418 protein-coding genes, 12 tRNA genes, 1 other RNA gene, 5 pseudogenes and 2 riboswitches (2 of these 438 cut by a window edge) are annotated in these 448,261 nt (G+C 69.3%); of the genes and pseudogenes, 238 read left to right on the forward strand and 198 right to left on the reverse strand.

Going from position 1 to position 448,261, the window contains the following annotated elements; genetic code table 11:
* From ON759_RS03960 to ON759_RS03970, 3 genes are all read left to right on the forward strand, one after another.
* A protein-coding gene (locus ON759_RS03960) for a hypothetical protein (RefSeq protein WP_271679072.1) crosses the window boundary here: on the forward strand, positions 1–576 show its end. 2,073 nt of this gene lie to the left of the window's left edge; the window shows 576 of its 2,649 coding nt (coding positions 2,074–2,649); its start codon lies off the left edge, out of view; the stop codon is at positions 574–576.
* Between the two features lie 24 nt (positions 577–600).
* Positions 601–1,527 carry a hypothetical protein gene (locus tag ON759_RS03965; protein ID WP_271679073.1) on the forward strand — a complete coding sequence of 309 codons (927 nt, stop codon included), beginning with the start codon at positions 601–603 and terminating at the stop codon, positions 1,525–1,527.
* 139 nt (positions 1,528–1,666) lie between these two features.
* The gene (locus tag ON759_RS03970; protein WP_271679074.1) at positions 1,667–2,026 is read left to right on the forward strand and encodes a hypothetical protein; all 360 of its coding nucleotides are present in this window, start codon (positions 1,667–1,669) and stop codon (positions 2,024–2,026) included.
* Between the two features lie 162 nt (positions 2,027–2,188).
* On the opposite strand, the gene ON759_RS03975 is transcribed toward ON759_RS03970, so the two are convergent.
* Positions 2,189–2,485 carry a hypothetical protein gene (locus tag ON759_RS03975; RefSeq protein WP_271679075.1) on the reverse strand — a complete coding sequence of 99 codons (297 nt, stop codon included), beginning with the start codon at positions 2,483–2,485 and terminating at the stop codon, positions 2,189–2,191.
* Positions 2,486–2,776: 291 nt separating this feature from the next.
* On the opposite strand from ON759_RS03975, the gene ON759_RS03980 reads away from it, so the two are divergent.
* Entirely contained in the window at positions 2,777–4,000 is a 1,224-nt protein-coding gene (locus ON759_RS03980; RefSeq protein ID WP_271679076.1) for a hypothetical protein, read from the forward strand.
* A 13-nt stretch (positions 4,001–4,013) separates the two neighbouring features.
* On the opposite strand, the gene ON759_RS03985 is transcribed toward ON759_RS03980, so the two are convergent.
* Genes ON759_RS03985 through ON759_RS03995 form a run of 3 tightly spaced genes read right to left on the reverse strand, consistent with a single transcriptional unit; the run spans position 4,014 to position 9,184 of the window.
* On the reverse strand, positions 4,014–5,051 hold the full coding sequence (locus tag ON759_RS03985) for a hypothetical protein (protein WP_271679077.1): 1,038 nt from the start codon (positions 5,049–5,051) through the stop codon (positions 4,014–4,016).
* Positions 5,048–7,048: a DUF2779 domain-containing protein gene (locus tag ON759_RS03990; RefSeq protein ID WP_271679078.1), complete on the reverse strand. Its 2,001-nt coding sequence runs from the start codon at positions 7,046–7,048 to the stop codon at positions 5,048–5,050. Before ON759_RS03990 ends, ON759_RS03985 begins: the two co-directional genes overlap by 4 nt.
* Positions 7,049–7,081: 33 nt before the next feature.
* On the reverse strand, positions 7,082–9,184 hold the full coding sequence (locus ON759_RS03995; RefSeq protein ID WP_271679079.1) for an AAA family ATPase: 2,103 nt from the start codon (positions 9,182–9,184) through the stop codon (positions 7,082–7,084).
* A 150-nt stretch (positions 9,185–9,334) separates the two neighbouring features.
* Here ON759_RS03995 and ON759_RS04000 point away from each other — a divergent pair, with 150 nt between their 5' ends.
* The 7 genes from ON759_RS04000 (at position 9,335) to ON759_RS04030 (ending at position 15,513) form a co-directional block, all read left to right on the forward strand.
* On the forward strand, positions 9,335–9,871 hold the full coding sequence (locus ON759_RS04000; RefSeq protein WP_271679080.1) for a hypothetical protein: 537 nt from the start codon (positions 9,335–9,337) through the stop codon (positions 9,869–9,871).
* Positions 9,872–10,092: 221 nt separating this feature from the next.
* A complete protein-coding gene (locus ON759_RS13995) occupies positions 10,093–10,644 on the forward strand; it encodes an HD domain-containing protein (RefSeq protein WP_425608440.1) in 552 nt (183 codons plus the stop codon).
* A 45-nt stretch (positions 10,645–10,689) separates the two neighbouring features.
* Complete coding sequence (locus ON759_RS04010) at positions 10,690–11,925, forward strand: hypothetical protein (protein ID WP_271679082.1); 1,236 nt, start codon at positions 10,690–10,692, stop codon at positions 11,923–11,925.
* Positions 11,922–12,482, forward strand: a complete 561-nt coding sequence (locus tag ON759_RS04015; protein WP_271679083.1) for a hypothetical protein — start codon at positions 11,922–11,924, stop codon at positions 12,480–12,482. Before ON759_RS04010 ends, ON759_RS04015 begins: the two co-directional genes overlap by 4 nt.
* Before the next feature lie 97 nt (positions 12,483–12,579).
* Positions 12,580–13,353, forward strand: a complete 774-nt coding sequence (locus ON759_RS04020; RefSeq protein ID WP_271679084.1) for an SIR2 family NAD-dependent protein deacylase — start codon at positions 12,580–12,582, stop codon at positions 13,351–13,353.
* 149 nt (positions 13,354–13,502) lie between these two features.
* Positions 13,503–13,967, forward strand: coding sequence for a hypothetical protein (locus ON759_RS04025; protein ID WP_271679085.1), 465 nt, complete (start codon positions 13,503–13,505; stop codon positions 13,965–13,967).
* Positions 13,968–14,103: 136 nt separating this feature from the next.
* Complete coding sequence (locus tag ON759_RS04030; RefSeq protein WP_271679086.1) at positions 14,104–15,513, forward strand: DUF2130 domain-containing protein; 1,410 nt, start codon at positions 14,104–14,106, stop codon at positions 15,511–15,513.
* Positions 15,514–15,519: 6 nt separating this feature from the next.
* On the opposite strand, the gene ON759_RS04035 is transcribed toward ON759_RS04030, so the two are convergent.
* The 4 genes from ON759_RS04035 to ON759_RS04050 all read right to left on the reverse strand — a co-directional run bounded on the left by ON759_RS04035 (position 15,520) and on the right by ON759_RS04050 (position 17,782).
* Positions 15,520–15,864, reverse strand: coding sequence for a hypothetical protein (locus tag ON759_RS04035; RefSeq protein ID WP_271679087.1), 345 nt, complete (start codon positions 15,862–15,864; stop codon positions 15,520–15,522).
* Positions 15,865–15,909: 45 nt separating this feature from the next.
* Positions 15,910–16,908: a M48 family metalloprotease gene (locus ON759_RS04040; protein WP_271679088.1), complete on the reverse strand. Its 999-nt coding sequence runs from the start codon at positions 16,906–16,908 to the stop codon at positions 15,910–15,912.
* A 68-nt stretch (positions 16,909–16,976) separates the two neighbouring features.
* Positions 16,977–17,300, reverse strand: coding sequence for a hypothetical protein (locus tag ON759_RS04045; RefSeq protein ID WP_271679089.1), 324 nt, complete (start codon positions 17,298–17,300; stop codon positions 16,977–16,979).
* On the reverse strand, positions 17,297–17,782 hold the full coding sequence (locus tag ON759_RS04050) for a hypothetical protein (protein WP_271679090.1): 486 nt from the start codon (positions 17,780–17,782) through the stop codon (positions 17,297–17,299). Before ON759_RS04050 ends, ON759_RS04045 begins: the two co-directional genes overlap by 4 nt.
* A gap of 863 nt (positions 17,783–18,645) precedes the next feature.
* Here ON759_RS04050 and ON759_RS04055 point away from each other — a divergent pair.
* From ON759_RS04055 to ON759_RS04145, 19 genes are all read left to right on the forward strand, one after another.
* Positions 18,646–21,837 carry a sigma factor-like helix-turn-helix DNA-binding protein gene (locus tag ON759_RS04055; RefSeq protein ID WP_271679091.1) on the forward strand — a complete coding sequence of 1,064 codons (3,192 nt, stop codon included), beginning with the start codon at positions 18,646–18,648 and terminating at the stop codon, positions 21,835–21,837.
* A 301-nt stretch (positions 21,838–22,138) separates the two neighbouring features.
* Complete coding sequence (locus ON759_RS04060; protein ID WP_271679092.1) at positions 22,139–23,095, forward strand: DUF932 domain-containing protein; 957 nt, start codon at positions 22,139–22,141, stop codon at positions 23,093–23,095.
* Positions 23,096–23,160: 65 nt separating this feature from the next.
* Complete coding sequence (locus ON759_RS04065; protein WP_271679093.1) at positions 23,161–24,138, forward strand: YqaJ viral recombinase family nuclease; 978 nt, start codon at positions 23,161–23,163, stop codon at positions 24,136–24,138.
* Between the two features lie 10 nt (positions 24,139–24,148).
* Positions 24,149–25,036, forward strand: coding sequence for a recombination directionality factor (locus ON759_RS04070; protein WP_271679094.1), 888 nt, complete (start codon positions 24,149–24,151; stop codon positions 25,034–25,036).
* A gap of 19 nt (positions 25,037–25,055) precedes the next feature.
* Positions 25,056–25,646 carry a RadC family protein gene (radC, locus tag ON759_RS04075; RefSeq protein WP_425608441.1) on the forward strand — a complete coding sequence of 197 codons (591 nt, stop codon included), beginning with the start codon at positions 25,056–25,058 and terminating at the stop codon, positions 25,644–25,646.
* Positions 25,647–25,831: 185 nt separating this feature from the next.
* A complete protein-coding gene (locus ON759_RS04080; protein ID WP_271679095.1) occupies positions 25,832–26,077 on the forward strand; it encodes a helix-turn-helix domain-containing protein in 246 nt (81 codons plus the stop codon).
* A complete protein-coding gene (brxF, locus tag ON759_RS04085; RefSeq protein WP_271679096.1) occupies positions 26,074–26,544 on the forward strand; it encodes a BREX-3 system P-loop-containing protein BrxF in 471 nt (156 codons plus the stop codon). The genes ON759_RS04080 and brxF overlap by 4 nt, the downstream gene beginning before the upstream one ends.
* A 12-nt stretch (positions 26,545–26,556) precedes the next feature.
* Positions 26,557–30,282 carry a DUF6079 family protein gene (locus ON759_RS04090; RefSeq protein WP_271679097.1) on the forward strand — a complete coding sequence of 1,242 codons (3,726 nt, stop codon included), beginning with the start codon at positions 26,557–26,559 and terminating at the stop codon, positions 30,280–30,282.
* Positions 30,283–30,289: 7 nt separating this feature from the next.
* Complete coding sequence (locus tag ON759_RS04095) at positions 30,290–33,022, forward strand: DNA methyltransferase (protein ID WP_271679098.1); 2,733 nt, start codon at positions 30,290–30,292, stop codon at positions 33,020–33,022.
* Entirely contained in the window at positions 33,019–35,802 is a 2,784-nt protein-coding gene (locus ON759_RS04100) for a DEAD/DEAH box helicase (protein ID WP_271679099.1), read from the forward strand. Before ON759_RS04095 ends, ON759_RS04100 begins: the two co-directional genes overlap by 4 nt.
* The gene (pglZ, locus tag ON759_RS04105; RefSeq protein ID WP_271679100.1) at positions 35,799–37,799 is read left to right on the forward strand and encodes a BREX-3 system phosphatase PglZ; all 2,001 of its coding nucleotides are present in this window, start codon (positions 35,799–35,801) and stop codon (positions 37,797–37,799) included. The genes ON759_RS04100 and pglZ overlap by 4 nt, the downstream gene beginning before the upstream one ends.
* Positions 37,796–38,503 carry a hypothetical protein gene (locus ON759_RS04110; RefSeq protein ID WP_271679101.1) on the forward strand — a complete coding sequence of 236 codons (708 nt, stop codon included), beginning with the start codon at positions 37,796–37,798 and terminating at the stop codon, positions 38,501–38,503. Before pglZ ends, ON759_RS04110 begins: the two co-directional genes overlap by 4 nt.
* An 87-nt stretch (positions 38,504–38,590) precedes the next feature.
* On the forward strand, positions 38,591–39,154 hold the full coding sequence (locus ON759_RS04115) for a hypothetical protein (RefSeq protein ID WP_271679102.1): 564 nt from the start codon (positions 38,591–38,593) through the stop codon (positions 39,152–39,154).
* 78 nt (positions 39,155–39,232) lie between these two features.
* A complete protein-coding gene (locus ON759_RS04120) occupies positions 39,233–39,712 on the forward strand; it encodes a hypothetical protein (protein WP_271679103.1) in 480 nt (159 codons plus the stop codon).
* Positions 39,713–39,748: 36 nt separating this feature from the next.
* Positions 39,749–41,470 (forward strand): DUF262 domain-containing protein, encoded by a 1,722-nt coding sequence (locus ON759_RS04125; protein WP_271679104.1) that lies wholly within the window; start codon positions 39,749–39,751, stop codon positions 41,468–41,470.
* A gap of 60 nt (positions 41,471–41,530) precedes the next feature.
* Positions 41,531–41,917, forward strand: coding sequence for a hypothetical protein (locus ON759_RS04130; protein ID WP_271679105.1), 387 nt, complete (start codon positions 41,531–41,533; stop codon positions 41,915–41,917).
* Positions 41,918–41,959: 42 nt separating this feature from the next.
* Positions 41,960–42,508: a YcjF family protein gene (locus ON759_RS04135; protein WP_271679106.1), complete on the forward strand. Its 549-nt coding sequence runs from the start codon at positions 41,960–41,962 to the stop codon at positions 42,506–42,508.
* Complete coding sequence (locus ON759_RS04140) at positions 42,471–43,328, forward strand: hypothetical protein (RefSeq protein ID WP_271679107.1); 858 nt, start codon at positions 42,471–42,473, stop codon at positions 43,326–43,328. Before ON759_RS04135 ends, ON759_RS04140 begins: the two co-directional genes overlap by 38 nt.
* A 685-nt stretch (positions 43,329–44,013) precedes the next feature.
* Positions 44,014–44,721: a MobA/MobL family protein gene (locus tag ON759_RS04145; protein ID WP_271679108.1), complete on the forward strand. Its 708-nt coding sequence runs from the start codon at positions 44,014–44,016 to the stop codon at positions 44,719–44,721.
* A 21-nt stretch (positions 44,722–44,742) separates the two neighbouring features.
* Here ON759_RS04145 and ON759_RS04150 read toward each other — a convergent pair whose 3' ends face one another.
* Positions 44,743–46,365 carry a helix-turn-helix transcriptional regulator gene (locus ON759_RS04150; protein WP_271679109.1) on the reverse strand — a complete coding sequence of 541 codons (1,623 nt, stop codon included), beginning with the start codon at positions 46,363–46,365 and terminating at the stop codon, positions 44,743–44,745.
* A complete protein-coding gene (locus tag ON759_RS04155) occupies positions 46,322–47,536 on the reverse strand; it encodes a tyrosine-type recombinase/integrase (RefSeq protein WP_271679110.1) in 1,215 nt (404 codons plus the stop codon). The genes ON759_RS04150 and ON759_RS04155 overlap by 44 nt, the downstream gene beginning before the upstream one ends.
* Before the next feature lie 224 nt (positions 47,537–47,760).
* Between ON759_RS04155 and ffs the strand changes: the two genes are divergently transcribed.
* Positions 47,761–47,857, forward strand: an RNA gene (gene ffs / locus ON759_RS04160) — signal recognition particle sRNA small type.
* Between the two features lie 44 nt (positions 47,858–47,901).
* On the opposite strand, the gene ON759_RS04165 is transcribed toward ffs, so the two are convergent.
* Both ON759_RS04165 and ON759_RS04170 read right to left on the reverse strand, forming a co-directional pair.
* A complete protein-coding gene (locus ON759_RS04165; protein ID WP_271679111.1) occupies positions 47,902–48,660 on the reverse strand; it encodes an MBL fold metallo-hydrolase in 759 nt (252 codons plus the stop codon).
* 2 nt (positions 48,661–48,662) lie between these two features.
* Positions 48,663–49,409 carry a 3-deoxy-D-manno-octulosonic acid kinase gene (locus ON759_RS04170; RefSeq protein ID WP_271679112.1) on the reverse strand — a complete coding sequence of 249 codons (747 nt, stop codon included), beginning with the start codon at positions 49,407–49,409 and terminating at the stop codon, positions 48,663–48,665.
* A 21-nt stretch (positions 49,410–49,430) separates the two neighbouring features.
* Here ON759_RS04170 and ON759_RS04175 point away from each other — a divergent pair, with 21 nt between their 5' ends.
* Positions 49,431–50,483: a glycosyltransferase family 9 protein gene (locus tag ON759_RS04175; RefSeq protein ID WP_271679113.1), complete on the forward strand. Its 1,053-nt coding sequence runs from the start codon at positions 49,431–49,433 to the stop codon at positions 50,481–50,483.
* Here ON759_RS04175 and ON759_RS04180 read toward each other — a convergent pair.
* Complete coding sequence (locus tag ON759_RS04180; RefSeq protein ID WP_271679114.1) at positions 50,459–51,676, reverse strand: cation:proton antiporter; 1,218 nt, start codon at positions 51,674–51,676, stop codon at positions 50,459–50,461. The genes ON759_RS04175 and ON759_RS04180 overlap by 25 nt on opposite strands.
* A 15-nt stretch (positions 51,677–51,691) precedes the next feature.
* Positions 51,692–52,102, reverse strand: a complete 411-nt coding sequence (locus ON759_RS04185) for a DUF6165 family protein (protein ID WP_271679115.1) — start codon at positions 52,100–52,102, stop codon at positions 51,692–51,694.
* An 83-nt stretch (positions 52,103–52,185) separates the two neighbouring features.
* Here ON759_RS04185 and ON759_RS04190 point away from each other — a divergent pair.
* Positions 52,186–52,276, forward strand: a tRNA-Ser gene (locus tag ON759_RS04190).
* 157 nt (positions 52,277–52,433) lie between these two features.
* Positions 52,434–53,138, forward strand: coding sequence for a PP2C family protein-serine/threonine phosphatase (locus ON759_RS04195; RefSeq protein WP_271679116.1), 705 nt, complete (start codon positions 52,434–52,436; stop codon positions 53,136–53,138).
* A gap of 19 nt (positions 53,139–53,157) precedes the next feature.
* Here the strand turns inward: ON759_RS04195 and dnaQ are convergent, their stop codons facing one another.
* From dnaQ to ON759_RS04210, 3 genes are read right to left on the reverse strand one after another with little or no spacing between them, the layout of a single operon-like run.
* Positions 53,158–53,877, reverse strand: a complete 720-nt coding sequence (dnaQ, locus tag ON759_RS04200; RefSeq protein WP_271679117.1) for a DNA polymerase III subunit epsilon — start codon at positions 53,875–53,877, stop codon at positions 53,158–53,160.
* Positions 53,877–54,332, reverse strand: coding sequence for a ribonuclease HI (rnhA, locus tag ON759_RS04205; protein ID WP_271679118.1), 456 nt, complete (start codon positions 54,330–54,332; stop codon positions 53,877–53,879). Before rnhA ends, dnaQ begins: the two co-directional genes overlap by 1 nt.
* Positions 54,329–54,988 (reverse strand): methyltransferase domain-containing protein, encoded by a 660-nt coding sequence (locus ON759_RS04210; protein ID WP_271679119.1) that lies wholly within the window; start codon positions 54,986–54,988, stop codon positions 54,329–54,331. The genes rnhA and ON759_RS04210 overlap by 4 nt, the downstream gene beginning before the upstream one ends.
* Before the next feature lie 45 nt (positions 54,989–55,033).
* On the opposite strand from ON759_RS04210, the gene gloB reads away from it, so the two are divergent.
* The 3 genes from gloB to ON759_RS04225 are packed head-to-tail and all read left to right on the forward strand — an operon-like array spanning position 55,034 to position 57,479.
* On the forward strand, positions 55,034–55,798 hold the full coding sequence (gene gloB, locus ON759_RS04215) for a hydroxyacylglutathione hydrolase (protein ID WP_271679120.1): 765 nt from the start codon (positions 55,034–55,036) through the stop codon (positions 55,796–55,798).
* Positions 55,795–56,646, forward strand: a complete 852-nt coding sequence (locus ON759_RS04220) for a lytic transglycosylase domain-containing protein (RefSeq protein ID WP_271679121.1) — start codon at positions 55,795–55,797, stop codon at positions 56,644–56,646. Before gloB ends, ON759_RS04220 begins: the two co-directional genes overlap by 4 nt.
* A 44-nt stretch (positions 56,647–56,690) precedes the next feature.
* Complete coding sequence (locus tag ON759_RS04225) at positions 56,691–57,479, forward strand: enoyl-ACP reductase FabI (RefSeq protein ID WP_271679122.1); 789 nt, start codon at positions 56,691–56,693, stop codon at positions 57,477–57,479.
* A 72-nt stretch (positions 57,480–57,551) separates the two neighbouring features.
* On the opposite strand, the gene ON759_RS04230 is transcribed toward ON759_RS04225, so the two are convergent.
* Positions 57,552–59,519: a SurA N-terminal domain-containing protein gene (locus ON759_RS04230; RefSeq protein WP_271679123.1), complete on the reverse strand. Its 1,968-nt coding sequence runs from the start codon at positions 59,517–59,519 to the stop codon at positions 57,552–57,554.
* A gap of 551 nt (positions 59,520–60,070) precedes the next feature.
* Between ON759_RS04230 and ON759_RS04235 the strand changes: the two genes are divergently transcribed.
* Positions 60,071–61,309, forward strand: a complete 1,239-nt coding sequence (locus ON759_RS04235) for a hypothetical protein (protein ID WP_271679124.1) — start codon at positions 60,071–60,073, stop codon at positions 61,307–61,309.
* On the opposite strand, the gene ON759_RS04240 is transcribed toward ON759_RS04235, so the two are convergent.
* Positions 61,310–61,573 (reverse strand): hypothetical protein, encoded by a 264-nt coding sequence (locus ON759_RS04240; RefSeq protein WP_271679125.1) that lies wholly within the window; start codon positions 61,571–61,573, stop codon positions 61,310–61,312.
* Positions 61,574–62,025: 452 nt separating this feature from the next.
* Here ON759_RS04240 and ON759_RS04245 point away from each other — a divergent pair, with 452 nt between their 5' ends.
* The gene (locus ON759_RS04245) at positions 62,026–62,835 is read left to right on the forward strand and encodes a hypothetical protein (protein WP_271679126.1); all 810 of its coding nucleotides are present in this window, start codon (positions 62,026–62,028) and stop codon (positions 62,833–62,835) included.
* A 232-nt stretch (positions 62,836–63,067) separates the two neighbouring features.
* Here ON759_RS04245 and ON759_RS04250 read toward each other — a convergent pair whose 3' ends face one another.
* The 10 genes from ON759_RS04250 to tig all read right to left on the reverse strand — a co-directional run bounded on the left by ON759_RS04250 (position 63,068) and on the right by tig (position 75,001).
* Positions 63,068–63,565, reverse strand: coding sequence for a hypothetical protein (locus ON759_RS04250; RefSeq protein WP_271679127.1), 498 nt, complete (start codon positions 63,563–63,565; stop codon positions 63,068–63,070).
* A 3-nt stretch (positions 63,566–63,568) separates the two neighbouring features.
* Positions 63,569–66,415 carry a class I SAM-dependent DNA methyltransferase gene (locus ON759_RS04255; RefSeq protein WP_271679128.1) on the reverse strand — a complete coding sequence of 949 codons (2,847 nt, stop codon included), beginning with the start codon at positions 66,413–66,415 and terminating at the stop codon, positions 63,569–63,571.
* Between the two features lie 52 nt (positions 66,416–66,467).
* Positions 66,468–68,135, reverse strand: coding sequence for a DUF6538 domain-containing protein (locus ON759_RS04260; RefSeq protein WP_271679129.1), 1,668 nt, complete (start codon positions 68,133–68,135; stop codon positions 66,468–66,470).
* An 82-nt stretch (positions 68,136–68,217) separates the two neighbouring features.
* Positions 68,218–68,294: transfer RNA gene (locus ON759_RS04265), tRNA-Asp, on the reverse strand.
* A 52-nt stretch (positions 68,295–68,346) separates the two neighbouring features.
* Positions 68,347–68,421 (reverse strand) — tRNA-Val (locus tag ON759_RS04270).
* Between the two features lie 110 nt (positions 68,422–68,531).
* Positions 68,532–68,804, reverse strand: coding sequence for an HU family DNA-binding protein (locus tag ON759_RS04275; protein WP_271679130.1), 273 nt, complete (start codon positions 68,802–68,804; stop codon positions 68,532–68,534).
* 209 nt (positions 68,805–69,013) lie between these two features.
* The gene (lon, locus tag ON759_RS04280) at positions 69,014–71,452 is read right to left on the reverse strand and encodes an endopeptidase La (protein WP_271679131.1); all 2,439 of its coding nucleotides are present in this window, start codon (positions 71,450–71,452) and stop codon (positions 69,014–69,016) included.
* 172 nt (positions 71,453–71,624) lie between these two features.
* On the reverse strand, positions 71,625–72,920 hold the full coding sequence (clpX, locus tag ON759_RS04285; protein ID WP_271679132.1) for an ATP-dependent Clp protease ATP-binding subunit ClpX: 1,296 nt from the start codon (positions 72,918–72,920) through the stop codon (positions 71,625–71,627).
* 129 nt (positions 72,921–73,049) lie between these two features.
* Complete coding sequence (gene clpP, locus ON759_RS04290; RefSeq protein ID WP_271679133.1) at positions 73,050–73,673, reverse strand: ATP-dependent Clp endopeptidase proteolytic subunit ClpP; 624 nt, start codon at positions 73,671–73,673, stop codon at positions 73,050–73,052.
* A 35-nt stretch (positions 73,674–73,708) separates the two neighbouring features.
* Positions 73,709–75,001, reverse strand: coding sequence for a trigger factor (gene tig / locus ON759_RS04295; RefSeq protein ID WP_271679134.1), 1,293 nt, complete (start codon positions 74,999–75,001; stop codon positions 73,709–73,711).
* Positions 75,002–75,214: 213 nt separating this feature from the next.
* Here tig and ON759_RS04300 point away from each other — a divergent pair.
* The 6 genes from ON759_RS04300 to ON759_RS04325 all read left to right on the forward strand — a co-directional run bounded on the left by ON759_RS04300 (position 75,215) and on the right by ON759_RS04325 (position 76,860).
* Positions 75,215–75,291, forward strand: a tRNA-Pro gene (locus tag ON759_RS04300).
* 53 nt (positions 75,292–75,344) lie between these two features.
* Positions 75,345–75,421 (forward strand) — tRNA-Arg (locus ON759_RS04305).
* A 26-nt stretch (positions 75,422–75,447) separates the two neighbouring features.
* Positions 75,448–75,524: transfer RNA gene (locus ON759_RS04310), tRNA-His, on the forward strand.
* 61 nt (positions 75,525–75,585) lie between these two features.
* A tRNA-Lys gene (locus ON759_RS04315) sits at positions 75,586–75,661 on the forward strand.
* 286 nt (positions 75,662–75,947) lie between these two features.
* Positions 75,948–76,029, forward strand: a tRNA-Leu gene (locus ON759_RS04320).
* An 18-nt stretch (positions 76,030–76,047) separates the two neighbouring features.
* Positions 76,048–76,860: a Bax inhibitor-1/YccA family protein gene (locus ON759_RS04325; RefSeq protein WP_271679561.1), complete on the forward strand. Its 813-nt coding sequence runs from the start codon at positions 76,048–76,050 to the stop codon at positions 76,858–76,860.
* Between the two features lie 63 nt (positions 76,861–76,923).
* On the opposite strand, the gene ON759_RS04330 is transcribed toward ON759_RS04325, so the two are convergent.
* The 3 genes from ON759_RS04330 to grxC form a co-directional block, all read right to left on the reverse strand.
* The gene (locus ON759_RS04330) at positions 76,924–77,928 is read right to left on the reverse strand and encodes an isocitrate dehydrogenase (protein WP_271679135.1); all 1,005 of its coding nucleotides are present in this window, start codon (positions 77,926–77,928) and stop codon (positions 76,924–76,926) included.
* A 105-nt stretch (positions 77,929–78,033) separates the two neighbouring features.
* A complete protein-coding gene (locus tag ON759_RS04335; protein WP_271679136.1) occupies positions 78,034–78,420 on the reverse strand; it encodes a carboxymuconolactone decarboxylase family protein in 387 nt (128 codons plus the stop codon).
* Positions 78,417–78,689 carry a glutaredoxin 3 gene (gene grxC, locus ON759_RS04340; RefSeq protein WP_425608442.1) on the reverse strand — a complete coding sequence of 91 codons (273 nt, stop codon included), beginning with the start codon at positions 78,687–78,689 and terminating at the stop codon, positions 78,417–78,419. Before grxC ends, ON759_RS04335 begins: the two co-directional genes overlap by 4 nt.
* A 119-nt stretch (positions 78,690–78,808) precedes the next feature.
* On the opposite strand from grxC, the gene ON759_RS04345 reads away from it, so the two are divergent.
* From ON759_RS04345 to ON759_RS04370, 6 genes are all read left to right on the forward strand, one after another.
* Positions 78,809–80,452: a M48 family metalloprotease gene (locus ON759_RS04345; RefSeq protein WP_271679138.1), complete on the forward strand. Its 1,644-nt coding sequence runs from the start codon at positions 78,809–78,811 to the stop codon at positions 80,450–80,452.
* An 86-nt stretch (positions 80,453–80,538) separates the two neighbouring features.
* On the forward strand, positions 80,539–81,240 hold the full coding sequence (gene phoB, locus ON759_RS04350) for a phosphate regulon transcriptional regulator PhoB (protein ID WP_271679139.1): 702 nt from the start codon (positions 80,539–80,541) through the stop codon (positions 81,238–81,240).
* Between the two features lie 35 nt (positions 81,241–81,275).
* Entirely contained in the window at positions 81,276–82,607 is a 1,332-nt protein-coding gene (gene phoR / locus ON759_RS04355) for a phosphate regulon sensor histidine kinase PhoR (protein WP_271679140.1), read from the forward strand.
* Positions 82,604–84,685: a polyphosphate kinase 1 gene (gene ppk1 / locus ON759_RS04360; protein WP_271679141.1), complete on the forward strand. Its 2,082-nt coding sequence runs from the start codon at positions 82,604–82,606 to the stop codon at positions 84,683–84,685. Before phoR ends, ppk1 begins: the two co-directional genes overlap by 4 nt.
* Before the next feature lie 53 nt (positions 84,686–84,738).
* Positions 84,739–86,283 (forward strand): exopolyphosphatase, encoded by a 1,545-nt coding sequence (gene ppx, locus ON759_RS04365; RefSeq protein WP_271679142.1) that lies wholly within the window; start codon positions 84,739–84,741, stop codon positions 86,281–86,283.
* 3 nt (positions 86,284–86,286) lie between these two features.
* A complete protein-coding gene (locus ON759_RS04370) occupies positions 86,287–86,676 on the forward strand; it encodes a DUF1801 domain-containing protein (RefSeq protein WP_271679143.1) in 390 nt (129 codons plus the stop codon).
* A 24-nt stretch (positions 86,677–86,700) separates the two neighbouring features.
* Here the strand turns inward: ON759_RS04370 and ON759_RS04375 are convergent, their stop codons facing one another.
* The 4 genes from ON759_RS04375 to ON759_RS04390 are packed head-to-tail and all read right to left on the reverse strand — an operon-like array spanning position 86,701 to position 91,972.
* Positions 86,701–88,752 carry a S9 family peptidase gene (locus ON759_RS04375; RefSeq protein WP_271679144.1) on the reverse strand — a complete coding sequence of 684 codons (2,052 nt, stop codon included), beginning with the start codon at positions 88,750–88,752 and terminating at the stop codon, positions 86,701–86,703.
* Between the two features lie 24 nt (positions 88,753–88,776).
* Entirely contained in the window at positions 88,777–90,597 is a 1,821-nt protein-coding gene (locus ON759_RS04380) for a hypothetical protein (protein ID WP_271679145.1), read from the reverse strand.
* A 21-nt stretch (positions 90,598–90,618) separates the two neighbouring features.
* Positions 90,619–91,533 carry an ABC transporter ATP-binding protein gene (locus ON759_RS04385; RefSeq protein ID WP_271679146.1) on the reverse strand — a complete coding sequence of 305 codons (915 nt, stop codon included), beginning with the start codon at positions 91,531–91,533 and terminating at the stop codon, positions 90,619–90,621.
* Positions 91,534–91,561: 28 nt separating this feature from the next.
* Positions 91,562–91,972 (reverse strand): GntR family transcriptional regulator, encoded by a 411-nt coding sequence (locus ON759_RS04390; protein ID WP_271679147.1) that lies wholly within the window; start codon positions 91,970–91,972, stop codon positions 91,562–91,564.
* 201 nt (positions 91,973–92,173) lie between these two features.
* Positions 92,174–92,304: riboswitch (molybdenum cofactor riboswitch) on the forward strand.
* Between ON759_RS04390 and moaA the strand changes: the two genes are divergently transcribed.
* The 16 genes and pseudogenes from moaA to ON759_RS04470 all read left to right on the forward strand — a co-directional run bounded on the left by moaA (position 92,298) and on the right by ON759_RS04470 (position 109,012).
* Positions 92,298–93,281: a GTP 3',8-cyclase MoaA gene (gene moaA / locus ON759_RS04395; protein ID WP_271679148.1), complete on the forward strand. Its 984-nt coding sequence runs from the start codon at positions 92,298–92,300 to the stop codon at positions 93,279–93,281. It overlaps the preceding riboswitch by 7 nt.
* Position 93,282: 1 nt before the next feature.
* Positions 93,283–93,795, forward strand: a pseudogene (locus ON759_RS04400) (cyclic pyranopterin monophosphate synthase MoaC); the annotation flags it as partial.
* Between the two features lie 11 nt (positions 93,796–93,806).
* On the forward strand, positions 93,807–95,069 hold the full coding sequence (locus ON759_RS04405) for a molybdopterin molybdotransferase MoeA (protein WP_271679149.1): 1,263 nt from the start codon (positions 93,807–93,809) through the stop codon (positions 95,067–95,069).
* Entirely contained in the window at positions 95,066–95,326 is a 261-nt protein-coding gene (locus ON759_RS04410; RefSeq protein WP_271679150.1) for a MoaD/ThiS family protein, read from the forward strand. Before ON759_RS04405 ends, ON759_RS04410 begins: the two co-directional genes overlap by 4 nt.
* Positions 95,323–95,814 carry a molybdenum cofactor biosynthesis protein MoaE gene (locus ON759_RS04415; RefSeq protein ID WP_271679151.1) on the forward strand — a complete coding sequence of 164 codons (492 nt, stop codon included), beginning with the start codon at positions 95,323–95,325 and terminating at the stop codon, positions 95,812–95,814. The genes ON759_RS04410 and ON759_RS04415 overlap by 4 nt, the downstream gene beginning before the upstream one ends.
* A complete protein-coding gene (gene modA / locus ON759_RS04420; RefSeq protein ID WP_271679152.1) occupies positions 95,811–96,578 on the forward strand; it encodes a molybdate ABC transporter substrate-binding protein in 768 nt (255 codons plus the stop codon). Before ON759_RS04415 ends, modA begins: the two co-directional genes overlap by 4 nt.
* Before the next feature lie 6 nt (positions 96,579–96,584).
* A complete protein-coding gene (modB, locus tag ON759_RS04425; protein ID WP_271679153.1) occupies positions 96,585–97,277 on the forward strand; it encodes a molybdate ABC transporter permease subunit in 693 nt (230 codons plus the stop codon).
* Positions 97,270–98,343 carry a molybdenum ABC transporter ATP-binding protein gene (modC, locus tag ON759_RS04430; protein ID WP_271679154.1) on the forward strand — a complete coding sequence of 358 codons (1,074 nt, stop codon included), beginning with the start codon at positions 97,270–97,272 and terminating at the stop codon, positions 98,341–98,343. Before modB ends, modC begins: the two co-directional genes overlap by 8 nt.
* Positions 98,344–98,377: 34 nt before the next feature.
* Positions 98,378–100,627 carry a DNA topoisomerase IV subunit A gene (gene parC / locus ON759_RS04435; RefSeq protein ID WP_271679155.1) on the forward strand — a complete coding sequence of 750 codons (2,250 nt, stop codon included), beginning with the start codon at positions 98,378–98,380 and terminating at the stop codon, positions 100,625–100,627.
* Positions 100,624–101,277 carry a thiopurine S-methyltransferase gene (locus ON759_RS04440; RefSeq protein ID WP_271679156.1) on the forward strand — a complete coding sequence of 218 codons (654 nt, stop codon included), beginning with the start codon at positions 100,624–100,626 and terminating at the stop codon, positions 101,275–101,277. The genes parC and ON759_RS04440 overlap by 4 nt, the downstream gene beginning before the upstream one ends.
* A gap of 65 nt (positions 101,278–101,342) precedes the next feature.
* Entirely contained in the window at positions 101,343–102,743 is a 1,401-nt protein-coding gene (gene hemN, locus ON759_RS04445; protein ID WP_271679157.1) for an oxygen-independent coproporphyrinogen III oxidase, read from the forward strand.
* Between the two features lie 19 nt (positions 102,744–102,762).
* Positions 102,763–103,515: a cyclic nucleotide-binding domain-containing protein gene (locus tag ON759_RS04450; protein ID WP_271679158.1), complete on the forward strand. Its 753-nt coding sequence runs from the start codon at positions 102,763–102,765 to the stop codon at positions 103,513–103,515.
* Between the two features lie 122 nt (positions 103,516–103,637).
* Complete coding sequence (locus ON759_RS04455) at positions 103,638–104,840, forward strand: alginate export family protein (protein ID WP_271679159.1); 1,203 nt, start codon at positions 103,638–103,640, stop codon at positions 104,838–104,840.
* A 113-nt stretch (positions 104,841–104,953) separates the two neighbouring features.
* A complete protein-coding gene (locus tag ON759_RS04460) occupies positions 104,954–107,230 on the forward strand; it encodes a nitric-oxide reductase large subunit (protein WP_271679160.1) in 2,277 nt (758 codons plus the stop codon).
* 116 nt (positions 107,231–107,346) lie between these two features.
* The gene (locus tag ON759_RS04465; protein WP_271679161.1) at positions 107,347–108,597 is read left to right on the forward strand and encodes an NnrS family protein; all 1,251 of its coding nucleotides are present in this window, start codon (positions 107,347–107,349) and stop codon (positions 108,595–108,597) included.
* 4 nt (positions 108,598–108,601) lie between these two features.
* Positions 108,602–109,012 (forward strand): SirB2 family protein, encoded by a 411-nt coding sequence (locus ON759_RS04470; RefSeq protein ID WP_345780543.1) that lies wholly within the window; start codon positions 108,602–108,604, stop codon positions 109,010–109,012.
* Positions 109,013–109,031: 19 nt separating this feature from the next.
* Here the strand turns inward: ON759_RS04470 and ON759_RS04475 are convergent, their stop codons facing one another.
* Positions 109,032–111,254 (reverse strand): TonB-dependent hemoglobin/transferrin/lactoferrin family receptor, encoded by a 2,223-nt coding sequence (locus ON759_RS04475; protein ID WP_271679162.1) that lies wholly within the window; start codon positions 111,252–111,254, stop codon positions 109,032–109,034.
* A 191-nt stretch (positions 111,255–111,445) separates the two neighbouring features.
* Between ON759_RS04475 and ON759_RS04480 the strand changes: the two genes are divergently transcribed.
* Together ON759_RS04480 and ON759_RS04485 are read left to right on the forward strand one after the other, a co-directional pair.
* On the forward strand, positions 111,446–113,530 hold the full coding sequence (locus tag ON759_RS04480) for a cytochrome D1 domain-containing protein (protein ID WP_271679163.1): 2,085 nt from the start codon (positions 111,446–111,448) through the stop codon (positions 113,528–113,530).
* A gap of 118 nt (positions 113,531–113,648) precedes the next feature.
* Positions 113,649–115,571 (forward strand): pyridoxal phosphate-dependent decarboxylase family protein, encoded by a 1,923-nt coding sequence (locus tag ON759_RS04485; RefSeq protein WP_271679164.1) that lies wholly within the window; start codon positions 113,649–113,651, stop codon positions 115,569–115,571.
* On the opposite strand, the gene ON759_RS04490 is transcribed toward ON759_RS04485, so the two are convergent.
* Positions 115,568–116,806, reverse strand: a complete 1,239-nt coding sequence (locus ON759_RS04490) for an MgtC/SapB family protein (protein ID WP_271679165.1) — start codon at positions 116,804–116,806, stop codon at positions 115,568–115,570. The two genes, ON759_RS04485 and ON759_RS04490, sit on opposite strands and share 4 nt — an antisense overlap.
* A gap of 40 nt (positions 116,807–116,846) precedes the next feature.
* Positions 116,847–117,617, reverse strand: coding sequence for a helix-turn-helix domain-containing protein (locus tag ON759_RS04495; protein ID WP_271679166.1), 771 nt, complete (start codon positions 117,615–117,617; stop codon positions 116,847–116,849).
* A gap of 161 nt (positions 117,618–117,778) precedes the next feature.
* Between ON759_RS04495 and ccoN the strand changes: the two genes are divergently transcribed.
* Genes ccoN through ON759_RS04545 form a run of 10 tightly spaced genes read left to right on the forward strand, consistent with a single transcriptional unit; the run spans position 117,779 to position 126,600 of the window.
* Complete coding sequence (gene ccoN / locus ON759_RS04500; protein WP_425608443.1) at positions 117,779–119,218, forward strand: cytochrome-c oxidase, cbb3-type subunit I; 1,440 nt, start codon at positions 117,779–117,781, stop codon at positions 119,216–119,218.
* Between the two features lie 10 nt (positions 119,219–119,228).
* The gene (gene ccoO / locus ON759_RS04505; RefSeq protein WP_271679168.1) at positions 119,229–119,852 is read left to right on the forward strand and encodes a cytochrome-c oxidase, cbb3-type subunit II; all 624 of its coding nucleotides are present in this window, start codon (positions 119,229–119,231) and stop codon (positions 119,850–119,852) included.
* A gap of 3 nt (positions 119,853–119,855) precedes the next feature.
* Positions 119,856–119,993, forward strand: coding sequence for a cbb3-type cytochrome oxidase subunit 3 (locus tag ON759_RS04510; protein WP_271679169.1), 138 nt, complete (start codon positions 119,856–119,858; stop codon positions 119,991–119,993).
* The gene (gene ccoP, locus ON759_RS04515) at positions 119,990–120,928 is read left to right on the forward strand and encodes a cytochrome-c oxidase, cbb3-type subunit III (RefSeq protein ID WP_271679170.1); all 939 of its coding nucleotides are present in this window, start codon (positions 119,990–119,992) and stop codon (positions 120,926–120,928) included. The genes ON759_RS04510 and ccoP overlap by 4 nt, the downstream gene beginning before the upstream one ends.
* Positions 120,925–121,215: a hypothetical protein gene (locus tag ON759_RS04520; protein WP_271679171.1), complete on the forward strand. Its 291-nt coding sequence runs from the start codon at positions 120,925–120,927 to the stop codon at positions 121,213–121,215. The genes ccoP and ON759_RS04520 overlap by 4 nt, the downstream gene beginning before the upstream one ends.
* A 9-nt stretch (positions 121,216–121,224) precedes the next feature.
* The gene (locus ON759_RS04525) at positions 121,225–122,772 is read left to right on the forward strand and encodes a 4Fe-4S dicluster domain-containing protein (protein ID WP_271679172.1); all 1,548 of its coding nucleotides are present in this window, start codon (positions 121,225–121,227) and stop codon (positions 122,770–122,772) included.
* Positions 122,772–123,272, forward strand: coding sequence for a FixH family protein (locus tag ON759_RS04530; RefSeq protein WP_271679173.1), 501 nt, complete (start codon positions 122,772–122,774; stop codon positions 123,270–123,272). The genes ON759_RS04525 and ON759_RS04530 overlap by 1 nt, the downstream gene beginning before the upstream one ends.
* 1 nt (position 123,273) lies before the next feature.
* Positions 123,274–125,715 (forward strand): heavy metal translocating P-type ATPase, encoded by a 2,442-nt coding sequence (locus ON759_RS04535; RefSeq protein ID WP_271679174.1) that lies wholly within the window; start codon positions 123,274–123,276, stop codon positions 125,713–125,715.
* Positions 125,712–125,888 carry a cbb3-type cytochrome oxidase assembly protein CcoS gene (gene ccoS / locus ON759_RS04540; RefSeq protein ID WP_271679175.1) on the forward strand — a complete coding sequence of 59 codons (177 nt, stop codon included), beginning with the start codon at positions 125,712–125,714 and terminating at the stop codon, positions 125,886–125,888. Before ON759_RS04535 ends, ccoS begins: the two co-directional genes overlap by 4 nt.
* Positions 125,878–126,600 carry a sulfite exporter TauE/SafE family protein gene (locus tag ON759_RS04545; protein WP_271679176.1) on the forward strand — a complete coding sequence of 241 codons (723 nt, stop codon included), beginning with the start codon at positions 125,878–125,880 and terminating at the stop codon, positions 126,598–126,600. The genes ccoS and ON759_RS04545 overlap by 11 nt, the downstream gene beginning before the upstream one ends.
* A 6-nt stretch (positions 126,601–126,606) precedes the next feature.
* Here the strand turns inward: ON759_RS04545 and asnB are convergent, their stop codons facing one another.
* Positions 126,607–128,307, reverse strand: coding sequence for an asparagine synthase B (gene asnB, locus ON759_RS04550; protein ID WP_271679177.1), 1,701 nt, complete (start codon positions 128,305–128,307; stop codon positions 126,607–126,609).
* A gap of 256 nt (positions 128,308–128,563) precedes the next feature.
* Between asnB and ON759_RS04555 the strand changes: the two genes are divergently transcribed.
* A complete protein-coding gene (locus ON759_RS04555; RefSeq protein WP_271679178.1) occupies positions 128,564–130,912 on the forward strand; it encodes a penicillin acylase family protein in 2,349 nt (782 codons plus the stop codon).
* Here the strand turns inward: ON759_RS04555 and ON759_RS04560 are convergent.
* A complete protein-coding gene (locus ON759_RS04560) occupies positions 130,909–132,111 on the reverse strand; it encodes a methionine gamma-lyase (RefSeq protein WP_271679179.1) in 1,203 nt (400 codons plus the stop codon). The two genes, ON759_RS04555 and ON759_RS04560, sit on opposite strands and share 4 nt — an antisense overlap.
* A gap of 130 nt (positions 132,112–132,241) precedes the next feature.
* On the opposite strand from ON759_RS04560, the gene ON759_RS04565 reads away from it, so the two are divergent.
* Entirely contained in the window at positions 132,242–132,715 is a 474-nt protein-coding gene (locus ON759_RS04565) for an Lrp/AsnC family transcriptional regulator (protein ID WP_271679180.1), read from the forward strand.
* A gap of 4 nt (positions 132,716–132,719) precedes the next feature.
* Here the strand turns inward: ON759_RS04565 and dapE are convergent, their stop codons facing one another.
* The 5 genes from dapE to map are packed head-to-tail and all read right to left on the reverse strand — an operon-like array spanning position 132,720 to position 138,555.
* Positions 132,720–133,850 carry a succinyl-diaminopimelate desuccinylase gene (gene dapE / locus ON759_RS04570; RefSeq protein ID WP_271679181.1) on the reverse strand — a complete coding sequence of 377 codons (1,131 nt, stop codon included), beginning with the start codon at positions 133,848–133,850 and terminating at the stop codon, positions 132,720–132,722.
* A complete protein-coding gene (locus ON759_RS04575) occupies positions 133,847–134,206 on the reverse strand; it encodes a Spx/MgsR family RNA polymerase-binding regulatory protein (RefSeq protein WP_271679182.1) in 360 nt (119 codons plus the stop codon). Before ON759_RS04575 ends, dapE begins: the two co-directional genes overlap by 4 nt.
* Before the next feature lie 31 nt (positions 134,207–134,237).
* Complete coding sequence (gene dapD / locus ON759_RS04580) at positions 134,238–135,152, reverse strand: 2,3,4,5-tetrahydropyridine-2,6-dicarboxylate N-succinyltransferase (protein ID WP_284698523.1); 915 nt, start codon at positions 135,150–135,152, stop codon at positions 134,238–134,240.
* Entirely contained in the window at positions 135,149–137,779 is a 2,631-nt protein-coding gene (glnD, locus tag ON759_RS04585) for a [protein-PII] uridylyltransferase (protein ID WP_284698524.1), read from the reverse strand. The genes dapD and glnD overlap by 4 nt, the downstream gene beginning before the upstream one ends.
* Positions 137,780–137,781: 2 nt before the next feature.
* Entirely contained in the window at positions 137,782–138,555 is a 774-nt protein-coding gene (map, locus tag ON759_RS04590; protein ID WP_271679184.1) for a type I methionyl aminopeptidase, read from the reverse strand.
* Between the two features lie 380 nt (positions 138,556–138,935).
* On the opposite strand from map, the gene rpsB reads away from it, so the two are divergent.
* The 20 genes from rpsB (at position 138,936) to ON759_RS04690 (ending at position 161,258) form a co-directional block, all read left to right on the forward strand.
* The gene (gene rpsB, locus ON759_RS04595) at positions 138,936–139,712 is read left to right on the forward strand and encodes a 30S ribosomal protein S2 (RefSeq protein ID WP_271679185.1); all 777 of its coding nucleotides are present in this window, start codon (positions 138,936–138,938) and stop codon (positions 139,710–139,712) included.
* Positions 139,713–139,859: 147 nt separating this feature from the next.
* On the forward strand, positions 139,860–140,738 hold the full coding sequence (gene tsf, locus ON759_RS04600) for a translation elongation factor Ts (protein ID WP_271679186.1): 879 nt from the start codon (positions 139,860–139,862) through the stop codon (positions 140,736–140,738).
* Between the two features lie 148 nt (positions 140,739–140,886).
* The gene (pyrH, locus tag ON759_RS04605) at positions 140,887–141,609 is read left to right on the forward strand and encodes a UMP kinase (RefSeq protein WP_271679187.1); all 723 of its coding nucleotides are present in this window, start codon (positions 140,887–140,889) and stop codon (positions 141,607–141,609) included.
* Positions 141,610–141,665: 56 nt separating this feature from the next.
* A complete protein-coding gene (locus ON759_RS04610) occupies positions 141,666–142,601 on the forward strand; it encodes a cation diffusion facilitator family transporter (RefSeq protein ID WP_271679188.1) in 936 nt (311 codons plus the stop codon).
* A gap of 57 nt (positions 142,602–142,658) precedes the next feature.
* On the forward strand, positions 142,659–143,216 hold the full coding sequence (gene frr, locus ON759_RS04615; RefSeq protein ID WP_271679189.1) for a ribosome recycling factor: 558 nt from the start codon (positions 142,659–142,661) through the stop codon (positions 143,214–143,216).
* A gap of 102 nt (positions 143,217–143,318) precedes the next feature.
* The gene (gene uppS, locus ON759_RS04620; protein WP_271679563.1) at positions 143,319–144,080 is read left to right on the forward strand and encodes a polyprenyl diphosphate synthase; all 762 of its coding nucleotides are present in this window, start codon (positions 143,319–143,321) and stop codon (positions 144,078–144,080) included.
* Positions 144,077–144,928 (forward strand): phosphatidate cytidylyltransferase, encoded by an 852-nt coding sequence (locus ON759_RS04625; protein ID WP_271679190.1) that lies wholly within the window; start codon positions 144,077–144,079, stop codon positions 144,926–144,928. Before uppS ends, ON759_RS04625 begins: the two co-directional genes overlap by 4 nt.
* 13 nt (positions 144,929–144,941) lie before the next feature.
* Positions 144,942–146,144: a 1-deoxy-D-xylulose-5-phosphate reductoisomerase gene (gene dxr / locus ON759_RS04630; protein WP_271679191.1), complete on the forward strand. Its 1,203-nt coding sequence runs from the start codon at positions 144,942–144,944 to the stop codon at positions 146,142–146,144.
* Positions 146,141–147,499, forward strand: a complete 1,359-nt coding sequence (gene rseP / locus ON759_RS04635) for an RIP metalloprotease RseP (protein WP_271679192.1) — start codon at positions 146,141–146,143, stop codon at positions 147,497–147,499. The genes dxr and rseP overlap by 4 nt, the downstream gene beginning before the upstream one ends.
* A 91-nt stretch (positions 147,500–147,590) precedes the next feature.
* Positions 147,591–150,056: an outer membrane protein assembly factor BamA gene (gene bamA / locus ON759_RS04640; protein WP_425608444.1), complete on the forward strand. Its 2,466-nt coding sequence runs from the start codon at positions 147,591–147,593 to the stop codon at positions 150,054–150,056.
* A gap of 7 nt (positions 150,057–150,063) precedes the next feature.
* Positions 150,064–151,083, forward strand: a complete 1,020-nt coding sequence (gene lpxD / locus ON759_RS04645; RefSeq protein ID WP_271679194.1) for a UDP-3-O-(3-hydroxymyristoyl)glucosamine N-acyltransferase — start codon at positions 150,064–150,066, stop codon at positions 151,081–151,083.
* A complete protein-coding gene (gene fabZ / locus ON759_RS04650; protein WP_271679195.1) occupies positions 151,080–151,544 on the forward strand; it encodes a 3-hydroxyacyl-ACP dehydratase FabZ in 465 nt (154 codons plus the stop codon). Before lpxD ends, fabZ begins: the two co-directional genes overlap by 4 nt.
* Positions 151,541–152,338: an acyl-ACP--UDP-N-acetylglucosamine O-acyltransferase gene (lpxA, locus tag ON759_RS04655; RefSeq protein ID WP_271679564.1), complete on the forward strand. Its 798-nt coding sequence runs from the start codon at positions 151,541–151,543 to the stop codon at positions 152,336–152,338. Before fabZ ends, lpxA begins: the two co-directional genes overlap by 4 nt.
* Positions 152,339–152,456: 118 nt before the next feature.
* Positions 152,457–153,599 (forward strand): lipid-A-disaccharide synthase, encoded by a 1,143-nt coding sequence (gene lpxB / locus ON759_RS04660; RefSeq protein ID WP_271679196.1) that lies wholly within the window; start codon positions 152,457–152,459, stop codon positions 153,597–153,599.
* On the forward strand, positions 153,596–154,183 hold the full coding sequence (gene rnhB, locus ON759_RS04665; protein WP_271679197.1) for a ribonuclease HII: 588 nt from the start codon (positions 153,596–153,598) through the stop codon (positions 154,181–154,183). Before lpxB ends, rnhB begins: the two co-directional genes overlap by 4 nt.
* A gap of 77 nt (positions 154,184–154,260) precedes the next feature.
* On the forward strand, positions 154,261–157,797 hold the full coding sequence (gene dnaE / locus ON759_RS04670; RefSeq protein WP_271679198.1) for a DNA polymerase III subunit alpha: 3,537 nt from the start codon (positions 154,261–154,263) through the stop codon (positions 157,795–157,797).
* A 51-nt stretch (positions 157,798–157,848) separates the two neighbouring features.
* Positions 157,849–158,811, forward strand: a complete 963-nt coding sequence (locus ON759_RS04675) for an acetyl-CoA carboxylase carboxyltransferase subunit alpha (RefSeq protein ID WP_271679199.1) — start codon at positions 157,849–157,851, stop codon at positions 158,809–158,811.
* A 4-nt stretch (positions 158,812–158,815) separates the two neighbouring features.
* Complete coding sequence (gene tilS / locus ON759_RS04680) at positions 158,816–160,111, forward strand: tRNA lysidine(34) synthetase TilS (RefSeq protein WP_271679200.1); 1,296 nt, start codon at positions 158,816–158,818, stop codon at positions 160,109–160,111.
* A 9-nt stretch (positions 160,112–160,120) separates the two neighbouring features.
* Positions 160,121–160,384 (forward strand): exodeoxyribonuclease VII small subunit, encoded by a 264-nt coding sequence (locus ON759_RS04685; protein ID WP_271679201.1) that lies wholly within the window; start codon positions 160,121–160,123, stop codon positions 160,382–160,384.
* Positions 160,377–161,258, forward strand: a complete 882-nt coding sequence (locus ON759_RS04690) for a polyprenyl synthetase family protein (RefSeq protein WP_271679202.1) — start codon at positions 160,377–160,379, stop codon at positions 161,256–161,258. The genes ON759_RS04685 and ON759_RS04690 overlap by 8 nt, the downstream gene beginning before the upstream one ends.
* A 9-nt stretch (positions 161,259–161,267) precedes the next feature.
* Here the strand turns inward: ON759_RS04690 and ON759_RS04695 are convergent, their stop codons facing one another.
* The 3 genes from ON759_RS04695 to pmbA form a co-directional block, all read right to left on the reverse strand.
* Positions 161,268–161,711, reverse strand: coding sequence for a DUF4870 domain-containing protein (locus ON759_RS04695; protein WP_271679203.1), 444 nt, complete (start codon positions 161,709–161,711; stop codon positions 161,268–161,270).
* A 139-nt stretch (positions 161,712–161,850) separates the two neighbouring features.
* Positions 161,851–162,282 carry a DUF4870 domain-containing protein gene (locus ON759_RS04700; RefSeq protein ID WP_271679204.1) on the reverse strand — a complete coding sequence of 144 codons (432 nt, stop codon included), beginning with the start codon at positions 162,280–162,282 and terminating at the stop codon, positions 161,851–161,853.
* A gap of 82 nt (positions 162,283–162,364) precedes the next feature.
* Complete coding sequence (pmbA, locus tag ON759_RS04705; protein WP_271679205.1) at positions 162,365–163,750, reverse strand: metalloprotease PmbA; 1,386 nt, start codon at positions 163,748–163,750, stop codon at positions 162,365–162,367.
* A 17-nt stretch (positions 163,751–163,767) separates the two neighbouring features.
* On the opposite strand from pmbA, the gene yjgA reads away from it, so the two are divergent.
* Entirely contained in the window at positions 163,768–164,367 is a 600-nt protein-coding gene (gene yjgA, locus ON759_RS04710) for a ribosome biogenesis factor YjgA (RefSeq protein WP_271679206.1), read from the forward strand.
* Here the strand turns inward: yjgA and tldD are convergent, their stop codons facing one another.
* Genes tldD through ON759_RS04730 form a run of 4 tightly spaced genes read right to left on the reverse strand, consistent with a single transcriptional unit; the run spans position 164,368 to position 171,805 of the window.
* Positions 164,368–165,810 carry a metalloprotease TldD gene (gene tldD / locus ON759_RS04715; protein WP_271679207.1) on the reverse strand — a complete coding sequence of 481 codons (1,443 nt, stop codon included), beginning with the start codon at positions 165,808–165,810 and terminating at the stop codon, positions 164,368–164,370.
* Positions 165,811–165,860: 50 nt separating this feature from the next.
* Positions 165,861–169,721: a YhdP family protein gene (locus ON759_RS04720; protein WP_271679208.1), complete on the reverse strand. Its 3,861-nt coding sequence runs from the start codon at positions 169,719–169,721 to the stop codon at positions 165,861–165,863.
* A 27-nt stretch (positions 169,722–169,748) separates the two neighbouring features.
* Positions 169,749–171,239 carry a ribonuclease G gene (gene rng / locus ON759_RS04725; protein ID WP_271679209.1) on the reverse strand — a complete coding sequence of 497 codons (1,491 nt, stop codon included), beginning with the start codon at positions 171,237–171,239 and terminating at the stop codon, positions 169,749–169,751.
* Positions 171,236–171,805, reverse strand: a complete 570-nt coding sequence (locus tag ON759_RS04730; RefSeq protein WP_271679210.1) for a Maf family protein — start codon at positions 171,803–171,805, stop codon at positions 171,236–171,238. Before ON759_RS04730 ends, rng begins: the two co-directional genes overlap by 4 nt.
* Before the next feature lie 152 nt (positions 171,806–171,957).
* Between ON759_RS04730 and ON759_RS04735 the strand changes: the two genes are divergently transcribed.
* The 3 genes from ON759_RS04735 (at position 171,958) to ON759_RS04745 (ending at position 173,814) form a co-directional block, all read left to right on the forward strand.
* Positions 171,958–172,689 (forward strand): SIMPL domain-containing protein, encoded by a 732-nt coding sequence (locus ON759_RS04735; protein ID WP_271679211.1) that lies wholly within the window; start codon positions 171,958–171,960, stop codon positions 172,687–172,689.
* A 1-nt stretch (position 172,690) separates the two neighbouring features.
* Positions 172,691–172,873: a hypothetical protein gene (locus tag ON759_RS04740; protein ID WP_271679212.1), complete on the forward strand. Its 183-nt coding sequence runs from the start codon at positions 172,691–172,693 to the stop codon at positions 172,871–172,873.
* Between the two features lie 236 nt (positions 172,874–173,109).
* The gene (locus ON759_RS04745) at positions 173,110–173,814 is read left to right on the forward strand and encodes an energy transducer TonB (protein ID WP_271679213.1); all 705 of its coding nucleotides are present in this window, start codon (positions 173,110–173,112) and stop codon (positions 173,812–173,814) included.
* 41 nt (positions 173,815–173,855) lie between these two features.
* On the opposite strand, the gene rlmH is transcribed toward ON759_RS04745, so the two are convergent.
* The 6 genes from rlmH to leuS form a co-directional block, all read right to left on the reverse strand.
* On the reverse strand, positions 173,856–174,326 hold the full coding sequence (rlmH, locus tag ON759_RS04750; RefSeq protein WP_271679214.1) for a 23S rRNA (pseudouridine(1915)-N(3))-methyltransferase RlmH: 471 nt from the start codon (positions 174,324–174,326) through the stop codon (positions 173,856–173,858).
* Positions 174,327–174,479: 153 nt separating this feature from the next.
* A complete protein-coding gene (rsfS, locus tag ON759_RS04755; RefSeq protein ID WP_271679215.1) occupies positions 174,480–174,875 on the reverse strand; it encodes a ribosome silencing factor in 396 nt (131 codons plus the stop codon).
* On the reverse strand, positions 174,872–175,585 hold the full coding sequence (gene nadD / locus ON759_RS04760; protein WP_271679216.1) for a nicotinate-nucleotide adenylyltransferase: 714 nt from the start codon (positions 175,583–175,585) through the stop codon (positions 174,872–174,874). The genes rsfS and nadD overlap by 4 nt, the downstream gene beginning before the upstream one ends.
* Positions 175,582–176,619, reverse strand: a complete 1,038-nt coding sequence (gene holA / locus ON759_RS04765) for a DNA polymerase III subunit delta (protein WP_271679217.1) — start codon at positions 176,617–176,619, stop codon at positions 175,582–175,584. Before holA ends, nadD begins: the two co-directional genes overlap by 4 nt.
* 19 nt (positions 176,620–176,638) lie before the next feature.
* Positions 176,639–177,154, reverse strand: coding sequence for an LPS-assembly lipoprotein LptE (locus tag ON759_RS04770; RefSeq protein ID WP_271679218.1), 516 nt, complete (start codon positions 177,152–177,154; stop codon positions 176,639–176,641).
* Between the two features lie 41 nt (positions 177,155–177,195).
* Complete coding sequence (leuS, locus tag ON759_RS04775) at positions 177,196–179,943, reverse strand: leucine--tRNA ligase (RefSeq protein WP_271679219.1); 2,748 nt, start codon at positions 179,941–179,943, stop codon at positions 177,196–177,198.
* 98 nt (positions 179,944–180,041) lie between these two features.
* Here leuS and ON759_RS04780 point away from each other — a divergent pair, with 98 nt between their 5' ends.
* Both ON759_RS04780 and ON759_RS04785 read left to right on the forward strand, forming a co-directional pair.
* A complete protein-coding gene (locus tag ON759_RS04780; RefSeq protein ID WP_271679220.1) occupies positions 180,042–181,364 on the forward strand; it encodes a metal-dependent hydrolase family protein in 1,323 nt (440 codons plus the stop codon).
* Entirely contained in the window at positions 181,361–181,612 is a 252-nt protein-coding gene (locus ON759_RS04785) for a SemiSWEET transporter (RefSeq protein WP_271679221.1), read from the forward strand. The genes ON759_RS04780 and ON759_RS04785 overlap by 4 nt, the downstream gene beginning before the upstream one ends.
* Here the strand turns inward: ON759_RS04785 and ON759_RS04790 are convergent.
* Genes ON759_RS04790 through ON759_RS04805 form a run of 4 tightly spaced genes read right to left on the reverse strand, consistent with a single transcriptional unit; the run spans position 181,560 to position 183,938 of the window.
* Entirely contained in the window at positions 181,560–182,183 is a 624-nt protein-coding gene (locus ON759_RS04790; protein WP_271679222.1) for a DUF998 domain-containing protein, read from the reverse strand. The two genes, ON759_RS04785 and ON759_RS04790, sit on opposite strands and share 53 nt — an antisense overlap.
* On the reverse strand, positions 182,180–183,100 hold the full coding sequence (locus tag ON759_RS04795) for an alpha/beta fold hydrolase (RefSeq protein ID WP_271679223.1): 921 nt from the start codon (positions 183,098–183,100) through the stop codon (positions 182,180–182,182). Before ON759_RS04795 ends, ON759_RS04790 begins: the two co-directional genes overlap by 4 nt.
* A complete protein-coding gene (locus tag ON759_RS04800; RefSeq protein WP_271679224.1) occupies positions 183,082–183,300 on the reverse strand; it encodes a helix-turn-helix transcriptional regulator in 219 nt (72 codons plus the stop codon). Before ON759_RS04800 ends, ON759_RS04795 begins: the two co-directional genes overlap by 19 nt.
* The gene (locus ON759_RS04805; RefSeq protein WP_271679225.1) at positions 183,297–183,938 is read right to left on the reverse strand and encodes a hypothetical protein; all 642 of its coding nucleotides are present in this window, start codon (positions 183,936–183,938) and stop codon (positions 183,297–183,299) included. The genes ON759_RS04800 and ON759_RS04805 overlap by 4 nt, the downstream gene beginning before the upstream one ends.
* 135 nt (positions 183,939–184,073) lie before the next feature.
* Here ON759_RS04805 and trxA point away from each other — a divergent pair, with 135 nt between their 5' ends.
* From trxA to ON759_RS04825, 4 genes are all read left to right on the forward strand, one after another.
* Positions 184,074–184,946: a thioredoxin gene (gene trxA / locus ON759_RS04810; RefSeq protein ID WP_271679226.1), complete on the forward strand. Its 873-nt coding sequence runs from the start codon at positions 184,074–184,076 to the stop codon at positions 184,944–184,946.
* 103 nt (positions 184,947–185,049) lie between these two features.
* Complete coding sequence (locus ON759_RS04815; RefSeq protein ID WP_271679227.1) at positions 185,050–187,047, forward strand: bifunctional serine/threonine-protein kinase/formylglycine-generating enzyme family protein; 1,998 nt, start codon at positions 185,050–185,052, stop codon at positions 187,045–187,047.
* A gap of 25 nt (positions 187,048–187,072) precedes the next feature.
* A complete protein-coding gene (locus ON759_RS04820) occupies positions 187,073–187,768 on the forward strand; it encodes a DUF502 domain-containing protein (protein WP_271679228.1) in 696 nt (231 codons plus the stop codon).
* Positions 187,765–188,535, forward strand: coding sequence for a queuosine precursor transporter (locus ON759_RS04825; RefSeq protein ID WP_271679229.1), 771 nt, complete (start codon positions 187,765–187,767; stop codon positions 188,533–188,535). Before ON759_RS04820 ends, ON759_RS04825 begins: the two co-directional genes overlap by 4 nt.
* A gap of 64 nt (positions 188,536–188,599) precedes the next feature.
* Here the strand turns inward: ON759_RS04825 and ON759_RS04830 are convergent, their stop codons facing one another.
* Positions 188,600–189,931 carry a DEAD/DEAH box helicase gene (locus tag ON759_RS04830; RefSeq protein ID WP_271679230.1) on the reverse strand — a complete coding sequence of 444 codons (1,332 nt, stop codon included), beginning with the start codon at positions 189,929–189,931 and terminating at the stop codon, positions 188,600–188,602.
* A 350-nt stretch (positions 189,932–190,281) separates the two neighbouring features.
* Here ON759_RS04830 and ON759_RS04835 point away from each other — a divergent pair, with 350 nt between their 5' ends.
* Positions 190,282–190,629, forward strand: coding sequence for a hypothetical protein (locus ON759_RS04835; protein ID WP_271679231.1), 348 nt, complete (start codon positions 190,282–190,284; stop codon positions 190,627–190,629).
* A 3-nt stretch (positions 190,630–190,632) separates the two neighbouring features.
* On the opposite strand, the gene ON759_RS04840 is transcribed toward ON759_RS04835, so the two are convergent.
* Genes ON759_RS04840 through ON759_RS04855 form a run of 4 tightly spaced genes read right to left on the reverse strand, consistent with a single transcriptional unit; the run spans position 190,633 to position 194,404 of the window.
* The gene (locus ON759_RS04840; protein ID WP_271679232.1) at positions 190,633–191,055 is read right to left on the reverse strand and encodes a DUF1801 domain-containing protein; all 423 of its coding nucleotides are present in this window, start codon (positions 191,053–191,055) and stop codon (positions 190,633–190,635) included.
* A gap of 10 nt (positions 191,056–191,065) precedes the next feature.
* The gene (locus ON759_RS04845) at positions 191,066–192,439 is read right to left on the reverse strand and encodes an MBL fold metallo-hydrolase (RefSeq protein ID WP_271679233.1); all 1,374 of its coding nucleotides are present in this window, start codon (positions 192,437–192,439) and stop codon (positions 191,066–191,068) included.
* 52 nt (positions 192,440–192,491) lie between these two features.
* Positions 192,492–193,253 (reverse strand): LytR/AlgR family response regulator transcription factor, encoded by a 762-nt coding sequence (locus ON759_RS04850; protein WP_271679234.1) that lies wholly within the window; start codon positions 193,251–193,253, stop codon positions 192,492–192,494.
* Positions 193,250–194,404: a sensor histidine kinase gene (locus ON759_RS04855; RefSeq protein ID WP_271679235.1), complete on the reverse strand. Its 1,155-nt coding sequence runs from the start codon at positions 194,402–194,404 to the stop codon at positions 193,250–193,252. Before ON759_RS04855 ends, ON759_RS04850 begins: the two co-directional genes overlap by 4 nt.
* 284 nt (positions 194,405–194,688) lie before the next feature.
* Between ON759_RS04855 and ON759_RS04860 the strand changes: the two genes are divergently transcribed.
* The 6 genes from ON759_RS04860 (at position 194,689) to dxs (ending at position 202,663) form a co-directional block, all read left to right on the forward strand.
* Positions 194,689–195,120, forward strand: a complete 432-nt coding sequence (locus ON759_RS04860) for a DoxX family protein (protein ID WP_271679236.1) — start codon at positions 194,689–194,691, stop codon at positions 195,118–195,120.
* Positions 195,117–195,530: a DoxX family protein gene (locus ON759_RS04865; RefSeq protein ID WP_271679237.1), complete on the forward strand. Its 414-nt coding sequence runs from the start codon at positions 195,117–195,119 to the stop codon at positions 195,528–195,530. Before ON759_RS04860 ends, ON759_RS04865 begins: the two co-directional genes overlap by 4 nt.
* A gap of 118 nt (positions 195,531–195,648) precedes the next feature.
* The gene (locus tag ON759_RS04870; RefSeq protein ID WP_271679238.1) at positions 195,649–197,034 is read left to right on the forward strand and encodes a M16 family metallopeptidase; all 1,386 of its coding nucleotides are present in this window, start codon (positions 195,649–195,651) and stop codon (positions 197,032–197,034) included.
* Positions 197,031–198,428 carry a M16 family metallopeptidase gene (locus tag ON759_RS04875; RefSeq protein ID WP_271679239.1) on the forward strand — a complete coding sequence of 466 codons (1,398 nt, stop codon included), beginning with the start codon at positions 197,031–197,033 and terminating at the stop codon, positions 198,426–198,428. Before ON759_RS04870 ends, ON759_RS04875 begins: the two co-directional genes overlap by 4 nt.
* A gap of 129 nt (positions 198,429–198,557) precedes the next feature.
* Complete coding sequence (locus ON759_RS04880) at positions 198,558–200,645, forward strand: M13 family metallopeptidase (RefSeq protein ID WP_271679240.1); 2,088 nt, start codon at positions 198,558–198,560, stop codon at positions 200,643–200,645.
* 113 nt (positions 200,646–200,758) lie between these two features.
* The gene (dxs, locus tag ON759_RS04885; protein ID WP_271679241.1) at positions 200,759–202,663 is read left to right on the forward strand and encodes a 1-deoxy-D-xylulose-5-phosphate synthase; all 1,905 of its coding nucleotides are present in this window, start codon (positions 200,759–200,761) and stop codon (positions 202,661–202,663) included.
* A 68-nt stretch (positions 202,664–202,731) separates the two neighbouring features.
* Here the strand turns inward: dxs and ON759_RS04890 are convergent, their stop codons facing one another.
* The 12 genes from ON759_RS04890 to uvrB all read right to left on the reverse strand — a co-directional run bounded on the left by ON759_RS04890 (position 202,732) and on the right by uvrB (position 214,008).
* Complete coding sequence (locus ON759_RS04890; RefSeq protein ID WP_271679242.1) at positions 202,732–203,766, reverse strand: TraB/GumN family protein; 1,035 nt, start codon at positions 203,764–203,766, stop codon at positions 202,732–202,734.
* Between the two features lie 131 nt (positions 203,767–203,897).
* Positions 203,898–203,974, reverse strand: a tRNA-Pro gene (locus ON759_RS04895).
* A 19-nt stretch (positions 203,975–203,993) separates the two neighbouring features.
* Positions 203,994–204,350, reverse strand: a complete 357-nt coding sequence (locus ON759_RS04900; RefSeq protein WP_271679243.1) for a MerR family transcriptional regulator — start codon at positions 204,348–204,350, stop codon at positions 203,994–203,996.
* Entirely contained in the window at positions 204,343–204,660 is a 318-nt protein-coding gene (locus tag ON759_RS04905; RefSeq protein WP_271679244.1) for an integration host factor subunit alpha, read from the reverse strand. The genes ON759_RS04900 and ON759_RS04905 overlap by 8 nt, the downstream gene beginning before the upstream one ends.
* Positions 204,661–204,672: 12 nt before the next feature.
* The gene (gene pheT, locus ON759_RS04910; RefSeq protein ID WP_271679245.1) at positions 204,673–207,042 is read right to left on the reverse strand and encodes a phenylalanine--tRNA ligase subunit beta; all 2,370 of its coding nucleotides are present in this window, start codon (positions 207,040–207,042) and stop codon (positions 204,673–204,675) included.
* Between the two features lie 97 nt (positions 207,043–207,139).
* The gene (gene pheS, locus ON759_RS04915; protein ID WP_271679246.1) at positions 207,140–208,150 is read right to left on the reverse strand and encodes a phenylalanine--tRNA ligase subunit alpha; all 1,011 of its coding nucleotides are present in this window, start codon (positions 208,148–208,150) and stop codon (positions 207,140–207,142) included.
* A gap of 103 nt (positions 208,151–208,253) precedes the next feature.
* Entirely contained in the window at positions 208,254–208,613 is a 360-nt protein-coding gene (rplT, locus tag ON759_RS04920) for a 50S ribosomal protein L20 (RefSeq protein ID WP_271679247.1), read from the reverse strand.
* Positions 208,614–208,626: 13 nt separating this feature from the next.
* Positions 208,627–208,824, reverse strand: coding sequence for a 50S ribosomal protein L35 (rpmI, locus tag ON759_RS04925; protein ID WP_027083463.1), 198 nt, complete (start codon positions 208,822–208,824; stop codon positions 208,627–208,629).
* Between the two features lie 258 nt (positions 208,825–209,082).
* Complete coding sequence (gene infC, locus ON759_RS04930; RefSeq protein WP_271679565.1) at positions 209,083–209,607, reverse strand: translation initiation factor IF-3; 525 nt, start codon at positions 209,605–209,607, stop codon at positions 209,083–209,085.
* Between the two features lie 91 nt (positions 209,608–209,698).
* The gene (gene thrS / locus ON759_RS04935; RefSeq protein ID WP_271679248.1) at positions 209,699–211,615 is read right to left on the reverse strand and encodes a threonine--tRNA ligase; all 1,917 of its coding nucleotides are present in this window, start codon (positions 211,613–211,615) and stop codon (positions 209,699–209,701) included.
* Positions 211,616–211,828: 213 nt separating this feature from the next.
* Positions 211,829–211,903, reverse strand: a tRNA-Val gene (locus tag ON759_RS04940).
* Positions 211,904–211,959: 56 nt separating this feature from the next.
* Positions 211,960–214,008, reverse strand: coding sequence for an excinuclease ABC subunit UvrB (gene uvrB / locus ON759_RS04945; protein ID WP_271679249.1), 2,049 nt, complete (start codon positions 214,006–214,008; stop codon positions 211,960–211,962).
* Positions 214,009–214,177: 169 nt separating this feature from the next.
* Here uvrB and ON759_RS04950 point away from each other — a divergent pair, with 169 nt between their 5' ends.
* Together ON759_RS04950 and ON759_RS04955 are read left to right on the forward strand one after the other, a co-directional pair.
* On the forward strand, positions 214,178–214,708 hold the full coding sequence (locus ON759_RS04950) for a GspH/FimT family pseudopilin (protein WP_271679250.1): 531 nt from the start codon (positions 214,178–214,180) through the stop codon (positions 214,706–214,708).
* Between the two features lie 71 nt (positions 214,709–214,779).
* A tRNA-Asn gene (locus ON759_RS04955) sits at positions 214,780–214,856 on the forward strand.
* Positions 214,857–214,928: 72 nt separating this feature from the next.
* On the opposite strand, the gene ON759_RS04960 is transcribed toward ON759_RS04955, so the two are convergent.
* Genes ON759_RS04960 through ON759_RS04985 form a run of 6 tightly spaced genes read right to left on the reverse strand, consistent with a single transcriptional unit; the run spans position 214,929 to position 221,507 of the window.
* A complete protein-coding gene (locus ON759_RS04960) occupies positions 214,929–215,348 on the reverse strand; it encodes a type IV pilin protein (protein ID WP_271679251.1) in 420 nt (139 codons plus the stop codon).
* A complete protein-coding gene (locus ON759_RS04965) occupies positions 215,348–219,037 on the reverse strand; it encodes a PilC/PilY family type IV pilus protein (protein ID WP_271679252.1) in 3,690 nt (1,229 codons plus the stop codon). Before ON759_RS04965 ends, ON759_RS04960 begins: the two co-directional genes overlap by 1 nt.
* Positions 219,038–219,056: 19 nt before the next feature.
* Positions 219,057–219,614: a pilus assembly PilX family protein gene (locus tag ON759_RS04970; RefSeq protein ID WP_271679253.1), complete on the reverse strand. Its 558-nt coding sequence runs from the start codon at positions 219,612–219,614 to the stop codon at positions 219,057–219,059.
* Positions 219,611–220,498, reverse strand: coding sequence for a PilW family protein (locus ON759_RS04975; protein WP_345780545.1), 888 nt, complete (start codon positions 220,496–220,498; stop codon positions 219,611–219,613). The genes ON759_RS04970 and ON759_RS04975 overlap by 4 nt, the downstream gene beginning before the upstream one ends.
* Positions 220,495–220,974: a type IV pilus modification protein PilV gene (gene pilV / locus ON759_RS04980; RefSeq protein WP_425608445.1), complete on the reverse strand. Its 480-nt coding sequence runs from the start codon at positions 220,972–220,974 to the stop codon at positions 220,495–220,497. The genes ON759_RS04975 and pilV overlap by 4 nt, the downstream gene beginning before the upstream one ends.
* Positions 220,971–221,507, reverse strand: coding sequence for a GspH/FimT family pseudopilin (locus ON759_RS04985; RefSeq protein ID WP_271679256.1), 537 nt, complete (start codon positions 221,505–221,507; stop codon positions 220,971–220,973). Before ON759_RS04985 ends, pilV begins: the two co-directional genes overlap by 4 nt.
* A 140-nt stretch (positions 221,508–221,647) precedes the next feature.
* Between ON759_RS04985 and ON759_RS04990 the strand changes: the two genes are divergently transcribed.
* The gene (locus tag ON759_RS04990; protein ID WP_271679257.1) at positions 221,648–222,691 is read left to right on the forward strand and encodes a sensor histidine kinase; all 1,044 of its coding nucleotides are present in this window, start codon (positions 221,648–221,650) and stop codon (positions 222,689–222,691) included.
* Here ON759_RS04990 and ppnN read toward each other — a convergent pair.
* From ppnN to grxD, 5 genes are all read right to left on the reverse strand, one after another.
* Positions 222,673–224,085, reverse strand: coding sequence for a nucleotide 5'-monophosphate nucleosidase PpnN (gene ppnN / locus ON759_RS04995; protein ID WP_271679258.1), 1,413 nt, complete (start codon positions 224,083–224,085; stop codon positions 222,673–222,675). The genes ON759_RS04990 and ppnN overlap by 19 nt on opposite strands.
* Before the next feature lie 96 nt (positions 224,086–224,181).
* Complete coding sequence (locus ON759_RS05000) at positions 224,182–227,544, reverse strand: TonB-dependent receptor (protein WP_271679259.1); 3,363 nt, start codon at positions 227,542–227,544, stop codon at positions 224,182–224,184.
* Between the two features lie 216 nt (positions 227,545–227,760).
* Complete coding sequence (locus tag ON759_RS05005; RefSeq protein ID WP_271679260.1) at positions 227,761–228,354, reverse strand: YhgN family NAAT transporter; 594 nt, start codon at positions 228,352–228,354, stop codon at positions 227,761–227,763.
* An 8-nt stretch (positions 228,355–228,362) separates the two neighbouring features.
* The gene (locus tag ON759_RS05010) at positions 228,363–229,094 is read right to left on the reverse strand and encodes an SDR family NAD(P)-dependent oxidoreductase (protein WP_271679261.1); all 732 of its coding nucleotides are present in this window, start codon (positions 229,092–229,094) and stop codon (positions 228,363–228,365) included.
* Positions 229,091–229,414, reverse strand: coding sequence for a Grx4 family monothiol glutaredoxin (gene grxD, locus ON759_RS05015; protein WP_271679262.1), 324 nt, complete (start codon positions 229,412–229,414; stop codon positions 229,091–229,093). Before grxD ends, ON759_RS05010 begins: the two co-directional genes overlap by 4 nt.
* A 150-nt stretch (positions 229,415–229,564) precedes the next feature.
* Here grxD and ON759_RS05020 point away from each other — a divergent pair, with 150 nt between their 5' ends.
* Entirely contained in the window at positions 229,565–230,143 is a 579-nt protein-coding gene (locus tag ON759_RS05020; RefSeq protein WP_271679263.1) for a Fe-Mn family superoxide dismutase, read from the forward strand.
* Between the two features lie 67 nt (positions 230,144–230,210).
* On the opposite strand, the gene ON759_RS05025 is transcribed toward ON759_RS05020, so the two are convergent.
* Positions 230,211–231,350 (reverse strand): 5-(carboxyamino)imidazole ribonucleotide synthase, encoded by a 1,140-nt coding sequence (locus tag ON759_RS05025; protein WP_271679264.1) that lies wholly within the window; start codon positions 231,348–231,350, stop codon positions 230,211–230,213.
* Between the two features lie 13 nt (positions 231,351–231,363).
* Positions 231,364–231,867, reverse strand: coding sequence for a 5-(carboxyamino)imidazole ribonucleotide mutase (gene purE, locus ON759_RS05030; protein ID WP_271679265.1), 504 nt, complete (start codon positions 231,865–231,867; stop codon positions 231,364–231,366).
* A gap of 73 nt (positions 231,868–231,940) precedes the next feature.
* On the opposite strand from purE, the gene ON759_RS05035 reads away from it, so the two are divergent.
* The 3 genes from ON759_RS05035 to ON759_RS05045 are packed head-to-tail and all read left to right on the forward strand — an operon-like array spanning position 231,941 to position 233,463.
* The gene (locus ON759_RS05035; RefSeq protein WP_271679266.1) at positions 231,941–232,210 is read left to right on the forward strand and encodes a Trm112 family protein; all 270 of its coding nucleotides are present in this window, start codon (positions 231,941–231,943) and stop codon (positions 232,208–232,210) included.
* On the forward strand, positions 232,207–233,082 hold the full coding sequence (gene nadC, locus ON759_RS05040) for a carboxylating nicotinate-nucleotide diphosphorylase (protein ID WP_271679267.1): 876 nt from the start codon (positions 232,207–232,209) through the stop codon (positions 233,080–233,082). Before ON759_RS05035 ends, nadC begins: the two co-directional genes overlap by 4 nt.
* Before the next feature lie 42 nt (positions 233,083–233,124).
* Entirely contained in the window at positions 233,125–233,463 is a 339-nt protein-coding gene (locus ON759_RS05045) for a DUF3301 domain-containing protein (RefSeq protein ID WP_271679268.1), read from the forward strand.
* Positions 233,464–233,499: 36 nt separating this feature from the next.
* On the opposite strand, the gene ON759_RS05050 is transcribed toward ON759_RS05045, so the two are convergent.
* From ON759_RS05050 to ON759_RS05075, 6 genes are all read right to left on the reverse strand, one after another.
* Positions 233,500–233,961, reverse strand: a complete 462-nt coding sequence (locus ON759_RS05050) for a ClpXP protease specificity-enhancing factor (RefSeq protein ID WP_271679269.1) — start codon at positions 233,959–233,961, stop codon at positions 233,500–233,502.
* Between the two features lie 30 nt (positions 233,962–233,991).
* Positions 233,992–234,627 (reverse strand): glutathione S-transferase N-terminal domain-containing protein, encoded by a 636-nt coding sequence (locus ON759_RS05055; RefSeq protein ID WP_271679566.1) that lies wholly within the window; start codon positions 234,625–234,627, stop codon positions 233,992–233,994.
* A 105-nt stretch (positions 234,628–234,732) separates the two neighbouring features.
* A complete protein-coding gene (locus ON759_RS05060; protein WP_271679270.1) occupies positions 234,733–235,476 on the reverse strand; it encodes a cytochrome c1 in 744 nt (247 codons plus the stop codon).
* A 10-nt stretch (positions 235,477–235,486) separates the two neighbouring features.
* The gene (locus ON759_RS05065; protein ID WP_271679271.1) at positions 235,487–236,758 is read right to left on the reverse strand and encodes a cytochrome b; all 1,272 of its coding nucleotides are present in this window, start codon (positions 236,756–236,758) and stop codon (positions 235,487–235,489) included.
* A 3-nt stretch (positions 236,759–236,761) separates the two neighbouring features.
* Positions 236,762–237,358, reverse strand: a complete 597-nt coding sequence (gene petA / locus ON759_RS05070) for a ubiquinol-cytochrome c reductase iron-sulfur subunit (RefSeq protein WP_271679272.1) — start codon at positions 237,356–237,358, stop codon at positions 236,762–236,764.
* A gap of 100 nt (positions 237,359–237,458) precedes the next feature.
* Positions 237,459–238,376, reverse strand: a complete 918-nt coding sequence (locus ON759_RS05075) for a lytic transglycosylase domain-containing protein (protein ID WP_271679273.1) — start codon at positions 238,374–238,376, stop codon at positions 237,459–237,461.
* Between the two features lie 134 nt (positions 238,377–238,510).
* Between ON759_RS05075 and miaB the strand changes: the two genes are divergently transcribed.
* Entirely contained in the window at positions 238,511–239,905 is a 1,395-nt protein-coding gene (gene miaB / locus ON759_RS05080) for a tRNA (N6-isopentenyl adenosine(37)-C2)-methylthiotransferase MiaB (RefSeq protein ID WP_425608446.1), read from the forward strand.
* A gap of 15 nt (positions 239,906–239,920) precedes the next feature.
* Here miaB and ON759_RS05085 read toward each other — a convergent pair whose 3' ends face one another.
* From ON759_RS05085 to ON759_RS05105, 5 genes are all read right to left on the reverse strand, one after another.
* Positions 239,921–241,585: an amidohydrolase gene (locus ON759_RS05085; protein WP_271679274.1), complete on the reverse strand. Its 1,665-nt coding sequence runs from the start codon at positions 241,583–241,585 to the stop codon at positions 239,921–239,923.
* A 74-nt stretch (positions 241,586–241,659) separates the two neighbouring features.
* Positions 241,660–242,751, reverse strand: coding sequence for an ABC transporter permease (locus tag ON759_RS05090; protein ID WP_271679275.1), 1,092 nt, complete (start codon positions 242,749–242,751; stop codon positions 241,660–241,662).
* A complete protein-coding gene (locus tag ON759_RS05095; protein ID WP_271679567.1) occupies positions 242,748–243,683 on the reverse strand; it encodes an ABC transporter ATP-binding protein in 936 nt (311 codons plus the stop codon). Before ON759_RS05095 ends, ON759_RS05090 begins: the two co-directional genes overlap by 4 nt.
* A 13-nt stretch (positions 243,684–243,696) precedes the next feature.
* Complete coding sequence (locus ON759_RS05100; protein ID WP_271679276.1) at positions 243,697–244,662, reverse strand: HlyD family secretion protein; 966 nt, start codon at positions 244,660–244,662, stop codon at positions 243,697–243,699.
* Entirely contained in the window at positions 244,659–245,333 is a 675-nt protein-coding gene (locus ON759_RS05105) for a TetR/AcrR family transcriptional regulator (protein ID WP_271679277.1), read from the reverse strand. Before ON759_RS05105 ends, ON759_RS05100 begins: the two co-directional genes overlap by 4 nt.
* A gap of 97 nt (positions 245,334–245,430) precedes the next feature.
* On the opposite strand from ON759_RS05105, the gene ON759_RS05110 reads away from it, so the two are divergent.
* From ON759_RS05110 to ON759_RS05130, 5 genes are all read left to right on the forward strand, one after another.
* The gene (locus ON759_RS05110) at positions 245,431–246,417 is read left to right on the forward strand and encodes a PhoH family protein (protein WP_271679278.1); all 987 of its coding nucleotides are present in this window, start codon (positions 245,431–245,433) and stop codon (positions 246,415–246,417) included.
* 9 nt (positions 246,418–246,426) lie between these two features.
* On the forward strand, positions 246,427–246,909 hold the full coding sequence (gene ybeY / locus ON759_RS05115) for an rRNA maturation RNase YbeY (protein WP_271679279.1): 483 nt from the start codon (positions 246,427–246,429) through the stop codon (positions 246,907–246,909).
* Positions 246,910–247,009: 100 nt separating this feature from the next.
* Entirely contained in the window at positions 247,010–247,891 is an 882-nt protein-coding gene (locus tag ON759_RS05120; protein ID WP_271679280.1) for a CorC family transporter, read from the forward strand.
* On the forward strand, positions 247,878–249,086 hold the full coding sequence (locus ON759_RS05125) for a lipoprotein N-acyltransferase Lnb domain-containing protein (protein WP_271679281.1): 1,209 nt from the start codon (positions 247,878–247,880) through the stop codon (positions 249,084–249,086). The genes ON759_RS05120 and ON759_RS05125 overlap by 14 nt, the downstream gene beginning before the upstream one ends.
* A gap of 31 nt (positions 249,087–249,117) precedes the next feature.
* Complete coding sequence (locus tag ON759_RS05130) at positions 249,118–250,116, forward strand: magnesium and cobalt transport protein CorA (RefSeq protein ID WP_271679282.1); 999 nt, start codon at positions 249,118–249,120, stop codon at positions 250,114–250,116.
* Between the two features lie 3 nt (positions 250,117–250,119).
* Here ON759_RS05130 and ON759_RS05135 read toward each other — a convergent pair whose 3' ends face one another.
* From ON759_RS05135 to ON759_RS05145, 3 genes are read right to left on the reverse strand one after another with little or no spacing between them, the layout of a single operon-like run.
* Positions 250,120–251,382, reverse strand: coding sequence for a DUF819 family protein (locus ON759_RS05135; RefSeq protein ID WP_271679283.1), 1,263 nt, complete (start codon positions 251,380–251,382; stop codon positions 250,120–250,122).
* Positions 251,383–251,436: 54 nt separating this feature from the next.
* Complete coding sequence (locus ON759_RS05140; protein ID WP_271679284.1) at positions 251,437–253,500, reverse strand: S9 family peptidase; 2,064 nt, start codon at positions 253,498–253,500, stop codon at positions 251,437–251,439.
* A gap of 58 nt (positions 253,501–253,558) precedes the next feature.
* A complete protein-coding gene (locus ON759_RS05145; protein WP_271679285.1) occupies positions 253,559–255,532 on the reverse strand; it encodes an OPT family oligopeptide transporter in 1,974 nt (657 codons plus the stop codon).
* A gap of 204 nt (positions 255,533–255,736) precedes the next feature.
* On the opposite strand from ON759_RS05145, the gene ON759_RS05150 reads away from it, so the two are divergent.
* Positions 255,737–257,746, forward strand: a complete 2,010-nt coding sequence (locus tag ON759_RS05150) for a M13 family metallopeptidase (protein ID WP_271679286.1) — start codon at positions 255,737–255,739, stop codon at positions 257,744–257,746.
* Positions 257,747–257,770: 24 nt separating this feature from the next.
* On the opposite strand, the gene ON759_RS05155 is transcribed toward ON759_RS05150, so the two are convergent.
* Entirely contained in the window at positions 257,771–258,424 is a 654-nt protein-coding gene (locus tag ON759_RS05155; RefSeq protein WP_271679287.1) for a rhomboid family intramembrane serine protease, read from the reverse strand.
* A gap of 51 nt (positions 258,425–258,475) precedes the next feature.
* Positions 258,476–258,817 carry an MGMT family protein gene (locus tag ON759_RS05160; RefSeq protein ID WP_271679288.1) on the reverse strand — a complete coding sequence of 114 codons (342 nt, stop codon included), beginning with the start codon at positions 258,815–258,817 and terminating at the stop codon, positions 258,476–258,478.
* Positions 258,818–258,855: 38 nt separating this feature from the next.
* Here ON759_RS05160 and ON759_RS05165 point away from each other — a divergent pair, with 38 nt between their 5' ends.
* Entirely contained in the window at positions 258,856–259,266 is a 411-nt protein-coding gene (locus ON759_RS05165) for a hypothetical protein (protein WP_271679289.1), read from the forward strand.
* Positions 259,267–259,345: 79 nt separating this feature from the next.
* Here the strand turns inward: ON759_RS05165 and ON759_RS05170 are convergent, their stop codons facing one another.
* Positions 259,346–260,467: an inorganic phosphate transporter gene (locus ON759_RS05170; protein WP_271679290.1), complete on the reverse strand. Its 1,122-nt coding sequence runs from the start codon at positions 260,465–260,467 to the stop codon at positions 259,346–259,348.
* Positions 260,468–260,486: 19 nt separating this feature from the next.
* Entirely contained in the window at positions 260,487–261,113 is a 627-nt protein-coding gene (locus ON759_RS05175) for a DUF47 domain-containing protein (RefSeq protein ID WP_271679291.1), read from the reverse strand.
* A 208-nt stretch (positions 261,114–261,321) separates the two neighbouring features.
* Here ON759_RS05175 and ON759_RS05180 point away from each other — a divergent pair, with 208 nt between their 5' ends.
* Both ON759_RS05180 and ON759_RS05185 read left to right on the forward strand, forming a co-directional pair.
* Positions 261,322–262,647 (forward strand): CNNM domain-containing protein, encoded by a 1,326-nt coding sequence (locus ON759_RS05180; protein ID WP_271679292.1) that lies wholly within the window; start codon positions 261,322–261,324, stop codon positions 262,645–262,647.
* Positions 262,634–263,260, forward strand: coding sequence for an exopolysaccharide biosynthesis protein (locus ON759_RS05185; RefSeq protein WP_271679293.1), 627 nt, complete (start codon positions 262,634–262,636; stop codon positions 263,258–263,260). Before ON759_RS05180 ends, ON759_RS05185 begins: the two co-directional genes overlap by 14 nt.
* A gap of 5 nt (positions 263,261–263,265) precedes the next feature.
* Here ON759_RS05185 and ON759_RS14000 read toward each other — a convergent pair.
* The 4 genes and pseudogenes from ON759_RS14000 to ON759_RS05200 form a co-directional block, all read right to left on the reverse strand.
* Positions 263,266–264,009 (reverse strand): annotated as a pseudogene (locus ON759_RS14000) (putative bifunctional diguanylate cyclase/phosphodiesterase); the annotation flags it as partial.
* Positions 264,010–264,084: 75 nt separating this feature from the next.
* Positions 264,085–265,350: pseudogene (locus ON759_RS14005) on the reverse strand (diguanylate cyclase domain-containing protein); the annotation flags it as partial.
* Between the two features lie 50 nt (positions 265,351–265,400).
* Positions 265,401–266,330: a phosphate/phosphite/phosphonate ABC transporter substrate-binding protein gene (locus ON759_RS05195; RefSeq protein WP_425608452.1), complete on the reverse strand. Its 930-nt coding sequence runs from the start codon at positions 266,328–266,330 to the stop codon at positions 265,401–265,403.
* Between the two features lie 54 nt (positions 266,331–266,384).
* On the reverse strand, positions 266,385–267,191 hold the full coding sequence (locus tag ON759_RS05200) for an RNA methyltransferase (RefSeq protein ID WP_271679296.1): 807 nt from the start codon (positions 267,189–267,191) through the stop codon (positions 266,385–266,387).
* 95 nt (positions 267,192–267,286) lie between these two features.
* Between ON759_RS05200 and ON759_RS05205 the strand changes: the two genes are divergently transcribed.
* On the forward strand, positions 267,287–268,105 hold the full coding sequence (locus ON759_RS05205; protein WP_271679297.1) for an inositol monophosphatase family protein: 819 nt from the start codon (positions 267,287–267,289) through the stop codon (positions 268,103–268,105).
* A gap of 71 nt (positions 268,106–268,176) precedes the next feature.
* Here ON759_RS05205 and secF read toward each other — a convergent pair whose 3' ends face one another.
* The 6 genes from secF to ON759_RS05235 all read right to left on the reverse strand — a co-directional run bounded on the left by secF (position 268,177) and on the right by ON759_RS05235 (position 274,283).
* Entirely contained in the window at positions 268,177–269,133 is a 957-nt protein-coding gene (gene secF, locus ON759_RS05210) for a protein translocase subunit SecF (RefSeq protein ID WP_271679298.1), read from the reverse strand.
* A gap of 13 nt (positions 269,134–269,146) precedes the next feature.
* Positions 269,147–271,015, reverse strand: a complete 1,869-nt coding sequence (gene secD, locus ON759_RS05215; RefSeq protein WP_271679299.1) for a protein translocase subunit SecD — start codon at positions 271,013–271,015, stop codon at positions 269,147–269,149.
* Positions 271,016–271,071: 56 nt separating this feature from the next.
* Entirely contained in the window at positions 271,072–271,416 is a 345-nt protein-coding gene (gene yajC, locus ON759_RS05220; RefSeq protein ID WP_271679300.1) for a preprotein translocase subunit YajC, read from the reverse strand.
* Between the two features lie 80 nt (positions 271,417–271,496).
* Entirely contained in the window at positions 271,497–272,621 is a 1,125-nt protein-coding gene (gene tgt, locus ON759_RS05225; RefSeq protein WP_271679301.1) for a tRNA guanosine(34) transglycosylase Tgt, read from the reverse strand.
* Between the two features lie 148 nt (positions 272,622–272,769).
* Complete coding sequence (gene queA, locus ON759_RS05230) at positions 272,770–273,807, reverse strand: tRNA preQ1(34) S-adenosylmethionine ribosyltransferase-isomerase QueA (protein WP_271679302.1); 1,038 nt, start codon at positions 273,805–273,807, stop codon at positions 272,770–272,772.
* A gap of 44 nt (positions 273,808–273,851) precedes the next feature.
* A complete protein-coding gene (locus tag ON759_RS05235; RefSeq protein ID WP_271679303.1) occupies positions 273,852–274,283 on the reverse strand; it encodes an Lrp/AsnC family transcriptional regulator in 432 nt (143 codons plus the stop codon).
* 137 nt (positions 274,284–274,420) lie between these two features.
* Here ON759_RS05235 and ON759_RS05240 point away from each other — a divergent pair, with 137 nt between their 5' ends.
* Entirely contained in the window at positions 274,421–275,908 is a 1,488-nt protein-coding gene (locus tag ON759_RS05240) for an aminotransferase class III-fold pyridoxal phosphate-dependent enzyme (RefSeq protein ID WP_271679304.1), read from the forward strand.
* A 36-nt stretch (positions 275,909–275,944) separates the two neighbouring features.
* Here the strand turns inward: ON759_RS05240 and ON759_RS05245 are convergent, their stop codons facing one another.
* Positions 275,945–277,060, reverse strand: coding sequence for a phytase (locus tag ON759_RS05245; RefSeq protein ID WP_425608447.1), 1,116 nt, complete (start codon positions 277,058–277,060; stop codon positions 275,945–275,947).
* A 174-nt stretch (positions 277,061–277,234) separates the two neighbouring features.
* On the opposite strand from ON759_RS05245, the gene ON759_RS05250 reads away from it, so the two are divergent.
* A complete protein-coding gene (locus ON759_RS05250) occupies positions 277,235–279,565 on the forward strand; it encodes a TonB-dependent receptor plug domain-containing protein (RefSeq protein WP_271679305.1) in 2,331 nt (776 codons plus the stop codon).
* 103 nt (positions 279,566–279,668) lie between these two features.
* Positions 279,669–280,301, forward strand: coding sequence for a uracil phosphoribosyltransferase (upp, locus tag ON759_RS05255; RefSeq protein ID WP_271679306.1), 633 nt, complete (start codon positions 279,669–279,671; stop codon positions 280,299–280,301).
* Between the two features lie 7 nt (positions 280,302–280,308).
* Here the strand turns inward: upp and ON759_RS05260 are convergent, their stop codons facing one another.
* The gene (locus ON759_RS05260; protein ID WP_271679307.1) at positions 280,309–280,695 is read right to left on the reverse strand and encodes an MAPEG family protein; all 387 of its coding nucleotides are present in this window, start codon (positions 280,693–280,695) and stop codon (positions 280,309–280,311) included.
* A gap of 9 nt (positions 280,696–280,704) precedes the next feature.
* Positions 280,705–281,595 carry an MBL fold metallo-hydrolase gene (locus ON759_RS05265; RefSeq protein ID WP_271679308.1) on the reverse strand — a complete coding sequence of 297 codons (891 nt, stop codon included), beginning with the start codon at positions 281,593–281,595 and terminating at the stop codon, positions 280,705–280,707.
* A 95-nt stretch (positions 281,596–281,690) separates the two neighbouring features.
* Here ON759_RS05265 and ON759_RS05270 point away from each other — a divergent pair, with 95 nt between their 5' ends.
* Entirely contained in the window at positions 281,691–282,395 is a 705-nt protein-coding gene (locus ON759_RS05270; RefSeq protein WP_271679309.1) for an SEL1-like repeat protein, read from the forward strand.
* On the opposite strand, the gene ggt is transcribed toward ON759_RS05270, so the two are convergent.
* The 5 genes from ggt to rsmD are packed head-to-tail and all read right to left on the reverse strand — an operon-like array spanning position 282,396 to position 286,075.
* Positions 282,396–284,114, reverse strand: coding sequence for a gamma-glutamyltransferase (gene ggt / locus ON759_RS05275; protein WP_271679310.1), 1,719 nt, complete (start codon positions 284,112–284,114; stop codon positions 282,396–282,398).
* Positions 284,111–284,365 carry a YfhL family 4Fe-4S dicluster ferredoxin gene (locus tag ON759_RS05280; RefSeq protein ID WP_271679311.1) on the reverse strand — a complete coding sequence of 85 codons (255 nt, stop codon included), beginning with the start codon at positions 284,363–284,365 and terminating at the stop codon, positions 284,111–284,113. The genes ggt and ON759_RS05280 overlap by 4 nt, the downstream gene beginning before the upstream one ends.
* 50 nt (positions 284,366–284,415) lie before the next feature.
* Positions 284,416–284,907, reverse strand: coding sequence for a hypothetical protein (locus tag ON759_RS05285; protein WP_271679312.1), 492 nt, complete (start codon positions 284,905–284,907; stop codon positions 284,416–284,418).
* Positions 284,908–284,951: 44 nt separating this feature from the next.
* Positions 284,952–285,458 (reverse strand): pantetheine-phosphate adenylyltransferase, encoded by a 507-nt coding sequence (gene coaD / locus ON759_RS05290; protein ID WP_271679313.1) that lies wholly within the window; start codon positions 285,456–285,458, stop codon positions 284,952–284,954.
* Positions 285,455–286,075, reverse strand: a complete 621-nt coding sequence (rsmD, locus tag ON759_RS05295; protein WP_271679314.1) for a 16S rRNA (guanine(966)-N(2))-methyltransferase RsmD — start codon at positions 286,073–286,075, stop codon at positions 285,455–285,457. Before rsmD ends, coaD begins: the two co-directional genes overlap by 4 nt.
* Before the next feature lie 101 nt (positions 286,076–286,176).
* On the opposite strand from rsmD, the gene ftsY reads away from it, so the two are divergent.
* From ftsY to ON759_RS05315, 4 genes are all read left to right on the forward strand, one after another.
* On the forward strand, positions 286,177–287,313 hold the full coding sequence (gene ftsY, locus ON759_RS05300) for a signal recognition particle-docking protein FtsY (protein ID WP_271679315.1): 1,137 nt from the start codon (positions 286,177–286,179) through the stop codon (positions 287,311–287,313).
* A gap of 144 nt (positions 287,314–287,457) precedes the next feature.
* Positions 287,458–288,708 (forward strand): AsmA family protein, encoded by a 1,251-nt coding sequence (locus tag ON759_RS05305; RefSeq protein ID WP_271679316.1) that lies wholly within the window; start codon positions 287,458–287,460, stop codon positions 288,706–288,708.
* A complete protein-coding gene (gene mutY, locus ON759_RS05310; RefSeq protein ID WP_271679317.1) occupies positions 288,705–289,751 on the forward strand; it encodes an A/G-specific adenine glycosylase in 1,047 nt (348 codons plus the stop codon). The genes ON759_RS05305 and mutY overlap by 4 nt, the downstream gene beginning before the upstream one ends.
* Before the next feature lie 2 nt (positions 289,752–289,753).
* On the forward strand, positions 289,754–290,023 hold the full coding sequence (locus ON759_RS05315) for an oxidative damage protection protein (protein ID WP_271679318.1): 270 nt from the start codon (positions 289,754–289,756) through the stop codon (positions 290,021–290,023).
* Here ON759_RS05315 and ON759_RS05320 read toward each other — a convergent pair.
* The gene (locus tag ON759_RS05320) at positions 290,005–290,421 is read right to left on the reverse strand and encodes a DUF6491 family protein (RefSeq protein ID WP_271679319.1); all 417 of its coding nucleotides are present in this window, start codon (positions 290,419–290,421) and stop codon (positions 290,005–290,007) included. The two genes, ON759_RS05315 and ON759_RS05320, sit on opposite strands and share 19 nt — an antisense overlap.
* 166 nt (positions 290,422–290,587) lie before the next feature.
* Here ON759_RS05320 and ON759_RS05325 point away from each other — a divergent pair.
* The 7 genes from ON759_RS05325 to aqpZ all read left to right on the forward strand — a co-directional run bounded on the left by ON759_RS05325 (position 290,588) and on the right by aqpZ (position 296,644).
* Positions 290,588–290,663, forward strand: a tRNA-Phe gene (locus ON759_RS05325).
* A gap of 118 nt (positions 290,664–290,781) precedes the next feature.
* Positions 290,782–290,970 carry a hypothetical protein gene (locus tag ON759_RS05330; protein ID WP_271679320.1) on the forward strand — a complete coding sequence of 63 codons (189 nt, stop codon included), beginning with the start codon at positions 290,782–290,784 and terminating at the stop codon, positions 290,968–290,970.
* Between the two features lies 1 nt (position 290,971).
* On the forward strand, positions 290,972–291,445 hold the full coding sequence (locus ON759_RS05335) for a hypothetical protein (protein ID WP_271679321.1): 474 nt from the start codon (positions 290,972–290,974) through the stop codon (positions 291,443–291,445).
* 94 nt (positions 291,446–291,539) lie between these two features.
* Positions 291,540–293,330 (forward strand): acyl-CoA dehydrogenase C-terminal domain-containing protein, encoded by a 1,791-nt coding sequence (locus tag ON759_RS05340; protein WP_271679322.1) that lies wholly within the window; start codon positions 291,540–291,542, stop codon positions 293,328–293,330.
* Positions 293,331–293,423: 93 nt separating this feature from the next.
* Positions 293,424–294,107: an HNH endonuclease gene (locus ON759_RS05345; protein ID WP_271679323.1), complete on the forward strand. Its 684-nt coding sequence runs from the start codon at positions 293,424–293,426 to the stop codon at positions 294,105–294,107.
* Between the two features lie 604 nt (positions 294,108–294,711).
* Positions 294,712–295,809 (forward strand): hypothetical protein, encoded by a 1,098-nt coding sequence (locus ON759_RS05350; protein WP_271679324.1) that lies wholly within the window; start codon positions 294,712–294,714, stop codon positions 295,807–295,809.
* A 94-nt stretch (positions 295,810–295,903) separates the two neighbouring features.
* Complete coding sequence (gene aqpZ / locus ON759_RS05355; RefSeq protein ID WP_271679569.1) at positions 295,904–296,644, forward strand: aquaporin Z; 741 nt, start codon at positions 295,904–295,906, stop codon at positions 296,642–296,644.
* Between the two features lie 88 nt (positions 296,645–296,732).
* On the opposite strand, the gene ON759_RS05360 is transcribed toward aqpZ, so the two are convergent.
* Entirely contained in the window at positions 296,733–297,494 is a 762-nt protein-coding gene (locus tag ON759_RS05360) for a TorF family putative porin (RefSeq protein ID WP_271679325.1), read from the reverse strand.
* A 114-nt stretch (positions 297,495–297,608) separates the two neighbouring features.
* Here ON759_RS05360 and ON759_RS05365 point away from each other — a divergent pair, with 114 nt between their 5' ends.
* From ON759_RS05365 to ON759_RS05380, 4 genes are all read left to right on the forward strand, one after another.
* Positions 297,609–298,760, forward strand: coding sequence for a polyamine ABC transporter substrate-binding protein (locus ON759_RS05365; RefSeq protein WP_271679326.1), 1,152 nt, complete (start codon positions 297,609–297,611; stop codon positions 298,758–298,760).
* A 2-nt stretch (positions 298,761–298,762) separates the two neighbouring features.
* Positions 298,763–299,911, forward strand: coding sequence for an ABC transporter ATP-binding protein (locus tag ON759_RS05370; RefSeq protein WP_271679327.1), 1,149 nt, complete (start codon positions 298,763–298,765; stop codon positions 299,909–299,911).
* A 128-nt stretch (positions 299,912–300,039) separates the two neighbouring features.
* Positions 300,040–300,897, forward strand: a complete 858-nt coding sequence (locus tag ON759_RS05375; protein WP_271679570.1) for an ABC transporter permease subunit — start codon at positions 300,040–300,042, stop codon at positions 300,895–300,897.
* A complete protein-coding gene (locus ON759_RS05380; RefSeq protein WP_271679328.1) occupies positions 300,894–301,700 on the forward strand; it encodes an ABC transporter permease subunit in 807 nt (268 codons plus the stop codon). Before ON759_RS05375 ends, ON759_RS05380 begins: the two co-directional genes overlap by 4 nt.
* 12 nt (positions 301,701–301,712) lie before the next feature.
* On the opposite strand, the gene rlmKL is transcribed toward ON759_RS05380, so the two are convergent.
* Genes rlmKL through ON759_RS05395 form a run of 3 tightly spaced genes read right to left on the reverse strand, consistent with a single transcriptional unit; the run spans position 301,713 to position 304,861 of the window.
* Positions 301,713–303,842 carry a bifunctional 23S rRNA (guanine(2069)-N(7))-methyltransferase RlmK/23S rRNA (guanine(2445)-N(2))-methyltransferase RlmL gene (gene rlmKL / locus ON759_RS05385; RefSeq protein ID WP_271679329.1) on the reverse strand — a complete coding sequence of 710 codons (2,130 nt, stop codon included), beginning with the start codon at positions 303,840–303,842 and terminating at the stop codon, positions 301,713–301,715.
* 3 nt (positions 303,843–303,845) lie between these two features.
* Positions 303,846–304,370, reverse strand: a complete 525-nt coding sequence (locus tag ON759_RS05390; RefSeq protein WP_271679330.1) for an alpha/beta hydrolase — start codon at positions 304,368–304,370, stop codon at positions 303,846–303,848.
* A complete protein-coding gene (locus ON759_RS05395; RefSeq protein WP_271679331.1) occupies positions 304,367–304,861 on the reverse strand; it encodes an MOSC domain-containing protein in 495 nt (164 codons plus the stop codon). Before ON759_RS05395 ends, ON759_RS05390 begins: the two co-directional genes overlap by 4 nt.
* A gap of 22 nt (positions 304,862–304,883) precedes the next feature.
* On the opposite strand from ON759_RS05395, the gene ON759_RS05400 reads away from it, so the two are divergent.
* The 4 genes from ON759_RS05400 (at position 304,884) to ON759_RS05415 (ending at position 307,870) form a co-directional block, all read left to right on the forward strand.
* Positions 304,884–305,456 (forward strand): N-acetylmuramoyl-L-alanine amidase, encoded by a 573-nt coding sequence (locus ON759_RS05400; protein WP_271679332.1) that lies wholly within the window; start codon positions 304,884–304,886, stop codon positions 305,454–305,456.
* A gap of 127 nt (positions 305,457–305,583) precedes the next feature.
* Positions 305,584–306,096, forward strand: a complete 513-nt coding sequence (locus tag ON759_RS05405) for an SCP2 sterol-binding domain-containing protein (protein ID WP_271679333.1) — start codon at positions 305,584–305,586, stop codon at positions 306,094–306,096.
* Positions 306,097–306,167: 71 nt separating this feature from the next.
* The gene (locus ON759_RS05410) at positions 306,168–307,073 is read left to right on the forward strand and encodes an acyl-CoA thioesterase (protein WP_271679334.1); all 906 of its coding nucleotides are present in this window, start codon (positions 306,168–306,170) and stop codon (positions 307,071–307,073) included.
* On the forward strand, positions 307,070–307,870 hold the full coding sequence (locus tag ON759_RS05415; protein ID WP_271679335.1) for a hypothetical protein: 801 nt from the start codon (positions 307,070–307,072) through the stop codon (positions 307,868–307,870). Before ON759_RS05410 ends, ON759_RS05415 begins: the two co-directional genes overlap by 4 nt.
* A 63-nt stretch (positions 307,871–307,933) precedes the next feature.
* Here the strand turns inward: ON759_RS05415 and ON759_RS14010 are convergent, their stop codons facing one another.
* Entirely contained in the window at positions 307,934–308,137 is a 204-nt protein-coding gene (locus ON759_RS14010) for an EF-hand domain-containing protein (protein ID WP_374381216.1), read from the reverse strand.
* Positions 308,070–308,668: pseudogene (locus ON759_RS05420) on the reverse strand (EF-hand domain-containing protein); the annotation flags it as partial. The gene ON759_RS14010 and the pseudogene ON759_RS05420, both read right to left, overlap by 68 nt.
* On the opposite strand from ON759_RS05420, the gene ON759_RS05425 reads away from it, so the two are divergent.
* Together ON759_RS05425 and ON759_RS05430 are read left to right on the forward strand one after the other, a co-directional pair.
* Complete coding sequence (locus ON759_RS05425; RefSeq protein WP_425608453.1) at positions 308,654–309,514, forward strand: arginyltransferase; 861 nt, start codon at positions 308,654–308,656, stop codon at positions 309,512–309,514. The pseudogene ON759_RS05420 and the gene ON759_RS05425 sit on opposite strands and share 15 nt — an antisense overlap.
* Positions 309,515–309,641: 127 nt before the next feature.
* A complete protein-coding gene (locus ON759_RS05430) occupies positions 309,642–310,277 on the forward strand; it encodes a Crp/Fnr family transcriptional regulator (RefSeq protein WP_271679338.1) in 636 nt (211 codons plus the stop codon).
* Positions 310,278–310,463: 186 nt separating this feature from the next.
* Here the strand turns inward: ON759_RS05430 and ON759_RS05435 are convergent, their stop codons facing one another.
* Entirely contained in the window at positions 310,464–310,811 is a 348-nt protein-coding gene (locus ON759_RS05435) for a hypothetical protein (protein ID WP_271679339.1), read from the reverse strand.
* Positions 310,812–310,823: 12 nt separating this feature from the next.
* Positions 310,824–312,038, reverse strand: a complete 1,215-nt coding sequence (purT, locus tag ON759_RS05440) for a formate-dependent phosphoribosylglycinamide formyltransferase (RefSeq protein WP_271679340.1) — start codon at positions 312,036–312,038, stop codon at positions 310,824–310,826.
* A gap of 101 nt (positions 312,039–312,139) precedes the next feature.
* Here purT and ON759_RS05445 point away from each other — a divergent pair, with 101 nt between their 5' ends.
* The 8 genes from ON759_RS05445 (at position 312,140) to ON759_RS05480 (ending at position 318,254) form a co-directional block, all read left to right on the forward strand.
* A complete protein-coding gene (locus ON759_RS05445; RefSeq protein ID WP_271679341.1) occupies positions 312,140–313,057 on the forward strand; it encodes an SdiA-regulated/phytase-like domain-containing protein in 918 nt (305 codons plus the stop codon).
* Between the two features lie 100 nt (positions 313,058–313,157).
* Positions 313,158–314,024, forward strand: a complete 867-nt coding sequence (locus tag ON759_RS05450; RefSeq protein ID WP_271679342.1) for an SPFH domain-containing protein — start codon at positions 313,158–313,160, stop codon at positions 314,022–314,024.
* A gap of 13 nt (positions 314,025–314,037) precedes the next feature.
* Positions 314,038–314,220 (forward strand): type II toxin-antitoxin system antitoxin, encoded by a 183-nt coding sequence (locus tag ON759_RS05455; protein WP_271679343.1) that lies wholly within the window; start codon positions 314,038–314,040, stop codon positions 314,218–314,220.
* Positions 314,217–314,384, forward strand: coding sequence for a DUF4177 domain-containing protein (locus ON759_RS05460; protein WP_271679344.1), 168 nt, complete (start codon positions 314,217–314,219; stop codon positions 314,382–314,384). Before ON759_RS05455 ends, ON759_RS05460 begins: the two co-directional genes overlap by 4 nt.
* Before the next feature lie 34 nt (positions 314,385–314,418).
* Positions 314,419–315,813, forward strand: coding sequence for an alpha/beta hydrolase (locus tag ON759_RS05465; protein WP_271679345.1), 1,395 nt, complete (start codon positions 314,419–314,421; stop codon positions 315,811–315,813).
* A gap of 2 nt (positions 315,814–315,815) precedes the next feature.
* Positions 315,816–316,355, forward strand: coding sequence for a PH domain-containing protein (locus tag ON759_RS05470; RefSeq protein WP_271679346.1), 540 nt, complete (start codon positions 315,816–315,818; stop codon positions 316,353–316,355).
* A 37-nt stretch (positions 316,356–316,392) separates the two neighbouring features.
* Complete coding sequence (locus tag ON759_RS05475) at positions 316,393–317,208, forward strand: M15 family metallopeptidase (protein ID WP_271679347.1); 816 nt, start codon at positions 316,393–316,395, stop codon at positions 317,206–317,208.
* A complete protein-coding gene (locus ON759_RS05480; protein ID WP_271679348.1) occupies positions 317,205–318,254 on the forward strand; it encodes an acyltransferase family protein in 1,050 nt (349 codons plus the stop codon). Before ON759_RS05475 ends, ON759_RS05480 begins: the two co-directional genes overlap by 4 nt.
* Here the strand turns inward: ON759_RS05480 and rfbD are convergent.
* Genes rfbD through ssb form a run of 5 tightly spaced genes read right to left on the reverse strand, consistent with a single transcriptional unit; the run spans position 318,251 to position 322,190 of the window.
* Positions 318,251–319,138: a dTDP-4-dehydrorhamnose reductase gene (rfbD, locus tag ON759_RS05485; protein WP_271679349.1), complete on the reverse strand. Its 888-nt coding sequence runs from the start codon at positions 319,136–319,138 to the stop codon at positions 318,251–318,253. The two genes, ON759_RS05480 and rfbD, sit on opposite strands and share 4 nt — an antisense overlap.
* The gene (gene rfbC / locus ON759_RS05490; RefSeq protein WP_271679350.1) at positions 319,135–319,695 is read right to left on the reverse strand and encodes a dTDP-4-dehydrorhamnose 3,5-epimerase; all 561 of its coding nucleotides are present in this window, start codon (positions 319,693–319,695) and stop codon (positions 319,135–319,137) included. The genes rfbD and rfbC overlap by 4 nt, the downstream gene beginning before the upstream one ends.
* On the reverse strand, positions 319,692–320,591 hold the full coding sequence (gene rfbA, locus ON759_RS05495) for a glucose-1-phosphate thymidylyltransferase RfbA (RefSeq protein WP_271679351.1): 900 nt from the start codon (positions 320,589–320,591) through the stop codon (positions 319,692–319,694). The genes rfbC and rfbA overlap by 4 nt, the downstream gene beginning before the upstream one ends.
* On the reverse strand, positions 320,588–321,643 hold the full coding sequence (gene rfbB, locus ON759_RS05500) for a dTDP-glucose 4,6-dehydratase (RefSeq protein ID WP_271679352.1): 1,056 nt from the start codon (positions 321,641–321,643) through the stop codon (positions 320,588–320,590). Before rfbB ends, rfbA begins: the two co-directional genes overlap by 4 nt.
* Before the next feature lie 43 nt (positions 321,644–321,686).
* Positions 321,687–322,190: a single-stranded DNA-binding protein gene (gene ssb, locus ON759_RS05505; RefSeq protein ID WP_271679353.1), complete on the reverse strand. Its 504-nt coding sequence runs from the start codon at positions 322,188–322,190 to the stop codon at positions 321,687–321,689.
* A 149-nt stretch (positions 322,191–322,339) separates the two neighbouring features.
* Between ssb and ON759_RS05510 the strand changes: the two genes are divergently transcribed.
* Positions 322,340–323,347, forward strand: a complete 1,008-nt coding sequence (locus ON759_RS05510; protein ID WP_271679354.1) for a polyprenyl synthetase family protein — start codon at positions 322,340–322,342, stop codon at positions 323,345–323,347.
* 19 nt (positions 323,348–323,366) lie between these two features.
* On the opposite strand, the gene ON759_RS05515 is transcribed toward ON759_RS05510, so the two are convergent.
* From ON759_RS05515 to ON759_RS05530, 4 genes are all read right to left on the reverse strand, one after another.
* Positions 323,367–324,164, reverse strand: coding sequence for a dienelactone hydrolase family protein (locus ON759_RS05515; protein ID WP_271679355.1), 798 nt, complete (start codon positions 324,162–324,164; stop codon positions 323,367–323,369).
* An 85-nt stretch (positions 324,165–324,249) separates the two neighbouring features.
* On the reverse strand, positions 324,250–325,659 hold the full coding sequence (gene murD / locus ON759_RS05520) for a UDP-N-acetylmuramoyl-L-alanine--D-glutamate ligase (RefSeq protein ID WP_271679356.1): 1,410 nt from the start codon (positions 325,657–325,659) through the stop codon (positions 324,250–324,252).
* A 4-nt stretch (positions 325,660–325,663) separates the two neighbouring features.
* Positions 325,664–327,025 carry a UDP-N-acetyl-alpha-D-muramoyl-L-alanyl-L-glutamate epimerase gene (murL, locus tag ON759_RS05525; RefSeq protein WP_271679357.1) on the reverse strand — a complete coding sequence of 454 codons (1,362 nt, stop codon included), beginning with the start codon at positions 327,023–327,025 and terminating at the stop codon, positions 325,664–325,666.
* On the reverse strand, positions 327,022–329,643 hold the full coding sequence (locus tag ON759_RS05530) for a bifunctional aspartate kinase/diaminopimelate decarboxylase (protein WP_271679358.1): 2,622 nt from the start codon (positions 329,641–329,643) through the stop codon (positions 327,022–327,024). Before ON759_RS05530 ends, murL begins: the two co-directional genes overlap by 4 nt.
* A gap of 88 nt (positions 329,644–329,731) precedes the next feature.
* Here ON759_RS05530 and ON759_RS05535 point away from each other — a divergent pair, with 88 nt between their 5' ends.
* Positions 329,732–330,616, forward strand: coding sequence for a PhzF family phenazine biosynthesis protein (locus ON759_RS05535; RefSeq protein WP_271679359.1), 885 nt, complete (start codon positions 329,732–329,734; stop codon positions 330,614–330,616).
* A 60-nt stretch (positions 330,617–330,676) separates the two neighbouring features.
* Here the strand turns inward: ON759_RS05535 and ON759_RS05540 are convergent, their stop codons facing one another.
* Both ON759_RS05540 and ON759_RS05545 read right to left on the reverse strand, forming a co-directional pair.
* Entirely contained in the window at positions 330,677–331,354 is a 678-nt protein-coding gene (locus ON759_RS05540; protein ID WP_271679360.1) for a glycine zipper 2TM domain-containing protein, read from the reverse strand.
* A gap of 128 nt (positions 331,355–331,482) precedes the next feature.
* On the reverse strand, positions 331,483–331,923 hold the full coding sequence (locus ON759_RS05545) for an OsmC family protein (RefSeq protein WP_271679361.1): 441 nt from the start codon (positions 331,921–331,923) through the stop codon (positions 331,483–331,485).
* A 220-nt stretch (positions 331,924–332,143) separates the two neighbouring features.
* On the opposite strand from ON759_RS05545, the gene fusA reads away from it, so the two are divergent.
* From fusA to ON759_RS05575, 6 genes are read left to right on the forward strand one after another with little or no spacing between them, the layout of a single operon-like run.
* Positions 332,144–334,192, forward strand: a complete 2,049-nt coding sequence (gene fusA / locus ON759_RS05550) for an elongation factor G (protein ID WP_271679362.1) — start codon at positions 332,144–332,146, stop codon at positions 334,190–334,192.
* 2 nt (positions 334,193–334,194) lie between these two features.
* Positions 334,195–334,569, forward strand: a complete 375-nt coding sequence (locus tag ON759_RS05555) for a hypothetical protein (RefSeq protein WP_271679363.1) — start codon at positions 334,195–334,197, stop codon at positions 334,567–334,569.
* Positions 334,570–334,610: 41 nt separating this feature from the next.
* A complete protein-coding gene (locus ON759_RS05560) occupies positions 334,611–335,144 on the forward strand; it encodes a M23 family metallopeptidase (protein WP_271679364.1) in 534 nt (177 codons plus the stop codon).
* Between the two features lie 45 nt (positions 335,145–335,189).
* A complete protein-coding gene (locus tag ON759_RS05565; protein ID WP_271679365.1) occupies positions 335,190–335,741 on the forward strand; it encodes a YceB family lipoprotein in 552 nt (183 codons plus the stop codon).
* A 4-nt stretch (positions 335,742–335,745) separates the two neighbouring features.
* Positions 335,746–336,117: a hypothetical protein gene (locus tag ON759_RS05570; RefSeq protein ID WP_271679366.1), complete on the forward strand. Its 372-nt coding sequence runs from the start codon at positions 335,746–335,748 to the stop codon at positions 336,115–336,117.
* Entirely contained in the window at positions 336,114–336,830 is a 717-nt protein-coding gene (locus tag ON759_RS05575; protein ID WP_271679367.1) for a hypothetical protein, read from the forward strand. Before ON759_RS05570 ends, ON759_RS05575 begins: the two co-directional genes overlap by 4 nt.
* Before the next feature lie 6 nt (positions 336,831–336,836).
* Here the strand turns inward: ON759_RS05575 and ON759_RS05580 are convergent, their stop codons facing one another.
* The gene (locus ON759_RS05580) at positions 336,837–339,053 is read right to left on the reverse strand and encodes a DUF5916 domain-containing protein (RefSeq protein ID WP_271679368.1); all 2,217 of its coding nucleotides are present in this window, start codon (positions 339,051–339,053) and stop codon (positions 336,837–336,839) included.
* Positions 339,054–339,217: 164 nt separating this feature from the next.
* On the reverse strand, positions 339,218–339,682 hold the full coding sequence (locus ON759_RS05585; RefSeq protein WP_271679369.1) for an SET domain-containing protein: 465 nt from the start codon (positions 339,680–339,682) through the stop codon (positions 339,218–339,220).
* Positions 339,683–339,802: 120 nt separating this feature from the next.
* On the opposite strand from ON759_RS05585, the gene ON759_RS05590 reads away from it, so the two are divergent.
* Entirely contained in the window at positions 339,803–340,363 is a 561-nt protein-coding gene (locus ON759_RS05590; RefSeq protein WP_271679370.1) for a c-type cytochrome, read from the forward strand.
* Between the two features lie 31 nt (positions 340,364–340,394).
* Here ON759_RS05590 and ON759_RS05595 read toward each other — a convergent pair whose 3' ends face one another.
* Positions 340,395–340,646, reverse strand: a complete 252-nt coding sequence (locus tag ON759_RS05595; RefSeq protein WP_271679371.1) for a hypothetical protein — start codon at positions 340,644–340,646, stop codon at positions 340,395–340,397.
* Positions 340,647–340,823: 177 nt separating this feature from the next.
* On the opposite strand from ON759_RS05595, the gene ON759_RS05600 reads away from it, so the two are divergent.
* The 9 genes from ON759_RS05600 to ON759_RS05640 all read left to right on the forward strand — a co-directional run bounded on the left by ON759_RS05600 (position 340,824) and on the right by ON759_RS05640 (position 348,925).
* The gene (locus ON759_RS05600) at positions 340,824–341,732 is read left to right on the forward strand and encodes an alpha/beta hydrolase (RefSeq protein ID WP_271679372.1); all 909 of its coding nucleotides are present in this window, start codon (positions 340,824–340,826) and stop codon (positions 341,730–341,732) included.
* Positions 341,733–341,794: 62 nt separating this feature from the next.
* Positions 341,795–342,244 (forward strand): SUF system Fe-S cluster assembly regulator, encoded by a 450-nt coding sequence (locus tag ON759_RS05605; RefSeq protein ID WP_271679373.1) that lies wholly within the window; start codon positions 341,795–341,797, stop codon positions 342,242–342,244.
* Positions 342,237–343,694: a Fe-S cluster assembly protein SufB gene (sufB, locus tag ON759_RS05610; RefSeq protein WP_374381305.1), complete on the forward strand. Its 1,458-nt coding sequence runs from the start codon at positions 342,237–342,239 to the stop codon at positions 343,692–343,694. The genes ON759_RS05605 and sufB overlap by 8 nt, the downstream gene beginning before the upstream one ends.
* Complete coding sequence (locus tag ON759_RS05615; protein ID WP_271679375.1) at positions 343,691–344,800, forward strand: Kelch repeat-containing protein; 1,110 nt, start codon at positions 343,691–343,693, stop codon at positions 344,798–344,800. Before sufB ends, ON759_RS05615 begins: the two co-directional genes overlap by 4 nt.
* Positions 344,801–344,808: 8 nt before the next feature.
* On the forward strand, positions 344,809–345,573 hold the full coding sequence (sufC, locus tag ON759_RS05620) for a Fe-S cluster assembly ATPase SufC (RefSeq protein WP_271679376.1): 765 nt from the start codon (positions 344,809–344,811) through the stop codon (positions 345,571–345,573).
* A 1-nt stretch (position 345,574) separates the two neighbouring features.
* Entirely contained in the window at positions 345,575–346,834 is a 1,260-nt protein-coding gene (gene sufD, locus ON759_RS05625; RefSeq protein WP_271679377.1) for a Fe-S cluster assembly protein SufD, read from the forward strand.
* Positions 346,831–348,069 (forward strand): cysteine desulfurase, encoded by a 1,239-nt coding sequence (locus ON759_RS05630; protein ID WP_271679378.1) that lies wholly within the window; start codon positions 346,831–346,833, stop codon positions 348,067–348,069. The genes sufD and ON759_RS05630 overlap by 4 nt, the downstream gene beginning before the upstream one ends.
* Entirely contained in the window at positions 348,066–348,590 is a 525-nt protein-coding gene (locus tag ON759_RS05635; RefSeq protein ID WP_271679379.1) for a GNAT family N-acetyltransferase, read from the forward strand. The genes ON759_RS05630 and ON759_RS05635 overlap by 4 nt, the downstream gene beginning before the upstream one ends.
* 11 nt (positions 348,591–348,601) lie before the next feature.
* On the forward strand, positions 348,602–348,925 hold the full coding sequence (locus tag ON759_RS05640) for a non-heme iron oxygenase ferredoxin subunit (RefSeq protein WP_271679571.1): 324 nt from the start codon (positions 348,602–348,604) through the stop codon (positions 348,923–348,925).
* 9 nt (positions 348,926–348,934) lie between these two features.
* Here the strand turns inward: ON759_RS05640 and ON759_RS05645 are convergent, their stop codons facing one another.
* A complete protein-coding gene (locus ON759_RS05645; RefSeq protein ID WP_271679380.1) occupies positions 348,935–349,720 on the reverse strand; it encodes an oxygen-binding di-iron domain-containing protein in 786 nt (261 codons plus the stop codon).
* Between the two features lie 160 nt (positions 349,721–349,880).
* On the opposite strand from ON759_RS05645, the gene ON759_RS05650 reads away from it, so the two are divergent.
* The gene (locus ON759_RS05650; RefSeq protein ID WP_271679381.1) at positions 349,881–352,010 is read left to right on the forward strand and encodes a TonB-dependent receptor; all 2,130 of its coding nucleotides are present in this window, start codon (positions 349,881–349,883) and stop codon (positions 352,008–352,010) included.
* Between the two features lie 13 nt (positions 352,011–352,023).
* The gene (locus ON759_RS05655) at positions 352,024–352,659 is read left to right on the forward strand and encodes a PepSY-associated TM helix domain-containing protein (protein WP_271679382.1); all 636 of its coding nucleotides are present in this window, start codon (positions 352,024–352,026) and stop codon (positions 352,657–352,659) included.
* Here ON759_RS05655 and ON759_RS05660 read toward each other — a convergent pair.
* Both ON759_RS05660 and ON759_RS05665 read right to left on the reverse strand, forming a co-directional pair.
* The gene (locus ON759_RS05660) at positions 352,656–353,261 is read right to left on the reverse strand and encodes a HutD/Ves family protein (RefSeq protein ID WP_271679383.1); all 606 of its coding nucleotides are present in this window, start codon (positions 353,259–353,261) and stop codon (positions 352,656–352,658) included. The two genes, ON759_RS05655 and ON759_RS05660, sit on opposite strands and share 4 nt — an antisense overlap.
* A 31-nt stretch (positions 353,262–353,292) precedes the next feature.
* Positions 353,293–353,625 (reverse strand): ComEA family DNA-binding protein, encoded by a 333-nt coding sequence (locus ON759_RS05665; protein ID WP_271679384.1) that lies wholly within the window; start codon positions 353,623–353,625, stop codon positions 353,293–353,295.
* A gap of 191 nt (positions 353,626–353,816) precedes the next feature.
* On the opposite strand from ON759_RS05665, the gene ON759_RS05670 reads away from it, so the two are divergent.
* On the forward strand, positions 353,817–355,307 hold the full coding sequence (locus tag ON759_RS05670; RefSeq protein ID WP_271679385.1) for a M20 family metallopeptidase: 1,491 nt from the start codon (positions 353,817–353,819) through the stop codon (positions 355,305–355,307).
* 86 nt (positions 355,308–355,393) lie between these two features.
* Positions 355,394–355,639: a GlsB/YeaQ/YmgE family stress response membrane protein gene (locus tag ON759_RS05675; protein WP_271679386.1), complete on the forward strand. Its 246-nt coding sequence runs from the start codon at positions 355,394–355,396 to the stop codon at positions 355,637–355,639.
* 60 nt (positions 355,640–355,699) lie between these two features.
* Here the strand turns inward: ON759_RS05675 and ON759_RS05680 are convergent, their stop codons facing one another.
* Positions 355,700–356,677, reverse strand: coding sequence for a LysR family transcriptional regulator (locus ON759_RS05680; RefSeq protein WP_271679387.1), 978 nt, complete (start codon positions 356,675–356,677; stop codon positions 355,700–355,702).
* Between the two features lie 248 nt (positions 356,678–356,925).
* On the opposite strand from ON759_RS05680, the gene cysK reads away from it, so the two are divergent.
* The 3 genes from cysK to murU are packed head-to-tail and all read left to right on the forward strand — an operon-like array spanning position 356,926 to position 359,690.
* Positions 356,926–357,882, forward strand: coding sequence for a cysteine synthase A (cysK, locus tag ON759_RS05685; protein WP_271679388.1), 957 nt, complete (start codon positions 356,926–356,928; stop codon positions 357,880–357,882).
* Between the two features lie 60 nt (positions 357,883–357,942).
* Positions 357,943–358,965, forward strand: a complete 1,023-nt coding sequence (locus ON759_RS05690; protein WP_271679389.1) for an aminoglycoside phosphotransferase family protein — start codon at positions 357,943–357,945, stop codon at positions 358,963–358,965.
* Entirely contained in the window at positions 358,962–359,690 is a 729-nt protein-coding gene (gene murU, locus ON759_RS05695; RefSeq protein ID WP_271679390.1) for an N-acetylmuramate alpha-1-phosphate uridylyltransferase MurU, read from the forward strand. Before ON759_RS05690 ends, murU begins: the two co-directional genes overlap by 4 nt.
* Here the strand turns inward: murU and hda are convergent.
* Genes hda through ON759_RS05710 form a run of 3 tightly spaced genes read right to left on the reverse strand, consistent with a single transcriptional unit; the run spans position 359,669 to position 362,663 of the window.
* On the reverse strand, positions 359,669–360,376 hold the full coding sequence (hda, locus tag ON759_RS05700) for a DnaA regulatory inactivator Hda (RefSeq protein WP_271679391.1): 708 nt from the start codon (positions 360,374–360,376) through the stop codon (positions 359,669–359,671). The genes murU and hda overlap by 22 nt on opposite strands.
* Before the next feature lie 2 nt (positions 360,377–360,378).
* Positions 360,379–361,533 carry an AI-2E family transporter gene (locus ON759_RS05705; protein ID WP_271679392.1) on the reverse strand — a complete coding sequence of 385 codons (1,155 nt, stop codon included), beginning with the start codon at positions 361,531–361,533 and terminating at the stop codon, positions 360,379–360,381.
* Positions 361,530–362,663, reverse strand: coding sequence for a DUF2066 domain-containing protein (locus ON759_RS05710; RefSeq protein WP_271679393.1), 1,134 nt, complete (start codon positions 362,661–362,663; stop codon positions 361,530–361,532). Before ON759_RS05710 ends, ON759_RS05705 begins: the two co-directional genes overlap by 4 nt.
* A gap of 171 nt (positions 362,664–362,834) precedes the next feature.
* Between ON759_RS05710 and purM the strand changes: the two genes are divergently transcribed.
* From purM to ON759_RS05725, 3 genes are read left to right on the forward strand one after another with little or no spacing between them, the layout of a single operon-like run.
* The gene (gene purM, locus ON759_RS05715; RefSeq protein ID WP_271679572.1) at positions 362,835–363,851 is read left to right on the forward strand and encodes a phosphoribosylformylglycinamidine cyclo-ligase; all 1,017 of its coding nucleotides are present in this window, start codon (positions 362,835–362,837) and stop codon (positions 363,849–363,851) included.
* A gap of 11 nt (positions 363,852–363,862) precedes the next feature.
* Entirely contained in the window at positions 363,863–364,507 is a 645-nt protein-coding gene (gene purN, locus ON759_RS05720; RefSeq protein ID WP_271679394.1) for a phosphoribosylglycinamide formyltransferase, read from the forward strand.
* Positions 364,508–364,541: 34 nt separating this feature from the next.
* A complete protein-coding gene (locus tag ON759_RS05725) occupies positions 364,542–365,216 on the forward strand; it encodes a DUF3108 domain-containing protein (RefSeq protein ID WP_271679395.1) in 675 nt (224 codons plus the stop codon).
* A gap of 69 nt (positions 365,217–365,285) precedes the next feature.
* Here ON759_RS05725 and murA read toward each other — a convergent pair whose 3' ends face one another.
* The gene (gene murA / locus ON759_RS05730) at positions 365,286–366,542 is read right to left on the reverse strand and encodes a UDP-N-acetylglucosamine 1-carboxyvinyltransferase (RefSeq protein WP_271679396.1); all 1,257 of its coding nucleotides are present in this window, start codon (positions 366,540–366,542) and stop codon (positions 365,286–365,288) included.
* On the reverse strand, positions 366,542–366,772 hold the full coding sequence (locus tag ON759_RS05735; protein ID WP_271679397.1) for a BolA family protein: 231 nt from the start codon (positions 366,770–366,772) through the stop codon (positions 366,542–366,544). Before ON759_RS05735 ends, murA begins: the two co-directional genes overlap by 1 nt.
* Before the next feature lie 63 nt (positions 366,773–366,835).
* Between ON759_RS05735 and ON759_RS05740 the strand changes: the two genes are divergently transcribed.
* The 13 genes from ON759_RS05740 (at position 366,836) to mgtE (ending at position 377,823) form a co-directional block, all read left to right on the forward strand.
* Positions 366,836–367,840 carry a KpsF/GutQ family sugar-phosphate isomerase gene (locus ON759_RS05740; RefSeq protein ID WP_271679398.1) on the forward strand — a complete coding sequence of 335 codons (1,005 nt, stop codon included), beginning with the start codon at positions 366,836–366,838 and terminating at the stop codon, positions 367,838–367,840.
* Between the two features lie 11 nt (positions 367,841–367,851).
* Entirely contained in the window at positions 367,852–368,391 is a 540-nt protein-coding gene (locus tag ON759_RS05745) for a KdsC family phosphatase (RefSeq protein WP_271679399.1), read from the forward strand.
* Positions 368,388–368,945, forward strand: a complete 558-nt coding sequence (lptC, locus tag ON759_RS05750; RefSeq protein WP_271679400.1) for an LPS export ABC transporter periplasmic protein LptC — start codon at positions 368,388–368,390, stop codon at positions 368,943–368,945. Before ON759_RS05745 ends, lptC begins: the two co-directional genes overlap by 4 nt.
* Complete coding sequence (gene lptA, locus ON759_RS05755) at positions 368,926–369,462, forward strand: lipopolysaccharide transport periplasmic protein LptA (protein WP_271679401.1); 537 nt, start codon at positions 368,926–368,928, stop codon at positions 369,460–369,462. Before lptC ends, lptA begins: the two co-directional genes overlap by 20 nt.
* Positions 369,462–370,181 carry an LPS export ABC transporter ATP-binding protein gene (gene lptB, locus ON759_RS05760; RefSeq protein ID WP_271679402.1) on the forward strand — a complete coding sequence of 240 codons (720 nt, stop codon included), beginning with the start codon at positions 369,462–369,464 and terminating at the stop codon, positions 370,179–370,181. The genes lptA and lptB overlap by 1 nt, the downstream gene beginning before the upstream one ends.
* Positions 370,182–370,241: 60 nt before the next feature.
* Complete coding sequence (locus tag ON759_RS05765) at positions 370,242–371,663, forward strand: RNA polymerase factor sigma-54 (RefSeq protein WP_271679403.1); 1,422 nt, start codon at positions 370,242–370,244, stop codon at positions 371,661–371,663.
* A 60-nt stretch (positions 371,664–371,723) separates the two neighbouring features.
* Positions 371,724–372,044 carry a ribosome hibernation-promoting factor, HPF/YfiA family gene (gene hpf, locus ON759_RS05770; protein WP_271679404.1) on the forward strand — a complete coding sequence of 107 codons (321 nt, stop codon included), beginning with the start codon at positions 371,724–371,726 and terminating at the stop codon, positions 372,042–372,044.
* A gap of 27 nt (positions 372,045–372,071) precedes the next feature.
* Positions 372,072–373,025, forward strand: coding sequence for an HPr(Ser) kinase/phosphatase (hprK, locus tag ON759_RS05775; protein ID WP_271679405.1), 954 nt, complete (start codon positions 372,072–372,074; stop codon positions 373,023–373,025).
* A complete protein-coding gene (gene rapZ, locus ON759_RS05780; RefSeq protein WP_271679406.1) occupies positions 373,022–373,885 on the forward strand; it encodes an RNase adapter RapZ in 864 nt (287 codons plus the stop codon). The genes hprK and rapZ overlap by 4 nt, the downstream gene beginning before the upstream one ends.
* Before the next feature lie 41 nt (positions 373,886–373,926).
* Complete coding sequence (locus tag ON759_RS05785) at positions 373,927–374,319, forward strand: PTS sugar transporter subunit IIA (protein ID WP_271679407.1); 393 nt, start codon at positions 373,927–373,929, stop codon at positions 374,317–374,319.
* An 18-nt stretch (positions 374,320–374,337) separates the two neighbouring features.
* Positions 374,338–374,607: an HPr family phosphocarrier protein gene (locus tag ON759_RS05790; protein ID WP_271679408.1), complete on the forward strand. Its 270-nt coding sequence runs from the start codon at positions 374,338–374,340 to the stop codon at positions 374,605–374,607.
* A complete protein-coding gene (gene ptsP / locus ON759_RS05795) occupies positions 374,607–376,331 on the forward strand; it encodes a phosphoenolpyruvate--protein phosphotransferase (protein WP_271679409.1) in 1,725 nt (574 codons plus the stop codon). The genes ON759_RS05790 and ptsP overlap by 1 nt, the downstream gene beginning before the upstream one ends.
* A 130-nt stretch (positions 376,332–376,461) precedes the next feature.
* On the forward strand, positions 376,462–377,823 hold the full coding sequence (mgtE, locus tag ON759_RS05800; protein WP_271679410.1) for a magnesium transporter: 1,362 nt from the start codon (positions 376,462–376,464) through the stop codon (positions 377,821–377,823).
* Positions 377,824–377,896: 73 nt separating this feature from the next.
* On the opposite strand, the gene ON759_RS05805 is transcribed toward mgtE, so the two are convergent.
* The 6 genes from ON759_RS05805 to ON759_RS05830 are packed head-to-tail and all read right to left on the reverse strand — an operon-like array spanning position 377,897 to position 382,606.
* Complete coding sequence (locus ON759_RS05805; RefSeq protein WP_271679411.1) at positions 377,897–378,280, reverse strand: YbjQ family protein; 384 nt, start codon at positions 378,278–378,280, stop codon at positions 377,897–377,899.
* A 35-nt stretch (positions 378,281–378,315) separates the two neighbouring features.
* Positions 378,316–379,263, reverse strand: a complete 948-nt coding sequence (locus ON759_RS05810) for an aspartate carbamoyltransferase catalytic subunit (protein WP_271679412.1) — start codon at positions 379,261–379,263, stop codon at positions 378,316–378,318.
* A gap of 34 nt (positions 379,264–379,297) precedes the next feature.
* Positions 379,298–379,777, reverse strand: a complete 480-nt coding sequence (ruvX, locus tag ON759_RS05815) for a Holliday junction resolvase RuvX (protein ID WP_271679413.1) — start codon at positions 379,775–379,777, stop codon at positions 379,298–379,300.
* Positions 379,774–380,343, reverse strand: a complete 570-nt coding sequence (locus ON759_RS05820) for a YqgE/AlgH family protein (protein ID WP_271679414.1) — start codon at positions 380,341–380,343, stop codon at positions 379,774–379,776. Before ON759_RS05820 ends, ruvX begins: the two co-directional genes overlap by 4 nt.
* A gap of 38 nt (positions 380,344–380,381) precedes the next feature.
* Entirely contained in the window at positions 380,382–381,512 is a 1,131-nt protein-coding gene (locus ON759_RS05825; protein ID WP_271679415.1) for a PilT/PilU family type 4a pilus ATPase, read from the reverse strand.
* Between the two features lie 56 nt (positions 381,513–381,568).
* Positions 381,569–382,606 carry a type IV pilus twitching motility protein PilT gene (locus ON759_RS05830; RefSeq protein ID WP_271679416.1) on the reverse strand — a complete coding sequence of 346 codons (1,038 nt, stop codon included), beginning with the start codon at positions 382,604–382,606 and terminating at the stop codon, positions 381,569–381,571.
* A 265-nt stretch (positions 382,607–382,871) separates the two neighbouring features.
* Here ON759_RS05830 and ON759_RS05835 point away from each other — a divergent pair, with 265 nt between their 5' ends.
* The 3 genes from ON759_RS05835 to ON759_RS05845 are packed head-to-tail and all read left to right on the forward strand — an operon-like array spanning position 382,872 to position 384,860.
* Positions 382,872–383,576 (forward strand): YggS family pyridoxal phosphate-dependent enzyme, encoded by a 705-nt coding sequence (locus ON759_RS05835; protein WP_271679417.1) that lies wholly within the window; start codon positions 382,872–382,874, stop codon positions 383,574–383,576.
* Positions 383,573–384,391 (forward strand): pyrroline-5-carboxylate reductase, encoded by an 819-nt coding sequence (gene proC, locus ON759_RS05840; RefSeq protein ID WP_271679418.1) that lies wholly within the window; start codon positions 383,573–383,575, stop codon positions 384,389–384,391. Before ON759_RS05835 ends, proC begins: the two co-directional genes overlap by 4 nt.
* 7 nt (positions 384,392–384,398) lie before the next feature.
* On the forward strand, positions 384,399–384,860 hold the full coding sequence (locus ON759_RS05845) for a DUF4426 domain-containing protein (protein WP_271679419.1): 462 nt from the start codon (positions 384,399–384,401) through the stop codon (positions 384,858–384,860).
* 12 nt (positions 384,861–384,872) lie between these two features.
* On the opposite strand, the gene ON759_RS05850 is transcribed toward ON759_RS05845, so the two are convergent.
* Genes ON759_RS05850 through ON759_RS05860 form a run of 3 tightly spaced genes read right to left on the reverse strand, consistent with a single transcriptional unit; the run spans position 384,873 to position 386,525 of the window.
* Entirely contained in the window at positions 384,873–385,682 is an 810-nt protein-coding gene (locus ON759_RS05850; RefSeq protein WP_271679573.1) for a cobalamin-binding protein, read from the reverse strand.
* Between the two features lie 5 nt (positions 385,683–385,687).
* Positions 385,688–386,284 (reverse strand): pyridoxamine 5'-phosphate oxidase, encoded by a 597-nt coding sequence (gene pdxH, locus ON759_RS05855; RefSeq protein WP_271679420.1) that lies wholly within the window; start codon positions 386,282–386,284, stop codon positions 385,688–385,690.
* 37 nt (positions 386,285–386,321) lie between these two features.
* Positions 386,322–386,525 carry a dodecin family protein gene (locus tag ON759_RS05860; RefSeq protein ID WP_271679421.1) on the reverse strand — a complete coding sequence of 68 codons (204 nt, stop codon included), beginning with the start codon at positions 386,523–386,525 and terminating at the stop codon, positions 386,322–386,324.
* A gap of 103 nt (positions 386,526–386,628) precedes the next feature.
* Between ON759_RS05860 and ON759_RS05865 the strand changes: the two genes are divergently transcribed.
* The 4 genes from ON759_RS05865 (at position 386,629) to hemE (ending at position 389,667) form a co-directional block, all read left to right on the forward strand.
* On the forward strand, positions 386,629–387,162 hold the full coding sequence (locus tag ON759_RS05865) for a shikimate kinase (protein WP_271679422.1): 534 nt from the start codon (positions 386,629–386,631) through the stop codon (positions 387,160–387,162).
* Complete coding sequence (aroB, locus tag ON759_RS05870) at positions 387,159–388,262, forward strand: 3-dehydroquinate synthase (protein ID WP_271679423.1); 1,104 nt, start codon at positions 387,159–387,161, stop codon at positions 388,260–388,262. The genes ON759_RS05865 and aroB overlap by 4 nt, the downstream gene beginning before the upstream one ends.
* Before the next feature lie 81 nt (positions 388,263–388,343).
* Positions 388,344–388,598, forward strand: a complete 255-nt coding sequence (locus tag ON759_RS05875) for a WGR domain-containing protein (RefSeq protein WP_271679424.1) — start codon at positions 388,344–388,346, stop codon at positions 388,596–388,598.
* 13 nt (positions 388,599–388,611) lie between these two features.
* Positions 388,612–389,667, forward strand: coding sequence for a uroporphyrinogen decarboxylase (gene hemE / locus ON759_RS05880; protein WP_425608448.1), 1,056 nt, complete (start codon positions 388,612–388,614; stop codon positions 389,665–389,667).
* A 7-nt stretch (positions 389,668–389,674) separates the two neighbouring features.
* Here hemE and ON759_RS05885 read toward each other — a convergent pair whose 3' ends face one another.
* The gene (locus ON759_RS05885; protein WP_271679425.1) at positions 389,675–393,181 is read right to left on the reverse strand and encodes a hybrid sensor histidine kinase/response regulator; all 3,507 of its coding nucleotides are present in this window, start codon (positions 393,179–393,181) and stop codon (positions 389,675–389,677) included.
* Between the two features lie 106 nt (positions 393,182–393,287).
* On the opposite strand from ON759_RS05885, the gene ON759_RS05890 reads away from it, so the two are divergent.
* Positions 393,288–393,869, forward strand: a complete 582-nt coding sequence (locus ON759_RS05890) for a cytochrome b (protein ID WP_271679426.1) — start codon at positions 393,288–393,290, stop codon at positions 393,867–393,869.
* On the forward strand, positions 393,862–394,407 hold the full coding sequence (locus ON759_RS05895) for a YceI family protein (protein WP_271679427.1): 546 nt from the start codon (positions 393,862–393,864) through the stop codon (positions 394,405–394,407). The genes ON759_RS05890 and ON759_RS05895 overlap by 8 nt, the downstream gene beginning before the upstream one ends.
* 3 nt (positions 394,408–394,410) lie before the next feature.
* Here ON759_RS05895 and ON759_RS05900 read toward each other — a convergent pair whose 3' ends face one another.
* Entirely contained in the window at positions 394,411–394,641 is a 231-nt protein-coding gene (locus ON759_RS05900; RefSeq protein ID WP_271679428.1) for a glutaredoxin family protein, read from the reverse strand.
* Between the two features lie 68 nt (positions 394,642–394,709).
* Here ON759_RS05900 and ON759_RS05905 point away from each other — a divergent pair, with 68 nt between their 5' ends.
* Both ON759_RS05905 and ON759_RS05910 read left to right on the forward strand, forming a co-directional pair.
* The gene (locus tag ON759_RS05905) at positions 394,710–396,092 is read left to right on the forward strand and encodes an L-serine ammonia-lyase (RefSeq protein WP_271679429.1); all 1,383 of its coding nucleotides are present in this window, start codon (positions 394,710–394,712) and stop codon (positions 396,090–396,092) included.
* An 80-nt stretch (positions 396,093–396,172) separates the two neighbouring features.
* Positions 396,173–398,365: a putative bifunctional diguanylate cyclase/phosphodiesterase gene (locus ON759_RS05910; protein ID WP_271679430.1), complete on the forward strand. Its 2,193-nt coding sequence runs from the start codon at positions 396,173–396,175 to the stop codon at positions 398,363–398,365.
* On the opposite strand, the gene ON759_RS05915 is transcribed toward ON759_RS05910, so the two are convergent.
* From ON759_RS05915 to metX, 3 genes are read right to left on the reverse strand one after another with little or no spacing between them, the layout of a single operon-like run.
* The gene (locus ON759_RS05915; RefSeq protein ID WP_271679431.1) at positions 398,299–399,453 is read right to left on the reverse strand and encodes a homoserine dehydrogenase family protein; all 1,155 of its coding nucleotides are present in this window, start codon (positions 399,451–399,453) and stop codon (positions 398,299–398,301) included. The two genes, ON759_RS05910 and ON759_RS05915, sit on opposite strands and share 67 nt — an antisense overlap.
* A complete protein-coding gene (locus ON759_RS05920; RefSeq protein WP_271679432.1) occupies positions 399,450–400,673 on the reverse strand; it encodes an O-succinylhomoserine (thiol)-lyase in 1,224 nt (407 codons plus the stop codon). Before ON759_RS05920 ends, ON759_RS05915 begins: the two co-directional genes overlap by 4 nt.
* Complete coding sequence (gene metX, locus ON759_RS05925; RefSeq protein ID WP_271679433.1) at positions 400,670–401,779, reverse strand: homoserine O-succinyltransferase MetX; 1,110 nt, start codon at positions 401,777–401,779, stop codon at positions 400,670–400,672. Before metX ends, ON759_RS05920 begins: the two co-directional genes overlap by 4 nt.
* A gap of 89 nt (positions 401,780–401,868) precedes the next feature.
* Positions 401,869–401,998, reverse strand: a riboswitch (SAM riboswitch).
* Between the two features lie 130 nt (positions 401,999–402,128).
* Here metX and ON759_RS05930 point away from each other — a divergent pair.
* Both ON759_RS05930 and ON759_RS05935 read left to right on the forward strand, forming a co-directional pair.
* Complete coding sequence (locus tag ON759_RS05930) at positions 402,129–403,181, forward strand: acyltransferase family protein (RefSeq protein ID WP_271679434.1); 1,053 nt, start codon at positions 402,129–402,131, stop codon at positions 403,179–403,181.
* A gap of 11 nt (positions 403,182–403,192) precedes the next feature.
* A complete protein-coding gene (locus ON759_RS05935; protein WP_271679435.1) occupies positions 403,193–403,990 on the forward strand; it encodes a M23 family metallopeptidase in 798 nt (265 codons plus the stop codon).
* A gap of 122 nt (positions 403,991–404,112) precedes the next feature.
* On the opposite strand, the gene ON759_RS05940 is transcribed toward ON759_RS05935, so the two are convergent.
* From ON759_RS05940 to ON759_RS05955, 4 genes are all read right to left on the reverse strand, one after another.
* Complete coding sequence (locus ON759_RS05940; RefSeq protein ID WP_271679436.1) at positions 404,113–404,769, reverse strand: response regulator; 657 nt, start codon at positions 404,767–404,769, stop codon at positions 404,113–404,115.
* Complete coding sequence (locus ON759_RS05945) at positions 404,766–405,398, reverse strand: sensor histidine kinase (protein WP_271679437.1); 633 nt, start codon at positions 405,396–405,398, stop codon at positions 404,766–404,768. The genes ON759_RS05940 and ON759_RS05945 overlap by 4 nt, the downstream gene beginning before the upstream one ends.
* Before the next feature lie 189 nt (positions 405,399–405,587).
* Positions 405,588–405,839 (reverse strand): hypothetical protein, encoded by a 252-nt coding sequence (locus ON759_RS05950; RefSeq protein WP_271679438.1) that lies wholly within the window; start codon positions 405,837–405,839, stop codon positions 405,588–405,590.
* A gap of 69 nt (positions 405,840–405,908) precedes the next feature.
* Complete coding sequence (locus tag ON759_RS05955) at positions 405,909–408,347, reverse strand: serine/threonine-protein kinase (protein WP_271679439.1); 2,439 nt, start codon at positions 408,345–408,347, stop codon at positions 405,909–405,911.
* Positions 408,348–408,384: 37 nt separating this feature from the next.
* Here ON759_RS05955 and ON759_RS05960 point away from each other — a divergent pair, with 37 nt between their 5' ends.
* Positions 408,385–409,986, forward strand: coding sequence for a peptide chain release factor 3 (locus ON759_RS05960; RefSeq protein ID WP_271679440.1), 1,602 nt, complete (start codon positions 408,385–408,387; stop codon positions 409,984–409,986).
* Between the two features lie 30 nt (positions 409,987–410,016).
* On the opposite strand, the gene ON759_RS05965 is transcribed toward ON759_RS05960, so the two are convergent.
* Together ON759_RS05965 and mtgA are read right to left on the reverse strand one after the other, a co-directional pair.
* Positions 410,017–410,445: a CBS domain-containing protein gene (locus tag ON759_RS05965; protein ID WP_271679441.1), complete on the reverse strand. Its 429-nt coding sequence runs from the start codon at positions 410,443–410,445 to the stop codon at positions 410,017–410,019.
* A 69-nt stretch (positions 410,446–410,514) separates the two neighbouring features.
* Positions 410,515–411,291, reverse strand: a complete 777-nt coding sequence (gene mtgA / locus ON759_RS05970) for a monofunctional biosynthetic peptidoglycan transglycosylase (protein WP_425608449.1) — start codon at positions 411,289–411,291, stop codon at positions 410,515–410,517.
* Positions 411,292–411,395: 104 nt separating this feature from the next.
* Here mtgA and hslO point away from each other — a divergent pair, with 104 nt between their 5' ends.
* Both hslO and ON759_RS05980 read left to right on the forward strand, forming a co-directional pair.
* Positions 411,396–412,295 carry an Hsp33 family molecular chaperone HslO gene (gene hslO / locus ON759_RS05975; RefSeq protein ID WP_345780544.1) on the forward strand — a complete coding sequence of 300 codons (900 nt, stop codon included), beginning with the start codon at positions 411,396–411,398 and terminating at the stop codon, positions 412,293–412,295.
* A 150-nt stretch (positions 412,296–412,445) separates the two neighbouring features.
* Complete coding sequence (locus tag ON759_RS05980) at positions 412,446–413,288, forward strand: XOO1806 family protein (protein ID WP_271679575.1); 843 nt, start codon at positions 412,446–412,448, stop codon at positions 413,286–413,288.
* A 67-nt stretch (positions 413,289–413,355) separates the two neighbouring features.
* Here the strand turns inward: ON759_RS05980 and ON759_RS05985 are convergent, their stop codons facing one another.
* The 9 genes from ON759_RS05985 to ON759_RS06025 form a co-directional block, all read right to left on the reverse strand.
* A complete protein-coding gene (locus ON759_RS05985; protein WP_271679443.1) occupies positions 413,356–414,249 on the reverse strand; it encodes a DUF4097 family beta strand repeat-containing protein in 894 nt (297 codons plus the stop codon).
* A gap of 11 nt (positions 414,250–414,260) precedes the next feature.
* Positions 414,261–414,764 carry a hypothetical protein gene (locus tag ON759_RS05990; RefSeq protein WP_271679444.1) on the reverse strand — a complete coding sequence of 168 codons (504 nt, stop codon included), beginning with the start codon at positions 414,762–414,764 and terminating at the stop codon, positions 414,261–414,263.
* Complete coding sequence (locus ON759_RS05995; RefSeq protein ID WP_425608450.1) at positions 414,761–415,351, reverse strand: RNA polymerase sigma factor; 591 nt, start codon at positions 415,349–415,351, stop codon at positions 414,761–414,763. The genes ON759_RS05990 and ON759_RS05995 overlap by 4 nt, the downstream gene beginning before the upstream one ends.
* Positions 415,352–415,383: 32 nt before the next feature.
* Entirely contained in the window at positions 415,384–416,973 is a 1,590-nt protein-coding gene (locus ON759_RS06000; protein WP_271679446.1) for a tetratricopeptide repeat-containing sulfotransferase family protein, read from the reverse strand.
* Positions 416,970–418,547: a tetratricopeptide repeat-containing sulfotransferase family protein gene (locus tag ON759_RS06005; RefSeq protein ID WP_271679447.1), complete on the reverse strand. Its 1,578-nt coding sequence runs from the start codon at positions 418,545–418,547 to the stop codon at positions 416,970–416,972. The genes ON759_RS06000 and ON759_RS06005 overlap by 4 nt, the downstream gene beginning before the upstream one ends.
* 129 nt (positions 418,548–418,676) lie before the next feature.
* Complete coding sequence (locus ON759_RS06010) at positions 418,677–421,688, reverse strand: TonB-dependent receptor (protein ID WP_271679448.1); 3,012 nt, start codon at positions 421,686–421,688, stop codon at positions 418,677–418,679.
* Positions 421,689–421,962: 274 nt separating this feature from the next.
* Positions 421,963–424,989, reverse strand: a complete 3,027-nt coding sequence (locus tag ON759_RS06015; RefSeq protein WP_271679449.1) for a TonB-dependent receptor — start codon at positions 424,987–424,989, stop codon at positions 421,963–421,965.
* A 116-nt stretch (positions 424,990–425,105) separates the two neighbouring features.
* Positions 425,106–426,872: a phosphoenolpyruvate carboxykinase (GTP) gene (locus ON759_RS06020; protein WP_271679450.1), complete on the reverse strand. Its 1,767-nt coding sequence runs from the start codon at positions 426,870–426,872 to the stop codon at positions 425,106–425,108.
* Between the two features lie 73 nt (positions 426,873–426,945).
* A complete protein-coding gene (locus tag ON759_RS06025) occupies positions 426,946–427,524 on the reverse strand; it encodes a TetR/AcrR family transcriptional regulator (RefSeq protein ID WP_271679451.1) in 579 nt (192 codons plus the stop codon).
* A 170-nt stretch (positions 427,525–427,694) separates the two neighbouring features.
* On the opposite strand from ON759_RS06025, the gene ON759_RS06030 reads away from it, so the two are divergent.
* Both ON759_RS06030 and ON759_RS06035 read left to right on the forward strand, forming a co-directional pair.
* Entirely contained in the window at positions 427,695–430,172 is a 2,478-nt protein-coding gene (locus ON759_RS06030; RefSeq protein ID WP_271679452.1) for an acyl-CoA dehydrogenase, read from the forward strand.
* Positions 430,169–430,636: a hotdog fold domain-containing protein gene (locus ON759_RS06035; protein ID WP_271679453.1), complete on the forward strand. Its 468-nt coding sequence runs from the start codon at positions 430,169–430,171 to the stop codon at positions 430,634–430,636. The genes ON759_RS06030 and ON759_RS06035 overlap by 4 nt, the downstream gene beginning before the upstream one ends.
* Here ON759_RS06035 and ON759_RS06040 read toward each other — a convergent pair.
* A pseudogene (locus tag ON759_RS06040) lies at positions 430,637–430,987 on the reverse strand (DUF1304 domain-containing protein).
* A 64-nt stretch (positions 430,988–431,051) separates the two neighbouring features.
* On the opposite strand from ON759_RS06040, the gene ON759_RS06045 reads away from it, so the two are divergent.
* The 4 genes from ON759_RS06045 (at position 431,052) to ON759_RS06060 (ending at position 435,645) form a co-directional block, all read left to right on the forward strand.
* Entirely contained in the window at positions 431,052–432,812 is a 1,761-nt protein-coding gene (locus ON759_RS06045; RefSeq protein ID WP_271679454.1) for a hypothetical protein, read from the forward strand.
* Positions 432,813–432,881: 69 nt separating this feature from the next.
* Positions 432,882–435,038 (forward strand): toll/interleukin-1 receptor domain-containing protein, encoded by a 2,157-nt coding sequence (locus ON759_RS06050; RefSeq protein ID WP_271679455.1) that lies wholly within the window; start codon positions 432,882–432,884, stop codon positions 435,036–435,038.
* A complete protein-coding gene (locus tag ON759_RS06055) occupies positions 435,035–435,433 on the forward strand; it encodes a hypothetical protein (RefSeq protein WP_271679456.1) in 399 nt (132 codons plus the stop codon). Before ON759_RS06050 ends, ON759_RS06055 begins: the two co-directional genes overlap by 4 nt.
* 47 nt (positions 435,434–435,480) lie before the next feature.
* Positions 435,481–435,645 (forward strand): hypothetical protein, encoded by a 165-nt coding sequence (locus ON759_RS06060; protein ID WP_271679457.1) that lies wholly within the window; start codon positions 435,481–435,483, stop codon positions 435,643–435,645.
* 36 nt (positions 435,646–435,681) lie between these two features.
* On the opposite strand, the gene ON759_RS06065 is transcribed toward ON759_RS06060, so the two are convergent.
* Entirely contained in the window at positions 435,682–437,037 is a 1,356-nt protein-coding gene (locus ON759_RS06065; RefSeq protein WP_271679458.1) for an NTP/NDP exchange transporter, read from the reverse strand.
* Positions 437,038–437,168: 131 nt separating this feature from the next.
* Between ON759_RS06065 and ON759_RS06070 the strand changes: the two genes are divergently transcribed.
* Both ON759_RS06070 and ON759_RS06075 read left to right on the forward strand, forming a co-directional pair.
* Positions 437,169–438,746, forward strand: a complete 1,578-nt coding sequence (locus ON759_RS06070) for a GMC family oxidoreductase (protein ID WP_271679459.1) — start codon at positions 437,169–437,171, stop codon at positions 438,744–438,746.
* Between the two features lie 127 nt (positions 438,747–438,873).
* Entirely contained in the window at positions 438,874–440,223 is a 1,350-nt protein-coding gene (locus tag ON759_RS06075; protein ID WP_271679460.1) for a serine hydrolase domain-containing protein, read from the forward strand.
* Positions 440,224–440,332: 109 nt separating this feature from the next.
* Here the strand turns inward: ON759_RS06075 and ON759_RS06080 are convergent, their stop codons facing one another.
* Positions 440,333–440,719, reverse strand: a complete 387-nt coding sequence (locus tag ON759_RS06080; RefSeq protein ID WP_271679461.1) for a histone H1-like repetitive region-containing protein — start codon at positions 440,717–440,719, stop codon at positions 440,333–440,335.
* Between the two features lie 204 nt (positions 440,720–440,923).
* Between ON759_RS06080 and ON759_RS06085 the strand changes: the two genes are divergently transcribed.
* The gene (locus ON759_RS06085) at positions 440,924–441,082 is read left to right on the forward strand and encodes a hypothetical protein (protein WP_271679462.1); all 159 of its coding nucleotides are present in this window, start codon (positions 440,924–440,926) and stop codon (positions 441,080–441,082) included.
* Between the two features lie 426 nt (positions 441,083–441,508).
* On the opposite strand, the gene gcvH is transcribed toward ON759_RS06085, so the two are convergent.
* From gcvH to ON759_RS06105, 4 genes are all read right to left on the reverse strand, one after another.
* Positions 441,509–441,904 (reverse strand): glycine cleavage system protein GcvH, encoded by a 396-nt coding sequence (gene gcvH / locus ON759_RS06090; protein ID WP_271679463.1) that lies wholly within the window; start codon positions 441,902–441,904, stop codon positions 441,509–441,511.
* A 66-nt stretch (positions 441,905–441,970) separates the two neighbouring features.
* Positions 441,971–443,071: a glycine cleavage system aminomethyltransferase GcvT gene (gcvT, locus tag ON759_RS06095; RefSeq protein WP_271679464.1), complete on the reverse strand. Its 1,101-nt coding sequence runs from the start codon at positions 443,069–443,071 to the stop codon at positions 441,971–441,973.
* A 70-nt stretch (positions 443,072–443,141) separates the two neighbouring features.
* Positions 443,142–443,573, reverse strand: coding sequence for an NfeD family protein (locus ON759_RS06100; protein WP_271679465.1), 432 nt, complete (start codon positions 443,571–443,573; stop codon positions 443,142–443,144).
* Positions 443,574–443,576: 3 nt separating this feature from the next.
* Positions 443,577–444,539 (reverse strand): SPFH domain-containing protein, encoded by a 963-nt coding sequence (locus ON759_RS06105; RefSeq protein WP_271679466.1) that lies wholly within the window; start codon positions 444,537–444,539, stop codon positions 443,577–443,579.
* A gap of 107 nt (positions 444,540–444,646) precedes the next feature.
* On the opposite strand from ON759_RS06105, the gene ON759_RS06110 reads away from it, so the two are divergent.
* Genes ON759_RS06110 through ON759_RS06120 form a run of 3 tightly spaced genes read left to right on the forward strand, consistent with a single transcriptional unit; the run spans position 444,647 to position 447,402 of the window.
* Entirely contained in the window at positions 444,647–445,237 is a 591-nt protein-coding gene (locus tag ON759_RS06110) for an RNA polymerase sigma factor (protein WP_271679467.1), read from the forward strand.
* Positions 445,230–446,015, forward strand: coding sequence for a hypothetical protein (locus ON759_RS06115; RefSeq protein WP_271679468.1), 786 nt, complete (start codon positions 445,230–445,232; stop codon positions 446,013–446,015). Before ON759_RS06110 ends, ON759_RS06115 begins: the two co-directional genes overlap by 8 nt.
* Positions 446,016–446,058: 43 nt before the next feature.
* Positions 446,059–447,402 (forward strand): PDZ domain-containing protein, encoded by a 1,344-nt coding sequence (locus ON759_RS06120; protein ID WP_271679469.1) that lies wholly within the window; start codon positions 446,059–446,061, stop codon positions 447,400–447,402.
* Positions 447,403–447,405: 3 nt separating this feature from the next.
* Here the strand turns inward: ON759_RS06120 and ON759_RS06125 are convergent, their stop codons facing one another.
* A protein-coding gene (locus ON759_RS06125) for an aldo/keto reductase (RefSeq protein ID WP_271679470.1) crosses the window boundary here: on the reverse strand, positions 447,406–448,261 show its 3' portion. It continues 110 nt past the right edge of the window; the window shows 856 of its 966 coding nt (coding positions 111–966); its start codon lies beyond the right edge, outside the window; it ends in the stop codon at positions 447,406–447,408.

Here is a 448,261-nt window from a genome sequence, read left to right on the forward strand (position 1 = left end):
ACGGAATTGCAGGGGAAGCTTGTGCGCCTGATCGGCATGGACGGGACGGTGAAGAGCTTGGATTGCACTGCTCTCAATTCGATTCAGGACGAGCGTGCGCAGTTGGCCGCAGAACGGCAGCAATTCGAGGATGAGCGGATGGCCGCGCAAGGCGGGCAGAGCTCGGGTGGCGATCCGCAGTCTCCGGCTAGTGCCGAACGTCCGGGCTGCGTGGCAATACGGACGCAGTACGAAGAGCGGCTCCGTGCGTCCGTTGAAGATTCACTGCGTCGCAACGCCACCGATTCGGGGCGCAATAATGCCAGGACTATTGATTCCCGTGGTCGCGCTGATATCGCCGGCGCTCTCCGACAGTCGGGCTGCAGCTTGGAGGCGCAGGACATTAATCCCTATCGCTCCGCAGGTACGCAGCAGGCTGGTGCCCAATACACGGCGGACGACCTGTACAACCGTCGTCACTCTGAGTGCCCGAAGGGGTTCTTCGGTAGTTCGTGCCGCACGAAGGTCAGGCAGGAACTTTGCGCGGGTAACTGGTCGCCTTCTCCGCCACCAGGCTATTCGACTTGCGCATTTTGACGAGATGGAAGATAGGTCCAAAGCATGAAATTGCGCATCCTCTTAACGGCCTGCTTTCTCGCGCTTTCAGCTTGCTCCGCAGATTCCATTGTTGAGAAAAAGCTGGGGAATCAATACGACCAAGCCTTGGCGGAAGGAAATGCTTGTCTAGCGTCTGCAATTGCCGGTGAAGTCGTGCGCGCGACCGATACCAGCGACAATCTCAAGCCATCGATCTTCCAGGTTTCACGGTGGGAGAAGTGGGGCGCGCGCGCTGAGGAGAATGCCAAGAAGTGTGTACAGGCGTATGAGCAGGCGGTAGCTTCCGGGGATCCGTGCGCAACAGCCAAGGCGGCAGGGAACTACGGCGCGCTACTCCAGATCCAGTTCACGAGTTACCGCGGCAACATATCAAGGGATCAGGCGCTACAGCTCGCCGATCTTGAAGCCAAGGCTACCGCGAGCGGCGAAATGTGTCGGACGGGTGGCTCCAACGAGCAGGCCGTTGTCGCCGAGGAGCAACAGGTCGCTGCAGACAATCCCACCGAAGTTGCGGATGGTGAAATCCTGAATGCGGAAGCATTGAGTGGATTCGCTGACGACCAATCATCGGCTGGCGTCTTCATGGACTCTCCAATTCTCGGATCTGATGCCAACGAAGAGCAACTGGAGGTTACACATCCAACGAACGTGTTCCGGCCGGATGACACCGTCTACCTGCAGGTGACGACACGCACATCGGTTGCGACCGAGCGCACTCTTGGCGTGAAGTGGACGTTCAATCACGGGGGCGAAGAAATCCCTGTGCACGAAGAGTCGAAGCGCGTGAACCTGGATGGCTCTGGCTCGACGCTGTTCAATATCTCCAAGCCCGACGGCTGGCCACCTGGGCAGTACACAGCAACAGTGCAGTTGGATGGCAGGACGAGGTACACCGCTCAGTACACAGTGGGAGATGCCGCCCAGCAATGAAGGTCCGTCTTGGGCTCAATTCGCCCAGGATTGCCCATGCTGCATGCTGCTGATTCTGTGATTGACCTGGCCAAGCCTTGTTTCTCAGCACAAAGCAGGCTACCCCGCATCATTTAGACAACTCAGGGACGGTGGCGGCATGAACGTCTACGGCAAGATAATCAAATCGGTCACCGAGGTCAGGACGGTGAGTCAGCACATGTCGGCACTTGGAAAATTCATGGCCGACACTGAGGACCATCAGCTCTACAACTTGATTCAGAACTCAATTTTCGATCTGCAGTTCCAGATGCGCAACTGTATTGGTAGGCCAATACCAACCTCTCTGATGTTTGCCCCTACGCCGGCATTGGTTCAGTTGGTCAACTATTGCGCATACCACAAGCAAGCAAGAAAGCCAGAATGGCAGGTGCTTGCCGAACGCCATGGGTGGAGCCCGCCAGAAAAGCGGAAACCTGATACCGCCTCAGCTGCTGCACACCATAGTCGATTCAAGTAAATTTCATAGCGATCAGTGCCCGCCGCGGATCACCGTGATTCGAGCTCAAAGTCCAGTGATATTGAGATTGGTTCTGATGAGCCAGTCGGCCGATCACTGATCCTGCATGTTCTATCAAGCCGACGCCGTATCACGTCGTCGGCTCGAAGAATCAATGATCGACTAGTCCTTCTTGAGCCACCTGTACAGTCCATACGCGGCTCCACCGACGACCAATGGGGCGGCGACCGTAATGGCGAGCCCCGTCGCCATGCCGCCGCCAACAACACCGCCGATTGCTGCCAAGCCAGACGTAATGCCCGTTGCACCAAGCCCGGTCGCCGTCCCCGCAGCCGCGACTGTGCCAACCGAACCGGCAGCACCCGCAGCAGTGCCAGCCGCGCCTGCAATGGCGGCCTTCTTGTCTTTATCGGTCATACCTGAAGATCTCCAATCCCCAAATTGGGAGATGAGCGCCATGCGGGGATTCCCATGAGCGCTGACCCCTTGGCTTAGCCAGCTGAACTAGCGGCTTAGCAGTAGCTAGATCATATCGCCGCAACGGGCGATAAGGCACGGCCAAAGGCATCGTTGCATTTGCTTGCTAACAAGATTTCAATCCAGCGCGGTGACCTACCCCACTGAGCCGCCAGAAGGCAGTACCACTCATGCTTCACGCCCGCATTCGCTGCGGCCTATGCCCCGTTCCCGTCGGTGGTCGCGACATTTTTTGTCGCCCCCTAGTGGATACTGGACCCAATAGGGGGAAACATGTCCGAGAAGACCGATTCAAAAAAAGCCAAGGCTGTATCTCAAAGAGAGCATGCGCCGGCCGCCAAGGCGGCTCGCGCCCAGCGCGTTCCGCTCGCGGACAAGACCCAGTACCGGCGCGACGCGATCCTGGCGGAACTCTCGACCCGGACTGCCAAGACGACGGGAACATTGTGGATGGCCCTGGAAGACACGTTCGGGTATCGACGAAAGCTCGAACGGGATCTTGCAGATCTCAACAATGCAGGCCTGATCCGTCGCGTTGCCGATGGCTGGCTGGACAACCGGGAGAAGGACGTCCTTGCCGAGAGTGCCACCTACGCTGCGCTGCGCCTACTCATGGACCTGGTGGATGACATCGTCCCGGGTGAACTGCAGAAATCCATCGCCAAGCAGCTGAGCAAGGCCAAGGCGCGACTCGAGGCGCTGCCCACGAACGATCCAGCGGCACGCTGGTTGCGCGCGTTCCGGATCGTTCCGCCACGCCATCGACTGGGAGACCCGATCATTGATCCCGATGTTCGGGACACAGTTGAAGTGGCCATTCTCATGCATCGGAAGGTGCGGTTGCGCTGGCCGGACGTTCGTTGGGAGTCGCGGGATGGGCAATCGGAGACGGAACGAATCGAGTACGTTGCGGAACACTCATGCTCGATCTCGCATTTCCTGATCGAGGTTCCCGCGAACCCAGCGATCGAGATTTGGTACGAGGGGCGTTCGCCGAAGCGGCTGGAACTCAAGGATGTAATTAGTGCAGAGCTGTTGGATGCGCCAGCCGACTATCCGGCGAACCATGAGCCTGAACTGACCCCGAGGCTCATGGGATTCGTGAGCGAAGACTCCAGGCGTCAGGATGGCAAGTGCCTGCTGACGTTGGCGATGGCGAAAGATACCTACGTGGCATTGCAGGGTAATCGAATCGGCAAGCACCTCACGGTCATTGAGGAAGATTGTGGTGGTCAGATGATCGTAGGCATGCTCTATCACCTGGACTTACCGACGCTCAAGTATTTCGAGCAGTTACCGGGCGTGACGGTTCTTGGACCCACGAACTTCCGTAGATTCGCGGTCCTGCCGGCGGGGCGGAAGTATTCGGAGTACAAGAAGACAGAGGCATTCGCGGGCCGTTTGTACGGTTTCGAACCGGACGAGGTTGGCAAGGCGTTCCAGCGTGAGATGGCGGAGAAATTCAAAGAAGCGACAGCCGCCAAGAAAGCTGATTGAACAAGCGGGGTGCTTAGTTCGACCCGTTCCGTGCCCAGGCGTGGATCACGGAAACTGGCAGCCAGGTCGATGTCCTGATGTCATCCGCGTCATAGCCGACCAGGAACACGCCGCGCCCATCCCGCGGGGCGGGTATCACGAATGCATCGATGCCGTACAGGCCAGGCGTGCGGAGAAACTGCAGGTCCTTGATCGTGCGGGGGCCATCGCCAAGGGCGATCACGCCCAGTCCTCCGCCAGCGAGGAGAATGTATCCGCCGACTTCCGCAATCGCGACGCAGGACTGCAAGGCGTGATTTGCAGATTGGGTGGCTTCATCCGCTGGCTCGGGATCGAACATCGAAGCAAAGGCTGGCTTCCGTGCCTCCGCTGCACCCCAATGGGCGTCCTCAACGAAGTCGGTCAGTGTCAATCGCCAGAGATGCGTGCTGGCGACGCCATGATTGATGCCTTTGGAGAGGCACCACAGTCCGGTGGCTCCCAGGAACGTGTGGATGATGCGCTCGTACGTCGTATGGTGCGGCAGGCGGATGGTGTCCCGGTGGATCGGCGCGCCGAAGCCTTGCAGGTCGTACAACAGCAGCCATTTCGGGGTCACGATGTCATCGACGACGACCAGGGTGTCGCCCAGCAGGTGCAGGCCATCCACGGCCTTGCCTCGCTTCATGATGTCCTGCGGTAGCGGCACGGCCATCCAGTCTGAACTCGCCGATGGAGTCCGCTGCCAGAGCGCTTCGTGATTCGGGCCCTTGCCGCCGATGAGAAGGCGATCATGCATGGCGAGGGAGGCATGCCCGACACACCCACTGGGCAATGGAGAAAGCGGCAGGACCTCGCGCAACCAGGGCGCGGCCGGCAGCAGCTCGAACATGCCTGCGCGGGTATTTTCGCGATCCATTACCGCCAGGAAGCGGCCATCCTCGGACAGGACATGGCGTGCGTCTGGATCGCCTGGCGCCTCTGCCAACGCCTCCAATTGGCCATCTTGTGTCGCACACAGGTGCGCTACGCCATTTCGGGGCACCACAACACGGGAGACCAGGTTGCTCATTGCGACATGTCCAGGTTCGTAGCGTTCAGACCGTGTGGGAACGCATGCTGCTGGCGATACTGCAGCAGGCCCTGCCACGCCATGACCATGGCCAGCGTATCCAGTTCGCAGTAGCGCAGCAGCTGCAGGCGGAGCCGATCGCGCTCGGCCTCGCCGAGCATGTGATTCTGCAACAGGCCGTACGCCACCATCGCGGCCCCGCCGTCGGCAACCGCGGTGTCCTTCTCCTCCTGGCCCTCAAGTCCCTGCAGGTCCGGATCTTCGGTGCGTTCGCCCAGCAACTTGTAGGGGTCGATCACGCGCCCCTGGTCGTCATAGCGGATCCAGGTCTGGTCCTTGAAGTTGAGGCTGGGGATCCAGTCGTCACTGCCGTAGTCAGGGCGCGTATAGCGGTCACGTAGGAGGTCCACGCTCGCCAGCATGGCGGGCAAGACTTTCTTGAGCGAACTGCTGCCGCGTGTGCCAGGCAGAAATGTCGTCCGGTGCACCAGGCGTCCGAGATCGAAGAGGCGACCTGATTTCCCGTCTGGACCGATCAAGGAGTCGATGAACGCAAGCAGTTCTTCGCGGTTGTCAAGCTCACCCGCACGTGATGCTGCGATCTGCCCCCGCACCTCGCGCAGGACTGTCCGTTCGTGGTCCCACCAGTGCAGCACGCTGCCGTCGTCGCCACCGACCGCATGTTTCAGCGCGCGGATGCTCTCGACGTTTGGCCAGCCGGCGTCGGCATCGGCGAGATGCTGGTGCAGGTGGGCCAGGCGGCCATCCGCTTCGAGTTGGTGGTGGGAGAACTGGAACAGGAGTTGCTCGTAGGGACGTCGCCCGGCATGGAAGGGCAGCGCGGGACGCGAGGTTTCGAAATCGATGAAATGCAGGGGGTAAGTCAGCGAGGCGAAGGCATCGTCAAGCGACTGTTCGCACAGGAACGCGCCGTCGAGCGCCTGGTTGCTTTCCTCGGCTTGCAGCCATTGGCGATGGGAGGCAGAAATCTCGCCCTCGAGTGGCTTGAACTTCACGTCCTCCTGTTCCAGATCTAGCAGGAGCAGCTTGCCCTCGTCCACGAGCGCGTCGATGCGGCGGAAGTTGTACAGATCGAAGATCGTTTCCTTGCCTGCCTTGGCCATGTGGGCGCGGACCTTGTCCCGACTGGCCAGGCACTCGAGACGACCATCGCGCATGCCATTCGCCTGGGCTGCCGCATTGGCATGGAACTCGCAGGACTTGCAGTGGGCGCCGAGGCGCGGTGCCCAGCCTTCGACGTCTAGTTGCCGGGCGAGCATCTCGATGCCTTCATCGAAGGCAGCGGTGTAGCCGCCCATTTGCAAAGGTTCGGCGACCAGGCGATCCAGCAGGCTATCCACGGGCACGATCGCCAGCACCTCGCGCGCCACTGTCCCGTCGTGGAGGGAAGGATCCACCTCTATACGCACGCGACCACCGGCCTTGACGATGCGCAAGCGTTGCGCGAGGCCTGCCTCCTTGCAGGTGCGGGAGGTATCGGGCATCACCAGATGGCTGTTGACGCGATGGTCGGGAAACACCTGGCGCAGGACGTGGCGCTGGAAGGCCACATCGTAGAGGTAGGGCTTCATCCCGGCCAGGAAGCCACCGCTGGCACCGATAAAGCCAGGGTCGGCGGGATCGAATCCCTTGGCCTTCACCTCGAACAGGTCGATCACGTTTCTCGACTTGCGCAGCAAGTCCACGCGGATGAACAGTTTGCCTACCCGGAATGCCGCCTCGAACAGGACGATCTCGTCCTGTTCGAGTAGCTGCATCGTCTGTTCGACCTGGGCGTCGTGGCCTATGGCATCGACCTCGATGCCATCAGGAAACAGGCATTTGGCCAGGGCCCCGACTTGGTGACCGCCCTCCGCCAGCGCCTTCAGGAACTCGTTGGCGTCGTTCGCATTCGCGTAGGCGCGATTGTCGAGATACGTGAGTTTCGCCGGGCATTCCAGTGCCCGGGAGAAACGGCTCTTGGTCAGGTAGCGCATGGATTCCCCTGAGTCATGCGTGACGGCAACACCTTACACAAACCCGATGCGGCGACCACCATCTCGCGGCTCCTGGCGGAACTCGAGTTCCTTCCGCAGCAACTGGAACAGGCTGTGCGGGTTGCGTTTGGACGGCGCGAGGCGCACTTGCCTGGCCACGTTGGCGAAGTCCCCCGGCGTGGCGCCCGCGAGCGCATCGAACGCCATTGACGGCTGCGAGCCTTCGTTCGACAGACCCAGCAGGTCCAGCAAGTCCCCGAACAACTGTCTGGCCTGCGCGGCATCCAGTGGCGAGAACTTCACCTTGAAATCGAAACGGCGCGCGCTGGCGGCGTCCAATCGGTCCTGCAGGTTGGTGGATGCCACGAAGATGCCATCGAAGGCCTCCATGGCGGTCAGCATCTCGTTGACCATGCTGGTTTCCCAGTGCGCACGAGCACCATCGCGCGCCTGCAGGAAGCTGTCGGCTTCGTCGATGAGCAGGATGGCGTCTTCGGCCTGGGCCTGCTCGAACGCGGCACGAATGCGGGCCTCGGTGCCCCCCACGTACTTGTCCAGCAAGTCAGACGCGCGTCGCACCAGCAATGGGCGGGACAGGCGTTCGGCGAGTTCGCGTGCCCACTGTGTCTTGCCCGTCCCTGGAGGACCATACAAGCAGAGGCGCGCGCTGGGTGACGCAGTGAGCGCAGCGGCAACTTCGGCGAGGTCACAGTCCGTGTTGACGCAATCCGCCCGATACGGGAGCGGCAGGTCCGGGCGAGGCTTGTCCGCAGGCAGGCCCAACGCGCCTTGTACCTGCTGGACCAGCGTGCCCAACATGCGATTGCCCTCCTGCTCGTCGATGGGCGCCATGACCCTGAGCACGTTCGCCATGCGCTCAAGGTGCCCGACGGCGAACCCGCGTTCGTTGGCGAGGTGGACCAGGCGTTCGCTGCCCACGGCAATGCCTTCGAACAGCGACCCGACCAGGCGTTCGCGTGTGTCGCGGTCGGGGCCCTTCAGCTCGATGACCATGTCGAAGCGGCGCAGGTAGGCGGGGTCCATCTGGTGGATGACGTTGCACACCCAGATGGCGGGGCGGGCATTGGACTCCAGGATGCTGGTGAGCCACCCCTTGTTCCTGTCCCCGCCTGAGCCGCCCCCGCGCCTGCGCATCGGGAACAGGTCCTCGCCCTGTGCCCAGGGGAATACGTCCTCGACTTCGTCGAACAGCAAGGCGGTTCCCGGGCGCGGCGCCATGATGTCCTGGGCGGCACAGTAGGCGCTAAGGCGACGGAACGGCGGCAACGGGTCCTTGTCGTCGTCGACGGAAGGCACCTCCTGCAGGACCAGCCCCAGGTCGCGCGCCAATGCACGCGCCAGCTCGGTCTTCCCGGTCCCGGGTTTGCCATGCAGCAGGATGTTGACCCCTTTGCGCTCCTGGGCGGTGGCCAGCCTCAGGTAGCGCTGCAGGAACTCGACGTCCTGTCCGGCTGAGGCGAAGTCGGACATGGTCAGGCGTGGCTCCGGGGATGGGCGGAAGAAGCAGGCAAGGACCTCCCCGGTGGTCGCGGAGTGGCGCTGGATGACGCGCGCGACCTGCTCGGGGAACGCGAGGAATCGCGTCGGAGTATGTCGCCTGGCCATGACGTCCTGGATTCCGAGCGCACGGAAGGGACTGGGTGTATGCAGGACGGTAAGCACATCGCACCAGTCCATCGCCAGCATCGGGGCGAACAGCGACGCGGCTTCGTGGTCCTCGCATTCGCCGACCAGGTCCAGTGCGGTCGCCAGGTCCTGGTTTCGGTGCGTGTGGGCAGCCAGGCTGAGTAGCGAGGCCTCCAATGGCTTCATGCCCAGCGCGGATGCGATTTCGTCGCAGATCCGCTCGACAGGGTCGCAATCCGCTTGTTTGGACAATGCGTCACTGCAATCCGCCTCGAAGCGTTCCCAAGCGTCCTGGAGGACGTCCTTGGGCGTTTCGTCAGTCCACTCCAGCGCCAGATAGCGGCGGGTCAGGATGCGTGCACGGCGGGACTTCGGCCTGGTCAGGATGTCTTGGGTTTCGTTGTCTTCCAGCAGGCCGAGGAACACCCGCGCCAGCAGGCGCCTGGCATGCGTGGTCGTCGTTTGACGGCCCCTCGGGCGGTCGGGCATTGTGTCGTCTGCTTCCGTCTTCTCCCATGGGAGCATGTCTGTCCTCCTGAATGCCGGACAGTGTGCGGAACCGCTACGACAAAATGTGTCGAGTGCCCGATTGGTTCATAGGCGACAGGTTTTGTCGTAGCCATGGGGGATGCTGCAGGCATGACATCCCATCTCGATGACACGACTGCTCCCCGACGCGACCAGCTGGCCGAGGTCATCCCGTTTTCCAAACGACACGTGACGGGCGAGGGAACGCCTCCGAGTTGTTGCCGGGATCCAAGACAGTTTCCCTATGGCTTGCTGATCGTGGAGCGGCACATGTTTGGCGGCGCCAATGGCTTCCACTGGTTTTCCAGTGAGGCGGAGGCTGCTCAATTCCTGCGTTCGGAACTCTGGAACTGGCTCCCGGACGACGACACGAATGAATGGGTTCTGTCCGTGTACTTCGATGCCCTCAAAACGACCAGCCGGATCGAGGACGACTGGCTGATCGATGTTTCAGAACAACAGGACGATGTGCTCGTGGTCTGGCACGGTCAGTTCGATGCCCTGGTCAACGGGACTGACCGTTTCGCAGCGAGTGTGGTCGATGATTTCTCGAACTTAGCACGAGGCCCGGGGATGCAGGGTGTCGATCTCCAGGGGTTCATCGAGTATCTGGCCGTCTTCCGGGGTGAAGTCAAACGCGGGACGTGATTTTCTCAACAACCAACAGGAGAAGTGAAATGGCAGGTGGACAGGGCTGCATCGTGGTCAGGGAAGCTGGAGGCTCCATCGAATGGAGGAAAAAGTGCGAGCGCTGCGGATTCGTTGACGGCAATCTCCAACGCACGTCGAAACTCTCGAGTGGTCAGTACACAACGGGATTTTTCTGCCCGAAGTGTCGAGAACAGCAGGAAATTCGTATCTACTTCTGAATGACTCGAAGCACTGAAATATCAGTTGAGGCGCCGCTACCACCCGGCCTAGTAGGCCGGGTACGGCAGGCATTTCGGCTCGATTGGCAAGGCGTGCATGGAGCAGGGCATTGGGCACGGGTCGCCTTCCATGGGCGTCGGATTGCAGGCGAACTAGGGGTCCCTTCGCGGGTGCCGCGGTTGTTCGCATTACTGCACGATTCGCAGCGCTGCCATGAAGGTCGGGATCGCGACCATGGGCCACGCGCGGCCAAGTTTGTGCGTCAGCTCCAGGAAGAAGGGTTCCTCGACCTGACACAGGAGGATCTCGACCTCCTGGTCATGGCCTGCGAGGGACATAGCGAGGGCATGTGTGAGGCGCCCTTGATGGTCCAGGTGTGCTGGGATGCGGATCGCCTGGATCTTGGACGGGTGGGAATTCGACCGGATCCGGGACGACTATGCACTATGCCGGCCCGCGATTCTGGCTATCTGGCATTTGCCTGGGCTTGGTCGACCATGCGCGGTGGTCAGCGCAGCGGCGTTTGCCGCAGGGCACGGCATGATGGATAGGAACGAGGTCGCTGAAGACGCCGGGACTGCTAAGAGGGAATGCCGATGAGCAAGGCCGAAGATATTTTCCAGAGGAGAAAACAGCTCGTTGGCTGCATCGCCGCGTCCAGTCGGCCATTGACGACCCATGAGGTCAGGGTCATGGCAAACCTGACATCGGTGGACGTCCGGACGATCCAGCGTGATCTGGAAAAGCTGGTAGATGAGGATAGGGTCAGTTGGGACAAGGAAAAGAAGGGGTGGACATCCGGGGAAAAGCGAATTGAGGAGGAGCTCGATCGCGTGCTGTCCTTCACGGCCTTGCGCATTTTCAACCAGCTGTTCGACAACCTTCTGCCCGGATCGTTGCAGAAATCGCTCAAGCGCGTCATGGGCAACTACAAGAAGCAACTGCAACGTCGGCTTGATCGCGGGATACCGGAAGTGCGCTGGCTCAATGCGCTGGTGCTGGGTCACGGCTATCACTGGTTCGAGCGGCCGGTGCTCGATCCAGACGTACGGGAGATTGTGGAAGCAGCGATCCTCAACGGGCACAGGATTCGTGTGCGCATGAAGCACTTGCCACATGGTGTCTGGTGGCACACGGACCCGGACGAAATGGTCGAGGTCTCCATCCGCAATTTCGTGCTTGATCTTCCGGATCGGCCGTCCATCATCATCGAACGCCACGATCTTGAGCCGGACGAGTTCGGGGAACCCGCCATTCGCGACATCCGTTCGATTTGGCCGCTGGAGTTGATCGAAGATGCGGAGGCGCTTACGGCGCCGGCGAAGCTCCTCCCGGCGAAATCGATGGTGACGCTCGCCAGTGAACCTGTCTACCGCGAGTACGTACTCGCCATCGACCCGCTGCTGGTCGAGGAATTCACCGGCACCTGGTTGGTCCGCTACCTGACGGATGCGAGCCATGGTGGCGAACTGCTGGGCATCAATGCCGAGGACGGGTGGGGGATCTACCGTATGCGTTGCCCCGAGGGGGCGGTCACTGAATGGCAGCGCCACGAACAATCGCTGCGCTCCTTCGTCAGCAAGTGGATGGAATATGTCGAGGTGATCGAACCCCACGACATGCGCATGCAGTTGAGGCAAGTGGCGCGGGGGATCGTGGATCGATACCAGGATCCGCGGCCGTTACCCAAGGATGTCCTCGACCGGCTGATCCCCGACGACGATCAGCTGTTGGATGACGGTATTGATCACACCGCCATCCGGTGGTGGTTCGATCCCGTGAAAAACAAGATCATCCAGCCTTATGGCACCGGAAAGGAGGAGGAGAAATGAATGACGATATGGGGGAAGGCACGCCAAGGCAGCTACCACTTCCCCGCCTCGATCACACCACTGCGCTCCCCGACGACTTGCCGGTCGCCGGAGGCTGGGGGTACGCCAAGGAAGACGCCTGCATCATCACCGACGATCGCCAGCCGGATGAGTCGGACGATTCGGATGAACCCGTAGGTCTGGATTATGAGTTCGAGTTTATCGAGCGACGACTCATCCAAGAACTCAACGCCATGTCGCTCGATGATGACCTTTCCGACATCCAGTGGAAGGTACAAACTCAGGAGATCGAACGCGCCCCTGATGGTGCCCCAATGCATGATCGCCTGAGTGTTCTGGTGACCGCCTTCCTCAGGCGCGATCTGGAGGCGCTACAGCAGGAGCGTGATGCAGACCCGTCAGGGAAGTTTCGCCAAGGCTGGCAAGCTCTCAGATTCATGAATCGGTGCGAATTCTGGTTCGACATTTCACGCGTCAAGGGCATCCCGGATGATGCCGATTTCTACATGCGGATCCGCCATGGTCGGCTTTACGCACCACACGAGCGGGATGCTTGAGGCCAGAAACGCATGTGTGTCCATTCATGCATTCCCATCGCCTGCATTGGTCCGATGTGCCCTGCTGTGCGCATGCCAGGGTTGACGGAGACACTCCATGAGTCATGATGTCCTTGATGCTTGCGGGGACCTCCTGAGAAACAGCAGGCATCTGTTGGTATTCACGGGCGCCGGCATGTCGGCCGAGAGTGGCCTCCCGACCTTCCGTGATTCCGACAACAGCCTGTGGGCGCGCTGGCCGCCGGAAACGCTCGCTTCTGCGGAGGGTTTCCGCGATGACAAGGCTCTGGTGTGGGGTTGGTATGCATGGCGCATGGCGAATATCGCCAAGGCCACTCCGAATGCAGGCCATAACGCACTGGCCGAACTCGAGGACCTACGTGCCGACCTGGCCGTCATTACCCAGAACGTAGACGACCTGCACGAGCGCGCCGGAACGCGACGTATCGTCCATCTGCATGGCAGCATCTTCCAGTCACGCTGTTTCGCGTGCGCTCGTCCCTTCGTCGGTTACGAGATTCCCGATGGCGCGATTGAAGATCCTTCGCTTCGGATCATGCCACCCAAGTGTCGCCATTGCGGTGGTTATGTCCGACCTGGTGTCGTGTGGTTCGGGGAGGCATTGCCAGTCACTGCGTGGAGCCAATCCGAGCAATGGGTTCGCGAATGCGACTTGCTACTGGTGATTGGCACATCCGGTGTCGTTCAGCCCGCAGCTTCCCTCGTCTCCATGGCGCGCCGGCGTGGTGTCACCATCATCCTGATCGACCCCGGTCAAAGCGAGCACGTGGCGTCTGTTGACCATCATCTACGCATGGGCGCCGGAACGGCTCTCCCGGCGCTGCTGGAACGGGTGAAGAGCGCACGCTGACAACCACCCATGGACGACCAACCTTGAGGTTGCCCATCTCCGGTGGCATGCCACTTCTGTCCACCGAGGCCGTCCTTCCTCAAACGACAGCGACATTTTTTGTCGCGCCTCAGGCCTATCGTATTTCCAACACGGAGGAAATACGACGCATGAAACAGAACCCGCGCCACGACCTGTCCACCATCGCGACCGCCCTTGAGCAGTTGGGGGCCGCCCACGCACACAACACGATGCACCTGCTGACGCTCCATCTGCGCCGGGTCATCCAGTGTGCCGACATCGACACACTCACGCCGCCCACCCTGATGCTGGATGGCATCCGGAGCGACATGGAAGCGCGGCATGCGCAGGACGCGCTGCCCGGTATCCGCCGGATCCGCGATGCCATCGACGGACTGGAAAGGCTGCTGGACCGTCTGCCGCTCGCGCGTCCGGGAGCCGCGCCAACCCCATGTCTCGAGCTCGACCTGCCTGCGGGTGGCCTGGTGGATCGTGTCCTGCGAGGTGAGCGCCGTGCTGCGACGTCCGCGAGGCGCAAGCGGGCCCCGGTCAAGAAAGTTGCCGTGAGCAGGCCAGCGAGCGTGGAGAAGGCCCGGGTGCGTAAGGCGGCCTGATCTGACCGAGCATGTCGTCTATTCCATTCGCGCCGCGACTATCATCAGCCCCACGCAGATTTCCGATTGCCAGGTGGTGATGTGGCGAGCTTTCGGCTGATGGGTGGCACGATCAACAGGGGGTAACAGACGGTCTATGCAGGACATCATCTGCCCGCACTGCGGGAAGGCGTTCAAGATCGACGAATCCGGCTATGCGGATATCCTGAAACAGATCCGTGATGGCGAGTTCGAGAAGCAGCTGCACGAGCGGCTTGAACTGGCCGAACAGGACAAGCACAACGCGGTCGAGCTTGCGCAAGCCAAGCTGGCTGGCGAACTGCAGAAGGAAGCGGCCGCAAAGGATGCGCAGATCCAGGAGCTCCGGGCCAAGCTGGATGCCGGCGAGGTCGCGCGCCAGCTGGCGGTCGCCGAGGCATTGAAGGCGGTCGAGAAGGAGCGCGACGCGCTGGCGACCGCACTCGGGCAGGCCAGCCAGGACAAGCAGGTTGCAGCGGATCTGGCGGAGGCCAAGCTCGTTGCCGAGCTTCAGCGGGTGTCTTCGACCAAGGACAGCCAGATCCAGGAGCTCAAGGCGAAGCTGGATGCCGCAGGCGTCGCGCAGAAGTTGGCCGTCAACGAGGCGGTCGGCGCGGTCGAGAAGGAGCGCGACGAACTGAAGAGCGGCGTCGAGCGCGCAGAGCTCGAAAAGCAGTTGGCCGAAAAATCACTCAAGGACAAGTACGAGACCCAACTCAAGGATCGCGAGGAGCAGATCGAACGCTTGCGCGACCTGAAGGCCAGGCTCTCGACCAAGATGGTCGGTGAAACCCTGGAGCAGCACTGCGAGACCGAATTCAACCGGATCCGCGCCACCGCGTTCCCGAAGGCCTACTTCGAGAAAGACAATGACGCAAAGGGCGGCAGCAAGGGCGACTTCATCTTCCGCGATAGTGACGATTCGGGAACCGAGATCGTCTCGGTCATGTTCGAGATGAAGAACGAAAGCGATGCCACGGCGACGAAGAAGAAGAACGAGGACTTCCTGAAGGAGCTCGACAAGGATCGCAACGAGAAGGGCTGTGAGTACGCGGTGCTGGTCTCCTTGCTGGAACCCGACAGCGAGCTCTACAACGGCGGGATTGTCGATGTGTCCCACCGTTACCCGAAGATGTATGTCGTCCGCCCGCAGTTCTTCCTGCCGATCATCACCCTGCTGCGCAACGCGGCGATGAATTCCCTCAAGTACAAGTCCGAGCTCGCGCTGGTGAAGGCGCAGAACATCGATATCACCAGCTTTGAAGCCGACCTGGATGCATTCAAGACTGCGTTCGGGAAAAACTACGACCTCGCTTCCAGGCGCTTCCAGACCGCGATCGAGGAGATCGACAAGTCAATCGATCACCTGCAGAAGACGAAGGATGCGCTGCTCGGGGCCGATCGTAACCTTCGACTTGCGAACGACAAGGCGCAGGACGTCACCATCAAGAAACTGACCCGCGGCAATCCGACGATGGCTGCCAAGTTCAAAAGCCTCAAGGATCAGGGGCAATCTGATCCTGAGTAAGGTCGTTTACCCGTTGTGTTCGGGTTTCCTGGGGGTCCTCGTGCCGTTCTGTCGCCCGGATAGCCAAGGGGCCGGAATGCCATCGGACACCTCGAGTGGCTCCCCATCCAGGTTGAAGCGGATGGCACAGCCTCGTCCGTATCGCACCCAATATCCGACCACGGCGCCGATTCGGGGGATTTCGGTCGGAAGCTTGGCGAGTGCCTCTTCGCTCCAATCGGCAGGATCGCCACTTTCCGGGCGAAAGCCCGTGCGCAGGAACAGCGCCCAGCGGCTGAAGTAGGTCAATCCCGAGGGCGGCGCTGGGTCGGTGATCCAGGCCACCCGGGGTTCCACAGGCAATGCGTTCATCCGACCTCCTTTGTTGGGATTCGCTGTCCTGCATGGATTGGCCATCTAACCTCCCATCTCCGTCACCAGTTCCGCTGCCTTGGCGGGATCCAGTGCACGGATGCGATCAAGCAACGGGGGGTGGGTATCGAACCAGTAGGCCTTCGCCCCTTCCCGGAAATACATCGGGTTGTGCGGCTTGAGCCATTCGGATGCCTCCTGGGGAAACTCCTTGCTCTCGATGCCCAATTTGACGAGGGCGCCCACCAGTCCACTGCTGTCGGACAGCATGCGGGCGGCATCAGCGTCCGCACGTAACTCCATCTCCCGGCTGGTGCAGGCATCCAGGACTTGTGCGGACAGCCAGCCAACCGCGCCGACAACAGCGACGCCAAAGCCTGCGAGCGCAATCAGCACGCCACCGCCCTGATCCTTTTTGCGCCTGTTGCTTGCTTCGGCGGCAAGACCGGCATGCACGATGCTGTATCCGAGCAGTGAAATGCACATCAGTCCGAATACACCGGCCGCCAGCATGCGCGAGACGGCCACATCGCCATGGCGCAGGTGTGCCATTTCGTGGGCGATGACGCCCTGAAGTTCATTTCTGCTCAAGCGTTCAAGTGCGCCTGCGGACACGCAGACGGCGGTGCCTTCCTCCAGCGTCCCGGCGGCAAAGGCATTGATGCCACGGTCGGACTCGAGCACGAACAGGCGGGGCATCGGGATGCCAGCGGCAATGGCAGTTTCGGTGGCGACATTGCGGAACACGCGTAAATTGGTCTTGCGGGGATTGAGGACGACGAGTGTTCCCCCCAGGAGTTTCGCCACCTTGGCACCATCGCCCCGCAGCTTGTGCAGCTGATAGAACCCGCCGCCGACCACGATGGCGAACAGCCCACCCAGAAACACCAGGTTCGGGGTTTCCATGAAGGCGGAGGGCGTTACGACCAGCCACAGCATCCCGAAATCCAGGGCCAGCAGAAACCCGACGATGAACAGATGGGACACCAGGAACAGGCGCCTGATGCGTACGCGGTGCGATTCGACGGTGATGTGGTTGGTCATGGGACCAGCATGCGCGCCGCGTACGACAAAGGTTGTCGTGGCTCCCTGGCGGCGGTGACAGGTCGATGTCAGCGGCGATAGGACACGAGGAGGATCCCGCCTTCGCCTTGTCCCTGCACGAATTCCTGGCCCACGAACGTCCAGCCCATGAGGCCCATCCGCAAATGCACGTCGTTGACGCGCTCCTGCAGGGTCGCCAGAGGCGTTGTCGCGACGACGAGCGTCACCGCCGTCTGCCCGCGAGTAAGGGCCTGGAGTCCGGTACGGACCGCTTCCGCTTCAGCCGCTGGCGCGGGTGCGGACACTGTCGAAGACGCGGATTGCGTGCATGCCGGTGTCGGGTTGGCGGCGACCAGCCACGCGAAAAGCGCCAGACCGGCCCTGGCGTTCATTGGGTGTAGTGCTCCAGATGGTGGGCAAAGTCGACGAGATCGGAATCCGTGTGGCCACGCTCATCGCCAAACACGTTTTCGTTGAAGTCCCACTGGATTTCTCGCTCGAATGGCGTGTCCCCGAGCCGCAGGGTGTCCAGGCTGCCAACCCAGCGCACCTCACAGGCTCCGATCAGGGCAAAGTTGACGCGCCCCAAGTCGAGGCCCGCAAGGTGCTCGCAGCCACCGATGGCTTCAGCGAGTGCATTCGACAACTCCGTGGCCTCTTTGCCATCCTCGTACAGTGAAGCGAGGTCGGTACGCAGGTAGGCCAAGACGTCGACTTCACTGGGGAACCAGAGGAAGGTTTGGGCGCCACCATGGCCAGGGGTATCCGCTACAAAGCACCCGAAGGGGAATTCGAGCGGGGAGCGTTGGTCGATGGCTAGCGAAGAGGTGGCGGGAGGTTGAGTTGTGGCGGCGCTGGGCTGGTTGGTTTTCATGTCCCCACTATGCGGGACGCTCACGACAAAACATGTCGTTTGAACGGACACTCTCCGAGGGGGATTTCACCGTGCTGCCACTGTGCTGCTTTCGCCAGCGCTTTTCGGGACACGACACTTTTTGTCGCGCCCCTGTCCCAAGCTACTCCCATCAGGCGGCCCGAGGGCATCTTGAACGGCAGGCTCATGGATAGGAAAAGGATCCTGAGATCGGCCTACTGGATGCACTTCATCACATTCAATCACACACAGGAGACAAGCAATGGCAAGAACGAAGAGCAAGTTTGGCAAAACCGGTGACAAGAGGACCAGGAGCGGGGCCTGGAGAACGACCAAGCAGAAAGCTGCCGCACGAGCACGAAAAAAGCGCTGATAAGCGGAGCGCTGTGTGGGATTCCCTCGGGACGTTGCCCGCTACCGGAATGGGTCCAAGCTGGGGGCACGTCAAGATTCCGAGCGCCCCACGTTCGCCACCCTTCCTGAAAACGGTAACGGATCAGCGCATTCCCAATGTCGTCGAGGCGAGGAGTTTTGGCCCAGCGACTTGCTCCAGTACATCACTGCGCGATCAGCGGTGTAGGAGCGACGGCCCTCTACCCTCTGTATCGAACCACCGTAGGTTTCAGCTACATTCGCTCAACAGGGTGGGAACATGCTCGATGGATTGACGGAGCGGAAGAGTCAGCCGATGACAAGGTCTCGTCCGAAACGGTGGATGCTGCCCGTTGCGAATTCGATCCAACACACGGAAATGATTCAACGCTCGAGGCTCTATCGGCGGGATTTCGCGGACAGTTCGTGCGCTGGTTAAAACGCGTTTTAATCTTGCCGTGCTGCCGGAATGACAATTGGAGGGGTGATTTGTGCAGCTGAAAGAAACTTCGAGAAACCATGCTCTTGAGCTCGAGTCTCGACTCCTCGATCTGGTCCCTGCCACCGGGAGCGTGGGCAATGTGACATTGCTCAGGACGCTGACTGGCGAGGGCTGGAGCGAGGAGCAGTACTGGGCGATACGCCAGGGGCTCATGGATTGCGGCAAATTGGAAACCGGACGTGGTAGGGGCGGCAGCGTGAAGCGGCCTGGATCCGGTTCGGTTCTAGTAGCCGCCACGCCAATCGAAGTTGTCATCCCGGATGTGTCCCCAGCCCATGGTGCCGATGTGTTCGAGTTCCCGCTTGTTGGCGGTGGCCGCTTGCTTGCGGTTGTACAGGGCCGGCCGGACGCAGGCGATCTCACCAAGTTGCAAAGCCTACTTCTGGCTCACTATTCCGAGTCTGGTATTGCTTCGGGCGACATGTCGGCTGGTGCCACCGATGGGCCAGCTATCGAATCGTCAATACGAGACCTTCGCGAGGAAGACAATCTTGGTGAAAATGATCTCCAGGACGAGACCGGCGACAGTGAAACACGCTGGGCACTACCGGAACTGGCACCAGAACGTCGGGCCAACCGAAACGAACAAATCGAAGACCTGGTGCGCCGGCTCATCCAGGCCATCAATCTCCGCAAGAATCTGGTGCGCGCCAAAACCATTGTCGTGGTGCGATATGGACTTGATGGCGAGGGAGAGCAAACGCTGGATGTCGCGGGAAAGAGGTTCGATATCACCCGCGAGTATGTGCGGCAGATCGAAGCAAACGTCCTCACGCAACTGCAAGGCAATGCCGACCTGCAACAACAGGTGAGAGAGGGTCTCGTCAGCTGGATTCGACAAGTCGTGGCGTCATCGTCTGACACCGGAGAGCTACTGACCAGACGAGCACTCGAGAGCCTGCAGGACGATCGTGCGGCGATTGATGGCTGGATGAAGCTGGCAATGGACGTCGCGTTTCCCTCCTCCGGGGCGGGTAAGCTGGAGAATCAACTCATCGCCCTGGCAGACGTAGCCCTTCATCGTTACGAGCCGTTCGGCATGACCTGCTGGGTGTCCGATCCGGACCGGTCCTCCCAGAACTTCCCCAATGTCGAGGCATGGCTGGAGGAGATGGAATCCGGGGGGCAGGCGCTGCCGCTTCCGATAGACACCTTTGCGACCATGCTTGGAGTTGGCGTTGCGGATGTCATGGCCGTGGCGTCCGCACACCCGAGTTTCGCGGTGTATGCCGGGTACCTTTTCCGTGAAGCGGTCAATCAGGAAAAGAAGCGCGCCGTCCGGGCGCATGTTCTGGCCTTGCACCTTTCATCAGATGCGACGCCGGTTTCGCAGTTTGATTTGTGGAAGGCATATCGACGCCGATTCCACGACATTGATGCCTGTTCGTCCAACGATATCCGGATCGCACTGTCTGACAGACGTGGCGCGCCACATTTGTTCATCATCGATAACAACAATTCACTGTTCGCGCTAGGGACGACGGCTTCACTTCACGGCCTCGACCTTTCTCCGCGGTTCCCGGATCCGGAACCCGAGGTGCTGGGAAATGTCGTGGGCATGCTGGTGAACGAGCTCCAACATGGCCCAGCGACTGCGGAGGTGCTGGCAGAGCGCCTCGATCTCAATCCTGAGGGGTTGATTTCGCAGTTGGGACAGCGGCCGAACTTCGTCTCGGTTACGCCTCGCTACTACGGTTTGTCGGAGCAGGCACAACGCTTTGCGACGGTGGACTGGAGTTCGCAGGATCTGGTCGAAGAAGATGCGCTTGCCGTCATCGGCTGCCGACAAGCTGGTGAAGATCCGCAGGCGATTTATTCTGGGTGGACGCCCGCCTACGAAATGGCCCTCTGCTCGAGGGCGCAAGCCGGCCATTGGAACTGCTTCCCTCAACTGCTCTGGGCCTGCGAGCCAGATCGGTGGCCCATGCCGGAACTCGAAAGAGCAGCTTGGAGCACTCGGAAGGCGGAGTTAGGGCTGCACCCGCGGCCTGTCTCATTGCCAGTGGGCAGTCGACTGCCAGACGCAGAGCGTCTGCTCCGCTTCCTGTTGGTCATTCGTCAGGAAAAAGCGCTCAGCATGGCGATGGCTAACCGGGTCACGCGCCCGCGGGGGCCTTTGCAACAGATAAACGGCACCCTGCTCGCCATCCTGGTCCGGACCGGGGGGCTGGAATCCGATGCCGATTCGTACTGGGCCAAGCATCGTGCCGGTCCGGAGGCCGAGCGCCTGTATTCCATGCTGGCGGATGAGTACCTGCAGAATGGCGATCTGAGTTGGACCAGTGGTGCCAGCCTCGCGATTGTGCAGGAGGCCGCTTCCAATCCTGGTGATGGTTGGGCATCCGCATCGGAGTGGACACAGCGGATTCGCAACTGGGCTGCGGAGCGGGGTGTCGACTTCGGGGCCTTGGACACGAAGGCGTTGGAGGTCATCGAGTCTGACGAAGCGCAAGGTGCACTTGTCGAAGGCGATGACATGGAAATTGCCATCGACCTGCTGCCTCCCGATACGGACTCGACGGAGGCACCAGTTGAGCAGGCCGCTGGTGGAGACTTCACTCAGGAAGGCGATGATCTCGCGAAACTGATGTCCAGTGTCGTCGTTGAGGATGCGGCAAACGGTGTGAAACAGCCGCCAGTCGACATGCACACAGCGACTCTAGAGAGCATTGCCGTTCTGGTGGCAAGGGCCCAGTCTGGCGATGCGGAAACGCAATACCGACTGGCAAGGCAACTACAGGAAGGCATTGGTGCGGCGCCCAACCCGCAGGCCGCTGCCTATTGGTTGCAGCGCGCGGCGGATGCCAGGTACGTGCCGGCTTGTGTGCGACTGGGACGGATGCTCCTCAAGGGCGAGATTGGCGGCGGCACCCGGCAAGAACGCCAGCAGGGGCTGGTGTATCTCAATGCCGGTACCAAAGTAGGCAATGCCACCGCGTGCTATCTGGTGGCCTTGGCTTACCGGGATGGCGGTTTGACAAAAAAGAATCCCCAGGCAGCGATGCGTCTGCTGAAACGTGCCGCCAGGGCGGGTCACGGCAAGGCGGCTTTCGCGCTGGCCAATATGATCCGAGAGCGGATGGACGGTTGGGTACCAGACACCATCAAGTTGCTTCAGCTGGCGGCGTCCAAAGGCGTGCATGAGGCAGCGGAGGTACTGAGCCAGGTCGAAGCGGCATGACGGCAATGGTGTGCGCCGATTCAATCAAAGAATTTTCAGACCTATAACACCCCATTGAATCAGGACAATCCTGCTTCACGCCCAGGTGCTGCGTTCCTAGCGCCTATTGGGGTCTAGCCGATGCGCGACGACACCAAGGAGACGATCTACTGCGTCCTTCTCGTGGCAGCCGCGGTCCTGGCCACGCTGCTCAAGAAGCCGCCGTTTGACCGTTTTCCCTAGCCATCCACTGGCACTCACAGAAGGCCCGTCCTCACCGGCGGGCCTTCTGCGTTTATGCCGCCCAACATGAGGATTCAACATGCACCTGGTCGAAACGATGGCCTATGCCGGCGAGAAGCCATGGCATGGCCTTGGCAACAAGCTCACCACCCTGCAGCCCATCGATGTCTGGAAGCGCCAGGCGGGCATGGACTGGATGATCGAGGAGTCCGAAGTCCGCTACATCACCGGCAACCACACGGTGGGCGCGATCCATTCGTTCCCCGAGCAGAAGGTGCTGTACCGATCCGATACCAAGCGTCCGCTGGCGGTGGTGTCCAAGCGCTTCCAGGTCGTGCAGCCCGAGGAAGTGCTGGAGTTCTATCGCGACCTGACCGAGTACAGCGGCTTCGAGCTGGAAACCGCCGGGGTGCTGAAGGAAGGACGGAAGTTCTGGGCACTGGCCCGGACTGGCCAGTGCACCACGCTGAAGGGCAAGGACCAGGTCAACGGCTACCTGCTGTTGGCAACGGCTTGCGATGGCTCGCTGGCGACCACCGCCCAGTTCACCTCTGTGCGGGTGGTCTGCAACAACACCCTGCAAATCGCCTTGGGTGACAACCGCGGCGCGGTGAAGGTGCCGCACCGCTCCGAGTTCAACGCCGATGCGGTCAAGCAGCAGTTGGGCATCACCGTCGCGCCGTGGAACCGGTTCGTGGCACAGATGAAGGACCTGGTGGCCTGTCCGGTCGATCCCGACTCGGTCGATGGCCTGCTGCGCCGGGTGCTGGTCTATCCCGGGCAGGCCGGCAAGGCACCTGTGGTCAACGAACAAGCAGTGCGGTCGGTCCGCGCGCTGTACGACGGTGGCGGCCGAGGCGCGCAGCTCGCCTCCAGCCGCGGCACGGCGTGGGGTCTCCTCAACAGCGTCACCGAGTACGTGGATCACCATCGGCGTGCACGCAGCGATGACCACCGCCGGGAAGCCGCCTGGTTCGGACAAGGCGCGCAGTTCAAGCAGCGGGCTTGGGACGAGCTGGTCCAGCTGACCGCCTGATCCCAACCCTCGTTGTTCCTTCAGCGCCCGGCCTCGTGCCGGGCGTTCTCATTTGGAGACACCTGATGAAGAAGAACGCCGCCTTGCGGCTGGTCGACACGCGCACGCTCGACCGCCAGCAATGGCTGTCCGTGCGCCAGGGTGGCATCGGCAGTTCGGATGCCGCCGCCGCCGTTGGCCTGTGTCCGTACAAGAGCCAGCTGGAACTGTGGATGGAAAAGACCGGCAGGACGCCGGTTGAGGACGCACCGCCCGGGATGGACGATCCGCGCTACTGGGGGACGTTGCTTGAGCCCTATGTGGCCGTGGCGTACTCGCAGCAGACCGACCGCAAGGTCCGCAAGGTCAACGCGGTTCTGCAACACCCCACCTTCCCCTACATGTTGGCCAACATCGACCGCGAGGTCGTGGGCTGCCCCGATGTCCAGATCCTCGAGTGCAAGACCGCAGGCGAATGGGGGTCCAAGCTGTGGCGGGACGGCGTGCCGGAGTACATCCAGCTACAGGTCCAGCACCAGCTGGCAGTGACCAACCAGCAGGCCGCGGATGTGGCGGTCTTGCTGTGCGGCCAGCGGCTGGAGATCCACCGGATCGAACGCGACGAGGAGGTCATCGCCCGGTTGATGGTGCTCGAAGCCCGGTTCTGGCAGTTCGTCACCACCGACACCGCGCCACCCGCCGACGGCAGCGAGTCCGCCGGCAAGGCCCTGCGCCAGCTGTATCCCGGTGGAGGCAACACGCTCGACTTCTGCGAGAACCGCGAGCTGTCGGACAGCTTTGCCGAGCTGGTGGCCCTGAAGGACGAGTTGGAAGTGCGCGGCAAGCACGCCGAGCAGCTCAAGCAGACCCTGCAGCAGGCCATGGGCGATGCCGCCCGTGCGGTGTTCGCCACCGGCGAGGTGAGCTTCAAGCGCGCCCAGGACGGCACCAGCCTCGACACCAAGCGCCTGGCCCAGGACCACCCGGAACTGGTGGCCAGGTACAGCGTCACCAAACCCGGCGCTCGCCGGTTCCTGATCTCGGCCAAGGCCGATCACCCCTAGGAGAACTCCCATGCTCAAAGGCTTTGCAATCACCCCGCCGGTGGTCGGGCGGATCTCGATCGGGCGCGTGATCGAACGCAACGGCATGCGCCTGCCCGAGAAGGACGACCAGTTCACCCTCACCAGCCAGGTGCAGAACCGGGACGGCTGGCTGCTGCATCCGCTGGACGAGTCGCTGCGCCAGCAGGCCGGCGGCAAACTTCGCAGCCTGCCGGTCCGGTTGCTGTTCAACGATCCCAGCCTGAACCTGCGTGCCGACTACCACCTGTTCGACCGCAGCACGGGTCGGCCGGTGTGTGTGGGCAATGGCGAGACCTGCAGGCGCTCAGGCCAGGACGGGGTCGAGAGTTTGCCCTGTCCCGGGTCGGGGTCCTGCCGCTTTGCCGAAGGCCAGTGCAAGCCCTACGCACGGTTCAACGTGCGAATCGGCGAGGAGGATGAGACCGGCAGCTTCGTGCTGCGCACGACGTCCTTCAACACGATCCGCACCTTGGCCGCCCGGTTGCAGTACTTCCAGGCTGTCTCCGGCGGGCTTCTGGCCTGCCTGCCGCTGGAACTGAAGCTGCGGGGCAAGTCCACGACCCAGAGCCATCGGGCGCCGATCTTCTATGTCGATCTGGTGGTTAGGTCCGGCATAACGCTGGAGGAGGCCATCACCGAGGCCCGGCGTCTGGACGCGGTGCGGAAGGAAGCTGGGTTCGATCAGGCCGCGTTGGACGAGGCGGCGCGCCAAGGCTTCGCCAATGGCGCGTTCGAGGAACTGGACGAGGACGGGCCCTCTGTGGTCGAAGAGTTCTTCCCCGACGAACAGGTTGCGTCTGCAAAGCCGAATGGGGCCGCGCCGAAAGGCATCAGCAGGCGGCTCCAGGAAAAGGTCGCCATCGCGTGCACGGGTTAGGCGAACGCAAGAACAACCCATGCAAGCGAAGACGAAGGGGCCAACTGTGGCCCCTTCGCTTTTGGTGCGCACGGCAGATCAATGCATCACCGACGAGGACATCGAAATGGAATCAGAAGCAATGCCGGGCAGCCGGTTGTACGTGAGAGGTGAGCAGCGGCGCTACCGCGTCGCCAATGCGGACGAGATCATCGAGGCGGCAAGGGCTGTAGCGGGCCAGCGGATGCAGCGCGGAGAATCGTTCACGGATCCGCAGGCATCCAGTAGGTTCTTACAGGACAAACTGGCAGGCCTGGAGCGGGAAGTGTTCGCAGCGGTCTTCCTGGACACGCGCCACCGGCTGATCGAATACGTGGAGCTGTTCCAGGGCACCATCGATGGGGCCGAAGTGCATCCTAGGGAAGTTGTCCGACATGCAATCCGCTGCAATGCGGCGGCGGTGATCGTGGCGCACAACCACCCATCGGGAACCACGGATCCATCGGCGGCGGATCGGGCGGTGACTGCGCGGCTCAAGCAGGCGCTGGCGCTGGTGGACGTTCGATTGCTCGATCACATCATCGTGGCAGGTGACAGCTCCCTGGCAATGGCCAGTCGTGGCTGGGTCTAGTAGCCAGTTCCAGTGCCAAGCAGGCAGTTGTCCGGCTGGGATGAACCGCATGGGGCATGCCCCATGCGGGCCAGCCCCTTCTTTTTTGCCTGTTTCAAGGCGAACTTCTGCGATCCCCAACCGCGCGCTTGCAGTAATCAATTTTCTGGGCAAAATTACTGAATACTGAGCATGTGAGTCTCCAGATGCTGCGCTACAGACTCAAGGAACTGATTGCCGAGAAGGAGTTCCGTGAGCGGCGACGCGTGACGGTTCAGGAGCTTGTGGAGGCCACCGGGATCGCGCGCAACACGCTCTCCAAGATGCTTAACCAACACGGCGCAAGCGTCCGTTCCGAGAACCTCGGCCGCTTGTGTGGCTATTTCCATTGCCGGATCGAGGAGCTCGTCGAGTACGTCCCAGATGATGCGACCAACGGGGCTTCGCCATGAACTGGTCCGTCGCTCTGGAACGATTGCAAAGCCTGATGGCTGACACTGCCCAGTTGCAGAGCAAGCTCATCCTGCTGGTGGGTGGTACTCCCGCGGAACGGTCTGCTCTGTTGGGTGCCTTGCAGAGGAGCCAACATGCCACGCCATTGCATCTGGGGGTCTCGATGGCGAGCGCGTTGACCGAGCTGCCGCAGCGGGAGCGCCATCTGCAGGCAGGCAACCTCTTGCGGGAAATTGCCCAGTCTCATGAGCCGACAGGCCCCTTGCTGATCGAAGGGGTCGAGCTGTTGTTTGATGCATCGCTCAAGGTCAACGTGCTGGATCTGCTCAAGCGCCAATCTCAGGCTCGCCCCGTGGTCGCCATATGGCCAGGTGAGTGGCGGAACGGGCGGCTGACGTATGCCGTTCTCGGGAATCCGGAATATCAGGACCACGCCGCCAACGGCGTGATCGTCTTCGAAATCTAGCAGGGGGAAAACATGCGCTATGGCGATTTGATCCAGTTCGAGTCAATTGAGTCCGTAATCCAATTGCTCGATGCCAATCGGCCCGAGGAAGCGAAGAAGCTCGTAGCCACCTATGTCATTTCGGACGAGATGGCGAACCGGCTGGCGGGCAGCATGATCCCGCAGCTTTCGTTCGACGAATCCGTCGACCACATGGGCGTGCTGGTGGTGGGCAACTACGGCACGGGTAAGTCGCACCTGATGTCGGTGCTTTCGCTGGTGGCCGAGGACGCCGCCTACCTGCCCGCCATCCGTCATCCGAAAGTGGCCAAGGCGGCGGAAGCCATCGCCGGCAAGTTCAAAGTCCACCGCATCGAGATCTCCAGCCAGATGTCGTTGCGGGACATCGTCACCAAGGAACTGGAGGCGTTCCTCGAGAAGATTGGCGTCACCTACACATTCCCGTCAGCGGACCAAGTGGTCAACAACAAGACTGCGCTGGAACAGATGATGGCTGCGTTCGAGGAAGTCCACCCCAACCACGGCGTCCTGCTGGTGGTCGACGAGTTGCTTGATTACTTGCGTTCTCGCAGGGACCACGACCTGGTCCTCGACCTGTCCTTCCTGCGCGAGATCGGCGAGGTCACCAAGCACCTGCGCTTCCGCTTCGTGGCAGGCGTCCAGGAGCAGGTTTTCGACAGCAGCCGCTTCGAGCATGTCTCGGACAGCCTGCGCCGGGTCAAGGACCGATACACTCAGGTCCTGTTGGCCAGGCAGGACGTTAGCTTCGTCGTGGCGGAGCGATTGCTCAAGAAGACCGCGGATCAGCAGGACAAGATCCGTCGCTACCTCACGCCCTTCGCCAAGTTCTACGGCAACATGAACGAGCGCATGGACGAGTACGTCCGGCTGTTCCCGGTGCACCCGGACTATCTCGGCACGTTCGAGCGCCTGGTATTCACCGAGAAACGTGGCGCTCTGGTCACTTTGCGCGACCAGATCCAGTCGATCATCGGCGACGTAGTGCCGGAAGACCGCCCGGGCCTGATCGGTTACGACAAGTTTTGGGACACGGTGAAGAGCAACCAGGTGTTGCGGTCAGATCCCAACATCGGGCCCGTGCTGAAAGTCTCCGATGTCCTTGAAGGGCGTATCACCAGTGCGTTCACCCGGCCGCAATACAAGGCCATGGCCCTGCGCATCATCAGTGGCCTGTCGGTCCACAGGCTGACGACCGGCGGCGACATCTACGTCCCGGTGGGACCGACGGCAGAAGAGTTGCGCGACACGCTATGCCTGTATCAGCCGGGTATTGAGGAGTTGGGAGGTGAACCTGCCTCGGACTTGCTGTCCATGGTTCAGACCGCATTGCGCGAGACGCTGAAAACGGTCAACGGCCAGTTCATCTCGAAGGCACCCGATACCGAGCAGTACTACCTCGACCTCAAGAAGGACGTCGACTACGACGCCCAAATCGAGAGGCGCGCGGCCACGCTAGACGATGAGGCGCTTGACCGTGCCTATTTCAGTGCGATCAAGCAGTTGATGGAGCAGTCGGACGACTCTAGCTACGTCACGGGCCATCTCATCTGGCAATACCAAGTCGAATGGCAGGAGCGTCGTGTAGAGCGCAATGGCTACCTGTTCTTTGGCGCACCAAACGATCGCCCGACGGCGCAACCCGAGCGCGACTTCTACATTTATTTCATTCAACCGTTCAACCCGCCGCGGTTCCGCGACGAAAGCAAGGCGGACGAAGTTTTTTTCCGCCTCAAAGGCCTGGACGAGGACATCAAGCGTCACTTGGCGTTCTACGCAGGAAGCATGGAGCTTGCCTCGACCGCCAGTGGCGGTGCCAAGGGCATCTATCTCGACAAGGCCAAGCTGGCCCTGCGCGAAATGAGCAAGTGGCTGCAGGAAAAGCAGATGACGGCGTTCGAGGTCACGTACCAGGGGCAGACCAAGCAGTTGCAGAACTGGGTCAGGGGCGTTTCTCTGCGCGACCGCGCCCACCTTGCGCCGGACGACCGTATCAACTTCCGCGACGTCGTCAATGTCAGCTCGGGCTTGGTGCTGGATCCGCGCTTCAAGGACCAGGCGCCAGACTACCCGACGTTCTCCAAGCTGCTAACCGAGCACAATCGCAAGCAGTTGGTGGGCAACGCCCTAAAGACCCTCGCGGGAGGCGCCAAGACCCACGACGCCACCGCCGTCCTCGATGCGCTGGAGCTGTTGAACGGTGACCGCATTGATCCGGCCGACTCGCGTTACGCGAAGGACGTGTTGGCGCGCTTGGCTGCCAAAGGGCCGGGCCAGGTGCTGAATCGCAACGAGTTGCTGAGCGGCCCTACCGACGTGGAGTACTTCTCCCCCGACAGCTTCCGGCTGGAGCCGGATCTGCTGGTGGTCGTACTGGCGGCACTGGTCTATTCCGGCGACGTGGTTCTGGCCGTCACCGGCGACAAGATCGACTCGGGCAAGCTCAACCTGCTGATCGAACGTCCTCTAGACGATCTCAAGGCGTTCCGTCACGTCGAGGCGCCCAAGGAAATCAACGTTGCGTTGCTACGCAGCCTGTACGAAACCCTCGGGCTGAATCCGGGTCTCGCACAACTGGCAGTGCAAGGCCAGGATGAGTCCGTCAGGCAGTTGCAGGACTCGATCAGCGCACTGGTTCCGCGCCTGCTGCATGCGACGACCGACATGGCAGCGCGCCTGAGCTTCTGGGGCCAACCACTGGTGCGGGAGGAAGAACTGGCAGGTTGGCGCAACCGTCTGGACGGCCTGAAGGGGTTCACCGAGAGCCTGCAGCCCTACAACACCGTCGGCAAGCTCAAGAACCTGCGTATCACCGCAGAGGATGTCGAAGCCCAGAAGCAAAGCATTGCGGTTCTTGCGAACGCGGAGCGCCTGATGGCGCTGGTTGCAGAGCTGGGCGGCACCGCGGGCTACCTGTCGCAGGCCGAACTGGTGCTGCCGGCCGACCATGTATGGGTGCAGAGGGCGCAGGACACGCGCAAGGTGCTGCTCGACAAGCTCGCGGCTGACAAGGACATCACACACGGCGCCGAGTACCGGCACACATTGCAGCAGTTGAAGAAGGAATACCTGAGTGCCTATATCGAGAGCCACAGCAAGGCGCGGCTCGGCGTGTCTGAGGATAGGGCCAAGACGGCGCTGCGTCGGGATCCCCGGCTGGTGGCGCTGCGCAGCCTTGCGGGCATTGCCCTGATGCCGACCGGACAACTGGCTACGTTCGAAGAGAAACTGGACAAGCTGAAGAGCTGCGCGGCCCTGATTGAAGCCGACTTGGGCGCATCCCCCTTCTGTCCGCACTGCCGCTTCCAGCCGGCCAACGAGCAGCGCGACATGCTGCCGGCGGCGAACGTGCTGGCATCGCTGGACGACGAGCTCGATCGCCTGCTCGGCAGTTGGCAGCAGACCCTGCTGGACAACCTGGAGGATCCGATCATCCAGGCCAACTTGGAGTTGCTCAAGCCCGCCGACAGCAAGCTGGTGAAAGCATTCCTGACCAGCCGGGTTCTGCCGGAGTCGGTCACGCCCGAGTTCGTCGGCGCCGTCCAGGAAGCCCTGAGCGGCTTGGAAAAAATACTGGTGAGCCGCGACGAAATCCGTGATGCGTTGCTGGCCGGAGGGTCGCCGGCCACGCCGGAAGACCTGAGCAAGCGGTTCGAAACGTTCATCAACGAGCGCAGCCGTGGCAAGGACGCCAGCAAGCTGCGGTTTGTCGTGGAGTAAACCGAAGATGAGCTTGCTCAAGAACGATGATGCCAAGGGTGGCCCGGTTGAATGCCTGGGCCAGACCTTCGCCAGCGACCAGGCGCGCCGCGAGCACTTCAACAAGCTGCTGGCCGAGAAGCTGAAGGATCCGGTGTTCCGCAAGACGGAAGGATTTCCGGTGGGGACCGACGAGGCGATCCTGGCAATGTCCGATCCGCCGTATTACACGGCGTGCCCCAATCCGTGGCTGGCGGACTTCGTAGCGCATCGCGGAAGGCCATACTCATCCTCAGAGTCATACGGCAGAGAACCGTTCGTAGCTGACGTTAGTGAAGGCAAGAATGACCCGATCTACAACGCGCACAGCTACCACACGAAAGTGCCCCATAAAGCAATCATGCGGTACTTGGAGCACTACACCTCAAAGAATGATGTAGTGCTTGATGGCTTCTGCGGCACTGGAATGACCGCGGTTGCGAATGCACACGTTGGCGAAGGAAGGAGCACGGTCTTGGTCGACCTTTCCCCGATCGCCACGTTTATTTCAAGAAACTTGAATGGATCTCTTGATTCGATAGCCTACATCGACGCCGCAAGTTCACTTGTCGCAGAAATTAAGAAAGAGAATCCGAGCCTCTATCTCACTGCTCATACAGGTTGGCGGGTTAGAGATAGGAAGTCCGTTGATCACAAGCAGTACAAACATCCGGGATCGCAGTATGGCGAGGTGGAATTCGCTCTCTATTCAGATGTCGTGGCGTGCGCAAACTGCGGTTCTCAGCAGTCATTTTATTCCATTGCCGTCGACGAACTGGAAGATTCACTTCGATCCGAGTTGAAGTGCCCAAACTGTGGTGTTGTATCTCGCGAGGCAGATTGGGAGTTGTGTTACGAGACAGTCATTGATCCGCTGTTGGGCGTGCCTCATAGGCAAGCGAGAACAGTCCCGGTTCTGATCAACTACTCGATCGGAACGAGCAGATACGAAAAGATTCCAGACGCAGCCGATCTGCAGGCTATCGACGACTGCGGAAAGAAAGGAAACGTGTCTGCTTTCCCAATTGTCAGGCTGATCCCAGGAAAGGAAACTCAGAGAAACTCATCTCGCGGCATAACCCATTTGCATCATTTCTTTACGCCGAGAGAGCTTTACGCCGTTTCATTGCTTTTAGGAAAAATTAGAACAAACAATTCGGCGTCGACTGGGCAAGCCTTGATGTTCGCACTTACCGCCTGCCTCCCTTATGCGTCGAAGATGAGGAGATTCCGTGCTGATAGGAAAGGTGGCGGGCCCTTATCGGGAACACTGTACGTTGGGTCGTTGATCACCCCTCCGAATGTCCTTAGTTCGTTCCTGCGAAACGCAGAAACCATCGCAACGAGTCTCTCGTATCAGAGGAAGATGCCCAGAAGCAGCATTATTTCGACTCAAAGCGCAACATCGCTCCATCAACTTCCGGACGAATGTATCGACTATGTGTTTGTCGATCCGCCATTCGGCGCGAACTTTGACTACTCGGAGCTAAACTTCTTCTGGGAGGCCATGCTTGGCGTGGTGACCAGTCAGTCGTCAGAGGCGATTGTTAGCACGTCCCAAGGAAAGGGGATCTACGACTATCGTCAGTTGTTGATTTCGTCATTCACGGAGTTCCATCGCGTTCTGAAACCAGGCCGATGGCTGACCGTGGAGTTCTCGAACACAAAAGCTTCCGTTTGGAACGCAATCCAGACCGCACTGCAAGCGGCTGGATTTGTAGTAGCCAATGTTTCTGCATTAGACAAGAAGCAAGGAAGCTTTAAGGCTGTTATGACCACAACAGCCGTCAAGCAAGACCTCGTGATTTCTGCATACAAGCCTAACGGTGGGCTTGAGAAACGTTTCGCGGAGCGCGGAGCTACCTTGGAGTCGGTCTGGGATTTCGTTCAAACTCACCTAAAGCAGCTCCCCGTGGTGAAGCTTAGAGGCGCCGGGCTCGAGTATGTGGCAGAACGCGATCCACGCATTCTCTTCGACCGGACGGTCGCGTGGTTCGTCCGCCACAGCGCGCCGGTGCCGCTTTCTAGTCAAGAGTTTCAGGAAGGTCTTCGCGTCCGGTTTCTGGAGCGCGACGGCATGGCATTCCTGCCCGAGCAGGTCGCCGAGTATGACAAGAAGCGTGCGCAGGTCGCGCAGGCGCCACAGATGGAGCTGTTCGTCTCCGATGAGCGCAGTGCCATCGACTGGCTGGCTGACTTTCTCAAGAAGCGTCCGTCGAGGTACCAGGAGCTACATCCCGAGTTCATCACCCAGTTGGGTGCCGGTTGGAAGAAGCACGAAGCCAAGCCCGAACTAAAGGCGCTGCTGGAAGACAACTTCATTCGCTACGACGGCACGGGTGAAGTGCCCAGCCAGATCCATGCCTACCTGTCCACCAACCACAAGGATCTGCGTGGCCTGGACAAGGGTGCCCCTGCGCTCGTTGCCAAGGCCAAGGATCGCTGGTACGCGCCCGATCCCAACAAGGCGCAGGACCTGGAGAAGAAGCGCGAGAAGGCGCTGCTGAAAGAATTCGACATCTACCTGGCCGCGACCGGCCGCAAGTTGAAGGAGTTCCGTCTGGAAGTGCTGCGCGCCGGCTTCAAGACGGCCTGGGCTAAGAAGGACTACCAGACCATCATCAAGATCGCGCAGAAGATTCCGGAAGAAGCGCTGCAGGAAGACGAGAAGCTGCTGCTCTGGTACGACCAGGCGCTAACTCGCACCGAGGCGGATGCGTGAACGATGCGGTGGCCGCCAGTGGAGACTGGTTCTGGCATGTCCGTCATGCCACGCCTTGCCGTGTCGTGGACCGGCAGCAGGCCTGGGGTGGATTGACGTGCCGCGTCTGGTTGCCGACCAAGGATGTGGTGCTACGCGTTCGTCCGGATGAGCTCGTCGGCCTCAGCGACGTGCCACCAACACAGGAAGCCATCCTGCATGCGGCGGCGGCCGCCCGGCTGGCAGATGCCATGGAGGACAACCTGCTTCTGGCACTGGTGCAATCCAGCGTGGTGCCCTTGCCGCACCAGCTGTATGCACTGAACCGCGCCATGAGCAGCCCACGCGTCCGCTACCTGCTGGCGGACGAAGTCGGCCTGGGCAAGACCATCGAAGCCGGCCTGATCCTGCGCGAACTCAAGCTGCGCGGCATGGCCAAGCGCATCCTGATTGTCGCGCCCAAGGGCCTGGTGCGCCAGTGGCAGGCGGAAATGCGCCTGCACTTCGGCGAAACCTTCCACTTCGTCGAACCGGCCCAGCTGGCCGCCTACCGACCCTGGCGGAGCGAAGAAGAGAACCTCTGGCGCACGCAGGACCAGGTGATCTGCTCGCTCGACTCGGTAAAGCCGTTGGAAGGCCGTCGCGGCTGGAGCGCGGAGCAACTAGCCAGCTACAACCGGGAGCGCTTCGAGGATCTGGTGTCCGCACAGTGGGACCTGGTGATCATCGACGAGTCCCATCGCATGGGCGGTAGCACCGAACAGGTGGCCCGCTACAAGCTGGGTGCGGCACTGGCCGAAGCCTCGCCCTACCTGCTGCTGTTGTCGGCCACGCCGCACCAAGGCAAGACCGACCAGTTCATGCGCCTGATGCAGCTGATCGATCGCGATACCTTCCCTGACGAGAACAGCGTCCAGCAGGACCGGGTGCGCCCGTTCGTCATTCGTACCGAGAAACGCGCTGCCATCGATGCCGAAGGACGCCCGCTGTTCAAACCGCGGATGACCCGGTTGTTTGCGGTGACCTGGCAGAACCGGCATGCGGCCCAGCATCGCCTGTACGAAGCCGTCACCGACTATGTCCGTCATGGATACAACCAGGCGCTGATCGCCCAGCAGCGGCATATCGGCTTCCTGATGATCCTGATGCAACGCCTGGTGACATCCAGCACGGCGGCGATTCGAACCACGCTGGAAAAACGTCTGGGCGTGCTGGAAGCCCCGCCCGTGGCCCAGCTGGAATTCGACGACTGGGAAGAGCTGGACGGACAAGCCCAGGCCGACCTCGCGGTGCAGGCCGGCGGCTGGGAGCAGGAGAAGGCCGAAGTGGCCATGCTGCTGGACCTGGCCCGGGAAACCGAAAGCGCCGGCACCGATGCCAAAGCCGAAGCGCTGGTGGACCTGATCTACAAGCTGCAGCAGGAGGAGGGCGATCCGGCGCTGAAGGTGCTGGTGTTCACCGAGTTCGTGCCGACCCAGGCCATGCTCGCCGGCTTCATGGAGAGCCGTGGCTTCGCGGTGGTCCAGCTCAACGGCGGCATGGACCTGGAAGCGCGCACCCGCGCGCAGCGCGAGTTCGCTGGCGACGCACGGATCCTGATCTCGACCGATGCCGGCGGCGAAGGCCTGAACCTGCAGTTCTGCCACGTGATCGTCAACTTCGACATGCCGTGGAATCCCATGCGCCTGGAGCAGCGTATCGGCCGCGTCGATCGCATCGGCCAGCCGCACGTGGTGCGCGCCTTCAACTTCGTTCTCGACGACACGGTGGAACACCGGGTACGGGAAGTGCTAGAGGACAAGCTCGCGGTCATTGCGGAGGAGTTCGGCGTCGACAAGGCCTCCGACGTGATGGATTCCGCCGAGTCCGAGCAGCTGTTCGAACGGCTGTTTGCGCAAGGATTGCAGGATCCGGACTCGATCGACCGGGGTTGCTCGGAAGTCGTCGAGCAGGTTCGGGAGCAGGTAGCGCAGTCACGTGAGCACAGTGAGCTGCTTGCGGACCAGCACGAACTGAAGCCGGATGACGCCCGCAAGTGGCGCGATCACCCGGCACAGTTCTGGCTGGAGCGTGCGATCGTCAATGGCCTGCCTGCGCGAGGTGGTGCCGCCAACCGGGCCGGGCACGCCTGGCGGATCCAGTGGCCAGACGGGTCCGAATCCCCGCAGGTTTGCTTTGACGGACGGAGCGCGGAGCAGCACCCGGAGCTGGAATGGCTCACATTGGAAGATGCACGGGCGCGGGCCATTGTTCGCGACTTGCCGCGCTACGTTCCGGGTATTCCGCTACCGGCGATACAGATCGACGGATTGCCGGTGACCATCAGTGGCACCTGGTCGCTTTGGGAGGTACGACTCGCTTCGACCCAGGGCGAACGCAAGCGTTACCAGCCGGTGTTCGTGGCCGAGGACGGACGAAGCTTCGCGCCGACAGCCAGGCGGATCTGGGATCTGCTGGTGACCGAGAAGATCTCGTTGGTCGATGCGAGCGTCGAAGCCTACCAAGCGGCTTATCTGGCAGCGCATTCCGCAGCAGAAACCCATGGTGAGACGATCTTTGCCGCCATGCTGGAGGAGCACAAGGCGCGCTTGGCTCAGGACCGCGAACGATTGGAGCTGGCGTTCGAGGCTAGGAGTCAGGCCATCGGCCGCATCGGGCTGCCGGCGGTTCGGGATTTCCGTCGCAAGCGGCTGGAACGAGAGCATGCCGTCGAGATGGCGCGTGTCGCCGATGCTGAGGCAGTGCTGCCTGAACTGAATCCGGTTCTGCTGCTCAGAATCGGAATGAGGGCGGCATCGTGAGCGTCTGGAAGGATCGCGTACTGCGTGATTTCGTGCCGGATCTGGAGCCGCTGTGGATCGCTGTCGATCCGGACAACGTACTGCTGGACGAAGGCCTGCTCGGTGAACTGCGCCAACGCGGCTTCGACGTCATTCCATTTGAGGATTCCATTGCTTTCCGGGCCGAATTCGAGCGTCGTTATCGGACGGAGTGGCAGCGGGGGCGGCCCGGTCCAGCGAAGGCGGTGATCCTGCACTGGAGGTCGGACGACCTGAGCGGACTCCCTTGGGATTACCTGCAGAGCGGCAGGCAAGTTCGACTCAGCTTGGCGGATCTGCTGCCGAAGCTCGCCCCGGGGGTTACGCGGCAAGTGGGACCAGAGCACCTCGGGCAGCTCTTTGAAGCGCAGTCTGACCATGCCACCCAGGTCCTTGGCGAATCTGCGACGAAGGAGTTTGTCCTTCTCCATGTTTTCCGCCTGAGTCCGCCATTGATTCGCAGCGTCGCCGACCTGTGGCGCGAGCTGTTGAAGATCCACTACGCGGAAAGCGAATTGCCCGCCCAGTTGGCGTCTCACGTGGAAGCCGTGCTTTCGCGCGTCGACGCCTTCCGTGGGTTGCCGGTCGCGAATCTGTTTGGCTCCCGTAGCTACTTGCTCAATGTGTTGCAGAACGCCTGGTCCCGCCATCTGAAGACCATGGGTGTCGCTGGCAGGCACGTCGGTGACCCGATGTCGGACGAGTACGCGGGCGCGATCCGGGTTCCGTTCGATGACCCGGGCATCTGGTCCACGGTCGACTCGCTATTCCTCGAAGGGGCGTTGCATCCGGTGCGGGTAACCGGCTTGCCGTCGACATTCCCACGAAAGTTGCATGTAGGCGTGGTGCAGGATCAGGGGGACATTCACGAGCTTGTCACCGAGGGGCTGAAGGCGCTGAAGGACGAGCTGCCGGACGAGGATGGCTCTCATCGCGACTGGTTGCAGTACGCACGTAAGCAAGGCGAGCTGCTCGCACGCTTCCATGGATTGGACAATGCACGCTTCGAGGCGCTGCGGGCAGGCGTCGAAGGACTCCAGTCAGCCGCGGACACGCGACTGCAGGAATGGGTTCGCCATCATTTCGCGAGTTTGCCATCACTGTCCCCTGTCAACGCGCCGATGGTCCACCACATTCCGAGCTATCTCGCGGCGCGCAGGGATACCGGCGAGACAAAGATTGCGCTGCTGGTGTTCGATGGCTTGGCCATCGACCAATGGGCCAGGATTCGTGGACACCTGGCCGAGGGCATGCCGGACACCGGGTTCGATGAGATGGCATCCTTCGCCTGGCTGCCGACGCTGACATCTGTGTCTAGGCAGGCCATCTTCTCGGGACTCAAGCCTAGGGAGTTCGCGTCCTCGATCGATATCACTGCCAAGGAACCGGGGCTGTGGACGCGGTTCTGGGCCGATCGAGGCTTGCGTGCCAACGAAGTGTTCTACCGCAAAGGCATCAAGCGGATCGAAGAGTTGGATGAACTGACGACCGCGCTATCTGCGCCATCGCTGAAGGTCGCTGGCATCGTCGTGGACATGGTCGACGAGCTTGTCCACGGTGCTCAATTAGGCAAGCGGGGCGTGGCCCGCCTAATTGATCATTGGTGCCAGACAGGGTTTGTCGAACGGCTGTTCACCCGACTGCATGAACTTGGTTACCACGTCTACGTGACCGCGGATCATGGCAACGTAGATGCCATCGGTTCGGGGCGCATCAACCAGGGCGTTGCCGCTGAGCTTCGCGGCGAACGCGTACGGACTTACCGAAGCCAGCCACTGGTGGAACAGTCAGCTCAGGCCTATCCAAGTGCTGTCCAGATGCCATTGCCAGGGCTCCCCGCCGATTACCTGCCGCTCTTTGCCGGCCCGCGGTCGGCTTTTGTGACGGAAGGCGAGCAATTGGTAGTGCACGGTGGGATCTCGGTTGAGGAGTTGATCGTGCCGTTCGTGAAAGTGAAGCAACCAGGTTTTACAGGATGAATGCAACAGCTCCAAAGATCGGATTCGATCGTTTCATCAAGGGGGCCTGGGCAACGATGGCCCTGGACGTTCGACTGGGCCGGCAGGAACCCGGAGACGTGATGGCGCTGCTCGAAGCCGATGGCTTGAGTGTCGCGGCAAGGAAAAAGGTCAAGACGGTTCTCAACCGGCTCTGGCTTGAGCCTCGCGAGGAGCTGGCCAACTTCGTCAGTCGCGGCGTCGCCCTCCATGAAGCCGATGCGCCGCCGATGGTGCTGCACTGGGGTGTCTCCATCGCGACCTACCCGTTCTTCGCACACGTGGCCGAGGTTGTCGGGCGGCTAACGGCTCTCCAGGGTGATTGTGCGGCTACCGAAGTCCACCGGCGAATGAGCGAAGTCTACGGCGAGCGCGAAGGCACGTATCGGATGACCAACATGGTCCTGCAGACGCAGGCAGATTGGGGGGCGATCCGGCGAACGGAGAGCGGACGGCGCATCGTCCAAGAGCATTTATTGGCGGTTTCTGGCCCCTCGCTTACCGGCTGGCTCGTCGAAGCTGCGATACGCTCAGCAGGGAAGGCGCTGCCCATGGCCAGCATTGGCTCCCTACGAGTCCTCTATCCATTTCACATGGAAACATCCTTGGCCTATGCAGCGGCAGAGAACAAGCTTCTCGAAATCAGAGCGATGGGCGCGGGACGAGACTTCGTGGGGATCTTGTAGTGCTGCGGCACAATCCCTTCCGTAGGATGATGGGTGCTTGCTAGAAAATGGGGGAGTGCGATGCCAACGAGGATCCAAGTCGATCAGGTGACTGAGTTCTACAAGGACTGGGAGCCGCAGACGCTTCTGGCACGCAAATACAAGTCGCGCCCAGCGCTCCCGATCCGTGGCGGTTGGGGCTACTCGAAAGAGGACGCAGTCGTAATCGATCGGGCGCACCCGGCCGCCGCCAACTTCCAGCCGTTCAATGGGGTTGAAATCGAGCGCATCTTCATCCAGCTCCGACTGTGGGAAGAGCTGATTGGCATTCGTCCAGAGGGGCGGCAGCACTCGGGGTGCCAGTTCAAACTGATCAAGCAGAGCCTGGTGGGCGGTGAGAACGGCAAGATGTACGACCTGATGGAGTGCGACATCACCGCACTGCCGGACCATGTCTTCGAAGAGCTGAAAGCGGAGTGGGAAGGCCCCAACGGGTTCCGCTCTCCGGACTTCGATGAGGACGATCATCTGCGCCGCCGTGACGCGGCGATGGTGCACTACGTGGGTCAGTACTGGTTCGAGATCTCAAGCTTCTTCGGCAAGTACGACGACGAAGGCGCGGATGACGACCCGCCGGTCAAGATGCCTGCCATGCCGTCGCCGCTCATGTGAGCGAGTTTCACCCAGGTTCTATCGCTTGCCGTGACGCTTGACCGGGCATTCGGGATCCAATGATTCGCAGGGGGAATCATGAAAAGTCTACTTGCTGCACTGCTGTTGATCATGTCTGGCGCGGCTGCGGCCGAGGACTACGACCTGTCCGTCACCCGAAAGGGATCCAACCTGTACAAGGTGGATGGCAAGGACATCTACATCCACACACGCTATTGCTACGAGTATGTCTATAGCGAGGACGCGTTGCTGCGCATGTCCGGGACCAGCGGCAAGATCGTCTTCATTGACGAAGGCGAGAGTTGCGACGTCAAGGCGGTCTATGGCGAGAGCAACCTGACCGCTGGGAAGTACAAGATCAGTGTCAGTCGTGAAGACGATGACTGGTACGAAGTCTTCGGTACGGACACCTTCATCAAGACCAGCATGTGCCTGAATCTTGCGTTGGGCGATGACGCCATCCTCAAGGTTTCGGCTGGGGGTTATGGGACGCTCTACTTCATCGATGACGAGGACGACTGCTCGGTCGAAGGCGTCTACACACAACTTCGCCTCTGACGGCACTCGATCAGGCCAGGAAAGCAGGAATACGCAATGTCGATGCAGAACAACCGCTGTTCGATCATGAAGCTGGTGAAGTCGCTCAATGACCGCGAGGCGAACGGCGGCTTCTGGCTGCCCAATATCCAGCGGCCGTTCGTATGGAAGGAAGAGCAGATCGAGCGCTTGTTCGACTCGATCATGCGCGAGTATCCGATCAGTACACTGCTGGTGTGGCGTACCAAGGACTCGATCAAGCACCGCAAGTTCATCGACAATTTCCGCACCAGCCAGCGCTTGTCCGAATACTTCGTCCCGGACAATGAGCACGTCAAGAACTTGGTGCTGGATGGCCAACAGCGCAGCCAGAGCCTGTTCATTGGCCTGCGCGGCAGCTATGAGGGACGCGAGTTGTATTTCGATGTCCTAAGTGGCGATCCAGTCGCCCCCGATGACATCCGCTTTCGCTTCAGGTTCATGGCGCAGCCCCAGTGGCCTTGGATCAAGCTGAAAGACCTGGTCCACGACTTGGAGCGGGAACGCCCGAACAAGGTGTTCTCCAAACTGGAGACGAAAGCGACGGCTCAGCTCGATGAAGCTCAGCGCGAGCGTTTGCGCGACAACCTGGATTTGGTATGGCGCGAATTCGCCCACGACGAAAACATCAGCTATCAGGAGCTGGATGGTGTCGACTCGGATGCTTACCAGGTGGACGATGTGGTGGAGATCTTCATTCGTGCCAACTCGGGCGGCACCCGCCTGGGCAAGTCCGACCTGATGTTCAGCCTGGTCTCGCAGAGCTGGTCCGAGGCGGATGAGAGCCTGGAGGAGTTGCTGCAGACCCTCAACCAGTCAGGCTACGCATTCGAGCGCGACTTCGTCCTCAAGTCCTCTCTGGTGATGCTGGGTCATGGGGCGAAGTACGACGTGGCCAAGTTCCGGAACCCGGATATCCGCGAAGAGTTCGTCAGCAAGTGGCCGCAGCTGTCCGATGCCATCCGTGGTGTGCGCGACTTCCTGTACGGCAAGACCTTCCTGCGTAGCGACAAGGCGGTTCCGTCGTACCTGAGCCTGATTCCGCTCATCTACTTCCGCTATCACTTCGCGGACAAATGGGCGAATGCCGCCGGCCGCGAGGACTACATCCTGCGGACCATGTTGACCGGTGCTTTCAGTGGCACGCCGGACAACCTGATCGACCGTTGCGTCAAAGCAATTCAGGAGCGTGGCGACTTCGATGTCGAGGAGATGTTCCAGATCATTCGAGCCGACGGGCGCAGCCTGGATGTGACCCGCAATACCATCCTTGGCACGCGCTACGGCAAGGCCCAGTCGCACCTGATCTTCAACCTCTGGTATCGCGATTTCGACTACGAACCTGCGCTGGAGGGCAACCTCCCTCAGCAGGACCACATCTTTCCCCAGTGGGCGCTGCGCAACGAGAAGATGCTCAGCCCCACGACCCATCGCACAGTGATGAAGTACGACGCTGCAGAGCGGGACCAGATTGCGAATCTCGCATTGCTTACGGCGAAAGAGAACGGTTTTACCGGTAAGTCGGGTCAATTGCCGGAACAATGGCTGCCGGATCAGGTTGCCAAAGATTCGCAGTATCTGCAGCGCCACTTGATTCCGGCAGATCCGGAACTCTGGAAGTTGTCCAACTACGACAAATTCATTGAGGCGCGGCGCGCGCTGATCCTCGAGAAGTTCAAGCCCTATCTGCAAGCTGCTGCTACGGTTGGAGTGGAAGATGTCGCTGAAGCCCTGGTGTGATTTCGCCCGTACCTCAAAGGAATATTGCCTTCACCTCGGGGTCAAGACGGACTTCGAGTGATGGGCATTTCCGCAGAGTTCGCAAAGCTTGGCGCCCGGCTGGTGAACAACCAGTGGGCAGTGTCTGCGCTTACTGGAACTGAGTTGGTCGCGAGTCTCTGGTTCCACAGGCTGAAATCCGAGAACGGACAACTCGTCTATCGAGACTACCTCGGGCGGTGGTCGGGACACGGGAATCGCCTTTTCGCTCAGCATCTTGAAGTTGCGAAGTCCGATCAGCGCCCCGTCCGATTGGTGATTGCGCGAACCGATGATGTTGCGCTGATTGAAGCAGGTGGAGATGGTTCCAAGGCCAAGAAGACCTTCAAGGCCAGGCCAGAATGGGTCGGCCGCGTCACGGACTACGATGGTGATCGCTTTACCATCGCGTTCGACAAGGTAAGTTGATTCTTTCGCGTATCAACGACCATCTGACTTCAGGGGGAGTCAATGAGCAACAGCCTGCTTTCGCGCGCCCGGGCCAAGCTTGAGCGCGAAGTTCTGGAGATCGAGCACCGCACGGACCTGACCGACCAGCAGAAGGTCGACAAGATCATCGTGATCTTCTCGGTCGTATGCGGTGGCATCGCCGTGCAGCCCATCCCGTTTGCGGACATTTTCATCCTGACGCCCCTCCAGGCCTATATGGGCCAGAGGCTTGCTGCCATACGCGGCCTGAAGCTGAGCGAGCAGCAATCGACCGAGCTGATCAAACAGTTGATGGGAGTTGTCGGCATGGGCTTGGTGGCCCAGCAATTGGGTATCGCCGCCGCCAAGATCCTGTTCCCGATCTTCGGTGGCGTGGCCACTGTGCCCGTAGTTTTCGGCCTGACCTACGCGATCGGCACCGTCATGGACAAATACATCGTCGCCAAGGTGGCGGGACGCACCCTGACCGCCGACGAGATCAAAAAGGCCTGGAAGGAGGCCAAGAAGTCGGGTGAGGCAGAGGGTAAGCGGCGTGAGCGGGATATTCGGCGCGATGCCGGCAAGGGGTGAGGCCGCCGTCCGCTATGTGCGGAAGAACTTCGACGAGGCGGCCATCCTGGCCGTGGCCGCAAAGTTGGCGTTCGAGGCAGATCCCGAGTTTTCCGAATCGGAGCTAGCCACCATCGCCGCCATGCAGCGCGCGCATCCGCAGGCCGGTGACTCCACGGAAGAACTGGGCGATTGGTTGGGCGCGATGGACGGAGATCAAATTCAAGGCGTCGTGAACAATACCAAGGGCGTTCTTCACGAGATGGAGTTCGTCCGCCTGGAGAACGAGGATGGCGATTCCATCCATGCCGCGATCTTCGGCAACACAAATCACCCGGGTACAGACGTTCAGTTTGTCGATATGGAGAGCGGCGAGATCTGGTCCGCCCAACTCAAGGCGACCGACGATGCCTCTTATGTCCAGGACTGGATCGACGGGCATCCTGATGGCGAGATCCTGGTGACGTCGGAGCTCGCGGATCGCATGGATTTGCCTCACTCCGGGCTGAGCAACGATGAATTGACGGCCAGAACGGAAGACGTCGTCGATCAGCTCCTCGACACCGACGCGGGTAGCGACCTCTGGGACTATTTTCCTGCGCTATCCGCCGCATCCATCGCGCTGGTTGTCTGGGAACTCGGGAAACGCCATCGAAAGGGTGAGATCAGCCTGAGTCAGTTCAAGTGGATGACGGCGAAGGTCACTGGCATGAAGGCTGGCAAGATCGCGCTATTGACGGTCGCGATGATGATCCCGGGGCTCAATGTCGTGACAGGCGCCGCGTTGGTTGCGAGCCTGTTGTTCTCCGCGGCGAACACGATCAAGGTCGTTTCGCGATAGTGGCCCTCGACCTGAAGGGCTGCGCACCGTAGTCCTCTTCTACGCTGAAGCCGTCCTACAGGGTTTCCTAACGGCCGCCCATCTTTGGCCCCTGAAAACGCAGCTTGCCATCAGCCTGCAGCTTCGAAACAGCGAGTTCTGCGTCGGTCACGACACTACCGAGGGTCACGGCAGCTCCGTCCAAAGTTTTCTGGTGGGCTCGTGCAGCAGACTTAGGATCTGCTAGTCGGTTCTACCCGCGTTTTCTACCCGCGTTTTCGTATCGGTCTTGCTGACTGAACCCGCGATGCAGCTCAGCATGAGATGGGTAAAGGACGGCTCGTAGTTCCACTTGCTCATCCCCCTAGGGCGGATCCATGGAGTCCTGAGATAGACGTACGTGCTTCGCATGGCGAATTCCCGGCCAGTGCCTGGCTATCAACACAATTCCGTGGCTCTCATCTTCCTAGAATTGGCCTGCTACGTATTTTCCAACTGAAGAAGGTTAACCATATGTGGAATAGGATTGCTTGGATTGATGGATGAGGTTGATTGCTTGACTTGATCCCCTGGTAGTAGAGAGGGGCAAAAGCCTTCGTGCACTTAACGTTTCATCTCGATCCATGAAAAATCCGTGATTCCACATCAGCAAGCCCGCGATTGCTCGCGGGCTTTCTTTTTGACTAGATAAAAGGTTAGTAGCGACATGGCAAACTTCCATTTCGAGATCAAGAGCGGCCGCAATGGCTGCGATCATTCCCAATACATCGCAAGGGTTGGCTTCCACGGCAAGCGTGAGGACTTGGTTGCCTCGGGGTACGGCAATCTGCCTGCCTGGGCAGCAGGTGCGCCAGAAGTCCTGTGGAAGGCAGCAGAGAAGTACGAACGAAAGAACGGCGCGGTATATCGCGAAGTGACGATCTCGCTCCCGAACGAGCTCAATGTCGACCAGAACTTTGCGCTAGCTACTGACTTGGTGGCGAAGCTCGCGCCTGGCAAACCTCACCAGTTCGCCATTCATACCCCCATGTCATCGATTGCGGGCGAAGCGAATCCCCACCTGCACCTGATGACATCGGATCGTGTCGATGATGGGATCGAGCGTCCTGCCGAGCGATTCTTCAAGCGTCCGAACGCCAAAGATCCGCTGCTCGGTGGTCGCAGGAAATCCAGTGGCGGGCTCAATCGCATGCAGATGCGGGATGCGCTCATCGGCATGCGCAAGTTGGCGGCTGAGACTATCAACCAACACTTGGCGGCGCATGGTCACGAGGTGCGAGTGGACCACCGGACGCTGAAGGCGCGTGGTGAAACCAGGGAGGCTGAGCGGTATCTGGGGCCAGCCCGAATCCGTGGGATGTCGAAAAAGGCGAAGTCCGCCCATGTAGCAGGCCGCCCCGGCAAGGCCGAATGAGCATCCCAGGGATCGCAAGCCTTACTTCGCTGACTTGCGATCTCTCCACTTTCGAATCTCCCCTCGCTTCCACATCGGGCTGTCTCCGATGTAGACAGGCTCTGGGAAACCCGGTTGCTTTCGATAGTTGTCCACGGAGTTGACGTGCCGATTGATGAACTCGGCAACTTCATCTCTCGTCATAAGGGTTTCATCGGCATACGGGTCCGTCTGATGTGTTGGCTCTTGGGATTGGTTGCCCAAGCCATGTTCCCCGCTCGAATCCCTCTTCGTGGCGCCGATGTCCTCCTTGCCGGAGGCCGCTTGCTGATGATGCGTGACAGGGCCGGGGAGGTCCTTGGCAGGGGCCTTCCCTTTCTCCCTTGGAGCTTCAGTCGCTACTGAGCTACCCAGCAGCGTCTCTGTTGGGGGGCGAGGGAGGTCTGAGGCTTCCAATGGCGCGCTCGGAGCTTGGATTCTCAGCGGTGCCTGTTGATCGCCTCTCCTGAATCGCGAATGCCTCAGGAGTTTTGTAGCCAACAGGTAGGAAGGGGCCTGTTGTTCGTCGTATTGCTCATGCTCTGGAGGAACTCGAGGGGTGATGAGCTTCACTTCCAGCGGAATTGCCTCACTCTGCTTCTCGACACCTTGCTGCTGATTGTCGCCACCGAAGCCAAGGGCAGTAGGGTCCTTCTGCTGGACATCTGAGCCAGCAGTTGTGCGAGCATCCTCTACCTTGGCTGGATCGATTTGACCTGACGCTTCGTCCCATCCATTGCTGTCCCCTCTATCGGAACTCACTGCAGGTGTGACGGCGGCGAGGAAGCGTTGCAGGAACCCACGGTTGCTTGGTGCCGATGGCACGGCCGCATCTGACTCTGGAAGCGTGAGGTTTGGGCTGGCTGCTTCTGGGGTATTGACGGGGCCTTGGGTTTGATTTCGTGGCCCGGTCCAGCGGGGACTGAAGGGCTCAGGCAGACGTTGTGGCGCGTACACAACCTCGCCAAGCGTGGAAACTGGCGACCCCTTGAGTGAATCACTCAGAACCAGGCGCTCAAGCAAGGCATGTGACGAGAGGTTCGATTCGTTTTCCCACCACGGCAACACCCCTCTCTTGCGCAAATACTCTTTGAGGGTGTCGTTGGTCATCCAACTCCCGGCGATGAGCATTGACGTAAGCTCCGCGTCGGTCTTTTGCAAGCTCACATTGCCGCTCATCACGTCGTCTTGCAGCTCTTTGTACTGCAGTGCGAACAGTGCCGCCCGGCGTCGCCTGTCCACCATCAGGTGGTGCTCATGGAAGAAGTACGGCAATGCGTTCTCGTTCGCCCGGCTCATGTGATCGAGCAAGGGCTCGTAGACGGATGGCCCTACTGGAAACGTCAAACGATCGATGTGGTGGGAATATCGTTCGAGGAGTTCAGCTTCTCCATGAAAGGACCTTAGGGAATTGATGCCACCCGCCTCATCACGGCGGATGTATCCGGCGATGAGATCTCGTCCTTTCAAAACTGAAAGCAGCGGAAGCTTGGCGTAAATCACCAGGTTGATGGCGTCGAAGAAATCGATCCTGTCCGCGGACAACAACTGCCGCGGGCGCAGGAAATGACGATCGGCGCTTTCAACCATGAGCTTCTGCCGATAGGCAATGATTTGCCCAAGCATCCATCATGCCTCGTCGCTTCTCAAGGGCATCACCGCGGCGATAAGCGGCCTCCGTCTTGTTCGGAAGGACGTGCGCGAGGGCCATCTCCGCCAGGTCGCTCGGGTACTGGGTGAACTCGCCAACCCAATCCCGAAAGGTGGAACGGAATCCGTGGGGCACGGCATCGATGTCCATCCGTCGCATCACCGCGGTCAGGCTCATGTCCGAGAGTACGCCTCCCTTGATGCTGCCGAAGATAAGGTTGGTCGGGCGTGCCACCAGGCGATCGCGCGCCAGTTGCAGGACTTGCAGGGCAGCGCCGCTTAGCGGAACGCGGTGCTGACGCTTCGCCTTCATGCGGGAGGCAGGGATGGTCCAGATGGCCTGCTCGAAGTCGATTTCTGACCACTCGGCGCCGCGAACCTCGCCGCTGCGGGCGGCGGTCAGGATCAGGAACCGCAGTGCCAAGGCGCTGGTACCGTCCTGCGTCGCGAGACGGGCCAGAAACCTGGGAGTTTCGGCCACCGGCATGGCTTGGAAATGGCGCACCTGGTGCACTTGGCTTTGCGCCGGGAAGACCTTGTCGAGATGTCCCTTCCAGCGAGCTGGGTTTTCGCCTTCCCGGTGACCGCGAACGCGTGCCCAGTCCAGGATGCTTTCGATGCGCCCCCGTAGTCGCGACGCGGTCTCGCTTTTGGTCGTCCAGATCGGCTCAAGCACCGCGATGACATGGTGCTCGGTGATTGCATCGACCGAGAGTTGACCGATGACAGGGAAGGCATACGCCTCCAAGGTGCTGGTCCATTGCCCCCTATGCTTCGCGTTCTTCCAGGCGGGCTCCTGGAACGTGATGTAGGCGGTTGCCACTTCCCTAAAGGTTCGGCGCGTAGCCTGCTGGGCACGCAACGCACTGGCTGCTGCCTTACGTTCGTGGATGGGGTCGACTCCATTGACGATCTGCTCTCGGGCAGCGCGCGCTTTCTCGCGCGCTTGAGCCAGAGTAACGCTGGGGTAGCCGCCGAGGCCGAGGTGCTTCCTTTGCCCGGCGATCATGACCCGCAGCACCCACGAACGCCCCTGGGCTTCGTTGACGTAGAGGTACAGACCAGAGACGCCGCCCACGGCATGGTTGCCCGGCTTGGTCAGCCGACCGACTTCAAGCGCGCTGAGCTCTTTGGCCTTCTTGGGCATGGCGGAGACTTTTCGCTTCTACCAAAGACTCTACCATTAAATTTTGGGTTATAATGGGCCACATTGTGAGGGCTTGGGACACCAAGAACTCACAACTTGCGACGAATCAAGCAGTTGCGTGATCTGATTGTGAGGGGTTAGGTGTCCTTGGTACCCTAGGACGCGGACCCTCTCTCCGCCAGTTCCAAGGGCCGCGCACGGTGCGGCCCGCATCCATGGTGGCCCCGTCGGCCCCTCGCGACGCTAGGTCGAAAACCCCGCCAGGGCCGGAAGGCAGCAACGGTATCGACTGATGCGGGCGCCGAGGCAAGCCGGCGGGGCCACCGCCTTTCGGGCCTTCCTGCGCGAACCGATGCACCAGGTGTTCAGCCCTGCGGCGGTACCTGCGCGGGCGCACGCAACCGGATCACGTCGCCCTGCATGCCAACGCGATAGCCGCGCGCTCGCAATTGCACGCCTTCCGCCGCGCTGGCGTAGTGGTAGAGCACGCATCGATCCAGCAGCTCACGTGGATACTCGCGCTCGAGGTCCTCGATCCCGCTGTGGGACGGATTGCCTTCCAGCGCGCAGTCGTGCGCGACCAGTTCGTCGGCCGCCGCGAACTTCGCCAGCATCTCCGGGATCGGGCGGGTGTCGCCGGTCCAGACCAGGCTGCCGGGCAAGCGCAGTCCGAACGCGCTGTCCGGCCAGTGATGGCGAGCCGGGAAGACCTCCAGGCGCTGGCCGTCGTGCCAGAAGTGGTCGGACACCGGGATGACCCGGAACGCGTCCCAGAAATTGACTCCGCCTTCGGCCAGGGCGTTCGGGTAGCTCGCGACGCGCTGGTGCAGCAGCGGCAACAGGGTGACAGGTACGTACAGCCGCACCTCGCCTCGGCGGGCGGGGTCGAACCAGGCCGACACGAACAGCCGCTCGAAGCCGGCGATGTGGTCCATGTGCGCATGGGTCATGAACAGCGCGCGCGGGACATCGCGGTAGGTCGCCTCGAACGCGGTCAGTCCCTCGCCGCCGCAGTCGATGGTCAGCCATGGGCGGCCATCCTGTTCGATCGTCGCCATCGCCGAGCCGAGTTCCACCGCCGCGGCATTGCCGACGCCGAGCAGGCGCAAACTCCACTCGACCATGCTCAATACCCTCGTTGCCAGGCGGCGTCGTAGGCCGCGCGCAGCTCGGCGAAATCCGCCTCCACCGTCGCCCGCGGACGCGCGCCGGCGCGCTTGTGCAGCGAGCGCTGCAGCCGCGCCAGGTTGGCCTCGCGCCAGCCGGTGGCGGGGATGCGCAGGCGCGAGCGGTCGAAATCGATCATCCAGCCCCGTCCCTGGTCGTCGAACAACAGGTTGTGCGCATTGAGGTCGGCATGGTCCAGGCCCTGCCGGTGGAAACGCGCAACCAGCTCCCCGGCGGCCGCCATCGACGCCTCCCCGGCACTGGCCAGCTCCGCCAGCGAGCGCACCCCGGGCAGGCGCTGCATCAGGATCGCCGCGCGATAGGACAGCCCCTCGCGCCGGTACCACGCCGCGTAGGCCATCGGCACCGGCAGCTTGCGCGCGCGCAGGACGCGCAACAGGCGGTATTCGGCGAAGCTGCGCACCCGCGCGATGCCGCGCCACAGGTGCGCATCGCGACTGAGATTGGCCACCAGCCCGCCGCGCAGGAAATGGCGCAGGACGGCATCCCCGCCCTCGCCCATGTCGATGAACCAGGCCCCGCCGCGGCCGCCATCGCCGACCGGCTGGGCGGCATCGCCCCAGTGCGCCGGGTCGAACCAGGCGGGGTCGGGTTGCCGCAGCTGGGTGCGGTCGAACAGAATCGCGCCGTATCCGCGGGCATCGCGGAACGGCGTCAGGTGCTCGTTGGCGTCGAAGCCGGCCATTCCCGGGAGTGTAACAAGCACGTGCAAGCCGACGCGCCGCGATCGATCTGCCTGCTGCGCCTCTCGGCGCTCGGCGACGTCACCCACGTGCTGCCGCTGGTACGCACCCTGCGCGACGGATTCCCCGGCGCGGCGCTGACCTGGATCATCGGCAAGGGCGAGCGGCGCTTGCTCGACGGCCTGCCCGGCGTGCGTTTCGTGGAATACGACAAGCGCAGCGGCCTGGCCGGCATGCGGGCCGTGCGAAATGCCCTCGGCCAGCGCTTCGATGCCCTGCTGCAACTGCAGGTGTCGGCGCGCGCGAACCTGCTGTCGGCCTTCGTGCCGGCGCGCCGGCGGATCGGCTACGACCGTGCGCGCAGCAAGGAAGGCCATGGCCTGTTCGTCAGCGAGCGGATCCCGGACCGTCCCGGCATCCACGTGCTCGACGCGATCGGCAGCTTCTGCGAGCCGCTGGGGCTGGTGCGCGACCACGTCGCCTGGGACCTGCCGGTACCGGACGAGGCCCACGCCTGGGCCCGCGCGCAATGGCCCGACGATGGCCATCGCGTGCTGATGATCTCGCCGTGCTCCAGCCATGCGCTGCGCAACTGGCGCGCCGAGCGCTACGCGGCGCTGGCCGACCATGCGGCGTCGCGGGGCTGGCGGATCGTCCTCTGCGGCGGGCGCAGCGAACTGGAGCGGGCCACCGGCGATGCCATCGTGGCCGCGATGGCACAGCGCGACGGCGTCCTCGACCTGATCGGCAAGGACACCCTGAAGCAGTTGCCGGCCCTGCTCGCCCGCGCCGACCTGCTGGTGACGCCGGATTCCGGCCCGATGCACATCGCCAACGCGATGGGCACGCGCGTGCTCGGCCTGCATGCCGCGACCAATCCGCAGCGCAGCGGCCCGTACTCCGACCGCAGGTTCTGCGTGGACCGCTACGACGATGCCGCGCGCCGCTACCGTGGAAAGCCGGCCGCCGAGCTCAAGTGGGGCACCCGGATCGAGGCCGATGGCGTGATGGACCTGGTCACCGTCGACGACGCGGTCGCCGCGTTCGAGCGCTACCGCGCGCTGGCGGCCGGCTGAGCCTCGCGGCGGCGCGCCAGCAGCGGCGCGGCCATCGGCATCGTCAGTACGGTGCTGGCCACCGCCATCAGCAGCAACGCGGTGAACGTGGCGCTTGTGATGATGTCCTTGTCCAGCAGCACGTTGGCGAAGATGATCATGATCAGCGCCTTGGTCTGCAGCAGCCAGCCGACCAGCGCGGCATCCCCGGCCGGCCAGCCCAGCAGGCGACCGGCCAGCCTGACCCCGGCCAGCTTGCCGGCCACCGACGCCACCAGCAGCGCCGCGGCCGCCAGCACCACGCCCGCGCCGCCCATCTCCCAGCCGGTGCGCAGCCCGGTGCTCAGGAAGAACACCGGCATCAGCAGCAGCAGGACGTGCTGGCGCAAGCGGTCGAGCGCGTCATGGTCGAACCAGTCGCGGTCCATCACCACCCCGGCCAGGAACGCGCCGACCATGAAATGCAGCCCCGACCAGTCGGCACCGAACGCGCACACCGCCAGCCAGACCAGCATCGCGTACCAGCGGTCGCGCTCCGGGATCGCCCGCATCAGCCGCCGGAACGCCACGCAGGCGAGCGCGAACGCAACCAGGAACGTGGCCTGGCGCCCGATCCGCACCCAGTCCATCAGCACCACCGCGAGCACGCCCCAGATCGCGAGGTCGTCGAGGCTGGCATATCGCAGGATGCGCTGGCCCAGCGGGGTGCGCAGGATCGCCAGCTTCTCCATCAGCAGCACGAGGATCGGCAGCGCGGTGACCGCGCAGGCCATCCCGATCCCGGCCACGAATTGCGACGGCGTCCCGCGTGGGCCGATCCAGCCGTCGAAGCGGAGCATGCCCAGCCCGACCAGCGCCCCGAGCACCAGCGGCACGCCCAGCGCCAGCGCAGCCGTGGTCCCGGTATCGCGGCGCTGCCGCCAGGCGTCGCGCAGGTCCAGCTCGACGCCCGCCAGCATCACGAACAGCATCACCGCCCACCAGGCGACGCCGTTCAGGGCCAGGATCACGTCCGCGGTGAATACCGCCTGGTAGGCGCCCGGGAAGGCATGCCCGAGCACGCCGGGCCCCAGCAGCACGCCGGCCACGATCTGCACCACGACCAGCGGCGCCACGTTGTCCAGGCGGGCGAGCCGCCAGGCGAGGTACGGCAGCAGGAAGATGATCGCCATCGCGACCAGGAACAGCTCGGTCGTGGTGGCCGCGTGCGCCATCGTCAGTCCCGGGGGTCAGGCGATGCCGTTGCCGCTGCCGTAGTCCTGGTAGGACTTCTCCTCGACGTAGGCCGAGCCCAGCGCGAGGTTGATGTCCTTCTTGACCCGCGCCCGGGTGTCGTTCTCGAAATACACGCTGCGCGCCAGTCGGACGAATTCGGCATCGAAGGCCTGCGCCTTCTCCTTGAGGCGGATGTCGTCCTCGATCACCCACAGCCGCTCGTTGACCTCCTTCAGCTCGGCGCGGAGGGCGGCGATGTCGCCGGCCGAGGCCGGGTGGCCGCCCCATGTGGATTCCAGCGCCGCCAGTTCGTTGCGCACGTTGGCCAGCTTCGCCGGGTCGGACATCCGCTCCGACTTGATCTGCAGGATCGCGATCTTGTCCAGCAGTTCGCCGAACGACACGGGGACGAGGATTTCGGACATCGGGCACCTGGCGCCAAGAGGATGCGGGAGTGTAGCGCCTTGCCCGCCGGGCCCGCGGCCCGTATCATCTGCGGCCCACTTCCGGAGAGGTGGCAGAGCGGTTGAATGTACCTGACTCGAAATCAGGCGTAGGTTTATAGCCTACCGAGGGTTCGAATCCCTCCCTCTCCGCCAGCTTCACGAAAACGCCCCTCGCGGGCGTTTTTCGTATGCGGCGAGCGGCGCCCTTGCCACCATCCCCGGGCGGTGGATCGCGGCGAGGGCTGGAACCCCGTCCGGTTCGGATGCACGATTCCGTTACCCCCACAAAACCCGGACGGATGCCCTGCGCATGATCGAATTCGGACACCTCAGCCACGTCGGCCTGCGCAGGGACCTCAACGAGGACACCTATTACGGCGACAGCGAGCTTGGGCTCTGGCTGGTGGCCGACGGCATGGGCGGGCACGAGTATGGCGAGGTCGCCAGCGCCCTGGCCCGCGAGGCCATCGTGCGCGAAGTCCGCGCCGGACGGCCCCTGGCGGACGCGATCCGCACGGCCGACGAAGAAATCATCCGCTGCTCGAAGCGGCGCGGCGACAGCCTGCCGATGGGGACCACCGTGGCCGCGGCGCGCGTCGACGGCAACCGCTTCGAAGTGGCCTGGGTCGGCGACAGCCGGGTCTACCTGTGGCGGGATGCGACCTTGACCCAGATCTCGCAGGACCACAGCTACGTGCAGGAGCTCATTGCGCAGGGTGCCATCACCCCCGACCAGGCACGCAGCCATCCCCATCGGAACGTCGTCACCCAGGCCCTGGGCGTGACCGATCCAGTGCAGCTGAACGTCGAGACACTGTCCGGCGAGTTGCGCCCCGGCATGCAACTGCTGCTGTGCAGCGACGGGCTGACCGAGGAGGTCGACGATCGGGCGATCGCGCGCGTGCTATCGCACGACGAGTGCAGCGCGCAGGAATGCGTGGACGGCCTGGTCGCGGCTGCGCTGGATGGCGGCGGGTCGGACAACGTGACCGTGGTGCTGGTCCGCCGGCACTGAGCCGCTGCGGCGGGCGCGGTCAGGCGTTGCCCGCCTCCAGCTCCAGCCACAGGCACCGCCCGGCCTTCTTCTGCAGCACCGCCAGCCGCGCCGCATGGGCGGCCAGTTCCCCCGCATCGGCCAGTACCCGCACCCGCGAGGCGGCATCGCCGACCGGCCGTTGCACGATGGCCGCCTGCTCGACGGTGCCGGTTGACGCGCCGTCCCCGAAGCCCATCTCCCCCTGCCCCGAGGTCAGCGCCAGGTAGACCTCGGCCAGGATCTGCGCATCGAGCAGGGCGCCGTGCAACTGCCGCTGCGAATTGTCCACGCCCAGGCGCTTGCACAGGGCGTCCAGCGAATTGCGCTGGCCGGGGAAACGCTGCCGCGCCAGCAGCAGCGAATCCTCCACCGTACAGCGCGCCAGCAGGTTCCCATACCCCGACAACCGCGCGAGCTCGGCATCCAGGAAGCCGACGTCGAAGGCCGCGTTGTGGATGATGAGCTCCGCGCCGTCGATGAAGGCCAGGAACTCATCGACGACCTCGGCGAACCGCGGCTTGTCGGCGAGGAACTCGAGGGTGAGCCCGGTGACTTCCTGCGCGCCCGGCTCGAACTCGCGATCCGGGTTGAGGTAGCAGTGGAAGGTGCGCCCGGTCGGCCGGCGCTCCAGCAGCTCCACGCAACCGATCTCGACCACGCGGTTGCCCTTCTTCCATTCCAGGCCGGTGGTCTCGGTATCCAGCACGATCTGCCGCATCAGCGCCCCTTCCCCTTGATCGCCTCGGCCTGCGCGCGGGCCAGCTGGTCCACGCGCTCGTTGTCCGGATCGCCCGCGTGCCCCTTGACCCAGCGCCAGTCGACCCGGTGCCGCGCCGCCGCGGCATGCAGGCGTTCCCACAGGTCGCGGTTCTTGACCGGGTCGCCGCCGGCGGTCTTCCAGCCACGCCGCAGCCAGTTCGCCATCCACTCGGTGATGCCCTGCCGCACGTACTGCGAATCGGTGTGCAGGACCACCTCGCAGGGTTCGCGCAGGGCCTCGAGCGCGGCGATCGCGGCCATCAGTTCCATCCGGTTGTTGGTGGTGTCGGGCTCGCCGCCGGCGACCTCGCGCTCGATCCCGCGCCAGCGCAGCAGCCCGGCCCAGCCGCCGGGACCGGGATTTCCGAGGCAGGCACCATCGGTGTGGATCTGCACCGCCTTGCGATCGGTCATGCGTTGGGTTCCGCCTGCCAGCCCAGTCGCGCCGGGGCGCGCCGGGGGATCATCGGCACGCGCCGCTTCTCGGCCCGCAGCAGGAACGCCGCGCGCAGGCCGGCACCGTCCTGCATGGCCGGATCCAGCGCGACTGTCCAGGTCGGCCCCAGCCCCTGCGAGACCGGTTCGGGCTGCAGCCCGACCGAGCGCAGGCGCCGTCGCCAGGTCACGGGTTCGGCGACGCGCGGCCCCTGCCCCCGCCAGCGCATCCGGTACGGCGACAGCGGATTGAGCGCGAGCAGCCACAGGCGCCCGCCCGGGACCAGCACCCGCGCGCATTCCTCCAGCAGCAGGCCCGGATCGCAGGCCAGGTCGGCGAGGTGCTGGACGACGACCACGCCGCAGGACTCGCTGGCCAGCGGCAGCGGCAGGGCGGTCCGCACGTCGCCGGCCAGGCCGCACTCGGCCGCATGCAGCTTGAGGATACCGGGATCGGCGTCCGTGCCGGCGGGCAGCGGGGCCAGCCACAGGCAGGCCTGCCCGATGCGGGACTGGATCGCCTGCTGCAGGACATCGACCTCGCTGGCCAGCAAGGCGAGGCCGGCATCGCGCCCGAACCAGCCGGCCGCGGCGGCGACGGCATCGGGTTGACGGCGGAAAGCGGCGGGGGGCATGGTCGGATTCTGCGGGAAAGCCCGCGACCCGTCACGACTCGACAAATGCGCCTGCAGCCGGTTCCCGCCCTCGACGACAACTACATCTGGCTGCTGCGCGACGACGCGGGGCGGGCGGTCATCGTCGATCCGGGCGATGCGGTGCCAGTGCTGGCGGCGCTGGACGACGCCCCGCCACCGCACGCGATCCTGGTCACCCACCACCATCCGGACCATGTCGGCGGCATTCCCGACCTGCTCGACCAGTGGCCCGGACTGCCGGTGTTCGCGCCGGCCGACCCGCGCATCCCGATCGCGACCCAGCGCGTGCGCGAGGGCGACGTGCTGGCCCTCGGGCCGTGGGCAGTCCGGGTGCTCGAACTCCCCGGTCATACGCGCAGCCACGTCGGCTACGCCACCGATGGGCTGGTGTTCTGCGGCGATACCTTGTTCAGCCTGGGCTGCGGCCGCCTGTTCGAAGGCACGCCTGCGCAGATGCTCGCCTCGCTGGACCGCCTTGCCGCCCTGCCCGGCGAGACCCGCGTGTGCTGCACCCACGAGTACACCCTTGCCAACGCGGCGTTCGCGCTGGCGGTGGACCCCCGCAACCCCGACCTGCAATCGCGCGTGGCGCAGGCCCGCGCACAGCGCGCGACCGGTGCGCCGACCCTGCCGACGACGCTGCTCTCCGAGCGCGCCTGCAATCCGTTCCTGCGCAGCCGCGACCCTGCCTTGCGGGACGCCCTGGCGCGCCATGCCGGGCAGCCCGTCGCGGACGACATCGAGGCCTTCGCCCTGCTCCGCCGCTGGAAGGACGGCTTCCGCGGATGAGGCGCAGCGCGGGCCCAATCTTGCTGCTGGCGCTGCTCCTGGCCACCGGCCCCGCGACCCCGGCAGCCACGCCGGCAACGCGCGACGGGGCCGAGGTGATGGCGCGCTTCCACGCACGCCTCGCCGCCCCTGGCTGCGGCGACGCCAGCCCGCGCTGGAAGCGCCACTATGCGCATGCCGCGCAGGACCTCGCGGGCCGCGATGCGCAGGCCTTGATGCTGTTCGGCTACGTGCTCGACGCGTTGCTGGCCGCGGACCTGCCCGCCGAGTACGCGCTGATCCCGTTCGTGGAAAGCCGCTATCGCCCCGACGTCCGCAGCCCCGGCGGCCAGGTCGGGCTGTGGCAGTTCACCGCGGCCACCGCGCGCCGGCACGGCATCCGCATCCGCGGTGGCATCGACGAGCGTCGCTCGATCCCGATCGCCACCCGCGCGGCGGTGCGCCACCTGCAGCGCCTGCAACGCACGCTGGGCGGCGACTGGCGCACGATCGCGATCGCCTACAACGCCGGCGAAGGCGCCTTGCGGGCCTCTCGCAGGACCGGCGGCAAGCCGTTGAACGGGATCGCGCGGAGCTATCCGGCGAAACTGCACGCGATCGCCTGCCTGCTCGCGGATCGTGGCGCGCAGGCCCGCTGGCAAGCAGCGGTCGCCCGCCAGGTGCCGCGACTGGTCGGGCGCGAGCTTCCGGCGGGGACGCGCGACCTGCACGCCTGGGCGCGCGCGCAGGGCCACGATCCGACGCTCGTCGCCGCGCTCAATCCCGGCTGGCGCAGCGGCATGCGCGAAGTGCTCGCGCCGGTGTCGGCCGCCGGCGCTGGCCCGGACCCGGCCGGCGAGGCAAACTAGAGCATTCGCTCGAAGCGCCCCGTGCGCATCACCAAGGAGACACCATGGGATTCCTGCAAGGCAAGCGCGCGCTGGTCACCGGCATCGCCAGCCAGCGTTCGATCGCCACCGGCATCGCCGACGCCTTCCATCGCGAGGGCGCCGAGCTGGCGCTGACCTACCAGAACGAGAAGCTCAAGTCGCGCGTGGAGGACGCCGCCGCCGGCTACGGGAGCAAGATCGTGCTGCCGCTGGACGTGGCCGACGACGGCCAGATCGACGCCTGCTTCGCCGAGCTGGGCAAGCACTGGAGCGACGGTTTCGACATCCTCGTCCACTGCATCGCCTTCGCCCCGCGCGAGGCCATCGAGGGCGACTTCCTCGACGGCATCACCCGCGAGCGCTACCACATCGCCCACGACATCAGCGCCTACTCGCTGGCCGCGCTGGGCAAGGCCGCGCGCCCGCTGATGAAGGGCCGCAACGGCAGCATCCTCACCCTCTCCTACCTCGGCGCCGAGCGCGCGCTGGCCAACTACAACACGATGGGCGTGGCCAAGGCCTCGCTGGAAGCCACCGTGCGCTACATGGCGATGGCGCTGGGCCCGGAGGGCACGCGCGTGAACGCGATCTCCGCCGGCCCGATCCGCACCCTGGCTGCCAGCGGCGTCGCCAACTTCCGAAAGATGCTCAGCCAGTTCGAGGCGGTGGCGCCGCTGCGCCGCGCCGTGACCATCGAGGACGTCGGCAACACCGCCGCGTTCCTGTGCTCCGACCTCGCCCACGGCATCACCGGCGAAGTCACCTACGTCGATGCCGGCTACAACATCATGGGCATGAGCGGGATCGAATAAGCCCGCCTCGCCGGGTCCGGACACGAAGACGCCCGGCAGTGCCGGGCGTCTTGCGTTGGGCGGTGCCGCAGGTCACAGGCGGTCTTCGGCGACCTCGATCCGGTAGCGGGCGCGCTCGCCGCCCACGTAGGCCTTCTGGGCTTCCAGGCCGACCGACATCGACATCTGTTCGCGGAGTTGTTCGCGCTGCTCCGGGGTCACCTGCGACGCGTCGCCGTCGTGCACCCCTCGGACCTCGAAGACCACGTAGCGCCCGCCCACGGCCGCCTTGCCGAATTCGGCGAGGTTGTTCGCAGGCCGGGGGGCGTCGAAGAAGGCGTCCACAAGCACGCGCGGCGGGAAGGCCGCGGAACGCTCCAGTCCATCGAACTGCGCCGTCGCCAGTTTGGCGTCGTTCGCCGCAGCCGCCAGCCCCTTCGCCTTGGCCGCCTTGAGCAGCGCGTCGGCCGCGGCCTCCGCAGCCTTGTGCTGCCGGTCCGCGCGGATCGCGGCCACCACGGCATTCGAGACCGCGGAAAGCGGCAAGGCCGCCTCGGGCTCGTGCTCGAGCACGCGGATCATCACCATCCGGTTCGGCCCCAGTTCGATCGGATCGCTGGCCGTGCCATCCTGCACGAGGCTGTCGGAGAATGCCGCACGCACCACCTTCGGATCCGCCGCGATGCCCTGCCCACCGGCGCGGGAGAACGGGGCAGTCGCCTGGACGGTCAGCCCAAGCGCAGCCGCCGCCGGGGCGAGCGAGGTGGGGTTCTTGTACACCGCATCCACAAGCTTGCCGCTCAGGTCGTTGAAGGCGCGGTCTTTGCCGGTTTCCGCAAGCTCGGCCTCGAGCTGGGCACGCACGGATTCGAAGGGTTGCTGGCTGCCGGCTCGGATCTGGTTCACCTTGATGATGTGCCAGCCGAAATCGCTCTTCACCGGCCCCCGCACTTCACCTTGCTGCATCGCGAACGCAGCATCCCCGACGGGACCGGGCAGGCTGGCCTTGGCCAGCCAGCCCAGGTCGCCACCCTTCGCCTTGGAGCCGGTGTCGTCGCTGTTGGCCCGGGCGATCGCGGCGAAGTCCGCGCCGGTGGCGCGGGCTTCGGCTGCGAGCTTGTTCGCGCGCGCCTCGGCCGCCTTCTTGGCGGCGTCGGATGCGTCAGCGGCCACCTGCACCAGGACATGTGCGACTTCGCGTTGCTCGGCGGAGGAGAACTTGGCGACCTGCTCGTCGTAACGCCTGCGCAACGCGGCTTCGTCGACGACCGGCGGCGGCAGCGTGGCGCCGTCGAGTTCGATGTACTCCAGGCGCACGGTCTCGGGCCGGCGGTAGTCGCGCGCATGCGACTTGTACCAGGCCTGGATTTCCGCGCTGGACACGGGCGCCGTGTCCACCGGCGCGGGCGGCATCTCGACGAAGGACACGTCACGCCGCTCGCCCAGCAGGCGCACGATGCGATCGAGCTCGGAACCGGTCACGAACGAGGACTGCGTCAGGCGGCTGGGAATCAACCCGAACTGGAGGTTGTCGCGCACCCGGGCTTCGAATTGCAGCGGCGTCAACGGCGGCGACTGCGACCCAAGCAGCATCTGGTAGCGATCCGCGTTGAAGCGGCCATCGACCTGGAAGTCAGGGATCTTCTGGATCTCCGCGCGCACTTCCGCGTCGCTGACCAGGATGCCCGCGCCCTCTGCGGCAAGGCGCATCACCTGTTCGTCGATCATGTCGTCGAGCAGCTTGCGCTTGTTATCGACGGATTCGAACGCCTTGGCGTCGAACTTGTCGCCCTGCTCGTCGCGCGCACGCGCGCGCGCCACTTCGAGGCGCCGACGGAACTCGTCGGCATCGATGTCGTGGTGGGTGTGCAGCAGGCTGAGCGGCCACACGTCCGGGGCCGAGGGCCACCACGACGGCGCCTGGCTGATGCGCGCCACGTAGGTCTCCACGCGCTGCGACATGTAGGACTCGACGCCGAAGAAGGCGAACGGGATCGCCATCAGCACCAGGATCGCGGAGGCGATCTTGCCGGAGGTCTTTTCGCGGAGTTTCTGCAGCATGGGCGGCTTCGATGAGGCGTAGCAGCGTAGTTTACCCTGCCCGCGCCGACCCGTCCGGCGAACGCCCGGGCAAAAAAGAAGGCGCCGTTTCCGGCGCCTGCTTGGGTACTCGATGGCGGAGTGGACGGGAGTGTCCCACTGAATGCCGGAAACGCAATGGCTGTAAGCCTTTCCCCGCTTGGGCGCTCGCCGGAGTGTGTCCCAGTGAGTGTCCCAAACAGTGTCCCACGCAACACGAACCCAACTCAACACCTCCCAGGCCTTGCCCTGAGCCGATCCCGCCGCAGACTGGGAACGGCTTCCCACATTGCCGGCAGGTGGCCGGCAATGTGGCCTCTCGAAGTCCTGGCGCGTAGCGGCAGGACGCAGGGAGGCGGCCCGGCCCGTTACCGCGCCAGCGGTAACGGGGGAAGCGGGAGCGACCAGGGCCACGGCCAGCGCGCCAGCGATGGCCGCAGGGCCACAGGCGGGAGCCTGGGGCCTGTCGTCGCGCTGACGCGCGACGACGCGGGACGGCTTCGCCGTCCCGGTGGGTTTGGGATGGGGAGGAGATGAAGGGCAAGAGCGCGACCACCACCGAAACGACACAACCCAGCCCAGGCGATGGGCTGCCCGACGGACTGCGGGCGCGCTATGCCGACACCCTGGGCGAGGCACACGCCCGCGCGAAGGCCGAAGGGCTGCGGCTGCGCGTACCGGCGGGCGTGGCCCAGGATCGCGCCATCCGCGCCGTCCTGGACGTGGCCAGCAGCAGCGGGGCGAACCCTTCGGCGGCCACCGTGGCCGCGTACAGGCGCGACCATGCGCGACTGTGGGCCGCAGGTGCCACGCCGCTGGACCACGCCAGCACGCGCGCCCACTTCGACCGCCTGCGGAGCGCGTGCCGATGGGTGGAGGCCGAGGAAATCAGGCGACTGCGTGCCCTGGCCGAGGACGCACGGAAAGCCAGAGACCTGGACGCCATGCGGGCCTATACGCTCGCGGCCTTCGAGCGGGCCACGGTCTATCGCTCGTTGTTCCTGGACAGCGACCGGCCCACCTGGGCGCACAAGGCGCAGGCCATGCGCACGGCGGGCCTGCGTCCAGTCAACAAGAGCAAGCGAGGGGCAGGACGGCGGGCGCTGTCGCCGGATCGCGTCCTTGTCGCCCTGGGCCAGCAGCCTGGACGCTGCGCCAGGGTGGAAGCCATGGCCATGGTGTTCGCGCTGTTCGGTATTCGTCCTGCCGAACTGGTGCGGGGTGTCGTCCTGGACAACACCGCCCAGGGGCTGCGCCTGGGCGTGGCTGGGGCGAAGGTGGACGCCGTGCGCGGCCAGCCGTTGCGGGTGCTCGAAGTGGAACCAACGCAGCGAGGCCAGTCCGTCCTAGCGGTGGCCTTCCTGCGGGCGCATGTGGAGGCGCACGGCGGCGAGATAACCGCCACGCCGGCCGATGTGGTGGCGGTACGCCGCGCCTTGCGCCAGGCCCAGCCTGGGCTAAGTCCATACGCGTACAGGCACGCCAGGGCGAGCGACGCGAAAGCCAGCCAGGGCCGCGCAGGCGCTGCGGCCTGGCTCGGCCACTCGAACGACAAGACCCAGCAGGGCTATGGCAACGCACGAAGCGCCAGGGGCGCGGTAACGATCAAGGCCGCCCAGGCCTCGCGCCCAGTGCGAAGGACCAAAACCCTGCCGCTGACACTGGCAGAGCGCTTCGCCCAGGTGGCGGCGCGCTTGGCGGCGCGGAGTTCTTCGCAATCTGCACCTAATGCATCGCCACCCAGGCGGCGGCTGCCTCGGCCCGGTTGGTAATCAGCGGCGCGGGCCACGCCGTTTCGGCCTGGGGCGTAACGCGATGAACGGATCGCCGTCGCCGCTGCTGTCCCACCAGCCTTCTTCCTCGCCCTTCGCCTTGTTGAACTCCTTGACGTTGACCCGCGTGCGGCGACGCTTCGGCGGCGGTATGAACTCGTCCCCCTCTGCTGGCGGTTGTGGCTTTGGTTTCGTGAGTGCGTTCGCCATCTGTTCCAGTAACGCGCGAACGACCGCGTTGGTGGCTTTCGTGTTGTCGGGCATGGTCGTACTCGGGGCGGGAGTGCGTTACCTAGCAGACCAGGCCGAAGGCGCAAGCGCGGAGCGCTTGCCAGGCCCCCGCCTTTCCCAATCGTCGGGGGTGCGGGGGCAACGCCCCCGCTGCGGATGGAGACAATGTATCCAGGCCGGGAGCGCTGCCCAGGCTCCCGGGGCTTTTGCTTTCTAACCCGCGTAGCGGGGACCAGGGCCGCGTCTGCGGCCCCTTGCTCTTAGCGCTCCAAAGCCTGAAAAGCTCTTAGCCTCCTGCGCCGTTACCTGTGCGGCTTCAATGGGTTGCGGCGCATTCGCTCGCACCCGCCAACCGGTTGCCCTCGCACACGCCAACCGGTTTATCACATGGACTAACCCCAACCATCGCACACGCCCACCGGCCCGGGCTGGACACCGCGCCAGCAGCGGGTACAAGCGCAACCCCTCCGCCGACTGCCTAGCCCATGTCCTTGATCGCCCGCGTCCCCTTCGCATTCGCTCGCTCCGCCTTGTTCACACCCCAGTTCTCCCGCCCATGCACGGTGGCGCAGCCCATGCATGCAATCACTGCCGCTACGGACTACCGGATCACGCTGCGCCAGTCCGGCCCTTGCCTGACCCAGGCCCATGCGTCGGCGTGGCAAGTGGCAACCACGCTGGCCGCCAAGTCCTCGCGTGATGAAGTGCGATTGATCGACGCACTCCGCGCGCTCGGCCTGGCCTCGGTCCAGACTGCCGCCAAGCGCCGCCTTCTCGCTCTGTTCGATGACCTGGCCGCCAGCCGGGTGGAGATCGACACGCGCCGCCAGGATTACCGGGGGCCGCTGCTGGCCTTTCGCAAACTGCCCAGGGGGCGGGTGTCGCTGAACTGGCCGCCGGGTATGCGTGAACTGCTGGAAGATGAGGCCGTGTACCTGCCTCTGTATGGGCGCGCAACCCTGGGCGCGTACCCGTTGGCCACCTGGTTACATGACTACATCGCCACCCATCGCCGGGCGTATGAAATCGAACTAGAAACGCTGCGCGAACTGTGCGGGTCCAGCCTGACCGCCCATCACTTCAAGCCACGCCTACGGCGCGCCCTGGATCAGGTCCAGGCGTCGGCCTCGTTCTTCACCCGGTACGAGATCGCGCATGGCGTCCTGACGCTCCACAAGGAGCCCACGCGCGTGCTGCTGTTGGACCCGAAGGCCAAGGCGTCCAAGTCGGCGCAAACGCGCCACCTGGACGCCATCCAACGGGCCGCCGCGCAACGGGCTCGCGTCGCGCTGTAAGAGGCAGCGCACAAAAGCAAAGCGCCCCTCTCGGGGCGCTTTGCTTGAAGCTAGTTATCGGTCTGGTCTTTCGGCGCAAGCGCCTATCCTGCTCGTAGGGCTAGGGGTAGCTGGGCTACCGACATCGCCACCCCCTTTCGGGTTCCGGTTAGTGGCGACGCGGGCATTACCCCATACCACCATTCCAATGTCAAGCCAACTAGACCTCGAAACTGAATGGACCTCCGCTAGCCTATGTGAGGGGGATAACCTCACCTCTCTCCCTTCTATCCAGCACGTAGCCCATCTTCCGGAGTTTTGCCCTAGTTGGCAGGCCACTGAGGCCCCATTGGTTGACCGAGTATGCGGAGACCAGGTGACATTTCAGTTCATTCGTGGTGCCAGGAGGCTTTTGGAACGTGAAGAACATCGCGTAGTTGGCGATATCAAAGACAAAGAACATCTGGCCGGAACCCTTTGCGATAAAGGGGCGCACGTATCCGGCGGCCATCTGGTTTTGAATGAATGGCGGCGCTTGATGACTATCTACATACCGTTGAGGACAGAAAAACCGCGTCTCCGGGCCACGTGTCATCCGCAACCCGTTGCCCTTCTCATCGGTGAACACGTGCCAACCAAACGTGACATGTAGGTCAATCTGGCGGCTACCCACCTGGACACCGGTTGTAAACGGGTGAAGGTGAGCCATCGAATAGGTCTGTCCGCTGCTGACGATATCGCGCCACTTCATCTACTAGCTTCCCTTCCTTCGATTGGCCCGCGCCTGGTTCAACTCGAACAGGCGGCGCAGGATTTCATCCTCTGTCAGCGGCCATTCCCAGCCATACGCAGCGGCGACGGCTTCATCCAGGGAACGATGGAGCATATCCAGCCAGGCGGGGCGCTCGTTGTAGAGGTTGGTGAGCGTGCGTTTCTTCAACGTGGCTTCGTGTCCTGGCTTGGCAACCGGGCGCGCCGGGAACCCTGCGGCTTGCTCCTCCGGCGTGCGCTCCCAGTCCACCCATTCCGGCGGGTTCAACCAGCGGTCGCGGGCTTCCACAAGCGCCCGCGACGCATCCGCAATGGCCACGGCGTGCAGATTGTCCGCGTAGTCCTTGGCGGGAATGTCAGGCGTCAGCCCTGCCGGAAATGGGAAAGTCTCGAAACAGGTTGTTGGCGTGTAGCGCGGATCATTGCCGACGCCGAGCCAGGTACACATCCGCAATGACCATAGTTCATGGATACGCGAATGAAGAATGCCGAGCGTCGTATCGTCATCCCGCGCAAAAACAATCAAGGCATGGTCGGCCAAGATTTTGGCGTCTACCCATGCGAACAGGCGATGTTTAGAAACCACTACGGTGGCGATGTAGCGTTCAAGACCAACAAGCGCCGAGCGCATTGCGGGGATTGGGCGGGCCATCAGCCAATAAGACTTGTACTTCGTTTCCTTCGTACTTTCTGCGCGCTTCGATTGAACGGCATTTCTCACATGAGAAAACGGGGTCTCATAGAGCGCGGCTGTTGCTTCATCCATGCCAATGCCGTAGTCAATGATCCATGTGTCTGACGGCCTACGCGTCAAATCAATGCCGTTCGTCCACGGCTTTACAACCTCAGCGTTCGGCCGCCCGTTTGGATTCGGCAGTTTCAACCACTCGCGCGCGGTCGCGCCTGGAATGTCGAACGGCCCCGCCTTCACGGTGGCGACGAATGCGGCCCCTGCGTTCTCCGGCAACTTGGCGGCGCTGGTCAGGTCAACGCCGCCGCCTGCGCCATCGCTGGCCGTCAGGTCGGCGAATATCTCGGCCACCGGCTGGCCGTCGAGTTGCGCGCCCTGGGTGCTGCTTCCATAGCAGACCAGAGACACGCGCACGGCTGCGCCTTCATTCGTCCACGGCTCATCGCTCCACGCCTCAAAAATGCGCGTGGCTTCCGTTGCGTGCTTCAAGACTTCGCGGTTAGCGCCGCCGCGAATGCTGTTGGTGGCGACAAGCCCAACGCGTTGCGTCTTGCCTGCTTTGATCGCGTCGGTGGACTTCTCGAACCAGTAGCACACCAGGTCAGCGAACCCAGGCACGCGCCCGCTGTACAGCGCCCGCATGTGGTCGGTGTATTCGCGGCCCAACTCGCCCCATTGCTTCTTGGTGCCCAGAAATGGCGGGTTGCCTACGATCACGTCCGCCGCCGGCCAGGCGGCTTCCGTCCCATCCGGGTTCATCAAGGCATCCCGGTTCTCAATCCCGCCCAGGGCTTGAAGGATCGGGTTACGGCGCACGCCATAGCCGTTCTGGATCATCCACTGGATTTCACCGATCCAGACGGTCAGCCGCGCCAGGTCGGCGGCGTACTCGTTCAACTCAATGCCCAGGACATTGGCCGGGCTAACGCTGGGCGCTTGCCTGCCCAGGCCCAGGGCTTCGCCCTCCCACAGGACGCGCGCCTCTAAGCCCTTCAATGCGCGCAGGGCCAGAAACAGGAAGTTGCCCGAGCCGCAGGCCGGATCAAGCACGCGGAACGCGCGCAGGCGTTCCAGGAACGCATTGAACCGCTGCTGTGCCGCCTTCGGTATGCCCTTGGTCTTGGCCTTGTCCAGGGTGGCGGCAATGGCCTCCTTCTCGGTGTCCCACTCGGCCAGGAGCGGATCCACCACCACCGGCCCGACGATCTTCATGATCGTGTCGGGGTCGGTGTAGTGCGCGCCCAACTGGCTGCGCTTGCTCGGGTCTAGGCCACGCTCAAACAGCGTGCCGAAAATGCTCGGGTCGATCTCCGCCCAGTCCAGGCGCGCCGCCGCGTCTAGTGTCGCCAGTTCTGGCGCTTCCAGGCGCAAGGTGCTGGCGTCCTCGAACAGGCCGCCGTTGAAGTGTTCGATTTCGGTCAGGGCGAAATCGCCGCCGTCCTTCATCGCCGCGAACAGCGCGGCGGCGCGTGCCTCGAACTGGTCGGGCTTGTCCTGCACGCTGCGCACCAACTTGGAAAAAATGTGGTCGGGCAGCAGGCCGATATCCTCGGCGAACATACAGAACAGCAGGCGGTTGAGGAAATGCGCCACCGCGTGCGGTTCGTGGCCGCGCTTGCGCAGCGCGTCGGCCAGGGTGGCGAACTTCGCCGCCGCTTCCTTCGTAATGTCGGCGCGGCTGGTGCCTGGGCGCAGTTGTTGCGGATCGTTGAACGCGGCGGCCAGCAGGCGGCGCGTGTCGTGGTTGGCCAGGTCTTCCACCGTGAAGCGGTGGACCTGCTTCACCGCGTTGGTGAAGTTGGTGTGTATCTCGAACCGTTGGAGGTCGCTGACGATCAACAGCGGCGGGTTTTCCAGCGCGTCGGCGTACATCTTCAACTGCGCATAGGCCCGGGCCAGGTCCTTGCCGGTGCCCTTGGCCTCGAACCCGAAAAATCCGCGCTTCCAGGCGTCCGCCCAGCCTTCGCCGCCGGTGGTCTTGCTCGCGCCGTACTCGTAGGTGAACCAGGTATGTTCCGGGTCGGCCTCGCGCGGCGTCGGGTGGTTCATCAACCGGCACAGGTCGTCAAAGAACGACTGGAAGTCCCGGCGCTCGTCGCCGCCGTTGCGCCATTTGGCGATGAAGTCCTGTGGTGTCATCGGCTCCTGGCCGTTCGCGTCCCCTGGTGGCCTCGATTATGCCCGGCTGGCGTCATGCCTCGTCGTTGTCCAGGCCTTCCAGCAGCAGGGGCCGCAGCGCCGTAATGTCGATTACGCCTCTATCTGCCCAGTTCAGGTGCGGATGACACACCTCGGCAAGGGCCGCCAGCGTTTCCACATCGTAGGCCGTGCCGTGCGGGGTGTCCTTGACCGATTTGCGCTCGGTCTTGTCGTGGCCGACATATTCCTCGCGCCAGGACTGGCCCACCTTGGCCGCCTTCAAGGCGCCGATGGTGGTATCGCGGAATGAATGGAGGCCGAGCATGCCGGTGCGCGGCTTGACCTTCAACGCTTCGAGGTAGCGCGTAAACACGCGCTGGGGCGCAGCCGATGGCCCGTTGCGGGCGTCCATGTTCAAGCCTGGGAACAGTTGCGTTTGCTCATCCTCTCGCAAGGCATCCACGCGCTCCAACAGGCCCAGGGCGATTAGGTCAGGGTGGATCGGCGTCTTACGCGCACTAGACCTAGTTTTCAGGGTCTTGAACTCGCCCAACAGGTTGAAGTCCAGCACGGGCACGCCTTCCACCGCGTCCGGCCCAACATCAAGCAACTCCAACAGTGCCAACTCCTTGGCCCTTGCCCCCGTGTACAAGGCGAGCACGGCCATCCACCGGTTGCGCGTGCCTTTCATGCGCACGAAGTTGGCCGGATCGAACAACTGGCGCAGTTGCGGCAGAGTGAACGCTTGATAGCCGTTCCGCTGACTGGCCTCGCTCTTCTCCGCTTTGGTTTGCGATACATGTCCGTCTGCGGGGTTGGCCAACTCCTTCGGGTAGTGCTTTGCCTTGACAGCCCATGCGAAAAAATCGCGCAGCCATGCCTGCTCATTGATCGCAGTGGACGTGTCGATTTTCAGCAGCCGCCCCTGGACGTATTTCGATACCGTGGCCCAGTCAATCGTATGAACCAGCGTCCTGGGACCCGCGCTGGCGGTGAACAGGTCGATGGTTCTGCGGTGCGCCCGCAGGTTCTTCCCCTGGTTCGGTTTGTCGAACTTGATCGCGATGGTCTTCATCCAGTCATCGGCGGCGGCTTTCAGGCTCTTGGGCTTGATCCCCTGTGGCGTGCCCTTCGGGAGCATGTCGGTGACATCGGGCAAGGCAGCCGCCGGCGCAGGCGCGGGCGCCACCGCAACCGCCACGGCTCCGGATGGAGGCGGCAGGCTTTCCAAGTGCTGCGAAGCGGCGAACTGGCGCCGCAGGTCCGCGTCCGGGTCGTCGGTGTCCTTGCCTTCCAGGCGTCGCCCGTAGGCGTCGGTCACGCTCCAATCTTTCTGCGTGCGCCCATCAGTGAGGCCCAGGGCGTCGGCCAGTTCATCATCCGGGGAGGCATCACGGCTCGACGATTGGGCGGGCTTCGCCTCGGTGCCGTCGTCTGGCAGGACGCGCCCGATCTCGTCGATCTCGCTCGCAGTCTTGCCGGTGATCCGGCGCAGTTGTGCGTCGTTGATTTTCATGGCGTGCCCCCTCGCTGCCTCCTGGAAGGCTACCTGATAGCGACGCGCGAGCGTCAACGCCCAGGCCTGGGCGATGGCGGGGTCGTGCGTGTGTAGGGCGTGCTTGATGACGGTGCGCCCGAACACGGGCCGCAACCGCAGGGGCACGACGAAACGGAAGGCGTAGCCGCCAGGGCGGCGGATCAGGTAATGGGGCAGGCGCATGGGTGTGTGTCCCAGCGAGTGTCCCAAGGGGGATTTTCCGACCCAACAAAAAACCCCGGAAAATCCGGGGTTTTTGCATAACTGGCGGAGTGGACGGGACTCGAACCCGCGACCTCCGGCGTGACAGGCCAGCATTCTAACCGACTGAACTACCACTCCGCTGAGAACGAGAATTGTAACGGGCATCTTCGATGCCTGCAATACTTTTTCGTGGTGGGCGCTGAGGGGATCGAACCCCCGACCCGCTCCTTGTAAGGGAGCCGCTCTACCGCTGAGCTAAGCGCCCGGGCCGCGCATTATCGCAAGTTGCACGACGCGCTGGAACCTGTGGCAGCCGTGCGCCAAACGAAAAAGCCCGGCTTGCGCCGGGCTTCGTCGTTCCGCATCGCGCCAGGATCAGTTCACCGCATCCTTCAGGGCCTTGCCGGCCTTGAACGCCGGGTTCTTGGAGGCCTTGATCTTGATGGTGTCGCCGGTGCGCGGGTTGCGGCCGGTGCGGGCGCCGCGCTTGCGGACCGAGAAGGTGCCGAAGCCGACCAGGGTCACGGTGTCGCCCTTCTTCAGGGCCTTGGTGATGGCGGCGACCATCGCGTCGACCGCGCGGCCTGCGTCGGCCTTGGTCAGTTCGGCGTTGTCGGCGATGGAATCGATGAATTCGGCTTTGTTCATTGGACTGATGGCTCCCTTTGGGAATGTGGCGCTTGGATGTTCGTTGACCGGAACCGGCGGCGCTCCCCTGCCGCGGGTCCGTGGCTGCCGTGGCGCGATGCGCCGCGGTTGCCAACCTTATACCAGCAGGATTTTTGGCACGCAACACGGAAACCCAATGCTGGCGCGGGTTTCAGCGCATCGCCGACGAACGGGCTGCGACAAACGCATCAATGCTTGACATCCGGACGCGCGCCGCCTTCCGGCTTCGGGGTCGCCGGGGTTTCCACCGCCCCCGCGGCCTGCCGATTCGGCAACGGCCGCTCCAGCGCGAGGTCGAGCACTTCGTCGATCCACTTCACCGGGACGATCTTCATGCCCTTGGTGACGTTCGCCGGGATGTCCGCGAGATCCTTGCGGTTCTCGTCCGGGATGATCACCGTCTTGATGCCGCCGCGCAGCGCGGCGAGCAGCTTCTCCTTGAGCCCGCCGATCGCGCTCACGCGGCCGCGCAGCGTGATCTCGCCGGTCATCGCCACGTCGTGGCGCACGGGGATCCGGGTCAGCATGGACACCAACGCGGTCGCCATCGCGATGCCCGCACTGGGGCCGTCCTTCGGTGTCGCGCCATCCGGCACGTGCACATGGACGTCCTGCTTCTGCAGGAAGTCGAGGTCGATGCCGAGCCGCTCGGTGCGCGCGCGCACCACGCTCAGCGCCGCCGACGCGGATTCCTTCATCACGTCACCCAGCTGCCCGGTGAGGATCAACGACCCCTTGCCCGGCACCAGCGTGGATTCGATCTGCAGCAGGTCGCCGCCGACTTCCGTCCACGCGAGCCCGGTCACCAGCCCGACCTCGTTCTCCGCCTCGGCGCGGCCGAAGTCGAAGCGCTGCACGCCGAGGTACTTGTCGAGGGTCTTGTTGGTGACGACGACCGTCTTCGCCTTCGTGCCCTTCGGTTGCGGCCCCTTCAGCGCGATCTCCTTCACCACCTTGCGCGCGACCTTGGCGATCTCGCGCTCGAGGTTGCGCACGCCGGATTCGCGCGTGTAGTAGCGCACCATGTCGACGATCGCGCTCTCGGCGATCTTCAGCTCGCCCTCGCGCAGGCCGTTGGCCTTGAGCTGCTTGGGCACCAGGTAGCGCATCGCGATGTTGAGCTTCTCGTCCTCGGTGTAGCCCGGGATGCGGATCACCTCCATGCGGTCCAGCAGCGGGCCGGGGATGTTCAGCGAGTTCGAGGTCGCCACGAACATCACCTCCGACAGGTCGAGGTCGACCTCCAGGTAATGGTCGTTGAAGGTGTGGTTCTGCTCCGGGTCCAGCACCTCCAGCAGCGCCGAGGACGGGTCGCCGCGGAAGTCCATCGACATCTTGTCGATCTCGTCGAGGACGAACAGCGGGTTCCTGGTGCCGACCTTGTTGAGGTTCTGCACGATGCGCCCCGGCATCGAGCCGACGTAGGTGCGGCGATGGCCGCGGATCTCGGCCTCGTCGCGCACGCCGCCCAGCGCCATGCGCACGAACTTGCGGTTGGTGGCCTTGGCGATGCTCTGCCCGAGCGACGTCTTGCCGACGCCGGGCGGGCCGACCAGGCACAGGATCGGGCCCTTCATCTTGGAGACGCGCGACTGCACCGCGAGGTATTCGAGGATGCGGTCCTTGACCTTTTCCAGGCCGTAGTGGTCGGCATCGAGGGTTTCCTGCGCGACCTTGAGGTCCTTGCGCACCTTGCTGCGCTTCTTCCACGGCACGCCGAGCAGCCAGTCGAGGTAGTTGCGCACCACACCGGCCTCGGCGGACATCGGCGACATCTGCTTGAGCTTGGCGAACTCGGCCTTGGCCTTCGCCTCGACCGCCTTCGGCATCCCGGCATTGGCGATCCGGCGGGCCAGTTCCTCGACGTCGTTCGGCGCGTCGTCCAGCTCGCCGAGCTCCTTCTGGATCGCCTTCATCTGCTCGTTGAGGTAGTACTCGCGTTGGCTCTTCTCCATCTGCGACTTCACCCGGCCGCGGATGCGCTTCTCCATCTGCTGCACGTCGATCTCGCCGTCCACGAGCCCGACCAGCAGTTCCAGCCGCTCCGCGGTATCCAGCGTCTCCAGCAGCTTCTGCTTGTCTGCCAGGCGCACGCCGAGGTGCGCGGCGATGGTGTCGGCCAGGCGCGCCGGGTCGTCGATGCCGGCCAGGGTCTGCAGCAGTTCCGGCGGCAACTTGCGGTTGGTCTTGATGTACTGCTCGAACATCGACATCAGCGAGCGCGCGATGGCCTCGACCTCGCGGGCCTCGCGGTTGTCGAGCGACGCCACCACCTCGCCGGCGCCTGACAAGGCGCCATCCTGCTCGACGACCGAATCAACGCGCGCGCGCGACAGGCCCTCCACCAGCACCTTGATCGTGCCGTCGGGCAGCTTCAGCAATTGCAGCACCTGCGCGAGCGTGCCGATCGGATGCAGGTCGCCCGCGCCCGGGTCGTCGGTCTCGGCGGACTTCTGCGCGACCAGCAGGATCCGCTTGTCGCCTTCCATCGCCAGGTCCAGCGCGCGGATCGACTTGTCGCGCCCGACGAACAGCGGGATCACCATGTGCGGGAAGACCACCACGTCCCGAAGCGGCAGGACCGGCAAGGTCAGGCGTTCTGGGCGGGTGTCGGCGAGGTCGGTCATGCGGGCTCCGGGTGGCGCGCGGCCGCCGGATCGCGGCCACTGGCACGGTTATGGGGGTGCCGGCCACAGGATGCAAGCACGCGCGCGATCCTGCCTGAACAGGAGGCCTGCGCCGCGCACGAACGCAAAGGCCGCCTTGCGGCGGCCCTGCGGGATGGCGATGGCGACCGGCTCAGTCCGCCGACGCGGCCTTGGGCAGCGGCTGCTGCGGCGCCGACTGGTAGATCAGGTAGGGCTCCGACTTGTGCTCGATCACCGACTCGTCGACCACGACCTTGGAGACATTCTCGAGCGAGGGCAGCTCGTACATGGTGTCGAGCAGCACCGATTCCACGATGGTGCGCAGACCGCGCGCGCCGGTCTTGCGCTTCAGCGCCTTCTTGGCGATCGCGGCCAGCGCATCCTGGCGGATCTCCAGCTCCACGCCTTCCATCTCGAACAGCTTGCGGAACTGCTTGGTGATGGCGTTCTTGGGCTCGGTCAGGATCTTGACCAGCGCGGTTTCATCCAGCTCCTCCAGCGTCGCGACCACCGGCAGGCGGCCGACGAATTCCGGGATCAGGCCGTACTTGATCAGGTCTTCGGGTTCGACGTTCGCCAGCACCTGGCCGATGTCGGCCTTGCGCTCGGCGCTCTTCACCTTCGCGCCGAAGCCGATGCCGCCGGCCTCGGACGAACGCTGCTGGATCACCTTGTCCAGCCCGGCGAACGCGCCGCCGACGATGAACAGGATGTTGCGGGTGTCGACCTGCAGGAACTCCTGCTGCGGGTGCTTGCGCCCGCCCTGCGGCGGCACGCTGGCGACGGTGCCCTCGATCAGCTTCAGCAGCGCCTGCTGCACGCCCTCGCCGGACACGTCGCGGGTGATCGACGGGTTCTCGGACTTGCGGCTGATCTTGTCGATCTCGTCGATGTAGACGATGCCGTGCTGCGCCTTCTCGACATCGTAGTCGCACTTCTGCAGCAGCTTCTGGATGATGTTCTCCACGTCCTCGCCGACGTAGCCGGCTTCGGTGAGCGTGGTCGCATCGGCCATGGTGAACGGCACGTTGAGCATGCGCGCCAGCGTCTCCGCCAGCAGCGTCTTGCCCGAGCCGGTCGGCCCGACCAGCAGGATGTTCGACTTCGCCAGCTCGACGTCGTCCGACTTCTGCCGGCTCTCGATGCGCTTGTAGTGGTTGTACACCGCGACCGCGAGGGTCTTCTTCGCGCGCTGCTGGCCGATGACGTACTGGTCGAGGACGTCGAGGATTTCCTTCGGCTTCGGCAGCGAGCTGCGGGTGGACTGCGCCTTCTCCTCGAGCTCCTCGCGGATGATGTCGTTGCAGAGCTCGACGCATTCGTCGCAGATGAACACGCTCGGGCCCGCGATCAGCTTCCGGACCTCGTGCTGGCTCTTCCCGCAGAAGGAGCAGTACAGGATCTTGGTGCTGTCGCCGGTGGTCCGGGTGGTGCGGTCTTCGCTCATTGCGTGCTCACTGGCCGCGGCGCGCGGCATCGGCCCGAGGATAGCATAGCCCCCGCGGCCCGAATGGGCGCGGGGCATGGCTCCCGGGAGGCGGCGGGACGAGGCCCGGCCGCCGTGTTCGAAGGGGGATCAGGTGGCCTGGATCGACTCGTCGGGGCGACGGGTCAGGACCTCGTCCACCAGGCCGTAGTCGCGCGCGGCCTGCGCGCTCTTGAAGTTGTCGCGCTCGGTGTCGCGGGCGATGACTTCGATCGACTGGCCGGTGTGGCTGGCCAGGATTTCGTTCAGGCGCTGGCGCATCGCCAGGATCTCGCGCGCCTGGATGTCGATGTCGGTGGCCTGCCCCTGCGCGCCGCCCAGCGGCTGGTGGATCATCACCCGCGAATTCGGCAGAGCATACCGCTTGCCCTTGGCGCCGGCCGCGAGCAGCACCGCGCCCATCGAAGCCGCCTGGCCGACGCAGATCGTGCTCACGTCGGGGCGGATGTACTGCATGGTGTCGTAGATCGCCATCCCCGAGGTGACGATGCCACCCGGGGAATTGATGTACAGGCTGATGTCCTTCTCGGGGTTCTCGGCCTCGAGGAACAGCATCTGCGCGACGACCACGTTGGCCATGTGGTCGTCGATCCCGCCCACCAGGAAGATCACCCGCTCCTTCAGCAGGCGCGAGTAGATGTCGTACGCGCGCTCGCCGCGGCTGGTCTGTTCGACCACCATCGGCACCAGGTTGAGGGCTTTGATCGGATCCATGGGCACGGGACTCTGGTTGGCGGGGGTTGCCGGGCTTACTGGCCGATCGCTTCCTGGAAGCTCAGCGCCTGCTCGGTGTGCGTGGCGCGTTCGGCGATCCAGTCGATGACCTGCTCTTCCATCACCCGGTTCTGCAGGCCCTGCATCAACTGGGGATCGTTGCGGTACAAGTCAATGACCTGCTGCGGCTGTTCGTAGGTGGAGGCGATCAGCTGCATGGTCTCGTTCAGGCGCGCCGGGTCGAGGCGCAGCTCGTTGCGGCGGGCGACCTCGGCCACCAGCAGCGCGACCAGCACGCGCTTGCGCGCGGCCTCGCGGAAGGCGTCGACGCCGGCGCCGACCTGCTGGCCCTGGCGACGGGCCTGCTCGGTGGCGTTCGCCAGCAATGCGTTGGCCTCGTTCTCGACCACGCGCGGCGGCAGCTCGACGTCCTTGTACGCCTCGACCAGCTGTTCGCCGACTTCGCGGCGCAAGCGGTTCATCAGCGCGCCCTTCAGCTCGCGCTGCAGGTTGCTGCGGATCTCGGACTTGAACTGCTCGAGGTCGCCGCTCTTGACGCCGAAGCTGCGGATGAAGGCCGCATCGACCTCCGGCAGCACCTGCTCGGCGAGGTCGACCAGCTTGAAGGTCGAGGTGACGGTCTTGCCGGCGAACTGCGGCATGTGCCAGTCGGCCGGCAGGGTCACGTCGATGGTCTTCTCCTCGCCGGGCTGCATGCCGACGATCGCGGACTCGACTTCCGGGTACATCCCGCCGGAGCCCAGCACGGTGCTGGTCTTCTCCACGCCCTCGGCCGGCATGCGCTGGCCGTCGATGGTGCTGGCGGTCTCGAGGTTGGCGAGGTCGCCGGCCTTGGCCGCGCGCTCGACCTTGGTCCAGCTGGCGCGCTGCTGGCGCAGGTTGCCCAGCATGCGCTCGATGTCCTCGTCGGTGACCTCGGCGGTGTGGCGGACGACCTCGAGCTTGGCCATGTCGAGCTCGCCGAAGTCGGGCACCAGCTCGATCGCGGCCACGTACTTCAGCTCGCCCTCGGCGGCTTCGTCGGACTGGCTGATCTCGGGCGCGCCGGCGATGCGCAGTTCGTTCTCGCGCACCGCCTGGTCCATGCCCTTGCGCAGCAGGCCGTCGAGGATCTCGGCGCGAACCTGGCCGCCGAAGCGCTGCTCGACCACCTTTGCCGGCACCTTGCCCGGACGGAAGCCCTTGATCCGCACGGTGCGCGCGATCTCGCGCAGGCGACCGCCGACCTGGTCGTCGATGTCGCCCGCGGGCAGGCTGAGGATGACGCGGCGCTCGAGGTTGCCGACGGATTCGACCGAGACTTGCATGATGCGATGACTCCTGGACAGGCCCATGGGCGGGCCCGGTTGCTGGCGTGCGGGTTGGACGGCCGCGGGCAGCGCCCGCGCGTAACGCAATAGTTTCGCCGATGACGGCCCGGCTGTCATCCCGTCCCGGCGCCGCGCATTGACAGTCCTGCCGCACGGCCGGACAATGCGCGGCCTTCCGCAACGCCGGCGCGTCGCGAGGGCAGGAACTTTCGGGGTGTAGCTCAGCCTGGTAGAGCGCCTGCTTTGGGAGCAGGAAGTCGCAGGTTCGAATCCTGTCTCCCCGACCACGGACCTCGATCCGGGTGCAGGCGGCTCGCACGGATGCCACAATCCGGACGATGCGCCCGTAGCTCAACCGGATAGAGCCCCGGCCTTCTAAGCCGGTGGTTGCAGGTTCGAGTCCTGCCGGGCGCGCCAAGCTTGCCGGAACCGTTGTACCCGTGGTGGCTGTAGCTCAGTTGGTTAGAGTCCTGGATTGTGATTCCAGTTGTCGGGGGTTCGAGTCCCCTCAGCCACCCCACCCCTCCATCGCGTACGCCAAGGTTTGCACCACGGCGGACGTTTGCTACAATAGCGTTCTCGGGCCGTTAGCTCAGTTGGTAGAGCAGTTGACTCTTAATCAATAGGTCCAAGGTTCGAATCCTTGACGGCCCACCAATCCCGAGACGCCCGGCCCAAAGCCGGGCGTTTTCTTTTCCGACGGCCGCCGCGGATTCGAACCACGGTTCGCCCGCTGCGCGGGCCCTGCCCGTCGCGATGCAGCGCGACGGGCGTTCGCGGGCTCGCAGCGATGCTGCTCGAATCCCCCCGCTCACCCTTGACGGCCCACCAATCCCGAGACGCCCGGCCCAAAGCCGGGCGTTTTCTTTTCCGACTGCCGCCGCGGATTCGAACCACGGTTCGCCCGCCGGGCGGGCCCTACCCGTCGCTACAATGGCCGCACGCGAAAGTGGCGGAATTGGTAGACGCCCTGGATTTAGGTTCCAGTGCCGCAAGGCGTGCGGGTTCGAGTCCCGCCTTTCGCACGAGCCGCGCGCTTGGGTATGCTCGGCGCACCGGCGATCGGCCGGCACGCACAGGATCGCGCCACGCGCAGCGGCAACCCCGTCCTCAAGGACGACACCTTCCTCGACCTCGGCAGCGGCACCGTGGTGCGCGGGGACGCCGGCACCATGACCCTGAACGGCACGGTCAACAAGACCGCCTTCCTGCTGGTGCTGACCCTGGCCGGCGCGCTGTTCAGCTGGTCGCAGTTCTCCGCCGCGATGGCCGCCGGCAACCCCGGCGCGATCATGCCCTACGTCTGGGGCGGCGCGATCGGCGGATTCATCGTCGCCCTCGTCACGATCTTCAAGAAGGCCTGGTCGCCCTACACCGCCCCGCTCTACGCGGCGCTGGAAGGCCTGTTCCTCGGTGCGGTGTCGGCGATGTTCGAACTGCGCTTCCCCGGCATCGTGATGCAGGCGGTCGGGCTTACCTTCGGCACCCTGGCGGCCCTGCTGCTGGCGTACCGCAGCGGACTGGTGAAGGCCACCGAGAACTTCAAGCTCGGCGTGGTCGCCGCCACCGGCGCGATCGCCCTGCTCTACCTGGTGAACATGGGCTTGCGCCTGTTCGGCTTCGGCGGGATGGGCTTCATCCACGAATACAGCACCATCGGCATCCTGTTCAGCGTGGGCGTGGTGATCGTCGCCGCGCTCAACCTGGTGCTCGATTTCGACTTCATCGAACAGGGCGTCGAACAGGGCGCGCCGAAGTACATGGAGTGGTACGGCGCGTTCGGCCTGCTGGTCACCCTGGTGTGGCTGTACCTCGAACTCCTGCGCCTGCTCAGCAAGCTGCAATCGCGCAACTGACGCACGCGGCGGCAACGAAAAAGGGCGCCATCGGCGCCCTTTTTCTTGCCCGACGGAAGGGCCTTACAGGCGGCTGGCGATCGCCTTGGCGAAGGTCAGCGTGGTGCCGCTGCCGCCGAGGTCCGGGGTCAGGGTGTCCCTGGCCTCGAGGGTGGCGATGATGGCGCCGCGCAGGCGGTTGCCCTGGTCGGCCATCCCGATGTGGTCGAGCATCTGGCCCGCGCCCAGCAGCAGCGCGCACGGATTGGCGATGCCCTGGCCCGCGATGTCCGGAGCCGAGCCGTGGACGGCCTCGAAAATCGCCGCCTCGGTGCCGATGTTCGCCCCGGGCGCCAGGCCCAGGCCGCCGACCAGGCCCGCGCAAAGGTCGGAGATGATGTCGCCGAACAGGTTGGTGGTGACGATGACGTCGAACTGCTCGGGGCGCATCACCAGCTGCATGCAGGTGTTGTCCACGATCATCTCGTTGCACTCGATGTCGGGGTACTGCTGGGCCACCTCGCGAGCGGTCTTGAGGAACAGGCCGGAGGTCGACTTCAGGATGTTGGCCTTGTGCACGACGGTGACCTTGCGGCGGCCGGTCTTGCGGGCCAGGTCGAAGGCGTAGCGCACGATCCGCTCCGAGCCGCGGCGGGTGATCTTCTGGGTGAGCGTGGCGACCTCGCCGTCCTCGGACAGGGCCTGTCCCTCGCCGATGTAGGCGCCCTCGGTGTTCTCGCGCACCGTGACCAGGTCGACGCCGCTGGGGAAGCGCGACTTGGTGTTGGGGAAGCTCTTGGCCGGGCGCACGTTGGCGTACAGGTCGAAGCGCTTGCGCAGCTCGACGTTGATCGAGCTGAAGCCGCCGCCCACCGGCGTGGTCAGCGGCGACTTGAGGGCGATGCGGTTGAGGCGGATCGAATCCATGGTCGCCGCGGGCAGCAGTTCGCCGTGCTTCTCGAGGGCGACCATGCCGGCATCGGCGAATTCGTACTGCAGGCCGAGCTGCATCGCGTCCAGCACGTGCAGGGTGGCGTCCATGATTTCCGGGCCGATGCCGTCGCCGCGGATGACCGTGATCGTTGTCATTGCTTGGGGATTCCAGACAGGCGGGCGCCGCGCGGGAGGCGCGACGCCGGGGATGGAACTCGCGATTATCGCAGATGCGGGGCGCGCACGCGGCCCCGCCTGCCTTCAACCATGGTCGTGGGTGGGCGGCGCGGCGGCCTCGCCCTGCTCCAGGCGGTCGAGGAAGTCGACCGCGCGCCGCAGGTGCGGGATCACGATCGAGCCGCCGACCACCAACCCGACCGAGAACGCCTCGAACATCTCCTCGCGGGTGACGCCGGCGTCCTTGCACTGGGCGACGTGGTAGCTGATGCAGTCGTCGCAGCGCAGCACCATCGAGGCGGTCAGTCCCATCAGCTCCTTGGTCTTCACGTCCAGCGCGCCGGCCTGGTAGGTCTGCGTGTCCAGCGCGAAGAAGCGGCGCACGACCTGGTTGGGCTCGGCCAGGATGCGCTGGTTCATGCGCTGGCGGAACTCGGTGAATTCGCGCACCCGGTCTTCGGCATCGCTCATGCCGCACCCCCGTCCAGCAGCGGCTGCAGCTTGCCGGCGCGCTGCAGCGCCATCATGTCGTCGTAGCCGCCGACATGGGTGGCGCCGATGAAGATCTGCGGCACGCTGGTGCGGCCGGTGTCCGCCACCATCTTCATGCGCGCGTCGGCGTCGAGGTCGATGCGCACCTCGGTCCAGTCCCTGCCCTTGCTGCGCAGGAAGTTCTTGGCGGCCACGCAATACGGGCAGATCGCGGTGGTGTACAGGGTGATGGCGGGGGTGTCGCTCAAGACGGTCTCCGGGAACATGCGAGGATCGCGATGGTCCAATATGCGGCTGTAGGGCCGTGTTTTCCAGCCGCTCAAGCCCCGTTCACGCCCACCGCCGCCGAACACAGCATCCTGCCCAGATGACCGATCGCCGCCGCCACCCGTTCCCACGACGCCTGCTGCCGTTCGCGCTGGCGCTCGCCGCCTGCCTGCCCGCCGCGGCGCAGGACGCGCGCCTGCCGGACATCGGCTCGTCGGCCGGCACCGTGCTGTCGCCCGCGCGCCAGGCCGAATACGGCGCGATGACGCTGGCCCAGCTGCGGCACGCCGGCTATGTGCTCGACGATCCCCTGCTCGACGGCTGGCTGCGCGACGTCGGCCTGCGCCTTGGGGGCAGCAGCGACCGGCCGCAGCAGAGCTTCACCTTCTTCCTGTTGCGCGACCGCCAGATCAACGCGTTCGCGACCCTCGGCGGCTACATCGGGATGAACGCCGGGCTGGTGCTGGCGGCGGACCGCGAGGACGAAGTCGCCGGCGTGCTCGCCCACGAAATCGCCCACGTCACCCAACAGCATGTCCTGCGCGGCGCGGAAAAGGCGCAGCGCGACAGCCTGCCGATCCTGCTGGCCACGCTCGGCGCGATCGTCGCGGCGCAGCAGGCCGGCGGCAATTCCAGCGGGGATGCCACTTCGGCGGCGGTGATGACCGGGCTGGGCATGCTGCAGCAGCGGCAGATCGACTACACCCGCGACAACGAAGCCGAGGCCGACCGCATCGGCATCCGCAACCTCGCCCGCGCCGGCTTCGACCCGCAGGCGATGGCCGAATTCTTCGAAACCCTGCAGTCCGTGGTGCGCATGAACCAGGGCGACGAACGTTCGCAGGTGCCGGGCTACCTGCAGACCCACCCGCTCACCTTGAGCCGCATCAGCGAGGCGCGCGAACGCGCGGCCAAGCTGGAACCGCAGGTCGCCGCGGATGCGGTCGCAGTCAGCAGCAACCCGCTGCTGCCCGCGGGCCTGCGCATCCAGGCGCAGGGTCCGCGTGGCCGTGGCACCACCGGCGACTTTGGCTTCGCCCGCGAACGCCTGCGCGTGCTCAGTGCCAATACCCCGGCCCAGGCCATCCGCGAATACCAGGCGATGCAGGCCAAGTCGCCGCTGGACGATGCCCAGCGCTATGGCCTGGCCTTCGCCAGGATGCAGGCTGGCCAGTACCGCGATGCCCTGCCCGAACTGCAGGTGCTGCAGGCCAAGCGCCCGGACAGCCTGTGGCTGGCGATCGGGCTGGGCCAGGCGGAGGCGCAATCCGGGCACGCGGCCGATGCCGACCGCCGGTTCGAGGCCTGGCTGGCGCGCATGCCGACCCACCGCGCGCTGGCCCTCAGCTACGCGCAGTTGCTGGCCGAGCGCAACAACAAGGCGGCCGGCGAACGCGCGGTGGCCGTGCTGCGTCCGCTGCTGTCGTCGACCGCGGCGAACGACGCCCTGTTCCAGCAGGCCTATGCCCGCGCCAACGAGGTGGCCGGCGACGAACTGCGCGCCGGCGAGGCCTGGGCCGAGGCCGCCTACCTCGGCGGCCGCCCCGAGCAGGCGCTGGTCCAGCTCAACAACCTGAAGAAGCGCGCGAACCTCGACTACTACGCGCGCAGCCGCATCGACGCCCGCATCGCCGCGATCACCCCGGTGGTGCTGGAACTGCGCCGGCAGGGCGTGCGCGACGAGGACGCCACCGGCAAGATCCGGGTCGGCGTGCGCGCCGGCGCCGGCAACGGCGAATGGTGACAACGTCACCAAAGCGTCACAAAACGGTCGTGTAATGGCAGCATGGTGCCGCGAGGCACCGCCCCCGCCGCCACGCAGGACCCGGCATGCAGAAGCGCATCCTGATCGTCGAAGACGAGCCCGCGATCCGCGACATGGTCGCCTATGCCCTGCGCAAGGGCGAATTCGAGCCGGTGACCGCCGGCGATGGCCGCGAGGCGCAGGCCGCGATCGCCGAGCGCGTGCCCGACCTGATCCTGCTCGACTGGATGCTGCCCGGCAGCAGCGGCCTGGAGCTGGCCCGCCGCTGGCGCCGCGAATCGCTGACCCGCGACGTGCCGATCATCATGCTCACCGCGCGCGGCGAGGAGAACGACCGCGTCGGCGGGCTGGAAGCCGGCGTCGACGACTACGTGGTCAAGCCGTTCTCCGCCCGCGAGTTGCTGGCGCGGATCCGCGCGGTGATGCGCCGTTCGCGCGAGGACGACGAGGACGGCAGCGTGCAGGTCGGCGCGCTGCGCATCGACGGTGCCGCGCACCGCGTGTTCGCCGAGGCCGGCGGCGAGCCGGCGCCGGTCGCGATCGGCCCCACCGAATACCGCCTGCTGCACTTTTTCATGACCCATCCCGAGCGCGTGTACAGCCGCTCGCAGTTGCTGGACCACGTCTGGGGCGGCAGCGTGTACGTGGAGGAACGCACCGTCGACGTGCACATCCGCCGCCTGCGCAAGACCCTGGAACCGCACGGCCTGGACGCGATGGTGCAGACCGTGCGCGGCACCGGCTACCGCTTCTCGGCCGCGGCATGAGCGCGCGCCGGCGCCACCGGGGCTAGGCCCGCCGCATGTCGCCCGCCGCCCGCAACGCGTGGTTCCGCACCCTCGGCCAGCTGGCCCTGGTGCTGGCGATCGGCCTGGCGGTCGGGCTCCTGCTCGGCCGGCCCTGGCCCGCGCTGACCGTCGCGGCACTGGCGGTGGTCGCCTGGCACTACTGGAAGCTGCGCGGCGTGCTGCTGCGGCTGACCGCGCGGCAACGGCTGGACCCGCCAGCGGGCGAAGGCGTGTGGAATGAGCTCGACCGCCTGCTGCATCGCAGCCAGGCCGAGATGCGTGCGCGCAAGCGCCGCCTGCTGGCGATGCTGCGCGCCTATCGCGCCGCCGCCGCCGCGCTGCCGGACGCGATCGTGGTGGTGGACCGCAACATCCAGCGCGTGCTCTGGTTCAACGAGGCCGCCACGCCCCTGCTGGGCCTGCACTATCCGCGCCACCAGGACGCGTCCATCGTCGCCGCGCTGCAACCGCTGCCGCTGGCGCAGTGGCTAGCCGCCGGGCGCAACGCCGAGCCGCTGACCGACGTGGCCTCGCCCGCCGACCCGGGCATGCGCCTGAACCTGCGCCTGATCCCGTATTCAGAGGAACTGTGGCTGCTGGTCGCCCGCGACGTGACCCGCACCATGCGCCTGGAGCACATGCGCCGCGACTTCGTCGCCAACGTCTCGCACGAGTTGCGCACGCCGCTCACCGTGGTGCACGGCTACCTGGAGATGCTGGACCCGGCGGAGATGCCCGAGTGGGCGCCGATGCTGGCGGAGATGCAGCGCCAGTCGCAACGAATGAACCAGCTGGTCGAGGACCTGCTGGCGCTGTCGCGGCTGGAGGCGCGCGACCAATTGCCCGAGGAACCGGTGGCGATGGCGCCGATGCTGGCCACGCTGCGCCGCGAGGCCGAGGCGCTGAGCCAAGGCCGGCACCGGGTCTCGGTAGAGGACGCGGCCGGGGTGGACCTGCTCGGCTCCACCAAGGAACTGCACAGCGCGTTCTCCAACCTGGTCAGCAACGCGATCCGCTACACGCCGGCCGGCGGCGAGGTCGCCATCCGTTTCGCCCGCGACCCCGACGGCGGCGCCTCGCTGGCCGTGCGCGACAGTGGCTACGGCATCCCCGCGACGCACCTGCCGCGCATCACCGAACGCTTCTACCGCGTGTCCAACAGCCGCTCGCGCGAATCCGGCGGCACCGGGCTGGGGCTGGCCATCGTCAAGCACGTGCTGGGCCTGCATCATGCGAGCCTGGACATCGCCAGCGAGGTCGGCAAGGGCAGCACCTTCGCCTGTCGCTTCGGCCCCGGCCGACTGCTGCCGCGCGACCCCACGCCCGAGACGCCCGCCCTGCCATGACGCCGCCGCCCGCCACCGCTCCCGCCCTGCGCGACCCGAGCCTGTTCGCCAACCGCGAACTCGGCCAGCTCGACTTCAACTTCCGGGTGCTGGCGCAGGCGCAGGATCCGGCGGTGCCGCTGCTGGAACGGCTGCGCTACCTGTGCATCAGCTGCACCAACCTCGACGAATTCTTCGAGATCCGCGGCGGCTCGGTCCGCCACGCCATCGATTTCGGCCTGCCGGCGGCGGCCGACGGGCTGGCGCCCTCGGTGCTGCTGGGCCGCATCCACGACCGCGCGGCGGAATTGGTGGACGCCCAGTACCGCTGCTTCTACGACGAGATCCGCCCCGCGCTGTGGGACCAGGGCATCCGCCTGCTGCAGCGCGAGCAGTGGACCCCGGACCAGGTGGCGTGGCTGCGCGCGCACTTCCGCGACGAGATCATGCCGGTGCTGTCGCCGCTGGCGCTGGATCCCGCGCATCCGTTCCCGAAGATCCTCAACAAGTCGCTCAACGTGGTGGTCCTGCTGGAGGGCCGCGACGCCTTCGGCCGCGAGGGCCACATGGCGATCGTGCGCGCGCCGCGCTCGCTGCCGCGGATCATCCGCCTGCCGGATGCCGATGGCGATGGCGACGCCTGCCACGACTTCGTGTTCCTCAGCTCGGTGCTGTCGGCGTTCGTCGACGAACTGTTCCCGGGCATGAAGGTCAAGGGCGCGCACCAGTTCCGGGTCACCCGCAACTCCGAGCTCATCGTCGACGAGGACGACGTCGACAACCTCGCGCTGGCCCTGCGCGACGAACTGCTGGGCCGCGGCTACCTGCGCGCGGTGCGGCTGGAGATCGACGAACGCTGCCCGCCCGACGTGGTGCGCATGCTGCTGGACAATTTCGAGCTGCCGCAGAACGCGGTCTACAAGATCAACGGCCCGGTCAACCTCAACCGCGTGGTCCAGGTCTACGACATGGTCCACCGGCCCGACCTCAAGTTCCGCCCGTTCCAGCCGCGGATGTCGCGCGACCTGGAGGGCATGTTCGACGCGATCCGCCAGGGCGACGTGCTGCTGCACCATCCCTACGATGCGTTCGCGCCGGTGCTGGAACTGATCCGCCAGGCCGCCGAAGACCCCAACGTGCTGGCGATCAAGCAGACCCTGTACCGCACCGGAAAGGACTCGCCGATCGTCGAGCACCTGATCCAGGCCGCGCGCAACGGCAAGGACGTGACCGTGGTCGTCGAGTTGCGCGCGCGCTTCGACGAGGAGGCCAACCTCGGCCTCGCCGACCGCCTGCAGGATGCCGGCGTGCAGGTCGTGTACGGCGTGGTGGGCTACAAGACCCACGCGAAGATGCTGCTGGTAGTGCGCCGCGAGGGCCGCCAGCTGCGCCGCTACGTGCACCTTGGCACCGGCAACTACCACAGCGGCACCGCGCGCGCGTACACCGACTTCAGCCTGATGACCGCGGATCCGGACATCGGCCACGACGTCCACCTGATCTTCCAGCAGCTGTCCGGGCTGGCCGCGCCGCTGCAGCTCAAGCACCTGCTGCAGTCGCCGTTCACCCTGCACACCGGCGTGCTGGCGCGCATCGCCCGCGAGGCGGAACACGCGCGCGCCGGGCGCGCGGCGCGGATCGTGGCGAAGATGAACGCACTCAACGAGCCGCAGGTGATCGAGGCCCTCTACGCCGCGTCCCAGGCCGGCGTCGCCATCGACCTGGTGGTGCGCGGCGCATGCACCCTGCGCCCCGGCCTGCCCGGCGTGTCCGACAACATCCGCGTGCGCTCGATCGTCGGCCGCTTCCTCGAGCACCACCGCATCTGGTGGTTCGCCAACGATGGCGCGCCCGACCTGTTCTGCTCGTCGGCCGACTGGCTGGAACGCAACCTGCTGCGCCGGGTGGAGACCGCGTTCCCGATCCTCGACGCGGCCGCGGCCGAGCGCGTGTACCGCGAAGGCCTGGCGAACTACCTCGAGGACAACCAGAACGCCTGGGACCTGCAGGCCGACGGCCATTACCTGCGCCGCCAGCCCGGCAAGGGCGAGGCGCCGTTCTCGGCGCAGCTCGCGCTGCTCGACGACCTGTACGCCTGAACCGCGGCGGCGGGCGATAATCGCCGCATGCGCCGCCGCCGACCGACCGACCGATGAGGACGCCCCCGCGCCGCAGCCCGGCCCGCGCGCAAGCCGCCCCGCTGCGCGACGGCGACCTGCTGGCCGCGCTCGACCTCGGCTCCAACAGCTTCCACATGGTGGTGGCGCAGCGCGTGCTCGGCCAGCTGCGGGTGGTCGACCGCCTGCGCGAAACCGTGCGCATGGCCGAGGGGCTGGACGGGTTCGGCGGGCTGGCACCGGACGTCCGCGACCGCGCCCTCGCCTGCCTGGAGCGCTTCGGCCAGCGCGTCGCCGAACTGCCGGCGCCGCGGATCCGCGCGGTGGCGACCAACACGGTCCGCCAGCTGCGCGCGCCGGAGCGCTTCCTGGTCCCCGCCGAAGCCGCGCTGGGGCACGCCATCGAAGTCATCTCCGGCCGCGAGGAAGCGCGCCTGGTCTACCTCGGCGTGGCCCATGCGCAGCCGCCCAAGGACGGCCAGCTGCGGCTGGTGATCGACATCGGCGGCGGCTCCACCGAATGCATCATCGGCAGCGGCTTCGACCCGATCGAACGCGAAAGCCTGCAGGCCGGATGCGTCGCCAGCACCCGCCGCTTCTTCGCCAACGGCAAGCTCTCGCGCAAGCGCTGGAACGCCGCGCTCACCGAGGTCTCCGCCGAGTTCCAGCAGTTCGCGTCGACCTACCGCAACCTGGGCTGGGACGAGGCGATCGGCTCGTCGGGCACCAACAAGGCGATCGGCGAGATCTGCGCGGCGATGAAGCTGACCAAGGGCGCAGTCACCGCCGAGGCGCTGCCGCAGCTGCGCGACCGCCTGCTGCAGGCCGACCGCATCGAGGACATCGACCTGCCCGGCCTGTCCGCCGAGCGCAAGCCGATCATCGCCGGCGGCCTGCTGGTGCTCGAAGCGGTGTTCGCCGCGCTGGGCCTGCAACGCATGCAGGTCAGCAAGGCCGCGCTGCGCGAGGGCGTGCTGCACGACCTGGCCGGCCGCGGCGGCGTCGACGACCCGCGCGAAGTCTCGGTGGCCGCGCTGATGCAGCGCTACGGCGTGGATGCCGGCCAGGCGCGGCGGGTCGAGGCGACCGCGATGCGCCTGTTCGACCAGGTCGCCGCCGACTGGGGCCTGGGTGCGGACGACCGCGCGATGCTGGCGCGCGCCGCGCGCGTGCACGAGCTCGGCCTGGCCATCGCGCACAGCGGCTACCACGTGCACGGCGCGTACATCCTCGAGCACTCCGACATCGCCGGCTTCTCGCAGCAGGAACAGCGCGTGCTGGCGGCGCTGGTCCGCACCCATCGCCGCGGCGTGCCGAAGTCGGCCTTCGAGATGATCCCCGACCGCCTGCTGGCCGCGACCCGCCGCAGTGCCGCCCTGCTGCGGCTGGCGGTGCTGCTGCACCGCTCGCACGAGACCGACGAGATGCCGTTGCTGCGCCTGCGTGCCGCCGGCGAGCAGTTGCACCTCGCGCTGGACCGCGCCTGGCTGCAGGCCCGCCCATTGCTGCGCGCGGACCTGGAAGGCGAACCCGAGGACATGCTCGGGCTGGGCCTGACCCTGCAGTTGGCGGCCGAGTAGGCCATGCACCCGGACATCGAGGCCTACCACGCCGCCTTGCCCGACGCCGCGCGGGCCGTGTGCGACCTGCTCGCGCGCGAGATCCAGGCCGCCCTGCCCGACGCCGTCGGCAAGGTCTGGCATCGGCATCCGGTGTGGTTCCTCGACGGCAACCCGGTCGCCGGCTACAGCCTGCTGAAGGGCGGCGTGCGCCTGCTGTTCTGGAGCGGGCAATCCTTCGACGAGCCCGGCCTGCATCCCGAAGGCAGCTTCAAGGCCGCCGAAGCGCGCTATACGGAGGCCGCGCAGGTGCACGTCGCGGCCCTGCGGCGCTGGCTGGGCAAGGCGCGCGACATCCAGTGGGACTACCAGCACCTCGTCAAGCGCAAGGGTCGGCTCGAACGCCTGAAGTGACGCCTGGCGGGATTGATGGCTGCTTCACTTCGTCGCGAACGCCTCGAATTCGGGCCCGGCGATGCGCAGGTTCGCCCGCAGGTATTCGCGCAGGCGCGGGCCGGGCGGCTCCGGCGGCGGGCCGCCGAGGTGGCGCTGCAGCATGGTGTCCATCGCGAACAGATAGGCCTCCCGCGCGAGCGGCGCGACCGGCGAGTGGCCACCGCCGGGTTCGACCAGCAGGGTGACCGGCCGGCCGAGCGCGCGCAGGCGTGCGCCGTAGTCGATCACCGACCGCAGCGCGACCGTGCGATCCGCGCCACCGGCCATGAGCAGCAGCGGGCGCCGCATCTTCGCCACGTTCGCCTGCGGCGATTGCGCATGCAGGCGCGCGCGGGTGGCGGGATCGGTCGCGTCCAGCGACAGCGCGCGCAGGGTCTGCCGCAGCGAACGATCCGGCAGGTCGCCCTGGTCGCCGGATTCGACCAGCCAGCGCATCGCCCAGCCCAGGTCCGCGGGCGGCGCCCCGGCCACGCCGACCTTGAACAGCTCCGGCTGGAAGGTCAGCCCGAGCAGCGTCGAATAGCCGCCGAACGAATGGCCGACGATGCCGACGCGGTCCTTGTCGCCGATGCCCTGCGCCAGCAGCCAGTGCACGCCCTCGACGATGTCGCGCTGGACGCGGCCATTGCCGTAGTCGCCGTTCGACGCGAAGGTGTAGGCACGCCCGTGGCCTGTGGAACCGCGGAAATTCGACTGGAACACCACGTAGCCGCGACTGGCCAGGAACTGGGCGACGCCGTCGTAACCGGCGCGGAAGTGGTCGATCGGGCCGCCGTGCACCTGCGCGACCAGCGGCGCGCGCGCGGCGTCCACGCCCGGCGGCAGCAGCACGAAGCCATGTACGCGCCTGCCGTCGGACGCGGTGTAGGAGATCGCGAGCTTGCGCGCCAACGCGGCTTCCGGCGGCGCGTTCGCGGTGATGCCGGGGTCGTCCAGGATGCGTCGCAGGGTGCCGTTGCGCGGGTCGTACAACCACCAGCGCGGGTCGCGCAACGTGGCCGCGCGTTCGCTCACCAGCCAGCGCGCGGACCGACCACTGCCCGCTTGCAGGGCGATGTCACGGCCCGGGAACCTGCGCGCGATGTCCGCGACCACGGCCTGCGCATCGCCGATGCCATGGGTCGCGGCGGCAGTGCTGCGGTAGCTCGCCGCCAGCGGTTGTTGCGTGCGCGGATCGAGCACCACCTCGTCGAGATCGGCTTCGGCGCGCGGATCCTCGTGGAGGGTCTGCAGTCGGTCGTTCGCATCGAGGCGCAGCACGCGCCTGAAGTCTCCCCCGGGATTGCCTGCCATCAACAGGCTGCCATCCGGCAACGCGGCCAGCAGCTCGATCCGCTCCATCGGCCGCAGGCGCAGGACTTGATGCAGCGTGCCGCCAGGCCGCACGCGGTACAGCGCATCGTGGTCGCCCTCGAAGCGGGCCAGCGCGACGATGCGGCCCTGCGCATCCAGCGCGACATCGTGGACCCAGCGCGCCTCCTCGCGCAGCAGGGTGCGCTTGCCGCGCGCGTCCATGCGCACGATCCGCCAGCGCTCGCCATTGTCGATGGCGACCCGTTCGCGCAGCAACACCGCGGCCGGTTGCGACGGGTCCAGCTTCATCACCCGGCGACGTTCACTGCCGCCCAGCGGCACCCGCACGCCGCTTCGGCCATCCACACCCACGATGCCCAGCGCGCGCGGGCCGCGCAGGAAGATCCAGCGACCATCGCGCGACCACGTCACCTGTTCGGCCTGGGTGGCCCCCACCAGCATGCGCGCCCTGCCGCCATCCGCCGGCAGCAGCCACAGCGCGCGCGACGCCTTCCGTTCGCGCAGGTAGGCGACCGCATCGCCGGCCGGCGACAGCGCGGCGGCAACGAGGGTGCGATTCTCGAGGAAGGCCGTGCGTGGCAGGCGCGGTGCGCGCGGCAACGCGCGTTGCTCGGCTTCCGCGGCGCGCAGCCCTTCTGCCTCCTGCGCGGGCAGCGTGCGGGGCGCAAGCAACAGGGCGCACAGCGCCAGCGGGCCGCACAGGTGTCGAAGCATGGTCATCGTCGAGTCCTCGTCCCTGTCCGCTCAGGCCGCGGCCTGCGGTGCCTGCGATCCGGGCAACGGCAGGCGTTCGCGGCGCGGATACAGGAGCCACAAGCTGGCCAGCGCCGGCAAACCGACCACGCCGCACAGCAGGACCCAGGCCCAGCGCGCGCGCGGCGCATGCGACTGGCGTGCCGTGAGCCAGAGCGCACCGAGCAGCGACAGCAGGCAGCAGACTGCGGCCAGCCACAGGACCGCTGCCGGCATCGGCTGCGGCCTGGCACGCAACGGATCCTTCGCCGCGAACAGGTCCTGCGCACCCAGGCAGAGTGCGCGCAGCACCGGTGATAGCCAGGTATTGCGATTGGTGTAGACGGACGGCAGGTCGATCGCCAGCGCGCGGCGCGCCACCTCCCTCGCGTGCCCCTTGCCGTCCACGCGCAGCACCTGCTGGAACGGATGCTGCAATTCACCGCTCCACACGCCCCAGGCGTAGGTGTAGGACACCAGGTAGCCATCCAGCAGTTCGACCACGTCCATCCGGCTCAGGTTGCCGACCGCCGCCGGCATCGCCACCCGCATCAAGGGCTGCAACAGGTCGAGGCCATTGACCGCCTCGCGGCCGGGATAGAAATAGGCAGCGCGGTCGCTGAGCACCAGGATGTTGTCGCCGGCGGGTTGCGGCGGGCTGGCCATCACTTCGCCCCGCGGCAGGCGGATGCGCTCGAATATCCGCCGCTGCTCGCCGTCGTACTGGTAGGCGGCTTGCGCGTTGTACAGGTAGGTCGCACCGTACGGCATGGTCGGCGCCGGGAACGCCGCCTGTTCCTCGCCCACGCCCATCTCCCCGATCCGGCGCTGGTCGCGCAGCCCGCGGGTGACGAAACGCGCGCGGTCGTGGCTGTACACCAGGAACAGGTTGTTGTCGCCGTCGGCGAATTCCATCGGCTGCAGGTTGGTCATCGTGCCCTGCTGCGGCAGGTTCCGCAGCGGATACGTCGTGTACACGTCGGACAAGGCGACCTGCTCGCGCCACAGCGCGGCTTCCGGGTCGCGGCTGCGTTCGATGCCGAGCAGCAGGATGGCCTTGCCTTCGGCGCGATCCGCCTCGATGGTGCCGCCCTTCGGCGGCACGGGCATGTTGAGCGGATGCGTGCCGGTGACCGTCCACAGCACCTCGACGCCATAGCCCAGCATCCAGGCCAGGAAATACGCGCCCAGCTGCACCGGCAGCGCGACCGCAAGCACCGCCACGGGATTGCGCGGCTGCGTGGCCGGATCCGGCTTGAACGCGATCGCCAGTATCGCCGCGAGGAACACGATCACCACGCACTGCACGCCCAGCATCGCCACGCCCGATGCCTGCGCATACAGGAAGAGGTTGGGCAGCAGGAACGCGGCGAACGAATAACGCCGGTTGCCGACCATCGCGTAGGCGCCGGCGAGGTAGCCGGACACCGCGATCAGCCAGGCCGCCACCGGCAGCAGCCAGTGGCGGGTGTCGACCACGCGCGCGGTCAGTCCGTCCTGGTAGGCGGCGACCAGCAGGATCGGCACCGCCACCGAGAGCAACAACAACAGCGCGCCGGCGCCGGTCAACGCGCCCGCCACGTGCAGCCGGTGCATCGGCCGGTGCAGCAGGTTGAGCCACTGGTTGGGCTTGCGGTAGCTGCCCATCTGGTACAGGCCCAGCAGGGCGCCGGCCACGGCGTACACCGCGGCGAATATCTGGTAGACGAAGATGGGTTGCTGGGCCATGTCCACCATGCGGCTGAGGAAGCCCAGCACCACGAGGTTGGCGAGGAATGCCGCGATGGCCCACAGGCGGAAGCGCAGCAGCTCGCCCTTGAACAGATCGATCATGTGTTGGTCCTCTTGCGTGCGTCAGGCCGCAGCCGGCGCCGCGTGGTTCTTGGCCAGGAAGGCGTTGACGGCGCGGTCCAGGCTGACCGGCATCGACTGCACGTTGCGCGCGCCGGCCTCGCGCAGGAAGCGTTCGAAACCGGCGTCCTGGTCCAGCACCAGGTAGTGGTGCAGGCCATCCAGGCGCTGCGCTTCCAGCAGGCCCGGCACCGTGTGCAGTTCGGGGCCCTTGAACGGTACGTCGGCCACCCAATGGCTGACCCGCGCGGTGAAGTCTTCCGGCGCCGACATGTGCTTCAGTTGCCCACGCTCGAGGATGATGAGGTTGTCGGCGACGCGCTCGATCTCCTCCATCTGGTGCGAGCAGTACACCACCGTGCAGTCGTCGGCGGCGTTGCTGTACAGCAGCGACTCCAGGAACGCGCGCTTGGCCACGACATCGAGGCCCAGCGTCGGCTCGTCCAGGACCAGCAGTTCCGGCCGCTGCGCCAACGCCAGCGCGAGGTTGAAGCCGGCCCGCTCCCCGCGCGACAGTTGGCCGACCTTCTGCTCCGGCAGCACGTGGTAGTGGCCGATCACGCTGTCGAACGCCTGCTGGTTCCAGCGCGCGTACTGGTGCTTCTGCATCGTCGTCACCTGCGACACGCGCATCCAGTTCGGCAGCGTGTGTTCTTCGTTGACGAAGCCGATGCGCGCGCGGTCCTGCGGCGTGAGCGACTGGCTGTCGCGGCCGAGGATGCGCGCCTCGCCCGAGGTCGGCGGCAGGAAGCCCATCAGGATCCGGAACAGGGTGGACTTGCCGGCGCCGTTGGCGCCGACGATGGCGTGGATGCGGCCGCGCGGGATCGCCAGGTCGAGGTGGTCGAGCGCCAGCTTGCGACCGTAGCGCTTGCTCAGCGCGCGGGTCTCGATGACGCAGTCGTTGCTTGGGTTCATGTGGGTGCTCGATGTCTGTCAATCGCGCTCAGGCGATCTTCCGGGGAGCCAGTTGGCGAAATTCTTCGGCGACGCGCGCCTGCACCTCGTCGGGCGGGTAGCCGAGCGGGATCACGTCGTTGACGAAGCGGCCGATGGCGTCGTCCAGGCGGCGTTCGCGTTCGTCGTCGGACAGGCGCTGGCGCGGGGTCGCCACGTACAGGCCCATGCCCTGCCGGGATTCCAGCCAGCCTTCAGTGGTCAGCTCGGCGTAAGCCTTGGCCACGGTGTTGGGATTGATCGTCAGCTGCTGGGCCAGCCCGCGCACGCTGGGCAGCTGGTCACCGGCGCCGAGTTCGCCGGTGGCGATCTTCATCCGCACCGCATCCACGATCTGCCGCCCGATCGGGCGCGGATCGCCGGTGGCGACCTGGATCATCAATGGACTGGTGCGGGCCATGGCGTCGTCCTATCTGTACTATTTGCGCTAGTACAGTGCGAACAGCCCGCGCCGGTCAAGCTGGTCTGCGACGAACCGGGGCGATCGCGGTCCGAACCGTCGATTCCGCGGCAGGAGCCCGGCGCGCGGCGGGATGCCGGGGCGGTAGCGCTGTATCCGGCCCACCACATCGGCCGATCCCTGCACTACACTGCGCCGGCAGCCCCGGCTGCACTCCGAGTCGCAGGGCCTTCGCTTCGGCATGGCCCGGCGACCGTGGCGTCCCTGCCACCCGGTGCTGCTGGAAACGGCATCGCCCCCCGTGCTTGGAAAGGAGCAAAACACGATGGCGTTGCTGGCGGACCGTTTCGGCCGCACGTTCCCGTACCTGCGCCTCTCGGTGATCGAGGCATGCAACTTCCGTTGCAGCTACTGCCTCCCCGACGGTTACCTGGGCGCGAAGCAGCGCCCGGCGCCCTTGTCTCGCGAGGAAATCGCACGCCTGCTGCGCGGCTTCGCGCAGGTGGGCCTGCGCAAGTTGCGGATCACAGGGGGCGAACCTAGCCTGCGCCGCGACCTGCCGGAAATCATCGCCAGCGCCGCGGCGGTGGGCGGCATCGAGACCATCGCCCTCACCACCAACGGCACCCAGCTCGACAAGCGGGTCCAGCGCTGGCGCGAGGCCGGGCTGACCCACCTCAACGTCAGCGTCGATGCGCTCGACCGCGAGCGCTTCCGCGCGATCACCGGCCATGACCGGTTGCCGGAGATCCTGCGTGGCCTGGACCTGGCGCACGGCCTTGGCTTCGGCGCCATCAAGCTGAATGCGGTGCTGCTGAAGGGCTTGAACGACGACCAGCTGCCGGCGTGGCGGGACTACCTGCGCGACCATCCGGTCAGCGTCCGCTTCATCGAACTGATGCGCACCGGCGACAACGCCGCGTACTTCGAGCGCCACCACCTCCGCGCCAGCGCGCTGGAGGAACAACTCCTGGCCGACGGCTGGCGGCTGCAGCCGCGGCCCGGCGACGCCGGCCCGGCGCGCGAGTACGCGCATCCCGCCTTTGCCGGGCGGATCGGGATCATCGCGCCCTACTCGAAGGATTTCTGCGCCGGCTGCAACCGACTGCGGGTGACCCACACCGGCGACTTGCGGCTGTGCCTGTTCGGCAACGTCGGCATCCCGCTGCGCCCCTGGCTGCAGGACGATGCCGACCGCGACCGCCTCGCCGCGGCGCTGCAATCGCAACTCGGGCTGAAGGCCATCGGCCACCAGTTGCATGCAGGCGAGACGGGCCTGACCCCCAACCTGTCCACGATCGGTGGCTGACATGCGCGCGACCACGCCTGCGTCCGGGTTCCACATGGCGGATGTCCGCGCCAAGCAGGCCACCGCGCGACGCGCCGTCGCGGTCGGCGAGCTGCATGCCGGCGCTGTCGGCTACGCCGCGCTGGTGAACCGCACCTTGCCCAAGGGCGACGCGCTGGCGATGGCGGAGGTGGCCGGCCTGCAGGGTGCCAAGCACGCCTCGCAACTGATGCCGCTATGCCACCCGCTGGCGCTGGAGTACGTCGACGTGCGCTGCGTCGCCGTGCCCGAACGCCAGGCGATCCGCGTCTACTGCGAAGCGGCGCTGACCGCCAAGACCGGCGTGGAAATGGAAGCCCTGGCCGGCGCGACCGCGGCCCTGCTGACCCTGTACGACCTCACCAAGCCGGTCGAACCGGCACTGTCCCTGCAGTCCGTGCGGCTGCTGTTCAAGGCCGGCGGCAAGAAAGGCGTGTGGTTCCACCCCGACGGCATGGACGCCGCCGAACTGGCCCACTACCGGCCGCACGACCCGGCACCCGCTGCATGAACGAGCCGCTGGCGTTCGACGCCGCGCTGGCGACGATCCGCGACTGCTGCCGGCTGCTCCCGGCGGAAGCAGTGGCGCTGGTGGACGCCGCAGGGCGCGTGCTGGCGGCGCCCGTGGAGGCTCCGCGCCCGCTACCGCCGTTCGACAACGCCGGGATGGATGGGTTCGCGCTGCGCTGGACCCCGGACCTCGCCGCCGGCAGCGAACTCGCGGTGATCGCCGAGCAGGCGGCCGGGGACGGGATCGCCGGGCAAGCGGCCGACGCCTGCAGCATCATGACCGGTGCGCGGCTGCCGGACGGGCTGGACACGGTGGTGCCGGTCGAGGATTGCCGGGTGCTGTCGCGCGATGCCGAGGGGCGCCCGACGCGGATCGCGCTGGTGGCGCTGCCCGCTGCCGGGCAATACGTGCGCCGCGCTGGCAGCGATGTCGCCCCGGGCCAGCACGTGCTGGCCGCGGGCGTCCGGCTCGACGAAGAGGCGCTGATGGTCCTCCGCGGGATCGGGCTGCGCAACGTGCTCGTGCGCCGCCGGCCGCGCCTCGCCCTGGCCTGCACCGGCCGCGAGCTGGTGGATGCCGATGGCGCCGAACTCGCCCCGGGCCAGATCGCCAATACCAATGGCCCCTACCTCGAACGCCTGCTGGCCGAGGCCGGCGCCGACGTGGTGGAACGGGTCACCGTCACCGACTCGCCTGAGGCGCTCGCACCCGTGCTTGCGCGCTGGCTGGCCGACGGGATCGAGCTGGTGGTGACCACCGGCGCGGTCTCCAAGGGACGCTACGACTTCGTGCCGGACGTGCTGGCGTCGCTCGGTGCCGACGTGCGCTTCCACAGCCTGCGCATGCGGCCCGGGCGACCGCTGCTGTTCGCCACCGCCGGCCGCGGCAGCCTGCTGTTCGGCCTGCCTGGCAACCCGATCTCCAGCGCGATCGGCGCCCGCTTCTTCATCGATGCCGCGGTGCGGGGAATGACCGGACGCCCCGCGGAAACCCCGGTCCAACTGCCGCTCGCCGCAGACGTCCGCAAGAAGCCGGGCATCCGCCTGGTGCAGAAGGCAGCGCTGGCATTGTCCGCCGACGGGCGCCTGTCGGTGCGCTTGCTGGCGGGCCAGGAAAGCTTCCGCACCGCGCCGCTGCTGGAGGCGCGCGCGTGGGCGATGCTCCCGGAAGACGACACCCACCTGCAGGCCGGGTGTCTGGTGGCGGTCCACCCCCTGCGCCCCGGCGCAACCTCCTGCCTCGACGCCTCGCCCGCATGAACATCACCTTGCAACTGTTCGGCCGTTTCCGCGACTTCGCCGATGCGCCGGAACTCCACCTGGAGCTCCCCGGGGTCACGACCACCGCCGAGTTCCGCGCCGGGTTCGAGGCCTGGGCACGCGCGCATTGGCCGGACGCGGCCATCGCCCTGCTGCAGGCCTCCGCGATCGCCACCGACACCACCCTGCTGCATCCGCGCACCCCGCTGCCGGCGGACGGCCGGCTGGCCCTGCTGCCGCCCGTGAGCGGAGGATGAGCATGCAACGCGAAGACCGGATCGCCTGCCACGTCATCGACATCGCGGACGCCGCGCTGGATCCGCGCGACGCGATCGCATTCGTGTCCGACGATGCCTTCGGCGGCATCGACGTGTTCATCGGCCGGGTGCGCACGCGCAGCCAGGGCCGCCAATGCGTCGGCATCCACTACGACATGTTCGACCCGCTGGCCCTGGCGGTGTTCCGCCGTGCGGCGGAGGCATCGATCGAGGCGCACGACCCGCAGGCCAGGTGCTACATCGCGCATGCGAAGGGCAAGCTCGCCGTGGGCGACCTCGCGGTGGTGGTCGCCTTCGCGTCGGCCCATCGCGATGCCGCGTTCCGTGGCTGCAGGCAGGCGATCGAGGCGGTCAAGCACCAGGCACCGATCTGGAAGCAGGAGCACTTCAGCGACGGTGGTGCGGCGTGGAGCGACGGCACGCCCCTGATCGCCGCGGACGCCGCGACGGGGCGGGAGGGCGCATGATCCGCATGCGCCGCCGCGCCGCCCTCTGCCTGCTGGCCGTGCTGCTGCCGCTGCATGCCCTCGCGCAGGCACCGAAGCCGGTGCGGGCCAGGATTGCCGTGGCCTCGAACTTCGCCGATGTGGCGCGCGTCCTGGCCGCGGACTACGGCAAGCGCACCGGGCACCGCATCGAGGTCAGCGCAGCCTCGACCGGCAAGCTGTATGCGCAGGTGCATGCCGGTGCCCCCTTCGACGCGTTGCTTTCGGCCGATGCCGCCACCCCGCGGCGCCTGGTCGCGGAGGGACTGGCGCGCGGCGATACCGTCTTCGACTACGCCACCGGCCGGCTGGTGCTCTGGAGCCGCGACCCCGGGCTGGTCCGCGACGGCGAGGCGCTCCTGCGCAAGGGCAGCATCCCGAGGCTGGCGATCGCCAATCCGGCGCTGGCGCCCTACGGCGTCGCCGCCCGCGACGTCCTGCAGCACGTGCGCCGCTGGCAGGAACTGCAGCCGCGGCTGGTGATGGGCGAGAACATCGGCCAGGCGATGCAATTCGTGGCCAGCGGCGCCGCGCCGCTCGGCCTGGTGCCGCGTTCGCTGGTGCTGCAGGCGCGCCGGCGCACGCCGGGATCGGCATGGGAGGTGCCCGCACACTGGCATGCACCGATCGTGCAAAGCGCGGTGCTGCTGGCCCATGGCGAGGGCAACGCCGCCGCCACCGGCTTCCTGCGCTACCTGCGCAGCCCCGAGGGGCGCGCCAGGATCCGCGCCCGCGGATACGACTGAGGCGCCATGGACCCCGCCGCCGGATTGCCGGCCTGGGCCATCGCAGCGTGGGTCACGCTCAAGCTCGCCGGGCTGACCACGCTGCTCCTGTTGCTGCTCGGCATGCCCTTGGCATGGTGGCTGGCGCGCACCCGTTCGCCTTGGCGGGTGCCGATCGGCGCATTGGTCGCCCTGCCGATGGTGCTGCCCCCGACCGTGCTGGGTTTCTACCTGCTGATCGGCCTGGCACCCGACGGGCCGCTGGGACGGCTTGCGTTCGCCACCGGCATCGGCAACTTCGCGTTCACCTTCGAGGGCATCCTGTTCGCTTCCCTCCTGTACTCGCTGCCGTTCGTGGTGCATCCGCTGCAGGCCGGTTTCGCGGCGATCCCGGCCAGCGTGCTGGAGGCCGCCGCCACCTTGCGCGCAGCGCCGCTGGATCGCTTCCTGAGCGTGGTGCTGCCCCTGTCCCGGCCCGCGCTGGTGACCGCCAGCCTGCTCGGATTCGCGCACACCGTCGGCGAGTTCGGCGTGGTGCTGATGGTCGGCGGCAACATCGAGGGCGAGACCCGGGTCCTGTCGGTCCTGCTGTACGACCAGGTGGAAGCGATGGTCTACGACGAGGCCCATGCGCTCGCCGCCGGGCTGCTCGTGTTCTCGTTCGTGCTGCTGTTGCTGATGCAATGGCTGGGCAGGCGCACGGCGGTGGCCGATGGCTGAGTCCGCGCATGCCATCGAGGTCCGGCTCGCCCTGTCGCGCGGGGCGTTCCGGCTGGACGTCGACCTGCAACTCCCCGCCAACCGCACGACGGTCGTGTTCGGCCCGTCCGGTTGCGGCAAGAGCACCCTGTTGCGCGCCATCGCCGGGCTGGAACCGGGTGCGCGCGGCCGCATCCGGGTGGACGGCACGGCCTGGCTGGACGAGGCGCACGCGCTGCCGCCGCATCGCCGCGCGGTGGGCGTGGTGTTCCAGCACGCCGCCCTGCTGCCGCACCTGAGCGTCGACGGCAACCTCCGCTACGGCTGGCAGCGCGCCGGCGCATCCGCGGACCTGCTCGCCACCTGGATCGAACGCCTCGACCTCGCCCCGTTGCTGCACCGGCGGCCCGATGCCCTGTCCGGCGGCGAACGCCAGCGCGTCGCGCTCGCCCGTGCCTTGGTGACCGCGCCGCGGCTGCTGCTGCTCGACGAACCGCTGAGCGCGCTCGATGCGGACCGGCGCGCGGAGATCCTGCCCTACCTGGAGGCCGTGCGCCGGGAGGCCGGCATCCCGGTGGTGCACGTCACCCACGCGATCGAGGACGTGGCGCGGCTCGCCGACCACCTCGTGTTGCTCGAGGGCGGGCGGGTCCTGGCATCCGGGCCCGCGCTCGCCCTGCTCAATCGCCACGACCTGCCCACCGCGTTGCGCGAGGATGCCGGCGTGGTGCTGGATGCGACCGTCGAGGCCCGCGACGCGGACGGCCTGCTGGACCTGCGCACTGCGGCCGGCTTGCTGCACGCGCACGGCTCCGCGCACGCCCGGGGTACGCCACTGCGGGTGCGCATCCAGGCCCGCGACGTGAGCCTCGCGCTGCATCGCCACGACGATTCCAGCGTGCTCAACCTGCTGCCGGTCACCCTGCTCGGCCTGGCGCCGCTCCCGGGTGGCCAGGTGCTGGTGCGACTGTCGGCGGACGGGGCGCCCTTGCTCGCGCGCGTGTCGCAACGCTCGGTGGACCGGCTGCAGCTGCAGGTGGGTCAGTCGGCATGGGCGCAGGTGAAGGCGGTCGCCGTGCTGTTGTGACCCCGCGACGCGGCGCCGCCCGTAAAATGCGCGGATGACCGACGACGCCATCCGCCCGGCCTTCCACGGGCACGAACAGATCCCGCTGCGCGAATACGCCGAGCGCGCCTACCTCGACTACTCGATGTACGTGGTGCTGGACCGCGCCCTGCCCTTCGTGGGCGACGGCCTGAAGCCGGTGCAGCGGCGCATCGTGTATTCGATGAGCGAGCTGGGCCTGCACGCGGCCTCCAAGCCGAAGAAGTCCGCGCGCACCGTCGGCGACGTGATCGGCAAGTACCACCCGCACGGCGATTCCGCCTGCTACGAGGCGCTGGTGCTGATGGCCCAGCCGTTCTCCTACCGCTACCCGCTGATCGAGGGCCAGGGCAACTTCGGTTCCAGCGACGACCCCAAGTCGTTCGCGGCGATGCGCTACACGGAATCCAAGCTGTCGCCGATCGCGGAAGTGCTGCTGGGCGAACTCGGGCAGGGCACGGTGGACTGGACGCCGAACTTCGACGGCACCCTGGAGGAGCCGACCTGGCTGCCGGCGCGCCTGCCGCACCTGCTGCTCAACGGCACCACCGGCATCGCGGTGGGCATGGCCACCGACGTGCCGCCGCACAACCTCAACGAAGTGGTCAGCGCCTGCGTGCGCCTGCTGGACGACCCCGACGCCAGCGTGCGCGACCTGTGCGAGCACGTGCGCGGCCCGGATTACCCGACCGCCGCCGAGATCATCACCCCGGCCACCGACCTGCAGGCGATCTACGAGACCGGCACCGGCTCGGTGCGTGCGCGCGGCGTGTTCGTGAAGGAAGCCGCCAACATCGTCATCACCCAGCTGCCCTACCAGGTCAGCCCGAGCAAGGTGATCGAGCAGATCGCCGCGCAGATGCGCGCGAAGAAGCTGCCGTGGCTGGAGGACATCCGCGACGAGTCCGACCACGCCAACCCCACCCGCATCGTGCTGGTCCCGCGCAGCAACCGGGTCGACGCCGAACAGCTGATGGGGCACCTGTTCGCGACCACCGACCTGGAGAAGAGCTACCGGGTCAACCTCAACGTGATCGGGCTGGACGGCCGCCCGCAGGTCAAGCACCTCAAGCTGCTGCTGTCGGAATGGCTCACGTTCCGCCAGGACACCGTGACCCGCCGGCTCAAGCATCGCCTCGACAAGGTCGAGCGCCGCCTGCACCTGCTGGAAGGCCTGCTGGTCGCCTTCCTCAACCTCGACGAGGTCATCCGCATCATCCGCACCGAGGACGAGCCGAAGGCCGCGCTGATCGCGCGCTTCGCCCTGTCCGACGAGCAGGCCGACTACATCCTCGACACCAGGCTGAAGCAGTTGGCGCGGCTGGAGGAAATGAAGATCCGCGGCGAGCAGGACGACCTCGACCAGGAGCGCGATCGCCTGATCGCCATCCTCGGCAGTAAGGCCAAGCTGAAGAAGCTGGTCAAGGACGAGCTGCTGGCCGATGCGAAGAAGTTCGGCGACGCGCGGCGCAGCCCGCTGGTCGCACGCGAGGCGGCGCAGGCGCTGGACGAGACCGAACTGGTCGCCAGCGAGCCGATGACGGTGGTGCTCAGCGAGAAAGGGTGGATCCGTGCGGCCAAGGGCCACGACATCGACCCGGCCTCGCTGGCCTATCGCGATGGCGACGGCCTGCTGGCCGCGGTGCGCGCACGCAGCACCCAGCAGGTCGCGTTCCTCGACGCCACCGGCCGCAGCTATTCGACCGCGGTGCATACCCTGCCCTCGGCGCGCGGCAACGGCGAACCGCTGACCGGGCGCTTCACCCCGCCGGCAGGCGCGGGCTTCCAGGCGGTGGCCAGCGGCGACCTCGACAGCCGCTTCGTGGTCGCCAGCTCGCACGGCTACGGCTTCGTCACCCGCTTCGAGAACCTGACCGGCCGCAACAAGGCCGGCAAGGCGCTGCTGTCGCTGTCCGAGGGCGCGCGCGTGCTGCAGCCGGCCGCGGTGGCGGACGTGGCCGCGGACCGCATCGTGGCGGTCACCAGCGCCGGCCACGTGCTCGCGTTCCCGCTGGCCGAACTGCCCGAACTCGACAAGGGCAAGGGCAACAAGCTGATCGAGATCCCGAAGGCCAAGCGCGGCACCGAGAAGGTGGTGGCGATCGCGGTGGTGCCGCCGACCGGCAAGCTGCAGGTGAAGTCCGGCGCGCGCACCATGACCCTGTCGTTCCGCGAACTCGACGAGTACGTCGGCGCCCGCGGTTCGCGCGGCGGGCTGTTGCCGCGCGGCTGGCAGAAGGTGGACGCGCTGGCGGTGGAGGCATGAACCCGGAGTTCTGGCACCAGCGCTGGGCCGGGCACCAGATCGGCTTCCACCAGTCCACCCCCACGCCGCTGTTGCTGAAGCACTGGCCTGCACTCGGCATCGCGCCCGGGGCGACGGTGTTCGTGCCACTGGCCGGCAAGTCGCTGGACATGGCCTGGCTGGCCGCGCAGGGCCATCCGGTGCTGGCGGTCGAGCTGTCGCAGGTCGCGGTGGATGAATTCTTCGCCGAACACGGCCTGGTGCCCGAGGTCGAGGCCACCCGCCATGGCCTGCACCACCGCGCCGGCGGCATCGAGCTGATCCGCGGCGACGCCTTCGACCTGGATGCCGGCCTGCTGTCGCGCTGCGCGGCGGTGTTCGACCGCGCTGCCCTGATCGCCCTGCCCCCCGCACTGCGCGCCCGCTACGTGGGCGAGCTGTACGCCCGGCTGCCGCGCGGCTGCCGTGGCCTGCTGGTGACCCTGGAGTACCCGCAGGCCGATCGCGACGGCCCGCCGTTCAGCGTGCAGGAAGACGAGGTCCAGGCGCTGTACGCCGGCGACTGGACCGTGGACCTGCGCGAACGCCGGCAGATCCTGCCGGACCATCCCGGCTACGTCGGCGGCGCCTCGCGCCTCGATACGGCGGTGTACGGACTGGCGCGGCGCTGAGGCCCTCGCGCCCGGCTTGATCCGGGTCAACGCGGCGGCCCCGGCAAGCGCCTAGGCTTGTCCGCATGCCGCAAACCGCCCTCGCCTTCGACGCCGACCTCCTGCGCCGTTACGACCGGCCCGGACCGCGTTACACGTCCTATCCGACCGCCCCGCAGTTCCGCGCCGACTTCGGCGAAGCCGACCTGCGCGCCGCCGCTGCCGCCAGCAATGGCGACCCGATCCCGCGGCCGTTGTCGCTGTACGTGCACGTACCGTTCTGCCACAGCCCGTGCTTCTACTGCGGCTGCAACCGGGTGATCACCCGCGACCAGGCGCGCGGCGACGCCTACTTGACCCGGCTGGAGCGCGAGATCGCGCTGGTCGCCCCGTTGTTCGACCGCGACCGGCGCGCGGTGCAACTGCACTTCGGCGGCGGCACCCCGAATTTCCTGTCGGCGGCGCAGCTGGCCGAGGTGGTCGGCGCGATCCGCGGGCAGTTCCGCTTCGCCGATGCCGACGACTGCGACATCTCGATCGAGCTGGACCCGCGCTACTGCGACCCGCGGGACATGCCGGTCCTCGCCGCTGCGGGCTTCAATCGCGCCAGCCTGGGCGTGCAGGACTTCGACCCGGCGGTGCAGCGCGCGGTGAACCGCGTGCAGAGCGTCGAGGAAACCCGGGCGATCGTCGATGCCTGCCGCGCGGCGGGGATGCGCTCGGTCAACATCGACCTGATCTACGGGCTGCCCGGGCAATCGCTGGAAGGCTTCGGCCGCACCCTCGACATCGTCACCGCGATCCACCCCGACCGCCTCGCGGTGTACAGCTATGCGCACCTGCCGCAGCTGTTCAAGCCGCAGAAGCAGATCGACGAAACCCTGCTGCTGGATGGCGAGGCCAAGCTCGCGCTGCTGCAGCTGGCGGTGGAGAAGCTGACCGCGGCCGGCTACGCCTACATCGGCATGGACCACTTCGCGCTGCCCGGCGACGAGCTGGCGATCGCCAAGTCGCGCGGCGGCCTGCACCGCAACTTCATGGGGTACACCACCCACGCCGACAGCGACCTGGTCGGGCTGGGGGTGTCCGCGATCAGCCACGTCGGCAACACCTTCAGCCAGAACCCGCGCGACCTGCCGTCGTGGGAGGCCGCGATCGATGCCGGCCACCTGCCGGTGTTCCGCGGCATGCGCCTGGACGAGGACGACGAACTGCGCGCCGACCTCATCCAGTCGCTGATGTGCCAGGGCGAGATCCGGGTCAAGGACCTGCAGGACCGCTACGCGATCGGCTTCGCCGAGTACTTCTCGCAGGAACTCGCCCGCCTGCAGCCGCTGGTGGAGGACGGGCTTGTGACGATGTCCCCGGAATCGATCCGCGCCACGCCGCGCGGGCAGCTGTTGTTGCGTAATATCGCGATGTGCTTCGACCGCTACCTCGACCAGCCGGTGACCGACGCCCGCCCGCGCTTCTCGCGTGCGATCTGACGCCTGCCCGGAGCGCCCGATGAGCCAGGTGCCGTTCCCGCGCTTCAACGCGCGCGCGATGGCCGACGATGGCGACGAGCTGCAGTTCTGCTCCACCTGCGCCTTCTCCCATGCCTGCCTGTCGCAAGGCATGGACAAGGCGGCGCTGATGGACCTGCACGTCCTGGTCGAGCACATCGGACCGTTCCATGCCGGCGACCGCATCTTCTCCGAGGGCGACCCGTTCGACGCGATCGCCGCGGTGCGCGCGGGCACGGTCAAGACCTGCGTGAGCGAGCGCGACGGCCACGAGCACGTGCTCGGCTTCCACTTCCCAGGCGAAGTGATCGGCCTCAACGCCATCGACGGACACCGATATCCCTGCGACGCGGTGGCGCTGGACACGGTGATGCTCTGCCGCTTCTCGTTCCCGAAGATGTCGATGCTGGCCGCGCGCGTCCCCGGCCTGCAGCGCGAACTGTTCCGGCTGCTGAGCCGCGACATCGGCCGTGCCGCCCTGCTGTCCGGCGACTGGACGGCCGACCAGCGGGTGGCGGCGTTCCTGGTCGGGGTCTCGCGACGGCTGGCAGCCCGGGGCTTCTCCGCGAACCGCTTCCAGCTGACCATGGCCCGGGCAGACATCGCCAATTACCTGCGGCTCGCGCCCGAAACCGTGAGCCGGGTGCTGCGGCGCATGCAGGACACGGGGCTGCTGGCGGTCGATCGGCGCGAAGTGCAGTTGCTGGACCGCGCCCAGATCGATGCATTGGCGGCCCCCGTGCTGCGCGAATAACGTCGCCATGCCTGCGGGGCCATCGCCTCCGCGCGCAATCTCGGCAACGCTTGACCTGCGACAGGGCGCGGTGCAACGCCGCCCCGGAAGATCGATGGCAATCTCCACTGCCGGAATCCGCCATGCGACTCCCGCTTGTCGCCTGCCTCGCCTGGGGCATCCTCGCCAGCCCGCTTGCCCATGCCGTCGAGCCGCCAGCCTCCTCGGCGGCCAAGCCATGGATGCTCAACCTGCGCTATCGCCATGAACACGTGGACGACGACGCATTCGCACGACCGGCCGAGGCCGACACCCTGCGGGTTCGCGGGAGCCTCGCGCATCGATTCTCCCCGCGCTGGACCGGCTTCATCGAAGCCGAAGGCGTGGCCGAACTCAACGACCGCTTCAATTCGACCGCCAACGGCCAGGCCGCATATCCGGTGGTCGCCGATGCACGCGCCCTGGAAATCAACCAGGCATGGCTGGACTGGGCCGGCGAGAGGGCGGCAGCCCGCGTCGGCAGGCAAGCCATCATCCTCGACAACGCCCGTTTCATCGGCAACGTGGCGTGGCGGCAGAACATGCAGACCTTCGATGCCGCCCAGCTCAAGCTGAAGCCGACCAAGGCACTGGAGTTGCAGGCGATCTACCTGGATCGCGTGCACCGGGTGAACGGCGACGAGGCACGCGATCCGCTGGCGCGCGAACGCCGGCTCAGGGCGCCGCTGCTGCGCGTGTCGCATGCGGTGCCCGGCGGCAGCCTGGTGGGCTACGGCTACTGGATCGAGGACCGCGATGTCGCCAGCGCCTCGACCCGTACCCTTGGCCTGCGCTGGAGCGCCTCGCGCGTACTGTCGAAGGACTGGAAGGGCGGGCTGGTGCTGGAACGCGCGCAACAGGCGCCATGGGCGGATGCGGACGGCGGTTCCGCCGCATACATGCTGGTGGAGCCCCGCCTCGAGCGCGGCAGCCTCGTGCTGAAGGCCGGTTGGGAGCGACTGGGGGCGGGTCGCGCACGCGCATTCCAGACCCCGCTGGCGACCCTGCACGCATTCAACGGCTGGGCCGACAAGTTCCTGGCGACCCCCGCAAACGGGCTGCGCGATACCTACGTATCGGCCCAGGGCGGGTTGGAGATCGGCAGCCGCAAGGGCAAGTGGGAGGTCGCCTTCCACGAGTTCCGAGGCGCTCGCGGCAACCTCCGCTACGGCAGCGAACTCGACGCGTCGCTCGGGGTGACGCTACGCCCGGGACTGGACGTCCTCGCGAAGCTGGCGCACTACCGCAGCGACGGCTTCGCACGCGACACCGACAAGCTGTGGCTGCAGGTGGAATGGACACCGTGATGCTGCCGCAAGGATGCCACCGCGCCGCCATGCGCATGCGGTTGACCTACGTCATGGAGTCCGCCGGCCGCGCCGCGTGACCATGCCACCGGTCTTCCACCGGGAGTGTTCCCATGTCCACCACCAAACGCCTCTGGCTGGGCCTCGGCGCCCTGCTCGTCGCGAGCTTCGCCGTCATGCTCTGGCTTGGCGGCGACCTGTTCCGCACGAAACCCCCGATCCCCGAACGGGTCGTCACCACCACCGGCGAGGTGGTCTACACCCGCGACGACATCCAGCGCGGCCAGGTGGTCTGGCAGAGCATGGGCGGCATGCAGTTGGGATCGATCTGGGGCCACGGCGCCCTGGTCGCGCCCGACTGGTCCGCCGATTGGCTCAAGCGGGAGGCGCTGGCCTTGCTCGACCAGGATGCGCTGGCCGCCACCGGCAAGCCCTATGCGGCGCTGGATGCCGCCGAGCAAGCCAAGCTGCGCGCCATCCTGCAACCGCGCCAACGCCGTAACACCTACGATCCCGCCAGCGGCGACCTGGTGGTCGACGCAGCCCGGGCGCGTGCCATCGCCGGCGTGGCGGCGCACTACGAGAGCCTGTTCTCGTCCGATCCGGCCACCGCCGGCCTGCGCGAGACGTACGCGATGAAGGACGACACCGTGGCCGACGCCGGCAACCGCCGCGCGCTCACCGCGTTCTTCTTCTGGACCGCATGGGCGGCGGGAACCGAACGCCCGGGCGCGACGCACACCTACACCAACAACTGGCCGTACGAACCGCTGGTGGGCAACGCCCCCACCTCGGGCACGTTCATGTGGTCGGTGTTCTCGCTGGTGTTCCTGCTCGGCGGCATCGGCCTGATGAGCTGGCACTACGCCGTGTACCACGGCCGCGAGGAGAAGGCGCGGCCGCCGGTACGCGACCCGCTGCTGGGGTTGGTGCCGACGCCCTCGATGAAGGCGACCGCGAAGTACTTCTGGGTGGTGATCGCCCTGTTCCTGGTGCAGATCCTGCTGGGCGCGATCACCGCGCACTACCAGGTCGAGGGACGCGAGGCCTACGGGTTCCAGCTGGCGGAGGTCATCCCCTATTCCTTGTCGCGCAGCTGGCACACGCAACTGGCCGTGCTGTGGATCGCCACCGCATGGCTGGGCACCGGCCTGTACATCGGCCCGGCGATCTCCGGGCACGAGCCACGCTTCCAGCGCGCGGGCGTGAACTTCCTGTTCGCCTGCCTGCTGGTGATCGTGGTCGGCGCGTTCGCCGGGCAATGGTTCGCGGTGATGCAGAAGCTCGGGTTGGCGAACAACTTCTGGTTCGGCCACCAGGGCTGGGAGTACGTGGACATCGGGCGCTTCTGGCAGGCCTTCCTGTTCGTGGGCCTCTTGCTCTGGCTGGTGCTGGTGGGTCGCGCGCTGTGGCCCGCGCTCAAGCGCCGGGACGAAATGAGCTCGATCGTCGGCCTGCTGTTCCTGTCCACGGTGGCGATCGGCCTGTTCTACGGCGCGGGCCTGATGTGGGGCGAAGGCAGCCACATCTCGGTGGTCGAGTACTGGCGCTGGTGGGTCGTGCACCTGTGGGTCGAGGGCTTCTTCGAGGTCTTCGCGGTGGCGGTGATCAGCTTCCTGTTCGTGAAGCTGGGCCTGGTCCGCGGCGCGACGGCGACCAACAACGTGCTGTTCGCCACCATCATCTACCTGTTCGGCGGCGTGCTGGGGATGTTCCACCACCTGTACTTCGTCGGCACGACCACCGCCGGCGTCGCCTTCGGCGCCACCTTCTCCGCGCTCGAAGTGGTGCCGCTCGCGATCATCGGCCTCGAGGCGTACGACACCTGGAGCCACAGCCGGGCCACGCCGTGGATGGCACGCTACAAGTGGCCGATCATGTTCTTCCTCGCGGTCAGCTTCTGGAACCTGGTGGGTGCTGGGCTCTTCGGGTTCCTGATCAACACGCCGATCGCGCTGTACTACATGCAGGGCCTGAACCTGACGCCGTTGCACGGACACACCGCCTTGTTCGGGGTCTACGGCATGCTAGGCATCGGCCTCATGCTGTTCTGCCTGCGCGGGTTGAAGCCGGCGAGCTGGTGGCAACCGGGCCTGCTGCGCGGGGCCTTCTGGTCGCTCAACATCGGCCTGGCGTTGATGGCGCTGCTGACCCTGTTGCCGATGGGCACACTGCAGCTCCAGGCTGCGCTGGAGCATGGCTATGCGTATGCGCGCAGTGCCGAATTCATGGGCAAGCCGATCTTCGACGTGCTGGTGTGGATGCGCATGCCGGGCGACCTGATCTTCAGCGCCGGTGCGCTGCTGCTGGCGGTGTTCGTGCTGCGCCAGTGGATCGCGGCCAGGCCCGACCCGGCGCACGCCGCCGATGCGCAGGATCGCGCCCCCTGACCCGGGCCAGGCGCATGCAAGACGACGTGGGCGGCCAATGGCCGCCCGCTGCGTTTCCGGCACCCAGGTGACCTGCGTCAACGACAGGCCATGGCCACGCGACGCAGACTGTACGCATGCCCGAACCGCACACGCCCCGCGCTACCGCACCACTGTCTCCGGCCCTGCTAGCCGCTGCCCCGCATCGCCTGCTGTTCTTCGTCGGTGCGTGCAACGTGCTGCTGGCAATGGGTTGGTGGCTGCTGTGGCTGGTGGATGCGCGGTGGCACGCCATCGGATTGCCCACGGACGGCCCGTGGGCCGGTTGGATGCATGCCTTCGTCATGCAGTACCAACTGCTGCCGCCCTTCATGTTCGGCTTCCTGCTCACCGTGTTCCCGCGCTGGATGGGCCTGCCGGAATTGTCGCGCTGGCACTACGTGCCGGTCGGCGCTGGCCTGTTCGGCGGCCAGTTGGCGGTGCTGGGCGGGATGCTGCTCGGGCAGCCGGCGATGGTCTTCGTCGGCGTGCTCATGAGTACCGCGGGCTGGGGCTACGGCCTCGTGCAACTGCTCCGCCTGCTGCTCGCGGAGCGTCGTGCCCACCGTGGGCCGACCTGGCATGCATGGTCCGCATTCGCGGCGATGGCGCTTGGCCTGGCCGGCCTGCTGTGCATGCTGGCTTCGCTGTTCGACGCCGGCCCGTGGCCGGTGTTCATCGCGATCAAGCTCGGCAGCTTCGGCCTGCTGCTGCCGATTTACCTCACGGTGGCGCATCGCATGTTCCCGTTCTTCGCCGGCAATGTCGTGGCCGGCTACCGACCCTGGCGCCCGCTGTGGCTGCTCGGCGCGGCATGGTTCCTGCTGCTGGGCCACCTCGGCCTGGAGTTGGCCCACGCATACGCCTGGCTCTGGCCGGTCGACGCCACCCTGGCGGTCGGCAGCGCCTGGGTCCTGTGGCGCTGGTGGCCACGCAACCAGGCGCCCGGCCTGCTCTGGGTGCTGTTCGCCGGGTTCGCCTGGCTGCCGGCCGCGTTCGCGCTGTATGCCACGCAAAGCGTGCTGTACGGGATCACCGGCGAGTTCCTGCTCGGCCGGGGCCCGGCGCACGCCCTCTACATCGGATTCTTCGGCAGTTTGTTGGTGGCGATGGTGACCCGGGTCACCCAGGGCCACTCCGGCCAACCCTTGGCGATGCCCGCCGTGGGCTGGTTCGCGTTCGCGGCGCTGCAACTGGTCGCCGTGGTGCGGATCGGTTCGGAAGTCGTTGCGGATGCATTGGCCTGGAACGCCGTGGCGGCGGCAGGCTGGCTGCTGGCATTCCTGCCCTGGGTGTTGCGCTCGACGGCGATCTACCTGCGGCCGCGCGTGGACGGCCGCCCCGGGTGAACCGATGAGCGCACTGCTGGCCTACTACCCCGAGATCAAGTCGGTGCACGTGCATGCCGCGCTGTGCAGCGGTGCGCTGTTCGCCTTGCGTGGCGGCGCCGCGCTGGCCGGCGCACGCTGGCCACGGTACTGGCTGGCGCGCTACCTCAGCTACGGCATCGACAGCGTGCTGCTGACGGCGGCCACCATGCTGTTCTCGATGCTGCCGGCGGGGATGTTCGCCAACGGCTGGCTGGCCGCGAAACTGCTGTTGCTGGTGGGCTACGTCGGGCTCGGCATCCTGGCCATGCGCCCGACGCGCCCGCCGCGCCAGCGCACCGGCTTCTACCTTGCCGCGCTCACCGCCTACGGATGCATCTACGGCATCGCCCGCAGCCACCATCCGCTGGGCTGGCTCGCGGGCTGGATGGGCTGAAGGCCGGCCACGCCGACGGTCACCAGTCGAACACCAGGGTGGCCGCGACACTGCGGCCGGGACGGGTGTAGAAGTCCAGCGGCGGGCTGGCATCGGCGGGATTGACATTGCGCGCCGCGTTCCAATCCCAGTAGCGGCGATCGGCCAGGTTGCGCGCCGCCAGCTGCAGGCGCAGGCCCGGCGCGAGTCGCCACCAGGCGTACGCATCCAGCACCGCATGGCCCGGCGCATGGAACAAGGGACTGGCGGACTCATCCAGCGCGCCTTGCCGCGCGACCACCGTCGCCATCACTTCGAGCCCGACGCGATCCGAGGCGAGCTCCCAGGATGCGCCCAGCACCAGTTTGCCCGGCGCCACCGAATTCAACGGGCGGTCGCGCGCCTCATCGCGCCCGCGCGCCCATGCCGCCGAAGCGCTGATGCGCCATTCTCCGCGGATGTCGGGCACCCAGTCCAGCTGCGCCTCGATGCCGCGGATGCTGGCGCGCGCGCGGTTCACCGACTGGAACACCAGGGCGCCGCTGGCGGGATCCACGCCCAGGTTCGCGCGCGATTCGATCAGGTCCCGGTAGTCGTTGCGATAGGCCGAGACGCTTGCTTGCAGGCGTTCGCCCTGCCAGCGCCAGCCCGTCTCCAGGCCCTGGCTGGTCTCCGGCTTCAGGCCAGGGTTCGGGCGGACCTCGTAATTGAGCAATTGCAACGACAAGCCGATGTTGACGTCGCCGAACGGCGGTGCGCGGAATCCGCGCGCGTATTGCAGGAACCAGGTCGCATGCGCGCCCGGCGTCCAGCGCAGCCCCAGCTTCGGCGTCCACGCCGCGTGCGCGAGGTCGTGGACCTGCACCGTCGGGTAGTCCTCGCGGAACAGCGCGTCGGCTTCGGCATCCAGCCGATAGCGTTCCCAGCGCACGCCCGGGACCACGGCGAAGGCATCGCCGATCCCGATCTCGTCCTGCCAGAACAGGCCGAGCGTGCGGCTGCGGCTGGTGGGGAAATCACGCACCGGGAATCGCTCGCCGAGCACCACGTTGCTGGTCGCGCCGGTGGCGAGGTTGGTTTCGCGGCCGTCGCGGAGACCGCCGTAGCGTTGCACCGCATATTCGATGCCGAACACGTGCCAGTGGCGCAGGCGCCCGCCATCCCGCCGCACCTGCCCCATCCACTCGATGCCGCTGCCGTCCTGGTCCAGTTCGAAACGGCGCTCGCGCAAGGAAGGGAAGCGCGTGGTGCGATCGGCGAGGCGCTCCTGCGCGGTGTCCTGGCGGATGTGGTTGCGCTGCGCGTAGAGCAGCAGTTGCGAGGCGTCCAGCCACCCGCCGGCACCCCAATCGCCCTGCAGGCTGAGCCGGTCGCGGCGGAAGCGGTCATCGCCCAGCAAGGACGTGGTGGTGTTGAAGCGCCCGGGTCCGAAGCGCAAGGAGCGCACGTCGGTCCGAACCTCCCCGCTCGCATGGTCGAAGGTCGCCGTCCAGCGGGCCGCCGCGGCCTCGTCCAGCACCACCTTCGCCAGGATGCCGTCGCGCCGGTAAGCGGCGGGATTGGCGGGCATGCGGGTCGACATGTTGCCGGCCTCGTTGCCCTCGCGCCTCGAGACTTGCAGCAGGCCCTGCAAGCGCGCCCCGCCGGCGACCGCCACCGAGGCCAGGCGACCGTTGTCCAGGCTGCTCCAGCCAACCCGTCCGCCGACGTAACGGCTCGCGTCCACGCGATCCAGCAGGTCCTGCGGATCGCGGGTGCGGAACACCACCACGCCGGCCAGCGCATCGCTGCCATACAGGGTGGATGCCGGCCCGCGCAGGATCTCGACGCGCTGCACGGCATCGACCTCGAGCAGGTCGCGCCCCGCCGCGGCGAACTGCCCGACCGAGAACGCATCGGCGACCGGCACGCCATCGACCTCCATGCCGACCCGGTTGCCGTCGAGGCCACGGATCGACAGCCCCTGCGGGCCGAAGCGCGCGGCATCGACGGGAACGTCCACCCCGGGCTGGTAGCGCACCAGTTGGGGCAGGTCCTGCACCTGCCGGCGCTCGATCTCGGCACGATCGACCACATCCACCGTGGCGGCCACCTGGCGCAGCGGTTCCGCCACCTTGCTCGCCACCACCACCACGCGATCCAGGTCGTATGGTGCCGCAGCGCGGCCATCCGGGCCTTGCTGGGCCAGCGCGGTCCCGGGCAATGCGCAGGCCATGGCGAGCACGAGCGGATGGACAGCGGGAATCAGTGCGGACTTGGGCATCGCAGGTTGCGCATGGAGGCGGCGAAGCCAGTCTAGGTGCCGCCCATCCGCGATGGTGCCGCCCACGGCGGCGATTCGCGTGGCGCTTGACCTAGGTCATCCGCATGCGGCGCATCGCGGATCGAGAATCCCTGCATGGCCGCTGGCCAACCATTCCGAAGCACGCCTTCGATCGCGGGGAGTCAACCAGCATGAAACGCAACTACGCACTCACCGGCGTGGTGCTGGCGCTGTTCGGCGGGATGTCCGCCTACGCCGCCGGCCAGATCACCAACGAACGTCCGCCCAAGGGCCGCATGGAAGCCGGCGAGGCCAGCTACCTGGCCAACTGCGCGGCCTGCCACCAGCCCACCGGCAAGGGCCTGCCGGGCGCCTTCCCGCCCCTGGCCGACTCCGACTACATGCGCAGCCTGCCGACCGACAAGCTGGTCGGCATCGTGCTGCATGGTTTCTCCGGCAAGGTGACCGTCAACGGCGCCGACTACGACGGCGTGATGCCTTCGTTCGCGCACCTCAAGGACAGCGAGATCGCCGACACCCTGACCTATGCGCTGAACGCGTGGGGCAACGCCGGTGGCAGCATCAGCGCCGACCAGGTCGCCGCGGCGCGCGGCGGCAAGACCCAGGACGCCGCCAAGGCGGGCACCAGCACGCCGGAAGCCAAGTACCAAGGGGCGCCTAGCACGGTCACCGTGGCCGACACCCAGACCACCGCGGCAGGCGGCCCGCCACCGCTCACCGACGATGAGCGCACGCGTTCCGCGCAAATCTTCTTCGAGCGTTGCGCGGGCTGCCACGGCGTGTTGCGCAAGGGCGCGACCGGCAAGCCGCTGACGCCCGACATCACCCGCGCCAAGGGCACCGACTACCTCAAGGCGCTGATCAACTTCGGATCGCCGGCGGGCATGCCCAACTGGGGCACGTCGGGCGAACTCACGGCGGGCGAGATCGACATGATGGCGCGCTTCCTCCAGCACGACCCGCCAGCGCCCCCGGAATGGGGCATGAAGGAGATGAGGGAGAGCATGCAGGTCTTCGTGCCGGTGGAGAAGCGGCCGAAGAGGAAGATGAACGCGATCAACACCGACAACATCTTCGCGATCACCCTGCGCGACAGCGGCGAGGTCGCACTGGTCGACGGCGACACCAAGAAGATCATCAACATCGTCAAGACCGGCTACGCGGTGCACATCTCGCGCACCTCGCACTCGGGGCGCTACCTCTACACCATCGGCCGAGACGCGCGCATCGACCTGATCGACCTGTGGATGCCGGTCCCCGACAAGGTGGCGGAAATCAAGATCGGCCTGGAGGCGCGCTCGGTCGAGACCTCCAAGTACAAGGGCTACGAGGACAGGTACGCGATCGCCGGCGCCTACTGGCCGCCGCAGTACGTGATCATGGACGGCGAGACCCTGGACCCGCTGAAGATCGTCGCGACCCGCGGCATGACCGTGGACACCCAGGAGTACCACCCGGAACCGCGCGTCGCCGCGATCGTGGCTTCGCACGAGCACCCCGAGTTCATCGTCAACATCAAGGAGACCGGGCAGATCCAGCTGGTGAACTACGAGGACATCGGCAACCTCAAGATCACCACCATCGGCGCCGCCCGCTTCCTGCACGATGGTGGCTGGGACGCCACCCGGCGCTACTTCCTCACCGCCGCCAACCAGAGCGACAAGATCGCGGTGGTGGATTCGCGCACGCAGAAGCTGGCGGCGCTGGTCGACGTGGACAAGATCCCGCATCCGGGGCGCGGCGCCAACTTCGTGCACCCGACCTGCGGCCCGGTGTGGGGCACCTCGGCGCTGGGCAACGACAAGATCACCTTGATCGGCACCGACCCCGCCAAGCATCCGAAGCACGCCTGGAAGGTCTGCGAGGTCATCAAGGGCCAGGGCGGCGGCTCGCTGTTCATCAAGACCCATCCGAAGTCGCGCAACCTGTGGGTGGACACCCCGCTCAACCCCGATCCGAAGGCCAGCCAGTCGATCGCGGTGTTCGACATCGGCAACCTCGCGGCGGGCTACAAGGTGCTGCCGATCGCCGAATGGGCGAACCTCGGCGAAGGCCCCAAGCGCGTGGTGCAACCCGAGTACAACGCCGCGGGCGACGAGGTCTGGTTCTCGGTGTGGAACGGCAAGAACCAGCGCTCGGCGATCGTGGTGGTGGACGACAAGACCCGCACGCTGAAGGCGGTGATCGACGACAAGCGGATCATCACCCCCACCGGCAAGTTCAACGTGCACAACACCGTGGGCGACGTGTACTGATGGGCCTGTCGACCCCGCCGGCGACGCCGGCGGGGCCTGCCACGCGGCCCTGACTTCGATCAAGGCGGGACCATGCGGCAGTCGCCAGACTGCCGCGTCCCGACTAGCGGCCACCGCCATGGATCCGACGCCCGCCACCCCCGGCATGCTCGATGCCTGCTTCCTCGGCCCCTACGCCGAGAACGACGGCCTGCTGGAGAAGCTGGTCGTCGAGTTCCTGCGCGACCATGTGTACTGGCGGCGCAACTTCCATCCCGAGGATCCGCCGGCGATCCCCACCGACGCCGCGTTCGACCCCGGCTACCGCGCGTTCGAGGCGCGCATGCGCCGCGAGCTGCACCAGCTGTCGGCCGCGCTGAAGAAATCGGTGCCGTTCCACAGCCCGCGCTACATCGGGCACATGGCCTCGGACCTGCTGTTGCCCGGCCTGGCTGCGCAGATCCTGACCCTGCCCTACAACCCCAACAACGTCAGCGAGGACGCAGCGCCGGTGACCGTCGACCTCGAGGTCGAGGTCGGCCTGCAGCTGGCGCGGATGGTCGGCTATCCGCACGATCCCGACCGCGACCCCTGCGCGTTCGGCCACCTCACTTCCGGCGGCACCCTGGCCAACTACCAGGCGCTGCGGCTGGCGCTGGCGCTGAAGGCCTTCCCGATCGCGCTGCGCGCCGCCGGCGTGCCCGATCTCGACTTGCCGGACGACGACTGGACGGCATTCAACCTCGGACCGTCGGCGGCGACCGCGCTGGTCGTGCGCTGGAAGGATTGGCTGGCGGCGCAGCCCGCCGGCGCGCACCGCGCGTGGAAGGCGAAGGTCGAGGCCGAACGCATCGAGCGCCGCGGCCTGGTCGATTTCTTCGCCGCGCATCCCGACCTGCGGGTGCCGTGGGTGCTCGCGCCGATCACCGCGCACTACTCGTGGTCGAAGGGGATGAAGCTGCTCGGGCTGGGTCGCGCGCAACTGCGGCTGATGCCCGAACGCGACATGCGGCTCGATCCGGCGGCGCTGCAGGAGACCCTCGAGGCTTGCCTGCGCTTGCGCCAGCCGGTGCTGGCCGCGGTGGGCGTGTTCGGCACCACCGAGTACGGCACGGTCGACCCGATCGACGCCCTGGTCGCCGCGCGCGACGCGTGGCTGCCGCGCGGCCTGGGGTTCTCGGTGCATGTCGATGCCGCCTGGGGCGGCTACCTCGCGACCCTGTTCCGCGAACCCGACGGCAGCCTGCGCCCGCGCGAGGCCGTGGCCGAAGGCTTCGCGCGCTTCCCGCGCCCGCACGTGCATGCGGCGGTCGAGGCGCTGGCCGCGAGCGACTCCATCACCATCGACCCGCACAAGCTCGGCTACCTGCCCTACGGCGCGGGCGCCTTCCTGTGCCGCGACCATCGCGCGATGGCGCTGCTCGCGGAATCCGCGGACTACGTCTTCCACGACCATGCGCCGCGCGGCTACCGCGCGCGCTACCGCAACCTCGGCCAGTTCATCCCGGAAGGGTCCAAGCCGGGCGCGAACGTCGCCGCGGTGTACGTCACCCACAAGGTGCTGCCGCTCGACCACGTGCACTTCGGCCAGTTGCCGGCGCAGACGGTACGCGCCGCCGAGGCCTTCCACGCGGAGGCGCTGGCGTTCGCCGCGCGCGTGCGCGACCGGGTGCGGGTGGAGGTGCCGTTCCCGCCGGACAGCAACCTGGTGTGCGTGGCCTTCAACCCGGTCGGCAACCGCGACATCGCGGTGGCGAATGCCTTCGCCCGCCGGCTGCACGACGAGCTGCGGGTGGACCCGCGCGCCCCGCTGCAGGACCGCAGCTTCTTCGGGTCGGCCACCACCTTGCGCCCGCAGGCGCTGGGCGAGGCCGGCATGCACCGCATCCTGGATGCCCTCGGGCTGGACCCGGCCGCCGAGGGCGATGCCGAGGACCACCTGGTGATCCTCCGCCACACCTTGATGAACCCGTGGCTGATCGACCGCCACAACGGCATCAGCTACATCGCGCTCTACTTCCGCCACCTCGAGCAGCGAATCGACGCATTGCGTCCTGCCTAGGCGACGGCCCAGGCCGCGCCCGCGAACACCAGCACCATCGCCACGATCCCGGGCAGCAGGCGTAGCGCGAAGCCGCGCCCGCCGGTGGCCCAGGCCACGCCCAGCTTCATCGCGGAATTGGTGGCCAGCGCCAGCACGATGCCCTGCACCGCCTGCGCCGATGTGATGCGCCCGGTCGCGGCCAGTTGCGCGGCCGATGCGGTGGCCGCGTGCACGTCGGCCAGGCCCGAGACCGCCAGCGTCGCCTCCAACGCGGCCGGGCCCAGCCAGGCGAGCATCGCCGCCGAACCGACCAGCACCGCCGCCACGACCGCGACGAACAGCAAGACCTGGCGGGGTTCGAAGGCGCGCCCTTCCAGTACGCCATCGTGGCCATCCGCGCCGCGCGAGGTCCATGCCGCCACGCCGGCGAACGCCAGCACCACCGCCCCGGCCGACAGCAGCGGCCAAGCCAGGGGCACCAGCAGGCCGGGCGCCAGCGCCGCGACCACGATCCCGATCTGCACGATGGTGCTCACGTTCGAGGCGATGGCCCCGCTCGCGCTGGCGGTGGCCAGCGCCGGCAGGCGCCGCGCGCGCGCGCCCATCCCGCCGATCGTCGCCGTGCTGGACACGAAGCCCCCCGCCAGCCCGGCCAGCAACAGCCCGGCACGCGGCCCGAACGCGCGCAGCGCGACATGGCCGGCGGCATTGATCGCCATCACCAGCACCACCAGCAGCCACAGCTTGCGCAGGTTGAGGACCTGCCATGGATCCAGGCTGCGGTCGGGCAACAGCGGCAGCACGATCGCCGCGGCAGCTGCGAGCAACAGGGCGTCGTGCAGTTCCTGGTCGGTCAGCACCCGCTGCACGAAGCGATGGACGCGCGACTTCGCCGCCAGCAGCAGGGCGACGCCGACGCCGAGCCCGGCCGCGAGGGCCAGCTCGCGCATGGCCAGCACGCCGATCAGGAACACCACCAGCATCGCCACTTCGGTGGTCAGGCCCGGATCCGCGTCGCGGCTGCCGCGATAGGCCGTCAGTGCCGCGAGGGCCACGAATCCGCCGGCCAGCGCGATGCCGATCCCGCCCACCCGTTCCGCCAGCGCACCGGCGAGCGCGATCAGCGCGAAGGTGCGCACGCCGGCCACCCCATGCCCGTCCTCGGCGCGACGGCGCTCGCGCTCGACGCCGACCAGCAGGCCGATGCCGACCGCCACCGCGAGCCCGCGCAGGGTGTCGAGGTCGGCCGTCATCGTCGTTGCGCCGGCAGCGGCAAGCGCGGGCCGCAGCGGCTCAGGCGCGCGGGCGCGCCCGCGAGGCCTTGTGCGCGTCCTGCTCGCAGCCGCTGGCGGGGGTGCGCAGCGCGGCTTCGTCGAGGACGCGGACGTGGCGCCCGCGGACGTCGATCACGCCATCCTCGTGCAGCCGGCTGAAGCCGCGGCTCACCGTCTCCAGCGCCAGCCCCAGGTGGCGCCCGATCTCCTCGCGGCTCATCGGCAGGTGCACGTCCTCGCCCGACTGGCCGATGCGGCGGTAGCGGTCGCGCAACCCCAGCAGGAACAGGGCGATGCGCTCGCTGGCCTGGCGCCGCGACAGCACGTCCACCAGGTCGTGGTCGCGGTCGGAACTCTGGCCCATGACCCGCAGCAGCTGGCGCTGCAGGCTGGGCAGCTGGGCCGCGACGGTGGCCAGGCTGCTGAAGGGCAACTCGCAGACCTTGGCGTCCTCCAGCGCGATCGCCTCGCAGCGATGCCGCCCGGAGCCCACCGCGTCCAGGCCGAACAGCTCGCCCGGCAGGTGGAACCCAAGCACGTGCTCCTCGCCGGATTCGTTGATGACCACCGTCTTGAACGTGCCCTCGCTGGCCACGAACACCGAGCCCAGCGCGTCGCCGGCACGGAACAGGTGGTCGCCGCGGTGCAGCGGTCGCCGCTTCTGCACCAGGGTGTCCAGCCGCCCGAGGTCGTTGCGGTCGATACCCGCCGGCAGGCAGAGCTGCGCGAGCGAGCAATCCGCGCAACTGCGGCGCAAGCGGGCGAGGTCTAGCTGGGAGACATCGTGCATGGGCCTTGATACCCCCGCGGGGTATGATACGCGCTCTAGGTCGACGGTCATTATGGTCGATATCAGGCCAAAGCGCAGGGCCGCGGTGGCATATTGATCTTGATCAAGGGGCATCCCGCGACCGGCGGGATAATTCGGGCGCATTCCAGGTGGAGGTTCGCATGCAAGCCATGAGCGGTACCTATAACGACAAGGTGGTGAAGCAATTCGCCATCGCCACGGTGCTGTGGGGAATCGTGGGCATGCTGGTCGGCGTGATCATCGCCACCCAGCTGTACTGGCCCCATCTCTTCGAGGGCATCCCGTGGTTGAACTATGGACGCCTGCGGCCGTTGCACACCAACGCGGTGATCTTCGCGTTCGGCGGGTCGGCGCTGTTCGCCACCAGCCTCTACGTGGTCCAGCGCACCAGCCACGTGCGGCTGCTCAGCGACAAGCTGGCGGCCTTCGTCTTCTGGGGCTGGCAGCTGATCATCGTCGCCGCGGCGATCACCCTGCCGCTGGGCTTCACCCAGGGCAAGGAGTACGCCGAACTCGAGTGGCCGATCGACATCGCCATCGCGGTGGTCTGGGTGGCCTACGCGGTGCTGTTCTTCGGCACCATCGCCAAGCGCAAGGTCAGCCACATCTACGTGGCCAACTGGTTCTACGGCAGCTTCATCATCGCCGTCGCCCTGCTGCACATCGTCAACAACATCTCGATGCCGGCCGGCGCGCTGAAGTCGTACTCCGCCTACAGCGGCGCGGTCGACGCGATGGTGCAGTGGTGGTACGGGCACAACGCGGTGGGCTTCTTCCTGACCGCCGGCTTCCTGGGAATGATGTACTACTTCGTGCCCAAGCAGGCCGGGCGCCCGATCTACTCCTACCGCCTGTCGATCATCCACTTCTGGGCGCTGATCGCGGTCTACATGTGGGCCGGCCCGCACCACCTGCTGTACACCGCGCTGCCCGACTGGGCGCAAAGCCTGGGCATGGTGTTCTCGCTGATCCTGTTGGCCCCCAGCTGGGGCGGCGCGATCAACGGGATCATGACCCTGTCCGGCGTGTGGCACAAACTGCGCACCGACCCGATCCTGAAGTTCCTCGTCGTCTCGCTCAGCTTCTACATGATGAGCACGTTCGAGGGGCCGATGATGTCGATCAAGACGGTCAACTCGCTGTCCCACTACACCGACTGGACGGTGGGCCACGTGCACGCCGGCGCGCTGGGCTGGGTGGCGATGATCTCGATCGGCTCGATCTACGCGCTGATGCCGCGGATGCTGGGCCTGAAGGAAATGTGGTCGACCAAGCTGATCGACACACACTTCTGGATCCATACCATCGGCGTGGTGTTCTACATCGCCTCGATGTGGATCGCCGGCGTGATGCAGGGCCTGATGTGGCGCGCCACCAACGACGACGGCACCCTGACCTACACCTTCGTCGAGAGCCTGAACGCGACCTACCCGTACTACCTCGCCCGCCTGATGGGCGGCCTGATGGTGCTCTCGGGCATGTTCCTGATGGCCTGGAACGTATACAAGACCTACACGGTCGCCCAGACGACCGGCGACTTGCCGGTACTCGCCCCCGATCCGTCGCAAGCCCGCGCCTGAGGTCCTCGACATGAGCAACAACAGCAACGCCCACGAGAAACTCGAGAAGAACGTCGGCCTGATGGCCGTGCTGATCGCGGTGGCGGTGTCCTTCGGCGGCCTGGCGGAGATCGTGCCGCTGATGTTCCAGGCCGAGGCGATCCAGCCGCTGCCCGGCGTCAAGCCCTACCCCGCGCTGGAGCTGGCGGGCCGCGACGTCTACGTCCGCGAAGGCTGCTACAACTGCCATTCGCAGATGGTGCGCACCCTGCGCTTCGAGACCGAGCGCTACGGCCACTACTCGCTGGCCGGGGAGTCGGTGTACGACCGCCCGTTCCAGTGGGGCTCCAAGCGCACCGGGCCGGACCTGGCGCGCGTCGGCGGCCGCTACTCGGACGACTGGCACCGCGTGCACCTGAACAACCCGCGCGACGTGGTGCCCGAGTCCAACATGCCCAGCTTCCCCTGGCTCGCCGAGAACAAGCTCGACGGCCAGCAGCTGCAGGCGCACATGCAGGCGCTCAAGCGCCTCGGCGACCCCTACACCGACGCCGAGATCTCGGCCGCGGCCAAGGACGTCGAGGGCAAGACCGAGATGGACGCCGTGGTGGCCTACCTGCAGGGCCTCGGCAAGAACGCACCGAGGGGGGGCTGAGCCATGGTTTCCGGCATCGTGACCCTGCTGCTGATGGTGCTGTTCCTGGCGGGATGGGCGTGGGCCTGGAGCCCGCGCCGGAAAGAGGTATTCGACGACGCGGCGCGCCTGCCGCTGGATGACGGGGAGAACGGACAATGACATCTGGCTGGTCGATCTATGTCATCGCACTGGTCGTGCTGAACATCGTCGGCTGCGTGGCCCTGCTGTGGTGGACCTCCCGCCGCCGCCCGGGCGACCCGGCGCCGACCGATACCAGCCACGTCTGGGACGGTGACCTCACCGAGTACAACAAGCCGCTGCCGAAGTGGTGGATCAACCTCTTCTACATCACGATCGTGTTCGCGATCGGCTACCTGGCGTGGTTCCCGGGCTTCGGCAGCTTCGCCGGCAGCTCGGGCTGGACCTCCGCCAAGGAGCACGATGCCGAGAAGGCCAGCGAGGACGCCAAGCTGGAAAAGGCCTTCGCGCCCTACGCGGGCCAGCCGATCGACAAGATCGCGCAGGACCCCAAGGCGCTCGCCCTCGGCAAGGCGATCTTCGGCAACAACTGCGCCACCTGCCATGGCTCGACCGCGCAGGGCGCCACGGGCTACCCGAACCTCACCGACAAGATCTGGCATTGGGGCGGCTCACCCGACCAGGTGCTCGAGACGGTGCTGAACGGCCGCCAGGGCGTGATGCCCGAGTGGGGCACCGTGCTGACCGGCATGGGCGGCGCGGGCGCGGTCGACCAGGTCGCGGCCTACGTGCGCGTCATCGGCAAGCCCGACGGGATGCAGAACAACTTCCTCGCCGCCCAGGGCAAGAAGCTGTACGAAGGCGTGTGCGTGGCCTGCCACGGCGTCGACGGCAAGGGCAACGTCGCGATGGGCGCACCCGACCTGACCGACGGCTACTGGCTGTACGGCGACAGCACGGAATCGCTGCGCCAGACCATCGCCAACGGACGCCACGGCGTGATGCCGGCCTGGGCGCCGATCATCGGCGACACCCGTTCGCGCCTGGCCGCCGCCTACGTGTGGTCGCTGAGCAACGGCGCTTCGCCGGCAGGCAGCAACGCGGGCGCGCAATGAGCGCGCCCGCCCCGTTCGACCACCCGCCGCGCCCGATGGCGCAGCGGGTCGGGGCGATCCTCTGGCCGAGCTTCTTCGCCGCGGGGGTCGCCACCATGGTGTTCTTCGCCTACGTCGATCCCCTGCAGCTGCGGGACATGACGTTCCCCGACCTGCCGATTTCCCGGACGCTGGGCTACACGCTCGGCTTTTTCATGTTCTGGATCGCCACCGCTTCGTCCAGCCTGTTCACCTGGATCCTGCTGCGCCCGGCGAGCCGCTTCAACCGCGCATTGCCGCGCGACTGACCCCACACGATGGCCAACAAGAAGATCGACATCGCCCTGCATCCCGATTCCGGCGGGATGTACGTCAGCGAGAGCAAGGTCTACCCGCGCGAGGTTTCCGGCCGCTTCAACACCCTGCGCACCGCCGCGGTGTTCTGGCTGCTGGGCATGTTCTACGTGTTCCCGTGGATCAACTGGGACGGCCGGCAGTCGGTGCTGTTCGACCTGCCGGCGCGCAAGTTCCACGTCTTCGGCCTGACCTTCTGGCCGCAGGACTTCATCTTCCTGGCGATGCTGCTGATGATCGCCGCGTTCGCGCTGTTCTTCTTCACCGCGCTCGCCGGCCGCCTGTGGTGCGGCTATGCCTGCCCGCAGACGGTGTGGACCGAGACCTTCCTGTGGATCGAGCGGTGGACCGAAGGCGACCGCAACAAGCGGATGAAGCTGGACCTGCTGCCGTGGAGCAACCCGGAGCGCCTGCGCCGCAGCGGCAGCAAGCACGTGCTCTGGCTGCTGTTCGCGCTGTGGACCGGCTTCACCTTCGTCGGCTTCTTCACCCCGATCCGCGACCTCGGCGCGCGCCTGTGGCCGTTCGCCTGGGGCGGCTGGGAGACCTTCTGGGTGCTGTTCTACGCGCTGGCGACGTGGGGCAACGCCGGGTTCCTGCGCGAACAGGTGTGCAAGTACATGTGCCCCTACGCGCGCTTCCAGGGCGCGATGTTCGACCGCAACACCCTGATCATTGCCTACGACCCGATGCGCGGGGAGCCGCGCGGCTCGCGCCGCCGCGGCCTGGCCAGCGTCCTCGAGCGCGCGCGCGGCCTGCTGCCGCTGCCGGTGGCCGAGGACTACGTGGTGCGCGCGGCCTTCAATCCCAGCGCCGCCGACGCACGCAGCGGGGCGCACGGCACCATCACCTTCGCCGCGGACGCGGCCCACGCGCCGCTGCCGCAGTTCGCGCCCGAGCAACTCGGCGATTGCATCGACTGCACCCTCTGCGTGCAGGTGTGCCCGGTCGGCATCGACATCCGCAACGGCCTGCAGTACGAGTGCATCGCCTGCGGTGCCTGCATCGACGCCTGCGACGCGGTGATGGACAAGATGGGGTACCCGCGCGGCCTGATCCGGTACGACACCCAGAACGGCATCGACGGCAAGCCCACCCGGGTGCTGCGACCGCGCATCGTGGTGTACGGGTTGCTGCTGGCGGCACTGGTGGCCGGCTGGGGCTGGGGCGTCACCCACCGCAGCCCGCTGATCGCGGAAGTGCTGCGCGACCGCAATGCCCTTTACCGGGAGACCGCGCAGGGGATCGAGAACGTGTATTCGCTCAAGCTGGTCAACAAGACCGACCAGCAGGCGCGCTACCGCATCATGCTGGAGGGCGCGCCGGCCGGCATGCAGCTGCGCAACGTGCCCGCGGAAGTGGTGCTGGAACCGCAGCAGGTGCAGACGCTGCCGCTGACGGTGGCCGGGCCGGCCGGGACCCGAGGCCGCGCGCCGCTGCGGTTCACGCTGGAGTCCAGCGACGGCCGCGTGCGAAAGTCGGTGGACAGCAGCTTCTTCGGACCGATGTGATGGAACACCAATCCCCCTGGCGCAACCCGGTGATCTGGTTGCTGGTGCTGTTGCCGCTGGCGGCCGTGGTCGGCGGCATCGCGATGGTGGTGGTCGCCAGCCGCAGCAGCGGCAACAACGACGTGGTGACCGACCGCGTCTCGCGCACCGGGCAGATCCAGCAGGCCGCGACCGGACCGGACGAAGTGGCGATGGCCCGGCGCCTGTCCCTGGTGTTGCGCAGCGAGGACGGCGTGGTCGAGGCGTTCCCGGCCACCGGCGACTTCGATCGCACGGTGCCGCTCAGGCTGCTGTTCGAGCATCCGTCGGACTCCAGCCTCGACGTGACCGTCTTGCTGGCGCCCACGCCGACCGGTTGGCGCGCGGAGGCGGCGGTGCCTGCCGGCCACCACTGGAACCTGAGCGCGGCGGATGCAGCCCGGACATGGCGGCTGAAGGGCCGCATGGACAAGGCGGGGCACGCCGCCCGCCTGGCACCGGCGCTGCGCGCGGAGCCCTGAGATGGCCCAGGCCGCGGCCGCGACCCGGCCCGGCGCCCGCGACGCACACGGGGCGCCGGCGCGCGCGACGGACACCTGCTTCCACTGCGGCGACGCGTTGCCCCCCGAGCCCGTGCTGGCCGTCGTCGGTGGCACGCGGCATCCGTTCTGCTGTTCCGGCTGCGCCGCGGCCAGCGCCTGGATCCAGGATGCCGGGCTATCGGACTACTACACCCTGCGCACCGCCAACGGCGCCCGCGTCGACCTCGACCCAGCCGCTCTGGAGGTCTGGGATGCGCCCTCGGTGCAGGCCGAGCACGTGCGCGCGGTCGAGGGCGGCTGCGAGATCACCCTGATCGCCGACGGCATGCACTGCGCCGCCTGCGCCTGGCTGATCGACAACGCGCTGGCGCGCGAACCCGGCGTGCGCGAGGCCACCGCCAACGCGATGACCGGGCGCCTGCGCCTGGTCTGGGATCCGGCGGCGACCCGCCTGTCGCAACCACTGCAGCGCCTGCGCGCGCTCGGCTACACGCCCTGCCTGGCCACCGGCGCCGCGCGCGAACAGGCGAAGCGGCGCGAACGCAACCGCGACCTGATCCGCATCGGCATCGCCGGGCTCGGCACCATGCAGGCCATGATGTTCGCGGAGGCGCTCTATCTCGACACCGGCAACACCATGTCCGGGCCGATGCGCGACTTCCTGCGCTGGATCACCTTCCTCGTCTCGACCCCGGTGGTGTTCTACGCCGGCTGGACCTTTCTCTCGGGGGCCTGGCGCGAATTGCGGCTGCGCCGCCCGGGGATGGACACCCTGGTCGCCACGTCGACCCTGCTGGCGTACTTCGCGAGCGTGTGGGAGACGATCACCCACGGGCCGCATGTCTGGTACGACGCCGCGGTGATGTTCGTGTTCCTGCTGCTCGCCGCGCGCCTGCTCGAGCAACGCGCGCGACGCGTGGCGAATGCGCAGGTGGATGCGCTGGCGCGGGCCCGCCCGGTGTTCGCCACCCGCGAAGCCGGCGATGGTGGCCACGAGGCGATCCCGCTGGCCGCGCTGGAGGCCGGCGATGTCGCCTACGTGGCCGCCGGCGACACCGTGCCCGCGGACGGCACCCTGCTCGACGCACCCGCGCTGCTCGAGGAAGCGCTGCTCACCGGCGAGTCGCGCCCGGTCGAACGACAAGCGGGCGAGACCGTGCTCGCCGGCAGCATCGCCCACCAGCGCCCGCTGCGGATGCGGGTCACCGCGACCGGCACCGGCACCCGCCTGTCCCACCTGATCCGCCTGGTCGAGGACGCGCAGGCGCACCGGCCGCCATTGGCGCGGATGGCCGACCGCATCGCCGCGTGGTTCGTGGTCGGCATGCTGCTCGCGGCCGCCGCGGTGTACGTCGCCTGGCGCGTGCACGACCCCTCGCGCGCGTTCGAGGTCGCGCTCGCCTTGCTGGTGATCAGCTGTCCGTGCGCGCTGTCGCTGGCGGTGCCGGCCGCGCTGGCCGCCGCGCATGGCGCGCTGGCCCGCGACGGCGTGCTGGCGACCCGGCCGGATGCGCTGCAACGCCTCGCCGCCGCCACCGACGTGGTGTTCGACAAGACCGGCACCCTCAGCGACGGGCATCCGCAACTGGAGGACATCGCCACCTTCGCCGGCCTCGACGCCGACGCCGCGCTGCGCATCGCCACCGCGCTGGAACGCGGCAGCCGGCACCCGCTGGCGCAGGCGTTCGAAACGGCGGCGCAGGCGCGCGGGCTGCAGGTGCCGCATGCCAGCGACGCCAGCACGCAGGCGGGCCTGGGCCTGGCCGGCAGCATCGACGGCCGCGCGTGGCGGCTGGGGCGGGCCGACTTCGCCGCCGGCCGCGAGGACGATGGCCGCCTGTGGCTGGGCGATGGCGCCACGGCGTTCGCCGCGTTCCGCATCGGCGAACGCCTGCGCGACGATGCGCCGGACGCGACCCGTGCCTTGCGCGCGATGGGGCTGTCGCTGCACCTCGCCAGCGGCGACGCGCGCGACGCGGTGGCGCGCGCCGGCGAGGCCCTCGGCATCGCGGATGCGCATGCGCGACTGTCGCCGGAGGACAAGCTGGCCCGGGTCCGCGCCTTGCAAGCCGACCGGCGCCACGTCGCGATGGTCGGCGACGGCATCAACGACGCGCCGGTGCTCGCCGCCGCGGACGTGGCGATCGCGATCGGCGAGGGCGCTGCGCTCGCCCATCGCAGCGCCGACCTCGTGCTCGCCGCGCCGGTGCTCGGACGCATCCCGCGCGCGATCGCCCTGGCCCGCCGCACGCAACGCATCACCCGCGAGAATTTCGCCTGGGCGCTGGGCTACAACGCGATCGCGCTGCCGCTGGCCGCGCTCGGCTGGGTCACGCCGTGGCTGGCCGCGCTGGGCATGGCGGTGTCCTCGCTGACCGTGACCCTGAATGCCCTGCGCCTGACCCGGAGGCCCGCCGCGTGACCATCCTGCTGCTGCTGATCCCGCTGAGCCTGATGCTGCTGGGGGCGGCGGTGTGGGCCTTCATCTGGGCGGTGCGCAAGGGCCAGTTCGACGACCTCGACACCCCGGCGCTCGACATCCTGCGCGAAGACCCGCCGCCTGCCTCGCAGGAGCCGCCCGCCGATGCCGATTGACTGGCTGGTCCTGTTCGGCGCCTTCGCCAGCGGCCTGCTCGGCACGGTGCATTGCGTCGCGATGTGCGGCGGGATCGCCACCGGGCTGTCCCGCGGCAAGCAGGACACCGCGTGGATGGCGGCGCTGCCGAATCTCGGGCGGGTGCTCGGCTATGCGCTGGGCGGCGCCATCGTCGGCGGCTTCGGCGGCGGCCTGCTGGCGCTCGCGCGCGACCCGGGCGTGGGCATCGCCATGCGCGCCGCGGTGGGCATCGTGCTGGTGGTCGCCGGCCTGCGCCTGCTCGATCGTGGCGGGCGGCTGCCGCGCTTCGCCGGCGGTCCCGGCGCGCGCCTCTGGCACTGGCTGGCGCCGTTGCGCGCGAAGGTCTGGCCCGCCGACACCGCCCCGAAACGGTTGGCGCTGGGCATGCTCTGGGGCTGGATGCCCTGCGGCCTGTCCACCACCCTGCTGGCGGCGGCATGGCTGCAGGCCAGCGCCTGGCACGGCGCGTTGACCATGGCCGCGTTCGGGATCGGCACCCTGCCGGTGATGGTCCCACTGACCTGGGCCGGGATGCGCATCGGCCGCCACCTGCAGCGTGGCGGCCTGCGCGTGGCCGCCGGCACGCTGGTGATCGGCGCCGGCCTGCTTACCCTCGCCGGCCCCTGGCTGATGCAGGTGCCGGCGTTGCATGGCGTGCTGTCGGCGCTGGGCTGCCGCAGCCTCGGCTGACGTCGATCAGATCGCCGCGACCGCGTGCTCATGCACGCCGGCCACCGCGCGCCCGGAGGGATCGGCCATCGCCGCGAACGCGGCATCCCAGGCGATCGCCGCCGGCGACGAGCACGCGATCGACTTGCCGCCGGGCACGGTCTTCGCGCAGGCCTCGCCCGGGAACACCTCCTCGAAAATGCGCCGGTAGAAATACGCTTCCTTGGTCTGCGGCGGGTTGACGGGGAAGCGCTGCCCGGCCGCGGCGAAGTCCGCATCGCTCACGTGCGCCTCGGCATGCGCCTTCAGGCCGTCGATCCAGCCATAGCCGACGCCATCGCTGAACTGCTCCTTCTGCCGCCACAGGATCTCGCGCGGCAACGCGCCCTCGAACGCCTCGCGCAGCACCGCCTTCTCGATCCTGCGCTGGCCGTCGGCGCCGACCCCGCCCATCTTGTGCGCCGCGTCCATGCGCATCGCCACGTCCATGAACTCGACGTCGAGGAACGGCACCCGCGCCTCCACGCCCCAGGCCATCATCGCCTTGTTCGCGCGCAGGCAGTCGAAGCTGTGCAGCGCGTCCAGCTTGCGCACCAGCTCGTCGTGGAACTCGCGCGCGTTCGGCGCCTTGTGGAAGTAGAGGTAGCCGCCGAACAGCTCGTCGCTGCCCTCGCCGCTCAGCACCATCTTCACCCCCATCGCCTTGATCCGCCGCGCCAGCAGGAACATCGGCGTGGACGCGCGGATGGTGGTCACGTCGTAGGTCTCGATGTGGCGGATCACCTCCGGCAACGCATCGAGGCCTTCCGCGAAGGTGTAGGTGAAGCCGTGGTGCACGGTGCCGAGCGCGTCGGCGGCGACCTGCGCGGCGGCGAGGTCGGGCGAGCCCTCCAGCCCGATGGCGAAGCTGTGCAGGCGCGGCCACCAGGCTTCGCCGCGGTCGTCGTCCTCCACCCGCTTGCGCGCGAACTTCGCGGCGCAGGCGGCCACCAGCGACGAATCCAGCCCGCCCGACAGCAGCACGCCGTAGGGCACGTCGCTCATCAACTGGCGATGCACCGCGCGCTCGAACGCATCGCGCAGCTCCGCCTTGCCTGCAGCCACGCCCTGCACCGCGCCGTAGTCGCGCCAGGCGCGCTTGTACCAGCGCGTGAGCGCCCCGGTCGCGCTGTCGTAGACATGGCCCGGCGGGAACGCCGCCACGTCATCGCAGACGCGCACCAGCGCCTTCATCTCCGAGGCCACCCACAGCCGGCCGTCGGCATCGTGGCCCCAGTACAGTGGACAGACGCCCATGTGGTCGCGCGCGACCAGGACGCGCCCGGCAGCTGCGTCCCACAACGCGAAGGCGAAGATGCCGTTGAGCCGGCCCAGCCAGGTTTCCGGTGCCTCGCCATCGCGGTGCAGGGCGTTGATCACCTCGCAGTCGGACCCGGTCTGGAAGGCGTAGGGCGTGGCGAGGCGGCGCTCGAGCTCGCGGTGGTTGTAGATCTCGCCGTTCACCGCCAGCGCCAGCGCGCCGTCCGCGGAATGGATCGGCTGCGCACCGCCGGCGGGATCGACGATGGCGAGGCGCTCGTGCACCAGCAGCGCACGAGCCTCCACGTGCACGCCGCTCCAGTCGGGGCCGCGATGGCGCTGGCGCGCCGACAGCGAGAGCGCCAGCGGGCGCAGCGGATGCAGGTCGGCGCCGGGGCGCAGGTCGAAGACACCGAGGATCGAACACATCGTGGAAGTCCTTGCAGGGGATCGGGAGGGTCGGAAACGAAGAAGCCCGCACTTCGCAGTGCGGGCTTCGGGAAGATCAGCGTGTGATGCGCGCGCTAATCGCCGACCCGCGGGGGGCTGGCGTTATTGCGATTATTCAAGGCGGCGCGCGCGGCGGTCATGCGGCGATCCTGCCGCAGCGCTTGCCATCTGGCAAGCGACCCTTTCTGATGCAACCGTCGGCGACCCGCCCGGGTGGCCACCCCCGGGGATCCCGATGAGGCGATGGCTCAAGCGCGGCGCACTGGCGCTGCTGGCGTGCGTGGTGGCGTTCCTGCTGCTGGCCTGGTGGCTGCTGCGCGGCAGCCTGCCGACGCTGGAGGGCACGCAGTCGCTGCCCGGGCTGGCCGCGCCGGCCTCGATCGCGCGCGACGCCGACGGCACGGTGACCATCGATGCCGCCAGCGAAGCCGACGCGATGCGCGCGCTCGGCTACGTGCACGCACAGGAACGCTACTTCGAGATGGACCTGCTGCGTCGCACGGCCGCCGGCGAACTCGCCGCGCTGTTCGGCCCGATCGCGGTGGACAAAGACAAGCGACATCGCATGCACCGCATGCGCGCGCGGGTGATGGCCCACCTGCCGCGCATCGCCGGTGACCAGCGCGCGGTGCTCGATGCGTACGTGGCCGGCGCGAATGCCGGGATCGCGGCATTGCGCGTGCGGCCGTGGCCCTACCTGCTGCTGCGGCAATCGCCAGCACCCTGGCGCGCCGAGGACAGCCCGCTGGTCGGCGTGGCGATGTACTTCGACCTGCAGGATGCCGACAACGCGCGCGAACTCGCGCTGTGGCGGATCCGCCCGCACCTGCCGGACGCGGCCCATGCCCTGCTGGCGCGCGACGGCACGCGCTGGGACGCGCCGTTGCAGGGCGCGCCGCGCGGGGATGCCGCGCTGCCGGCGGCGAGCCTGCTCGACCTGCGGCGGCTACCTGCGCCGACCGGTCCCGCGCCCGGGGCCGCGGCGACCAAGGGCACGCCCGGGAGCAACAACTTCGCGGTCTCCGGCGCGCTGACCGCCGATGGCCGCGCGATCGTCGCCAACGACATGCACCTCGGCCTGCGCGCACCCAACCTGTGGTTCCGCGTCCGCCTGCGCTACCCGGATCCCGCCGCGCCCGGAGGCCGCGTCGACGTGCAAGGCGTGACCCTGCCCGGCCTGCCCGGCGTGATCGTCGGCAGCAACGGGCATGTCGCCTGGGGCTTCACCAACAGCTACGGCGACTACCTCGACTGGAAGCGCGAACGGCCGTGCGGATCCGCGGCCGACGCCGGATGCGCGCGCGTGGCCAGGCATCGCGAGCGCATCGCGGTCGCCGGCGGCGACCCGGTCGACCTCGACGTGGAGCAGACCGACTGGGGCCCGGTCGCGCATCGCGAGGCCGACGGCCAGCTGCTGGCGTTGCGCTGGACCGCGCACCTGGAGGGTGGCGTCAACCTCGGCCTGCTGCGGATGGCGCGTGCACGCGATGCCGCCGACGCGCTGCGGATCGCCGACGGCGTGCGCATCCCGACCCAGAACCTGGTGCTGGCGGATCGCGAGGGCGCGATCGCCTGGCGCCTGCTCGGCCTGCTGCCACGACGCGCCGACGGCTGCAGCGCGAGTGCGTCGGTCGACACCGGCGGCTGCACGCCATGGCCGGTGGCCAGCGCCGGCCATCCGGTGATCGCCTCGCCCGCCAGCGGCCGCCTGTGGACGGCGAACGCGCGCGTGGTCGACGGCGAGGCGCTGCGACAGGTCGGTGATGGCGGCTACGCGTTCGGTGCCCGCGCCCGGCAGATCCGCGATGCGCTGTTCGCCCGCCAGCGTTTCGCCGAGCGCGACCTGCTGGCGATCCAGCTCGACGACCGCGCCCTCCTGCTGCAGCCGTGGTGGGGCCTGCTGCAGGCGCGCGCCAAGGCCGCGCCGACGCCGGCGATGACTGCGCTGGCCGCCGCCGCATCGCACTGGGAGGGCCGCGCCACGGTGGACTCGACCAGCTACCGGCTGGTCCGCGGCTGGCGTCGCGCGGTCCACGCACGCATCGCCGAAGGCTTGGCCGCGCCGGCGCAGGCCACGCTCGGCAAGGACTTCGTGATGCCCGACCTGCCGCAGCTGGAAGGCGTGGCCTGGCCGCTGGCCAGCCAGCGCCCGCCGCACCTGCTGTCGCGGCGGTACGCCTCATGGGACGCGCTGTTCGAGGACGCCGCACGCGAGGTCCGCGACGAACTCGCCAGGCAAGGCCCGCTCGCCGCGCGCACCTGGGGCGAACGCAACACCGCCGCGATCTGCCATCCGCTGGCGGCGGCCCTGCCGCTCGTCGGCAAGCGCTGGCTGTGCATGCCCGCACAGCCCCTGCCCGGCGATGGCGCGATGCCGCGCGTGCAGGGACCGGCGTTCGGCGCCTCGGAGCGGATGGTGGTCTCGCCCGGCCACGAGGCGGACGGCGTGTTGCACATGCCCGGCGGACAGAGCGGGCACCCGCTGTCGCCGTTCTGGGGCGCGGGGCACGACGATTGGGTGGCCGGCCGCGCCTCGCCCTTCCTGCCCGGGGAGACCCGCTACCGCTTGCAGCTGCAGCCCTAGGCGGCGGCCGCCAGCGACGCCGGCAACGCATCCAGCGCGCGCCGGACATCGGCGACGAGGTCGTCGGTGTCCTCCAGCCCCGCGGACAGGCGGACCAGTCCATCGCCGATGCAGGCCGCGGCGCGCTCCTCGGCGGTGTAGGTCGAATGGGTCATGGTCGCCGGGTGCTGGGCCAGCGACTCGGCGTCGCCCAGGCTGACCGCGCAGGCCACCAACTCGAGCGCATCGATGAAACGCTGGCCGGCCGCCAGACCGCCATGCAGGTCGAACGCCACCATCCCGCCCGCCTGGCGCATCTGGCGGCATGCCAGTGCGTGCTGCGGGTCGCGCGCCAACCCGGGGTAATGCACCTTCGCCACCGCCGGGTGCGCCTCCAGCACGCGCGCCACCGCCATCGCGTTGGCGCAGTGCCGGTCCATGCGCAGCGCCAGCGTCTTCAGGCCGCGCAGCAGCAACGCGGCGTCCTGCGGCGACAGCACCGCGCCGGTCATGTCCTTGAGGCCTTCCATGCGGATCCGGGTGGCGATGCCGGCGTCCGCGGCGACCGCGACGCCGGCGGTGACGTCGCCGTGCCCGCTGATGTACTTGGTCGCCGAATGCACCACCACGTCGGCACCCAGCGCGAGCGGCCGCTGCAGGTAGGGCGTGCAGTAGGTGTTGTCGACGACCACCAGCGCACCCGCCGCATGCGCGGCGGTGGCGACTGCGGCGATGTCGACCAGGCGCATGTTCGGGTTCGCCGGCGTTTCGAAATAGACCATCCGCGGCTTGCGCGCGAGGGCCACGGCGACTGCCGCGGGATCGGTCATGTCGACATGCGTGGTGCGCACGCCGAAGCGGCCGATGCCGTGGTGGAGGAAGGCGAAGGTGCAGCCATACAGGGTCTTGTCGACCAGGATCTCGTCGCCGGGCTGGAGCAGGGTCCACAGGGTGGCGGTGATCGCGCCCATGCCGGAGCCGAACGCGACCGCGGCGGCGCCGCCCTCTAGCGCCGCCATCCGCGCCTCGAACAACGCCAGCGTGGGGTTGGCGATGCGGGTGTACACGTAGCCGGCGGATTCGCCGGCGAAGCGGCGGCTGGCTTCGGCCGCGCTCGGAATGGTGAAGGTCGCGCTCTGGAATACCGGCGGCACCAGTGCGCCCTGGTGGTCGGCGGGATCGTAGCCGTGGTGGATGGCCGTGGTCGAAAAGCCGTTCATGCGCGTGTCCGCCGGAGATTGGCAACAGCCTATGCATCTCGCCGGGGCATGCGCTGTCCATCCTGCTGCGCATCGGTCGTCATTACAGTAAATTTTGCCCAATTGATCCGCATTGCAGGAATTCCATGCCATGACCGCACCGCTGGACCGGATCGATCGTCGCCTGCTCGCCCTGCTGCAGGACGACGCGCGCCTCACCGTGGCCGAGCTCGCCGAGCGCGTGTCGCTCTCCACCTCGCCCTGCTGGCGGCGCATCCGGCGGCTCGAGCAGGCGGGCTACATCGCCGGCTACCACGCACGCCTGTCGCCGGAGAAGCTGGGCTTCGGCATCACCGCCTTCGTCAGCGTGGTGATGGGCAGCCATACCCGCGATGTCGCCCGCGCCTTCGAAGCCGCGGTGCAGGACATCCCGCAGGTGATCGCCTGCCACAACGTGTCGGGCGAGTACGACTTCCTGCTGGAAGTGGTGGCCAGCGACCTCGCCGCCTATGGCGAGTTCGCGCGCAGCGTGCTGCAGGCGCTGCCCGGCGTGCGCGAGCTACACTCCAGCTTCTCGCTGATGTCGATCAAGGCCACCCGCCAGCTGCCGCTGCCCAGCGGCTGAGCGCTCACGCCAGCAGGCGTTCCAGCAGCGCGCGATACAGCCCCGGCAGGGCCTCGAGGTCGGCCACGCGCACGTGTTCGTCGACCTTGTGGATGCTCGCGTTGACCGGGCCGATCTCCACGCACTGCGCCCCGAGCGGCGCGATGAAGCGCGCATCCGACGTGCCGCCGCCGGTGCTCTCCTCCGGCGGCATGCCGGCGCTGGCGGCCAGCACCGCGCGCGCGGCGTCGCGCAGCTCGCCCTCCGGCGTGTAGAACGGTTCGCCGCCGCGGTGCCAGTGGATGTCGTACTCGAGCCCATGCGCGCGCAACACCGCCTCGCATTCGGCTTCCAGCCGCGCGGCTTGCCAGTTCGGGTTGTAGCGCAGGTTGAACAGCACCTGCAGTTCACCCGGGATCACATTGTTGGCGCCGGTGCCGGCATTGATGTTGCTGATCTGCAAGCTGGTCGGCGGGAAGCGCTCGTAGCCCTCGTCCCAGCGACGGGCCGCGAGTTCCGCCAACGCCGGCATCGCCTGGTGGATCGGGTTGCGCGCCTTCTCCGGGTAGGCGACGTGCCCCTGGATGCCGCGCACGGCGAGCGTCGCCGACAGCGTGCCGCGCCGGCCGACGCGCAACAGGTCGCCGAGCACCGCCTTCGACGAGGGCTCCCCGGTGATGCACCAGTCGATGCGCTGGCCGCGCGCGCGCAACACCTCGGCGACCTTGCGCACGCCGTCGACGGCATCGCCCTCTTCGTCCGAGGTCAGCAGCAGCGCGAGCGTGCCCGCATGCCGCGGATGCGCGGCCACGAACGCTTCCAGCGCGACCACGAACGCGGCCACGCTGCTCTTCATGTCCGCGGCGCCGCGGCCGTACAGCAGGCCCTCGCGGACCTCGGGCACGAACGGATCGCTGGCCCACGCGTCGCGCCGCCCCGGCGGCACCACGTCGGTGTGGCCGAGCAGCACCAGCACCGGGCCGTCGCCGTCGCCATGGGTGGCCCACAGGTTGTCGACGGCACCGAAGCGCAGGTGCTCGCAGGCGAACCCGGCGGCCTGCAGGCGCCGCGCGACCAGCGCCTGGCAACCGGCATCGTCGGGGGTGACCGAAGGCCGCGCGATGAGGTCGCAGGCCAATTGCAGGACGTCGCTCATGCGGCGACGCCGAACAGCGCCTTGAACCCCTTGTCGCTGAAGCCCTGCGAGACGCGGCCGTCGTCGAACACGACGACCGGGCGGCGCATCAGTTGCGGATACTCGCGCAGCAGCAGCTTCCATTCGGCATCGCTGCCGGGCGCCTTGCGGTTCGGCGGCAGCTGGCGCCACGTGGTCGAGGACTTGTTGACCAGCGCGTCCCAGCCGCCCACGGCGTCCTTCCAGGCGACCAGCGTCTCCGGCGGCTGGCGCTGGTCGCGGTAGTCGACGAACGCGTGCGCGACGCCGAAGCGGTCCAGCCACTTGCGGGCCTTCTTGCAGGTATCGCAGTTGGAGAGTCCGTACAGGGTCGTCATCGTCATTCCCGGTGGCAGCCAGCGGCCGCGGTCAGTCCGCGAGGCCGCGCAGCAATTCGTTGATGCCGGTCTTGCTGCGCGTCTTCGCGTCCACCTGCTTGACGATGACCGCGCAGTACAGCGAATGGCTGCCGTCCTTGGCCGGCAACTGGCCGGAAACCACCACGCTGTACGGCGGCACCGAGCCGTAGCTCACCTCGCCGGTCATGCGGTTGTACACGCGCGTGCTCTGGCCGAGGAAGACGCCCATGCCGACCACGCTGTGGTGGCCGACGACGAAGCCCTCCACCACCTCCGAGCGCGCGCCGATGAAGCAATGGTCCTCGATGATCGTGGGGCTGGCCTGCAGCGGCTCCAGCACGCCGCCGATGCCGACGCCGCCGGACAGGTGGCAGTGCTTGCCGATCTGCGCGCAGGACCCGACCGTCGCCCAGGTATCGACCATCGTGCCTTCGCCGACGTGGGCGCCGATGTTCACGAAACTCGGCATCAGCACCACGTCCTTGCCGATGTGGCTGCCCGCGCGCACCACCGCGCCGGGCACCACCCGCGCGCCGAGCTTGCGGAAATCGGCCTCGTCGAAGCCGGCGAAGCGCGCCGGGACCTTGTCCCAGAACGGCGCCGGCTCGGCCTCCACCAGTTCCATCTCCTGGGTGCGGAAGTACAGCAGCACCGCCTTCTTCAGCCACTCGTTGACCCGCCAGCCACCCTTGCCGTCGGGCTCGGCCACGCGCAGGCGCCCCTGCTCGAGGCCGGCGATGGCGCGATCGACCGCGGGCCTGGTCGCGCCCTCGATCTCCTCCGGGGTCAGCATCGCGCGGCGTTCCCAGGCGCTCTCGATCTCGAAGCGCAGCACCTCGAGCTCGGCCGCGCGGGCGGCGGCGCGCGCCTTCGCGGGCGAGGGCTTGGCGTCTTCGGTCTTCTTCCGGGGCTTGGCGGGGCTCATCGAGGGTCTCCGTCGAGGACGGCCAGCAGCGCGTCGCGCAGGGCCTGTCGTTGGGGTTCGTCGCGCAACGGCTGGTCGCGCTCGTCGCTGATCTGGAACAGGTCCTCGGCGCGTTCGCCGAAGGTCGCGATGCGCGCGTCGTGCACGCGCAGGCGGCACTCGCGCAGCACCCGGCTGACGTCGGCGAGCAGGCCGGGGCGGTCGGTGCAGGAGAGGCTGAGCTGGGTGCGGCCCTGCTCGGCGTCGGCGAACGCGATCCGCGGCGCGATCCGGAAATGCCGCAGGTGGCGCGGCTGGGTCCGCCGGGTCGGGCGGATGCGGTCCAGGTCGGGGCTGGCCAGCGCCTCGCGCAGGCGCTGCGCGACCGCGTCGGGGGCCACCGCGCGCTGGCCGTCGGCGGGCACCACCTCGAAGCTGTCGACCACGCAGTCGGCCGGCGCATCGAGCAGGCGCGCGCGCTGGATCGCCAGGCCCAGGCGGTCGAGGGTGGCGACGATCGCCGCGAACAGGCCGTCGCGGTCGGGCGAGCGCACGAACACCTCCAGCGCCCCCGCATGCGCACCGACCTGGCGCGCGCCGACCCGCAACTCCGCGGGCGCGGCATCGCGCAACTGCAATGCCTGCCAGGCCACCGCGTCGGCGCGGCTGCGCTGGAACACCTGGCCCGGCAATTGCGCGAACAGGGCCTTGCGGGCGGCCTCGTCGACGCCGGCATCGGCCAGCAGCGCGGCGGCGGCGGCGCGGGTCTCGGCGGCGCGTTCGGCGGCCGCGACCGGGTGCTCCAGCCCGCGCCGCAGGGCCAGGCGCGCGGCGTTGTAGAGGTCGGCCAGCAGGCGGTCCTTCCACGCGTTCCACAGCTTCGGCGAGGTGCCGGCGATGTCGGCGCAGGTGAGCAGGTACAGCAGGTCCAGCCGCTCGCGGTCGTTGACCTGCGCGGCGAAGCGATGGATCACCGCGGGATCGCCGATGTCCTGCTTCTGCGCGGTCACCGACATCACCAGGTGCTTCTGCACCAGCCAGGCAACCAGCGCGGTGTCGCCGTCCGACAAGCCGTGCGCCGCGCAGAACGCGCGCGCGTCCACCGCACCGAGTTCGGAATGGTCGCCGCCGCGGCCCTTGGCGATGTCGTGGAACAGGCCGGCGAGCAGCAGCAACTCCGGCTTGCGCAGGCGCGGCCAGACGTCGTGGGCGATGCTGAAGCGCTCGTCGGCCTCGCCGCTGGCGAAGCGGCCGATGTTGTGCAGCACCATCAGCGTGTGCTGGTCCACGGTGTAGACGTGGAACAGGTCGAACTGCATGCGCCCGGTGACCCGCGAGAACGCCGGGATCCAGCGCCCGAGCACGCCCAGCCGCGCCATCCGCTCCAGCGTGCGCACCGGCTGCGGGCCGCGCAGCAGGGCCATGAAGGCGGCGCGCAGCGCGGGCGGCGCATCGGTGTAGGCCGGGATCGCCGGCAGCATCTGCGCCAGTTCGCGCGCGGTCTGCGAATGCAGGCCGCGCAGCGCCGGGTCGGCGGCCCAGGCGGCCATCAGCGCGAATGCATGGGCGGGATCCGCGCCGAGCCAGCCAGGGACGCGGGTGGCGAGGTAGCCGCGCCGGCGTTCGAAGTCGGCATCGATCAGCTCCGGTTCGGCGCCGCCGTCGAAGTGTTCCTCGAAGCGCTGCAGCAGGCGCTCGTCGATCCGCCGCACGATCGCCGCGCTGCGGTAGAACGCCTGCATCATCTTCTCGACGCCCAGCGCGTCCGCGTCGTCGGCATAGCCCAGGCGCGCGGCCAGCGGCTTCTGGTAATCGAAGCGCAGGCGCTCCTCGCGCCGGCCGGCCACCAGGTGCAGCCCGTAGCGCAGGCGCGACAGGTCGCGACGCTCGCGTTCCAGCGCCACGGCCTCGTCCGGGCCGAGGTGGCCCAGGCCGACCAGCGGCTCTAGCTCGCGCACGCCGAAGCTGCGCTGCGCCAGCCAGCCCAGCATGTGCAGGTCGCGCAGGCCGCCGGGGCCGTCCTTGAGGTTCGGCTCCAGGTTGTCGGAGGTGTCGCCGAAGCGCGCATGCCGCAGGCGCTGTTCCTCGCGCTTGGCCAGGTAGTAGTCGCGCGGCGGCCAGACGTGATCGGCGGCGATGGCGGCCTGCAACGCCGCGGCGTCTCCATCGCGGGCGGCAAGCGGGCGGGCCTCGAGCAGCGCGGTCAGCACGGTCTGGTCGGCGGTGGCCTCGCGGCACTGCGCGGCGGAACGCACCGCCTGGCTGGCCTGTAGGCCGGCGTCCCAGAGCAGGGCGAGGAAGCGCGCCAGCGCGGCCTCGTGGCCCACCTGCGCGCCCGGCTCGGCGAGCACCAGCAGGTCGAGGTCGGACTGCGGGAACAGTTCGCCGCGCCCGTAGCCGCCGACCGCGAACAGGGCCAGCGGCGCATCCGCCGGGAAGCACCGCTGCCAGGCCGCCAGCAGCAGGACGTCGACCGCGCGTGCGCGCAGCGCGACCAGTTTGTCCGCGGGTTCGCCGGTATCGAAGCGCCTGGCCAGGCGCGTGTCGGCCTGGGCCAGCTCGGCGCGGGCCGCGGCGGCCCATCCGGCATCCCCGGCAGGGCCGGGAGGCAGGGCGTCAGCCGCAGGGGTCCCGGCCGGCGCCTGCATCGTCACAGGTCGTTGTCGTCGCCGGGCAGGCGGGTCAGGATCTCCGCGCCGTCGGCGGTCACCGCGACGGTGTGCTCCCACTGCGCGGACAACTTGCGGTCCTTGGTCACCACCGTCCAGCCGTCCGGCAACACTCGGGTGTGGCGCGCGCCCTCGTTGATCATCGGCTCGATGGTGAAGGTCATGCCCTCGCGCAGGACCATGCCCTCGCCCGGGCGGCCGTAGTGCAGGACCTGCGGGTCGTCGTGGTAGACCCTGCCGATGCCGTGGCCGCAGTACTCGCGGACCACGCTGAAGCGCTCGGCCTCGGCATAGCTCTGGATCGCGTGGCCGATGTCGCCGAGGGTCGCGCCCGGGCGGACCGCGCGGATCCCGCGGAACATCGCCTCGCGGGTGACCTCGACCAGCCGCCGCGCCATCACCGACGGGGTGCCGACGAAGTACATCCGGCTGGTGTCGCCGTGCCAGCCGTCCTTGATCACGGTGACGTCGATGTTGACGATGTCGCCGTCCCTGAGGACCTTGGCGGCGCTCGGGATGCCGTGGCAGATGACGTTGTTGACCGAGGTGCACACGGTCTTCGGGAAGCCCCGGTAACCGACGTTGGCCGGGATCGCGCCCTGCACGTTCACGATGTGGTCGTGGCAGATGCGGTCCAGCTCCTCGGTGGTCACGCCCGGCTTCACGAACGGGGCCACGACCTGCAGGACTTCGGCGGCGAGGCGGCCGACCTCGCGCATCTTCTCGAGGTCGGCGGGGGTTTTCAGGTTGATCATGGGCGGATTATCGCCGATATCGCACGCGACACCGGCCACGGGGCGTGGCCCCGCCGCCCGGTCCAGCCATCCACGACTGACCTCGCGGGCGCGGGCCATCCATGGCCCGCCCGGGACCATGCCCCGTGGCCGGCGTCCCCGCACGCGACGATTTGCCCCGCCCCGCCATTTGCGTCATACTTTCAAGGCTTTATCGCCGCCACGACGGGCGTACCGTCGAATCCACACCTGTCGACTACCCCTGCGCCGGGGTGCTCCGCGAGGAGTTCGGACGCAGCGACGACGGGGAGGCCCAACCCCGGAACCCCGCGCCAGCCCCAGGGCCAGGCGCAGCGCCTCCATCGACCAGGCGCGGGTTCCATGCCAATGGAGTTCCTGCAATGCCCCAGATCACCATGCGCCAGATGCTGGAAGCCGGCGTCCACTTCGGCCACCAGACCCGCTACTGGAACCCGAAGATGGCCCCGTACATCTTCGGTGCCCGCGGCAAGATCCACATCATCAATCTCGAGAAGACCGTCCCGCTGTTCAACGACGCGATGAACTTCATCAGCGGCGTCGCCCAGAAGCGCGGCATCATCCTGTTCGTCGGCACCAAGCGCAGCGCGCGCGAGGCGATCAAGGAAGAGGCTGAGCGTTGCGGCATGCCGTACATGACCCAGCGCTGGCTGGGCGGCTCGCTGACCAACTTCGCCACCGTGAAGAAGTCGGTCGCCCGCCTGAAGGAGCTTGAGGCCGCCGAAACCGACGGCACCTTCCAGAAGCTGGTCAAGCACGAAGTGATGGGCCTGCGCCGCGAGCGCGAGAAGCTCGACGCCAGCCTCGGCGGCATCAAGGACATGAACCGCCTGCCCGACGCGCTGTTCGTGGTCGACATCGGCCATGAGGACATCGCGATCAAGGAAGCCAAGAAGCTCGGCATCCCGGTGATCGCGGTGGTCGACACCAACTACGACCCGGCGCTGGTCGACTACGCCATCCCGGGCAACGACGACGCCATCCGTGCCGTGCAGCTGTACGCCCGCGCCGCCGCCGACGCGGTGCTGGAAGGCAAGGCCGCGTCCCCGAATTCGGCGTCCGTGCGCGAGGAAGACTTCGCCGCCGCCGAAGGCGAGGACAAGAAGCCGGCGCGCCGCGCCCCGAAGAAGGCCGAGTAACCGATCGGTCACGCCGCCGCGCCATGCTGCGCGGCCGCCTGCCGCCACGCCAGCCCGCACGGGGTGGCGTGCCGCGGCTCCCACGACACCCTGGCGCCCGCCCGGCCCGTGCCGACGCGACCGCCCCTACATCCAGAGGTAACCCCCATGGCTGAAATCACCGCTTCCCTGGTCAAGGAACTGCGCGAGCGCACCGGCGCCGGCATGATGGAGTGCAAGAAGGCGCTCACCGAGAACAACGGCGACATCGACGCCGCCGCCGAATGGCTGCGCAAGTCGGGCCTCGCCAAGGCCGACAAGAAGGCCAGCCGCGTCGCCGCCGAAGGCCGCATCGCCGCGGCGCAGGACGGCGGCAAGGCCGTGCTGGTCGAGATCAACTCCGAGACCGACTTCGTCGCCAAGGACGCGAACTTCATCGCCTTCGCCGACACCATCGCGCAGGCCGCGCTGGCCTCCGGCGTGGCCGACGCCGAGGCCCTGAAGTCGGTCGCGCTGCCCAGCGGCGAGACCGTCGAGGAAGCCCGCGCCGCCGCCATCGCCAAGCTCGGCGAGAACATCCAGATCCGCCGCATGTCGCGCATCGACACCGCCAACAACGTGGCCGCCTACGTCCACGGCGGCAAGATCGGCGTGCTGGTCGAGGTCGCCGGCGGCGACGCCGACTTCGCCCGTGGCGTGGCCATGCACGTGGCCGCGATGAACCCGCCGTACAACAAGGCCGCCGACGTGCCGGCCGAGTTCGTGGCGAAGGAGAAGGAAATCGAGCTGGCCAAGATGTCCGAGAAGGACAAGGCCAAGCCGGCCGAGATCCTGGAGAAGATCATCGGCGGCAAGATCGCCAAGATCGTCAACGAGGTCAGCCTGTACGGCCAGCCCTACGTGCTGAACACCGACCAGACCGTCGAGCAGGCCGCCAAGGCCGCCGGCGCCGACGTGGTGGGCTTCTCCCGCCTGCTGGTGGGCGAAGGCATCGAAAAGGTGGTCGAGGACTACGCGGCGGAAGTCGCCAAGGCCATGCAGGTCTGAACCTGCGCGCCACCGGATCCGCGAACGACCCGCCGTAAGGCGGGTTTTTCGTTTCTGGGGCACCCGCCCCCGCCGCGTGGGCCGGCAACGCGCGATGGGCGGCCCGGCATCGGCTAGAATTTCGCTGTTTGCCCGCCCGGAGCCCGCCATGCCGCAACTCGCCTATCGCCGCGTCCTGCTGAAACTCTCCGGCGAGGCCCTGATGGGCGACGAGGACTATGGCATCGACCCCAAGGTCATCGGCCGCCTCGCCCGCGAAGTGATCGAGGCCCGCGACGCCGGTGCCGAGGTCGCGCTGGTCATCGGCGGCGGCAACATCTTCCGCGGCGCAGGCCTGGCCGCCGGCGGCATGGACCGGGTTACCGGCGACCAGATGGGCATGCTGGCCACGGTCATCAACGCGCTGGCGATGCAGGACGCGCTGGAGAAGCTGGGCGCGAAGTGCCGGGTGATGTCGGCGATCAAGATCAACGACGTGTGCGAGGACTACATCCGCCGCCGCGCCGTCCGCCACCTCGAGAAGGGCCGCATCACCATCTTCGCCGCGGGCACCGGCAATCCGTTCTTCACCACCGATTCCGGCGCCGCGCTGCGCGCGATCGAGATCGGCGCCGACCTGCTCCTGAAGGCCACCAAGGTCGACGGTGTGTACGACCGCGACCCGAAGAAGCACGCCGACGCGGTCAAGCTGGACACCCTGACCTACGACGACGTGATCGCCCGCAACCTGCAGGTGATGGACACCGCCGCGTTCGCGCTGTGCCGCGACGCCGGCCTGCCGCTGCGCATCTTCGACATGGCCCAGCCGGGCGTGCTGCTGCGGATCCTGCACGGCGAGCCGATCGGCACCCTGGTCCACGCCTCGCGCTGAGCCCGCCCGGCGCCTGCAATAGTGTCCGCGCCGGCGGGCATGGCAGGCTCACCGCCATGCACGGCCATGCCCACGCCCACGACGGGACCCGCGCGTTCGCCTGGGTCACCCTGATCAACCTCGCCTACACCGCGCTGGAAGCGGGGTACGGCTTCGCCACCAATTCGCTCGCCCTGCTGTCCGACGCCCTGCACAACCTGGGCGACGTGCTCGGCCTGGGGCTGGCCTGGGCCGCCGCGGCCATGGCCAGGCGCATGCCCACCGAGCGCCATACCTACGGCTGGCGGCGGGCCACCCTGCTCTCGCCGCTGGCGAATGCGCTGCTGCTGGTCGGGTTCTCCGGGGCGCTCGCCTGGGAGGCCGTCCGCCGCTTCGCCGAGCCGCCGCAGGTCCCGGGCCCGACGGTGATGGCGGTGGCGGCGATCGGCATCGCGGTCAACCTCGGCGCGGCCTGGCTGGTACGCGACGGCCACGACTACGACCTCAACCGGCGTGGCGCGTTCCTGCACCTGATGGCGGACGCGGCGGTCTCGCTGGCCGCGGTGCTCGCCGGCGCCGGCATCTGGTGGCTGGGCTGGGACTGGCTGGACCCGACCACTGCCCTGCTGGTCGCGGTGGTGGTCGCGGCAGGCGCCTTCGGCCTGCTGCGCGATGCCTTCGATGCCGCGATGGACGCCGTCCCGCGCGGCATCGACCAGGCCGCGGTGCGCGACTGGCTGCTCGCCCAACCCGGCGTGGCGGCGGTGCACCACCTGCACATCTGGTCGCTGGGCGCCGGCGAGGTCGCGCTGACCGCGCACGTGGTGCGCACGACTGACGACGACCACGACGCCTTCATCGATGCCGTGGGCGATGGCCTGGACGCGCGCTTCGGGATCAACCACCCCACCCTGCAGATCGAACGCGGCACCGCCTGCGCGCACGACTGCAGCGGACGCGCCGCCCACGGGCACGTGCATGCCGATGCGCACGGACACCCGCACCCGCACTGACCGCGTGCCCGCCTCGCTTATAATCCGGCGGTTATCCATGGAACCCGGAGCACCGCGATGCTGAACGAGATCAAGAAGGACGCGCAGGCCCGCATGGCCAAGAGCGTCGAGGCGCTCCGCCACAACCTGGTCAAGGTCCGCACCGGCCGCGCCAACGCCGGCCTGGTGGACAGCATCAAGGTGAACTACTACGGCTCCGACATGCCGCTGTCGCAGGTCGCCAGCGTGGCGGTCGGCGATGCGCGCTCGATCACGATCACGCCGTGGGAGAAGCAGATGGTCGGCGCGGTCGAGAAGGCGATCCTGGCCTCCGACCTCGGCCTGACCCCGAACACCGCGGGCACCGTGATCCGCCTCAACATCCCGCCGCTGACCGAGGAACGCCGCAAGGACCTGACCAAGGTCGTGCACCACGAGGGCGAGGACGCCAAGGTCGCGATCCGCAACATCCGCCGCGACGCCAACCACCAAGTCAAAGAGCTGCTGAAGGACAAGCAGATCACCGAGGACGACGCCAGCCGCAGCGAGCAGGAGATCCAGAAGATCACCGATGCCGCGATCAAGGACGTGGACGAGGTGGTGAAGGCGAAGGAACAGGAACTGATGGCGGTCTGAGGGCGGACTGCGCTTGCCCATGCCGCGTCATCGCCAACCTCGCCGGCAGTCGCGGACTGCCGGGATGCCGCTGCCTGCACGCCCCACGTTTGCTTGCCTGGCCTGCATGCGCGGCGGCCGCCCGCAGTGAGCATCCCACGGCACATCGCCATCATCATGGATGGCAACGGGCGTTGGGCGCAGCAGCGCCGCCGGCCGCGCCTGATCGGCCATCGCGCCGGCGCGCGCGCGGTGCGCACCTGCGTGGAGTTCTGCCTCGACCACGGGGTCGGCGCGCTCACCCTGTTCGCGTTCTCCAGCGAGAACTGGAACCGGCCGGCGGAGGAAGTCGGCGGGCTGATGAAGCTGTTCCTCGGCGCGCTGGAACGCGAGGTCGATGAACTGCACCGGCTCGGCGCGCGCCTGCGCTTCATCGGCGACCGCAGCCGCTTCGACGCCGCGCTGCTGCAGCGCATGCAGGCTGCGGAAGCGCTGACCGCCGGCAACACCCGCCTGCAGCTGTGCATCGCCGCCAGCTACGGCGGGCGGCAGGACATCGCCGCGGCAGCGCGTTCGCTTGCCGAGGACGTGGCCGCCGGGCGCCTGCGTGCCGACGAGATCGATGAAGCGGCGCTCGGCGCGCGCGTCGCGCTGGCCGACCTGCCGCCACCCGACCTGTTCATCCGCACCGGCGGGGAGCTGCGCATCAGCAATTTTTTGCTCTGGCAGCTGGCCTACACCGAACTGTGGTTCACCGACACGTTGTGGCCGGACGTGGATGCGGCGACACTGCAGCGCGCGCTCGACGACTACGCCGGGCGCGAACGCCGCTTCGGATTGACCGGGGCGCAGGTGGCCGCCGAGGGGACCGGGGGAATGCAGTGACGAAGACGCGCCTGCTGGCGGCCCTGATCATGGCGCCGGTCGCCATCCTCACGGTCCTGTTCGCGCCCACGCCGATCCTCGCCGCGCTGAGCGCGGTGGTGTTCCTGGTCGCGCTGTGGGAATGGCTGAAGCTCGCCGACATCGAGGACACCCTCGCGCGCACCGTGCTGCTGGCCTGCAACGTCGCGGTGATGGCGGCGCTGGTCTGGGGATCGCGCTCCGCGCAGGGCGGCTCGCTGGCGTTGTTCCAGCTCACCGTGCTGATCGGCGTCGCCTGGTGGTGCCTGGCCCTGCTGTGGCTGCGCCACTACGACTTCGCCTCCGACCATGACGGCCATGCACGGGTGTTCAAGCTCGCCGCCGGCACCCTCGCGGTGGTGCCGGCATGGTGCGCGCTCGGCCTGATCCACGCGACCCAGCCGAATGGCCATCGTTGGCTGTTGCTGGCGCTGTGCCTGGTGTGGGCGGCGGATACCGGCGCCTACTTCACCGGCCGCCGTTTCGGCGGGCGCTGGTTCGGCGGGCGCAAATTGGCACCGCGGATCAGCCCGAACAAGACCCTGGAAGGCCTAGCCGGCGGCCTCGCGCTGGCGATGGTGGTCGCGGTGGTCGGCGCGCCGCTGGCCGGCGCGCAGGCCGCGCAATTGCCGGCGGTCGCGCTGGTCGCGCTGGCCACCGCGGGCTTCTCGGTCGCCGGCGACCTGTTCGAGAGCCTGCTCAAGCGCCATGTCGGGGTGAAGGACTCCGGCGACCTGATCCCGGGCCATGGCGGCGTGCTCGACCGCATCGACAGCGTGCTGGCCGCGTTGCCGGTGTTCGCGCTGGGCAAGGCCTGGCTTGGCTTCTGAGGCGGGCGCGGCGATGGCCTCGGCCGTGATGCAGCGCGTGGCGGTGCTGGGCGCCACCGGCTCGATCGGGACGTCCGCGCTGGACGTCATCGCGCGGCATCCCGAACGCCTGTCCGCCAGCATCCTCGCCGCCGGCAGCAACGTCGACGGCCTGCTCGCGCTGTGCCGGCGCCACCGCCCGGCGCATGCGGTGATCGCCGACCCGGCCGCCTACCCGGTGCTGCGCGATGGCCTGCGCGATGCCGGCCTGCCGACCGAGGCGCATGCCGGCGATGCCGCGCTGGACGCGCTGGTGGCCGGCGATGCCTGCGACAGCGTGGTGGCGGCGATCGTCGGCGCGGCCGGGCTGTCCTCGACCCTCGCCGCGGCGCGCGCCGGCAAGCGCCTGCTGCTGGCCAACAAGGAATCGCTGGTGCTGGCCGGGGAGCTGCTGATGCAGGCCGCCCGCGACGGCGGCGCCCGCATCGTGCCGATCGACAGCGAGCACAACGCGGTGTTCCAGTGCCTGGCGGCGAGCCGGGCACCGGCGGACGTCGCGCGGATCACGCTGACGGCGTCGGGCGGTCCGTTCCGTGGCCGCGGCCGGCACGACCTGGCCGGCGTGACCCCGGCCCAGGCCGTGGCCCACCCGAAGTGGTCGATGGGCCCCAAGATCTCGGTGGATTCCGCCACCCTGATGAACAAGGGCCTGGAGGTGATCGAGGCCCACCACCTGTTCGCGATGCCGCCCGCACGCATCCGCGTGCTGGTGCACCCGCAGTCCTTGGTGCATGCGCTCGTCGATTTCGTCGACGGCAGCGCGCTGGCCCAGCTCGGCCTGCCCGACATGCGCACCGCACTGGCGGTCGGCTTCGGCTGGCCGGAACGCCTGGCCTCCGGCGTCGACCTGCTGGACCTGCTGGCGCAAGGCGGACGCCTCGACTTCGAGGCCCCCGACCTCGACGCCTTCCCCTGCCTCGCCCACGCGTTCGACGCGCTGGCGGCGGGCGGCACCGCCCCGGCCGTGCTCAACGCGGCCAATGAAGTCGCGGTTTCAGCCTTTCTTCAGGGCCGGATCGGTTTCCTGTCCATCCCCGACCTCGTCGCCGCCACCCTGGACGCCATGCCGCCGCAGCCTGCCGATTGCCTGGACGTGCTGCTGGAGGCCGATGCGCGCGCACGCGACGCCTGCACGGCCCGCATCGCCACCATGCCGACGAGCGGCCAGCCCGCATGAGCACCTTCCTGGGCTCGGTGTGGTGGATGCTGGTGGCCCTCGGGGTGCTGGTCACCTTCCACGAATTCGGCCACTTCTGGGTCGCGCGCCGGTTCGGGGTGAAGGTGCTGCGGTTCTCGATCGGGTTCGGCCGCCCGCTGTGGACGCGGGTCGGCAAGGACGGCACCGAGTACGTCATTGCCGCGATCCCGCTGGGCGGCTACGTGAAGATGCTGGACGAGCGCGAAGTCGACGTTGCGCCCGCCGAGCGCGCACAAGCGTTCAACCACAAACCCGTGCTGCAGCGGATGGCGATCGTCGCCGCCGGCCCCGCCGCCAACCTGCTGCTGGCCGTCGGCCTCCTGTGGGCGATGCTGGTGGTCGGGCGTCCCGACTACGCCCCGGTCGTGGGCAAGGCCGACGGCCTCGCCGCTGCGGCCGGGCTGCACGCCGGGGACCGCATCCTGTCGGTCGACGGCCGCGCCACCCCGACCTGGAGCGAGGCCGAGCTGGCACTGGCGGTGGCCGCGCTGGACCGGCAGCCGGTCGCGCTGGGGGTCAAGCCTGAGGGCGGCAGTGACGTGCAGCGCACGTTGCCGCTGCAACGCTTGCCGGCCGCCTTCGACGAAACCCGCGCCGTTGCCGCGATCGGCCTGACCCCCCGGCACCTGCTGATGCCGGCGATCGTGGGCAGCGTGACCGAGGGCAGCCCGGCCTGGGGCGTGCTGGCGGAAGGCGACCGGATCACCGCGATCGACGCCAGCCCGGTCTCCAGCTTCGAGGACATCGGGCCGCTGGTGGCGGCCCTCGGTGCCCGCGGCGGCCCCGGCATGATCGAGGTTCAGCGCGATGACGATCGCCTGGCGCTCGAACTCACCCCGGCCAGGCGCACCCTGCCCGACGGCGGCAGCCAGTGGCTACTGGGCATCGCCAATGCGGCCCCCGCCCGTCCCGCCCCCGACGCCGTCCTGCGCCTGGGCCCGCTGGCGGCCATCCCGGCCTCCATCAAGGAAACCGGCTACCAGGTCAGGCAGCTGTTCGGGATGATCGGGCGCGCGTTCAGCGGGCAGGTCTCGGTGCAGAACACCGTGTCCGGCCCGCTGACCATCGCCCAAGTCGCAAACAGCTACGCCAGCATGGGCCTGGCGTGGTTCCTGAACTTCCTGGCCCTGCTGTCGGTCAGCATCGCCATCCTCAACCTGCTGCCCATCCCCGTCTTGGACGGGGGTCACCTGCTGTATTACCTTATCGAGCTGGCCATCGGGCGCCCCTTGGGCGACCGAGCCGTGGCCGCTGGCCAGTACCTGGGCCTCGCCTTGCTGGCGGGGCTGATGGGGCTGGCGTTCTACAACGACATCCTGCGGATGGTGTCGTGAATTGCCGTCCGGCATCGCTGCGTCGATGCCGAGACACTGCGTGAAACCCGGGATCACTACCCCGGGCCACCCCCCAACCAGGATGTACCGAATGCCCCGTCCCCTGTCCCGCCGACTGCTGACCCTCGCCCTCGCCTCGGCACTGGCCGTGCCGACATGGGCGCAGTCCGCGTTCGCGCCCTTCACCGTCAGCGACATCCGCATCGACGGCCTGCAGCGCATCGGCGCGGGCACCGTGTTCACCTATCTCCCGGTCGAGCGCGGCGACACGGTCGATTCCGCAAAGGCCGCGGAAGCGCTGCGCGCGCTCTACAAGACGGGGTTCTTCGAGGACGTGCGCCTGGATCACCAGGGCGGCATCCTGGTCGTGACCGTGGTCGAACGGCCGGCGATCAACAAACTTACCCTAGTCGGCAACAAGGACCTCAAGACCGAGGACCTGCTCAAGGGCCTCAAGGAAATCGGCCTGTCCGAGGGCGAGACCTTCAACCGGCTCAACCTGGACCGCGTCACCCAGGAGTTGAACCGCCAGTACAACAACCGCGGCAAGTACAGCGTGCAGATCACGCCGAACGTCGAGCGCCTCGACCGCAACCGCGTCGACCTGACGATCAACATCAAGGAAGGCAAGGCGGCGAAGATCCGCCACATCAACCTGGTGGGCAACGCGTCCTACACCGACGAGGACATCACCAAGGGGTGGGAGTCGCACACCAGCAACTGGCTCAGCTGGTACAAGCGCGATGACCAGTACTCGCGAGAGAAGCTCTCCGGCGACATCGAGAAGCTGAACTCCTGGTACCTCGACCGCGGCCACATCGACTTCAGCATCGACTCGACCCAGGTCGAGATGAGCGGCGACAAGAAGGACATGTTCATCACCGCCGGCATCACCGAAGGCGACGTCTACAGCGTGTCCGGGGTGACCGTTTCCGGCGACACGGTGCTCCCGAAGGAGGAGATCGAACGCATCGTGGCGTTCATCACCCCGGGCAGCACGTTTTCCCGCGGGCTGGTCGAGCTGGCCACCGAGTCGATCACCGCGCGCCTCGCGAACATCGGCTATGCCTTCGCCAAGGTGAACCCGGTCCCGGCCATCGATCGCGACAAGCGCACGGTGGCGATCGACATGCAGGTGCAGCCGGGCCCCCGCGTCAACGTGCGCCGGATCGTGTTCAAGGGCAATACCCGCACCGCCGACCAGGTCCTGCGCCGCGAGATGCGCCAGTTCGAGGGCAGCTGGTACTCCCAGGCTGCGGTCGACCGCAGCAAGGTGCGCCTGAGCCGCCTCGGCTACTTCGAGTCCGTCGAAGTCGAGAACGAAGCGGTGGCCGGCAGCGACGACCTGGTCGACGTGGTCTATACGGTGAAGGAAACCACCTCGGGCAGCATCTCCGCCGGCGTCGGCTATTCGCAGCTTTCGGGCCTGAACCTCTCCCTGCAGTTGGCCGAGAACAACTTCCTCGGCACCGGCAACCGGGTCTCGATGGCGGTCAGCCGCAGCACCTACCAGAAGCGCTACGATTTCTCGTTCGTGAACCCCTATTTCACCGACGAAGGCCTGTCGCTGGGCTACAACCTGTGGTGGCGCGAGTTCGACTACTCCAGCTACAACGTGGCCCAGTACTCCACCAACAGCGGCGCCGCGCAAGCGTTCGCGACGATCCCGATCAGCGAGAGCGACTCGGTGTCGGCGATGTTCGGCATCGACACCAACGAGATCCTGACCGTCGATGGCTCCACCCCGCCGCCGCTGATCGATTACGTGAACGCGGTCGGCAATCGGACCTTCCATGCCTGGCGCCTGCAGGGTGGTTGGGGGCGCGATACCCGCAACGACTACTTCATGCCGGTGGTCGGCATGACCCAGAACCTGTCGATGGAAGTGGCGCTGCCGGGCTCCACGGTCGAGTACTACAAGTTCCAGTACGACATCGCCAAGTACTGGCCGCTGAGCCAGAGCCTCGTGGTGAAGACCGCCGTCAACCTCGGCTACGGCGACTCCTACGGTCCCGACATCGTGCGCAACCTCTGCTACACCGCGCCGACCTACACCGATTCCAACGGCGACGGCATCCTCGACACCGTGGTGCCCGGCCCGCCGCCCAGTGACCCCTGCCTGACCACGTCGACGGACTACGACAAGACCGTCACCGCGACCGGCCTGCCGTTCTTCGAGAACTTCTACGCCGGCGGCATCGCCGCGCAGGGCAAGGTGCGCGGCTTCGTCGACAACACCCTCGGCCCGGTCTATGTGTCGCCTTCGGGCTACCGGCAGCCGCTCGGTGGCTCGATGCTGGTCGCCGGCACGATCGAAGCGGTGTTTCCGAAGCTGTTCGACAGCCCGGCCGCGCGCGTCTCCGCGTTCATCGATTTCGGCAACGTGTACGACGGCTGGGACAACTTCAGCGCCGGCGACTTGCGCGTCTCCACCGGCGTCGCGCTGCTGTGGCGCTCGCCGATGGGCCCGCTGTCGATCAGCTACGCCTTCCCGATCCGCAAGAAGGACGGCGACCAGGTCGAACGCCTGCAGTTCACGTTCGGCGGCCAGCTCTGACGGCCGCATGACCGCAGGGTCCTTCGCCGCGTCCGAGCTGGCCCAGCGCTTCGGGCTGGAACTCCGCGGCGAAGATTGCCCCGTGCACGGCGTGGGCACGCTCGCCACGGCAGGCCCCGGGCAGTTGGGCTTCCTCGCCAACCCGCGCTATCGCGGCCAACTCGCCGAGACCGCTGCCGGCGTGGTGGTGCTGCGGGAGGCCGACCTGGATGCCCGCGCCGGCACCGCGCTGCTCGCCCGCGACCCTTATGCCGCATTCGCGCGGATCGCGGCGTTGTTCGAACCCAAGCCAGTACGCCCGCCAGGCGTCCACCCCTCGGCGGTGGTCGACGCCACCGCGGTGGTGGATCCCGGCGCGCATGTCGGCCCGCTGGTGGTGGTGGGCGCGCGCTCCCGCATCGCCGCCGGCGCCATGCTCGGACCAGGCTGCGTGGTCGGCGAGGACTGCGAGGTCGGCGAAGGCAGCGAGCTGGTCGCGCGGGTCACCCTGGTGGTGCGCGTGCGCCTCGGCAAGCGGGTGCTGGTGCATCCCGGCGCGGTGCTGGGCGCCGACGGCTTCGGCATCGCCATGGACCATGGCCAGTGGCTGAAGGTGCCGCAGCTCGGCGGGGTGGTGGTCGGCGACGACTGCGAGATCGGGGCGAACACCACGATCGACCGCGGCGCGCTTGAGGACACCGTGCTCGAACAGGACGTGCGCCTCGACAACCAGATCCAGGTCGGCCACAACGTCCGCATCGGTGCGCATACGGCGATGGCGGGATGCTCTGCGGTGGCCGGCAGCGCCACCATCGGCCGCCACTGCCTGGTCGGCGGCGGCGCCGGCATCCTCGGCCACCTGGAGGTCTGCGACCGCGTGGTGGTGACCGCGATGTCGCTGGTCACCCATTCGATCCGCGAGCCCGGCGAGTACTCCTCGGGCACGCCATTGATGGACAATCGCGCCTGGCGCCGCAGCGCCGCGCGTTTCAAGCAACTCGACGAGATCGCCCGGCGCACGCGGGGCGGCGACAAGGACCCTGCATGACCGATGCATCCCCTGGCGTGACCCTGCCTGTGACCACGGCGGAGATCGAGCGCCTGCTCCCGCACCGCTATCCCTTCCTGCTCGTCGACCGGGTGGTCGAGTTCGAGAAGGACAAGCGCGTGCTTGCCTACAAGAACGTCTCCTGCAACGAACCCTTCTTCACCGGCCACTTCCCGGGCCACCCGGTGATGCCCGGCGTGCTCGTGGTGGAGGCGCTGGCGCAGGCGGGTGGCGTCCTCACGCAGCTCTCGCGCGACCCGTCGGAGCTTGGCAAGGACACGTTCTACCTGGTGAAGGTGGACAACGCGAAGTTCAGCCGCATGGTCGTCCCCGGCGATCGCCTTGAGCTCGAAGTCGAGCTCAAGCGGCGCATCCGCAACATGGCGCAATACGTGGGCATCGCCCGCGTCGACGGCGAGCAGGCCGCCTGCGCCGAGATCCTCTGCGCCGCCGCCCGCTGATGGACCGCGCCCCGACCTTGGTCCACCCGACCGCCGTGGTCGATCCCTCGGCCCGTCTGGGCGCGGGCGTGGTGATCGGGGCCTATGCGGTGATCGGTGCCGAGGTCGAGGTCGGGGACGGCACGCGGATCGGCCCGCATTGCACGATCGAGGGCCCGACCCGGATCGGCCGCGACAACGTGTTCCACGGCCATGCCGCGATCGGCGGCGCGCCGCAGGACAAGAAGTACCGCGGCGAGCGGGTGGAACTGGTGATCGGCGACGGCAACGCGATCCGCGAATTCGTCACCATCAACCGTGGCACCGGCGACGGCGGCGGCACCACCCGCATCGGCGACCGCAACTGGATCCTGGCGTATTGCCACGTCGCCCACGACTGCATCGTCGGCAGCGACTGCGTGTTCTCCAACAACGCGACGCTGGCCGGCCACGTCAGCGTCGGCAACCACGTCATCCTCAGCGGCTTCGCCGGCGTGCACCAGTTCTGCCGCATCGGCGACCACGCGTTCATCGGCATGGGCGCCTTCGTCAACGGCGACGTTCCGCCGTTCCTGATGGTGGCGCAGGAGAAGTACGCGCGCCCGCGCGGCATCAATGCCGAAGGCCTCAAGCGCCGCGGCTTCGATGCCGCCCGCATCGCCAGCATCAAGCGTGCCTATCGCGCGCTGTACATGGGCGAGGCCAAGCTCGACGAAGCGCGCGCGGAGCTCGGCGAGATCGCCGCCGCGGGCAGCGAGGACGTGCGCGCGATGCTGGACTTCATCGAAGGCGGCGAGCGGCCGTTGCTGCGGTGAACGAAGCAGGCAGCGCCGTGGTGCCGCCCGGGGAGCGCCCCAACCAAGCGAGTACCGGGCAGCGACTTGGAATTCTCCCCGCACCGTGCCATTGCGCGCCCATACGAAAAGGCATCGCATGAGCCCACGCATCGCCCTCTGCGCCGGCGAAACCTCGGGCGACCAGCTCGGCGCCGGGCTGGTCGCGGCGCTGCGCGAACGCTTCCCGGAGGCCGCCTTCGCCGGCATCGGCGGGGACGCGATGCGCGCGGTCGGCGTGGACACCTGGCACGACGCCAGCGAACTGTCGGTAATGGGCCTCGCCGAGGTGCTGGCGCACCTGCCGCGCCTGCTGGCGCTGCGCAAGGCCTTCCGCCAGCGCGTGCTCGACTGGCGGCCGGACGTCTTCATCGGCATCGACGCCCCCGACTTCAACCTCGGGGTCGAGCGCTGGCTCAAGCAACGCGGCGTGCGCACCGTGCACGACGTCAGCCCCTCGGTCTGGGCCTGGCGGGAATCGCGCGCGGCGAAGATCGGCGACAGCGCCGACCACGTGCTCTGCCTGTTCCCGATGGAACCGCCGATCTATGCGCGGCACGGCGTGGACGCGGTGTTCATCGGGCATCCACTGGCCGACGCCATCCCGCTGCAGCCCGACCGCACGGCGGCCCGCATCGCGCTCGGCGTCGCCACCGATGCGCGCGTGCTCGCCGTGCTGCCCGGCAGCCGCCTCGGCGAAATCCAGCGGATGTTGCCCGGCTTCGCTGATGCCGCACGCCGGCTGGCTGGCGACGTGGCAGGCCTGCAGGTGCTAGTGCCGGCCGCGAACGCGGGCTGCCGCGCCGCGATCGACGCGATGCTCGGCGACGCGCCAGGCGTGCGCGTGCTCGACGGCCAGGCGCAGGCGGCGATGATCGCCAGCGATGTCGTCCTGCTCGCCTCCGGCACCGCCGCCCTGGAGGCCATGCTGTGCAAGCGGCCGATGGTCGTGGGGCATCGCATTTCCGGGCTGACCTACGCCATCGTCAAGGCCTTCGGCCTGCTGAAATCCGCGCACGTCAGCCTGCCCAACATCCTGGCCGGGGAGACGCTGGTGCCCGAACTGCTGCAGGACGCCTGCACGCCCGAGGCCCTGCATGCGGCCCTGCTGCACTGGTTCCGCGACGCCGACGCCGTGGCCGCCCTGCAGCCGCGCTTCCTCGCCCTCCACGAGTCCCTGCGCCGCGACGCATCGGCGCGCGCGGCGGAGGCGGTGGCCGGATTGCTGGCGACGCCACGATGACCGCGCTGGTCGCCGGCGTCGATGAAGCCGGACGCGGCCCGTTGGCCGGCCCGGTCTGCGTGGCTGCGGTGATCCTGGACCCGGCCCGCGCGATCGACGGGCTCGGCGATTCCAAGCAGCTCAGCGAGCGTCGCCGCGAGGCGCTCTATCCGCTGATCCTGGAACGCGCAGTGGCCTGGCGCATCGAATTCGTCGAAGCGGCGGAAATCGACCAACGCAACATCCTGCAGGCCACGATGGCCGGCATGCGCCGCGCCGTCGCCCTGCTGTCGCCCGCCGCCGGCCATGCGCTGGTCGACGGCAACCGGGTGCCCGACGGCCTGCCCTGCCCGGCCACCGCGATCATCGACGGCGATGCGCTGGAGCCGGCGATCATGGCCGCCTCCATCCTCGCCAAGGTCGCACGCGATGCGCGCATGCGCGCCCTGCACCAGCAGTATCCGGCCTACGGCTTCGACCGCCACAAGGGCTATCCCAGCCCGCTGCACCGCGAGGCCCTGCGCCTGCACGGGCCCTGCCCCGAGCATCGCCGCAGCTTCGCGCCGGTACGCGAGGCGCTGGCGGCCGCCGGCCTGCTGGCCTGAACCCGGGCGACCGCCTGTCAAGCCTTGCCCGGGGTCGGTGGGCGGCCTACCCTGCGGACTGTCCCCGCGGTGATCCCATGCCCGCCCGCTACGCCCACCTGCACCTGCACAGCGAGTATTCGCTGGTCGACTCCACGATCCGCATCCCGGAACTCGTGACGGCCTGCGCGGCGCGCGGGCTGCCGGCGGTGGCGATCACCGACCAGAACAACCTGTTCGCGCTGGTGAAGTTCTACAAGGAGGCGGAGAAGGCCGGCATCAAGCCGATCGCGGGCGCCGACGTGTTGCTCGCGGAGGGCACGGGCACGCCCAGCCGGCTCACCCTGCTCTGCCGCGACCAGGCCGGCTACCTCAGCCTGTCGGAACTGCTCACCCGCGCGTGGATGGAAGGCCACCGCGTGGATGGCGTGGTCGCGCGGCCGGCGTGGCTGGAGGCGAACGCCGGCCTGTTCGCGCTGGCCGGGCCGCAATCGGACGCCGGGCAGTTGCTCGCCGGGGGCCGCCACGACCTCGCGGAAGCGGCCGTGGCCGACCTCCAGCGCCGCTTCGGCGAGCGCCTGCACCTGGAGTTGGTGCGCACCGGACGGCAGGGCGAGGACGCCTTCAACGCCTTCGCGCTGGACGTCGCCGCGCGCCGCGGGATCCCGGTGGTCGCCAGCAACGACGTGCGCTTCCTCGATGCCGAAGGCTTCGACGCCCACGAGGCCCGCGTGTGCATCGCCAGCGGCCGGGTGCTCGACGATGCGCGCCGCCCGCGCGACTACAGCGCCGAGCAGTTCCTGAAGCCTGCGGACGCGATGGCGGCGCTGTTCGCCGATATACCGGACGCGCTCGACAACAGCCTCGCGCTGGCCACCCGCTGCAACCTCGAACTGCGGCTGGGCACCTACTACCTCCCGGCCTTCCCGGTGCCGGACGACGAGACCCTCGACAGCTGGATCCGCAGCCAGTCGCGCGACGGCCTGGCCAGGCGCCTCGAACGGGCACCGCTGGCGCCCGGCAAGGCGCGCGAAGACTACGAGACGCGCCTGGAGACCGAGCTCGACGTCATCGTCAAGATGGGCTTCCCGGGCTACTTCCTGATCGTCGCCGACTTCATCAACTGGGCGAAGCAGCACGGCATCCCGGTCGGCCCCGGCCGCGGCTCCGGCGCCGGCTCGCTGGTGGCCTGGGCGCTGGGCATCACCGACCTCGACCCGCTGCCCTACGACCTGCTGTTCGAGCGCTTCCTCAACCCGGAACGCGTGTCGATGCCCGACTTCGACATCGACTTCTGCATGGACCGGCGCGACGAGGTGATCGACTACGTCGCGCGCAAGTACGGCCGCGACCGGGTCAGCCAGATCATCACCTACGGCACCATGGCCGCGAAGGCGGTGCTGCGCGACGCCGGGCGCGTGCTCGGCCTGTCCTACGGCTTCGTCAACGACTTGGCCAAGCTGATCCCGCTGCAGCCCGCGGACCCGCTGTCGCTGGACGACGTGATCGGCCGCAGCAAGCGCTCGCAGCAGAAGGACGGCTACCTGATCGCCGAGATCAAGGAGCGCTACGAGGCCGAGGACGAGGTCCGCGACCTCATCGACCTCGCCCTACAACTGGAGGACCTGACCCGCAACGCCGGCAAGCACGCCGGCGGCGTGGTGATCGCGCCGAGCCCGCTGCAGGACTTCTGCCCGCTGTTCGCCGAACACGACGGCCATGGCCGTGGGCGCAACCCGGTCACCCAGTTCGACAAGGACGACGTCGAGTCGATCGGCCTGGTGAAGTTCGACTTCCTCGGCCTGCGCACGCTGACGATCATCGACTGGGCGGTGAAGGCGATCAACGCCCGCCGTGCCGCCGCCGGCGAGGCGGCGCTCGACATCGCCACCCTGCCCCTCACCGACAAGGCGAGCTACGAACTGTTCGCGCGCGGCGACACCGTCGCCGTGTTCCAGTTCGAATCGCGCGGCATGCGCGAGCTGCTCAAGCGCGCCCGGCCCGACACCTTCGAGGACATCATCGCGCTGGCCGCGCTGTTCCGCCCCGGCCCGCTGGGCAGCGGGATGGACCGCGAATGGGTGGACCGCAAGCACGGCGTGGCCGAGGTGAGCTTCCCGCACCCGGCGCTGGAGCCGGTGCTGTCGCCCACCTACGGCGTCATCGTGTACCAGGAACAGGTGATGCAGATCGCCCAGGTCCTGGCCGGGTATTCGCTGGGCGGCGCCGACCTGCTGCGCCGCGCGATGGGCAAGAAGAAGCCCGAGGAAATGGCGAAGGAGCGCGCCAAGTTCGAGGCCGGCGCGGCCGAGCGCGGCGTCGACCCGCGCACCGCGACGCAGATCTTCGACCTGATGGAGAAATTCGCGGAGTACGGCTTCAACAAGTCGCACTCGGCGGCGTACGCGCTGGTCGCCTACCAGACCGCCTGGCTCAAGGTGCACTACCCGGCGGAGTTCATGGCCGCGGTGCTGTCCTCGGACATGGACAACACCGACAAGGTCGTGGGCTTCCTCGACGAGGCGCGTGCGATGGGGCTGGCGGTGCTGCCGCCGGACGTGAATGCCTCCGCCTACATGTTCGAGGCCACCGACCCGCGCACGATCCGCTACGGGCTGGGTGCGGTGAAGGGCGTCGGTCGCGGCGTGTGCGAGGCGATCGTCGCCGCACGGGGCGACGGCGGCGCGTTCGCCGACCTGCTCGACTTCTGCAAACGGGTGGAGGCGGCCGGCCTCAACCGGCGCACGCTGGAAGCGCTGGTGCATGCCGGCGCGATGGACGCGCTGGCGCCGAACCGGGCTTCGCTGATGCTGCAGTTGCCGGAGGCGCTGAAGGCGACCGAGCAGATCGCGCGGAACCGCGATGCCGGCATGGTCGACATGTTCGGTGCCGCGCCCGCGCACGGCGGCAGCGGCGCGGCGGACATCCACGTGGTGCTGCCGACCTGCGAGGAATGGCCGCTGGCGCAGAAGCTGCAGGGCGAGCGCGAGACCCTGGGCCACTACCTCAGCGGCCACCCGATGGACCCGTACCGCGCCGAACTGAAGGGACTGGTCGGCCACGACCTGTCCTCGCTAGACGTGTTGTGGGAGGCACGGCCGGCGGAGGCGCGCAAGGGCTGGCGCCCGCAGATGGCGGCGGTGGTCGCCGGCCAGGTGGTCGGCATGCGCAAGCGCGGCGACAGCCAGGCCTTCGTGCAACTGGAAGACGGGCGCGGCCGCCTCGAATGCGCGTTCTTCGGCGAGGAGTGGCAGGCGTACGCGCCGTTGCTGACCCGCGACCGCATCCTGGTGGTCGAGGGCGACCTGCGCGAGGACGAATTCAGCGGCGGCTTCGCGTTGCGCGCGCGACGCGCCTGGGACTACCTGCAACTCAGCAGCGGGCAGGCGCAACGCCTCTCGCTGCGCCTGGACCTGCGCGTGCCCGGGGCGGTGGAGCAATTCGAGCGCGTGCTGCGCGCCCATCCGGGCAGCACCCCTGTGCTGATCGAGGCGACCACCGCGACCGGCATCGGCCGGCTGGCGATCAACGGCGGCCGCGGCCTGCGCATGGAGGCCGGCCTGCCCGACCTGTTGCGCAGCCTGCCCGGCATGACCGCGGTCAGCGTGCAGATGGGCAAGCCCTGGGCCCAGTGAGCCCGCACCTACGGCTCGGTACGGCGCCCCGGGCGGGGTAAACTGCGGCCGATGAACCCGAACTACCTCGATTTCGAGCAGCCCATCGCCGACCTGGAAGCCAGGATCCAGGACCTGCGGCAGGCCAGCAACGGGCCGGCGGTCAACATCGACGCCGAAGTGCACGCGTTGCAGGAAAAGCTGCGCAAGCGCACCGCGACCATCTTCCGCGACCTCACCCCGTGGCAGGTCTCGCAGCTGGCGCGGCATCCCGCGCGCCCGTACACGCTGGACTACCTGCGGGTGATCTGCGACGAATTCCAGGAACTCGCCGGCGACCGCGCGTTCGCGGACGACAACGCCATCGTCGGCGGCCTCGCCCGCATCGACGGACGCAGTGTGATGGTGATCGGCCACGAGAAGGGCCGCGACACCAAGTCCAAGGTACGCCGCAACTTCGGCATGCCCAAGCCCGAGGGCTACCGCAAGGCGCTGCGCCTGATGAAGCTGGCGGAACGCTTCGGCCTGCCGATCCTGACCTTCATCGACACCGCCGGCGCCTGGCCGGGCATCGATGCCGAGGAACGCGGCCAGTCCGAGGCGATCGCCCGCAACCTGCTGGAGATGGCCGAGCTGAAGGTGCCGATCGTATGCACCGTGATCGGCGAAGGCGGCTCGGGCGGCGCGCTGGCGATCGGCGTCGGTGATCGCACCCTGATGCTGGAATACAGCACCTACTCGGTGATCACGCCCGAAGGCTGCGCCTCGATCCTGTGGCGCGATGCCGGCAAGGCCAAGGACGCCGCGGAGCAGATGGGGATCACCGCCAAGCGCCTGCTCGGCCTGGGCCTGATCGACAAGATCGTGCGCGAGCCCACCGGCGGCGCGCACCGCAACCCGGTGCAGATGGCCCGGCGCCTCAAGGCCGTGCTGCTGAACGAACTGGACGCGCTGGACGGCGTCCCGGTCGCGACGCTGTTGGACAACCGCTACCGCCGCCTGCGCGGCTATGGCGCGTACGACCACGCGTCCTGACGCGATGGACGCGGCGGCGTTCGCCTCCGCGGTTGCACGGGCCGATGACCGCCCGGTGCTGGTCGGCTACAGCGGCGGCCTGGATTCGACGGTACTGCTGCACCTGCTCGCCGGCGACTCGGCGACGCAGCGCACCGGACTGCGGGCGCTCCATGTCCACCACGGCCTGCACGCGCAGGCGGATGCATGGGCGGCGCATTGCGAGGCGACCTGCGCCGGCCTCGGCATCCCGCTGGAGGTGGTCCGCGTCGCCGTGGACAGGCGCGCCGGGCTCGGCCTCGAAGGCGCGGCCCGCGAGGCACGCCACGCGGCGTTCGCGGCCCACCTGCGCGCCGGCGAAGTCCTGGCCCTCGCCCACCATCGCGACGACCAGGCCGAAACCTTCCTGCTGCGCGCGCTGCGCGGGTCCGGCGTCGATGGGCTCGCCGCGATGCGCCCGTGGCGGGCCTACGCCCGCGGCTGGCTATGGCGCCCGCTGCTGGAGGTTGCCCGCGTCGACCTGCTCGCCCATGCGCAGGCGCGTCGCCTCGCCTGGATCGACGACCCGGGCAACGATGACCCCGGCCTCGACCGCAACTTCCTGCGCCACCACGTGATGCCGCATTTGCAGGCGCGGTGGCCGCACGCACCCGCCGCGCTTGCCCGCAGCGCCGGCCTCGCCGCCGCCGCGACCGACCTGCTGGATGCCGGCGACGACGCCGCGCTGGCCGGCGTGCGGCGCGAGGTCGATCTGCTCGACGTCGCCGGCCTGCTGGCCTTGCCGGCCACGCAACGCGCCCGCGTGCTCCGTCGCTGGATCGCCGCACTCGGGCTGCCGCCGCTGCCGGCGCATGGCAGCGCGTGCATCGAGGCGGACCTGCTCGACGCCCGCCCGGATGCGCGTGCGCGTTTCGACTGGCATGGCGCGCGCGTGCAACGCTGGCGCGACCTCCTGCATGCCGGGCCGCTGCGCACGCCGTTGCCGCGCGACTGGCGGGCCACGTGGGATGGGCGGGCGCCGTTGCGACTACCGACCGGCGACACGCTCGAATTACTGGGAGCGGACGGCTTCGACCACGAGGTCATCGCGCACGCCCGGCGCGGCGGCGAACGCCTGCGCCTGCCGCGACGCCGCCACGACCATGCGTTGAAGCACCTGCTGCAGGACGCCGGCGTGCCGCCATGGCAACGCGAGCGGCTGCCGCTGCTGTCGGCCGCGGATGGCACCCTGCTCGCCGCCGGCGACCGCCTCTGCTCGGCCACGCTGGCCAGCTGGCTGGACGCGCGCGGCGCGCGGCTGCAATGGACGGCCGTGGCGTAAACTGGCTGCATGGCCCGCAAACCCGCCACAACGCCCGATGCCTCGCCCGTCGCCGACTTCGAGCAGTCGATGCAGGCGCTCGAAGACCTCGTCGCCCGCATGGAAAGCGGCGAGCTCAGCCTCGAGGCGTCGCTGGCCGCCTACGAGCGCGGCGTCGGCCTTTACCGCCACTGCCAGGCCGCGCTGGAGCAGGCCGAGTTGCGCGTGCGCCTGCTGAGCGATCCCGCCCAGCCGGAGCTCGGCCGCCCGTTCGACGCCGGCGACGATGCCTGAGCCGCGCTTCGCGGCGTGGCGCGCGCGGGTCGAGGCGACGCTGGACCGCGTGCTGCCGGACCCGGCCGCGTCGCCCGCCCGGCTGCACGCCGCCATGCGCCATGGCGTGCTCAACGGCGGCAAGCGCATGCGCCCGCTGCTCGCGTACGCCACCGGCACCGCGTTCGGCGTCGATGAGGACACGCTGGATGCCGCTGCCGCCGCGGTGGAACTCGTGCATTGCTATTCGCTGGTCCACGACGACCTGCCGGCGATGGACGACGACAGCCTGCGCCGCGGCCGCCCGACCGTGCACGTCGCCTTCGACGAAGCCACCGCGATCCTCGCCGGCGATGCCCTGCAGGCGCTGGCCTTCGACTGCCTTGCGCGCGCATCACTCGACGCCGAACGCCGGGTGGCGATGCTCGCCGAACTGGCGCGTGCCGCCGGCGTCGACGGCATGTGCGGCGGCCAGGCGCTGGACATCGACGCGACGGGCGCATCCGCCGGCATCGACCTCGCCGGGCTGGAGCGCCTGCACGCGTTGAAGACCGGGGCGCTGCTGCGCTGCGCGGTGCGCCTCGGGGCGATGGCGGGCCGCGCGAACCCGGCGCAGGCGGCCGCGCTCGACCGCTATGCCGACGCGCTGGGGCTGGCCTTCCAGGTCCGCGACGACCTGCTCGACGTGGAGGGCGATGCCGCGACCCTCGGCAAGACCGCAGGCAAGGATCTCGCCCAGGCCAAGGCAACATTCCCGGCGCTGGTCGGCATCGAGGCCAGCCGCCGCCGCCTCGACGCCCTTGCCGCGGCCATGCACGACGCGCTCGACGGCCTCGACATCGACACCGCTGCGCTGGCCGCGCTCGCCCGCCAGGTGGTCGAGCGCGACCGCTGAGGCCGTGCCTCAGCCGAACAGGCGCAGGGTGAGCGGGTAGCGGTAGTCCTGGCCGTCGTAGGCCTTGAACGCCGCGATCAGGCTGCACACCAGCCACGTCACCGCGATCGCGGCATAGGCCAGCACCAGCAGCAAGCCGGCGGGCGCGGTCACCAGCAGGCCGAGGCCGAGGGTGAGCACGGTCGCGCCGACCAGCACCACGCCGATGGCGACCGCGGCGATCGCGTACAGCAGCATGCTGAGGTTGAAGTTGAGGGCTTCCTTCGCGTGCGTGGCCGCGAACTCGCTGCGGTCGCGCACCAGCATCCACACCGCGAACGCGGCCAGCGCCCCGGCGATGCCGGCGCTCCAGCTGGTCGCCAGCGCCGCCAGCAGCGCACCCGCGTGCGCACCGGCCGCCCACAGGCGCTCGCTCTGGCTCGGGGAGAGGGTCTGAACGGTCGTGGCTTCCATCGTCGGCTCCGGCCGGAACGATTCCGGCGTTGCATCGAGGATGGGGACGCCCCGCAGCCACGCAAGGGATGCGTCGACGAAACGCCCGGCGCGGCGACGAAGACGACCGGCGGGCGACGAACGCCCGCCGGCGGCCGGCTTACTTGACCAGGCGGATGGTGAACGGATAGCGGTAGGCGATGCCGTCGTTGGCCTTGATCGCGGCCATGATGATCAGCACCAGCGCGGCGATGCCCACGATCAGCATGATCGGCAGCGTGATGATGAAGCCGATGCCGAGGGTGACCAGGCTCAGGACCAGCAAGACCAGGAAGACCGCCGAGACGGTGATGTTGAAGTTCAACGACTCCTTCGCCTGGTCGGCGACGAAGGGCATGCTGTCCTTCTTCATCAGCCAGATCACCAGCGGGCCCAGGAAAAAACCCCAGCCGCCGATGGCGGACGTGAGCAGGCCGCCGGCGAGCGCGGACAGGTGGGCGAACATCGCCCATTGCCGCTCTTCCTGCGGCGGGCCGCCGGCGCTCGGCGGCGGCGGTGGGACGGACACGGGATCAGGTGCATTCGGACTCATGGAGCGTTTCCCCGGGGACTGCGGCGGCTGCCGCTTGCCCGAGGATAACGCCAAGCGCCGTCGCCCGAGGCCAAGCGCCGCCTCAACCGGCGCCGGCCACGGTCATGCGTCCCACCAGGATCGCGCCGGTGCGGATGTGCGAGCGCGGATCCACGTCGTCGCCGACCGCCTCGATCGCCGCGAACATCGCCTTCAGGTTGCCGGCGATGGTGATCCCGTCCACCGGGTAGGCGATCTTGCCGCCCTCCACCCAGAACCCGGCCGCGCCGCGCGAGTAGTCGCCGGTGATCTGGTTGACGCCCTGCCCCATCAGCTCGGTGACCAGCAGGCCACGCTGCATGCCACCGACCAGCGCATCCAGGCCGCCGGCATTGGCGCGCACCTGCAGGTTGTGCACGCCGCCGGCGTTGGCGGTGCTCTGCAGGCCCAGCTTGCGCGCCGAGTAGCTGCCGAGCACGTAGCGCTGGACGATGCCGCCGGCGACCAGCGGCGATTCGCGGGTGGCCACGCCTTCGGCGTCGAAGGCCGCGGAGCGCCAACCGCGCGGCAGGAACGGCAGCTCGTCGATGGCGAACCAGTCGGGGAAGACCCGCGTGCCCGCGCTGTCCAGCAGGAAGCTCGCCTTGCGATACAGGGCGCCGCCGCTGACCGCGCCGACGAAGCTGCCGACCAGCGATCGCGCCATCTCCGCATGGAACAGCACCGGCACCTCGCAGGTCGGCAAGTGGCGCGGATCGAGCCGTTCCAGGGTGCGCTGCGCGGCGGTGCGCCCCACCACCTCCGGCGACGCCAGGTCGCCCGGCGCCAGTGCCAGGCTGTACCAGCCGTCGCGCTGCATCGCGTCGCCCTCGCCGGCGATCAGCGCGCAGCCGAGGCTGTGCGAGGTGCCGCGCTCCGCGCCGAGGAAGCCGTGGGAATTCGCGTACACGCTGACCGAGGCATTGCGGTTCAGCGACGCACCATCGGAATTGCCGATCCGCGGATCGACCTCGCGGCCTGCCTGCTCGCAGGCCAGGGCCAGGTCGATCGCGCGCTGCGCATCGATGTCCCACGGGTGCCAGCTGTCGAACTCGCGCAGGGTGGTCGCCATCAGCGCGGCATCGGCCAGGCCGGCGGCGGCATCGTCCTCGGTGTGGCGGGCAATCGCGCAGGCCTGCGCCACCGTCGCCTCCAGGCTCTCCTCGCGCAGGTCGGCGGTGCTGGCGCTGCCCTTGCGCTGGCCGAAGTACACGGTGACCGAAATGCCGCGGTCCTGGGTGGCCTCGACCGTCTCCACCTCTCCCATGCGCACGTTCACCGCAAGGCCGGTGTCCTCGTTGCAGGTCACCTCGGCCTGGCTGGCGCCGCTGGCGCGCGCGCGGTCGAGCAGGCGCTCGGCGATCGCCGACAGGCGCTGCAGGCGCGCGGGGCTGTCGTCGCGGGCGTGGGTGGTCTCGAGGACGTGCGGGGCGGATGCGGGACTGTTCAATGGCTTATCCTGTGGCGATGCGAGGACGCGACGACGAAACCGGTGAATTCTTCAGCCCAAGCCGCAGCCAGCAACGGCGCGCGGCGCTGGACGTGCTGGAGCTTGGCGAACAGCTGGTGGCGATGACCGCCGCGCAACTCGGCCGGCTGCCGATCCCCGAGGGCTTGATGCCGCACATCCGCGACACCCAGCGGATCACCTCGCACGGCGCGCGCAAGCGCCAGGTCGCGTTCCTGGCCAAGCAGATGCGCAAGCTGGACGAGGACGTGCTCGACGCGATCCGCGACGCGATGTCCAAGGATGGCGAGGCCGCGCGCAAGGAAACCGCGGCGATGCACCGGATCGAGGCGCTGCGCGACGCGCTCCTCGGCGACCACGGCGACGACGCGATGACCGAGCTGCTGGCCGCGCATCCCGAAGCCGACCGCCAGCACCTGCGCCAGCTGGTCCGCAACGCGCACGAGGAGCGCAAGCGCAACAAGCCGCCGCGCGCGTTCCGCGAACTGTTCCGCGAGCTGAAGGCCCTGCATGCGCTGGACGCCGACGCCGCGCATGCCGCGGACGCCAGCGAAGCGGCCGACGACGCCGCGGACCTGGACGACGACGCGCACGCCTGATCAGCCCGCGCGGGTGCCGCCGACGGTCAGCTCGGAAATCAGCAGCGACGGCTGGCCGACGCCGACCGGCACCGACTGCCCATCCTTGCCGCAGGTGCCGACGCCGTCGTCCAGGGCCATGTCGTGGCCGACCATCGCCACCTTCTGCATGGTCTCCGGGCCGTTGCCGATCAGGGTGGCGCCCTTCACCGGCGCGGTGACCCTGCCGTCCTCGATGAGGTAGGCCTCGGTCGCGCTGAACACGTACTTGCCGCTGGTGATGTCGACCTGGCCGCCACCGAAGTTGACCGCGTACAGGCCCTTCTTCACCGACCGGATCATCTCCTGCGGGTCGTGCGTGCCGGCGCGCATGTAGGTATTGGTCATGCGCGGCATCACCAGGTGCGCGAACGATTCGCGGCGGCCGTTGCCGGTGGGCGCCACGCCGGACAGGCGCGCGTTGAGGGTGTCCTGCATGTAGCCGACCAGCACGCCGTCCTCGATCAGCGTGGTGCACTGGGTCGGGGTGCCCTCGTCATCGACGTTCAGCGAGCCGCGCCGGCCTTCGAGGGTGCCATCGTCGACGATGGTCACGCCCTTGGCCGCGACCTGCTGGCCGATGCGCCCGGCATAGGTGCTGGTGCCCTTGCGGTTGAAGTCGCCCTCCAGCCCGTGGCCGACCGCTTCATGCAGCAGCACGCCGGGCCACCCGCTGCCGAGCACCACCGGCATCACCCCGGCCGGCGCGTCCACCGCCTCCAGGTTCACCAGCGCCTGCCGCAACGCCTCGCGGGCGAAGCGTTCCGGCTTGTCGTCGGCCAGCAGCTCGTCGTACGAGTAGCGACCGCCGAAGCCGGCGTAGCCGGATTCGCGGCGACCGCCCTGCTCGACGATCACCTGCACGTTCATCCGCACCAGCGGGCGGACGTCGCCGGCCAGTACGCCGTCGCTGCGCGCCACCAGCACGGTGTCGACGCCACCGGTCAGGCCGACCATCACCTGCTGCACGCGCGGATCGAGCGCGCGCACCAGCGCGTCGACGCGGCGCAGCACCGCGACCTTGGCCTCGTTGGCCATCGCATCCACCGGGTCCAGCGCGGGATACAGCGCGCGGCCCGGGCTGCGTTGCAGCGCCTGCGGCCCGTGTTGCCGGCCATCGCGCGCGATCGCCCGCGCCGACTGCGCGGAGGCGACCAGCGCCGCGGCATCGAGGTCGTCGGCATAGGCGAAGCCGGTCTTCTCGCCGGAGATCGCGCGCACGCCGACCCCCTGCTCGATGCTGTGCGCCCCGTCCTTGACGATGCCGTCCTCCATGCTCCAGCTCTCGCGCCGCGCATGCTGGAAATACAGGTCGCCGAAGTCGACGCCCGGGCCGAGCAACGCGGCGAAGGTGCGTTCGAGCGTGGCGGCATCGAGCCCGGTGGGCGCGAGCAGGCGGGATTCGGCGAGGGCCAGTGCGTTCATGCGGGTCTTCGGGTCGAGATACGGGATAGATGGCGGCGCCGGCGCGCCGATCAAGCCGGCGGCGGGGCCGGCTTCGGGGTGCGAACCGCGGGTGGTGGACGCTCCAGCGTCTCCACCTTCGGCGACTGCCAGGGGCCGGTGATGCGGTAGCGCCGCGCGCCGATGCCCTGCATGGGCTTGTCGAGGACGGCATTGGCCACCGCGCCGACCGCCGCGCCGACCGGGCCGCCGGCGATCGCGCCGACCGCGGTGAGCAGGCCACCGGATTTCGGATACACGTCCACGGTCTGGTCGAAGCGCTGCGCGCGCAGGTCCGTGCTGCCACGCACATGGATGTCGGCGGCGGGGCCGAGGATCGCCAAGTCGTCGGTGCCGGCCTCGCCCTGCGCGATGCGCACGTTGCCGTGGATGCGGTCGAAGGCGAAGCCCTTGTCGAAGAAGTCGCGGAAATCCAGGGTCAGGCGTCGCGGCAGCTGCGCGATCCCGAGCAGGCCGAGCACGCGCCCGGCACCCGGTTCCAGTTGCAGCAGCCGGCCGTTCTTCACGTCGACCGCGACCTGCGCATCCAGCGCGGCCAGGGCGAAGGCATCCGGGCCGCCGCGCCAGCCGGCCTCGACGCCGAGCTTGCCCTTGCCGCCCGCCAACTGGCCGCCCAGGCCGAGGCCGCCCAACAGCGCGCCGACGTCATCGCTGTCCACGTCCAGCCGCAACTGCGTGCGCGCAGCGGCCGCGCGTCCGCTCCAGGTCCCGCTGGCGCGCAGGCGCTGCTTGCCGCCGCGGGTGGTGAATTCCTCCATGCGCAGGCCACCGCCGCCGGGCACGCTGCGGAACCGGGCGTTGCCCAGCACCGCCTCGCCGAGGCGCAAGTCGGCGATGTCGAACAACAGCGGCGGGATGCGCGCCGGGTCGAAGCCCTCGCGCGCGCCAGCGACCGGCGCGGCGGCCCCCGCCTGCGCCACGCCCAGTCCGGGCAATGTCCAGTGGAAGCGCTCGAAGCGGCCGGCCACCTGCGCGCCATCCGCGCTCGGCACCAGCAGCGAGCCCTCGATGCCGGCACCGCGCACCTGCACCGCGGTGCCGCGTGGCGCGGGTGCGAGCACCAGGGTCGCATCGGCGAAATCGGCGCCGAGCAGGCGCAGGGCATCGGCCTGCACCTCGATGCGGCGCAGCGGCAGTCCGTCGCCGCCGGCCTGCCCCGACACCACGCCGATCCAGTCCAGCGCCTCCAGGCGTTGCACGCGCCCTTCGACCTGCAGGCCGTGCACCGGCGGCGGCTCCACCGTGCCGCCCCCGAGCCGCGCACGCACCCCGGTTTGCCGCCCGTTGCTGCGGCTGCGCAGGGACAACAGGTTGCCGAGGTTCACCGCCACCTCCCCGCGCTCCATCGGCAGGGTGACGTCGACGGTTGCCGGCAGCGCTTGCGTCGCCGGCTTGCGCAAGGGTTCCGGCAGGTCGATCGCGGTGCCGACCAGGCTGGAGCGCAGCCGCAACTGGGTCGGTGGCGCGGCCTGCGCCGCCCCGCGCGGGATCCCCAGCGACACGGTCCAGGGCGAGCGCCCGTCCACCCATGGCAGCAGCCAGTCCATGCTGCTGCCCGCCTTGGCGAGCAAGGCATCGATGCCGACGGTCGCCTGCAGCTCGGCCTCGAAGGCCTGCTTCGGGTCGCGCACGTGCGGACCGGCGCGCAGCGACAGCGCCCCGGGCAAGCCGACGTAGCGCACCTGCAGGCCCTCGGCGACGAAGCCCAGGCGGTCGAAGCGCGCGTTGCCCTGCACGCCCTCGAACACCAGGTCCCAGCGCGTCTCCTCCAGCCGCGCGCCGGCCAGCGCCACGGTGCCGTCGATCTGCGGCGGTGGCGCGCCGTGGTAGAGCGGCAGCTGCATGCGGAAGCCGGCATCGGCGGCGCCCTTCGCGCGCAGGGCATCCATCGTCGGCCCGTACTCGCGCTGCAGCGGGCTGTTGCGCAACATCGCGAGCATCGCCCCGGCATCGCCGGTGGCGCGCGCCTCCACCGACAGCTCGGCGTGGCCGAAGCGCGGGATGCCCGCCTTCAGCACCGGGATGGGCACGCCGGCCAGGCGCCCCGCGCCGGCCAGGGTGAAGCCATCGGCCTGGAAGCGGAGCGCGGCGTCCACGCCCTCCGCGGCGGGCCAATCGCGCTGGAACTTCAGCAGGCCGTCCTCGATCCGTGCGTCGATGCGGAACAGGCCGGCGCCGGCCGCGCTCGGCGCGTCGCGGAACGGCCAGTCGCGCAGGTCGCCGGCGACGACCGCGTGCACGTCGCGCAGGCGTCCGCCCTGCAGCGCGGCGTCCAGCCAGGCGATGGTCGCCTTCGGCATGAGGTGGTGGATCCAGAAGCCGGGCGCCGCCTTGACCGGCGCTTGGCCGATGTCGGCGGCGATGTCCAGGCGCGGGCGCCCGCCGCCGGCCGGGAAGCCGATCCCGCCACGCGCGTCGACCTTCAGGTCGCGGCCGTCGATGGCCAGGCCAGGGGTTTGCACCGTCCAGCCGTCGGCGTCGTGCCAGGCCAGGGCTTCGCCATCCAGGGTGAACGTGTGGACCACGCCGAAGCCGGCGGGCCAATCGAAGGCCACCTCCGCCTTCGGATCGAACCGCAGCCGCATGCCGCTGGCATCGGCGACGAGATCGCCGGACACGCCGCGCATGCCCGGGCTGTTGCCGACCGGCGCGAAATGCAGGCCGCGCACGCGCGCACGCGCCTGGATCGCCCCGCCGCGCACGCCGCTGATGGCCATCTCCTCGAGCACCGCACCCGCCGATGAGGCCGCCAGCCACCGCCGCAGCCGCGGCGAGGCGGCATCGCCCAGCGCGAGCACGGCCAGCAACGGTTCGGCATCGAGCCGCGCCGCGCGCAGGCCGTAGCGCTCGCCGCCGGCCACGGCCAGTCCGTCGAGCACGTCCGGCGTCCGCCCGCTGCCGATCCGCAGGCGCGTGGCCTGCGCCTGCCATTGGCGCAGCGTGCCGCGCCAGCGTGCGTCCAGCGACACCGCGCCGAGGCCGCGCGTGGGTGCCGGCGCGCCGGCCACGAGCGGTGCGCCCTGCAGCACCACGCCTTCCAGCGTGGCGCTCGCACGCACGCCGTCGATGCGATGGCCATGCAGGCCCAGCCAGGCCTGCAGCCGGCCACGCCCGGCCACCGGCACCACCCCGGCGATCCGCGGCAACCCGGCGAACGCGCGCAGGTCGGCATCGCGCAGGCCGGCGTAGACCTGGCCATCGCCGGTGCCGCGATCGAAGTCGATGGCCGCGGCGATCGGCCGGTCGCCGGTCCGGAACCAGGCATGCGCGCCCGCGCGCACGCGCTTGCCGGCCACCTGCATGCGCAGGTCGATGCGCGGCAGGCGGGTCTCGATCCCCAGCGCCGGCGCACGCACGTGCAGGCGCGCATGCGACACCTGCAGCTCGCCGAGGCGTTCCAGCGTGGCCAGCGGGTCGACCTGCGCCTGCTGGCCGGGCAAGCCGCGCACCTGCCAGCGCCCGCTGTCGTCGCGCTCCAGGGTGAGGTCCAGGCCGCGCACGCGCAGCTCGGTGAACGAGCGCCACGGCAACAGCCCCGCATACTGCGCGACCAGGATCTCCGCATCGCCGATCCGCAGCGGCGCGTCACCACGCCCGATGCGCAGGTTGTCCAGCCGCAACAGCGGCCCCCGCCGGGTCCACTCGGTTTCGACGCGGTCGAAGGCCACCGGCTGGCCGACGCGCGCCTGCAGCCAGGCGGCGATGCGGTCGGGATGGCGCTCGGCCAAGGGCAGCAACTGGCTGCCGACGCCGTTGCCCAGCGCCAGCAGCACCAGCACGCTGGCCAGCGCATAGCCCAACCCGCGCCGCAGCAAGCGCCAGCGACGACGCGGCGGCAGCGGGTGGTGCGCCGGGTGCGCGGCGTCGCTCAACGCCGGCGACGCCCGCGCCCGCCGGCCTCAGAGCAGGACCACATCGAACTGTTCCTGCAGGTACTGGGCATCGGCCTGGAAGCGGATCGACTTGCCGAGGAATTCCTCGAGCTCGGCGACCGCGTTGGATTCCTCGTCGGTGATCCGCGCCACCACCTTCGGCGAGGCGATCACCAGCAGGCGTTCGGCATCGAACTGGCGCACCGCGCGCACGACCTCGCGGAACACCTCGTAGGTCACCGTCTCCGCGGTCTTGACCATGCCGCGCCCGCCGCACTCATGGCAGGGCTCGCTGAGCTGGCGCTGCAGCGATTCCACCGTGCGCTTGCGGGTCATCTCCACCAGCCCCAGCGGCGAGAAGTCGTAGACCGTGGTCTTGGCGTGGTCGCGCGCGAGCTGCTTTTCCAGCGTGCGCAGCACCTGCCGGCGGTGCTCGGCATCCACCATGTCGATGAAGTCGATGATGATGATCCCGCCCAGGTTGCGCAGGCGCAGTTGCCGCGCGACCGCCTGCGCCGCCTCCAGGTTGGTGCGGTACACCGTCTCCTCGAGGTTGCGCTGGCCGAGGAAGCTGCCGGTGTTGACGTCGACCGTGGTCATCGCCTCGGTCTGGTCGATCACCAGGTAGCCGCCCGACTTCAGCGGCACTTCCTTGTCCAGCGCGCGCTGGATCTCGTCCTCCACCCCGTACAGGTCGAAGATCGGCCGCGCGCCGGCGTAGTGCTCGATCTTCTCCGCCAGGCCCGGCATGTACTGCGCGGCGAACTCGCGCAGGCGCTCGCTGGTCTCGCGCGAATCCACCTTCACCTTGTCGACGTCGCGGCGGATCAGGTCGCGCACCGCGCGCAAGGGCAGGCTCAGGTCCTCGTACACGCAGCTGCCCACCCTGGACGCGGCGATGTTGCGCTCGACCAGCGCCCACACCCGCCCAAGGTAGGCCACATCCTCGGCCAGCGCCTCGGCCGGCTGGCCCTCGGCGTTGGTGCGCACGATGAAGCCCTGCCCGCGCGACGGTGGCGCGAACTCCGCGATCAGGCCCTTCAGCCGCGCGCGCTCGTCCTCGTCCTCGATCCGCGCCGAGATCCCGACCACGCGCGAATGCGGCAGCAGCACCAGGTAGCGCGAGGGAATGCTCAGTTGCGTGGTGAGCCGGGCGCCCTTGCTGCCGATCGGGTCCTTGACCACCTGCACCACGATCTCCGCGCCATCGCGCAGCAGTTCGGCGATCGGCACCTGCACCTGCGGCGGGACCGGCGCGGGCGCCTCGCCCTCGGCGGTTTCCAGCGGCGCGCTGCGGAAGATGTCGTTGGCGTGCAGGAACGCCGCGCGCTCCAGGCCGATGTCCACGAAGGCGGCCTGCATCCCGGGCATCACCCGCTGCACCTTGCCCTTGTAGATGTTGCCGACCACGCCGCGCTGGCTGCCGCGCTCGATGTGCAGCTCCTGCAGCATGCCGTTCTCGACCACCGCGACGCGGGTCTCGCGCGGGGTCACGTTGACCAGCAGTTCCTCGCTCATGCGGGCAGCCCGAACTGGCGCAGCAGGCCGACGGTCTCGTGAAGCGGCAGGCCCATCACCCCGCTGTAGCTGCCGGAGAGGTGCGCGATGTGCGCCTCGAAGCGGCCCTGGATCGCGTACGCACCCGCCTTGCCCAGCCACTCGCCGGTCGCGAGGTAGCGGGCGATGTCGTCCTCGCCGAGCGGCGCCACGGTGACCTCGGAACGCGACACCGCCTGCAGCTCGCGGCCGGCCGAGACCACCGAGACCGCGGTCACCACCTCGTGCATGCGTCCAGACAGTCGGCGCAGCATCGCCGCCGCCACCGCGGCATCGGCGGGCTTGCCGAACACCTCGTCATCGAGGATCACCTCGGTGTCCGCGCCCAGTACCACCGCGCCGGGCACCGCGACCACCTGCAGCAGGCCGGCGCCGGCTTTTTCGCGCGCCACCCGGCGCACGTAATCGGCGGGCGCTTCGTCGGCGCCGCGCTGTTCGGGCAGGTCGAGGTCGATGACGCCAAAGTCCAGCCCGAGCCGGGCCAGCAGTTCGGCGCGCCGGGGCGAGCGCGAGGCAAGATGCAGCATGCCCGCAGTCTAACCCGGGGCCATGCACCGCCCGCCCACCGCGGCCGCCTCGACCCCGTTCCGGCTCACCGCGCGTTCACTGCGGTGACGGCATTCACCCGGCGGCGACCGTGGCCGCGCCATCCTTACCCCGCATCCTCCTGGAGTCCACCATGCCTATGTTGCGCACCCTCGCCCTCGCCCTCGCCCTTGCCGCCGGAGCCCCCATGACCGCCTGCGCACAACCCCAGACCGGCTACGCCATGCCTGCCGACGGCACGTTGCTGTCGATCGCCACGACCGCCGACGCCACCCGCGTGCCCGACGTCGCCACCATCTCCACCGGCGTGGTCACCCAGGCCGCCGATGCCAACGTCGCGATGCGCGCGAACGCCGTGCAGATGGACAAGGTGATGGCGGCCCTGCGCGGCGCCGGCATCGCCGAACGCGACATCCAGACCAGCGGCATCAGCCTCAACCCGCAATACCGCTATGCCGAGAACCAGCCGCCGACGATCACCGGCTACCAGGCCAGCAACACGGTGAACGTGAAGGTCCGCGACCTCGCCAGGCTGGGCAAGGTGCTCGACACCCTGGCCGCGCAGGGCGCGAACCAGATCAACGGCCCGAGCTTCGAGGTCGACAAGCCGGACGAGGCCTACGCGGAGGCCCGCGTGTCCGCGCTGCGCAAGGCCCAGGCGCAGGCACGCACCTATGCCGACGCGCTCGGCCTGCAGGTGCGTCGCATCGTCAGCATCAGCGAAGGCGGCGCCAGCCTGCCACGGCCGATGCCGATGGTCCGGGCGATGGCCAGCGACGCGATGATGGCGAAGGAGACCTCGGTCGCGCCGGGCGAGACCACGCTGTCGATCGGCATCGAAGTCGTGTTCGAGCTGGGGCGCTGAGATGGGCACCCGCACGCCCGCCGACGCCGACCGCATCCCCACCGGCCATCCGGAGCCGGCCTGCAACACCGGCTACGCCGAACCCAAGCCACGCAACAAGGGCGAGGCGCAAATCCCGGGGGCGGAACCGCCACCGGATCCGGAAGCCGGCGGGCTGGGGCACGATCCCGATCCCGCGCCCTGACCTGCCGTCGCCGTCCCGACGCCCGCCTCGCGCGGGCGTCGTCGTTTGCGGGCATCCGCGCCCCAGCACCGCCCATCGGTCGGCGGTGCGTCGCCGTCCATCGCGATGGCGTTGCCGCAGGCGGGGACGCGGCGCAGCGTGGAATCGGATCGTGCGCGTCGGCAACCCCGATCGCCGGTCCCGTCCGTTGCATGGTGTGTGTTCCCACGTCGCTCCACCCTGACAGGAGGTTGACCATGGTCCGCGCCCACGTCCACGCAGTGTCCCGCCCGGCAGGCTTCGCCCTGCTCGCGCCCGTCGAAAAGCCCCGCCTCGATCCCGCCCGGATCGCCACGATGAGCGGCACCCTCGCGCTCAACCTGCTGGCCTTCGGCCTGCTGATGATGCCGCTGGCGATGCCGCCGCCGGCGATCGACCTGCCGCGCGAACCTAGCCTCGTCGCGCGCGACATCCCGCCGGAGGTCATCGTGCCGGTCGAGATCGTGAAGGAGAAGCAGCCGGTGACCCCGCAGCGCCCGGTGGCGCAGCCCGCCACGCCGCGCACCAGCGAACAGCCGGCCAGCAGCGACCCGGTGGTCAGCGAGACCGGCAGCGAGCCGGTGGTGGACCCGGGCCCCGTCGACGCCGGACCGGCCGACGTGGGTCCGGTGGCGACGCCCCCCGCCGCGATCCAGCTGCAATACGCGCTTGCCCCGCCGCCGAAGTATCCGCGCAACGCGCAGCGCCTCGGCTGGACCGGCACGGTGCTGCTGCAGGTGCTGGTCGGCATCGATGGGCGCCCGCTGGACGTGACCATCGCCCAGGGCAGCGGTCATCGCGAACTCGACGAAGCGGCGCGCGAGCAGGTGCTCAAGCGCTGGCGCTTCCAGCCGGCGATGCAGGGCGAGCGTGCGGTGCAGGCACTGGGCCTGGTGCCGATCGAGTTCGCGCTGCCGCGTTGAGGCCGCGCCGCCAAGCGCCCGCGCGCTGCGCGGGCGCCTGGTCAGGCGCGATGGTAGGGATGGTTGGCGAGCAGTGCGGCCGCGCGATAGACCTGTTCTGCCAGCACCAGCCGAACCAGCATGTGCGGCAGGGTCAACGGGCCCAGCGACCAACGCTCGTCGGCGCGCTGCAGGACTTCCGGCGCATGGCCTTCGGGGCCGCCGATCAGGAACGCGAGGTCGCGCCCCTGCCCACGCCAATGTTCGAGGCGCACGGCCAGTTGTTCCGAGCTGTGCAGGGTGCCGCGCCCATCGAGCGCCACCACGTGCGCCTGCTTCGGCAGCGCGGCGAGCACGCGCGTACCCTCGTCGGCCATCGCGCGCGCGGTATCGCGGCCCTTGCCGCGCACCCCGGGCTCGACCTCGACCAGTTCCATCGGCAGCCAGTGCGACAGGCGCTTCTGGTATTCGGCGAAGCCCTGCGCGACCCAGGCAGGTGCGCGCTCGCCGACCGCGACCAGCCGCGCTTTCATCGCGGATCCGGGGTCAACGCGTGGATTCGATCAAGTACCGTCGCGCGCGATGGCCTTACGGGCGTGCCCGGCGCGCAGCAACCGCAGTGGACGCGTCTGCTGTCCATCGGGATCGTGCGCAGCGGACGCCGATGAAGCGCCAAGCGCGGCAGGTTACTGCTCGAATTCCGGCGGCTGGTCGCCCACCGTCCACAACCGCTCCAGCGCATAGAACTCGCGCACCCGCGGCAGCATGACGTGGACCACGACGTCGCCCAGGTCCACCAGCACCCACTCGGCCTCGCGCTCGCCCTCCACGCCCAGCGGCATGACGTCGAGGCGCTTGGCGAAGCGCATCACTTCGTCGGCCACCGACTTCACGTGGCGGGTCGACGTGCCCGAGGCGATCACCATGTAGTCGCAGACGCTGCTCTTGCCGCGCACGTCGATTTCGACCACGTCCTTGGCCTTCAGCTCCTCGACCGCGGCGTGCACGGTCTTGAGCAGGGTCTCCACCGGCGGCGGCGGGTTCGGCAGGCTGGTCTTGATGACGTGGGCAGTGGTGGTCAAGGGCGCGGCTCGGCAGGCGGTGGGGAATTCGGCGGCAGTATAGCGGCGGGGTCGCGGTACAGCCCGTGACGGTCGATGTAGGCGGCGACCGCCGGCGGCACCCAGTCGCGCCAGGGTTCGCCGGCGGCGATCCGCCGGCGCAGCGCGGTGGAGGACTCGGGCCGCAACCCGGGCAACGGCAACAGGGCGATGCCACCGGACGCGCTGGCGTGGAGGGCGTCCGCCGACTGCCAGCGCGCGGCGACTTCGGCCTGCACCCGCGGCGCCCGCGCGCGCAGGCGATCGCTGTCGATGTCGGCACCCGGCCGTTGCACGACCACGAGGTGGGCCAGCGCGAACAGGCGGCGCCAGTCGTGCCAGGTGTCGAGCTGCAGCAGCGAATCCGCCCCGATGAGCCAGGCGATCGGCGCCCGTTCGCCCAGTTCGCCGCGCAATTCGGCGAGAGTGTCCACGGTGTACGAAGGCCCGCTGCGGGCCAGTTCGCGCCGGTCCACCGACAACCCGGCGTCGCCATCCACCGCCAGCGCCAGCATCGCCGCGCGCTGCCCGGCATCGGCGCGGGTCGCGGCCTTGTGCGGCGGGTCGTGCGCCGGCAGCAGGGCGACGTCGGCGCGCAACCGGTCGCGCGCCGCGCGGGCGACGGCGAGGTGGCCGTTGTGCACGGGATCGAAGGTCCCGCCGTAGCAGATCCGCAGCGTGCCGTGGCTCACGACGCCAGCAGCCGGATGGCGCCCTTGTCGGCCACCGCCAGCAGCAGCCGCTCCAGTTGCAGCCAGGCGTCGGCCGGTTCCTCGCCGAGCCGCACCCGGCCCTTGGCGATGCGGTCCACGCGGCCGGCCTCGACCACGCAGCGCTGCCAGCGCTCCGGCGCGTGCCGGGCCAGCGCGCGCTTGTATACCGCCTGCTTGGAGTCCCAGATGCGCAACGCCTTGCATTCGGCGGCGAAATTGCGCGCACGCGCCAGCGCGGCGACGGTCTGCAGCTCCTTCACCACCATGCCCATCAGCGCGGGCACCGCCTCGCCTTCCGCACGCAACCCGGCGAGCATGCGCGAGACCTGCGCCGGCTGCCCGTTGAGGGCCGCGTCGACCAGGCGGAACACGTCGTAGCGGGCCGAATCAGCGACCAGCGCGTCCATCCGCGCGAGGTCGATGGGCGCATCGCCCTCGGCCAGCAGCACGAGCTTGTCGATTTCCTGCGCCGCCGCGAGCAGGTTGCCCTCGATCCGCTGCGCGAGCCGCGCCACCGCGTCGGGGGTCGCGCGCAGGCCGCGCAGGCGCAACCGGCGCTCGATCCAGGATTCCAGTTCGTGCGGACGCACCTGCCAGGCGATGCAGGTATGCCCCACCCGCGCGATGGCCTCGGTCCACTTGCCGGGATGCTGGCGCGACCATTCCCCGGCAATTACCAGCAGGACCACGTCCGGTGGCGGCGCCGCGCAGAATTCCGCGATCAGCTTGCCGCCCTCGGTCCCGGGCTTGCCGGTCGGCAGGCGCACCTCCACCAGGCGACGCGTGGCGAACAGGCTCGGCGCCAGCAGCGAGGCGGCAAGCGCGCCCCAGTCGGCATCGCGGCCTTCCATGTCGTGCACTTCGCGTTCGCCGATGCCCTGCGCGCGCGCGGCCATGCGGACGGCGTCAGCGGCTTCGAGGACCAGCAGGGTTTCCGCCCCCGCCACCAGGTAGGCCGGGCGTAGCGGTTCGCCGGCCAGGTGCGCGGCGATGCGGTCGGTGCTCAGCTCCATCGGGAGCGCGCCGCGCGGGTCACTGGGCGGCGGGCGCCGCCGGCTTGGAAGCCGCGTCCACCCGGCGCAGGATCGCCGCCGCCATGTCGCGGCGCAGCTCGCGCACCAGCAGTTCGCGCTCGCTGGCCTTGCCGATCGAATCCACCGCCGGCGCCAGGTAGTCGCGGGCCAGTTCGACCGCCTGCTGCGGCACCACCACGCTGCCATCGGCGCGCTGCATGCTGAAGATCACCGCATAGCGCAGCGAGAACTCCTGCGCGCGGCCGAACTGGTCGTGGCTGATCGGGGTGTCGGCCCACTGCTCCGACACGATGCGCAGGGTCGCCACGCCGGTCTGCGCGCCCGCCGGGGCGGCCTGCGCCCCCGCGGTTTGCAGCCCCTCTGCGAGGTTGTCGGCGAGCGCGCTGTAAGGGTCGCCGGCGACCACCCGCACCGGCCCGAGGTTCTCGGGCAAGTTCAGGGCGTTGCGCAGGTGGAAGCCGCACCCGGTCAGCAGGGCGGCGGCGAAGACGATGGCGGCGAGGCGTCGGGTCATGGCGGCAGTCTAAGCGATCGGCTCGTGGAAGTCGGCGGGGGTCAGCCCGCCACCACGATATTCACGATCTTCCCGGGCACCACGATCAGCTTGCGGATCTCCTTGCCATCCACGTACTGCGCCACCGATGGCTCGGCCAGGGCCGCGGCCTCGATCGCCTCGCGCGGCGCGTCCGGGGCGACCTCGATGGTGCCGCGCAGCTTGCCGTTGACCTGCACCGCCAGGGTCAGCGCGTCGCGGACCAGCGCCGCCGGGTCGGCCTGCGGGAACGGGATGTCCTCCAGCAGGGCCTCGGGGTGGCCCAGCGCCTGCCACAACGCATGCGCGATGTGCGGGGTGATCGGGTTGAGCAGCAGCACGATCGCCTCGAACGCCTCGTGGCGCACCGCGCGCCCTTGGTCGGACATGTCGCCGAACTTGCCGACATGGTTGAGCAGTTCCATCAGCGCGGCGATGGCGGTGTTGAAGCTGTGGCGGCGACCGACGTCGTCGCCGACCTTCTGGATCGCCTCGTGGACCTGCCGGCGCAGGGTCTTCTGCGCGGCGTCCAGCGCGGCGGGGTCGACCACCGGATGATCCGGCTGCGCGGCATGCGCATGCACGTCGCGCCACAGCCGGCGCAGGAAGCGGGCCATGCCCTCCACCCCGGAATCGCTCCACTCCAGCGACTGCTCCGGCGGCGCGGCGAACATCGAGAACAGGCGCACGGTGTCGGCGCCGTAGCGGTCGACCAGCACCTGCGGGTCGACGCCGTTGTTCTTCGACTTCGACATCTTCTCGGTGCCGCCGACCAGCACCGGCAGGCCGTCGATCCGCGAGGTCGCGCCGACCACGCGCATGCGCTCGTCGTGGACCAGGTCGACGTCCGCCGGGTTGATCCATTCCTTCGCGCCGTGTTCGTCCTCGCGGTAGAACGTGTCGGCGATCACCATGCCCTGGGTCAGCAAGCGCGTGGCCGGCTCGTCGCTGGCCACCAGCCCCGCGTCGCGCAGGAGCTTGTGGTAGAAGCGGAAGTACATCAGGTGCAGGATCGCGTGCTCGATGCCGCCGATGTACTGGTCGACCGGCAGCCAGTGGTTGGCGCGCGCGTCGACCATGTCGGCCGCACCCGGCGAGGTGTAGCGCGCGTAGTACCAGCTCGACTCCATGAAGGTGTCGAAGGTGTCGGTCTCGCGCTCGGCCGCGCCACCGCACTGCGGGCAGGTGGTCTTGCGCCACTCGGGGTCGGACTTGATCGGCGAATGCACGTCGCCCGAGGCGAAGGCATCGGCCACGTCCTCGGGCAGCAGCACCGGCAGCTGGTCCTCGGGCACCGGCACCGCACCGCAGCCGGCGCAGTACACCACCGGGATCGGGCAGCCCCAATAACGCTGGCGGCTCACGCCCCAGTCGCGCAGGCGGAAGTTGACCCGGCGCACGCCGCTGCCTTCGCCGGCGAACTTCGTGGCCAGCGCCGCGAAGGCGGCATCGAAGTCCATGCCGTTGTAGTCGCCGGAATTGATCAGCCAGCCGCGCTCGGTCTGCGCGCCTTCCTCGTCGATCCGGCGCAGGTACTCGCGCACCACCGCGACCGCGGCATCGACCTCGACCACGTCCACCGGCGCATGCGCGCCCAGCGCGACCGCCATCGGGTCGTCGTGGCCGGCGACATGGGTGGACAGTTCCTGCAGGGCGTCGCGGGTGGCGGCATCCACCACCACTGGCTTGACCGGCAGGCCGTAGGCCTTAGCGAATTCCCAGTCGCGCTGGTCGTGCGCGGGCACCGCCATCACCGCGCCGGTGCCATAGCCCATCAGCACGAAGTTGGCGACGTAGATCGGCACGTCCTCGCCGGTCACCGGATGGATCGCCCACAGGCCGGTGGCCATGCCGCGCTTGTCCTGGGTTTCCAGCTCGGCCTCGGACACGCCGCCCTGCTTCAGCTCGGCCAGGAACGCGGCCAGTTCGGGGTTCGACGCCGCGGCCTTGAGCGCCAGCGGATGCTCGCCGGCCACGCTGATGAAGGTCACGCCCATCAGGGTGTCGGGGCGGGTGGTGAACACCGTCAGCGGCTGATCTTCGCCATCGACGCGGAACTGGATTTCCAGGCCCTCGCTGCGGCCGATCCAGTTGCGCTGCATGGTCTTCACCGAGTCCGGCCAGCCCGGCAGGCGGTCCAGCTCGTCCAGCAGTTCCTGCGCGTAGTCCGTGATGCGCAGGAACCACTGCGGGATCTCGCGCTTCTCGACCAGCGCGCCGGTGCGCCAGCCGCGGCCGTCGATCACCTGCTCGTTGGCCAGCACGGTCTGGTCGACCGGGTCCCAGTTCACCACCGAGTTCTTGCGGTAGGCGATGCCCTTCTTCAGCAGGCGCACGAACATGCGCTGCTCGTGGACGTAGTAGTCGGGCTTGCAGGTGGCGAATTCGCGGGTCCAGTCGATCGCGTAGCCCAGCGACTTCAGCTGCGCGCGCATGTGCTCGATGTTGGCGTAGGTCCACTTGGCCGGCGCGGTCTTGTTCTTGATCGCGGCGTTCTCGGCGGGCAGGCCGAACGCGTCCCAGCCCATCGGCTGCAGCACGTTGAAGCCGGTCATCCGCTTGTGCCGGCTGATCACGTCGCCGATGGTGTAGTTGCGCACGTGTCCCACGTGCAGCGCGCCGGACGGGTACGGCAGCATCGACAGGCAGTAGTACTTCGGCTTGTCCGACTGCTCGTCCACCTCGAAGGCGCGCGTGCGGGCCCAGAACGACTGGGCGGCGGATTCGACGGCGGCGGGATCGTAGATGGCGGGCTCGGACACGGCGGGCAACAACGGGAATCGGGCCGGAAAGCCTACCGCAGCGCAGCATCCACCGCCATTCGCCGGCCTTGCATGGCACCATCCCGCATCACCCCGGGGGAACCACCATGCGCCATCGCCTGTTCACCGTCGCCCTGCTTCCTGCATGCGTGTTGTGCTCGCTCGCCCTGCCCGCCTTCGCCGGCGGGGCCAGCCCCCAGGACACCGCCCTGCACTGCGGCAAGCTGTTCGACAGCCGCAGCGGCAAGCTGCTGGATGCGCATACCGTGGTCGTGCGCAACGGCAAGGTGGCCGAGGTACTGCCCGGTCGCGCCGAGGCGGCCGCCGGCATGGCCGCCATCGACCTGGCCGACCGCACCTGCATGGCCGGCTGGACCGACCTGCACGTGCACCTCGGCAGCCAGTCCAGTCCGCAGAGCTATTCCGAAGGCTTCCGCCTGGACGATGTCGACTTCGCGTTCCGCAGCATCGGCTACGCCGAGAAGACCCTGATGGCCGGCTTCACCAGCGTGCGTGACCTCGGCGGGACCATCACCCCGCACCTGCGCGACGCGATCAACCAGGGACTGGTGAAGGGGCCACGGATCTGGGCGGCGGGCAAGTCGATCGCCACCACCGGCGGCCATGCCGATCCCACCAACGGCTACAACAGCGAGCTCTCGCACCTGCTGGGCCCGCCCGGTCCGACCGAGGGCGTCATCAATTCGGTCGACGATGCGCGCCAGGCCGTGCGCCAGCGCTACAAGGACGGCAGCGACGTGATCAAGATCACCGCGACCGGCGGCGTGCTCAGCTACGCCAAGTCCGGCGATGCGCCGCAGTTCACCGTGGAGGAAGCCAGGGCGATCGTCGACACCGCGCGCGACTACGGCTACAAGGTCGCCGCCCATGCGCACGGCGAGGAAGGCATGTACCGCGCCGTCGCCGCCGGCGTGACCAGCATCGAGCACGGCACTTACATGAGCGACCGGGTGATGGGGCTGATGAAGCAGAAGGGCACCTGGTACGTGCCCACCCTCTACGCCGGGCGCTTCGTGGCGGACAAGGCGAAGATCGACGGCTACTACCCGGACATCGTCAGGCCGAAGGCCGCGCGGATCGGCGCGCAGATCCAGCACACCGCGGCCAAGGCCTACCGCAACGGCGTGAAGATCGCCTTCGGCACCGACATGGGCGTCGGCCCGCACGGGGACAACGCGCGCGAGTTCGCCTACATGGTCGACGCCGGCATCCCGGCCGCATACGCCTTGCAGGCGGCGACGATCCACGCGGCCGAGGTGCTGGGCGTGGACGACCAGGGCGTGGTCGAACCCGGCAAGCGCGCCGACATCATCGCGATGCCGGGCGACCCGGTCGCCGACATCGGCAACACGATGAAGGTCGACTTCGTGATGAAGGACGGCGTAGTGATGCGGGAACCCGCGCGATGAACCTGGAGTGGATGGGGTACCTGGCGGCGGCCTGCACCACCCTGTCGTTCGTGCCGCAGGCGGCGAAGACCATCCGCACCCGCGACACCTCCGGCATCTCGCTGTGGATGTACGTGGTGTTCACCTTCGGCATCGCCTGCTGGTTCGGCTACGGGCTTTTCCTGCAGTCGTGGCCGATGATCGTGTCGAACGCGATCACCTTCGTGCTGTCGGCGACGATCCTGGGGTTGAAGCTGAAGCACGGCTAGCGGTGGCGCGGCTGGCCACGAGCCACCAGCCGAACCACAGCAGGAAGGCCAGGCGCTGGGCCAGGCCGACCCAGGCGCCGATCGGCGCGAACACGGCCAGCACCGGCACCGCGACCGCCGCCACCGCGCAGGCCCCGGCGAAGCCCCGCCCACGCCCGGCGCCCACCGCCAGCAGCAGCGCGCCGGGCACGAACGCGATCCACCACAGCATCCACGCGAGCACGTGCCAGCGGCTCGCGGCCGCATCGACGTCGCGCGGGTCCAGCGGCAGCAGGCCCTGCGTCGCGAACGCCAGCGCCGACAACTGCACCAGCACCACCCCGACCCGTGCCAGCCAGCCGCGCATCGCCAGCGCCGCGCGCAAGCGCAGGCCTGCCCATGCAAGCAACACGCCGGGCACGACGAACGCCGCCAGGTTGAACGCGGTCGCCCACGGCATCCCGATCGCCCCGCGCAAGCCCACCGGGTGCAGGCGATGGGCGTACTCGGGCAGGCCGATCCGCGCCGCCAGCATGGCACCCGCGAACAGCGCGAGCGCGACGACGGGGATGGAACGGGTGGGCTCGCTCATCGGCAGGCCTGCTTGAAATGGGTCTCGAGGAAGGCTTCCATCTTCGGGAATTCATCGAGTGGTTCGGCATGGCCGCCGGGCACCACCACGTGCTCGGCAGGGTGGCGGAAGCCATGCGCCTGCAGCCGCCGCATCATCGCATCCGCCATCTCCTTCGAGGGCCACATCTCGTCCTTCGCCGCCGACACGAACTGGACCGGGCCGTCGATCCGTTCCACCCGGATCGCGGCGCGCTGCATCGCCGCCGTGTCGCGCATCATCGTCGCGAAGGCCGCGCGCAGGTCGCCGGTGAACAGGTGCGGCGTGGCGGCCCAGGTCATCGGGACGAACGGCAGGGGCTGGTCTCGGAGTGAGAACCCCGACGTGGTCATGGCATCCGTCAGTGCCGGGAACACCGCGCTGCCCGGCACGATCGCCACCACGGCGCGGATCTCGGGATAGTGGCTGGCCAACAGCAGGGCCAGCTCGGCCCCGCGTGAACCGCCGATCACCGCGATGCAGCGGCCGTCCACGCGCGGATCGCGCGCGGCTTCCATGATCGCCGCATGCACGCCGTCCAGCGAGATGCGGTCCAGGTGCTCCGGGGAGTTCGGGGTGCCGAAATATCCCAGTGCCAGCAGCGCGTAGCCCTGGTCGAGGAATCGCTCGCGCTGCTCCTTCCAGCGTTCGCTGGCCCAGGGATTGCCGCCCTCGCTGCCGCCCAATCCGACCAGCAACGGGCGTGTGCCGCCCTCGCGCACGAACAGCTCGGCATCGACCTGGCCATGCCGCGGCGGCAGCGTTTCGGTGTCGAAGCTATACACCACCCACCACATGTAGGTCGCCAGCATCGCGACCGCCGCCAGCAACAGGCCCAGCACCCACATGCCGATGCGGAATCGATTGCCGGGACCAGCGCTCACGACGACCTGCTCCACTGGAATACCTCCTCGATGCGCACGCCGAGGGCATCGGCGATGCGGAAGCCCAACTCCAGCGACGGCGCATAGCGGCCCGCCTCCAGTGCGATGATCGTCTGCCGGGTGACGCCGCAGGCATCGGCCAGCGCCTGCTGGGTCATCTCGCCGCGCTCGAAGCGCAGGCGGCGGATCGCGTTCTGGATCGACGTGCCGCTCATGCCCGGCGGTCCCGCCAGTACAGGCCCACGATGACCGCCTGCTCGACCCAGAGGCCCCAGACCAGCGTGGTCATCAGCAAGTGGGCGATGAAGGGGTAGCTGAACTCGCGCAGCCGCGCGGTCTCGCTGAAGCCGAGCAGCACCGCGATGCCGATCACGCAGGCCACCGTCGCCCAGCGACCCCACTCGCAGGCGACCGCCTCGATGCGCGCATCGCGCTCGTCCGCGAGGACACGCCCGGACCAGCGTTGCCGCAGGACGTGGGACAGCACCAGCCAGGCCACGAACAGCGTGCCGACCTTCGTCCCGGCGCGGCCGGCGTCGGGGTTCTCGCCGATCGGCAGCGCTACCCGGAAGACCTCGGCGGCACCCAGCATCGCCACCACCAGCGCGGTCGCGAACGCCAGCCCGACCCAGGCCTGCCACTCGCCCGGTGCCAGCGTGCCTTCGTCGTCGCTGCGCGGCAGGCGATGCACGGCATCCACCGCGAACCACACCGAGGCGATGAACAGCACGCTGCCGAACCAGCCCAGCGGCAGGCCGAGGTCGCGGTATTCGCCGCTGAAGAACAGGACCAAGCCGACCCCGGCCAGGGCCAGCCAGGCGATCAGGCGGTTGCGGGGAGACAGGACGGACATCGCCGTTACCTCTGGCTTACACAATGTAAGCCACACATTACATTCTATGTCACGGATGTCAACTATTTTTTACATCTCCTTGTGAACCGCCGGCCGCGTCGCCATGTCCCGGGCATCCCAACCGCTCCCCACGCCATGACCGACCTCGCCAAGCCGCACGTGTTCGACGCCACCGCCGCGACCTTCGAGGACACAGTGATCCGCAAGTCGCTGGAAACCCCGGTGCTGGTGGACTTCTGGGCGACCTGGTGCGGCCCGTGCAAGACCCTCGGGCCGATCCTCGAGAAGCTCGCCGCCGACTACCACGGCGCGTTCACGCTGGCCAAGGTGGACGTCGACAAGGAGCAGGAACTCGCCGCCGCGTTCCAGATTCGCTCGGTGCCGACGGTGATGCTGGTGAAGGGCGGGCAGTTGGTCGACGGCTTCCCGGGCGCATTGCCCGAAGGCCAGCTGCGCGAGTTCCTGAAGCACCACGGCATCGAACCCGCCGCCCCGGTGGAGGAGGACGCCTCGGTGCCGGACGCGGAGCCGGTGGATCCGCACGAGGAGGTGATGCGCCTGCGCAAGGCCATCGAGGCCGAGCCGGACAAGGCCGAGCTCAAGCTGGACCTGGCGCTCGCGCTGTTGCAGACCGGCGCGGCCGGCGAAGCCGAACAGCTGCTCGACGGCCTGCCGGCCAACCTCGCCACCGACGACCGCACCATCCAAGCGCGCGCGCGGCTCGGCTTCGCGGCGCTGCTCAAGGACGCGCCGGCCGCGGAGATCCTGGAGGCCGCGATCGCCGCCGATCCGGGCGACCTCCGCGCACGCCACCTGCTCGGCGTCCGCAAGCTGGTGTCGGGCGACGCCGAAGCGGGCCTGTCGCAGTTCATCGAGATGCTGCAACGCGACCGCGGCTACGGCGACGGCCTGGCCCGGAAGTCGCTGATCGACGCGTTCCGCGTCGTCGAGGACGAGGACCTGGTGGGACGCTATCGCCGGCGGATGTCGGCGCTGCTGCTGGTCTGAGCGCGCCGCGCACGGCGACCTGCGTCGCAATCGCGCGCCACCGCGGTTCCCAGCCGCCGCCGCGCGGTCGTATGCTCGGGGCGACGCCACCCCCGGGACGCCCGTGAACGACGCACGCCACGCTACGCGCGACGAGATGCCGCAGGTCGCGGGCCATCGCCTGCTGCGCGTCATCGGGCACGGCGGGATGTCGACCGTCTACCTCGCCGAACAGGTGTCGCTGGGGCGCAAGGTCGCGCTGAAGGTGATGCTCCCGGAAGCGCTCGCCGACGAAGTCAGCCGCAGCCGCTTCGAGCACGAGGCGCGCACCATCGCGCGCCTGCAGCATCCGCACATCGTCGGCATCCATGAGGTCGGCCGCACCGAGGACGGGCTGCCGTTCTATTCGATGCCGCACCTGCCGCGCGGGCACCTGGCCCAGCGCGACCTGCGCGGCGACCAGCCGCGCGTGGCCGCGATCCTGCGCGACCTGCTGGATGCCCTGGACTACGCGCATGTCCGCGGCGTCGTGCATCGCGACGTCAAGGCCGAGAACGTCCTGTTCGACGAGAACGAGCGACCGCTGCTCGCCGACTTCGGCATCGCCCTGCGGCGCGGCGGCAACCCGCGCCTGACGTCGGCCGGGCTCGCGGTCGGCAGCACCGCCTACATGCCGCCGGAACAGGCGCGCGGGCTGGAGGTGGACCGCCGCGCCGACCTCTACAGCCTCGGCGTGCTGGGCTGGGAAATGCTCACTGGCCGCCTGCCTTACTGCGCCAGCGACGCCCTGACGATGGCGCTGAAGCATGTGCAGGACCCGATCCCGCGCCTGCCCGGCGTGCTGCGGCACTGGCAACCGCTGTTCGACGCGGCATTGGCCAAGCGCCCCGAGGATCGCCCGGCGAGCGCGCAAGACATGCGGGAGGCGCTCGACCAGGTCGAACGCCGCGCCGGTCGCGGCTTCGGGCGGGTCGAGGTGCCGGCATCGACCGATGCATCATCGTCTGCGCGCGCAAGCCGCCTGCGCCCACGCCTCGCGCTCGCCGCGGCGGCAACCATCGGCATCGCTTTCGTCGGGGCTTGGTGGTGGATGGCACGCGTGACTGCCCCTCCCGCCAGGAATGCCGGCATCGATGCCGTGCCCGGCCTGCCTGCCCCTGCGACGGATGCCGCTGGTGGCGTGCTTGCCATGCCCGAGGCGACGGCGTCGCCCGGGCAGTCGGTCTCCGCCGAGGGCGCGGCCTACGTGGCGAACGCCAACCAGCAGATCGCCGACGGGCGCCTGTTGTCGCCCGCCAATGCCAACGCGTGGGACAGTTGGGACGCGGCATGGCGGATCAACGCCACCCATGCCGACGTGCAACTGCTGACCGCACGCCTGTTCGATGCGCTGGCCGAGGCCGCCACGGCGGCCCTGGGCCGCGCCGATGCCGGTGGCGCCCGGGCCTTCTTCGAGCGTGCGCGCCAACTCGATGCGCGCCGCGGCGGCGATGGCAGCGCGATCGCATTGCTGCGCAAGCGGCTGGAGGCTGCGTTGGCCGCACAACTCGACCGCCTGCTCGGCAAGCGCGACCGAGCGGCAGCGGAGGCCCTGCTCGCCAGCAGCGCGTGGATCACCGACGACCCGGCACGACGACGCGCGTGGCAGGCGCGCGTCGCCGCCCTGCCGGCCAAACCCACCACCCCGGTCATGCCCGCGGTTGCGGTGCCGGCCTCCGCACCCGCCCCGGTCGAGATAGTGACGGTCACCCGCACCGAATACGCCCGCTTCGCCGAGGCGACCGGCCGCGCGGCCGCGGAGTGCGGTCGCGCCGGCCTGTTCGGCGGCAAGCGCAGCTGGCGCACGGCAGGCGGCAGGCGTGGGGACGCCGGCCCGGTGGCCTGCGTCACCGCCGCCGACGCGCAGGCCTATGCCAACTGGCTCGATGCGCAAGGCATGGGGCGCCACCGCCTGCCCAGCGCGGGTGAGTTGCGCGCACAACCGCTGCAGCCGATCGCCGGCTGGACGACGTTGTGCGCGGATGCGGACTGCGCCCGGCGCATGGCCAGCGGCAAGCTGCGCGCCCTCGATGCCGCGCAGGGCTATCCCGATGTCGGCATCCGCCTGGTGCGCGCGCGCTGAGGGCATCGGCCCCTACAATCGCGGCATGTCCGCACCCGCCCCCCGGCCGCCGCTCGGCCAACGCCTGCAACGTCTGTTCCTGACCGGCCTGCTCACCCTGCTGCCGCTGTGGTTGACGTGGGTGGTGGTGAAGTTCGTGTTCGTCCTGCTCGGCGACCTCAGCAAGCCGCTAGTGCAGCCCTCGCTGCAGGGGATCGCCAGCCGCAACCCGATGGCCTTCGGCTGGCTGGTGGAACCCTGGGTGCAGGGCGCGATCGCGCTGGTCGCGACCGTGCTGGCGATCCTGCTGGTCGGCTGGCTGGCGCGGCGGGTGATCGGCCAACGCCTGCTGCGCTGGTTCGAGGCGCTGGTGTCGCGGATCCCGCTGGCCAGCACCGTCTATGGCAGCGCGCGCAAGCTGCTCGACATCCTGCAGACCAAGCCGGACGGCACCCAGCGGGTGGTGCTGATCGATTTCCCGCATACCGAGATGAAGACGCTCGGCTTCGTCACCCGGGTGATGCGTGAAGCCGGCACCGGCCGCGAACTGGCCGCGGTGTACGTGCCGACCACGCCCAACCCCACCTCCGGCTACCTCGAGATCGTGCCGGTGGAGAAGATCACCCCGACCGACTGGAACGTGGACCAGGCCATGAGCTTCATCATCAGCGGCGGTGCCGTGGCGCCGGAGACCATCCCGTTCTCGCCGCCCGCCGCGCGCCAGCCGGGGGCCGGCGCATGAACCGCCTGCTCGACGACCGCGCCACCCGGCTGTTCATCGGCCTTGCCGCGTTCTTCTGCGTCAACGCGGTGCTCGCCGAGTTCATCGGGGTCAAGATCTTCGCGCTGGAGGACACGCTGGGGATCGCGCCCCTGCAGTGGAACCTGTTCGGCCAGACCGGCTCGCTCAACTTCACCGCCGGCACGCTGCTGTGGCCGATCGTGTTCATCATGACCGACACGGTCAACGAATACTTCGGCAAGCGCGGCGTGCGCATGATCAGCTGGCTGGCCGCCGGCCTGATCGTGTACGGCTTCGTGTTCGCGTTCGTCGCGATCCACCTTGCGCCGGCCGCGTGGTGGGTGGGCGTGGCCAAGGACCAGGGTGTGCCGAACTACCAGGATGCGTTCGCCGCGGTGTTCGGCCAGGGCCTGTGGACGATCTGGGGCTCGCTGGTCGCCTTCGTGATCGGCCAGCTGATCGACGTGTCGATCTTCCATCGCATCCGCAAGCGCACCGGCGAACGCCACGCCTGGCTGCGCGCCACCGGCTCCACCGCGGTCTCGCAGCTGGTGGACAGCTTCGTGGTCCTGTACATCGCGTTCGTGCTGGGCCCGCAGCAGTGGCCGACCTCGTTGTTCCTCGCGGTCGGCACGCTCAACTACGCCTACAAGATGCTCGCCGCGATCGCCCTGATCCCGCTGCTGTACCTGATGCGCGCAGGCATCCATCGCTACCTCGGGCGCGCCCGCGCCGACGAACTGCGCGAACAGGCGGCCGAAGGCTGATTCGATCGGAAAGCGAAAGGGCCGGCAATGCCGGCCCTTTTGCATGTTGCGTGCTGCGTGCGGATTACCCGCGCGTGCCGCGACGCTCGCCGCCCGGGCGGCCGTTGCGCTGGCCATCGCGCTGCGCCGGCTTCTGCCCGGTGTGCGCATGTGCGTGCGCGGAGGCGTCGCGCGGCTTGCCGTGCGGACGCCGATTGCGCGACGGCGGGCGCGGACCGCGCGGTTGCTGCTTGAACGGGGCCGCGTCGGTGCGGATGGCACGGGTCGGCTCGAAGCCCTGCACGTGCTCCATCGCGATGTCGCGGCCGAGCAGCTTCTGGATCTGCCGCAGCAGGTGCGCCTCTTCCTGCGCCACCAGCGAGATCGCTTCGCCGCTGGCGCCATTGCGGCCGGTGCGGCCGATGCGGTGGATGTAGTCCTCCGCGACCATCGGCAGGTCGTGGTTGATCACCAGCGGCAGGTCCGGGATGTCGAGGCCGCGCGCGGCGACGTCGGTGGCCACCAGGATCCGCGCCTTGCCCGACTTGAACTCGTTCAGCGCCTTCTGGCGCGCCGCCTGGCTCTTGTTGCCGTGGATCGCGACCGCCGGCAGGCCGGACTCCTCCAGCTGTTCGGCCAGCCGGTTGCAGCCGTGCTTGGTCTTGCCGAACACCAGCACCTGCTCGGTGTGGCGGCGGCTGAGGATCTCGACCAGCAGCGCGCGCTTCTTGGGGCCGTCGACCGGATGCGCGCGGTGCGCGATGGTCTGCGCGATGGTGTTCTGCGCGGCGACCTGCACTTCCTGCGGGTTGTCGAGGAATTCCAGCGCCAGCGCCTTGATGCGCGGCTCGAAGGTGGCCGAGAACAGCAGCGACTGGCGCTGCTTGGGCAGGCGGTTGAGGATGCGCTTGATCGCCGGCAGGAAGCCCATGTCGAGCATGCGGTCGGCCTCGTCCAGCACCAGCACCTGCACCGCGTCGAGCTTGACGCTGCCGCGGTCGAGGTGGTCGATCAGGCGGCCCGGGCAGGCCACCAGCACGTCGACGCCGCGACGCAGCTGGTCGACCTGCGGCTGCATGCCGACGCCGCCGAACAGCGTGGTGACGTTGAGCTTGAGGTGGCGGCCGTAGGTCTTGAAGCTGTCGGCGACCTGCACCGCCAGTTCGCGGGTGGGCACCAGCACCAGCGCGCGCGGCTTGCGCGGGCCGGCTGGCGGGGTTTCCTTGCTCAGGCGGTTGAGCACGGGCAGCGCGAACGCGGCGGTCTTGCCGGTGCCGGTCTGGGCGCCGCCCAGCACGTCGCGGCCGGACAGCACCAGCGGGATCGCCTGCTGCTGGATCGGGGTGGGCGTGGCGTAGCCGTTGTCGGCGAGCGCGCGCAGCAAGGCAGGCGCAAGGCCAAGGGTATCGAACGTCATTTTCGGAACTCCGGTGATGTTGCGGACCCATGCACGGGCATGGGCGAAACCCGGGCGTTCCTGTGGACCTTGCGGTCCGTCCGCGCACCGAGCCGACAGATGGCACGACGCCGGATATCCGGGCCGTGTCTGCGCGACGAAAGGCGTAAGGGAAAAGTAGCCGCATGGGCGGCCGGCTTGATCAGGAAAAACGCACCGTCGGGCGAACCCTTGGGCGATCAGCCGTGCGCAGAACAGCGCGCATCATACGCGAAACCCGCTGCGCCGCCCCGCCATCAGGCAGCCGCCGTTCACCTGCCGCACATCGGGACGGGGCACACTTCCGTGTCGGAATTGCACACCAGCACTCGATGAAGCCCGAAACCGTCCTTGCCCGCCTGCTGCTCGCCAGCGTCTTCCTGGTCGTCGGCGGCTACCGCCTGTGGCTGGCCTACCGGGGCGCCCCGCTGTCCAATGGGACGCTGGTCCTGTCGGCGGCGGAAGTCGGCCTGGGGCTGGCGATCGCCGCCAATTGGCGCCTGCGGCTGGCGGCCGGCGTCGCGATGGTCGCCCTGCTGGCCGATGCCGCGCTGTCCCATCCGTTCTGGCAGAGGGAAACGGGCGCACGCAGCGAACACCTGCTGCACTTCATGAAGAACCTGGGGCTGGTCGGCGGCCTGCTCCTGCTCCTGTCCGGCACCAGCGGCAAGCGCCGCTGACCCTCAACCGCGGACGCGCCGCGGCGCCATCGCGCGCACCGATCCGTCGATGATCCCGCGCAGCACGCCGGCATCGACGTCGGCGAGCTGCTTGATGTACAGGCAGCTCTTGCCGGTCTTGTGCCGGCCCAGCTTCGCGATCAGGCCGGCGAAGGCGTCGAAGCCGGGCATGATGTAGAGCGTCAGGTCGTGCTTGCGCGGCGAGAAGGCGACCAGCGGCCACTCGAAGCTCTTGCGCGACGTGTTGGTGTAGGCATAACGGCCGAAGCCCACGATCGCCTCGCCCCACATCACCGGCGGCTCGCCGGTGGCGGCCTGCATCATCGCGCACACCGCCTCGCAATCGGCGCGACGCGCCTCGGGCTGCCGCGCCAGGAAGTCGGGCACCGACGCGCTGGTCGGGCGGGTCTTGGGTTCGCCGCTCATCGCATGCTCCTCACGCCTGCAGCACCATCCCCGGCCGCGCCAGCACCGCCTCCACGCCGTGGCGCTCGCCGATCTCGCCGGCCAGCGCCTCGCGCGCCAGGTCCTCGCCGTGCACCAGCGCCAACCGCGGCTTGGGCTCGAAATGCCCGAACCACTCCAGCAATCCATGCTGGTCGGCATGCGCCGACAGCCCGCCCACCGTATGCACGCGCGCGCCCACCCGGTAGTCGCGGCCATGGATGCGCACCCAGCGCGCGCCATCGACCAGCCTGCGCCCGAGCGTACCGACCGACTGGTAGCCGACGAACACCACGTGGGTGCCGCGGCGCCCGATGTTGTGCTTGAGGTGGTGCAGGATGCGTCCGCCATTGGCCATGCCGCTGCCGGCGATCACGATCGCGCCGCGTTCGATGCGGTTGATCGCCATCGATTCGTCGGCGGACTCGGTGATGTGCAGGTTGGGCAGGCGGAACGGATTCGGGGTGCCGCGCCAGGTCTCCCTGGCTTCGGCATCGAACAGGCCATGGTGGCGCTCGTAGACCTTCACCACCTTCCCGGCCATCGGGCTGTCCAGGAAGATCTGCCAGCGCGCCAGGTTCCAGTCGTCCCAGTGGCGCGCGAACCAGTACAGCAGTTCCTGCGAGCGGCCGACCGCGAAGGCCGGGATCAGCACGTTGCCGCCATCGCGCCACGCGGCGTCGAGGATGTCGCCGAGCTCGCGGATGGTGGCGCTGCGCTCGCGGTGGTTGCGGTCGCCGTAGGTCGATTCCATCAGCAGCAGGTCGGCCTCGCGGATCGGCGTGGGGTCGCGCAGGATCGGCGTGCCGCGCGGGCCGAGGTCGCCGGAGAACACCAGCTTGCGGCCGTCGGCCCAGAGCTCGACGCTGGCCGAGCCGAGGATGTGGCCGGCATCGCGCAAGGCGATGTCCACGCCATCCAGGATGGTCGTGCGCGCGTCGTACGGCAGGGGTTGCAGCAAGTCGAGCGCGTCGCGCACGTCGTCGCGCGAGTACAGCGGCACCACCTTCGGTTCGCCCGCATCGTGCCGCCGGTTCTGTCGCTCCGCGTCCGATTCGGCCAGCGAGGCGGCGTCCATCAGCATGATCGGCACCAGGTCCGCGGTGGCGCGCTGGGTCCAGATCGGGCCCCGGAAACCGCGACGCACGAGCAACGGGACGCGACCGACGTGGTCGATGTGCGCGTGGCTGAGCACCAGCGCGTCGATCGAGGCCGCATCGAACGGGAACGGGTCGGCATTCGCCGCCTCCAGCTCCTGGCTCCCCTGCTGCAGGCCGCAGTCCAGCAGCACCCGCTTGCCCGCAGCCTCGACCAGATGCATCGAACCGGTCACCTGTCCTGCCGCACCATGGAAATGCACGCGCATCCGTCGTCGCTCCGCGGGGGTCCTCCGCGCAGGGTAGCGCAGGCGACGCGCCTCAGCCGTGCAGCCGCTCCGCGGTGGCAGCATCGCCACCCACCAGCCCCAGCGCGGCGCGCAGGGACTCGCGGTAGCTGCGGCCGGACACCAGCCGCTGGCCGCCCTGCAGGGTCACGCGATAGCGGCCCGAGGCGAGCGGCTCGACCTCGCGGACGGCATCGACGCGCACGATCGCCGAACGGTGGATGCGCAGGAAGCGGGCGGGGTCGAGCTTGGCGTGGAAGCCGCTGATCGTCTCGCGCAGCACGAAGCTGCGTGGGCCTGCGCGCAACTCGACGTAGTTCGCCTGCGCCAGCACGCAGTCGAGCTCGTCCAGCTCGACCATCTGCATGCGCCGCCCGATCGGCAGCGCCAGCCGCCGCGGGAACGCGGGGGGGGCGATCGGCGCGGCCTCGCCGGTCAGCATCCGCTGCACGCGCTCCACCGCGCGCTGCAGGCGCTCTTCGGACACCGGCTTGAGCAGGTAGTCGACCGCCTGCACCTCGAAGGCACGTACCGCGTGCTCGGCGTAGGCAGTGGTGAAGACCACCGCCCGCGGCCGCTCGACCACGTGCTCCAGCGCCTGGAAACCGTCCGCGCCGGGCATCTGGATGTCGAGGAACAGCAGGTCGCAATCGCAATCGGGCAACAACTTCATCACCTCGATGCCGCTGGCGCATTCGCCGACCACGGTTACCCCGGCGATCCCGCCCAACAGGCGGCGCATGCGCAGCCGTGCCAACGGCTCGTCGTCGGCGATCACCACGCGGAGGGCAGTCATGGCTGGAACAACTCCTGGAGGGCGGGACTGGCGGGCGGACCTTCTTCGGCAACGCTGCGGCGGCCCACGGTCCGCGGCAGCTGCAGGGATACCCGCGTCCCGCCGGAAGGGTTGGTGAGTACCTCGAGCGACGCGGCGCCGCCATAGAGCGCTTCGAGGCGTGCGCGCGTATTGGCCAGGCCGATCCCGTGGCCTTCGATGTCCGCGATGGCATCCGCGCCATCGTCTTCGACATCCAGCCACATCACCGCCCCGTTGAAGCCGGCACCGATCCGCAAGGTGCCGGGCCGCAAGCGCCTGGCGATCGCATGCACCACCGCGTTCTCGACCAAAGGCTGCAGCAACAGCGGCGGGACCAGCTCGTCGAGGCACTCCTCGGCGACGTGCCAGTGCACCTGCATGCGATCGCCCAGGCGCACCTTCTCGATCACCAGGTATTGCCGCAGCAGGCCCAGCTCATCCCGCAGGCTGACCCATTGCCGCCGCGAACGGTCCAGGCTGCGTCGCAGCAACTCGGACAGCGCCACCAGCATCTCGTCGGCGCGCTTTGCATCCACGTGGACCATCTCGGCGATCGAGTTGAGCGCGTTGAACAGGAAATGGGGGTTGAGCTGCGCCGAGATGGCATCGAGCCGCGCCTGCGTCAACCGCGCCTGCAGCTCCGTCGCGAGGCGTTCCTGCGCATGCGCGCGATCGAAATAGAGGACCGCATGCGCCAGCCCGATCACGATCCAGGAGATGAGCAGGTTGTTCTGCAGGCTGGTCGGCATCACGTCGCGCCAGAAATCCGGCGGCGACTCGTACCAGTGGATCCAGGGATCCAGCGCGTAGATGTAGAGCGCGCGGAGGAAGACCATCGCGATGGCACCTGCCATCAGCCACGCGACCTGGGCCGCGGCTCCCTTGCGCCGGATCGTGAAGCGCGCCGACAACCAGAACAGGGAGACCGTCAACGGGATCCAGCCCCACATCCCGACCAGCCGGACCTTCAGCAGATACGCCCAGTCGTACGCGTTCCCCACTTCGGCAAGCATGCCCGCTTCCTGGTAGGCGTAGAGCAAGCCATAGGCCGTCCAGCCCAATGCGCTGGCGAGCCACACCGTCCACCACTTCCAGGGCGCGGAGGTCGGCGACGGCGGGGGTGCTGGCAACTCCATTCCCCCCACGCTACGCCCGCCCACCCGCCCCGGCAACGCCATCGATGCGACCGCCGTCACGCTCGTGTCGTTCGTCCCGGAACGCTTGCGACAGCGCGCTCCCGGGGCGAACGTCCCCCCGACGCGGGCAACCGGCCCGCATCCGGGGTACCTCCCATGCAGCGCACGACCTTCGCCATCGCACTCGCGAGGCCGGCATGATCCCCGGCGACACTCCCCTGGTACCGCGGGACCGGTGGTTGACGGCCCGCGGCTTTTTATTCCGACAACCGGCACGGTTGCTGCGCGACTACCCCTGGTGGCCGCTCGGGGATGCGATGCGCCTGCTGCGCTATGTCACCGCCCTGCTGTTCATGGCGCATGCCTCGATGCGCTTCGTCTACGGCAGCATTCCGCAGTTCGCATGGGCGATGGAACACGTGCACGGCTTTTCGCATGGCGAGCGTTGGGTCCTGGCGATCACCGCCTACGAGCTCGGTGCGGGCACCCTGCTCCTGCTCAACCGTGGCGTGCGGTGGGCAGCCAGCGGACTGGCGGTGATCGTGTCGGTTGGCATTTACCTCATCCATCGGCACCTGGGCTGGTTCGTGGGTGAGCACGGCACCGGGGGCAGCGAATACAGCGTGGCCCTGCTGGCCATGCTGCTGGTGCTGGCCGCGTGGGATGCCGAGCAGTCGCGCCAGCGTCGTTCCACGGCATCCTCGCCATGAATCGCGACGGCACGCCGCGGGCCGCACTGCTTGCCTTCCGCGTGCTGGTGGCCATGCTGATCGGCATCCACGGCTGGTACCGCCTGCTGCACGGCGGCAGCCCGCCGTTCGGCGACTGGCTGGCCACCCAGGGCGTCCCCTTGCCGCACGCCATCGCCTGGTCGATCACCTTCGGCGAGATCCTCGGGTCCGCCTGCCTCGCCCTGGGCGTGTGCGTCCGCCCGATCGCGATCTTGCTGATGCTGGTGTACGCCACCGGCATCGCCCTCCTGCATGCGCACGAAGGCTGGTTCGTGGTGGGCGCAGGGCGCAATGGCAGCGAGTACAGCGTGCTGCTGATCGCCAGCCTGGCCTTGATCGCGGCCGCGATCCGCGACCCGCTGTGGCGTCCGCGCGCGCGCGAACGCTGACATCCCCCGCAGCACCGCCTCAGGCACACCCGACCGCCCAGCGTCCACCCCGACTTACGGCAGGGGCCGGCGGGCGCCCTGCTGCGGCATGGTGGGACGTCGCCATCGAGGGTTCCCCATGCGCCTGCTCACGACGGGTCTGTTGCCGCTGGCATGCGCCGCGGCGCTCAGCCTCACCACGCTGTCCGCGCACGCGGCCCAGCCCGCCCCCAAGGTGCCCGGCAGCGACGCCATCGCCAGCAAGACGCTGGCGAACGGGCTGAAGATCGTGGTCTGGCCCGACCACGACATCCCGAACGCCAGCTACTACACCTTCTACAAGGTCGGCAGCCGCAACGAATACCCGGGCATCACCGGGCTGGCGCACTACTTCGAACACATGATGTTCAACGGCACCAGCCGGCGCGCACCGGGCGAGTTCGACCGGATCATGGAAGCCGCGGGCGGCAGCAACAACGCCAGCACCAGCAACGACCTGACCATCTACACCGACTGGTTCCCGACCAGCGCGCTGGAGACGATCTTCGACCTCGAGGGCGACCGCATGGCGAACCTCGCGTTCGACCCGAAGGTGGTCGAGAGCGAGCGCGGCGTGGTCTACAGCGAGCGCCGTTCCAGCGTGGACAACGACAACTTCGGCACGCTGATGGAGCAGATGCAGGCGACCGCCTTCACCGCGCATCCCTACCAGTTCCCGACGATCGGCTGGCCCAGCGACATCGAGGGCTGGAAGATCGACGACCTGAAGACGTTCTTCAAGACCTACTACGCGCCCAACAACGCGGTGCTTGTGATCACCGGCGACGTCGAGCCCGCGCAGGTCTTCGCGCTGGCCGACAAGTACCTTGCCCCGCTGCCGCGCCAGCCCGCGCCGACGCCGGTCACCACCGTCGAACCCGAGCAACAGGGCGAGCGGCGGATCGTGGTCGAACGCGCGGATGCGCAATCGCCGATCATCGCGTATGCCTTCCACAGCGGCATCGGCGCCGGCAGCAAGGATTACCCGACGCTTGAACTGCTGGCCACCATCCTGTCCCAGGGCCAATCCTCGCGCCTCAACCAGCGCCTGGTGGAGCGCGAGCAGGCCGCGGTGCAGGCCGGTGCCTTCGCCGAAGCCGGCTTCGACCCGGGCCTGTTGTGGATCTACGCGATGCTGCCGCCGGGTGGCGTCCTGGCCAAGGCGGAGGCGCTGCTGGACGACGAACTCGCGAAGCTGGCGCGCGACGGCGTGACCGCCGACGAACTGGAGAAAGCGCGCAACCTCAAGGCGTCCGCGTTCTGGCGCAGCATGGCCACGATCAACGGCAAGGCCCGCGCCCTCGGCACCTACGAGGTGTTCAACGGCGATTACCGCAAGCTGTTCGATGCGCCGGCCGCCTACGAGGCCGTCACCGCCGCCGACGTGCAGGCGCTGGCGCGCAGGATCCTGCGCGTGCAGAACCGCACCACCGGCCTGCTGAAACCGGTCGCCGCCACTGCCCAGACCAAGGAGGGTGCACGATGAGCCGCCTGCGTTTCGCCTTCGCCGCGATCGCGGCGCTTGCGGTCGGCACCGCCGTCGCCGCCGAACCCAACATCCGCCTGCCCGACTACCAGGCGGTCACCCTGGACAACGGCGCCACCCTGCTGCTGATGCCGCGCCACGACGTGCCGCTGGTCGCGGCCTCGGTGGCGGTGCGCGGCGGCGCGCTCGCCGACCCGACGGGCAAGGAAGGCACCGCCGACCTGCTCGGCGACATGCTGTCCAAGGGCGCGGGCAGCCGCGACGCGCTGGCCTTCGCGCAGGCGGTCGACGGTGCCGGCGGCAGCCTCTCGTTCGGCAGTTCGCGCGAGGCCATCGTCGCCAATGCGCAATTCCTGGCCAAGGACAGCGGACTGATGCTCTCGCTGCTCGCGGACGCGCTGCTGCGGCCCGCGCTGCAACCCGCCGAGTTCGACAAGCTCCGCAAGCGCGCGATCGACGGGCTGGCCAACGCCAAGGACTCCGACCCGCGCCAGCTCATCGGCCTGTACGCGAGCGGCTGGCTGTTCCGCAATCATCCCTACGGCCGCCCGACCGGCGGCGACGAGACCAGCCTGGCCGCGATCGGCCTGGACGACCTGAAGGCCTTCCGACGCGAGCAGATGGGCGGCGACCGCCTCATCATCGCGATCGCCGGCGATTTCGACCCGGCCACGGTCACCCGCCAGGTGCGCGAGGCCTTCGGCGGCTGGGGCAAGGCGGCCGGCGCGCTGCCGCAGGTCACGGCGAAAGCCCGGGAACAGGGCCGGCGCGTGCTGCTGGTCGACAAGCCGGGCGCCACCCAGACCTACTTCGCGATGGCGAACGTGGGCAGCCGGCGCGGGGATCCCGCCGAAGCCGCGCAGGACTTGGTGCAGACCGCATTCGGGGGCCGCTTCACCTCGATGGTCAACACCGAGCTGCGGATCAAGTCGGGCCTGACCTACGGCGCCAGTTCGCAGGTCCAGCGCCCGCGCGAACCCGGCATGGTGGCGATCACCAGCTTCACCAAGACCGAAACCACCAAGCAGGCGATGGACCTGGCCATCGCCACCCTCGACCGCCTGCACCGCGACGGTCTGGACGCGGCCACCCTGCAGTCGGCGCGGCATTACATCGCCGGGCAGTTCGCCCCGGACCTGGAGACCGCGCCGCAGCTTGCCGCGCAACTGGTCGACCTGGCCCTCTACGGGGAAGGCCGCGAGGCGGTGGATGGCTACCTCGGCAAGGTCGCCGCGGCCACCCCGGCCGAGGTCGCCGCCGCGACGGACGTGTTCCCGCGCAGCGGGGACCTGGCGATCGTTGCGATCGGCGATGCGTCGAAGATCCGCGAGGCCCTGCGTGGCTACGGGCCGCTGACCGAGATGAAGCTCACCGACCCGCGTTTCTCGCCCTGACGACGCACGCCGGCGGCGCATGACCTCCGGCACCGGCAGGAGAACGGGCGGGCGACTACACTCCGGCGCGCATCCGGGGCCCGCACGGGCCCCGCCTTTCCATCCGCCCGTCCACCGGAGCCGTCGTCCGTGAAAAGCCCCAAGATCCTGCTGCTGTCCCTGTCGATCACCGCTGCGCTGGCCGCGTGCCAGAAGCCCGCCGAACCCGCCGCCACGGCCGCCAAGCCGACCCAGGCCGCGGTGGAGCTGCCGCCCCTGGCGGCCTTCAACGTCGCCGACCTCGACACCAGCAAGAACGCCTGCGTGAACCTGGCGGACTTCGTCAACAGCAAGTGGCTGGCGGCGAACCCGGTGCCGTCGGACAAGACCAGCTGGGGCAGCTTCGAGATGCTCGACGAGCGCTCGGTCGCCGCCAGCAAGGGCATCGCCGAAGCCGCCGCCGCGAACACCGGCGCGACCGGCATCGAGAAGCTGGTCGGCGACCTCTACGCCAGCGGCATGGACACCGCCAAGGTCGAGGCCGCCGGCATCGCGCCGATGCAGCCGATGCTCGACCGCATCGCCGCGCTCAAGACCCCGGCCGACATCGGCCAGTACCTGCGCGACGAGTTCGCCGCCGGCCGCGGCGAAGTGTTCGCCTTCGGTGCCGAGGCGGACTTCAAGAAGTCCAGCCAGAAGATCGGCTACGCGTTCCAGGGCGGCCTGTCGCTGCCGGAGAAGGCCTACTACCTGGAGGATGGCCCGGACGGCAAGTACAAGGCCATCCGCGAGGCGTTCGTGCAGCATGTTTCGAAGCAGTTGCAGAACGCCGGCGTGGCGGCGGCGGATGCCGGCACCCAGGCCAAGGACGTGCTCGCGTTCGAGACCCGCCTCGCGAAGGCCTCGCTGTCGCCGATCGAGCTGCGCAATCCCGAGAACCAGTACCACTACGTCACCATCGCCGATGCCGACAAGGCCAGCCCGAACTTCAAGTGGTCCGAGTTCTTCAAGGCCAACGGCGTGCAGGCCGACGGCTTCTCGCTGTCGCAGCCGAAGTTCTTCGCCGAGTTCGACAAGATGCTGGTCGACGTGCCGCTGGCGCAGTGGCAGGCCTACCTGCGCATCAACGCGATCGACGGCATGGCGCCCTACCTCGCCGACAAGTTCAACGACGAACGCTTCGACTTCTACTCGCGCACCCTGCGCGGGCAGAAGGACCAGAAGCCGCGCTGGAAGCGGGTCATGGACACGGTGGAGAACACCGCCGGCGAAGCGCTGGGCCAGCTGTACGTGAAGCAGTACTTCCCGGCCGAATCCAAGGCCGCGATGGAAACGCTGGTCGGCAACCTGAGCCAAGCGCTGAAGGCGCGCATCGAGGGGCTCGAGTGGATGAGCCCGGAGACCAAGGCCAAGGCCATGGACAAGTGGGCCAGCTTCACCCCGAAGATCGGCTACCCGGACAAGTGGCGCAGCTGGGAGGGCCTGGCCACCAGCCGCGATGGCTATGTGCAGAACGTGCTGGCCGCGGCGAAGTTCAACCACGCCTACGAGATGGCGAAGATCGGCAAGCCGGTCGACCGCAGCGAGTGGGGCATGTCGCCGCAGACGGTCAACGCCTACTACAACCCGCTGATGAACGAGATCGTGTTCCCGGCGGCGATCCTGCAACCGCCGTTCTTCGACCTCAAGGCGGACCCGGCGCTCAACTACGGCGGCATCGGCGCGGTGATCGGCCACGAGATGCTGCACGGCTACGACGACCAGGGCAGCCAGTTCGACGCCACCGGCAACTTCAACAACTGGTGGACCAAGGCCGACCGCGACGGCTTCGAGTCGCGCACCGCCAAGCTGGTCAAGCAATTCGACGACTACGTGGCGATCGACGGGCTGCACGTGAAGGGCCAGCTCACCCTCGGCGAGAACATCGCCGACCTCGGCGGCCTGAACGTGGCCTGGGATGCCTACCAGAAGGCCCTGGCCGACGCCGGCAAGAGTGGCGACAACAAGATCGACGGCTACACCGAGAACCAGCGCTTCTTCATGAACTGGGCCACGGTCTGGCGCCGCGCATTCACCCCGGATGAGCTGAAGGTGCGCCTGAACACCGACCCGCACGCCCCGGCCAACTTCCGCGCGATCGGCGCGCCGTCGAACATGCCCGCGTTCGCCACCGCGTTCGGCTGCAAGGCCGGCGACCCGATGGTTCGCGCCGAGGACCAGCGCGTGGTGATCTGGTAACACCGGACGCCCCGCGCGTGCCCAGGAAGGCCCGGCCAATGCCGGGCCTTCCGCGTTCAGGTGGCCGCGAGTCCTTCATTGCCCCGTGCCGCGGCCGGGGGGACAATACGCGGATGATCGATGCCACCCGCTACCCCCTGCTGTCGAAGATCGACAGCCCGGCCGACCTGCGCAAGCTCCCCGAGTCCGACCTGCGCGCCGCCGCCGACGAACTGCGCGGCTACCTGATCGAATCCGTGGGCAAGTCGGGCGGGCATTTCGGCGCAGGCCTCGGCGTGGTCGAGCTGACCACGGTCCTGCACTACCTGTACGCCACCCCGGACGACCGCATCGTCTGGGACGTCGGCCACCAGAGCTATCCGCACAAGATCCTGACCGGCCGCCGCGACCGCATCCACACGGTCAAGCAGCAGGATGGCGTCGCGCCCTTCCCGAAGCGCGAGGAATCCGAGTACGACACCTTCGGCGTCGGCCATTCGTCGACCTCGATCTCCGCCGCGCTGGGCATGGCCATCGCCAATGCCCGGGCCGGCAACGAGCGCCGGGTGGTCGCGGTGATCGGCGACGGCGCGATGACCGCCGGCATGGCCTACGAGGCGCTCGGCCACGCGGGCGGCATGGACGACGAACCCGACCTGCTGGTGATCCTCAACGACAACCGGATGTCGATCAGCGAGGCAGTCGGCGGCCTGACCAAGATGCTCGGGCGGATGACCGGCAGCAAGACGCTCAATGCATTGCGCGAAGGCGGCAAGAAGCTGCTGGGCGACAAGAACAGGCCGACCGCGCGCTTCGTGCGCCGCTGGGAGGAACACTGGAAGGGCATGTTCGTGCCGTCCACCCTGTTCGAGGAAATGGGTTTCCACTACACCGGCCCGATCGACGGCCACGACGTGGACGCGCTGCTCGGCGTGCTGAAGACCCTGAAGACGCTGAAGGGCCCGCAGCTGCTGCACGTCATCACCACCAAGGGCAAGGGCTACGAACTGGCCGAAGGCGACCAGATCGGCTACCACGCGGTCGGCCCGTTCGACCCCACGGTGGGCGTGGTCGGCAAGGCCGGCGCGAAGAAGCCCACCTACACCGACGTGTTCGGCGACTGGCTGTGCGACATGGCGGCGGCCGATCCCGCGCTGCTGGGCATCACCCCGGCGATGCGCGAGGGCTCGGGCCTGGTGCGCTTCAGCCAGGAATACCCGGACCGCTACTTCGACGTCGCCATCGCCGAGCAGCATGCGGTGACCCTGGCCGCGGGCATGGCCTGCGAAGGCGCCAAGCCGGTCGTCGCGATCTACTCCACCTTCCTGCAGCGCGCCTACGACCAGCTGGTCCACGACGTCGCCCTGCAGGACCTCGACGTGCTGTTCGCGATCGACCGTGGCGGCGTGGTCGGCCCCGATGGCGCCACCCATGCCGGCAACCTCGACCTCAGCTTCCTGCGCTGCGTGCCGAACATGGTGGTGATGGCGCCGGCCGACGAGGACGAGTGCCGCAAGATGCTGAGCACCGGCTACCGCCACGAGGGCCCCGCCGCGGTGCGCTACCCGCGCGGTACCGGCCCCGGCGTCGCGGTGCAGCCCGGCCTCGACACCCTGCCGATCGGCAAGGCGCAACTGCGGCGCAGTGGCGCGACGCTGGCCCTCCTCGCGTTCGGCGCGATCGTGCCGGCCGCCGAACGGGTCGCCGCCGAACTCGGGCTGACTGTGGTCAACATGCGCTTCGTGCGCCCGCTGGATCGTGCGCTGGTGCTGGACCTGGCGCGCAGCCACGCCGGCTTCGTGACCCTCGAGGACAACGTGGTGGCCGGCGGTGCCGGCAGCGGCGTCGCCGAACTGCTCGCCGCGGAGGGCATCGCGATGCCGATCCTGCACCTCGGCCTGCCGGACGCCTTCCAGCACCACGCAAGCCGCGAAGCGCTGCTGGCCGAAGCCGGCCTCGACGCCGACGGCATCCGCACCGCCATCCTTGGCCGTTGGCCGCAGCTGGCGCAGGCCGCGAGCGCCGCGCGCAGCGCCTGACCTTCGTCCACGCCTGCAGGCATCGCCCCCGGGGCATCGGCCCAAGGCGACACCCGTGCGCCATCGCCTCATTCGTCCGGGGCGATGACGGTGTAGCCCTTCGCCCGCAGGCGTTCGAGGTAGCCGCCCGGCTCGAGCATGTCGCGCATCGGCAACACCGCGAAGGTGGTGGTGTTGGTCGACAAGGCGGCGTCCGCCTTCGCCAGCCATTCGCCCTGCAGCCTCCGCATCGCATCGGCCATGCCCAGCGAGCGCCCGATGCCGCTTTCGGTGATCGCCTCCATGCAGGCCTGGTACTGGTCGTTCAGCGGCATCGCACGGATCGCCGCGACATCGCCCTGGGCCCAGGCGTTGGCGCGCATGCGCAGGGTCTCCATGTCCTGCCCCAGCCGGTCCAGGGTGCCTTCCAGGCACACCATGTCCTCGATCTGCGCGGCCTTGAACTGCTTGATCGTGGCCTTCGGGTCCTTCACCGTGATCGTGTGCTTGACCAGGGTGACCGTCGGATGGTGGCGCTCCACCGCGGCCGCGACCGCCGCCTTGGCGACATCCTTGTCGGACATGCCGCTGCGCTTGATCGCCGCCTTCCACAGCGCATCCGCCGCGAACATCGGGCGCAGCTTGTCGGCATCGCGGTCGAGGAATCGATCGCGGAAGGCGCTCCAGCGGACGTAGGTCGTCGGCGACAGGACCGCATCCAGGCGCTTGCCGTCCGGATTGTTCTTTACCCCGACCAGCGACGGCAACAGCATCAACGCCCGGAACTTGCCGATGTCGGAGTCCACCACCAACGAAGGCTCGTAGATCACTTCCTGCGCGTTGGCGATGACCTCGTCGACCTGCTGGGTGCGCCATTGCATGTTCGTGGGCAAAGGCTTGATCGTGCCCAGGATCCACAGGTCGTGCGCGCCGTTGCGCACCAGCCACAGCCCGGGCCCGGGCTGCTCACCGGTGACGACCACGGTCGCCTCGGTGCGGATCCCGTCGTCCGGCAACGGTGCCGATGGCGCGGTGGCCGCGGGCGGAACCTGCACCGCCTGCTGCGCGTGCAACGGGGCAAGCAACATCGCGCCCAGCAGGGCCGCCAGCAACGTCTTCCGCATCGATCTCGCCTCTCGCATGGTCCCTGCGGCGCAGTGTGACCGCAGCGGGGCGGAAAAGTTGAACCCGGGGATGAATCGCGGCGCGCAGTACGCAAAACGCCCGGGCGAGCCGGGCGTCATGCGTGTCGAATTGGTCGGGGTAGCCGGATTTGAACCGACGACCACTTGTCCCCCAGACAAGTGCGCTACCAGGCTGCGCTATACCCCGGTCGAACGATTATACCGGCTCAGCGGCGCAGCAGGTGCAGCACTTCCTCGAGCTCCATGCGCACCTGCTTGGCGATCTGGTGGCTGAGCGCCGACTCCTGCTTCGCGCCCTCGCCTTCCAGGCGCAGGCGCGCGCCGCCGATGGTGTAGCCCTGTTCGTACAGCAGGCTGCGGATCTGCCGCACCATCAGCACGTCGTGGCGCTGGTAGTACCGCCGGTTGCCGCGACGCTTGGCCGGCTCCAGGCTGGGGAATTCGGTCTCCCAGTAGCGCAGCACGTGCGGCTTGACGTCGCACAGCTCGCTGACCTCGCCGATGGTGAAGTAGCGTTTGGCCGGGATCGGCGGCAGTTCGCGGTTGCTGCCCGGGTCAAGCATGCGCGGCTCCCGCTGCGGCGGCGCCGCTGTAGGCCTCGACGCGTTCCTTCAGCTTCTGGCCCGGGCGGAAGGTCACCACGGTGCGCGCGGAGATCGGGATCTCCACGCCGGTCTTGGGATTGCGGCCGGGGCGCTGGTTCTTGCGGCGCAGGTCGAAGTTGCCGAAGCCGGACAGCTTCACCTGGCGGCCGGCCTCTAGCGCCTCGCGCAGCGCGTCGAAGAACGCATCGACGAATTCCTTCGCCTCGCGCTTGTTCAATCCCACGTCTTCGTAAAGACGCTCGGCCATTTCCGCCTTGGTCAATGCCATTGCTGTCCCCTGTCAGCGCCGGATGGCCGCGCCGTGTTCCTGCTCCAGGGCGGCGACCACCGAGGCCACCACCGCATCCACGTCGCGATCGGTCAGCGTGCGGGAATCGTCCTGCAAAATCAAGGCCATGGCGAGACTCTTGAAACCGGTTTCCACGCCCTTGCCGACGTAGCGGTCGAACAGCCGCACCTCGCGCAGCGACGCGCCGGCGGCGGCACGCACGCCCGCCTCCAGCGCCGCCCACGACACCGCCTCCGGGACGACGAACGCGAGGTCGCGGCGGACGGACGGGAAGCGCGACAGTGCCCCGGCCCGCGGCAACGGGCGCGCCAGCAGCGGCGCCAGGTCGAGTTCGAAGGCCAGCACGTCGACATCCAGGCCCAGTGCCTGCTGGAGGCGCGGATGCAACTGGCCGATCCAGCCGATGCGCACGCCATCGCGCAGCACCTCGGCCGAGCGCCCCGGATGCGCATGCGGCGGCGCGGAGGGCTGGAAGGCGAGCGTCGTGCCGGCTTGCGCGGCCAACGCTTCGAGGTCGCCCTTCAGGTCATGGAAGTCGAGTGCGCGCGCGCCGACGCCCCACTGCTCGGCGGTGGCGCCGCCGCAGGCCACGGCCGCGATCCGCAAGGTCTCGACCGGCGCGTCGTTGCCCCCGGCGAAGACCTTGCCGATCTCGAACAGGCGCACGCGGGGTTGCTGGCGCGCTGTATTGCGGCCGAGTGCCGCGACCAGCCCGGGCAGCAGTGCCGGCCGCATCACGCCGAGTTCCGCGCTGAGCGGGTTGGCCAACGGTAGGCCCACGTCGCGCATCTGCCAGGCATCGAGCCAGGTCGCGTCCACGAAGGCGTAGTTGATCGCCTCGAGGAAGTCGCGCGCCACGAGTTGCTCGCGCAGGTCGTGCTCCGGCACACGCGTTTCGCTGGCCGCGACCAGGCGCGTCGCGCCACCGGGCAGCGACGTCGGGATCGCGTCGTAGCCGTGGATGCGCGCGATCTCCTCGATCAGGTCTTCCTCGATCGCCAGGTCGAAGCGGCGGGTCGGCGCAGTCACCTGCCAGCCATCCGCCTCGGCTTCGACCCCAAGGCCCAGCGCGCGCAGGATGCGTTCGACCTCGGCGTCCGCGACCTGCACGCCCAGTACGCGGGCCAGGCGCGCGCGGCGCAATTGGATCGCCTTCGGCTGCGGCAGGTGCTGCGGCAGCACCGCCTCGATCACCGGACCCGGCGAGCCGCCGGCGATCCCCAGAATCAACCGCGTCGCGCGCTCCACCGCGATCCGCGGCAGTTCCGGATCGACCCCGCGCTCGAAGCGATGGCCGGCATCGGTATGCAGGCCCAGCTTGCGGCTGCGGCCGATGATCGCCGCGGGCGCGAAATGCGCAGCCTCCAGGAACACGTTGCGGGTCGCGTCGGTGACCTTGGTGTCGGCGCCGCCCATGATCCCGGCCAGGCCGACCACGCGGTCGGCATCGGTGATCGCGAGGAACTGCGGATCCAGCGTCGCCTCCGTGCCGTTGAGCAAGGCCAGGCGCTCGCCTTCGCGCGCGAGCCGCACGCCGATCGGCCCGACCAGCAGGTCGCGGTCGTAGGCATGCATCGGCTGCCCGAGTTCGAGCATCACGTACTGGGTGACGTCGACCAGGAAACTGAGCGGGCGCACGCCGCTGCGGCGCAGGCGCTCGGCCATCCATGCCGGCGTGGCCGCCGCCGCATCCACGCCCTCGAGCACGCGGCCGACGAAACGCGGCGCGGCCTCCCCGGCCTGCAGTGCGATTGCCATCGCGGTCTCGCTCGCGGCGGCGACCGGTGCGGCGTCCAGCGGCTCGACCGAGCTGCCCAGCGCAGCGGCGACGTCGAAGGCGATGCCGCGCACGCCGAAGCAGTCCGCGCGGTTCGGGGTGAGCTTGAGCTCGATGCTGGCGTCCGGCAGGCCGAGGTAATCGGCGAGCGGGGCGCCCACCGGCGCATCCGCCGGCAATTCCAGAAGCCCGGAGGCATCCGCGTCGAGGCCGAGTTCCTTCGCCGAGCACAGCATCCCGTTGGACTCGACGCCACGCAGCCTGGCGGCCTTGATCGTGAGCTCGCCGACCTGGGTGCCGATGGTCGCCAGCGGCGCGATCAGGCCCGGGCGCGCGTTCGGTGCACCGCAGACGATCTGCAGCATCCCGTGCGTGCCGGCATCGACCTGGCAGACCTGCAGCTTGTCGGCTTCCGGATGCTTCGCGCATTCGACGATGCGCGCGACGACCACGCCGTCCAGCGCATCGCCGAGCACGGTCATCTCCTCGACCTCGAGGCCGATCGCGGTCAGCGTCGCGGCGAGTTCCTCGCGCGTCGCGGTGGTGTTGACGTGCTGGCGCAGCCAGCTTTCGGGGAACTTCATCGTAGGATCCTTTCTGCCGTCATCCCGGCAAACGCCGGGATCCAGTCCTTGCCGCAACCGATTGAAAGCTGGATTCCGGCTTCCGCCGGAACGGCGATCAAGCGAATTGCCTCAGGAACCGCACGTCGTTCTCGAAGAACGCGCGCAGGTCGTCCACGCCGTAGCGCAGCATCGCGAAGCGCTCCACGCCGAGGCCGAACGCGAATCCGGTGTACCTCTCCGGATCGATGCCGACGTTGCGCAGGACGTTCGGGTGGACCATGCCGCAGCCCAGCACCTCCAGCCAGCGCTGGCTGCCGTCGGCCTGCTGCCAGGCGATGTCGACCTCCGCCGATGGCTCGGTGAACGGGAAGTAGCTCGGGCGGAAGCGCATCTCGAAGTCGCGCTCGAAGAACGCACGCACGAACTCGGCCAGCGTGCCCTTGAGGTCGGCGAAGCTGGCGTGCTCGTCCACCAGCAGGCCTTCGACCTGGTGGAACATCGGGGTGTGGGTCTGGTCGCTGTCGCTGCGGTAGACCTTGCCGGCGGCGATCATCCGCAGCGGCGGCGCATGTTCCTTCATGTAGCGCACCTGCACGCCCGAGGTATGGGTGCGCAGCAGGCGCGCGATGCCGCTGCCGTCGGCCGGCATGTAGAAGGTGTCGTGCATCGCTCGCGCGGGATGGTGCGGCGGGAAGTTGAGCGCCTCGAAGTTGTGCCAGTCGTCCTCGATCTCGGGGCCGTCGGCCAGCGCGTACCCGAGGCGCCCGAAGATCTCGGTGATCCGCGCCAGGGTGCGGCTGACCGGATGCACGCCACCGCGGCCGCCATCGCGCCCGGGCAGGGTCACGTCGAGGGCCTCGCCGGCCAGGCGCTGGTCCAGCGCGGCGGCATCGAGCAGCGCCTTGCGCGCCGACAGCGCCGCGGAAATCGCGTCGCGGGCGCGGTTGATCGCCTCGCCGGCGACCTTGCGCTCGTCGGCAGGCAACCCGCCCAGCGCCTTCAACTGCGCGGTGATGCTGCCGCTCTTGCCGAGCAGTGCGACGCGCAGGGCCTCGACCGCGTCGGGCGACGCCGCCGAGTCGATCTCGGCCAGCGCCTGCGTGGACAACGATTCGATATCGCTCATCTGGTTTCCAGTTCCCCGAAACAAACATGGGGAAGGACTTGCGCCCTTCCCCACGTCGTGGCGGCTTGCGCCGCGCGATACAGCTTGCGTGTGGATCGACGGCTTACGCCGCCAAAGCGCCCTTGGCCTTTTCGGTCAGGGCCGCAAAACCCGCCGCGTCGTGCACGGCGATGTCCGCCAGCACCTTGCGGTCCAGGGTGATGCCGGCCTTCAGCAGGCCGTTCATGAAACGGCTGTAGCTCAGGCCGTTCGCACGGGCCGCCGCGTTGATGCGGGCGATCCACAGGGTGCGGAAATGGCGCTTCTTCTGCTTGCGGCCAATGTAGGCGTACTGCTGCGCCTTGGTGACCGCCTGCTTGGCGACGCGGAAAACCTTGCGACGGGCGTTGTAGTAACCCTTCGCGGCCTTCAGGACCTTCTTGTGACGGCGACGCGCCGTCACACCACGCTTAACTCGTGCCATTGTTCAGCCCTCCTCAGAGATACGGAAGCATGCGGTCCAGACGGCCCGCGTCCTCGGCACGAACATGGTTCGTCTGCCGCAGGTTGCGCTTCCGCTTGGTCGCCTTCTTGGTGAGGATGTGGCTCTTGTTGGCGTGGCCGCACTTGTACTTGCCGGAAGCGGTCTTCCGGAAGCGCTTGGCCGCCGCCCGATTGGTCTTGATCTTGGGCATTGGGAATCCTTGCGATATCTAGAACTGGCCTAGGCGCCGTCTCCCGTGGTCCTTGCGGCTTCGCCGCGAAGACCTTGGAGCTGGTCTTTCCATCCTGCCTGGCCGGTGGGTAAGCCTTTGATTCCGAAGGAACCAAGGCGGGTCCTGGGTGCCACTGGACAACAAACCCGGCGAACCGGGCCGCGCATTATGGCGGGCCGGAGCCGGGTTTGCAATGTTTCCTTGCGAAATCAGGCGCTTGCGGGCCCGATCAGGCCATCACTTCTTCTTCGGCGCGATCATCATCACCATCTGCCGGCCTTCCAGGCGCGGGCGCGATTCGATGACGATGTCCTCGCCGAGGTCGGCCTCGATGCGGGCCGCCATCTCGCGTCCCAGCTCCTGGTGGCTCATCTCGCGGCCGCGGAAGCGGATGTTGACCTTGATCTTGTCGCCTTCGACCAGGAATTCGCGCATCTTGCGCAACTTGATCTGGTAGTCGCCCTCGTCCGTGACCGGACGGAACTTCACTTCCTTGATCTCGACCTGCTTGGTCTTCTTCTTGGCCTCGTTGGCCTTCTTCTGCAGCTCGAACTTGAACTTGCCGAAGTCCATGATCTTGCAGACCGGCGGATCCGCGTTCGGCTGGATCTCGACGAGGTCGAGGTCCTCGTCCTCGGCCATGCGCAGGGCCTCGTCGCGCGACAGGATGCCGATCATCTCGCCATCGCTGCCGATCACGCGCACGCGCGGGACGCGGATCTCCAGGTTCCTGCGGTTCTGCTTGTTGTCGGGGGTGCTGATGTTGCGATCTCCAAGGGTTGGCCTCGTCGGAGGCCGGGTCCGCCCGACGTTCCGGGACGTCGGGCGCGCGATCAAACGGGGCAGCCCGCGGTCAGCCGGCCTGCTCCTGGCGCAAACGCGCGGCGAAGTCGTCGACGGACATGCTGCCGAGGTCTTCCCCACCCCGCGTGCGCACGGAGAGCATGCCATTGTCCTTCTCGCGGTCCCCGACCACCAGCAGGTACGGCACGCGCTGCAGCGTGTGCTCGCGGATCTTATAGCCGATCTTTTCGTTCCGCAAATCGGCGTCGACCCGGAACCCTTGATTTGCAAGGGTTTTCCGGACGTCGTCCACGTAATCGGCCTGCGCGTCGGTGATGTTCATGACCACCGCCTGGATCGGCGCCAGCCAGGCCGGGAACAGCCCGGCATGGTGTTCGATCAGGATGCCGATGAAGCGTTCCATCGACCCGACGATGGCCCGGTGCAGCATGACCGGGTGGCGGCGCTGGCTGTGCTCGTCCACGTATTCGGCGCCGAGGCGGCCCGGCATCATGAAATCGACCTGCATGGTGCCCAGCTGCCAGGTGCGGCCGATGGCGTCCTTCAGGTGGTACTCGATCTTCGGGCCGTAGAAGGCACCCTCGCCCGGCAGCTCCTGCCATTCCACCCCGGAGGCGCGCAGCGCGTTGCGCAGGGCATCCTCGGCCTTGTCCCAGGTGGCGTCGTCGCCGAGGCGGGAGTCGGGGCGCAGCGCGATCTTGATCTGCACGTTCTCGTTGGAATCGCCGGACATCCCGAACGCGCGGTACACCTCGAGCGCCTGCTCGTGGAAGGCGCGCACCTCGGACTCGATCTGCGCCTCGGTGCAGAAGATGTGGCCGTCGTCCTGGGTGAAGCCGCGCACGCGCAGGATGCCGTGCAGCGCGCCCGAGGGCTCGTTGCGGTGGCAGGCGCCGAACTCGCCGTAGCGGATCGGCAGGTCGCGGTAGCTGTGCAGGCCCTGGTTGAACACCTGGACGTGACCCGGGCAGTTCATCGGCTTCACCGCGTAGGTCCGCTTCTCGGACTCGGTGAAGAACATGTTGTCCTTGTAGTTGTCCCAGTGCCCGGACTTCTGCCACAGCGAGACGTCGAGGATCTGGGGGCAGCGGACTTCGCCATAGCCGGTCTTGCGGTACACGTTGCGCATGTACTGCTCGACCACCTGCCAGATGCTCCAGCCCTTCGGATGCCAGAACACGAGGCCCGGGCCTTCCTCCTGCAGGTGGAACAGGTCCAGCGCCTTGCCGATCCGGCGATGGTCGCGCTTCTCGGCTTCCTCGATCTGGGTCAGGTAGGCCTTCAGGTCCTTGTCGTTCAGCCACGCGGTGCCGTAGATGCGGCTCAGCATCTGGTTGTTGTGGTCGCCGCGCCAGTAGGCGCCCGCGACCTTCATCAGCTTGAACGCGCGCAGCTTGTCGGTGCCCGGCACGTGCGGGCCGCGGCACAGGTCGGTGAATTCGCCCTGCGAATACAGCGACAGGTCCTCGTTCGCCGGGATCGATTCGATGATCTCGGCCTTGTAGGCCTCGCCCATGCCCTTGAAGAAAGCCACCGCCTCGTCGCGCGACTTCACGCTGCGGCTGACCGGCAGCGATTCCTTGACGATCTTCTGCATCTCCGCCTCGATCGCCGGCAGGTCCTCCGGCGTGAACGGGCGCTCGTAGGCGAAGTCGTAGTAGAAGCCGTTGTCGATCACCGGGCCGATGGTGACCTGCGCGCCCGGGAACAGGCGCTGCACGGCCTGCGCCAGCAGGTGCGCGGTCGAGTGGCGGAGGATGTCCAGCGCCTCCGGCGACTTGTCGGTGACGATCGCGAGGCGCGCGTCGCGGTCGATGAGGTGGCTGGCGTCGACCAGGCGGTCGTCGACCTTGCCGGCCAGGGTGGCCTTGGCCAGGCCGGCGCCGATCGAGGCGGCGACATCTGCCACCGTGACCGGGGCCGCGAACTGGCGGACCGCGCCGTCGGGAAGGGTGATGTTGATCATGTCGGCGTGCTCCCCCACGCGGCGTTGGGCGTGGGACGGGATGGGGGGCGGAAACGAGAAAGGCGCCGAAGCGCCTTTCGTGGGCCCGCGAACGTGCGGGCGCGAATGCGTCGGCAGGGCGTCAGCGGTGGGCGATGGTAGTGCTCATGTCGCACGCTCGGCCGGCGTTGCCGCGGGCCACCTGCTCCTCGGGATTGCCACGCCGGCGAGGCGTGGTGGGCGGTACAGGGTTCGAACCTGTGACCCCTACCATGTCAAGGTAGTGCTCTACCGCTGAGCTAACCGCCCGAAGGGGCGCGAATTGTAGCCCGATGCCGGCACCGGCCACAAGCGGGCGCACCGGCCTACAGGCTGGCCTCGCGCAGGCGGCGGATCTGGTCGCGCACGCGCGCCGCGTCCTCGAAGGCCAGGTCGCGGGCGTGCTGGTGCATCTCCTGCTCCAGCGCCTTGATCCGCGCCGCCTGCTGCGCCGGGCTCAGGCGCAGGTATTCCTGCTCGGGTTCGGCCACCCGGCGCGCCTTGCCCCTGCCCTTCAATTCGCCAGGGTCCGGACGCGCGCCCTCCATCACGTCGACCACCGCACGCTGCACGGACTGCGGCGTGATCCCGTGCTCGGCGTTGTACTCCAGCTGCTTCTGCCGGCGACGATCGGTCTCGTCGAGCGCGGCGCGCATCGAACGGGTGACGGTGTCGGCATACAGGATGGCCTTGCCGCGCAGGTTGCGGGCCGCACGGCCGATGGTCTGGATGAGCGACCCCGTCGAGCGCAGGAAGCCCTCCTTGTCGGCATCGAGGATCGCCACCAGCGAGACCTCGGGCATGTCCAGGCCCTCGCGCAGCAGGTTGATGCCGACCAGCACGTCGAACATGCCCAGGCGCAGGTCGCGGATGATCTCCACGCGCTCCACCGTGTCGATGTCGGAGTGCAGGTAGCGCACCCGCACGCCGTGCTCGGACAGGTACTCGGTGAGGTTCTCGGCCATCCGCTTGGTCAGGGTGGTGACCAGCACGCGGTCGCCCATCGCCACCCGCTCGCGGATCTCGCCGAGCAGGTCGTCCACCTGGGTCGCAACCGGGCGGATCTCCACCGGCGGGTCGACCAGGCCGGTGGGGCGCACCACCAGCTCGATGACCTCGCCGGCGGCTTCGCGCAGTTCGTACGGCCCCGGCGTCGCCGAGACGTAGACGCTGCGCGGCGCGCGCGCCTCCCACTCCTCGAAGCGCAACGGCCGGTTGTCGAGCGCGGATGGCAGGCGGAACCCGAACTCGACCAGGGTTTCCTTGCGCGAACGGTCGCCCTTATACATCGCGCCGATCTGCGGAATCGTGACGTGCGATTCGTCGACCACCAGCAAGGCGTCGGACGGGAGGTAGTCGAACAGGGTCGGCGGCGGCTCGCCCGGCGCACGCCCGGTGAGGTGCCGCGAGTAGTTCTCGATGCCGTTGCAGTAACCGACCTCGGCCATCATCTCCAGGTCGAACTGGGTGCGCTGGCTCAGCCGCTGCACCTCGACCAGCTTGTTCACGGAGTACAGCTGCTCCTGGCGCTCGCGCAGCTCGGCCTTGATCGTCTCCACCGCAGACAGCGTGCGTTCGCGCGGGGTGGCGTAGTGCGTCTTCGGGTAGACCGTGTAGCGCGGCAGCCTGCGCAGCACTTCGCCGGTGAGCGGGTCGAACATCGACAGCTGCTCGATCTCGCCGTCGAACAGTTCGATGCGCAGCGCCTCGAGGTCGGATTCGGCCGGGAACACGTCGATCGTCTCGCCGCGCACGCGGAAGGTGCCGCGATCCAGCGCCATCTCGTTGCGCGTGTACTGCAGCGTGGTCAGGTGCCGCAGCAGCTCGCGCTGGTCGATGCGCTCGCCGCGCGACAGGATCAGCCGCATCGACAGGTAGTCCTCGGGCGCGCCGAGGCCGTAGATCGCCGACACCGTCGCCACCACGATCGTGTCGCGCCGCGACAGCAGGGCCTTGGTCGCGGACAGGCGCATCTGCTCGATGTGGTCGTTGATCGAGCTGTCCTTCTCGATGTAGGTGTCGCTGGACGGGACGTAGGCCTCGGGCTGGTAGTAGTCGTAGTAGCTGACGAAGTACTCCACCGCGTTGTGCGGGAAGAACGAGCGGAATTCGCCGTACAGCTGCGCCGCCAGCGTCTTGTTGGGCGCCATGACCAGGGTGGGCTTCTGCACCGCCGCGATCATGTTCGCCACCGTGTAGGTCTTGCCCGAGCCGGTGACGCCCAGCAGCACCTGCCGCGCCAGGCCCGCCTCGAAGCCGTCGACCAGGCGCCGGATCGCCTGCGGCTGGTCGCCCGCCGGCTGGTAGGGCGAGACCAGCTGGAAGCGGTCCTGCGCGGTGGACAGGTCGAGGTCGGACGGCGTGGCCTGGGGCATCGTCGGGGGATTCGATGGGCAACCGCTGAGTGTACGCCCGATGCGATCCGCGGCCTGTCATCGCCGGGAGGCGGGACGCGGGGTTTTCCTACCCGCCGCGACACCGCCGTCCGATCGTCGCCGCGTTCGTCCGCGCGCAGGGTGGACACCACCACCTCGGGTCACCGACATGCCGCGCTCAGCCTCCGGGTTCACCCTCGTCGAACTGGCCATTGCCTTCGCAGTCCTCGGCATCATGGCCGGCGTGGCCCTGCCATCGATGCAACGCTTCATCGAGCACCAGCGCACCTCCGCGGCCATCGGCACGCTGATGAGCCACATGTCGCTGGCCAGGATGGCGGCGATCAGCCGGAACCGGCGCACCACCCTGTGCCCGTCGATGGATGGCGTGGCGTGCGACGTCGGTACCGATTGGAGCCGCGGCTGGATGCTGTTCGTCGACGAGAATGGCAACCGCAAGGCGGATGCCACCGATGAAGTGCTGCGAACCGACCTGGAACCCACCAGCCGCCACCTCCGGGTGGCGAGCACATCGGGGCGCCAGCAACTGCGGTACCTGCCGGATGGCCGTAGCGCCGGCGCCAACCTGACCATCTCGATCTGCAGCCACGAAGGCCGCCTGCTCGGGCAGGTCATCGTGAACAATGCGGGCCGCCCGCGCAGCGAGCGCCCCCGCCAGAGCACCGCCTGCCCATCGTAAGCCCAGAGGTCCACTTGCCGGAAGGCAGGCGCTTGCCCAGTCCGGCCTGGCCGCCTACAATGCGCTCCCCCGCCCGAATAGCTCAGCCGGTTAGAGCACTTGACTGTTAATCAGGGGGTCGTTGGTTCGAGTCCAACTTCGGGCGCCAGACTTTGCAAAAAAAACCCGCCTCTCGGCGGGTTTTTTGCTTGTTGCAGCATGCCGATGGCTGGTGGTCTGCCTACCAGCACCCGGTCGTGGACGGACTCTTGGTCCCGGCCTGGTTGATGCTCAGCGCTCCGCAGCTGTCGCCCGATTGCTTGCCGGTGGGCGCCGCCGACACCGTATAGGTCTTGGCGGCGACGTTGGCTACGTTGACGGTGTAGAACGTCAGCACCTCGGGGTCGCAGATACCGGTGTTCGCCACCGCCCCGACATACGTCAGGTTGCTGGTGTAATAGCGTTCGAATTGCTGCGCCACCGCAGTGGCGCACGCCGCGCCTGCCGCGCGGCGCGCCTTGCGCTGGTGCTCGTTGTAGCTCGGCAGCGCGATCGAGGCCAGGATCGCGATGATCGCGACCACCACCATCAACTCGATGAGCGAGAACCCCCCGGTGCGTGCGGTGGTTCGCGGAATGGCATGCATCTGCACGTTCTCCATCAGTCGGACCTCAGTTCACGCCAGGACACGCGGCCCCAACTCTTACGGGTGATGCCGCCAGCACCAGGCTTCTCGGCGCTGACCGATCCGCCCGTGCCGCCCACGACCAGCTTGCCATCCAGGAAGATCGGCAGGGTCGGCATACCGACGCCAAAGTTCACCGAGCCCACCGGCACGCCGCCGACCATCGTGTCGTCGGTCTTCCCATCGCCGTCCAGGTCGAAGAAGGAGGACCCGGCACTGGTGCCGGTGAACGCATCCAGGGCATTGATGTAGCCGGTGCCGGAGGCTTCGCAGGCATCGCCCTCGGGGATCATGCTCGCGGTCACCAGGATGTTCGCGACCACCTGGGCATCCTGCACGATGCGCTCGCCGTTGCCGGGCAGGTTCACGAACCAGCCCTTCTTGTTGGCGGGCAGGCTGGCCTTGGCCTCGAAGGTACGCACCGGATAGCCGTCCTGGCTTGCGCCGGTATTGCCGATGGTCCGCTTCACGAGGTCGCTGTAGGCCACCGGGTTGGCGCTGCCATCGTCGATGAAGCCGTACAGGCTTTGCGCCAGGGGCGTCTTGTCATCGGCTTCGGTCGTGGTCATGAAACTGCCGGTGCCCAGGAACACCCAGCGCTTGAACGTGCTGGGCTCGGTCGCCACGGTGACCGCACCGGTGATCGGCTGGGCGGCGCCGCTGCCGTCGTTGGACTTGGCGGTGAACAGGCGGGTGGCGGTCCAGCCACCGGGCGAGGCGCTGGTCAGGTCGAAGCGCCAGACATTCCCCAGCCGATCGCCCGCGTATGCATAGGACACCGTCTTGCCGTCCGGACCCAACACCGCGGTCGGCGCAGCCAGCCCGTTGGGCGTCGACGAGGAGCCCACGCCGGTGTCGACCTCGCCGATCACCGCGCCGGTTTCCGCATTCACCACGATCAACACCGCCTTGTCGTTCGGGCTGTTGACGCCGTTGCCGAGGATCGCCGCCACCGCACCGGTCTTCACCTTGGCCAGGACCGGGCGCCCGGTGACCAGGCCCATGTTGTTGCCCGGTGTTTGCGCGCGCTCCCACTTCACCCCGGTGCCATCGAAGGTCGACGGATTGGTGACGTTGAGTCCGAACAGGCCACGCCCGCCCTTGCCCAGCGCACCCACCAGCAGGTTCTTGCCGGGAGTGAGCTTGCGGCTGGTCACCACGACCGGACCGTCCACGAAGAACTTGTGGGTGTAGTCGCCGCGGCTGAGATCACGCAGGTTCGCCATGTTGATGATCGACGGCACGTAGGCGAACAGCTCCTGCCCGTTCGTCGCGTCGAAGGCATGCAGCATGCCGTCGTTGGCGCCCACGTAGAGGGTGGCGGTGTCGTCGACGTAGGCCGGCGACGACCCCACGATGTCGCCGAGCACACTGGTGCGATTGCGCAACAGGCCGCCATTGCGTTCCTCGTTGGATGCATCGCCCTTCAGGTAGCTGGCATTGGCGCTGCCGGTCACCGGGTAATCGACCGGGCCGCCGGTACGCGTGAGCGTGGCGATCTGCGTGGAGGTCGGGAATTGTTGGCCGCTGCTGCCATCAAAGGTATACACCTTGCGCGTGGCGACGCCCGGGACCGATGCACTCCATGCCAGCGCACTGGGGTTGTTGTTGGCATCCAGGGTCCACGCCTTCATCGCGCCGGTCCACAGGCCGGAGACGTAGCTCGCGCTGAACACCTTGCCGCCCGTCCTCACCGAAGCCGCATTGGTCGCGACGTTGGAGAACGAGCTGGTGCGCTGGCTGATGGTGGCGAGCGCCGCGTTCAGGCCGGCGGTGAACTCCGCCGGATTGGCAGCCGACACGAAGGCGCCACGACCGTTCAACGCGGCGTGCAGGAGGTCATCGATGCGATCGGCGTCTTCGGTGTCGGTCGGGTCCGCCCACGAGGGGTTGGCGGGCACGTCGCCGATGTCCTGCCATCCCTTCTTGCCGCTGAGGCCGATCGAGATGCCGAAGGTGACCATGTGCTGCCAGAACGCCGGGTCGCTCGACGTCGTCGGCACGTTGTTCACCATGTTGGTCTGGGTGCGCAGGTCGCGCTTCCAGTAGTACATGGCGATGTCGGCCAGGGTCTGGCTGTAAGAATCCTTGTAGGGATTCGCGGCGGTGTAGGTGTAGGACTGGTTGTTCGGGCCGGTGATCTGGGTGCCGTTCGTGTTGTCGGCATTACCCACGTCGACGGTGCCGCTGTTCCAGTAGCCGTCCGTGGTCAGGATGGTGAAGTTCTGGCGGCAGGAATACTGGCTCGCCGTTGCCTGCGGACCATAGGGACCGGTGCTGGCCGTGCTCGAGAAGTATTGGCCCGCGCTGTCGAGCGCCGACTGCAACGGCGTGCCATTGCTGGCCTGCGCTGCATAGAGGCGGCGGTACCAGGTCGTCCGGGTGGTGGTGCTTTCGTTGCTCGGGGTGTTGGGATCGTCGATGTTGTCGACGAACCGGCCATCATTGCCGTCCGTCACCGGGATGTCGAAGTCGTTGCGGTTCCAGATCGTGCGGAAGCCTACGCGCGCCTTCGCCCCGATCGGACGGAACGCATCCGCGGCACCGCCCTTGGCGGCCTTGGAACGGGTGCGGAAATAGGAATACCAGGTGGCGAAATTGGTGCGTTCGTCCGCCGTGCTGCGTCCGGTCGGCGTGTTGTCGGTGCAATTGACCCAATCGGTGGTGCCGGAGCCGGTCCCGCACCGATTGGTGGTGGCGTAACGCACCGACAGGATCACATTGCTGTAATTCGAAGCGCGGTTGATGCCGATGTACCAAGTCCCCGATTGCGGGTTGGACAAGTCCCCATCGTTGTTGGCATCGCAGGTTTCGTTATTGCTGCTGCCGATGCTGCGACAGTCGTAAGTAGTCGTCGACGGCCAATTGCCGCGGCGCACATAGAGGTCGGCACCCGATCCCGTCGGATCGTTGCCGGACAGGGTGACCTCCAGCTGGGTCACGCCACTGGGGAGGTTGAAGCTGTAGACATTGCGCATGCCGCCGCTGTTTGCGGACTGCGCGCCCGGCAACCCGGGGGCGGTCGTCCAGCTGGTCACCACGGTGCCGAACTCGGCGCGCTTGACGCTCAGGTCGGTGAGGATCTGGTAGCGGTAATAGTTCGCGACATTCGACAGGTAGGTGGTGTCCGTCCGGTTCACGTCCTTCGGGACGTAGAACGTCTGCGTGTTGTCGCTGAGGTCGATCGAACCACCGTTGGTGCCAGCCCCGGAATTGGTGATGTAAGTGTTGCTGTCGTACGCGGAGGTGTAGGACGTGCCACCGGTGAGGCGGTTGCCATCCGGCCCCATCCACGGCTGGTAGGTGACCGCGGGGTTGTAGTAGAGCGTGTTGGTGACATAGCTCTGGTCGTACACCGCGTTGCGGTTGGTGCTCGCGCTGTCATAGCTGCTGTTGTTGGTACGGTTGTCGCCAGTGGGCCCGCTGTCAATGTCGCCCCCGCTGATCCTGGTGATCTGCTGGTTGTACATGTAGCGCCAGGACATGGATCCCGAGTCGTCCAGGATGAACAGGATGTTCGGCGCGACCCGGTTGGCGGTGGTCAGCGGCTCGTCCGGGATGGTGATGCCGGCATGGACCGGCAAGGCCAGGATCGTGGCCAGGCAGGCTGCGGGGACGACCCACCGCGAGTTGGCCTGGGCGGACGGAGTGCGGCGCTTGTTCATGGCAGGAGCCTTCATGGGCTTACAGCGTCGGGAAGCGATAGATGACATCGGATTGCAGGGTCACGGAAGCGCGGCCCTGGGCCTGGCTGCGCGCGGTGATGCGATACATCGGCCCCAGGCTGCTGGTTTCGGACGCAGGCACCACGCCCCCGGTGGACATGTGGCTCTGGTTCTCGCCGAGGTACTCGATCCAGTACTGCGTGGTGGTGTCAGGCACGTCGGGATCGGCCGCCCCCAGGGTGGGGCCATTGCGCCACACCGCCTGCGCCTGCGTCGTGTAGGTCGGGCACACGCTGTAGGTGGCGCAGGCGCCTGCCACCTCAGCCGGTTGCTTTGTGCTCCAGTCGATCCCGGAGCCCGCACCCAGCCAGTCGCGCGCGGCGACCAGCGCGGCTTCCGTGGCCTGCGTCGCCAGGCTGCGGTCGTACATGTTCGCGGACATGCGCTCCTGCATGGCTGCACTGCGCAGCACCGCGATGCCGAGCACGGACATCACCACCAGCAGGATCAGCACAACCAGCAGGGACATGCCGCCCTGACGGGCGGGGGTGGTCACGTTGGGGTGGCGTCGGTTCATGGCGCTCGGCTCCTGATACTCGCCGCCGTGGCGATCGTGCGGTCGACGTTGCGGGTTTCGCCCGGATTCTGGGTCGGCATCACCGCCCGGATCGGCATCCTGATCCGGACGCCATCGACCCGTTGCATGTCGGTCGGTGCGGCCACGTACGCGTTCGGGTTGCCTCCGGAGGCCTGGTGGTAGGTCAGGGCCAGGCTCTGCACACCATCGGCCACTTCCTCCGCCGCGCCGCCGGAACGCGATACGTACAGGGAACTGGCGGTTGCCCGCCCATTCGGCTGTGTAAACCAGCGGTTGCTGCGCAGCCGGGCGATCGAAATGCTGCCCGGATCGGCATTCGCGGTGTCCTTGGGATCGAACGGGAGGGACGCGCTGAAGGTGATGGTCTGCCCCGACACCGACGCCACGGTGGCGAACCCGGTCATCGCCGCGTTGCAGACCATCACGATGTCGTTGGCCTTGAACACGTCCGATGCCGTCGGCGTGGCCTCGACCAGGGTCACGGAATTGGCCGATGCGCTGCCTGCAGCCACCCGATAGGACAAGTCATCCGAGGAGGTGGTGGTGAGCTCGGTCGCGTTCCCGGCCAACGGCGCGCGGAACGCGACGCTATGACTGTCCGCACCCAAGACCAGGGATTCGCTCGAGCACGCCGATCCACCGGTGGCGCGGAGATCGCGGGTCACCATCTCGTAGGCGGCCCGGGCATTTTCCTGCACGCGGTTCTGCCCCTCGTTGGCGCTGTAGCTGCGCTGGTTCGACTGGAACACCGCGATCGCGGCCCCGAGCACGATCAGGCCCAGCACCATCGCGATCATCAGTTCGATCAGGCCGAAACCGGCGGCCTGCCCGGAACGCTGCATGTCGATGCCCCGGCCGCTCATATCCGTGCCTCCGTGACGATGGTCCGCGCAGCCCCGCCTTGGTCGGCCCCGGCACGCGAATCGTCCCACTCCACGGTGATCACGCAGGCATTGGGGCACCCCGCGATGGTGCCGCAGGTCGTGGCACCGGGAATGCTGGCCTGCAGGGACGTGATCCAGTTGTCCACGTCGTTGCCTGCGAGCGTGGTGCCGTTGGTGACCGCGCATCGTTTGCCGCCGGTGTTGTAATTCGCCGCATCCGCCCGGTTCGCGCGCATCGCCTCGATGATGGCGTTCGTCGCCATCACCACTTGACTGCTCTCGAGCGAGCTTTGCCCACCCCGCAAGGCCATCGACTGCATCGCGGCGATGCCCAGCAAGCCGATGCCCAGCACCAGCACCGACACCATGACCTCGATCAGGCTCATGCCCGTGACTGCACGCCGACCCAGGCCGGGGCTGTTCATTGCGCGCGCATGGAATGCGTCTTCGATCATGGGCAGGCACCACCACCGTTGGACTTGGAAATACTGGACACGCCGCTGATCATCACCGTGACCGCGCGCCGGTTGTCGCCGGGGTTGCTGACCGGCATGCAGGTCGTCACCGCCGCCTGCGCATCGATGCGGCCCGAGGAGCGGAACACGATGCCGGCCGCCGGCCCGGACACCTGCAGGCCACCGGCGGGCGTCTCGTCGCGCAGGATGTCGATCGTGTTGACCGTGCCGGGATCACGCCCGCGGACGATCCAGCGGTTCCAGGCCGTCGCGCCGGAACAGGTGAGGCCGTCCGTGGAGCCGCACAGGGTCACCGGGACATTGCGGCGCACCGCCTCGCTCCTGGCGAGCTGCACGGCCGCCTGCAATTCGCCGGCCGCGCCGTTGAGGCGGTAGGCGTTCACCAGGCCGGTCATCGCGGGCACCGCGACCACCGCCAGCACGCCGATGACGGCTACGGTGACCATGAGCTCGATGAGGGTGAACCCCGCCGTCCGCCACCCCTTGCGCGCGATGTGATGCCGATTCGGCATGCTGCCTCCACTGTCTTGGCCGAATTAGGCTAGGGGGAGCCCGCCGAGGGTGCCAGCCGTAACCGATGGGCGGCGCGTGGAACGGCATGGGCGGCAGTGGATGCCGCTAAGATCGGGCGCCACGTGGGCAATCCTCCTCCATGAGCCCGACCGCCACCCGCCCCCTCGACGCCCTCTTCCGCCCGCAGGCGATCGTCGCGACGATCCTGGTGGGCGAGGCCTTGGCGATCCTGTTGGCGCTTGCCCCGGCCCGGATCGCGGACCGGCTGGTGCTGTTCGGCCTGGTGTCGTTGGCGGTGCAATGGGTGTCGCTGGGGACCCTTGCCCTGCTCTACCTGCTGCGCGCGCCGCTGGCCCGGCTGCCGACCGCGCGACAGGCATGGGCGGCATTCGGCATCTTCCTCGCCATGTCGGCGCTGGTGTCGTGGGGCGGCATCCTGCTGGTCGAAGTCGCGGATCCGCTGGCCGAGGCCCGACCGGCGTTCCTGCTGCGCTGGACCGGGATCGCCGTGGTGGTCGGCCTGCTCGGGCTGCTGGCATACCAGAACTACTGGCGCGCCAGGCAGCTGGCGGTGCGTGCCAAGCAGCTCGAACTGGAAGCCCTGCAGGCGCGCATTCGCCCGCACTTCCTGTTCAATACGCTCAACACCGGCGCCGCATTGGTCCACGCCCGCCCGGACGAGGCAGAGCGCGTCCTGCTGGACCTCGCCGACTTGTTCCGGACCGCATTGCGCGGCCCGCAGGAGATTCCGCTCGCCGAGGAACTTGCGCTGGCGAGGCGTTACCTGGACATCGAGGCGCTGCGGCTGGGCCCGCGCCTCGTCGTGCGCTGGCAGCAGCCGCCGGAGCTCCCGGACATCGAGGTCCCCGCGCTCTCCATCCAACCGCTGGTCGAGAACGCGGTGCGCCATGGCATCGAGCCGCGACGCGGCGGCGGGACCCTGGACCTCGACGTCCGCATCGTCGGCGATGCCATCGAGGTGGTGGTGGAGAACGACCTGCCCGATGCCGCCCCGCCCGCCTCCGGGCACGCGATCGGCCTGGCCTCCTCGCGCCGACGCGTCGAGGCGCTGACCAACGGGAGCGGCCGGGTCGAATCGGGCCTCGAGCAGGACCGCTACGTCGCGCGGGTGGTCGTGCCGATCGCGGAATGCGGCGGGCCGGCTCAGGCCACCACGCGGTAGCACGGGCGGTACTCGCCCGAGATCTTCATCCGCCGCTGCTCGACGAAGGCGCGCAGCAGCCCGTCCAGCGCCTGCATGATGTCGCGGTCGCCATGGATCTCGAACGGCCCATGGGCCTCGATCCGGCGCATGCCGTCTTCCTTCACGTTGCCGGCCACGATGCCGGAGAACGCGCGCCGCAGGTCGGCCGCCAGCTCGTGCGGCTTGCGTCCGTGGTGCAGGTCGAGCGCGGCCATCGCTTCGTGGGTGGGATGGAAGGGCTGCTGGAACGTCAGCGGCACGTGCAGCGCCCAATTGAAGAAGAACGAGTCCTCCTGCGCGATGCGCTGCTCGCGCACCTTGCGGATGCCGGTGTCCATCAGCCGCGCGACGCGCGCCGGATCGGCGACGACGATCTCGTAGAGCGAGGCGGCCGCCTCGCCCAGGGTCAGGCGGATGAAGCGGTCGATCTGCTCGAAGTAAGGCGCCGCGCCGGTCGGCCCGGTCAGGATCAGCGGGAAGCGCCGGCCCGCGTTCTCCTCGCGCAGCAGGATGCCGAGCAGGTACAGGATTTCCTCGGCGGTGCCGACGCCGCCGGGGAACACGATGATGCCGTGGGCCATGCGGACGAAGGCCTCGAGGCGCTTCTCGATGTCCGGCATGATCACCAGGTGGTTCACGATCGGGTTCGGCGATTCCGCCGCGATGATCCCCGGTTCGGTGATCCCGATGTAGCGGGTGCGGCGCCGGCGCTGCTTGGCGTGGGCGATGGTCGCGCCTTTCATCGGCCCCTTCATCGCGCCAGGGCCACAGCCCGTGCAGATGTCCAGCCCGCGCAGTCCGAGCTCGTAACCGACCTGCTTGGTGTAGACGTACTCCTCGCGCCCGATCGAATGGCCGCCCCAGCAGACCACCAGGTTGGGATCGCCCGGGTGCAGGACGCGCGCGTTGCGCAGCAGGCGGAACACGGCATCGGTGATGCCCGACGAGGTCTGCAGCTCGGCGGCGAATTCCGGGCCGAGTTCGATGGCGGTATAGGCGAGGTCGCGCACGACCGCGAACAGCAGCTCGGCGACGCCGCGGATGATGTGGCCATCGACGAAGGCCATCGCCGGGGCGTTACGCAACTCGATGCGCACGCCACGGTCCTGCTGCAGGACCTCGATGTCGAAGTCGGGATACAGCTCCTGCGCGGCGCGGGGGTCGTCCGAGGCGCTGCCGCTGGTGAGCACCGCGAGGGCGCAGCGGCGCAGCAGGTCGTGCATGCCGCCGGAGGCATCGCGCAGGCGCGCGACTTCCTCGCGCGACAGCACGTCGAGGCCGCCCTTCGGATACAGGTGGGTGTTGACCGTCGGCAAGACGGAGTCGGCGTTCAAGCGGGCCGCTGGCTGCGGCGTCTGGGTCGTATCGTCCATAGACCACCCACTTTAGCCCAGATGCGCGCCGCGTTCGCGCAAAAAAGAAGCGGCCGGATCGCTCCGGCCGCTTCGGTGTCGCAATGACGCGTTGGATCAGAACTCGTACTTGAAGCCGACCTGCACCGACCACTGCGAGATGCCGTTGGTCTGGCCGTCCGCGTCGGTCGGGATGCTGAGCGCGGCCGCCTGGCCGAACTCGCTGCCACTGCGGAAGCTGTACACGTACTTGCCGGTGGCCTTGTCGATGCCGACCAGGGTGGCGACGGCGACGTTGCCGTTGAAACCGTAGTCGTAGATGTGGCCCCAGTCCTTGTTCAGCATGTTGCCGATGTTCTGGACGTCCACCCACAACTTGGACTTGTGGCCCTTGAAGAAGCCCGGCAGCTCCTGGCTGATGCGCAGGTCGAAGGTGTTCACCCAATCGGCGCGGAAGTCGTTCTCGCGGGCATAGGTGCCCTGGAACGCAGCCAGCTCGCCCTGGGTCGCCATGTACTCCCAGAACTTGGTTTCCATCTGCGCGGCGGTGTAGGTGGTACCGGACACGGTCACGCTCGGCACGTACACGCCCGAGTTGTTGATGGTGCCGAACAGCACGTCGCCACGGCCCGCCGGGACGTAGAACAGGTCGTTGAAGGTACGCGAATCGCCATTGGCGTCGCCCGCGAAGATGTAGCTGTACGGACGGCCGCTGCGGCCTTCGTAGACCAGGCCGATCTGGGTCTCGTAGTCGCCGAAGAACGCGTGCTTCCAGTTCAGCGAGCCCGAGAAGCGATCCTTGATCTCGTAGCGCGCGGTGCTGACGTCGTCCTCGTTGATGTTGAACGAGTACTGGCCACCGTAGCCGGAGCTGGCGGTCGAGCTGGTCAGCGCGCCCACTTCCTCGGCATTGGTGTAGGTATAGGCGATGTTCCAGGACCAGTCGCTCTCCAGCGAGAACGGCTTGTTCAACGAGACCGTCAGCTGCTCACTCCCGCCCTTGTCGGTGTTGTCGAGCAGGAACACGTCGCCGAAGTAGCTGTTGCGGCCGAAGCGGTTGTTCGACGTCGACAGGAAATTCGCCGCATTCGGGTTCCAGTACAGGCGACGGCCATACGGGTCGACGTAGCCGGGGCCGACGTTGAGCGACTTGTAGAAGATGCCGTTCTTGACGTCGGTCAGCAGGACCTCGGCAGAGGCCACCACGCCATGCCACGGCAGCTCGTGGTCGAACGCCAGGTTGGCCTTCCACACGGACGGCAGCTCGAAGTCGTCGACGATGGCGTTGACGTTGCGCACGCCCGAGCCGGAGGCCGGGATCGACGGGTTCAGGCCATCGGCAGTGAACTGCACGCCGTTGTCGCAACGGCCGTCGTTGTTGGCATCCACGCACACCAGGTTCTGGAACGATGTGTAGTTCATGCCCGTGCTCTGGTAGGCATTGCCCACCCAGACCTGCGGCGCGTCACCCTGGAACAGGCCGAGTCCGCCGCGCAGCTGGGTCGGACGGTCCCAGTCGAAGGTGTAGTTGAAGCCGAAGCGCGGCTGGATCACGTACTTGCCGCTGTACGTGTTGCTGTTGTCGAGGCCGAAGCCGCCGTTCGGGCAAGACGCCGGGCCGGTGCCATTGGCGACCCGGTCGGACGCGAAGCAGGCGTTGTAGGGCGGGTTCGGGCTGGTGGTCGGACGATCGCCGCGCAGGCCGAAGGTCAGGGTCAGGTTGGAATTGACGTACCAGGTGTCCTGCACGAACAGACCGAAGTTCTTGTTGTTGTAGCGCGCCGGGATCGCGTCCGGGTCGGTCGGGTTGTTCTGCAGGTCGTAGTCGAAGTAGATGCCCTTGATCAGGTTGGTGTAGTCGGACACCCCGTTCACGTTGGGCACGTAGAAGCTGTAGTTGCCCCACGAATCCTGCAGGAAGTAGTTGTAGATCTCGCTGTCGCTGTACTCGGCGCCGAACTTGACGTCATGGTCGCCCAGGGTCCAGGTGGCCGAGGCGAAGTAGTTCCAGGTCTTGGTCAGCAGGGCATTGCCCTGCGAGCTGCGCTCGGTGCCCAGGCGGATGAAGTCGCCGTTGGTGACCGCGTTGCTCGCATTGTTGTCGTCGAAATAGACCTGGATGGTCGGCGCAGTGGTGGGGCTGACGCGGACCGCCGAGTAGTCGCGGTACGACACCTTGAACTCGGTGGAGAAGTTCTCGGTCCAGTCGCTGAAGACCTGGCCGACGTAGCTCTCGACCGACTTCACGTGGTTGTACCAGTTCGAGCTGAGCGAAAGCGCCGATGCCGTGGAGCCCTCCGGACGCACGCGGGTCTGCTCGAGGTTGCTGTAGCGGAAGTTGGCGCGGTGGTTGTCGCTGATGTTCCAGTCCAGCTTGAGCGCGTATTCCTCGAGCTCGGTGTTGCCGTTGCCGGTGGTGTCGCCGGCGTCGAAGCCCCACACGTCGCTGGCGATGCGCTGGACTTCGGCCAGGTCGTTGGCGTCGAAGTCGCCATCGGCGCGCAGCAGCGGGGTGTTGGTCAGGTCGGGGCTGGGCTTGCCGCGCTTGAACTTCTCGTAGTTCGCGAAGAAGAACAGCTTGTCCTTCAGGATCGGGCCGCCGAGGGTGAAGCCGTAGGTCTTCTCGTCGGTGAATTCGGCGAACGGTGCCCCGGTGAGCGGGTTGTCGCCGAACCAGTCGCCGTCACGGAAGGTGCCGTAGACCGAGCCATGGAACTCGTTGGTGCCCGACTTGGTGACCGCGTTGACGTTGGCGCCGGCGGCGCCGGCGATGGTCACGTCGTAGTTGGACAGGCTGATGTCGATCGCCTCGATCGCCTCCATCGACACCGGCTGGCGCATGGTCGGCATGTTGTTGCCTTCCAGGCCGAAGGTGTCGCTTGCCGAAACGCCGTCGATGGTGATCTTGTTGAAGCGCGGGTTCATGCCGCCGGCGCTCATGCTGCCCGAGGCGCGGTCGGTGAACGCCACGCGCGGATCCAGGCGCATGAAGTCCTGGATGTTGCCGTTGATCGACGGCAGGTTCTTGATGTCGTTCTGCGAGACGCTGGTGCCCGCGCCGACCTTGTTGGCGGAGAACACCGACGCCTCGGCCGAAACCACGGCCTGCACCGCGCCGAGCGTGGTGACCTCGTTGTTGAGGTTGGCATCGACCGTGCTGACCTGGTTCAGCGCGAGGTAGACGTTCTCCTCGGAGTCGGCGCCGGCGCCGGCCTTGGTGACGGTGACGGTGTAGGGACCGCCGACGCGCAGGCCGCGCGCGGCATAGCGGCCGTTGGCGTCGGTGGTGGCGCGGCTCACGGTGCCCGACTCGACGTGGGTGATGGTGACCTCGGCGCCGGCGACCGGCTTGCCATCGGCGCCGACCACGGTGCCGCCGATGCCGGAGGACGTGCTCTGCGCGAATGCGGGGGCCGCGGCGAGCGCGAGCATCAGGCCAAGCGACAGCTTCGACAGCCGCGCGCGGTTCGGGTGAGTCATGGCGATAACCTCATTGATCAACGGAAGATGGAGACAGCGGACGATGCACGGCACGAGCCGACACGTCCGCCCTGCGACGGTTGTCGGCGAATTCTGGATCCCAGCCCCATGCGCTGCCGCATGGGTTCACCAAAGTTTAACACGGTAGATCGGGCCGATGACGGTTTCGTGACAGCCGGCGAGGCCATGCAGACTGCCGCCGCGGGCGCCCCCCGTTCAGCCCGTGGCGCGAAGGTAGCTGGTGATGCCGTCGAGGAGCATTTGCACGGAAATCGCCACGATCACCATGCCCATGAGCCGCTCGATGGCGGTCAGGACACGCGTCCCCAGCCACTTCTGCAGGTAGGTGGCGGAGAACAGGATGACCGCGGTCGCACCCCAGGCCAAGGTCAGGGCCAGCATCCAGTCACCCATCCGCGCCGGCTCCTGGCTGCCCAGCAGCATCACCGCGGCCATGCCCGACGGGCCGGCGATCATCGGGATGGCCAGCGGGACGATGAAGGGCTCGCCGCCCGGGACTTCCCCCATCACGCCCTCGGCGGTCGGGAAGATCATGCGCAGGCCGATCAGGAACAGGACGATACCGCCGGCGATCGAGACCGACTCCTGGCGCAGGTGCATCAGCTCCAGCGCGTACTGCCCGCCCCACAGGAACAGCATCAGCACGCCCAGCGCGATCAGCAGCTCACGGGCGAGGATCCGCCGCTGGCGGGCGGGCGGCAGCGACTTCAGCAGCCCCAGGAACACCGGGATGTTGCCCAGCGGGTCCAGGATCAGGAACAGCAGCAGGGCGGCCGAGGCGACGGTCATCGGCGGTCTCAGTCGATCTCGACGACCCGGCCGCGGGCATCGGCCGCGGCGCTGCACAGCAGTTCGACGCAAGCCGCCGCATAGGTCTCCGGCGCCCTGGCCTCCAGATCGGTGTTCGGCTGGAAGGCGCGCGCGCGCAAGCCGGTGCGCATCGGGCCCGGGCGGAGGCCGCTGATGCGCGGGCCGTCCGCGCCCAGCTCGGCCTGCAGCATCGGCACCAGCGCGGCCTGTGCGGCCTGGGCGAGGCCATACCCACCCCAGAAAGCGCCGGCGCCGCCGACCCGGACCGGATCGTCGATCGCGAACACCACCGCGCCGGCATCCGACCGGGACAGCAGCGGCAGGCAGGCCTGGGTCAGCCACCAGCGCGCGGTCAGGTCGACGTGGATGGCCCGGGCGAAATCGGCGGGATCGGTGTGCTGCAGCGGGGTCAGGCCCTTGAACTCGGCGGCGCAATGGAGCACGCCGTCGAGGCGGCCGAATTCCGTCTCCAGGCGCTGCGCGAGCTCGTCGAAGTCGTCCGGCGAGGCGCCTTCGAGGTCGAGCGGATACAGCGCGGGCTCCGGCCCGACGGCCTTGGCCGCGTCGTAGACCCGGTTCAACGGGGCGGGCTTGCGGCCCAGCAGGACCACGGTGGCACCGGCCGCCGCGCACGCGACCGAGGCGGCCGCACCGAGGCCGCCGGCCGCGCCAACCACCAGCACGACCCGATCCTGCAGGGGTGCGGCGGCGGTGCTCACGCCTTCTGCGCGTCCGCGACCAGCCGGGCGAGCTCGCCGGACTCGGCCAGCTCGACGGTGATGTCGCAGCCGCCGATCAGCTCGCCGTTGATGAACAGCTGGGGGAAGGTCGGCCAGTCGGAATAACGCGGCAGGTTGGCGCGGATCTCGGGCTCTTCCAGCACGTTGACCGTGTGCATCGGATTGGCGCCCGCGGCGCGCAGGGCCTGCACGGCGCGGCTGGAGAAGCCGCACATCGGGAACTGCGGGGTGCCCTTCATGAACAGCACGATGGGGTGGCCTTCGACTTCGGCCCGGATGCGGTCTTCGATGGACGACATGGCGTTGCTCCTGCGGTGCGGCGGCCCGTCGGCGCCAGCGGCGATCGACGGCTTGTCGACGCTGCGGCAACGGGCTGTGGGGATAGAATTGCCTATTGTAAGTCTTCGCGCGGCCCCGGCCGCACCCACCGCCCTCCAATGGAGTCCCCCGTGGCCATCGAACTGCCCGCCCTACCCTACGACCGCACCGCCCTGGAACCGCACATCTCGGGCGAGACCATCGACTTCCACTACGGCAAGCACCACCAGGCCTACGTGACCAACCTCAACAACATGATCGCCGGCACCGAGTTCGCCGACATGTCGCTGGAGGACATCATCCGCAAGTCGCAGGGCGGCATGTTCAACAACGCCGCGCAGGTCTGGAACCACACGTTCTACTGGCACTGCCTGTCGCCGAACGGCGGCGGCGAGCCCACCGGCAAGCTGGCCGAGGCGATCAATGCCGCGTTCGGCAGCTTCGAGAAGTTCAAGGAAGAATTCACCAAGACCGCCGTCGGCACCTTCGGCTCCGGTTGGGGCTGGCTGGTGCAGCGCCCGGACGGCGCGCTGGCGCTGGCGAGCACCCCGAACGCCGCGACCCCGCTGACCGGCGAGGACACCCCGCTGCTCACCTGCGACGTGTGGGAACACGCCTACTACATCGACTACCGCAACGCCCGCCCGAAGTACGTCGAGGCGTTCTGGAACCTGGTGAATTGGGACTTCGTCGCCGGCAACATGAAATAAGCCACTGCGCATTGCGGACACGAAAACGGCCGGAGCGATCCGGCCGTTTTCACGTGCGGCAGCCGAGTCAACGCAAGGCGTCGATCACGGGCAAGACCTGCGCTTCGCGCTTGAGCACCGCGCCGACCCGCCGTAGCGCATCGGCAAGTTCCATCGGCGCGTCCGCGCGCAAGGTCGCATGCCCGACCTTGCGACCCTCGCGCGGCTCCTTGCCGTAGTCGTGCCAGTGGCCGCCGGCCTCGCGCAGCACCGCCGACGCTTCCGGCATCACGCCGATCCAGTTGAGCATGCAGGCGAGCCCGACCATCCGGGTATCGCCGAGCGGCAGGCCGAGCACCGCGCGCAGGTGGTTCTGGAACTGGCTGGTCTCGCTGCCCTCGATCGTCCAGTGCCCCGAGTTGTGCACGCGCGGCGCCAGCTCGTTGGCCAGCAGCTCGCCGTCCTTGCAGAACAGCTCCAGCGCGAACACGCCGACGTAGTCCAGCGCCTCGGCCAGCGTGCGCGCGTGCGCCAGCGCTGTGGCCTGCAAGGCGGGGTCGACGCGCGCCGGTGCCAGGCTGGCCGACAGCACACCATCGACGTGCCAGTTCTCGGTCAGCGGCCAGGCACGGAACTCGCCATCGCGCCCGCGCACCGCGACCACCGAAAGCTCGCGGTCGAAGTGCACGAAGCCCTCGAGGATCAGGCCCACGCTGCCGGCCTGCGCACCGAGCGCCGCCCAGGCGCCGTCGATGTCGGCGGGCGACTTGATCCGGAACTGGCCCTTGCCGTCGTAACCGAGGCGGCGGGTCTTGAGGATGCACGGCGTGCCCAGGCGGGCGACTGCTTCATCCAGCGCTTGCCGGCTCGGGATGTCGGCGAAATCGGGCACCGGGATGCCGAGTTCGCGGAACAGGGTCTTCTCGGCCAGGCGGTCCTGCGCCACCGCCAGCGCGCGCGGGTTCGGGAACACCGGCACGCGCTCGCTAAGCCATTGCGCGGATTCCGCCGGCACGTTCTCGAAATCAAAGGTGGCGACGTCGACCTGCGCGGCGAACGCGGCCAGCGCGGCCTGGTCGGTGTAGTCGCCGACGATCATCGGCGCGAACTGCCCGGCGCAGGCATCTGCGACGTTGTCGAGCACGCGGAAGCGCAAGCCCAGCGGTGCGCCCGCAAGCGCCATCATCCGGGCCAGTTGCCCGCCGCCGAGGATGCCGACGGTCGTCATCGCGGCGCCCCGCTCATGCGCGCGGATCGTCGTGGGCGAGCACGTCGGCGGTCTGCCGCTCGCGGAACGCCGCCAGCGCCTCGCCGATCGCCGGGAATTCGCGGGCGAGCATCGCCGCCGCGAACAGGCCCGCATTGGCAGCGCCGGCATGGCCGATCGCGAAGGTCGCCACCGGGATCCCGGCCGGCATCTGCACGATCGACAACAGCGAATCCATGCCGTTCAGCGCCTTGCTCTGCACCGGCACGCCCAGCACCGGCAGGGCGGTCTTCGACGCCAGCATCCCCGGCAGGTGCGCGGCACCGCCGGCGCCCGCGATGATCGCGCGCAGGCCGCGCGCCTGCGCCGACGCGGCGTAGTCGAACAGCACGTCCGGCGTGCGGTGCGCGGAGACCACGCGCACCTCGTGCGGCACGCCGAGTGCCTCGAGGCGGGCGACCGCGTGCTGCATGGTCTCCCAGTCGGAACGGGAGCCCATCACGATGCCGACCAGTGGTGCGTCGCCTGCTGCTGCCATGCCGGACTCCCCGCGGCGATCCGTGTGCGCCAAACCGTTATTCTAGCGATCCCTCCCGCGCCCGGCACCGTCAATGGACCGCAAGCTGCTCGACATCCTGGTCTGCCCCGCCACCCGCCAGCCGCTGGCGCTGCTGGAGCCGGCCGGCCTGGAGGCGCTGAACCAGGCGATCGCCGCCGCCGCGGTGGCGCGCAACGACGGCAGCCGCGAGGCCGCGCCGCTGCGCGAGGCGCTGGTCACCCGCGACCGCAAGACCGTGTACCGCATCGACGACGGCATCCCGGTGCTGCTGGCCGAGGAAGGCATTGCCACCGCCCAGCTCGACGCCTTCCCCCGCGCATGAACGCGCCGCGCTTCGCGCCGCCGCCGGCCGCGGTGGTGGACGCCGACGTCGCCGCCGCCCTGGCCGAGGACATCGGCAGCGGCGATGCCACCGCCATGTTGCTCGACGACGCGCCGGACAGCGCCTACCTGCTGTGCAAGGAAGACTGCGTGCTCGCCGGCCGGCCGTGGTTCGAAGCCTGCCACCGCGCGCTGGATCCCGGCGTCGCGTTCGACTGGCGCTTCGAAGAGGGCGACCGCGTCGCCAACGGCCAGGTGGTCGCCACCCTGCGCGGACGCAACCGCGCACTGGTGACCGCCGAGCGCGCGTCGCTGAACTTCCTGCAAACCCTCAGCGGGACGGCGACCACAACCGCCCGCCACGTGGAGGCGGTGCGCGGCACCGGCGCTACCCTCCTCGACACGCGCAAGACCATCCCCGGCCTGCGCATCGCGCAGAAGTACGCGGTGCGTGTGGGCGGCGGCGGCAACCACCGCATCGGCCTGTACGACGCGGTGATGCTGAAGGAAAACCACATCCGCGCCTTCGGTTCGGTCGCGGCCGCGATCGAGCGCGCGCGCGGCCTGCATCCCGCGCTGCCGCTGATCGTCGAGGTCGAGACCCTGGCCCAGTTGCGCGAGGCCCTCGACACCGGCTGCACGCGGATATTGATCGACGATTTCGATGCCGCCACCCGCCGCGAGGCGGTGCGCATCGCCAAGGCCGCGCCGTACGCCGGCAGGATCCCGCTGGAAGTCTCGGGCGGCGTGGACCTGGCCAGCCTGCGCGGGATTGCCGACGACGGCGTCGACTGCATCTCGATCGGCGGGTTGACCAAGCACGTCCACGCGATCGACTTCTCGCTCAAGCTCGGCCCCACGCCCACGGCGTGAAGGCACCTTGCGCACGCTGGACGCCGCCACCACAGTAGGCCGATGCCCACCCTCCTGCTCTTGATGATCGTCGGCGCCGCCGGCTTCTTCCTGTTCACCGCCGCGCGCGCCGCGGCGGAGCGCGCCGCCGAGATCGGCCGCGACGCCTGCCAGGCCGCCGGCGTGCAATGGCTGGACCAGTCGGTGCATGCGACCGGCATGCGCCTGCGCCGGCGCGAGGACGGATGGCTCGGGATCGAGCGCACGTTCCGCTTCGAGTACTCCGAGGACGGCCACGATCGCCATGTCGGCCGCGTCGTCCTGCTCGGCGATCGGCTGGTCGGCTTCAGCGGTCCCAGCCGAGCCGCGCAGGCGGTGGTACGCGACCTCCCGCTGCACTGAGCTGCCGCCTGCCGGGCCGCGCAACGGCCCCTGGCGTCACTTGACGATGCGCAGGTGCCCGCCGCGCTTGGGCGGCTCCGGTGTGTCGTCGCCGGGACCTTCATCCGAGGCCCTCGGCGCGGAGGCGGTCGGCGCGTCGACCTCGTCCGCCGGCAAGGTGCCCTGCGGATCGTCCGGCAAGGCCATGCCGTGGCCGGTTTCGCGGGCATAGATCGCGATCACCGCGGGCAACGGCACCAGCACCGACTGGCTGACCCCGCCGAAGCGGGCGGTGAAGCCCAATGCGTCGTTGCCCATCTCCAGCCGCGCCACCGCGCGTTCGGCGATGTTGAGCACGATCCGGCCGTCCTTCACGGCATGCGCCGGTACGCGCACGCCCCGCTGGGTCGCATCGACCAGCACGTGCGGGGTCATGCCGTTGTCGACGATCCATTCGTACAACGCGCGCAGCAGGTAGGGGCGATGGCTGGTCATCGCCGGCGGCATCGGTTCGGCCATGTCATGCGTCCTTGCGTCGCGCGCCGCGGATCACTGCGGCATGTCGCGCAGCTGCTTTTCCTGGTCGGTCAGGCTGCGCAGGAACCCCGGGTTGCGGAAGATCCGGTTGCCGTAGTCCTCGATCGCCTTGCCGTCCTTCGGCAGGCCGACGCCGAGGGCGTCGAGGCGCCAGATGATCGGCGCCATGGCGCAGTCGGCCAGGCTCATTTCCGAATTCAGGAAGAACTTGCTAGCCTTGAACAGCGGGATCGAGGCGGTCAGCAACTCCTTGAGGCGCTTGCGGCCGGCTTCCGCCTGCTGCTTGTTGCCGAGCTGGATGGCCTGCACCTGCGGCACCCAGTCGTGCTCGATGCGCAGCATCGCCAGGCGCAGGCGCGCGCGCGACAGCGGGTCGACCGGCATCAGCGGCGGATGCGGATAACGTTCGTCGAGGTATTCGCTGACCACGCTGGCCGCGTACAGGACCAGCTCGCGCTCGACCAGGGTCGGCACCGAGTGGTACGGGTTCAGGTCGATCAGGTCTTCCGGCGGGTTCTGCGGGTCGACCGGGATCAGGTCGTAGGTGACGCCCTTGGCGGCGAGCACCAGCCGCACGCGATGGCAGAGGACGTCGTCGACCGAGGAAAACAGCGTCAGGGCGTTACGCATGCGCGGACTCACAGCCATCATCAGGACAACTCCCGCGCCCGGTCCCCGCCGGACGCACCCGCGCCGCCCGCACGATGCGGGCAGCCGCCAAGCGTCGTTCCCCGTGCTGCGCGTGACGCCGCGTCAGTGAACGTCCCGCCAGTATTCCTTCTTCAGCAACCAGGCCATGAAGGTGAAGAAGGAGAGGAAGAGGATCACCCACACGCCGAGCGCGGGCCGCTTCAGGGCCGCCGGCTCGCCCGCGTACTCGAGGAACGCGGCGATGTCGCGCACGGTCTGGTCGAACTGCTGCGGGGTCTGCGAACCCGCCTGGCTGATGCTGAAGCCTTCCACCGGCAGTTCGCCCGACGCGGTCTTCGCGCCGAACACCGGTTGCTGCAGGCCCTGCATCTCCCACAGCGGGTTCGGCATCGAGGCGTTCGGGAACAGCTTGTTGTTCCAGCCCAGCGGACGCGACTCGTCCAGGTAGAACGACTTCAGGTAGGTGTAGATCCAGTCGGAGCCGCGCACGCGCGCGATCACCGACAGGTCGGGCGGCGCCTTGCCGAACGCGGCCAGGCCCATCTCCGCGGTCATCGGCGAGATCACGTGGTCGCCGATCTTGGCGCCGGTGAAGTTCAGGTTGGCCTGCACCTGGTCCTCGGTCAGTCCGAGATCCTCGCCGATCCGCGCGTAGCGGACGTACTTCAGCGAGTGGCAGCCGCTGCAGTAGTTCATGTACAGCGCGGCACCGCGCTGCAGCGAGGCCTTGTCGTCGAGGTCGGTGCCCGACTGCTGCAGGCCGCCGGTCTCGCTGGCGAGGGCGCTGGCGGAGATCAGCAGGCCGGCGGCGAAGGTCGCGGCGCGGGACAGGAAGGGTCGCTTCATGGCAGGCATGTCAGTCATGCGTCGTCACCCGTTCCGGCACCGGCTTGGTCTTGTCGAGCTTGGTCCACAGCGGCATCGTGATGAAGAACGCGAAGTAGAGGAAGGTCAGCACGCGGCCGATGATCGCCTCGACCGGATCGGTGCCAGGGCCCGCGCCGATCTTCGCCAGCCACAGGAAGCTGACCGCGAACACCAGCAGCATCACCCAGCTCAGCAGGCCGCGGTAGCGGTAGGACTTGACCGGCGACTTGTCCAGCCAAGGCACCAGGAACAGCATCACGATCGCGCCGAACATCACCAGCACGCCCCACAGCTTGATGCCGAAGAACGAGGGCACCACGCGGAGCATCGCGTAGTACGGGGTGAAGTACCACACCGGCTTGATGTGCGACGGCGTCACCAGCGGGTTCGCCTCGGTGAAGTTGTCGTGTTCCAGGAACCAGCCGCCGAAGGTCGGGGCGAAGAAGATGATGAAGGCCGCGATGATCAGGAAGAACCCGACGTAGAAGGTGTCCTTGACCGTGTAGTACGGATGGAACGGCACGCCGTCGGCAGGCGCCGTGGCCGACCAGCGGTTGCCTTTCGGGCCCTTCTTGATCTCGACGCCGTCCGGGTTGTTCGAACCCACCTCGTGCAGCGCGAAGATGTGCAGCACCACCACCAGCAGCAGGACCAGCGGCAACGCGATGACATGCAGCGCGAAGAAGCGGTTCAGGGTGGCGTCGCCCGGGTTGTAGTCGCCCATGATCCATTCGGTCAGGCCGCCGCCGATCACCGGGATCGCGCCGAACAGCGAGATGATCACCTTGGCGCCCCAGTAGGACATCTGGCCCCACGGCAGCACGTAGCCCAGGAAGGCCTCGGCCATCAGCACCAGGTAGATCACCATGCCCAGCAGCCACACCAGCTCGCGCGGCTTCTTGTACGAGCCGTACATGAGGCCGCGGAACATGTGCAGGTAGACGACGATGAAGAACAGCGAGGCGCCGGTGCTGTGCATGTAGCGGATCAGCCAGCCCCACTCCACGTCGCGCATGATGTATTCGACCGAGGCGAAGGCTTCCGCCGCGCTCGGCTTGAAGTGCATCGTCAGGAAGATGCCGGTCAGGATCTGGTTGACCAGCACCACCATCGACAGCACGCCGAAGATGTACCAGATGTTGAAGTTCTTGGGCGCGTAGTACTCGGACATGTGCTTCCGGTACACCGGCATCATGCCGGGCGCGCGTTCGTTGACCCAGTTCCAGACCGTGTCGACGCTGCGGGTGAGGATGTTCGCCATGGCTTACGCGGCTCCCTTCGGGTCGACGCCGATCACCAGCATGGTGTCGCTTTCGAAGTGGTACGGCGGCACCGGCAGGTTCAAGGGCGCGGGCTGCGCCTTCAGCACCCGGCCAGCCAGGTCGTAGCGCGACTTGTGGCAGGGGCAGAAGTAGCCGCCCTTCCAGTCCGGGTCGAACGGTTCCGGCTTCACTTCCGGCAGGAACTCGGGCGCGCACCCCAGGTGCGTGCAGACGCCGACCAGCACCGAGATCTCGGGCTTGATCGAGCGGGTCGGGTTCTGCGCGTACTTGGGCTGGTCGGACGCCGCCGACTGGGGGTCGGCCAGCAGGTTGTCGAGCGACTTCATGACGTCCAGCATCGCCGTGGAACGGCGGGCGATGAAGATCGGCTGGCCGCGCCAGTTGATCACCAGCTGCGCGCCTTCGGCGAGGGCACTGATGTCCTGGTTCACCGGCGCACCGGCGAAGCGGGCCCGCGCACTGGGGCTCCAGGACTTGATGAAAGGCACCGCGGCGAACCCCGCTCCGACCGCGCCGACCACTGCCGTGGTCGCGGTCAGGAACCTGCGCCGGCCGGTGTTGACCTCTTCGTTGGCCATCCCGCACTCCGAAAAATTGCCAAATTACGCTCGCGGGAGGCAGCCGTTGCGCGCTGGCGCGCCGACTGGCCGCGAAGGACACGCAAGTGTAACGGAACGCTTAACGGGCCGACAATCCGCCCGTGCCGTTGGCGGCGATCGGGTTGAGCACCCCGCGGTAACGCTCCGCCAGCACCCCGACGCGCTGGACGTAGCGCTGGGTCTCGTTGTAGGGCGGGACGCCCTTGTACTTGTCGACCGCTCCCTCGCCCGCGTTGTAGCCGGCGGCGGCCAGGGTCAGGTTGCCGTCGAAGCGCTTCAGCAGCCAAGCCAGGTAACGCACCCCGCCGCGGATGTTCTGGGTGGCGTCGAAGGCATCCCCCACCCCGAACCGGCGGGCGGTCGCCGGCATCAGCTGCATCAGGCCCTGGGCCCCGACCCGCGACAACGCCTTCGGGTTGAACGCCGACTCGGCGTGGATGATCGCGCGGACCACCGCCTCTTCGACGCCATGCTCGCGCGCCGCCGCCCGGATTTCGTCCTGGTAGGCCGTGGTGTTGAGGCGCAGGGTGCGGAAGTCCACACCGGGCTTGGCCCCGCAGGCGTAGCAGGTCTCCATGTAGCTGTAGCGGATGGTGCGGATCGAGGCACCCGAGACCCCCGTCGGCCGCGCACTCGTGTAGTGGCGCACACCATCCTTCCCCGTGTAGGCGTAGACCTGCCCGCGGATCAGGCGCGGTCCCGCCCCGGGGGCGACTGCCGGAGACGGGGCGGACGTCGTGGCGGGCGCGGCGACCGCGATGCGGTTCTGCTCGGGCCGGGCCGGCATGAGCGGGGCGCTGGCCGCTGGCTTGGGCTTTGGCTTGGGGGCACGCTCGGCCTTGTAACTGCCGACCAGCTTGCAGCGGGCACCGGGGATCCGCTTGTTGGCATAGGAAGTGATCCCGTCTGCGCCATCGCAGCGGTACACGTTCCCGGCGACCACGACGGGCGCAGCCAGCACGGCGAGGCACAACACGGCGAGGCGCAATCCCGTCATCGCGGCAGTCTCCCCGCTCCCGCCCGCGCATGCAACTGATTGATTTTGCTGAACGGGAGCCAGCCATGGCCGCGGCCTGCCCGTACAATGCGTGCCCCGGCGCGGATTCACCGCCGTCTTCCCGGACCCAGCCCATGCCCATGCTCCATCCCGCCGGCACGCCCGGCGACCTGCCCGCCCCGCGCCGCGCAACCACCGGCAAAGTTTTCATCGAGACGCACGGTTGCCAGATGAACGAATACGATTCGGCGAAGATGGCCGACGTTCTGGCTGAGCATGAGGGCCTTGAGTTGACCGACAACGTCGCCGAGGCCGACGTCATCCTGGTCAACACCTGCTCGATCCGCGAGAAGGCGCAGGAAAAGGTGTTCAGCCAGCTCGGGCGCTGGCGCCAGCTCAAGCAGGACGGCAAGCCGGTCCTGATCGGCGTGGGCGGATGCGTCGCCTCGCAGGAGGGCGAAGGCATCGTCAAGCGCGCCCCGTTCGTCGACCTGGTGTTCGGGCCGCAAACCCTGCACCGCCTGCCGGAGCTGATCCGCGAGCGGCGCCAGACCGGGCGGCCGCAGGTGGACATCAGCTTCCCCGAGATCGAGAAATTCGACCGCCTGCCGGAGCCGCGCGCCGATGGCCCCTCGGCCTTCGTCTCGATCATGGAAGGCTGCAGCAAGTACTGCAGCTTCTGCGTGGTGCCCTACACCCGCGGCGAGGAGATCAGCCGCCCGTTCGAGGACGTGCTGGTCGAAGTCGCCGAGCTCGCGGCGCAGGGCGTGCGCGAGGTCAACCTGCTGGGGCAGAACGTCAACGCCTACCGCGGTGCGTACGGCGACGGGGAGGTCGCCGACCTCGCCCTGCTGATCCGCGCGATCGCCGGCATCGAGGGCATCGGCCGGATCCGCTTCACCACCTCGCACCCGCTGGAGTTCAGCGACGCGCTCATCGAGGCGTACCGCGACGTGCCGCAACTCGCCGACTACCTGCACCTGCCGGTGCAGAGCGGCAGCGACCGCGTGCTGGCGGCGATGAAGCGCGGCTACACCGCGCTGGAGTTCAAGCAGAAGCTGCGCAAGCTGCGCGCGGTGCGGCCGGGCATCTCCATCAGCTCGGACTTCATCGTCGGCTTCCCCGGCGAAACCGACGCCGACTTCGAGAAGACCATGAAACTGATCGAGGACGTGGGCTTCGACCAGAGCTTCAGCTTCATCTATTCCCGGCGCCCGGGCACGCCGGCCGCCGACCTGCCCGACGACGTCCCGGATGCGGTCAAGCATGCCCGGCTGTCGCGGCTGCAGGCGCACATCAACGCCCACAGCTTCGGCATCTCCGAGGCGATGGTCGGCAGCGTGCAGCGGGTGCTGGTCACCGGCCCGTCGCGCAAGGATCCGAACGAGCTGACCGGCAAGACCGAGAACATGCGGCAGGTGAACTTCGCCGCGCCGGCGCGGCTGGTCGGCCAGTTCGTCGACGTCGCGATCACCGAGGCCCTGCCGAACTCGCTGCGCGGCCGCGTCGTCACCGCCGACGCGACCTGAGCCCGGACCGCGCGCTCAGCGCGGGGCCTCGTAGACCGGCTTGCCGTCGACGTAGGTGGCGCGTACTTGCAGGCTGCGCAGCGCCGCATCCGGCACCGCCAGCGGATCCTCGGCCAGCACCACGAAATCCGCGCGCTTGCCGGCGGCGAGGCTACCCAGCTCGCCTTCCGCGAAACCGGCGTAGGCCGCGTCGAGGGTGAAGCCGCGCAGCGCCTCGTACGCGGTCAGCTTCTCCTGCGGCATCCAGCCGCCGGCCGGCTTGCCCGCCGCGTCGGCACGGCTCACCGCGGAATACAGGCCGAGCCGCGGATCCACCGATTCGACCGGGAAATCGGAGCCCAGCGCGAGGCGCGCGCCGCTGTCGCGCAACTGGCGCCAGGCGTACGCACCGACGATCCGCTGCGGGCCGACGCGATCGCCGGCCCAGGGCATGTCGCTGGTCGCGTGGGTCGGCTGCATCGAGGCGATCACCCGCATCGCCGCCAGCCGCGGCAGGTCGGCGGCCGCCAGCACCTGCGCATGTTCGATCCGCCAGCGATGGTCGCCGGCCGCGGCTGCGCCCAAGGCCTCGGCATAGACGTCGAGGCTGACCCGGTTGCCGCGATCGCCGATCGCGTGGGTGGCGACCTGCACGCCGCAGCGCTTCGCCTTGGCGCTGGCGACCGCGAGCGCCTCCGGCGACATCACCATCAGGCCCCGGTTGCCGTGGTCGTCGCTGTAGTCCTCGAGCATCGCCGCGCCGCGGCTGCCCAGCGCGCCGTCTGCGTACAGCTTCACCGCGCGCATCTGCAGGCGACCCGACGGATGCCGGTACAGCCCGTCGCGACAGAGCGCCGCCAGCGCGGCGGCATCGCCATCGGCCATCGCGTAGATGCGCAGCGGCATCGCCCCGCGGTCCGCGAGGCGTTGGTAGCGGCGCAGCTCGTCGAGGCTGATGCCGGCATCGTGCACGCCGGTGAGGCCGTGCTGCACCGCCGCCTGCATGCCCAGCGACAGCGCGCGCTCCAGCGTCGCCTGGTCCAGCGCCGGCCGCGCCTGGTCGAGCAGCAGCATCGCGTTGTCGACGAAGATGCCGGTGGGCCGGCCCGCCGCATCGCGCAGGATCTTGCCGCCGGCGGGCTGCCAGGTGCCGGCGAGGTCACGGCCGACCGCGCGCATCGCCGCGCCATTCGCCCAGCCGGCGTGGCCGTCGATGCGCGACAGCCACACCGGGCGATCCGGGAACACCGCATCCAGCTCGGCGGCGGTCGGGAACGCGCGCTCCGGCCAGTCGTTCTGGTCCCAGCCGCGCCCGACCAGCCAGGCGCCCGGCGCCAGCGTGCGCGCATGCGCCTGCAGGCGCCGCAGCACCTCCTGCTTGTCGGTCGCGCCGGTGAGGTCGGCTTCCATCATCGCCATGCCCAGCCCGCTGACGTGCGCATGCGCGTCGATCAGGCCCGGCACCACGGTGGCGTCGCCGACGTCGATCCGCCGCGCCTGCGGGAACTGCGCGCCGAGCGTCGCGGGATCGCCCACCGCGAGGATCCTGCCGTCGGCGTCGTAGGCCATCGCCCGGGCCAGCGGGCGGGCCGCGTCCATGGTGTGGATCCGCGCGGCGGTGAGCAGGGTGGCGGGCGGCTCCTGCGCCTGCGCCGGCCCCAGCGCCAATGCGGCGGCGAAGATCCATGCGGTCCTGTGCATCCTGCCCTCCCCGGGCGTCCGGCATCCGAGCCCGGACTCTGCAAGAGATGGCAGGCCACCGCAACCGCGCGGCGTCAGTCCAGCCGCTTGCGGAAGCGCAAGGTCGCCATGGCCATCATCGCGGCGGTGAACCCCAGCAGCGCGACCACCTCGGGCCACAAGTCGGCCAGGCTCGCGCCGCGCAGGATGACCCCGCGGATCAGCCGCATGAAATGGGTGAGCGGCAAGGCTTCCGCAATCCACTGCGCGGGCCGCGGCATGCCGTCGAACGGGAACATGAAGCCGGACAGCAGGATCGACGGCAGGAACAGGAAGAACGCCATCTGCATGGCCTGGAACTGGGTGCGCGCCAGCGTGGACACGAACAGCCCCAGGGTCAGGTTGGCGACGATCAGCAGCATCGCCACGCCGTACACGCCCGCCAGGCTGCCGCGGATGGGCACCTCGAACAGCGCCGCCCCCAGCAGCAGCACGACGCTGACCTGCACCAGCCCGACCGCGATGTAGGGCAGCACCTTGCCGACCATCAGCTCGCCGCTGGACACCGGCGTAGTGATCAGCAATTCCAGGTTGCCGCGCTCGCGCTCGCGGACGATGGCCATCGCGGTGAACATCACCATGGTCATGGTCAGGATCACCCCGATCAGCCCGGGCACCACGTTGATCGCCGAGATCCGGCGCGGGTTGTAGAGTGGCAGCACGCTGACCTGCGCGGGCGCCGCCTTCGCAGCGGGGTTGCTGGCGTCCAGTGGCATGGCGGCGAGCTGCCGGGCGGCGGCCTGCACCGAGGTATCGCTGCCGTCGACCAGCACCTGCACGGCCTCGCGTCCCTCGACGCGGCGACGCTCGAAGTCCGGCGGCACCAGCACGCCGACCTTGATCCGGCCCTCGCGCAGCAGCGCCTGCAGTTCCTGCGGCGTGCGCGCGCCGGCCACCGGGCGGACCACGCCGGTGGCCCACATGTCCTGCACCAGCGCGCGCGATCCCGCGGTGCCGGCCATGTCGGCGGCGGCGGCCGGGAGGTTGCGCACGTCCGGATTGATCGCATACCCGAACAGGAGCAGCTGCAGGGTCGGGATGCCGATCATCATCGCCAGCGTCATCCGGTCGCGGGCCATCTGCCGGATTTCCTTCAGCATCACCGCGAGCACCATCGCCGGCTTCATGCGCCTGCCCCCCGGCCGCGCGCATGCGTGGCGGCGACGAAGACGTCCTCCAGGTTCGGCGCGATGGCCACGACCTCGGCGTCGAGCCCCTGCGCCTGCAGCGCATCGAGCAACCTGGGGCCGAGGCCGTCGCCGGCGGTCGTTGCAGCCTCCGCGAGCACCCGCAGTTCGTTGCCGATCTGGGCGATCCCGAGGACGCCGGGCAGGCCGTGCAACAGCGCCTGCGCGCGGCGCGGCTCGCCGGTGCGCACGCCGAGGGTGCGCCCTTGCAGGCCCGCGGTCAGCGCCGCGGGCGTCCCATCGGCGACCAACCGGCCGTGGTCGAGGATGGCGAGGCGATGGCAGCGCTCGGCCTCGTCCATGTAGTGGGTCGACACCAGGATCGTGGTGCCGGCGTCCGCGAGGTCGAACAGCTTCTCCCAGAATCCGCGCCGCGATTCCGGGTCGACCGCACTGGTCGGCTCGTCGAGGAACAGCAGTTCCGGCGCATGCACGACCGCGCCGGCCAGCGCCAGGCGCTGCTTCTGCCCGCCGCTCATGGTGCCGGCGAGCTGCGACGCCTGCGCCTGCAGGTCGTAGGTCTCCAGCAAGGCGTCGACCCGTTGGCGGCGCGCCGCGCGCGGCAGCCCCTGCACGCTGGCGAGGAACAACAAGTTCTCGCGCACGCTGAGGTCCTCGTACAACGAGAACTTCTGGGTCATGTACCCCATCCGCCGGCGCAGGGCCTCGGCTTGCGCCGGGATGCGCAAGCCGAGCACCTCGATCTCGCCGGCGCTGGGCGTGAGCAATCCGCACAGCATGCGGATGGTGGTGGACTTGCCGGAGCCATTCGGGCCGAGGAAGCCGTAGACCGACGCGCGCGACACCGACAGGTCGACGCCGTCGACCGCCTGCAACCCGCCGAAGCGCTTGCCCAGGCCCCGCGCGCGAATCGCGAGCGGGCCGTCAGCGGCCACCCGCGGCCTCCACGAACTCGACCCGGACCGGGACCCCCGCCGGCAGGTCGATCGGCGCATCGAGCACCACTTCGGCGAGGTAGCTCAGCCGCGCCGCGTCGTCGCCGGACAATGCGTAGTAAGGGGTGAAGCTCGGCTCGCTGCGCACCATCCGCACATGGCCGGCGATGCTGCCTTCGCGTCCGTCCACGAACACGCGCGCCGCCTGCCCGGGCTTGACCCCGGCGCGCAGCGATTCGGGCACGTAGACCCGCGCATACGGCGCCTCGCCGACCAGCAGGATCGCCAACGGCGCCCCGACCGGCGCCTGGTCGCCCAGGCGATACGGCAGGCTGTCCACGCGTCCGGCGCGCGGCGCGCGGACATCCAGCTTGCCGAGGCTGGCCGCCTGCACGGTCGCCTGCGCCTGCGCCGCCGCCAGCGCTGCCTCGCCTTGGGCGATGCGCTCGGGGCGGGTGCCGTGCAGCAACTCGTCGAGCACGGCCTGCGCCGCACGCACCTGGCCCTCGGCGGAGCCTGCCGCGGCCACCGCGCGGTCGAGGTCGGACTTCGCGACCAGTTGCCGCGCCGCCAGCGGCCTGAGGCGGCCGAGCGAGGCCCGCGCCTCCGCGGCCTGCGCCTGCGCCGAGGCCAGGGTGGCGCGCGCCTGCGCCACCTGCTCGCTGCGCGCACCGGCTTGCATCTCGGCGAGCGCATCGCGGCTTTGTCGCGCCAGCGCAGTCGCGGCCTCGGCCTGCGCCGCGCTGCGGGTGAGTTCCAGTTGCAGCAGCGGCGCACCCGCGGCGACCACCTCGCCCTCGCGCACGTCGATGCGGACGATGCGTTCGGCCACCGGCGCCGGTAGCGTGATCCGGTCCCATTCCAGCGTGCCCAGCACCTGCGGCGGCGGTTCGCCGCAGGCCGCCAACGACGCCGCCAGCACCAGCACGCACGCGCGCTTCCAACGATTGCTCATGGCTTCAACTCCAGTCCGCGGTCGAGCAGGGCCAGCGCGTGCCCGCGCACGTCGTCCAGCCCGAGGTCGTCGGCATCGAACACCTGCCGCCAGATCGGCGCGCCGGCGGCGGGGAACATGGTCAGGCCGACCAGCGTCGGCAGCAGCAGGCGCGGGTCGAGGTCGGCATTCAGCCGGCCCGCGGCCTGCGCGGCGGCGAACCGCCCGGCCAGCAGGCGGGCGATGTCGGGGGCGATCCGCTGCACCAGCAGGTTGCGCAACGCGCCGCCCTCGCACAGCACCTCGCGCACCCACAGCTGCGGCCACCAGGGATGCCGCGCGATCGCATCGGTCACCCCGCACACGAAGGCCGCGACGATGTCGGCCACGTCGTCGCCGGCCTGCGCGAGGTGTTCGCGCACCGACAGGAAGGCCGGCATCACCCGCTCCGCCACCACTGCGTCGAGCAACTGCTGGCGGTCGCCGAAGTAGTAGTGCAACAGCGCCGGCGTCACCCCGGCCTCGCGGGCGATGTCGCGCAACGAGGTCGCCGCGATGCCCTGGCGAACGAAGCATGCGAGGGCAGCGTCCAGCGCGACCGCGCGCTGGTCTGGGGCGTCCGCTGACGGGCGTCCGGGTGCACGCTTGCGGCCCTTGGCCGGGCTGCGCTTGGGGGGGGCGGGAAGTACCATGCGTATATTTAATTCAATGATTAATTAATGCGCAAGTCACGGCCGACCAACGGCCGCGTGGTCGCCGCCCTCATCCGCCCCGCGCTACCCTTTGCGGATGCAGACCCAACGCGACTTCATCCTCGAACCCGACGACACCGAGCGGCTGGCCAACCTGGCCGGCCCGTTCGACGCCCACCTGCGCCAGATCGAGCTGCGCATGGGCGTCGAGATCGCCAACCGCGGCAACGTGTTCCGCGTGAGCGGCGACGACGCCTCCGCGGTCGCCCGCGCCGAGCGCGTGCTCCGGCAGCTGTACGACGAGGCCGCCGGGGAAACGCTGGACGAGCACGCCATCCACCTGCGCCTGGGCGTGCACGCGGGAGATGCACCGGCGCGGCCCGCACACGCCGACCACCTGCCGCAAGAGGTGGCGATCCGGGTCAAGCGCGGCACCCTGCGCGGCCGCGGCGACAACCAGCGCAAGTACCTGCACGCGATCGCCACCCACGACATCAACTTCGGAGTCGGTCCGGCCGGCACCGGCAAGACCTACCTCGCGGTCGCGATGGCGGTGGATGCGCTCAGCCAGTCGCGCGTGCAGCGGGTGATCCTGGTGCGCCCGGCGGTCGAGGCCGGCGAAAAGCTGGGCTTCCTGCCCGGCGACCTGACCCAGAAGGTCGACCCCTACCTGCGCCCGCTGTACGACGCGCTGTACGAGATGCTCGGCGTGGACAAGGTCGCGCGGCTGCTGGAGAAGAACGTCATCGAGATCGCCCCGCTCGCCTACATGCGCGGGCGCACGCTCAACGATGCCTTCGTCATCCTCGACGAGGCGCAGAACACCACCATCGAGCAGATGAAGATGTTCCTGACCCGCCTCGGCTTCGGCAGCACGGCGGTGGTCACCGGCGACATGACCCAGATCGACCTGCCGCGCCACGTGAAGTCGGGACTCAAGGATGCGGTCGAGGTGCTGCGCGGCGTGGAGGGCGTCAGCTTCACCTTCTTCGAATCGCGCGACGTGGTCCGCCACCCGCTGGTGGCGCGCATCGTCAACGCCTATGAGGCGCGCGAAGCCCGTGGCGACAACGGCGAGGCGTAGGATGCGCGCATGACCCAGGGTCCCGTCCGCCTCGATGTCGCCGTCGGCTACGCCATCCCGCGCGCAGGGATCCCGGCGGCGGTGAGTTTCCGCAAGTGGGTGGCGGCCGCGTTGGCCGGCCGCATCCGCGAGGCCGACCTCGCCATCCGCATCGTCGGGACCCGCGAAGGCCGCGCGCTGAACCGCCATTACCGCGGCAAGGATTACGCCACCAACGTGCTCAGTTTCCCCGCGGAACTGCCCGAAGGCCTGCCCGAGGGCGTGCGCCTGCCGTTGCTGGGCGACCTGGTCATCTGCGCCCCCGTGGTCGCCCGCGAGGCCAGGGAGCAGCGCAAGCCGCTCGCCGCCCATTACGCCCACCTGACCGTGCACGGCGCCCTGCACCTGCTCGGCTGGGACCACGAGGACCCGCGCGAGGCCGACTGCATGGAGCAGCTGGAACGCGAGATCCTGGCCGGACTGGGCCTCCCCGATCCGTATCAGCCGGCGTAGCGTGGCCGCGGTGGTTCACCGCCCCGCCACCCGACTTCGCTAGACTCCCCTCCCGTGGCGCCCGCCACGCATGCCCGCCCAAGGCCATAGAACCGCCACGATGTCAGAGGACGACAGTCGCCAAGACGGCGCCGATCCCAGCGAACGCCCCGCCGACAAGCCACGCCGTTCGTGGCTGGACCGCATCGGGGCCGCCCTGTCGGGCGAACCCACCACCCGCGAAGACCTGGTCGAGCTGCTGCGCGACGTGCAGGCCGATGGCGTCATCGGCCCCGACACGCTGCGGATGATGGAAGGCGCCATCGCGGTGGCCGACCTCACCGTCGGCGACGTGATGGTCTCGCGCGCGCAGATGGTCGCGTTGCCGGCCGACGGCAAGTTCCTCGACCTGATGCGGCAGGTGGTCGAATCCGGCCACTCGCGCTTCCCGGTGCACGGCGAGGACAAGGACGAGATCCTCGGCATCCTGCTGGCCAAGGACCTGCTGCGCGGGGTGGTCGCCGACAACGGGCCGGGCACGATCCGCGAGCTGCTGCGCCCGGCGGTGCTGATCCCCGAATCCAAGAAGCTCAACGTGCTGCTGCGCGAGTTCCGCCAGTCGCGCAACCACATGGCGATCGTGATCGACGAGTACGGCGGCGTGGCCGGGCTGGTGACCATCGAGGACGTGCTGGAGCAGATCGTCGGCGACATCGATGACGAGCACGACGATGCCGAGGACGCGGACGCGCACATCGCGGCGCGCGCCGACGGCCAGTTCGTGGTCGACGCGCTGACCCCGATCGCCGACTTCAACGAGCGCTTCGGTGCCGACTTCGACGACGACGAATTCGACACCATCGGCGGCCTGGTGACCGCGGCCATCGGCCACCTGCCGGAGGCCGGCGAGGAGCTGACCCTGGGCCGCTTCGTGTTCCGCGTCGCCAGCGCGGATGCGCGCCGCTTGCACACCCTGCACGTCGGCGTCGATGCGGCCGGCTGACGCGGTGCGCTGGCTGGCGGGGCTGCTGCTGGCCCTCGCCGCGGGGATCGCCCACGCGCAGGCCGTGCCGCCCGCGACGACGGCAGCGGCCGCGCCGCGCATCGGGATGGTGACGATGGGGCCCGGCGAGATCTTCTGGGAGCGCTTCGGCCACGATGCGATCGTGGTGGAGGATCCGGCGACCGGCGCGCGCACCAACTACAACTTCGGCTTCTTCGACCTGGAGGAAGCCGGCTTCCTCGGCCGCTTCGTGCAAGGCCGGATGCAATACATGCTGGTCGCGCTGCCGCTGGAGCAGGACCTGGCCTACTACCGCGACGTCGGCCGCGGTGCCGCCGTGCAATGGCTGGACCTCGACCCGGCGCAGGCGCGGCAACTCGCCGCCGACCTCGCCGAGAACGCGCGGCCGGAGAACGCGCGCTACCGCTACGACTACTACACCGACAATTGCGCGACCCGGGTCCGCGACGCGTTGGACCGCGCGCTCGGCGGGCAGCTGCAGCGCACCCTGGTCGGCCGCTCGAGCGGCGACACCTGGCGCAGCGAGTCCCTGCGGCTGGCCTCGCCCGCGCCGTGGATGTGGCTGGCCTTCGACATCGGGCTGGGGCCGCGCGCCGACCGCCCGCTGTCGCGCTGGCAACTGGGGTTCATCCCCAGCCGGCTGGCCGAGGGCCTGCGCGAGACCCGCCGCGCCGATGGCCGCCCGCTGGTCGCCGGCGAGGCGGTACTGCTGCCGCAGCGACTGCCGCCGGAACCCGTCGGCAGCGCCCCGCGGATCTGGCCGTGGTGGCTGGTCGGGATGGCGATCGCCGGCCTGGTGCTGTGGGCGGGCGGCCGCCACCCGCGCGCGCTGGCCGCCGCCGCAGGCATGTTCTGGCTGGCCTGCGCCGTGCTCGGCAGCGTGCTCGCGCTGGGCTGGGCGTTCACCGACCACCAGGCGATGTGGGCCAACCGCAACCTGCTGCTGTTCAACCCGCTGGCCTGGCTGCTGCTGCCGGGCGCCTGGTCGATCCTGCGCGGACGCACGCCGTCGGCGCGCTTCCGGGCCCTGCTGGTGGTGCTCGCCGCACTCGCCGCGCTGGCCTGCCTGCCGCTGTGGCTGCAGGCGCTGCCGCAACGCAACGGGCACTGGATCGCGCTGCTGCTGCCGATCCACGCCGCGCTGGCGCGGCCCTGGCCGCGACGCGCGCCTTGATGCCCCGTCCCGCCGCGGGCAGGATGCGCCGATGAACGACCCGCGACCCGCCCTGCCCGCCTGCGTCGTCAACTGCGCGGCCTACGACCGCGCCGGCCTGCGCCGCGACATCAGCCTGGCGCAGATCAGCGACGTGCTCGCGGTCGACGACGGCAGCTTCGTCTGGGTCGGCCTGTACGAGCCGCACGAATCGCTGCTCGACACGCTGCAGGAGGAATTCGGGCTGCACGACCTCGCCGTCGAGGACGCGCACAACGCGCACCAGCGCCCGAAGATCGAGACCTACGGCAACAGCCTGTTCATCGCCGCGCACACCGCGCAGGAAGTCGACGGCCACGTGCGCTTCGGCGAGACCCACCTGTTCGTCGGCCCGCGCTTCCTGGTCACCGTGCGCCATGGCGCGTCGCTGAGCTACGCCCCGGTGCGCCAGCGGCTGGAACGCGACCCGGAGATGCTGGCGCACGGCCCGAGCGTGGCGCTGCATGCGGTGCTGGATTTCGTGGTCGACAACTACCAGCCGATCGTGTCCGCCTTCGGCGGCGAACTCGACGCGCTTGAGCACGACGTGTTCGCCGAAACCTACAAGCGCGGCACCATCCGCAAGCTGTACGAACTGCGCAAGGAACTGACCCTGATGCGGCTGGCGGTGGCGCCGATGCAGGACATCCTCTCGCAGCTGATGCGCAGCCCGGCGATCCTGATCCCGGACGAGGTGCGCCCGTACTTCCGCGACGTCGAGGACCATGCCGCGCGCGTGCGCGACACCATCGACACCCAGCGCGAGATGGTCTCCGCGGCGATGAACGTCAACCTGTCGCTGGTGACCGTCGCGCAGGGCGAGATCGTCAAGAAGCTCGCCGGCTGGGCCGGCCTGCTGGCGCTGCCGACGCTGATCGCGAGCTGGTACGGCATGAACTTCGCGCACATGCCCGAGCTCGACAAGCCGTACGCCTACCCGCTCCTGATCGGCACCGTGCTGCTGGCCTGCGTCGTGCTCTACCGCTACCTGCGCAAGGTGCGCTGGTTGTAGCGATCAGGCACCGGCCATCGCCTGCAGCGCCAGGCCGGTCAGGTAGGCGCAGTAGGTGCCCAGCACGTAGCCCAGCACCGCGAGCAGCACGCCCACCGGCGCCAGCGCCGGATGGAAGGCACTGGCCACCACCGGCGCGCTCGCGGCTGCGCCGATGTTCGCCTGCGAGCCGACCGCCATGAAGAACAGCGGCGCGCGGATCAGCCGCGCCACCAGCAGCATCAGGCCCGCGTGCACCGAGATCCAGACTAGGCCGAGCAGCAGCAGGAAGGGCTTGTCGGCCAGCGCCTTCAGGTCCATCTGCATGCCGATCGTGGCGATCAGCACGTACAGGAACACGGTGCCGATCTTGGAGGCGCCCGCGCCCTCGAGCTGGCGCGCCCGGGTCAGGCTGGCCAGCACGCCGATGGTGGTGGCGATCACCACCAGCCAGAAGAAGCGCGAATCCAGGCTGTAATCCTGCAGGCGCCAGTCGGCCGGCATCGACCGGATCCAGGCGACCAGCGGTTCGGCGAGGAAATGCGCGATGCCGGTGGCGCCGATCCCGACCGCGAAGATCAGCACCAGGTCGGTCGTCGATGCGATCCGCGCGTGCTGCGCCTGGTAACTGGCCATGCGCTGCTTCAGGGTCTCGATCGCGGAGGTATCCGCCTTCAGCCAGCGATCCCACGCATCCGCGCGCGACGCCATGAACAGCAGCGTCGCCATCCACACGTAGCCCACGATCACGTCGACCGCGGCGAACTGCCCGAACAGGGTGGCATCGACCTGGAACACTTCCTTCATCGCGGCCTGGTTGGCGCCGCCGCCGATCCAGCTGCCGGTGAGCGTGGTCATGCCGCGCCAGGTCTCGCCCGCCACGGTCTCCGGATGCACCAGGCCCATCACGTTGAACGACACCACCGCGCCCAGCATCACGCCGAGGGTGCCGGTCAGGAACATCACCAGCGCCTTCGGCCCGAGCTTGGCGATGCCGCCGATGTCCATCGATACGCAGAACAGCACGAGCGACGCCGGCAGCAGGTAGTCGCGCGCCATCGGGTACAGCCCCGAGCCCGCGCCATCGATCAGCCCGACGCTGTTGGCGATGGCCGGCAGCAGGTAGCAGGGCAGGATCGCCGGCACCACCGCGTAGAACTTCTTCCAGAATCCCCGCTCACGCGACGCGCCCCAGAACACGAAGCCCAGGATGATCGCCAGCAAGCCGAGCACGGCAGCGTCGTTGGTGATCAAGGCGGTGGAGGGTGCGGTCGATTCAAGCGCCATGCGCGATTCCGATGGAAGCGCCGCGGGCGCTGTAGCGCCCGACGGCAGGGGAGGTCACTGCCCGATGTGCTGCTTCAGCCAGTCGTTGACCGTGTCGTGCCAGAGCACGCTGTTCTGCGGCTTCAGCACCCAGTGGTTCTCGTCGGGGAAGTACAGGAACTTCGATTCGACGCCGCGGCGCTGGTGCGCGGTGAACAGGGCGATGCCCTGCTCGACCGGGATGCGGTAGTCGAGCTGGCCGTGGATCACCAGCATCGGCACCTTGAACGCAGACACGTGGTTCACCGGGTTGAACTGCTCGTACTGCTTCGGGACGTCGTAGGGCGTGCCGCCCTGCTCCCATTCGGTGAACCACAGCTCCTCGGTGGCGTAGCCCATCATCCGCTGGTCGAACACGCCGTCGTGGCTGACCAGGCACTTCCACGGCGCGTTCCAGTTGCCGGCGATCCAGTTGACCATGAAGCCGCCGTAGCTGGCGCCCAGCGCGCAAGCCTTGCCGCCGTCGAGGAAGGCGTACTTCCGCTGCGCCGCGGCCCAGCCCTTCTGCAGGTCCTCCAGCGGGCGGTCGCCCCAGTGCTGGCTGATCGCGTCGGTGAATGCCTGGCCGTAGCCGGTGCTGCCGTGGAAGTCGATCATCACCACCGCGTAGCCCTGGCCGGCATAGGTCTGCGGGTTCCAGCGGTAGCTCCAGCCGTTGCCGAAGCTGCCTTGCGGACCACCGTGGATCAGGAACGCGACCGGGTACTTCTTGCCGGGCGTGTAGTTCCACGGCTTGACCACGTAGCCGTGCACGGTCTCGTTGTTCCAGCCGGCGAAGGTGAACTGCTCGTAGTCGCCCCACGCGACGTCCGGCAGCATGTCGCCCCCGCTCGGGGTGATCGCGCGCAGCGGGGCGTTGCCGTCGGCGCTGGTGGCGTACAGCACGTCGCCGCTCTTGAGCGAATTGCGCGACACCGCCAGCGTCGGCCCGGCGAGGTCGAACGCCGACACACTGCCGTCGTCCACCACCGTCTCGACGGCGCCATTGGCCAGCGAGACCCGGAACAGCGGATGCTGGCCCAGCGCCTGCGCGGTGGTGTACAGCCACTGGCCGTCGGCGGACAGGGTGATGCCATCGGCGGACGCATCCCACTTCGGCGCCAGTTCCCTGGCCTTGCCGGTGGCCAGGTCCATCGCCATCAGCGCGAAGCGGTCGGCCTCGAAGCCCGGGCGCGCCATCGCGCGGTAGTACAGGGTCTTGCCGTCCGCGCTGAACACCGGGCCGGCGTCCCAAGCCTTGTTGGCGGCGGTCAGGTTGCGCGCGCCGCTGCCATCGGCCGCGACCAGCCAGATGTCGAAGTTGGTGTTCCAGGGTTCCTCGCGATCGGCCTGGCGCACGCTCATCGCCACCGACGTGCCGTCGGGCGACCACGCGAAGTCGGACAGGTCGCCGAACGGCTTGGACGGGATGTCGCCGGCGATGTCGCCGCTCAGCAACGTGCCGCCCTTGGCCATGCCCTCGCCACCCAACTTCGCCGCGAACACGCGGTTCAGGCGCCCGTCGTTCCAGGTGTCCCAGTGGCGGATGAACATGCGGTCGAAGACCTGCCCGCTGGCCTTGGCCGCCCCGGCTTCATCGAGCTTCTTCCGGGTGCAACCGAGGTCCGCCTTGCAATCCGGGAACACCGCCAGCGCCAGCGCGACCTGGCGGCCGTCGGGCGAGAGCTTGTAGCCATCGACATCCACCGCGGTATCGGTGAGGCGCCTCGGCTCGCCACCCGCCACCGGCATCGCGTACAGCTGCATCGAACCCGACTTCGCGCTCAGGAAGTACACGGACTTGCCGTCCGGCGAGAACGCCGGCGAGTTGACGTTCCAGCCTTCCGGCGTCAGCCGCGATGGCGGGCGCATGTCGCGCGTGGCCAGGTTGCGGATCCACAGCGAGGTGCTGGACTTGTTGCTGTCCTTGTCGACCACGCGCTTGGCGAACACCAGCACGCGCCCGTCCGGCGACAGCGTCGGCGAGGAATGGCGGTCCATGTAGGCCATGTCGCGCACGGTGAAGCCGCGGGCAGCGTCGGCCACCGCGGGGAGCGACAACGCGAGGGCGAGCGGGAGGATGGCGAGGCGAAGGTTCATGGCGATGGTCCGTGATGCGAATGGAGAAGCGCCCGCGGCATGCGCGGGCGCGGATGGATCAGGCGTTCGGATTGGCCTTGGCGCCGGTGCGATAGAGCAGCCAGGCGACCAGCGCGAGTACCGCGAGGCCGAGGTACTTGCCGAACTGCAGGTGCTCGGGCAGCGCGATCACGTCGGGGCGACCGGTGGCCACGATCGGGATCGCGATCAGGATGCCCATCAGCGCCTCGCCGGTGATCAGGCCGGCCGAGAACAGCGTGCCCGGGCGATGCAGGCGGTCGCGCGCGGCCTCGTCGTGGCTGCCGACCATGCCGTGACGCTTCTCCACCAGGTGCGCCAGCAGGCCGCCGAGGAAGATCGGCACCATCAGCTCGAGCGGCAGGTAGATGCCGATCGCCGCGGCCAGCACCGGCACGCGGAAGCTGCTGCCGCGCGCCTTGAGCATCTCGTCGATGGCGATGATCACCGCGCCGACCGCGGCGCCGATGCCGATGATCATCCACGGCAGATCCTTGCCGCCGAACATGCCGCCCGCGACCGAGGCCATCAGCGTGGCCTGCGGCGCGGCGAGCGAGTTGGGGTGCTCCGGGGTGGGGGCGCCGATGCCGTAGGCCTGCGCCAGCAGGTTCAGCACCGGCGCCATGATCAGCGCGCAGGAGAACGCGCCGATGCCCAGCATCAGCTGCTGCTTCCACGGGGTCGCGCCGACCAGGTAACCGGCCTTGAGGTCCTGCAGGTTGTCGCCACCGACCGCCGCCGCGCAGCACACCACCGCGCCGATCATGATCGCGGCGACCGCGCCCAGCGGCGCGCCGCCGGCGCCGACCGCGGTTCGGCCCGCCTCGCCCAGCAACACCATCAGCACCACCGAGGCGAACAGGATGGTGGCGATGGTGATGCCCGAGACCGGGTTGTTCGACGACCCGACCAGGCCAGCGAGGTAGGCGGACACGGACACGAACAGGAAGCCGGCGACGATCATGATGATCGCCATCGGGATGCTCACGTGCCACATGCCCACGATCGCCTGGTACAGCAGCAGCAGCGGCACCACGAACGCGACCAGCGCCACCAGCATCCACTTCATCGGCAGGTCGCGCTCGGTCTCGGCGACGTTCGCGTCGGATCCCGCGCGGGCCGCGGCGATGCCGCTGCGCACGCCGGACAGCAGCGAATTGCGCAGCGAGAACAGCGTCCACGCACCGCCGATCAGCATCGCGCCGACGCCGAGGTAGCGGATCTTCGCCGACCAGATCGCGCCGGCGATGTCCTCGGCGCCCGCGCCGGCGATGTTGGCCGCCAGCGCCGGGTCGGAGTCGAGGAAGAACATGTGGTACAGCGGGATCGCAATGTGCCAGGACAGGATCGAACCGGAGACCACCACGATGCCGATGTTGAGGCCGACGATGTAACCCACGCCGAGCAGGGCGGGCGACAGGTTGGTGCCCATGTACCCGAGGTACTTGCCGAAGAAGCCGGCTCCCGCGGCGGTGTCCGGGATCAGCTTCATGCCGCTCGCCGCCGCGGCCTTGATCAGGCCGCCCAGCGCGGCGGAGAAGCCCAGGATCTTCAGGCCGGGACCGGGGTTCTCGCCAGCCTTCAGCACTTCCGCCGCCGCCTTGCCCTCGGGGAACGGCAGCGGCTCCTCGACGATCATCGAGCGCCGCAGCGGCACCGAGAACAGCACGCCGAGCAGGCCGCCCAGGCCGGCGATCGCCAGCACCCAGGAATATTTGAAGTCCTGCCAGTAGCCCAGGATGATCAGCGCGGGGATGGTGAAGATCACGCCGGCCGCGATCGACGAACCGGCGGACGCGCCGGTCTGCACGATGTTGTTCTCGAGGATGGTGCCGCCGCCGAGCAGGCGCAGCACGCCCATCGAGACGACCGCCGCCGGGATCGCGGTGGCGATGGTCAAGCCCGCGAACAGGCCGAGGTAGGCGTTGGCCGCGGACAGGATCACCGCGAGGACGATGGCCAACAGCACGGCGCGGAACGTGAGCTGCGGCACGGCGGAACCTGAATTCGACATCGACGCCCCTCCCAAGGCATGCAATCGACGAAACCTAGCCCGCCACGCACGACAAAGTCCAGTGCGGTCGGTCGCGCCGGGACGAGGATTGCGCCACGGGACGGCAGCCCAACGCGGCACCGCGCGACGCTGAACGGGTGGCGAACGAGCCCGTTGGAGGCGCTGCTACACTCGGCCCCCTGCCCGCTCCGGAGTTCCCGCCGCATGCCGACGCCGCGCCCGCTCGCATTCGCATTGGCCCTCGCCCTCCTTGCCGGGGCTGCCAGCGGCGACGCGACCGCCGCGAAGAAAAAGAAGCCCGCGCCGAAGCCCGCGGCCAGCACCGCCTGCACCGATTTCTACGCCGAGGCCAACAGCGCTTGGTTGAAGGCGAATCCGATGCCGGCCAGCGGCGCGATCTCCTCGCTAGGCCAGCTGAGCGCACTCGCCCTCCAGCAGCAGCGCGACCTGCTGGACGCGGCGATGAACGCCCCGCAAGGCAATGTGCAGAAACTGCTGGGCGACTTCTGGGCGAGCGGACTGGATGAGGCCGCGATCGACCGCGACGGCGCGAACCCGGTGGCCCCCCTGCTCCAGCGGATCGACGCGATCCGCAAGCCCAAGGACATTGCCCCGGCGATCGCCGCCCTGCACCAGGTCGGCATCCCCGTGGCCTTCAACTTCAGCGCCGAACTCGACCTGCGCGACCTGGGGCGGCACCTGGGCTATTTCGGCCAGGGCGGCCTGGGCCTGCCGGATCCTGCCTACTACACCCGCAGCGACGCCGACACCCGTGCCCTGCTGGGGCGTTACGCCGAGTACGTCCAGAAGATCCTGGTCCTGACCGGCGTGCCCGCGGAATCCGCCGCCGCCGAGGCCCGCTCGGTGGTCGAACTCGAGACCCGGATCGCCAGCGCCTCGCGTCCGCTGGTCGACCTGCGCGATCCACGCGCGAACTTCTCGCCAGTCCCCACTTCCGGCCTCGGCAAGCAGTACCGCAACCTGCAGCTCGACGCGTTCCTCAAGTCCCAGGGCGTCAGCGACGACACCGTGTCCATCGCAAACCCGGCGCTGTTCGCGCAACTCGACAAGCTGGTCGCGGGGCTGAAGCCGCAACAGTGGAAGAGCTACCTGCGCTGGCGCATCGGCGACGCGATGGCGCCTTACCTGGCCAAGCCCTGGCGCGATGCCTCCTTCGACTTCCGCGGCAAGGTGCTGCGCGGGGAGACGATGCCCGCACCGCGCTGGCAACAGGCGCTGGACGCGATCAACCTCGCCGCCGGACCGATGCTCGGCCGCGAATACGCGGCACGCTACCTCCCGGCGCAGGATCGGCAGCAGGCGGAGGCCATCGCCGGCCAGGTCCGCGACGCGCTGGCGCGCGCGGTCGAAGGCAGCACCTGGATGGGCGATGCCGCCAAGGCGGAGGCCCTGGCGAAGCTGAAGGACCTGCGCATCGAAGTCGGCACCCCGAGGCGCGACCTCGACTACAGCGTGCAACCGATGGGCCGCGGCAGCTTCGGCGGCAACATGCTGATCGCCGCGACCTGGCGGCATCGCGAGGAAATGCGCCGGATCGGCCGCGACAATGCCGGTCGTCGCTGGGAGGTACTGCCGCAGGAGCCCGCGCTGGCGTACGAGCTGGCGCACAACCGGCTGATCGTCACCGCGGCCATGCTGCAGGCGCCGGTCCTCGATGCGTCGATGCCGGCAGCTGCCCGCTACGGTGCGTTTGGCGCGCTGGTCGGCCATGAGCTCAGCCACGTGGTCGACATGCGCGGCCGGCTGGTGGACGCCAAGGGCGCGTTGCGGGACTGGTGGACACCCACCGAAGCCGCCGCCTGGGACGCCAGGCTGCAGCAGGTGGCGACGCTGTACGACGGACTCGCCTACCCGCAACTCGGCAACGTGAAGGTCAATGGCCGCCTTACCCGCGATGCCGCGATCGCCGACATCGCCGGCCTCGGCCTGGCCCGCGATGCGATGAAGGCGGCGCTGCCGGACGGCGGCGCGGAAGCCGACAAGGCGTTCTACCGCGCCTGGGCGCACGTCTGGGCGCAACAGGTCACCGATGACGAGGCACAACGCCGCAGCCTGCAGGACGTGCGCCCGCCCGGTCGCTGGCGCGCCAACGGGGCGATCATGCAGGAGCCCGCCTTCGCGACGGCATTCGCATGCAAGGCCGGCAGCGCGATGCAGCGCAAGCCGGAAGACCGGATCCAGGTCTTTCCCTGAGGCGGCCTCGCCGCCGCCGCGCGGCTAGCGGACCACCCGCAAGCGCGGTCCCCGGCCGCGCCCGAACGGCGGCTGCCCGCGCCAGTAGCGGATCAGCAGCCAGCCGAACAGCATCCCGCCAAGGTGCGCGAAGTGGGCCACCCCGGGCTGCAGGCCGGTGAACCCCAGCATCAGCTCGAACAGGCCGTAGAGGATCACCAGGGTTCGCGCGCGCATCGGGATGGGCGGGATCAGCAGCATCACCCGCTGGTTCGGGAACAGCATCCCGTAGGCCAGCAGCAGGCCGAACACGCCGCCCGACGCGCCCACGGTGCTGCCGACATCCCCGGTCGAGGCCGCCATCCACGAGGTCACCAGCAACTGGCAGAGGCCGGCACCGGCCACGGCCGTCAGGTAATACGTCAGGTAACGGCGCGGCCCCCACGTGTATTCCAGCGGTGCGCCGAACATGACCAGCGCCAGCATGTTGAAGGCGATGTGGGCGATGTTGCCGGGGTCGTGCAGGAAGCCGTAGGTCAGCAACTGCCACGGCATGAACCACTGCTCGGGGGCATCGGGCACGTAGGGCCAGAGTTCGAGGAACGCGTACGCCTGCTCGCCCACCACCCACTGCAGCAGGTAGGCGACGAGGTTGGCGATCAACAGCGCCTTGGTGACCCTGGGGAGGTTGAACGGCATCCGTGCGTCCTGCGATCCGCGTTGCGGTGCAACATCATACGGCGCAGCGCCTCAGCGCGGCGACCAGATGGCGGCATCCAGCGACCCATCGTCGGCCGGCATCCGCACCCGCCCGCCCTGCACCGGCACCCCTTCGGCCGCGAGCCGCCGCGCCTGTTCGCGGTACCCCCGCGATCCCGGCGGGAACGCGATGCGCCCGTCCGATCGCAGGACCCGGTGCCACGGCAGCGCGGGGTCGTCGTTCGCGGCCAGGATCCGCGCCACCAGCCGCGCGCGCCCCGGCAGGCCGGCGCGGCGCGCGATCACCCCGTAGCCCGCGACCTGCCCGCGCGGCACCGCGCGGATCGCGGCGAGGATGGCGGTTTCCGGCGAGTGGCCAGGCGGCGTGCCCATCGGGTTAGCATAACGATTCCCCCGCCTCGGTCCCCGCGATGCACAACTTCGAACAAGTCCGCAGCCACCTCAGCGCCGCCGGCTACAAGCTCACCCTGCAGGATCCGTTCGTGGCCTGCGTGGAGCTGTCGCTGGCGCAGGGCAAGCGGCACCAGGCGATCTTCCTGTCGGAGCTGCAGGACGACGACGGCCGCGGCTACCTGCGGGTGAGCACGGCGATCGCGCCGACCACCGGGCTGGACGCGCGCCGCGCCCTCGCCTTCAACTGGGCCAGCCGGGTCGGCTACCTCGCGATCGGCGAGCTCGACGGCGTGCCCTACCTGCAGCTGTGCGAGAACCGGCCGTACGACTGCCTCGACGCCGCCGAGGTCGACCGGCTGGTGCTGGAGATCGGCGGCATGGGCGACGAAATGGAGCGGCGGATGTCGGCGGGCGGCGACCTCTTGTAAACGCGGACAGCCGCGACCGACCAAGCAAAACGCCGGCCCGGGGCCGGCGTTTTCGCATCCGCGACCGGGGCCGCGTGGCTCAGGTCCAGCCCATCGCCTCGGCCAGCCGCAGCAGCAGGTAGGCGAAGCCACCGGCGGCCGGGATGGTCAGGATCCAGGCCCAGATGATGCGCTCGATCACCGAGATCTTGAGCTTGCGCGGGTTCTTGCCGAAGCCGACGCCCATGATCGCGGTGGAGATGCTGTGCGTGGTCGACACCGGCATGCCGAAGTTCGAGGCGGTCACCAGGATCGTGGCCGAGGCGGTCTCGGCGGCGAAGCCGTCGATCGGCTGCAGCTTGACCATCTTGTGGCCCAGCGTCTTGATGATGCGCCAGCCGCCCATCGCGGTGCCGGCCGCCATCACCAGCGCGCAGGTGCCGATGATCCAGGTGTCGATGTCCTGCTCGCCGCCGTCCGGATGGATGAACGACAGCCAGCCCGGCAGGCTGTCCAGGGTGCCGGCCTGCTGCGCCCCGAAGATCGCCAGCGCGATGATGCCCATGGTCTTCTGCGCATCCTGCTTGCCGTGGGCGAAGCCCATGTAGCCGGCCGAGAGGATCTGCGCCTTGCCGAAGAACGCGTTGACCCAGCGCGGGCGGGCCATCCGCGCCAACGCGCCGCCGGCGCGGCCCATGCCCCAGATGATCCCGTACAGCAGGCCGAGGATCAGCACCCCGAGGGTGAAGCCGGCGATCGGCGAGCTGACCATCGGCACCACCACCTTCCACAGCAGGCCCTTGTTGGTCGTCCAGCCGCCATCGCCGAGCTTGGACCAGACCAGCGCGTGCCAGTCGTTGTCGGCCGCGGCCAGCGCCGCGCCGCACAGGCCGCCGATCAACGCGTGCGACGACGACGACGGCAGGCCGAACCACCAGGTGATCAGGTTCCAGATGATCGCGCCCGTCAGCGCGCACAGGATCACCTGCGAGGTCACCATCACCACGTCCTGATTGATCAGGCCGCTGGCGATGGTCTTGGCCACCGCGGTGCCGGCGAAGGCGCCGACCAGGTTCATGCTCGCCGCCAGCATCACCGCCTGGCCGGGCGAGAGCACCTTGGTCGCGACCACGGTGGCGATGGAGTTGGCGGTGTCGTGGAAGCCGTTGATGAACTCGAACACCAGGGCGGCGAGGATCACCAGCAACAGGAGGGTCAGCATGGCGCGCTCCGGGCCGGGATCAGCTGTTCTTCAGCACGATTTCGTAGGCCACCACGCCCGCCTCGCGGCAACGGTCGATGGCCTTTTCCATGATCTCGAAGAACTCCTTGAGCAGGAACATCTCGCCCGGGTCCAGCGTGCCGGAGTAGATGTCGCGATGCAGTTCCAGGATCAGCCGGTCGGCCTCCATCTCGATGACCCGCAGGCGGTCGCTGAGCGCCTTCATCCGGTCCAGGCGCAGCTCCGGCAGCTCGCGCACCATCTCCACCACCACCGCGGCGGCCTGCTCCAGCATCGCCGCGCGCGGCGCGAAATCGATGTGCTCCAGCCGGTGCCGGGCGAGGTCGAAGCGGTCGGCGAAGCGCTCGACCTGCTTGGGGATCTTGTACAGCGCCGATCCCAGCGCCTCGATGTCCTCGCGCTCGAACGGGGTGATGAAGCTGTCGACCAGCGCCTGGCTGATCTTGTCGGAGGCCACCCGCTCGCGCTGGCGCGCGTGCTTGAAGGGTTCCAGCGACGGGGTGCGCGCGCGGTCGCGGAGCATCGCGTGCAGGGCCTTGGTGCTGTCGTAGGCGGCGTCGGCCGCCTCGTTGAACAGGGCGTAGAACTGCTTGCCCTGGCCGAAGATGGTCTGCAAGGAGAACATGGGAAACCCGGGGTCCGGAGGCGTCGGGGCGGAATTATGACCGTTCGGTGACCGCCGCGCTCACGCCGGGTGCACCCGCCCCCGCTGCTATCATCCGCCTGCGCCCCGGCGCATCCCATGCCCGACTCCCCCCGCCCACCGCCGCAGCCGCACCCCGCCAGCCCCGCCAGGGCGGTTGGTGTGCGCATGGCCGCAGGACGGTCCCGCCGTGGTTGAGCTGCTGGTCGTCGCCTTCCTGATCCTGCTCAACGCCTTCTTCGCGATGTCGGAGATGGCGCTGATGACCTCGCGCAAGCTGCGCCTGAAGCAGCTGGCCGAGGATCCCGACGCCCCCAGCCGCGGTGCCAAGGTCGCGCTGGCGCTGGTCGAGCGCCCCGACAACCTGCTGTCGACGGTGCAGGTCGGCATCACCCTGATCACCGTGCTCACCGGCGTGCTGGGCGGCGATGCGCTGGGCGGGGTGATCGCCGGGAAACTCAAGCCGCTGCTGCCGTTCGCGGGCCATTACGCCACCACGATCGGGGTCGGCGTCGCGGTGACCGTGATCACTGCCGCCTCGGTGATCTTCGGCGAGCTCATCCCCAAGCGGCTGGCGCTGACCGATCCCGAGCGGATCGCCAGCCTGGTCGCGGTGCCGCTGCAGGCGCTGTCGGTGGGCGCCAAGCCGGTGGTGGCCTCGCTGTCCGCGATCAACCGCGGCGTGCTGCGCCTGCTGGGCATTCGCGACGACGCGCGCAGCGCGATCACCGAGGAGGAGATCCAGCTGCTGGTGAGCGAAAGCCACGAGCAGGGCGTGATCGACCTCGATGAGCGCAACATGATGAACCGGGTCATGCGCCTCGGCGACCGCACGGTCGAGAGCCTGATGACCCCGCGCACCGACATCGCCTGGCTGGACGTCACCGCGCCGCTGGCGGACAACCTGGCGACCATGCAGGAGACGCCGTTCTCCCGCTACCCGGTCTACCGCGGCAGCGATGCCGACGTCGCCGGCATCCTCGAAGTGAAGACGCTGCTCGACGAACTGGGCCGCGACCAGCCCGACCTGTTCGCCGACCTGCGCCCGGCGCTGTTCGTGGCCGAGTCGACCCATGCGCTGAAGCTGGTCGAGATCCTGCGCGAGGAGCAGCACTCGCAGGCGCTGGTGGTGGACGAATACGGCGACATCCAGGGCCTGGTGACGATCTCCGACGTGATGGACGCGATCCTCGGCCGCCTCACCGCCGGCGAGGCGCACGACGAGGAAGCGCTGGTAGTCGAGCGCGAGGACGGCTCGCTGCTGGTCGACGGCGGCCTGCACATCGACGAACTGCGCGAACTCACCGGCGAGCGCCTGGCAGACGCCGAGGAGCACGACTACCACACCGCCGCGGGGCTGGTGATCGCCCACTTCGGCCGCATCCCGCACGTCGGCGAGCATTTCCGCATCGGCCTGTGGCGGCTCGAGGTGGTGGACCTGGACGGCCCGCGCATCGACAAGCTGCTGCTGCAGCGCAGCCCCGACGCCATGGATGGCGACGATGGCACCGGCTGAGCACGACCCGCGCGAGGTTGGCACGCGCGCGATCCTCGACGCCCTGCTCGACGGCGACGCCGCGGAATCGCCCGACCTGCGCGACCTGTTCGACGGCCTCGGCCGGCGCGGCTTCGGCATGCTGCTGTTCGTCGCCGCCCTGCCCGCCTTCATCCCGATCCCGGTCGGCGGCGCGGTCAGCGGCCCCCTGGTCGTGCTGATCGCCACCCAACTGCTGGTCGGCCTGCGCAAGCCCTGGCTGCCCGCCTTCATCGCCGAGCGCGCCCCGCGACGGCAGGCGCTCGCGCGCTTCGAGCGCATCGTCGATCCGTGGCTGCGGCGCCTCGAGCGGGTGGTCCGCCCGCGGCTGCCGGCAGTGCTCGACCATCGCCTGGGCACGGCGTTCACCGGCCTGCTCCTGCTGCTGCTCGGCCTGTTGCTGGCGCTGCCGATCCCGCTGACGAACTACCTGTTCGGCGGGATCATCCTGCTGTTCGCGCTGGCCCTGCTGGAGCGCGATGGCGCGCTGATGCTGGCGGCATGGGGCATCGGGCTGGCTGCGCTCGCCACCACCGGCGCGCTGTCCGGCGGGCTGGTGGCGATGGTCGAGGACCTGGCTGCGCGCTGGGGCTGAACCGCTCAGTCGAGCAGGCGCGCGAACGCGTCGGCCGAAACCGGATATCCGAGCCAGTACCCTTGCACCAGGTCGCAATCGCGATCGCGGAGGAGCTCGAACTGGCCCTGCTTCTCCACGCCTTCGGCGACCACGGTGATCCCCATCGAATGCGCCATCGCCACGATCGCGCTGGTCAGCGCCAGGTCGTCCGGGTCGCGCAGCAGGTCGGTGATGAAGCTTCGGTCGATCTTCAGCCCATCGACCTGGACGCGGCGCAGGTGGCTGAGGCTGGAATAGCCGGTGCCGAAATCGTCCAGCCAGACCCGCACCCCCGCCTCGCGCAGGCGCGCGAGCAGCGCGGTGGCATGCGCTTCGTCGCTGATCACCGCAGTCTCGGTCAGCTCGACGTGCAGGCGCGCCGGCGACAGGCCGCTGTCCAGCAGGGCTGCCTGGATCTGGTGCAACAGGTCGCCGCTGCGCAATTGCCGCGGCGAGACGTTGACCGCCACGAACGGCGGCTCCCCGGCACCATCCGGCGTGCGCCATTGCGCCGCCTCGCGGCAGGCCGCGCGCAGCACCTCCGGGCCGATCGATTCGATCATGCCGCTCTGTTCGGCCACCTCGATGAACACCGCCGGCGCGACCGCGCCGTCCTCGGGATGCTGCCAGCGCAACAGCGCCTCGGCGCCGACCAGCACGCGGTCGCGGGTGCGGTAGATCGGCTGGTAGGCCAGGCTCAACTCGCCGCGCTCCCATGCGCCGCGCAGGTCGTGCTCCATGCGCATCCTGCGCTCCACCGCCTGGTCCATGCTGCGGCTGTAGAAGCGATGGCAGTTCTTGCCGGCGACCTTCGCCTGGTACATCGCGATGTCGCCGTTCTTCATCAGCATCGACGCCCCCTCCGCATCATCCGGGAACAGGGCCACGCCGATCGAGACGCCGAGGAAGACCTGGCGGCCGTGCAACAGCATGGGCTGGCCGATCTCCCGCACCAGCGCCTCGGCCAGGCGCTTGGCCAGCGCCCGCACGTCCGTGCCGGCGCAGTCGTGGCCAGCCTCGAGCAGCACCACGAACTCGTCGCCGCCGAAGCGCGCCACGCAGCCTTCCGCGCCTGCGTGCCCACCCACGATGCGTTCGATCCGCCCCGCGACCTGCAGCAGCACTTCGTCGCCGGCTTCATGCCCCAGCGTGTCGTTGATCCGCTTGAAATCGTCGATGTCGGCGAACAGCAAGGCCAGCTGGCGTCCCGCGCCCTGCAATTCGCGCAGGCGCTTGTCGAGCAATTCGCGGAACGCGAGCCGGTTGGAGAGGCCGGTGAGCGCATCGCTGTAGGCGACCCTGCGGATGTCCCGGTCGTGCTTGGCCACGCTGTCGCGCATGCGCGCGAACGTGCGCACCAGGTCGCCCAGCTCGTCGTTGCGGGCGCTGTCCGGCACCGGGGTCGAGAAGTCGCCCCCCTCGATCGCCCGGGCCGCGTCGCCGAGCATGCGGATCGGCTGCACCAATAGTCGCTGGACCAGCGCGACCGCCGCGAACGCGATGGTGGCCAGCGCCACGCACAACAGCAGCAGCCATGCCAGGTCGCGACGCCCCACGGCATCGATCCGGTCGCGCAGGCCGCCCATCGCTGCCGTCTCGGCCGCGGCCATGCCGGCGAGCGAATAGCCGATGCGTACCCCGCCCAGCCGCTGGTCGCCGATCATCACCGGGCTGGACACGTCCAGCAGCTGGCCGAGGTTCCGCGCATGGGGACCCTGGGCGGCGATGATGTCCGCGGCCAGCGCGTCCGACATCGGTTGGCCGTACGCCGCGATGTCGCCGGACCCGTCGTGCAGGATGCGCCCCGCGGTGTCGTAGACCAGCACGTACTCGACGTCGGACTCCCGCAATGCCGCGCGCGCGCGCGCGCCGATCGCATCCAGGTCGAAGTAGTAGAGCGGGTTGGCCAGCGCATCGGCCAACTGGCGCACTTCGGCCTCGCCATCCTGGCGCATGCGGTCGGCGAGCAGCACGCGCATCGACTCGCGGGTGGCCTCGCTGACCTCGTGGCGGCTGGCCTGCTGGCGATTCCACAGCAGGACCATCACCAGCACGACGATCGCCAGCATCAGCGCGATGGCGCCGATGAACTTCGACTGCAACCCCCAGGCGGGTCGCTTCACTCGACCTCCGTGCGGATCCGCAGGACGCCACGTGCGAGTTCATCGAGGGCGCGGCGGTCGTCCGCGCTCACCGGCACGAAGCGCGACGTGCCGATGAAGCGGCGCAGCACCTCGCCGGCATCCGGGTCCTGCGCGGCCTCCACCAGCACTTCGCGCAAGCGCGCCTCGACCTTCGGGTCCATCCCGCTGCGGGTCAGGATGATCGCGCGCGGCACCTCCGCGCTGGTGGCGACCACGCGGAAGTCGCGGGCGAACGCGGGAGGCAGGCGTTGCGGGTTGCCCCAGTCGAGGTTGCTGAGCACGCCCGCATCCACCAGGCGCTTGTGCACCCAGGTGGTGATGTTCAGCTCGGTGCGCGCGAACAGGTAGCCGACCGCATCCGGTGGCGCCTTGTCCATCGGCGTGAGCAATGGTTCGATGCGCAAGTCGGCCTCCAGCATCATGCTCGCCGGCAGGTAGTAGGCGCTGGTCGAATACGGGCTCTGGAAGGCCACGCTGTGGCCGCGCATGTCCCGCAGGCTGCGGATGCTGCTGTCGCGACGCACGAACAGGACGCTGTGGTAACGCGTCGCGCCATCGCGTTCGGTCACCAGCAGCGAGCGAGCGGCTGCCCGCCGCTCCAGCAATGCGGCGTTGCCCGAGGTCTCGGTCACCCAGTCGACCTGGCCCCGGCGCATGTAACTCGCCATCTGCTGCAGGTCGCGCGCCATCAGGATGCGCCCGCTGCGGATACCCACGCTGGCCATGCGCGGGACGACATAGTCGAGCAGCGGCTTCAGTTGGTCGTAGTGCGACTTCGGGTCGTCGCTGACCCGGCCCAGCACCAGCACCGTCGGATCGTCGGCCGGCGCCGGCGGCGCCTGCCCCCCGGACGCCGGCAGCGCGACCATCGCCAGGCCGGCAAGCAAGCCCATCAGCACCGGCAGTCGTGGCAGCAGCGGCTTGCGCAAGGCAGGTCGACCTCGGATCCCCGGATCAGCCTAACCGATTTTGGCGGGCACGGAACCCATCGCCGCGGCCAGTCGCGCCATCCGCTGCGCGTCGGCCAGGACGCCGCGCAGCAGCCGGATGTCGGCGCTGTCGAGGTTCGCGCGCAGGTACAGGCGGCGCAGCTTGCGCATCGCCGATTCCGGCGCCCGGCCCTTGTGGAAGTCGATCTGCTCGAGGGTCTCGGCGAGTTGGCCGAACAGGCCCTCCAGCTCCGCATGCGAGGCGCTGCCCTCCCCCGGGGGGGCGGTGCGCATCGCCAGCGTGGGCTGCGTGTCGGCGCCGGCCGCGTCCAGCACGGCGCAGCGCAGCTCGTAGGCGAGCACCTGCACTGCGGCGGCCAGGTTGAGCGAGCTGAAGGCCGGGTCGGACGGGATGTGCACCGCGGCGTGGCAGAGCTGCAGCTCGTCGTTGTCGAGGCCGGTGCGTTCGCGCCCGAACACCAGCGCCACCGGGCCGTTGGCGGCCGCCAGCAGCGCGCGCCGGGCGGCATCGCGCGGGTGCAGCGGCTCCAGCTGGATGCGCCGGCTGCGCGCCGTGCAACCCAGCACCCAGCGGCAGTCGGCCACGGCCTCGGCCAAGGTCGCGAACACCGGGGCCGCCTCGACCAGGTCGTCGGCGCCGGCGGCCATCGCCTGGGTATCGCGGTCCGGGGCCTTTTCCGGGGCGACCAGCACCAGCCGGGACAGGCCCATGGTCTTCATCGCGCGCGCCGCGGAACCGATGTTGCCGGGGTGCTGGGTGCCCACCAGGACGATGCGCACGTCGGGCGCCGGGGCGGATTCGAGCTGGGTCTCCATCCGCGAATGGTAAACTGCGTGGCCGGGCCATCGTGCCCGGTCGCTCTTTCCCGCCGTCGCCGTCCCTTCCTCACGTCATCCGAGGCGCTTACGCCATGCAGAAACCCGTGGTCAATGTCATGGTCAAGGCGGCCCGCGCGGCCGGCAACGTCCTCCTGCGCAACCTGCACAAGCTCGATGGCGTCAACATCGTCGAGAAGGAGCGCATGGACTATGCCAGCGAGATCGACGAGCAGGCGGAACAGGCCATCCTCCGCGAACTCCGCCGCGCCTATCCGGATGCCTCGTTCCTCGGCGAGGAGACCGGCATCCACGGCAAGGGCCCGTCGGTGTTCGTCATCGACCCGCTGGACGGGACCAGCAACTACCTGCGCGGCTTCCCGCACTGGTGCGTCTCGATCGCCCTCGTCGAGGGCGGCGAGCCGCAGCACGCGGTGGTCTTCGACCCGCTGCGCAACGAGCTGTTCACCGCCAGCCGCGGCAGCGGCGCGGTGCTCAACGACAAGCGCATCCGCGTGTCGGAGCGCAAGGACCTCGGCGGCGCGGTGCTGGCGACCGGCTTCCCGCCGCGCGAGCGCGAACGCACCCCGGCGCACCTGGAATGCGTGCGCGAGCTCCTGCGCGAGGCCGAAGACATCCGCCGCACCGGTTCGGCCGCGCTCGACCTCGCCTACGTCGCCTGCGGGCGCCTGGACGGGTATTTCGAAGGCAACATCCGGCCGTGGGACATCGCCGCGGGCGTGCTGCTGGTGCGCGAGGCCGGCGGCCGGGTCTGCGATTTCCGCGGCGCCGCCACCGGGCCGATGGACCAGCGCGGGATGGCCGGGCGCCAGCTGCTGGCCGGCAACCAGAAGCTGGGCACCGAGCTGCAGAAGCTGATCGTGCAGTCCGGCTACGCCGCCGCCTTCGCCTGATCCCGCAAGCCACCGCACGAAAAAGGCCGCGCAATGCGCGGCCTTTTTCGTTCAGCGCGAGCGCGATGCCATCAGGGACGGCGCGCCAGCGCCTCGACATCCTTCGCCTTCGGCATCAGGTCCTGCTTGCTCACGCCCAGCCACATCAGCAGCGGGCAGGCGACGAAGATCGAGGACAGCGTGCCGACGGCGATGCCGAGCATCTGCGACTCGGCCATGCCGCGCAGCGAACCGCCGCCGTAGAGGTACAGGGCGAGCACGGTCAGCATGGCGACGAAGGAGGTGATCACCGTGCGCGACAGGGTCTGGTTGATCGACTTGTTCAGCACCTCGCCCGGCGGGGCGCGCAGTCCCTTGAAGTTCTCGCGCACGCGGTCGAACACCACGATGGTGTCGTTGATCGAGTAGCCCATCACGGAGAGGATGCCGGCCAGCACGGTCAGGTCGAATTCATGCCCGGTCAGCGCGAACCACCCCGCGCAGATCAGCACGTCGTGCAGGGTGGTGATGATCGCGGCCACCGCGAACTTCCACTCGAAGCGCGCGGAGATGTAGGCAAGGAAGCCGATCACCACGAACAGCAACGCGTACACGCCCTTCTCGGCGAGTTCGCGACCCACCTGCGCGCTGATCACCGCGCTGCTGCGCTTTTCCGCCGGATTGCCGTCCAGCGAGGCCGCCGCCGCCACCGCATCGCCGATGCTGGCCGCCTTGTCGGCGCCGCCGGCCTGCTTGCCCTCGGTCTGCAGGCGCACCAGCAGGTCGTTGCCGCTGCCGAAGGCCTGCACCTGCGCCCCGGGATAGCCGTTGGCCTCCAGGCGGGTGCGCACCGCGTCGACGTCCGGGGACTTGGCGTAGCGCAGCTCGACGCCGACGCCGCCGGTGAAGTCGAGGGCGAAGTTGAAGCCCTTGAAGCCGATCGCGCCGAGCGCGACCACCATCAGCAGGAAGGCCACGCCCAGCGACACCAGGCGCAAGCGCATGAAGTCGATGTTGCTGTCGTACGGGAACACATTGAACGGTTTCATGTCTGCGGCTCCCTCAGATCGCGATCGACTTCAGCTTCTTGCGGCGGCCGTAGACCAGCGTGGCGATGCCGCGCGAGACCGACACCGCGGTGTACATCGAGGTCACGATGCCCAGGATCAGGGCGACCGCGAAGCCCTTGAGCGGGCCGGTGCCGAACGCGAACAGGGCCACGCCCGCCAGCATCGCGGTGAGGTTGGCGTCGGCGATGGTGCCGGAGGCGCGCTCGTAGCCCTCGGCGATGGCCTTCTGCGGTGGCAAGCCCAGCCGCAATTCCTCTCGGATGCGCTCGTTGATCAACACGTTGGCGTCCACCGACATGCCCACCGTCAACGCGATGCCGGCCAGGCCCGGCAGGGTCAGGGTGAAGCCGAGCAGCGACATCAGCGCCACCACCATCAGCAGGTTCAGCATCAGCGCCAGGCAGGTGATGACGCCGAACATGCGGTAGTAGATGAGGAAGAAGCCCAGCGCGAAGATGAAGGAGAACGCCACCGCCTTCAGGCCGCGCTGCACGTTCTCGGCGCCCAGGCTCGGGCCCACGGTGCGCTCGTCGACGAAGTCCATCGGCGCCGCCAGTGCGCCGGCGCGCAGCAGCAGGGCGAGGTCGGAGGCTTCCTTCATGCTCTCCAGGCCGGTGGTCTGGAAATCGCGACCGAGGGTGCTCTGGATGGTGGCGACGGAGATCACCTGCTCGTTGACGCGGGTGCTGCGCACCTCCTTGCCGTCGACCAGCTTCACCTCGGGGATGCGCTCGCTGTAGACCACCGCCATCGGCTTGCCGACGTGCTGGCTGGAGTAGTCGAACATGCGCTGCCCGCCGATGCTGGTCAGGCGCACGCTCACCGCCGGGGTGCCGGACTGCGAATCGAACAGCGAGCTCGCGCTCTGCAGTTGCTCGCCGGAGGCGATCACCCGCTTGTTGAGCAGGATCGGGATCGGCTTGCCGTCGGCGCCGAGTTCCTTGCGGTAGAACAGGCGGCCCTCGGGCGGGACCAGGCCCGCATCGCGCGCATCGTAGGCATTGCCTTCGACCACGCCGCGGTATTCGAGCGTGGCGGTGGCGCCGAGGATGCGCTTGGCCTGCGCGGTGTCCTGCACGCCCGGCAGCTGGACGACCACGCGGTCGGCGCCCTGGCGCTGGATGATCGGCTCGGCGACGCCCAACTCGTTGATGCGGTTGTTGAGCGTGCCGATGTTCTGCTGCACGGCGTCGGTCAGCATCTTGTCCAGCTCGGCTTGCGGGATGCGCACCGAGACGGTGTTGCCGGCCGCATCGACCTGGTAGGTCGGCATGTTGCGGGCGAACAGGCGCTGCGCGGCCACGGGATCCTGGCCGGTGCCGAGGGTGGCGACCACGGTGCCGTCCTTGCGCGGCTCGACCGCGGTGTAGCGGATGCGGTTGTCGCGCAACAGCACGCGCATGTCCTCGGCGGTGGCCTCGAAGCGCTTGGCCAGCGCGGCTTCCTTGTCGACCTGCATCTCGAAGTACACGCCGCCGCGCAGGTCCAGGCCCAGGAACATCGGCTTGGCGCCGATCGCCTGCAGCCAGGCCGGCACAGTGGAGGCCTGGTTCAGCGCGACCACGAAGCCGCTGCCCAGTTCGTCGCGGATCGCCTGCGAGGCGCGGGTCTGGTCGTCGTCGCTGGCGGTGCGGACCAGCAGGTTGCCGTCCTTGCCGATCTCCGAGGACGCGAACGGCACGCTGGCCTTCTTCAGCGCGGACTCGACCCGCTGCTGGAGGGCGGCGTCGACCTTGGTGCCGCGGTTGGCGGTGACCTGGACCGCGGGATCCTGCGGGAACACGTTGGGCACCGAGTACAGCAGGCTCAATGCGAGGGCGATCAGGATGACCAGGTATTTCCAGCGGGAATATTCGAGCATCGGCAAACCCCGCGCGCGGCCGCTCGGGCCGGCGCATCAAGCGGAACGAAGGTGGATCAGGCGGACTTCAGCGTGCCCTTGGGCAGGACGTTGGCGATCGCGCCCTTCTGCACGCGCAGCTGCACGCCGTCGGCGACTTCCACGGTGATGAAGCTCTCGCCGATGTTGGATACGGTGCCGGCGATGCCCCCGTTGGTGATCACCTCGTCGCCCTTGGCCAGCTTCTCGAGCATGGCGCGATGTTCCTTCTGCCGCTTCATCTGCGGGCGGATCATCAGGAAGTACATGATCGCGATCAGGATGATCGGGAACAGCAGGGTCGACATCATGCTGGGGGCGGCGGGCGCGGCGCCGGCGGCCTGGGCGTGGGCGGCGGGGATCAGGGCATCAAGCGGGTTCATGCGGATTCCGGGTCTTCGGGAACGGGCGGGCTGGCCGGAGCCAGCCGCGAATTATGCCACGGGGGGCCGCCCCCGGCCCCTCAAGGCCGGCGGGCCGCGTAGAAGGACTCCCGGAACGCGGCGAAGGTTCCCCGTTCGATGGCCTCGCGCATCCCGGCCATGAGCCGCTGGTAGTAGCGCAGGTTGTGCAGGGTGCCCAGCACGGGGCCGAGCATCTCGTTGCAGCGGTCGAGGTGGCGCAGGTAGCTGCGGCTGAAGCCGCCTGCGCAGGCCACGCAGTCGCAGCCCTCCTCGATCGGGCGCAGGTCGTGCTCGTACTGGGCGTTGCGGACGCGGACGGTGCCGGAGGCGGTGAAGAAGTGCCCGTTGCGCGCGTTGCGGGTGGGCATCACGCAATCGAACATGTCGATCCCGCGCGCCACCGCCTCCACCAGGTCCTCCGGCCGCCCCACGCCCATCAGGTAGCGCGGGCGGTCGACCGGCAACTGCGGGCAGGTGTGGTCGAGCATGGCGTTGCGCTCGGCCTCGGTCTCGCCGACCGCCAGGCCGCCCACCGCATAGCCGTCGAAGCCGATCTGCTGCAACCCCGCGGCGGACGCGGAGCGCAGGTCGTGGTGCACGCCGCCCTGGACGATGCCGAACAGCGCGGCGTCATTGCCTTCGTGCGCCTTCTTGGAGCGTTCGGCCCAGCGCAGCGACAGCGCCATCGAACGCTCGACCACCCGCTTGTCGACCGGCTGGCCATCGACGGTCACCGGCGGGCATTCGTCGAAGATCATCACGATGTCGCTGCCCAGCACCTTCTGGATGTGCATGGATTCCTCGGGCCCGAGGAACACCTTGCGGCCATCGGTGGGTGCGGCGAAGGTCACGCCGGCCTCGGTGATCTTGCGCCGGTGCGCCAGCGAGAACACCTGGAAGCCGCCGGAGTCGGTGAGGATCGGGCCGTCCCAGCGGGCGAAGCCGTGCAGGCCGCCGTGGGCCTTGATCACCTCGAGGCCGGGCCGCAGGAACAAGTGGAAGGTGTTGCCGAGGATGATCTGCGCGCCGAGGTCGCGCACCTGCTGCGGCAGCACGCCCTTGACCGTGCCGTAGGTGCCGACCGGCATGAACGCCGGGGTCTCGATGACCCCGCGCGGGAAGGTGATGCGGCCGCGCCGTGCCGCGCCGTCGGTGCCGAGCAACTCGAAATTCATGCGGCTCATCGGATATTGCCCGCGACGGCACCGGCCATGCGGTCGTCCTCCCCGGCGCGGGGGAACATCCTGTTCCACGCGCCGCCGCGCGCCATCCAGGGCGTTCTGTCCGGAGTGACCGGACGGCACGCCCTGCTCTTCATGCCTGCATCGCGACTCATGGCTGCGCCTCCGGGAACAACAGCATCGCGTCGCCATAGCTGAAGAAGCGATAGCGCTCGCGCACCGCATGCTCGTAGGCGGCGAAGATCCGCGGCTTGCCGGCGAACGCGGAGACCAGCATCAGCAACGTGCTTTCCGGCAGGTGGAAATTGGTGAGCAGGGCATCCACGCTGCGGATGCGATAGCCCGGGAAGATGAAGATGCTGGTCTCGCCGGCGAAGGGTTGCAGCTCGCCATCGACCAGCGCGCTTTCCAGCGCGCGCAGCACCGTGGTCCCCACCGCAACCACCCGGCCACCGGCGGCGCGGGTCCTGCGCACCTGCGCGACCAGCTCGGCGCCGACGTTGATCCACTCGCTGTGCATGCGGTGCTCGCGGATGTCGTCGACCCGCATCGGCTGGAAGGTGCCGGCGCCGACGTGCAGGGTCACGTGCCCCAGCTCGACTCCGCGCGCGCGCAGGGCCGCCAGCAGCGCATCGTCGAAATGCAGGCCGGCGGTCGGTGCCGCGACCGCCCCCACCTGCCTGGCGAACACGGTCTGGTAGCGCTCGGCATCGTCGCTGCCGGGTTCGCGCTGGATGTAGGGCGGCAGCGGCAGGCGGCCGGCGTGCAGCAGCCAGTTCTCCAGCGGCTCCGGCAGGTGGAAGCGCAGGTGCCAGAACCCGGCCGCGTCGCGCGACAGCACTTCCGCCTCGCCACCGGCGTCCAGGGCGATGCGGCTGCCGGGTTGCGGCGGCTTGCTGACGCCCAGCTGCGCGCGGGCTTCCTCGCCGGGCAGCAGGCGCTCGATCAGGATCTCGACGCGCCCGCCGGTCGCCTTCTGCCCGAACAGCCGCGCCGGGATGACCCGGGTGTCGTTGAACACCAGCAGGTCGCCCGGCTGCAGCAGCGACGGCAGGTCGCGCACCTGGAGGTCGGCGAAGGCGGCATCGCCCGGCGGCACCAGCAGCAGGCGGCTGGCGGAACGCTCAGGCAAGGGCGCCTGCGCGATCAGCGCCTCGGGCAGCTCGTAGTGGAAGTCGGACTTCTTCAAGGCGGGGCGTGGCGTGGACGGCCGCGCATTGTAGGCGGCGCGGCCTAGCGCTCGAACTTGGTGGACAGGATGATCGAGGTATTGGTGCGCTCGACGCCGTCGATCGCGCCGATCCGGTCGGTCAGCACGTCCATCTCGCCGACGCTGGCGGTGACCGCCAGCGCGATCAGGTCGTGGCCGCCGCTGATCGAGTACAGCACCCGCACCTCGTGCATGCCCTGCAGGGACTTGACCACCGAGGTCATCTGCTTGGGCCGCAGGGTGATCAGGATGTGCGCGCGGATGCGATTGCGCTCGAGTTCGTCGTCGATGCGCACGGTGTAGCCGCGGATGACCCCCTGCTGCTCCAGCCGGGCGATGCGGTTCTGCACGGTGGTGCGCGACAGCCCCAGCTTGCGGGCGATGTCGGCGGTGGTGGCGCGGGCGTTCTCGCGCAACAGCGAGAGCAGGAGTTCGTCGGCGGCGGAGATGCGCATATCGCCGGATCATACCGTCGATCCGCCCGGATTGCCCGGCGTTCCGGGCGATTCACCCCTACCGATCGTCCGCGATCCCGCGATAATGACGGTTTGCCGCGCGCGGCCCGGCCGCCGGCGCTCCCCGGGAGACCCCAATGAGCCTGATCGACACCCTCGCCCCGTTGCGCGCCCATGGCGGCATGCGCACCACCGGCCTCGACGACGCCACCCTGCTCGCCTTCGCCGACCGCGACCCGCAGCTGGCCGAGGCCATCTCCGCCGCCGCCGAGGCCTATGCCGACGTGCGCGCGGAATTCCCCGCCCTGCTGGACATGGAAGAGGACGCGCAGCGCGCCGAGGTGCAGTCCGGCTTCGTCAATTTCTACTCGCAGGACAATTCCAACCCGTACGTGGCCCTGGTCGCGCGCGGCCCGTGGATCGTCACCCTCAAGGGCGCGGTGGTCTACGACACCGGCGGCTACGGCATGCTCGGCCTCGGCCACGCGCCGGCGGCGGTGATCGAGGCGATGGCCAGGCCGCAGGCGATGGCCAACATCATGACCCCCAACGTCTCCCAGCTGCGCTTCGCCAATGCGATGCGCGCGGAGATCGGGCAAACCCGCGGCGGCTGCCCCTACGCGGCCTTCCTGTGCCTGAACTCCGGCTCGGAATCGGTGTCGCTGGCGGCGCGCATCGTAGACGCCAATGCCAAGACCCTGACCGACGCCGGCGCCCGCCACGCCGGCAAGGCGATCAAGCGCGTGGTGGTCAAGGGCGCCTTCCATGGCCGCACCGAGAAGCCGGCGCTGTATTCCGACTCCACCCGCAAGACCTACGTGCAGCACCTGGCCAGCTTCCGCGGCGAGGACAGCGTGATCGCGGTGGCGCCCTACGATGCCGACGCCCTGCGCAAGGCCTTCGCCGATGCCGACGCCAACGGCTGGTTCATCGAGGCGATGTTCCTGGAGCCGGTGATGGGCGAAGGCGACCCGGGCCGCAGCGTGCCGGTCGATTACTACACCCTGGCGCGCGAGCTGACCCGCGCGCACGGCAGCCTGCTGCTGGTCGACTCGATCCAGGCCGGCCTGCGCGCCACTGGCTACCTGTCGATCGTCGACTACCCCGGCTTCGAGCAGGCCGAGGCGCCGGACATGGAGACCTATTCCAAGGCGCTCAACGCCGGCCAGTACCCGCTGTCGGTGCTTGCCGTCACCGAATCCGCCGCCGCGATCTACAAGCGCGGCCTGTATGGCAACACGATGACCGCCAACCCGCGCGCGCTGGACGTCGCCTGCGCCGTGCTCGGCCAGCTGACCCCGGCATTGCGCGCGAACATCCGCGATCGCGGCACCCAGGTGCTGGCGATGCTGGACGCGCTCAAGGCCGAACTCGGCGGCCGCATCACCAAGGTGCAGGGCACGGGCCTGCTGTTCTCCTGCGAGCTGGCGCCGGGCTACAAGGGCTACGGCACCGGCTCCACCGAGGAATGGATGCGCGAACAGGGCATCGGCGTGATCCACGGCGGCGAGAACTCGCTGCGCTTCACCCCGCACTTCGCGGTCACCGAGGCGGAACTCGCGCTGGTCGTGTCGATGGTCAAGCGCGCGCTGCTGGAAGGGCCGCGCGAGGCCATCGCCGCCTGATCGAAGCGGCGGGCGCCAGCGCCCGCCACCTTCGGCTCAGGGCGCGCAGGCCGCCAAGCCCAGCGCCTTGCCGACGTCGCGCATGTCGAATGCGGCGACCGCCTGGTCGTCGTGCAGCGCGTAGAACACGCCCTGCGGGAACCGCGCGTTGCCGCGCTGCTCCAGCCAGATGCCATCGGTATTCGCTGTCACCGCGCCGGCGAACGCGCCGAGGTGCGCCAGCGTGCGCCGATCGAACATGTGGAACAGGCTGCGGTCCTTGAACTGGTCGGTGGCGATCCAGTAACCGCCGCCATCCGCGCAGGCCATCAACGCGATGCCCTCCGCCTGCGCGCGGAACAGGCCGGCACCGATGTCGCGCCCGGCGTAGCGGCCGTCCGACAGGCGGTACTCGCGCAGGCGAGTGCCGCTGGCGACGTCTTCCTCCGACAGCAGCAGGCGGTCGTTGGCCGGGTCCGCCCAGGCCGACTCGGCGATGCGGATCGCGCCCGCCGGGGTGGTCTCGCCGAAGGTCTGCACCAGCGCCGCCTGCCAGCGGCCGCCGGCCTGCGACAGCTGGTAACGCCGATAGCGTTGGCCGAGGTCGGCCAGCGGCGGCACCGTTTCCTCGTCGGCGCCCAGCATGTAATTGTCGCTGGCGATCACCTCGATGCCGCCGTCCTTGGCGCGCGCCCACAGCCCGTAGGGCTTGCGCAGCTCGGCATCGCCGAATGCCAGCAGCGGGGCGAAATCCGGCAGCGACAGCGCCTGCACGCGGTGGTTGTCGCGCTCGACCACCAGCGCGACATCGCCGACCACGGCGATCCCGTTCGGGCGATCGAATTCGCCCAGTCCCCTGCCGGTGCGACCGACCGTGCGCAGGCGCTTGCCGGTGTCGCCATCGAAGACCACCAGCGCATTGCTCTTCTTGGCGGTGGTGATGACCCAGCGGCGACCGTCGGGCGCGGTCCAGCTGGCCGGCGAATCCAGGTTGTCCGCGGGCGTGGACGCGGTGACGAAGGCTTCGCGCACCACCACGTGCGGCAGGCCGGCGGTGGCGAGCATCGGCTCGTGGCTGGCCGCTTCGTCGGGCTCGCGATCCGCCGTCGGGATGCCGGTCGCGCAGGCGGCCAGCAGGCAGGGCAATGCGAGCAGGGTGAGGCGTGGGGGCACCGGTGGATCTCCATGGGAAGCGGGCGAATCGCGCCGTTGTAAGACCGCGGCATGACGGTTTCGTGTCAGCGACGACACGCGGCCACTGTCATCGAAGCGGCATCCGGCTGTCATCCCATCGCCATGCGAGCTTCCTACAAAGGCGCATTCACTTTCATTCCGGGGATGCTGTCCATGAAACGCAATGCGCTGGCCATCGGCCTGTCACGCGCCCTGCTGTGCCTCGCGCTGCTGCCCGCCGGGCAGGCGCTGGCGCAGGCCCAGGCGCCCGATGGCGCCAAGGACCCGAAGCCGACACCAAAGGAACTGGACCGCGTGGTCGTGCAGGGCGAGATCGCCTACCGCGACCGCACCGACGCCACCCCGCCGGTCCTGAACTACGACCTGGAGTACTTCCAGCGCTTCGAGCCCAACACCGTCGGCGACATGCTCAAGCGCGTGCCGGGCATCGCCTTCGTCGGCTCCGACATCATGGAATACGACGGCGCGATGCTGCGCGGCATGGCCGCCGGCTACACCCAGGTACTGATCAACGGCAAGAAGGTACCGGGCGCGGGCGACGACCGTTCGTTCTGGGTGGACCGCATCCCGGCGGAAATGGTCGACCACATCGAGATCCTGCGCAGCAACAGCGCCAACCGCAGCGGCGATGCGATCGCCGGCACGGTCAACATCGTCCTGCGCGACGCCTACGTGTTCGACGGCAGCTACATCCGCGCCGGCCTGAACCGCTGGTTCGACGGCGAGGTCAACCCGACCTTCGGCGCGGTGACCAGCGGCGACTTCCTCGGCGGGCGGATCCTGGCCGGGATCAACGTGCAGGACCGCTACCGCGGCAAGCTCAAGCGGTCGGACCGGTTCTCCGATCCCACGATGGACGCGCTGACCAGCTTCGAGGACCAGGACGAAGTCAAGGACGGCCGCGACTATTCGGCCAACCTCTCCTACAAGGCCGACGTGGGCGACGCCGGGCGGCTCGGCATCGAAGGCTTCTTCGTGCGCACCGACCGCGACGTCACCGAGGTGTCCCGCGAAGTGGAATACGACGATGGCGACGTGATCGAATCCAACGTGCCCGGCTTCTCCCCCGTCGACCAGCGCAACTGGGGCGTGGGCCTCGACTACAAGTTCGACATGGCCGGCGGCACCACCAAACTGGAGCTCGACCACGCGCGCTTCAAGGACGACAGCGCCGAGCAGGAAGAGAAGGTCGAGTACGTGAACGGCGCATGGGATGCGGCCGAGGGCGAGGCCACGGCGGTGGACGCCGAGGACGCCGAGACGGGCTTCAAGGTCGCGCACCAGCGCGCGCTGGGTGGCGCCGAGCTGGAGTTCGGCGTGGACTGGCGGCGCAAGGAGCGCGACGTCGCGTACACCAACTACGAATGGGAAGCCGAGGCCGAGGGCGACCCCGTGGCCTACGCGCTGGACGGCACGGTGGCGTCGGTCATCGAGGAAAAGCGCCTGGATCCCTACGTGATGCTGTCGGGCAAGCGCGGCGCGCTGGCCTGGGAAGCCGGCGTGCGCTACGAGACCACGCGCACCGACATCCGCCACAGCGAGGATGGCGCACTCGAGGGCGCCACTCGCAACGACTACGACGTGCTGCTGCCCTCGCTGCACTTCAAGTGGAACTTGGGCGAGGCGACCCGCGCCAGCCTGTCGCTGGCGCGCAGCCTCAAGCGCCCCAACTTCAACGAGCTGGTCCCCGCGCTGCTGGACGGCGAGTTCGGCGACAACGACTACATCGGCAACCCGCTGCTGGAACCGGAAACTGCCAGCGGGATCGACCTCGGCTTCGAGCACCGGCTCGGCAAGCACGGCGTGGTCGGCGTCAACGTGTTCTACCGCGACGTCAAGGACCTGATCGAACTGGTCAATACCGGCGAGTGGAGCGAGGACGCGCAGGACACCTACGCCAAGGACCTGAAGAAATTCCTCAAGGCCAACCCCGGCAAGACCGCGGCCGACTTCGCCTTCGATCCGGAGAGCTTCGTCTATACCTCGGCCAACGTCGGCGACGGCAAGGTCTACGGCATCGAGTTCGACCTCTCCACCCCGCTGACCGCGCTGGGCCTGCCCGACACCGGCGTGTTCCTCAACTATTCCTGGCTGGACAGCAAGATCACCGACTTCCTCGGCGAGCGGCGCTTCAACGACCAGGCGCGCAGCGTCTTCAACATCGGCTTCATCCACGACATCCCGTCGATCGCCGCGAGCTTCGGCGCCACCTACCGCAGCCAGGGCGACGCGTTCAGCCGGATCCTCGCCGAGGAGGTCACGCTGAAGTACGGCGCGGACCTCGAGGCCTTCGTCGAGAAGCGGTTCGGGCGCTCGGTGTCGGTGCGGTTGAGCGCGGCCAACCTGCTGGACGCGTCCAAGGACGAGGTCTTCCACAAGTTCGACAACCTGCCCGACCAGCTCGACCGCGACTACGACGAGTACGAACTGGAGACCGAGGAAGCCGGCCCGAGCTACCAGCTGGTGGTGCGCTGGGCGTTCTGAGCGATCGCGCACCCGCACTGCGGACAGCCGGCCACGCGCCGGCTGTTCCGTTTCCGGCGGCGTGAGGTTGCGGCACACTGCGCGCACCCAGGGGAGCCCGCGCATGAAGACCGTCGAAGTCGACCACCCGCTCATCCGCCACAAGCTCGGCAAGCTGCGCGACGTGGGTACCGACCCGGTGCATTTCCGCCAGCTGGCGGGCGAGGTCGCCGCGATGCTGGCCTATGAAGCCACCCGCGACATGCCGGTGGAAACCCGCACCGTGCAGACCTGGGCCGGGCCGCTGGAGGTGGCGCACGTGCGCGGCGAACAGGTCACGCTGGTCCCGATCCTGCGCGCGGGGCTCGGCTTCCTGCCCGGCGTGCAGGCCATGCTGCCGTCCGCCGCGGTCAGCGTGATCGGCCTGCGCCGCAACGAGGCCACGCACCAGCCCGAGACCTACTACGAACGGCTGGCCGACCACATGGGCGAACGCACGGCCATGCTGATCGACCCGATGCTCGCCACCGGCGGCAGCGCGATCGCCGCCATCGGCATGCTCAAGGCCGCCGGCTGCACCAAGTTCAAGTGCCTGTTCCTGGTCGCCGCGCCAGAGGGGCTGCGCGCGCTGGAAGCCGCGCATCCGGAGATCGAGGTCTACGTGGCCGCGATCGACGAGCGCCTCAACGACGACGCCTACATCCTGCCCGGGCTGGGCGATGCCGGCGACCGCCTGTTCGGCACGCCGGTCGATTGAACCCCACTCAGCGCAGCGAGAGCCACAGCCCGGCCAGCGCCATCAGCAGGAACACCAGCCAAGTGAGCGCGGTGCCCCAGAAGCGGCCGATGGAATAGCCCCCGCCGCGCGACAGTCCCACGGCGTGCAGCACCCGGCCCAGCAGCAGCGCGCCGCCGAACGCCGAGGTGGCCGCGGCCGGCAGCCCGCACAGCTCCAGCAACGCCAGCACCAGCAGCGCGAAAGGCGCGTGCTCGACGAAGTTCCCGTGCACGCGGATCTTGCGCGCCAGCGCCTTGTCGCCGCCGTCGCCGAGGCCGATCCGGTGCGCGTGCCGATGCCGCGAGATCGGCACCAGCAGGGCCAGCATCAGCAGCACGTGCAGCGCGGCGAACAGCAGGGTGATCTTCGGCATCGGGCGACCTCAGGCAGCCAGCGCGCGGGCATGCAGTTCGGGATGCTCGTGCGCGGTGCCGAACTTCCCCTTGTCGTCGCGCACGACCTGCGCCAACGCGCAGCCCGGGTCGTGGGTGAAGAACAGATGCACGTTGCGCGCGAGCTTGTCTTCGAGGAAGGCGCGCTTTTCGTCGATCAGCAATTCGGCGTTGCGGTCGTAGCCCATGGTGATCGGCACGTGCACCCAAGGCCGGCCGGGGATCAGGTCGGCACAGAACACGACACCGCCGTGGGGCTGGCCGTCCACCCGCTCCGGCCCGGCGATCTCGGCCAGCAGCAGGCCCGGCGTGTGGCCGTCGCTGTGGTGGAAGCGCACGGCGTCGCCCAGCGCCTCGCAGTGGTCGCTTTCGACCAGTTGCAGCCGCCCGCTCGCCTGCAGCAGCCCCGGCAACTCCGGGATGAAGCTGGCGCGGTCGCGCGGATGCGGGTCCCGGGCGCGCTGCCAGTGCGCCGCCCCGACCACGAAGGTCGCGTTGGGGAACAGCAACGATGGCGCGCGCCCCTCGGCCCATGGCGCCAGCAAGCCGCCGGCATGGTCGAAGTGCAGGTGGCTGAGCACCACCACGTCGATGTCTTCGTGCGAGAACCCGGCCGCGGCCAGCGAGTCCAGCAGCACGTGGCGGTCCTCGACGATGCCGTAGCGCTCGCGCAGCCCGGGCGCGAAGAACGCCCCGATCCCGGTCTCGAACAGCACCGTCTTGCCGTTCAACGGGCTCGCCAGCAGCGCGCGGCAAGCGAGGTCGATGCGGTTGCCGTCGTCCACCGTCGCCCAGCGCGCCCACAGTGCCTTCGGCGCGTTGCCGAACATCGCCCCGCCATCGAGCTTCTGGGCATTGCCGAGGATCGACCAGAGTTTCATGCCATTCGTCCCCATCGGTTGCGCGTCCGGCCCTTGCGGCGTGCCGGTCGCAGGCGTATCAACACTGCGTTGGCGCAAGCTTACGGGAGGATCCGGTGGCCGGACGATTCCTGCCCTGCCTGGCGGTCGCGGCATGCGGCCTGCTGGCGGCCCTGCCCTGGCCCGCGCACGCCCAGTCGCGGGCGTTCGACGACATCCCCCGCATCGTCTGCGCCGAGGGCATCGAACCCTACCTGCCCGGCGATTACTACTTCTGCGCCGCCAACAAGGCGCTGCAGGCGGGAGATCCACGCAAGGCGGTGGCGATGTACCGCGAATCGGCGCGCTGGGGCGACAAGCGGGCGATGTTCAACCTGGGCCTGCTGCTGGTGCGCGGCGAATCGGTGGCGAAGGACGAGGCGCAGGGCCTGGCCTGGCTGGCCCTGGCCGCGGAGCGGCCGCGCGACGCCCTGCACCGCGAGGTGCTGGCCGGCGCATGGCAGGCGGCCTCGGCGGAAACCCGCGCACGCGCCAATACCCTGTGGAATGGCATGAAGGCGCAATATGCTGATCGCGTGGCGCTGGCGCGGGCGCTCGAGCGCTACGAGCGCGCGACCATGCAGATGCGCCGCGAGGGCCAGCGCGACCCGACTTCGGCCAAGTGGATCGCCGGCTTGCCGCCGGCCCAGCTCGGGGGCGGCCTGCTGGCGGCGCTGGACGAAGCCGCGCAAACCACCCTGTTGCGCCCGATCCCGGGCCGTCCCGGCCAGGTCAACGTGGGCGCGCCGGAGAAGGTTGCGGACGTACCACCCGCGCGCTGATCAACGCGCCGGCGCCACCGTCGCCTTGCCGACCGGGTTGCGCGGGTCGCTGGCCGCGCGCAGCCGGTTCGCCGCACGATCCCACTCGACCGTGTTCATGTTGCCCCAGCTGTCGCTGGAGCGGCGCCCTGCGCTGTCCTCGCCGGGCACCAGCACGTCATGTCCCATCGCCCGCAGGCGGGCCACGACATCGGCCGGCAGGGCATTGCGCTCGGTGCCCAGCACGTCCGGCTCCCACTGGTGGTGGTAGCGCGGCAGCGCCGCGACCTGGGCCGCGTCCAGCCCATCTGCATAACCGAGCACGCCCAGCAGGACCATGGTGATGATGCGGCTGCCGCCCGGGGTGCCGAGCACCGCGACCTTGCCCGGCGACTCCATGATGGTCGGCGTCATCGAGCTGAGCATGCGCTTGCCCGGCTCGGGCGCGTTGGCATCGAAACCCATCACCCCGAACGCGTTCGGGGTGCCGGGCTTCAGCGCGAAGTCGTCCATCTCGTTGTTGAGCAGCACGCCGGTCCCGGACGGCACCAGCCCCGAACCGAACAGCAGGTTCACGGTCTGCGTGGCCGAGACCCGGTTGCCCTCGGCGTCGAGGATCGAGAAATGCGTGGTCTCCTCGTCCTCCAGCGGGGTCGGCTTGCCGGCCAGCAGGTCGCTGGGCGTGGCCTTGTCGGGGTTGATGCCGGCGCGCAGGCCGGCGGCGTAATCCGGCGACATCAGGGTCCGCATCGGGATGCGCACGAAGTCGGGGTCGCCGAGGTAGAACGTGCGGTCGCGGAAGGCGCGGCGCATCGCCTCGACCACCAGGTGCACGCGCTCGGCCTCCGGCAGCGCCTTGAGGTCCCATGGCGCCAGGATCTGCAGCATCTCGGCGAGGGCCACGCCCCCAGACGAGGGCGGCGGCGCGGTGACCACCCGCCAGCCGTCGTAGTCGAACGCCAGCGGCGCGCGCTCCTTGACCTGGTAGGCCGCCAGTTCCTCGGCGGTCCATGCACCGCCCGCGGCCGCCACGCCCGCCAGCAGGCGCTGGGCGGTGGTGCCGCGGTAGAAACCGTCGTGGCCGCCGCTGGCGAGGCGCGCGAGCGTGGCCGCCAGCTCCGGCTGCCGGAACAGGTCGCCTTCCTTCGGCGCGCGGCCGTTGCGCAGGAACACCTCGCGCGTGCCGGGGTAGCGCTCCATCACCTCGCGGCGCTGCATGTAGCCGTTGGCGAAACGCGCGTACACCGGGAAGCCTTCGCGGGCGATGCGGATCGCCGGCGCCAGCGACTTCGCCAGCGGCAGTCGCCCGTACTTGCCCGCCACGTGCACCAGCGCGGCCGGCAGGCCGGGGATGCCGGCCGCCCACGGGCCGTTCTCGGCACGGTCGCGGTCGAATTCTCCATCGGCGGTCAGGTAGCGCGCCGGGGTCGCGGCCTTTGGCGCGGTCTCGCGCGCATCGACGAAGACGTCCTGGCCGCTGCGCGCGTCGTGCAGCAGGAAGAAGCCGCCGCCGCCGAGGCCCGAGCTGATCGGCTCGACCACCGACAGCACCGACGACACCGCGACCGCGGCATCGAAGGCATTGCCACCTTGCCGGAGCATCTCGATGCCGGCATCGGTCGCCAGCTGGTGCGCCGAGGCGACCGCGGCACCGGGCGGCAGCGGGTGCGTCGGCTTCGGTTGCGCCATCGCCAGCAGCGGCGCCAGCAACAGGACGAGGATGGCGATGCTGCGGCTCATGCGGCGTTCCCTTGCAGGCCGGCGAGCTTCGCCAGCAGTTGCGCGTGCGTTTCGGGGTGATCGGGGTCGGGATCGATGCATTCGACCGGGCACACGACCACGCATTGCGGCTCGTCGTGGTGGCCCACGCATTCGGTGCACAGCGCCGGGTCGATCAGGTAGATCTCCGGTCCCATCGAAATCGCCCGGTTCGGGCAGACCGGTTCGCAGACGTCGCAGTTGACGCAGGTTTCGTTGATCTTGAGCGACATGCAGCTTGCCCTCCCCCGCTTGCGGGGGAGGGCCCTTGCCGGGACCTGGCTTACTTCGCTTCGACGAAGATGTAGTTCACGCCGGCCGGGGTGACCGCGGCCTTGACGCGTTCGCCGTCGATCGGCGTGCCGATGTACACCACCTTGACGTCCTTCATGCTGCCCGGCGGGATCGGCTTGAACGCGGTCTCGATCATCTCCGCCTCCTTGGTGAAGGACGGCGAGGCGAACACCAGCATGTTGCCGCCGAGGATGCCCCGGCCGAGGTCGGCTTCGAGCTTCTCGAGCTGGCGTTCGTACTGTCCACCGAAGCCCTCGGTGGTCTCCGCCGGCAGGAAGTAGACGTACGGCGTGTTGGTGATGCCATCCATGTTGCGCTTGGCGACATCGGTCACGTAGGTGCGCCAGGCCGCGGTGTCGGCGGTCTTCGGCGCCGACAGCGGCGCGTCCACCTTCTCGGCCTTGGGGGCTTCTTCCTTCTTGCAGGCCGTGAACGGCAGCGCCAGGAACGCGATCACGAGCAGGCGGGTCAAGATCTTCATGGGCATTCCCCTTGGTGTGCGTGTGGTGGGTGTTGCGGGTGGGCTCAGGGCTCTGCGGCCCGGTTGCGCCGTTGCGCCTCGAGCGCCGCGGCGACCGCCGCGGGCACGAAGCCGGACACGTCGCCGCCGAGCCGCGAGATCTCGCGGACCAACGACGACGAAATGAAGCCGTACTGCTCGGCCGGGGTGAGGAACAGGGTCTCCACTTCCGGGATCAGGTGGCGGTTCATGCTCGCCATCTGGAACTCGTATTCGAAATCGGACACCGCGCGCAGGCCGCGCAGCAACACGCCCGCGCCGATGTCGCGCACGAAGTGGGCCAGCAGGGTGTCGAAGCCGCGCACCTCGACGTTCGCATGCCGCGCCAGCGCCTGCCGCGCCAACGCGACGCGCAGGTCCAGCGGCAGCGCCGGGCCCTTGGACGGGCTGGCGGCGACGCCGACGATCAGGGTCTCGAACAGGGGCGCGGCGCGATCGACCAGGTCCACGTGGCCGTTGGTGATCGGGTCGAAGGTGCCGGGATATACCGCGATGCGCCGGGCCACGCTCATGTCGTCAGGGGATCGCCGGGTGCCTGTCCAGCGTGCAGTGTAGCGCGCCGGTACAAGGCATAGCGCACGTCGCGGGTCCTGCCGTCGCGGTGCAGCCGCCAGTCGGCGGGCGGGCTGGGCGCGAGGGTCGCGGGGCTTTCCACGTACAGCCAGCCGTCGGCCGCCATCCGCGCCGGCAACCGCGCCAGTACCGCGGGCCACAGGTCGGCGGCGAACGGCGGGTCGACGAAGGCGAGGTCGAAGTGGTCGTCGGCCGCGTCCAGGCAGGCCAGCGCATCCATGCGCCGCACCTGGACGCGGTCGCCGGCCTGCAGCTTCACGACGACCGCCTGCAGCGCCCGGGCCAGCCCGGGGTCGGCCTCCACCAGCACCGCGGACGATGCGCCGCGCGACACCGCCTCCAGCCCCAGCGCGCCGCTCCCGGCGAACAGGTCGAGGACCCGCGCGCCCGGCAGCATCGGCTGCAGCCAGTTGAACAGGGTCTCGCGGACGCGGTCGGAGGTCGGTCGCAGGCCGGCCGCGTCGGGCACCGGCAGGCGCGTGCCGCGCCAATGTCCGCCGATCAGGCGCACGCTGCCAGGCGTCGTGCCGCGCGCGGGCGGGCGTCGGCCGTTCATCGGGGCGTCGCGGATGCGGGTGCTACCATGCGCGCCATTCTCGCCTATCGCCTGCGGCGCCGCGCCAGGCGCCCCTTGCAGGCTCCTGCACGCCCCCACGCATGGTCAGCTGGTTCCGTCGCAACAAGCCCGAGTCCGCCGCCCCGCGTCGCCTGTCGACCGAGGACCTGGCGGCCGCATTCCCCGACGCGCCCGCCCCGGCTGGCGACGAGGGCGCGCCGACCACGCCACCCGCGCCCGTCGTCGACACCCTGCCCGCGCCGCCTCCGGAACCCGCGCCAGCACCCGCCGCCACGCCGCCCGAGGCCCCGCCCGCGCCCGCCGGCAAGCCCGGCTGGCGCGAACGCCTGCGCGGCAGCGCCTTCGCGCGCAGCTTCGGTGGCCTGTTCTCGCGCAACCCGCGCCTCGACGACGACCTGCTGGACGAGATCGAAACCGCGCTGCTCACCGCCGATGTCGGGGTGACCGCCAGCACCCAGCTGGTGGAATCGCTGCGCAAGCGGATGAAGGCACGCGAGTTCGCCGATTCCAACGCGCTGCTGCGCGCGCTGCGCGCCGACCTCGTGGCGTTGCTCGCGCCGGTCGCGCTGCCGCTGCGGATCGATGCGGGGCGCAAGCCGTTCGTGATCCTCACCGTCGGCGTGAACGGGGTCGGCAAGACCACCACCATCGGCAAGCTGGCCCGCCGCTACAAGGATGAAGGCCGCGCCCTGATGCTCGCCGCCGGCGATACCTTCCGCGCCGCCGCGGTCGCGCAGTTGCAGGCCTGGGGCGAGCGCAACGGCGTGGCCGTGGTCGCCCAGGGCCAGAACGCGGATGCGGCCTCGGTGGCCTTCGATGCCTTGCAGGCGGCGAAGTCGCGCGGCGTCGAGGTGCTGATCGCCGATACCGCCGGCCGCCTGCATACGCAGGGCGGGCTGATGGAGGAGCTCGCCAAGGTGGCGCGCGTGCTGCGCAAGCTCGATCCCGAGGCCCCGCACGAAGTGCTGATGGTGATCGACGGCACCACCGGGCAGAACGCGATCAACCAGGTCCGCAAATTCAGCGAGAAGGTGCCGGTGACCGGCCTGGTGGTGACCAAGCTCGACGGTACCGCCAAGGGCGGCGTGGTGTTCGCGCTGGCCCGCGAGTTCGGCATCCCGATCCGCTATGCCGGCATCGGCGAGCGCCCGGAGGACCTGCACGTGTTCGATGCCGAGGCCTTCGTCGATGCGTTGTTGCCGGAGTCGCTGGGGTGAACCCGCGCGGCGGCCAGGGATGAGGCCCGGCTCCACGCGCCCACACGCGACCCGCGGTCCCGCGGGCGTCGCCCAGCCGCCGGCATGACGCGCATGCAAGGCAGCCCGGCGCCGTCCCCGATGCCCTCGTCGCCGCGTCGACGCATGCTGCGCGGGCTCGTGCTGCTGGCCATCGGCCTGCTGCTGGCCTCGGCGATGGTCGGCTGGCTGCTGCAGCCCGAACGTGCCGGGCCGTACCTGCTGCGGCAGGTCGGCGATGCGCTGGGCCTGCAGTTGCGTGCCGATGCGGTCGACTACCGGCTGCGCGGCACGCCACAGTTGGTGTTGTCGGGCCTGGAGGCGCGGCGTCCGCAGGATCCGCAGCCTGTGCTGACGGCGCGACGGGTCTTCGTGTCGCTGCCCTGGCGCACCCTGCGCAGCCGCGGCGCCGACCTGACCGTGCAGCGGGTGGAACTCGACGCCCCGGTGCTCGACCTGCCGGCGCTGCAACGCTGGCTGGCTACCCGGCCACCCGGTGGCGAGACGCGCATCCCCGTGCTCGCCGAGGGTTTGCGCATCCGCGACGGCCGGATCGACAACGACGACTGGCGCATCGAAGGCCTGTCGATCGACCTGCCCTCGCTGCATCCCGAACGCCTGTTGCGCGCGCATGTCCGTGGACGCTACGTGGATCCGCCGCTGTCGGTGCCCGCGGACCTGGCGATCGCGCTCGCGCACCCGCGACGGGCCCTGGCCGGGCAGCCGAGCGGACTCGCCGCGGTCGGTGGGCTCGCCGTCGCCGGCGCCGGCTGGCAGGTGCCGGCCCGGGTGTTCCTCGCCGGCCCGCTGCGCATCGGCAAGGATTCCGCGCTGCTGAAACCCGCGCGCATCGGCATCGCCGGACGTTATCGCTCGCAGGGCAGCGACCTCGGCTTCCGCCTCGGCCTGCATGGCCCGATGGCGTTCAACAACGCGACCTGGCGCCTGGTGCCGCTGCAACTCGTGCTCGATGGCGACCACACCATCCCCGACGCACAGGCGCGCGGCAGCCTCTCGTTCGGACGTCGCCTGCGGATCCATCTGGACGGACGCATCGCCGCCTGGCCCGAGGCATGGCCGGCATTGCCGCCGCCGCTGTCGGACTCGACATCCCCGCTGCCCTTCGCGCTGGACTATGCCGGCGGCTTCGACTTCGCCGCAGCGGCCCGACTGGACCTGCGCCGCGACAGCACCCGCTTCGCGGCCCGTTTCCGCCTGCCCGACGTGCTGGCGTGGCTGGAGGCCGACGCGTCCGGCACCCCGTTGCCGCCGCTGGCCGGCACCCTGGCTTCGCCGAGGATCGAGCTCGCCGGCGCGACCTTGCACGGCGTCGAGATCGAGCTGTCCGATCCCGACCTGCCCGCCGACGCCCGATGAACCTGGAGCACGCATTCGCGCCGGCGCTGCTGGCCTGGTTCGATCGCCACGGACGCCATGACCTGCCCTGGCAGCATCCACGCACGCCGTACCGGGTCTGGCTCAGCGAGATCATGTTGCAGCAGACCCAGGTCGCCGTGGTGGTGCCCTACTTCGCGCGCTTCGTCGACGCATTGCCGGACGTGCCCGCGCTCGCCCGCGCCTCGCAGGACGACGTGCTCGCGCTGTGGTCGGGGCTCGGCTACTACGCCCGCGCCCGCAACCTGCACGCAGCCGCACAGCGTTGCATGGAGTTGCACGGCGGCGACCTGCCGCGCGACCTCGACGCCCTGCAGGCGCTGCCCGGGATCGGTCGCAGCACCGCCGGCGCGATCCTCTCCCAGGCTTGGGGCGACCGCGCCGCGATCCTCGACGGCAACGTGAAGCGCGTGCTGGCCCGGCTGTTCGGCATCGAAGGCTGGCCCGGCCTGCCGAAGGTGGAAAAGCAGTTGTGGGCGATCGCCGCGAACCTGCTGCCCGAGGCGCGCCTGGCCGACTACACCCAGGCGCAGATGGATTTCGGCGCCACCCTGTGCACGCGCGCGGATCCGGCGTGCGCGGCGTGTCCGCTACGCGAGGCCTGCGTCGCCCATCGAGAGGGCCGCACCGCCGAACTGCCGCATCCCAAGCCGGGCAAGCCGCTGCCGGAGCGCGAGGCCCGCATGCTGCTGGTCGAGGACGACCGTGGCCGCGTGCTGTTGCAGCGTCGCCCGCCGACCGGCGTCTGGGCCGCGTTGTGGTCGCTGCCCGAACACGCGGACGCCGCGGCCTCGCGCGACTGGTTCGACCAGCACCTGGCCGGCGACTTCGCGCAAGCGGAGGTGCTCGCACCGGTGCTGCACGGGTTCACCCACTACCGCCTGCGGATCCTGCCGATGCGGGTCGCGGGCGTGCGCCCGCGCGACGCGGTCGGCGATAATCCCGGCCTGCGCTGGGCATCGCGCGCGGAGTTGCAGGCGATCGGCCTGCCCGTGCCGGTGCGGCGACTGCTCGAGGACGGCTGACGATGGCGCGTACGGTGCACTGCGTGGTGGACGGGATCGACACCGAGGGCCTGGACTTCGCGCCCTGGCCCGGCGAAGCCGGCAAGCGCGTGTTCGCGGGCGTCGGCAAGCCGGCCTGGCAGCGCTGGCTGACGCACCAGACCATGCTCATCAACGAGAACCGGCTGTCGCCGCTGAACCCCCAGCACCGCGCCTTCCTCGAGGGCGAGATGCTGAAGTTCCTGTTCGGCGGCGGCGCCGACAAGCCCGCGGGTTACGTGCCCGAAGGCTGAGGCTGCATCGCGTCGCGCGCGGCGCGCAGGCCCTTGACGTCGATCGGGCGGATCTCCTCGATCCGGCAGCTCACCGGCGAGCCCTGGGTCAGGATGCGGTCGAACTTCGCCATCACGTAGGGACCGGTGCTGCTCAGCCTGAGGATCGGCGAGGCGCCGCCCCAGTCGAGGCAGGGTCCGGACACGGTCAGCAACCAGGATTCGTTGGGACGCATGTCGAGCACGACGTGTTCGTCGTCGATCCGGTCCCAGCCCATCGCGCTGTAGTAGCGGATCTGCTTGACCGGTTCCCCGGCATGGGCCTGGTAGAGCGCAAGGCGGTCGGCCTCGGGCATGCGCGTGGAGGCGCAGCCGGCGAGCACGGCAATGGCGACGGCGGACAACAGCAACGCTTTCATGGCGGACTCCCGTGTGGCGGCAACCCGATCATCGCCCCCGATCCCGCAACGCCAGCTTAGCGACACCGCGCCGGCCGGCGGCATCGCCCGTCGACCGCGCGACCCCGCGGCTTGCCCCCGGCGCGCCCGATCCGTATCATGCGCGGCTCGTTCGACCGGCTGCACTGGCCGGGTAGCTCAGTTGGTAGAGCAGGGGATTGAAAATCCCCGTGTCGGGGGTTCGATTCCCTCCCCGGCCACCACTCCGGAAGACGATGCCGAAAACCCCGCCGCGTGCGGGGTTTCTGCTTTGCGTGGGTCGATCTCGCGCCCGCTCCGGCCCCGGTGTATGGTCACGGCCTGCCGTCTTCGGATCACGCCATGGACATCCACGACACCGCGTTCGCCCTGTTCGTTTCCCTCGTGGGGCGGCAGGACCTCGGCAACGCCAGCGACGAAACCCGCGCCGCGATCGGGCGCGAGGCCTACCGCCTGGCCGAAGCCTTCATCGCGGCCAAGGACGCGTACATCCGGGAATTGCCGGTCAGCCATCTCGACGCGGGGTTCTGACATGTCGCCCCGCCGCGTCGCCGCCCTCGCCTTCGCCGCCCTGCTGCTCGCCGGTTGCGGCAGCGGCCCGGTGCGGCGGGTGTCCGAACCCGCCGCCAGCATCCAGCAGCTCACCGTGCGCGCCGATGGCCGGTGGGACGTCCAGCTGCGCCTGCAGAACTACAGCACCGTGGCGATGCGCTTCACCGCCACCGACATCGAAGTCGCCTTCGACAACGGCTCAGCCGCGCGCGTGCAGGCGCAGCCGCAACTGGTGGTCGGGCCGGAATCGGCGGACGTCTACACCGCGACCCTCCAGCCCACCGCCGCCGGCCGTGCCCGCCTCGCCACCGCGCTGGCCGATGGCCGCGGCCTCAACTACAGCCTCGGCGGCACCATGGACGCCGCGCCGGAGGATGGCGGCGGCCGCAGCTACAAGGTGAAGCTGAGCAGTGCGCTGGCGCCGGTCCCGGGCCTGCCCGGGGTGTTGCGCTGACGGCGGTACGCGCCCGCGACACCATCACCATACGCCGTAGTATGCTTGGGGTTCCGCAGGCCGGTCGGCGGCCTGCCCAGCCCGGATCCCCCGCATGAGCAGCTACAAGGCGCCCCTCGACGATCTCCGTTTTGCCCTCTACGACGTGCTCGGCGCGGAAGCGCTGTTCGAGCGCCTGGGCCATGCCGAGGTGAACCGCGAACTGGTGGACGCGGTGGTGGACGAAGCCGCGCGCTTCGCCGAGACCGTGCTGGCCCCGCTCAACCGGATCGGCGACGAGATCGGCTGCGTTTACGACAAGACCACCGGCGAGGTCGCCCCGCCGCCCGGCTTCAAGCAGGCCTTCGACCAGTTCGTGGAAGGCGGCTGGACCGGCCTGACCAACGATCCCGAGCATGGCGGCCAGGGCATGCCCGCCCTGCTCGGCGGCGTCCTGACCGAACTGGTCGACAGCGCCAACCTCGCCTGGGGCAACTTCCCGATGCTCAGCCACGGCGCGGTCAAGGCGCTGGAGACCTATGGCGAGGACTGGCAGAAGGAGGTCTTCCTGAAGCCGCTGGTGGCCGGCACCTGGACCGGCACGATGTGCCTCACCGAACCGCATTGCGGCACCGACCTTGGCCTGCTCAAGACCCGCGCGGAGCTCGTCGCCGACGGCAAGTACGCGATCACCGGTACCAAGATCTTCATCACCGCCGGCGAGCACGACCTCGTCCCCAACATCGTGCACCTGGTGCTGGCCAAGCTGCCGGACGCGCCGCCCGGGCCCAAGGGCATCTCGTTGTTCGTCGTGCCCAAGTTCAAGGTCGCCCGCGACGGCAGCGTCGGCGAACGCAACGCGGTGCGCTGCGGGGCGATCGAACACAAGATGGGCATCCATGGTTCGGCCACCTGCGTGATGAACTTCGACGGCGCCGAGGGTTACCTCGTCGGCCAGCCGCACAAGGGCCTGCAGGCGATGTTCGTGATGATGAACTCGGCGCGCCTGGGCGTCGGCGTGCAGGGCCTGGGCCTGTCCGAACGCGCCTACCAGAACGCGCTGCGCTACGCGCGCGAGCGCCTGCAGTCGCGTTCGCTGTCGGGGCCGAAGTATCCGGACAAGCCGGCCGACCCGATCCTCGTGCAGCCCGACGTGCGCCGCATGCTGCTGTCGCAGAAGGCGCTGATCGAAGGCGGCCGCCTGCTGTCGCTGCACGCCTATTCGCTGCTCGACGAAGCAGAGAAGGCCGGCGATGCAGAGGCGCGCGCGCGCGCCGAGACCCTGGTCGGCTTCCTCACCCCGATCTCCAAGGCCTGCCTCACCGAGTGGAGCATCGAGAACACCTACAACGCGTTGCAGTGCTTCGGCGGCCATGGCTACATCCACGAGCACGGGATGGAGCAGTACGCCCGCGATGCGCGCATCACCACCCTCTACGAGGGCACGACCGGCATCCAGTCGCTGGACCTGATCGGTCGCAAGACCGCCGCCACCCAGGGCGCGGGCCTGAAGCTGTTCCTCGCCGAAGCCGAAGCCTTCGCCAAGCGGCACGAGGGCGACGCCGCGCTGGCCGAGTTCATCGGTCCGCTGCGCGCGAAGTGCGGCGAGTGGGGCAAGCTCACCCTCGACGTGCTGCAGCGCGCCGCCGGCAATCCCGAGGAACTCGGTGCGGCAAGCACCGACTACCTGTTCTACTCGGGCTACGTGGTGCTGGCCTACTGGTGGGCGCGCAGCGTCGCCGCGGCCGATGCCTCCGACCGCCCGCAAGCCTTCAAGGACGCCAAGCGCGAGACCGCCCGCTTCTACTTCGCGCGGATCCTGCCGCGCACGCTGGCGCACAAGGCGGCGATCGAGTCTGGCGCGGCCAGCCTGATGTCGATGCCCGACGCCGGCTTCGGCGCCTGAGTCGCCACACCCGCGCGCCCGAGCGGCGCGCGGGTGGGTCGGCGCGCAAGCGGTACACAAATCGTCATCGAAGGCGTATAAGCTGGTTTCCCCATGGGAACCGCGAGCGCAACGCTTCGCCCGGTCCATGCCGGACCCCGACCCGCGACGGGCCAAGCGGACGGCCCCCTGCCCCCCGAATTCCAGCCCGGCGCCAGCGTCTCGCGCCTGCCCGGCTTGCGCCTGCTCGCGCTGGATGCGCATGGCCGCGCGCTCGACTGGATGAGCTGGCAGGACGCGACCTGCCTGTATGCGCGCGGTGCGGTGGCCTGGACATTGGGCGAGCCCTGCATCGAAGTGCATGGCGGGACCAACCGCCGCAGCGGCCAGCGCAGCGTGCTGCACCTGCACCCGATCGTCGCGGCGCGCGGCCACGCCCGCCCGCAGGCCCTGGACCCCACGCCCGCACTGACCAACCAGGCGCTGTTCGCCCGCGACCAGCACCTGTGCCTGTACTGCGGCCGCGAGTTCCACCGCGGCTCGCTCACCCGCGACCACGTGCATCCGGTGTCGAAGGGCGGGCTGGACCTGTGGGAGAACGTGGTCTCCGCCTGCTTCCACTGCAATTCGCGCAAGGGCAACCGCACCCCGCAGCAGGCCGGGATGCCCCTGCTGGCGGTTCCCTACCGCCCGAGCTGGATCGAGCACCTGATCCTCTCGAACCGCAACATCCTCGCCGACCAGATGGCTTTCCTGCGCGCGCAACTGCCGCGCACGCCACGCTCGCTGATCGCCTGAACACCGGCTCGGATGCCCGGCCCGCGCGGCGCGCGGGCGCTCGCAACGCCGCCATCGGCCGGGCGCCGATGGCAAGCAGCCGTCCTCGCCCTCGCCGACCAGATGGCTTTCCTGCGCGCGCGACTGCCGCGCACGCCACGCCCGCTGATCGCCTGAACACCGGCTCGGATGCCCGGCCCGCGCGGCGCGCGGGCGCTCGCACGGCCGCCATCGGCCGGATGCCGATGGCAAGCGGCCGTCCTCGCCCTCGCCGACCAGATGGCTTTCCTGCGCGCGCAACTGCCGCGCACGCCACGCTCGCTGATCGCCTGAACACCGGCTCGGATGCCCGGCCCGCGCGGCGCGCGGGCGCTCGCACGGCCGCCATCGGCCGGGCGCCGATGGCAAGCAGCCGTCCTCGCCCTCGCCGACCAGATGGCTTTCCTGCGCGCGCAACTGCCGCGCACGCCACGCTCGCTGATCTCCTGAGGCCGGCTCGGATGCGGGACCGGGCCGCCACGTACGCCAGCGTTTGTTGGATCGAGCGCGCACAACCGCCCCGCGCGCGTTGACGCAGGCGTTGGCGTTGGCAACACTCGGGACGTTTCCCTCGCGGACGCCTGCAATGGCACTCACCCTCGGCATCACCGGCATGGATGGCAAGACCGAAGCCGAACTGCGCGCGGCCTTCGACATCGCGAACGCCGCAGGGCGCTGGGCGCTGGGCGGCGATGACGCCGACGTCGTCGTAGTCGACATGGACAGTCTGTACGGACCGATGAGCTGGCTGCGCCTGCATGCCGCCGGCAAGCGCGTGATCGGCTTGACCGCGATGGAACGCACGCAGACCGACTTCCGCCTGGCGAGGCCGATCGACCCCGCGGTGCTGGCGAGCTTGCTGGACGGGCTTTCCGCCGGCATGCCTGCCCCGGAACCGCCGGTCGCCGCTGCGGCTTCCGATCCCGCGCCGGTCGCGGCCGCATTCGCATATGCACCGGCATCGACGCCGCACACGCCGGAATCATCCGTCGAACCGCCAGGCGACGAACGCGATGCCGACGCAGCGGAACCAGACACCACCCCCGAGCTCGACCTCGAACCCGAATCGCAGCCGATCGGCCACGACCTCGCCGATGCCAGCAACGTGCCGGACCATGACCGCCCGCTGTCGGACTGGATCGGCCCGCGCGGCCTATCGCAACGCGTGCGCCTGCAGCGCGGCGACGGACCCGTGCTGCTGCTCGACGTACCTGCGGGCGTCTGGCATGGCCAGGCCGCGCTCAAGCCGCTGGCCGGCTACTTCGATGGCAGCCTGTCGATCGACGACTTCGACGCGCCGTCCGATGCCGAGTGGGAGTCCGAGGCGGCCTCGCTCGGCGCCGCGCAGCCGGTCGCGCGCTTGCGCTGGTTCGGCGGGCTGCAGGCGGGCAAGGGCGCGATCGCCGACGGGCACGATCCGGCGGGCCGCTTCCGCCTGCTCAAGTGGCCGCAGACCGAACGCGAATACCCCAAGCATTTCCGCATCGCCACCGCGATGATGAAGGCGCCGGCCACCGTCGCCGAGATCGCGGATGCCAGCGGGGTGGCGCGCGAGGAAGTGGCCGACTTCGTCAATGCCAACCTCGCCACCGGCTATGCCGAACCCGCGACGGACCCGGCCGCCGACACGTCCGCCCCGGCACCGCGCGGCGGGGGCCTGCTGGACCGCATCCGCGGACGCTGACCCCCGCGCTTAACGCAAAACCCACGCGACACCCCTCGGCATCGGCTACCTTGGTTGCGCGTGCACTGTGGACGCCATGAATCGCCTTGGGGAGATCGCGATGACGAAGAAACTCGCTGCCGAGTTCATCGGCACGTTCTGGCTGGTGTTGGGAGGTTGCGGCAGCGCGGTGCTGGCCGCCAATTTCGGGGGCGACGGCAATCCGCTGGGGATCGGCCTGCTGGGGGTGTCGCTGGCGTTCGGCCTGACCGTGCTGACCGGCGCTTACGCGTTGGGCCATGTCTCGGGCGGGCACTTCAACCCGGCGGTGAGCTTCGGGCTGTGGGCCGGCGGTCGCTTCCCCGCCAGGGACCTGCTGCCCTACATCGTCTCGCAGGTGCTCGGCGCCGTGTTCGCCGGCTGGATCCTGCTGCAGGTCGCGGGCGGCGCGCCCGGTTTCGCGATCGATCCCGCCAGCGCCGGCGCCTTCGCCACCAACGGTTTCGGCACCCACTCGCCGGGCGGCTACAGCATGGCGGCCGCGTTCCTGTGCGAAGTGGTGATGACCGCAATGTTCCTGGTCATCATCATGGGCGCGACCCACCGCAACGCACCGGCCGGCTTTGCGCCGATCGCGATCGGCCTCGGCCTGACCCTGATCCACCTGATCAGCATCCCGGTCACCAACACCTCGGTGAACCCGGCCCGCTCGACCGGCGTCGCGCTCATGGTCGGCGGCGCGCCGGTCGCCCAGCTGTGGCTGTTCTGGCTGGCCCCGATCCTCGGTGGCCTGCTCGGCGGCGTGGCCTACAAGTGGCTGGGGCCGGACCGTCCGGACGTGGTCGGCAACGGCTGAGCGCGCGCTCCCCCGGATGCGAAAAGGCCGCGCAGATGCGCGGCCTTTTCGTTGCGGCGTGCCGACCGGTGGCGGCGCGACGCGCGGCTCAGAACTCCCAGGTCAGCATCAGTGCAACCTGACCATCGGCCTGGCTCGCATCGTCCAGCGCATCGCTGAGCGCCTCGCCGTAGCTCGAGGTATCGGTGTACTGCAGGTCGGCGCGCAGCGGGCCGAAGTTGCGGCCGATGCCCAGCAGGTAGTCGTTGTAGCTGTCGCCGGCGGCATCGTTGAGGTTGTAGTGGCCGAGCTGCGCGGTGACGTCGAAGCCGGTGTCTCCCAATGGCAGGGAGACGCCTGCGTTCATGTAGATGCCGTGGCCGCCGAGGTTGAAGATGTCCGGCGAGTAGGCCGCGCCGACGTAGAACTTCTCGGCGAAGGTCAGCTTGCCCTCGAGCTCGGTGTAGGCGTAGTCGAAGCCGTCGCGGTGGCCCGGGTAGGACACGCGGGTGAGGAACACGTCCAGCTCGGCATTGCCGGCGAGCGCGCCCGACCAGCCGATGTAGGGGTCGAATTCGACGTAGATGCCATCGTCCTCGTCGCCGGGGGCGGTGAAGTCGACGTTCGATGCCCACGCCCCCACGTAGAAGCCGCTGGCATGGGTGACGTTGAGGTCGAACTGCAGCGCCGGGTTGCCCTGGGTCTGCGAGACGCCGCGCCAGACATAGTCGCTGGTGACCGCGATGCTGCCGGCCACGTCCCAGGTCGGGGTGTCTTCGGCGGCATCGCCCGCGGGCGCGTCCTGGGCCAGGGCCGGGGTCGAGAGCAGGCTGGCCAGGGCCAGGGCGATCAGGGACAGCGGGGCGCGCATGGAGGCTCCATCAGGCGGGGATTCGGCGCGTACGATACAGGGATGCCGCCCCGGCCGCCCCAGTCCCCGTGCGGGGCGGCGTACCATCCCGCCATCGATCCCCTGGAGACCGCCGTGACCCTGCGCCTCGCCCCGCTCGCCTGCGCCCTGCTCCTGCTGTCCGCCTGCGGCGGCAAGCCCGCCTCCGACCCGACCGCGGCCAAAGCCCCGGCAGGCCCGGAAGAGAAGGTGCTCAACGTCTACAACTGGTCCGACTACGTGGCCGAGGACACCATCGCCAACTTCGAGAAGGCGACCGGAATCAAGGTCAATTACGACGTCTATTCGGAGAACGAGACGCTGGAGACCAAGCTCACCGCCGGCAGCAGCGGCTATGACGTGGTCTTCCCCTCGGCGCGCCCGTTCGCGCAGCGCCAGGTCAAGGGCGGCCTGTACATGGGGCTGGACAAGGCGAAGCTGCCCAACCTGTCGCACCTCGATCCCGCGATCCTGCAGGGCCTGCAGGACATCGACCCCGGCAATGCGCACGTCGTGCCCTACATGTGGGGCACCACCGGCCTCGGCATCAACGTCGACAAGGTCAAGGCCGCGCTGGGCGATGCCGCGCCGATCGACTCGTGGAGCCTGCTGTTCGACCCCGCCAACGCCGCCAAGCTGGCGAAGTGCGGCATCACCGTGCTCGACGACGACCAGGAGGCCTTCGGCGCCGCACTGATCTGGAAGGGCCAGGACCCGAACGCCGGCGCCGCCGACGAGATCGAGACCGTGAAGCAGGTGTACGCGGCGATCCGTCCCTACATCCGCACCTTCAACAACGCCGAGTACAAGGATGCGCTGGCCAACGGCGATGCCTGCGTGGTGATGGGCTACTCCGGCGACGTGCTCGGCGCCGCGGATGCCGCCGCCGAGGCGGCCGAGGCCGCCGGCAAGCCGGTGCCCGACATCCGCTACGTGATCCCGAAGGAAGGCGCGATCCGCTGGGTCGACGTGATGGCGATCCCGAAGGACGCCAGGCATCCGCAGAACGCGATGGCCTTCATCGACTACATCCTCGATCCCAAGGTCACCGCCGCGATCACCGATGCGGTGGGCTACGCCAACCCGAACAAGGACGCCACCGCGCTGGTGTCCAGGGACATCGCCGAGGACCCGGGCATCTACCCGCCGGCCGACGTGCTGGCCAAGCTGGTCGACCCGAAGTCGTTGCCGGAGGCCGTGCAGCGCCAGCGCGTGCGCGCCTGGACCGCGATCAAGAGCGGCCGCTGAGCATGGCCGAGCCCGTCCGCCACGGGGCGCCGCTGGAACCCTGGAAGGATCCCGCGGCCAAGCCCTTCCTGCGCGTCGAGAACGTCACCAAGACCTTCGGCAAGGTCTACGCCTGCGACGACATCAGCCTCGACGTGTACCGCGGCGAGTTCTTCGCCCTGCTCGGCGGGTCGGGCTCCGGCAAGAGCACGCTGCTGCGGATCCTGGCCGGCTTCGAGACCCCGGACCGCGGGCGCGTGCTGATCGACGGCGTCGACGTCACCGCGATGCCGCCGTACGCGCGGCCGGTGAACATGATGTTCCAGAGCTATGCGCTGTTCCCGCACATGACGGTGGCGCAGAACATCGCGTTCGGGCTCAAGCAGGACGGCATGGCCGCCGGCGAGCTCCGCGATTGCGTGCAGCAGATGCTGGAGCTGGTGCAGATGCCGCAACTCGGCAACCGCAAGCCCGACCAGCTGTCCGGCGGCCAGCGCCAGCGCGTCGCGCTGGCCCGCGCGCTGGCCAAGCAGCCCAAGCTGCTGCTGCTGGACGAGCCGCTGGGCGCGCTCGACAAGCGCCTGCGCGAACGTACCCAGTTCGAACTGGTCAACATCCAGGAGCGGGTCGGCACCACCTTCGTGATGGTCACCCACGACCAGGAGGAGGCGATGACGATGTCCAGCCGGATCGCGGTGATGGATGCCGGCCGCATCGTCCAGGTGTCCACCCCGGCGGCGCTGTACGAATACCCTTCGACCCGCTTCGTCGCCGAGTTCATCGGCGGCATCAACCTGTTCGAGGGGCGCGTGCTCGGCCACGACGCCGACCAGCGGATCGCGCGGATCGCCTGCGCCGCGGTCGAGGGTGGCGTGCTGCACGCGCGCCACGCCGACCCGCTGCCGGAAGGCACCGCGGTGAGCGTGGCGGTGCGCCCGGAGAAGATCGACGTGCACGAGGCGCCGCCACGGGCGGACAACGTGGCGGTCGGCAAGGTCCGCGACATCGCCTACCTGGGCGACGTCTCGATCTACCACGTGGAAACCGAATCCGGCGCGGTGGTGCGGGTGCAGGAAACCCATGTCGAGCGCAGCTCGGAGCCGCACTACGACTGGGGCGAGACGCTGTGGCTGAGCTGGCCCGCCAGCGGCGCGGTGGTGCTGAGCACATGAGCGCGGCCGCGCCCGGCGGCGCCTGGTCGTTCTGGAACGACGTCGTCCGCAACCTGTTCGGCTGGTTCCGCGCGGTCGGCCGCGAGTTCCGCACGCGGCGCGGGCGGTTCCTGGTCACCGCGCTGCCGATGCTGTGGCTGCTGCTGTTCTTCGCGGTGCCGTTCCTGATCGTGCTGAAGATCAGCTTCGCCGAAGCCGTGTTCGGGCAGTCACCGCCGTACACGCCGCTGGTCGAGCGCAACGCCGACGGCGCCGCCAGCCTGAAGCTGCACGCCAGCAGCTATGCCCTGCTGCTGCAGGATCCGCTGTACGTCGGCGCGTACCTGAAGTCGCTGCTGTTCGCCAGCGTGTCCACCCTCTTCTGCCTGTTGCTGGGCTACCCGATCGCCTACGGGATCGCCCGCGCGCGGCCGGTCTGGCGGATGCTGCTGCTGGTGCTGGTGATCCTGCCGTTCTGGACCAGTTCGCTGCTGCGCACCTACGCGATGATCGGCATGCTCAAGGCGAACGGCCTGATCTCGCAGGCGCTCGCCGCGGTCGGGCTGGTCGAACCCGGCAGCGCGATCCTGCACACCGACCTCGCGGTGTACATCGGCATCGTCTACAACTACCTGCCCTTCATGATCCTGCCGCTGACCGCGACCCTGATGCGGCTGGACTTCAAGTTGCTGGAGGCCGCCGCCGACCTCGGCGCGCGCCCGTGGCAGGCGTTCCTGCGGGTGACCCTGCCGCTGTCGATGCCGGGCATCATCGCCGGCGCCCTGCTGGTGTTCATCCCCGCGGTCGGCGAGTTCGTGATCCCCGACATCCTCGGCGGCCCCGACGCGCTGACCATCGGCCGCGTGCTGTGGACCGAGTTCTTCACCAACCGCGACTGGCCGCTGGCGGCCGCGGTGGCGGTGGCGATGCTGCTCCTGCTGGTGATCCCCACCCTGGTGTTCGAGTACGTCGAGAACCGCCGCGAACGCCGCGAGGGCCGCGCATGAACCGGCGCAACTGGGGGCTGTGGGCGGTGATGGCGCTGGGCTACGCCTTCCTGTACGTGCCGATCCTCTCGGTGGCGGTGTATTCGTTCAGCGCCTCGCGGATGGCCACGGTCTGGGGCGGCTTCTCCACCCGCTGGTACGCGTCGCTGTTCGCCAACGAACAGATCATGGAAGCACTGGGGCGCAGCCTGACCATCGCCGCGCTGGCCGCGAGCTTCGCCACCGTCCTCGGCACCGCCAGCGGGCTGGCGCTGTCGCGCTTCGGTCGCTTCCCGGGACGCGGCCTGCTGAGCCTGATGAACTCCGCGCCGATGGTCATGCCCGACGTAATGCTGGGGCTCTCCTCGCTACTGCTGTTCGTGTCGCTGCAACAGGCGCTGGGCTGGCCGGAGCGCGGCATGTCCACGATCATGATCGCGCACGTCACCCTGACCGCCTGCTACGTCACCGTGGTGGTGCGCTCGCGCATGGCCTCGCTCGACGACAGCCTGGAAGAGGCCGCGATGGACCTCGGCGCGCGGCCCTGGCGCGTGTTCTTCCTGATCACCCTGCCGCTGGTCGCGCCGGCGCTGCTGACGGGCTGGCTGCTGGCCTTCACCCTGTCGCTGGACGACCTGGTGATCGCCAGCTTCACCTCCGGGCCGGGCGCGAGCACCCTGCCGATGCTGATCTATTCCAAGGTCAAGCTGGGGGTGACGCCGGAGATCAACGCGTTGGCCACGCTGATCGTCACCGTGGTCGGGCTCGGCGTGGTGGTCGCCGGGATCCTGATGCACCGCCGCGAGCGGCGCCTGTCGGCCTGAGGCCGGTGCCGCTCAGCGCGCGACGATCCGCCACGCGCGGTGGATGCGCGGGTTGCGCGCGAAGTCCGGCGGGATGGTCGACGCGCTGATGTCCTCGACCTGCGCGAACGCCGCGATCGCCGCCTCGTCCAGGCGGAATCTGCGGAAGTTGTTGCTGAAGTAGAGGACGCCGCCGGGCGCCAGCCGCGCCACCGCCGCGCGCAGCAGGCGCACGTGGTCGCGCTGCACGTCGAAGTCGTCGGCGCGCTTGGAATTGGAGAAGGTCGGCGGATCGCAGAACACCACGTCGTAGGCGCCGTGGTCGGCTTCCAGCCACTTCAGGGCATCGGCCTGGGCGATGCGGTGGCGGGTGCCGCCGATGCCGTTCTCGCGCAGGTTGTCGGCCAGCCACTCGAGGTAGGTCGCCGACAGGTCGACGCTGGTGGTCTGCGCGGCGCCCTGCACCGCGGCCTGCACCGTGGCCACGCCGGTATAGCAGAACAGGTTGAGGAAATGCCGACCGCGCGATTCCAGCGCCATCCGCGCGCGCAACGGGCGATGGTCGAGGAACAGCCCGGTGTCGAGGTAGTCGAACAGGTTGACCTGCAGCTTCGCCGCGCCTTCCTCGACCAGCAGGAATTCGCCGCGATGGTCGAAGTGCCCGTACTTCGAGCCGCCCTTGCCGGTGCTGCGGGTCTTCACCGCCACCCGCTCCCGTGGCACCGCGAACACCTCGCGCACCGCCAGCAGCAGGTCGTTCAGCCGCTTGCGGGTGGTCGCTTCTGGGATGTCGGCGGGCGCGGCGTACTCCTGCACGTGCAGCCAGGTGTCGCCCGCGAGCGTGGTGTACGCGTCGACCGCGCAGGCGTACTCGGGGATGTCCGCGTCGTAGGCGCGGAAGCACGCCACCTGTTCCTGCTGCCGCCAGCGCGCGAGCTTGTCGAGGTTCTTGCGCAGCCGGTTGGCGACCATCCGCGCGCCCTCCGGCAATTCGCGGGCGACCGCGGCGTCGCGCTGCGGGGGCGCGATCGGATCGCAGACGATCAGGCTGCACTCGATCGGGCCGTTGAACACCTGGTAGCGCTTCTGCGCCCGCAGCCCGGTGGCGCGGGCCAGCTCGAAGTCGCCGCACAGCAGGCTGGCGCGCCAGCCGGGGGCCGACGCCTTCAGCGCATCGCCCAGCGCGCGGTACAGCGCGGGATCGGCGGCCAGGCGGGCGTCGTACGGCGGATTGCAGGCGACCACGCCGTGCGCGTTGGCCATCGGCGGCAGCGCGGCGATGTCGCCGACCTCGAACGCGATCGCGGTCTCGACGCCGGCCACGCGCGCGTTCTCGCGCGCGGCGCGGATCGCGTGCGGGTCGAGGTCGCGCCCGTGCAGGCACGGCCGCAACGCCGCGAGTCCACGCGCCTCGCGTTCGATCGCCTCCACCCGCAACCCGCGCCACGCCCCCGCATCGAACCCGTGCCAGCGCGTCGGTGGTGCGTCCCCATGCCGGCGCAGCCCCGGGGCGACGTCCGCGGCCATCAGCGCGCCCTCGATCAGCAAGGTACCGCTGCCGCACATCGGGTCCAGCAGATCGCCACCGTCGGCATGCGCCTGCGGCCAGCCGCCGCGCAGCAAGACCGCGGCCGCCACGTTTTCCTTCAGCGGCGCCTCGCCCTGCGCGCGGCGCCAGCCGCGCCGGTGCATCGGCCCGCCGGCGAGGTCGATCGACAGGATCGCGCGCGCCTTGCGCACGACCAGGTTGATGCGCACATCGGGTGCCTCGACGTCGACGTCGGGCCGCTGGCCGGTGCTGGCGCGCAGGGTGTCGACGATGGCGTCCTTGACCCGCTGCGCGGCGTAGCGCGCGTGGGTGATGCCGCTGCCCGACACATGCGCGTCGATGGCGAGGGTGTGCGCGGGCGAGAGATGCGCCTGCCAGTCGATCGCGGCCGCGCCGGCGTACAGCGCATGTTCGTCCGCGCAGTCGAATTCGGCGATCGGCCACAGGATGCGGCTGGCCAGGCGCGACCACAGCACGGCGCGCTGCGCGTCCTGCAGCGTGCCCTCGACGTTGACGCCGGCGATCGCGGCGGTGGCGCGCGCGCAGCCGAGCGCGACCAGCTCGTCGGCGAGCAGGTATTCCAGGCCCTTGCCGCAGGAGACGAAGAACTTCATCGCTCAGAGCGCGCCCAGCAGCGCCGCGAAGGCGCGCGCACTGGCCTCGACATGGCGCTCGAGCCGGTGGCCGTCGTCGACCAGCAGCAGGGTCGCGTTGCGCGCGCCGCCCCATTCGACCACCGTCGCAGCGGGGATCAGTGCATCGTGCCAGCCGTGGATGATCGAGATCGGCACCGCGGCGGCATCCAGCGTGGGTGCCGGCCCCATGTGGATCGGCGGTGCCATCAGGAACAGGCCGCGCAGCGGCACGGCCAGCGACACCCGCGCCGAAATCCATGCGCCCAGGCTGGAACCCGCCAGCACCACCGGGCCATGCGTGGCAGCGTCCTGCGCGCGCTGTTGCAGGCGCTGCAAGCGCGCCAGCACGTCACCGAACGGACTGACCTCGCGCTTGCCGTCGAGGTCGGTGTAGTCCGGCCGCTCGTGGGTCCAGCCCAGGCGTTCGGCGACTTCGGCCAGCGCGGTGACCTTGGTGGCGTCGGGCCCGCTCTCGAAGCCGTGCGACAGGATGCAGTGGCCCTTCATTCGCCGAGCACCGCGTCGCCGCGCCGCAGCGTGCCGCCCTCGAGGATGCGCGCGCACAAGCCGCCCATCCCGCGCATCGCGTTGTAGCCGCCGGGTCCGAGCGCGGCCTCCATGCGCGAGCACGGGTCGCAGGCGTCGGTGCCTTCCAGGAGCACGTCGCCGATGCGGAAGCGTCGCCCGCGCAGGGCCGCCAGGGGGATCCCGGAGACCACGAGGTTGCGGCGCAGGGTCGCCGGTGCGATGTCGTCATGCCCCGAGAGCGCCGCGATCGCCGGCAGGTGTTCGGCCTGGATCAGGGTGATCCCGCGCTTGCCGCTGCCGCCCGCGTAGCGGTCGCCCTGCAGGCCGCCGCCGACCTGTGCATCGGCGGATTCGACCTCGCGCATCGGCACGTCGCGCGCCGGCCGCAGGCCGATCCAGTCGACCCGGCCCGCGCGCGGGAACTGCGCGAACAGGCGTCCAAGCTCGGATTCGGCGGGCGGTTGCTTCATCCGCGAATGCTAGCATCGCCGCATGCCGCGGCCCGCCATCCACCTGCAGCCCCTGCCCTACGTGGACGCGCTGGCGGCGCGCGACCCGGCCGCCATCGACACCGTGGTCCTGCACTGCACCGAGCTGCCCGACCTCGCCACCGCGCGGGCTTACGGCGAGCGCGTGCACTACGCCAGCGGCACCGGCAACAGCGGGCATTACTACATCGACCGCGACGGCACGGTCGTCGAATACGTGCCGGTCGCGCGCATCGCCCACCACACCCGCGGCTGGAACCCGCGCAGCGTCGGCATCGAGCTGGTCAACACCGGGCGCTTCCCCGACTGGCTGGACTCCCGCCACCAGGCGATGGACGAGCCCTACACCGAGGCCCAGCTCCTGGCCCTGGTCGCGCTGTTGCACGACCTGCGCGCGCGCCTGCCTGGGTTGGCGCAGGTTGCAGGACACGAGGACCTGGACCTGGACGAGGTCGAGGCCAGCGACGACCCCGCGCTGCGGGTGCGGCGCAAGCGCGACCCGGGCCCGCTGTTCCCGTGGCCGGCGCTGCTGGCGGCCGTGCCGCTGCAGCGCATTTGGGCCGCAAGCGGCGGCTGAGGGGGCGGCCGCGAGGGGATCGCGGTCCATTTAGTTCAGCGATCGCTGATGCTGCATCGCCAGATGCCGTTTCAGAGCGCGCGTGCAAGGCTCGATACCACACCCCGTATGGCATCCGGAGCCGTCCATGTCGCGTCGCACCTTCGTCGCACCCGTCGTGTTGCTCGCCCTCGCCCCTGCCCCCGCCTTCGCGGCATCGCCGCTGATGTCGGCAGAATGGACCCAGCAGGCCTGCACCGCCTGGAACCAGAATCCGACGCTAACCAACGGCCTCGCGAAGTGGATCGGCAACGACAAGGGCCGCGGCTACAAGGCGATCCACCTGTACCGCACGGACTGCGGCCTCGCCACCGCCACCGAGCTGGTGATCGTGAAGGAGAACGGCAAGGCGGTCTGTCGCCATGGCGGCCCGATCACCCATGCCAAGCTCGACCATGCGGTCGATTACACGATGCACGCGACCACCGGGCGCTGGAAGGAAATGGGCGACGGCGACTACGGCCCGATGAAGGCGATGATGTTCGGGCGCCTGCAGTTCACCGGGCCGAAGATGGAAGCGATGGGCGTGATGGGCCCGTTCGAGGCCTTCCTGCGCATGCCGGGCAAGGTCGCCTGGGACAAGGCCTGCCCCGGCGGCTGAAGCCGCCCCGCGGGACGGGCCGCTGCGGGGGCGCCGGTATACTGCGCGCCCCGCTCCGACCCTGCGCCCGCATGCCGAACGCGCCCGTCCACGCCCCCGCCTCCGAAGCCGACGAGCTGGTCGGCCTGCTCTCGCTGGAGCGGCTGGAGGACAACCTGTTCCGCGGGCAGAGCCGCGACATCGGCACCAAGTACGTGTTCGGCGGCCAGGTGCTCGGGCAGGCGCTCACCGCCGCGCAGGCCACCGTGGAAACCGACGCCCCGCGCGCCGCGCACTCGCTGCACGCCTACTTCCTGCGCGCCGGCGACATCGAGCACCCGATCGTCTACGACGTCGACCGCACCCGCGATGGCGGCAGCTTCTCCGTGCGCCGGGTCAGCGCGATCCAGCACGGCAAGGTGATCTTCTTCTGCGCGGCGTCGTTCCAGGAAGCCGAGGCCGGCGCCGAGCACCAGCTGTCGATGCCGGAAGTGCCGCGCCCCGAGGACCTGGAACCGGCGCCTGCGATCCCGCCGGAGAAGCTGGCCCTGCTGCCGACCAAGGTGCAGCGCTGGCTGGACCGGCAGGGGCCGTTCGAGTTCCGCCACGTGTATCCACGCGACGAGCTGCACCCGCCGAAGCGCCCGCCCTACCAGCAGGTCTGGTTCCGCCTCAGTTCGCCGGTGGGCGACGCGCCGGAGCTGCATCGCGCCCTGCTCGCCTACGCCAGCGACTTCCACCTGCTCGGCACCGCGACCTTCCCGCACGGCATCAGCTACTACCAACCGAACGTGGCGATGGCCTCGCTCGACCATGCCCTGTGGTTCCATCGCCCCTTCCGCGCCGACGAATGGCTGCTGTACAGCCTCGACAGCCCGAGCGCGCAGGGTGCGCGCGGGATGGCCCGCGGCCTGGTCTTCGACCGTGCCGGCCGGCTGGTGGCCAGCACCGCGCAGGAAGGCCTGATCCGGGTCGCGCCATCGCAGGTGCCGGCATGAGGCAGGTCTTCACCAGCCCGCGGCTGGAGAACGTGGAGGCGGTGGCGGACCTGCTGCGCGCCGAAGGCATCGAGGTGCGGATCACCGAGGGCCGCTCCTACCGCGGCAACCGCCGCAGCAGCTTCAGCTACCGCGAGCGCGAGGACACCGGCCCGCAGCCGGCGGTGTGGATCGTGCGCGCCGAGGACCAGCCGCGCGGCCGGGCGCTGTTGCGCGATGCCGGCTTGCTCGAAAGCTCGCGCGGCGAAGGCAGCTACCTGCCGCTGTCCTCCGTGCACGATGCCAAGGCCGGCGCGACCGCGGGCCAAGCCCCGCGCACGATGCGGATCAAGCTCGGGCTGCTGGCGCTGATCGCGATCTTCATCGGCGCAATGGTGTTCGCCACCCGTTCGCCGGCGCCCGCGCCGCAGGCGGCGACGCCTGCCGCATCACCCGCGCCGCCGCTGGTGCCGCAACCGATCGAGGTGCTGGAGACCTATAGCGCCGACGTGCCAACCGCGCTGGCGCGCTTGGTCATCGAGCAGGCGCTCGGCACGCCGCCGCCCGCCCGCGCCTGCGTCGAAGTCGACGGCCAGGACCCGTCCGCCGCGCTGTTGCAGGACTTCGCCACGGTCGGCACCACGCTGGCGGCGATGTCCGCCTGCCAGGCGCAGCCCGCACGGCGGGTCGCGGTATCCGAGTACATGACCGACGGCAGCGGCAGCGGCAGCGTGCGCGTGCAGGTCGATGGCGCCGCGCCACGCGTCCTCGACGTCGAGCGCGACGGCACCCGCTGGCGGATCCTGCGCACGCGCTGAGCGATCACGCACACGAAAACGCCCGGCATGGCCGGGCGCCTTCGGTCCACGTGGCAGGCTGGATCAGCCGCGCGGCTGGCGCATCCCGCGCCCCTTGTGCATCGGCTTGAAGGCATCGAATTCGGCCTTGCTCACCGTGCCGTCCTTGTTCGCGTCCATGCGCTCGAACGCCTTGCCGGCGCGCTCGAGGCGCTCGGCCTCGGTCGGCGGCTGGCGCACCTGGCCCTGCTGGCCCTGCCGGCCCGCGGCCTTCGCCCGCTCCGCCATGTGCGCGCGACGCTCTGCGCTGCGCGCGCCCTGCTCCACCACGAATTCGTCGCGGGTCAGGCGGCCATCGCGGTTGGCATCCGCGCCAGTGAAGAACTCTGCGCGACGCGCAGTCATCCGCGCCTGCATGTCGCTGCGGTCCAGGTAGCCGTCGCGGTTGGCATCCATCTCGTCGAAGCGGCCCGCCATCTGCCCCTTCGCAGCCTGGGCCTCGACGCGGCTGATGCGGCCATCCTTGTCGGTGTCCAGCGCCTTCAACCTGGCGCCGCGCTCGCCGCCCTGGCGGCCCCCATGCATCCCGCGGCCCTGCTGCGGGCGCTCGGCCGCGGTCAACTTGCCGTCCTTGTCCTTGTCGAGCTGGTCGAAGCGGCCGGCGAGCTTGGGGAACGCAGCAGCCTCGCTGCGATCGATGACGCCATCGCCATTCGCGTCGGGGCGCGCGTGGCCCGCGGACGGCGTGGTCTGGGCGACGGCGAGGGTGGAGGCCAGCGCCACGGTCACCGCGGCCGCCAGCAGATGGAGCTTCTTCATTGCGCTTCTCTCCTTCCGGCCCGTGCCGGACTTGCAGATGGAAACGCGGTGGCGGCGCTTCGGTTGACAGGCGCGGCCCGCTCCCGGCTGAACGCGCGGCGCTATGCTGGCCGCATGCAGGGCGATGCCGACAACGTGCGCATGTTCCGCAGCGGCGTGCACCCCTGCGGATACTGGGAAGACCGCGAGGCGCGCGACCTGGTCCTCGATCCGCGCGACCCGCGACTGCCGGCGCTGTACCCGCTCGCGCTGTCCTGGGGCTTCCGTCGCTCGGGCGACATCCTCTACCGGCCGAGCTGCCCCGGCTGCCAGGCCTGCACTGCGGTGCGCATCCCGGTCGCTGCCTTCGCGCCGGATCGCAGCCAGCGGCGCTGCCTGGCGCGCAACGCCGACGTGCACGCCCGCATCGTCGCCCCGGTGCGCACCGACGAACACCTCGCGCTGTACCGCAAGTACCTGACCCGCCGGCACCCCGACGGCGGCATGGACGACCACGGCGCGCTCGAGTTCGAGCAGTTCCTGGTGGGGCGCTGGAACGACGGACGCTTCCTCGAACTGCGCGAGGACGGCAGCCATCGCCTGCTCGCGCTGGCGGTCACCGACGTGGTGCCGGACGCGCTCTCGGCGGTCTATACCTGCTACGACCCCGATGCCGGCGCGCGCGGGCTGGGCACGCTGGCGATCCTCCGCCAACTGGAATGGGCCCGCCGCGACGGGCGCGCGCACCTCTACCTCGGCTACTGGATCGCGGGCCACGCGAAGATGGATTACAAGCGCCGCTTCCGCCCGTTGGAGGGGTTCGACGGCCACGGATGGCGGCCGTTGCTCGCGGGCCCGGCCCGCTGAAACACGACGGGGTACGCGATTCGGCGATCGACCCGGCCGCGATGTGAATTTTGCACATCATTCAGGGGATATTGCGATGCGATGATCGCGGGAGCGCGCGCCTGCGCATGGATCCCGGCAAGACGACATGGAAGAACCCGAGCACCGACTCCCCCGCGAGGTCCTCGACCACATCGCCCGCGACGCCGAACCGCGTCATTACGGCGACGGCGACATCCTGTTCCGCGAGGGCGATCCATCCGACTGCCTGTACGTGCTGCTGAAGGGCCAGCTGAAGGTCTATTCGCGCAACGCGAACGGCCGCGAGATGGTGTTCAACGTGCTCGGGCCCGGCGACATCGTCGGCGAGCTGTTCCTGGACGGCGGCAAGCGATCGGCCTCGGTGAAGGCCGTCGGCGAGGTCGAATGCCGGATGGTCGATGGCGAGGCGATCCAGTCCCTGCTGCGCAGCGAGCCGGATTTCGCCGAAGCCCTGGTCAAGCTGCTGATTGCGCGCTTGCGTTCGGTCACGCGCAAGGCGCGCAGCCTGGCGCTCGACGGCGTCTACGAGCGCACCGTGGCGCTGCTGGAGGAATCGGCGACCACCGCCCCCGAGGGCCTGCGCGTGCCGCCGGAACTCACCCAGCAGGAAATCGCCAACCGCATCGGCGCCAGCCGCGAGATGGTCAACCACGTGCTGCGCGACCTGGTCCGCGGCGGGCTCATCGTGAAGGACTCGCGGCATCGGATGACCATCGTCGGCAAGCTGCCGAAGCGCTGGTAGGCAGCACGTCGACACCGGCGGTCCGCGCGGCGTCCCAAAGTAATACGGGCGCCGACATCCTTTCGGCGCCCGCCCGGGGTCACATCCAGCCTGCCTACCCTGGCAGACGGATCGATGGTGGTTGCGGGTGGCGATGCCCGCAATGGAAATCTTCCACACGCCATTCAGCAACCCGAACGCGCTGCGTCATGCGCCAAGCTTCGCGGCGACCGGCGCCTCCGCCGGGGCGGCGTCCTGCATGCCCGGCTCCAGCATCGGGCGGCTGCGCGTGGCGAAGCCGAAACCGTGGTCGCTGCGCGCCGACACGATCATCCGCACCATGTTGCCGGGCACCATCAGCTCCAGCTCGACTTCACGGCCATCCGGCGTGCGGCCTTCGAGGGTGAGTTCGATGAACGCACCGGCAGTGTCGACTTCGCGGCAGGGCACGTGCGGGCCGGCCGGGCCGTCCTGCAGGTAGGGCTTGATCGCATCGCCCAGCGCCTCGAGCGCGGGCGGGAAGAAGAACACGGCGTATCCGGTGGGTTCGTTCATCGCCGCAGCATGTCACGGATCGCGCAGTTCGACCGTCAACGCCGCGGCGGCATCGCGGGCGATCGCCCGCGCCTGCGCGACGTCGTCGCCACGGGCCAGCGTCACCGCCACCCGCCGGTGCCCGGCCACCCGCGGCTTGCCGAACAGGCGCAGCTGCGTGGCCGGGTGCGCCAGCGCGGCCTCGACACCGCCGAACACCGGCACGCCATGCCCGTGCGCCAGCACCGCGCATGACGCCGACGGCCCGGTGTGCGCGATCCAGCCGTTTTCGTCGGCGTGCACCGGCAGCCCGAGGATCGCGCGCGCATGCAGGGCGAACTCGCTGAGCTCCTGCGACGCCAGGGTGACGAGGCCGGTGTCGTGCGGGCGCGGGCTGACCTCGCTGAACCAGACCATGTCGCCCTTCACGAACAGCTCCACGCCGAACAGGCCCCAGCCGCCGAGGTCGCCGGTGACGGCGCGCGCGATGGCCTGCGCCCGCTGCAGGGCCAGCGGCGACATCGACTGCGGCTGCCAGCTCTCGCGGTAATCGCCGTCGCGCTGCAGGTGGCCGACCGGCGCGCAGAAACTGGTGCCGCCGGCATGGCGCACGGTGAGCAGGGTGATCTCGTAGTCGAAGTCGATGAAGCCCTCCACGATCGCCCGCCCGGCGCCGGCGCGCCCGCCGGTCTGCGCGTGGTCCCAGGCGGCGTCGATCCCGTCGGCGTCGCGCACCAGCGACTGGCCATGGCCGGAAGACGACATCACCGGCTTGACCACGCAGGGGAGGCCGAGCGCGGCGACCGCGGCGCGATACTCCTCGCGGGTGTCCACGAAGCGGTAGGGCGAGGTGGGCAGACCCAGCGTTTCCGCGGCAAGCCGGCGGATACCCTCGCGATCCATCGTCAGCCATGCCGCGCGCGCGGTCGGGATCACCCGCGCCGCGCCTTCGGCTTCCAGCGCCACCAGCGTCTGCGTGCGGATCGCCTCGATCTCGGGCACCACCAGGTGCGGACGCTCGCGCGCCACCAGCGCGCGGATCGCATCGCCATCGAGCATGTCCAGCACGTGGCTGCGATGCGCGACCTGCATCGCCGGGGCGTCGGCATAACGGTCGGCGGCGATCACCTCCACCCCGTATCGCTGCAGCTCGATCGCCACTTCCTTGCCGAGTTCGCCGGCGCCGAGCAGGAGCACGCGCAGCGCGTGCGGGGACAGGGGCGTGCCGATCTCGACGGAAGCGTGCATGGGCGCAGGGATGGTGCGTTGGGAAGCGGCGATTCTACCGACCCGCGCTGCAGGCCTTCGCGGACTGTCCGCGCGACGGGGCGGCGTGCCATCCTCCGCGGATGCCGATCCGCCCCGCCCCGATGCGATGCGCGCTGGCCGCCACCGTACTGGTGGTGGGCCTGGCCGGCTGCAGCGCGCCCACCCTGCCGTTCGCGCGCCTGTCCGGCCTCGTCACCAGCAAGCAACTGGACGAGATCAGCGGCTTGGCGGCCTCGCGCGCGCACCCCGGCACGCTGTGGGCGATCAATGACAGCGGCAATCCGGCGCGCCTGTACGCGATCAGCGCGCGGGGCCGGCTGCTCGCGCGCTTCGATGTGCGCGGGGCGAAGAACATCGACTGGGAGGACCTGGCCAGCTTCGACCTAGGGGGCCGCCATTACCTGCTGGTCGCCGACACCGGCGACAACGGCGGCCTGCGCCGCGACATCGCGCTGCACGTGTTCGAGGAGCCGCCCACGCTCGCGAACAGCACCTTGCAGCCGGCGTGGACGATCCGCGCACGCTGGCCGGATGGTCCGCGCGACGTCGAGGCGGTCGCGGTCGATGCCCGCGCGGGCAAGGTGCTGCTGGTGTCCAAGAAGCGCAAGCCGCCGGAGTTGTTCGTGCTGCCGCTGGCGGATCCCGGCCGCGAGGTGCAGGAACCGCGGCGGATCGGCCGCCTGGCCGGCGTCCCCGAGGCGGATCCCGGCCTGCAGCGCAACGAGCCCAAGCTGGCCCGGCTGTCCCCGCAGGTGACCGCCGCCGACCTGTCGCCGGATGGCCGGACCCTGGCGGTGCTGACCTACGGCAGCGTGCTGTTCTATCGACGCGAACCGGGCCAGGACTGGCGCGAGGCCGTGGCCGCCAAGCCCGAGGCGCATGACGTGCCGCTGATCCCGCAGGCCGAGGCACTCGCCTGGACCACCGGTGGCGCGGGCCTGTACGCGACCGGCGAGTTCAACCCGGCGCCGATCTTCTACCTCAGCCCCGCGCGCTGAGCGGACCGGCGTCGACCGTTCGTCGGGATTCGATTGATTGATTGATATCAAATTGATATCAAACTCCCACGCCGCTCCCGGCGCCGAGTCGAGACCCGCCATGAAAGAGTCCCTGAAATCCTCCCTCCCCGGCATCCCGATGCTGCTTGCGATGCTCGCGGCCGTCGCCGCCGGCGCCTGGCTCGCCATCGCCGGCGGCCTCCAAGCCGGTTCCGTCCCCAACCTGATCGGCGGATTGCTGCTGGCCTCCGTGTCCGCCTTCTGCATGGCCGGCCTGTACATGGTCGAGCCTAACCAGTCCGCCGTGCTCAGCCTGTTCGGCAAGTACGTCGGCACGGTCAAGGAGAATGGCCTGCGCTGGAACAACCCGTTCTTCGCGAAGAAGAAGGTCAGCCAGCGCGTGCGCAACTTCGAAAGCGGCAAGCTCAAGGTCAACGAGCTCGACGGCAGCCCGATCGAGATCGCCTCGGTGATCGTGTGGCAGGTGGTCGATGCCTCCGAGGCCGTCTACAACGTCGACGACTACGAAAGCTTCGTGCACATCCAGGCCGAGTCCGCCCTGCGCGCGATGGCCACCAGCTATCCCTACGACCAGCACGAGGACGGCCAGCTCGCGCTGCGCAGCCACGCCAGCGAAGTCGGCGAGCACCTCAAGCAGGAACTGCAGGAACGCCTGGCCGACGCCGGCATCGCGGTGCTCGACGCGCGCATCAGCCACCTCGCCTATGCGCCGGAGATCGCGCAGGCGATGCTCCAGCGCCAGCAGGCGAACGCGATCATCGCGGCGCGCACGCGGATCGTGGCCGGCGCCGTCGGCATGGTCGAGATGGCCCTGGCCGAGTTGCAGAAGAACGGCGTGGTGCAGCTGGACGAGGAGCGCAAGGCGCAGATGGTCAGCAACCTGCTGGTCGTGCTCTGCGGCGAGCGCAGCACCCAGCCGATCGTCAACACCGGCTCGCTGTACTGAGCCCGGCGCGACCGTGAACGAGAAGAAGGCCTACCCGCTGCGCATCAACGCCGACGTGCTGGCGGCGGCGCAGCGCTGGGCCGACGATGAACTCCGCAGCCTCAACGCGCAGATCGAGTACGTGCTGCGCGACGCGCTGCGCAAGGCCGGCCGCCTGGCGCCGAAGAAGCGCATCGATGGAGAAGACAGCCCATGAACACGCGTTGGCAATACAAGGTGGTCGAGGTCACCCAGTGGATGGGCATCAAGCCGAAGAAGATCGAGGAACTGGTCGCCCCGCTGGGACAGTTGGGGTGGGAACTGGTGTCCGTCACCCAGGTCGCTGCGCAAACCATCCTGTATTTCAAGAAGCCGGCCTGACCGCGCACGCCACGAGATCCCCGGAGGGACACCCATGCTGCACATCATCCACATGATCGAACGCCGTCATGGCCGCGCGCGCGCGTCGTCCATCGTCCTGCGCCTGCTGCTGGGTTCCGGGTTGTTGCTGGCGCTGGGATTGGGCCTGCTGCTCTCTGGCCGCGCAATGGCGCAGGACGCCGCGACGCCCGACCCCGTCGCGACCGCGACCCGCCTGCTCGACCGGCTCGATGCCGGCGCCTTCACGGACGCCGAAGCGATGTTCTCGCCCGAGATGGCGGCCGCGGTGCCGGCGGACAAGCTGAAGGCCGTGTGGGAGTCGCTGCCCGCGCAGGCCGGCAAGGCGACCGGGCGCGGCACCGCGAAGGCGACCGCCGGTGGCGGCGGAACGCTGGTGGAGATCCCGCTGCAGTACGAGAAGGCCGCGCTGCTGGGGCGGATCGCGGTCGGGAGCGATGGCCGGATCGTCGGCTTCCAGGTGCAGCCGGCGCCGGCCCCCGTGGTCGCCGCGCCGGTCGCCGAGGACGCCGCCTATGTCGAGCGCGACATGGCGGTCGGCGAAGGCGATCGCGCCCTGCCCGGCACCCTGGCGATGCCCAAGGGCGAGGGCCCGTTCCCCTCGGTGGTGCTGGTGCACGGCTCCGGCCCGCAGGATCGCGACGAGACCATCGGCCCCAACAAGCCCTTCCTCGACATCGCCCGCGGGCTGGCGGCGCAGGGCATCGCGGTGCTGCGCTACGAGAAGCGGACCAAGGCGCGCCCGCAGGAGTTCACCGGCGGCACCTTCGGCGTCGACGACGAAACCACCAATGACGCGGTCCTCGCGGTCGACGCGCTGCGCAAGACCACGGGCATCGACCCGAACCGGATCTTCGTGCTGGGCCACAGCCAGGGCGGGATGATGGCGCCGCGGATCGCCTCGGTGTCCGGCCACGTCGCCGGCCTGGTGCTGATGGCGGCGCCCGCGCGCTCGCTGCTCGACATCGTCATCGAACAGAATCGCCGGCTCGCGGTGCTGGACGACGGCAAGACCAGCGATGCCGAACGCGATGCCATCGCGCAGCTCACCGCGCAGGTACGGCAAACGCGCGACCCCGCCACCGACATCGCCACCCGCACCCTGCTCGGCCAGCCCGCCGGCTACTGGCGCAGCATCGACGCGGTCGACCCGGTGGCCGATGCCGCGTCGGTCGCCCTGCCGATGCTGGTGCTGCAGGGCGCGCGCGACATCCAGGTGGTGGATGCCGACTGGGGACGCTGGCGCGGCGCGTTCCATGCCGACGACAAGGTCAGCTTCAAGCTGTACGAAAAACTCAACCACCTCGGGATCGCCGGCGAGGGCGAAGGCAGCCTGGCCGAGTACCAGCAGCCCGGCCATGTCGATGCCACGCTGATCGACGACGTGGCCGCCTGGATCAAGGCGCATTGACGATGAAATCCGTCGCTTCCAGGCGCGATTTCCCGCTCGGGCCGTTGGCACCGTGGACGTGGCCTGCCCTGCTCGGGCTGTGGGTCGTGCTGCTGCTGGTCGCCTTCCTCGGCGGAACGCACGTGCAATCACCCGCGAACCCGGTGCCGTGGTGGGTCGTGGTGCTGTTCGCGACGGCGTTGTTGCCTGCCGGCCTGCTATCGATGCTCGCGCACAGGCAGGTCAGCATCGAGGGCGACACGCTGTTGGTCGCCGGGGCGTTGCTGTTCGCGCGCAAGGTACCGATCCGCGAGCTGGCGCTCGACAAGGCCCGGGTCCTCGACCTCGATGAACACACCGAGTACAAGCCGATGTTGCGGCTGTTCGGCTTCAGCTTCCCGGGACTCACCGTGGGCACCTGCATCCTGCGCAACCGCAGCCGCGCGTTCTGCCTGCTCACCGCGCAGCCCCGGGCCGTGCTGCTGCCGCAACGCAACGGCAAATTGATCCTGGTGAGTCCGGAGAAGCCGCAGGCCCTGCTGGACGCGTTGCACGCGGCATGAGGTGACCTGCCCGCTGGCGGCCGGCTAAGCTGCGCCGATGCCCCGCACCGCCTTGTCGCCCCGCCAGCTCTCGCTGCGCAATACCGAGGCCATCGAACTGTGGCCGGCCAGCTTGCTGCGCCCGCGCGGCAGCGCGGATGCGCGGACGTTGGCGCGCGCGCGCTGGGTGTTGCGACGCAAGCGCGATGGGCGCTTCCTCGCCGCGGAGCTCGCGGAAGGCCTGCAGCCGCTGGTCCCGCGCCTGGCGCGCGAGTCCGGACTGGAGGCGGCGCTGGACGTGCTCGACCGCCCATCGCCACGCGGCAGTGCTCGCGCGATGCCGGCAGCGCTGCCGCTGGCCCGCATCGGCGAGCGCCTGCACGGCCTCGGGCTGGAGGCCGACGCCTATGCCGCGCGCACCGGGCTGGCGCTGGTGGCCGAACCCGACTGGCTGGCCTTCGCCGGCCACGACCGCTGGCGCCGGCCGCTGTGGCTGCACCCCACGGCCATGCGTGCCTGGCATGCCATGCGCCAGGCCGCCGCGGGGGACGGCGTGGTGCTGGAGGCGATTTCCGGCTACCGCAGCCACGACTACCAGCTCGGCATCTTCGAACGCAAGTTGGCGCGCGGACTCGCGCTCGAGGACATCCTCGCGGTCAACGCAGCGCCCGGCTTCAGCGAACACCACGGCGGCCTCGCGCTCGACATCGGCACCCCGGGCGAACCGCCGGCCGAGGACAGCTTCGAACGGACGCCGGCCTTCGCATGGCTGCAGGCGCATGCCGGCGCGCATGGCTTCACCATGAGCTACCCGCGCGACAACCCGCACGGGATCGTCCATGAGCCCTGGCATTGGCGCCACGCAGGCCCATGACGACGATTTCGGCTGGGCCGACGCTGGGCGACGCCTGGGCGACGGGCCGCAACAACTTCAACCTGATCCGACTGGTCGCCGCGTGGCTGGTGATCCACGGGCACGCCTGGGCGATCACCGGCAGCGCGGGCGGCGACCTCGTGGCCACCCTGACCGGCATCAAGTTCGCCGGCGCGCTCGCGGTCGACATGTTCTTCGTGATCAGCGGCTTCCTGATCGCCGCCAGCCTGGAACGCAACAGCGCGCGCGGCTACCTGCTCGCACGCGCGCTGCGCATCCTGCCCGCGCTCGTGGCCTGCGTGGGACTGAGCGTGCTGGTGCTCGGCCCCTTGCTGACCACCGACCCCGGCTACTGGCGCAGTCCGCTGACCTGGGACTACCTCTGGGTCAACGCCAGCCTGTGGTCGAGCCGCTACTTCCTGCCCGGCGTCTTCGAGGGCCTGCCGAACGCAGCGATCAACGGCTCGTTGTGGACGCTGCCGGTGGAAGCGCGGCTGTACCTCGCGCTGCTGGGCGCGAGCCTGCTCGGCATGCTGGCGCCGCGCCGCTACGTGCCGGCATGGGCACTGGCGATGGGCGCCGCCTGCGCCTTCGTGCTGCTGCGCCGCCCGCTGCCGGAGCACCTGGCCAACTACACCTGGTGCACCGCGTTCTTCATCACCGGCACCCTGCTCTGGGTGCTGCGCGACCGCGTGCGGTTGTCGCCGTGGCCGCTGCTCGGGCTGCTGGCGCTGGCTGCGGCCACGCGCGGCACGCCGGCGTTCGTGCCCGCGTATTTCCTGCTCGCCTGCTACGGCACGCTGTGGCTGGGCCTGGCGCCCGCGCTGCCGCGTATCCGCGAGACCGACCTGTCCTACGGCCTGTACCTGTACGGATGGCCGGCGGCGCAACTGGTGCAAAGCGTCGCGCCCGGCGGCCCTTGGCACAACACGCTGTGGGCCACCCTGCTGGCCGGCGGCCTGGCGGCGATGTCGTGGTTCGCGATCGAACGCCCGGCATTGCGGCTCAAGCGCCGGCTGGTCGCGGGCGGGTCCGCCGCGACCTAGGCGCTGGCGAGTTCGCGCAGGGTGGCGCGCAGTCCGGCTTCCCAGCCGGGCGGCAGCAGGCCGAAATCGCGCTGCAGGCGTGCGGTGTCGAGCACCGAGTAGGCGGGACGCCGCGCCGGCGTCGGATAGTCGGCAGTGCCGATCGGCAGGACGCTGGGCGCGCGCGCCAGCAAGCCGGCCGCCACGGCCTCACGCATGATCGCGCTGGCGAACCCATGCCAGCTGGTCTCGCCGTCGGCGACCACGTGCCAGGTGCCCGCGCCATCGATGTCCCGCCGCAGCATCGCCGCCGTCGCATCGGCGATCCACGACGCCGGCGTCGGCGCACCGACCTGGTCGGCGACCACGCGCAGCGCGTCGCGTTCGCCCGCGAGGCGCAGCATCGTGCGCAGGAAATTGCGGCCGTGCGCGGCGTATACCCAGGCCGTGCGCAGGATCGCGTGGCGCGCGCCGCTGTCGCGGATCGCCGCTTCGCCCGCGAGCTTGCTCTCGCCGTACACGCCGAGCGGCGCGGTCGGGTCGTCCTCGCGATAGGGGCGGGTCGCGTTGCCGTCGAACACGTAGTCGGTCGAGTAATGGACCAGCAGCGCACCGCACTCGGCGCAGGCGCGCGCGAGCGCAGCCGGCGCCTCGGCATTCACCCGGAACGCCGCCTCGCGGTCGGTCTCCGCCTGGTCGACGGCGGTGTAGGCCGCGGCATTCACCACCACGTCCGGGGCGCTGCCTGCGACCAGTGCCGCCAGCGATTCCGGCGCATCGAAATCCGCCGCCGCATCGCCAGCGCCGCCCTCGCGCGTGGCGACCGCCAGCTCGCCCAAGGGGGCCAGGCTGCGCCGCAGTTCGCGGCCGACCTGCCCGTTCCCGCCCAGCAACAGCAGCTTCATGCGACGAACAGCGGCAACCGCTCGGCCGGCATGTCCGCCAGCAATGGCGCGACGGCATCCTTCCCGGACAGCGAGACCTCGGCGAGCGGCCAGTCGATCGCCAGTTGCGGGTCGTCCCACCGCAGCGAATTGTCGCTGTCGCGGTCGTAGGGCGCGGTGCACAGGTAGGTGAACACCGCCTCCTCGCTCAGCACCACGAAACCGTGCGCGAAGCCTTCCGGGATCCAGAAGTGGCGCTTGTTGCCGGCGCTAAGGATCGCCGCCGCGTGGCGGCCGAAGGTCGGCGATCCCCGGCGGATGTCGACCGCGACGTCGTAGACCTCGCCCTCCAGCACGCTGACCAACTTGCCCTGCGCATTGCCCGGCCATTGGTAATGCAGGCCGCGCAGCACGCCACGCCGCGAGCGCGAGACGTTGTGCTGCGCGAAGGCGGTGGGCAGGCCAAGCGCGCCGAAGCGCGCCGCATTCCAGCCCTCGTAGAAATAGCCGCGCTCATCGCCGAACACGGCCGGTTCGATCACCACGCAGCCCGGCAGGCCGGTGTCGATGACCTTCATGCGACGCGCCCGTGTTCCAGCAGGCCGAGCAGGTACTGCCCGTAGCCGTTCTTGGCGAGGGGGCGGGCCAGCTCACGCAGCTGGTCGGCGTCGATCCAGCCGTTGAAGTAGGCGATCTCCTCCGGGCAGCTGACCCGCAGGCCCTGCCGCTTCTCGATGGTCTCGATGAAGCTGGAGGCCTCGACCAGCGATTCGTGCGTGCCGGTGTCGAGCCACGCGTAACCGCGCCCCATCTTCTCCAGGTGCAGCGCGTCGGCCTCGAGGTAACAGCGATTGAGATCGGTGATCTCAAGCTCCCCGCGCGGCGAGGGCTTCAAGCCCGCCGCGAAATCGCTGGCACGGCCGTCGTAGAAATACAGGCCGGTGACGGCGTAGTGGGACTTCGGCGCCGCCGGCTTTTCCTCCAGGCCAACCACCCTGCCCGACCCATCGAACTCGGCCACGCCGTAGCGTTCCGGGTCGCGGACCCAGTAGCCGAACACGGTAGCGCCCTGTTCGCGCGCATCGGCGCGCTGCAGCAGCTCGGTGAGGCCATGGCCGTGGAAGATGTTGTCGCCCAGCACCAGGCAACTCGGGCCGCCGGCGAGGAACTCGCGGCCGATCAGCAGCGCCTGCGCCAGGCCGTCCGGACTGGGCTGGGCGGCGTACTCGATGCGCATGCCCCACTGCGACCCGTCCCCCAGCAGGTGCTGGAACAGCGCCTGCTCGTGCGGGGTGTTGATCACCAGCACCTCGCGGATGCCGGCGAGCATCAGCACGCTCAGCGGGTAGTACACCATCGGCTTGTCGTAGACCGGCAGCAGCTGCTTGCTGATCGCCTTGGTGATCGGATACAGCCGCGTGCCCGATCCGCCGGCTAGGATGATGCCCTTGCGCCCGCTCGCCAGCGGGTTCATGCCGCGACCCCGATGCGCTCGAGCCTGTAGCTGCCGTCGAGCACGCGCTGCACCCAGTCCTGGTGCGCGAGGTACCAGTCCACGGTCTCGGCGATGCCGCGCTCGAAGGTATAGGCCGGCTCCCAGCCCAGTTCGTCGCGCAGCTTGCTGGCATCGATCGCGTAGCGGCGATCGTGGCCCGGGCGGTCGGCGACATGGGTCACCTGCGACGCGCGCGGCAGGCCGTCCTCGCGCGGGCGGCGCTGGTCGAGGAGCGCGCAGATCGCGTGCACGACCTCGATGTTCTGCATCTCGGCATTGCCGCCGACGTTGTAGGTCTCGCCAACCCGGCCCTTGGCCAGCACCGTGCGGATCGCCGCGCAGTGGTCGCTGACGAACAGCCAGTCGCGCACCTGCCTGCCGTCGCCGTAGACCGGCAGCGGCTCGCCGGCCAGCGCCTTGGCGATCACCAGGGGGATGAGCTTCTCCGGGAAGTGGTACGGCCCGTAGTTGTTGCTGCAGTTGGTGGTCAGCGTGGGCAGGCCGTAGGTGTGGTGGAACGCGCGGACCAGGTGGTCCGACGCCGCCTTCGACGCCGAGTACGGCGAGTTCGGCGCGTATGGCGTGTCCTCGGTGAACTTGCCGGTCTCGCCGAGGCTGCCGTAGACCTCGTCGGTGGACACGTGCAGGAACCGGAACGCCTGCCGCGTCTCGCCTTCGAGCGACTTCCAGTGGTCGCGCACGGCTTCCAGCAGGGCCAGCGTGCCGACCACGTTGGTCTGGATGAAGGCGGCGGGGCCGTCGATCGAGCGATCGACGTGGCTCTCGGCGGCGAAGTTCACCACCGCATCCGGGCGGTGCTCGGCCAGCAGGCGCGCGACCAGCGCGCGGTCGCCGATGTCGCCATGCACGAACACGTGGTTGGCGTCGCCGTCCAGCGACGCCAGCGTGTCGCGGTTGCCGGCATACGTCAGCGCGTCGAGGTTCACGACCTTGATGCCGCGACCCACGGCATCGAGCACGAAATTGCCGCCGATGAAACCGGCGCCGCCGGTGACCAGCCATGTCGTCATTGCGAAGCGTCCCTGCATCGATGAACCGGTGGGGTCACGCGCGTCAGAACGGGATGTCGTCGTCGAACGGCACGTCGTCGAAGTTCGCCGGCTTGGCCTGCGCCGGTTCGCGACGCTGCGCCGGCTGGCGCTGCGGTCGATCGCCACCATAGCCGCCGCCACCGCCACCGCGCTGGTAGCCACCGCCGCCACCGCCCTCGCCACCGCGCTGGCCGTCGCCGCCGCCAAGCATCTGCATCTCGTCGGCGATGATGTCGGTGGTGTACTGCTTCACCCCGTCCTTCTCGTAGCTGCCGTACTCGATGCGGCCCTCGATGTAGACCTGGCGACCCTTCTTCAGGTACTCGCCGGCGATCTCGCCGAGCTTGCCGAACAGCTTGACGCGGTGCCACTCGGTCTTTTCCTGGTTGTTGCCGTCGCGATCCTTGCGCACGCTGGTGGTGGCCAGCGACAGCGTGGTGATCGCCATCCCGCCCTGCGTGTACTTCACGTCCGGGTCGTTGCCCAGGTTGCCGACCAGGATCACCTTGTTGACGCCGCGTGCCATGTTCTTCCTCGAATCGCTGCCGCCCGGCTTGGGCGCCTTGCATTGGATGATACCAGCGCCCCCCGGGGCAGCCGGCGGATGCCGCCTGCACGGGTCGGGGAACCCCCCGCAACGCCTATAATTCCGGGCTCCAGACTCCGATCCCGCCCATGCCCGACACCGCCACCCCGCCCGTGCAGCCCGACCTCCGGGCCATCCAGGCCCTCGCCGCGCCCGACATGGCGGCGGTGGACGCGCTGATCCGCCGGCGGCTGGCCTCCGACGTGGTGCTGATCAACCAGGTCGCCGAATACATCATCGGCGCCGGCGGCAAGCGCCTGCGGCCGATGCTGCTGCTGCTGGCGGCGGGCGCGCTGGGCGGACGCGGCGGGATCGGGCCGGACGCGCACCAGCTCGCGGCGGTGGTCGAGTTCATCCATACCGCCACCCTGCTGCACGACGACGTGGTCGACGAATCCGACCTGCGCCGCGGCCGGCGCACCGCGAACGCGGTCTGGGGCAATGCGGCCAGCGTGCTGGTCGGCGACTTCCTGTACTCGCGCAGCTTCCAGCTGATGGTCGAACTGGACCGGCTGGAGGTGATGCGGATCCTCGCCGACACCACCAACACCATCGCCGAGGGCGAGGTGCTGCAGCTGCTGCACGTGCGCAACCCGGACACCGACGAAGCCGCCTACCTGCGGGTGATCGAGCGCAAGACGGCGATCCTGTTCGCCGCCGCGACCCGCCTCGGGGCCTTGCTGGCGGGCGCCGACGCGGCCGCCTGCGAGGCGATGCACCGCTACGGCCTGGCCTTGGGCTATGCGTTCCAGATCGCCGACGACGTGCTGGACTACGCCTCCGACGCCGAAACGATGGGCAAGAATCTCGGCGACGACCTCGCCGAAGGCAAGGCCACCCTGCCGCTGATCCACGCGATGCGGCACAGCGACGCCGCCACCCGCGGGGAACTGCGGCGGATCGTGGAGCATGGCGAGGTCGACGCGCTGCCGACCGTGCAGGCCGCGATCGCCGCCTGCGGCAGCCTGGCGTACAGCCGCCAGCGCGCGTCCGAATACGCGCACGCCGCCGACGAGGCGCTGTCCGCCCTGCCGGCCAACGAGTACACCGCCGCCCTGCGCGGGCTGGCGCGCTACGCGATCCACCGCGACCACTGAGCGGTCGCGGCGCGGCCGGTCAGTCCGCCGCGAACCGTTCGCGGAAGAAGTCGTCCATCATCCGGTACGCGCGCTTCGCCGCACGTTCGTCGTAGCGGCAGTTGCTGGCGGGATCGGTGCCCGCGCTGGCCTCGGCGAAGCAGTGCACCGCGCCACTGAAGTCGACGAACTGCCAGTCCGCGCCGGCCGCATCCATTTCCTTCTCGAAGGCGAGGATGTCGGCATCCGATACCGCCTTGTCGTCGGCGCCGTTCAGCACCAGCACCGGCGTGCGCACCCGGTCCGCGGTCGGCGACTGCTTGCCGGGCGCCAGCCCGCCATGCAGGCTCACGACGCCGGCCAGGCCGGCGCCCTCGCGCGCCAGTTCCAGCACCGTGGACCCGCCGAAGCAGAACCCGAACGCACCCAGCTTGTCCGCCTGCAGCGGCGCCTTGCCGGCCTGCGCCTTCAACGCGCCGACCGCGCCGTCGATGCGCGCGCGCAGCACGCTGCGATCGTCGCCGCGCAGCCCGCCGGCGAGCTTGCCGGCCTCGCCGGCATCCTTGGGCCGGTTGCCCTTGCCGTACACGTCGGCCACCAGCACCACGTAGTCCTTCCCGGCCACCGCCTTGGCGCGCTCCACCGCATCGTCGGTCACGCCCATCCAGTTCGGCACCATCACCAGCCCCGGGCGCTTGGCGGTGCTGGCATCGTCGTAGACGACGTAGCCGCTGAAGCGGTCCTTGCCCACCGTCCATTCCACCGGCCTGGCCTGCATGGCCGCGAGCGCGGGGGTGGCGACGCACAACAAGGCGAGGGCGAGCAGCGAGCGGCGCATGGCGGGTCTCCGTGGGTGATGCGTGCACGCTACCGAGGGGGGATTCAGCCGGCGTGAACGACCGCCTCGCCCCGCGTGCGATCGCTCAGGCGATGCCCATCCCGGCGATGCCGGCGATGGCCTCGGCGTCGAAGCCGGCCAGCCGGGCGAAATCGCGGCCGCGCGCCACGTAATCCTTGTACAGGCCGAAGCTGGGCGCTCCGGGCGACAACAGCACCACGCCACCGGCCGGCAGCGCGGCACGCGCCTGCGCGATGGCCTCGGTGAGGTCGCGCGCGGCGGTCAGCGCGAACCGGCCCTGCGCCGCGACCGGCGCGAGCAGGTCATGGATGCGCGGGCCGTTCTGCGCCACGGTCCCGTGGCCCATGGTCACGATCGCGCGCGGCGCCTCGTCGCGCATCGCGTCGGCGAACGCGTCCCAAGGCAAGCCGCGGTCGTGGCCGCCGACCAGCACCGCGACCGGTCGCTCGCGATACAGCGCCAGCGCGGCCAGGGTCGCCATCGGCGTGGTGCTGATCGAATCGTTGACGTAGAGGAGGCCGTCGCGTTCGCCCAGCGGCTGCAGGCGATGCGGCAACGGCTGGAAGCGCGCCGCGTGCGGTGCCAGCGCGACCGCATCCAGGCCGATCGCCTCCAGCGCGGTCAGCACCGCGCACAGGTTGCTGCGGTTATGGTGCCCGGGCAGCGGCATCGCCGCGGTGTCCATGACGCGCAGCGCACCGCGATGCAGGTCGTCGCCACGCAGGTGCCAGCCCGCGGCATCGCCATACCAGCGGATCTCGCTGTCGGGCAGGCGCAACGCAGCCAGCACCGGGTCGGCGGCGTTCAGCACCGCGACCCGCGGGCGGCCGCCGGTGACCAGCGCGAGCTTGTCCTCGACGTAGCGTTGCTGGCTGCCGTGCCAGTCCAGGTGCTCGGGATGCAGGTTGGTGACGATGGCCACCTGCGGCCGCGCGCCGGAGGCCGCCACGTCGCCGGTCTGGTAGCTCGACAACTCGACCGCCCAGGCATCGGCCTGCGCGTCGAGCAGTTCCAGCAACGGCACGCCGATGTTGCCGGCCAGCGCGGTGCGCAAGCCCGACGCGCGCAGCAGGTGCGCGAGCAGCGAGGACGTGGTGCTCTTGCCCTTGGTGCCAGTGACGCACAGCGTGCGCGCCATGGTGCCGTCGTCGGCATGCTCGGCGAACCACAGCGCGGTGCCGCCGACGAAGCGGGTGCCGGCGGCGCTGGCCGCCTGCGCCTCGGGCCGGTACGGGCTGATGCCGGGCGACTTCACCACCACGTCGAACGCGGACAATCGCTCCGCGGTGGCGGCATGTTCCAGGGCCAGCCGCGGGTCGCACAGCGCGGCCGCCTCGGCGGCTTCGGCTTCGCTGCAGAACAGGGTCAGCGCGAGCTCGGGAAGCCGCGCGCGCAAGGCGGCATGCGCGGCCCGCCCCTCCCTGCCCCATCCCCACAGGGCGACGCGTTGGCCGGCGAGGTCGGCGATGCGCATGCGGTCAGGGCGCGAAACGCAGGCGCAGGCGCTGCCAGAGGGCATCCGGCACGCGATGCTCATCGTCCGGGACCAGCAGCGGTTCGATCCGCAGGGCATTGGCGTCGAGCTGCGGCGCGATCTCGCGGGCGAAACGCGCAACCAGCGCATCCTCGCGCCATTCCGGCCGCTGCGCGAGCGCGGCCATCGCCGCGCGCGATTCGCGGCCCTCGCCCACGCATTCGAAGGGCTTGTGGTCCTGGTACTCGAGCAACGCGTCGAAGCCGGCGACCTGCGCGGGGTCGTCGAGCAGGTTGCGCCCGAAGATCGTGACCAGCCGGGTCTTGGGCATGAACGGCGCCAGCGCCAGGAACACGAAGTGGCATTTCGGGCAGACCCCGCACCAGCGGCTGGTCGGGCGCTCGCCGAGGATGTGGAAGTTGCGGTTGCAGCTGGAGAAATGCGCGTCGTAATGCTGGCTGCGGGCGAACTGACGGGCCACCGCGAGTTCGCTCAGCGGCCGCAGCAGCGAGTAGTAGCGCAGGTCCGCGGCGACGTGCGACTGCAGCCAGCCGGCGAACATCGACTCGAAAGCCCAGCCCTTGGACCACTGGTGGTTGACCTCGCCGGTCCCGGGGATCAGCGAACCGTAGCTGGCCGAGCGCTCGTTGGAGAACACCACCTGGTCCATGCCCAGCACGACCGCGGCGAAGGCCAGGATCGCGGAGTTCACCGCGGTCACCGGGATGTGCCCGTTCCAGGCGCCCTGGCGGTTGAAGTCGAACAATTGGGGCGCCAGCTGGCGGCCGATATTGAGGGTCGGCAGGCCGGTGTGCGCGGCGCAGGCCGCGATGAGTTGCGAGCCGCCGATCCAGGTCACGGTCTGCGCCACGCCTTCCGCGCGCAACGCCTCGATGCTGACCAGCGAATCCTTGCCGCCGCCGATCGCGACCAGCGCATGCGCCTGCAGGCCGAGCACCGGCGCGACGGCATCCGCGGCCCCGCCGTGCGGGAAGCGGATCCGCTCGCGCAGGTCCAGCCCATTGCGGTAGGCGAACTCGCCCAGCCCGTTGAGGTACACCTGCTCGAGGAAGGCCGCGGTGGCGGCATCGATCGGCTCGCCTTCCACCTGCAATTGCGCGGGCACTGCCGCCTTGTAGTAGCTGACGCCGGCGACCAGGTGCAGCACGCGCAGCGCCTGCCGCGCCGCCTGCGCGCGCGCCGCGTCGAGCCGGAACGGCGCGCCCGGCAAGGTCACCGTCTCCACCAGCTCGGGGCCGTCGTCGAAGGCGTACACGAGCCGCGCCACGCCGGTGTCGGCATCGAAGCCGCAGCGCACGAAGCGGAAAGCGCGGATCGCGTCGCGGTCGAAGGTCCAATCGTTCATGCGCTCACGCCTTCATCGAGCAGGTCTTGCGCGGGACGCGCCCGCAGGTTGTATTCGCTGGCCATGCTGTAGCCGTAGGCACCGGCGTCGGCGACCAGCATCACGTCGCCCGGCGCGGTGGCCGCCGGCAGCTTCACCCGCTGGCCGAACACGTCGCTCGATTCGCAGATCGGGCCGACCACGTCGAAGTCGGTGTCGGCGGCCTCGTCCAGCCGCGAAAGGTCGTGGATGTCGTGCCAGGCGTCGTACAGCGCCGGGCGGATCAGCGCGTTCATGCCGGCATCCAGCCCGACCCGGCGCACGCCGTCCTTCTCCACCACCTGGGTCGCGCCGGCCAGCAGCACGCCCGCCTCCGCCACCAGGAAACGGCCCGGCTCGATCGCGAAGCGGAACGCCGGATGGATCGCCTTCACCTCGGCCAGACCTTGGGCCCAGGCCGCGAGGTCGAAGGGTTCATCGTCGTCGCTGTAGGCGACCGGCAGCCCGCCGCCGATGTCGATGGTCTCGACGCTGCCGATCCGCCGCGCGAACCCGGCGAGCTCGTCGACCACCTGCTTCCAGTGGCCGACGGTCTCGATCCCGCTGCCGAGGTGCGCATGCAGGCCGGTGATGCGGATGTCGAGCGCGCGCGCCAGCGCCATGAATTCGTCCACGCGCTGCGCCGACAGCCCGAACTTGGATTCCCTGCCGCCGGTGGTGACCTTCGCGTGGTGGCCGTCGCCATGCCCGAGGTCGATGCGCAGCCACAGCGCGTGGCCGCGGAACACCTCCGGCCAGCGCCTCAGCAGCTCGACGTTGTCCACCGTGACCTGCACGCCGCGCGCGAGCGCCTGCGCGTACTCCGCGACCGGCGCGAAGCTCGGGGTGAACAACACGCGCCGCGGATCCAGGCCGGGCACCGCGGCCAGCGCGTTCTCGACCTCGCCCAGCGACACGCATTCCAGTCCGAAGCCTTCCGCCGCCAGCGCGCGCAGCAGGCCCGGATGCGCGTTCGCCTTGGTGGCGTAGTAGTGGCGGTCGATCGCCGGGATCGCGAGCAGCGCACGCGCCCGGGCGCGCACCGTGGGCAGGTGGTAGGCGTAGCGCGGCGTGCCCTGCGCGGCGAGCGCGAGCAGGCGTTCGCGCGCGGCCGGCGCGCGCCACCACGGCGTCGGCCGCGGACGCACCGTGCCCTCGAGTTCGCGCCAGCGCGGGCCGAACACGCCGGCCTCGTACACCGGCATCGCGCCGGAATCGATCAGCGCCGCGTGCAGCTTGGCCAGCATGCCGTCTGCGGCGGCCTCGTCGACCACGAAGGTCAGGTTGAGGTCGTTGGAGGACTGCGAGACCAGGTGCACGCGCTCGCGCCCGAACATCGCCCACACCTCGGACAGCTTGTGCAGCAGCGAGCGCATGCCGCGCCCGACCAGGGTGATCGCCGCGCAGGGCACGATCACCTTGACCCGGCAGACCTGCGCCAGGTCCTCGGACAGGCGCGCGAGCACGTCGGTGTTGACCAGGTTCTCGGACGGATCCAGCGAGACGGTGACGTTGGTCTCCGACGAACCGATCAGGTCCACCGACAGGCCGTGGCGCTTGAAGCGCTCGAACACGTCGGCGAGGAAGCCGACCTGCTGCCACATGCCGATGCCTTCCATCGACACCAGCACGATGCCGTTGCGGCGCGAGATCGCCTTGACCCCGGGCACCGGGCGCGCGCCTTCGTCGATGGTGGTGCCGGGCAACGCCGGGCGCTCGGTGTCGAGGATCGCCAGCGGCACGCCGGCGTCGCGGCAGGGCTTGATCGAGCGCGGGTGCAGGACCTTGGCGCCGGTGGTGGCGATTTCCTGCGCTTCGTAATAGTCGAGCCGGGTGAGCAGGCGCGCATCCGGCACCTCGCGCGGATTGGCGCTGAACATGCCGGGCACGTCGGTCCAGATCTCGACCCGGCGGGCACCAAGCAAGGCGCCGAAGTACGCGGCCGAGGTGTCCGAACCACCGCGCCCGAGGATCGCGGTGCCGCCGTCGCCATGGCGGGCGATGAAACCCTGGGTCAGCAGCAGGCGCGTCGGTTGCGCGCCCAGGCCTGCGCGCACCGCGGGATCGGCCTGCCAGTGGCAGTTCACCGACAGGCGCTGCGCCCACTCGGTCTGGTTGGGCATCGGCGGCAGCACGCGCAGCCAGTCGCGCGCATCGACCCAGCCGATGTCGACGCCCTGGGCCTGGAGGTAGGCAACGCCGAGCGTGGAGGACAGCAGTTCGCCCTGCGCCAGCACCTCGGCCTGCCAGTCCAGCGCGCGCGCCGCGGCGCGCGGATCGGCGAGCAACGCCTGCAGGGCGGCAAGCCGCGCACCCAGCACGACGTCGGCGTCGAGGCCGAGTTCACCGGCGAAGCCGCGATGCCGCTGCACCAGCGCATCCGCCTGCGCCGCGGCGTCGGCCGCGCCGTCGGCAATCGCGGTGAGCATGTTGGTCACCCCGGACAACGCCGAGACCACCACCAGCACGCGCGCGCCGTGCGCCTCCGCGCGCTCTTGCGCCAACCGGCCGATGGTGTCCCAGCGCGCGCGGCGGGACACGGACGTCCCCCCGAACTTCAGCACCAACCAGGGGACATCGGGCTCGGAACGGGGCGGCATGGGTCCTGGCACGTGCGGGAAGGGAATGCCGCGGCCGCGCGGCTGGTGCATTCTAGCCGGCCCCCGCCCACCAGGACCGCACCGCGCCATGCCCCGTCGTTATGTGCAACTCGATGTCTTCGCCTCGCGGCCGGGCGCCGGCAACCCGCTGGCGGTCGTGCTCGATGCGACCGGGCTGGACGATGCCGCGATGCAGGCGATCGCACGCTGGACGCGCCTGCCCGAGACCACCTTCGTGTTCCCCGCGCAATCGGGCGACGCCAGTTACGGCATCCGCATCTTCAGCCCGCGCCGCGAAGTGCCGTTCGCCGGGCATCCCAGCGTCGGCACCGCGCATGCAGTGCTCGACGCGGGGCTGGCGACGCCGCGCGACGGCTTGCTGGTGCAGGACGGGATCGCCGGCAAGCTGCCGCTGAAGGTCGTGGGCGACGGCGCGGCGCGCACGGTCGCGGTGCGCACGCCCCGCGCCCGCGTGCAGGACATCGCCAGTCCCGGCGACGCGCGCCTGCGTGCGGCGCTGGCCGGCCTGCAGCTCGGCGCGCTGCCACCGGTGCTGATGGACGGGGGCCGCCGCTGGTGGCTGGCCGAGCTCGCCGACGAGGCGCACCTGCGCGCGATGCAACCGGACTGGGACGCCATCGCCGCGCTCGCCGAGGCGACCGACAGCATGGGCCTGTTCGTGTACGCGCGCAGCAGCGACCCGGTGTACTACTTCGCGGTGCGCGCCTTTGTCGGCGCCCCCGCGCGCTTCGAGGATGCCGCCTCGGGCGCGGCCAACGCCACCCTGGCGGCCTGGCTGGCGGAACGCGGCGCGCTGCCCGGCGAGCCGGGGGGCTTCTACCGAGTCAGCCAGGGCCGCGAGGTCGGGCACGACGCGATCATCGAGCTGCAGGTCGACGCCGAGGGCGAAGTGTGGTCCGGAGGGCGAGCGGTCGCGGTGGTCACCGGTGGCCTCGACTGGCCCGGCGCCTGATCCCTCATCCCATGCGAAGAAGGGGCCTTGCGGCCCCTTCCTGTTCCACGCGATGCCGGATCACTCCGGGCTGACGTCGACCCGCACGCGGATGCGGTCGCCCGGGTGGTAATCCATCCGGCGGGTGTACTGCCGGCCGTTGTACTCGTAGGTCACGTCGTAGGCGGTGGCGCCGCCGGTGCGGTAACCGCCATAGCCCGCGTTGCCGTAGCGGCCATCGACGGGTTCCGGATCGCAGACGCGGACGACGCCCGGGCGCACGTAGCGGTCGCGCTGGGTCTGTTCGTAGATCTGCCGGCCAGCCATGCCGCCGACCATCGAGCCGATCGCGGTCGCCGCGTAGGTGCCGCTGCCGCCGCCGACCTTGCTGCCCAGCACCGCACCCGCGATGCCGCCGGCGATGGTGGCGATGTTGCGGCCGGCGGTGGTCCCGGCCTGCGGGCGACCGTAGGCATCGTAGCCGTCGTTGCGATCGCCATCGGAGCCGTAGTACCCGTCGCGCTCGTAGCGGCCGGCCGTGGTCGATTCGTAGCAGCGCTGGCCGCCGTAGTGGGTGGTGCGGTCATAGCGCCCGTCGACCACCGGATCGACGCGCAACACGCGGGCGTAATCGGTGTACGCGTCACCGCGCGCGTAATCGCCATAGGCATCGCCACGCGACGGATAGCTCTGGGCGCTGGCGGTGCCGCCCGCGGCGAGGCCGGCGGCCAGGATCAGGAGGGGGGCAACACGCGTCATGGCTGGCTCCGTGCGCCGGGAAAGGGTGGATGGCCGGCGTGGGATGCACGTTGCCGCCGGCCGGGTGACGCGCCCCTGAACCCGACCGGCTGCCGCTGAACCGTTAAGCGCAGCGACAGCCGCGGTCTTCAGTTGGCCTCGAGCGTGGCCTGCAACTGCACCGGCACCGCCAGCGCGCGGGAAATCACGCAGCCCGCCTTCGCCTGCTGGGCGAGGTCGTCGAACGTGGCGACATCGATCCCGGGCACGCGGGCGGCCAGGACCAGGGTGACGCCGGTGACGGTGGGCCCCGGGTCCATGCCCGGCTCCATGGTGACCTCGGCGCGGGTGCGGATTTCGTCGGGGACGAAACCGGCCTTGCCGAGCACCGCCGACAGCGCCATCGAGAAGCAGCCGGCATGCGCGGCGGCCAGCAGCTCCTCCGGATTGGTCCCGGTCTCGTCGCCGAAGCGGGTCTTGAACGAGAAATTCTGGTCCGCGAACAGCCCGCTCTGCGGCGTGCTGATGCTGCCGGAGCCGGCCTGCAGGTCGCCCTGCCAGCGGGCGTCGGCATAACGCTTGAATGCCATCGATCCAACCTCCGGGAAAGGAAGCCGCACGCTAACCGTGCGTCCGTTGGCCCGGCGTCAAGGCAGGGATGCCATCGGTCGCGCGGAGGCGTATCGTGGGGGTCCGCCATGACCGCCCGCCGAGCGCAGGCTCGGTCGATGCGCTCTCCCCTGCGGACAGCCATGACGCCCGCCCCCATGCCGGGGGCATTCACCCCTCGACCTTGGGAGGAACGGGCTCATGTCCTATTCGACACACCAGATCCGCAACGTGGCCCTCGCGGGCCATCCCGGCGCCGGCAAGACCACGCTGTTCGAAGCCCTGCTGCATGCCGGCGGCGCCCTGCAGGCGGCAGGCACGATCGAACGCGGCAACACCGTGTCCGACTTCGACCCGATCGAACGCGAGCGCGGCCACTCCATCGATGCCGCCATCGCCAGCACCGACCACGGCGGCATCCACGTCAACCTCATCGACACCCCCGGCTACCCGGACTTCCGCGGCCCGGCGCTGTCTGCGCTGGCCGCGGTCGAGACCGTGGCGATCGTGGTCGATGCCGACACCGGCGTCGGCCACGGCAGCCGCCGGATGATGGAATACGCGCGCCAGCGCGGCCTGTGCCGGGCGATCGTGGTCAACAAGATCGACCACGCCGGGCACGACCTCGCCGCCCTGATGGAGGCGTTGCGCGCGGAGTTCGGCCCCGAGGCGCTGCCGCTCAACCTGCCCGCCGATGGCGGGGCGCGGGTGGTGGACTGCTTCGGCCAGCGCGAGGGCGACAGCGACCTCGGCCCGGTCGCCGACTGGCACCAGAAGATCATCGACCAGGTGGTCGAGATCAACGAGACGGTGATGGACCATTACCTCGACCTCGGCGAGGACGGCCTGTCCGGGCAGGAACTGCACGATGCCTTCGAGCAATGCCTGCGCGAGGGCCACTTGGTGCCGGTGTGCTTCGTCTCCGCGCGCAGCGGGGCCGGCGTCCGCGAATTGCTGGACGTCGCCGAACGGCTGTTCCCGCACCCGGGCGAAGCCAACCCGCCGCCGTTCGTGAAGGGCACCGGCGAGGACGCGCAACCGATCGCCGCCAGCCCGGATCCTGGCGCGCACGTGATCGCCGACGTGTTCAAGGTCATCAACGATCCCTTCGTCGGCAAGCTCGGGGTGTTCCGCGTCTACCAGGGCACCATCCGCAAGGACGGCACGCTGTTCGTCGACGACGGCAAGAAGCCGTTCAAGGTCGCGCACCTGTTCAAGTTGAAGGGCAAGGAGCATGTCGAGGTGGCGCAGGCGATCCCCGGCGACATCGCCGCGGTCGCGAAGGTCGACGAGCTGCACTTCGACGCCGTGCTGCACGACAGCCACGACGAGGACCACATCCACCTCGCGCCGCTCGCCTTCCCGAAGCCGATGTTCGGCCTCGCGGTGGAACCGGCCAGCAAGGGCCAGGAGCAGAAGCTTGGCACCGCGCTGCACAAGCTCGCCGAGGAGGACCCGGCGTTCGCGGTGGAACACAACGTCGAGACCAACGAGACGGTGATCCGCGGGCTGTCCGACCTGCACCTGCGGGTCATGCTGCAGCGGCTGAAGGACCGCCATGCGGTGGAGGTGAAGACGCACCCGCCGCGCATCGCCTACCGCGAGACCGTCAGCGCCCGCGCCGAGGGCCACCACCGCCACAAGAAGCAGACCGGCGGCGCCGGCCAGTTCGGCGAGGTGTTCCTGCGCATCGAACCGTTGCCGCGCGGCGCCGGTTTCGACTTCGTGGACGAGGTCAAGGGCGGGACGATCCCCGGCCAGTTCCTGCCGGCGGTGGAAAAGGGCGTGCGCCAGGCGCTGGCCAGCGGCGCGATCGCCGGCTATCCGATGCAGGACATCCGCGTGGTGGTCTACGACGGCAAGCACCATCCGGTGGACAGCAAGGAAGTCGCGTTCATCGCCGCCGGCAAGAAGGCCTTCCTGGATGCCGTGGGCAAGGCCAGGCCGCAGGTGCTGGAGCCGATCGCCGACCTCGAGGTCAGTGCGCCCGAGCAGCACATGGGCGACATCAGCGGCGGGCTGTCCTCCAAGCGTGCGCGGATCAACGGCACCGACACCCTGCGCGGCGGCGAGATCGTGGTGAAGGCGCAGGTGCCGATGTCGGAGCTCGAAGGCTACGCCGCGGAACTGAAGTCGGTGACCGCGGGGCGCGGTCGCTACGCCTTGGACTTCAGCCATTACGAACCGGTGCCGGCGCAGGTCCAGCAGCGGCTGGTGGAGGCCTGGAAACCGCACCACGACGAGGACTGAGGATGGCGGGCGGGTTCGACCTGCGCGCCGCGGCCCTGCGCGGCTTCGTGCTGCTGATGGCCGCCTCGACCCTCAATGCGGTGCGGCTGCTGGCCACGCGCGGCCCCGAGGTGGCCGCCGCCTTCCCCGGCGGCGGCGATCTCCTGCGGCCGCTGTCGGTCGCCCTGGCCTTGGGGCTGCTGGCCAGCTACCTCGGCCTCTGGCGGTGGCGGCGCTGGGGGATCTGGCTGGCGATGGCGATGTCGATCCTGACCATCGGCGCCGACATCGCGTGGCGGGCGCCGCGCCTGCACCTGGGCGCAGCACTGGCGTCGACGGCCGCCTTGTTCCTGCTGGTCGCGGCGAACCGCCATCGCTTCCCGGCCAGCGCGCGATAGAGCTTCGCAAGCGCTTCACCGGGATCGGCGATGGTGGCGGGATGCGCCGCTTGTTGCCCGTCTTGCTCCTGCTGTCGCTCGCCATCACGGGGCTGGTGGTCGCCTGGCCGAAGTTGCAGGTCGTCGCCGCGCTGTGGCGCCTGTCGCGGATGCCGGCGCCCTCGACCTTGCCGGTCCCGGTCGAAGGCGTGCGTGCCCGCGACATCGCAGACACCTGGGGCGGTCCGCGCAGTGGCGGCCGCAGGCACCAGGGCACCGACATCTTCGCCCCGCGGGGTACACCAGTCCGCAGCGCGACGGCCGGGGTGATCGCACGGCAGGGCGACTTCGGGATCGGCGGACGCCACGTCTGGGTGATCGGACCGGGCGGTGAACGGCATTACTACGCGCACCTCGACGATTGGGCGCCGGGTCTGCGCGCTTGGCGGGTGGTGCGACCTGGCGACCTGCTCGGCTTCGTCGGCACCACCGGCAACGCACGCGGCACCCCACCCCACCTGCATTACGGCATCTATGCCGGCGACGGCGCCATCAATCCTTACCCTCGCCTGCACGATGCGAAATCGGCACACTGACCGCCCGGCGCGGCGTGTCCCGCGCGATAGATGGCAGGCAGCCCGATGGCCAGACTCCGACTCCTCCTTGCCCTGCTGTGCCTGGCCTTGCTGGCCGCCTGTTCCAGCGTCGGCACTTCGGTGCTGCTGGGGCGCGACCTCAGCTTCACCGCGCCGCAGCTGCAATCGCAACTGGACCGCAAGTTCCCGCGCGACTACCGCAAGCTCGGCGGTCTGCTGAGCTTCAGCCTGATGAACCCGCGCCTCACCCTGCCCGGCGGCGGCCGCCTGCACCTGGCGTTCGACATCGGCATGGGCGGTCCCGGCGGCAGCCCGCGCACGCCCTCCGGCCGCTTCGAAGTGGAAAGCGGGCTGCGCTTCGATCCCGGCACGCGCGGCCTGCACCTCGACCAGCCGGAGATCGTCTCGGTCGACGTGCCCGCGCTCGGCGGCGCCATGAACGACAGCGCGCGCACCCTGCTCAATGGCTGGCTGCTCGACTACGCCCGCGAGGAACCGGTGTACCGGCTCGACGACAGCACGGTCGGCAGGATGGCCTCGCGCCGCATCGAACGCGTGGACATCGACCCGGGCGTCATCACCATCCGACTGGACTGACCGCATGCGCCACCTTGCACTGCTCTGCGCCTGCCTCCTGCTCGCCGCCTGCGGCGGCAAGGGCGACGGCCGCGACGACGCGGCGACGGCCGACGGCAACCTGCCGATCCCAGCCGGCACCCCGCGCTCGGTGACCGGGATGCCGGATCCGGGCCGGCCGCTTGCGGTGCCCCGCGAGGCCCAGCCGGCCGAGGCCGGGACAACGTCTGTCGAAGCCGACATGGCATCCGGGGCGGAGACTGCGGCGACCGATGGCGCCGAGGCCGGGTCGCCTGACTCCGCACCGCCGGTCGTCGAGCTTGCGGAGGAGCCGGCGCCGGCACCTCCGACGCACCCGGTTGCGGAACCCACGCCGTCGGTTCCGCCCGCCCAATGACCCGCGCCTGTTCACGCGGCTGGCTGCTGGCAGGGGTGGCGGCCCTGGCCGCCTGCCAACGGGACGCGCCGCCGAGCGCGCCGCTTGCCATCGAGGCGCCGGCACCCGCCACGCCTGCGCCACCGGCTGAAACCGCCTCACCGACGGTGGCCAGCGAGGACTGGACGCTCCCCGGCACGCTGGGACCGCTGACCACGCGGCAGGCACTCGAAGCCCGCTTCGGCAAGGCCAACGTGCGCGAGGAGACCTTCGACGGGGCGGAAGGCATCGGCACCTACCCCGCCCTGGTCGTGTTCCCGCACGATCCGTCGCGGCGTCTGGAACTTGTCCTCGACGCCGAGGACAAGGACGCCCCGATCCAGGAGCTGCGGGTGCGCGCGCCGGGCTCGCGCTGGCGGGACGCCAGCGGGCTGCGGATGGGCATGACCCTGTCCGAGCTGGTCGCGCTGAACGGTGCGCCGATCAGCTTCTACGGCCTGGAATGGGACTACGGCGGCACCGTGCAGGACTGGCATGGCGGCAGGCTGGCGAATGCCGCCGGCGCCGCGCTGTTCCGGCGGGTCACCTTGGGCGCCCGTGCGGGCACATCGCCGGACGCGGTGCCGATCGGCGATTCGGTGTTCCGCAGCGACGACCCGCGCCTGGCCGGCGTGGGCGACGCGCTGGAAGTCGCGGAGTTCGGCATCAGCTGGCCGCGCGAGGGCGAGGACTGAGCGACCCTACAGCTCGAAGCGGTAGGCCAGCTTCACCAGCAGCTGCTCGTCGTCGCGCAGCGAGAACGCGTCGCCGAACTGCTCGAACGCACCGGCGGCATACCCGTCGTAACCGAAGCCGCCGCGTCCGTAGACCACGTACAGGTTGGACAGCGGCGCCAGCTCGTAGCGGTAACGCACCTGGAACCCGAGGTTGCGCAGGCTGAACGGCTCGACCACGTCGTTGCTCGCCTGCACGCGGCCATCGGCCGCGATCCGCCAGGGCCGCGGGTTGTCGGCATCCAGCCCCAGCGCTTCAAGCTTCACCCGCAGCTCGTGGCGGGTACCGATGTTCCAGTTGAGGCTGGCGGACAGGTCGTAGCGGTTCATCTGGAAGCCGCTGACCAAGTTGTCTTCTTGCCAGACCAGGAATTCCTGGTCCATCACGTGGCCCACCCACACCTCGACGTTCAGCGCGTCGCCGAAGTGGCGGGTCGCCTCGAACGAGCCGCTCCAGCCGATCGGGGTGTCGCTGCGCACGCCGCCACGCAGGCCCAGGCTCCATTCGGTCTCGAATTGCCAATCGCCACGACGCGGCCATTCGCGGCTTACGACGCCATTGAAACCCGCCTGCGTGCGCATCGCGCCGTTGCCGCGGGTGATACGGTCGTCGTAGGCGGCGGTGCGCGCCTGCACGTTCCAGAACAGGTTGCCGCCATCGCGGCGCTGGCTGTTGCGCGACATCCGGAACTGCCGCTGCAGCCAGGTGCCGCCGGTGTTCTGCAGCCCCTCGATGCGCCAGCGCCAGTTATGCGAAGCGTAGGCCGACGCCGCCGGCAGGTCGGTGATGCGGCGCCCGACTTCCCACTGCGCGTAATTGAGGTCGGCGCGTCCGAGGTAGCCGGCGTCGTTGACCTCGAAGTCCTTGCCGTAGTGGATCAGGATGCCGGTCTGCCGCCAGCCGCCCGCCATCTCCTTCTGCAGCAGGGTGGTGAAGGCGACGTCGCGCACGTGGTCGCCGTGCACCGCGACATCGCTGCCGACCAGGGTGGAGGCGACGGTCAGGCTGGGATCGGGCTGCCAGCGATGGTCGATGCCGAACACCCGGGCGCTGCGATCGAGGAACGGTCGGTCGACCGTGGTCAGCATCGCGCCGACCTGCTGGCTGCCGATCGTGCGTTGCAGACGCAACGCGCCGAAGCGCCGGCCGGCATCGCCGCGCTCGTCGGCGAGGAAGGCGCCGTACTGGGTGCCGCCGATGCTGCCGTTGAACTTGACCGCGCCGAGGATGTCGGCCGGGCCGCTGCCGTCGTCGGCCAGCCCGCCGACGCGGCGGGTGTACAGCAACTGGCTGTTGTCGAACACCAGCCCGAAGTCGAAGAAGCCCTGGTTCTCCGTGAAGAACGGGCGCTTGTCGCTGAAGAAGGTCTCCTCGGCGCTGAAGTTCACCACCAGCGAATCGCTCTCGACCTGGCCGAAGTCGGGGTTGAGCGTCGCGGTCAGCTGGAACTGCCCGTTGGGCTTCCAGAACAGGTCCGCGCCGGCGTCGAAGCTGTTGTCGCGGGACACCAGGTCGTGCACGCCGACCACGTAGGGCGTGATCGCCAGCAGCGACTGAGAATGGGCGTCGACCTGCAGCTTCTCGAACTGGTTGAGGAACTGCGGGCGCTCGAAGCTTACCGCCGGCCACGCCATGCGCTCGCCGACGCTGCCGACCACCCGGTCCAGGTACACCGCGATGGTGCGCTTGCCGTCCACCGCGCGCTGCATCGGCGCGGTATGCCACGGGATGAGGAATTCCGCGGTCCATTCGCCTGTGCCATCGACCACCGCGTGCTGCCAGCTGCCGTCCCAGTCGCTGCTGAAGTTGCCGCCGCTGGTGATCGTGGAGTCCTGGATGCCGTCGCTGGCGCTGAGGGTGAAGTCGTAGCCGCTGCGGCCATCGCCCTCGAAGTCCAGCATCACGTTGACCCGGTCGATGCCGACGTCTTCGTCGCGCCGGCTGCGCTGCCGCGGCGTCTCGATGCCGGGCAGCTTGGTGTTGCGGAAGGCGACCGACAGCCCCTCCGGCGTGGCCAGGATCCAGGCTTCCGTGGGATGGCGGGTGGCGGCCTGGGTGAACGGCTGGACCATCCGGAAATCGGTGACATGGCGCGCGCCCTGCCATTCCGCCGGATCGATGACGCCATCCACCTTGACCTGCGCGGCGGCCGGCGCGGACAGCGCCGACAGCAGCGCGAGCATCTGGAGGGAGCGTGGGGGCGTCGGGCGCATCGAGGGCGGCAACCGTGGACCGCGTCGTGCGGCGACCGGCGCACCTTAGCCATGCACGGCCGTGGCGCACACTGGCACAGGTCATGTAAACCTTCGGCACGCGCGGCGCATCCGCGCGCCGCCGGGATCGCGGGTCAGCGCTTGGGACGCAGCATGGTCCCGGTGCAGTGCCTGGCGCCGCAGCGGCAGGCCCAGATCTTCTTCAGCCGCGGGGTGTGGCGCTCGGCCAGGGTGATCCCGTAGTCGTAGGTCAGTTCCTCGCCCGGCTTGATCGCACGGATCGCCTCGATGAACACCCGCGACTTCTCGGGATCGTCCTCGTGCTCGATCAGCACCGCCTCGCAGTTCGGATCGCAGCTGTGGTTGATCCAGCGCGCGCTGTTGCCCTCGAAGTTGGCGTCGATCACGAACACCTCGTTCAGGGTGAACAGGAAGGTGTGGCCGCTCTCGACATCGCCGCTGTCGCCGGCATCGACCTCCTCGTGGGTGCGGCGACGGCCCTTGTATTCGATCAGGCGCTCGCCCTTGCTGATCGGCTGGATGGCGAACATGCCGTTGCCGTGGATGGCGGAACGGCGGGTGGCGATCTTCTTCGGCATGGGTGGGCGCTGGATGGGGAGCCGGCATTGTGGCCCAGCCGACCATCGGGCGTCACTGCAATGGCCGGTCATCGAAAAGATGCGCGTTATCCCGCCCACATCCCCGCAACCGCCATCGCCATGACCCGCCCGCATCCCACCGTCCTGACCGCGATCGCGCTTGCCCTGCTGCTCGGCGCCTGCAACGCCAACCTGTCCGCGCCGAAGGCCGCCAGCCCGCAGGCTTCGGCCAAGCCCGCGACCAGCAGCGACGCCGACCTGCTGGCGCGCGGCGAATACCTGGTGCGCATCACCGGCTGCAATGACTGTCATACCGCCGGCTACACCGAGAAGGCCGGCGGCCTCCCGACCTCGGCCTGGCTGCTCGGCTCGCCACTGGGGTATTCGGGGCCGTGGGGCACCACGTATGCGGCGAACCTGCGCCTGCGCCTCGCCGACATGGACGAGGCCGAATGGATGACCTTCTCGGCGACCCTGCGCACCCGCCCGATCATGCCGGACTTCGCCCTGCGCGCGATGCATGACGACGACCGCCGCGCGATCTACCGTTTCATCCGCTCGCTGGGCACGGGAGGCACCAAGGCACCCGAGTACCTGCCGCCCGGCAGCGCACCGCCGGCCCCGTTCTTCCAGCTGGTGCTGCCGCCGGCGCCGCCCGCCAACCCGCCCGCGGGCGGCTGAACGCCGCGCTCGACGCACGCATCGGCAGACGTCAGCGGAACAGGAACCACGCGCCGCCGCTCCACCACAGCGCCATGGCGATGCCGAACATCGCCCAGAAGCCCTTGCGCAACCCGCGCGCGATGCGCCACGCGGCGAACACCGCCAGCGCGAGCAAGGCCCAGCGCAACAGGCGCGAACGCTCGGCGCCGGGTTCGGCGGCGACCACGCGCTCGACCAGTTGCCCGACCCCGGCCTGCAGGGTGTCGTGGAAGGCGACGTGCGGCTTGCTCTGGGTGTACATGGCGTTGGGCTCCGGCGTCCGGATCGGACACGGCCATTCTCGACATGCGCATCGCCGGCGCCATGCGCGAGCGTCAGCGATCGCCGGTGACAGCTGTCACCCTCGTTCCTGCCCATGGTCTGTCAACCGACGACGGCCCCACGGCGTTGTGGCGATGTCCTCCCCCGGAGATGCCCGATGCGTCGCGTCCATGTTGCACTCATTGCCCTGCTGGGCCTGGTTCCCGTCATCGCCGGCGCCCAGGGCCTGCGCGACCGCCTGCAAGGCATGCGCGAGGCCAGCCGCCAGGAACGGCCGGTCGCGGTCCCCGCAGGCGGCACCGCGATCCGCAACATCGCCTACGGCGACGATCCGGCGCAGCGCTTCGACCTCTACCTGCCGGCCGGGGCGAAGGACGCGCCGGTGGTGTTCTACGTGCACGGTGGCGGCTGGGCGAATGGCGACAAGACCAACCCGGGCGTCGCCAACAAGCTCGCGTACTGGCTGCCGAAGGGCTACGCGGTGGCCTCGGCCAACTACCGCATGGTCCCGGCCGCGATGCCGCTCGAACAAGCCCGCGACATCGCCCGCGCGGTCGCACGGCTGCAGCGCGGCGCCCGCGAGTGGACGCTGGATCCGCGCCGCGTCGTGCTGATGGGGCATTCCGCGGGCGCGCACCTGGTCGCCCTGCTCGGCGCCGACCCGCGCCTGCTGGCCGATGCCGGCGCGGTGCGCCCGCTGGGCGTGGTTTCGCTCGACAGTGGCGCGCTGGACGTGCCCGCCCTGATGGGCCAACGCCGGGTGCCGAAGCTCTACCAGGACGCCTTCGGCGCCGACCCGGCGTACTGGCGCTCGGCCTCGCCGCAACAGCAACTCACCCGCAACGCGCTGCCGATGCTGCTGGTCTGCGCCAGCGAACGGCATTTCCCGACCTCGCCCTGCGACGAGGCCCGCAAGTTCGCGCGCCAGGCCGAGGCGTTGCGGGTCCCGATGGCCGTGCAGCCCGAGCCGCTGGACCACGGCGAGATCAACAAGACGCTCGGCCTGCCATCCGACTACACCGGCCGGGTCGGGGCCTGGATCGACCGCCTGTCGGGCATGCGCTAGGCGCGCTTGGCCGCGGGCGCCGCAAATCGTACAATTCCGGTACGTTTTCCAGCACCCGTGCCATGCTCCGCGTCACCAAGCTCACCGACTACGCCACCGTCGTCATGACCGTGCTCGCCGCGCGGCCGGGCGAGGTGCTGAGCGCGCCCGAGCTGGCCGAGCAGGCCGGGCTTGAAGCGCCGACCGTGGCCAAGGTGCTCAAGCCGCTGGCCGCGGCCGGGCTGGTCGCCGGGTTCCGCGGCGCCAACGGCGGCTACCGCCTGGCCCGCGCGGCGGCCGAGATCAACCTGGTCGAGATCGTCGAGGCGATGGAAGGCCCGCTGGCGATGACCGAATGCAGCGTGCACGACGGCCAGTGCGGGATCGAGGCCTCCTGCGGCGTGCGCGCCAACTGGCGGCGCATCAACGACGTGGTCGCCGACGCGCTGCGCGGGGTGTCGCTGGCGCAGATGCTCGGGCCCGCGCCGCGTCCGTCGCGCAAGGGCATTGCCCTCCAGCTCGCGAATGCGTGAGGCCGCCATGACCGAACCACAGAACGCGCAGATCCACAGCCAGCTGGCCCGCAAGTACGAGGCCGGTTTCGTCACCGACATCGAATCCGATTCGCTGCCGCCGGGCCTGTCCGAGGACATCATCCGCGCGCTCTCGGCCAAGAAGGACGAGCCCGAATGGATGACCGAGTGGCGGCTTGCGGCGTATCGCCGCTTCCTCACGATGCCAATGCCGGACTGGGCCAAGCTGAAGATCGGCCCGATCGACCTGCAGGCGCTGAGCTACTACAGCGCGCCGAAGGCGAAGTACGCGTCGCTGGACGAGGTCCCGCAGGAGCTGCTGGACACCTACGACAAGCTGGGCGTGCCGCTGCACGAGCGCGCCAAGCTGGCCGGCGTGGCCGTGGATGCGGTATTCGACTCGGTCAGCGTGGGCACCACCTTCCGCAAGGAGCTCGCCGAGAAGGGCGTGGTGTTCTGCTCGATGAGCGAAGCCATCCGCGAATACCCCGACCTGGTACGGCGCTACCTCGGCAGCGTGGTGCCGGTCGCCGACAACTACTTCGCGGCGCTCAACTCCGCGGTGTTCTCCGACGGCAGTTTCGTGTTCATCCCCAGGGGCGTGCGCTGCCCGATGGAGCTGAGCACCTATTTCCGCATCAACGCCGGCCACACCGGCCAGTTCGAGCGGACCCTGATCGTGTGCGAGGAAGGCGCCTACGTGTCCTACCTCGAGGGCTGCACCGCGCCGATGCGCGACGAGAACCAGCTGCATGCGGCGGTGGTCGAGCTGGTCGCGCTGGACGATGCCGAGATCAAGTACAGCACGGTGCAGAACTGGTACCCGGGCGACGAGAACGGGGTCGGCGGCATCTACAACTTCGTGACCAAGCGCGCGGAGTGCCGCGGCGCGCGCAGCAAGGTGACCTGGACCCAGGTCGAGACCGGCAGTGCGATCACCTGGAAGTACCCCAGCTGCGTGCTGCTCGGCGACGACAGCGTCGGCGAATTCCACAGCGTGGCGCTGACCCACCACCGCCAGCAGGCCGACACCGGCACCAAGATGGTCCACGTGGGCAAGCGCACCAAGTCGAAGATCGTCAGCAAGGGCATCAGCGCCGGCCACGGCCAGAACAGCTATCGCGGGCTGGTGAAGGTGGCGGCCTCCGCCGAGGGCGCGCGCAACCACACCCAGTGCGACTCGCTGCTGATCGGCAAGCACTGCGGCGCGCACACCTTCCCCTACATCGAGGTGAAGCACCCGGGCGCGACGGTCGAGCATGAAGCCACGACCTCGAAGATCAGCGACGACCAGCTGTTCTACTGCCGCAGCCGCGGCATCGCCGAGGAAGACGCGGTCAGCCTGATCGTCGACGGCTTCTGCAAGTCGGTGTTCCGCGAACTGCCGATGGAATTCGCGGTGGAAGCCAAGAAGCTGCTGGACGTGAGCCTGGAAGGCTCGGTGGGATGATGCGCCAGCTCGCCGCCCTGGTTGCCGCCTGCCTGCTGCTGCCCGCGATCGCGGGGGCGGTGGCCACGCCTGCCGCGAAGGGTGGCAGCGTGCGGGCGCTGCCCGACATGCCGACGCCGCGCGCCGCGCACAGCGCGAGCCTGTTGCGCGACGGCACGGTGCTGCTTGCCGGCGGCTGCCACGCCCAGGGCTGCGAGGAAGGCATCAGCGACGACGCCGTGTTGTTCGATCCCGCGCGCGGCACGTTCATCGCGGCAGGCAAGCTCGCGCAGCCGCGGGTCGGCCATCGCGCGATCGCCCTGCGCGACGGTTCGGTCCTGCTGCTAGGCGGCTGGACCCCGGACGGCGCGACCGCACTGGTCGAACGCTACGACCCGGCCACCCGCCGGTTCTCGCCGCATGGCCGGCTGCTGGAGGCCCGCGACGGTTTCAGCGCGACTGCCTTGGCCGACGGCACCATTTTGGTCGCGGGCGGCTATGCCGGCGCGATGCAGCGCATCGCCGCGGCCGAACGCTACGACCCGCGCAGCGGCCGGTCGACCGCGGTCGGCGCGATGGCGACGCCGCGGATGGCGCACACCGCGACCCTGCTCGCCGATGGCCGGGTCCTGGTCGCCGGCGGCTCGTCCGCCAGCGGCCGCCTGCTCGATAGGCTGGAACTCTACGACCCGGCCACCCGGCGCTTCACGGCCGCCGGCACGCTGAACAGGGCGCGCCACAAGCATGCCGCGGTGCGCGTCGGCGACGCGGTGTTGCTGCTGGGCGGCGCGGGACCGCGGGAATACGAGGCGCAGTACGCCGACAGCGAAGTCTGGCGCGAGGGCCGCGCACGCACCACGCCCGGCCCGCGCATGGCCGACGCGCGCTACAAGTTCCTGGACGGCGTGGTCGCCCTTGGCGATGGCACCGCCCTGGTCGCCGGCAGCGGCCGCAGGCTCGAACGCCTGCACGCCGATGCATGGCGCCTCGACCCGGTCGCGGGCGATGTCGGCGCCGAACTTTCCTTCACTACCGCCACCCGCCTGGCCGATGGCCGCGTCCTGCTCGCCGGGGGCTACGACCCGCGGCTGCAGGTCTCGCGCCAGGCCTGGCTGTTCCAACCCTGAGCACCCACATGCTGAAGATCGACAACCTCCACGCCAGCGTCGCCGGCAAGGAGATCCTCAAGGGCCTGACGCTGCACGTGGCGGCGGGCGAAGTGCACGCCATCATGGGCCCGAACGGCGCCGGCAAGTCCACGCTCGGCAACATCTTGGCCGGGCGCGAGGGCTACGAGGTCACCGCCGGCAGCATCGAGTTCGATGGCCAGCCGCTGCTGGCGCTGGAACCCGAGGCGCGCGCCGCCGCCGGCGTGTTCCTGGCCTTCCAGTACCCGGTCGAGATCCCGGGCGTGAACAACACCTACTTCCTGCGCGCGGCGCTCAACGCGCAGCGCAAGGCGCGCGGCGAACCCGAGCTCGACTCGATGCAGTTCCTCAAGCGCGTGCGCGAGAAGCTCGCGGTGCTGCACCTGAAGGACGAGCTCCTGCACCGCGGGGTGAACGAAGGCTTCTCCGGCGGCGAGAAGAAGCGCAACGAGATCTTCCAGCTCGCCCTGCTGGAGCCGAAGCTGGCGATCCTCGACGAGACCGACTCCGGCCTGGACATCGATGCGCTGAAGTCGGTCGCCGACGGCGTCAACGCGCTGCGCTCGCCGGAGCGCGCGTTCGTGGTGGTGACCCACTACCAGCGGCTGCTGGACTACATCCGCCCCGACGTGGTCCACGTGCTCGCCGATGGCCGCATCGTCGAGAGCGGCGGCCCGGAGCTCGCGCTGGCGCTGGAAGCGCAGGGCTATGCCTGGCTCAAGGACCGGGTCGCGCCGGACGCGGTCCGCTGAGATGAGCGTCCTGCTCGACTCGCTGGCCGCGGGCTTCGCCGGCGACGCGACCCGCCGCGCGGCGCTCGACGATGTGTTGCGCGACGGCCTGCCCGGCCCGCGCACCGAGGCCTGGAAGTACACCTCGCTGCGCGCGCTCGAACGCCGCAGCTTCGCGGCGGCCGAAGCGGTCGCGCTGGACCCCGCCGTGCTGGCCGCGATCCCCGCGCCGCGGCTGGTGTTCGTCAACGGCCGTTTCGACGCCACCGCCAGCGACCTGTCCGGGCTGCCGGCCGGCGTCGAACTGCTGCCCGTAGCCCGCGCCCTGCGCGAATCGCGCCCGCGCGACACCAATTTCCTGCAGCGCCGCTACACCCGCGCCGACGAGCCCTTCGCCCGCCTCAACGCGGCGCTGGCCACCGATGGCGCGATCCTGCGGGTCGACGACGAGGTCGATGCCGGCGCGCCGATCCACCTGGTGCTGGTCGGCGCGCCGCAGGCGACCGATGCCGCCTGGCACCTGCGCCACTTCGTCGAAGTCCGTCGCGGCGCGCGCCTCGCCCTTGTCGAGCACCACCTGGCCACGGGCGCGCATGCGCACCTCGCCAACACCCTGGCGCACGTGCACGTGGCCGCGGGTGCGCGGCTGCACCACGTGCGCCTGCAGGACGATGCCGGCGGCGCCACCGGCTTCCTGCGCACCGACGCCGTGCTCGCCCGCGACGCGGCCTACGAACGGGTCGACCTCGAACTTGGCGCCGGGCTCTCCCGCCACGAACTCAATGCCCGCCTGGAAGGCGAAGGCGCCGCGCTCGTCGCGGCCGGCGTGCTGCTCGGCGACGGGCGGCGGCACGTCGACACCCGCCTCGGCATCGAGCACATCGCGCGCGACACCCGCTGCGCCCTGCGCTGGCGCGGGATCGCCGGGCAGCGCGCGCGCGTGGTCTTCCATGGCGGCATCACCATCCGCGCGGGCGCCGACGGCAGCGAGGCCGACCTGTCGAACAAGAACCTGCTGCTGTCGAGCGACGCCGAGATCGACACCCAGCCGGTGCTCGAGATCCACGCCGACGAGGTGAAGGCCGCGCACGGCGCGACCGTCGGCCAGCTCGATCCGGTCGCGCTGTTCTACCTGCGCTCGCGCGGCATCGACGCCGATGACGCGCGCCGCCTGCTGACCGCCGCGTTCTGCCGCGAGGTGGTGGCCGGGATCGCCGACGAGGCCACGCGCGCGCTGGCGGAAGCCGCGCTCACCCGCGCCCTGGCGAGGCTCGGCGCATGAGCGCGACGCCTGCCCGCGACGCCATCGACTGGGGCCGGGTACGCGCCGACTTCCCGCTGCTCGCGCGCGAGGTCCACGGCAAGCCTCTCGTGTACCTCGATTCGGCCAACACCGGACAGAAGCCGGCCGCGGTGATCGAGGCGGTCGACGACTTCTACCGTCGCCACAACGCCAATGTCAGTCGCGCCGTGCATGCGCTGGGCAGCGAAGCCACCGAAGCCTACGAAGGCGCGCGCGCCAAGCTCGCGCGCTTCCTCAAGGTACGCGCCGACGAACTCGTGCTGTGCAGCGGCACGACGTTCGCGCTCAACCTGGTCGCGTACTCGTGGGCGCTGCCGCGACTCAAGGCCGGCGACGCCATCCTGCTGACGCGGATGGAGCACCACGCCAACATCGTGCCCTGGCAGCTGGTCGCGGAACGCACCGGCGCGCGGATCAAGGTCGCCGAACTGCGTCCCGACGGCGCGCTCGACCTCGATGCGTTGTTCGCCGCGATGACGCCGGACGTCAGGCTGCTGGGCCTGGCCCACGTCAGCAACGTGCTGGGCACCATCAACCCGGTGGCGGCGATCTGCCGCGAGGCGCGCGCGCGCGGCATCACCACTGTGGTCGACGGCTCGCAGGCCGCGCCGCACATGGCGCTGGACCTGCCCGCGCTGGGCTGCGACTTCTACGCGGTCACCGGCCACAAGATGTGCGGCCCGACCGGCACCGGCGCGCTGTGGGCGCGGCGCGAACACCTCGAGGCGATGCCGCCGTTCCTTGGCGGCGGCGAGATGATCAAGGAAGTCCGGTTCGAGGGCACCGTGTTCAACGACCCGCCGCACCGCTTCGAGGCCGGCACCCCGAACATCGCCGGCCACGTCGGGTTGGGCGCGGCGGTCGACTACCTGTCCGACCTCGGCATGGCGCACGTCGCCGCGCGCGAAGCCGAGCTGCTGGCGCACGCGACGGAGGAGCTGCAGCGCATCGACGGGCTTCGCATCATCGGCACGGCGCCGGAGAAGGCCGCGGTGGTCAGCTTCCTGGTCGACGGCGCGCACGCGCACGACCTCGCCACCCTGCTCGACCTCGACGGCGTGGCGGTCCGCTCCGGCCACCATTGCGCGCACCCGCTGATGCAGTGGTACGGCGTGCCCGCGACCTGCCGCGCCTCGTTCGCCTTCTACAACACGCACGCCGACGTCGAGGCCCTCGCGGCCGCGCTGCGCAAGGCCCGGGGCCTGCTCGCATGACCGACCTTAGGTTCCGCGCCGCCACCGAAGCCGACATCGAGGCGATCGTCGCCCTCGTCACCTCGGCCTATCGCGGCGACTCCAGCCGCGCCGGCTGGACCACCGAAGCCGACCTGCTGGATGGCGCGCGCATCGATCCGGAGGTGCTGCGCGCCGACATCGCCCGCACCGGCAGCCGGGTGGTGCTCGCCGAACGCGACGACGCCCTGCTCGCCTGCGCGCACGTGGCCGTCGACGGCGACGCCGGCTATTTCGGCATGTTCTCGGTGGTGCCCGGCCTGCAGGGCGGCGGCATCGGCAAGCAGGTGCTCGCCGAATGCGAACGCATCGTCCGCGACGACTGGCGCCTGCCGGCGATGCGGATGACGGTGATCGACGTCCGCGACGAGCTGATCGCGTTCTACCAGCGGCGCGGCTACCGGCGTACCGGCATCACCAAGCCTTTCCCTTACGGCGACGCGCGCTTCGGCGAACCCAAGCGCGGCGACCTCCGCTTCGAGGTCCTGGAGAAGACGTTGTGAGCGACGACGACCTGCGCGGCTGGGAATTCGTGTGCACCACCGCCGAGCTGTTGCCCGGCGAGAAACGCAGCGTGTGGGCCGGCGACACCGCGATCCTGGTGTTCAACCTCGACGGCGACCTGCACGCGCTCGAGGACCGCTGCTCGCACGAGGATTTCGAACTGTCGTCGGGGACCTTCGATGCCGCCGAGGGCAGCATCGAATGCATCCTGCATGGCGCGCGCTTCGACGTGCGCGACGGGCGCGCGTTGTGCGCACCCGCCTACGCGCCGGTGGCGAAGTTCCCGGTGCGGGTCGTCGATGGCGCGGTCTACACCCGCGACGACCGCGGCTGAGGCCGCGCCTCAGCCCAGCCAGCGGTAGTTGGCCGGGCCGAGCAGGTCAACGCCGCACTCCAGGCGCTCGAGGAAGTCGAGGAAGGCCGGGATCGCGTCGCCCTTCATCGGCAGGCCGTGCTGGGGGACGATCGCGACCGGATCCATCTGCCGCACCATCGCCACCCACAGCCGCAGCACGCGGTTGGAGGCCATGTAGCGGCGGTGGAAGCCTTCCATCTTCGCGCGGTGCGGGCCGAAGTCGGTGACGAATTCGTAGGGCTGCGAACTCGGGATCAGCGAGGCGCCGATGTCGCCGGAGAAGAAGATCCGGCTGGTCGGGTCGTAGAAGCCGAAGTTGCCCACCGAGTGCATGAAGTGCCCGGGAACCGCACGGATCCGGCTCTTGCCGAGCGGGACGTCGCCGCCCTCGTCGGGCAGCAGCAGGTAGCGATCCGAGCCCGCGTTCTTCATGTAGCCCGGCACCACGTGGGGCACGAAGCGACCCCACAGCTGCGAGCAGACGATGGTGGCCTGCGTGTACAGCATCCACTTGGCCACCGAGCCGATGATGTCCGGGTCCTGGTGCGTGCACAGCACCCAGCGCATCTCATGCGGGCGCGCATACGCCGCCAGGGCGAGCACCAGCGGTTTGTAGAGCAGCGCGCCGCCCGGATCCAGCACGGCCGACTCGCCGTCGTCCTGGATCAGGAACTGGTTCGCCTGCACGCCGTCATCGCCACGCACCAGGCTGCTGAACGCCACGCAGCGGTGTCCCCCTTCGTCGAACAACACGGTACCGGCAGCCAGGCTCATGGCCGCCCCCCTCAAGTCGATGTGGGGCCACGTTAGCCGGCGAACCGGCGACCGATATTGCGTTCGATCAAACAGTTGCGAATGTGACGCAACTCACTCTCGTTGATAAATGCGAATCGTTTGCATTATCATTGGCGCAACTTCACTGCCGCCTCCCACGATGCGCCACACCCCCCTTGCGGTCGCCCTGTTCGCCCTCCTCGCCTCGCCCGCCATCGCGCATGCGGCGAACCCGACCGAAGACGCCGACCCGCCTGCGTCCCCGATCGACCTCGACAAGGTCGAGGTGGTCGGCCAGCGCTACCTGCCCGACTACGCCACGCGCAAGACGCGCAGCGCCACCAGGACCGACACGCCGCTGCTCGACGTCCCGCAGGCGGTCACCGTGGTGACCGACAAGCTGGTCGCCGACCAGGCCATGACCAGCCTCTCCGACGCCTTCCGCTACATGCCCGGCGTCGGCCTGGCGCAGGGCGAAGGCAACCGCGACACCCCGGTGCTGCGCGGCAACAGCTCGACCGCCGACTTCTTCGTCGACGGCATCCGCGACGACGTGCAGTACATCCGCGACACCTACAACCTGGAGCGCGTGGAAGCGCTGAAGGGGCCGAACGCGCTGGTGTTCGGGCGTGGTGGCAGCGGCGGCGTGGTCAATCGCGTGACCCGCCAGGCGGACGGCCAGTCGCACCGGGCGGCCAGCCTGCAGGTGGGCTCCGGCGACCGGCGTCGCGGCACCCTGGACTACGGCGACGGCATCGGCGATGGCGGCGCGGGCTTCCGCGTCAATGCCGTGTTCGAGGATTCCGCGAGCTTCCGCGACGGGTACTCCGTGGAACGCTACGGGATCAACCCGACCTTCGGCTTCGAGATCGCCCCGGGCACCCGGGTCGAGCTGTCCTACGAACACTTCCACGACGAGCGCGTGGCCGACCGCGGCGTGCCGTCGCTGGACGGGCGCCCGGTCGACACCGACCCCTCGACCTTCTTCGGCAATCCCGACGAGAGCCCGGTCGAGGCCACCGTGGAGGCCTTCGACGCCGTGCTCACGCACGCGTTCGGCGAGCACCTGCAGCTGCGCAACCACTTCCGCTACGCCGACTACGACAAGTTCTACCAGAACGTGTTCCCCGGCGCGGTGGATGCCGCCACGCAGACCGTCGCGATCTCCGCCTACAACAACACGACCGCCCGCCGGAACCTGTTCAACCAGACCGACCTGGTGTGGGAGACCACCACCGGCGCCATCCGCCATACCGTGCTGGCAGGCGCCGAGTTCGGTCGCCAGGTGACCGACAACCAGCGCATGACCGGTTACTTCGGCGCGCCCGGCAGCACCACGACCAGCATCCGCGTGCCGCTGGCCTCGCCGACCACCTCCGAGATCCCGCTGTTCCGTCCGTCCGCAAGCGATGCCGACAACCATGGCGTGGCCAAGGTCGCCGCCGTCTACCTGCAGGACCAGGTCGAGTTCTCGCCGCAATGGCAGGCGATCCTGGGCCTGCGTTACGACGACTTCCGGGTCGACCTGCGCAACAACCGCACCGGCGCCACCGTGAGCAGCGAGGACGGCTTGCTGTCGCCCCGCGCCGGCCTGGTCTACAAGCCGCTGGACCGGGTCTCGCTGTACGCCAGCTACAGCATGGCCTACCAGCCGCGCGCGGGCGAGCAACTGGCCTCGCTGACCGCGAGCAACGCGGCGCTCGACCCCGAGACCTTCCGCAACCGCGAGATCGGCGCCAAGTGGGACATCCGGCCCGACCTGCAGGCCAGCCTCGCGGTCTACCGGCTGGACCGCGGCAACGTCGCGGTCACCGACCCGGCCGATGCCACCCGAATGATCCTGGTCGACGGCCAGTCCACCAAGGGCGTCGAGCTCGGCATCGCCGGGCGCATCACCGAGTCCTGGCAGGTCATGGGCGGCTACGCCTACCAGGACGGCGAGATCACCACCACGCAATCGGCCACCGCGGTCGCCGGCAACCGCCTCGCCCAGTTGCCGCGTCACTCGGCCTCGCTGTGGAACCGCTACGACGTCAACGCGTCCTTCGGCGTGGGGCTCGGCATCATCCATCGCGGCGCGATCTATGCCAACGTCGACAACCTGGTCACCCTGCCCTCGTTCACCCGCTTCGACGGCGCCGTGTACTGGACGCTGAACCCCTCGGTGCAACTGCAGCTCAACATCGAGAACCTGGGCAACAAGCGCTATTTCGCCAGCGCGCACAGCAACAGCAACCTCAGCCCGGGTACCCCGCGCAGCGCGTGGCTGACCATGAACGTCCACTTCTGATCCGGTCCCCGCCATGCACGACGCACGCCAACGCCGCACTTCCGCAACGGCCTATCGCTGGATCCGCCAGTTCCACCTGTGGCTGGGCGCCTGGGGCGCCCTGGCCGCGATCCTCTACGGCATCACCGGCCTGGTGATGAACCACCGCTTCGGCGACGCCGCGTGGCCACAGGGCGACAGCCGCGAGACCGGCAAGCAATCCCTCGCGATCCCGGCGGCGGCCCGCGCGACCCCCGAGCAGTTGTCGCTGTGGTTGCGCGACCACAACGGGCTGGACGCGACCATGATCCGCAAGGGCGGCCCGGGCGGCGGCGGCAACCGCGGCGGCGGCGACGCGCCGAAGTGGCGACTCAGTGGCGGCAATGCCCGCCACGCCTGGACGCTGGAGTACGCACCGGGCAGCGACACGGCCATGCTCGAACGCAGCCAGCAGACCCCGCTCGCGGCGTTCAACCGGCTGCACAAGGGCGTGGGCGGCGGCCAGTGGTGGATCCTGCTGGCCGACAGCTTCGCGGTGGCGATGGTGTTCCTGGGCCTGTCCGGGATCTGGATGTGGGCGCGGGGCCGGCGTGCGCGCGAGCTGGCGATGAGCGTGATGGGCCTGTCGACCCTGGTGTTCCTGGCGGTGGTCGGCCTAGCCCTGCTCTAGGCGGCTTGCGCCGGGTCGATCCGCACCACCAGCAGCGTGCCGCCGCCGTCCAGCGCGTGGCGGCTGCGGGTCTCACCCGCATGCAGGATAGCGGTGTCGCCGGCGGCCAGCGCACCCAGCCCGGATCCGTCGGCGAAGCGCGCATGCCCGGCGACGAGGTGCAGCGCCCAAGCCTGTCCGGGTTCGACGAACACCACCATCGGCCCCACCAGCGGCCGCACCCACAACCGCGCATCGAGCCGGCCACGCTTCCACATCAGGTTGAAGTCGCGGGTCGGGCCATCGACCAGTTCACCGAGCAACGGCCGTTCCCCGGCGAACGCGTGGCGATCGTGCGGTGGATGCAGCGTGCGGACCTCGCCATCGTCGAAGCGCAGGCGCAGCCCGTTGCCCGACAACAGCACCAGTTCGCGATCCACGCCCGGGAACGCGGAGAATGGCGCATCGGCCTCGATCTCGGCGATCGACAGCCGCCAGTCCCAGTCGTCGACATCGGGCGCGCGCAGGATCTCCGAGGTCCAGCCAGCGCCGTTCTTCCAGCGCATGCGGCGCTGGTCGGCGGCGCGCACCACGAACGACGACTGCGGCGACGGGTTCTCCATCACCGCAGTCTAGCCGCGCTGCAGCGCCCGGTCAGCGGCGGGCGACCTGCTTCGGCGCGGGCTTGGCGGCGGCCGGCTTGGCCGGCGCGCGTGCGCCACCGACGACGATGCGGTCGCGGTTCTTCTCGACCGTCTTCAGGCCGATGCCCTTGACCATCGCCAGTTGCTCCGCGCTGCGGAATGCGCCGTTGGACTTGCGGTAGTCGACGATCGCCTGCGCCTTCGCCGGACCCACGTTGAGCAGCACGCGGTCGATGGTGGCGGCGTCGGCGGTGTTGATGTTCACGGTCTCGCCGGCGATGGCGGCGCCCGCCAGGGCGAGCGAGAGGACCAGCGAGGACAGCAGGGTGGCCAGGGACTTCATGTCGTGCTCCTTGTCGGGTGTCGGGATGGCGGGCCGCGGTGCGACCCGGTGGAGACACGATGCCGCCCGCGCCGGATCCGTCGTATCGGCCCACGACCCACGCCGCGCGCCGGCTTCGCCCCGCCGTGGCGTCAGGAAACCCTCACCCCCCGGCGCTAGAATGGGCGCCTCTTTTCGCAGGACCCGATGCCATGGATGCCAGCCAGGCCAAGCAGTTCATCGACGCCAAGTGGGACGCCGAAATCGTCCCGCAACTGGTCGAGTACATCCGCATCCCGAACAAGTCGCCGATGTTCGATGCCGACTGGGTGGCGAACGGCCACATGGATCGCGCGGTCGCGTTGATGGAAGCCTGGGCGCGTGCGCAGGACATCCCGGGCATGACGCTGGAGGTGGTGCGGCTGGAGGGGCGCACCCCGCTGATCTTCATCGAGGTGCCGGCCGCGAACGGCGGCCGCGACGACGACTGCGTGCTGCTGTACGGCCACCTCGACAAGCAGCCCGAGATGACCGGCTGGGACGCGGGCAAGGGCCCGTGGGAACCGGTGATCGAAGGCGACCGCCTGTACGGCCGCGGCGGCGCGGACGATGGTTACGCGCTGTTCGGTTCGCTGGCGGCGGTGATGGCCTTGCAGGCGCAGGGTGCGCCGCATGCGCGCTGCGTGGTGCTGGTCGAGGCCTGCGAGGAATCCGGCAGCTACGACCTGCCGGCCTACGTGGACCACCTGGCCGCGCGGATCGGCAAGCCGTCGCTGGTCGTGTGCCTGGATTCCGGCTGCGGCAACTACGACCAGCTGTGGTGCACCACCTCGCTGCGCGGCCTCGCCGGTGGCAACCTGACCGTGAAGGTGCTCTCGGAAGGCGTGCACTCCGGCGATGCCTCGGGCATCGTGCCGTCGAGCTTCCGCATCATCCGCCAGCTGCTGTCGCGACTGGAGGACGAAGACACTGGCCGCATCCTGGTCGACGGGCTGCATGTCGAGATCCCCGCCGAGCGCCGCGCGCAGGCGGCGAAGGTTGCCGAGGTGCTGGGCACCGAGGTGTACGACAAATTCCCGTTCCTGCCCGGGATGACGCCGATGGGCGACGACCTGCAGGAGCTCGTGCTCAACCGCACCTGGCGGCCTGCGCTGTCGATCACCGGCGCCGACGGCATCCCGCCGCTCGCCTCGGCGGGCAACGTGCTGCGCCCGCATACCGCGCTCAAGCTGAGCCTGCGCCTGCCGCCCACCCTCGACGGCAAGCGCGGCGGCGAACTGCTGCAGGACGTGCTGCTGCGCGACCCGCCGAACGGCGCGGAGGTCAGCCTGCACCTGGAGAAGGCGAGCACCGGCTGGAATGCGCCGGCGCTGGTGCCGTGGCTGGAAGGCGCGATCGACCGGGCCAGCCAGGAAGTCTTCGGCAAGCCCGCGATGTACATGGGCGAAGGCGGCACGATCCCGTTCATGGGCATGCTCGGCGAGAAGTTCCCGGGCGCGCAGTTCATGATCACCGGCGTGCTGGGCCCGCACTCCAACGCGCATGGCCCCAACGAGTTCCTGCACATCCCGATGGGCAAGGGCGTGACCGCCTGCGTGGCGCGGGTGATCGCCGAACACCATGCCGCCAGCCTGCGCGGCGAGACCACCGGCGTGGCCGCGGTCGCCGGCGGCAGCCACCACGGCGAGCACGGCTGCTGCTGAGCGGGCGTCGCTGCAGCGCAACGAAGGCGCTCCCCGCTGGCTGCTAGGATGGCCGCGCGTCATCCATCAACCATCGGGGAGGGAGCATGTTCGACGGCATTCTCGGTTACGTGATCGGCGGCCTGGTGATCGGCCTGTTGGCCCGGCTGTTCAAGCCCGGCGCGGATCCCATGGGCTGGATCATGACGATCCTGCTGGGCATCGTCGGCGCGGTCGCAGGCGGGTGGGCCTCGGCCAACTTCGGCCTCGGGCGCGCGATGACCTGGGTGGCCGCGGTGGTCGCGGCGATCGTCCTGCTCTTCATCTACGAGGCGATGCGCAAGAAGAAGTAAGCGCGCTGGCCTGCCATCTGCGACGCCCCGCGCTGCGGGGCGTCGTCGTTTGCGCCGGACTCAGGCGCTGTTGGCGTGCAGCAGCTCGCCCCAGTGCGGCGGCGCAGGCCACGCCGCCCCCTGGTTGCCTTCCAGCACGCGTCGCAGGTCGCGCCGATCGAGCTGCGGGGCCATCCGGTGCAGCAGGCTCAGGGCGTACTCGCGCAGCACCCGCCCGCGCGGCACCACCGCCCAGGTCACGCATTCGGGGATTTCCGGCGGCGCCTGGAGGATCCGCAGGTCCTCGTCGCTGGCGTCCACCGCCATCTCGGCCAACAAGCCCGCGCCCAGGCCGGCGCGCACGTAGGTCTTGATCAGGTTGGCGTCGCGCGCGGTCATGCCGACCTGCGGGACCACGCCGGCACCTGCGAACGCGCGCTGCAGCGAGGAATCCGCGCGGGTCGAGGACTCGTAGCTGATCAGCGGATGCGCGGCGAGCCCGGCCAGGGTGGGGGCATGCGCGAGCCGGGCCAGCGGATGCTCGCGCTGCACCAGCAACACTCGCCGCCAGCGGTACAGCGGCACCGCCACCCCGCCCTGCGGCACGCTGCCCGCGGTGCTGATCAAGGCAAGGTCGGCCTGGTCCAGCCAGTTCAATACCTCGGCATCGCCGGCCGCGAGCAAGTCGACGTTGACCTGCGGGAACTCGCGCTTGACCGCCGCGATTACCGGCGGCAGCACGTAGCGCGCCTGGGTATGGGTGGTCGCCAGCAGCAGGCGGCCGCTCAGCTCGCCGCGCTCGTTGGCGGCGTAGCTGCGGATGTTGGCGACTTCGGCCAGCACCTTGCGCGCATGCTCGATCACTCGTACGCCGGCAGGCGCGACGCTTTCCAGGCTGCGGCCACGGCGCACGAACAACTGGAAGCCGAGCTCGTCCTCCAGCGCCTTCAGCTGCTTGGACAGGCCAGGCTGGGTGGCGTGCACGCGTTCAGCGGCCTGGGTGATGTTCAGGCCGGAATCCGCGATCGCGACCAGATAGCGGAGCTGGGTCAGGGTCATGGGGAAAGCCCTAAATATCGCTGTATCAAGATATTGCGATGAAGCATACCGCCCGGTGCAGGCTTTGCCAAACGTGGCTTATGCACCCAAGGCATGTAACTGGACCACCCCGGCATTTCCCTCCCGGAGGCGGGGCGCCTACCGTGGACCGCAGCGGTTTGGCCGCCACTGTCCCTCGCGCGGCGTTGATCCCGCTGCGGGCAGGATCCCCACGGCGCACCCGCCTTTCCCTTCTCCCTGGCACATCCATGAGCCTCCACGACAGCATCCTCGACACCATCGGCGGCACCCCGGTGGTCCGCCTGCACCGCATCGGTCCGCGCCACGTGCACCTGTACGCGAAGGTCGAGTCCTTCAACCCGGGCGGCTCGGTGAAGGACCGGCTGGCGCTGGCGATCGTGCTCGACGCCGAACGCAAGGGCCTGCTCAAGCCCGGCGACACCATCGTCGAGGCGACCTCGGGCAACACCGGCGTGGCGCTGGCGATGGTCGCCGCGGCGCGCGGCTATAAGTTCGTCGCGGTGATGACCGAGACCTTCTCGATCGAGCGCCGCAAGCTGATGCGCGCCTACGGCGCCAAGGTCATCCTCACCCCGGCGGCGGAACGCGGCAGCGGCATGGTCCGCCGCGCCGAGGCGCTGGCCGCGCAGCACGGCTGGTTCCTGGCCCGGCAGTTCGCCAACCCCGCCAATCCCGCCTACCACCGCAGCACCACGGCCGCCGAAATCCTGCGCGACTTCGCCGGGCGCCGGCTCGACCACTTCGTCACCGGTTGGGGCACCGGCGGCACCCTCACCGGCGTCGGCGAGGTACTCAAGCTCGCGCGGCCGGAGGTGCGGATCACCGCTGCCGAGCCCGCCGCGGCGCCGCTGCTGCAAGGCCAGCCGTGGTCGCCGCACAAGATCCAGGGCTGGACCCCGGACTTCGTGCCGGACGTCCTGAACCGCGACATCGCGGATGCGGTGCTGTCGATCGACGATGCCGAGGCGATCGCCACCGCGCGGCGGATGGCCGCCGAGGAAGGCATCTTCGTCGGCATCTCGGCCGGCGCCACGGTGGCCGCCGCGCTGCGCGTCGCCGAACAGGCCGGCGAAGGCGAGGTCCTGCTGGCGATGCTGCCCGACACCGGCGAGCGCTATCTCTCCACCGCCCTGTTCGAAGGCGTGAACGAAGGCTCCGACGAGGACTGGCTGGCGACGCTGTGACGGCATAGGCGGGCCTCGGCGTTGCGGGTACGCTGTGCGTTTCCGCCACGCCACCCGCGCATGACCGACCCCGCATCGCCCCCCGACCCGCGCGCCGCGCTGCGCACCGAGTGGATCCGCGCGACCCTGCGCGATCCGACCGCCGAGGCGGTGCGCGCCTCGATGGACGCAGGCTTCCGCAGCTATTGGCGGGTGGCGACTGCGAACGGCAGCCGGATCGTCATGGATTCGCCGCCGGACCTCGAGGACGTGCGCCCCTGGCTCAAGGTGCATGCGCTGCTCGACGGCGGCGGCGTGCGCGTGCCGCGCGTGCTCGCCGAAGACGCGTCGCAAGGCTTCCTGCTGCTGGAGGACCTCGGCACCGAGACCTACCTGCACGCGATCCACCCCGGCAATGCCGACGCCTTCTTCGAGGACGCCACCACCCAGTTGCTGCGCCTGCAGGCCATCGCCCCGCCCGACGGCATGCCGGCCTACGACGAGGCCCTGCTGGCCCGCGAGCTGCGCCTGTTCGACGAATGGTTCTGCGGCCGCCACCTCGGCATGGCGCTGGACTGCGGCGACCTGGAGACGCTGGACGCCGCCTACCGCCTGCTGGTCGACAGCGCGCTGGCGCAGCCGCAGGTGCTGGTGCACCGCGACTTCATGCCGCGCAACCTGATGCCGGCGGACGACGGCCCCGCGGTACTGGATTTCCAGGACGCCGTGCGTGGCCCGATCGCCTACGACGCGCTCAGCCTGTTCAAGGACGCCTTCCTCAGCTGGCCCGAGGACCGCGTCGGCGCCTGGCTCGCGCGTTACCACCAGCGCGCGCGCGACGCCGGCCTGCCGGTCCCCGCCCTCGACCGCTTCCTGCGCGATGCCGACCTGATCGGCGTGCAGCGCCACCTGAAGGTGATCGGCATCTTCGCGCGGCTCCACCATCGCGACGGCAAGCCGAAATACCTCGCCGACGTCCCGCGGTTCTTCGCCTACCTCGATGCGGTGCTGCCGCGGCATCCGGGGCTGCACGACCTGCAACGCTTCATCGCGCACAAGGTCAAGCCGGCGATGGCCCGGCTCGCCGCGGTCGCCGACGCATGAAGGCGCTGGTGTTCGCGGCCGGGCTGGGCGAGCGCATGCGCCCGCTCACCGACACCACGCCCAAGCCGCTGCTGCGGGTGGGCGGCAAGCGCCTGGTCGAATGGCACCTCGAGAAACTCGCGGCGCTCGGCGTCCGCGAGGTCGTGCTCAACACCAGCTGGCTCGCGGCGCAGTTCCCGCAGGCGCTGGGCGATGGTGCGCGCTGGGGCCTGCGCATCGCGTACGCCTACGAGGGCGGCACCCCGCTGGAGACCGGCGGCGGCATGTGGAATGCGTTGCCGCTGCTCGGCGGCGCGCACGGCACCGATGAAGCCTTCCTGCTGGTGAACGGCGATGTCTGGAGCGACTACGACTTCGCGCGCCTGCCCGCCGAACCCGCGGGCCTCGCGCACCTGGTGATGGTCGATCGGCCGACGCACGCGAAGCATGGCGACTTCGCCCTGGACGACCACGGCGTGCTCCACGCCGAGGGCCCGCACCTGCTGACCTATGCCGGCATCGGCATGTATCGCCCGCAGCTGTTCGACGGCTGGCGCGACATCGTCGCCGCGCCGGCGATGGTCGAGGGCAAGCCGAAGTTCCCGCTGGCGCCGCTGCTGCGCGCGCGCATGCAGGCCGGGCTGGTCACCGGCGAACACCATCGCGGGCGCTGGACCGATGTCGGCACGCCGGAACGGCTGGCGCAGCTCGATGCGGCGCTCGCTCAGTCCGCGGCCAGCACCTGACGCAGGAACGGCACGGTCAGCCTGCGCTGGGCCACCAGCGAGGCGTGGTCCAGGCGCTCGAACAAGGCGGTGAGGCTGCGCAGGTCGCGGCTGCAGCGGCGCAGCATCCACTCCAGCGCGGCATCCTCGAACGCCAGGCCACGCGCGGCCGCGCGCTCGCGCAACAGTCGTGCGCGCCCCACGTCGTCCAGCGGCTGCAGGGCGATGCGGGTGCAGTGGGCCAACCGCGAGCGCAGGTCCGGCAAGCCGGGCGGCAGGCCCTCCGGCGTCTCCCGGGCCGCATACAGCAGGCCGCGACCGGCGTCGCGCAGGCGGTTGTGCAAGTCGAACAACGCGAGTTCATCGGCACCATCGCCGGCGATGGCATCGATGTCGTCCAGCGCCACCAGGTCCGCGTGCTCCAAGCCTTCCGCGGCGGCGGCCAGGCGCCCGCGCAGCCGCGCCAGCGACAGGTAGGCGACCGCATGGCCCTGCGCCTCGGCCGCGGCGCAGGTGGCCAGCAGCAGGTGGGTCTTGCCGCTGGCCGCCGGGCCCTGCACGTAGAGCGCCTGCCCCGCGGGCGACGCGGCGCAGGCCTCCAGTTGCGCGCGCGCCGCGGGCATGCCGACGAAGGCGTCGAACCGCTGGTCAGGCGGGAACCGCAGCGCCAGTGGCAACTGCGGCCCCAGGGCTTCCACGTCGGCCATGCTCAGGCCTGCGGCGACGGCCCGTCGCCGGGCGCGGCGGCATCCGGCGCGAGCACGATCCGCGGCTGCTCGCCGGCGTACAGGCTGCTGGCGGTGTAGCGCTCGTGCGCGTAGCGCAGCAGCACGTTGGCCACCGCCGCCACCGGCAGCGCCAGCAACATGCCGAGGAAGCCGAACAGCGTGCCGCCCGCGGTCACCGCGAAGATCACCGCCATCGGATGCAGGCCGATGCGGTCGCCGACCAGCTTCGGGGTCAGCCAGTAGCTCTCGATGATTTGCCCGACGGTGAACACCACGGCGACGCCGGCCAGGTGCTGCCAGTCGCCGAACTGGACCATCGCAGCGATGCCGCCGAACACCACGATCGAGGCCGGCCCGAGGTAGGGCACGAAGGTCAGCAGGCCGGCGACGATGCCGATCAGGATGCCGAGGTCGAGGCCCACGCCCCACAACCCGATCGCATACAGCACGCCGAGGATCAGCATCACCAGGAACTGGCCGCGCAGGAAACCGCCGAGCACGGCATCGGATTCCCTGGCGAGGGTGCGCACGGTGTCCGCGTGGTCGCGCGGCACCAGCAAGCCGACGCGCGCCACCAACAGGTCCCAGTCGCGCAGGAAGAAGAACGTGAGCACCGGCAGCAGCACGATGTTCGCGAGCAGGCCCAGCAGGGCGAAGCCCGAGCGCGAGACGTAGCCCAGCACCGTGGCAGCGATGCCGCCAGCGCGCTCCCAGTGCTCGCGGATCAGCGTGAACAGGCGCTCGGGATCGAGCCAGGACAGGATCTCCAGGCCGGTGCGTTGTTCGACCCAGGGCAGCGCGGTGCCGACGAACCAGTCGCGGTAGCCGGGCAGCGAATGGACCAGGGTCACGATCTGCTGTTCCAGCATCGGCACCAGGATCACCGCGGCGACCAGCAGGAGCAGGCTCATCGCGCTGAACACCAGGATCACCGCGGTGTTGCGCTTGAACCGCGCGCGCTCCAGGCGGTCGACCAGCGGATCGCCCAGCCAGCCCAGCAGGGCGGCGAGCGCGAACGGGCTGAGGACGGGCGCGAGTAGCCAGAGCAGCCACAGCACGCCGAGCGCGACGGCAGTCCACTGCACGCGGCGGTAGAACGCCGCGATGGTGGCGAGGTCGTCCTGGCGCTCGCTCATTCGGCGCCCAACCGGAACGTGCTGGTCGGCGCCGGCGTCGCGGCGGTGCCGGCATCGCCGTCCGGCGCGGCACCCGCGACCGGTGACAGCAGGCCACCACGTCCGGCGATCCGCCCGAACCCGGCCAGGCCGGTGGCGAGGTCGAGGTCCAGCTCCAGCGCGTCCGCGGTCGCCATCGCCGGGCGCACGCCCTTCACGATCGACAGGCCGTCGAGGTAGCCCATCAGCCGCAGGTAGTCGTCGCTGGAACGGAGGCCGAGGATGCGCACGCGGAAGGTGCCGGGCGCGCCACTGCTGCTGGCCTTCGCATAGCGCTTGAACAGCGCATCGGCGGCACCGTCGGCGCCACCCGCCATCGCCCGGCGCGCGTCGGGATTGCTGGTCGACCACGTCGACAGGACCTTGCCGCGGTCCACGAAGCGCCAGTCGGCGACCCAACCCGCGCCGCCGCGGGACAACTTGCCGATCAACTGCATCGGCGGGCTGTAGCGGCTGGAGAGCGAGGCGATCGCGGCGGTATCGCCGCGCCCGATCGCTCCCACGGCGGCCTGCTCGGCGGCATTGCCGCCCGGCAGGCCGAGCGCGAACCCGCGCGCCTTGGCCTGGTCGAGGATGGCGCGCGCTGCGTTGACCTGCCCGAGGCCCACCAGGCGCGGGCCGCTGCCGTCGTCGATCGCCAGCCACAGCACCGGCTTCGGCCGCGGCGACGGCCACACCGGGATACCGAGCATGTCGATCAGGTCGTCGACCGCCTCCTGCTTGAAGCGCACCACCAGCGTGGTCTGGAAACTCGGCGCGCCGGTCGCGGACACGCCCTCGTCCTGCCGGTAGTCGAAGCCGGCGACATAGTCCTTGGCCTTGGCCAGCTCGTCGCGCACGCCGGGCCGGCTGCCGGCCTGGCGGTCGCCGGTCACCTTGGCCAGGGTCGCGGCCAGCGCGCGCCCGAACGCCGCCCGGCGCTCCGGCTCGGTCTGGTTGCGGACGGCGACCTCGGCCTCGTACGGGCCATTGGCCGCGGCGCGGTCGCCCTCGGTCCGCTGCGCCGCGGCATGGCCGGCGCACAGCAGCAGCGCAGTCGCCAGCGCCCACCACCATCCGCGTCGAACCGCGTGCATCGCCTGTGCTTGCATGGCCTGTCCTTGCCGGTCGCCGTCTCCGGCTGCCGTGGAATGGTGCCGCAGCAGGCCGGGGACGTCCACGTGAACGCGCCCCCCGCGCTAAAATGACGGCCTCCGCAGGCGCGCCGCGCCACCGCCCCGAGGCCTCCCGTGACCCAGACCCCCACCCCCGCACCGGCCGGGATGACCTACCGCGACGCCGGCGTCGACATCGATGCGGGCAACGAGGTCGTGGAACGCATCAAGCCGCTGGTGCGCCGCACGATGCGCCCCGAGGTGCTCGGCGGGGTGGGCCTGTTCGGCGGGCTGTTCGACCTCGCCGGCCGTTACCGCGAGCCGGTGCTGGTCTCCGGCACCGACGGCGTCGGCACCAAGCTGATCCTCGCCAAGCAACTGAACCGCCACGACACCATCGGCCAGGACCTGGTCGCGATGTGCGTCAACGACGTGCTGGTGCAGGGCGCGGAACCGCTGTTCTTCCTCGATTACTTCGCGACCGGCAAGCTCGACGTCGGGACCACGGTGGACGTGGTCGCCGGCATCGCCAAGGGCTGCGAACTTGCGGGTTGTGCGCTGATCGGCGGCGAGACGGCGGAGATGCCCGACATGTACCCGCCGGGCGAATACGACCTGGCCGGCTTCACCGTGGGCGCGGTGGAGAAGTCGAAGCTGGTGGACTCCAGCAGGCTGCGCGCGGGCGACGTGCTGATCGGCATCGCCTCCAGCGGCCCGCATTCCAACGGCTATTCGCTGATCCGCAAGATCCTCGAGCGAGCCGGCAACCCCCTGGACCTCGACCTCGGCGGGGTGACGCTGGCCGATGCGCTGATGGAACCCACGCGCATCTACGTCAAGCCGGTCCTCGAACTGCTGGCGAAACACGACATCCACGCGATGGCGCACGTCACCGGCGGCGCGCTGGTGGAGAAGGTCCTGCGCGTGGTGCCGGCGCCGCTGCGGCTGGAGATCGACACCACCAGCTGGCCGCTGCCGGCGGTGTTCGACTGGCTGCAGCGCGAGGGCAACGTCGCCGCGCACGAGATGTGGCGCACCTTCAACTGCGGCATCGGCTACGTGCTGATGGTCGATCCGGCCGATGCCGGCGCGATCGCATCCGACCTCGACCGGCTGGGGCTGGCGCACTGGCGGATCGGCCAGGTGCTGCCGCCCGGCGAGGGCGAGCGCCTGCGCATCGTCTGAGCCGCGCGGCCATGGCCCTCCGCCTCGCCGTGCTGGCCTCCGGTCGCGGCAGCAACCTGCAGGCGATCCTCGACGCTATCGCCGCCGGGACCCTCGATGCGGAGGTGGTCGGCGTGTTCTCCGACAAGCCCGGGGCGCCCGCCCTGGGCCGGGTGCCGGCGCCGCTGCGCTGGTCGCGCCAGGCGAAGGATTATGCGGATCGCGCCCGCTTCGACACCGAGCTGGCCGAGGCCGTTGCCGCGTCGCGGCCGGACTGGATCGTCTGCGCGGGCTACATGCGGATCCTCGACGAAGCCTTCGTGCGCCGCTTCCGCGGGCGCCTGGTGAACATCCACCCGTCCCTGCTGCCCCGCCATCGCGGCCTGCACACGCACGCCCGCGCGCTCGCCGAGGGCGATGCCGAGCACGGCGCCAGCGTGCACTTCGTCAGCCCCGAGCTGGATGCCGGCGCGGTGCTGGCGCAGGCGGCGATCCCGGTCGAACCCGGCGACACGCCTGAACGCCTCGCCACCCGGGTGCTGGCGCTGGAACACCCCTTGCTGCTGGCGGTCTTGCAATGGGCCGCCGCAGGCCGCATTTCTGAATGCGATGGGCAGGCCTGCCTGGATGGTCAGCCCCTATTTACGCCGCGGCGGCTAAGGTTCGCCCCCGCCTGAAGGATGGCGCCCCACGCCATCGAGGGACCATGACATGAAACTGTTCCGCACCTCTGCCCTGCTCGCCCTGGCGCTCGCCGTCGCGCCGGCATGGGCCGCCAAGCCGTTCGTGGCCGAATACCGCGCGAGCGTGATGGGCGGCGTGAGCGCGGATGCACGGATGTCGCTGTCGTCCAACGGCGGCGACCGCTGGACCTACGCGCTGGACATCGACAGCCCGGTCGCGACCCTGCGCCAGGCCACGGTGTTCGAAGAGCGCAACGGTGCCTGGCGCCCCCTGTCCGGCCAGGACTCCAGCCAGTTCCTGATGAAGAAGTCGCAGAAGAACGCGACCTACGACTGGGGCAAGGGCGAGGCGCGCTGGAGCGGCGACGTAAAGGCGGACCGCATGGGTCCGGTGCGCCTGCAGGAAGGCGACCTCGACGCGATGCTGCTCAACCTCGCCCTGGTCCGCGACGTCGGCGCCGGCCAGCCCTTGAAGTACCGCATGGTCGACAACGGCGTGGTGCGCGCGCAGGCCTACCAGACCCTGGGCAAGGAGACCGTGACCATCGCCGGCAAGCCGCGCGAGGCGACCAAGGTCAGCCGCACCAGCGAGAACAAGCAGGTCATCGTGTGGGTCGTCGAGGGGCTCCCGGTGCCCGCGCGCATCCTGCAGAAGAAGGATGGCAAGGACGAGCTCGACCTGGTCCTGAAATCGGTGCGCTGAGCCTCCCGCTCCCGCAATGAAAAAGCCCCGCGACGCGGGGCTTTTTTGTCTGCGGGAGGGATCGCCCGCTCAGTCCACGCGGCGGATGCGCGCGCCCAGCGCGGACAGCTTGGCCTCGATGTTCTCGTAGCCGCGGTCGAGATGGTAGATGCGGTCGATCACCGTCTCCCCGTCCGCCACCAGGCCGGCCAGGATCAGCGATGCCGAGGCCCGCAGGTCGGTCGCCATCACCGGCGCGCCGCTGAGCTGCGGCACGCCACGCACCACCGCGGTGTGCCCATCGACGCGGATGTCCGCGCCCAGCCGCAGCAGCTCGTTCACGTGCATGAAGCGGTTCTCGAAGATCGTCTCGTTCACCACGCCCACGCCATCGGCGATGCAGTCCAGCGCCATGAATTGCGCCTGCATGTCGGTGGGGAACGCGGGATGCGGCGCGGTGGTGATGTTCACTGCGCGCGGGCGCTTGCCGTGCATGTCCAGGCTGATCCGGTCGCCATTGGTCGTGACCTCGGCCCCGGCCTCGCGCAACTTGTCGAGGACCACGTCGAGCGTGTCGGGCCGCGCGTGGGTGGCGACGATGCGGCCACCGGTCATCGCCGCGGCGACCAGGAAGGTGCCGGTCTCGATGCGGTCGGCCACCACTGCATGTTCGCACGCGCCCAGCGACGCCACGCCCTCGATGGTGATGGTGTGGGTGCCGGCCCCGCGCACCCGCGCGCCCATCGCGTTGAGGCAGTCGGCGAGGTCGACGATCTCCGGTTCCATCGCCGCGTTCTCGAGCACGGTGGTGCCCTCGGCGAGTGCCGCCGCCATCATCACGTTCTCGGTCGCGCCCACGCTGACCAGTTCGAACACGTGCCGCGCGCCCTTCAGGCGCCCATCGCTGCGTGCCTTGATGAAGCCGTGGTCGACCACGATCTCGGCACCCAGCGCCTGCAGGCCCTTGATGTGCAGGTCCACCGGCCGCGAGCCGATCGCGCAACCGCCGGGCAGCGAGACCTCGGCATCGCCGAACCGCGCCAGCAGCGGGCCCAGCACCAGCACCGAGGCGCGCATGGTCTTCACCAGCTCGTAGGGCGCGACGTGGCGGTCGACGCTGCGCGGATCCACCGACAGCACGTCGCCCTCGTGGACCACGCCCGCGCCGAGGCCGGCGAGCAGCTTGGCGGTGGTGAGGACGTCGTGCAGGCGCGGCACGTTGGTGATCCGCACCGGCGCGTCGGCCAGCAGGGTCGCGCACAGGATCGGCAGCACGGCGTTCTTGGCGCCGGAGATGCGGACCTCGCCTTCGAGGCGCTGCCCGCCCTGGACCACGATCTTCTGCATCAGTTGGCCTCGTCCGGGGTCAGGGTGCGGAGTTGCAGGGCATGGATCTCGCCGCCCATGCGCTCGCCGAGGGTGGCATAGACCATGCGGTGGCGGGCCAGCGGCAGCTTGCCGGCGAATGCGGCGCAGACCACGGTCGCCTCGAAATGCACGCCATCGTCGCCGCGCACCTGCGCGCGGGCGCCGGGCAGGCCGGACTCGATCAGGTCGCGGATGGTGTCTGCGTTCATGGCGGGGTGGGCGGGCTCGCGTAAACTGAATGGACAAGTCTAACGGAACCTCCCCCCGGGAAGATGCGCGTGTCCCCAGCCCCGCCCGCCAGCACGGATGCCTTCGATTTCGCCGCCAGCGGGCGCCGCGTGTTCGCGATCGAGGGCGAGGCGCTGGCCGCGGTGGCCGGTCGCATCGATGGCGCCTTCACCGCCGCCTGCCGGGCGATCCTGGCCAGCCGCGGCCGCGTGGTGTGCACCGGGATGGGCAAGTCCGGCCACGTCGCGCGCAAGATCGCGGCGACCCTGGCCTCGACCGGCACCCCGGCGTTCTACATGCATCCCGGCGAGGCCGCCCACGGCGACCTCGGCATGGTCACCGACGCCGATGTCGTGTTGGCCCTGTCCTACTCGGGCGAAAGCGACGAACTGCTGCTGCTGTTGCCGGCGCTCAAGCGCCAGGGCAACACGGTGCTGGCGATGACCGGCCGCGCCGGCTCAACCTTGGCGCGCGAGGCCGATATCCACCTCGACGTGGGCGTCCCCGCCGAAGCCTGCCCGCTGGCGCTCGCCCCCACCTCCAGCACCACCGCGTCGCTGGCGATGGGCGATGCGCTCGCGGTCGCCCTGCTGGAGGCGCGCGGCTTCACCGCAGACGACTTCGCACGCTCGCACCCGGCCGGTGCGCTTGGCCGCCGCCTGCTGCTGCACATCACCGACGTCATGCACGCCGGCGACGACGTGCCGCGCGTCGGTCCCGCAGCGACGATCAGCGAGGCGCTGGTGGAAATGAGCCGCAAGCGGCTGGGCATGACCGCGGTGGTCGATGCCGATGACCGCCTGCTGGGCCTGTACACCGACGGCGACCTGCGTCGCAGCCTGGACGACGCCGGCGTCGACCTGCGTACGACCCGGATCGACGCGGTGATGACCCGCGCGCCGAAGACCATCGATGCCGACGCACTGGCGGTGGAAGCCGCGCAGCTGATGGAGGCGCACAAGATCAATGCGCTGCTGGTGGTCGATGCGGGCGCACGCGTGGTCGGCGCGCTCAATATCCACGACCTGCTGCGCGCGCGGGTGGTCTGATGGACGCGTCGATGCCCGCCTACCCTGCCGATGTGCTCGAGCGCGCCCGCCGCATCCGGCTGGTCGGCTTCGACGTCGATGGCACCCTCACCGACGGCCGCCTGCTGTACGGCACCGACGGCCACGAGGCCAAGAGCTTCCACGTGCAGGACGGCATGGGCCTGACCCTGCTGCGGCATGCCGGCATCGAACTGGCGCTGGTGACCGCACGGATCAGCCCGGTGGTCGAACAGCGCGGCCGCGAACTCAAGATCGCGCACGTCCACACCCACGAGCGCAGCAAGCTCGCCTGCATGCAGCAGATCGCCGCCGGGATGGGCATCGGCATGGACGCGGTCGCGTTCATGGGCGACGACCTGCCCGACCTGGCCGCGCTGCGCGCCGCCGGCCTGGCGATCGTGCCGGCCAACGCGCACCCGTGGGCGCGCGCCGCGGCGCACTGGGTCACCCCGCGCCCGGGCGGCGAAGGCGCGGCCCGCGACGCTTGCGACCTGCTGCTGAATGCGCAGGGCCGGGTCGAGGCGATCCTCGCCCACGGGGAACACCCGTGACCTGGCGCGGCGGCCTCACCCTCGTGCTGCTGGCGACCGCGGTCCTCACCGGCTGGTCGGTGTGGCGGCATGTCGCGCGGCAGGCACCGACGACCGCCTCTCCCCGCTCGGATTTCATCCTCCGCGACTTCGAGCTGGTCGCGCTCGACTCTGCCGGCAAGGAATCCTTCACCCTGCGCGGCCCCCGCCTGCAGCGCGATCCGGGGGCGAAGTCGATGACCCTCGAGACCCCGGTGTTCCTGGTACCCGACCGCCAGGGTGCCTACTGGGAAGTGCGGTCGCGCAGCGGCCACGTCCCCGACGACGGCAAGCAGCTGCGGCTGCGTGGCAACGTGGTCGCCACCAGCCCGGCCGCGGTGCCGCCGCCTACCCGGATCGATACCCAGTCGCTGGACCTGTTCCCGCGCGAGAACCGCGCGGCGTCCACCGCCGACGTCAGGATCACGCGCCCCGGCCTTACAATGCAGGGGCGCGGCCTGCGCGCGGAATTCGACCGCCAGCAAGTCTCCCTCCTTTCCGACGTGCGCACCCGTTATGTCCCGACGCCCCGCTGACCTTGCGGCTGCCCTGCTCGCCCTCGCCTCGCTCGCGTTCGCGGCGGGCGCGCCTGCGCGCACCTCCGACCGCAACCAGCCGATGGACATCGAGGCGGCGCAGAGCACCTGCAGCCTCGGCGCCAACGACAGCTGCACGCTGACCGGCAACGTGACCATGACCCAGGGCAGCCTGCGGGTGGTCGCGGCCAAGGCGGTGATCGAGCAGAGCGGCGGCGATCCCAGCCGCGCCCTGCTCAGCGGCGGCGTGACCCTGCGCCAGACCCTGGACGACGGCAACCAGATCGATGCCAAGGCCAGCAACGTGGACTACAACCTCAGGACCGAGGTCGTGGTGTTCACCGGCAACGTGGTGATCAACCAGCAGCGCGGCAGCCTCAGCGGCCAGCGCGTGGTCTACAACATGAAGACCGGGCAGGTCGAAAGCGGCGGCGGCGCCGGCGGCGGCCGGGTGAAGATGCGGATCCTGCCGAAGAGCGCGCAGGCGCAGCCGGCCCCGGCCAAGGCGTCGAACTGATGCTGGTCGCCAAGGGCCTGCGCAAGCGCTACCGGTCGCGCGAGGTCGTGCGCGACTTCGGCCTGGAGTTGCGGGATGGCGAGGTCGTCGGCCTGCTCGGCCCGAACGGCGCCGGCAAGACCACCTGCTTCTACATGATCGTCGGCCTGGTCCCGGCGGATGCCGGCAGCATCACCCTCGACGGCCGCGACATCACCGGCGAGCCGATGTACGCCCGCGCCAAGCTCGGCGTCGGCTACCTGCCGCAGGAACCCTCGGTGTTCCGCAAGCTGTCGGTGGCCGACAACATCCGCCTGGTGCTGGAGCTGCGCCCCGACCTCGACGAGGACGGCCGCGAACGCGAACTGGCCGACCTGCTCGACGAACTGCAGATCGGGCACGTGGCCGACCAGGCCGGCGCCAGCCTCTCCGGCGGCGAGCGCCGGCGCGTGGAGATCGCCCGCGCGCTGGCCGGCAAGCCACGCATGATCCTGCTGGACGAGCCCTTCGCCGGCGTCGACCCGATCTCGGTCAACGAGATCCAGCGCATCGTCCGCCACCTCAAGGACCGCGGGATCGGGGTGCTGATCACCGACCACAACGTCCGCGAGACCCTCGGCATCTGCGACCGGGCCTACATCCTCGCCGAGGGCGCGGTGCTGGCGCAGGGCGCACCGGCCACCTTGCTCGAGAACCCGGACGTGCGCCGCGTCTACCTGGGCGAGGGCTTCACGCTGTAAACGCCGCGGGCGGGTGCCCGACGGTCAAATTCCACGCGGATGCGGCTATGCTGGCCGCGCATGAAGCCGCGCCTGTCCCCCGCGCTGCACCAGCACCTGGTCCTGACGCCGCAACTGCGCCAGGCGATCCGGCTGCTGCAGCTGTCCACCGCGGAGCTCGAAGCCGAAGTCGCCGACGCGGTGGCGAGCAACCCGCTGCTCGACTGGACCGAGGAGACCGACCAAGGCGACGCGATCCCCGGCGAACCGTCCGCCGAGATGCTTGATGCCGCGCCGCAGGACGCGCCTGCCGAGGAGCGCTGGGATCGCGATGCGGAGCCCTGGCAGGAACGCATCGGCCCGGGCGGCGACGGCGACGAGGACATGGGCGACCCGGGCGACCGCGCGAGCAGCGGGGAAACCCTGCGCGACCACCTGCTGTGGCAACTCCACCTCGGCCACTTCAGCCAGCGCGACGCGACGATCGGGCTGGCGATCATCGACGCGATCGACGACGACGGCTACCTGCGCGACGGCCTCGACGCGATCGCGGACGTGTTGCTGCCTGGCGTGCGGGCCACCCACCCCGAGATCCAGCAGGTGCTGCACCGGATCCAGCAGTTCGACCCGGTGGGCGTGGGCGCCCGCGACCTAGGCGAATGCCTGCGCCTGCAGCTGCTGGCGCTGCCGGCGGAGACCCCGGGGCGCGCGCTTGCGCTGGACGTGGCCGCCGGACCGCTGGCGCGCCTGCCGCGTATGGGCCTGGACGGCCTGTGCGCGGAACTGGACTGCAGGCGCGAGGACGCCGACGCCGCCGTGCAGCTGCTGCGCAGCCTGGACCCGCGTCCCGGCTCGCGCTACGGCGAGCTGCCACCCGGCACCTACGTCACCCCCGACTGCGTGATCTGGCGCCAGCAGGGCATGTGGCGGGTGGCGCTGGCGAGCAACGCGATGCCGCGGATCGCGATCCAGCGCGGCTACGAGCAGATGATCCGGCACGCGCGGCCGAGCGACGCCGATTACCTGCGCGGGCGCCTGCAGGAGGCGCGCTGGCTGCTCAAGGGCCTGGAGTCGCGCGCCGACACGCTGCTGCGCGTCGTGCGTTGCCTCGTCCGGGAGCAGGCCGGCTTCCTCGAGTTCGGCGCGCAGGCCCTGCACCCGCTGACCCTGCGCCGGGTCGCCGAAGAGCTGGGCATGCACGAATCCACCGTCTCCCGCGCGATCGCCCGCAAGTACGTGCGGACCCCGCGCGGCACCATCGCCCTGCGCGACTTCTTCGCCTCCGGGATCGAGACCGGCGACGGCGGCAGCGCGTCCAGCACCGCCATCCAGGACATGATCCGCAAGCTGGTCGCCGCCGAGGACCCGCGGAAGCCCTTGTCCGATGCGCGGCTTGCCGATACGTTGAAGGCGGAAGGCGTGCCGGTCGCACGACGCACCGTCGCCAAGTACCGCGAAGCCCTGCAGATCCCCGCCTCGCACGAACGCGTGCGGATCGGCTGACGCAGCGGCATCGCCCCACCCGGGCCCGGCCCGGATCGCACCACGTCGAAGGAGGTCCAGATGCAGATCGAAACCCATGGCCAGCAGATCGAAGTGACGCCCGCCCTGCGCGAGTACGTCGACAACCGGTTCTCCCGCCTAGGCCGGCATTTCGACCATCCCTGCCAGGTCCGCGTGCAGCTGGGCCTGGACAAGCCCGACCACAAGGCCGAGGCCACCGTCGCGCTCTCCGGCAAGACCCTGCATGCCGACGCCTCCGCGCAGGACATGTACGCCGCGATCGACCTGCTCTCGGACAAGCTCGACCGGCTGCTGATGAAGCACAAGGAACGCATGGTCGACCACCACCGCGGCGAGGGCCTCCCGCAGGACGCGGCCTGACGCGCCGGCCCGCGTCCACGCGACCCGATGAACGCCGCGCGCATCACCGCCGCCGAACTGTTCGCGCTGCAGCAGGACGCGCTGGGCCTGCGCTGGATCGCCGGCGAGCGCGAGGCCGGCCGGCGGGTGCTGGAGGCGGTGGAAACCGTCGCCCGGCGCCCGTCGCTGGCCGGCTACCTCAACATCATCTATCCCAACAAGGTGCAGATCCTCGGCAGCGAGGAACTGGCCTGGCTGGACGGGCTGGACGCCCGCCAGCGCTGGGAGACGATCCAGAAGATCATGGATTTCCGGCCGCTGGCGCTGGTGATCAGCAAGGACCAGAGCTGCCCGGACGACCTGCGCACGGCCGCGGAGGAATCGGAGACGCCGCTGTGGAGCTCGCCCAAGCGCGGGCATGAACTCCTCAACCACCTGCAGTACAAGCTGGCGCGCACGCTGGCGCCGCGGGTCACGCTGCACGGCGTGTTCATGGAGATCTACTCGATGGGGGTGCTGGTCACCGGCGAGTCCGGCTCCGGCAAGAGCGAGCTCGCGCTGGAACTGGTCACCCGCGGCCACCGGCTGGTCGCGGACGACGCCCCCGAATTCACCCAGATCGCGCCCGACGTGCTCGACGGCACCTGCCCGGAGCTGCTGCAGGACATGCTGGAACTGCGCGGCCTGGGCGTGCTCAACATCCGCGAGATGTTCGGCGACACCGCGGTCAAGCGGAACAAGTACCTGCGCCTGATCGTGCACCTCAGCAAGCCCTCGCTCGAGCCCAGCCCCACCGGCCTGGAGCGCCTCACCGGCGACATCGGCACCCGCCGCGTGCTCGACCTCGACGTGCCGATGATCACCCTGCCGGTGATGGCCGGCCGCAACCTCGCGGTGCTGACCGAAGCCGCCACCCGCATGCACATCCTGCGCAGCAAGGGCGTCGATCCCGCCGCCGCCTTCATGGCCCGGCACAGCCACTTCCTGGAGCGCGCGCAGTGAGCGCCGCGCCCGCGCTGGTGATCGTCAGCGGCCTGTCGGGCTCCGGCAAGTCGGTGGCGCTGAAGACCTTCGAGGACCTCGGCTACTACTGCGTCGACAACCTGCCGGCGGAGCTGCTGCCGGAGTTCGTGCGCCGCCTGCTGGCCGGCGACAACCCGCCGGACCGGATCGCGGTCGGCATCGACGCACGCAGCCTGGGCGACCTCGCCGAAGTCCCCGACGTGCTGTCGCAGGTCGGCGCGCAGGGCCTGGACCCGCGCCTGCTGTTCTTCGACACCCGCGACGAGGTGTTGCTGCGACGCTACGCAGACACCCGCCGGCGGCATCCGTTGAGCCACCTCGGGCTGGTGCTGCCGGACGCGATCTCGCTGGAGCGCCAGGCGCTCCGCCCGGTGCGGCAGATCGCCGACACCGTGCTCGACACCAGCGACCTCAACGTCCACCAGATGCGGCGCCGGGTGCTGACCGAGTTCGGACTGTCGGGCGTCGGCCTGTCGCTGCTGTTCGAATCCTTCGCCTACAAGCGCGGGGTACCACCCGAGGCGGACTTCGTGTTCGATGCGCGGGTGCTGCCCAACCCGCACTGGGACGCGCGCCTGCGCCCGCTGTCCGGCCGCGATGCCGAAGTCCGCGAGCACCTCGACGGCGATGCCGACGTCGTCGCCTACGTGGCGCAGGTCGAAGGTTTCCTCGACACCTGGCTGCCCAAGCTGCGCTCGGAGACCCGCAGCTATGCGACCGTGGCGTTCGGCTGCACCGGCGGCCGGCATCGCTCGGTCTACCTCGCCGAGCGCTTCGCCCGCCACTTCCGCGAAGGCGGCTGGCCGGAAGTCGCGGTGCATCACCGCGAGCTGGACTGACGCGCTTCCGCAGCGTCATTCACGTCTGTTAACTTGCCGGCATGGCCGTCGGCATCCTGCTCATCACCCACGAAGGCATCGGCAACGCGATGATCGCGGTGGCCACGCGGCTGCTGCGCAAGCTGCCGCTGGACACCACCGCGCTGGAAGTGCCGTTCGACGGCGACGCCGAGAGCCTGCTGCCGCTGGCCAGCGCAGCGCTGCGCCGGGTCGATGGCGGGCACGGCGTGCTGGTCCTGACCGACCTGTACGGCGCCACGCCCAGCAACCTCGGGCAGCGCGTGGCGCGGCTCGGCACGCCGGTGCGGCGGGTTTCCGCGCTCAGCCTGCCGATGCTGCTGCGGGTGATGAACTACGCCGACCTGCCGCTGGACGACTTGCCCGCGATCGCCGCGGCCGGCGCACGCAACGGAGCGATCATCGATGAAGCCTGAAGCCCCGGGGAAACCGTCGTGATCCGCCGCGACCTGACCATCGTCAACCGCCTCGGCCTGCATGCGCGCGCCACCGCCAAGCTGGTGCAGCTGCTGTCCACGTTCCGCTGCCAGGCCACGCTGGAAGCGCGCGGCCGAGAGGTCAACGCCAAGAGCATCATGGGCGTGATGCTGCTGGCCGCCGGCCCGGGCAGCACGGTCGTGCTGCGCGTCGATGGCGAGGATGCCGAAGCCGCCGCAGACGCCGCGGCGGCCCTGTTCGAGCGCCGCTTCGACGAGGACGCCTGATGCGCAAGGTCCTGTCCGGCACCGCCGCCGCCCGCGGCAGCGCGCTGGGACGGGCCCGCGTCCGCCTGCCGCATGCATTGGACGTGCAGGAAGCGCGGATCGAGCCGGCCGAGGTCGAATCGGAACTGGCGCGCATCCACGCCGCGGTGGAGACCGTGCGCGGCGAGATGCACGACCTGCGCGAACGCCTGCACGGTGCGCTGGCGCAGGAAGTCGGCGAATTCCTCGACCTGCATGCACTGCTGCTTGACGATCCGGAACTGCTGCGCGGCATCGACGCGCTGATCCGCACCGGGCTGTACACCGCCGACTACGCCCTGCGCCTGCAACGCGACCGCATCGCCGCGGTGTTCGAGGGCATGGACGATGCCTACCTGCGCAGCCGCATCGACGACATCGACCAGGTCATCGGCCGCCTGCACGCGGCCCTGCACCGCCGCGCCGCCGACCTCCAGGGCGTCGCCGGCGAGATCCTGGTCACCGACACCATCGCGCCCGCCGAGCTCGCCCAGCTGCAGGCGCAGGGGGTGATGGGCATCGTCACCGCGGGCGGCAGCGCGCTGTCGCACAGCGCGATCCTGGCCCGCAGCCTGCACCTGCCGCTGGTGGTCGGCGCACCGCTGGCGCTGCAGAAGGTCAACGACGGCGACGTGCTGGTGATCGACGGCGCCAGCGGGCTGGTGGTGCTGGAGCCGAATGCCGACGACCTGCGCGCGCACCGCGCCCGGGTCGCCGACTCCAAGCGGGAACGCAAGCAGCTCAACCGCCTGCGCCGCGAGCCCAGCCGCACCCTCGACGGCGTCGACATCAAGCTGTGGGCCAACGCCGAGTCGCGCGACGACGTCGCCGAGGCGCACGCGCTGGGCGCGGCCGGGGTCGGCCTCTACCGCACCGAATTCCTGTTCATGCACAGCCGCACGCTGCCGGACGAGGAGACCCAGTTCCGCGCCTACCGCGACCTCGTGCTGGGCATGACCGGGCGCACGGTGACGGTGCGCACCCTGGACCTCGGCGCCGACAAGGCCGACAACACCGGGCTGGCCCTGCGCGACGAACCCAACCCGGCGCTCGGCCTGCGCGGCGTGCGGCTGTCGCTGGCCCGCGACGGCCTGCTGCATGCGCAGCTGCGCGCGATCGTGCGCGCCTCGGGCTATGGCCCGGTGCGCGTGCTGGTGCCGATGGTCAGCGGCATCGAGGAAATGCGCGCGGTGCGCAACGCCCTGCGCGAGGTGCATGCGAGCCTGCGCGCGGAGGGCCACGAGGTCGCCGACCACGTCCCGCTGGGCGCGATGATCGAAGTGCCGTCGGCGGCGCTGGCGCTGCGCGGCTTCATCGACCTCTGCGACTTCCTGTCGATCGGCACCAACGACCTGGTCCAGTACCTGTTGGCCGCGGACCGCACCAACGAGGCGCTCGGCGAGCTCTACAGCCCCCTGCACCCCGCGGTGCTGCAATTGCTGCGCGACGTGGTGCGGCTGGCCGCGCGCCGCGGCAAGCCGGTGGCGGTGTGCGGCGAGATCGGCGGCGACCCGCTGTTCGCGCCGCTGCTGCTGGCGCTGGGCCTGACCGAACTCAGCCTGCATCCCGGCACCCTGCTGGAGGTCCGGCGCGCGATCCGCGGCTGCGATGCCGCGGCGCTGCGCGCGGCCGGCCCCGCCCTGCTGCGCGCACGCGACCGCGCCGGCATCGAACGCTGGCTGGCGGCGCACGCGCCACGCGGGTGACACCGCCGGCGGTGGCGCGCGATAATGCGCCCATCATGAACACTTGATCCGGCCGTGCCTGCAGGGTGCGGCATCCACGTCCCCTTGCAGTCGCGCCGCACGGCACGACGCCCGTCCCGGAAGCGTGCCCATGGCCGAAGCCATCCGCCACGACAAGACCGCGCGCCAATTGCGGCTGCTGAGCGATGCGCTGGATTCCGGCCGGCTGGGCCCGGTGCGGCGGCTGGTCAACACTCTGTCGCCGGCCGAGATCGGCAACCTGCTGGAGTCGCTGCCGCCGGGCAAGCGCTCGGTCGTCTGGGGCCTGGTCGATCCCGAGGACGACGGCGAGGTGCTGGTGCACGTCGGCGACGAGGTGCGCGAGTCGCTGATCGCGGACATGGACCCGGACGAGCTGGTCGCGGCGGTCGAGGACCTCGACATCGACGACCTCGCCGACCTGGTCGAGGACCTGCCCGACACGGTGATCGACGAAGTCCTGAAGTCGATGGACCGCGAGAACCGCGAGCGCCTCGAGCAGGTGCTGTCCTACGACGAGGACAGCGCCGGGCGCCTGATGAACCCTGACGTGGTGACCGTGCGGGCGGACACCACGGTCGACGTGGTGCTGCGCTACCTGCGGCTGCGCGGCGAGCTGCCCGAGCACACCGACCACCTGTACGTGGTCAGCAAGCGCCACCAGTACCTCGGGCGGATCGCGCTGCAGGCCCTGCTCACCCACGAGCCGGGCACCGCGATCAACAAGCTGCTCGACGACGAGCAGCCGGCGATCGGCGTCCACGAGACCTCCGAGGAAGTGGCCCGCCAGTTCTCCGACCACGACTGGATTTCCGCACCGGTGGTCGACGATGCCAACATCCTGCTCGGCCGCATCACCATCGACGACGTGGTCGACATCATCCGCGAGCAGGCCGAGCACCAGGCGCTGGGCGCCGCCGGCCTGGACGAGGACGAGGACCTGTTCTCGCCGGTGCGGCGCGCGTTCCGCAACCGCCTGATCTGGCTGGGGGTGAACCTGGGCACGGCGTTCCTGGCGGCCTCGGTGGTCGACCGCTTCGCCGGCTCGATCGAGCAGCTCGCCGCGCTGGCGGTGCTGATGCCGATCGTCGCGGGCATGGGCGGCAATGCCGGCACCCAGGTGCTGGCGCTGATGGTGCGCGGCCTGGCGCTCGGCCAGATCGGCGCCTCCAACGTGCCGACCCTCGTGTGGAAGGAAGTCCGGGTCGCGCTGATCAACGGCCTCGCCCTCGGCGCGGTGCTCGGCGTGGTGGTCCTGCTGTGGTTCCGCAACCCCGCGCTGGCCGCGGTGATCGCCACCGCGCTGACCCTGAACCTGTGCTTCGCCGCGCTGGGCGGCGTGTTCGTGCCGGTGACGCTCAAGCGCATGGGGTTCGACCCGGCGCTCGCGGGCGGCGTGATCCTCACCACGATCACCGACGTGATGGGCTTCCTGACCTTCCTCGGCCTGGCCACGCTGGTGTTGCTGCGCTGACGTCCCTCGCACCAGTCCAAGTGACGCACGCAATGCACCGCAGGCGGCCCATGGCCGCGGTGCGGGCGCGCTGTCAGTCGTCTCGTTCCACCACCACGGCCGTGCCGTAGCACAGCACTTCGGTGAGACCCGCCATCAGCTCGGTGGCGTCGTAGCGCACCGCGATGATGGCATTGGCACCGAGTCCGCGCGCGTGTCGCACCATGTCGCGGTAGGTCTCGTCGCGCGCCTGCTCGCAAAGCTCCGTGTAGATCGTGATGTTGCCGCCGAACAGGGACTGCAGCCCGCCAAAGATATTGCCGACGATGGAGCGCGAGCGGACGGTGATGCCCCGCACGAGGCCGAGACTGCGCACGACGCGGAGTCCGGGCAATGCTTGCGCGGTCGTTACCATGGCATCGCCGATGACCGGCATTTCCGCAGGCATGGTCGGGCTGGAGTTGTACGGATCGGTCATCGCGTCCCCCGCATGGAATCCCCCAAGGACGGCGTTCAGCCCAGCAGCGCTTCCAGTACCGCCATCCGCACCGCGACGCCGTTCGCGACCTGGCGCAGCACCCGCGACTGCGGGCCGTCCGCCACCGCGTCGGTGATCTCGACGCCCCGGTTCATCGGCCCCGGATGCATGACGATCGCGTCGGGCGCGGCGCGCGCGAGGCGGGAGTCGGTCAATCCGTAGTCGCGGTGGTAGTCCTCGATCGACGCCACCAGCCCTTCGGCCATGCGTTCGCGCTGCAGGCGCAGCATCATCGCCGCATCCACGCCGTCGAGCGCCGCATCCAGGTCGTCGGTGACCGTGCAGCCGCGCAAGGTGTCGTCGTCGGGCAGCAGCGACGCCGGCCCGCATACGCGGATCTCGCCGCAGCCGAGCGTGCGCAGGGCATGCAGGTCCGAGCGCGCGACCCGCGAGTGCTTCACGTCGCCGACGATCGCGACCTTCAGCCGCGAGAAATCCGCGCCCTTGGCCTGGCGCAGGGTCAGCATGTCCAGCAGCCCCTGGGTCGGGTGGTTGCTGCGGCCATCGCCGGCATTGAGCAGGACCGTGCCCGGCTCGGCCGCCGCGGCGAGTTCGGCCACAGCGCCGTCGCGCTTGTGGCGGACCACGAAGGCATGCACGCCCATCGCTTCCAGCGTCTTCAGGGTATCGAGGTCGGCCTCGCCCTTGGTGGTGGACGCGGTCGATGCATCGAAATTCAGCAGGTCGGCGCCCAACCGCTGCGCCGCCAGCGAGAAGCTCGAGCGGGTGCGCGTGGACGGCTCGAAGAACAACGTGCAGACCGCCTTGCCGGCCAGCACGCCGCGCTGCGCCGTGCCGCCATGGGCATCGGCGGTCAGTCGTTGCGCGCGTTCGAGCAGCCGCTCCAGCTCGGGACGCGGCAGCCCCTCCAGGCTCAGCAAGTGGCGTAGGCGGCCTTCGGCGTCGGTCTGGAGGTCGGTCATGGCGCGCTATTGTCCGCCAAAACCCGCGCCGCGATCACCCGATCGCGACCGCGTCCCCGGGCGAGGACAGCCAGCGCTCGACGATCACCGCGGCAGCGACCGCGTCCAGCAGCTCGGCATCGCGTCGCTTGCGGCGTCCTTCCGCGCGCTCCGCCGCAAAGCGGCGCGCCGCCTCCTGCGAGCTGTTGCGCTCGTCGACCATCACCACCGGCAGGCGGAAACGCGCCGCCAGCTCGCGGGCGAAGCCCTGCGCGAAGCGGCGGATCGGCTGGTCCCCGCCATCGAGGGTCATCGGATCGCCGACCACCAGGCCATCCGGGCGCCATTCGCGGACCAGGCGCTCGACCTGCCGCCAGTCGGGACCGCCGCCATGTACGTCGACCACCGCCACCGGCCGCGCGCCGGCGCCGAAGGCGCTGCCCACCGCCACCCCGATGCGGCGCTGGCCGGCATCGAAACCGAGCACGGTGCCATCCGCGCGGATCGCGGGGCGCGAGGCTGCGGCTTCGCTCATGCGTGCCCGCTGTGGCTGGCGACGTTGACCAGGTCGACGCCGATGCTGCCCGCCGCGGCCTGCCAGCGCTGCTCCAGCGGCAGGTCGAACAGGATCGCCGGCGCGACCGGAACCAGCAGCCAGCTGTCCTCCACCAGCTCCTGTTCCAGTTGCCCGCCACCCCACCCCGCGCAACCCAGCGCGACCGTCGCCTGCGCCGGGCCTTCGCCGCGCGCCATCGCCTCCAGCACGTCGCGCGAGGTGGTCAGCCGCAGGCCGTCGCCGATCTCCAGCGAGGAATCCCATTCGCCGTCGCCGTCGTGGATCACGAAGCCGCGCTCGGGATGCACCGGGCCGCCGGCGAGCACCGCACGCGCCTGCAACGCCTCGTCGTCGCTGGCGATGCCCATCTGCCGGAAGACTTCGCCGAGGGTGTACTCGGAGACCCGGTTGACGACCACGCCCATCGCGCCGTCGCCATCGTGCTGGCACAGCAGGGTCACGCTGCGCGCGAAATTGGGGTCGTGCAGGGCCGGCAACGCGACCAGCAGGCGATTGGCGAGCGACGAGGCGACGGGGGGCGACATGCCCCGATTCTAGCGGCTGCGCGCGACGACGCGACCGCTCAGCGCGCCTCCGCCACCTCGACCCCGTCCAAGCCCTGGGCCAGGGTGGCGGCATCGCCGCCCCGGGCCAACTTGATGCGCAGGCGCACCTCGTTGGCGGAATCCGCGTAGCGCAACGCATCCTCGTAGCCGATCTCGCCGGCCTGGTACAGCTCGAACAGGCTCTGGTCGAAGGTCTTCATCCCGAGCTGGACGGATTCCTTCATCACGTCCTTGAGCTTGTGGATCTCGCCGTCGCGGATGTAGTCCTGCACCAGCGGGGTGCCCAGCAGGATCTCCATCGCCACGCGGCGCGCCTTCCCGTCCGGGGTTGGGATCAGTTGCTGCGCGACCACGCCCTTGAGGTTGAGCGAGAGGTCCATCAGCAGCTGGTTGCGCCGGTCCTCGGGGAAGAAGTTGATGATGCGGTCCATCGCCTGGTTGGCGTTGTTCGCATGCAGGGTGCACAGCACCAGGTGGCCGGTCTCGGCGAACGCGATCGCGTGGTCCATGCCCTCGCGGGTGCGTACCTCGCCGATCATGATCACGTCTGGCGCCTGGCGCAGCGTGTTCTTCAGCGCGTTCTCCCAGCTGTCGGTGTCGATGCCGACCTCGCGCTGGGTGATGATGCAGCCCTCGTGCTTGTGCACGAACTCGATCGGGTCCTCGATGGTGATGATGTGGCCGGTCGAGTTCTGGTTGCGGTAGCCGATCATCGCCGCAAGCGAGGTCGACTTGCCGGTGCCGGTGGCGCCCACGAAGATGATGATCCCGCGCTTGGTCATCGCCAGCGACTTGATGATCGGCGGCAGGTTGAGCTCCTCCACCGTCGGGATGCGCGTCTCGATCCGGCGCAGCACCATGCCGACCTGGTTGCGCTGGTAGAAGCACGACACGCGGAAGCGACCGACGCCGGAGACGCCGATCGCGAAATTGCACTCGTGGGTCTTCTCGAACTCCTCGCGCTGCGAGGGCGTCATCACGTTGAGCACGAGGTCGCGCGACTGCTGCGGCGTGAGCGGGGCCTGGGTGATCGGGCTGATCTTGCCGTTGACCTTCATCGCCGGCGGCATCCCGGCGGTGATGAACAGGTCCGACGCCTTCTGGTGCGCCATCAGCTTGAGGAACGAGGTGAAATCGATGCTGCTCATGTGTCAACTCCGATGGGCGCCGTGCGGGGGATCGCGGCGGACGGGCGGCGCCCCGTTCACTCGAACAGTCGCTTGTCCTTGGCGTACTCGCGGGCCTGCTGGCGGCTGACCATGCCGCGCTTGACCAGGTCCTGCAGGTGCTGGTCGAGGGTCTGCATGCCCGCGTTCTGGCCGGTCTGGATGGCCGAGTACATCTGCGCCACCTTGTCCTCGCGGATCAGGTTGCGGATCGCCGGGGTGCCAACCATGATTTCCCAGGCCGCGGTGCGCCCGCCACCGACCTTCTTCAGCAGCGCCTGCGAGATCACCGCGCGCAGCGACTCGGACAGCATCGAACGCACCATCGGCTTCTCGCCGGCGGGGAACACGTCGATGATGCGGTCGATGGTCTTGGCCGCGGACGAGGTGTGCAGGGTCGCGAACACCAGGTGGCCGGTCTCCGCGGCGGTCAATGCCAGTCGGATCGTCTCGATGTCGCGCATTTCGCCGACCAGGATGTAGTCCGGGTCCTCGCGCAGCGCGCTGCGCAAGGCCTCGTTGAAGCCGTGGGTATCGCGGTGCACCTCGCGCTGGTTGATCAGGCACTTCTGCGAGGTATGCACGAACTCGATCGGGTCCTCGACCGAGAGGATGTGGGCGTACTCCGACTTGTTGATGTGGTCGAGCATCGCCGCCAACGTGGTGGACTTGCCGGAGCCGGTCGGGCCGGTGACCAGGATCAGGCCCTGCGGCTGGTCGATCAGTTCCTTGAAGATGCGCGGGCAACCGAGGTCCTCGAGCGTGAGGACTTCGGAGGGAATGGTGCGGAACACCGCGCCGGCGCCGCGGTTCTGGTTGAACGCGTTGACGCGGAAGCGCGCCAGGCCGGGGATCTCGAAGCTGAAGTCGACCTCGAGGAATTCCTCGTAGTCGCGGCGCTGCTTGTCCGACATGATGTCGTAGACCAGCGCATGCACCTGCTTGTGGTCGAACGCCGGGATGTTGATGCGGCGCACGTCGCCGTCGACGCGGATCATCGGCGGCAACCCCGCCGACAGGTGCAGGTCGGACGCTTTGTTCTTGACCGAGAACGCCAGCAGTTCTGCGATATCCATGGTGGCACTGCTCCCCTGGGTGCGGCCCGTCTCCCCGGGACGCGCGTGTCGTCGTAACCGCACCGGGGCGCTCCAGCCCCGTCGCGACGCTTCGAGTCCCGGGGCCACCCCGTGCGGAACGGCCCCGTACCCGCGTGCCAGCACCCAGACGCATGCGCGGCGGGGTCCGGCGGGCGCAGCATCCCTGCAGCGCCCTCGAGCCCGCTGTCGCGAAACAGGGGGCCAAGGGCAGTATATGCCTCCCGCAGTCGCCGACAATCGCCGCATGACGCCACGCCACGACGCGCTTGCCGAGCTCCTGCTTGCCATCGAAAACGCGGCGGCCGCCGCCGGCCGGCCACGCGCCACCAGGCTGCTGGCGGTCTCGAAGACGCGCACCCCGTCCGAGGTCGCGGCGCTCGCCGACGCCGGTCAGGTGGCGTTCGGCGAGAACTACGTGCAGGAGGCCCTGCCCAAGATCGACGCACTGCGCGGACGTGGGCTGGAGTGGCACCTGATCGGCCACCTGCAGTCGAACAAGGCGAAGGACGCCGCCCTCGCGTTCGACTGGGTGCAGTCGGTGGACCGCCCCAGGCTGCTCGCCGCGTTGGCCAGGCACCGCCCCGCCGAGGCGCCGCCGCTGGACGTCCTCATCCAGGTCAACATCGACGACGAGGCCAGCAAGCACGGCTGCACGCCGATGGACGTCGATGCGCTCGCCGACGCCGTCGCCGCCGAACCGCGGCTGCGGCTGCGCGGGTTGATGGCGATCCCGGCGCCGCATGAAGACCCGGCACGCCGCCGCGCCGCATTCCGCGCGATGGCCCGCCTGTTCGCGGACCTGCAGGATCGCCATCCCGGCATCGACACCCTCTCGATGGGCATGAGCGAGGACTTCGCCGAGGCGATCGCGGAAGGTGCGACCATGGTCCGCATCGGCAGCGCCCTGTTCGGGCCACGCCCATCCAAGCACGAGGAATCCACGGCATGAACGACGCGATCGCCTTCATCGGCGGCGGCAACATGGCACGCAGCCTGGTCGGCGGGCTGGTGGCGCGCGGGCGCGACCCGGCCAGCATCCGCGTGGCCGAACCGGTCCCGCCGCTGCGCGATGCCCTGCGCCACGACTTCGGTGTCCTGGTGTTCGACGACGGCGCCGAGGCCGTGCGGGATGCCGCGACCTGGGTGCTGGCGACCAAGCCGCAGGTGCTGCGCGCGGTCTGCGAGGGACTGGCCGCGCAGGCACAGGCCAGCCGCCCGCTGGTGGTCTCGATCGCCGCCGGCATCACCGCCGCGCAGGTCGAGCGCTGGCTCGGCGGGGCGTTGCCGGTGGTGCGCACGATGCCGAACACGCCGGCCCTGCTGGGCGCCGGGGTGACCGGGCTGCACGCCACCGCGCGCGTCGACGGCGCCGGCCGCGAGCTGGCCGAAACCCTGCTGGCGGCAGCCGGCGAAACCGTGTGGATCGAGGACGAGGCGCAGATGGACGCGGTCACCGCGGTGTCCGGAAGCGGGCCCGCCTACGTGTTCCTGCTGGCGGAGGCGATGATCGATGCCGGGATCGCCGAAGGCCTGCCGCCGGAGGCCGCGCGCACGCTGGCGCTGCAGACCGTGCTCGGCGCCGCCCGCATGCTCACCGAATCCAGCGTCGATGCCGGCGAACTGCGTCGCCGCGTCACCTCGCCGAACGGCACCACCCAGGCCGCGCTCGACGCCTTCGAAGCCGGCGGCTTCCGCACCCTGGTCGCATCCGCCGTGCACGCCGCGCGCGTACGCGGGATGGAACTGTCCGCCGACAACGACTGAGGCCCGCATGCGCCTGCCCCTGCTGCTCCTGCTGCCGTTCGCCCTCGCCGCCTGCGACCGCGGCCAACCCGTGCGCGCGGCCGCGCCAATGGCCACGAGCAGCCAGGCCGTGACCGTCGGCGGCGCGACCCTGCAAGCCTCCACCATCGCCCTCGCCGACCTCACGCCCGCGGTGGCGACCCGCTACGGCATCGCCACCGGCAGCGAGGGCGCCTTGCTGCTGGTGACCGTACGCGACGCCGACGGCAACGCGCTCGCGCCCGGCGACCTCGCCCTGCAGGCCACCGCGACCGTGCTGCCGGATCCGCCCGCGCCGCTCGCACTGCGGGAGATCCGTACCGGCGAGCTCGTCGACTACATCGGCGAGGTCCGCGCCAAGGCGCCGGCCAGCGTGCAGTTCCGGCTCAGCGCCACCCGCGGCGGATCGCGCGCGGAGATGACCACCACCGCCGACGTCCAGCCGCGCTGAGCGCCGCCGCGTTCAGCGCTGCGGCGGCGCGCCCTGCGCCCAGGCGCGGACCCATCGCGCGATCTCGGCCACGCCCTCGGTCAGGGCCGCCGGCCCCGGCTGCAGGATGACCGGCGACTTGACCTCGTGGAGGTGTCCGTTGCGCACGGCGGGGATCGCATGCCAGCCGGGGCGCGCGGCAACCTTCTCCGGCCGGAATTTCTTGCCGCACCAGCTGCCGAGGATGATGTCCGGCGCGCGGCGGATCACCTCGTCGGGATCCTCGAGGATGCGCGCCTTCGCCAGCGGCTCCAGCGCGCGCTCCGGGAAGATGTCGTCGCCACCGGCGATGCGGATGAGTTCCGCCACCCAGCGGATGCCGGTGATCGGCGGTTCGTCCCATTCCTCGAAATAGACCTTCGGACGCCGCGGCAGCGCGGCCGCCTCGCGTTCGATCGCCGCAAGCCCGCGCTGCAGGCCGTCCGCATAGGCATGGGCCTTGTCGGCGGCGCCGACCAGCGCGCCCAGCCTGCGGATGTAGTCGAGGATGCCGGCCACGCTGCGGTGGTTGCTGATCCAGACCTCGACGCCGCGGCGCACGAGGTCGGCGGCGATGTCGGCCTGGATGTCGGAGAAACCGATCACGAAGTCCGGCTCGAGCTTGAGGATCTCGCCGATCTTCGCCGACGTGAACGCGCTGACCTTCGGCTTGTCCTTGCGGGCGATCGGCGGGCGCACGGTGAACCCGCTGATGCCGACGATGCGGTCCTGTTCGCCGAGCGCGTACAGGACTTCGGTGGGTTCCTCGGTCAGGCAGACGATGCGGCGCGGGCCGATCGCCATCGCGCTCACGGGTACAGCATCCGCCGCGACCAGCGGCCGTCGGCGTCGCGCTCGTGCAGGTCGCGCTCGTGCAGGCGGAACTGCGCGCCGTACCAGAACTCCACCGCGTCGGGCGCGACCCGGAAGCCGGTCCAGCCCGGCGGTCGCGGCACGTCGCTGCCGGCGAAGCGCGCCTCGGCCTCGGCGTAGCGTTGGTCGAACGTCGCGCGGTCGGGCAGCGTCTGCGATTGCCGGGACGCCCACGCGCCGAGCTGGCTCTCGCGCGGTCGACTGGCGAAATAGGCATCCGCTTCGGCGTCGTCGACGGCCGACACCGTCCCTTCGATGCGCACCTGCACGGCATTGCGCACGCGCGGCCAGAAGAACAGCAGGCTGGCGCGCGGGTTGGCAGCGAGTTCGCGGCCCTTGCGGCCCTCGACATGCGTGTAGAACACGAAGCCGTCGGGGCCGTGCGCCTTCAGCAGCACCATCCGCACCGACGGCCTGCCCCCCGCGTCGGCGGTGGCCAGCGCCATCGCGGTGGGGTCGGGCTCGCCGGCCGCGACGGCCTCCGCGAACAGGGCGTCGAAGGTGGCGAGGAGATCGGCGGGCAGCGTGTCCATGCGCGCATTGTCGCGCGCATGGACGGCCGCTGCACGCTCATTGCACGACGAACGTCACCCGAAGGTTGACCCGCCACTCCTGCACGTTGCCGGCATCGTCGGTGACGACCTTGATTTCGTTGACCCACGCGCCCTTGATGCCCTTCACCGATTCGGCGCATTTCTTGAGGCCGTGCTTGACCGCGTCCTCCATGCTGGTGGTGGAGGAGGCATTGAGTTCGATGACCTTGGCGACGGACATGGCGGTTCCCTTGTCTGCACCGGACGGAGCGCCGGCCCCGAGAGCGTCGCGCGCCGCGGGTTAAGCCCGCGCAGTGGCCGGTCGCGGGCTGTAGGATGCTGCGATGCGCCATGCCCGCCACATCGTCCTGGTCGGCCCGATGGGGGCCGGTAAGTCGCACCTCGGCCGCCTGCTCGCGCTGCGGATGGAACGCCCCTTCGTGGACGTCGATGCCGCCATCGAGGCCGCGGCCGGCTGCACCATCAATGCCCTGTTCGACAGCGAAGGCGAAGCCGGCTTCCGCACGCGCGAAGCGCGGGTGCTGGGCGACCTGCTGGCCGCCGCACCCGCGGTCATCGCCACCGGTGGCGGTGCGGTGCTGGCCGAGGCGAACCGCGCGGCGATGCGCGCCGCGGGCACCGTGGTGTACCTGGCCGTGCAGCCCGCCGTGCAACTCGCCCGCCTGTCCGGCGACGACACCCGCCCGTTGTTGCGAGATGCCGACGCCGGCGCGCGCCTGGCCGCGTTGCAGGCGTCTCGCGAACCGCTGTACCGCGAGGTCGCCGACCTCGTGTTCGACACCAGCAGCCTGTCGCCGGAGGCCGCCGCGGATGCGCTCGCGGCACGACTGGCGACCCGCGAGGACCTGCCCGCATGAGCGCCATCCAGTACGTCGAGGTCGGCGGTGCCGCACCGTATCGCATCGCCATCGGCCCCGGCCTGCTGAAGGCGCCGGCGCTGCTGGCCGAATGCCTGCGCGGGCGGCATGCGCTGGTCGCCAGCGACGGCAACGTCGCCCCGCTGTACCTGCACCGGGTCGAGGCCGCCCTGCGCGCCGCGCGCCCCGACCTGCGCCTGGGCCGGCTGGTGATCCCGCCCGGCGAGGGCGAGAAGACCCTGGGCAACTTCGCCGCCGCGCTCGATGCCCTGGCCGGGCTCGGCGCCACCCGCGATGCCTGCGTGTTCGCGCTCGGCGGCGGCGTGGTCGGCGACCTCGCGGGGTTCGCGGCGGCGTGCTGGATGCGCGGCATCGACGTGGTGCAACTGCCCACCACCCTGCTGGCGATGGTGGATTCCTCGGTCGGCGGGAAGACCGCGGTGGACATCCCGCAGGGCAAGAACCTGGTCGGCGCCTTCCACCCGCCGCGCGCGGTGATCGCCGACATCGGCACCCTGCGCAGCCTGCCGCCGCGCGAGCTGCGCGCCGGCTTCGCCGAAGTCGTCAAGTACGGCGCGATCGTCGACGCGCCCTTCCTCGACTGGCTGGAAGCGCAAGCGGACGGCCTGCTGGCCGGCGACGACGCCCTGCTCGCGCAGGCCATCGCCCGCAGCTGCGCGCACAAGGCCGCGATCGTCGAACGCGACCCGTTCGAACGCGGCGAGCGCGCCCTGCTCAATTTCGGCCACACCTTCGGCCATGCCATCGAAGCCGAGCAGGCCGCCGGAAGCGGCGGCTACGGCCACGGCCTCAACCACGGCGAAGCGGTGGCGGTCGGCATGGTGCTGGCGGCGCGGCTGTCGACCGCGCTCGGCCTGGCGGAGGCCGGCGATGGCGATCGCCTGCGGACGCTGCTCGCGCGCTTCGGCCTGCCGACGGCGCTGCCGGAGGGGCTGGAAGCCGGCGCGCTGGTCGCGCGCATGCGCCTGGACAAGAAGGCGCAGGCCAGCGGCTTGCGCTTCGTGCTCTGGGACGGCGCCGGGCGCGCGCGGGTGGTGGCCGACATCGACGAGGCAGCGGTGCTGGCCGTGCTGCGATAGCCGCAAGCGAGCCCCCTCCCCCAGCGTCCCCCTGCGGCGCAAGGGAGGGAGCAAGTCCCGCGGCCCGGCTACAATTGCGGGATGCGCCTGCTGCTGCAACAACGCCCCGAGGGCCGCGAGGCCCCGCGCTTCGTCCAGCTCCAGCTCCAGCCCGACCTGCTGGGCGGCTGGACGCTGCTGCGCGAAACCGGGCAGATCGGCGGACGCAGCACCTTGCGCAAGGACCTCTTCGCCGACCAGGCCAGCGCGATCGCCGCGCTGGAAGCGGCACGCGACGCGCAGCTCAAGCGCGGCTTCCAACTGATGTTCGCGCAGGGCGCGGACGCCCCCCGCTGACCGGAATCCCCACGTGACCCTGAAGAACAATCGCTTCCTGCGTGCGCTCCGCCGCGACCCCGTCGACTGCACCCCGGTGTGGCTCATGCGCCAGGCCGGCCGCTACCTGCCGGAGTACCGCGCGACGCGCAAGGCGGCGGGCAGCTTCCTGGCCATGGCCAAGACGCCGGACATCGCCTGCGAGGTCACCCTGCAGCCGTTGCGCCGGTTCCCGCTGGATGCGGCGATCCTGTTCTCCGACATCCTCACCGTGCCCGACGCGATGGGCCTGGGCCTTTACTTCGTCGAAGGCGAGGGCCCGAAGTTCGAGCGTCCGCTGCGTAGCCCGGCGGACATCGCCAGGCTGGCCGTGCCGGACATGGAAACCGACCTGCGCTACGTGATGGACGCGGTGCGCACGATCCGCCGCGAGCTGGACGGCAGCGTGCCGCTGATCGGCTTCTCCGGCAGCCCGTGGACGCTGGCCTGCTACATGGTCGAAGGCGGCGGCAGCAAGGACTGGGGCCGGGTCAAGGCGCTGGCGCTCAACGAACCGGCGGCCATGCACCAGTTGCTGTCCACGGTGACCGACGCGGTGATCGCCTACCTCGCCGCCCAGCGCGCGGCCGGCGCGCAGGCGCTGCAGGTGTTCGACACCTGGGGCGGGGTGCTCTCGCCGGCGATGTACCGCGAGTTCTCGCTGCCCTACCTCGCCCGCATCGCGCGCGAGCTCAAGACCGCCGACGTGCCGGTGATCCTGTTCGGCAAGGGCAACGCCCCGCACCTGGACGACCTGTTCGCCAGCGGCGCGGATGCGATCGGCGTGGACTGGACGGTCACCCTGGAGGATGCGGCGCGCCGCAACCAGGGCCGCGTGGCCCTGCAGGGCAACCTCGACCCGGCGATGCTGTACGGCAATCCCGACGCCGTCCGCGCGCAGGTGCGAGCCACCCTCGACAGCTACGCTGCGGGCAACGGCGGTTCCCGCGACGGGCACGTGTTCAACCTCGGCCACGGGCTGTCGCCGGACATGAACCCGGAGCACGTGGCCGCGCTGGTCGACGAAGTGCACGCCTACAGCCGGCGCTGAGGCCGCGTCACCGGGGGTGCTGCAGCACCTCCAGCGCCTGCGCCAGCATCGCGCCGGTCACCGGCTTGCGCAGGAAATCGTCGAAGCCGGCCGCGCGCGCCTGCGCCTCGGCATCCGCATCCGAGCGCGCGGTCACCGCGAGCAGCGGCAGGCTGCGGCCCTGCGCACGCAGCATCCGCGCCAAGGCCAGGCCATCCAGGCCCGGCAGGTCGAGGTCGAGCAGCGCGGCATCGAAGGGCTCGGTGCAGATCGCGGCCAGCGCCGCCAGCCCGTGCGGCACGTGCACCACGCGATGCCCGAGCGACTGCAGCAGGCCGACCATCGCCTCGGCCACGATCGCATCGTCCTCGACCAGCAACAGCCTGCGCCCATCCATGGGCGTCGCCACGGCCGGCGATGCGGCCTCGCCCGCGTCCTCCCCGATCGACGCGGAGGCCAACGGCAGCTCGACCACGAAGCGCGTGCCGCGCCCCGGCGTGCTGTCGACCGCGATCGCGCCGCCCATCGCCGCCGCCAGTTCCTGCGAGATCGCCAACCCGAGGCCACTGCCGCCGTAGCGCGATGCCGTGCGTGCGCCGTCGGCCTGCTCGAAGCGGCGGAACAGGCGCGCCTGCTGCTCGGCGCTCAGGCCGGGCCCGGTATCGCTGACGGCCAGGCGCAGGCCGGCGGGCGCCAACGGCGACACCGCCAGCGCCACCTCGCCGGTTTCGGTGAACTTGATCGCATTGCCGACCAGGTTCAGCAGGATCTGCTGCACGCGCGTGCGGTCGCCATGCAGCGCCGCCGGCACGCCCGCCGCGACCTCCAGCCGGAACGCCAGGCCCTTGCGCTCCGCGAGCGGCGCCATCAGCCCGGCGACGTCGTCCAGCAACGGACGCAAGGCGAAATCGGCGTTCGCCAATTCCAGCTTCCCGGCCTCGATCCGCGCGAGGTCGAGTGCATCGTTGACCAGCCGCAGCAGGTGTTCGCCGGCGTGCCGGATGGCATCGACCTGCCGCCGTTGCCGCGGGTCGAGCGGACTGGCGGCCAGCAATTCGCTCATCCCCAGCACGCCGGTCATCGGCGTGCGCACCTCGTGGCCGAGCGTGGCGAGGAAGCGCGACTTCGCTTCCGAGGCCTGCTCCGCGAGCGCCTGCCGCTGCTTCGCGAGCTGCCAGGCATGCCGGCGCTTGAGCCGCAGCCGGTAGGCGCGCGCCGCCCACGCCAGCAGCGCCAGCGTAGCGACGACGTACGCCAGCCACGCCCACGGCGTGCGCCACCACGGCGGTGGCACCCGGAACGCCAGCACCTGCTCGCGCGCGGCGTTGCCGGCGGCGTCGCGGGCGCGCATGCGCAAGCGGTAATCGCCCGGCGCAAGGCCGGTGAAGACGCGATCGCCGCTCGCGCCCAGCGCGATCCAGCCCGGGTCGAAGCCTTCCAGGCGCGACCAGTAGGTGTTCGCGGGCGGATCGTCGAAGGCCAGCAGGCGCGCCCCGATGCGGAATTCGCGGTCGGTGATGGCAGGCGCCGATGACCCGCCCCAGGCGAGGTCGCGCCAGTCGCCTTCGCGGCGCACCGACACGCGGTCGAAGCGCAGCGGCGGCAGGCCGGGACGCGGATCGGCCGCCGCGGTATCGACCAGCAGCACGCCGCCGTCCGCGGTGGCCGCCGCCAACACGCCGCGCGCGTCCATCGCGATCGCGCGGTCGAGGTATTCTTCGCTGGCCGCGCCGTCGTGCAGGCCCTGCCGGGTGAACAGGCGGCGCGCTGGATCCCAGCGCAGCAGGCCGCGCGACGAACTGATCCATGGCCGATGGCGGGCATCGATGCGCAGGCCCGCCGCCGCGACCGCCGGCATGCCGGCGGCCTGCCCGACCCGCTCGACCATGCGCCAGCCATTCCCCTCCCGCCGATGGCGCTCCAGTCCCGATTGCCGCTGCAACCAGAGCGTGTCCGGGCCGTCGAAGGCCAGCGCGTACACGCGTTCACCTCGCATCGACGCGACCGGCTCGAAGCGCGTCGCGCCGGGCCGCAGCACCGCGACGCCGGCATCGCCCGCCACCCACGCCACGCCGTCGGCCGCGACCACCAGCGCTTCGATATCCGCGGTCCCGAGGCCGCCGGCCTCGCCCGCGGCGATGTCGCGCAACACCCGGCCGGTCGCCGGGTCGCGCTGCTGCACGCCGCCACCGGGGGCCGACAGCCAGAGGCTGCCGTCCGCGGCCATCGCCAGTTGGTCGACCTGCCCGGCCGGCGCGGGATCGACCGCATCGCCGGCACGCCATTCGTCGATGGCGCCCTCCGGGGTGATGCGCAGCAGCCCGTTGCGATGCCCGAGCCACAGCCGGCCTGTCGCATCCTCAAGCAATGCAGCCGGCTTGGTGGTCGACAGGCGTGCCAGGCTGTCGGCTTCGAGCGGTTCGATGCGTCCGTCCGCATGCAGGCGCTCGACCACGCCGTTGTAGCCGGCCAGCCAGAACCCGCCATTCCGCGCCGGCGCGATGGCCCGGTACATGGCGCCGCGCAGGCCATCGCCCTCGCCTGCGTAGCGCGCCAGGTGGCGCCAGTCGGAACGCAGGTAGCCCAGGCCGAGGCCTGCCAGCGGTGCCCACAGGGCACCGTCGGGTTGCGCGACGAGGGTCATCACCGGGCGCGGGATGTCCGGGCCGCCCGGTTTCACCGGCACCGGGACCGTCTCGCCATGTTGCCGCCACAGCCCGCGCTGGCTGCCGATCCAGTGGTCGCCGGCGGCATCGGTGGCGATCGCGGTCAACGCATTCGGGCGCTGGAACATGGCGGACCAGGCCGGCTGGACCCAACGTCCCGACCGCTGCTGCCAGACCCCGAGCGAGGTGCCCGTCCACAGGCCATCCGCCTGCGGCACCAGCGCATACACGATCGGCGGCGCATCGGCCCCGGGCAGCGATTCGACCACCCAGCGCGCGCCGGTCCAGCGCGCGAGGCCGGCATCGGTCCCCGCCCAGGCCGTGCCCGCGGCGTCCACCGCCAGCGCCAGTACCGTGTCCGAGGGCAAGCCTTCCGGCTGCGCCTGGCGTCGCATGCGCCCGTCGCCATCGATGCGGGTGATGCCGGCATCGTAGGTGCCGACCCAGACCGCCTCGCCCTGCACCGCCAGCGACCACACCTCGTCGCTGCCCAGGCCATCGTCCTTGCGCAACCGGGTGAAACGCCGCCGTTGCGGGTCGAGGATGGCGATGCCGGCTCCTTCCACCGCGACCCAGATGCGGTCGCGCGCGTCCACCGCGAGGGCCTGGATGTTGTTGCCGGGCAGGCTGCCGGCATCGCCGGGGACATGCCGCCAGACCCGCATGCCCACGCCATCGTGGCGGGCCAGGCCATCGGCCGTGGCGATCCACAGGTAGCCGGCGCGATCGCGAGCCAGCGCCTTGATCTCGGTCGAGGGCAGGCCTTGCGCCGGACCGGCGACGCGGAAACGCGGCCGTTCGGGCACGCCGGCGAGCGCGCAGGCGCAGGCCAGCCACAGCCCCATCGCGATCCATCGCCAATGCTGCATGTCCCCTCCCCGCGGGCATGCTGACAACGCAGCGTTGCGCACGCAAGCACCCGGCCGCCCGGGGCGCCGCCTAGAATCCGGTGCGACACCAGCCGGGACACGCACGATGCCACTGAAGAATTCCGCCACCCGCTGGGGCAGCGTGAGCATCGGCCTGCACTGGCTGGTCGTGGCCCTGATCCTGCTGATGGCATGGATCGGGCTGCGCATGGGCGGCATGCCCAACGGCCCGGACAAGATCGCCACCTACGCGCTGCACAAGTCGGTCGGGATCAGCATCCTCGCGCTGGCGGTGTTGCGGCTGGCATGGCGCGCGGTGACCGGCGCACCCGCGCACGTTGCCGGCACGCCCCCGTGGCAGGCGCGCATTGCGACCCTCGCGCACGTCGCGCTGTACGCCCTGTTGCTGGCGATCCCGCTCAGCGGCTGGGTGGTGAACTCCAGCGCCGGCTTCCCGCTGCAATGGTTCGGCCTGTTCAACCTGCCGGCGATCGCAGGCAAGGACCAAGGCCTGCACGCCCTCGCCGAGCAGGTCCACGAATGGTTGTTCTGGACCTTGGTGCTGGTCGCGGTGGCGCATGCCGCGGCCGCCATCCACCACCACCTGTTCCTGCGCGACGACACCCTCGCCCGCATGCTGCCGCGCGGCTGGCTGCGCGTGGCCGACAAGGAGACCCCGGATGCGTAAGACCCTCCTGCTGCTGCTCGCCCTGGCCTGCGCGCCCGTGCTGGCCGCCGACTACGTGCAGCAACCCGGCTCGACGCTGGCCTTCGCCGGCAAGTACCAGGGCGAGGTGTTCACCGGCCGCTTCCCGGCCTTCACCACGCGCCTGGCGTTCGACCCGGCACGGCTCGACGCCGCCCGCCTCGACGTCGCCATCCCGCTGGCCGACGCCACCACCGGCAATGCCGACTACGACGGCGAGCTGCTCGGGGCGTCGTTCTTCGACGTCGCCAAGTTCCCGCAGGCGCGTTTCACCGCCGCCCGCTTCCGCGCGCTCGGCGGCAACCGCTATGCCGCCGACGGCAGCCTGTCGCTGCGCGGCACGAGCAAGCCGGTCACCCTCGAATTCACCTGGACGCCGGGCGCGCGCCCGGTGCTCGCCGGCAAGGCCACGGTGTCGCGGCTGGTCTTCGGCGTGGGCGGCGGCGACTGGGCGGACACCGCGCTGCTCCCGGATGCCATTGCGATCAGCACCCGGGTGGTGTTCGCGCCGGGGAAGTGACGTTCAGCGCACGGCGAGGAACGCGCGCACCCGCGCCGCGTCGAACGGCCAGTCGAGCTCGCGCTCGCCGGCGGCATCGCGCAGCACCGGCACGCGCAGGCCGTAGCGCGCTTCCAGCGCCGCGTCGTCGTCGATGAACACGCTCTCGAAGTCCGGCGCGCGCGCGGCGGCCAGGGCCGCGAGCGCCTGGTCGCAGAGGTGGCAGTGGTCCCGTTGGTAGAGCAGCAGCGCCATACGCCCGCGTCCGTGGCCGTCGCCGGAGCGGCCTAGAATACCCGGCCACTTCGTTGGATCCGCGCCGCATGGCTGTCTCCACGTTCGACCTCTACAAGATCGGCATTGGCCCGAGTTCCTCGCACACGGTCGGCCCGATGCGCGCGGCGGCGCGCTTCGTCGAGCACCACCTGGCCGAAGCCGGGCGCCTGCAGGACGTCGTGCGCGTGCGCGCCGAGGTGTTCGGCTCGCTGGCCCTGACCGGGCGCGGCCACGGCACCGACAAGGCGGTGCTGATGGGCCTGGAGGGCCACTGGCCCAACCACATCGACCCCGACCTCATCCCCGCCGCGCTGGCCCGCATCCGCGGCGAGAAGCGCCTGCACCTGCACGGCGCGCATGCCATCGCCTTCGACGAGAAGCGCGACCTGGTGATGAACAAGCGGCAGAAGCTGCCCTTCCACACCAACGGCATGCGCTTCATCGCCTACGCGGCGGACGGCAGCGAGATCGCCAGCCGCGACTACTACTCGGTCGGAGGCGGGTTCGTGGTCAATGCCGACGAGGCCGCCGAGGACCGCATCGTCGCCGACGAGACCCCGCTGGCATGGCCCTTCCAGACCGGCGCGGAACTGCTGGCGCAATGCGAACGCAGCGGGCTGTCGATCGCCGCGCTGATGTTCGAGAACGAGAAGGCCTGGCGCAGCGAATCCGACATCCGCGACGGCCTGCGCGAGCTGTGGCTGGCGATGCAGTCCTGCGTGGCGCGCGGCATCCGCGAGACCGGCACCCTGCCCGGCGGCCTGCACGTGTCGCGACGCGCGCCGACCCTGCATGCCGAGTTGTCGGCGCGGCCCGAGGCGGCGATGCGCGACCCGCTGACCGTGCTCGACTGGGTCAACCTGTACGCGCTCGCGGTGAACGAGGAAAACGCCGCCGGTGGCCGCGTGGTGACCGCGCCGACCAATGGCGCCGCCGGCATCATCCCCTCGGTGCTGCACTACTACGACCGCTTCTGCCCCGGCGCCAGCGAACAGGGCGTGTTCGATTTCCTGCTCACCGCCGCCGCGGTCGGCATCCTCTACAAGGAGAACGCCTCGATCTCCGGCGCCGAAGTCGGCTGCCAGGGCGAGGTCGGCGTGGCCTGCTCGATGGCGGCCGCGGGCCTGACCGCCGCGCTCGGCGGCACGCCCGGCCAGGTCGAGAACGCCGCGGAGATCGGCATGGAGCACAACCTCGGCCTGACCTGCGACCCGATCGGCGGCCTGGTGCAGATCCCGTGCATCGAGCGCAACGCGATGGGCGCGGTCAAGGCGATCAACGCCAGCCGCATGGCCCTGCGCGGCGACGGCAAGCACAAGGTGAGCCTCGACAAGGTGATCCGGACCATGCGCGACACCGGCCGCGACATGCAGGACAAGTACAAGGAAACCAGCCGCGGCGGGCTGGCGGTCAACGTCATCGAGTGCTGAATCCCGCCTCCGCGGCGACCCCGCCCGATAGGACCAACGGGCATTACCCAACCGGCCCGGTCCGGGGCTAGACTCGTTGGATGCAAGCCGGACTGGCGGGCGTGACACGGGGGGCACTGCTGACCGGCCTGTACTTCGCCGGGGCGGTGGTCGCCGTGTTTTTCCTGCGCACGCCCGCCGATGTCACCCTGTTCTGGCCCGCCGCGGGCATCGGCTTTGCCGCCGTCGTGCGGCACGGCTTGGGTTACGTCCTTGCCATCCCGGTCGCGACCCTGCTGCTCCACCTGCTGGTCGTCCCCGTCCCGCCTGCCTTCCTGCCTTATTCGATCGCGAGCAACACGCTGGCGACCCTGCTCGCGGGTTGGTACGTGCGCCGGCACGCCACCCGCATCCGCCTGCGCACCGCGGACGGGATCCTCCTGCTGCGCGGCGGGCTGCTGCTCAGCATGACCAGCGCCACGATCGGCGTGGTGGGCATGGTGGATGCCGGCATGGTCGGCCCCGAAGGGGCGGCGGGCGCCGCCCTGCAATGGGCGCTCGGCGACCTGCTCGGCCTGGCCAGCACGGCCCCCCTCGCGTTGTACCTGCTTGGCGGCGGGCTGGATCGCCCCTCGCCCTACCGCACCCGCGCCGGCAACCGCGAGATCGCGCTGTGGGCGACCCTACTGGTCCTGATGCTCGCGCTGGTCTACGCGGTCGGGGTGATGGGCACGCGCTACCCGCTGGGCGTGGCCAGCCTGCCGCTGGCGCTCCTGCTGTGGTCGGCGACGCGCTACCCGCCACTGGTCACGCTGGTATCGACCTCGCTGGTGATCATCGCGGTCGGACTGATGATGGGGCTCGGGCTGGGTGGCTTCGAACGCCCATCCGCGCTCCACGACAGCGCGCTGCTGATGGGCATGCTGGTGTTGTTCGCGATCATCCCCGTCCTGCTGCTGGCGTCGCGCCAGGAACACGCGCATGCAAGCGCCGCGCTGCACCAGCGGGCGACGCGCGACACCCTCACCGACCTGCTGAACCGCGATACCTTCGAGGAACAGGCGCGCCTGGCGCTCGCCGGCGGCGATGGCCCGCTGTCGCTGCTGTACGCGGACCTCGACCACTTCAAGCTGGTCAACGACTCCGCCAGCCACGTGGCGGGGGACGAGATGATCCGGCGCATCGCCGCGCTGTTCCGCGAGGAATTCGGCGACGATGCGATGGTGGCGCGCACCGGTGGCGACGAATTCGCGGTCCTGGTGCCGATGGACGAACGCACCGCGAGCACGCGTGCGCGCCGGGTGCTCGCGGCGATCGAGGGGCTGCGCGTCGCATGGCAGGGGCAGAACCTCGGCACCACCGGCAGCATCGGCATCGCCACCAGCCAGGCCCCGCACCTCGCCTTTGACGAACTGCTCTCGCAGGCCGACGCCGCCTGCTTCACCGCGAAGGAATTGGGCGGCAACCGCCTGTTCGCCGCGACCTCCAACCCCGACGACATCCGCGACCGCACGCGCGCCATGCACTCCGCGATCGCGGCGCGCGAGGCGCTGGACCAGCGCCGTTTCGAATTGTGGTGCCAGCCAATCGTCGACCTCCGCGAGGCGGGGCCCGCGCACGGGCATTTCGAGATCCTGGTGCGCTGGCTGGACGGGGATGGCCAGTTGCGCGCGCCGGCGGAGATGATCGCCGCCGCGGAGCGCTACCGCATCGGCCCGCGCCTCGACCGCCACGTGGTGGATGCCACCCTGACCTGGCTGGAACGCCATCCGGACCAGGCGTCGGCGGTGGAACTCTGCAGCATCAACATCGGCGGCACCACCCTGGTCGACGAGGATTTCGGCGACTACCTCGCGGCGCGCCTGCGCCGCAGCCCGCTGCATCCGAACCAACTCTGCCTGGAGATCACCGAGACCAGCGTGGTCCGCGACATGACCCGCGCACGCCGTTTCATCGGCCGGCTGCGTGCGCTCGGATGCCGTTTCGCCCTCGACGACTTCGGTACCGGGTTCTGCTCCTTCGGTTACCTGCGCGACCTCGACGTCGACTTCCTCAAGGTCGACGGCAGCTTCGTGCGCGACCTGGAGAACGGCGGCATGTCGGGGGCGGTGGTGCGCTCGATCACCGAGATCGCGCACCTGCTCGGCAAGCAGGCGGTGGCGGAGCAGGTGGAGACCGCGGAGCAACTCGAGTTGCTGCGGCAGATCGGCGTGGACTTCGGGCAGGGCTACGTGTTCCAACGCCCCCGGCCGATCGATGCGTTCTTCGGCCTGGACGCCACCGGCGAGGCCTGAGCGCGCGCCGCCTCCGCCTGGATCGCCAGGGCATCGTCGAGCATCGCCGCCGCGGTCACCTGCGCGCCCGCGCCGGGCCCCTGGATTACCAGCGGGCGCTCGCTGTAACGGTCCGACCAGATCGCGACCCGGTTGTCGGTGCCGCCGCTGATCGCCAGCGGATCGTCCGCGGCCAGTGCCTCCAGTCCCACCGTCGCGCGGCCGCCCGCCTGTAGCCGGGCCACCAAGCGCAGTTTGGCGCCTCCCTTGTAGGCCGCCGCGAAACGCTCGCGCATCGGCGCATCGAGCACCGGCAACGCGTCGTCGAAGGCGGCCACCGGTGCGTCGCGCAGCGCCGGCGGCACCAGCGAATCGACCTGCACCGCATCGCTCTCGAGGGCGTGTCCGGCGGTGCGCGCGAGGATCAGCAACTTGCGGCGCACGTCCTCGCCGGAGAGATCGTCGCGCGGGTCGGGCTCGGTGTAGCCGGCGTCGCGGGCCGCGCGCACGAAGTTCGAGAACGGCCGCAATCCGTCGTAATGGTGGAACAGCCAGGCCAGCGAGCCCGACAGCACGCCAGCGACGGCATGGATGCGGTCGCCGCCCGCCTGCAGTTCGCGCAAGCTGCGCAGGATCGGCAGGCCTGCGCCCACCGTGGCGCTGTCGCCATAGCGGGCCGCCCCGTGCCGACGCGCCGCCTGGATCGACGCCCAGCGCGCGAGCGGACCGCCCTGCCCCAGCTTGCAGGCGGTCACCACGTGGATGCCGTGCGCCAGCCAGTCCGCGTGGCGCTCGGCGACCGCCTCGGACGCGCTCGCATCCAGCACGATGCGGCAACCGCCGCCGTCGAGCGCGTCAGCGACCGCGTCCAGCGAGGCCGCCACCGGCTGGCTTTGCCCGAGCAGCGCGCCGACCTCGACCGGGATGCCCGCGGGGTCGTGCAGGGCGTGCCGGGAATTGGCGGCATACACCAGTCGCAGGCGATCGCCGAACGGCGTGCCCGACCAGGCCGCCAGTCGCGCCCAGGCCGCGCTGCCGACGGTGCCGGTGCCGAGCAAGGCGACCCTTGCACCCGTCGCCGCGCGCAAGGGCGCGACCCGCGCGCTCACGGCAGCGCCTGGCGTTTGCCTGCCGCGCCCACCGCGGCCGCGCGCGCCAACGCGGCCGCGAGGTCGGCCAGCAGGTCGTCCACGTGTTCGATGCCCACCGACAGGCGCAGCAGGCCGTCGGTGATGCCCGCCGCCGCGCGCGCCTCGGGGGCCATCGCCGCGTGGGTCATCGTCGCCGGGTGCGCGACCAGGCTCTCCACGCCGCCGAGCGATTCGGCCAGGGTGAAGGCCTCCAGCCCGTCGAGGAACGCGCGCACCGCGGCCTCGCCACCTTCCAGCTCCACGCTCAGCATCGCGCCGAAACCATGTTGTTGCCGCGCCGCCAGCGCATGGCCGGGATGCGCGGGCAGGCCGGGGTAATGCAGGGCGCGCACCGCCGGATGACCCTCGAGCAACTCGACCAGCGCCGCGGTGTTCTCCTGGTGCACGCGCAGGCGGGCGTCCAGGGTGCGCAGGCCGCGCAGGGTCAGGAAGCTGTCGAACGGCGAGCCGGTGATGCCCAGGCAGTTCGCCCACCAGGCGAACTGCTCGTGCAAAGCGGCGTCGCGCGCCACCACCGCGCCGCCGACCACGTCGCTGTGGCCGTTGATGTACTTGGTGGTCGAGTGCACCACGACGTCGGCGTCGAAGTCGGCGATCGGCCGCTGCAGCGCCGGCGACAGGAAGGTGTTGTCGACCACCGCGCGCGCACCGGCCTTGTGCGCGGCCTCGATCACGAAGCGCAGGTCGGTGATGCGCAGCAGCGGGTTGGACGGCGTCTCGATCCACACCAGCGAGGGACCGCGTTCCAGCGCCTGCGCCAGCGCGCGCGGGTCGGTGAGGTCGCAGGTGGCCAGCGTGAAGGCGCCCTTGTTCGCCAGCGCGTTGAACAGGCGCCAGCTGCCGCCGTAGCAGTCGTGGGGGACCACCAGCACGTCCCCCGGCCGCAGCAGGGTGTTGAGGACGAGGGTGATCGCGGCCATCCCGGTGGCGGTGACCACGCCGCCGGCGCCACCCTCCAGTTCGGCCAGCGCTTCGCCCAGCAGGTCGCGGGTCGGGTTGCCGCTGCGGGTGTAGTCGTAGGTGCGCTTCTCGGCGAAGCCGGCGAAGCTGAAATTGCTCGAGAGGACCAGCGGCGGGGTCACCGCGCCGTAGGCGGGATCGCGGTCGATGCCGGCGCGCACCGCGCGGGTGGCGCGACGACACGCGGTGGCGCTGGCGGTATGCGGGGCGTGGCTCATACGGAAGCTCCGGTGCGGTCGCTGTAGGGGGCGGCATCGGCCTGCGGCCGCGGTCGTGGATCCAGTTCGGCCCGCAGCACGGCATCGATGCGCGCGGTTTCCTTGAGGAAGGCGTCGTGCCCGTAGGGCGAGCGCAACACCCGCAGGCGGCTGCCCGGGCCCAGGCCCTCGACCAGCGCCACCGCGTCGGACAACGGCACTAGGCGATCGCCCTCCACTGCGACGACCAGGGTGGGCACGCGGACCGCCGCCGGATCGATGGCATGCAGGTCGATCGACTCCGACAAGCGCAGCCAGCCGGTCGCGGCGATGCGCGAGACGAACTTCGCGCCCGCGGCTTCGAGGTAATCCTCGGCGGCGACGCGCACATGCCCGTTCTCCAGCACCGGCGGCGCGTCGAAACGCTCGCCGAATTCCTCCGGCGTGCGGTAACTGAGCATCGCGAACTGCCGTGCCAGCGACAGCCCCTGGTCGTCGGCGCATTGCAGCTGGCCCAGCGCGACCGCCTTGCGCTGCAGCGCGCGCCACGCCGAGGCGTAGGGATGCGGCCGGTGCGCGCCGCTTACCGCGACCAGCTTGCGCAGCCGCGCCGAATGGCGGATCGCCAGCTGCAGGCCGACCAGCGCGCCGTAGGAATAGCCGACGAAGGCCTCCAGCGCCTCGATCCCCAGCGACTCCAGCAGCAACGCGATCGCGTCGGCCTGGTCGGCGGTATCGATGGGCGCATCCAGGCTGCCATCGGCGCCGAGGTAGTCGAAGCACAGCACGCGGCGTTGGCCGGGCGCCAGCACGCGGCCGGCATCGAGCAGGCCCTGCGCCCAGCCCGGCGCGGCATCCACCGCATTCGCCGCGGCATGGCGGTGCGCGGAAATGCCGCCGGCGAGGAAGACCACCGGGGCAGCGGCCGGACCGACCAGCTCGTAGGCGAGGCGCAGCTTGCGCGTCCCGGCGTGGCGCGTGGCGAGGACGGCGTCGACGCTGCCGCGCAGCACCTGCGCGCGATCGTTGGTGCAGGCATCGGGGCCGGCCGTGGCCGCGTCCGGCCGCAAGGTCCCGGCCGGGGGAGGGGTGGCGCGCTTGGGGGCGTTGCGTTCGGCGAGGCTCACGGCACGGCTCCGATGGAAGGGCTCCATCGGCATCGCGGGGGTCCGGAAGGCCGGCGTCGCCGGCAGCGCGCGCCGCTGTCGCGGCATCGCACCCATCTTCCGGGAACGCGCAGGTCCCCGCAGGATTTGGCACCGCGACCGGGCGGCTGCCTGCGCAGCGCGCCCCATCAGGTTGCCCCGGCGTCCTTGGGCCTGTCCCTCAGCCGGTCTTGATGGATGGGCGCAGTCTGGACGCGCCCGACCCATGTGTCAATCGCTTTATCCGGATGAAGCGATTCATATTCCGAATCGTCATGTCGGGGTTGTTGGGCAATACTCCCCGGCTTCCGCAATTGCCTGGCCCGTCCACTTGGAAATCCGCCGCCTGAACTCCTTGCGCGCGCTCGCCGCGCTGATCGTACTGGTGGGGCACTACAGCAACCGCGCGCAGTTGTGGGATGCCGTCCTCGGCACCCGGGCACCGCAACTGGGCGTGATGCTGTTCTTCCTGCTCAGCGCGTTCCTGATGACGATCCTGTACATGGATCGCCACCCCACGCGCGATGCGATGGCGACCTACGCATGGGCGCGCGCGGCGCGGGTGCTGCCGCTGTTCGTGGTGGTGGTGCTGGCTTCGTACCTGCTGGGCAAGCTGCCGGTCGCCTGGTTGCAGGCCTCGGTCTACGCGATCCCGGACTGGAAGGCCGTCGCCTCGCACCTGCTCTTCCTGTTCGGCGTGCAGGTGCTGTGGACCATTCCCGCCGAGATCCATTTCTACGCGATCTTCGCCCTGCTCTGGTGGCTGCGTCCCCGGCTTCCGCTCGCCCTGCCGCTCTTTTGCGCTGTGGTGCTCGGCATCTTCGCGAGCGGACACTGGCCGCTGGGGCCCAAGCAGCCCATCAACGGGTTCCCGATCGACCTGCCACTCCTGCGCGGCCTGCCCTATTTCGTCGCCGGCATGCTGCTTGGCCTGCTCTACCTGCGCTGGCGTCCGCCCGCGCGCTGGCAGCACCCCCCCTATGCCGCCGCAGGCCTCGGCCTCGTCCTGCTGCTGTACCCGGCCATCCTCGAGCGCCTGACTGGCTGGACCTACGTGATGTGGTTCAACCCGCTGGTCCTGCTGGTGATGGCGCTGGCCTTCTTCTGCGTGGTGTTCATGGCCCCCGCGGGCAACCGCCTGCTGGAGAGCCGCGTCGGCGACTACCTCGGCAAGATTTCGTATTCGCTCTACCTGCTGCACTTCCCGATCCTGCTGGCGCTCGGCAAGTTCGGCATGGCCCGCGGGGAGCTTGGCCTGCTGCTTTTCCTCGCGCTCACGATCGCAGCCGCCGCCCTCAGCTTCCGGCTGGTGGAAGCCCCTGCGCGACGCGCGATCCGCCGCCTCGGCACGCGCGGGCATGGGCGCGGGACGGCCGCAGGCTGAGCGGGGACGCGATGCGCCGCGCCTGGCTCCTGCTGCTTGCCGCATCGCTCGGGGCCTCGCCCGCAAGCACGGGATCGGAACCGGCAGCGGCAACGGCGACCCTCGCCTCGCTGCGGATCGAGGCCGGCGATGGCGAGTACCTGGCGTGGGCTGACAATCGCCTCGCGGGACCGATCGAAGTGCTGCTGACCGGCAACACCGGCCGCGATGCGCGTAGCGACCCGCCGCTGCCGGCCCGTGCCACCGTCGGCGCGGGCGACAGTGCGCTGGTCGCGCGGTTGCAGGTGCCCGCGATCGGGATCGGGGCACTGCACCTCAGCCTGCGTGGCGTGCCCGGCCACCCCGGCGCCCGCCCACGCGACGTGGCCTACCTGCCGCCGGTGCCGCCCGATTCCTTGCGGATCGAGCAAGGGTGGGGAGGCTCCGCGAGCCATGACGACGACGAGAACCGCCACGCGCTCGATTTCGCCGCAGACCCCGGCACGCCCGTGCTGGCCGCACGCGGGGGAACCGTGATGCAGGTCGAGGCGGGGTTCCGCGGATCGGGGCTGGACCGCGCCCGTTTGCTCGATCGCGCCAACCTCGTGCGCATCCTGCACGACGATGGGACGATGGCGTTGTACGCCCATCTCGCCCCCGACGGCGCGCGGGTGCGCCCCGGCCAGCAGGTGCTCGCAGGCGAGCAGATCGCGGTGTCCGGCAACACGGGCTACAGCAGCGGCCCGCACCTGCATTTCGTGGTGCAGGTGAATCGCGGCCTGCGCCTGGTCTCGGTGCCGTTCCGCATGCCGGGGGTCCTGCCCCCCTGATCGCGGGGTCGCGGTGCGCACGCTGCTGCGACACGATGCAGCGTCTCTCAAGGATGCGGGATGTCGGCATCGGGCCCGGAAGGGCACTGGCGCGCCCGGGGACCGTGGACCAGGCACGGTTCCTAGGGCGCGACCAGCCCGCGCCGCGCGGCTTCGAGCGTGGCTTCCGCACGCGTTCCCACGCTGAGCTTGCGATAGATATCCTTGAGGTAGCCGGATACCGTGTGGCGCGACAACGCCAGCACCGTGGCCACCTCGCCCACGGTCAGGCCCTTGGCGGTCAGCCGCAGCACTTCGGTCTCGCGCGGGGTCAGCGGCACCTGCGCCTCGCCGGCATCGACCGCGGGCTGGAAATGCCGCAGCAAGCGCCGCGCGATCGAGGCAGACAGCGGTGGCTGCCCATCGACGATCCCGCGCAGCATGGCGGCGAGCGCATCGCGATCCCGGTCCTTCAACACGTAGCCCTGCGCACCCGCGCGCAGCGCCGGGAACAGGTGGGCGTCATCGTCGAACACGGTGGCCACGATGCAGAACGTGCCAGCGCCGCGTTGCTGCAAGGCCTCGATCAGCTGGATGCCGCTGCCGTCCGGCAAGCCCAGGTCGACCAGCGCGAGCGCCGGCGGCGGATCGATCCGCGCCAGTCCCTCGGCCACGCTGCCCGCCAGCGTGACGGCGATTCCCGGGAATGCCGCTTCCACCGCGGCCGCCAGCCAGGCGCGCGCGCCCGGCAGGTCGTCGACCACCAGCGCGCTGGCGAAGGCCACGGCCGCGTCGCTCACGGCGCGTCCTCCAACGGCACCCGCAGCAGGACCTTGGCGCCGCCGGCGGTGCCGGCCACCCAATCGATCTGCCCATCGAGCGCATCGGCGCGGTGCTGCATGCCGCGCATGCCCGCACCCGCCCGCGCGTGGCCGGCGACGCCGCTGCCGTCGTCGGTGAGTTCCAGCAGCAGCTCGCCGCGCGCGGCGCGCACCCGCACCCGCACCTGCCGGGCCTGTGCATGGCGGATGGTGTTGCTCAGCGACTCGCGCACGATGCGATGCAGGTGCAGGGCGCGCGCGCTGTCCAGCACCGGATCCGGCAAGGCGTCGTCCGCGTCCCAGGCCAGGCCGATGCCGACCGCTGACAGGCGTTGCGAGGCTTCGCTGCGGATGTCGGCGAGGACGTCGCCCAAGGTGCCCGGCGTGCCGCGCGAGCGGGTGACCACGTCGCGCAGGTCCTGCAGGATCGCCCGCGCGAGGTCGGCCTGCACCGGCGATTCGGCCTGGTACACCAACCCGAGCAGCTTCGCGCCGAGGTCGTCGTGCAGGTCCGCGTAGATGCGCTCGCGCTCCTGGCGCACGGCCTGGTCGCGCGATTCCGCCTCGACCACCCGCAACCGCGCCTCGCAGGCGGCCAGCGCCTGCACGGCGGCGCGGCGTCTGAATGAACCGACAATTGCGAATATGACGGCAAGCGTCAACAAAAAGACCAATGTCGGCAGCGCATCAGCCCGCATGTGCCAAACCTGTTACGTAAGCTCATGATGCGCGGGCCGCAACTGCAAGCAAGAAGAGCGATTGCAGTTCCGGCCCGCTGAGGATTAACTAACGCTCAATCAATCGTAAACAATACCATCCGACTTGACGACGGCGTCATAGACGGTCCCGTCCGATTTCACAGCAGAATCATAAATCGTCCCGTCCGACTTCACGACTTGACTCTCCTCGTCGTGCTGCTGACTTTCAAAAATTGACGAAATCCATTCGAAAATATCAAACGAGAAATCCACCGGGGTAGAGGCGTGCGCGTGCGCAACTGCAGGAGATGCGACGCACGCAATAAGCACTGCGAGGAAAAGCTTCTTCACGAATTATGCCCTCAGGTTTACGCATATGGATTAGAAACGAAGAGACCAGGAGCCGCTAAGAAAAGCTGATTAGATTCGATAATCAACCTTCAGTGAAAGCAACTCCGCGTCCATACTAAGGTTTCGATAAACGAACTCCAAGTTTTTCGCCGCTTTCAACGTACGCTCATGGGTACTCCCGAATTTCGCCTGCAAGCGCGCCAGGCTCTCCTCCAGCACATGGCGCGCCTCTTCGAAGCGACCAAGTTTGCCCAGGCACTCGCCACGGTTGCTGGCGAAGATCGCCGCGAAGGGATGATCCGCACCCAACCGCGCACGCACTTGCGCATCCAGCGCCTCGAATTCGCGCAGGGCTTCGTCGAGCCGCCCGCGTTTCATCAAGAGCATCCCGAGGTTGTTGCGCGGCGCGAACGTGTCTGGCGCACCCGGACCACCCAGGCGCTCCTGGGCCTGGAGTAGCGCGCGCAGAAGTCGCTCTGCACCATCGAGATCGCCCTGGTCCTCCAGGCCGTAGGCCAGGACGCTGCGCGCGACCAGCGCCTTGGCGTCGCCATCGGGCCTGTTGGCATCCAGCCATGCGCTCGCTTGCCGTACCAGCGGCACGCCCTCATCCGGCTGCTTGTGCTCGATCAGGAACGAGCCCAGGTTGAACTGGCTGATCACGGTCGCCGGGTGCTTGTCGCCCAGCACCGCGAGCCTGCCGTCTGCGGCATGCCTGAACGCCGCTTCCGCGGCTTCGGCATTGCCGATCTTGTTCTCGACCACGCCGAGCTGGTTCCACGCATACAGCGTCTGCGGGTGGCGCTCGCCGAACACCCTCGCATGGCGTGCGACCGCGTCGCGGCTCTCCGCGAGTGCCGCCTCGTAGTCGCCATCGAGCTGCAATGCGGATGCCAGCTGCAATTGCAGGCCAAGGGTGCGCTGCGCATCGACACCAAGCGCCTTGCGCGCCTCCGGCAACAGCGCACGCAAGGCGACGATCGCCTCCTTCTGCTTGCCCGTCTCACGCAACAGTTCGGCGGCCGACTCCTCCATTGCGATGCGCAAGGAAGGCGTCAGTTGCGCATGTCGGGACCGCAGTCCGGCCAATTCCTTCTCGCCGGCCTCGTAATCGCCAGCGGCGATGGCACTGCGCGCGCGACCCAACAACAACTCGTCGCGCAGCATCGATGGAGACGTCTCGACACGGAGGGCATCTTCGAAGGCTGCGCGCGAGCGCGCCCCATCGCCGAGCCCCAGCCACGTGACACCCAGCACCTGATGCAGGCGCGCCGTCGCGCCAGGCGACAAGTTCGCACTCTTCAATTCGGCCGACGCGACGTCGAGGATGTCCCGGACCCGCAGGTCCCTGCCCTGGGCCTGCTCCGGGTCCGCCTCGGTCAACATGGTCTCGACGAAGCCGTTGACCGCGGCCAGTTCGTTGGCGCGGGCTTCGGCCTCGGCCAAGGCGGCGCGCGCCCGCTGCGCGGCGAGGGTGCTGACCACGGTCGCGGTCGACAGGGCCAGGAACACGATGGCGGCGGCGGCGCTGAGCGCGCGATGCCGGCGCACGAAACGGGTGGCGCGGTAGGCCGCGGTGGGCGCACGCGCCTGCACCGGGCGCGAGCCGAGCACGGCCTCGAGGTCGTCGGCGAAGGCAGCGGCGCTCGCGTAGCGCTGCGCGGGCTCGGAGGCCAGCGCCTTCATCACCACCAGGTTGAGGTCGCCGCGCGCCGCGCGGTTGAGCCGCTCCAGCGGTTCCGGGTCCTCGCGGCGGATGATGTCCAGCGCCTCGAACAGGGTCGACGTGCTGAGCCGCGGATGCGGCAGGCGGCCGGACAGCATTTCGTAGCCCATCGCGCCCAGCGCATAGACGTCGCTGCGCGCGTCGGCATCGCGCGCCTGCCCGGACAACTGCTCCGGGCTCATGTACGGCAGGGTGCCCATGACCTGCCCGGCCTGGGTCATGTCGGCGGCGGCGTCGCCCTGCAGGCGGGCGATCCCGAAGTCCAGGATCTTCGGCTGGCCGCGCTCGTCGACCAACACGTTGGACGGCTTCAGGTCGCGGTGGACGATGCCGCGCTGGTGGGCGAACTCCGCCGCGCGCGCCAGCTGCGCCAGCAGGCCGATGCGCGTGCGCAGGTCGGGCTTGGCCTTGGCCAGGTGCTCGCGCAGGTCGGGGCCGCGGACCAGCTCCAGCGCGAACCACGGCGACGGCAGCCCGCCCACCAGGTCCTCGCCGGCGGCGTACAGCCGCACGATCCCGGGATGCTCGAGCTGGCCGAGGATCTCGACCTCGCGATGGAAGCGCTCCAGCGCCCCGCGCGATACGCCGCGGACCACCTTGAGCGCCACGTCGCGCGGTGGATGCGATTCGCGGGCCAGGTAGACCCGGCCCATGCCGCCCTCGCCCAGCAGGCCGAGGATGCGGTACGGCCCGATGGCCTCGGGCAGGCTGGCGGCGGCCTGCGCCTGTTCGTCCAGCGCCTGGGTGGCGTCGTTGTCCTGCACCAGCAGCTCCCCCTGCACGATGGGGCCATGCTGCCGGCACCGGTATAATTCCGCAATGTCAGACGTCGCTTCCGAAGCCGCGCGCCGCCGCACCTTCGCCATCATTTCCCACCCCGACGCGGGCAAGACCACCCTCACCGAGAAGCTGCTGCTGTTCGGGGGCGCGATCCAGATGGCCGGCTCGGTCAAGGGTCGCAAGGCTGCCCGACACGCGACCTCGGACTGGATGGCGCTGGAGAAGGAACGCGGGATCTCGGTCACCTCGTCGGTGATGCAGTTCCCGTACGAAGGCCGCGTGGTCAACCTGCTGGACACCCCCGGCCACGCCGACTTCGGCGAGGACACCTACCGGGTGCTCACCGCGGTGGACAGTGCGCTGATGGTGATCGACGTCGCCAAGGGCGTCGAGGAACGCACCATCAAGCTGATGGAGGTGTGCCGCCTGCGCGACACCCCGATCATGACCTTCGTGAACAAGCTGGACCGCGAGGGCAAGGACCCGATCGAACTGCTGGACGAGATCGAGTCGGTGCTCGGCATCCAGTGCGCACCGGTAACCTGGCCGATCGGCATGGGCCAGAGGCTCAAGGGCGTCGTCCACCTCGTCACTGGCGAAGTGCACCTGTACGAGCCGGGCCGCAACTTCACCCGCCAGGACTCGACCATCTTCCCGTCGATCGACGACCCGGGCGTGGCCGCGGCGATCGGCGCGGACATGCTCGCCGAGCTGCGCGACCAGCTCGAGCTGGTGCAGGGCGCCAGCCACCCGTTCGACCGCGAGGCCTACCTCGAGGGCATGCAGTCGCCGGTGTTCTTCGGCTCGGGCGTCAACAACTTCGGCGTGCAGCCGCTGCTGGACTTCTTCGTCGAGCACGCGCCCTCGCCGCAGGCGCGCGCGACCACGACCCGACTGGTCGAAGCCGCGGAACCGAAGCTCACCGGCTTCGTGTTCAAGATCCAGGCCAACATGGACCCGATGCATCGCGACCGCGTCGCCTTCATGCGCGTCTGCTCGGGCAAGTTCGAGGCCGGGATGAAGGCCTACCACCCGCGCACCGGCAAGGAGGTCAAGCTGGCGAACGCGCTGACCTTCATGGCCAGCGACCGCGAGATCGCCGAGGCCGCGTTCCCGGGCGACGTGATCGGCATCCACAACCACGGGACGATCTCGATCGGCGACACCTTCACCGAAGGCGAGCCACTGGCGTTCACCGGCATCCCCAACTTCGCGCCGGAACTGTTCCGCCGCGCGCGCCTGCGCGATCCGCTCAAGCTCAAGCAGCTGCAGAAGGGCCTGGCCCAGCTCAGCGAGGAAGGCGCGACCCAGTTCTTCCGGCCGATGATGTCCAACGACCTGGTCCTGGGCGCGGTGGGCATGCTGCAGTTCGACGTCGTCGCCTACCGGCTGAAGGACGAGTACGGCGTGGAGGCGAGCTTCGAGCCGGTGCAGGTGGCGACCGCGCGCTGGATCAAGTGCGGCGATGCGAAGAAGCTGGAGGAGTTCCGCGAGAAGAACGCGCTGAACCTGGCGGTCGATGCCGCCGGCCACCTGGTCTACCTCGCGCCGAGCCGGGTCAACCTGCAGCTGGCGCAGGAACGCGCACCCTCGGTGGAGTTCATGGCCACCCGCGAGCACGCGCAGGCCGTCGCGATCTGAGGGGCCGGCCAGGGCCGGCCGCGGCCTCGCTCAGGAGGCGATGTAGCGCTGCAGGTGGTCGAGTTCCTGCCGCTGTTGCTCGATCACCGCCTTGACCAGGTCGCCGATCGACAGCACGCCGACCACTGCATCACCTTCCAGCACCGGCAGGTGGCGGATGCGGTGTTCGGTCATCACCTGCATGCAGCGGTCCGCGGTGTCGGCCGGGGACACGCTCACCACGCGCACGGTCATGATGTCGGCGACCGGTGTATCGCGCGATGAGCGCCCCTGCAGGATGACCTTGCGGGCGTAGTCGCGCTCCGACACGATGCCGGCGAGCCGCGGCCCGTCCATCACCAGCAACGCGCCGATGCCGTGCTCGGCCATCGCGCGGATCGCCTCGATCACCGGCGCCGCCGGTGCGATCGCATGGAGTTGCGCTGGCTTGGCTTCCAGCAACTGGCGTACGGTGCGCATGCCTCGCTCCTGCCTTCGTGGGCCTCGCCGAAGCATACGCCGGTGCGAGGGGCCGGCGCAGCAGGCAGCTCAGTCCAGCGTGCGCAGCCAGCCGGTGCCGCCCATCTGCCGCATCTGCCGCTGGATCTGGTTCGCACGCCGCTGCACATAGGGCCCGGGGCGACCGGCATCGTAGCGGCGCGGGCTGGGCAGGACCGCGGCGAGGCGGGCGGCCTCGGCGGCGGTCAGGCGGGCGGCGTCCTTGCGGAAATGGCGCCGCGCGGCGGCCTGCGCGCCGTAGACACCGTCATCGAACTCGGCGACGTTGAGGTAGACCTCCAGGATCCGACGCTTCGGCCACAGCGCCTCGATCAAGGCGGTGTACCAGACCTCCACGCCCTTGCGCAGCCAGCGCGCCGGCCCGCGTCCCTGCCACAGGAACACGTTCTTGGCGACCTGCTGGGTGATCGTGCTCGCCCCGCGCAACCGCTTCACCTCGGTTCCGCGCTTGCGCGCACGCGCCTCCATCTTCTCGTTGTGCGCCTGCGCACGCTCGATCGCGTCGAAGTCGAAACCGTGGTGGCGGGCGAAGTTCTGGTCTTCGGCGGCCACCACCGCCAGCGCCAGCTGCGGCGAGATGTCGCGCAGGTCGCGCCAGTCGTGCGCCATGCGGTATCCCAGGTCGCCGGCCGCGATCGCTTCCAGCTGCCGGATCGCCATGAAGGAGGAAAACGGCGGGTCGACGAAGCGCAGCGTCAGGACCTGCCCCACGCTCAATCCCATCGCCAGCAGCGGCAACTTCCACCACCAACCCCGCCAGCGCAGGCGGCGGACACGGCTCATCGGCCCCACCGCGCGGCCTTGCATGCGCCGCCGCGCATCCCCATTTCGACCATCATTCCCCGCTCCCCTTGCCTGCCCGCGCATTATCCGCAGCGCGGGCCTCCTCCGGTATCGCCATGACCTCCCCTATGCCGCACGCCCCCGACCAGCTGTCGCGCTTCCTCCTCCCCGATGCCGGTGTCCGCGGCGTCGTGGTCAGCCTGGACCAGGCCTGGCGCGACCTTACCGCCCATGCCGACAACCCGCCGGCCGTGGACGAACTGCTGGGCGAGGCCGCCGCCGCCGCCGCGCTGTTCACCGCGCACGCCAAGGTCGAGGGTCGCCTGTCGGTGCAGTTGCGCAGCGCCGGCGCGCTGCGGACGCTGTTCGCCGAATGCACCGCCGCCGGCACGCTGCGCGGGATCGCCCAGCTGGACGAAGCGCAACCCGCGCCCACCCGCGACCTCACCGCGCTCGGCGCCGACGCGGTGCTGGCGATCACGATCGAGAACCCCGCCCGCGGCAGCCAGGATCCGCTGCGCTACCAGGGCCTCGTCGGGCTGGACGCGGGTTCCCTCGCCGAGGCCTTCGAGGCCTATTTCCGCCAGTCCGAGCAACTGCCGACCCGCCTGCTGCTGGCCTGCGACGGCCAGCGGGCGGCCGGCCTGATGCTGCAGAAGCTCCCGGGCGACGCCGGCGACGACGACGGCTGGAACCGCGTCGGTATCCTGTTCGACACCCTGCGCGAGCCGGAACTGCTGGGGCTGTCGGCTGCCGACGTCGTGCACCGCCTGTTCCACGAGGAATCCCCTGCATGGCTGGGCGACAAGCCGCTGCGCTTCGCCTGCTCCTGTTCGCGCGACCGGGTCGCGGCGATGCTGGTCTCGCTGGGCCGCGTGGAAGCCGATGCCGCGGTCGAGGCAGGCGGCGGCGAGGCACAGGTCCGCTGCGAGTTCTGCGGCCAGCAATACCGCTTCGATGCTGCCGCCATCGCCGAGCTGTTCCACGACGCCGCCCGCGAGATGCCGGCCGCCGCCGGGCTGCAATGACCCCACCCCGATGCCGGTTCGGTGACCGGATCGGCATTGTTAAGGAATCATAAACCCGCTAATCTACGGGTCCGAATCTCCGGAACTTCGCCGCCGCTGGCCTGTCCATCCACCCGCATGTCGCTCCGTTACGCGCCCCTTGCCGCTGCCCTGCTCGCCCTGGCCTTCGCCAGCGGTGGCGCGCACGCGCAGGCCAAGGCCGCCAAACGCGATGCCACGGTGGTGCCGGTGCTGAACAAGGAAAGCGGCAAGCTGGAAGCGGTACTGCTGCTCGAACCGGCGACCACCGGTACCGGCGCCGGCGCACGCTGGCGCTTCGGCAGCACCACGCTCGAGGCTACCTACGGCCTGCAAGGCGGCGACTCGCTGGCCCTGCTGTGCGACCGCCGCAACGGCATCTCCAGCGCGATCGGTCAGCTCGCCAGCAATTGCGTGCTGGCCGCGCTCGATGGCGACAACAAGTCCGGCGCCGGCGCGAACGCCAGCCGCCACGGCACCGCCGCGGCATCGCTCAGCCGCAACGGCGGCAAGGTCGGCGTCGCGGTCGGTAGCGGTCGCACGACGATGCCGGCCTGGCTGTCGCCGAACCAGTCCGCGGCCAAGGTCGACACCAACGATTTCTCGCTGTTCGCGGAAAAGAGCATCGGCCGCGAAGGCTTCGTCAGCGTGGGCGGCACAGTGGCGCGCGCGCGCCTCGTCCCCGCCACCGACGTGCCGCGGCTCGCGGACGAATGGAATACCCGCAGCCTGAGCGTGGGCGGTGGCTTCGGCGCATTCGGCGCGAACATCGTCGGCCGGGTCGTCAACGTTCCCGGCGAGAGCGAAGTGTTCAAGGGCCTCGGCCTCGGCCTGACCTGGCGCACGCCGTGGAGCGGCGAGCTCACCGTCGGCGCCGACAACGTGATCACCAGCGGCCGCAACCCGTTCTCCACCACCATCGGGAAGGACGCCGAGGGCACCGTGCCCTACGTGCGCTACCAGCAGGACCTGTAAGCCCTCCATTCGCCGCAAGCGAAAAGGCCGCATCCTGGATGCGGCCTTTTGTCTATTGGCGCGTGCCTCACAACAATCGCAGGCGGGCGTCGCCGGAGAAGGTCTCGAGGCGGATTTCGCCCTTGCCGTCGCCATAGCGCTGATGGAAGCTCGAACCGGGGCCGAAGTCCTCGCGCTGGATCTTCGCACCCGGCGCCGACAGGTCGCCGCTGAAGCTCTCGCCGCTGACTTCGGCCGACAGGTCCTTCGGCAGGTCCAGGCCCAGGTCGCCGCTCACGCTTTCCATCCGGATCTCGCCGGCCTCCGCCAAGGCCAGCCGCGCGGCGATGTTACCCGACACGCTGCCGGCGCTGAACTTGCGCAGGCGCTCGCCGCGGCTGTCGAAGCGCAGGTCGCCGGAGACGGTCTCGACGCTGGCCTCGCCGGTCAGCCGGCCGGCGACGACGAGGTCGCCGCTCACCGTGCTCGCCTCGACCTCGCTGCTGTTGAACGTCAGGTTGACGTCGCCGCTGACCGATTCCACCGACGCGCGGCGCGGCGCGCCATTGGCCACGATGTCGCCGCTCACCGATTGCAGCGACAGCTCGCGCGGGGCCACGCCGTGCACATCGATGTCCGCCGACACCGTCTCGATCTCCAGTTCCGCCTGCAGCGGCACCTGCACGACCAGCATCGTCGGCTCGGTGTTGCGCGAGCGGTTCGGGTACTTCACCTCGATCCGCAGTTCGTCGCGATCGCCGTCGATGACGAGCTTCTCGACGCCGTCGCCGAGGCTGCCGGTGACCCGCACTTCCTGGCGGTCCCAGGCGCGAACCTCGACGCGGCCCTTGAGGTTGTCGATCTCGACCCGGCCGCGCGGATCGAGCGGGCGCACCTGGTCGATCGGGGTGGCGGCCCACGCCGGCGCGAGGGCCGAGCAGGCCAGCGCGATGGCGACGGGCAACTTGAGCAGGGTGTGCATGTGCAGCTCCTTCAGGCGTAAAGCGCGCGGCGCGCGAGCGCGAGCCGGCGGGTATAGGTGGCGCGCAGCCGCTCCAGCAACAGGCGCGAGTCGGGTTGCGCGCGCAGGGCTTCGCGGATCTCGGCAGCGCTGCGGTCCAGCGCCTCGATGCCGGGCTGCCAGTTGGCGGGGACCGGATGCGCGTCGAGCTCGCGCAAGGCGGCCTGGTATTGCACGGTGAGCGAGTCGGCCTCGCGTTCCACCAGGCTCGGTGCCGACGCCACGGCCGGCATCGCAGGCGCGGTGGCGGGCGGCGCGCGCAGCTGCCAGGCCAGGCCCAGCGCAGCGGCCAGCGAAGCCGCGGTTGCCAGCGACAGCAGCCACGGATGCCGACGACGCGACGCGCCCTGGCGCGGCAGCGCCCCGATCCGGGCCGCGATGTCCGGCCACAGGTCGCGCGCCGGTTCGATGTCGCGGCGCAGGCCGCGCAGCGCGAGGCGCAGCTCGGCCTCGCCGATGGGGGTGCGTTCGTTCATGCCCAACCTCCGATCCGCTCGCGCAGCAGGTGCCGCGCGCGGTGCAATTGCGCCTTGGAGCTGCCGACGGCCATGCCCAGTTCGGCCGCGATCTCCTCGTGCTTCCAGCCTTCCACGTCGTGCAGGACCAGCACCGCCCGGGCGCGGGGCGGCAAGCTCGCGACCGCACGCTCCAGGTCGCGCCCGAGCATCGCGTTGCCCGCGGTGTCGGCGGTGGGCAACGAGTCCAGCGCATCCTCGTCGTCGTCCATGCCCGGGCGCCCGCGGCGCGACCGCAGCTCCATCAGCGCGGTGTTGACCGCAAGCCGGTGCAGCCAGGTCGAGACCGCGCTCTCGAAGCGGAACGCCGGCAGCGCCTGCCAGGCCCGTACGAAGGCTTCCTGCACGAGGTCCTCGGCACGTGCGCCTGCCTGCCCGACCAGGCGGGCGATCACCCCGTGCATCCGCGCGTGGTGGCGCCGGTAGAGCTGCTCGAACGCGGCGATGTCGGCGGCGGCGGCACGGCGCACCAGCGCGGCATCCTCGCAGGCCTCCGCGGACGGGGCCTCGATCGCATCAGGCGTCAGGGGCATGGCTTGCAGCAGCATAGTCCCTGTGATGCCGGCACGCCCCCGGGGGTTTAAATGCCCGGTAGCGCGATGCCGCCGGCCCGCAGCGCATCGGCCAAGGGCTGGAGCTGGCGGGCGTAGGGCGCCCACTTCGGCGTCTCCCGGCGGACCACGCCCTCGCGGACCTGCACCGCGCTCGCCGTGGCCACCGCCCGCGTGCTGCTGCGCGGGTCGCGCATGCCCGGCACGTAGTCGATGCCGCAGAACGCCGCAACCCGGCGCATCACCGTTTCGGGGTCGCGGGTCAGCTCACCGTAGTCAACGTCGAGGATCCGCCCCGGGAACAGTGCATGCCAATGCGCCATCAGCCTGCGGTAACGGATGAAGTAGTCGGCCAGTTCGGCCTGGTCGTACGAATACGGATTGGCATCGGAGAACAGTTCGCGCAGGTTGGAGAAACAGGTCTCCAGCGGATCGCGGACCATGTGCAGGATCCGCGCCTGCGGCAGCGCCCGGCAGATGAAGCCGATGTTGAGGAAGTTGGAGGGCAGCTTGTCGGTGAACAGCGGCTCGTCGCCCAGGCGCCAAGCCATGCCCTCGAGGTAGCGTCGCCCGACGTCGTCGAAATCGACGTCGCCGGCGCGCTCGACGATGGTGCGGTCGATGACCCCGCGGCAATGGTGGTCGGTGGCGAAACGCATCGCGCTGGTGAAGTCATAGAGCTCGCCGACGCCGCGCACCTGCGGGCTGGCGTCCAGCAACTGCTCCAGCAGCGTGGTCCCGGAACGGTGCATGCCGACGATGAACACCGGCGCCTTCGCGCCTGCCGCCGGCATGGGCGGCGGCTCGGCCCCCGGACGCCAGGCCTCGAGCGCTTCGAACAGGCGCTGGCTGTCGGACGGGTCGTACTTCAGCGTCCCCCGCTTCGCGCGACACGCCTGGTCCAATGCCTCCCAGGCGCCGGCATGGTCGCCGAGGTCGTCCAGTTCCTTGTGCAGCGCGAATGCGAACGACGCGATGTCGCCCGCGGCGATGCCGGGCGCCTGCAGTGCGGCGCGCAGGCGCGCGACGTGCTCCCGGCCCGGCACGGCCTTCCCGACATGCGCCAGGAACCAGTGCGCCTGGGCAAGCCGTGGCGCGCGCTTGATGCAGCGCTCGAAGCACTCCCGGGCTTCCTCGAGGCGACCAAGGTAGGTCAGTACCTGCCCGCGCGACACGATCGTCGGCGGGTAATCGGGATCGGCCCGCCATGCTTCGTCGAGCAGGGCGAGCGCCGCCTGCTGGCGATTGAGGTAGGACCACTGCGCGGCGAACCCCAGGAGCAGCGGAATCGGCATTGAGGATGCCGCGCCGGCGCCCGCGACCAGTGCCTGCAGCAAGCGTCCCTCGTTGAAGGTCCTCAGCCGGGCGGCCAGGTCCACGCGCGTCTTGGCCGTCCTAGGCCGCAGCGAGGCCGCCAGCATCGCGGCCGTGCGCGCATCCCGGTACTCGCCGCCCGCCGAGAGTTGGTAGGAGACTTCCAGCAGGCGCGCGGCCTTGGCTTCGTCTTCGATAGCGATGCCGGCCAGCCAACCGCGCAAGGCCTCCATGTCGCGCGTATCCGCCGCTGGCGCCGCGGCGGCCAGCAACCTGCGCATCGGATCGGGCTGTTGCTGGGTCATGCGCACGCGTCCTCATCCACGCCGGCGTCCAGCAAGGCCTGGCGCAACGGCTCGAGTTGCCGGGCATACCGCTTCCACGCGCCGACACTCCGCGAGGAAACGCCCTTGCGTACCTGCGCCGCGCTGGCGGTGGCCACCACCGCGTCGCCGGACGCGGGGCGCTCGCGCGCTTGCAGGCCCAACGAGGCGCCGATGCGCGCCGTCTCGCCGCGGTGGTCACCGACGAACGCCTCGTAGTCCACGGCCACGATGCGCCCGCCGTGGAGCTCCCGGAGCATGCGGACATGCCGCACGAATCGCGCATGGCGCCGCGCCACTTCGCCCATGTCGTAACTGTAGTAATACGAGCCGCCGAACCACTCCTTCAGGTTCGACCAGCACGCATCCATGGGATCGCGGAACACCACCACCGCCCGCAAGTCGTCCATCGCGGCCAGCGCATGGCCAAGGACCAGGTAGTTCTCCGGCCACTTGTCGATGAAGGCGGGTTCGCTGCCGGCACGCCAAGCGGCATGCGTGCGGTAGCGCTGGCCGACCATCGCAAGTCCATCGCCATCCATCGCATCCAGCAACTCGATATCGGCATGCAGCGGCCCTGCCCGGTTCGCGACCCAACGCATCTGCTGCACGAAGTCGCGGAGCTCGCCCGCGCTCGCGGCCCGGAAGCCCGTGCAGATGGACTGCTCGATGATGGTGGTGCCGGTGCGGGGCATGCCCACCAGCATCAGCGGCTTCGGCTCCGCCCCCGCTCCGTCATCGCGTCGGGGGGCATCGGCCAGGGCCATGCAGCCCGCCGCCAGCCGGGCAAAGAGGGCATCGTCCTGCGCATCCGAGAATCGCACCTGGCGGCGACGTGCGCGCATGGCGCGTTCCAGCGCCGTCCAGGCGGCATCCCGGTCATCGTCCGCGTCCAGTTCATGGAACAGGCTGTAGAGCAGCAACGGGGCATCGGGATGGTCATCCGGCAGTGCCGCCACGCGTCGCCGGAGGGCGTCCACGCGCATCCCCCTGCCCTCGGCGATGGTCAGCTTGGCCAGGCTCCAGTACGCGGGCGCGAAGCCGGCATCCAGCGCAAGCGCGCGCTCCAGTGAGGCACGCGCCGCATCCAGCGCACCGAGGTAGGTCCGGTTCAGGCCGTCGAGGTACGCCGAACCTGCGCTTTCGCGCAGCCCGGCCTCTCGCGCCCGCGCGAGCACGGCGAGCGCCGTGCCAGGTTCCATATGGTCCGACAGTAGCTTGGCGGTCTCCGCTAGCAATGCGGCCGGTGCCGAGGGGGCCTCTAGCAGGGCCGAGACCGCGGCCAGCCCCGCCTGCGCCTCGCCGAGCGCGAGGCATTGCCGCGCGGTGAGCGCGAGCAACGAGGGTTCGCGTAGCCTGCCGGTGTCGATCGCCAGCACATGGGCGGTCCCGCGCTGGAGGTCGCCAGCGGCCTGCGCGAGCTCGGAGAGGCGCGCATGGGCGTAAGGCGCCATCTCCGGCGCGCCGAGCAGGTCGCGGTAGCCGGCGAGGGCGTCCTCGATGCGTCCCTGCGTCCTCGCCGCTTCCGCACGGAGCCACTGTTCACGCGCGCTCATGGATGTACCACACCCGTGGCGTGGCCACCAGGGAGGCTTCTCGGCAACGGTAGGTGCGTCAAGGTCGAATCCACAAAAAAGGACGGCCGCACGAGGCGGCCGTCCAAGTTACAACGTCTTGGTGCTGGATCAGAAGTCGTACTGCACCATGAAGCGCACGGAGCGCGGCGCCTGCCAGCCGGTCGGCATCTTGTAGATGTTGGCGCGCGGGTTGCCGTTCTGGAAGTTGCCACCGGCCTGCGGGTTACCCGACGCATCTTCGCCCTGCTCGACGACCGTGATGGCCTTGTCGGCGTTCAGGACGTTGAACACGTCGACCTTGAACTGCAGGCCCTTCGCCCACGCCGGCTTGTAGGCCACATTCAGGTCCAGCGTCTGGGTCCACGGCAAGCGGCCGGCGGTGCCGCGCGGCACGATGTCGAAACCGTTGTTGCCGGCACCATCGCCCGGGAGATTGGCGTCCTGGGTCAGGTTGCAGGAGAAGTAGCCGTTCGCGTAGTGCGAGGTGTTGGCACCGCCCAGGAAGCCGAAGCAATTGATCGGACGCCCAGACTGCACGATGTAGTTCGCGCCCACGGACCACTCGTCGTTGATCTCGTAGTTGCCGAACATCTTCAGGCTGTGGCGACGGTCGTTCGGCAGGTAGCCGTACGAACCGATCATCAGCTCCGGATAGTCGAAGTCCTGCGTGGTACCGGTATCGGCCTGGCCGATGTCCGACTTCACGCCGCCCTCGGTGTTGCCGATGCTCTTGGCGAAGGTGTAGGAACCCTGCAGGAACCAGCGATCCCAGTTGCCTTCCCAGAAGATCTCCAGCGCCGTGTACTTGCGCTTGGCCTTCGGACCCAGCACGTCGGCCGGGATCACCGCCTGCTCCAGCACGCCATCGCCGTTGAAGTCGACGTTGAAGATGCCGTCCTCACCCGGATTGTACATGTGGCAGAACGCGAAGCCCGGGTTGTACACCGCCATGTCGCTCGGCTGGGTCTTGTCCGCCGGCTCGATGAAGATGCCGCCATCGGCGGTGAAGCCCTGGGCCAGGCCCGCAGCCACCAGCGGACGGTAATCGCACTGGTCGTCGATCGCCTGCTTCAGGTCGCGGTGGATCGCGCGGACACCCAGCGAGAAGTTGTCGGTCAGCTGCTTCTGGAAGCCCAGGATGTACTCGTCCTGGTACATCGGCTTCAGGTTCTCCGATGCAATGCTGGTCGGATCCTTGCCCACGCCAAACTCGTTGTTCAGGTAGCGGATCGGGCGGCCGTTGTTCGGGTTGTTGATCAGGGTCAGGCCGGTCGGCGCGCCGGTCACCGGGTCGACGCCGGTGTAGGTGTAGAACTGCTCGGAGAACAGCGAGGCCGAGGCACCGCGCACGGCGACGGTCGCGGTCAACGGCAGGGCATAGCGGCCGGCGTTACCGAAGACCTTGAACGTGGAGTCGCCGAACACGTCCCAGCTGAAGCCCAGGCGCGGGGCAAACTGGTTGTCGATCTTGACGTAGGTCTGGCCGGCACCGTTCTTGTTGTCGAAGGTATCCCAGCGCAGGCCGAGGTAGGCAACGAAGTTGTCGGTGATGCTCCAGCTGTCCTCGAGGTAGTAGGCGCGCTGGTCGACCGCCACGGTGGCACCCGACTGGAACACGCGCTTGCGCACGATGGACTCGGTGCCGAGGTAGCGGCCATAACGCCACACCGCACCGCCCGAATACGACTGGCCGGCGACCGACTCGAAGTTGTCGATGTCGACGCCGCCGCGGATCAGGTGGTCGCCCAGCTGCCATTCCGCGTCGATGCGGTACTGGTCGCGGCTGTCCTTGGCGTCCGGACGGCCCAGGAAGTTCGAAAGGGTGCACCCCGTACGGCGCAGGTTCGGCGTTGCAGCAACCGAAGGACGCGCGTCGACGATGACCGGGCAACCCGAGGCCGGCACGCCGACTTCACCGTTGTACTCGTTCACGATGCCGGTCTCGGTCACGCTGTAATTGGAGCGCGAGGACTCGCCGTGGCCAGCAAGGACCGACAGGGTGAAGTTGTCGGTGATGTAGCCGGTGTACTTGAGGATGTAGTTTTCGCCGCCGAACTCGCTGTAGTCGGTGCCGCGGTACGTCGTGCGCCGCGGGTCGGACGGGTCATTCGCAGAAGCGGTCACCGTATCGTAGTAGTCGGTCTCGATCTTGCGCTTGTCCGACAGGGCGGTGAACTCGAGGATGTGGTTGTCGCTGATGTTCCAGTCCAGCTTCAAGAGCCACTTCGGCTCCTTGTTGCCAGCCACCGTGCTCTTGGTACTCGCATTGCCGAACGCGTCAGTACCGATGTTGGAGTACTGGATCAGGCCATACGCGAACAGACGATCCTTGACCAAGGCACCGCCGGCCCACACGGCCGCGGTCCAAGTATCGGTCGAGTCGCTGGAGTTCACGCCCACCAGGTTGCCGTCGCCATCGTACTGGTCAGGCAGCGATTCGGACAGCGACGCCGGCGACCAGAAGATGTTGCCGCCCGCGTGGAACTCGTTGGTGCCGCGCTTGGAGATCTGGTTGATCACGCCACCGGTCGAACGACCGAATTCCGCACCGTAACCGCCCGTCTTCACCTGCTGCTCGGCGATCGCCTCGAACGGCACCTGCACGAAGTTCAGGTTCTGGAACGTGTTGGTGATGTTGAAGCCGTTGAAGAAGTACTGATTCTCGGCGACCGACGAACCACCGAACGAGGCCAGGTTGCCGAACGCCGCGTCGCCGCGCACCGTGCCCGGCGCCAGCAGCGCAACCGAGGTCGTGTCGCGCGCCACCGGGATCTTCGCGATCTGCTCGGCGGTCAGGATCGTGGTCGACTCCACCGACGACACGTCGATCGGGTTGATCGCGCCCGTGCCGACCACCGTCACGGTGTCCAGCGTGGTGGCGTCGCCGCCCGCGAAATCGATGTTCGCAGCGCTACCGACATTGACGGTCACGTTGCGGGGGGCCGCGCCATTCCGGCTGATCTGGTACTGGCCGGTCGGCAGCTGCGAGAAACGGTAGCTGCCATCCGCACCCACCGTGATCGTGCGGCTGAAGCCCGTCGCCGGGTTGCTGATGGTGATGGTGTCGCCCGACGTCGCGCGGCCGGTCACCGCACCCGCGGTGTTCGTCTGGGCCTGCACGCCGCCCACGAACGACAGACCGAGAGCAACGGTCAGCGCGCTACGCTTCAGGCCTTTGGCAATGTAATTAGAAGCCATTGTGTGTAACCCCCATAGGGACAGTTGTGACCAAAGATGTACATGTACGTCCGGCCTGAACCGGCCCGACCGCCGGACTATAGAACAAGAAACAAATCCTTAACAAGTGTCACATCCCCTCCCGCAAACCTGAATGGGGAAAAAAAAGCCGCCGGCGTAGCGCCGGCGGCTGGGTCATACAAAGCGAGGCTTTGGCTCAGAACTCGTAGCGCGCCGTGAAGCGGAGCGAGCGCGGGGTCTGGTAGTTCACGTCGTTGAGGAAGTTCGGCTCCGGGGTCGGGGTCGAACGGCTGCTCTCGGAGACCTCGTAGTACTCGGTCACCTTCTGCGAGTTGAGGGCGTTGAATACGTCGACCTGCAGCGTCAGCTTCTTGTCGGCCCAGGAGGGGGTGTAAGCCAACGACACGTCGAAGGTCTTGGTCCACGGCGTGCGGCCGAACTGCCCGCGGTTGCTGAGGAACGTCTTCGCGTCTTCATCGAGGCAGTAGAAGCTCGAGGGACCGTAGGCGTTCAGGCTACTCGCGTCGATACCCAGACCACCCAGCGGCACGTAGCCGTTGCAGTTCACCGGACGACCCGACTGGATCAGCATGTTGGCGCCCACGCGCCAATCGTCGTTGATCTTGTACGAGCCGAAGAGCTTCAGGGAATGGCGGCGATCGTTCGGAAGGTAGCCATAGGCACCATCCTCGAAGCGGCTATGGTCGAAGTCCTGGGTCAGGCCTGCGTCATCCTGCTCGAGGGTCGAGTTCACGTAACCTTCGACGTTGCCCTTGCTCTTGGCGAACGTGTAGGACCCCTGCAGGAACCAGTTATCGCCCGCGTTACGCTCCCAGAAGATCTCGAGGGCATGGTACGTGCGCTGGTACTTGGGCATGCCCAGGTAACTGTTCGGCACCGTCTGGATGCTGTAGTTGCCGTCGCCGTTCACATCCATTGCGATCTTGATGTCGCGGCCCGGGTTGATCAGGAAGCAACCTGCCATGGAGTCCGGATCGAAGTTCGTGTAGCCGTTGTCGTCGGCCCAGTCCACGAACGGCTGGTGCGAGCAGTAGTCGTCCATGCCGCTCTTGACCTCGCGGCTGATCGCGCGAACGCCCAGGGTCCAGGCGTCATTCAGCTGGCGCTGCATGCCCACGATGAACTCGTCCTGGTGCATCGGTTCGAGATCGGCGACCGCCAAGGTACGGGAATCCGGCGGATCCAGTGAACCATTCACCGCCTGCGGGCCGATCTTGGCGCCCAACCCCGTCGGTACGCCGTTCGCCGCGTCCACGCCGGTGGTCAGGTAGTAGTCGATGATCAGGACTTCGCCACCTGATGCACGGATGTTGGTGTTGGCCGCGACCGGGATGTAGTAGCGACCGGCATTGCCGAAGACCTTGAACGTCGAATCGCCATTCACGTCCCAGGAGAAGCCGACACGCGGGGCAATCAGGTTATCCGCCTTGACGAACACGTCGCCAAGCGCGTTCAGGTTCTCGAAGCCCTCCGAACGCACGCCGCCATACAGCAGGAAGTTGTCGGTGACCTGCCAGCTGTCCTCGAGGTAGAACGCGGTGTTCTTGACCTCGTAGGCGCCGGATGTGGTCTGCGAAATCCAGCTGCGGGCGTAGTTCTGGCCTTGACCCACGAGAACGCCATTGACCGTGCGCCCAGGCTGGCCTGCGAATGCACCGGTGGCAATCTCGTTCGCGCGTACCTGGTAGAAGCGCCAGTAGATACCGCCGGTGTAGACCTGGCCGGCATGCCCGGAGGTGAACTTCTCGGTGTCGTAACCGAACCGCAGGTGGTGATCGCCCAGCACCCATTCGCCGTCGATGCGGTAGGCGTCGCGAGTGTCCTTGTCGGGGCCCCAATTCGGATCGCGGATGAACGTCTGCGACTGGTTCCAGCAACCAATGTAGGTCGTGGTGCCCGGGTTGCTACGGCTATCGAACGCGCGCGGGCACTCGCCGCCGGGCAACGTTTCGGGCGTACGGTAGCTATCGTTGCTCTCGAGGCGACCGGCCATCAGCGACAACGTGAAGTTGTCGGTCAGGTAACCGGTGTACTTGCCGATATAGACGTTGCCACCGCTCTCGACGTCGTATTCAGCATTGAGGGATTCGTGCTCGCCGACGTACTTGCCACTGGTGTAGTTGTAGTCGCGGTAGCTGGTCTTGCTCTTGTTGTGGATCCCGGTGAACTCGAGCAGGTGGTTGTCCGTGATGTTCCAGTCCAGCTTCAGCATCGCATTCGGACTGTTGTTGCTGGTATGCGTGCTGGTGGTGCGGCCGAAGGTATCGGAGGAATTGTTGCGGCCTTCGATCAGGCCGAACACGAACAGCTTGTCCTTGATGATGGGACCGCCGCCGTAGATATTGTACGAGAGGCCTTCGCTCTCGTTGTCGCTGCGGTAAACAAAGAGCGTGTCGCCGATCGCCACATCCGCGGGATCGCGGTTCACGACGTCCTTGCCGGACTCACGCCCCCACGAAGGCGACCAGTAGGCGCTGACGCCACCCTTCCATTCATTGGTGCCGCGCTTGGTGAGGATATTGATCACACCACCGAGCGAGCGGCCATACTCAGCGCCGTAACCACCGGTCTTGATCTGCTGCTCGCCGATCGCATCGAACGGCAGGTCGGCGTAGGAGATGAAGTTGCGGATGTTGGTGACGTCGAAGCCGTTGATGTAGTACCCGTTCTCGGCGACCGACGAGCCGCCGAACGACGCCAGGTTGCCGAAGCCGGTGTCACCACGCACGGTGCCCGGCGCCAGCAACGCGACGTTGGTGATGTCGCGACCAACGGGCAACTGCTGGATCTGCTCCTGCGTGAACACCGTGCTGGATTCCACCGAGGACACGTCGATGGGATTGATGGCCCCGGAGCCGATCACCGTGACCGTATCGAGCGTGGTCGCATCACCAGCTCTCGAGGCCAGGCTGACGGACGTACCCGTGCCCACCTTGACCTGCACTTCGCGGGTCACGCCGCCGGACGTCACCCGATAGCGACCCGGAGGCAGCTGGGAGAAGGAGAAGCGACCGGCAGCGTCGGCAGAGGCCTCGCGCGAGGTGCCCGTATCCAGATTTTCGATCTTGACGGTGCCGTTGGCCGCCGCGTCGCCGAAGATCGAGCCCACCGAACTCTGGGCGTGCACGCCCCCCGCGAAGCACACCCCCAGCGCGACTGCCAGCGCGCTGCGCTTGAGCCGGCTCGAATTCTTGTAAATCATTGGATTTTCCCCTTTTTTTGAATGTCTGTCAGGCGTGAATTGAGGCCGACAGCCGGATCATAAAGGGGAAACATTTTGTTAACAAGAGGATTTCAGCTTCGTTTGTGTTGGCCCCGTCAAGTGTCCCCGGTACCGACCAGCCGCGAATGCGTTCTCTGCCGTTCAGCCTCGAGTTGAGGCGGCATCCGCGGCCCGTAATCGGCCAGGTAGCCTGCGATCGCATCGAACTCGGCGCGCCAGCCGTCGCGGTCGACGCCGAACAGCTTGTCCATCGCCTCGGCATCCAGCGAGAGCCCGTCGAGGTTCAAGGCCCCCGGGGCCGGCAGGTGGCCGATCGGGGTCTCGGTGGCCTGCGCGTGGCCCGCGACCCGGCCGATGATCCATTCCAGCACCCGCAGGTTGTCGCCGAACCCCGGCCACAGGAACTTGCCGTCGTCGCCCTTGCGGAACCAGTTCACGTGGAAGATCGCCGGCAGGCGCGCGCCCGGGCGGTCGAACGAGAGCCAGTGGGCGAAGTAGTCGGCGAAGTTGTAGCCGCAGAAGGGCTTCATCGCCATCGGGTCGCGGCGCATCACGCCCACCGCACCGGTCGCCGCCGCGGTGGTCTCGGAGCCCATCGAGGCACCGACCAGCACACCGTGGGTCCAATCGCGGGCCTGGAACACCAGCGGCACCAGCGAGGCCCGCCGCCCGCCGAAGACGATGGCGCTGATCGGGACGCCGCGCGGATCCTCGGCCATCGGCGAATACGAAGGACAGCGCATGGCGCTGACGGTGAAGCGCGAATTGGGATGCGCCGCGGGACGCACGGCGGGATCGTAGGGCTGGCCCTGCCAGTCGATGGCGGGCACCTGGCCGTTGTCGATGCCCTCCCACCACGGCTGTCGATCCGCGGTCAGCCCGACGTTGGTGAAGACGGTGTCCGACTGCACGCTGGCCAGCGCATTCGGATTGGACTTCGCCGAGGTGCCCGGCGCCACCCCGAAGAAGCCGGCCTCCGGGTTGATGGCGTAGAAGCGGCCATCCTCGCCGGGGCGCATCCAGCAGATGTCGTCGCCGATGGTCCAGACCTTCCAGCCGGCCTCGCGATAGCCCTCAGGCGGGATGAGCATCGCCAGGTTGGTCTTGCCGCAGGCCGAGGGGAAGGCGGCGGCGATGTAATGGGTCTCGCCCTGGGGGTTCTCGACGCCGAGGATCAGCATGTGTTCCGCCAGCCAGCCTTCGCGCCGGGCCTGGTGGGACGCGATGCGCAGCGCATGGCACTTCTTGCCGAGCAGCGCGTTGCCGCCGTAGCCGGAGCCATACGACTTGATCGTCAACTCCTCCGGGAAATGCATGATGTAGCGACGCTCGGGATCCAGTTCGCCGGTGGAGTGCAGGCCCTTCACGAACGTCCCTTCGCGCTCGATGCGGGTGAGCGCGGCGGCGCCCATGCGGGTCATGATCCGCATGTTGGCGACCACGTAGGGCGAATCGGTGATCTCCACGCCGCACCGGGACAGCGGCGAGTCGATCGGCCCCATGCAATACGGGATCACGTAGAGGGTGCGCCCTTCCATGCAACCCTCGAACAGGGCGTCGATCCTGGCGTGCGCCTCGGCCGGCGCCATCCAGTGGTTGTTGGGGCCGGCATCGTCCTGGTGGGGCGTGCACACGAAGGTCAGGTGCTCGACCCGCGCGACATCCTCCGGGTGCGAACGATGCAGCCAGCTGCGCGGATGCGTCGACTCGTTGAGCCGGACCAGCGTGCCGTCGGCCTCCATCTGCGCCACCAGCGCCGCATTCTCGGCATCGCTGCCGTCGCACCAGTGGATGCGCGCGGGGCGCGTGAGGCGGGCGACGTCGTCGACCCATCGGTTCAAGGCATCCAGCGTGCTGCTCATCGGGAGAATCCTTGCGTAGGCGTTGAAATCGATTGCAGGAACGGACGAAACGCGGCCGTCGCGGCTTGGCGCGTCAGTTCTGCGGGATGAGGGTGTCCATGACGTGCTCGACGTAGGCTTCGAACTCGTCGTGCGGCAGGCGCGGCTGGTGCAGCTGCAGGCTGAGCTGCAGGAAGCCGACATAGGCGGCGTAGGCGAGCCGCGCCCGATGCTGCGCCTCGGTGCGCGCCAGCCCGGCCTGGCGGAAGCTGGCGGTGAGGTAATCGAGGCGACGCTGCGACACGCGGCCGATCACCGGGCTGACCGTGGGGTGGTCGAGCGCCTTCAGCAGCTCGCTATAGATAATGTGTGACTTGGCTTCGTGCGCCACCAGCCGGAACAGCGCGCGCAGGCGCTCGCGGGGATCGGCCACCTGCTCCAGCGAACCGAACACCAGCTCCTGCTCCGCGGTTTCCCAGCGTTCCAGCGCGGCCTGCAGGAGCGCATCGCGGGAGGGGAAATGCCAGTAGAAGCTGCCCTTGGTGACGCCGAGCCGGCGCGCCAGCGGCTCGACCGCGACGGAGGCGACGCCCTGCTCCGCGATCTGCTCGAGCGCTTCGCTGGCCCAGTCGTCGGCGCTCAGGCGGCCGCTGCGCGGGGGGCTTTGGGTCATCGCGGGATCCGTTCCATACGTTACCGGTTGGGACAGTATGCTGAGTTTTTGCTCTTTTTTGCGCGGTCACACTCGTGCCGCACGCGCCATACTTATCCGTATGGTAAATGACGCCTTCTTCAGGCGCAACGCGGCATGATCCAATCCACCTGCGGTTCCGGGAGCTTTCCATGAGCGTGATCCTTCCCTTCCTCGCCCTGCTCCTTGCTGCCGGGTTCGCTGCATACCACCGCCTGCGCCTGGCGGTGTGGGCGGCGATCACCGCCTCGCTGCTCGTCGCGGGTTGGCTGCTCGGGGCGAATGCCACGGCAAGCGTGGTCGCCGCGATCATCGTCGCGCTCGTCACCGTGCCGCTGGTGCTGCCGCAGCTGCGCAAGCCCTTCATCACCACGCCGCTGCTCGACTTCTACACCAAGCTCCTCCCGCCGCTGTCCGACACCGAGCGCACCGCGCTGGAATCCGGCACGGTCGGCTTCGAGGGCGAGCTGTTCTCCGGCAAGCCGGCGTGGAACCAGTTGCTCGACCTGCCCAAGCCGCAGCTCACCGCGGAGGAGCAGGCGTTCCTCGACGGCCCCTGCGAAACCCTGTGCAGGATGACGGACGACTGGGACATCACCCACGTGCGCGCCGACCTGCCGCCGGAACTGTGGGAGTACATCAAGCGCAACAAGTTCTTCGGCCTGAACATCCCGAAGGAATACGGCGGCCTCGGCTTCTCGGCGCTGATGAACCACAAGGTCATCCAGAAGCTCGCCTCGATCTCGTCGGTGGTGTCCTCGACGGTCGGCGTGCCGAACTCGCTGGGGCCGGCCGAGCTGCTCATGCATTACGGCACCGAGGAACAGAAGCAGCAGTACCTGCCGCGCCTCGCCGATGGCCGCGAGGTCCCGTGCTTCGCACTGACCGGGCCGTTCGCGGGCTCCGACGCCACCTCGATCCCCGACTACGGCATCGTCTGCCAGGGCGAATGGAACGGCGCCAAGGTGCTGGGCATCCGCCTCACCCTCAACAAGCGCTACATCACGCTGGCACCGGTGGCCACGCTGATCGGCGTCGCCTTCCGCATGTACGACCCGGACGGGCTGCTGGGCGACACTCGCGACATCGGCATCTCGCTGGCGCTGGTCCCGCGCGACACCCCGGGGCTGGAGATCGGCCGCCGCCACTTCCCGCTCAACTCGCCGTTCCAGAACGGCCCGATCCACGGCAAGGACGTGTTCGTGCCGTTGTCGCAGCTGATCGGCGGCGAGGACTACGCGGGCCAGGGCTGGCGCATGCTGATGGAATGCCTGTCGATCGGGCGCTCGATCACCCTGCCCTCGACCGCGAGCGGCGGCTCGAAGATGGGCGCGGTGGCGGTCGGCAGCTACGCGCGCATCCGCAAGCAGTTCGGCCTGTCGGTCGGCCGCTTCGAGGGCGTCGAGGAAGCGCTGGCGCGGATCGGCGGCAACGCCTACGCCTGCAGTGCGCTGTCCGAGGCGACCGCGGCGGCGGTGGCGCGCGGCGAGAACCCCGCGGTGCCGTCCACCATCGCCAAGTACCACTGCACCGAGATGGGCCGCAAGGTGTCGCTGGACTGCATGGACATCCTCGGCGGCAAGGGCATCATCCTCGGCCCGCGCAACTTCGCCGGGCGCTCGTACCAGGCCGCGCCGATCGCGATCACGGTCGAGGGCGCGAACATCATGACCCGCTCGCTGATGATCTTCGGCCAGGGCGCCATCCTCTGCCATCCGTGGGTGATGAAGGAGATGAAGGCCGCGCAGCTCGAGGATCCGAAGGCGCGCATCGACCAGTTCGACACCGCCCTGTTCGGCCACATCGGCTACGCGATCAGCAACGCGGTGCGCAGCTGGTGGTACGGCCTGACCGGCAGCAAGGTCGGCAGCGCGCCCGGCGACGACGACACCCGCCGCTACTTCCGCAAGCTCAATCGCTATTCGGCCGCACTGGCGGTGATGGCGGATACTTCGATGCTGCTGCTGGGCGGCAAGCTGAAGTTCAAGGAATCGCTGTCGGGCCGCCTCGGCGACGTCCTCAGCCAGCTGTACATCGCCAGCGCGATGCTCAAGCGCCACCAGGACCAGGGCGCGCCGGCCGGCGACCAGCCGCTGCTGGCCTATGCCTTCCACGACGCGGTCAACAAGATCGAGACCGCGCTGTCCGGCGCCTTGCGCAACTTCCCGATCCGCCCGGTGGGCTGGCTGCTGTGGCTGGTGATCTTCCCGTGGGGCCGCCGCGCACAGGCGCCGAGCGACCGCCTGGGCCACAAGGTCGCCTCGCTGCTGATGACCCCGTGCGACGCGCGCGAGCGGCTGGCCACCGGCGTGTTCACCACCCCCGGCGAGTACAACCCGGCCGGTCGCATCGTCAGCTACCTGCCGAAGGTGGTGATGGCGGAGCCGGTCGAGCGCAAGTTCCTCAAGGCGCTGAAGAACAGCGACATCGAGGCGCTCGAGTTCGACGCCCAGCTGGACGAGGGCGTGCGCGAAGGCTGGATCACCGCCGAGGAACGCAAGCAGCTGGAAGAGCTGCGCGCGATCACCCTCGACGCGATCATGGTCGACGACTTCGATCCCGCCGAATTGCGCTCCGCGGGATACGCGACCCTGCACGGCCAGGCCCCGGCGCCGCGCGCCGCGGCGTGAACGTCCTCGCCGCATACCAGCGCATCAGCCGGTGGCCCGCGGGCCGCTGGCTGTTCTCGCGGCTGGTGTGCTGGAAGGCGCCCTACTTCGCCAGCATCGCGCCGCGGATCGAGTCGCTCGAGCCCGGCCGCGGCATCGCCACGCTGGCGCATCGCCGCCGGGTCACCAACCACCTCGGCACCGTGCACGCCATCGCGCTGTGCAACCTCGCCGAGTTCGTCGGCGGCCTGGCGTGCGACGTCAGCATCCCGCCCTCGATGCGGTGGATCCCCAAGGGCATGACGGTCGTCTACCTCAGGAAGGCGGTCGGCCGCATGCGCGCCATCGCGACGCCGGCGTTCCCGCCGCGCGACGCGGAGGCCGGCTACGAACTGCCGTTCGAAGTGGTCGTCGAGGATCCGGCCGGCGACGTGGTGTTCCGCGCGACCATCGCGATGTGGGTGTCGCCGAAGTCGGCGCGCTGATCAGGCCCAGGCCAGGGCCGCCAGCGCGGCCAGCGCCGGCATCGCCTGTACCACGAAGATCCGCTTGTTGACCGACCACGCGCCGTAGGCGCCGGCCATCACCACGCAGGCGAGGAAGAACACCGCGAACTCGCGCGAGCCCGTGGCGACGGCATAGAGCAGGCCCGCCGCCAGGAACCCGTTGTACAGCCCCTGGTTGGCCGCAAGCACGCGGGTGACCGCCGCCTTCTCCGGCGTGTTGCGGAACACCTTCAGGCCCGCCGGCCTGGTTCAGAGGAACATCTCCAGCACCAGGAAGCCGAGGTGCAGGAGGGCGACGAGGACCACGAGGACGTGCGCGACCGGCGACATGGGCATACTCCGTTGCAGGAAGGCAGGGTCGCATGGCGCCGGCGGGGCGCCAACCGGGGGCAGGATGGCGGCAGGCGGGACAGGCGGCGAGCCGGCGCGGATCCACCTCAACATCGGGGTGACCGCGCACCGCGACCTCGTGGATGCCGAAACCCCGCGGCTGCGCGCGGAAGTCCGCGCCTTCCTCGCCGGGCTGCAGCGCGACTACCCCGATCTGCCGCTGCGGGTGATATCCGCATTGGCCAGCGGCGGCGACCAACTGGTGGCCGAGGAAGCCCTGGCGCTGGGCATCGAACTGGTGGTGCCGCTGCCCCTGCCGCAGGCGGCCTACGAGGATGACTTCGAGGACGCCCTCGCCCTTGCAAGATTCCGCGTGTTGCTGGCGCAGGCGCGGGTGCGCACGCTGCCGCTGGCCCCGCGCATCCGCGTGGATGACCTGCAGGCGCGCGGCGCGGCACGCAATCGCCAGTATGCGCAGCTGGGGATGTTCGTGTCCTCGCACTGCCAGGTCCTGCTGGCCTTGTGGGACGGCCGCCCCAGCGATGCCACCGGCGGCACCGCGCAGGTCGTGGACTACCACCTGCGCAATACCATGCCCGGCTTCCGCGCGGAGGACATCGCGCCCAACCTGCTGGCCGACGACGAAAGCGACCTCGTCTACCACGTGCACTGCCCGCGCCGCATGCCGCATCCAGGACCCGCTGCACCGACCACGGGCGTGCCGCCGCCGCGCTGGGTCACGCTGGAGGGCGACAGCCGCGGCGATGGGCCACCGCCCGCGCAGTACCGGCACGTGTTCGCGCAACTGCAGGCCTTCAATCGCGATGCGGCGCGCTACCGCGAGGCGATCGCCGGCGAGCGTGCGTCGCTGCTCGGCCGGGACATGCCCGCGCCACCGCCGGACTTCGTCCGCGCGACCGACGCCCTGTTCGGCACCGCCGACTGGCTGGCCGCGCATTTCCGCCGGCGCATGCGCGGCGGCATGCTCGCCACCCATGCGCTGGCCGCGGCGATGGGCCTGGCCTTCATCCTGTATTCCGACCTCGACGCCCATCGCGGCTTCGTCGGCCTGTTCCTGCTGCTGTTCGCGCTGGGTGCGCTGGTGCGCTGGATCGCCGCGCGTCGCGAATGGCACCGCAAGTTCCTCGACTACCGCGGCCTCGCCGAAGGCCTGCGGGTGCAGGTGTACTGGCGGCTGGCCGGCGTCGAAACCCCGCCCAACAGCAGCCTGGGCTACGACAGCTTCCTGCAGAAGCAGGACGTGGACCTGAGCTGGATCCGCCACGCCATGCGCGGCAGCAACCTGCTGCGCGACGACGGCTTCGAATCCGACACCGGCTGGCTGCACTGGGTCATCGCGCACTGGGTCGGCACCGGCGGCGACGCGCTCGGCGAGACCGGCGGCCAGCTGCGCTACTTCCGCGCCGGCGTGGCGCGCCGCGAGCATGCGTACCGCACCACCACCCGCCTCGGCGAGCTCGCACTGGCCGGCGGCCTGCTCGGCGCGCTGGCCTTGCTGGTGCTCGGCCCGCGCCTGGGCGATGGCTGGCGCACCGGGCTGGTGATGGCGATGGGCCTGCTGCCGCTGGTCGCCGGCATCCGCGAGGCGCTGGCCTACAAGAACGCGGACAAGGAGCTGATCAAGCAGTTCCGCTTCATGCGCCGCCTGTTCGAGAGCTGCCGCTGGCGGCTGGACCTCGCCGCGGACGACGACGAGGCCCGGCACCTGCTGCGCGCGCTCGGCTGCGCCTGCCTCGAGGAACACGCCGAGTGGATCCTGCTGCACCGCGAGCGTCCGCTGGAGGGCGGCCCGCTGTCCGCTTGATGCGCCAAAAGGCGTAGTGTTGGCGATTGCCGGCGGTTTCCCGGGGGCGGCCGGCCCACAGGGGATGCGATGCACTATCGCGCCTTCATCAGCTACAGCCATGCCGACGCGCGCTGGGCCGCGTGGCTGCACCGGCGGCTGGAGTCGTACCGCCTCCCCTCGCGCCTGCGGGGCGGCAGCGGTGCGCACGGCCCCCTGCCCGAGCGCATGGCCCCGGTGTTCCGCGACCGCGACGACCTACCCAGCGCCGGACACCTCGGCCCGCAGATCGAGTCCGCGCTCGCCGACTCCGAAGCCCTGGTGGTGCTCTGCTCGCCGGATGCCGCGCGCTCGCCCTACGTCGATGCCGAGATCCTCGCCTTCAAGCGGCTCGGCCGCGGCGACCGCATCTATGCCTTCATCGTGGGGGGCGAACCGAATGCCGGCGATGCGCGCGAATGCTTCCCGCATGCGCTGCGCCACGACCTCGACCCGGCGACCGGTACGCTCGACCTCGTCGCCAACCCCGTCGCGGCCGACGCGCGCAGCGGCAAGGACGGCCGTTCGCTGGCCCTACTCAAGCTGCTCGCCGGCCTGTTCGGGCTGCCGCTCGACACCCTCCGCCAGCGCGAGGCGCAGCGTCGCCACCGGCGCATGGCCGCGGTCACCGGACTGGCGGTGCTGGTCATGCTCGTCACCTCGGTGCTCGCGGTGCAGGCGGTGATCGCGCGCAAGGCGGCGGAACGCCGGCAGAAGCAGGCGGAAGCGCTGGTCGACTTCATGCTGGGCGACCTCAACGACAAATTGTCGGAAGTGGGTCGCCTCGACATCCTGTCCAAGGTCAACGACAAAGCGATGGACTACTTCGCCTCGCTGCCGCGGACCGACGTCACCGCCGAAGCGCTGGAACAGCGCGCCAAGGCGCTGGTCAAGATCGGCGTGGTCCGCAGCGAGCAGGGCGACTACGCCGGCGCGATGGAGAGCTACCGCGCCGCATCCGAACTCTCCGGCCCGATGGCGCGCGCGATGCCCCGCGACGTCGCGCGCCAGCTCGCGCACGCCGACGTGTTGTCCTACATCGCCCTGATGCACTGGTACCAGGGCGACCTGGCGAATGCGGGGCGCGGCTTCGACGAAGCCGCGCGCGTGCTGTCCGCGGCGCAACGGCAGGCCCCGGACGACCCGCAACTGCTCTACCAGGCGGTCACCAACGAGAACAACAACGGGCATGTGCTGGAGAGCCTGGGGCGCATCGACGACGCGACCGCGCACTACGACCGCATGCTCGTCCTCGCCCGCCGGCTCGCCGCGCGCGACCCGGCGAACAGCGAGTGGCAGAACATGCTTGGCCTCGCCCACAACAACCTCGCCAAGATGGCCCTGCAGCGTGGCGACCTGCGCGCGGCGATCGCCGGCTATCGCGAGGACCTGGCGGTCAAGGCACGGCTGGTGGCGCGCGACCCGCGCAACAACGCGCAACGCCGCTTCCTGCTGATCGCACGGGCCACGCTGGGACGTACCCTGGCGCTTGCCGGCCAGTTCGCCGATGCCGCCGCGTTGCAGGCGCAGGCGCTCGCCGAGGCGCGCAAGCTGCATGCGATGGAGCCTTCAAGCTCGGAGTACCGCGAAGACCTCGGGCTGTATGCCATCCAGTCCGCCCGCGTCGCCCGCCTGGCCGGCGATGCCACCACGGCCGCCCGCCTCGTCGACGAGGCCAGGGCCACGCTGGCGCCGCTGCTCGCCGCCGGCCAGGACCAGCCCGGCTGGCAACGCGACCATGCCGAGGCGCTGACCGAACAAGCCGTGCAGGCCGCCGCGCTGGGCGATGCAGCGATGGCCGCCGGCCTGCTGGACGACGCGCTCGCCATCCTCGATCCGCAGCTGGCCGCCAGCCCGCAGGATCGTGGCACCGTGCTGTCCACCCTCGATGCCCGCCTTCACCTCTCCGCCCTGGTCGATGGCGAACGCCGCATGGCGCTCGCACGCGAGGCGCTGGCGGCGATCGAGGCGCAGCGCGACAGTCGCGGCGACCCACGCCTGCTGGCCCTGCAGGTCCGCGCGCAGCTCCTGTTGCGCCGGCTGGGCGATGCCACGGCAAGCGCGACCGCCCTCGCCGCCAGCGGCTACCGCGACCCGGCGCTGGCCGCCGACCTCGCGCGCGCGGGCCTCCGCGTGCGCGCACCCACCGCCGACGCGGGACCGTCGGCGCCATCGCCTGGACGCGCCGGCGCAAGGAGCACGCCATGAGCAACAACGTCAATGTCTCGCTGGACACCACGGTCGATCCGCCCGCGCTCAAGGTCCACGACCATGGGCACATCAAGGTCGCGAAGAAATCCACGCCGCAGACGATCCGCTGGAACCTGACCGGCACGATCGCGGCGGGGTCGTTCGTCGCCATGGATGCCGATCCCCCCGGCTTCCGCTGGGTCGGCGACGCGCCCGCGGCCGGCATCTTCGGCACGCCGACCGTCGGTTCGAACGGCAACTCGCTGTCGGTCACCGACACCCATCCCGATGCCGGCAGCGACGGCACCTGGACCTACCAGTTGCACGTGCTGTACGACGGCAAGACCTACTCCACCACCGCCACCACCGACCCGGGCACCACCGTCAAGAACCCAGTCATCATCAACCGCTGAACCTCCGTGCATGCCACGGCCCATCCGCACCACCACAGGAGCGCACCATGAGCAACGCGAACAAGCCCCGCCAGGACGACCAGGACAAGGACGGCATCCCGGACAGCAGCCAGTCGCAGGCCCAGGGCGAGGGCATCGAGCAGCACGACGAGGATGAGATGCCCGGGCGCGAGACCCACGTCAGTTCCAACCCGGTGATCATCAACCGCTGATCCAAAGCCTTGCTGCCCCCGCGACCCGGGGGCGGCTCAGGTGCCGGCGCTGGGCTCTCCCGGCCGTGCCGCGGGCAACTTGCGCGCCTCGCGCAACACGCCGAGCGCGCCCAGCGTCATGCCGCAGGCGACCAGCAGGCCCACGCCGAACACCGCCTGCGACCCGAAGCCCGACAGCAGCTTGTGCACCCAGACGAAGGTGAGGTCGCCGCCGCGGTAGATCACGGTGTCGATCGCGGCACCGGCCTTGTAGCGCCACTCGCGGGCGACCCGCGTGTACACGGTCTCGCGCGCGGGCTTGGCCAGCGAGAACTCGCTGGCGCGTGTCACCACCTGCACCACCGCCACCAGCAAAGGCAGTGGCGAGGCCGCCAGCGCGGCATAGCCAGCGATGATCGCCACGCCCGGGATCAACAGCGCGGGGCCGATGCCGAAGCGCGAGAGCAAGGCGCGCGTCACCAGCAACTGCACGAACAGGGTGAGCCCGTTCACCGCCAGGTCGATGTTCGCGTAGAACGCGGTGGCGCGCTCCGGATCCGGGTAGAACTGGCGCACGATCGCCGCCTGCTCGTTGTACAGCAGGGTGCCGACACCCACCCCGAACACCGTCAGCACCGCCATCCAGCGCAGCAGCGGCTCGCGCGCCACCAGCCGCAGGCCCGCGAGCACGGTGCCGCCCATCGGCACCTCGCCGCTGGCGAGCTGGCGCGCGGCCTCGCGCTGCACCGCGTAGCGGCGCAGGCGCAGCAGGCAGCCGATGCACAGCAGCAGGAAGCCGGCCGACACCAGCATCAGGTTGGCGATGCCGATGCGCTCCACCAGCACCCGCGTGAGCATCGGCCCGGCGATCGCGCCCAGCGTCCCCGCCGCGCCGATGTAGCCGTAGTAACGGCGCGCCTCAACGTTGTCGTAGACGTCGGCCATGAAGCTCCAGAACACCGCCACCGCGAACAGGTTGAACACCGTGATCCACAGGAAGAACGCCATCCCGCGGCCCGGCATCCCGCTGTCGAAGGCGGCGTGGAACAGCAGCAGGGTGACGATGAAGAAGCCGTACACCACCGGCAGGAACACGCGCCGCGGATAGCGGCTGACCAGTGCGCCGTAGACCGGCTGCAGTGCGAGCATGATCAGGAAGGTGCAGGTGAACAGCACCTGCAGGGTGAGTTCCTTCAACGGCAACCCGCGCGCCGCGAAGAACTCCACCATCGCCGGCGGGAAGACCGCGGCGACGTCGGCGGACGCGCCCATCGCCTCGCGCACCGGACGCAGCACGTAGTAGCCGCACAGCAGGCTGAAGAAATACAGGAACGACCACAGCAGCGGCGGCGAGTCTGCCAGCGCGCTCCTGAAGCGGGCGATGCGTCCGGTGGCGGTGGGGGCGTCCGTCATCCTGTGGCCGGCTGGGCGCGACGATGCGCCACGGTAACCGCAGGCGCCGGATGGCGCCAGCCCGGTTGCAGAGCATTTGCTCTAGGCCGCGGGCATAGCGTCGGCGCCACCCTGGATGCCGGCCGCTTCGCTTGTACGACTACATCATCATCGGCGCCGGTTCGGCCGGCTGCGTGCTCGCCAACCGCCTGAGCGAAGACCCGAACGTCAAGGTGCTGCTGCTGGAAGCAGGCCCGCGCGACTGGCATCCCTTCATCCACATGCCCGCCGGCCTGGCCAAGCTGGTCAATCGCAAGGGCGTGAACTGGGACTACGACACCGCCCCGGAGCCGCAGCTCGACAACCGCGTCCTGTGGTGGCCGCGCGGCAAAGTGCTGGGCGGCTCCAGCTCGATCAACGCGATGTGCTACATCCGCGGCGTGCCCGCCGACTACGACGACTGGGCGCGCGTCGCGCAAGGCTGGGACTGGGCCAGCGTGCTGCCCTACTTCAAGCGCGCCGAAGGCAACACCCGCGGCGGCGATGCCCTGCACGGCGGCGACGGCCCGCTGGGCGTGTCCGACCTGCGCCACAGCAACCCGCTCTCGCATGTCTTCATCGAAGCCGCGAACCAGGCCGGGATCGCGTCGAACCGCGACTTCAACGGCCCGGCGCAGGCCGGCGTGGGCCTGTACCAGGTCACCCAGCGCGATGGCGCGCGCTGCTCCAGCGCGGCGGCCTACCTCGCGCCGGTGCGCAGCCGGCCCAACCTGACCGTGCATACCGGCGCGCTGGTCAGCCGCATCACCTTCGATGGGCGACGCGCCAACGGCGTGACCTACGCGATGCGCGGGCAGGCTTTCCACCAGCCCGCCGCGCGCGAGGTGATCGTGAGCGGCGGCGCGATCAATTCGCCGCAGGTGCTGATGCTGTCCGGCATCGGCCCGGCCGATGCGCTGCGCAAGCTCGGCATCGACGTGGTGCACGACGTGTCCGGCGTCGGCGCGAACCTGCAGGACCACCTCGACATCTGCACCCTCCAGCACTCGACCCAGCGCATCACCTACGACCGCATCAACGAGCCGAAGATGGCCTTCGACTACTTCCTGCGCGGCCACCGCGGCGCGGGCAGCAGCAACATCGCCGAGGCCGGCGGCTTCTGGCGTTCGCCGCTGGCGCCGGACGCGCGCTGCGACGTGCAGTTCCACTTCGTGCCGGCGATGCTCGACGACCATGGCCGCCACCGCCTCCCGGGCGACGGCTACACCCTGCACGCCTGCTTCCTGCGCCCGCGCAGCCGGGGCCGGCTGACGCTGGCGAGCAACCGCGCCAGCGACAAGCCGCGGATCGAGGCGAACTACCTGTCGGATGCCGAGGGCTTCGACCTGCGGATGATGGTCGAGTGCGCCAAGGTCTCGCGCGAGATCTTCGCCCAGCCGGCGTTCGATCCCTATCGCGGGGCGCCGATCTTCCCCGAACGCAGCGACCTGTCCGATGCCGAGCTGGTCGCCTTCATCCGCCGCAAGGCCGAGTCGGTGTACCACCCGGTCGGTACCTGCCGGATGGGCGACGACGACGCGGCGGTGGTGGATGCGTCGCTGCGCGTGCGCGGCGTCGAAGGCCTGCGCGTGGTCGATGCCTCGGTGATGCCCAGCCTGCCGGGCGGCAACACCAACGCGCCGACCATCATGATCGCCGAGCGCGCGGCCGACCTGATCAAGGCGGGCTGAGCCCGCGCCACGAGACATAAATGCGAGCCCGATCAACTATCTAGGCCCGCAACCTCCCCCTGTTCATGCAAAGCTCTTCACCGGCGCTAGAATCGGTGGGTCGCCGTACAACCACAGGGGATCGCCGATGATGGATCGCACCGGTCGACGCGCCTGGCGCCTCGGACTCGTGGCCACCCTGCTCTCGGTCGCGGTCGGTTCCGCGGCGCAGAGCGCGATGACCTGGAACGGCACCGCCGCCAGTGCGCCGATGGCCGCGACGGCCTCCGACGCTCCCGCCCTCGCCGCACGGCCGCTGGTCCCGGCGGTCAACATCGCCGAGGTCGAGGCGATGGCCCAGCAACTGGTCGCCAATGGCCGCATCCCAGGCCTGGCGGTGGCCATCGTGCAGGACGGCCGCGTCCTCAGCGCGCGTGGCTATGGCGTCACCGACGCCCACGCCGGCAGCCCGGTCGATGCGCACACGGTGTTCCGGCTGGCCTCGCTGAGCAAGTCGTTCGCCGGCACCGTCACCGGCATCCTGGTCAACGATGGCGTGCTGCGTTGGGACAGCCACCTCGTCGACTACGTCCCCGACTTCAAGCTGTCGCGCCCCGGCGCGGCCGAGCAGGTCACCGTCGCCGACCTGCTGAGCCACCGCGTCGGCCTGACCCGCAACGCCTACGACCGCGACCTCGAGGCCAACGCCGATGTCCGCAGCCTGACCCTGCGCATGGCGAATGCGCCGATGACCTGCGCGCCGGGCGAGTGCTACGCCTACCAGAACGTCGCCTTCAGCCTGATCGGCGACATCGTGTTCGCCGCCACCGGCCAGTTCTACAGCGAGACCGTGGCCCGCCGCATCTTCAAGCCGCTGGGCATGCACGACGCCAGCTACGGCCTGGAAGGCCTCGAGGCCAGCGCGCGCTGGGCGCGCCCGCACGTGCGCGGGCGCGGCGGCTGGGTGCCGGTATCGCCCAAGCCGAACTACTACCGGGTCGCGCCGGCGGCCGGCGTCAACGCCAGCATCAGCGACATGGCGCAGTGGCTGATCGCGCAGTCCGGGCACCGCCCCGACGTGCTGCCCGCGCCGCTGCTCGCCACCCTGCATACCCCGCTGGTGCAGACGCCGAGCGAATTGCGCGGTTCCGGCTGGCGCCGCGCGCGCCTGGGCTCGGCGGGTTATGCCCTGGGCTGGCGCGTCTTCGACTACGCCGGCCACCAGGTCGTGTTCCATGGCGGCGCGGTGCAGGGCTATCGCACCGCGATGGCGATGCTCCCCGACCGCGACCTCGGCATCGCCATCCTGTGGAACAGCGAAAGCGCCCTGCCTTCCGGCCTGTTGCCGACGATCCTCGACCGCGCGCTCGGGATCTCCGGCGGCCAGTGGCTGGACGAGGACGTGCTGCCGGACGAGTCCACGCAGACGCTGTATGCCGGCAAGCCGGTGAATGGCGCGGGCGCCGACGCCTCGGCCGCGCAGGCCTCGCCGTTCTGACCCGTGCCCGCCCGGCGCCGCCGGGCCACCGCCCAAAAAGAAACCCCTCCCGCCTGGGCAACGGGAAGGGCCTTCAGGTGTAACGCGTTGCCTGGTCGAGCCAGGCTTCTTACATCATCGGCGCGGGCATCGCCGGCATCGCAACCGGCTTGGCCTTCTTCGCGGCCTTCTTCTTGGCAGCCGGCTTCTTCGCCGCCGGCTTCTTGGCAGCAGCCTTCTTGGCGGCCGGCTTCTTCGCAGCAGCCTTCTTGGCGGCCGGCTTCTTCGCAGCAGCCTTCTTCACCGCCTTCTTGGCGGCCGGCTTCTTCGCAGCAGTCTTCTTCACCGCCTTCTTGGCGGCCGGCTTCTTCGCAGCGGCCTTCTTGGCGGCCGGCTTCTTCGCGGCGGCCTTCTTCACCGCCTTCTTCGCAACCTTCTTCGCCGCCGGCTTCTTGGCAGCGGCTTTCTTCACTGCCTTCTTGGCAGCGGGCTTCTTCGCAGCTTTCTTAACGGCCATGGGATGGCTCCTCGTCAATGGGTACAGCTCGGTTAACGCCCAGTTTCGAAACACACCGCGGGAGTCGGACCCGCGATCGACCGCCGGCGCGCCAGGCGCACCGGACCGGATGAGGCGACGGCACGCGATGCGAATCCGCTGCCGCCTTGGGACGTCCCGCGCCCATTAAAAAACCCGCGGCGGTGTTCGCTGCAGGTTTCGATCATGGACGTCTCCGTATCCGTGGAGGCGCTTTTCGCAGGGGAAGCGAAGCCGTCGCACACCTGGCCGATGCTGCTGGCGGAGGTGCGTGCGTCGTTGCTGGCTCTCGCGTCGTGTCTGCTCACTCGCTTCCGCAGGGAACGTCTGCTGGGCGAAACCTAATCACGGTTTTTTCGAGTGTCAACAACTTCGCGCGAAGTTTTTCGCGGCACGGCGGCGGCGATGCGCGCGCATGCGCGCGCAGGCCGCGGATGGAGATCGTCCGGCGGCTGCATCATGGATTGCATCATCCATCATCCATCGCCATGAAAGCGAGCATTGGAGCGGCTTTCGCACGTCGTGGCGAAAGTTTGTCCATGCCTGTCGAACGCCATCGAGCGTGCGCGCGTGGCGCCCCGGCAGGACCAGCGATGACCTGCGCCGCAACGCGCGCGCCGACGGCGATTTCGCGCCGCACAAGCACACTTGCGCGAAAAATGCGCGAACTCCGGCACCGTCCACCACGCCGCGCGGGCGCGATCCAGGCGCCGGAAACGAAAGACCCGCGACGTCACCGCCGCGGGTCCCGGATGCAAGGCGTCGCCGGATTCAGTGCTCGTCTTCTTCCAGCGCCTCTGCGTAATCATCCGGTCCCAGCAGCTCGTTGAGCTGTTCGGCATCGTCCATCTGCAGGACGAACAGCCAACCGTCGCCGTACGCGTCCTCGTTGATCGTCTCCGGCTTGTCGGCGAGCGAGGCGTTCACCTCGACCACCTTGCCGCTGACCGGCGCGTACACGTCGGACGCGGCCTTCACCGACTCGACCACGGCGCAGGCGTTGCCGGCTTCCACGGTGTCGCCGACGTTCGGCAGCTCCACGTAGACCAGGTCGCCGAGCAGGCCCTGGGCGTGGTCGGAGATGCCCACCGTGGCCTTGCCGTCGCCTTCGACGCGCACCCATTCGTGGGACTTGAGGAACTTGAGGTCGCCGGGGATCTCGCTCATGGGTGGCTCCAGGGAACGTTGCGGTGGTGGGGGTGCGGGAAGTCTAGCGAAGCGCGCGCGGAATGTTCAGATGCCGGGCTGCACGGTGTTGTCGCGGACGAACGGGAAGCGGACCACCCGCACCGGCACCTCGCGGCCGCGGATGTCGACCCGGACGTCGCCCGGCGCGCCGGCCGGGATGCGGGCGAAGGCGATCGCCTTGCCGATGCTCGGCGAGAACGTGCCGGACAGGATCTCGCCCTCGCCATTGGCGGTGACCACCTTCTGCCCGTGGCGGAGCACGCCCTTCTCGTCCATCACCAGGCCGACCATCTGCCGCGCGGTGCCGGCGGCCTGCTGCGCCTCCAGCGCGGCGCGGCCGATGAAGTCGCGACCCTCGTCCAGCACCACGGTCCAGGCCAGGGCCGCCTCGAACGGCGACACCGCCTCGTCCATGTCCTGGCCGTACAGGTTCATGCCGGCCTCCAGGCGGAGGGTGTCGCGCGCGCCCAGGCCGGCCGGCTTCACCCCCGCCGCCAGCAGCGCGTTCCAGAACGCGACGGTCTGCGCCTCCGGCACGATCACCTCGAAGCCGTCCTCGCCGGTGTAGCCGGTGCGCGCGACGAACACCTCGACGCCCCCGGTGGTGCGCGCCTCGCGGGCGGCGAAACGCGCCAGCTTCGACACCGGCGCGCGGTCCTCCTCGCGCAGCAGGCCGATGACGCGCTCGCGGGCGTTCGGCCCCTGCACCGCGACCATGCCGAATTCGGGGCGCTCCTTCACCTCCACGGCGAACGCGGCCGCCTGCGTGGTGATCCAGGCCACGTCCTTCTCGCGGGTGGCGGCATTCACCACCAGCCGGAACCAGTCCTCGGACATGAAATAGACGATGAGGTCGTCGATCACCCCGCCCTGCGGGTTGAGCATCGTGGTGTACAGCGCCTTGCCCGGCTTCTGCAGCTTGTCCACCGAGTTGGCGACCAGGTGGCGCAGGAACTCGCGGGTGCGCGCGCCGGTCAGGTCGACCACGGTCATGTGGCTGACGTCGAACATGCCGGCGTCGCGGCGCACCTGGTGGTGCTCGTCGATCTGCGAGCCGTAGTGGATCGGCATGTCCCAGCCGCCGAAGTCCACCATCTTGGCGCCGAGCGCGCGATGGGTGTCGTTGAGGACGGTCTTCTGGCTCATGCGCGGTTCCGGCGTCGGGGAAACCGCGATTATCCCAGACCGGCGCGGCCATGCGCGCCGGTACGCCAGCTCAGGCCGGCTCCACCTGCAGGGTCATCGCGTCGCCGCCGACGATGCGCACGTGGGTGCCGGCCGGCAGCTCCGGCCCGGTGACCTCCCAGTAGGCATCGGCGATCTGCACCCGCCCGCGACCATCGACGATGGCGCGCTCCAGCGGCAGCACGCGCCCCACCAGCGCCGCGCTGCGCCGGTTCAACGCGGGCTGGTCGCTCGCCCGCCCGCGGCCGCGGAACCAGGTGCGGTAGACCTGCACCGACACGAAGCCGAGCACCACGAAGGCCGCCGCCTGCGCCAGCATCGGGATGCCGGGCACCAGCAGCACGCCCAGGAACACCGCCGCGGCGGCCAGGCCCAGCCACAGCATGAACGCGCCGGGGGCCAGCGCCTCCGCGGCGAACAGGAGCAGCGCCAGGGCCGCCCATGCGAACACGTCCCAGCGCATGGTTCAGCCTCCCGCGCCCTTGCCGCCGATCGCCGGCGGCGCCTTGCCGCCGTTGCGGTCGAGCGCGTCCTTCGCCAGCTCGGCGATGCCGGCCAGCGAGCCGATCACGCCGGCCGACTCCATCGGCATCATCACGAATTTCTGGTTCGGCGCCTCGGCCAGCGCCTTGAACGCCTCGATGTACTTCTGCGCCACGAAGTAGTTGATCGCCTGCACGTTGCCGCCGGCGATCGCGTCCGAGACCATCCGCGTCGCGTTCGCCTCGGCCTCGGCCAGGCGCTCGCGCGCCTCGGCCTGGCGGAACGCGGCTTCCTTCTGGCCTTCCGCCGAGAGGATCGCCGACTGCTTCTCGCCCTCGGCGCGCAGGATCTCGGCCTGGCGCAGGCCCTCGGCTTCGAGGATGTTGGCGCGCTTCTCGCGCTCCGCCTTCATCTGCCGGGCCATCGAATCGACCAGGTCGCGCGGCGGCTGGATGTCCTTCAGCTCGATGCGGTTGACCTTGACGCCCCAGGGATGGGTGGCCTGGTCGACCGCGTGCAGCACCTTGGTGTTGATCTCGTCGCGCTTGGACAGCGACTCGTCGAGGTCCATTGACCCGATCGCGGTGCGGATGTTGGTCATCACCAGGTTGAGGATGGCGATCTCCAGCTGCGCGACCTCGTAGGCCGCCTTGGCCGCGTCCAGCACCTGGAAGTAGACGACGCCGTCCACCTTCACCACCGCGTTGTCCTTGGTGATGACGTCCTGGCTGGGCACGTCCATCACCTGTTCCATCATGTTGATCTTGCGCCCGATGCCCTGGTAGACCGGCATCAGGAAGTGCAGGCCGGGCGAGAGCGTGTGGGTGTACTTGCCGAACGCCTCCACCGTCCATTCGTAGCCCTGCGGGACCATCCGCACCGCCTTGGCCAGCAGCACCACGCCGGCGAACAGCAGGATCAGGGTGAGCAACGTCATGAAGGTCATCGCACTTTCCTCCCTTGGATGCGGTCGAGTATAGGCAGGCGCCGCCGCGGGCACTATCGCGCCGGCGCTGCGACCCTTTCGCCCGCGGGTGCATCCTCTCCTTCCAGATGGCCGCTTCCAGCTTCGCGATCGAGGTGCCCGCCTCCCTGCTCGCCCGTGCGCGGGTCGGGGACCGGGCGGCGTTCGAGCAGCTCTACCGCTGGTTCGAGCGGCCGGTGTTCACCCTGGCGCTGCGCATCTGCGGCGACCGCGCGGAGGCCGACGAAGTGCTGCAGGACACGATGCTCAAGGTGCTGTGCCAGGTGGATGGCTACCGCGGCGACCGCGGCACCCCGTTCTGGGGCTGGCTGCGCCAGGTCGCGGTCAACGAAGCGCTGATGCGGCTGCGGCGCGACCGCAGGCACGCGATCGAATTGGCCGACGACGCCCTCGACGCGCACGCCGAGGACCATGCCCTGCCGCCGCCCGCGGCCGCCGACGCCGCGCTGCTCCAGCGCGCGCTGGCGCAACTGCCGGCGACCACCCGCAGCGTGCTCTGGCTGTACCACGCCGAGGGCTACACCCACGAGGAGATCGCGGCAGCGATGCAGCGCACGCCCAGTTTCTCGAAATCCCAGCTCGCGCGCGGCACCCGCCGCCTGCGCCAGCTGCTGCAGGTCGACGTCGCGCCGCCGGCGCGGGAGGTGGCGCATGCCTGATACCGGCCGCTTCGAGCCGCGCATGCCCGGTCCACCCGATGCACCCGCCGACTGGCACGACGCCTTCGCCGCGCTGCCTACGGAAACGCCGACGCCCGACGGCTGGCAGCGGCTGCGGGCGCGCCTGCCCGCCGCAGCGCCCGCACGTCCCGCACGCTGGCCCTGGGGCGTGGCGATGGCGGCCTCGCTGTTGCTGGCGGCATTGCTACCGTGGCGCCTGCCTGCGCCGAGTGCGGGAGATCCCGGCATCGCCACTGGCGCCATCGCGGTCTCCGAGGCCACGCCGACACCGGCGCAGGCCCTCGATCGCGCCCCGGAACCCGCACGGATGCAACCGGTTGCGCAGTCCACCCGTCCCGAAGCCCGCGCGCCTACCCTGGTGGCGAGCGGCACGCGCATGCGCCCCTCCAGTGCATCGGGACCCCGCACCACGCCGTCGCACCCTGCATCGCAGGTCGCGACGACGCAGGATGCCGCGACTGCCGATGCCCTCGACGGCCTGTATGCCCGCTCCGCCCAGCTTGAAAGCCTGCTCGCGCTGGCCCGCGACGAGCGCGTCGCCAGCGGCGCGGCGGCGGCCTTGACCGAAACCCTGGAGGCACGCGTCGCCACGGTCGATGCCGCGCTCTCGCAGCCCGACCTGAGCACCGCCCAGCGCACTTCCCTGTGGGACACCCGTGTCGAGGCCCTGCAGCAACTGGTCGGCATCGAGGCGACGCAACGCCTGTACGCCGCGCGCGGCCAGTCCTACGACGCCGCCCTGGTCACCATCGATTGATCCCGCACCCTTCCATCGCCAAGAGGCCTGCATGAAGACCGCCATGACCCGTTCGCTCCTCGCCGCCGCGCTGGGCCTCGCCCTCGCCGCCGGCGCTTCCGCGCAGACCGCGCCCACGCCGGCCCAACAGAAGGAACTGGATGCCGCGCGCGCGGCGCTCGACCAGGCCGCGCAGCGGTATGCGGAACTCGCGCGCAAGTACGACGCCCCCGGCGCCCCGGTGCGGATCGAAAAGCGGATGCTGCGCAAGCCGGTGGTCGGCGTGCTGCTCGCGCCGGACGACAAGCCGGGCGTGCGCATCGCTGGGGTGACGCCGGACAGCGCGGCGGCGGCGGCGGGCCTCAAGACCGGCGACCGCATCACCCGCATCGACGGGCGCCGCATCGATGCCGTGGATGGCGAGGCCCGGCTCGCGCAGGCACGGGAATGGCTGGGCGCGCTCGACGGCAGCCGCGCGGTGGCGCTGGGTTACGAGCGCGATGGCGCCGCGCGCGAGGTGTCGCTGACGCCCAAGGTCGCCGACCGGCTGATGATCGTGCCCGGCATGCCCGGCGCCGGCTTCGACGGCAACGTGCAGGTCTTCCGCAGCGGTGATGGCGACATCGAGGTGCTGGCCGACCGCATCCAGGGCGGCCCGCCGCCGCACTGGGAGGCCGCCATCGCGCCCGACGTGCGCCACGAGATCATCCGGCTGGATGGCGGCTGCAAGGGCGACGACTGCAAGTTGCCCGCGCTGGCCGAAGCGTTCCGCTGGAACGGGCTGAACCTCGCCGCCGTCGATGGCGGGCTCGGCCGCTACTTCGGCACCGACAAGGGCGCGCTGGTGCTCAGCACCGGCAAGGACCTGCAGGGCCTGCAGGCCGGCGACGTGGTCCGCACGATCGACGGCAAGCCGGTGGCCGGCCCGCGCGACGTGATGGAGGCCTTGCGCGCGCGCAAGGCCGGCGAACGGGTGGCGGTCGAGTTCCTGCGCGACAAGGCGACGCGACGCGCGGACATTGCGGTACCCGAGGCGCTGCCGTTCAAGCTGCCCGCGCCGGGGATGGCCGAGCATCGCAAGATGGTCTTCGTCGGTGGCGATGGCCAGGTGCAGGTGCTCGATGGCGCTGGCAGCGCCCCTCGGGCCAGCATGCCGAAGATCGTCGCCCGCGATGGTGCGCAGACCATCGTCATCGTCGACAAGGACGGCAAGACGCGCACCTGGGAAGGCAAGCCGGGCGACACGCCGCCGGCCTGGGTGCAGGCGCTGCCGCAGGACGGCAGGCGCGTGGAGAAGCGCGTGCAGGTGATCGTGGACGACAAGGGCCACAAGACCATCGTCGAGGACGAGGAGGCCTTGCCGCCGCCCCCGCCGCCGGCACCGCCGGCGCCTCCGAAGGGCGGCTGAGGCTCAGGCCCCGGCGAACGTCGCCTCGACGCGCGCCCATGCGGCATCGTCGAGGCGGCGCAGCACGTCCAGCGCCGCCAGGTTCTCCAGCAATTGCGGCACCGAGGTCGCCCCGAGCAACACGCTGGACACATGCGGATTGCGCAGGCACCACGCGATGGCCAACGCCGCCGGCGTCGCCTGCAACTCGGCGGCGAGCGCGGTGAACCGGCGCAAGGCCTCGACGCGCGCGCCGCGCAAGCCGCGCTGCAACCAGGTGTAGCCCTCCCGCGCCAGCCGCGACCCGTCCGGGATGCCGTCGTTGTACTTGCCGGTGAGCAGGCCCGAGGCCAGCGGCGAGAAGGTGGTGGTGCCCATCCCGAACGCGGCGTACAGCGGCGCGTATTCCGCTTCCACCCGCTGCCGGTCCAGGAGGTTGTACTGCGGCTGCTCCAGGCTGGGCGCCTGCAGGTGGTGCGCGCGTGCCACGGCATGCGCCTCGCGGATCTGCTCCGCGCTCCACTCCGAGGTGCCCCAGTACAGCACCTTGCCCTGGCGGACCAGCGCGTCCATCGCCCACACCGTCTCCTCGATCGGGGTCTCGGGATCCGGGCGGTGGCACAGGTACAGGTCGAGGTAATCGACCCGCAGACGCTTCAGCGCGGCGTGGCAGGCATCGTGCACATGCTTGCGCGACAGCCCCTGCTGGGTGGGGCGCGGATCGTCGACCGCGCCGAACATCACCTTGCTCGACACGCACCAGCCATCGCGCGGCAGGCGCAGGTCAGCGAGGACGTCGCCCATCACGCGTTCCGCCTCGCCCTGCGCGTACGACTCGGCGTTGTCGAAGAAATTGATGCCGTGGTCCCAGGCCGCCGCC

Origin of the sequence: Thermomonas mangrovi (assembly GCF_028201335.1) — a bacterium.
Classification (GTDB): Bacteria; Pseudomonadota; Gammaproteobacteria; order Xanthomonadales; family Xanthomonadaceae; genus Thermomonas; species Thermomonas mangrovi.

Excerpts from the sequence above, each read along its gene's own strand:
- tgt (WP_271679301.1), bottom strand. The coding sequence starts at position 272,621 with ATGAGCCGCATGAATTTCGAGTTGCTCGGCACCGACGGCGCGGCACGG.
- ON759_RS04560 (WP_271679179.1), bottom strand. The coding sequence starts at position 132,111 with ATGAACGGCTTTTCGACCACGGCCATCCACCACGGCTACGATCCCGCC.
- purE (WP_271679265.1), bottom strand. The coding sequence starts at position 231,867 with ATGGCAGCAGCAGGCGACGCACCACTGGTCGGCATCGTGATGGGCTCC.
- ON759_RS04845 (WP_271679233.1), bottom strand. The coding sequence starts at position 192,439 with ATGCGCGTGCATTTCCATGGTGCGGCAGGACAGGTGACCGGTTCGATG.
- sufB (WP_374381305.1), top strand. The coding sequence starts at position 342,237 with ATGCGTGAGGCCGCCATGACCGAACCACAGAACGCGCAGATCCACAGC.
- ON759_RS06080 (WP_271679461.1), bottom strand. The coding sequence starts at position 440,719 with ATGGCCGTTAAGAAAGCTGCGAAGAAGCCCGCTGCCAAGAAGGCAGTG.
- ON759_RS05850 (WP_271679573.1), bottom strand. The coding sequence starts at position 385,682 with ATGGCGATCGGCCCGCGCCGCATCGTCTGCCTGACCGAGGAACCCACC.
- ON759_RS06060 (WP_271679457.1), top strand. The coding sequence starts at position 435,481 with ATGAGCAACGCGAACAAGCCCCGCCAGGACGACCAGGACAAGGACGGC.
- ON759_RS05345 (WP_271679323.1), top strand. The coding sequence starts at position 293,424 with ATGGGAACCGCGAGCGCAACGCTTCGCCCGGTCCATGCCGGACCCCGA.
- ON759_RS05725 (WP_271679395.1), top strand. The coding sequence starts at position 364,542 with ATGAAACTGTTCCGCACCTCTGCCCTGCTCGCCCTGGCGCTCGCCGTC.
- ON759_RS04440 (WP_271679156.1), top strand. The coding sequence starts at position 100,624 with ATGAACCCGGAGTTCTGGCACCAGCGCTGGGCCGGGCACCAGATCGGC.
- coaD (WP_271679313.1), bottom strand. The coding sequence starts at position 285,458 with ATGAGCGTGGCCCGGCGCATCGCGGTATATCCCGGCACCTTCGACCCG.
- ON759_RS05905 (WP_271679429.1), top strand. The coding sequence starts at position 394,710 with ATGGCTGTCTCCACGTTCGACCTCTACAAGATCGGCATTGGCCCGAGT.
- ON759_RS06110 (WP_271679467.1), top strand. The coding sequence starts at position 444,647 with ATGGCCGCTTCCAGCTTCGCGATCGAGGTGCCCGCCTCCCTGCTCGCC.
- ON759_RS06025 (WP_271679451.1), bottom strand. The coding sequence starts at position 427,524 with ATGACCCAAAGCCCCCCGCGCAGCGGCCGCCTGAGCGCCGACGACTGG.
- ON759_RS05515 (WP_271679355.1), bottom strand. The coding sequence starts at position 324,164 with ATGCGCCGCTCGCTGCTCGCCCTCGCCTTGTTGTGCGTCGCCACCCCC.
- ON759_RS05205 (WP_271679297.1), top strand. The coding sequence starts at position 267,287 with ATGCAGAAACCCGTGGTCAATGTCATGGTCAAGGCGGCCCGCGCGGCC.
- ON759_RS04475 (WP_271679162.1), bottom strand. The coding sequence starts at position 111,254 with ATGCCCAAGTCCGCACTGATTCCCGCTGTCCATCCGCTCGTGCTCGCC.
- mtgA (WP_425608449.1), bottom strand. The coding sequence starts at position 411,291 with ATGCAAGGCCGCGCGGTGGGGCCGATGAGCCGTGTCCGCCGCCTGCGC.
- frr (WP_271679189.1), top strand. The coding sequence starts at position 142,659 with ATGCTGAACGAGATCAAGAAGGACGCGCAGGCCCGCATGGCCAAGAGC.
- ON759_RS04330 (WP_271679135.1), bottom strand. The coding sequence starts at position 77,928 with ATGACAACGATCACGGTCATCCGCGGCGACGGCATCGGCCCGGAAATC.
- hpf (WP_271679404.1), top strand. The coding sequence starts at position 371,724 with ATGCAGATCGAAACCCATGGCCAGCAGATCGAAGTGACGCCCGCCCTG.
- ON759_RS06030 (WP_271679452.1), top strand. The coding sequence starts at position 427,695 with ATGAGCGTGATCCTTCCCTTCCTCGCCCTGCTCCTTGCTGCCGGGTTC.
- ON759_RS04245 (WP_271679126.1), top strand. The coding sequence starts at position 62,026 with ATGTCCTTGATCGCCCGCGTCCCCTTCGCATTCGCTCGCTCCGCCTTG.
- ON759_RS05175 (WP_271679291.1), bottom strand. The coding sequence starts at position 261,113 with ATGTTCTCCTTGCAGACCATCTTCGGCCAGGGCAAGCAGTTCTACGCC.
- lptB (WP_271679402.1), top strand. The coding sequence starts at position 369,462 with ATGCTGGTCGCCAAGGGCCTGCGCAAGCGCTACCGGTCGCGCGAGGTC.
- ON759_RS03995 (WP_271679079.1), bottom strand. The coding sequence starts at position 9,184 with ATGCCCGACCGCCCGAGGGGCCGTCAAACGACGACCACGCATGCCAGG.
- ON759_RS03990 (WP_271679078.1), bottom strand. The coding sequence starts at position 7,048 with ATGCGCTACCTGACCAAGAGCCGTTTCTCCCGGGCACTGGAATGCCCG.
- ON759_RS05985 (WP_271679443.1), bottom strand. The coding sequence starts at position 414,249 with ATGCACACCCTGCTCAAGTTGCCCGTCGCCATCGCGCTGGCCTGCTCG.
- ppk1 (WP_271679141.1), top strand. The coding sequence starts at position 82,604 with ATGACGCCGCCGCCCGCCACCGCTCCCGCCCTGCGCGACCCGAGCCTG.
- murA (WP_271679396.1), bottom strand. The coding sequence starts at position 366,542 with ATGCAGAAGATCGTGGTCCAGGGCGGGCAGCGCCTCGAAGGCGAGGTC.
- ON759_RS04890 (WP_271679242.1), bottom strand. The coding sequence starts at position 203,766 with ATGCGGAAGACGTTGCTGGCGGCCCTGCTGGGCGCGATGTTGCTTGCC.
- ON759_RS04255 (WP_271679128.1), bottom strand. The coding sequence starts at position 66,415 with ATGACACCACAGGACTTCATCGCCAAATGGCGCAACGGCGGCGACGAG.
- modC (WP_271679154.1), top strand. The coding sequence starts at position 97,270 with ATGGCTGAGTCCGCGCATGCCATCGAGGTCCGGCTCGCCCTGTCGCGC.
- ON759_RS05120 (WP_271679280.1), top strand. The coding sequence starts at position 247,010 with ATGTCAGAGGACGACAGTCGCCAAGACGGCGCCGATCCCAGCGAACGC.
- ON759_RS04070 (WP_271679094.1), top strand. The coding sequence starts at position 24,149 with ATGCTCAAAGGCTTTGCAATCACCCCGCCGGTGGTCGGGCGGATCTCG.
- ON759_RS05475 (WP_271679347.1), top strand. The coding sequence starts at position 316,393 with ATGCCCCGCACCGCCTTGTCGCCCCGCCAGCTCTCGCTGCGCAATACC.
- ON759_RS04375 (WP_271679144.1), bottom strand. The coding sequence starts at position 88,752 with ATGACCATGCTTCGACACCTGTGCGGCCCGCTGGCGCTGTGCGCCCTG.
- ON759_RS05235 (WP_271679303.1), bottom strand. The coding sequence starts at position 274,283 with ATGCGCATCTCCGCCGCCGACGAACTCCTGCTCTCGCTGTTGCGCGAG.
- ON759_RS05540 (WP_271679360.1), bottom strand. The coding sequence starts at position 331,354 with ATGACGCGTGTTGCCCCCCTCCTGATCCTGGCCGCCGGCCTCGCCGCG.
- ON759_RS05860 (WP_271679421.1), bottom strand. The coding sequence starts at position 386,525 with ATGTCCGTCGCCAAGGTCATCGAACTCAATGCCTCCTCCACCACCAGC.
- ON759_RS04790 (WP_271679222.1), bottom strand. The coding sequence starts at position 182,183 with ATGAGCGAGCCCACCCGTTCCATCCCCGTCGTCGCGCTCGCGCTGTTC.
- ON759_RS04465 (WP_271679161.1), top strand. The coding sequence starts at position 107,347 with ATGCCCGAACCGCACACGCCCCGCGCTACCGCACCACTGTCTCCGGCC.
- ON759_RS05285 (WP_271679312.1), bottom strand. The coding sequence starts at position 284,907 with ATGAAGATCTTGACCCGCCTGCTCGTGATCGCGTTCCTGGCGCTGCCG.
- ON759_RS04530 (WP_271679173.1), top strand. The coding sequence starts at position 122,772 with ATGGAACACCAATCCCCCTGGCGCAACCCGGTGATCTGGTTGCTGGTG.
- purN (WP_271679394.1), top strand. The coding sequence starts at position 363,863 with ATGGCCCTCCGCCTCGCCGTGCTGGCCTCCGGTCGCGGCAGCAACCTG.
- ON759_RS04125 (WP_271679104.1), top strand. The coding sequence starts at position 39,749 with ATGTCGATGCAGAACAACCGCTGTTCGATCATGAAGCTGGTGAAGTCG.
- ON759_RS05875 (WP_271679424.1), top strand. The coding sequence starts at position 388,344 with ATGCGCCTGCTGCTGCAACAACGCCCCGAGGGCCGCGAGGCCCCGCGC.
- uvrB (WP_271679249.1), bottom strand. The coding sequence starts at position 214,008 with ATGCCCCAGGCCACGCCGTCCGACCTCGACCTGTCCACCGCGCAGGAC.
- ON759_RS04985 (WP_271679256.1), bottom strand. The coding sequence starts at position 221,507 with ATGCCGAATCGGCATCACATCGCGCGCAAGGGGTGGCGGACGGCGGGG.
- dapD (WP_284698523.1), bottom strand. The coding sequence starts at position 135,152 with ATGAGCCCCGCCAAGCCCCGGAAGAAGACCGAAGACGCCAAGCCCTCG.
- ON759_RS04735 (WP_271679211.1), top strand. The coding sequence starts at position 171,958 with ATGCCTATGTTGCGCACCCTCGCCCTCGCCCTCGCCCTTGCCGCCGGA.
- ON759_RS05735 (WP_271679397.1), bottom strand. The coding sequence starts at position 366,772 with ATGAACGCAGACACCATCCGCGACCTGATCGAGTCCGGCCTGCCCGGC.
- proC (WP_271679418.1), top strand. The coding sequence starts at position 383,573 with ATGAACGACGCGATCGCCTTCATCGGCGGCGGCAACATGGCACGCAGC.
- ON759_RS05425 (WP_425608453.1), top strand. The coding sequence starts at position 308,654 with ATGGAGCTTCTTCATTGCGCTTCTCTCCTTCCGGCCCGTGCCGGACTT.
- tig (WP_271679134.1), bottom strand. The coding sequence starts at position 75,001 with ATGCAAGTCTCGGTCGAATCCGTCGGCAACCTCGAGCGCCGCGTCATC.
- ON759_RS05990 (WP_271679444.1), bottom strand. The coding sequence starts at position 414,764 with ATGAACGAACGCACCCCCATCGGCGAGGCCGAGCTGCGCCTCGCGCTG.
- ON759_RS04770 (WP_271679218.1), bottom strand. The coding sequence starts at position 177,154 with ATGACCCGACGCCTCGCCGCCATCGTCTTCGCCGCCGCCCTGCTGACC.
- rfbB (WP_271679352.1), bottom strand. The coding sequence starts at position 321,643 with ATGACGACATGGCTGGTCACCGGCGGCGCCGGTTTCATCGGCGGCAAT.
- ON759_RS05130 (WP_271679282.1), top strand. The coding sequence starts at position 249,118 with ATGAACGACCCGCGACCCGCCCTGCCCGCCTGCGTCGTCAACTGCGCG.
- ON759_RS05900 (WP_271679428.1), bottom strand. The coding sequence starts at position 394,641 with ATGGCGCTGCTGCTCTACCAACGGGACCACTGCCACCTCTGCGACCAG.
- yjgA (WP_271679206.1), top strand. The coding sequence starts at position 163,768 with ATGCGAGGACGCGACGACGAAACCGGTGAATTCTTCAGCCCAAGCCGC.
- miaB (WP_425608446.1), top strand. The coding sequence starts at position 238,511 with ATGCCCATGCTCCATCCCGCCGGCACGCCCGGCGACCTGCCCGCCCCG.
- ON759_RS05200 (WP_271679296.1), bottom strand. The coding sequence starts at position 267,191 with ATGGAGACCCAGCTCGAATCCGCCCCGGCGCCCGACGTGCGCATCGTC.
- thrS (WP_271679248.1), bottom strand. The coding sequence starts at position 211,615 with ATGATCAACATCACCCTTCCCGACGGCGCGGTCCGCCAGTTCGCGGCC.
- yajC (WP_271679300.1), bottom strand. The coding sequence starts at position 271,416 with ATGAACCCGCTTGATGCCCTGATCCCCGCCGCCCACGCCCAGGCCGCC.
- ON759_RS04180 (WP_271679114.1), bottom strand. The coding sequence starts at position 51,676 with ATGGCGCACGCGGCCACCACGACCGAGCTGTTCCTGGTCGCGATGGCG.
- ON759_RS04090 (WP_271679097.1), top strand. The coding sequence starts at position 26,557 with ATGCGCTATGGCGATTTGATCCAGTTCGAGTCAATTGAGTCCGTAATC.
- ON759_RS05595 (WP_271679371.1), bottom strand. The coding sequence starts at position 340,646 with ATGTACACCCAGAGCAAGCCGCACGTCGCCTTCCACGACACCCTGCAG.
- ON759_RS05400 (WP_271679332.1), top strand. The coding sequence starts at position 304,884 with ATGCCGCGGCCCGCCATCCACCTGCAGCCCCTGCCCTACGTGGACGCG.
- ON759_RS04260 (WP_271679129.1), bottom strand. The coding sequence starts at position 68,135 with ATGCGCCTGCCCCATTACCTGATCCGCCGCCCTGGCGGCTACGCCTTC.
- ON759_RS05025 (WP_271679264.1), bottom strand. The coding sequence starts at position 231,350 with ATGACGACCGTCGGCATCCTCGGCGGCGGGCAACTGGCCCGGATGATG.
- ON759_RS05690 (WP_271679389.1), top strand. The coding sequence starts at position 357,943 with ATGACCGACCCCGCATCGCCCCCCGACCCGCGCGCCGCGCTGCGCACC.
- ON759_RS04865 (WP_271679237.1), top strand. The coding sequence starts at position 195,117 with ATGAATCGCGACGGCACGCCGCGGGCCGCACTGCTTGCCTTCCGCGTG.
- ON759_RS04900 (WP_271679243.1), bottom strand. The coding sequence starts at position 204,350 with ATGCTTGACCCGGGCAGCAACCGCGAACTGCCGCCGATCCCGGCCAAA.
- ON759_RS05655 (WP_271679382.1), top strand. The coding sequence starts at position 352,024 with ATGCACGACGCACGCCAACGCCGCACTTCCGCAACGGCCTATCGCTGG.
- ON759_RS05165 (WP_271679289.1), top strand. The coding sequence starts at position 258,856 with ATGCACAACTTCGAACAAGTCCGCAGCCACCTCAGCGCCGCCGGCTAC.
- ON759_RS06045 (WP_271679454.1), top strand. The coding sequence starts at position 431,052 with ATGGCGGCAGGCGGGACAGGCGGCGAGCCGGCGCGGATCCACCTCAAC.
- aroB (WP_271679423.1), top strand. The coding sequence starts at position 387,159 with ATGAGCGCCATCCAGTACGTCGAGGTCGGCGGTGCCGCACCGTATCGC.
- lpxD (WP_271679194.1), top strand. The coding sequence starts at position 150,064 with ATGACCGCAGGGTCCTTCGCCGCGTCCGAGCTGGCCCAGCGCTTCGGG.
- ON759_RS04800 (WP_271679224.1), bottom strand. The coding sequence starts at position 183,300 with ATGAGCGGCACGTCGATCCAGAACGCGATCCGCCGCCTGCGCTTCGAG.
- ON759_RS05370 (WP_271679327.1), top strand. The coding sequence starts at position 298,763 with ATGGCCGAGCCCGTCCGCCACGGGGCGCCGCTGGAACCCTGGAAGGAT.
- ON759_RS04235 (WP_271679124.1), top strand. The coding sequence starts at position 60,071 with ATGAAGGGCAAGAGCGCGACCACCACCGAAACGACACAACCCAGCCCA.
- ON759_RS04210 (WP_271679119.1), bottom strand. The coding sequence starts at position 54,988 with ATGCCCCCCGCCGCTTTCCGCCGTCAACCCGATGCCGTCGCCGCCGCG.
- ON759_RS05335 (WP_271679321.1), top strand. The coding sequence starts at position 290,972 with ATGTCGCCCCGCCGCGTCGCCGCCCTCGCCTTCGCCGCCCTGCTGCTC.
- ON759_RS05360 (WP_271679325.1), bottom strand. The coding sequence starts at position 297,494 with ATGCGCGCCCCGCTGTCCCTGATCGCCCTGGCCCTGGCCAGCCTGCTC.
- ON759_RS06120 (WP_271679469.1), top strand. The coding sequence starts at position 446,059 with ATGACCCGTTCGCTCCTCGCCGCCGCGCTGGGCCTCGCCCTCGCCGCC.
- ON759_RS03980 (WP_271679076.1), top strand. The coding sequence starts at position 2,777 with ATGTCCGAGAAGACCGATTCAAAAAAAGCCAAGGCTGTATCTCAAAGA.
- ON759_RS04970 (WP_271679253.1), bottom strand. The coding sequence starts at position 219,614 with ATGAACCGACGCCACCCCAACGTGACCACCCCCGCCCGTCAGGGCGGC.
- ON759_RS05430 (WP_271679338.1), top strand. The coding sequence starts at position 309,642 with ATGGAAGAACCCGAGCACCGACTCCCCCGCGAGGTCCTCGACCACATC.
- sufC (WP_271679376.1), top strand. The coding sequence starts at position 344,809 with ATGCTGAAGATCGACAACCTCCACGCCAGCGTCGCCGGCAAGGAGATC.
- ON759_RS05710 (WP_271679393.1), bottom strand. The coding sequence starts at position 362,663 with ATGCAAGCACAGGCGATGCACGCGGTTCGACGCGGATGGTGGTGGGCG.
- ON759_RS04520 (WP_271679171.1), top strand. The coding sequence starts at position 120,925 with ATGAGCGCGCCCGCCCCGTTCGACCACCCGCCGCGCCCGATGGCGCAG.
- ON759_RS04095 (WP_271679098.1), top strand. The coding sequence starts at position 30,290 with ATGAGCTTGCTCAAGAACGATGATGCCAAGGGTGGCCCGGTTGAATGC.
- ON759_RS04960 (WP_271679251.1), bottom strand. The coding sequence starts at position 215,348 with ATGGAGAACGTGCAGATGCATGCCATTCCGCGAACCACCGCACGCACC.
- ON759_RS05145 (WP_271679285.1), bottom strand. The coding sequence starts at position 255,532 with ATGTCGAATTCAGGTTCCGCCGTGCCGCAGCTCACGTTCCGCGCCGTG.
- rplT (WP_271679247.1), bottom strand. The coding sequence starts at position 208,613 with ATGGCACGAGTTAAGCGTGGTGTGACGGCGCGTCGCCGTCACAAGAAG.
- ON759_RS05155 (WP_271679287.1), bottom strand. The coding sequence starts at position 258,424 with ATGCCGTTCAACCTCCCCAGGGTCACCAAGGCGCTGTTGATCGCCAAC.
- ON759_RS05645 (WP_271679380.1), bottom strand. The coding sequence starts at position 349,720 with ATGAGCCTGGCTGCCGGTACCGTGTTGTTCGACGAAGGGGGACACCGC.
- ON759_RS05405 (WP_271679333.1), top strand. The coding sequence starts at position 305,584 with ATGTCGCGTCGCACCTTCGTCGCACCCGTCGTGTTGCTCGCCCTCGCC.
- ON759_RS05585 (WP_271679369.1), bottom strand. The coding sequence starts at position 339,682 with ATGCCGAAGAAGATCGCCACCCGCCGTTCCGCCATCCACGGCAACGGC.
- ON759_RS04240 (WP_271679125.1), bottom strand. The coding sequence starts at position 61,573 with ATGCCCGACAACACGAAAGCCACCAACGCGGTCGTTCGCGCGTTACTG.
- ON759_RS05965 (WP_271679441.1), bottom strand. The coding sequence starts at position 410,445 with ATGCGCACCGTACGCCAGTTGCTGGAAGCCAAGCCAGCGCAACTCCAT.
- pdxH (WP_271679420.1), bottom strand. The coding sequence starts at position 386,284 with ATGGACACGCTGCCCGCCGATCTCCTCGCCACCTTCGACGCCCTGTTC.
- ON759_RS06050 (WP_271679455.1), top strand. The coding sequence starts at position 432,882 with ATGCACTATCGCGCCTTCATCAGCTACAGCCATGCCGACGCGCGCTGG.
- lpxB (WP_271679196.1), top strand. The coding sequence starts at position 152,457 with ATGAGCCCACGCATCGCCCTCTGCGCCGGCGAAACCTCGGGCGACCAG.
- ON759_RS05305 (WP_271679316.1), top strand. The coding sequence starts at position 287,458 with ATGCTGCGCGGGCTCGTGCTGCTGGCCATCGGCCTGCTGCTGGCCTCG.
- ON759_RS04325 (WP_271679561.1), top strand. The coding sequence starts at position 76,048 with ATGCTCGGCGCACCGGCGATCGGCCGGCACGCACAGGATCGCGCCACG.
- ON759_RS04380 (WP_271679145.1), bottom strand. The coding sequence starts at position 90,597 with ATGATCGATCTGTTCAAGGGCGAGCTGCTGCGCTTCCGCCTGTGGGCC.
- ON759_RS06105 (WP_271679466.1), bottom strand. The coding sequence starts at position 444,539 with ATGACCTTCATGACGTTGCTCACCCTGATCCTGCTGTTCGCCGGCGTG.
- tilS (WP_271679200.1), top strand. The coding sequence starts at position 158,816 with ATGGACGCGGCGGCGTTCGCCTCCGCGGTTGCACGGGCCGATGACCGC.
- ruvX (WP_271679413.1), bottom strand. The coding sequence starts at position 379,777 with ATGAGCGAAGCCGCAGCCTCGCGCCCCGCGATCCGCGCGGATGGCACC.
- rlmH (WP_271679214.1), bottom strand. The coding sequence starts at position 174,326 with ATGAAAGCGCGGCTGGTCGCGGTCGGCGAGCGCGCACCTGCCTGGGTC.
- ON759_RS04905 (WP_271679244.1), bottom strand. The coding sequence starts at position 204,660 with ATGGCATTGACCAAGGCGGAAATGGCCGAGCGTCTTTACGAAGACGTG.
- ON759_RS05170 (WP_271679290.1), bottom strand. The coding sequence starts at position 260,467 with ATGCTGACCCTCCTGTTGCTGGTGATCCTCGCCGCCCTGGTGTTCGAG.
- ON759_RS05960 (WP_271679440.1), top strand. The coding sequence starts at position 408,385 with ATGTCAGACGTCGCTTCCGAAGCCGCGCGCCGCCGCACCTTCGCCATC.
- ON759_RS04120 (WP_271679103.1), top strand. The coding sequence starts at position 39,233 with ATGAAAAGTCTACTTGCTGCACTGCTGTTGATCATGTCTGGCGCGGCT.
- ON759_RS05445 (WP_271679341.1), top strand. The coding sequence starts at position 312,140 with ATGCCGATCCGCCCCGCCCCGATGCGATGCGCGCTGGCCGCCACCGTA.
- ON759_RS04010 (WP_271679082.1), top strand. The coding sequence starts at position 10,690 with ATGAGCAAGGCCGAAGATATTTTCCAGAGGAGAAAACAGCTCGTTGGC.
- ppx (WP_271679142.1), top strand. The coding sequence starts at position 84,739 with ATGAGGACGCCCCCGCGCCGCAGCCCGGCCCGCGCGCAAGCCGCCCCG.
- trxA (WP_271679226.1), top strand. The coding sequence starts at position 184,074 with ATGACCGACCTCGCCAAGCCGCACGTGTTCGACGCCACCGCCGCGACC.
- ON759_RS13995 (WP_425608440.1), top strand. The coding sequence starts at position 10,093 with ATGACTCGAAGCACTGAAATATCAGTTGAGGCGCCGCTACCACCCGGC.
- clpX (WP_271679132.1), bottom strand. The coding sequence starts at position 72,920 with ATGAGCGAAGACCGCACCACCCGGACCACCGGCGACAGCACCAAGATC.
- ON759_RS05150 (WP_271679286.1), top strand. The coding sequence starts at position 255,737 with ATGCCGACGCCGCGCCCGCTCGCATTCGCATTGGCCCTCGCCCTCCTT.
- ON759_RS04130 (WP_271679105.1), top strand. The coding sequence starts at position 41,531 with ATGGGCATTTCCGCAGAGTTCGCAAAGCTTGGCGCCCGGCTGGTGAAC.
- asnB (WP_271679177.1), bottom strand. The coding sequence starts at position 128,307 with ATGTGTTCGATCCTCGGTGTCTTCGACCTGCGCCCCGGCGCCGACCTG.
- tsf (WP_271679186.1), top strand. The coding sequence starts at position 139,860 with ATGGCTGAAATCACCGCTTCCCTGGTCAAGGAACTGCGCGAGCGCACC.
- ON759_RS05805 (WP_271679411.1), bottom strand. The coding sequence starts at position 378,280 with ATGACCGATCCGTACAACTCCAGCCCGACCATGCCTGCGGAAATGCCG.
- ON759_RS04225 (WP_271679122.1), top strand. The coding sequence starts at position 56,691 with ATGGGATTCCTGCAAGGCAAGCGCGCGCTGGTCACCGGCATCGCCAGC.
- ON759_RS04150 (WP_271679109.1), bottom strand. The coding sequence starts at position 46,365 with ATGCTTGGGCAAATCATTGCCTATCGGCAGAAGCTCATGGTTGAAAGC.
- ON759_RS05920 (WP_271679432.1), bottom strand. The coding sequence starts at position 400,673 with ATGAGCCACGCCCCGCATACCGCCAGCGCCACCGCGTGTCGTCGCGCC.
- ON759_RS05135 (WP_271679283.1), bottom strand. The coding sequence starts at position 251,382 with ATGGCGCTTGAATCGACCGCACCCTCCACCGCCTTGATCACCAACGAC.
- ON759_RS05830 (WP_271679416.1), bottom strand. The coding sequence starts at position 382,606 with ATGGATATCGCAGAACTGCTGGCGTTCTCGGTCAAGAACAAAGCGTCC.
- ON759_RS04145 (WP_271679108.1), top strand. The coding sequence starts at position 44,014 with ATGGCAAACTTCCATTTCGAGATCAAGAGCGGCCGCAATGGCTGCGAT.
- ON759_RS05375 (WP_271679570.1), top strand. The coding sequence starts at position 300,040 with ATGCTGTGGCTGCTGCTGTTCTTCGCGGTGCCGTTCCTGATCGTGCTG.
- rseP (WP_271679192.1), top strand. The coding sequence starts at position 146,141 with ATGAGCACCTTCCTGGGCTCGGTGTGGTGGATGCTGGTGGCCCTCGGG.
- ON759_RS04045 (WP_271679089.1), bottom strand. The coding sequence starts at position 17,300 with ATGAACGCCAGGGCCGGTCTGGCGCTTTTCGCGTGGCTGGTCGCCGCC.
- ON759_RS04830 (WP_271679230.1), bottom strand. The coding sequence starts at position 189,931 with ATGACGTTCGATACCCTTGGCCTTGCGCCTGCCTTGCTGCGCGCGCTC.
- ON759_RS05665 (WP_271679384.1), bottom strand. The coding sequence starts at position 353,625 with ATGAAGTCCCTGGCCACCCTGCTGTCCTCGCTGGTCCTCTCGCTCGCC.
- ON759_RS05330 (WP_271679320.1), top strand. The coding sequence starts at position 290,782 with ATGGACATCCACGACACCGCGTTCGCCCTGTTCGTTTCCCTCGTGGGG.
- ON759_RS05530 (WP_271679358.1), bottom strand. The coding sequence starts at position 329,643 with ATGCCGCCCCGTTCCGAGCCCGATGTCCCCTGGTTGGTGCTGAAGTTC.
- ON759_RS05465 (WP_271679345.1), top strand. The coding sequence starts at position 314,419 with ATGCTGCACATCATCCACATGATCGAACGCCGTCATGGCCGCGCGCGC.
- ON759_RS05460 (WP_271679344.1), top strand. The coding sequence starts at position 314,217 with ATGAACACGCGTTGGCAATACAAGGTGGTCGAGGTCACCCAGTGGATG.
- ON759_RS04050 (WP_271679090.1), bottom strand. The coding sequence starts at position 17,782 with ATGAAAACCAACCAGCCCAGCGCCGCCACAACTCAACCTCCCGCCACC.
- secF (WP_271679298.1), bottom strand. The coding sequence starts at position 269,133 with ATGAAACCGTTCAATGTGTTCCCGTACGACAGCAACATCGACTTCATG.
- ON759_RS05240 (WP_271679304.1), top strand. The coding sequence starts at position 274,421 with ATGAGCCTGATCGACACCCTCGCCCCGTTGCGCGCCCATGGCGGCATG.
- ON759_RS05575 (WP_271679367.1), top strand. The coding sequence starts at position 336,114 with ATGACCCGCGCCTGTTCACGCGGCTGGCTGCTGGCAGGGGTGGCGGCC.
- ON759_RS06020 (WP_271679450.1), bottom strand. The coding sequence starts at position 426,872 with ATGAGCAGCACGCTGGATGCCTTGAACCGATGGGTCGACGACGTCGCC.
- lptA (WP_271679401.1), top strand. The coding sequence starts at position 368,926 with ATGTCCCGACGCCCCGCTGACCTTGCGGCTGCCCTGCTCGCCCTCGCC.
- ON759_RS04850 (WP_271679234.1), bottom strand. The coding sequence starts at position 193,253 with ATGACTGCCCTCCGCGTGGTGATCGCCGACGACGAGCCGTTGGCACGG.
- hslO (WP_345780544.1), top strand. The coding sequence starts at position 411,396 with ATGCCGCACGCCCCCGACCAGCTGTCGCGCTTCCTCCTCCCCGATGCC.
- ON759_RS04870 (WP_271679238.1), top strand. The coding sequence starts at position 195,649 with ATGCGCCTGCTCACGACGGGTCTGTTGCCGCTGGCATGCGCCGCGGCG.
- ON759_RS05315 (WP_271679318.1), top strand. The coding sequence starts at position 289,754 with ATGGCGCGTACGGTGCACTGCGTGGTGGACGGGATCGACACCGAGGGC.
- holA (WP_271679217.1), bottom strand. The coding sequence starts at position 176,619 with ATGGAGCTGAGCACCGACCGCATCGCCGCGCACCTGGCCGGCGAACCG.
- lon (WP_271679131.1), bottom strand. The coding sequence starts at position 71,452 with ATGACCGACCTCGCCGACACCCGCCCAGAACGCCTGACCTTGCCGGTC.
- ON759_RS04415 (WP_271679151.1), top strand. The coding sequence starts at position 95,323 with ATGAGCATGCAACGCGAAGACCGGATCGCCTGCCACGTCATCGACATC.
- ON759_RS05590 (WP_271679370.1), top strand. The coding sequence starts at position 339,803 with ATGACCCGCCCGCATCCCACCGTCCTGACCGCGATCGCGCTTGCCCTG.
- moaA (WP_271679148.1), top strand. The coding sequence starts at position 92,298 with ATGGCGTTGCTGGCGGACCGTTTCGGCCGCACGTTCCCGTACCTGCGC.
- map (WP_271679184.1), bottom strand. The coding sequence starts at position 138,555 with ATGATCAACCTGAAAACCCCCGCCGACCTCGAGAAGATGCGCGAGGTC.
- grxD (WP_271679262.1), bottom strand. The coding sequence starts at position 229,414 with ATGTCGTCCATCGAAGACCGCATCCGGGCCGAAGTCGAAGGCCACCCC.
- ON759_RS05110 (WP_271679278.1), top strand. The coding sequence starts at position 245,431 with ATGCAGACCCAACGCGACTTCATCCTCGAACCCGACGACACCGAGCGG.
- ON759_RS05810 (WP_271679412.1), bottom strand. The coding sequence starts at position 379,263 with ATGACCGACCTCCAGACCGACGCCGAAGGCCGCCTACGCCACTTGCTG.
- sufD (WP_271679377.1), top strand. The coding sequence starts at position 345,575 with ATGAGCGTCCTGCTCGACTCGCTGGCCGCGGGCTTCGCCGGCGACGCG.
- ON759_RS04730 (WP_271679210.1), bottom strand. The coding sequence starts at position 171,805 with ATGCTGCATCTTGCCTCGCGCTCGCCCCGGCGCGCCGAACTGCTGGCC.
- ON759_RS06005 (WP_271679447.1), bottom strand. The coding sequence starts at position 418,547 with ATGAGCGCGCGTGAACAGTGGCTCCGTGCGGAAGCGGCGAGGACGCAG.
- modA (WP_271679152.1), top strand. The coding sequence starts at position 95,811 with ATGATCCGCATGCGCCGCCGCGCCGCCCTCTGCCTGCTGGCCGTGCTG.
- ON759_RS05050 (WP_271679269.1), bottom strand. The coding sequence starts at position 233,961 with ATGGCCGAACCGATGCCGCCGGCGATGACCAGCCATCGCCCCTACCTG.
- ON759_RS04110 (WP_271679101.1), top strand. The coding sequence starts at position 37,796 with ATGAATGCAACAGCTCCAAAGATCGGATTCGATCGTTTCATCAAGGGG.
- ON759_RS04525 (WP_271679172.1), top strand. The coding sequence starts at position 121,225 with ATGGCCAACAAGAAGATCGACATCGCCCTGCATCCCGATTCCGGCGGG.
- glnD (WP_284698524.1), bottom strand. The coding sequence starts at position 137,779 with ATGCAGGCGCCGGCCGGGACCCCTGCGGCTGACGCCCTGCCTCCCGGC.
- ON759_RS04675 (WP_271679199.1), top strand. The coding sequence starts at position 157,849 with ATGAACCCGAACTACCTCGATTTCGAGCAGCCCATCGCCGACCTGGAA.
- ON759_RS04805 (WP_271679225.1), bottom strand. The coding sequence starts at position 183,938 with ATGTCCGTCCTGTCTCCCCGCAACCGCCTGATCGCCTGGCTGGCCCTG.
- cysK (WP_271679388.1), top strand. The coding sequence starts at position 356,926 with ATGAGCCTCCACGACAGCATCCTCGACACCATCGGCGGCACCCCGGTG.
- ON759_RS04455 (WP_271679159.1), top strand. The coding sequence starts at position 103,638 with ATGCGACTCCCGCTTGTCGCCTGCCTCGCCTGGGGCATCCTCGCCAGC.
- secD (WP_271679299.1), bottom strand. The coding sequence starts at position 271,015 with ATGCTCGAATATTCCCGCTGGAAATACCTGGTCATCCTGATCGCCCTC.
- ON759_RS06115 (WP_271679468.1), top strand. The coding sequence starts at position 445,230 with ATGCCTGATACCGGCCGCTTCGAGCCGCGCATGCCCGGTCCACCCGAT.
- nadC (WP_271679267.1), top strand. The coding sequence starts at position 232,207 with ATGAACGCGCCGCGCTTCGCGCCGCCGCCGGCCGCGGTGGTGGACGCC.
- ON759_RS04990 (WP_271679257.1), top strand. The coding sequence starts at position 221,648 with ATGAGCCCGACCGCCACCCGCCCCCTCGACGCCCTCTTCCGCCCGCAG.
- ON759_RS05265 (WP_271679308.1), bottom strand. The coding sequence starts at position 281,595 with ATGAAACTCTGGTCGATCCTCGGCAATGCCCAGAAGCTCGATGGCGGG.
- ON759_RS04195 (WP_271679116.1), top strand. The coding sequence starts at position 52,434 with ATGATCGAATTCGGACACCTCAGCCACGTCGGCCTGCGCAGGGACCTC.
- ON759_RS04780 (WP_271679220.1), top strand. The coding sequence starts at position 180,042 with ATGCGCCATCGCCTGTTCACCGTCGCCCTGCTTCCTGCATGCGTGTTG.
- ON759_RS06075 (WP_271679460.1), top strand. The coding sequence starts at position 438,874 with ATGATGGATCGCACCGGTCGACGCGCCTGGCGCCTCGGACTCGTGGCC.
- ON759_RS04835 (WP_271679231.1), top strand. The coding sequence starts at position 190,282 with ATGAAGCCCGAAACCGTCCTTGCCCGCCTGCTGCTCGCCAGCGTCTTC.
- ON759_RS05085 (WP_271679274.1), bottom strand. The coding sequence starts at position 241,585 with ATGCACAGGACCGCATGGATCTTCGCCGCCGCATTGGCGCTGGGGCCG.
- ON759_RS05125 (WP_271679281.1), top strand. The coding sequence starts at position 247,878 with ATGCGGCCGGCTGACGCGGTGCGCTGGCTGGCGGGGCTGCTGCTGGCC.
- ON759_RS04555 (WP_271679178.1), top strand. The coding sequence starts at position 128,564 with ATGAGGCGATGGCTCAAGCGCGGCGCACTGGCGCTGCTGGCGTGCGTG.
- ON759_RS05825 (WP_271679415.1), bottom strand. The coding sequence starts at position 381,512 with ATGAGCAGCATCGATTTCACCTCGTTCCTCAAGCTGATGGCGCACCAG.
- ON759_RS05005 (WP_271679260.1), bottom strand. The coding sequence starts at position 228,354 with ATGACCGTCGCCTCGGCCGCCCTGCTGCTGTTCCTGATCCTGGACCCG.
- ON759_RS05280 (WP_271679311.1), bottom strand. The coding sequence starts at position 284,365 with ATGTCGCTCAAGATCAACGAAACCTGCGTCAACTGCGACGTCTGCGAA.
- ON759_RS05845 (WP_271679419.1), top strand. The coding sequence starts at position 384,399 with ATGCGCCTGCCCCTGCTGCTCCTGCTGCCGTTCGCCCTCGCCGCCTGC.
- ON759_RS04185 (WP_271679115.1), bottom strand. The coding sequence starts at position 52,102 with ATGTCCGAAATCCTCGTCCCCGTGTCGTTCGGCGAACTGCTGGACAAG.
- ON759_RS05160 (WP_271679288.1), bottom strand. The coding sequence starts at position 258,817 with ATGGGCACGCCGCCTGGCCACTCGCCGGAAACCGCCATCCTCGCCGCG.
- ON759_RS05480 (WP_271679348.1), top strand. The coding sequence starts at position 317,205 with ATGACGACGATTTCGGCTGGGCCGACGCTGGGCGACGCCTGGGCGACG.
- gcvT (WP_271679464.1), bottom strand. The coding sequence starts at position 443,071 with ATGAGCCAGAAGACCGTCCTCAACGACACCCATCGCGCGCTCGGCGCC.
- ON759_RS05650 (WP_271679381.1), top strand. The coding sequence starts at position 349,881 with ATGCGCCACACCCCCCTTGCGGTCGCCCTGTTCGCCCTCCTCGCCTCG.
- ON759_RS04345 (WP_271679138.1), top strand. The coding sequence starts at position 78,809 with ATGACCGATCGCCGCCGCCACCCGTTCCCACGACGCCTGCTGCCGTTC.
- ON759_RS05820 (WP_271679414.1), bottom strand. The coding sequence starts at position 380,343 with ATGTCGCCCCCCGTCGCCTCGTCGCTCGCCAATCGCCTGCTGGTCGCG.
- ON759_RS04035 (WP_271679087.1), bottom strand. The coding sequence starts at position 15,864 with ATGAACGCATTGCCTGTGGAACCCCGGGTGGCCTGGATCACCGACCCA.
- ON759_RS05660 (WP_271679383.1), bottom strand. The coding sequence starts at position 353,261 with ATGGAGAACCCGTCGCCGCAGTCGTCGTTCGTGGTGCGCGCCGCCGAC.
- ON759_RS04165 (WP_271679111.1), bottom strand. The coding sequence starts at position 48,660 with ATGGTCGAGTGGAGTTTGCGCCTGCTCGGCGTCGGCAATGCCGCGGCG.
- bamA (WP_425608444.1), top strand. The coding sequence starts at position 147,591 with ATGCCCCGTCCCCTGTCCCGCCGACTGCTGACCCTCGCCCTCGCCTCG.
- rlmKL (WP_271679329.1), bottom strand. The coding sequence starts at position 303,842 with ATGAAGTTCTTCGTCTCCTGCGGCAAGGGCCTGGAATACCTGCTCGCC.
- ON759_RS05565 (WP_271679365.1), top strand. The coding sequence starts at position 335,190 with ATGGCCAGACTCCGACTCCTCCTTGCCCTGCTGTGCCTGGCCTTGCTG.
- ON759_RS05260 (WP_271679307.1), bottom strand. The coding sequence starts at position 280,695 with ATGCCGAAGATCACCCTGCTGTTCGCCGCGCTGCACGTGCTGCTGATG.
- ON759_RS06065 (WP_271679458.1), bottom strand. The coding sequence starts at position 437,037 with ATGACGGACGCCCCCACCGCCACCGGACGCATCGCCCGCTTCAGGAGC.
- ON759_RS06000 (WP_271679446.1), bottom strand. The coding sequence starts at position 416,973 with ATGACCCAGCAACAGCCCGATCCGATGCGCAGGTTGCTGGCCGCCGCG.
- dxr (WP_271679191.1), top strand. The coding sequence starts at position 144,942 with ATGGCCTCGGCCGTGATGCAGCGCGTGGCGGTGCTGGGCGCCACCGGC.
- ON759_RS04825 (WP_271679229.1), top strand. The coding sequence starts at position 187,765 with ATGAACCGCCTGCTCGACGACCGCGCCACCCGGCTGTTCATCGGCCTT.
- ON759_RS04030 (WP_271679086.1), top strand. The coding sequence starts at position 14,104 with ATGCAGGACATCATCTGCCCGCACTGCGGGAAGGCGTTCAAGATCGAC.
- ON759_RS05935 (WP_271679435.1), top strand. The coding sequence starts at position 403,193 with ATGCGCCGCGCCTGGCTCCTGCTGCTTGCCGCATCGCTCGGGGCCTCG.
- phoB (WP_271679139.1), top strand. The coding sequence starts at position 80,539 with ATGCAGAAGCGCATCCTGATCGTCGAAGACGAGCCCGCGATCCGCGAC.
- ON759_RS05450 (WP_271679342.1), top strand. The coding sequence starts at position 313,158 with ATGAAAGAGTCCCTGAAATCCTCCCTCCCCGGCATCCCGATGCTGCTT.
- ON759_RS05570 (WP_271679366.1), top strand. The coding sequence starts at position 335,746 with ATGCGCCACCTTGCACTGCTCTGCGCCTGCCTCCTGCTCGCCGCCTGC.
- ggt (WP_271679310.1), bottom strand. The coding sequence starts at position 284,114 with ATGAGCCGCAGCATCGCCATCCTCGTCCTGTTGCTGGCGCCGCTGCTG.
- ON759_RS05535 (WP_271679359.1), top strand. The coding sequence starts at position 329,732 with ATGCCCCGTCGTTATGTGCAACTCGATGTCTTCGCCTCGCGGCCGGGC.
- ON759_RS05560 (WP_271679364.1), top strand. The coding sequence starts at position 334,611 with ATGCGCCGCTTGTTGCCCGTCTTGCTCCTGCTGTCGCTCGCCATCACG.
- ON759_RS05105 (WP_271679277.1), bottom strand. The coding sequence starts at position 245,333 with ATGGTACTTCCCGCCCCCCCCAAGCGCAGCCCGGCCAAGGGCCGCAAG.
- petA (WP_271679272.1), bottom strand. The coding sequence starts at position 237,358 with ATGGCCAACGAAGAGGTCAACACCGGCCGGCGCAGGTTCCTGACCGCG.
- ON759_RS05555 (WP_271679363.1), top strand. The coding sequence starts at position 334,195 with ATGGCGGGCGGGTTCGACCTGCGCGCCGCGGCCCTGCGCGGCTTCGTG.
- ON759_RS05835 (WP_271679417.1), top strand. The coding sequence starts at position 382,872 with ATGACGCCACGCCACGACGCGCTTGCCGAGCTCCTGCTTGCCATCGAA.
- ON759_RS05635 (WP_271679379.1), top strand. The coding sequence starts at position 348,066 with ATGACCGACCTTAGGTTCCGCGCCGCCACCGAAGCCGACATCGAGGCG.
- ON759_RS05545 (WP_271679361.1), bottom strand. The coding sequence starts at position 331,923 with ATGGCATTCAAGCGTTATGCCGACGCCCGCTGGCAGGGCGACCTGCAG.
- gcvH (WP_271679463.1), bottom strand. The coding sequence starts at position 441,904 with ATGAGCGAGATCCCCGGCGACCTCAAGTTCCTCAAGTCCCACGAATGG.
- ON759_RS05675 (WP_271679386.1), top strand. The coding sequence starts at position 355,394 with ATGTTCGACGGCATTCTCGGTTACGTGATCGGCGGCCTGGTGATCGGC.
- ON759_RS05435 (WP_271679339.1), bottom strand. The coding sequence starts at position 310,811 with ATGAACGAACCCACCGGATACGCCGTGTTCTTCTTCCCGCCCGCGCTC.
- ON759_RS04020 (WP_271679084.1), top strand. The coding sequence starts at position 12,580 with ATGAGTCATGATGTCCTTGATGCTTGCGGGGACCTCCTGAGAAACAGC.
- hprK (WP_271679405.1), top strand. The coding sequence starts at position 372,072 with ATGAACGCCGCGCGCATCACCGCCGCCGAACTGTTCGCGCTGCAGCAG.
- ON759_RS04745 (WP_271679213.1), top strand. The coding sequence starts at position 173,110 with ATGGTCCGCGCCCACGTCCACGCAGTGTCCCGCCCGGCAGGCTTCGCC.
- ON759_RS05680 (WP_271679387.1), bottom strand. The coding sequence starts at position 356,677 with ATGACCCTGACCCAGCTCCGCTATCTGGTCGCGATCGCGGATTCCGGC.
- ON759_RS04390 (WP_271679147.1), bottom strand. The coding sequence starts at position 91,972 with ATGGCCCGCACCAGTCCATTGATGATCCAGGTCGCCACCGGCGATCCG.
- ON759_RS04695 (WP_271679203.1), bottom strand. The coding sequence starts at position 161,711 with ATGGAAGCCACGACCGTTCAGACCCTCTCCCCGAGCCAGAGCGAGCGC.
- ON759_RS04065 (WP_271679093.1), top strand. The coding sequence starts at position 23,161 with ATGAAGAAGAACGCCGCCTTGCGGCTGGTCGACACGCGCACGCTCGAC.
- ON759_RS04405 (WP_271679149.1), top strand. The coding sequence starts at position 93,807 with ATGAACGAGCCGCTGGCGTTCGACGCCGCGCTGGCGACGATCCGCGAC.
- ON759_RS05320 (WP_271679319.1), bottom strand. The coding sequence starts at position 290,421 with ATGAAAGCGTTGCTGTTGTCCGCCGTCGCCATTGCCGTGCTCGCCGGC.
- ON759_RS04470 (WP_345780543.1), top strand. The coding sequence starts at position 108,602 with ATGAGCGCACTGCTGGCCTACTACCCCGAGATCAAGTCGGTGCACGTG.
- rng (WP_271679209.1), bottom strand. The coding sequence starts at position 171,239 with ATGAGCGAGGAACTGCTGGTCAACGTGACCCCGCGCGAGACCCGCGTC.
- ON759_RS04135 (WP_271679106.1), top strand. The coding sequence starts at position 41,960 with ATGAGCAACAGCCTGCTTTCGCGCGCCCGGGCCAAGCTTGAGCGCGAA.
- pheT (WP_271679245.1), bottom strand. The coding sequence starts at position 207,042 with ATGAAGTTCCCCGAAAGCTGGCTGCGCCAGCACGTCAACACCACCGCG.
- ON759_RS04545 (WP_271679176.1), top strand. The coding sequence starts at position 125,878 with ATGCCGATTGACTGGCTGGTCCTGTTCGGCGCCTTCGCCAGCGGCCTG.
- phoR (WP_271679140.1), top strand. The coding sequence starts at position 81,276 with ATGTCGCCCGCCGCCCGCAACGCGTGGTTCCGCACCCTCGGCCAGCTG.
- fabZ (WP_271679195.1), top strand. The coding sequence starts at position 151,080 with ATGACCGATGCATCCCCTGGCGTGACCCTGCCTGTGACCACGGCGGAG.
- ON759_RS05380 (WP_271679328.1), top strand. The coding sequence starts at position 300,894 with ATGAACCGGCGCAACTGGGGGCTGTGGGCGGTGATGGCGCTGGGCTAC.
- ON759_RS05910 (WP_271679430.1), top strand. The coding sequence starts at position 396,173 with ATGCAAGCCGGACTGGCGGGCGTGACACGGGGGGCACTGCTGACCGGC.
- murL (WP_271679357.1), bottom strand. The coding sequence starts at position 327,025 with ATGAACGATTGGACCTTCGACCGCGACGCGATCCGCGCTTTCCGCTTC.
- ON759_RS05415 (WP_271679335.1), top strand. The coding sequence starts at position 307,070 with ATGAGGCAGGTCTTCACCAGCCCGCGGCTGGAGAACGTGGAGGCGGTG.
- dxs (WP_271679241.1), top strand. The coding sequence starts at position 200,759 with ATGATCGATGCCACCCGCTACCCCCTGCTGTCGAAGATCGACAGCCCG.
- ON759_RS04450 (WP_271679158.1), top strand. The coding sequence starts at position 102,763 with ATGAGCCAGGTGCCGTTCCCGCGCTTCAACGCGCGCGCGATGGCCGAC.
- ON759_RS05785 (WP_271679407.1), top strand. The coding sequence starts at position 373,927 with ATGGCCGTCGGCATCCTGCTCATCACCCACGAAGGCATCGGCAACGCG.
- ON759_RS04485 (WP_271679164.1), top strand. The coding sequence starts at position 113,649 with ATGGATCCGACGCCCGCCACCCCCGGCATGCTCGATGCCTGCTTCCTC.
- ON759_RS05045 (WP_271679268.1), top strand. The coding sequence starts at position 233,125 with ATGCCCACCCTCCTGCTCTTGATGATCGTCGGCGCCGCCGGCTTCTTC.
- ON759_RS04565 (WP_271679180.1), top strand. The coding sequence starts at position 132,242 with ATGACCGCACCGCTGGACCGGATCGATCGTCGCCTGCTCGCCCTGCTG.
- ON759_RS04155 (WP_271679110.1), bottom strand. The coding sequence starts at position 47,536 with ATGCCCAAGAAGGCCAAAGAGCTCAGCGCGCTTGAAGTCGGTCGGCTG.
- ON759_RS05605 (WP_271679373.1), top strand. The coding sequence starts at position 341,795 with ATGCTCCGCGTCACCAAGCTCACCGACTACGCCACCGTCGTCATGACC.
- ON759_RS03985 (WP_271679077.1), bottom strand. The coding sequence starts at position 5,051 with ATGAGCAACCTGGTCTCCCGTGTTGTGGTGCCCCGAAATGGCGTAGCG.
- ON759_RS04610 (WP_271679188.1), top strand. The coding sequence starts at position 141,666 with ATGCACGGCCATGCCCACGCCCACGACGGGACCCGCGCGTTCGCCTGG.
- ON759_RS04575 (WP_271679182.1), bottom strand. The coding sequence starts at position 134,206 with ATGACGACCCTGTACGGACTCTCCAACTGCGATACCTGCAAGAAGGCC.
- rfbA (WP_271679351.1), bottom strand. The coding sequence starts at position 320,591 with ATGAACCCGCTGGCGAGCGGGCGCAAGGGCATCATCCTAGCCGGCGGA.
- ON759_RS05740 (WP_271679398.1), top strand. The coding sequence starts at position 366,836 with ATGCGCGTGTCCCCAGCCCCGCCCGCCAGCACGGATGCCTTCGATTTC.
- purM (WP_271679572.1), top strand. The coding sequence starts at position 362,835 with ATGACCTACCGCGACGCCGGCGTCGACATCGATGCGGGCAACGAGGTC.
- ON759_RS04950 (WP_271679250.1), top strand. The coding sequence starts at position 214,178 with ATGCCGCGCTCAGCCTCCGGGTTCACCCTCGTCGAACTGGCCATTGCC.
- ON759_RS03965 (WP_271679073.1), top strand. The coding sequence starts at position 601 with ATGAAATTGCGCATCCTCTTAACGGCCTGCTTTCTCGCGCTTTCAGCT.
- ON759_RS05745 (WP_271679399.1), top strand. The coding sequence starts at position 367,852 with ATGCCCGCCTACCCTGCCGATGTGCTCGAGCGCGCCCGCCGCATCCGG.
- ON759_RS05075 (WP_271679273.1), bottom strand. The coding sequence starts at position 238,376 with ATGACGGGATTGCGCCTCGCCGTGTTGTGCCTCGCCGTGCTGGCTGCG.
- ON759_RS05995 (WP_425608450.1), bottom strand. The coding sequence starts at position 415,351 with ATGCTGCTGCAAGCCATGCCCCTGACGCCTGATGCGATCGAGGCCCCG.
- pheS (WP_271679246.1), bottom strand. The coding sequence starts at position 208,150 with ATGAGCGATATCGAATCGTTGTCCACGCAGGCGCTGGCCGAGATCGAC.
- ON759_RS04000 (WP_271679080.1), top strand. The coding sequence starts at position 9,335 with ATGACATCCCATCTCGATGACACGACTGCTCCCCGACGCGACCAGCTG.
- ON759_RS04700 (WP_271679204.1), bottom strand. The coding sequence starts at position 162,282 with ATGAGTCCGAATGCACCTGATCCCGTGTCCGTCCCACCGCCGCCGCCG.
- ccoN (WP_425608443.1), top strand. The coding sequence starts at position 117,779 with ATGCAAGCCATGAGCGGTACCTATAACGACAAGGTGGTGAAGCAATTC.
- ON759_RS05600 (WP_271679372.1), top strand. The coding sequence starts at position 340,824 with ATGCGTCGCGTCCATGTTGCACTCATTGCCCTGCTGGGCCTGGTTCCC.
- ON759_RS05250 (WP_271679305.1), top strand. The coding sequence starts at position 277,235 with ATGAAACGCAATGCGCTGGCCATCGGCCTGTCACGCGCCCTGCTGTGC.
- ON759_RS14010 (WP_374381216.1), bottom strand. The coding sequence starts at position 308,137 with ATGGCGGAGCGGGCGAAGGCCGCGGGCCGGCAGGGCCAGCAGGGCCAG.
- ON759_RS04490 (WP_271679165.1), bottom strand. The coding sequence starts at position 116,806 with ATGACGGCCGACCTCGACACCCTGCGCGGGCTCGCGGTGGCGGTCGGC.
- ON759_RS04230 (WP_271679123.1), bottom strand. The coding sequence starts at position 59,519 with ATGCTGCAGAAACTCCGCGAAAAGACCTCCGGCAAGATCGCCTCCGCG.
- modB (WP_271679153.1), top strand. The coding sequence starts at position 96,585 with ATGGACCCCGCCGCCGGATTGCCGGCCTGGGCCATCGCAGCGTGGGTC.
- ON759_RS04975 (WP_345780545.1), bottom strand. The coding sequence starts at position 220,498 with ATGAGCGGCCGGGGCATCGACATGCAGCGTTCCGGGCAGGCCGCCGGT.
- ON759_RS04685 (WP_271679201.1), top strand. The coding sequence starts at position 160,121 with ATGGCCCGCAAACCCGCCACAACGCCCGATGCCTCGCCCGTCGCCGAC.
- ppnN (WP_271679258.1), bottom strand. The coding sequence starts at position 224,085 with ATGGACGATACGACCCAGACGCCGCAGCCAGCGGCCCGCTTGAACGCC.
- ON759_RS05035 (WP_271679266.1), top strand. The coding sequence starts at position 231,941 with ATGGACCGCAAGCTGCTCGACATCCTGGTCTGCCCCGCCACCCGCCAG.
- upp (WP_271679306.1), top strand. The coding sequence starts at position 279,669 with ATGAAGACCGTCGAAGTCGACCACCCGCTCATCCGCCACAAGCTCGGC.
- ON759_RS05765 (WP_271679403.1), top strand. The coding sequence starts at position 370,242 with ATGAAGCCGCGCCTGTCCCCCGCGCTGCACCAGCACCTGGTCCTGACG.
- ON759_RS05470 (WP_271679346.1), top strand. The coding sequence starts at position 315,816 with ATGAAATCCGTCGCTTCCAGGCGCGATTTCCCGCTCGGGCCGTTGGCA.
- brxF (WP_271679096.1), top strand. The coding sequence starts at position 26,074 with ATGAACTGGTCCGTCGCTCTGGAACGATTGCAAAGCCTGATGGCTGAC.
- ON759_RS05185 (WP_271679293.1), top strand. The coding sequence starts at position 262,634 with ATGGCACCGGCTGAGCACGACCCGCGCGAGGTTGGCACGCGCGCGATC.
- rfbC (WP_271679350.1), bottom strand. The coding sequence starts at position 319,695 with ATGAAGGTCATCGACACCGGCCTGCCGGGCTGCGTGGTGATCGAACCG.
- ON759_RS05140 (WP_271679284.1), bottom strand. The coding sequence starts at position 253,500 with ATGAACCTTCGCCTCGCCATCCTCCCGCTCGCCCTCGCGTTGTCGCTC.
- parC (WP_271679155.1), top strand. The coding sequence starts at position 98,378 with ATGACCGACGACGCCATCCGCCCGGCCTTCCACGGGCACGAACAGATC.
- ON759_RS04510 (WP_271679169.1), top strand. The coding sequence starts at position 119,856 with ATGGTTTCCGGCATCGTGACCCTGCTGCTGATGGTGCTGTTCCTGGCG.
- ON759_RS05630 (WP_271679378.1), top strand. The coding sequence starts at position 346,831 with ATGAGCGCGACGCCTGCCCGCGACGCCATCGACTGGGGCCGGGTACGC.
- ON759_RS05865 (WP_271679422.1), top strand. The coding sequence starts at position 386,629 with ATGCGCCATGCCCGCCACATCGTCCTGGTCGGCCCGATGGGGGCCGGT.
- hda (WP_271679391.1), bottom strand. The coding sequence starts at position 360,376 with ATGGCCGACGTGGAAGCCCTGGGGCCGCAGTTGCCACTGGCGCTGCGG.
- fusA (WP_271679362.1), top strand. The coding sequence starts at position 332,144 with ATGTCCTATTCGACACACCAGATCCGCAACGTGGCCCTCGCGGGCCAT.
- ftsY (WP_271679315.1), top strand. The coding sequence starts at position 286,177 with ATGGTCAGCTGGTTCCGTCGCAACAAGCCCGAGTCCGCCGCCCCGCGT.
- ON759_RS05510 (WP_271679354.1), top strand. The coding sequence starts at position 322,340 with ATGCCCGACACCGCCACCCCGCCCGTGCAGCCCGACCTCCGGGCCATC.
- rpmI (WP_027083463.1), bottom strand. The coding sequence starts at position 208,824 with ATGCCCAAGATCAAGACCAATCGGGCGGCGGCCAAGCGCTTCCGGAAG.
- ON759_RS04335 (WP_271679136.1), bottom strand. The coding sequence starts at position 78,420 with ATGAGCGATGCCGAAGACCGGGTGCGCGAATTCACCGAGTTCCGCCAG.
- ON759_RS04040 (WP_271679088.1), bottom strand. The coding sequence starts at position 16,908 with ATGACCAACCACATCACCGTCGAATCGCACCGCGTACGCATCAGGCGC.
- ON759_RS04840 (WP_271679232.1), bottom strand. The coding sequence starts at position 191,055 with ATGAGCGGCGAACCCAAGACCCGCCCGACCAGCGCGTCGGTGCCCGAC.
- ccoP (WP_271679170.1), top strand. The coding sequence starts at position 119,990 with ATGACATCTGGCTGGTCGATCTATGTCATCGCACTGGTCGTGCTGAAC.
- ON759_RS04025 (WP_271679085.1), top strand. The coding sequence starts at position 13,503 with ATGAAACAGAACCCGCGCCACGACCTGTCCACCATCGCGACCGCCCTT.
- ybeY (WP_271679279.1), top strand. The coding sequence starts at position 246,427 with ATGACCCAGGGTCCCGTCCGCCTCGATGTCGCCGTCGGCTACGCCATC.
- ON759_RS03975 (WP_271679075.1), bottom strand. The coding sequence starts at position 2,485 with ATGGCGCTCATCTCCCAATTTGGGGATTGGAGATCTTCAGGTATGACC.
- ON759_RS04460 (WP_271679160.1), top strand. The coding sequence starts at position 104,954 with ATGTCCACCACCAAACGCCTCTGGCTGGGCCTCGGCGCCCTGCTCGTC.
- ON759_RS06055 (WP_271679456.1), top strand. The coding sequence starts at position 435,035 with ATGAGCAACAACGTCAATGTCTCGCTGGACACCACGGTCGATCCGCCC.
- dnaQ (WP_271679117.1), bottom strand. The coding sequence starts at position 53,877 with ATGCGGCAGATCGTGCTGGATACCGAGACCACCGGCCTGGAATGGAAG.
- ON759_RS04170 (WP_271679112.1), bottom strand. The coding sequence starts at position 49,409 with ATGGCCGGCTTCGACGCCAACGAGCACCTGACGCCGTTCCGCGATGCC.
- ON759_RS05100 (WP_271679276.1), bottom strand. The coding sequence starts at position 244,662 with ATGAGCAATCGTTGGAAGCGCGCGTGCGTGCTGGTGCTGGCGGCGTCG.
- ON759_RS04965 (WP_271679252.1), bottom strand. The coding sequence starts at position 219,037 with ATGAACAAGCGCCGCACTCCGTCCGCCCAGGCCAACTCGCGGTGGGTC.
- ON759_RS04220 (WP_271679121.1), top strand. The coding sequence starts at position 55,795 with ATGAGGCGCAGCGCGGGCCCAATCTTGCTGCTGGCGCTGCTCCTGGCC.
- ptsP (WP_271679409.1), top strand. The coding sequence starts at position 374,607 with ATGCGCAAGGTCCTGTCCGGCACCGCCGCCGCCCGCGGCAGCGCGCTG.
- pilV (WP_425608445.1), bottom strand. The coding sequence starts at position 220,974 with ATGATCGAAGACGCATTCCATGCGCGCGCAATGAACAGCCCCGGCCTG.
- ON759_RS05580 (WP_271679368.1), bottom strand. The coding sequence starts at position 339,053 with ATGCTCGCGCTGCTGTCGGCGCTGTCCGCGCCGGCCGCCGCGCAGGTC.
- dapE (WP_271679181.1), bottom strand. The coding sequence starts at position 133,850 with ATGAGCGACGTCCTGCAATTGGCCTGCGACCTCATCGCGCGGCCTTCG.
- ON759_RS05060 (WP_271679270.1), bottom strand. The coding sequence starts at position 235,476 with ATGAAGCGACCCTTCCTGTCCCGCGCCGCGACCTTCGCCGCCGGCCTG.
- rnhB (WP_271679197.1), top strand. The coding sequence starts at position 153,596 with ATGACCGCGCTGGTCGCCGGCGTCGATGAAGCCGGACGCGGCCCGTTG.
- ON759_RS05885 (WP_271679425.1), bottom strand. The coding sequence starts at position 393,181 with ATGCAGCATTGGCGATGGATCGCGATGGGGCTGTGGCTGGCCTGCGCC.
- murU (WP_271679390.1), top strand. The coding sequence starts at position 358,962 with ATGAAGGCGCTGGTGTTCGCGGCCGGGCTGGGCGAGCGCATGCGCCCG.
- ON759_RS05065 (WP_271679271.1), bottom strand. The coding sequence starts at position 236,758 with ATGGCGAACATCCTCACCCGCAGCGTCGACACGGTCTGGAACTGGGTC.
- ON759_RS05000 (WP_271679259.1), bottom strand. The coding sequence starts at position 227,544 with ATGACTCACCCGAACCGCGCGCGGCTGTCGAAGCTGTCGCTTGGCCTG.
- gloB (WP_271679120.1), top strand. The coding sequence starts at position 55,034 with ATGCGCCTGCAGCCGGTTCCCGCCCTCGACGACAACTACATCTGGCTG.
- rfbD (WP_271679349.1), bottom strand. The coding sequence starts at position 319,138 with ATGAAGCTGCTGTTGCTGGGCGGGAACGGGCAGGTCGGCCGCGAACTG.
- clpP (WP_271679133.1), bottom strand. The coding sequence starts at position 73,673 with ATGGATCCGATCAAAGCCCTCAACCTGGTGCCGATGGTGGTCGAACAG.
- ON759_RS04480 (WP_271679163.1), top strand. The coding sequence starts at position 111,446 with ATGAAACGCAACTACGCACTCACCGGCGTGGTGCTGGCGCTGTTCGGC.
- dnaE (WP_271679198.1), top strand. The coding sequence starts at position 154,261 with ATGCCCGCCCGCTACGCCCACCTGCACCTGCACAGCGAGTATTCGCTG.
- hemN (WP_271679157.1), top strand. The coding sequence starts at position 101,343 with ATGCCGCAAACCGCCCTCGCCTTCGACGCCGACCTCCTGCGCCGTTAC.
- ON759_RS04535 (WP_271679174.1), top strand. The coding sequence starts at position 123,274 with ATGGCCCAGGCCGCGGCCGCGACCCGGCCCGGCGCCCGCGACGCACAC.
- rpsB (WP_271679185.1), top strand. The coding sequence starts at position 138,936 with ATGCCCCAGATCACCATGCGCCAGATGCTGGAAGCCGGCGTCCACTTC.
- ON759_RS05410 (WP_271679334.1), top strand. The coding sequence starts at position 306,168 with ATGCCGAACGCGCCCGTCCACGCCCCCGCCTCCGAAGCCGACGAGCTG.
- ON759_RS05670 (WP_271679385.1), top strand. The coding sequence starts at position 353,817 with ATGGATGCCAGCCAGGCCAAGCAGTTCATCGACGCCAAGTGGGACGCC.
- mutY (WP_271679317.1), top strand. The coding sequence starts at position 288,705 with ATGAACCTGGAGCACGCATTCGCGCCGGCGCTGCTGGCCTGGTTCGAT.
- ON759_RS05890 (WP_271679426.1), top strand. The coding sequence starts at position 393,288 with ATGCCACTGAAGAATTCCGCCACCCGCTGGGGCAGCGTGAGCATCGGC.
- ON759_RS04785 (WP_271679221.1), top strand. The coding sequence starts at position 181,361 with ATGAACCTGGAGTGGATGGGGTACCTGGCGGCGGCCTGCACCACCCTG.
- ON759_RS04495 (WP_271679166.1), bottom strand. The coding sequence starts at position 117,617 with ATGCACGATGTCTCCCAGCTAGACCTCGCCCGCTTGCGCCGCAGTTGC.
- ON759_RS04080 (WP_271679095.1), top strand. The coding sequence starts at position 25,832 with ATGCTGCGCTACAGACTCAAGGAACTGATTGCCGAGAAGGAGTTCCGT.
- ON759_RS05350 (WP_271679324.1), top strand. The coding sequence starts at position 294,712 with ATGGCACTCACCCTCGGCATCACCGGCATGGATGGCAAGACCGAAGCC.
- ON759_RS04690 (WP_271679202.1), top strand. The coding sequence starts at position 160,377 with ATGCCTGAGCCGCGCTTCGCGGCGTGGCGCGCGCGGGTCGAGGCGACG.
- ON759_RS04410 (WP_271679150.1), top strand. The coding sequence starts at position 95,066 with ATGAACATCACCTTGCAACTGTTCGGCCGTTTCCGCGACTTCGCCGAT.
- purT (WP_271679340.1), bottom strand. The coding sequence starts at position 312,038 with ATGCACGCTTCCGTCGAGATCGGCACGCCCCTGTCCCCGCACGCGCTG.
- ON759_RS05340 (WP_271679322.1), top strand. The coding sequence starts at position 291,540 with ATGAGCAGCTACAAGGCGCCCCTCGACGATCTCCGTTTTGCCCTCTAC.
- ON759_RS05055 (WP_271679566.1), bottom strand. The coding sequence starts at position 234,627 with ATGGCTGTGAGTCCGCGCATGCGTAACGCCCTGACGCTGTTTTCCTCG.
- rsmD (WP_271679314.1), bottom strand. The coding sequence starts at position 286,075 with ATGAACGGCCGACGCCCGCCCGCGCGCGGCACGACGCCTGGCAGCGTG.
- ON759_RS04275 (WP_271679130.1), bottom strand. The coding sequence starts at position 68,804 with ATGAACAAAGCCGAATTCATCGATTCCATCGCCGACAACGCCGAACTG.
- ON759_RS05615 (WP_271679375.1), top strand. The coding sequence starts at position 343,691 with ATGATGCGCCAGCTCGCCGCCCTGGTTGCCGCCTGCCTGCTGCTGCCC.
- ON759_RS04820 (WP_271679228.1), top strand. The coding sequence starts at position 187,073 with ATGTCCGCACCCGCCCCCCGGCCGCCGCTCGGCCAACGCCTGCAACGT.
- murD (WP_271679356.1), bottom strand. The coding sequence starts at position 325,659 with ATGCGCATCGCCGACCTCGCCGGCCAACGCGTCGCCCTGTGGGGATGG.
- ON759_RS04740 (WP_271679212.1), top strand. The coding sequence starts at position 172,691 with ATGGGCACCCGCACGCCCGCCGACGCCGACCGCATCCCCACCGGCCAT.
- ON759_RS05090 (WP_271679275.1), bottom strand. The coding sequence starts at position 242,751 with ATGAAGCCGGCGATGGTGCTCGCGGTGATGCTGAAGGAAATCCGGCAG.
- pyrH (WP_271679187.1), top strand. The coding sequence starts at position 140,887 with ATGCCGCAACTCGCCTATCGCCGCGTCCTGCTGAAACTCTCCGGCGAG.
- tldD (WP_271679207.1), bottom strand. The coding sequence starts at position 165,810 with ATGAACGCACTGGCCCTCGCCGAATCCCGCCTGCTCGCGCCCACCGGG.
- radC (WP_425608441.1), top strand. The coding sequence starts at position 25,056 with ATGCAAGCGAAGACGAAGGGGCCAACTGTGGCCCCTTCGCTTTTGGTG.
- ccoO (WP_271679168.1), top strand. The coding sequence starts at position 119,229 with ATGAGCAACAACAGCAACGCCCACGAGAAACTCGAGAAGAACGTCGGC.
- ON759_RS06015 (WP_271679449.1), bottom strand. The coding sequence starts at position 424,989 with ATGATTTACAAGAATTCGAGCCGGCTCAAGCGCAGCGCGCTGGCAGTC.
- ON759_RS05705 (WP_271679392.1), bottom strand. The coding sequence starts at position 361,533 with ATGAGCGAGCGCCAGGACGACCTCGCCACCATCGCGGCGTTCTACCGC.
- ON759_RS04370 (WP_271679143.1), top strand. The coding sequence starts at position 86,287 with ATGCACCCGGACATCGAGGCCTACCACGCCGCCTTGCCCGACGCCGCG.
- ON759_RS06100 (WP_271679465.1), bottom strand. The coding sequence starts at position 443,573 with ATGCGCTGGGACGTGTTCGCATGGGCGGCCCTGGCGCTGCTCCTGTTC.
- ON759_RS04060 (WP_271679092.1), top strand. The coding sequence starts at position 22,139 with ATGCACCTGGTCGAAACGATGGCCTATGCCGGCGAGAAGCCATGGCAT.
- ON759_RS04385 (WP_271679146.1), bottom strand. The coding sequence starts at position 91,533 with ATGAACCCAAGCAACGACTGCGTCATCGAGACCCGCGCGCTGAGCAAG.
- mgtE (WP_271679410.1), top strand. The coding sequence starts at position 376,462 with ATGGCCGAAGCCATCCGCCACGACAAGACCGCGCGCCAATTGCGGCTG.
- ON759_RS06085 (WP_271679462.1), top strand. The coding sequence starts at position 440,924 with ATGGACGTCTCCGTATCCGTGGAGGCGCTTTTCGCAGGGGAAGCGAAG.
- ON759_RS05390 (WP_271679330.1), bottom strand. The coding sequence starts at position 304,370 with ATGAAGGGCCACTGCATCCTGTCGCACGGCTTCGAGAGCGGGCCCGAC.
- ON759_RS04875 (WP_271679239.1), top strand. The coding sequence starts at position 197,031 with ATGAGCCGCCTGCGTTTCGCCTTCGCCGCGATCGCGGCGCTTGCGGTC.
- ON759_RS05895 (WP_271679427.1), top strand. The coding sequence starts at position 393,862 with ATGCGTAAGACCCTCCTGCTGCTGCTCGCCCTGGCCTGCGCGCCCGTG.
- ssb (WP_271679353.1), bottom strand. The coding sequence starts at position 322,190 with ATGGCACGCGGCGTCAACAAGGTGATCCTGGTCGGCAACCTGGGCAAC.
- ON759_RS03970 (WP_271679074.1), top strand. The coding sequence starts at position 1,667 with ATGAACGTCTACGGCAAGATAATCAAATCGGTCACCGAGGTCAGGACG.
- ON759_RS04015 (WP_271679083.1), top strand. The coding sequence starts at position 11,922 with ATGAATGACGATATGGGGGAAGGCACGCCAAGGCAGCTACCACTTCCC.
- ON759_RS05395 (WP_271679331.1), bottom strand. The coding sequence starts at position 304,861 with ATGAAGCAACCGCCCGCCGAATCCGAGCTTGGACGCCTGTTCGCGCAG.
- ON759_RS04250 (WP_271679127.1), bottom strand. The coding sequence starts at position 63,565 with ATGAAGTGGCGCGATATCGTCAGCAGCGGACAGACCTATTCGATGGCT.
- rnhA (WP_271679118.1), bottom strand. The coding sequence starts at position 54,332 with ATGACCGATCGCAAGGCGGTGCAGATCCACACCGATGGTGCCTGCCTC.